Annotated in this window: 373 protein-coding genes, 6 tRNA genes, 3 rRNA genes, 10 pseudogenes and 2 CRISPR repeat arrays (1 of these 394 only partly in view); of the genes and pseudogenes, 150 read left to right on the top strand and 242 right to left on the bottom strand. The window is 40.6% G+C overall.

Annotated features, from left to right (window positions below; genetic code table 11):
* Positions 1-184 precede the first annotated feature (184 nt).
* Positions 185-310 (bottom strand): MGMT family protein, encoded by a 126-nt coding sequence (locus AC2SLN_RS06990; protein ID WP_495057373.1) that lies wholly within the window; start codon positions 308-310, stop codon positions 185-187.
* 149 nt (positions 311-459) lie between these two features.
* Between AC2SLN_RS06990 and AC2SLN_RS06995 the strand changes: the two genes are divergently transcribed.
* The gene (locus AC2SLN_RS06995; RefSeq protein ID WP_486550636.1) at positions 460-699 is read left to right on the top strand and encodes a hypothetical protein; all 240 of its coding nucleotides are present in this window, start codon (positions 460-462) and stop codon (positions 697-699) included.
* A gap of 157 nt (positions 700-856) precedes the next feature.
* Here AC2SLN_RS06995 and AC2SLN_RS07000 read toward each other — a convergent pair whose 3' ends face one another.
* The 6 genes from AC2SLN_RS07000 to AC2SLN_RS07025 form a co-directional block, all read right to left on the bottom strand.
* The gene (locus tag AC2SLN_RS07000; RefSeq protein ID WP_486550635.1) at positions 857-1,180 is read right to left on the bottom strand and encodes a DUF305 domain-containing protein; all 324 of its coding nucleotides are present in this window, start codon (positions 1,178-1,180) and stop codon (positions 857-859) included.
* 187 nt (positions 1,181-1,367) lie between these two features.
* Positions 1,368-2,315, bottom strand: coding sequence for a copper resistance protein B (locus AC2SLN_RS07005; RefSeq protein ID WP_486550634.1), 948 nt, complete (start codon positions 2,313-2,315; stop codon positions 1,368-1,370).
* Positions 2,316-2,674: 359 nt separating this feature from the next.
* Positions 2,675-4,384: a copper resistance system multicopper oxidase gene (locus AC2SLN_RS07010; protein WP_486550632.1), complete on the bottom strand. Its 1,710-nt coding sequence runs from the start codon at positions 4,382-4,384 to the stop codon at positions 2,675-2,677.
* A gap of 141 nt (positions 4,385-4,525) precedes the next feature.
* The gene (locus tag AC2SLN_RS07015) at positions 4,526-5,218 is read right to left on the bottom strand and encodes a DUF411 domain-containing protein (protein WP_486550631.1); all 693 of its coding nucleotides are present in this window, start codon (positions 5,216-5,218) and stop codon (positions 4,526-4,528) included.
* Between the two features lie 21 nt (positions 5,219-5,239).
* Positions 5,240-5,854, bottom strand: coding sequence for a c-type cytochrome (locus AC2SLN_RS07020; RefSeq protein WP_486550629.1), 615 nt, complete (start codon positions 5,852-5,854; stop codon positions 5,240-5,242).
* A gap of 172 nt (positions 5,855-6,026) precedes the next feature.
* Positions 6,027-6,287, bottom strand: a complete 261-nt coding sequence (locus tag AC2SLN_RS07025; protein WP_486550627.1) for a hypothetical protein — start codon at positions 6,285-6,287, stop codon at positions 6,027-6,029.
* Positions 6,288-6,620: 333 nt separating this feature from the next.
* Here AC2SLN_RS07025 and AC2SLN_RS07030 point away from each other — a divergent pair, with 333 nt between their 5' ends.
* Positions 6,621-7,295: a heavy metal response regulator transcription factor gene (locus AC2SLN_RS07030; RefSeq protein ID WP_486550625.1), complete on the top strand. Its 675-nt coding sequence runs from the start codon at positions 6,621-6,623 to the stop codon at positions 7,293-7,295.
* 83 nt (positions 7,296-7,378) lie between these two features.
* Positions 7,379-8,881 (top strand): ATP-binding protein, encoded by a 1,503-nt coding sequence (locus AC2SLN_RS07035; RefSeq protein ID WP_486550623.1) that lies wholly within the window; start codon positions 7,379-7,381, stop codon positions 8,879-8,881.
* 431 nt (positions 8,882-9,312) lie between these two features.
* Here AC2SLN_RS07035 and AC2SLN_RS07040 read toward each other — a convergent pair whose 3' ends face one another.
* Both AC2SLN_RS07040 and AC2SLN_RS07045 read right to left on the bottom strand, forming a co-directional pair.
* Positions 9,313-9,735, bottom strand: coding sequence for a hypothetical protein (locus AC2SLN_RS07040; protein WP_486550621.1), 423 nt, complete (start codon positions 9,733-9,735; stop codon positions 9,313-9,315).
* A 203-nt stretch (positions 9,736-9,938) separates the two neighbouring features.
* Positions 9,939-10,757 (bottom strand): alpha/beta hydrolase family protein, encoded by an 819-nt coding sequence (locus tag AC2SLN_RS07045; RefSeq protein WP_486550619.1) that lies wholly within the window; start codon positions 10,755-10,757, stop codon positions 9,939-9,941.
* Between the two features lie 245 nt (positions 10,758-11,002).
* Between AC2SLN_RS07045 and AC2SLN_RS07050 the strand changes: the two genes are divergently transcribed.
* Positions 11,003-11,551, top strand: a complete 549-nt coding sequence (locus AC2SLN_RS07050; RefSeq protein WP_495057319.1) for a TetR family transcriptional regulator — start codon at positions 11,003-11,005, stop codon at positions 11,549-11,551.
* A gap of 163 nt (positions 11,552-11,714) precedes the next feature.
* Positions 11,715-12,128: an IS256 family transposase, variant Zn-binding type gene (locus tag AC2SLN_RS07055; protein WP_486550720.1), complete on the top strand. Its 414-nt coding sequence runs from the start codon at positions 11,715-11,717 to the stop codon at positions 12,126-12,128.
* A 128-nt stretch (positions 12,129-12,256) separates the two neighbouring features.
* Here AC2SLN_RS07055 and AC2SLN_RS07060 read toward each other — a convergent pair.
* The 12 genes from AC2SLN_RS07060 to AC2SLN_RS07115 all read right to left on the bottom strand — a co-directional run bounded on the left by AC2SLN_RS07060 (position 12,257) and on the right by AC2SLN_RS07115 (position 27,302).
* Positions 12,257-12,333, bottom strand: a tRNA-Asp gene (locus AC2SLN_RS07060).
* Positions 12,334-12,388: 55 nt separating this feature from the next.
* Positions 12,389-12,464, bottom strand: a tRNA-Val gene (locus AC2SLN_RS07065).
* A gap of 305 nt (positions 12,465-12,769) precedes the next feature.
* The gene (locus tag AC2SLN_RS07070; RefSeq protein WP_486550712.1) at positions 12,770-13,939 is read right to left on the bottom strand and encodes a beta-barrel domain-containing protein; all 1,170 of its coding nucleotides are present in this window, start codon (positions 13,937-13,939) and stop codon (positions 12,770-12,772) included.
* 2 nt (positions 13,940-13,941) lie between these two features.
* Entirely contained in the window at positions 13,942-16,596 is a 2,655-nt protein-coding gene (locus AC2SLN_RS07075) for a type I secretion system permease/ATPase (protein WP_486550711.1), read from the bottom strand.
* A gap of 63 nt (positions 16,597-16,659) precedes the next feature.
* Positions 16,660-18,462 (bottom strand): TolC family protein, encoded by a 1,803-nt coding sequence (locus tag AC2SLN_RS07080; RefSeq protein WP_486550710.1) that lies wholly within the window; start codon positions 18,460-18,462, stop codon positions 16,660-16,662.
* 469 nt (positions 18,463-18,931) lie between these two features.
* Positions 18,932-20,455 carry a type II secretion system ATPase GspE gene (gspE, locus tag AC2SLN_RS07085; protein WP_486550709.1) on the bottom strand — a complete coding sequence of 508 codons (1,524 nt, stop codon included), beginning with the start codon at positions 20,453-20,455 and terminating at the stop codon, positions 18,932-18,934.
* A gap of 80 nt (positions 20,456-20,535) precedes the next feature.
* Positions 20,536-21,852, bottom strand: a complete 1,317-nt coding sequence (locus AC2SLN_RS07090) for a bifunctional folylpolyglutamate synthase/dihydrofolate synthase (protein ID WP_486550718.1) — start codon at positions 21,850-21,852, stop codon at positions 20,536-20,538.
* A gap of 260 nt (positions 21,853-22,112) precedes the next feature.
* Complete coding sequence (accD, locus tag AC2SLN_RS07095) at positions 22,113-23,003, bottom strand: acetyl-CoA carboxylase, carboxyltransferase subunit beta (protein WP_486550717.1); 891 nt, start codon at positions 23,001-23,003, stop codon at positions 22,113-22,115.
* Between the two features lie 135 nt (positions 23,004-23,138).
* Positions 23,139-23,969: a tryptophan synthase subunit alpha gene (gene trpA, locus AC2SLN_RS07100; RefSeq protein WP_486550708.1), complete on the bottom strand. Its 831-nt coding sequence runs from the start codon at positions 23,967-23,969 to the stop codon at positions 23,139-23,141.
* A gap of 267 nt (positions 23,970-24,236) precedes the next feature.
* The gene (gene trpB, locus AC2SLN_RS07105) at positions 24,237-25,487 is read right to left on the bottom strand and encodes a tryptophan synthase subunit beta (protein ID WP_486550707.1); all 1,251 of its coding nucleotides are present in this window, start codon (positions 25,485-25,487) and stop codon (positions 24,237-24,239) included.
* Between the two features lie 590 nt (positions 25,488-26,077).
* Complete coding sequence (locus tag AC2SLN_RS07110; protein ID WP_486550705.1) at positions 26,078-26,608, bottom strand: ClbS/DfsB family four-helix bundle protein; 531 nt, start codon at positions 26,606-26,608, stop codon at positions 26,078-26,080.
* Between the two features lie 61 nt (positions 26,609-26,669).
* Positions 26,670-27,302 carry a phosphoribosylanthranilate isomerase gene (locus tag AC2SLN_RS07115; protein WP_486550704.1) on the bottom strand — a complete coding sequence of 211 codons (633 nt, stop codon included), beginning with the start codon at positions 27,300-27,302 and terminating at the stop codon, positions 26,670-26,672.
* A gap of 157 nt (positions 27,303-27,459) precedes the next feature.
* Between AC2SLN_RS07115 and AC2SLN_RS07120 the strand changes: the two genes are divergently transcribed.
* On the top strand, positions 27,460-29,094 hold the full coding sequence (locus tag AC2SLN_RS07120) for a cryptochrome/photolyase family protein (RefSeq protein ID WP_486550702.1): 1,635 nt from the start codon (positions 27,460-27,462) through the stop codon (positions 29,092-29,094).
* Between the two features lie 252 nt (positions 29,095-29,346).
* On the opposite strand, the gene AC2SLN_RS07125 is transcribed toward AC2SLN_RS07120, so the two are convergent.
* Positions 29,347-30,078 carry a DUF4230 domain-containing protein gene (locus tag AC2SLN_RS07125; protein ID WP_486550700.1) on the bottom strand — a complete coding sequence of 244 codons (732 nt, stop codon included), beginning with the start codon at positions 30,076-30,078 and terminating at the stop codon, positions 29,347-29,349.
* Between the two features lie 373 nt (positions 30,079-30,451).
* Here AC2SLN_RS07125 and AC2SLN_RS07130 point away from each other — a divergent pair, with 373 nt between their 5' ends.
* The 4 genes from AC2SLN_RS07130 to AC2SLN_RS07145 all read left to right on the top strand — a co-directional run bounded on the left by AC2SLN_RS07130 (position 30,452) and on the right by AC2SLN_RS07145 (position 35,719).
* Positions 30,452-32,194: a proline--tRNA ligase gene (locus AC2SLN_RS07130; RefSeq protein ID WP_486550699.1), complete on the top strand. Its 1,743-nt coding sequence runs from the start codon at positions 30,452-30,454 to the stop codon at positions 32,192-32,194.
* Between the two features lie 769 nt (positions 32,195-32,963).
* Positions 32,964-33,620: a potassium channel family protein gene (locus AC2SLN_RS07135; protein WP_486529702.1), complete on the top strand. Its 657-nt coding sequence runs from the start codon at positions 32,964-32,966 to the stop codon at positions 33,618-33,620.
* A gap of 135 nt (positions 33,621-33,755) precedes the next feature.
* Positions 33,756-35,081 (top strand): TrkH family potassium uptake protein, encoded by a 1,326-nt coding sequence (locus AC2SLN_RS07140; protein WP_486529701.1) that lies wholly within the window; start codon positions 33,756-33,758, stop codon positions 35,079-35,081.
* 65 nt (positions 35,082-35,146) lie between these two features.
* Positions 35,147-35,719 (top strand): DUF3124 domain-containing protein, encoded by a 573-nt coding sequence (locus AC2SLN_RS07145; RefSeq protein ID WP_486529700.1) that lies wholly within the window; start codon positions 35,147-35,149, stop codon positions 35,717-35,719.
* A gap of 331 nt (positions 35,720-36,050) precedes the next feature.
* On the opposite strand, the gene AC2SLN_RS07150 is transcribed toward AC2SLN_RS07145, so the two are convergent.
* The 3 genes from AC2SLN_RS07150 to AC2SLN_RS07160 all read right to left on the bottom strand — a co-directional run bounded on the left by AC2SLN_RS07150 (position 36,051) and on the right by AC2SLN_RS07160 (position 42,302).
* Entirely contained in the window at positions 36,051-37,922 is a 1,872-nt protein-coding gene (locus AC2SLN_RS07150) for a calcium-binding protein (protein ID WP_495057320.1), read from the bottom strand.
* Positions 37,923-38,558: 636 nt separating this feature from the next.
* The gene (metE, locus tag AC2SLN_RS07155) at positions 38,559-40,907 is read right to left on the bottom strand and encodes a 5-methyltetrahydropteroyltriglutamate--homocysteine S-methyltransferase (protein ID WP_486550696.1); all 2,349 of its coding nucleotides are present in this window, start codon (positions 40,905-40,907) and stop codon (positions 38,559-38,561) included.
* Between the two features lie 648 nt (positions 40,908-41,555).
* Positions 41,556-42,302, bottom strand: a complete 747-nt coding sequence (locus AC2SLN_RS07160; protein WP_486550695.1) for a hypothetical protein — start codon at positions 42,300-42,302, stop codon at positions 41,556-41,558.
* Positions 42,303-43,049: 747 nt separating this feature from the next.
* Here AC2SLN_RS07160 and betB point away from each other — a divergent pair.
* The 4 genes from betB (at position 43,050) to AC2SLN_RS07180 (ending at position 48,840) form a co-directional block, all read left to right on the top strand.
* Positions 43,050-44,552 (top strand): betaine-aldehyde dehydrogenase, encoded by a 1,503-nt coding sequence (gene betB, locus AC2SLN_RS07165; RefSeq protein WP_486550693.1) that lies wholly within the window; start codon positions 43,050-43,052, stop codon positions 44,550-44,552.
* Between the two features lie 89 nt (positions 44,553-44,641).
* Positions 44,642-46,345: a choline dehydrogenase gene (gene betA, locus AC2SLN_RS07170; RefSeq protein ID WP_486550692.1), complete on the top strand. Its 1,704-nt coding sequence runs from the start codon at positions 44,642-44,644 to the stop codon at positions 46,343-46,345.
* Positions 46,346-46,667: 322 nt separating this feature from the next.
* Positions 46,668-48,680 carry a choline BCCT transporter BetT gene (gene betT, locus AC2SLN_RS07175; RefSeq protein ID WP_486550690.1) on the top strand — a complete coding sequence of 671 codons (2,013 nt, stop codon included), beginning with the start codon at positions 46,668-46,670 and terminating at the stop codon, positions 48,678-48,680.
* 83 nt (positions 48,681-48,763) lie between these two features.
* Positions 48,764-48,840, top strand: a tRNA-Val gene (locus tag AC2SLN_RS07180).
* Between the two features lie 232 nt (positions 48,841-49,072).
* Here the strand turns inward: AC2SLN_RS07180 and AC2SLN_RS07185 are convergent.
* The 8 genes and pseudogenes from AC2SLN_RS07185 to AC2SLN_RS07220 form a co-directional block, all read right to left on the bottom strand.
* Entirely contained in the window at positions 49,073-49,300 is a 228-nt protein-coding gene (locus AC2SLN_RS07185; RefSeq protein WP_486550715.1) for a DUF637 domain-containing protein, read from the bottom strand.
* A 38-nt stretch (positions 49,301-49,338) separates the two neighbouring features.
* Positions 49,339-49,866: a hypothetical protein gene (locus tag AC2SLN_RS07190; RefSeq protein ID WP_486550688.1), complete on the bottom strand. Its 528-nt coding sequence runs from the start codon at positions 49,864-49,866 to the stop codon at positions 49,339-49,341.
* Positions 49,867-49,877: 11 nt separating this feature from the next.
* Positions 49,878-50,429, bottom strand: a pseudogene (locus AC2SLN_RS07195) (polymorphic toxin-type HINT domain-containing protein); the annotation flags it as partial.
* 74 nt (positions 50,430-50,503) lie between these two features.
* On the bottom strand, positions 50,504-51,148 hold the full coding sequence (locus AC2SLN_RS07200) for a hypothetical protein (protein WP_486529691.1): 645 nt from the start codon (positions 51,146-51,148) through the stop codon (positions 50,504-50,506).
* 16 nt (positions 51,149-51,164) lie between these two features.
* Positions 51,165-51,773 (bottom strand): polymorphic toxin-type HINT domain-containing protein, encoded by a 609-nt coding sequence (locus AC2SLN_RS07205; RefSeq protein ID WP_495057374.1) that lies wholly within the window; start codon positions 51,771-51,773, stop codon positions 51,165-51,167.
* A gap of 63 nt (positions 51,774-51,836) precedes the next feature.
* Entirely contained in the window at positions 51,837-52,283 is a 447-nt protein-coding gene (locus tag AC2SLN_RS07210; RefSeq protein ID WP_486550686.1) for a hypothetical protein, read from the bottom strand.
* 10 nt (positions 52,284-52,293) lie between these two features.
* A complete protein-coding gene (locus AC2SLN_RS07215) occupies positions 52,294-54,861 on the bottom strand; it encodes a polymorphic toxin-type HINT domain-containing protein (RefSeq protein ID WP_486550684.1) in 2,568 nt (855 codons plus the stop codon).
* A gap of 217 nt (positions 54,862-55,078) precedes the next feature.
* Positions 55,079-55,840: a hypothetical protein gene (locus AC2SLN_RS07220; RefSeq protein WP_486550682.1), complete on the bottom strand. Its 762-nt coding sequence runs from the start codon at positions 55,838-55,840 to the stop codon at positions 55,079-55,081.
* 260 nt (positions 55,841-56,100) lie between these two features.
* Here AC2SLN_RS07220 and AC2SLN_RS07225 point away from each other — a divergent pair, with 260 nt between their 5' ends.
* Positions 56,101-57,315, top strand: coding sequence for an IS256 family transposase (locus AC2SLN_RS07225; protein ID WP_486549243.1), 1,215 nt, complete (start codon positions 56,101-56,103; stop codon positions 57,313-57,315).
* Here the strand turns inward: AC2SLN_RS07225 and AC2SLN_RS07230 are convergent.
* Both AC2SLN_RS07230 and AC2SLN_RS07235 read right to left on the bottom strand, forming a co-directional pair.
* Positions 57,312-58,085: pseudogene (locus AC2SLN_RS07230) on the bottom strand (VENN motif pre-toxin domain-containing protein); the annotation flags it as partial. The gene AC2SLN_RS07225 and the pseudogene AC2SLN_RS07230 overlap by 4 nt on opposite strands.
* A gap of 21 nt (positions 58,086-58,106) precedes the next feature.
* Positions 58,107-58,301 carry a hypothetical protein gene (locus tag AC2SLN_RS07235; protein WP_486550326.1) on the bottom strand — a complete coding sequence of 65 codons (195 nt, stop codon included), beginning with the start codon at positions 58,299-58,301 and terminating at the stop codon, positions 58,107-58,109.
* Between the two features lie 165 nt (positions 58,302-58,466).
* Here AC2SLN_RS07235 and AC2SLN_RS07240 point away from each other — a divergent pair, with 165 nt between their 5' ends.
* The gene (locus AC2SLN_RS07240; RefSeq protein WP_486550328.1) at positions 58,467-59,651 is read left to right on the top strand and encodes a sugar transporter; all 1,185 of its coding nucleotides are present in this window, start codon (positions 58,467-58,469) and stop codon (positions 59,649-59,651) included.
* 254 nt (positions 59,652-59,905) lie between these two features.
* On the opposite strand, the gene AC2SLN_RS07245 is transcribed toward AC2SLN_RS07240, so the two are convergent.
* The 8 genes from AC2SLN_RS07245 to AC2SLN_RS07280 form a co-directional block, all read right to left on the bottom strand.
* Positions 59,906-60,934, bottom strand: a complete 1,029-nt coding sequence (locus AC2SLN_RS07245) for an ornithine cyclodeaminase family protein (RefSeq protein ID WP_486550330.1) — start codon at positions 60,932-60,934, stop codon at positions 59,906-59,908.
* Positions 60,935-61,013: 79 nt separating this feature from the next.
* Positions 61,014-61,895 carry a LysR substrate-binding domain-containing protein gene (locus tag AC2SLN_RS07250; protein ID WP_486550332.1) on the bottom strand — a complete coding sequence of 294 codons (882 nt, stop codon included), beginning with the start codon at positions 61,893-61,895 and terminating at the stop codon, positions 61,014-61,016.
* 74 nt (positions 61,896-61,969) lie between these two features.
* Positions 61,970-63,160, bottom strand: a complete 1,191-nt coding sequence (gene pobA / locus AC2SLN_RS07255; protein WP_486550334.1) for a 4-hydroxybenzoate 3-monooxygenase — start codon at positions 63,158-63,160, stop codon at positions 61,970-61,972.
* A 79-nt stretch (positions 63,161-63,239) separates the two neighbouring features.
* Complete coding sequence (pcaG, locus tag AC2SLN_RS07260; protein ID WP_486550335.1) at positions 63,240-63,863, bottom strand: protocatechuate 3,4-dioxygenase subunit alpha; 624 nt, start codon at positions 63,861-63,863, stop codon at positions 63,240-63,242.
* Between the two features lie 3 nt (positions 63,864-63,866).
* Entirely contained in the window at positions 63,867-64,595 is a 729-nt protein-coding gene (pcaH, locus tag AC2SLN_RS07265) for a protocatechuate 3,4-dioxygenase subunit beta (protein ID WP_486550337.1), read from the bottom strand.
* Positions 64,596-64,635: 40 nt separating this feature from the next.
* A complete protein-coding gene (gene pcaDC, locus AC2SLN_RS07270; protein WP_486550339.1) occupies positions 64,636-65,811 on the bottom strand; it encodes a bifunctional 3-oxoadipate enol-lactonase/4-carboxymuconolactone decarboxylase PcaDC in 1,176 nt (391 codons plus the stop codon).
* A 191-nt stretch (positions 65,812-66,002) separates the two neighbouring features.
* A complete protein-coding gene (locus AC2SLN_RS07275; protein ID WP_486550341.1) occupies positions 66,003-67,070 on the bottom strand; it encodes a TRAP transporter substrate-binding protein in 1,068 nt (355 codons plus the stop codon).
* Positions 67,071-67,577: 507 nt separating this feature from the next.
* Positions 67,578-68,951, bottom strand: coding sequence for a lyase family protein (locus AC2SLN_RS07280; protein WP_486550343.1), 1,374 nt, complete (start codon positions 68,949-68,951; stop codon positions 67,578-67,580).
* A 67-nt stretch (positions 68,952-69,018) separates the two neighbouring features.
* On the opposite strand from AC2SLN_RS07280, the gene AC2SLN_RS07285 reads away from it, so the two are divergent.
* The 3 genes from AC2SLN_RS07285 (at position 69,019) to modB (ending at position 71,992) form a co-directional block, all read left to right on the top strand.
* Complete coding sequence (locus tag AC2SLN_RS07285) at positions 69,019-69,807, top strand: IclR family transcriptional regulator domain-containing protein (protein ID WP_486550345.1); 789 nt, start codon at positions 69,019-69,021, stop codon at positions 69,805-69,807.
* A 208-nt stretch (positions 69,808-70,015) separates the two neighbouring features.
* Positions 70,016-70,912 (top strand): molybdate ABC transporter substrate-binding protein, encoded by an 897-nt coding sequence (gene modA, locus AC2SLN_RS07290; protein ID WP_486550347.1) that lies wholly within the window; start codon positions 70,016-70,018, stop codon positions 70,910-70,912.
* Positions 70,913-71,287: 375 nt separating this feature from the next.
* Positions 71,288-71,992 carry a molybdate ABC transporter permease subunit gene (modB, locus tag AC2SLN_RS07295; RefSeq protein WP_486550349.1) on the top strand — a complete coding sequence of 235 codons (705 nt, stop codon included), beginning with the start codon at positions 71,288-71,290 and terminating at the stop codon, positions 71,990-71,992.
* Between the two features lie 90 nt (positions 71,993-72,082).
* Here modB and AC2SLN_RS07300 read toward each other — a convergent pair whose 3' ends face one another.
* From AC2SLN_RS07300 to AC2SLN_RS07360, 13 genes are all read right to left on the bottom strand, one after another.
* Complete coding sequence (locus AC2SLN_RS07300) at positions 72,083-72,982, bottom strand: HesA/MoeB/ThiF family protein (RefSeq protein ID WP_486550351.1); 900 nt, start codon at positions 72,980-72,982, stop codon at positions 72,083-72,085.
* A 161-nt stretch (positions 72,983-73,143) separates the two neighbouring features.
* Positions 73,144-73,701: a molybdenum cofactor biosynthesis protein MoaE gene (locus AC2SLN_RS07305; protein WP_486550353.1), complete on the bottom strand. Its 558-nt coding sequence runs from the start codon at positions 73,699-73,701 to the stop codon at positions 73,144-73,146.
* Positions 73,702-73,771: 70 nt separating this feature from the next.
* On the bottom strand, positions 73,772-74,014 hold the full coding sequence (moaD, locus tag AC2SLN_RS07310; protein WP_495057321.1) for a molybdopterin converting factor subunit 1: 243 nt from the start codon (positions 74,012-74,014) through the stop codon (positions 73,772-73,774).
* 45 nt (positions 74,015-74,059) lie between these two features.
* Positions 74,060-74,599 carry a cyclic pyranopterin monophosphate synthase MoaC gene (moaC, locus tag AC2SLN_RS07315; protein ID WP_486550433.1) on the bottom strand — a complete coding sequence of 180 codons (540 nt, stop codon included), beginning with the start codon at positions 74,597-74,599 and terminating at the stop codon, positions 74,060-74,062.
* A gap of 178 nt (positions 74,600-74,777) precedes the next feature.
* On the bottom strand, positions 74,778-75,548 hold the full coding sequence (gene mobA, locus AC2SLN_RS07320; protein WP_486550356.1) for a molybdenum cofactor guanylyltransferase: 771 nt from the start codon (positions 75,546-75,548) through the stop codon (positions 74,778-74,780).
* Between the two features lie 14 nt (positions 75,549-75,562).
* Positions 75,563-76,096: a molybdenum cofactor biosynthesis protein B gene (gene moaB / locus AC2SLN_RS07325; protein WP_486550358.1), complete on the bottom strand. Its 534-nt coding sequence runs from the start codon at positions 76,094-76,096 to the stop codon at positions 75,563-75,565.
* A gap of 169 nt (positions 76,097-76,265) precedes the next feature.
* A complete protein-coding gene (gene moaA / locus AC2SLN_RS07330) occupies positions 76,266-77,309 on the bottom strand; it encodes a GTP 3',8-cyclase MoaA (RefSeq protein WP_486550435.1) in 1,044 nt (347 codons plus the stop codon).
* A gap of 354 nt (positions 77,310-77,663) precedes the next feature.
* Entirely contained in the window at positions 77,664-78,953 is a 1,290-nt protein-coding gene (locus tag AC2SLN_RS07335; protein ID WP_486550360.1) for a molybdopterin molybdotransferase MoeA, read from the bottom strand.
* 231 nt (positions 78,954-79,184) lie between these two features.
* Positions 79,185-79,865: a molecular chaperone TorD gene (torD, locus tag AC2SLN_RS07340; RefSeq protein WP_486550362.1), complete on the bottom strand. Its 681-nt coding sequence runs from the start codon at positions 79,863-79,865 to the stop codon at positions 79,185-79,187.
* A gap of 398 nt (positions 79,866-80,263) precedes the next feature.
* The gene (gene torA / locus AC2SLN_RS07345; protein ID WP_486550364.1) at positions 80,264-82,792 is read right to left on the bottom strand and encodes a trimethylamine-N-oxide reductase TorA; all 2,529 of its coding nucleotides are present in this window, start codon (positions 82,790-82,792) and stop codon (positions 80,264-80,266) included.
* Positions 82,793-82,825: 33 nt separating this feature from the next.
* Positions 82,826-84,061: a pentaheme c-type cytochrome TorC gene (gene torC / locus AC2SLN_RS07350; protein WP_486550366.1), complete on the bottom strand. Its 1,236-nt coding sequence runs from the start codon at positions 84,059-84,061 to the stop codon at positions 82,826-82,828.
* Between the two features lie 155 nt (positions 84,062-84,216).
* Positions 84,217-84,369, bottom strand: a complete 153-nt coding sequence (locus AC2SLN_RS07355) for a periplasmic nitrate reductase, NapE protein (protein WP_486550367.1) — start codon at positions 84,367-84,369, stop codon at positions 84,217-84,219.
* Positions 84,370-85,017: 648 nt separating this feature from the next.
* Positions 85,018-85,935, bottom strand: coding sequence for a LysR family transcriptional regulator (locus AC2SLN_RS07360; protein WP_486550368.1), 918 nt, complete (start codon positions 85,933-85,935; stop codon positions 85,018-85,020).
* A 281-nt stretch (positions 85,936-86,216) separates the two neighbouring features.
* On the opposite strand from AC2SLN_RS07360, the pseudogene AC2SLN_RS07365 reads away from it, so the two are divergent.
* The 14 genes and pseudogenes from AC2SLN_RS07365 to cas1f all read left to right on the top strand — a co-directional run.
* A pseudogene (locus AC2SLN_RS07365) lies at positions 86,217-86,276 on the top strand (hypothetical protein); the annotation flags it as partial.
* Positions 86,277-86,330: 54 nt separating this feature from the next.
* Positions 86,331-86,642 (top strand): annotated as a pseudogene (locus AC2SLN_RS07370) (enolase C-terminal domain-like protein); the annotation flags it as partial.
* Between the two features lie 91 nt (positions 86,643-86,733).
* Positions 86,734-87,024, top strand: coding sequence for a muconolactone Delta-isomerase (gene catC, locus AC2SLN_RS07375; protein WP_486529669.1), 291 nt, complete (start codon positions 86,734-86,736; stop codon positions 87,022-87,024).
* 229 nt (positions 87,025-87,253) lie between these two features.
* Positions 87,254-88,183: a catechol 1,2-dioxygenase gene (catA, locus tag AC2SLN_RS07380; RefSeq protein ID WP_486550370.1), complete on the top strand. Its 930-nt coding sequence runs from the start codon at positions 87,254-87,256 to the stop codon at positions 88,181-88,183.
* Positions 88,184-88,428: 245 nt separating this feature from the next.
* Positions 88,429-89,802: a benzoate 1,2-dioxygenase large subunit gene (gene benA, locus AC2SLN_RS07385; protein ID WP_486550372.1), complete on the top strand. Its 1,374-nt coding sequence runs from the start codon at positions 88,429-88,431 to the stop codon at positions 89,800-89,802.
* A gap of 153 nt (positions 89,803-89,955) precedes the next feature.
* On the top strand, positions 89,956-90,480 hold the full coding sequence (benB, locus tag AC2SLN_RS07390) for a benzoate 1,2-dioxygenase small subunit (RefSeq protein WP_486529666.1): 525 nt from the start codon (positions 89,956-89,958) through the stop codon (positions 90,478-90,480).
* 48 nt (positions 90,481-90,528) lie between these two features.
* Positions 90,529-91,544 (top strand): annotated as a pseudogene (gene benC / locus AC2SLN_RS07395) (benzoate 1,2-dioxygenase electron transfer component BenC).
* Between the two features lie 167 nt (positions 91,545-91,711).
* A complete protein-coding gene (locus AC2SLN_RS07400) occupies positions 91,712-92,503 on the top strand; it encodes a 1,6-dihydroxycyclohexa-2,4-diene-1-carboxylate dehydrogenase (protein WP_486550436.1) in 792 nt (263 codons plus the stop codon).
* 37 nt (positions 92,504-92,540) lie between these two features.
* Positions 92,541-93,200 (top strand): 3-oxoacid CoA-transferase subunit A, encoded by a 660-nt coding sequence (locus tag AC2SLN_RS07405; protein WP_486550374.1) that lies wholly within the window; start codon positions 92,541-92,543, stop codon positions 93,198-93,200.
* A 28-nt stretch (positions 93,201-93,228) separates the two neighbouring features.
* On the top strand, positions 93,229-93,888 hold the full coding sequence (locus tag AC2SLN_RS07410; protein ID WP_486550375.1) for a 3-oxoacid CoA-transferase subunit B: 660 nt from the start codon (positions 93,229-93,231) through the stop codon (positions 93,886-93,888).
* Positions 93,889-93,921: 33 nt separating this feature from the next.
* The gene (pcaF, locus tag AC2SLN_RS07415; RefSeq protein WP_486550376.1) at positions 93,922-95,148 is read left to right on the top strand and encodes a 3-oxoadipyl-CoA thiolase; all 1,227 of its coding nucleotides are present in this window, start codon (positions 93,922-93,924) and stop codon (positions 95,146-95,148) included.
* A 133-nt stretch (positions 95,149-95,281) separates the two neighbouring features.
* Complete coding sequence (pcaD, locus tag AC2SLN_RS07420) at positions 95,282-96,091, top strand: 3-oxoadipate enol-lactonase (RefSeq protein WP_486550378.1); 810 nt, start codon at positions 95,282-95,284, stop codon at positions 96,089-96,091.
* Between the two features lie 121 nt (positions 96,092-96,212).
* Positions 96,213-97,418, top strand: coding sequence for a benzoate/H(+) symporter BenE (benE, locus tag AC2SLN_RS07425; RefSeq protein WP_486550380.1), 1,206 nt, complete (start codon positions 96,213-96,215; stop codon positions 97,416-97,418).
* Positions 97,419-97,627: 209 nt separating this feature from the next.
* A complete protein-coding gene (gene cas1f, locus AC2SLN_RS07430; protein WP_486550382.1) occupies positions 97,628-98,617 on the top strand; it encodes a type I-F CRISPR-associated endonuclease Cas1f in 990 nt (329 codons plus the stop codon).
* Between the two features lie 38 nt (positions 98,618-98,655).
* Here cas1f and AC2SLN_RS07435 read toward each other — a convergent pair whose 3' ends face one another.
* Positions 98,656-98,826: a hypothetical protein gene (locus AC2SLN_RS07435; protein WP_486550384.1), complete on the bottom strand. Its 171-nt coding sequence runs from the start codon at positions 98,824-98,826 to the stop codon at positions 98,656-98,658.
* A 44-nt stretch (positions 98,827-98,870) separates the two neighbouring features.
* On the opposite strand from AC2SLN_RS07435, the gene cas3f reads away from it, so the two are divergent.
* Positions 98,871-102,407: a type I-F CRISPR-associated helicase Cas3f gene (gene cas3f, locus AC2SLN_RS07440; RefSeq protein ID WP_486550385.1), complete on the top strand. Its 3,537-nt coding sequence runs from the start codon at positions 98,871-98,873 to the stop codon at positions 102,405-102,407.
* Between the two features lie 79 nt (positions 102,408-102,486).
* On the opposite strand, the gene AC2SLN_RS07445 is transcribed toward cas3f, so the two are convergent.
* A complete protein-coding gene (locus AC2SLN_RS07445) occupies positions 102,487-102,690 on the bottom strand; it encodes a hypothetical protein (RefSeq protein ID WP_486529657.1) in 204 nt (67 codons plus the stop codon).
* Positions 102,687-103,229 carry a hypothetical protein gene (locus AC2SLN_RS07450; RefSeq protein WP_486550387.1) on the bottom strand — a complete coding sequence of 181 codons (543 nt, stop codon included), beginning with the start codon at positions 103,227-103,229 and terminating at the stop codon, positions 102,687-102,689. The genes AC2SLN_RS07445 and AC2SLN_RS07450 overlap by 4 nt, the downstream gene beginning before the upstream one ends.
* Positions 103,230-103,529: 300 nt before the next feature.
* On the opposite strand from AC2SLN_RS07450, the gene csy1 reads away from it, so the two are divergent.
* From csy1 to bfr (AC2SLN_RS07500), 10 genes are all read left to right on the top strand, one after another.
* Complete coding sequence (gene csy1, locus AC2SLN_RS07455; protein ID WP_486550388.1) at positions 103,530-104,915, top strand: type I-F CRISPR-associated protein Csy1; 1,386 nt, start codon at positions 103,530-103,532, stop codon at positions 104,913-104,915.
* Positions 104,912-105,931 (top strand): type I-F CRISPR-associated protein Csy2, encoded by a 1,020-nt coding sequence (csy2, locus tag AC2SLN_RS07460; RefSeq protein ID WP_486550389.1) that lies wholly within the window; start codon positions 104,912-104,914, stop codon positions 105,929-105,931. Before csy1 ends, csy2 begins: the two co-directional genes overlap by 4 nt.
* 89 nt (positions 105,932-106,020) lie before the next feature.
* Complete coding sequence (csy3, locus tag AC2SLN_RS07465; protein ID WP_486550391.1) at positions 106,021-107,034, top strand: type I-F CRISPR-associated protein Csy3; 1,014 nt, start codon at positions 106,021-106,023, stop codon at positions 107,032-107,034.
* Between the two features lie 3 nt (positions 107,035-107,037).
* Complete coding sequence (gene cas6f, locus AC2SLN_RS07470; RefSeq protein WP_486550393.1) at positions 107,038-107,649, top strand: type I-F CRISPR-associated endoribonuclease Cas6/Csy4; 612 nt, start codon at positions 107,038-107,040, stop codon at positions 107,647-107,649.
* A 176-nt stretch (positions 107,650-107,825) separates the two neighbouring features.
* Positions 107,826-109,838: a CRISPR direct-repeat array (repeat unit 28 nt; unit sequence CTTTCCCACCGCACAGGTGGCTTAGAAA).
* Between the two features lie 663 nt (positions 109,839-110,501).
* Entirely contained in the window at positions 110,502-111,281 is a 780-nt protein-coding gene (locus AC2SLN_RS07475; RefSeq protein WP_486550395.1) for a class II aldolase/adducin family protein, read from the top strand.
* Positions 111,282-111,560: 279 nt separating this feature from the next.
* On the top strand, positions 111,561-112,646 hold the full coding sequence (locus tag AC2SLN_RS07480) for a TRAP transporter substrate-binding protein (RefSeq protein ID WP_486550397.1): 1,086 nt from the start codon (positions 111,561-111,563) through the stop codon (positions 112,644-112,646).
* Positions 112,647-112,772: 126 nt separating this feature from the next.
* Positions 112,773-113,693 (top strand): TauD/TfdA dioxygenase family protein, encoded by a 921-nt coding sequence (locus AC2SLN_RS07485; protein ID WP_486550399.1) that lies wholly within the window; start codon positions 112,773-112,775, stop codon positions 113,691-113,693.
* Between the two features lie 159 nt (positions 113,694-113,852).
* The gene (locus tag AC2SLN_RS07490; RefSeq protein ID WP_486550400.1) at positions 113,853-115,277 is read left to right on the top strand and encodes an FAD-binding oxidoreductase; all 1,425 of its coding nucleotides are present in this window, start codon (positions 113,853-113,855) and stop codon (positions 115,275-115,277) included.
* Between the two features lie 400 nt (positions 115,278-115,677).
* Positions 115,678-116,175: a bacterioferritin gene (gene bfr / locus AC2SLN_RS07495; RefSeq protein WP_486550402.1), complete on the top strand. Its 498-nt coding sequence runs from the start codon at positions 115,678-115,680 to the stop codon at positions 116,173-116,175.
* Between the two features lie 79 nt (positions 116,176-116,254).
* Positions 116,255-116,725 (top strand): bacterioferritin, encoded by a 471-nt coding sequence (gene bfr, locus AC2SLN_RS07500; RefSeq protein ID WP_486529644.1) that lies wholly within the window; start codon positions 116,255-116,257, stop codon positions 116,723-116,725.
* Between the two features lie 287 nt (positions 116,726-117,012).
* Here the strand turns inward: bfr (AC2SLN_RS07500) and AC2SLN_RS07505 are convergent, their stop codons facing one another.
* The 3 genes from AC2SLN_RS07505 to AC2SLN_RS07515 form a co-directional block, all read right to left on the bottom strand.
* A complete protein-coding gene (locus AC2SLN_RS07505) occupies positions 117,013-117,222 on the bottom strand; it encodes a (2Fe-2S)-binding protein (protein ID WP_486550403.1) in 210 nt (69 codons plus the stop codon).
* A gap of 407 nt (positions 117,223-117,629) precedes the next feature.
* A complete protein-coding gene (locus AC2SLN_RS07510; RefSeq protein WP_486550405.1) occupies positions 117,630-117,848 on the bottom strand; it encodes a hypothetical protein in 219 nt (72 codons plus the stop codon).
* A gap of 78 nt (positions 117,849-117,926) precedes the next feature.
* The gene (locus AC2SLN_RS07515; protein WP_486550406.1) at positions 117,927-118,493 is read right to left on the bottom strand and encodes a TetR/AcrR family transcriptional regulator; all 567 of its coding nucleotides are present in this window, start codon (positions 118,491-118,493) and stop codon (positions 117,927-117,929) included.
* Positions 118,494-118,743: 250 nt separating this feature from the next.
* Between AC2SLN_RS07515 and AC2SLN_RS07520 the strand changes: the two genes are divergently transcribed.
* From AC2SLN_RS07520 to AC2SLN_RS07580, 13 genes are all read left to right on the top strand, one after another.
* Positions 118,744-119,568: an alpha/beta fold hydrolase gene (locus tag AC2SLN_RS07520; RefSeq protein ID WP_486550408.1), complete on the top strand. Its 825-nt coding sequence runs from the start codon at positions 118,744-118,746 to the stop codon at positions 119,566-119,568.
* Positions 119,569-119,612: 44 nt separating this feature from the next.
* Positions 119,613-119,921, top strand: coding sequence for a bifunctional 3-phenylpropionate/cinnamic acid dioxygenase ferredoxin subunit (locus AC2SLN_RS07525; RefSeq protein WP_486550410.1), 309 nt, complete (start codon positions 119,613-119,615; stop codon positions 119,919-119,921).
* Positions 119,918-121,159 carry an NAD(P)/FAD-dependent oxidoreductase gene (locus AC2SLN_RS07530; protein WP_486550412.1) on the top strand — a complete coding sequence of 414 codons (1,242 nt, stop codon included), beginning with the start codon at positions 119,918-119,920 and terminating at the stop codon, positions 121,157-121,159. Before AC2SLN_RS07525 ends, AC2SLN_RS07530 begins: the two co-directional genes overlap by 4 nt.
* Positions 121,160-121,258: 99 nt before the next feature.
* Positions 121,259-122,146 carry a VOC family protein gene (locus tag AC2SLN_RS07535; RefSeq protein WP_486550414.1) on the top strand — a complete coding sequence of 296 codons (888 nt, stop codon included), beginning with the start codon at positions 121,259-121,261 and terminating at the stop codon, positions 122,144-122,146.
* A gap of 225 nt (positions 122,147-122,371) precedes the next feature.
* Complete coding sequence (locus AC2SLN_RS07540; RefSeq protein ID WP_486550416.1) at positions 122,372-123,157, top strand: 2-keto-4-pentenoate hydratase; 786 nt, start codon at positions 122,372-122,374, stop codon at positions 123,155-123,157.
* An 11-nt stretch (positions 123,158-123,168) separates the two neighbouring features.
* The gene (locus AC2SLN_RS07545) at positions 123,169-124,110 is read left to right on the top strand and encodes an acetaldehyde dehydrogenase (acetylating) (protein WP_486550418.1); all 942 of its coding nucleotides are present in this window, start codon (positions 123,169-123,171) and stop codon (positions 124,108-124,110) included.
* Between the two features lie 3 nt (positions 124,111-124,113).
* Positions 124,114-125,145 carry a 4-hydroxy-2-oxovalerate aldolase gene (dmpG, locus tag AC2SLN_RS07550; protein WP_486550420.1) on the top strand — a complete coding sequence of 344 codons (1,032 nt, stop codon included), beginning with the start codon at positions 124,114-124,116 and terminating at the stop codon, positions 125,143-125,145.
* 5 nt (positions 125,146-125,150) lie between these two features.
* Positions 125,151-126,119, top strand: coding sequence for an NAD(P)H-dependent flavin oxidoreductase (locus AC2SLN_RS07555; RefSeq protein ID WP_486550422.1), 969 nt, complete (start codon positions 125,151-125,153; stop codon positions 126,117-126,119).
* Positions 126,120-126,301: 182 nt separating this feature from the next.
* The gene (locus AC2SLN_RS07560; protein WP_486550424.1) at positions 126,302-128,152 is read left to right on the top strand and encodes an AMP-binding protein; all 1,851 of its coding nucleotides are present in this window, start codon (positions 126,302-126,304) and stop codon (positions 128,150-128,152) included.
* Between the two features lie 40 nt (positions 128,153-128,192).
* Complete coding sequence (locus AC2SLN_RS07565; protein WP_486550426.1) at positions 128,193-129,497, top strand: aromatic ring-hydroxylating oxygenase subunit alpha; 1,305 nt, start codon at positions 128,193-128,195, stop codon at positions 129,495-129,497.
* 13 nt (positions 129,498-129,510) lie between these two features.
* Positions 129,511-130,059: a 3-phenylpropionate/cinnamic acid dioxygenase subunit beta gene (locus AC2SLN_RS07570; protein ID WP_486550427.1), complete on the top strand. Its 549-nt coding sequence runs from the start codon at positions 129,511-129,513 to the stop codon at positions 130,057-130,059.
* 14 nt (positions 130,060-130,073) lie between these two features.
* Positions 130,074-130,853, top strand: coding sequence for an SDR family NAD(P)-dependent oxidoreductase (locus AC2SLN_RS07575; RefSeq protein ID WP_486550429.1), 780 nt, complete (start codon positions 130,074-130,076; stop codon positions 130,851-130,853).
* Positions 130,854-131,311: 458 nt separating this feature from the next.
* On the top strand, positions 131,312-133,141 hold the full coding sequence (locus AC2SLN_RS07580) for a PhoX family protein (protein WP_486550430.1): 1,830 nt from the start codon (positions 131,312-131,314) through the stop codon (positions 133,139-133,141).
* A 328-nt stretch (positions 133,142-133,469) separates the two neighbouring features.
* On the opposite strand, the gene AC2SLN_RS07585 is transcribed toward AC2SLN_RS07580, so the two are convergent.
* Positions 133,470-138,806: an Ig-like domain-containing protein gene (locus AC2SLN_RS07585; protein ID WP_495057322.1), complete on the bottom strand. Its 5,337-nt coding sequence runs from the start codon at positions 138,804-138,806 to the stop codon at positions 133,470-133,472.
* A 97-nt stretch (positions 138,807-138,903) separates the two neighbouring features.
* Entirely contained in the window at positions 138,904-142,806 is a 3,903-nt protein-coding gene (locus AC2SLN_RS07590) for a hypothetical protein (RefSeq protein ID WP_495057323.1), read from the bottom strand.
* A 1,042-nt stretch (positions 142,807-143,848) separates the two neighbouring features.
* Between AC2SLN_RS07590 and AC2SLN_RS07595 the strand changes: the two genes are divergently transcribed.
* The 6 genes from AC2SLN_RS07595 to AC2SLN_RS07620 all read left to right on the top strand — a co-directional run bounded on the left by AC2SLN_RS07595 (position 143,849) and on the right by AC2SLN_RS07620 (position 152,052).
* The gene (locus tag AC2SLN_RS07595; protein WP_486550921.1) at positions 143,849-145,537 is read left to right on the top strand and encodes a TolC family protein; all 1,689 of its coding nucleotides are present in this window, start codon (positions 143,849-143,851) and stop codon (positions 145,535-145,537) included.
* Between the two features lie 160 nt (positions 145,538-145,697).
* Positions 145,698-146,756, top strand: coding sequence for an HlyD family secretion protein (locus AC2SLN_RS07600; protein WP_486550919.1), 1,059 nt, complete (start codon positions 145,698-145,700; stop codon positions 146,754-146,756).
* Between the two features lie 23 nt (positions 146,757-146,779).
* The gene (locus AC2SLN_RS07605) at positions 146,780-148,327 is read left to right on the top strand and encodes an ABC transporter permease (protein WP_486550918.1); all 1,548 of its coding nucleotides are present in this window, start codon (positions 146,780-146,782) and stop codon (positions 148,325-148,327) included.
* Positions 148,327-149,622 (top strand): ABC transporter permease, encoded by a 1,296-nt coding sequence (locus AC2SLN_RS07610; RefSeq protein WP_486550917.1) that lies wholly within the window; start codon positions 148,327-148,329, stop codon positions 149,620-149,622. The genes AC2SLN_RS07605 and AC2SLN_RS07610 overlap by 1 nt, the downstream gene beginning before the upstream one ends.
* 400 nt (positions 149,623-150,022) lie before the next feature.
* Positions 150,023-151,624 (top strand): cell envelope integrity protein CreD, encoded by a 1,602-nt coding sequence (gene creD / locus AC2SLN_RS07615; RefSeq protein ID WP_486550916.1) that lies wholly within the window; start codon positions 150,023-150,025, stop codon positions 151,622-151,624.
* A gap of 131 nt (positions 151,625-151,755) precedes the next feature.
* Complete coding sequence (locus AC2SLN_RS07620; RefSeq protein ID WP_486550914.1) at positions 151,756-152,052, top strand: hypothetical protein; 297 nt, start codon at positions 151,756-151,758, stop codon at positions 152,050-152,052.
* Between the two features lie 53 nt (positions 152,053-152,105).
* Here AC2SLN_RS07620 and AC2SLN_RS07625 read toward each other — a convergent pair whose 3' ends face one another.
* The 3 genes from AC2SLN_RS07625 to AC2SLN_RS07635 form a co-directional block, all read right to left on the bottom strand.
* Positions 152,106-152,771, bottom strand: a complete 666-nt coding sequence (locus AC2SLN_RS07625; RefSeq protein WP_486550912.1) for a DUF938 domain-containing protein — start codon at positions 152,769-152,771, stop codon at positions 152,106-152,108.
* Positions 152,772-152,806: 35 nt separating this feature from the next.
* Positions 152,807-153,271, bottom strand: coding sequence for a flavodoxin family protein (locus AC2SLN_RS07630; RefSeq protein ID WP_486550911.1), 465 nt, complete (start codon positions 153,269-153,271; stop codon positions 152,807-152,809).
* A 550-nt stretch (positions 153,272-153,821) separates the two neighbouring features.
* On the bottom strand, positions 153,822-154,475 hold the full coding sequence (locus AC2SLN_RS07635) for an IS1595 family transposase (protein WP_495057324.1): 654 nt from the start codon (positions 154,473-154,475) through the stop codon (positions 153,822-153,824).
* A 284-nt stretch (positions 154,476-154,759) separates the two neighbouring features.
* Between AC2SLN_RS07635 and AC2SLN_RS07640 the strand changes: the two genes are divergently transcribed.
* Positions 154,760-155,656, top strand: a complete 897-nt coding sequence (locus tag AC2SLN_RS07640; protein ID WP_486550937.1) for a P-loop NTPase fold protein — start codon at positions 154,760-154,762, stop codon at positions 155,654-155,656.
* Position 155,657: 1 nt separating this feature from the next.
* On the opposite strand, the gene AC2SLN_RS07645 is transcribed toward AC2SLN_RS07640, so the two are convergent.
* The 9 genes from AC2SLN_RS07645 to AC2SLN_RS07685 all read right to left on the bottom strand — a co-directional run bounded on the left by AC2SLN_RS07645 (position 155,658) and on the right by AC2SLN_RS07685 (position 166,574).
* Positions 155,658-156,071, bottom strand: coding sequence for an OsmC family protein (locus AC2SLN_RS07645; RefSeq protein ID WP_486550939.1), 414 nt, complete (start codon positions 156,069-156,071; stop codon positions 155,658-155,660).
* A gap of 212 nt (positions 156,072-156,283) precedes the next feature.
* Positions 156,284-156,398: ribosomal RNA gene (rrf, locus tag AC2SLN_RS07650) — 5S ribosomal RNA — on the bottom strand.
* Positions 156,399-156,577: 179 nt separating this feature from the next.
* Positions 156,578-159,430: ribosomal RNA gene (locus AC2SLN_RS07655) — 23S ribosomal RNA — on the bottom strand.
* Between the two features lie 436 nt (positions 159,431-159,866).
* A tRNA-Ala gene (locus AC2SLN_RS07660) sits at positions 159,867-159,942 on the bottom strand.
* A 6-nt stretch (positions 159,943-159,948) separates the two neighbouring features.
* A tRNA-Ile gene (locus tag AC2SLN_RS07665) sits at positions 159,949-160,025 on the bottom strand.
* A gap of 170 nt (positions 160,026-160,195) precedes the next feature.
* A 16S ribosomal RNA gene (locus AC2SLN_RS07670) occupies positions 160,196-161,732 on the bottom strand.
* The 16S, 23S and 5S rRNA genes sit together here with 2 tRNA genes alongside, the layout of an rRNA operon.
* A 1,527-nt stretch (positions 161,733-163,259) precedes the next feature.
* Positions 163,260-164,240 (bottom strand): 1,4-dihydroxy-2-naphthoate octaprenyltransferase, encoded by a 981-nt coding sequence (menA, locus tag AC2SLN_RS07675; protein ID WP_486550874.1) that lies wholly within the window; start codon positions 164,238-164,240, stop codon positions 163,260-163,262.
* Positions 164,241-164,558: 318 nt separating this feature from the next.
* Positions 164,559-165,572 (bottom strand): CDP-diacylglycerol--serine O-phosphatidyltransferase, encoded by a 1,014-nt coding sequence (gene pssA, locus AC2SLN_RS07680; protein WP_486550872.1) that lies wholly within the window; start codon positions 165,570-165,572, stop codon positions 164,559-164,561.
* 126 nt (positions 165,573-165,698) lie between these two features.
* Complete coding sequence (locus AC2SLN_RS07685) at positions 165,699-166,574, bottom strand: 23S rRNA (adenine(2030)-N(6))-methyltransferase RlmJ (protein ID WP_486550871.1); 876 nt, start codon at positions 166,572-166,574, stop codon at positions 165,699-165,701.
* Positions 166,575-166,936: 362 nt separating this feature from the next.
* On the opposite strand from AC2SLN_RS07685, the gene AC2SLN_RS07690 reads away from it, so the two are divergent.
* The 3 genes from AC2SLN_RS07690 to AC2SLN_RS07700 all read left to right on the top strand — a co-directional run bounded on the left by AC2SLN_RS07690 (position 166,937) and on the right by AC2SLN_RS07700 (position 170,222).
* A complete protein-coding gene (locus AC2SLN_RS07690; protein ID WP_486550869.1) occupies positions 166,937-167,785 on the top strand; it encodes a 2OG-Fe(II) oxygenase in 849 nt (282 codons plus the stop codon).
* A gap of 112 nt (positions 167,786-167,897) precedes the next feature.
* A complete protein-coding gene (gene dapE, locus AC2SLN_RS07695) occupies positions 167,898-169,106 on the top strand; it encodes a succinyl-diaminopimelate desuccinylase (protein ID WP_486550868.1) in 1,209 nt (402 codons plus the stop codon).
* Positions 169,107-169,481: 375 nt separating this feature from the next.
* Positions 169,482-170,222: a hypothetical protein gene (locus AC2SLN_RS07700; protein WP_486550866.1), complete on the top strand. Its 741-nt coding sequence runs from the start codon at positions 169,482-169,484 to the stop codon at positions 170,220-170,222.
* A gap of 23 nt (positions 170,223-170,245) precedes the next feature.
* On the opposite strand, the gene AC2SLN_RS07705 is transcribed toward AC2SLN_RS07700, so the two are convergent.
* The 3 genes from AC2SLN_RS07705 to AC2SLN_RS07715 all read right to left on the bottom strand — a co-directional run bounded on the left by AC2SLN_RS07705 (position 170,246) and on the right by AC2SLN_RS07715 (position 171,981).
* Positions 170,246-170,713, bottom strand: coding sequence for a GyrI-like domain-containing protein (locus tag AC2SLN_RS07705; protein ID WP_486550865.1), 468 nt, complete (start codon positions 170,711-170,713; stop codon positions 170,246-170,248).
* 175 nt (positions 170,714-170,888) lie between these two features.
* Positions 170,889-171,095: a Fe-S cluster assembly protein IscX gene (gene iscX / locus AC2SLN_RS07710; protein ID WP_486550863.1), complete on the bottom strand. Its 207-nt coding sequence runs from the start codon at positions 171,093-171,095 to the stop codon at positions 170,889-170,891.
* Positions 171,096-171,429: 334 nt separating this feature from the next.
* Complete coding sequence (locus AC2SLN_RS07715; RefSeq protein WP_486550861.1) at positions 171,430-171,981, bottom strand: acyl-CoA thioesterase; 552 nt, start codon at positions 171,979-171,981, stop codon at positions 171,430-171,432.
* A gap of 277 nt (positions 171,982-172,258) precedes the next feature.
* On the opposite strand from AC2SLN_RS07715, the gene groES reads away from it, so the two are divergent.
* Together groES and groL are read left to right on the top strand one after the other, a co-directional pair.
* A complete protein-coding gene (gene groES, locus AC2SLN_RS07720) occupies positions 172,259-172,549 on the top strand; it encodes a co-chaperone GroES (protein WP_486550859.1) in 291 nt (96 codons plus the stop codon).
* Positions 172,550-172,656: 107 nt separating this feature from the next.
* Complete coding sequence (groL, locus tag AC2SLN_RS07725) at positions 172,657-174,306, top strand: chaperonin GroEL (protein ID WP_486550857.1); 1,650 nt, start codon at positions 172,657-172,659, stop codon at positions 174,304-174,306.
* A 256-nt stretch (positions 174,307-174,562) separates the two neighbouring features.
* On the opposite strand, the gene yaaA is transcribed toward groL, so the two are convergent.
* Positions 174,563-175,375: a peroxide stress protein YaaA gene (gene yaaA, locus AC2SLN_RS07730; RefSeq protein ID WP_486550855.1), complete on the bottom strand. Its 813-nt coding sequence runs from the start codon at positions 175,373-175,375 to the stop codon at positions 174,563-174,565.
* A 452-nt stretch (positions 175,376-175,827) separates the two neighbouring features.
* Between yaaA and AC2SLN_RS07735 the strand changes: the two genes are divergently transcribed.
* From AC2SLN_RS07735 to AC2SLN_RS07750, 4 genes are all read left to right on the top strand, one after another.
* Positions 175,828-176,961, top strand: a complete 1,134-nt coding sequence (locus tag AC2SLN_RS07735) for a Re/Si-specific NAD(P)(+) transhydrogenase subunit alpha (RefSeq protein ID WP_486550853.1) — start codon at positions 175,828-175,830, stop codon at positions 176,959-176,961.
* Positions 176,962-177,051: 90 nt separating this feature from the next.
* Positions 177,052-177,435, top strand: a complete 384-nt coding sequence (locus tag AC2SLN_RS07740) for a proton-translocating transhydrogenase family protein (RefSeq protein WP_486531429.1) — start codon at positions 177,052-177,054, stop codon at positions 177,433-177,435.
* Between the two features lie 23 nt (positions 177,436-177,458).
* On the top strand, positions 177,459-178,844 hold the full coding sequence (locus AC2SLN_RS07745; RefSeq protein ID WP_486531445.1) for an NAD(P)(+) transhydrogenase (Re/Si-specific) subunit beta: 1,386 nt from the start codon (positions 177,459-177,461) through the stop codon (positions 178,842-178,844).
* A 314-nt stretch (positions 178,845-179,158) separates the two neighbouring features.
* Entirely contained in the window at positions 179,159-179,872 is a 714-nt protein-coding gene (locus AC2SLN_RS07750; RefSeq protein ID WP_486550851.1) for a DUF3108 domain-containing protein, read from the top strand.
* Positions 179,873-179,977: 105 nt separating this feature from the next.
* On the opposite strand, the gene AC2SLN_RS07755 is transcribed toward AC2SLN_RS07750, so the two are convergent.
* From AC2SLN_RS07755 to wrbA, 4 genes are all read right to left on the bottom strand, one after another.
* Positions 179,978-182,128 (bottom strand): TRAP transporter permease, encoded by a 2,151-nt coding sequence (locus tag AC2SLN_RS07755; RefSeq protein WP_486550849.1) that lies wholly within the window; start codon positions 182,126-182,128, stop codon positions 179,978-179,980.
* A gap of 84 nt (positions 182,129-182,212) precedes the next feature.
* Positions 182,213-183,229 carry a TAXI family TRAP transporter solute-binding subunit gene (locus AC2SLN_RS07760; protein WP_486550847.1) on the bottom strand — a complete coding sequence of 339 codons (1,017 nt, stop codon included), beginning with the start codon at positions 183,227-183,229 and terminating at the stop codon, positions 182,213-182,215.
* Positions 183,230-183,445: 216 nt separating this feature from the next.
* Positions 183,446-183,889 (bottom strand): hypothetical protein, encoded by a 444-nt coding sequence (locus AC2SLN_RS07765; protein ID WP_486550845.1) that lies wholly within the window; start codon positions 183,887-183,889, stop codon positions 183,446-183,448.
* 6 nt (positions 183,890-183,895) lie between these two features.
* Positions 183,896-184,531, bottom strand: coding sequence for an NAD(P)H:quinone oxidoreductase (wrbA, locus tag AC2SLN_RS07770; protein WP_486550843.1), 636 nt, complete (start codon positions 184,529-184,531; stop codon positions 183,896-183,898).
* Positions 184,532-184,696: 165 nt separating this feature from the next.
* Between wrbA and AC2SLN_RS07775 the strand changes: the two genes are divergently transcribed.
* Together AC2SLN_RS07775 and AC2SLN_RS07780 are read left to right on the top strand one after the other, a co-directional pair.
* Positions 184,697-186,229 (top strand): YihY/virulence factor BrkB family protein, encoded by a 1,533-nt coding sequence (locus AC2SLN_RS07775; RefSeq protein ID WP_486550842.1) that lies wholly within the window; start codon positions 184,697-184,699, stop codon positions 186,227-186,229.
* A 180-nt stretch (positions 186,230-186,409) separates the two neighbouring features.
* Positions 186,410-186,970, top strand: coding sequence for a hypothetical protein (locus tag AC2SLN_RS07780; RefSeq protein WP_486550840.1), 561 nt, complete (start codon positions 186,410-186,412; stop codon positions 186,968-186,970).
* A gap of 28 nt (positions 186,971-186,998) precedes the next feature.
* Here AC2SLN_RS07780 and AC2SLN_RS07785 read toward each other — a convergent pair whose 3' ends face one another.
* Positions 186,999-187,592, bottom strand: a complete 594-nt coding sequence (locus tag AC2SLN_RS07785) for a GNAT family N-acetyltransferase (RefSeq protein WP_486550839.1) — start codon at positions 187,590-187,592, stop codon at positions 186,999-187,001.
* A gap of 193 nt (positions 187,593-187,785) precedes the next feature.
* Between AC2SLN_RS07785 and ribF the strand changes: the two genes are divergently transcribed.
* Positions 187,786-188,967 (top strand): bifunctional riboflavin kinase/FMN adenylyltransferase, encoded by a 1,182-nt coding sequence (gene ribF / locus AC2SLN_RS07790; protein ID WP_486550837.1) that lies wholly within the window; start codon positions 187,786-187,788, stop codon positions 188,965-188,967.
* A gap of 178 nt (positions 188,968-189,145) precedes the next feature.
* Here the strand turns inward: ribF and ald are convergent, their stop codons facing one another.
* Positions 189,146-190,258 carry an alanine dehydrogenase gene (ald, locus tag AC2SLN_RS07795; protein ID WP_486550835.1) on the bottom strand — a complete coding sequence of 371 codons (1,113 nt, stop codon included), beginning with the start codon at positions 190,256-190,258 and terminating at the stop codon, positions 189,146-189,148.
* Positions 190,259-190,666: 408 nt separating this feature from the next.
* Positions 190,667-191,842, bottom strand: coding sequence for an NAD(P)/FAD-dependent oxidoreductase (locus tag AC2SLN_RS07800; RefSeq protein WP_486550834.1), 1,176 nt, complete (start codon positions 191,840-191,842; stop codon positions 190,667-190,669).
* Between the two features lie 189 nt (positions 191,843-192,031).
* Here AC2SLN_RS07800 and AC2SLN_RS07805 point away from each other — a divergent pair, with 189 nt between their 5' ends.
* A complete protein-coding gene (locus AC2SLN_RS07805) occupies positions 192,032-193,312 on the top strand; it encodes a BaiN/RdsA family NAD(P)/FAD-dependent oxidoreductase (protein ID WP_486550832.1) in 1,281 nt (426 codons plus the stop codon).
* A 130-nt stretch (positions 193,313-193,442) separates the two neighbouring features.
* Here AC2SLN_RS07805 and AC2SLN_RS07810 read toward each other — a convergent pair whose 3' ends face one another.
* Positions 193,443-193,631, bottom strand: coding sequence for a hypothetical protein (locus tag AC2SLN_RS07810; protein WP_486550831.1), 189 nt, complete (start codon positions 193,629-193,631; stop codon positions 193,443-193,445).
* Between the two features lie 264 nt (positions 193,632-193,895).
* Positions 193,896-198,069: a CRISPR direct-repeat array (repeat unit 28 nt; unit sequence CTTACTCACCGCATAGGTGGCTTAGAAA).
* A 236-nt stretch (positions 198,070-198,305) separates the two neighbouring features.
* Here AC2SLN_RS07810 and AC2SLN_RS07815 point away from each other — a divergent pair.
* Entirely contained in the window at positions 198,306-198,764 is a 459-nt protein-coding gene (locus AC2SLN_RS07815; protein ID WP_486550501.1) for a DIP1984 family protein, read from the top strand.
* A 675-nt stretch (positions 198,765-199,439) separates the two neighbouring features.
* Here AC2SLN_RS07815 and AC2SLN_RS07820 read toward each other — a convergent pair.
* From AC2SLN_RS07820 to AC2SLN_RS07830, 3 genes are all read right to left on the bottom strand, one after another.
* Positions 199,440-200,207, bottom strand: coding sequence for a hypothetical protein (locus tag AC2SLN_RS07820; protein WP_486550503.1), 768 nt, complete (start codon positions 200,205-200,207; stop codon positions 199,440-199,442).
* Between the two features lie 77 nt (positions 200,208-200,284).
* Positions 200,285-200,716, bottom strand: coding sequence for a hypothetical protein (locus AC2SLN_RS07825; protein ID WP_486550504.1), 432 nt, complete (start codon positions 200,714-200,716; stop codon positions 200,285-200,287).
* A gap of 342 nt (positions 200,717-201,058) precedes the next feature.
* Complete coding sequence (locus AC2SLN_RS07830; protein WP_486550505.1) at positions 201,059-204,385, bottom strand: DNA translocase FtsK; 3,327 nt, start codon at positions 204,383-204,385, stop codon at positions 201,059-201,061.
* 647 nt (positions 204,386-205,032) lie between these two features.
* On the opposite strand from AC2SLN_RS07830, the gene trxB reads away from it, so the two are divergent.
* The 3 genes from trxB to AC2SLN_RS07845 all read left to right on the top strand — a co-directional run bounded on the left by trxB (position 205,033) and on the right by AC2SLN_RS07845 (position 207,796).
* The gene (gene trxB / locus AC2SLN_RS07835) at positions 205,033-206,049 is read left to right on the top strand and encodes a thioredoxin-disulfide reductase (RefSeq protein ID WP_486550507.1); all 1,017 of its coding nucleotides are present in this window, start codon (positions 205,033-205,035) and stop codon (positions 206,047-206,049) included.
* Positions 206,050-206,165: 116 nt separating this feature from the next.
* Entirely contained in the window at positions 206,166-206,915 is a 750-nt protein-coding gene (aat, locus tag AC2SLN_RS07840) for a leucyl/phenylalanyl-tRNA--protein transferase (RefSeq protein WP_486550508.1), read from the top strand.
* A 62-nt stretch (positions 206,916-206,977) separates the two neighbouring features.
* Positions 206,978-207,796 carry an arginyltransferase gene (locus tag AC2SLN_RS07845; protein ID WP_486550509.1) on the top strand — a complete coding sequence of 273 codons (819 nt, stop codon included), beginning with the start codon at positions 206,978-206,980 and terminating at the stop codon, positions 207,794-207,796.
* On the opposite strand, the gene AC2SLN_RS07850 is transcribed toward AC2SLN_RS07845, so the two are convergent.
* From AC2SLN_RS07850 to AC2SLN_RS07905, 12 genes are all read right to left on the bottom strand, one after another.
* Positions 207,764-208,396 (bottom strand): GNAT family N-acetyltransferase, encoded by a 633-nt coding sequence (locus AC2SLN_RS07850; RefSeq protein ID WP_486531411.1) that lies wholly within the window; start codon positions 208,394-208,396, stop codon positions 207,764-207,766. The two genes, AC2SLN_RS07845 and AC2SLN_RS07850, sit on opposite strands and share 33 nt — an antisense overlap.
* A gap of 224 nt (positions 208,397-208,620) precedes the next feature.
* A complete protein-coding gene (locus tag AC2SLN_RS07855) occupies positions 208,621-209,553 on the bottom strand; it encodes an electron transfer flavoprotein subunit alpha/FixB family protein (protein WP_486550511.1) in 933 nt (310 codons plus the stop codon).
* A gap of 154 nt (positions 209,554-209,707) precedes the next feature.
* On the bottom strand, positions 209,708-210,457 hold the full coding sequence (locus AC2SLN_RS07860; RefSeq protein ID WP_486550513.1) for an electron transfer flavoprotein subunit beta/FixA family protein: 750 nt from the start codon (positions 210,455-210,457) through the stop codon (positions 209,708-209,710).
* A gap of 714 nt (positions 210,458-211,171) precedes the next feature.
* Positions 211,172-211,387, bottom strand: a complete 216-nt coding sequence (locus AC2SLN_RS07865) for a cold-shock protein (protein ID WP_486531408.1) — start codon at positions 211,385-211,387, stop codon at positions 211,172-211,174.
* 337 nt (positions 211,388-211,724) lie between these two features.
* Entirely contained in the window at positions 211,725-212,168 is a 444-nt protein-coding gene (locus AC2SLN_RS07870) for a hypothetical protein (protein ID WP_486550515.1), read from the bottom strand.
* Positions 212,169-212,777: 609 nt separating this feature from the next.
* On the bottom strand, positions 212,778-213,794 hold the full coding sequence (ilvC, locus tag AC2SLN_RS07875; protein WP_486550516.1) for a ketol-acid reductoisomerase: 1,017 nt from the start codon (positions 213,792-213,794) through the stop codon (positions 212,778-212,780).
* Between the two features lie 123 nt (positions 213,795-213,917).
* The gene (ilvN, locus tag AC2SLN_RS07880; protein WP_486531405.1) at positions 213,918-214,412 is read right to left on the bottom strand and encodes an acetolactate synthase small subunit; all 495 of its coding nucleotides are present in this window, start codon (positions 214,410-214,412) and stop codon (positions 213,918-213,920) included.
* Entirely contained in the window at positions 214,412-216,127 is a 1,716-nt protein-coding gene (locus AC2SLN_RS07885; protein ID WP_486550561.1) for an acetolactate synthase 3 large subunit, read from the bottom strand. Before AC2SLN_RS07885 ends, ilvN begins: the two co-directional genes overlap by 1 nt.
* A gap of 984 nt (positions 216,128-217,111) precedes the next feature.
* A complete protein-coding gene (gene queF, locus AC2SLN_RS07890; protein WP_486550563.1) occupies positions 217,112-218,044 on the bottom strand; it encodes an NADPH-dependent 7-cyano-7-deazaguanine reductase QueF in 933 nt (310 codons plus the stop codon).
* Positions 218,045-218,160: 116 nt separating this feature from the next.
* Complete coding sequence (locus tag AC2SLN_RS07895) at positions 218,161-218,973, bottom strand: ABC transporter permease (protein WP_486550517.1); 813 nt, start codon at positions 218,971-218,973, stop codon at positions 218,161-218,163.
* On the bottom strand, positions 218,970-219,935 hold the full coding sequence (locus tag AC2SLN_RS07900) for an ABC transporter ATP-binding protein (RefSeq protein WP_486550519.1): 966 nt from the start codon (positions 219,933-219,935) through the stop codon (positions 218,970-218,972). Before AC2SLN_RS07900 ends, AC2SLN_RS07895 begins: the two co-directional genes overlap by 4 nt.
* A gap of 516 nt (positions 219,936-220,451) precedes the next feature.
* Positions 220,452-221,102, bottom strand: a complete 651-nt coding sequence (locus tag AC2SLN_RS07905; protein WP_486550520.1) for a c-type cytochrome — start codon at positions 221,100-221,102, stop codon at positions 220,452-220,454.
* Positions 221,103-221,527: 425 nt separating this feature from the next.
* Between AC2SLN_RS07905 and AC2SLN_RS07910 the strand changes: the two genes are divergently transcribed.
* Positions 221,528-221,605, top strand: a tRNA-Arg gene (locus tag AC2SLN_RS07910).
* Between the two features lie 62 nt (positions 221,606-221,667).
* On the opposite strand, the gene fecE is transcribed toward AC2SLN_RS07910, so the two are convergent.
* The 5 genes from fecE to AC2SLN_RS07935 form a co-directional block, all read right to left on the bottom strand.
* A complete protein-coding gene (gene fecE / locus AC2SLN_RS07915) occupies positions 221,668-222,435 on the bottom strand; it encodes a Fe(3+) dicitrate ABC transporter ATP-binding protein FecE (RefSeq protein WP_486550522.1) in 768 nt (255 codons plus the stop codon).
* Positions 222,435-223,460 (bottom strand): FecCD family ABC transporter permease, encoded by a 1,026-nt coding sequence (locus AC2SLN_RS07920; RefSeq protein ID WP_486550524.1) that lies wholly within the window; start codon positions 223,458-223,460, stop codon positions 222,435-222,437. Before AC2SLN_RS07920 ends, fecE begins: the two co-directional genes overlap by 1 nt.
* A gap of 231 nt (positions 223,461-223,691) precedes the next feature.
* Entirely contained in the window at positions 223,692-224,756 is a 1,065-nt protein-coding gene (locus AC2SLN_RS07925; protein ID WP_486550526.1) for a FecCD family ABC transporter permease, read from the bottom strand.
* Entirely contained in the window at positions 224,746-225,831 is a 1,086-nt protein-coding gene (locus AC2SLN_RS07930; protein WP_486550527.1) for a Fe(3+) dicitrate ABC transporter substrate-binding protein, read from the bottom strand. The genes AC2SLN_RS07925 and AC2SLN_RS07930 overlap by 11 nt, the downstream gene beginning before the upstream one ends.
* Before the next feature lie 88 nt (positions 225,832-225,919).
* On the bottom strand, positions 225,920-228,025 hold the full coding sequence (locus AC2SLN_RS07935; protein ID WP_486550528.1) for a TonB-dependent receptor: 2,106 nt from the start codon (positions 228,023-228,025) through the stop codon (positions 225,920-225,922).
* Positions 228,026-228,188: 163 nt separating this feature from the next.
* Here AC2SLN_RS07935 and AC2SLN_RS07940 point away from each other — a divergent pair, with 163 nt between their 5' ends.
* Positions 228,189-230,507, top strand: coding sequence for a TonB-dependent receptor family protein (locus tag AC2SLN_RS07940; protein WP_486550529.1), 2,319 nt, complete (start codon positions 228,189-228,191; stop codon positions 230,505-230,507).
* Positions 230,508-230,708: 201 nt separating this feature from the next.
* Here AC2SLN_RS07940 and AC2SLN_RS07945 read toward each other — a convergent pair whose 3' ends face one another.
* The 3 genes from AC2SLN_RS07945 to AC2SLN_RS07955 form a co-directional block, all read right to left on the bottom strand.
* On the bottom strand, positions 230,709-231,818 hold the full coding sequence (locus AC2SLN_RS07945) for a ChuX/HutX family heme-like substrate-binding protein (RefSeq protein WP_486550531.1): 1,110 nt from the start codon (positions 231,816-231,818) through the stop codon (positions 230,709-230,711).
* A gap of 55 nt (positions 231,819-231,873) precedes the next feature.
* Positions 231,874-232,377, bottom strand: a complete 504-nt coding sequence (locus AC2SLN_RS07950; RefSeq protein WP_486550532.1) for a TonB-dependent receptor plug domain-containing protein — start codon at positions 232,375-232,377, stop codon at positions 231,874-231,876.
* 475 nt (positions 232,378-232,852) lie between these two features.
* Complete coding sequence (locus tag AC2SLN_RS07955; RefSeq protein ID WP_486550534.1) at positions 232,853-233,269, bottom strand: hypothetical protein; 417 nt, start codon at positions 233,267-233,269, stop codon at positions 232,853-232,855.
* Between the two features lie 493 nt (positions 233,270-233,762).
* On the opposite strand from AC2SLN_RS07955, the gene AC2SLN_RS07960 reads away from it, so the two are divergent.
* A complete protein-coding gene (locus AC2SLN_RS07960; RefSeq protein ID WP_486550535.1) occupies positions 233,763-234,572 on the top strand; it encodes an SIR2 family NAD-dependent protein deacylase in 810 nt (269 codons plus the stop codon).
* Between the two features lie 129 nt (positions 234,573-234,701).
* Here the strand turns inward: AC2SLN_RS07960 and AC2SLN_RS07965 are convergent, their stop codons facing one another.
* From AC2SLN_RS07965 to AC2SLN_RS07975, 3 genes are all read right to left on the bottom strand, one after another.
* Positions 234,702-235,289: a TPM domain-containing protein gene (locus AC2SLN_RS07965; protein WP_486550536.1), complete on the bottom strand. Its 588-nt coding sequence runs from the start codon at positions 235,287-235,289 to the stop codon at positions 234,702-234,704.
* Between the two features lie 184 nt (positions 235,290-235,473).
* Positions 235,474-236,661, bottom strand: coding sequence for a TPM domain-containing protein (locus AC2SLN_RS07970; RefSeq protein ID WP_486550538.1), 1,188 nt, complete (start codon positions 236,659-236,661; stop codon positions 235,474-235,476).
* Between the two features lie 94 nt (positions 236,662-236,755).
* Positions 236,756-237,388, bottom strand: coding sequence for a LemA family protein (locus AC2SLN_RS07975; RefSeq protein WP_486550540.1), 633 nt, complete (start codon positions 237,386-237,388; stop codon positions 236,756-236,758).
* A gap of 553 nt (positions 237,389-237,941) precedes the next feature.
* Between AC2SLN_RS07975 and AC2SLN_RS07980 the strand changes: the two genes are divergently transcribed.
* On the top strand, positions 237,942-239,492 hold the full coding sequence (locus tag AC2SLN_RS07980) for an alanine/glycine:cation symporter family protein (protein ID WP_486550542.1): 1,551 nt from the start codon (positions 237,942-237,944) through the stop codon (positions 239,490-239,492).
* Positions 239,493-239,804: 312 nt separating this feature from the next.
* Here the strand turns inward: AC2SLN_RS07980 and AC2SLN_RS07985 are convergent, their stop codons facing one another.
* Positions 239,805-240,455 (bottom strand): fasciclin domain-containing protein, encoded by a 651-nt coding sequence (locus tag AC2SLN_RS07985; RefSeq protein ID WP_486550544.1) that lies wholly within the window; start codon positions 240,453-240,455, stop codon positions 239,805-239,807.
* Positions 240,456-240,731: 276 nt separating this feature from the next.
* Here AC2SLN_RS07985 and metH point away from each other — a divergent pair, with 276 nt between their 5' ends.
* Entirely contained in the window at positions 240,732-244,595 is a 3,864-nt protein-coding gene (gene metH / locus AC2SLN_RS07990; protein WP_486550546.1) for a methionine synthase, read from the top strand.
* A gap of 106 nt (positions 244,596-244,701) precedes the next feature.
* On the opposite strand, the gene AC2SLN_RS07995 is transcribed toward metH, so the two are convergent.
* The 4 genes from AC2SLN_RS07995 to AC2SLN_RS08010 form a co-directional block, all read right to left on the bottom strand.
* Complete coding sequence (locus tag AC2SLN_RS07995; protein WP_486550548.1) at positions 244,702-246,573, bottom strand: WG repeat-containing protein; 1,872 nt, start codon at positions 246,571-246,573, stop codon at positions 244,702-244,704.
* A gap of 334 nt (positions 246,574-246,907) precedes the next feature.
* Complete coding sequence (locus tag AC2SLN_RS08000; RefSeq protein ID WP_486550550.1) at positions 246,908-247,849, bottom strand: Abi family protein; 942 nt, start codon at positions 247,847-247,849, stop codon at positions 246,908-246,910.
* Between the two features lie 193 nt (positions 247,850-248,042).
* Entirely contained in the window at positions 248,043-248,186 is a 144-nt protein-coding gene (locus AC2SLN_RS08005; RefSeq protein ID WP_486550552.1) for a hypothetical protein, read from the bottom strand.
* Between the two features lie 62 nt (positions 248,187-248,248).
* Positions 248,249-248,743 (bottom strand): hypothetical protein, encoded by a 495-nt coding sequence (locus AC2SLN_RS08010; protein WP_486550553.1) that lies wholly within the window; start codon positions 248,741-248,743, stop codon positions 248,249-248,251.
* Between the two features lie 140 nt (positions 248,744-248,883).
* Between AC2SLN_RS08010 and AC2SLN_RS08015 the strand changes: the two genes are divergently transcribed.
* The gene (locus AC2SLN_RS08015; protein WP_486550555.1) at positions 248,884-249,459 is read left to right on the top strand and encodes a hypothetical protein; all 576 of its coding nucleotides are present in this window, start codon (positions 248,884-248,886) and stop codon (positions 249,457-249,459) included.
* Between the two features lie 219 nt (positions 249,460-249,678).
* Here the strand turns inward: AC2SLN_RS08015 and AC2SLN_RS08020 are convergent, their stop codons facing one another.
* The 9 genes from AC2SLN_RS08020 to ffh form a co-directional block, all read right to left on the bottom strand.
* Positions 249,679-251,412, bottom strand: coding sequence for a hypothetical protein (locus tag AC2SLN_RS08020; RefSeq protein ID WP_486550557.1), 1,734 nt, complete (start codon positions 251,410-251,412; stop codon positions 249,679-249,681).
* Between the two features lie 47 nt (positions 251,413-251,459).
* A complete protein-coding gene (locus AC2SLN_RS08025) occupies positions 251,460-252,521 on the bottom strand; it encodes a dsDNA nuclease domain-containing protein (protein WP_486550558.1) in 1,062 nt (353 codons plus the stop codon).
* A gap of 200 nt (positions 252,522-252,721) precedes the next feature.
* The gene (locus tag AC2SLN_RS08030; RefSeq protein WP_486550559.1) at positions 252,722-252,847 is read right to left on the bottom strand and encodes a hypothetical protein; all 126 of its coding nucleotides are present in this window, start codon (positions 252,845-252,847) and stop codon (positions 252,722-252,724) included.
* A 248-nt stretch (positions 252,848-253,095) separates the two neighbouring features.
* The gene (locus tag AC2SLN_RS08035) at positions 253,096-254,100 is read right to left on the bottom strand and encodes an IS110 family RNA-guided transposase (RefSeq protein ID WP_495057325.1); all 1,005 of its coding nucleotides are present in this window, start codon (positions 254,098-254,100) and stop codon (positions 253,096-253,098) included.
* A 281-nt stretch (positions 254,101-254,381) separates the two neighbouring features.
* Entirely contained in the window at positions 254,382-255,494 is a 1,113-nt protein-coding gene (locus AC2SLN_RS08040) for a lipase secretion chaperone (protein ID WP_486548321.1), read from the bottom strand.
* Between the two features lie 334 nt (positions 255,495-255,828).
* Positions 255,829-256,917 carry an esterase/lipase family protein gene (locus AC2SLN_RS08045; protein ID WP_486548320.1) on the bottom strand — a complete coding sequence of 363 codons (1,089 nt, stop codon included), beginning with the start codon at positions 256,915-256,917 and terminating at the stop codon, positions 255,829-255,831.
* Between the two features lie 255 nt (positions 256,918-257,172).
* Positions 257,173-257,382, bottom strand: a complete 210-nt coding sequence (locus tag AC2SLN_RS08050; protein ID WP_495057326.1) for a hypothetical protein — start codon at positions 257,380-257,382, stop codon at positions 257,173-257,175.
* 244 nt (positions 257,383-257,626) lie between these two features.
* Positions 257,627-257,788 (bottom strand): DUF2256 domain-containing protein, encoded by a 162-nt coding sequence (locus AC2SLN_RS08055; RefSeq protein ID WP_486548319.1) that lies wholly within the window; start codon positions 257,786-257,788, stop codon positions 257,627-257,629.
* Positions 257,789-257,866: 78 nt separating this feature from the next.
* Positions 257,867-259,411: a signal recognition particle protein gene (gene ffh / locus AC2SLN_RS08060; RefSeq protein WP_486548318.1), complete on the bottom strand. Its 1,545-nt coding sequence runs from the start codon at positions 259,409-259,411 to the stop codon at positions 257,867-257,869.
* 612 nt (positions 259,412-260,023) lie between these two features.
* On the opposite strand from ffh, the gene AC2SLN_RS08065 reads away from it, so the two are divergent.
* Positions 260,024-260,815 (top strand): cytochrome C assembly family protein, encoded by a 792-nt coding sequence (locus AC2SLN_RS08065; RefSeq protein WP_486548317.1) that lies wholly within the window; start codon positions 260,024-260,026, stop codon positions 260,813-260,815.
* Between the two features lie 302 nt (positions 260,816-261,117).
* On the opposite strand, the gene AC2SLN_RS08070 is transcribed toward AC2SLN_RS08065, so the two are convergent.
* Positions 261,118-263,181: an Ig-like domain-containing protein gene (locus AC2SLN_RS08070; RefSeq protein ID WP_486548316.1), complete on the bottom strand. Its 2,064-nt coding sequence runs from the start codon at positions 263,179-263,181 to the stop codon at positions 261,118-261,120.
* 555 nt (positions 263,182-263,736) lie between these two features.
* Between AC2SLN_RS08070 and rpmB the strand changes: the two genes are divergently transcribed.
* Positions 263,737-263,973 carry a 50S ribosomal protein L28 gene (gene rpmB, locus AC2SLN_RS08075; RefSeq protein ID WP_486531368.1) on the top strand — a complete coding sequence of 79 codons (237 nt, stop codon included), beginning with the start codon at positions 263,737-263,739 and terminating at the stop codon, positions 263,971-263,973.
* Positions 263,974-264,023: 50 nt separating this feature from the next.
* Positions 264,024-264,179, top strand: coding sequence for a 50S ribosomal protein L33 (rpmG, locus tag AC2SLN_RS08080; RefSeq protein WP_486531367.1), 156 nt, complete (start codon positions 264,024-264,026; stop codon positions 264,177-264,179).
* Positions 264,180-264,379: 200 nt separating this feature from the next.
* On the opposite strand, the gene AC2SLN_RS08085 is transcribed toward rpmG, so the two are convergent.
* The 6 genes from AC2SLN_RS08085 to AC2SLN_RS08110 form a co-directional block, all read right to left on the bottom strand.
* On the bottom strand, positions 264,380-264,715 hold the full coding sequence (locus AC2SLN_RS08085) for a hypothetical protein (protein WP_486548315.1): 336 nt from the start codon (positions 264,713-264,715) through the stop codon (positions 264,380-264,382).
* Between the two features lie 332 nt (positions 264,716-265,047).
* Positions 265,048-265,359, bottom strand: a complete 312-nt coding sequence (locus AC2SLN_RS08090; protein ID WP_486548314.1) for a hypothetical protein — start codon at positions 265,357-265,359, stop codon at positions 265,048-265,050.
* 146 nt (positions 265,360-265,505) lie between these two features.
* A complete protein-coding gene (locus AC2SLN_RS08095; RefSeq protein ID WP_486548313.1) occupies positions 265,506-265,826 on the bottom strand; it encodes a hypothetical protein in 321 nt (106 codons plus the stop codon).
* 96 nt (positions 265,827-265,922) lie between these two features.
* Complete coding sequence (gene rpe, locus AC2SLN_RS08100; protein WP_486548312.1) at positions 265,923-266,618, bottom strand: ribulose-phosphate 3-epimerase; 696 nt, start codon at positions 266,616-266,618, stop codon at positions 265,923-265,925.
* A gap of 83 nt (positions 266,619-266,701) precedes the next feature.
* Positions 266,702-267,562 carry an S-formylglutathione hydrolase gene (fghA, locus tag AC2SLN_RS08105; protein WP_486531362.1) on the bottom strand — a complete coding sequence of 287 codons (861 nt, stop codon included), beginning with the start codon at positions 267,560-267,562 and terminating at the stop codon, positions 266,702-266,704.
* Between the two features lie 186 nt (positions 267,563-267,748).
* Positions 267,749-268,864 carry an S-(hydroxymethyl)glutathione dehydrogenase/class III alcohol dehydrogenase gene (locus tag AC2SLN_RS08110; RefSeq protein WP_486548311.1) on the bottom strand — a complete coding sequence of 372 codons (1,116 nt, stop codon included), beginning with the start codon at positions 268,862-268,864 and terminating at the stop codon, positions 267,749-267,751.
* Positions 268,865-269,619: 755 nt separating this feature from the next.
* On the opposite strand from AC2SLN_RS08110, the gene AC2SLN_RS08115 reads away from it, so the two are divergent.
* The 10 genes and pseudogenes from AC2SLN_RS08115 to AC2SLN_RS08160 all read left to right on the top strand — a co-directional run bounded on the left by AC2SLN_RS08115 (position 269,620) and on the right by AC2SLN_RS08160 (position 277,059).
* Positions 269,620-270,585: an urease accessory protein UreD gene (locus AC2SLN_RS08115; RefSeq protein WP_486548310.1), complete on the top strand. Its 966-nt coding sequence runs from the start codon at positions 269,620-269,622 to the stop codon at positions 270,583-270,585.
* 31 nt (positions 270,586-270,616) lie between these two features.
* On the top strand, positions 270,617-270,919 hold the full coding sequence (gene ureA / locus AC2SLN_RS08120) for an urease subunit gamma (protein WP_486548309.1): 303 nt from the start codon (positions 270,617-270,619) through the stop codon (positions 270,917-270,919).
* 92 nt (positions 270,920-271,011) lie between these two features.
* A pseudogene (locus AC2SLN_RS08125) lies at positions 271,012-271,317 on the top strand (urease subunit beta); the annotation flags it as partial.
* A pseudogene (locus tag AC2SLN_RS08130) lies at positions 271,303-271,446 on the top strand (hypothetical protein); the annotation flags it as partial. The pseudogenes AC2SLN_RS08125 and AC2SLN_RS08130, both read left to right, overlap by 15 nt.
* Positions 271,447-271,656: 210 nt before the next feature.
* Positions 271,657-273,300, top strand: a pseudogene (gene ureC / locus AC2SLN_RS08135) (urease subunit alpha); the annotation flags it as partial.
* Between the two features lie 96 nt (positions 273,301-273,396).
* Entirely contained in the window at positions 273,397-273,936 is a 540-nt protein-coding gene (gene ureE, locus AC2SLN_RS08140) for an urease accessory protein UreE (protein ID WP_486548308.1), read from the top strand.
* Positions 273,929-274,768 (top strand): urease accessory protein UreF, encoded by an 840-nt coding sequence (locus tag AC2SLN_RS08145; protein WP_486548307.1) that lies wholly within the window; start codon positions 273,929-273,931, stop codon positions 274,766-274,768. The genes ureE and AC2SLN_RS08145 overlap by 8 nt, the downstream gene beginning before the upstream one ends.
* A gap of 72 nt (positions 274,769-274,840) precedes the next feature.
* Complete coding sequence (gene ureG, locus AC2SLN_RS08150) at positions 274,841-275,494, top strand: urease accessory protein UreG (RefSeq protein ID WP_486548306.1); 654 nt, start codon at positions 274,841-274,843, stop codon at positions 275,492-275,494.
* Positions 275,495-275,584: 90 nt separating this feature from the next.
* Entirely contained in the window at positions 275,585-276,262 is a 678-nt protein-coding gene (locus AC2SLN_RS08155) for a HupE/UreJ family protein (RefSeq protein ID WP_486548305.1), read from the top strand.
* Between the two features lie 278 nt (positions 276,263-276,540).
* The gene (locus AC2SLN_RS08160; RefSeq protein WP_486548304.1) at positions 276,541-277,059 is read left to right on the top strand and encodes an AmiS/UreI family transporter; all 519 of its coding nucleotides are present in this window, start codon (positions 276,541-276,543) and stop codon (positions 277,057-277,059) included.
* A 144-nt stretch (positions 277,060-277,203) separates the two neighbouring features.
* Here AC2SLN_RS08160 and aqpZ read toward each other — a convergent pair whose 3' ends face one another.
* Entirely contained in the window at positions 277,204-277,965 is a 762-nt protein-coding gene (gene aqpZ / locus AC2SLN_RS08165; protein ID WP_486531353.1) for an aquaporin Z, read from the bottom strand.
* Between the two features lie 781 nt (positions 277,966-278,746).
* On the opposite strand from aqpZ, the gene AC2SLN_RS08170 reads away from it, so the two are divergent.
* Positions 278,747-279,733, top strand: a complete 987-nt coding sequence (locus AC2SLN_RS08170) for a glutathione S-transferase family protein (protein WP_486548303.1) — start codon at positions 278,747-278,749, stop codon at positions 279,731-279,733.
* Positions 279,734-279,748: 15 nt separating this feature from the next.
* Here the strand turns inward: AC2SLN_RS08170 and AC2SLN_RS08175 are convergent, their stop codons facing one another.
* The 5 genes from AC2SLN_RS08175 to AC2SLN_RS08195 form a co-directional block, all read right to left on the bottom strand.
* Positions 279,749-279,874, bottom strand: coding sequence for a hypothetical protein (locus AC2SLN_RS08175; RefSeq protein WP_495057327.1), 126 nt, complete (start codon positions 279,872-279,874; stop codon positions 279,749-279,751).
* 301 nt (positions 279,875-280,175) lie between these two features.
* Positions 280,176-281,390 carry a nicotinate phosphoribosyltransferase gene (gene pncB / locus AC2SLN_RS08180; RefSeq protein ID WP_486548302.1) on the bottom strand — a complete coding sequence of 405 codons (1,215 nt, stop codon included), beginning with the start codon at positions 281,388-281,390 and terminating at the stop codon, positions 280,176-280,178.
* Between the two features lie 463 nt (positions 281,391-281,853).
* Positions 281,854-283,587, bottom strand: a complete 1,734-nt coding sequence (locus AC2SLN_RS08185; RefSeq protein WP_486548301.1) for an AMP-binding protein — start codon at positions 283,585-283,587, stop codon at positions 281,854-281,856.
* Between the two features lie 905 nt (positions 283,588-284,492).
* Complete coding sequence (locus AC2SLN_RS08190) at positions 284,493-284,618, bottom strand: hypothetical protein (RefSeq protein WP_486548300.1); 126 nt, start codon at positions 284,616-284,618, stop codon at positions 284,493-284,495.
* 420 nt (positions 284,619-285,038) lie between these two features.
* Positions 285,039-285,647 (bottom strand): hypothetical protein, encoded by a 609-nt coding sequence (locus tag AC2SLN_RS08195; protein WP_486548299.1) that lies wholly within the window; start codon positions 285,645-285,647, stop codon positions 285,039-285,041.
* 459 nt (positions 285,648-286,106) lie between these two features.
* On the opposite strand from AC2SLN_RS08195, the gene AC2SLN_RS08200 reads away from it, so the two are divergent.
* Positions 286,107-287,063 carry a M48 family metallopeptidase gene (locus AC2SLN_RS08200; protein WP_486548298.1) on the top strand — a complete coding sequence of 319 codons (957 nt, stop codon included), beginning with the start codon at positions 286,107-286,109 and terminating at the stop codon, positions 287,061-287,063.
* A 186-nt stretch (positions 287,064-287,249) separates the two neighbouring features.
* On the opposite strand, the gene htpG is transcribed toward AC2SLN_RS08200, so the two are convergent.
* From htpG to ispH, 3 genes are all read right to left on the bottom strand, one after another.
* Complete coding sequence (gene htpG, locus AC2SLN_RS08205; RefSeq protein ID WP_486548297.1) at positions 287,250-289,208, bottom strand: molecular chaperone HtpG; 1,959 nt, start codon at positions 289,206-289,208, stop codon at positions 287,250-287,252.
* A 694-nt stretch (positions 289,209-289,902) separates the two neighbouring features.
* Positions 289,903-290,736 carry a thioesterase family protein gene (locus tag AC2SLN_RS08210; protein ID WP_486548296.1) on the bottom strand — a complete coding sequence of 278 codons (834 nt, stop codon included), beginning with the start codon at positions 290,734-290,736 and terminating at the stop codon, positions 289,903-289,905.
* Positions 290,737-290,906: 170 nt separating this feature from the next.
* Positions 290,907-291,863, bottom strand: coding sequence for a 4-hydroxy-3-methylbut-2-enyl diphosphate reductase (gene ispH / locus AC2SLN_RS08215; protein WP_486548295.1), 957 nt, complete (start codon positions 291,861-291,863; stop codon positions 290,907-290,909).
* 406 nt (positions 291,864-292,269) lie between these two features.
* On the opposite strand from ispH, the gene gmk reads away from it, so the two are divergent.
* The 6 genes from gmk (at position 292,270) to AC2SLN_RS08245 (ending at position 301,225) form a co-directional block, all read left to right on the top strand.
* Positions 292,270-292,884: a guanylate kinase gene (gmk, locus tag AC2SLN_RS08220; RefSeq protein ID WP_486548294.1), complete on the top strand. Its 615-nt coding sequence runs from the start codon at positions 292,270-292,272 to the stop codon at positions 292,882-292,884.
* Positions 292,885-293,006: 122 nt separating this feature from the next.
* A complete protein-coding gene (gene rpoZ, locus AC2SLN_RS08225) occupies positions 293,007-293,267 on the top strand; it encodes a DNA-directed RNA polymerase subunit omega (protein ID WP_486548293.1) in 261 nt (86 codons plus the stop codon).
* A gap of 1,320 nt (positions 293,268-294,587) precedes the next feature.
* Positions 294,588-296,768, top strand: coding sequence for a RelA/SpoT family protein (locus AC2SLN_RS08230; protein ID WP_486548335.1), 2,181 nt, complete (start codon positions 294,588-294,590; stop codon positions 296,766-296,768).
* Between the two features lie 144 nt (positions 296,769-296,912).
* Positions 296,913-297,308, top strand: a complete 396-nt coding sequence (locus AC2SLN_RS08235; protein ID WP_486548292.1) for a Rid family detoxifying hydrolase — start codon at positions 296,913-296,915, stop codon at positions 297,306-297,308.
* Between the two features lie 305 nt (positions 297,309-297,613).
* The gene (locus AC2SLN_RS08240) at positions 297,614-300,007 is read left to right on the top strand and encodes a primosomal protein N' (protein ID WP_486548291.1); all 2,394 of its coding nucleotides are present in this window, start codon (positions 297,614-297,616) and stop codon (positions 300,005-300,007) included.
* A 105-nt stretch (positions 300,008-300,112) separates the two neighbouring features.
* The gene (locus AC2SLN_RS08245; RefSeq protein ID WP_486548334.1) at positions 300,113-301,225 is read left to right on the top strand and encodes a cation diffusion facilitator family transporter; all 1,113 of its coding nucleotides are present in this window, start codon (positions 300,113-300,115) and stop codon (positions 301,223-301,225) included.
* 8 nt (positions 301,226-301,233) lie between these two features.
* Here the strand turns inward: AC2SLN_RS08245 and AC2SLN_RS08250 are convergent, their stop codons facing one another.
* From AC2SLN_RS08250 to AC2SLN_RS08260, 3 genes are all read right to left on the bottom strand, one after another.
* On the bottom strand, positions 301,234-301,524 hold the full coding sequence (locus tag AC2SLN_RS08250) for a hypothetical protein (protein WP_486548290.1): 291 nt from the start codon (positions 301,522-301,524) through the stop codon (positions 301,234-301,236).
* Positions 301,525-301,625: 101 nt separating this feature from the next.
* Positions 301,626-301,985 carry a hypothetical protein gene (locus tag AC2SLN_RS08255; RefSeq protein ID WP_486548289.1) on the bottom strand — a complete coding sequence of 120 codons (360 nt, stop codon included), beginning with the start codon at positions 301,983-301,985 and terminating at the stop codon, positions 301,626-301,628.
* Between the two features lie 349 nt (positions 301,986-302,334).
* The gene (locus tag AC2SLN_RS08260) at positions 302,335-303,228 is read right to left on the bottom strand and encodes an MBL fold metallo-hydrolase (protein WP_486548288.1); all 894 of its coding nucleotides are present in this window, start codon (positions 303,226-303,228) and stop codon (positions 302,335-302,337) included.
* A gap of 335 nt (positions 303,229-303,563) precedes the next feature.
* On the opposite strand from AC2SLN_RS08260, the gene AC2SLN_RS08265 reads away from it, so the two are divergent.
* Positions 303,564-304,190, top strand: coding sequence for a DedA family protein (locus AC2SLN_RS08265; RefSeq protein WP_486548287.1), 627 nt, complete (start codon positions 303,564-303,566; stop codon positions 304,188-304,190).
* Positions 304,191-304,406: 216 nt separating this feature from the next.
* Here the strand turns inward: AC2SLN_RS08265 and serA are convergent, their stop codons facing one another.
* On the bottom strand, positions 304,407-305,639 hold the full coding sequence (gene serA / locus AC2SLN_RS08270; RefSeq protein WP_486548333.1) for a phosphoglycerate dehydrogenase: 1,233 nt from the start codon (positions 305,637-305,639) through the stop codon (positions 304,407-304,409).
* Between the two features lie 304 nt (positions 305,640-305,943).
* On the opposite strand from serA, the gene AC2SLN_RS08275 reads away from it, so the two are divergent.
* A complete protein-coding gene (locus tag AC2SLN_RS08275; RefSeq protein WP_486548286.1) occupies positions 305,944-307,458 on the top strand; it encodes a D-2-hydroxyglutarate dehydrogenase in 1,515 nt (504 codons plus the stop codon).
* Positions 307,459-307,613: 155 nt separating this feature from the next.
* Here AC2SLN_RS08275 and AC2SLN_RS08280 read toward each other — a convergent pair whose 3' ends face one another.
* Positions 307,614-308,255, bottom strand: coding sequence for a BLUF domain-containing protein (locus tag AC2SLN_RS08280; protein WP_486548285.1), 642 nt, complete (start codon positions 308,253-308,255; stop codon positions 307,614-307,616).
* Between the two features lie 357 nt (positions 308,256-308,612).
* Between AC2SLN_RS08280 and AC2SLN_RS08285 the strand changes: the two genes are divergently transcribed.
* From AC2SLN_RS08285 to AC2SLN_RS08295, 3 genes are all read left to right on the top strand, one after another.
* Positions 308,613-310,163, top strand: a complete 1,551-nt coding sequence (locus AC2SLN_RS08285; protein ID WP_486548284.1) for a carbon-nitrogen hydrolase family protein — start codon at positions 308,613-308,615, stop codon at positions 310,161-310,163.
* A 321-nt stretch (positions 310,164-310,484) separates the two neighbouring features.
* A complete protein-coding gene (locus tag AC2SLN_RS08290) occupies positions 310,485-311,024 on the top strand; it encodes a redoxin domain-containing protein (protein ID WP_486548332.1) in 540 nt (179 codons plus the stop codon).
* Positions 311,025-312,001: 977 nt separating this feature from the next.
* On the top strand, positions 312,002-313,381 hold the full coding sequence (locus AC2SLN_RS08295; protein WP_486548283.1) for a solute carrier family 23 protein: 1,380 nt from the start codon (positions 312,002-312,004) through the stop codon (positions 313,379-313,381).
* Between the two features lie 176 nt (positions 313,382-313,557).
* Here AC2SLN_RS08295 and AC2SLN_RS08300 read toward each other — a convergent pair whose 3' ends face one another.
* Positions 313,558-314,538 (bottom strand): DMT family transporter, encoded by a 981-nt coding sequence (locus tag AC2SLN_RS08300; protein ID WP_486548282.1) that lies wholly within the window; start codon positions 314,536-314,538, stop codon positions 313,558-313,560.
* A gap of 544 nt (positions 314,539-315,082) precedes the next feature.
* Between AC2SLN_RS08300 and ppc the strand changes: the two genes are divergently transcribed.
* The gene (ppc, locus tag AC2SLN_RS08305) at positions 315,083-317,863 is read left to right on the top strand and encodes a phosphoenolpyruvate carboxylase (RefSeq protein ID WP_486548281.1); all 2,781 of its coding nucleotides are present in this window, start codon (positions 315,083-315,085) and stop codon (positions 317,861-317,863) included.
* A gap of 470 nt (positions 317,864-318,333) precedes the next feature.
* Here the strand turns inward: ppc and tsf are convergent, their stop codons facing one another.
* On the bottom strand, positions 318,334-319,212 hold the full coding sequence (tsf, locus tag AC2SLN_RS08310; protein ID WP_486548280.1) for a translation elongation factor Ts: 879 nt from the start codon (positions 319,210-319,212) through the stop codon (positions 318,334-318,336).
* A gap of 365 nt (positions 319,213-319,577) precedes the next feature.
* Positions 319,578-320,369 carry a 30S ribosomal protein S2 gene (gene rpsB, locus AC2SLN_RS08315; protein ID WP_486548279.1) on the bottom strand — a complete coding sequence of 264 codons (792 nt, stop codon included), beginning with the start codon at positions 320,367-320,369 and terminating at the stop codon, positions 319,578-319,580.
* 573 nt (positions 320,370-320,942) lie between these two features.
* On the opposite strand from rpsB, the gene map reads away from it, so the two are divergent.
* From map to AC2SLN_RS08355, 8 genes are all read left to right on the top strand, one after another.
* Positions 320,943-321,758, top strand: a complete 816-nt coding sequence (gene map / locus AC2SLN_RS08320) for a type I methionyl aminopeptidase (RefSeq protein WP_486548331.1) — start codon at positions 320,943-320,945, stop codon at positions 321,756-321,758.
* 140 nt (positions 321,759-321,898) lie between these two features.
* Positions 321,899-324,619, top strand: coding sequence for a [protein-PII] uridylyltransferase (gene glnD, locus AC2SLN_RS08325; RefSeq protein ID WP_486548278.1), 2,721 nt, complete (start codon positions 321,899-321,901; stop codon positions 324,617-324,619).
* A gap of 105 nt (positions 324,620-324,724) precedes the next feature.
* On the top strand, positions 324,725-325,966 hold the full coding sequence (dapC, locus tag AC2SLN_RS08330) for a succinyldiaminopimelate transaminase (protein ID WP_486548277.1): 1,242 nt from the start codon (positions 324,725-324,727) through the stop codon (positions 325,964-325,966).
* A 125-nt stretch (positions 325,967-326,091) separates the two neighbouring features.
* Positions 326,092-328,095, top strand: coding sequence for a DUF294 nucleotidyltransferase-like domain-containing protein (locus tag AC2SLN_RS08335; RefSeq protein WP_486548276.1), 2,004 nt, complete (start codon positions 326,092-326,094; stop codon positions 328,093-328,095).
* A gap of 144 nt (positions 328,096-328,239) precedes the next feature.
* The gene (locus AC2SLN_RS08340) at positions 328,240-328,845 is read left to right on the top strand and encodes a 3'-5' exonuclease (RefSeq protein WP_486548275.1); all 606 of its coding nucleotides are present in this window, start codon (positions 328,240-328,242) and stop codon (positions 328,843-328,845) included.
* A 383-nt stretch (positions 328,846-329,228) separates the two neighbouring features.
* A complete protein-coding gene (locus tag AC2SLN_RS08345; RefSeq protein ID WP_486548274.1) occupies positions 329,229-331,076 on the top strand; it encodes a D-alanyl-D-alanine carboxypeptidase/D-alanyl-D-alanine-endopeptidase in 1,848 nt (615 codons plus the stop codon).
* A 180-nt stretch (positions 331,077-331,256) separates the two neighbouring features.
* Positions 331,257-331,799, top strand: coding sequence for a DUF421 domain-containing protein (locus tag AC2SLN_RS08350; RefSeq protein WP_486548273.1), 543 nt, complete (start codon positions 331,257-331,259; stop codon positions 331,797-331,799).
* 53 nt (positions 331,800-331,852) lie between these two features.
* Positions 331,853-332,710 carry an N-acetylmuramoyl-L-alanine amidase gene (locus AC2SLN_RS08355; RefSeq protein WP_486548272.1) on the top strand — a complete coding sequence of 286 codons (858 nt, stop codon included), beginning with the start codon at positions 331,853-331,855 and terminating at the stop codon, positions 332,708-332,710.
* Between the two features lie 9 nt (positions 332,711-332,719).
* Here the strand turns inward: AC2SLN_RS08355 and AC2SLN_RS08360 are convergent.
* Positions 332,720-333,461: pseudogene (locus tag AC2SLN_RS08360) on the bottom strand (IS5 family transposase).
* Between the two features lie 155 nt (positions 333,462-333,616).
* On the bottom strand, positions 333,617-337,675 hold the full coding sequence (gene purL, locus AC2SLN_RS08365; RefSeq protein ID WP_486548271.1) for a phosphoribosylformylglycinamidine synthase: 4,059 nt from the start codon (positions 337,673-337,675) through the stop codon (positions 333,617-333,619).
* A 512-nt stretch (positions 337,676-338,187) separates the two neighbouring features.
* On the opposite strand from purL, the gene AC2SLN_RS08370 reads away from it, so the two are divergent.
* Positions 338,188-338,682, top strand: coding sequence for a pyridoxamine 5'-phosphate oxidase family protein (locus AC2SLN_RS08370; protein WP_486548270.1), 495 nt, complete (start codon positions 338,188-338,190; stop codon positions 338,680-338,682).
* 139 nt (positions 338,683-338,821) lie between these two features.
* Here AC2SLN_RS08370 and pgsA read toward each other — a convergent pair whose 3' ends face one another.
* The 10 genes from pgsA to AC2SLN_RS08420 all read right to left on the bottom strand — a co-directional run bounded on the left by pgsA (position 338,822) and on the right by AC2SLN_RS08420 (position 348,817).
* Positions 338,822-339,496 carry a CDP-diacylglycerol--glycerol-3-phosphate 3-phosphatidyltransferase gene (gene pgsA / locus AC2SLN_RS08375; RefSeq protein ID WP_486548269.1) on the bottom strand — a complete coding sequence of 225 codons (675 nt, stop codon included), beginning with the start codon at positions 339,494-339,496 and terminating at the stop codon, positions 338,822-338,824.
* Between the two features lie 435 nt (positions 339,497-339,931).
* Positions 339,932-340,825: a class I SAM-dependent methyltransferase gene (locus AC2SLN_RS08380; protein ID WP_486548268.1), complete on the bottom strand. Its 894-nt coding sequence runs from the start codon at positions 340,823-340,825 to the stop codon at positions 339,932-339,934.
* A 4-nt stretch (positions 340,826-340,829) separates the two neighbouring features.
* A complete protein-coding gene (locus AC2SLN_RS08385) occupies positions 340,830-341,672 on the bottom strand; it encodes an undecaprenyl-diphosphate phosphatase (RefSeq protein WP_486548267.1) in 843 nt (280 codons plus the stop codon).
* 62 nt (positions 341,673-341,734) lie between these two features.
* The gene (gene tsaB, locus AC2SLN_RS08390) at positions 341,735-342,421 is read right to left on the bottom strand and encodes a tRNA (adenosine(37)-N6)-threonylcarbamoyltransferase complex dimerization subunit type 1 TsaB (RefSeq protein WP_486548266.1); all 687 of its coding nucleotides are present in this window, start codon (positions 342,419-342,421) and stop codon (positions 341,735-341,737) included.
* Between the two features lie 345 nt (positions 342,422-342,766).
* Positions 342,767-343,441, bottom strand: a complete 675-nt coding sequence (locus AC2SLN_RS08395) for a YidB family protein (protein ID WP_486548265.1) — start codon at positions 343,439-343,441, stop codon at positions 342,767-342,769.
* Between the two features lie 364 nt (positions 343,442-343,805).
* Positions 343,806-344,234 (bottom strand): hypothetical protein, encoded by a 429-nt coding sequence (locus tag AC2SLN_RS08400; protein WP_486548264.1) that lies wholly within the window; start codon positions 344,232-344,234, stop codon positions 343,806-343,808.
* Between the two features lie 175 nt (positions 344,235-344,409).
* On the bottom strand, positions 344,410-344,676 hold the full coding sequence (locus AC2SLN_RS08405) for an FAD assembly factor SdhE (protein ID WP_486548263.1): 267 nt from the start codon (positions 344,674-344,676) through the stop codon (positions 344,410-344,412).
* Between the two features lie 222 nt (positions 344,677-344,898).
* Positions 344,899-345,795 (bottom strand): dihydropteroate synthase, encoded by an 897-nt coding sequence (gene folP / locus AC2SLN_RS08410; protein ID WP_486548262.1) that lies wholly within the window; start codon positions 345,793-345,795, stop codon positions 344,899-344,901.
* Between the two features lie 178 nt (positions 345,796-345,973).
* Complete coding sequence (gene ftsH / locus AC2SLN_RS08415) at positions 345,974-347,860, bottom strand: ATP-dependent zinc metalloprotease FtsH (RefSeq protein WP_486531348.1); 1,887 nt, start codon at positions 347,858-347,860, stop codon at positions 345,974-345,976.
* Positions 347,861-348,184: 324 nt separating this feature from the next.
* Positions 348,185-348,817 carry an RlmE family RNA methyltransferase gene (locus tag AC2SLN_RS08420; protein WP_486548330.1) on the bottom strand — a complete coding sequence of 211 codons (633 nt, stop codon included), beginning with the start codon at positions 348,815-348,817 and terminating at the stop codon, positions 348,185-348,187.
* Positions 348,818-349,251: 434 nt separating this feature from the next.
* On the opposite strand from AC2SLN_RS08420, the gene AC2SLN_RS08425 reads away from it, so the two are divergent.
* Entirely contained in the window at positions 349,252-349,584 is a 333-nt protein-coding gene (locus AC2SLN_RS08425; protein ID WP_486548261.1) for a YhbY family RNA-binding protein, read from the top strand.
* A gap of 594 nt (positions 349,585-350,178) precedes the next feature.
* On the opposite strand, the gene AC2SLN_RS08430 is transcribed toward AC2SLN_RS08425, so the two are convergent.
* Positions 350,179-350,835, bottom strand: coding sequence for a CHAP domain-containing protein (locus AC2SLN_RS08430; protein ID WP_486548260.1), 657 nt, complete (start codon positions 350,833-350,835; stop codon positions 350,179-350,181).
* Between the two features lie 266 nt (positions 350,836-351,101).
* On the opposite strand from AC2SLN_RS08430, the gene AC2SLN_RS08435 reads away from it, so the two are divergent.
* Positions 351,102-351,638 carry a hypothetical protein gene (locus tag AC2SLN_RS08435; protein WP_486548259.1) on the top strand — a complete coding sequence of 179 codons (537 nt, stop codon included), beginning with the start codon at positions 351,102-351,104 and terminating at the stop codon, positions 351,636-351,638.
* A gap of 255 nt (positions 351,639-351,893) precedes the next feature.
* Here AC2SLN_RS08435 and lpxC read toward each other — a convergent pair whose 3' ends face one another.
* From lpxC to AC2SLN_RS08490, 11 genes are all read right to left on the bottom strand, one after another.
* The gene (gene lpxC, locus AC2SLN_RS08440; protein WP_486548258.1) at positions 351,894-352,808 is read right to left on the bottom strand and encodes a UDP-3-O-acyl-N-acetylglucosamine deacetylase; all 915 of its coding nucleotides are present in this window, start codon (positions 352,806-352,808) and stop codon (positions 351,894-351,896) included.
* 748 nt (positions 352,809-353,556) lie between these two features.
* Positions 353,557-354,741: a cell division protein FtsZ gene (ftsZ, locus tag AC2SLN_RS08445; protein WP_486548257.1), complete on the bottom strand. Its 1,185-nt coding sequence runs from the start codon at positions 354,739-354,741 to the stop codon at positions 353,557-353,559.
* An 85-nt stretch (positions 354,742-354,826) separates the two neighbouring features.
* Positions 354,827-356,107, bottom strand: a complete 1,281-nt coding sequence (gene ftsA, locus AC2SLN_RS08450; RefSeq protein WP_486531319.1) for a cell division protein FtsA — start codon at positions 356,105-356,107, stop codon at positions 354,827-354,829.
* Between the two features lie 153 nt (positions 356,108-356,260).
* Positions 356,261-357,079, bottom strand: a complete 819-nt coding sequence (locus AC2SLN_RS08455) for a cell division protein FtsQ/DivIB (RefSeq protein WP_486548256.1) — start codon at positions 357,077-357,079, stop codon at positions 356,261-356,263.
* A 225-nt stretch (positions 357,080-357,304) separates the two neighbouring features.
* Positions 357,305-358,270, bottom strand: a complete 966-nt coding sequence (locus AC2SLN_RS08460; RefSeq protein WP_486548255.1) for a D-alanine--D-alanine ligase — start codon at positions 358,268-358,270, stop codon at positions 357,305-357,307.
* Between the two features lie 24 nt (positions 358,271-358,294).
* A complete protein-coding gene (murC, locus tag AC2SLN_RS08465) occupies positions 358,295-359,725 on the bottom strand; it encodes a UDP-N-acetylmuramate--L-alanine ligase (protein ID WP_486548254.1) in 1,431 nt (476 codons plus the stop codon).
* 156 nt (positions 359,726-359,881) lie between these two features.
* A complete protein-coding gene (gene murG, locus AC2SLN_RS08470; RefSeq protein ID WP_486548329.1) occupies positions 359,882-360,991 on the bottom strand; it encodes an undecaprenyldiphospho-muramoylpentapeptide beta-N-acetylglucosaminyltransferase in 1,110 nt (369 codons plus the stop codon).
* A 436-nt stretch (positions 360,992-361,427) separates the two neighbouring features.
* On the bottom strand, positions 361,428-362,417 hold the full coding sequence (gene gshB, locus AC2SLN_RS08475) for a glutathione synthase (protein ID WP_486548253.1): 990 nt from the start codon (positions 362,415-362,417) through the stop codon (positions 361,428-361,430).
* A 114-nt stretch (positions 362,418-362,531) separates the two neighbouring features.
* Positions 362,532-363,194 carry an orotate phosphoribosyltransferase gene (gene pyrE / locus AC2SLN_RS08480; RefSeq protein WP_486548252.1) on the bottom strand — a complete coding sequence of 221 codons (663 nt, stop codon included), beginning with the start codon at positions 363,192-363,194 and terminating at the stop codon, positions 362,532-362,534.
* Positions 363,195-363,341: 147 nt separating this feature from the next.
* Complete coding sequence (locus tag AC2SLN_RS08485) at positions 363,342-364,808, bottom strand: hypothetical protein (protein ID WP_486548251.1); 1,467 nt, start codon at positions 364,806-364,808, stop codon at positions 363,342-363,344.
* A gap of 282 nt (positions 364,809-365,090) precedes the next feature.
* The gene (locus AC2SLN_RS08490) at positions 365,091-365,933 is read right to left on the bottom strand and encodes an SDR family oxidoreductase (RefSeq protein WP_486548250.1); all 843 of its coding nucleotides are present in this window, start codon (positions 365,931-365,933) and stop codon (positions 365,091-365,093) included.
* A 473-nt stretch (positions 365,934-366,406) separates the two neighbouring features.
* Here AC2SLN_RS08490 and AC2SLN_RS08495 point away from each other — a divergent pair, with 473 nt between their 5' ends.
* Complete coding sequence (locus tag AC2SLN_RS08495; protein WP_486531311.1) at positions 366,407-367,885, top strand: DASS family sodium-coupled anion symporter; 1,479 nt, start codon at positions 366,407-366,409, stop codon at positions 367,883-367,885.
* 186 nt (positions 367,886-368,071) lie between these two features.
* Positions 368,072-368,389 carry a hypothetical protein gene (locus tag AC2SLN_RS08500; protein ID WP_486531310.1) on the top strand — a complete coding sequence of 106 codons (318 nt, stop codon included), beginning with the start codon at positions 368,072-368,074 and terminating at the stop codon, positions 368,387-368,389.
* 625 nt (positions 368,390-369,014) lie between these two features.
* Here the strand turns inward: AC2SLN_RS08500 and AC2SLN_RS08505 are convergent.
* Together AC2SLN_RS08505 and AC2SLN_RS08510 are read right to left on the bottom strand one after the other, a co-directional pair.
* On the bottom strand, positions 369,015-369,302 hold the full coding sequence (locus tag AC2SLN_RS08505) for a hypothetical protein (RefSeq protein ID WP_486548249.1): 288 nt from the start codon (positions 369,300-369,302) through the stop codon (positions 369,015-369,017).
* A 383-nt stretch (positions 369,303-369,685) separates the two neighbouring features.
* A complete protein-coding gene (locus AC2SLN_RS08510) occupies positions 369,686-371,836 on the bottom strand; it encodes an Lnb N-terminal periplasmic domain-containing protein (RefSeq protein WP_486548248.1) in 2,151 nt (716 codons plus the stop codon).
* 255 nt (positions 371,837-372,091) lie between these two features.
* On the opposite strand from AC2SLN_RS08510, the gene ampD reads away from it, so the two are divergent.
* Entirely contained in the window at positions 372,092-372,694 is a 603-nt protein-coding gene (gene ampD / locus AC2SLN_RS08515; protein WP_486548247.1) for a 1,6-anhydro-N-acetylmuramyl-L-alanine amidase AmpD, read from the top strand.
* Between the two features lie 22 nt (positions 372,695-372,716).
* Here ampD and AC2SLN_RS08520 read toward each other — a convergent pair whose 3' ends face one another.
* Positions 372,717-373,649 (bottom strand): HpcH/HpaI aldolase/citrate lyase family protein, encoded by a 933-nt coding sequence (locus AC2SLN_RS08520; RefSeq protein ID WP_486548246.1) that lies wholly within the window; start codon positions 373,647-373,649, stop codon positions 372,717-372,719.
* A 313-nt stretch (positions 373,650-373,962) separates the two neighbouring features.
* Between AC2SLN_RS08520 and murJ the strand changes: the two genes are divergently transcribed.
* Positions 373,963-375,513 carry a murein biosynthesis integral membrane protein MurJ gene (gene murJ / locus AC2SLN_RS08525; RefSeq protein ID WP_486548245.1) on the top strand — a complete coding sequence of 517 codons (1,551 nt, stop codon included), beginning with the start codon at positions 373,963-373,965 and terminating at the stop codon, positions 375,511-375,513.
* A gap of 236 nt (positions 375,514-375,749) precedes the next feature.
* Here the strand turns inward: murJ and AC2SLN_RS08530 are convergent, their stop codons facing one another.
* A complete protein-coding gene (locus AC2SLN_RS08530; RefSeq protein WP_486548244.1) occupies positions 375,750-376,028 on the bottom strand; it encodes a type B 50S ribosomal protein L31 in 279 nt (92 codons plus the stop codon).
* 292 nt (positions 376,029-376,320) lie between these two features.
* On the bottom strand, positions 376,321-377,529 hold the full coding sequence (locus AC2SLN_RS08535) for an EcsC family protein (protein ID WP_486548243.1): 1,209 nt from the start codon (positions 377,527-377,529) through the stop codon (positions 376,321-376,323).
* Positions 377,530-377,863: 334 nt separating this feature from the next.
* On the opposite strand from AC2SLN_RS08535, the gene AC2SLN_RS08540 reads away from it, so the two are divergent.
* Positions 377,864-379,594, top strand: a complete 1,731-nt coding sequence (locus tag AC2SLN_RS08540) for an anthranilate synthase component I family protein (RefSeq protein ID WP_486548242.1) — start codon at positions 377,864-377,866, stop codon at positions 379,592-379,594.
* Between the two features lie 242 nt (positions 379,595-379,836).
* On the opposite strand, the gene hisC is transcribed toward AC2SLN_RS08540, so the two are convergent.
* The 3 genes from hisC to AC2SLN_RS08555 all read right to left on the bottom strand — a co-directional run bounded on the left by hisC (position 379,837) and on the right by AC2SLN_RS08555 (position 383,402).
* Positions 379,837-380,958 (bottom strand): histidinol-phosphate transaminase, encoded by a 1,122-nt coding sequence (hisC, locus tag AC2SLN_RS08545; RefSeq protein ID WP_486548328.1) that lies wholly within the window; start codon positions 380,956-380,958, stop codon positions 379,837-379,839.
* Between the two features lie 519 nt (positions 380,959-381,477).
* Positions 381,478-382,776, bottom strand: coding sequence for a histidinol dehydrogenase (gene hisD / locus AC2SLN_RS08550; RefSeq protein ID WP_486548241.1), 1,299 nt, complete (start codon positions 382,774-382,776; stop codon positions 381,478-381,480).
* Between the two features lie 464 nt (positions 382,777-383,240).
* Positions 383,241-383,402, bottom strand: a complete 162-nt coding sequence (locus AC2SLN_RS08555) for a helix-turn-helix domain-containing protein (protein WP_486548240.1) — start codon at positions 383,400-383,402, stop codon at positions 383,241-383,243.
* A gap of 289 nt (positions 383,403-383,691) precedes the next feature.
* On the opposite strand from AC2SLN_RS08555, the gene AC2SLN_RS08560 reads away from it, so the two are divergent.
* Positions 383,692-384,174 (top strand): esterase-like activity of phytase family protein, encoded by a 483-nt coding sequence (locus AC2SLN_RS08560; protein ID WP_486548239.1) that lies wholly within the window; start codon positions 383,692-383,694, stop codon positions 384,172-384,174.
* A 130-nt stretch (positions 384,175-384,304) separates the two neighbouring features.
* On the opposite strand, the gene hisG is transcribed toward AC2SLN_RS08560, so the two are convergent.
* The 5 genes from hisG to AC2SLN_RS08585 form a co-directional block, all read right to left on the bottom strand.
* Entirely contained in the window at positions 384,305-384,976 is a 672-nt protein-coding gene (gene hisG / locus AC2SLN_RS08565) for an ATP phosphoribosyltransferase (protein WP_486548238.1), read from the bottom strand.
* A gap of 49 nt (positions 384,977-385,025) precedes the next feature.
* Entirely contained in the window at positions 385,026-386,297 is a 1,272-nt protein-coding gene (gene murA / locus AC2SLN_RS08570; RefSeq protein WP_486548237.1) for a UDP-N-acetylglucosamine 1-carboxyvinyltransferase, read from the bottom strand.
* Between the two features lie 162 nt (positions 386,298-386,459).
* A complete protein-coding gene (locus AC2SLN_RS08575; protein ID WP_486531096.1) occupies positions 386,460-386,714 on the bottom strand; it encodes a BolA family protein in 255 nt (84 codons plus the stop codon).
* A gap of 480 nt (positions 386,715-387,194) precedes the next feature.
* On the bottom strand, positions 387,195-388,139 hold the full coding sequence (locus AC2SLN_RS08580) for a BON domain-containing protein (RefSeq protein WP_486548236.1): 945 nt from the start codon (positions 388,137-388,139) through the stop codon (positions 387,195-387,197).
* 286 nt (positions 388,140-388,425) lie between these two features.
* The gene (locus AC2SLN_RS08585) at positions 388,426-388,851 is read right to left on the bottom strand and encodes a YraN family protein (protein WP_486548235.1); all 426 of its coding nucleotides are present in this window, start codon (positions 388,849-388,851) and stop codon (positions 388,426-388,428) included.
* Between the two features lie 219 nt (positions 388,852-389,070).
* Here AC2SLN_RS08585 and rsmI point away from each other — a divergent pair, with 219 nt between their 5' ends.
* A complete protein-coding gene (rsmI, locus tag AC2SLN_RS08590) occupies positions 389,071-389,940 on the top strand; it encodes a 16S rRNA (cytidine(1402)-2'-O)-methyltransferase (protein WP_486548234.1) in 870 nt (289 codons plus the stop codon).
* Between the two features lie 428 nt (positions 389,941-390,368).
* Here the strand turns inward: rsmI and AC2SLN_RS08595 are convergent, their stop codons facing one another.
* Positions 390,369-391,043 carry a DNA-3-methyladenine glycosylase family protein gene (locus tag AC2SLN_RS08595; protein ID WP_486548233.1) on the bottom strand — a complete coding sequence of 225 codons (675 nt, stop codon included), beginning with the start codon at positions 391,041-391,043 and terminating at the stop codon, positions 390,369-390,371.
* 81 nt (positions 391,044-391,124) lie between these two features.
* On the opposite strand from AC2SLN_RS08595, the gene AC2SLN_RS08600 reads away from it, so the two are divergent.
* Complete coding sequence (locus AC2SLN_RS08600; RefSeq protein WP_486548232.1) at positions 391,125-392,270, top strand: endonuclease/exonuclease/phosphatase family protein; 1,146 nt, start codon at positions 391,125-391,127, stop codon at positions 392,268-392,270.
* 16 nt (positions 392,271-392,286) lie between these two features.
* Here the strand turns inward: AC2SLN_RS08600 and AC2SLN_RS08605 are convergent, their stop codons facing one another.
* From AC2SLN_RS08605 to AC2SLN_RS08620, 4 genes are all read right to left on the bottom strand, one after another.
* Positions 392,287-393,054, bottom strand: coding sequence for a TSUP family transporter (locus AC2SLN_RS08605; protein WP_486548327.1), 768 nt, complete (start codon positions 393,052-393,054; stop codon positions 392,287-392,289).
* A 274-nt stretch (positions 393,055-393,328) separates the two neighbouring features.
* Entirely contained in the window at positions 393,329-394,153 is an 825-nt protein-coding gene (gene nfsA, locus AC2SLN_RS08610) for an oxygen-insensitive NADPH nitroreductase (RefSeq protein WP_486548231.1), read from the bottom strand.
* A gap of 244 nt (positions 394,154-394,397) precedes the next feature.
* Entirely contained in the window at positions 394,398-395,726 is a 1,329-nt protein-coding gene (gene coaBC / locus AC2SLN_RS08615) for a bifunctional phosphopantothenoylcysteine decarboxylase/phosphopantothenate--cysteine ligase CoaBC (protein ID WP_486548230.1), read from the bottom strand.
* A gap of 116 nt (positions 395,727-395,842) precedes the next feature.
* Positions 395,843-396,373: a GNAT family N-acetyltransferase gene (locus tag AC2SLN_RS08620; RefSeq protein ID WP_486548229.1), complete on the bottom strand. Its 531-nt coding sequence runs from the start codon at positions 396,371-396,373 to the stop codon at positions 395,843-395,845.
* A gap of 199 nt (positions 396,374-396,572) precedes the next feature.
* Between AC2SLN_RS08620 and radC the strand changes: the two genes are divergently transcribed.
* The 3 genes from radC (at position 396,573) to AC2SLN_RS08635 (ending at position 401,275) form a co-directional block, all read left to right on the top strand.
* Positions 396,573-397,253 carry a RadC family protein gene (gene radC, locus AC2SLN_RS08625; protein ID WP_486548228.1) on the top strand — a complete coding sequence of 227 codons (681 nt, stop codon included), beginning with the start codon at positions 396,573-396,575 and terminating at the stop codon, positions 397,251-397,253.
* 342 nt (positions 397,254-397,595) lie between these two features.
* Positions 397,596-400,391 carry an acyl-CoA dehydrogenase gene (locus tag AC2SLN_RS08630; protein WP_486548227.1) on the top strand — a complete coding sequence of 932 codons (2,796 nt, stop codon included), beginning with the start codon at positions 397,596-397,598 and terminating at the stop codon, positions 400,389-400,391.
* A 284-nt stretch (positions 400,392-400,675) separates the two neighbouring features.
* Entirely contained in the window at positions 400,676-401,275 is a 600-nt protein-coding gene (locus tag AC2SLN_RS08635) for a M23 family metallopeptidase (RefSeq protein WP_486548226.1), read from the top strand.
* Positions 401,276-401,544: 269 nt separating this feature from the next.
* Here AC2SLN_RS08635 and AC2SLN_RS08640 read toward each other — a convergent pair whose 3' ends face one another.
* The 3 genes from AC2SLN_RS08640 to epmB all read right to left on the bottom strand — a co-directional run bounded on the left by AC2SLN_RS08640 (position 401,545) and on the right by epmB (position 405,799).
* A complete protein-coding gene (locus tag AC2SLN_RS08640) occupies positions 401,545-402,057 on the bottom strand; it encodes a c-type cytochrome (RefSeq protein ID WP_486548225.1) in 513 nt (170 codons plus the stop codon).
* 2 nt (positions 402,058-402,059) lie between these two features.
* Positions 402,060-404,156: a sensor domain-containing phosphodiesterase gene (locus AC2SLN_RS08645; protein ID WP_486548224.1), complete on the bottom strand. Its 2,097-nt coding sequence runs from the start codon at positions 404,154-404,156 to the stop codon at positions 402,060-402,062.
* Between the two features lie 482 nt (positions 404,157-404,638).
* Positions 404,639-405,799, bottom strand: coding sequence for an EF-P beta-lysylation protein EpmB (gene epmB, locus AC2SLN_RS08650; protein WP_486548326.1), 1,161 nt, complete (start codon positions 405,797-405,799; stop codon positions 404,639-404,641).
* Positions 405,800-405,873: 74 nt separating this feature from the next.
* Between epmB and efp the strand changes: the two genes are divergently transcribed.
* From efp to AC2SLN_RS08665, 3 genes are all read left to right on the top strand, one after another.
* Entirely contained in the window at positions 405,874-406,446 is a 573-nt protein-coding gene (gene efp / locus AC2SLN_RS08655; RefSeq protein ID WP_486548223.1) for an elongation factor P, read from the top strand.
* Positions 406,447-406,580: 134 nt separating this feature from the next.
* The gene (locus tag AC2SLN_RS08660) at positions 406,581-407,018 is read left to right on the top strand and encodes a secondary thiamine-phosphate synthase enzyme YjbQ (protein WP_486548222.1); all 438 of its coding nucleotides are present in this window, start codon (positions 406,581-406,583) and stop codon (positions 407,016-407,018) included.
* 205 nt (positions 407,019-407,223) lie between these two features.
* Complete coding sequence (locus tag AC2SLN_RS08665) at positions 407,224-407,907, top strand: hypothetical protein (RefSeq protein WP_486548221.1); 684 nt, start codon at positions 407,224-407,226, stop codon at positions 407,905-407,907.
* 53 nt (positions 407,908-407,960) lie between these two features.
* Here the strand turns inward: AC2SLN_RS08665 and ubiA are convergent, their stop codons facing one another.
* The 3 genes from ubiA to AC2SLN_RS08680 form a co-directional block, all read right to left on the bottom strand.
* Positions 407,961-408,953: a 4-hydroxybenzoate octaprenyltransferase gene (gene ubiA, locus AC2SLN_RS08670; RefSeq protein ID WP_486548220.1), complete on the bottom strand. Its 993-nt coding sequence runs from the start codon at positions 408,951-408,953 to the stop codon at positions 407,961-407,963.
* A gap of 95 nt (positions 408,954-409,048) precedes the next feature.
* Entirely contained in the window at positions 409,049-409,759 is a 711-nt protein-coding gene (locus AC2SLN_RS08675) for an HAD family hydrolase (RefSeq protein ID WP_486548219.1), read from the bottom strand.
* 3 nt (positions 409,760-409,762) lie between these two features.
* On the bottom strand, positions 409,763-410,887 hold the full coding sequence (locus AC2SLN_RS08680) for an RluA family pseudouridine synthase (RefSeq protein WP_486548218.1): 1,125 nt from the start codon (positions 410,885-410,887) through the stop codon (positions 409,763-409,765).
* Positions 410,888-412,197: 1,310 nt separating this feature from the next.
* Here AC2SLN_RS08680 and AC2SLN_RS08685 point away from each other — a divergent pair.
* Complete coding sequence (locus tag AC2SLN_RS08685; RefSeq protein ID WP_486548217.1) at positions 412,198-416,463, top strand: Rne/Rng family ribonuclease; 4,266 nt, start codon at positions 412,198-412,200, stop codon at positions 416,461-416,463.
* A gap of 565 nt (positions 416,464-417,028) precedes the next feature.
* Here the strand turns inward: AC2SLN_RS08685 and AC2SLN_RS08690 are convergent.
* A complete protein-coding gene (locus tag AC2SLN_RS08690; protein ID WP_486548216.1) occupies positions 417,029-417,961 on the bottom strand; it encodes a DUF808 domain-containing protein in 933 nt (310 codons plus the stop codon).
* A gap of 681 nt (positions 417,962-418,642) precedes the next feature.
* Here AC2SLN_RS08690 and AC2SLN_RS08695 point away from each other — a divergent pair.
* From AC2SLN_RS08695 to AC2SLN_RS08705, 3 genes are all read left to right on the top strand, one after another.
* A complete protein-coding gene (locus tag AC2SLN_RS08695; protein ID WP_486548215.1) occupies positions 418,643-420,352 on the top strand; it encodes a vWA domain-containing protein in 1,710 nt (569 codons plus the stop codon).
* Between the two features lie 70 nt (positions 420,353-420,422).
* Positions 420,423-421,106, top strand: a complete 684-nt coding sequence (locus tag AC2SLN_RS08700) for a hypothetical protein (protein WP_495057328.1) — start codon at positions 420,423-420,425, stop codon at positions 421,104-421,106.
* A gap of 308 nt (positions 421,107-421,414) precedes the next feature.
* The gene (locus AC2SLN_RS08705; protein ID WP_495057329.1) at positions 421,415-421,612 is read left to right on the top strand and encodes a hypothetical protein; all 198 of its coding nucleotides are present in this window, start codon (positions 421,415-421,417) and stop codon (positions 421,610-421,612) included.
* Between the two features lie 14 nt (positions 421,613-421,626).
* Here AC2SLN_RS08705 and ligA read toward each other — a convergent pair whose 3' ends face one another.
* The 3 genes from ligA to AC2SLN_RS08720 all read right to left on the bottom strand — a co-directional run bounded on the left by ligA (position 421,627) and on the right by AC2SLN_RS08720 (position 430,209).
* Positions 421,627-423,669 (bottom strand): NAD-dependent DNA ligase LigA, encoded by a 2,043-nt coding sequence (gene ligA, locus AC2SLN_RS08710; protein ID WP_486548212.1) that lies wholly within the window; start codon positions 423,667-423,669, stop codon positions 421,627-421,629.
* Positions 423,670-424,926: 1,257 nt separating this feature from the next.
* Positions 424,927-426,012 carry a cell division protein ZipA gene (locus AC2SLN_RS08715; protein WP_486548211.1) on the bottom strand — a complete coding sequence of 362 codons (1,086 nt, stop codon included), beginning with the start codon at positions 426,010-426,012 and terminating at the stop codon, positions 424,927-424,929.
* A gap of 369 nt (positions 426,013-426,381) precedes the next feature.
* Complete coding sequence (locus AC2SLN_RS08720; RefSeq protein WP_486548210.1) at positions 426,382-430,209, bottom strand: AAA family ATPase; 3,828 nt, start codon at positions 430,207-430,209, stop codon at positions 426,382-426,384.
* A gap of 344 nt (positions 430,210-430,553) precedes the next feature.
* Between AC2SLN_RS08720 and AC2SLN_RS08725 the strand changes: the two genes are divergently transcribed.
* Positions 430,554-430,853: a DUF4298 domain-containing protein gene (locus AC2SLN_RS08725; protein ID WP_486548209.1), complete on the top strand. Its 300-nt coding sequence runs from the start codon at positions 430,554-430,556 to the stop codon at positions 430,851-430,853.
* 114 nt (positions 430,854-430,967) lie between these two features.
* Here AC2SLN_RS08725 and AC2SLN_RS08730 read toward each other — a convergent pair whose 3' ends face one another.
* Complete coding sequence (locus AC2SLN_RS08730; RefSeq protein WP_486548208.1) at positions 430,968-431,783, bottom strand: sulfite exporter TauE/SafE family protein; 816 nt, start codon at positions 431,781-431,783, stop codon at positions 430,968-430,970.
* A gap of 135 nt (positions 431,784-431,918) precedes the next feature.
* Between AC2SLN_RS08730 and AC2SLN_RS08735 the strand changes: the two genes are divergently transcribed.
* Positions 431,919-432,821: a biotin--[acetyl-CoA-carboxylase] ligase gene (locus tag AC2SLN_RS08735; RefSeq protein ID WP_486548207.1), complete on the top strand. Its 903-nt coding sequence runs from the start codon at positions 431,919-431,921 to the stop codon at positions 432,819-432,821.
* A gap of 118 nt (positions 432,822-432,939) precedes the next feature.
* Here the strand turns inward: AC2SLN_RS08735 and AC2SLN_RS08740 are convergent, their stop codons facing one another.
* A complete protein-coding gene (locus tag AC2SLN_RS08740) occupies positions 432,940-433,755 on the bottom strand; it encodes an NUDIX hydrolase (RefSeq protein WP_486548206.1) in 816 nt (271 codons plus the stop codon).
* Positions 433,756-433,961: 206 nt separating this feature from the next.
* On the opposite strand from AC2SLN_RS08740, the gene AC2SLN_RS08745 reads away from it, so the two are divergent.
* Both AC2SLN_RS08745 and AC2SLN_RS08750 read left to right on the top strand, forming a co-directional pair.
* Positions 433,962-434,525: an NUDIX hydrolase gene (locus AC2SLN_RS08745; protein WP_486548205.1), complete on the top strand. Its 564-nt coding sequence runs from the start codon at positions 433,962-433,964 to the stop codon at positions 434,523-434,525.
* A gap of 216 nt (positions 434,526-434,741) precedes the next feature.
* Positions 434,742-435,230: a DUF4124 domain-containing protein gene (locus AC2SLN_RS08750; RefSeq protein WP_486548204.1), complete on the top strand. Its 489-nt coding sequence runs from the start codon at positions 434,742-434,744 to the stop codon at positions 435,228-435,230.
* Between the two features lie 202 nt (positions 435,231-435,432).
* On the opposite strand, the gene AC2SLN_RS08755 is transcribed toward AC2SLN_RS08750, so the two are convergent.
* Positions 435,433-437,064: an NAD(P)H-hydrate dehydratase gene (locus AC2SLN_RS08755; protein ID WP_486548203.1), complete on the bottom strand. Its 1,632-nt coding sequence runs from the start codon at positions 437,062-437,064 to the stop codon at positions 435,433-435,435.
* A gap of 153 nt (positions 437,065-437,217) precedes the next feature.
* On the opposite strand from AC2SLN_RS08755, the gene queG reads away from it, so the two are divergent.
* Complete coding sequence (gene queG, locus AC2SLN_RS08760; RefSeq protein ID WP_486548202.1) at positions 437,218-438,369, top strand: tRNA epoxyqueuosine(34) reductase QueG; 1,152 nt, start codon at positions 437,218-437,220, stop codon at positions 438,367-438,369.
* Positions 438,370-438,753: 384 nt separating this feature from the next.
* Here queG and lysM read toward each other — a convergent pair whose 3' ends face one another.
* The 6 genes from lysM to AC2SLN_RS08790 form a co-directional block, all read right to left on the bottom strand.
* Positions 438,754-439,248, bottom strand: coding sequence for a peptidoglycan-binding protein LysM (gene lysM / locus AC2SLN_RS08765; protein WP_486531056.1), 495 nt, complete (start codon positions 439,246-439,248; stop codon positions 438,754-438,756).
* A 594-nt stretch (positions 439,249-439,842) separates the two neighbouring features.
* Positions 439,843-440,079, bottom strand: a complete 237-nt coding sequence (gene acpP / locus AC2SLN_RS08770) for an acyl carrier protein (RefSeq protein ID WP_486531055.1) — start codon at positions 440,077-440,079, stop codon at positions 439,843-439,845.
* Between the two features lie 217 nt (positions 440,080-440,296).
* Positions 440,297-441,028 carry a 3-oxoacyl-ACP reductase FabG gene (gene fabG / locus AC2SLN_RS08775; protein ID WP_486548201.1) on the bottom strand — a complete coding sequence of 244 codons (732 nt, stop codon included), beginning with the start codon at positions 441,026-441,028 and terminating at the stop codon, positions 440,297-440,299.
* Complete coding sequence (gene fabD / locus AC2SLN_RS08780) at positions 441,025-442,011, bottom strand: ACP S-malonyltransferase (RefSeq protein ID WP_486548200.1); 987 nt, start codon at positions 442,009-442,011, stop codon at positions 441,025-441,027. Before fabD ends, fabG begins: the two co-directional genes overlap by 4 nt.
* 255 nt (positions 442,012-442,266) lie before the next feature.
* Complete coding sequence (gene rpmF, locus AC2SLN_RS08785; RefSeq protein ID WP_486531052.1) at positions 442,267-442,449, bottom strand: 50S ribosomal protein L32; 183 nt, start codon at positions 442,447-442,449, stop codon at positions 442,267-442,269.
* 239 nt (positions 442,450-442,688) lie between these two features.
* Positions 442,689-443,273 (bottom strand): YceD family protein, encoded by a 585-nt coding sequence (locus AC2SLN_RS08790; protein ID WP_486548199.1) that lies wholly within the window; start codon positions 443,271-443,273, stop codon positions 442,689-442,691.
* Positions 443,274-443,464: 191 nt separating this feature from the next.
* Between AC2SLN_RS08790 and AC2SLN_RS08795 the strand changes: the two genes are divergently transcribed.
* On the top strand, positions 443,465-444,238 hold the full coding sequence (locus AC2SLN_RS08795; protein ID WP_486548198.1) for an elongation factor P hydroxylase: 774 nt from the start codon (positions 443,465-443,467) through the stop codon (positions 444,236-444,238).
* A 28-nt stretch (positions 444,239-444,266) separates the two neighbouring features.
* Positions 444,267-444,887 carry an L-threonylcarbamoyladenylate synthase gene (locus AC2SLN_RS08800; RefSeq protein WP_486548197.1) on the top strand — a complete coding sequence of 207 codons (621 nt, stop codon included), beginning with the start codon at positions 444,267-444,269 and terminating at the stop codon, positions 444,885-444,887.
* A 273-nt stretch (positions 444,888-445,160) separates the two neighbouring features.
* On the opposite strand, the gene rplQ is transcribed toward AC2SLN_RS08800, so the two are convergent.
* The 29 genes and pseudogenes from rplQ to AC2SLN_RS08945 form a co-directional block, all read right to left on the bottom strand.
* Complete coding sequence (gene rplQ, locus AC2SLN_RS08805) at positions 445,161-445,520, bottom strand: 50S ribosomal protein L17 (protein WP_486531048.1); 360 nt, start codon at positions 445,518-445,520, stop codon at positions 445,161-445,163.
* Between the two features lie 19 nt (positions 445,521-445,539).
* Complete coding sequence (locus AC2SLN_RS08810) at positions 445,540-446,547, bottom strand: DNA-directed RNA polymerase subunit alpha (protein ID WP_486548196.1); 1,008 nt, start codon at positions 446,545-446,547, stop codon at positions 445,540-445,542.
* A 39-nt stretch (positions 446,548-446,586) separates the two neighbouring features.
* The gene (gene rpsD / locus AC2SLN_RS08815; RefSeq protein ID WP_486531046.1) at positions 446,587-447,228 is read right to left on the bottom strand and encodes a 30S ribosomal protein S4; all 642 of its coding nucleotides are present in this window, start codon (positions 447,226-447,228) and stop codon (positions 446,587-446,589) included.
* A gap of 112 nt (positions 447,229-447,340) precedes the next feature.
* Positions 447,341-447,730, bottom strand: coding sequence for a 30S ribosomal protein S11 (gene rpsK / locus AC2SLN_RS08820; protein ID WP_486531045.1), 390 nt, complete (start codon positions 447,728-447,730; stop codon positions 447,341-447,343).
* Positions 447,731-447,750: 20 nt separating this feature from the next.
* Complete coding sequence (gene rpsM, locus AC2SLN_RS08825; protein WP_486531106.1) at positions 447,751-448,107, bottom strand: 30S ribosomal protein S13; 357 nt, start codon at positions 448,105-448,107, stop codon at positions 447,751-447,753.
* A gap of 226 nt (positions 448,108-448,333) precedes the next feature.
* Positions 448,334-448,450 (bottom strand): 50S ribosomal protein L36, encoded by a 117-nt coding sequence (rpmJ, locus tag AC2SLN_RS08830; RefSeq protein WP_007394227.1) that lies wholly within the window; start codon positions 448,448-448,450, stop codon positions 448,334-448,336.
* A 51-nt stretch (positions 448,451-448,501) separates the two neighbouring features.
* Positions 448,502-449,833: a preprotein translocase subunit SecY gene (secY, locus tag AC2SLN_RS08835; protein WP_486548195.1), complete on the bottom strand. Its 1,332-nt coding sequence runs from the start codon at positions 449,831-449,833 to the stop codon at positions 448,502-448,504.
* Between the two features lie 5 nt (positions 449,834-449,838).
* On the bottom strand, positions 449,839-450,288 hold the full coding sequence (gene rplO / locus AC2SLN_RS08840) for a 50S ribosomal protein L15 (RefSeq protein WP_486548194.1): 450 nt from the start codon (positions 450,286-450,288) through the stop codon (positions 449,839-449,841).
* The gene (gene rpmD / locus AC2SLN_RS08845; protein ID WP_486531042.1) at positions 450,288-450,467 is read right to left on the bottom strand and encodes a 50S ribosomal protein L30; all 180 of its coding nucleotides are present in this window, start codon (positions 450,465-450,467) and stop codon (positions 450,288-450,290) included. The genes rplO and rpmD overlap by 1 nt, the downstream gene beginning before the upstream one ends.
* A gap of 35 nt (positions 450,468-450,502) precedes the next feature.
* A complete protein-coding gene (rpsE, locus tag AC2SLN_RS08850; RefSeq protein ID WP_486531041.1) occupies positions 450,503-451,000 on the bottom strand; it encodes a 30S ribosomal protein S5 in 498 nt (165 codons plus the stop codon).
* A gap of 2 nt (positions 451,001-451,002) precedes the next feature.
* Positions 451,003-451,353, bottom strand: coding sequence for a 50S ribosomal protein L18 (gene rplR / locus AC2SLN_RS08855; RefSeq protein ID WP_486548193.1), 351 nt, complete (start codon positions 451,351-451,353; stop codon positions 451,003-451,005).
* Between the two features lie 11 nt (positions 451,354-451,364).
* Entirely contained in the window at positions 451,365-451,898 is a 534-nt protein-coding gene (gene rplF / locus AC2SLN_RS08860) for a 50S ribosomal protein L6 (RefSeq protein WP_486531039.1), read from the bottom strand.
* A 205-nt stretch (positions 451,899-452,103) separates the two neighbouring features.
* Entirely contained in the window at positions 452,104-452,502 is a 399-nt protein-coding gene (gene rpsH / locus AC2SLN_RS08865; protein ID WP_486531038.1) for a 30S ribosomal protein S8, read from the bottom strand.
* Between the two features lie 12 nt (positions 452,503-452,514).
* Positions 452,515-452,820 carry a 30S ribosomal protein S14 gene (gene rpsN, locus AC2SLN_RS08870; RefSeq protein ID WP_486531037.1) on the bottom strand — a complete coding sequence of 102 codons (306 nt, stop codon included), beginning with the start codon at positions 452,818-452,820 and terminating at the stop codon, positions 452,515-452,517.
* A 12-nt stretch (positions 452,821-452,832) separates the two neighbouring features.
* On the bottom strand, positions 452,833-453,369 hold the full coding sequence (gene rplE, locus AC2SLN_RS08875) for a 50S ribosomal protein L5 (RefSeq protein WP_486531036.1): 537 nt from the start codon (positions 453,367-453,369) through the stop codon (positions 452,833-452,835).
* Positions 453,370-453,389: 20 nt separating this feature from the next.
* Positions 453,390-453,707, bottom strand: a complete 318-nt coding sequence (gene rplX, locus AC2SLN_RS08880) for a 50S ribosomal protein L24 (RefSeq protein WP_486531035.1) — start codon at positions 453,705-453,707, stop codon at positions 453,390-453,392.
* 8 nt (positions 453,708-453,715) lie between these two features.
* Positions 453,716-454,084, bottom strand: a complete 369-nt coding sequence (gene rplN, locus AC2SLN_RS08885; protein WP_486531034.1) for a 50S ribosomal protein L14 — start codon at positions 454,082-454,084, stop codon at positions 453,716-453,718.
* Positions 454,085-454,239: 155 nt separating this feature from the next.
* Positions 454,240-454,527 carry a 30S ribosomal protein S17 gene (rpsQ, locus tag AC2SLN_RS08890; RefSeq protein WP_486531033.1) on the bottom strand — a complete coding sequence of 96 codons (288 nt, stop codon included), beginning with the start codon at positions 454,525-454,527 and terminating at the stop codon, positions 454,240-454,242.
* Positions 454,524-454,721, bottom strand: a complete 198-nt coding sequence (gene rpmC / locus AC2SLN_RS08895) for a 50S ribosomal protein L29 (RefSeq protein ID WP_486531032.1) — start codon at positions 454,719-454,721, stop codon at positions 454,524-454,526. Before rpmC ends, rpsQ begins: the two co-directional genes overlap by 4 nt.
* Positions 454,721-455,134 (bottom strand): 50S ribosomal protein L16, encoded by a 414-nt coding sequence (gene rplP, locus AC2SLN_RS08900; RefSeq protein WP_486531031.1) that lies wholly within the window; start codon positions 455,132-455,134, stop codon positions 454,721-454,723. The genes rpmC and rplP overlap by 1 nt, the downstream gene beginning before the upstream one ends.
* Positions 455,074-455,875, bottom strand: a pseudogene (rpsC, locus tag AC2SLN_RS08905) (30S ribosomal protein S3). Before rpsC ends, rplP begins: the two are co-directional and overlap by 61 nt.
* 3 nt (positions 455,876-455,878) lie before the next feature.
* Positions 455,879-456,208 (bottom strand): 50S ribosomal protein L22, encoded by a 330-nt coding sequence (gene rplV, locus AC2SLN_RS08910; protein ID WP_486531030.1) that lies wholly within the window; start codon positions 456,206-456,208, stop codon positions 455,879-455,881.
* 10 nt (positions 456,209-456,218) lie between these two features.
* Positions 456,219-456,494: a 30S ribosomal protein S19 gene (gene rpsS, locus AC2SLN_RS08915; protein ID WP_486531029.1), complete on the bottom strand. Its 276-nt coding sequence runs from the start codon at positions 456,492-456,494 to the stop codon at positions 456,219-456,221.
* Between the two features lie 11 nt (positions 456,495-456,505).
* Positions 456,506-457,333 carry a 50S ribosomal protein L2 gene (rplB, locus tag AC2SLN_RS08920; RefSeq protein ID WP_486531028.1) on the bottom strand — a complete coding sequence of 276 codons (828 nt, stop codon included), beginning with the start codon at positions 457,331-457,333 and terminating at the stop codon, positions 456,506-456,508.
* Between the two features lie 11 nt (positions 457,334-457,344).
* Entirely contained in the window at positions 457,345-457,695 is a 351-nt protein-coding gene (gene rplW, locus AC2SLN_RS08925; protein WP_486531027.1) for a 50S ribosomal protein L23, read from the bottom strand.
* Positions 457,692-458,294: a 50S ribosomal protein L4 gene (rplD, locus tag AC2SLN_RS08930; protein ID WP_486531026.1), complete on the bottom strand. Its 603-nt coding sequence runs from the start codon at positions 458,292-458,294 to the stop codon at positions 457,692-457,694. The genes rplW and rplD overlap by 4 nt, the downstream gene beginning before the upstream one ends.
* 14 nt (positions 458,295-458,308) lie before the next feature.
* Positions 458,309-458,947 carry a 50S ribosomal protein L3 gene (gene rplC / locus AC2SLN_RS08935; RefSeq protein ID WP_486531025.1) on the bottom strand — a complete coding sequence of 213 codons (639 nt, stop codon included), beginning with the start codon at positions 458,945-458,947 and terminating at the stop codon, positions 458,309-458,311.
* A 92-nt stretch (positions 458,948-459,039) separates the two neighbouring features.
* Positions 459,040-459,351: a 30S ribosomal protein S10 gene (gene rpsJ, locus AC2SLN_RS08940; RefSeq protein WP_007394248.1), complete on the bottom strand. Its 312-nt coding sequence runs from the start codon at positions 459,349-459,351 to the stop codon at positions 459,040-459,042.
* 598 nt (positions 459,352-459,949) lie between these two features.
* A protein-coding gene (locus AC2SLN_RS08945; RefSeq protein ID WP_486531024.1) for an Rne/Rng family ribonuclease crosses the window boundary here: on the bottom strand, positions 459,950-461,373 show its 3' portion. 469 nt of this gene lie beyond the right edge of the window; only the last 1,424 of its 1,893 coding nucleotides appear in the window; its start codon lies beyond the right edge, outside the window; its stop codon occupies positions 459,950-459,952.

The raw sequence follows: 461,373 nt of genomic DNA on the forward strand, positions 1-461,373 counted from the left end.
CTGTTGCATTCATTACCAACGATAGGGTATCTACGGCTCCTTCGAACTCTAGGGCATGTTAAATAACTTAAGATGAATGACGCTTCCCAGATAAACTCTAGAAAAACAAACATAATATAAATTTTTAACGTCGTCATCGAAATGTCTTAATAATTGATTTTACTCTTATTTCTTAAACTCGAATTTATTGATTTAAAAAAGCCACAGGATTTTGTCTGATTGCGTTGCAAATAGCTCTGTGTGCGGTGGGGTGCTCTATGATCGCTGCAATAGCACAATAGGTTGTCAACTCTGATATATGGATAGACAGTAATGCCTACCAAACTTCTCATTGAAAAGGTGTTCCTTTTAAATGCAGTTTAATAGTCTCTTTAGAGTTTGTCTGAAAGCTCATGCGATTTTCAAAGAAAGTCATAAATTGACGATGTGACTCCGTGATCTTCGCAATGAATATAGCTTGTGAAAACTTATTATAAAGAGCTTCCTACCCTTGTTCCATTGTTGCTCGTCATCACAAAATGCGAGGTAGAAAATGCTTTTGTTTATTGCGGCAATAATGTGTTATATCAAAAGCCTAATAGGCCTCTTGCGGTGGTAAAAGCCAAAGCCAATAAACATGCGATTGGTAAAGGGATGCAACAGGCTATCGATTATACACGCATGCTAGATGTACCTTGTAGACCAAACCATTCTCAATGATTTTCAGCCATTTAACACTACCATGACGAAGATTGCCGTGCACACGGTAGACCCTACTTACGAAACTCAGCTGGGTTTATATCAAGTGTTAACTGGCCCTGAATAGGCAAAAAAGCCTATAAACAAGTAAACCCTAACTTCTTTGACCCTAATTAAATTACTCTAGCTCTTCAATCAGAGCTTGCATCTCCTCAATTTCACGCTGCTGTGCCTCAATTATGTCATCTGCAAGCTTTTGAACTCTAGGATCTTCAATGTTTGCCCGTGAGCTGGTCAAAATGCCAATCGAATGATGGGGAATCATCGCTTGCATCCAATCCACCTGCTCCACTGTTTGTTGAGAGCGTACACCCCAAAGCCCTAATGCGAAGATCACCACACTAATACCATAGATCAAGAGATTAAGCTTAGTGTTCTTGTACATATTACCCATAAATGCCAGCATTATTACTGCCATGCCAGCGCCCATATAAAGAGCCATATAAGCCCTAGTTTCACTAAAATAAACGTGATCCCACTTATAAGTATTGAAGTACATCATCATGTACATTATCAATGTTGACGTAAGGATCATGAACGTGAATTTCACATAAGGATTCATGCCTGAATCTGAATGATGCTCATCGTGCTCTGTTGCCTGTTGCATTGTGGTCTCCTGATAATGAATATCAGAACCAGAAACTTAACCCAGCTATCACACTGCTTGAGTCTACTGATTCTCCATGCGCTCGGTGCTGTCCTCGATTTGCACCCAGTGCGGTCTCGTAACTGACTCCAATATAAGGGGCTACTTGACGGTTTAGGGTCTCATAAGTAAGTCTAACTTTAGTTTCAAGCTCATTAAACCCTTTTTTAATGTGTTGAGCCTCATCATCTCTGCTAAAGGCCGTGACTTCTAATTCCGGTATTACCACCCAATGCTGATTAAGTCGCCATTCATATTCAGCGCCTGCATTTAACCTCAGTTGACCATTAGTATATAAATAAGCATTGGCTGAAGTTTCGATGAAGTAGGGTGCTGTCCCTTCAATACCTGCCATGACAGCGGCATCATCCATTGCCGTATCATAAGCCACACCAAAGCTACCATTCCAAAAGATACTTAGTGGTTTCCAATAAGACAACGAGGATAAGCTATCAATTACTTTATCATCTTTCGTTTGTGCACTGCCTTCACTTTCAAAAATAACACGCTTTTCATCAGTACCATACCAAGCAGTTGTCTCAAAATTAATATTGTCCTCATCAAAGTTATAACCCAAATCAGAAACAGATACCCCCCAAGTCGGCATATCGCCCATCATCATAGGTTTGCCAAACTTGCCATAATCAATGCCATTTGAATAGTCTGGGCTACGGGCACTTTTTGGTGGTTTACCACCTTGCATGCCTGACATATCCATCGAGCTGTGATCCATGCTTGACATAACCATATCTGACATGTCCATAGAGCTATGATCCATATTGACCATACCTACTGAATTTTGAATCATGTCAGGCAGTTTGGCTTTCTGCAAGTTAGCTTTCGTGGATGACGTTGACGCCATTGCAAAAGAAGGGGCTAAAACCATTGACACGATACTGAGCGTAAAATAACCTATCTTATGTGTTTTCATCTGTTGGCTCATAAACAATTTGATTTAAATAGGATTAGGGACTGTATAGAATTGATTCATGGCACTGGCGGAGACTATTTTTTAGGCAATATGCAGTGAAATTTTTGACGCCTAGTCATTCTAAGCTAGAAAATTTCGTAATATATTGACAAAAAAGAGTCCCGCCCTGAGAACGGATTAAGCAAAGCACTGCTTTGCCCGTTCGCAAGGCGAGAGCTGTGCTCGAGTGTGGCTGATGCTGAAAGCGTACCAGACGTTGTTACAAACCTAGCCAAAGTCTAGACATTAGCGTCGGTTTGCGCCTAGTCTGGAATGATTTTAGCTATCAGCAGTCCTAATTAATCAATTCTATACAGCCCCTACACAACGGCGACTTCTCGGAACATACCCGCTTCCATATGATATAAAAGATGGCAATGCCAAGCCCATCGTCCATGCTCACCAGTAACATCAAAACTCACTTTTTGAGCAGGATGCACCAACATCGTATGCTTTCTGACTTGAAACTCGCCAGATGGTGCCCTTATATCACTCCACATACCGTGCAGATGCATGGGGTGCATCATCATAGTGTCATTGACTAAGGTGATACGAACGCGCTCGCCAGGTTTGATATTAACTGGCGCCGCATCACTAAACTTAACGCCATCAAACGCCCAAATATAGCGTTCCATATTACCGGTAAGGTGCAACTCAATCTCACGGGTCGGTTTAATTTGCTCAGCAAATATGTGATCACCAACACTGCTTAACTGGTCGTAAGTCAGCACGTCTCTTTTAACATTACGCAGATTAATACCGGGATCATCCAGATTCACTCTAGGTGTGTCTACCCGCATGTCTGTTTTAAAGTCATATTCTGTATGGGCGTGATTGGCTTTAAACTTGCCACTCATGTCGCCCATCATATCGGCCATAGTCAGCCACTCTACGGCATCCATCTTTGGAATAGCTGCTGCTGCCACTTGAGCAGTGTCCTTAGTTGCCAGTGTCGCCGTCATATAACCGCTGCGGTCTACATTTTGTGCAAAAATAGTATGTACATCTTGAGTTGGCGTGACAATAACATCGTAAGTTTCGGCTACCCCAATACGAATGTCATCAATGCTAACGGGCTCTACATCGACGCCATCTGTTGCCACTACTTTCATCTTCAAACCCGGTATGCGTACATCAAATATGGTTTGCGCTGACGCATTAATAAATCGGAGTTTAACAGGTTGCCCTGCTTTAATTTTTTGATACCAAGCTTCAGTTGAGGGTCTGCCATTAATGAGATAAGTGAAGGTGTTTTCACCCGTTAAGTCGCTAAAATCAGTTGGCATCATTCGCATTTGATTCCACATCTTACGCTTATCCATTGCTGTTTTAATATCAGTCTGGGCAATGTCCGCCAGTAGCTTTTTAAAGTCAGGAAGATGGTAGTTATCAAAATCAGCACGTTGTTTTAACAGCTTTAATAAGTTATGCGGGTCTCGAAAAGTCCAATCACTCAGTACTACCACATGATCTTCACTAATCGGATAACGCTCACGAGTTTTAGGCTCAATAACAATAGCACCCAGCATACCGGTCTGCTCTTGAAACCCTGAATGCGAGTGATACCAATACGTGCCTGATTGCTTCAAAGTAAACCGATAGGTAAAGGTACTTCTAGGAGGAATGCCATCAAAGCTAATACCCGGCACGCCGTCCATTTCATAAGGCACAAGTAGACCATGCCAATGAATGGAGGTTGTCTCATCCATCTCATTATGGACTCGAATCGTGACCGTATCGCCCTCGTGCATCCTTAACGTCGGCGCAGGCAGGGAGTTGTTAACTAAGGTTGCTGTGGTTTTTCTACCGGCGATGGTCACAGGTACTTTATTAATATATAAGTCAAACTCAGTACCCGTTAATACAGGAGTTTGGTCAGCGGCTGGATTGAGATATCCACTATTGATACCGCCTAAATTGATACCACTCAAATTAGAGCTTGCCCAAGCAGGGGTAAGAGCTGTACTTCCAGCCACCAAACCAACACTAGATAAAAACTTCCTACGGTTCAAGTTATGTTTTTTATTCATAATACAACCTAATCAAGATATGAATCAGAGAGATTCGAAGATATAAATCCAGCATTATGTCAACATAAAGGGATAAAATTTAATAATAATAATTTGAATAGCACACCCTTAAAAATGAACCATGCCAGCTATCGTAATGCCTTAAACCTGCTTTTCTGGGGAATCAACGGACGCAAACACCTCATAAGAACCATCTTTATTTATCACGAATACCTGATAAGGCATAAATTTACCCTCAAATTCCATACCAGGGCTACCCACTGGCATACTAGGAACTGCCAAACCAATAGCATCAGACGGTGGATTCGCTAAAAATTGAGCGATAAATTTTGCTGGGATATGACCTTCGAACACATAGCCATCTTCGGTGACAGTCGTATGGCAAGAGCGTAATGCTTCAGGTACACCATAACGATCTTTTACCAAGTTTAAGGCTTCAGGATGTTGATAGGTAGATTGTAACCCCGCTTTGTTGGCGTAGCTGATCCATTCGGTACAACAGCCACAATTGGCATCTTTATAAACAGTGGCACTGATACCTTGTAATAAAGCGCCACTATTATGATTTTCATCAGATTTGTTAAGCTTAGGTTGTGTTATTGCTATATTATCAGAAGCAGTCCCTGTTGATTCTACCGCTGAGTTGGAGTTGCTTGGTGCACCGCAAGCCGTAAGCGATACTATAAAGCCAAATAGCATTAATCCACTTAGGAAATTAAGTAATCGATTTTGAGGTCCACTAATATGGCTAGTGTATTTATGACTTGTGTGCTTAGGCAGCTTGTTCATACTAGACTTTATTCTGCTTATGAAGTAAATATTGGAGTTTTGCATACTACTACCTCAATTGTCATTTTAATGCTGCATATCGCCACTCATACCATCCATAGAATCATCCATCATGTCGCCCTTAGATTCATTCATCATACCAGCCATTATATCTGCATCAAACCTTGCAGTAAGCATGGTGTATTGATTGGCCGTTAAGTTGGGTAAGGTTTTGATAAAAGCAATCATTGCCCACATCCTATCATCATCATGCGTTGCCCCCCATGCAGGCATACCCGATGCCATAATGCCATGTTTGATCGCCCAAAATCCCTGTTTAGCGCCTTCATCGTCTGCAAATCGACTGACGACACTAGCATCCGTAAAATTTGGAGGTTTAGGATATAAACCTAAGCTTAAATCAGTTGCTGTTACGTCGGGTGATAAATGGCAACTGGCACACATATCTTTATAATCGGCACCGCCTGCACTTATCATTGCAGACTCGTTAAGTTTCGGAACAACAATGTCTTTGCTGGCATGTTTAATTGAATTGACTCGTGCTTTTTCTATTAAACTATAAACGATTGGGCTATGTTCATGGTCAGCACCAACATTTATTCGTCCACTTAATAGGACTGCGTAAGCGACAATTAACATGACAACTAGGGTGGTCACACCCCCTAAAATAAACTTTATCATTTGAGTCCTACTTAAGTAATTAAAGGGGTGTTCATTAAAGGGCTATTAGTAAAAGGCTATGAGATTTTAAAAAAGGCTAAATATTACATTCCGCTTTATCCCCTGAGATTCCCTTGAACTACATCTGATTTGATTGGGATTTTTGGGGTTTGAAGCTGAAGTTGAAGATAAACTACTTGCTAGGACTTGAGCTAACACAGTGCTTGGCATACATCTGTTGCATTTTACTCATATTTGCCATCATTGACTTCATAGCAGGGTCATTCATATCCATTTTGCTATGATCCATATTTTTCATCATTTGCATGTGTTGGCTTATTTTCTCGCAATTCATTTGGTCTTTTTGAGCATGCAGTTTAGGATCATGCGCCATGGCACTTGTCGCAATCGTTAAAGTAGCGACAGTGGCTAAAATCATATTAAGTACTTTCATTGGAATTCCCTATTTATAGAGTTTGAGGACTAAATTAAATGAATTTGAATGTTTCGTAGTAATAATAAGGTTTGTCGAATGACACCAACATGACGTCAACATTACAAATCTGTCATGTTGAGGGCAAGATGCTATTAAATTAGGTTCTATTGTTCTAACATGAAGACTGATTATTAGGACTTACGCAAAATATGATTGAACGGCATTATAAAATGACTGGTAATTATTTTTGAGAGGCTTCGCTCTACCTTTAGACGATTCAAAAATGATTGCCAGTCGTCACATTTTCTTAATATGCGTAAGTCCTAGTTATATTAATTTATTGGGGTGTAAATGAAAATCTTATTGGTCGAAGATGAGATAAAACTGGGCGACTATATCAAAAAGGGCTTAACGGAGTCAGGCTTTCTTGTTGATCATAAGCAAAACGGCTTGGACGGCTACCATGCAATGATGTCTGAAAGCTACAATGCCATCATTATGGACGTTATGTTGCCAGATATTAGCGGTTTTGAGCTGGTCAAAAACTACCGTGCAGCAGGTCATATCACTCCCGTGTTGTTTCTAACCGCCAAAGATAGTTTAGAAGACCGCATTAAAGGTATTGAAATTGGAGGAGACGATTACCTGACCAAGCCGTTTGCCTTTGCAGAACTGGTGGTACGTCTTAAAAGCTTATTGAGACGATCCAGTCAGTCAGAATACCTTAGCACCCAACTTAAAATAGCCGATTTAACACTAGACCTTGCCAAACGCACTGTTTATAGAGGCAACACCTCTATTCAATTGACATCAAAAGAGTTCTCATTATTGCAGTTTATGATTGAGAGAAAAGGAGAGGTGTTACCACGTTCGATTATTGCCTCACAGGTTTGGGATATGAATTTTGACAGCGATACCAATGTCATTGACGTGGCTATCAGACGTCTTCGAATGAAAATAGATGAAGGGTTTGAGACCAAGCTAATCCATACAGTGCGTGGCATGGGTTATAAGCTCGAAGAATAACTTGAAGAATAACTTGAAGAGTAACTTGAACCTAAGGCCAACTAAACGACAAAATGATGCCTAATACATAAGAAATTTGCCGAATGAATATTAGAATCTCACTGCTATGGCGCACGGTCATCTTACTCACCGTATTTGTGGTTGTGTCACAAATCGTGGTCTATTTTTGGATTCAACGTTCAGTCAATAGTCATTTTGAAGTCATGGATGCAGAGATTTTAACCCATTCGGCCTATAATTTGCGTCATACCTTAGATAGCAATTCTTTAAACGATAGTGAAAATTTAGTTAACCCGCAAAATGTCACCAGTCATCTGCATTCTGGCGGTTTGGATTATGATATTAAGGTGTTTAAATTTGATTCTAATGGAATGTTATTAATAGACCAAACGGGAAGTCCAGAACAGTTGTCAGTCAGTCAGCTTGATATACGTGAGTTGATAAAAAAGCATGGTAATAAACAATTTGAACTGCAATTAAATAACAGGCCGTACCGTAGTATTATTATTAATAACGTTAACAGTGCTTTTAATAACGCGGATGCCATTTATTTATTAGCCTTGCCAATTGACGTACATCAATTATACCTTCATCAATTTAAATGGCAGTTAAAACTTATCCTGATTGCCATAACCCTGTTATTAATCTCAATCGCAACCCTCAGTGTCTATTGGGGTTTTTCACCCCTAACCACCTTTATTCAAAAAATGAAAAGCATTAGCTTTGAGCAACTCGGTGAGCGCATTACCGTGTCTGATATGCCCAGTGAGCTGCGTCCGCTTGCTGAGTCATATAATATTATGATGAGTAAAATGGAAGAAAATTTTGAATCTTTATCTCGATATTCTGACAATATAGCCCATGAACTACGCACGCCGATAGCCATACTCAGCACCCAGACACAAGTCATGCTGAGTCAACCAAGGGATAGCAAGGATTATGTGGAACAGCTTCATCATCAACATGAGACGTTAGAGCAGCTGTCAGAATTGATTAATAATATGTTGCTACTGGCAAAAACTCAAAAACGCTTGAGTCCAGAGCAGATAAAAGAGGTTGATTTGGACAGTATGCTGAACAACTTGATTGAATATTATGAATTGTTAGCAGACGATAGGCATCTTACTTTATTAAAAGAGGGAGAGTTTACAGCCGTCAAAGGCGATAAAGGCTTATTACAACGATTATTTGCCAACCTAATTTCAAACGCTATTTATTATTCGAAAACGAATAGCATCATTCGTATCAGTGCCCATGGTATCAGTGCTAATAAGCAAACCCGCAACACAGAACATTCTAATTTGACCCATAAAAGCACCAGACCTTTGCCTTTAGATCAGCCCACTCTAAACATTGTTATCCAAAACGAACTTGCAGTGCCAATGACTCAAAAAGAGGCAAATCGGCTGTTTGAGCGTTTTTACCGCTATCCAACGAGTAGCAATAATGACGATGCTTTACCTCATTCGGGAACAGGGCTAGGATTATCTATCGTTCAATCAATTGTTAAGGCGCATGGTGGCAAGGTAACTATCACTATTCAACAAGACAGATTGTTTATAGCGGTTATCAAGTTATTGCTTTAAGATTACTATTATTATAGGTGTTAAGGATTGCAATTATTACTTTAAGGATTAATGTTAGTAAGTCTATAATAAGTATTTTGGTCGTTTAATTAGTCCTCAACTTAATGCCTTTGACTAGTACCGGGAACCAAGCCCAATCCCCTATTTTAAAATTTCAGTTACCCTTTCAAGAGCAAGATTTTCACAATTAATTATGATGACTACTGATCCAGTATACATCACAACCACCTAGTGAACTGGCAACTTCTGGTACCTTTCTGCCTTGCTCTTCAACCAGTTTAATGGCTTAAAGCTTCAATTCACTGCTGTAACATCCTCGTTTGGTGGTCATATCTTCTCTCCTGTTATTGGTAATAGTATATAACCTCTTATTTGCTGTCTCATTTCATTATGCCACTACAAGTAATGTGAACCTTAAATAATGTCCTTAACTAAACATAAGGATGAAAATTTAATATTCCAAAATAATGAATAATACCGACAATGAAACATACACAAGAGCTCCATCCCCAAAAACCTCTAGTCCTTCCTAATGGCTTTAACATAAAGAGAAAACAAAAGGCTCCACGTATTAAATAAATAGACGTGATAAACACCAATGCCTGTGGGGTCATTGGCAACTGTGATGACGTATAACCCGCTGAATATATCGTAAATATGCCAAATACAGTTAAAACAATCGTTATATGCAACGTTACAATCATAGGAAGGATACTACCCTTGGTTGAGAGGTTAACCATTGTTTCGCCTGCACCAAAATACCTATACCAACTAGCACCGTATACAATGCAGCCAACGTGTAAAAGTGCAGCAACTAAACTACAAATGCCACCAATTAATAAAAATATATTCACTTAAAGTCCCTTTTAATAGGAATAAAAGAGAGATAATTAAACTTAATCCTCCTTTAGACTTAAATTTTTGATCGAAAAAAACAACCTTCTACTGCGATTAACTTAGCGATACCTCTCCTACCCTACCAGCTGTAATCAGCTACCAAAATCCATTCTTTAGTTTACTAATCTTGATTAGTGTCCTTACTTATTAAATAAATTATTTACTGCGAATGTTCGGTAAAAAAGTTTGTTACCAATTTTAAATACTCTTGCTGATGTACTTTAAAAATATCTAAGTGTCCACAATCTGGAAATGAGAATAATTTGATATGCTTACAACTACTTTTCAATTCTTGTACATCAGTTTCGGGTATAAACTTGTCTTTGAGACCATATAAATAAGCTATTGGAACATGGGATGTGTTAGCTAAAGAATACTTAATGGGCTGCGTACCTGTCGCTGGTGCTAGTTTGCTATTACTCATCCATTTCATTGCTTTAGCTTGTAATCCTTTGTTAAAAAAAACGGTAACCGAACAAGGGACACTATCTAAAACAATAGACTTAAATATAGAGCTATCTTTACCAAGCGCATGAGATAACTGAAAACCGCCAAATGATGTGCCAAGAAGGTGTATGGGTATATTAGGAAACTTACGTTGAGTAAAACTGCCAATAGAGAGTACATCATCATAAAAGGCATGCCCTTTTATTTCACTTTGGCCAAAACCTTTAAAGTTAAACATAACAACATGAAATCCCAGATCTGCTAACTTAAGATCTAACTGATTCTTTAAAAAATAATGCATGCCATATTTTATAAAGGGATGACAAAGTATCACAACGCCTTTAGGTGAAACTTCCTGAGTATAATGAATTGCACCCTCAAGTTCACTTCCATCCTCGCAAAGATGATAAAAATGTTCAGCTCTCTCTGGTAGGTCTTGTTTCCAGCCATGAACAGAGTTAAACATGATATTCATGAATAGCTTTGAAAACTTCCTAGCTACAATGTTATTTTTTTTAGATATTGGATTCATCAATATTCCCCATCAACGTCATTGCACCATTACCAGTAACAACTACTCTATTACTTTTCATTCTTACACTATCCATATAAATATAACGTTAAAAAAACATACATGTATGTATGTATGTTAACTTAACACTTTTAGGGTTCAATAAAAAGACACTAATGTATATTCTTCTGAGATTCAGTTAAAATGTATGATAAATTCCTACTAGGAAACTTGCTTTATTAACAAGTTTAAAGAATAAAATGAACGTGTATAAAGAAAAATGGATCGTAAAAGCATTAGAATCATTAAAGGAGGTTGGATACTACAATTTATCCATAAATGAAATAGGTCAATCCTTAAACCTATCAAGGGGTTCTTTTTATCACCATTTCAAGAATACATCTGAATTTTATGATGAAGTATTATCATATTGGCTTAATTTGGGAACGGAAAAGATATGGGAGATGGAGTTAAATAGGGACAACTTGTCGGAAATCAAAAGGTTACACAATTTTGCTTGGAATTTAGATCATTTTTTAGACTTGGAAATACGAGCATGGGCATTACATGACCCAAAAGTAAAAGACTACTTAACACAAGCCGATCAGAACAGAATGAAATATATGCAATCTGTTTATGCATCATTTTATAATTTACCTAAAGATGACGCTAAAATAATTTCTATTACTGAAATAGCCTATATCAGTTTTTTGGGTGCTCAAACCGCTCTATTTTCCCTACCTGAATTTAATATCAACGAGTATAAATCCAACTTATCAAATATGCTATCTAGCCTATTTAAACATACTATTTAATTATCTAGCTTCTACTCCGTTTAAGTAAATCATAATCTTTGACAATATAAAGCTAAAAAAGAGGCTAATATTAGTTGAGATACAAAGCATTACCTGTGATGGAAGACGAGGATTAAGAGCGTTATTTAATGATATACCTTGTCAAATGTGCTAGTTTCATCAAATACAAATAGTGACCCGCTACCTGACTCGTCGACCTAAAAATATAGCGAGTATTGAGCTCAGACAGCTTGCTCTAAAGCTTACAAAGCCCGATAGTAAGTCGTTTGTCACTGCCTTGGATGACTGGTATTTGACTCATGAAACCTACTTAAATGCGCGTAGTGTGAATGAAAATACGGGTAAAACTTGGTACACTCATAAGCGTCTTAGAAGTGCTTATCGTAGCCTACGAGTTAATAGTGATTGGTTATTTACTTACCAAGAATATGAGCATTTAGATATAGCAAATACAACCAATTCTCTGGAAGGTTTGTTTAGTGAGCTTAAACGGAAATTACACAGTCATCATGGACCAAATGAGAGCCGTAAGTTATGGTTTATTAAAGACTTTCGAACGTCAAAGTCTCTTAAATAGCACGAATTTTGTCCATTACACCTTAATAAAGGCTTTTGAAGAAAAGAAATAAAACCACCACCCACAAAAAAACCCTAAGTAAATAAATGCTTAGGGCTGAAACTTTGTTTAAAAACTAGTTTTAAAGATGGCGCAGCGGACGGGACTCGAACCCGCGACCCCCGGCGTGACAGGCCGGTATTCTAACCAACTGAACTACCGCTGCTTAGGTCGTTTATAACTTTATTTAACCACTCAGTTGTTAAACTGTAGTTAAGTAGTGGTGGGTGATGACGGATTCGAACCGCCGACATTCTGCGTGTAAGGCAGACGCTCTACCAACTGAGCTAATCACCCTTGAAAAACGTATTAAAAAAGCACTGCTTTTTTAATTTCGCAAGAGAAAACTAATTTTACAGTGTTAAGTAAAAATAAGAAACTCAACATAATTTTAATATACTTAGCTATTTAACAACTACAGTTATTTAACAACTAAGGTCTCTCGCTGTGGGTGTGTATTATATAGATTTTAAACGGTGTGTCAAATATTTTTATAAAATAACTTAATAACTCAGCATCGACTTTAATGAAGACGCTAACTTAATACACTATTGGATTATACCATCAATAAGCTATGGCCTATCGATGGTATAAATAAATTTTTAACGCTCCCCTAATCCCTCTGACAATGTTTTAGTAATAGGTTTGGTTAGATAGGATAGCACAGTACGTTCCATTGCTTTAATATCAACGCTGGCTGTCATACCAGGTTTAATAACAATTTCATCACCGCGTCCCGCAAATTCAGCCTCCCCTATCTTAATGAGCACTCGATAATAAGGTTCTTCGCCATTTGGGGTTTTCTTCATTAAGGTATCAGGGCTAATATAAGTTACCGTACCATTCATTGCACCAAAGATTGAAAAGTCATAGGCATCTAGCTTAACCGAAGCAGCTTGCCCTTCTTTAACATAAGCAATATCTCCCGGACTAACTTCAGCTTCAACTATTAGGTCACTACTTGTTGGCAGCAACTCCATGATAACCTCACCTGGTTTAACAACACCGCCGATGGTAGTAATATTAATATTGTTAACCTTACCGTTTGCAGGTGATAATAATCGCTTTTCTTCCAGCACCTGAGATCTATCTCTCAACTGTTCAAGCTCAGTATCAAGCTCCTCTTGCGCCTTTGTCATCTCAGCCTGTGCTTCTTCAAAATATTTATTACGTTTATTATTGATTTGCGCCTCAATATCAGCCACCTGACGACGCAGTTTAATGATATCTGCTTGGCTAACATCTCCATACTCAAGTAACGGTTCATTCATACTCAGCTCTTTACGAGCCAATACCAGCATTTTCTCTAAGGAGGAAACATCTTCATTTATGGCCTGACGTCTACGATTATACAGTTGGGTTTGGTTCTCGACATATTCTGGATAATCAAGCACATCATCGGTAAATACCAGTGGCTTCAGAAAAATTTCGGCCTGCAATCTTGCAAGCTTTGCTCTTAAAGCAGCAGTCTTTGAAGCTGAGTTATCTACAGCTGCTTTAGCACGCTCCTCTTCTAACACAACCAGCAATTGCCCTTCTTTAACGTCATCCCCTTCTGATACTAATATTTCAGTCAATATTCCACCTTCAGAAGCTTGAATTTCTTGCGTTCTAGCACTGGCAATTACGGTAGCTTTGGCGCGAGTAACTTGGTCAATTTTAGCAAAATATGCCCACGTCAATAATATACCAATACCGATTAGGGCAATCCATATACTAAGACGAGCACGGCCAACTTTGGGCTTTGTTGGTGTATATTGATATTCAGACATGCCTATTTCTCTTCTGATGTAGGTTTAATAATGATGGTTTGTTGCTTCGGCTTTTTTGGCGTAGTTTTATCTGCGCTATGATTCAAATTGTTAAGCTTCTGCTCAACGTTTGACACAGTCTGGGAAACTGTATTGTTCCCTTTTGACCCTGCTTGTTGCTCTGAGACAGGCTTTATTGAAATTGATGCCTTTTTACTGTCTCCTGAAGCCTTACTACTTGTCGGTTTTAATGACACTCTAGTACTGTTAGCCTTGATAGACGACTTACTGGCTTCATCTAAAGTATCTTTTTGAGTACCGGACTGCGCAGAGTCGCTACTCTTCTTCTCTGAGGCGGGATTAATCACAATAGTTTGGTTAGCAGATGGCGGCCTCTTTGACTTGCCTAATCTGTTAGGCCCCTTAGGGGATTTTGGACTGCTTGAAGGGGCACTTAGGGCCGTTTCAGAGCTTGGCGATTGTCCAATTTTATCGATTGGTGTGGTGTGCTTAGCTTTTTCATTCTGCCTTAACTTGTTTAATACATCTTCTTTCGAACCATCCATAACAATTTTTTGGTTATCCATAATAATAATACGGTCAACCAAGTCTAACAGAGCTGTCTTATGAGTCGATACAATCAAGGTTTGCCCATCTTGCAACTCTTCACGTAGTACACTTAAACATCGCTGTTCTTGGCGATTATCCATTGAGGCTGTGGGCTCATCTATCAATAGGACAGACGGTTTTGTTAATAAAAGACGGGTAAAAGCAACTAACTGCTTCTGACCACCTGACAACCCACGCCCACCTTCACTAATCGGTAAGTCTAAACCGCTTGAATGGTTGGCAACTAAATTAATTAAACCTGTTTTTAATAGGGCTTGATGGATAACATCATCCGTAGGCGCTGCCATACCAATCAGGAGGTTTTCACGTAAAGTGCCTTGAAATAATCGATGATCCTGCTGAAGATAACCGACCTGCTCACTTAGTGATTCTCGGCTAATTTGTTGGATATCTAAGCCATCAAGCAATATTCTTCCTGATGTTGGGGCATATAATCCTGACAACAGCTTAAGTAAAGTAGATTTCCCAGAACCAATAGGACCCAGAACAGCTACCCTTTCACCTGGCCTTATGGTTAAATTAGGAACGGTAATAGCGGGACGGTCATTACCAAGGTAATTAAAAACCATATCGTCAACTTGATAGTGACCTCTTATTTTAGTAGGAGATAACGGATAGTTAACACCATGATTGTCTTGCTCAAGGGCGAAAATAGATTCAATCATACCTTTAGCAGCTTTAGCATGAGAAAACTGAACCAAAAGCCCTGGTATGGCCATAACAGGAGCAAGAACACGACCACCTAGAATTGAGCAGGCAATCAAACCACCCATGGTCATATCGCCACTCATAACCACAAATGCACCGGTAATTACCATACCAACATAACTGACTTGTTGTAACATTTGGGTAAAATAACTTAAATTATCATTGGTGTGCTTCATGTCTAAGTCGTTCTTGATAGTAACATTCATTACATCAAGCCAACGTGATAAAAACTTCCAACTTCCAGCCCCTGCCTTAATAGTCTCAACACCCTCAACAGTTTCAACTAATAAACCTGTTTTATAGTAAGAAGCAGAAGCACCTTCGGCCGCAATGGTATCAATTCGTTTGCGCGCATTTAAACCCAAAATAATAGCGATAGTCGCAGCGATGATAGGTACTAGTGCAACCAGAGGCGAACCAATATAAGCTATTAACGATAAAAAGATAACTGTCATGGGTAAATCGACTAAAGCAAACAACGTACCTGCTGTAAAAAAACTGCGCACTTGTTCATAACCACGCAATTGAGCGGCCATAGACCCTACTGAGCCTGGCATCTGATCAATGCGAACTTTTAATAAGCGTTGAAACACCTCCCGTGATAGATACTGATCCAATCCAGCCACTACCTTATCCATAATTCTTGAGCGGGAGAATTTCATGAACGCTTCAAACAGGATGATTAACCCTACACCACTCGCTAAAATTATTAACGTATATTGGCTACGTGTTGGAATCACACGGTCGTAGACTTGCATTGAAAACAAAGAGACTGCAAGTGCTAAAAAGTTAATAAGAAAAGAAGCAAGTACCGCCTCAATTACTACACCTTTATAGCTTTTTAAATTCGATTTTAATAAGTCCGTAAATGTCGCACTACGCTTTTTAATATGATCGTCTTTCAAACGTACGCGTAATACGAGTGATAACTCGCTAACCCGGACAGGCTGAGTTTTTTCTTCTTGACGAAAATTCCACGCACCTTGTGGAGTATGCCCATCAATAACACCCCAACCAAACCTCGTGTGGTATGTCAATAACGGTAAAAAAGCAGCATCAGGTTGCTCTAATATCTCTGGCGTATCTTCAACACCTATACCATGTAATACTTCAATAACCCCGCCAAGAGTATTTATACCACGGCCTTCACCACTATTTTTTTGATTATCATGGCGTCTTATTACATCTTGTAGGCGTACATTGTCAACAGGGTAGCCCTGTTGGCTTAGCAGATGCCTTAATGCATCTGCTAACGATTGTGCAATAGTAAGCTGTTCATTAGTCTCTACCAATTCGCCAGTTAACACTGTTTCATCTGTTTGGTTATCATTAACAGTCATAGATGTCACTTATTCAATTATTATTTTTCAATTAGAAGACAAAATCAGTCAGTTCATAGCTGCTTAATTTCGATCAGCATACACAAAAAAATCATCTACCTCATAAACTTCAACTTTATATACATTGTCATGATCGTTATTATCAGTAAAGTTTTCTGTTAAAGAGATAGGCGCTCTAACTTTTACAGTATTGTCTTCATCATTATTTAGTGGTTGCTGGTACGTTTGATTGGACTCTTCAATATAAATATAATCATCGCTTACTTCATGAATATCAGTTGGTTTGGGTTTAATAGACAGTGGCTTGCCAGCTTTGTCCGACATTTCTCTTGGCTCATTTTCAATAGTAGATACTTCTTCCACGCTCTTATCATCGTTTATCCTTAAGATAACACCATCGTTAAGTCTTTGCTCAGCTGAGGCTGGAAGATTAACTTCCATTAATGAATCAGAGCTTATTGGCTGATCTTGAATGACATAATTATTATATTCAAAATCCTGACCATCCAGCACACTATCTTGTTTTCCTAGCCAGTTTTGTACAGGGTCAGTCACTTTGAACAAGTCTACTTTTTCACGATTACGGGCAAACTTCTGCCAAGGCATTAAGCCAAAATCAACTTGAAGTTTATAAAACGAACCTAAAATATCAGAGCGTGTTTGCACCAATTGGTTTTGATAGTCACTAAGCTCACGTACCGCATTTAGGACCTCTAACCATGACTTTCTACCCGCTATAAACTGTCGACGGTATGAATCAACAACAATTTGCGCACCAGCAACCGCTGCAACTAATGATTGCTCACGACTCTTGGCACTGGCGAACTTCTGATACTCAACCTGAATATTTTCCATCACATTACGACGTGCTGCCTCTTGATTTTGTATCAAGCTATTTACCCGAGCTGCGGAAGCACGCGTTAACGCTAGATTAGAAAATCCGGCACCTGGTTCGTAGTTTAAACCCACTAAAAATGCGCCATCATTATCATTATCTTCATGCTCATAAGTATGGGTATATTGAGCGTATAGTGAAGGATAATTTGAGGCTCTTTGAGATTTTACTTGCTGTTTGGCAGACTCAATTTGAAAGTATTCTTTGACAACAGAGGGGTTATAGAAGCTGGCTTTATTAAAAGCCATTTGTTCAAACCCAGCTGATTGAATTTTAGCTTGATCGGCTAAAACTTTTAGCTGAGGGACAAAGCGGGCGCTGTCTCTAGATAGTGGATGACCAATAATTTGTTCTAATCTAGAGCCAGCAATGCTTTGCTGTTCCACTGCTGCTTCATACGCATTTTGTTCTTGTAAAATACGATTGGTTACCAAATCAAGCTCAATTCTTGCTGAAACACCCTGCTTAACACGGCGCTGCATCATCGCTTCAAAATCAGCCAACTGTTCAAGATTTTCTAAATAAACCCGCTGCTTAGCCACTGCCGAAATATAACTTTGCCATGCATCAATGGTGGTTTTAGCCACATCATTTTGCTGCTCATAAATATTTTCTATGGCAGCTTTATCATCAAAAATGGCTTGATTGACATTAGCTGTAAGACGGCCACCTGTCCATAGAGGTTGACGAATATTAATCTCAGAAACCAAATCCTTATCTTTTTGATACCCCGTCGAAAAACTGGGTACTGGTAATAAATTAAGTTTTGCCGCAGAAATGCCCTCTTTAGTGGCTTCTTGTTCAGCTTTTGCCGACCCAACTAAGGGATGCGAGTCAATAGCTTGCGATATTAACGAGTTTATCTGCACGTCACTTACCGCTGCTTGAGCATGGTAGGGTAAACTAACACCAGACATCAACAGTAGTGAAAGCAATAGTTTGTTTTTATATTTAAATTGACTAAATAGCATAGTGGGTAAGCTTATTTGTTAAGGGGTTAATGCTAGGTTGGATTTAATACATTTTACCATAGCATACTCGTATTAAAATTATTGGCTGTACTTATTAAGTGGTTACAATAAAAAGTAGTTGCAACCAAGTTACCACTTTACTCAGTATAAATAATTTTCGCGCGACTTAAACCCGCGACTAAAAATAGACAGTTGCCTATTTTTACTGGTTTAAAAATTGTGGCGTAAAACACATTAAAACTTTTATATTACAACTTCTATATTACAACTTCGCATATACAGTTTAGCGAAAATATAATCCTAAGCTTAACTGATAGTAAACTTATATATAACCCAAGCAAAATTTATGAAAAAATCTTGCAAAAATTGTACCATTTACTGTAAGCCTTATTAGCTTAAGCCTTGATACTAAATTCTAGTGCTAAATATTGCCTATTATAATAGTAATAAATATATTCATTAATGATAGTTACTCATCTGAATTGGCAAAAACAGTCTCTTTAGTCACTCTTAACACCTCTTCTAGTGTCGTTTTTCCTGCCAATACTTTTTTAAGCCCATCGGCCCGTATGGAAGGTGTTAACAGCCGAGCATACTCTTCAAGTTTATATTCTGCAACACCGCCATGAATCATCCGTCTTAAGTCATCATCCACAGGAATAACTTCATATATGGCAGTACGCCCTTTGAATCCAGACTGACTACACTTCTCACAGCCTTTAGGAATAGGCAGCCGAATTGTCTCAGTTGCTGAGTTATGAATATCGACTTCTCGAAATAGTTGCGCTTGCACAGGATCAGCATCCTTCCAGTCATGGCAGTGAGGACATAACGTTCTCACTAAACGTTGAGCCACTACACCGATGAGAGAGGAAGAAAGTAGAAACGGCTCAACGCCCATATCTTGCAAACGGGTAACGGCACCAATAGCCGTATTAGTATGTAAGGTTGATAATACTAAATGACCCGTTAATGATGCCTGAACTGCAATCTCGGCGGTTTCTAAATCTCGAATTTCGCCTACCATGACCACATCTGGGTCTTGACGCAGCATGGCGCGTAAACTGCGTGCAAAGGTCATCTCTACTTTGGTGTTAACTTGCGTCTGACCGATACCATCAAGCTGAAATTCAATAGGATCTTCAGCAGTTAAAATATTTCGAGTTTGATCATTAAGCTCTGATAAAGCAGCATATAAGGTAGTGGTTTTACCCGAACCGGTGGGCCCTGTCACTAAAATAATACCATGCGGACGATGAATGAGCTTTTTGAGTACTTGAAAGTCTTTATCGGCTAGTCCAAGATAAGTCATGTTCAATCTACCCGCTTGTTTATCCAGCAGACGCATTACCACCCGCTCGCCAAAGCTTGATGGCAAAGTGGATACTCGAACATCTACTTCACGACCTGCCAGTCTTAAGCTGATACGACCATCTTGAGGAACACGTTTTTCAGCGATATCCAACTTTGCCATTACTTTAATACGTGATACTAACAGAGGTGCTAACTGGCGCTTTGGGCTGACAATTTCTTTTAATTCACCATCAACACGAAAACGAACAGATAATCTTTTTTCAAAGGTTTCGATGTGAATATCCGAAGCATTTAAACGAATGGCTTCAGATAGCAAAGCATTGATTAGACGAATAATAGGCGCATCGTCTTGTTGATCCATCAAGTCTTCAGTTTCTGGGACGCTATCAGCAAGGCTGTCTAGATCTGGGTGGTCTTCTAGACCAGCAGCAATGTGCTGCGATTCGCCTGTATTTCCTGCATAAGCGGTTTCCATACGTTTATCAAATTCATCCGCTAGTACAGTTTCTATATCTAGGGGTTGAGAAGTGCCATTGATAGAAGCAAAGGAAATAGCTTCATTAATAGCGCTAATAGGTGTGTCCTCAGTGACCACCAAAGAAGGAACAACCGTATTGTCAGGAGACGGTACAATAAGGATTTGATGACGCTTTGCAAAGCCATAGGGTAAAAATAACATAAAGTGCTACTTACTAAGTTTGAACGATAATTTTATTATTATAATGACTTAATTATTATATAGACAAATAGACTCTGATATTACCTTAAAGTTAACAGCACTTCACTAATCGTATGAAATGAACCACAAACTAATATCAGATCATCCGCCGTGGTAACTGGTATAACACCGTAGGTTGCAGCAGTTAACGAATCATATAAAGTAGTGTCCGTTACTTGTCTCTGGCTTAAAGTCTCTTGCAAAATCTTTATCTCTGCTGCTCTCGGATGATCAATCTCAGCAATGTGCCACATTTCAATCGGCAAACCTGACACCACCAACAAGTCGACGACTTTGCCAATATCCTTATCTGATAGCATCGAGAATACAAGGTGAAGATGTGCTGAAGGGTACTGCTGTAAGTGGCTTTGCCAAAAAGATAAAAATTGCTTGAGGAGAAAACTCATACCACGATCATTATGAGCCACATCAAACAACCAATGCCGATTTGCAAGCTGACGATAATCAAATCGACCATCAAGCCTAACCAAAGCTAAAGCGGCTTGAATATGCGATGCCTCTATAGTTAATTGACTGGCTAATACCGCCGCAACCGCATTGGCGGTATTGACTAATGACAACTTTGGTTTTGGTAATTGTAAGGTAACACTGGCGCTACTAAATTGCCACATATCTAGATTTATACTGTTGTCATAGACGTAATCATAATCAATGCCAAGTTGATAAATAGCACAATTAAGCTCTTCACTCCTATCTCTTACTGATTGCGGCATATCGTCTTCGCCATAAATAAGCGAAATACCTTCACGCAGGATACCTGCTTTCTCATGGCCTATTTTTTCACGTGTATCGCCTAACCAATCTACATGATCGATGCCAATATTAGTAATTACCACTAAGTCAGGATCAATGATATTAACGACATCCAATCTCCCCCCGAGACCCACCTCGAGTACCCAAACATCACAATCAGCCTGAGCGAAAATAAGCATGGCAGCCAAAGTAGTCATTTCAAAAAACGATAAGGTCAATGCGCAAACCAATCTTGCCAATTCCACTTCAGCAAAGGCATCGACAAGCGTTTGATCTCCTACAGGCAAACCGTTAATGCGCACACGCTCATTAAAATCAAGCAAATGGGGCGATTGATATAAAGCTGTTTTATAACCTGCTTGCTGACAAATCTCACTAATAACCGCTGTGGTCGAACCTTTACCATTTGTCCCTGCGACAGTAAATACAAAAGCATCATCTTTAGCAGATTGCACCAAACCCAAATGCTCTGCAACTGGCATCACTCTTGACAGCCCCATATCAATGGCAGAAACGTGAATTTGCTGCATATAGTTAAGCCAGTCCGATAATGAACTGGCTTTGGTTGGAACGGGTTTGGACATACCTACAGGTTTATTGGACACTTAACATCTCGACTTATAACGATATAATTATGGGTTTCGCTCTAACTCTGAAAAGGATACAGTTTAACTCTCTGCCAAGGTCAATCGATATAAATAGCCTAGCTTTAACTTTATCATAAAATCAAACCATTGATACTTACCACAGCATAGCTATACTTAGTAATGAATGAATGCTGTCACAATTATAGTGCAAGATGTCTTGGTTATAATTTGACGAACAGCATCCATACACAAACCATCTATAAGTGCATAAGCTTGGCTAGCAAGCGATAAATCGTGTCATTTAATTGATGACGATGCACCACTTGATCAATAACACCATGCTCTAACAAATACTCTGCACGCTGGAACGGTTCTTCAAGCGTCTCACGTACGGTTTGCTCAATAACACGTTTGCCTGCAAAGCCAATCATTGCCTTAGGTTCGGCAATATGAATATCTCCAAGCATAGCAAGCGATGCGGTAACACCGCCATAGACTGGGTTAGTTAGTACAACGATATACGGTACACTGGCCAGACGTAAACGCTCAATGGCAGCCCCAGTGCGCGCCATCTGCATTAACGACAGCAATCCTTCTTGCATACGAGCACCACCAGAAGCGGCAAAACATACCAATGGTATTTTTTTCTCTAATGCTGTTTCTGCCGCTTGTACAAATCTATCACCAACCACAGACCCCATTGAGCCGCCCATAAAACGAAAATCGAACGAACAAGCAATCACATCCATATCTCTAAGCTTACCTTGCATTACCAATAAGCCTTCGGTTTCGCCAGTTTTTTCTTGAGCTTGCTGCATGCGTTCTGGATACGGCTTACTATCAACAAACTTTAGAGGATCGCCTGCTATAAACTCTTGACCCAGCTCTCGTTCTACCGTATCAAGAAAGCCTGTTAGACGTTCACGGGCAGTTAATGCCATATGAAAATCACAATGTGGGCAGACATAGCTGTTAAAAATAAGAGCCGTGTTGGTTGTTACTGAATGGCACTCAGGGCACTGTGTAGATGGTTCAGTCTCAACTGCGGTTAGCTGAGCTTGATTCTGAACCTTAACGGATGGTACAGGGCGATCAAACCACGTAGACCCAGTAGAGGTATTGTTTGCTATCACATCTGAACTTGTCATATTACCTTCATTTTCTAAAACTTGCGCTGTTTTGGTCATATCCTTGACTTCACTTCTTGAGTTGTTGATATTCACAGTTTACATGTGTACTCAATATTAACAGATAATTACCCACTTTGCCTATTAGGTATTGCTTTATGTATTGCTCAAACTATCAATAGCCGCTCTAAGCTCATCCATCGTTGCCATCATTTTGCCTTGCGCTACCGCAATGGTTGCTTCATCTGTTTGAGCATTTAAGTCTGCAAACTGTTGCACCAAAGCACTACCCACAATAACTCCATCAGCATATTGACCTACCGCCTTAGCGGACTCCCCATCCCGAATACCAAAGCCAACACATATTGGGAGATCAGTCTCAGACTTAATCGATTGCACCTGTTCATTCACATCTTCTGTGTCCAAAGTGGCAGAACCTGTCACCCCTTTAAGCGACACATAATATATATAACCACTACAATGGGTTAGTACTTGTGCTCTGCGCTCAGGTAAAGTGGTGGGCGATAACAGAAATATCTCATTCATCGCATGTTCGGATAAATGCTGGGTAAAGGTGCCTGCCTCTGCTGGTGGTAAATCCACCATAAGTAGCCCATCTACGCCAGCCTCTTCGCAAAGCTTGGTAAAGTTATCATAGCCAATAATTTCAACAGGATTGAGATAGCCCATTAAGATAATAGGCGTATCGCTATCGGTTTTGCGAAACTCTTTGACCATCTCAATCGCTTGGCGGGTACTGGTACCACCCGCTAAAGCACGCTCACCAGCTGTGGCAACCGTTGGGCCATCTGCCATGGGATCAGAAAAAGGCAAACCCAGCTCAATCATATCAGCGCCGTGTTTAACGAGGTCATGCAATAAGCCAACGGTCGTATTGGGACTTGGGTCGCCCGCCATCACATACGGGATAAGGGCTTTTTTGTTTTGGGCTTTTAGGGTTTGGAAAGTTTTTTCTATTCGGGTCATTATTATCTCTTTATCTATATTGATTAAGTAGTTTTTATAACTTAAAGGCTAACTCACTTAGTTCACTAACCGCAATTTCAAACTTGCTAAGTATCTTTTATGCTCTCAAAAATCTTTTTTGCTCTATTAAGAAGGTTAACAAGCTTGACTTATCATGCTGGCTAATGTGGTCAACCTTATCTAGCAAAGTTATGTAGCAAAAATCATGTAGCAAACAATAAAGCCATCATCGAAATCACTGCCAAATGTTTAAAAGGCTAAACCAACCTAAAGCTCAATCCCTTCCGCCTGCATCACCGAATGCAAATCCTTATCACCACGACCCGACATATTAACAATAATCGTTTGATCAGGGGTCATCGTCTTCGCTAATTTCAAACCATAATACACCGCATGAGCCGACTCAAGAGCAGGAATAATACCTTCTTTACGGGTCACTTCATGGAAGCCTTCAAGCGCCTCTTTATCCGTACAACCCACATAATTAACCCGCTCAATGTCTTTTAAAAAGCTATGCTCAGGGCCCACACCTGGGTAATCCAATCCAGCCGAAATAGAATGCGTCTCAAGAATCTGACCATCATCATCTGCCATCAAATAAGTACGGTTGCCATGTAGCACACCTACTCGACCCTTTGCTAAAGGGGCAGAATGACGCAACGTCTCAAGCCCATCACCCGTCGCCTCAACCCCATAAATCTTCACATCACTATCATTCAAAAAGTCATAAAACAGACCAATCGCATTTGAGCCACCGCCCACACACGCTACTAGCGCATCAGGCAGTTTGCCCGTTTTCTCTAAATGCTGAATCTTTGCCTCTTTGCCGATAATTGCCTGAAAATCTCTCACCAACAGAGGATAAGGATGCGGTCCCGCACACGTACCAATAATATAGTAGGTAGTATCAACATTGGTTACCCAATCACGCATTGCCTCATTCATCGCATCTTTTAAAGTACGCGACCCTGACGTCACAGGTACCACTTTTGTACCCAGCAAACGCATACGATACACGTTCATCTTCTGACGCTCCACATCATCAGCGCCCATATACACAATACATTCAAGACCCAAACGCGCCGCAATCGTTGCCGTTGCTACACCATGTTGCCCTGCGCCTGTTTCTGCAATAATACGTTTCTTACCACTCATTTTTGCAAGTAGCGCCTGACCAATCGTATTATTGACCTTATGCGCGCCAGTATGGTTCAAATCCTCACGCTTAAAATAAATCTGCGCTCCGCCAATCTCATCGCTCAAACGCTTTGCATGATACAACGGTGTCGGACGACCCACATAATTTACCAAATCATTATGATACTCTGCCCAAAACTTCGGATCTTGCTTAACCTGATAATAAAGCGTCTCCAGCTCCTCTAACGCCGCCATCAACGTTTCCGAAACAAAACGTCCTCCATGAATACCAAAGTGCCCACTCGCATCAGGATACTGTCTAAAATCAGTCACATCATCGGATAACTCATCATTATGAGGTATATTTGCAAAATTATTCATAAACGTTCACTCTATTTCTTAAAATAAGGGGTAAATTTTCTAACTAAAATTCTATCTATTTAATGAATTATAAACGTTAAATATTCAAAGCAATATTTAGGGTCTGTTGAACATTCCAATATTAGGACTGCTGATAGCTGAAATTGTTTCAAACTAGGCGTAAACCGACGATAATGTCTAGACCTTAGCTAAGTTTATAACAACGTTTGGGGCAATTTTAGCATCAGCCCTGCGGGGCGGAGCTATTTTTTGTCAATATATTGCAAAATTTTCTAACTTAGAATGACTAAGCGTCAAAAATTTCCCTGCATATTGCCTAAAAAATAGCCTCCGCCAGTTCCACATTTGAATGTTCAACAGACCCTAGTATTGGTAATGTTTTTGAAGTCTTGTTTTGTGCAGCACCTTGTTTTTTAGCCTATTTTTTTAGCTAATGTTGCCATCCGTTTATAGTTGGCTTAGCAGATTGTACCTTTGATACAACTCTAACTCATACTTATTTGGCTTATAGAAGGATTTTTTAAACCTGTTTTAGTTTTAGTAGTATAAAAAGCTGAAACATTCCAGTGTTTTATGTCTCACGCTACAAACTACAAAAGTGTTTTTCTTAAAACTCGCAATCTTTTATTGATATTATTTAGTGGACATCGAGTATTAAAATCTATCATGCGTCCTAAGCTATATTTCTTATAAAATAGCGTTTCATAGAGTGTTGCGTTGGTTTGCATATCTAATAAACCTGCAAGCTCATCATAACTCTGTCGCAATTTATTCTTCATCTCATCATAATCCAAATGATCATATTCTTTATAAAAGCTTTGAGCCAACTTACCTAATTTTATAGATGAAAAGTTATAGCCTTCTGGTAATAGGTTATCTTTTGTAGTACCAATATTTTGAACATCAAGCCAGCCAATCACTATTTGGCTCCAACCAAGCAGATAAGCCAATAGGTTACAAACTGACACTTTCGTATCTTTAACCTGACCTTCTAAGTTTTTTTTATAAGGATCATGTCCCTGCAATGCCTCAAGCTCTTCAAGCGTTTTGAAGAGGGCATGGCGTTTTTTTATTATAGCTGTAATCAATTCGTCTTTATTACAGGGTATTCCACTAGCCATAGTTTTCTCCAAAATCGCTTCGTGGATTAAATGCGTTATACTCTGCTAACTAAACCTACATCTATTTAAAAATTTCAACAAACATCTTCATCTTAATACTATCTTTAACGCCCTTTGCCGACTCAATCCCGCCACTTACATCCACCGCTTGAATGGGTAATGCTAGGGTATCAGCAACATTCTCAGGTGTTAATCCACCCGCCAAGATAATGGGTAAGCTTGCATTTTTTGGTACCAGCGACCAATCAAAGCGCTCACCAGTGCCACCGTAAGCATCTTTGTGATAGGCATCGAGCAATATATTACTAGCGCCAGCCTGAGCATAGTCGTTAATTTGTTGTCGAATGCTATTTAAATTTTGGGTTTCTTTATTAATACGCAAGGCTTTAATCCAACGTTTGTTTACCCTACTGGCTAACTGTTGGCATTCAATAGCCGTCTCATCACCATGAAATTGAATGACGTCAAAAGGCACAGTGTTCGCCAATTCCACAAGGTCATCTTCACCCATATTAACCACCAAAGCAACCACACTCACAAACGCAGGCACCTGCTTAATGAGTTCTTTGGCATGCTCAGGTGTGACGGCACGCGGACTCGGTGGATAAAACACAAAACCCAATGCATCTACGCCAAGCGCTACCGCCTGCTTGACATCGTCTGCTTGAGTCAATCCGCAAAATTTAACGTGCATATGCCCTCTAATCGCTGTCCGTATTTAAGACCCTATCAAAATTAATCTCTAGGGACTGTTGAACACTTAAATAGATTGTCAAATAATCTTTATCGTAGCATACTTTTAGCTAATTTTAATGTTGGCAAATTTAAAGCTTTTATTCAGAGAATTCGTGATGACTCAGTCCGCCTTATCAGTTAGTTTATCTCCCTCCACCGAAAATTACGTGATATGGTTCCGCCGTGACCTACGACTTCATGATAATACGGCATTAACCCATTTAATTGAAACAGCTAAACAGGCAGACTTAAGGCAGGCGGCTGCAAATAAGATAGATTCGGAAAAAATAAAGACGCCAGTTAAGACAACTATTAAAGCCTTATTTGTTATTACTCCTGAACAATGGCTCAACCATGATATGTCAGTGGTGCAACTGGATTTTATCTTTAGAACTCTAAAAAAGTTGGCGACTGCGCTATATGTACAGCTGGGCATTGAACTTGACTTATTGCAAAGCTCAAGTTTTAGCGACAGCATTGATAAAGTAGAGACCTTTTGTCAGCAACATAATATTGTCCATATTGCCAGTAACTATGAATATGAAGTAAACGAGATGGCTCGTGACCATATTATCGAGCAAAGGCTAAGTTCACAAAATATTCAGTTTGTCCGCCATCACGATCAATGTATCTTGCCGCCAAACTCTGTGACAACCGGTGATGGAAATATGTATAAGGTATTCACGCCATTTTATAACCGTTGGCAAAGTATTTTAGATACCAGTCCAGTCTGTTTATATGAGATTGAGAATACATTAAATGCAGAAACAAACAGTCCGTTAAAAAAAGAGGATAAGTCTTTATCGCAAACATTAAAGACCATTCAACACTTGCATCAAAAAACGCTTAGGCTATTTGAGCAGAAGCGTGATTTAGATGCAGCAAATCATCACGCTCAACTAGCGTCTTGCCGTTCTAACTACCCTGCTGGAGAAGTCGCCGCCTGCCACCGACTTGATCACTTTATTGCTGATGATATTAATCGCTATGATCTCGGTCGAGACCAACCTTCTCTATCTGCCACCAGCCAGTTAGCAGCTTATTTAACAGTGGGCTCACTTAGCCCACGTTTATGCTATTTACAAGCAAAAAAAGCACTTGATGTTGGCAATTTGCAAAGGAGTTCGCAAGATATTTCTCGCTGGATAAGCGAGCTGGCTTGGCGAGATTTTTACCGACATGTGATAATGGATAGACCCGATATCGTCAAGCATCACGCTTATAAACAGGCAACCGACCTAAGCATAAACTGGTCTTACGATAAAGAGGACTTTGCCAAATGGTGTCAAGGCTTAACTGGTGTACCCCTAGTTGATGCAGCCATGCGCTGCCTAAACCAAACGGGATTTATGCATAACCGACTGCGCATGGTAACCGCTATGTTTTTGACCAAAGACTTGTTGATAGACTGGCGCTGGGGCGAACGCTACTTTATGCAAAAACTGATAGACGGCGATTTTGCGTCTAATAATGGTGGCTGGCAATGGAGCGCTTCAGTTGGTACCGATGCAGCGCCCTACTTTAGAATTATGAACCCCTTTAGCCAAAGCAAAACGCATGATAAAGATGCTATCTTTATTAAAACATGGCTACCCGAATTAAAAGAGGTTCCCTCTAAGATATTGCATGATGAGATTAAGCTGCGTAAAGTACTTAGTCCCACTGGCGAGTTTGCTCATGTGGATTATCCAGTACCGATGGTTGAGCATAAAAAAGCCCGACTGTATGCCATCGAGCAGTTTAAGGGATAATTGGATATAGGGTTTATAGAAAGTGCTCACTTAGTAAGTATGGGTATGGCTTAGCAAGGCTTTTTAGCCACGATTGCAGCGGATATACTAGCGGTTTGGCGAGTTGCAGCGGCTAGATTTAGAGTGGCTACGTGACGCAAGAGACGCGCTTAATCGTAGCCGCTGCCTCGCCCAAAACGGTAGATAGGAGTGCAAAGCGTGATTGGCTTCAACCCCTTTTTGAAGTATACCCTCCTCTGAGCTATAAACCTATCAATCAACCGGTTGGCAAGCACCTGCTCCTTGAGTCGCCACGGTAACTTCTGCACCCGTCATGGCAAATAACTGCTGCATTTGAGTTTTGGCATTTTGCTCGGCTTGACTCATGACCCCATCTTTGCAGGCACGTTCTAATACCTCGCTCTTAGCACTCTTTTGAGCGGCGGCTAGGATGTCAGGATTGGCCTTTACCATCCCAAATACGCCTGCCTGCCAGTCATATACCTCGATATCATCTAGATACACGCTAAAGATTTGTGAAGGCGGCAGGGTTATTAAAATATTCGGCATAATGGTAATGGGTAAATTGTCATTGCCATCGATAATTGCTTTTTGTTTAGCGGCTTCAATCTGCGCCTCAGTCGGCTCGCTAATTTGCACCATCTCATCACTAATCTGGCTCAAGTCAACCCCTGCAACCACACGACCACGGGCAATAAACAAACCTTTTTGCTCATCCGTCCATAGCCGTTGCCATGAGCCTTGCTTTTCACTGGTAATGACAGTATCGACATTATAAGCTACGGTTTCTAAGCGGTTAAGGTTTTGAATCCGGCTGACCACCCCTTCTCGGCTGACTGCCTTAACTTGGGTGGTGGCCTCTTTATTAAATTGTGCCCATAATGCAACCGCTAAACCGATGATAATCAGCAGCATCAAAAGCTTAACCCAGACACCCGAGGACTTAGTGGTAACTTTAGCAGATTGAGATTTAGGGTTAATCATAGAGGCACACCTGTTTCGTTTAAGCGATTTGGGACAGTTTAAAGTTGCATACTGCTTTGTATACTGTTTTGTATTAAGCCATATCTTATTAATGATGGCAGTGGGCTGAATAACAAGCTTTTTTTGTCGAATTAGCTAAGACAAATTGAACCTCTGGTCAACAATTCAATAAGAAATCAGAAAAGTATTGCGTCAAAGCGCGACTTTACCTAACATAGGTGGATTGAGCGCTATTATTTAAGCCTTGAAGCAATAAATTTGCATATATTTATATTTTAGCGAAAATTATGCGCCAACATCAGTGGTATTTATAATATTTAACCATTTACATTCATCATTTATTTAGTATTTATTCAGTTAAGTTGAGTCTGTTATGAGAGCCAGTCAATTTTTATTTGCCACACTAAAAGAAACCCCAAGCGATGCTGATATTGTATCAAGCCAATTGATGGTAAGAGCTGGACTGATTCGTAAGCTTGCCTCAGGGCTATATGTTTGGTTGCCTATGGGGCTTAGGGTTTTACAAAAAGTTGAAAAGATTGTCCGTGAAGAAATGCAAAACATCGGAGCACAAGAAGTGCTGATGCCAATGACTCAGCCGGCAGAATTATGGCAAGAATCTGGACGTTTTGAAGATTATGGCCCTGAGTTATTGCGTTTTACCGATCGTCATAATCGCGACTTTGTGCTTGGCCCGACTCATGAAGAAGTCATCACTGACTTAGCACGTGGCGAGCTACGCAGTTATAAACAGTTACCCATTACGTTCTTCCAAATTCAAAGTAAATTCCGTGATGAGATTCGCCCACGCTTTGGTATCATGCGTGCCCGCGAATTTACTATGAAAGATGCCTATTCGTTTCATATCAATCAAGCATCATTGGCGCAAACTTATGAAGATATGTACGCTGCTTATACCCGTATCTTTAACCGTTTGGGCTTAAACTTTCGTGCGGTATTAGCTGACACTGGCTCTATTGGAGGGTCTGCCTCGCATGAGTTTCATGTGTTGGCAGACAGTGGCGAAGATGCTATTGCCTTCTCTAATGGCTCTGACTTTGCCGCTAACGTTGAGCTCGCCGAAGCCGTTTGTCATGATAAACGCCCTGCTCCCTCTGAGGCGCGCAAAAATGTTAGCACCCCTAAAGTCACAACCAATGAAGCATTGGCAGAGTTCCTTGATATCCCCTTATCAAAAACGGTAAAAACACTCATCGTTAAAGGTCATCATATCAATGATGATGGCAGCGAGGGCGATGCTCAACTAGTAGCGTTGGTGGTGCGTGGCGACCACACATTAAACGAGATTAAAGCAGAGAAAATCGAAGAGGTTGATACACCACTAACCTTTGCTACTGAAGAAGAAATGCAACAAGCAGGGCTGAAAAAAGGCTATATTGGTGTCGATTTAGATATGCCAGTGTATGTTGACCGTGCCGCGGCTGCCATGAGCGATTTTGTATCCGGTGCTAACGAGTATGACATGCATACTACTGGCATGAACTGGGATCGTGATGCCACCATTACCGATGTCGTTGATATCCGTAACGTCGTTGAAGGCGACCCCTCCCCTGATGGCAAAGGCACACTGAGCATTAAGCGTGGTATTGAGGTGGGGCATATCTTCCAATTGGGCGATAAGTACTCAAAGGCCTTAAACTGCACCGTATCTGGCGAAACAGGTAAGCCTGAAACCTTGATGATGGGCTGCTATGGTATCGGTGTGAGCCGTATCATCGCTGCGATGATTGAGCAAAGCCATGATGACAACGGCATTATCTGGACCAAAACCCCGGAGCTTAAAGACTCAATTGCACCGTTTGATATTGCCATCGTACCGATGAAATCAAAAGAAGACACGGTTATGAATACTGCCGAAGCCCTATACGAGGAGCTAAAAGCGAAAGGGCTTAACGTGATTTTGGATGACCGTAACGAGCGCCCTGGTGTTAAATTTGCTGACCTTGAACTCATTGGTATTCCACATCGTATTGTGGTGTCTGACCGTAACCTTGCAGACAATCGTGCCGAAGATAAATACGAATACGTGGATCGCCGTGATAGTGAAAAACAGCTATTAACCCGCGATGAAGTGATTGCTAAAGTGAGTGGTTAGTTTTTTGCTCATTTAGCGTTTTAGTTGGCTTAGCATTTTAGTTGAATTAGCTTCGATATCCAGTTTGAAGTTTAGTTCAATGCGAAAAAGAACCTCGATTGGGGTTCTTTTTTTATGCGGGGTTTTGTGGGCAGTTCATTTTTTGTGGGTATTAAAGTTTGCTAGCCTTAAAAACTCAAAGATTAAGAGCTAAAAACAAAAAGACTGGCCTCAACATCGTTACATTTATAAAAGGGAGAAATATGCGGGTCATAGGTAGTCTCTTTTTAATAGATTAGCTCGGTGCTCGTCCCTCGCACAAAAGCAAGCGCTTGTCTTCTTATAGTCATTGAGCACGTTACAGTCATTGAGCACGCACTTCTTGCAGGTAAACGTCAAAACTTAACTCCTAAAAGACTTCGTACCTATATAAAACAAATAACCTTAATCATACTCCAACAATACCCACCGAATACCAGGGACTATACAACGCTATACAACTCTATACAGCTCCTAATCGACTGCAATTTAAACCCTTCACGCCTCTCCCTCAAATGCTTCTAGGTCTATCAACCGTATCGAACTCACTCAAATGCTTCAAACCTGATACCCAGTGTTAACGCTTTGTATTCAATATAACGACAATATTACGTATTTTAATTGCGGTATAATTATAGAATTAACACTTTTTCTATGTTTTATTTTCGACGTTTTATTGGTTTTAAACAGTCAAAAGTGCTGTACTTTTGAAAATGACATTTGCACTAACTAAATTCTGAAGAGGTAAATTATGCAATTTGCGGTGATAGGACTGGGGGCTTTTGGACGTACATGTGCCATAGAGCTTCAAAACCAAGGCAATGAGGTCATTGGAATCGATTTAGATGAACAAGAAATTGATAAGGTCAGTAATATTTTAAGTCATTCTGTCATCGCAGATGCCACCAATCAAGAGGTTATTAACGAGCTGAATTTAACCCAGCTTGATGGTGTGTTAGTCAGCATAGGCGATGATCTTGAGGCCAGTTTACTGTGCGCTTTAAACTTGATTAATCTAAAGGTAAAGAATCTGTGGGTTAAGGCCAAAACCGATGCTCACCATACTATTTTGGAAAGCATTGGGGTCAAAAACATCATCCATCCTGAGCAGGATATGGGCATTCGTATTGCCCAAGCGATGAACTATCCATTGGTTAAACAGTATTTATCACTGGGTAATGATGAGTTTATTATTCGCATTGACGTGCCACGAAACTGGCAATCACAAAAGGTGGGGGATGTGCAGCGTAAACATGTTAATACCTCCTTATTGATCGTTGTAAGAAATGGCGAAATCATACGTGACTTTGATGAGGATACGCTGTTGCAGCCTGCTGATAAACTTGTATTTAGCGGATTAATGAAACCTTTAAAAGCTTTAGCTAAGCACTTTCAAGTTGGGTATTAAAGGCGAGTTGAGGGCTGGACATTTGGGACGGATAAATAGCGGCTAATCAGCTACTAAAAATTAGATTTTGGGCTTTATTATGTTTTTCTAAATAGTATATGTAGACCTTCAAAGGTATAAATAAAGGTATTTAAAATGCCAAACAAATCAACGCAATTATTATCGTCTCCACCAATGATATTGGCCATTGGTTTTTTGTTTTTGATTGCTTTGGGTAGCAGTCTGTTAAAACTCCCATTAGCAACCCATGATCCTATTACTGTTTTAGATGCCGCCTTTACGGCAACCTCAGCTGTGACAGTTACAGGGCTTGCAGTTGTGGATACAGCTAACTATACCAGATTTGGACAAGTGGTCATTGCCATACTCATTCAGCTTGGCGGGTTAGGCTTTATGACGTTTGCCGTGCTTGCTTTTTTTAGTTTGCAGCGCAGGTTAAATATTACTGGACAAAAGATTGCCCGTGAAGCGTTAGGTGGCACCAGTTTTACCGACATCATATCCACGGCAAAATATGTGGTATCGATTTCATTTATTATTGAGGCTTTAGGTTTTGTCGGTCTTACCTTGCTTTTTTCGCAAGAAATGCCTTGGTTTGAAGCAATGTATCATGGTTTCTTTTATACCATATCTGCTTTTAATAACGCTGGATTCGCCTTGACCAGTGAAAGCTTGACTCCTTATGTGGGACATACCGGTATTAACATCATTATAACCAGTTTAATTACTATGGGTGGACTTGGCTTTCTTGTCTTGAAAGACATAATAGATAAACGGCGGTGGCAAAAATTTAACGTCAATACTAAACTGGTAATAGTGGCCACGGTATTACTTAATATTATTGCTTTCATTTTATATTGGTTATTTGAGCATAATAACGTTAATACTCTAGGCATGTTAAGCTTGAGTGACCAGATAACAGCCGCATGGTTTCAGGCAATTACTCCGAGAACAGCAGGGTTTAATACCATACCTATTGATCAGCTCACAGATGCCAGTACGCTATTGACTATGTTTTTAATGTTTATTGGCGGTGGTTCATTGTCTACCGCCAGTGGTGTCAAATTGGGCACGTTTATAATTCTACTTTTAACCACTTGGGCTTATTTGAGACAACGTGACCATGTCACTATTTTTGAAAGACGTATTCCTGAGCGCCAAGTTCGAAAGTCATTGGCCTTATTTAGTATTACTATGTTGCTTATCTTTCTTAGTGTATTTATTTTGGCAATTATAGAAACAGAACATCCCTTAGAAGATGTGTTGTTTGAGGTGGTGTCAGCGCTGAGCACAGTGGGTCTATCTCGAGGTTTGACCACACAGCTAGATGAGCTGGGGCAAATTGTGATAATGTTTATGATGTATGCTGGGCGTGTAGGCCCGTTAACCCTCGCTTTTCTGATTGCGATGCCAAAGGCTACTCGAATACATTATCCAGAAACCAATGTGCTAGTGGGTTAAATTTTCTCCAACAGTTAGGCTTAGTCAAAGCATCATCACTTTTTATCTATTCGCGGAGATAACGTATGAAAACATCTTTAATGTTTGGTTTGTTACTCTTGTTAAATATAGGATTAACGGGCTGTGATAAATCCAAAGTTGATCCTAATATTGTCTATAGTGAAGAGAATAAAAGTCCTCTCGAAGCTCTTGAAACAGAAGATGTTATCTCCAAAGATATGCCATATCAACAACAGTTTTATGTGCCCGTCTATTCTAATATTTATGTGGATGAAGATAACCCCAAAGTGATGCTCTCTGCAACGCTTAGTATCCGTAACACTAGCCTGAATGATAGCTTTTATGTTACCAAAATTGACTATTACAACACCAAGGGCGATTTTGTGCGCCATTATTTGAACAACTCTATAGAATTGCCTCCTATGGGAACTTTGAACTATATTGTTGAAAAGTTAGATGATACTGGCGGTGCTGGTGCAAACTTTGTACTTGATATTGAAAGTAACTCAACGGATATTCAACCGTTGATAGAAACCATCATGATTGGTACATTCAGCAATAAAGGGTTTGCGTTTAATAGCTCCGCCATGGCTATGAATCCCACTGACCAAAAAACTAAGCCCAAAGATAATCCATAAGATAGCTCAAAAGATAGCTCAAAAGATTAGGATCAGTTGAACGTACAAAAATTAGGACTGCTGAACCTAAAAATACATATAGACAGTGGCATGTTTGAATATTGGAATGTTCAACACACCAACAGCGCACTAACAACCAACAGCACACTAAAAAACCTCAGCATTGGTATGCTGAGGTTATGTATTACTCTCAAATAATTAAGCTCAAACTATTGACTCAATAAGTACAAGCCTAAAATAGAAGCCTGAAATTTAGCAATAAATCGAACCTGCTCTGTGTTATAGAGCTAAATGACTATCAACCTGACTATCTACCTAACTTGCTATCTACCTAAATGACTATCGAACAACTTAGTACATCATCCAATAAGCAGTTTTGTACAGTAAGATAGCTTTCGTTACCTAAAGCAACGGATACATCGGCACCGTCTTGACTGGTTTGCGCCGCTAGTTGGATAACATCATTAAATAAGTCGGATGAAAATTGTAGGATATCTCGATAGCCAACATCATTATTAAAATCGACAATGAGATCAGATCCTGCATTGGCATTTATAATGAAAGTATCATTCCCTATTCCCCCGACCAAGGTATCATTTCCCTCCCCCCCATCTAATATATCATCGCCTAGCCCACCATAGACACGATCATCACCGCCAAAGGCAATAATAAAGTCATCGCCGCGACCAGCATGTAGAATATCACTACTATTGGTTCCATTAACGCTGTCATTACCCTCACGAGCAAATACTATTTCGCCGGTAAGTGTATCATCATCGTCACTGCCTTCAATATGATCTGCAAGCTCGATGTCATATTTGCTAAACCATTTACGGATGGGCTGGGTATTCTCTAATGCTGTCTCGCCGATGGTATAGTTATAGTCGTGGCTCATCAGCTCTCGATCAAAACTAACCGACTCTACATTCTCTGCCTCGACAAGGTTATACTCATCTTTATCAACGAAGAACAAGGTATCGTCTTCCATTTTGAAGACATTCCAGTCTTTACTACGCCCAGCTATACGAATTTCATCACTCCCTTGACCGCCATCCACATGATCGACGCCCACGCCGGCTTTGATCGTATCATTGCCTAACCCAGCGTCAATATAATCAAAGTTACTTCCGCCTGCAATCAAATCACCATATTTACTTCCAATTAGGAATGCAGCACTACCAAAGTGACTTGACGTATGTGCCGCATCATCCTCGACCCAAGTTGTGCCACGACGCACTTCTGTCAAGTCAGCCACAATCACGGTACTGTCTTTTTGGGTATAATCATAAAAAGTAGACTCAGCAATGCGGGTTATCGCATCTGTCGTGAATCCATTAATATGTGCATACCAGCCGACTGGAATGTTCAATAATGAAAATAAGCTGACATCCCAAAGGGCAGAGGCATATACATCATTAAATAGGACGATATTATCTGTTGAACTCTCATAGGCTTTATCAGGGTTAACTAAGCCAAAATCAGCAGCTTGAACAGCAGATAAAAAATCTGGCGCATCGCCTGCAACTCGATGAACGACGTCGTTTTCATAGCCATAGTTAAAAACCACATCTGGGTTATCATACAAAGTAGGAACGGCAAAGGCCATATAATCAGAATCAGCAAAGAAACCCTCAGACAGCACCAAGCGCTCTGCAGCAATAACGTTAGTTACCCCAGCCCCAAGGCTGTAACCACTAATAAGTACATCACTGCCGGTTAACCCATTCTCTAAAGCATAATCTTTTACAATTTTTAAAATGGGTTCAAACAGCTCTTTACCTTCACGGGTATTTAGATTGAAATAATCGAATACATCAGCCAAATCATTCGTACCCGATATATTTATGTTTATGCGTATTAATTTACCAGAATCATCATATTGACCGAAAATTTTAGCTTGAGGACCCTCTACCGTAGTGCCGGTATAGAGGCTTTCAATTGTAAAGTAGCCGGATTTATCCAGCAAATCATCACTTACCCCTAAATCACTGGGAGATAGCTCGCGCCATCCATCGGGAATTCCAATATTTGTATCACTAGGAAATAAGTCGCCAGTGATATCATCTAGCGTATTTAGCACCTCATCAGCTGGAATGAAGCCTAAGAAACTTGAGGTATTGGTATATGATGATAGGCGATTTGCATCGTCCACTAACTTCTTGGACTCATCACTTGAATAGTTTTTATAATCGAACATGCCCATGTACTGTATCCTTACGTTTTAGGGTTATCAAATTGACTTGAATCTAAGTTCAGTTAAGAGGTTTTTGAGAACTGACAGGGAGTCTATTAAGCGGCTGAAAAGTCAAATACCATTGGCGCAAAGCGGACAATATTAAAACCTATGGTTTTACCCATCTATATAAAAATGGCATTCAAATCACTAACGTTTCATCCCTGAAACCATTAACGAATAAAATTATGCCTGACATTCAGATAGGTAGCAATCAACCTACATTATTCGTAAATATAAAAAAACCCTAACACAATCAATTGAGTAGGGTTTAAAGAATTATATTAATGACTGATTGGTATTTATTTATATTATTAGGGTCTGTTGAACATTCAAATATTAGGACTGCTGATAGCTAAAATTGTTCCAAACTAGGTGTAAACCGACGATAATGTCTAGACCTTAGCTAGGTTTATAACAACGTTTGGGGCAATTTTAGCATCAGCCCTGTGGGGCAAGGCTATTTTTTGCCAATATATTGCGAAATTTTCTAACTTAGAATGACTAAGCGTCAAAAATCTCCCTGCATATTGCCTAAAAAATCGCCTCCGCCAGTTCCACATTTGAATGTTCAACAGACCCTAACCTATATTATTTGCTTATAAATCACGCGACATACTTTTGACGAACAGCCTTAGTCATTTCAACCATGTTGCTGAGCTGCTCATTTACTTCATCCCAATTGCGGGTTTTTAGACCACAATCTGGGTTTATCCATAAACGCTCAATAGGAATGTATTGCTTAGCTTCTTCAATTACCACCGCCATTGCCTCAGCTTTTGGCGCGCGTGGGCTATGAATATCATAGACACCTGGTCCAATAGCGTTTCGATATCCCCCCTCTTTTCCTGACTCAGTAGACTTAAAAGCATCTAACAATTGTAATCCTGAACGTGCCGTTTCAATGGTAATGACGTCTGCATCCATCTCTTGAATGTGATGCAAGCAATCATGGAAGCTTGAATAACACATGTGGGTATGGATCTGTGTTTCAGCTTTTGCACTACTGGCAGAATGCTTAAAAGCGTTTACCGCCTCCTTCCAATAATGTGACTGGTCGGCCGTCTTAAGGGGCAAACCTTCTCTAAATGCAGGCTCATCAATTTGAATAATTTTGATACCGGCTTGCTGTAAATCATTCACTTCTTGATTAATGGCTTCGGCTATCTGCAAGCGTAGAATATCACGTGTTTCCACATCACTTGGTGCAAATGACCAGTTTAAAATAGTTACAGGACCGGTCAGCATGCCCTTCATTGGCTTATCTGTTACGCTTTGAGCGTAGGTTGTCCATTCTACTGTCATCGCACTTGGACGGCTAATATTACCCACGACAATAGGCGGACGAACGCAACGCGTACCATAACTCTGCACCCAGCCATTTTGGCTTAACCAAAACCCATCCAGATATTGAGCAAAATATTCAACCATGTCAGTACGCTCTGCCTCCCCATGAACCAGTACATCGAGACCGAGATTCTCTTGCTGAGTCACACAGCGTTCAATTTCCTGCTTAATAAGAGTTTGATATTCGCTGTTACCGATCTCACCTTTATTCCATTGGCGACGTGCTCGGCGAATCTCACTGGTTTGCGGAAATGAACCAATGGTTGTGGTTGGTAATAAAGGTAATTTTAGTGCCTCTTGCTGAGTGGTATAACGCTCTTTAAATTCGCCCTGTCGAGACTGTGCCCCTTCACTTAGCGGTGTTAAGTTAATGGTATGTGTTACTGACTCACCATCAGCTGCGGTACCTGATGCAATTTGAGCACAAGTCACTACCTCTTTGAGCTTTTGTTTCGCAAAAGCAAGTTTTCCTGCAAGCTCGCTAGGTACTTCTTCAAAATCTATATCAACGGGAAGATGCAATAGTGATGAGCCAGTACCTACCCAAAGACGGTCATGCTCAACTATTTTCTTACTATTCAAACGCTCATTAGCTTCAACTAAGATGTTTTGGTATTTAGCAATATCAGTCGTCCAAACGCTACGACCATCTACCACACCTAATGATAATATTTTATGTATCGGCAAGTGATCAATCACTTGCAATACATACTGCTTAGGGCGAGCACTACGCGTTAAGTCGATATGTAAACCACTAATAGGTAGGTTACATGCAATATTACAATTATTACCTAACGTATCAAAATAACAGGCAACAATGAGCTGTGGCGGAGTCTGTTGTAGCCCATTATAAGCACGTTCAAATGCTTGCTGCCATTTAGCATCCAAATCTAACGCTAAAATTGGCTCATCCATTTGCACCCAATCCACACCACGTTTGCCCAACTCGTTTAACAATTTAGCATATACGGGCAGTAGGTTTTCTAAATGCTCTACCTTATTCTCAAGCTGTGATGACGCCAGATATAAAAAGCTTACTGGACCAACCAATACTACTTTTAATGACTTATCGCTTTGATTGTTTTTTTCTAAGACTGCCTGCGCGTCTTCAACTTGCTTAAAGATTTCGCTAAAATCAATATTTGAGAATGATTCGTCTGCACCGAGTTCAGGCACTAAATAATGATAGTTTGTGTCGAACCACTTGGTCATTTGCCAAGCAGCGGTATCTTCAAACTGCTTAGTATGGTCACGTCCACGAGCAAAATAAAACTGACGATCAAAAGGCTCTAGGGTTTCAGCACCTTCAAAACGTGGCGGGCAAACACCAAAGGCAACCGCTTGAGTTAGTACTAAATCGTAATGAGCAAAATCTCCCGTCGTAATGATGTCAAGGTCAGCATCAATTTGCTCTTGGATATTATCTGTAAACACCTGATAAAGTGTGTCTCGAGTTGCGGCTTTATCTTTTTTGCCTTTCCAATAATGCTCAAGTGCAAATTTGGTTTGACGTTTGTTACCAATACGTGGATAGCCTAAAATATGGCTCGGTACATGATGTAAAGTGTCATTAATCAGCGTTGCTTTGGCGCCCGAATTGCTACTCATAACCTACTCCATTAATCATATTCACTATCTAGTGATAAAATGAGTTCTTTTGATGGAGTAATCATAATAGAGTTTATTATTGAATTAAAATCAGGTTATTCAATATAAGATGAATAGTATTCACTTATGGTTAATTTTGTCTGGAATTAAATAACATATAATAAGTGTGAGGCACTATATAGATGGGCTTAATAGATGAGCTTAGCGATTACTTAACATCTGAATATTATTTACTTATGCCAAAATAGCGATAACTTATTCATCTATTCAAAAAATAATTGGAATATTTTATCTACCTTAATGAATCAAAGAACCGTAAAAAATAACCATAAAAAAGAAGCATAAAATGGCTTTATAACTTAAGAGTATTGCAACACTTAGGGCAAGGCTGTCACTACTATAAATAAAACAATCATAGACTGTGCTAACAATTAAACACATCTCTTCAATAACTCAATAAAGAGTCAAGCCAATTTAAATTTATGATCAGGAAGTTCAGCACAAGCGATACGATAGTATGGCTCGCAAAAATGATATCGTAGACGTTTAATTAAGCACTTTAATGCAATAATTTAACAATAGGCAGACAATAGTAAGCGTCAATGCCTCCTTATAATAGATGCTATAAAATCAAAGCAGGTTAAGCTATCAACCCTTTTTAAGTTTTGAGCGGGCTTTGTCGACTGTTTTGAGTAAGGATGATTTAAACTCTCCCTCTTTAAAGTTAACCACATCTGAGTGTGCTGCACAGAAATTGCGAGTATCACACCATTCATGTGCAAGGCTCTCTAGCCAGTCGCAATATTGCTGACCCGCATTAGGCTCATCTTTTAAAGCCTGTTTGGTAGTAGGATGTATCATTAGCGAGGGCATAATTGCTTTCAGAAATTTCGCCGGCGGGGTCATTAAAGTATCATCGACGTGCACGCTTTTGCTGGCTGAATGATAAGCCAGTAATGAACCAGCATGGATCATCTCGTTGGGATGAATGTAGTGAATACCTTGACAGATAGAAAACTCAAGTTCAGGATAACGCTTTGCCACCGCTTCACTTTCAACAAAATCATTCTCCCACTGTACTTCGGGTACTCTCATATGATGACGACTACTCCCATAGTTCACAGCGTTTGGGAAGTCTTTTGCCATCTGCGCACAGTGTACCGTGTGAAAAGGATGAAGATTTAATATAGCTTCAACCTTTTCTCCGTTATTGGTTAGTGTCATTACTTTAGCACGCACATTACCCTCTAGCGTATAGCTATCAAGAAAAATAAACTTGCCTGAATTTAATTTTACCAGTGAGCAATGAGTGCCAATATCTAATAGCCCCCCTATTTTGAATGACCCACGTATGTTCCAGAATCCTGAACCTAAATCTATGATTTTATGTGACATTAATAGCTCCTATTCTTTTATAGCATTAACCTTAATGACCTTTTTAATATACAAAGGTTTTAACGTATAAAGGCAGTTTCAAGTAAGTGTTGTATAAAATATATTATGAAGGGTAGTACATGAGATGTATGTAATAAAATATAGGCATAACGTGCACTTTGTTAATAGATAGGAACAGCCAGAACGCTAGTTAATCGAGGTAGAAGAAGGCTGTATAACGCCTGTTGCTAATTGAGTTTTATAAATAGTTCATTGGATATTATCAATGTAAACTTGTTATAATATATCTTCAGTTTTTTAAGAAAAACGTCATCCTATTTAATTTTAACTTAATATATTTTCGTTAAACCGTGCAGATGTGACTTTTAAAATTTTACATTTTGTAAGGTAGCTGTCTTTTAAAAAACAATCTTTAAAAATCTGTTAATGGTTATATTCTTTGAGATATGGCTCTTGAGATATAGTTACGGACATTAACGCAGTACATCCAACTAGTCATATTGATTAGTCCTACAGTCTTTATCAAGGTATTTAATGCTACAAACTAATACCACTTAACGTTTTGCTGTACAAAGAGTACATCCGTAAAGAATCAATTATTCCCAGTACTGACAGGTTAAATAGTTTCGGATTAAGTCTCCTCATTGCACCATACTTCAGTAGCACATTTACAGTATTTAAGGGTAAGAATACTTATATTTAGGATAGTTTTTTTTCATTTCAATTTTTTATCTTTAAAGGGTATTTATGACTTCTTCTCAAAAAAATAACAATACTACTAACTTTACAAAGGTTCAAACAGCGTACATTAATGGCAGCTACTTAACAGTAGATGAGTCGCTTAAGACATTCGATACCATCAATCCAGCAACGGGAGAGGTTATCGCTAAGATTCAACAAACGACTAGCGAACAAGTGGATCAGGCGGTAAAAGCTGCCCAAAAAGGGCAAAAGGTTTGGGCCAGTATGACGCCAATTGAGCGCAGTCGTATACTATTGAAAGCGGTAGATATATTACGGGAACGCAATGATGAGCTTGCCGTTTTAGAAACTCAAGAGACTGGTAAGGGTATTTCTGAGACCAAATACGTTGACATCGTGACGGGGGCAGATGTCGTTGAGTATTATGCGGGATTAGCGCCAGCATTAGAAGGTCGTCAAATTCCTCTTCGTGAGTCCAGTTTTATCTACACTCGTGAAGAGCCATTAGGGGTGGTGGCAGGTATCGGTGCATGGAACTACCCTATCCAGATCGCCATGTGGAAGTCAGCACCTGCTTTGGCTGCGGGAAATGCCATGATTTTTAAACCCTCAGAAGTCACGCCTTTATCTGCATTGAAACTGGCTGAAATTTATTCAGAAGCCGGGTTACCTGACGGTGTGTTTAATGTCGTTCAGGGAAATTATGAAGTGGGCAGTGCGCTTACTAATCATCCTGATATCGCAAAAGTATCTTTCACTGGCGGCGTTGATACGGGTAAAAAAGTGATGGAGGCCGCAGCATCTTCTTCCTTAAAAGACATTACCATGGAGCTTGGTGGTAAATCGCCTTTGATTGTATTTGATGATGCAGATATTGATATGGCTGCGGATATCGCTATGATGGCTAATTTTTATAGCTCAGGCCAAGTATGCACTAATGGTACCCGTGTCTTTATTCCACATTCTCTAAAAGCCAAATTTGAACAGGCTATTGTTGAGCGTGTCGGTCGCATTAAACTTGGCGATCCTATGGATGAGAGTGTGACGATGGGCCCTATGGTGAGCTTTAAGCATATGGATAATGTACTCAGCTACATTGAAGACGGTAAAGCGAGTAACGCGAGGCTATTGTGTGGTGGGGAGCGTGTAACGAATGGCGACTTTGCCAAAGGCGCGTACATTGCTCCAACGGTATTTACTGATTGTACTGATGACATGCGTATCGTACGGGAAGAAATCTTTGGTCCAGTCATGTCTATTTTAAGCTACGACACTGAAGAAGAAGCGATACGCCGTGCGAATGATACTACTTACGGCTTAGCAGCTGGTATTGTTACGAAAGACTTAACCCGAGCTCATCGAGTAATTGGTCAGATCGAAGCAGGTATTTGTTGGATCAATACGTGGGGTGAATCACCTGCACAAATGCCTGTAGGTGGCTACAAGCACTCTGGAGTTGGTCGCGAAAATGGTATTCAAACGCTTAAACATTATACCCAAACTAAGTCGGTGCAAATTGAACTGGGTAAATTTGAGTCTGTATTTTAAATAAGTTGTATAAGAAGTTAAAACAATTATTTAATCTGCTCACTAAGCTGCGTATGTAGCTCTATGAGCAGCTTTAAAAGGACAGCGTTATGACAACCACTAAATCAGAATTTGATTATATTATCGTTGGTGCAGGCTCGGCAGGAAATGTATTGGCAACTCGGTTGACGGAAGATGCAGACATATCAGTATTGTTACTGGAGGCGGGGCGTCCCGATCATCGTTTGGATTTTCGGACGCAAATGCCAGCGGCATTAGCGATGCCGCTACAAGGTACAACGTATAACTGGGGCTACAAAACAGACCCTGAACCTTATATGAATAATAGGATCATGGACTGCGGACGCGGTAAGGGACTTGGCGGATCCTCACTCATTAACGGCATGTGCTATATACGAGGTAATGCGCTGGACTTCGATGATTGGTCAAAGATCAAAGGTTTGGAGGATTGGACATACCTAGACTGTCTTCCTTACTTCAAAAAATGTGAAAATCGTGATGCCGGGGAAAACAACTATCATGGAGTCGGAGGACCCGTTGAAGTAACGACATCTAAGCCTAATGTGAATCCTTTATATGAAGCGATGATAGAGGCAGGTGTACAAGCTGGTTACCCTCGCACTGACGACTTAAATGGCTATCAACAAGAAGGCTTTGGTCCGATGGATAGGTTCGTTACCCCAAATGGTCGACGTGCATCAACGGCACGAGGTTATTTGGATAAAGCCAAGCCACGTAGCAATATTACTATTCTAACTGGCGCATTGACAGACGTTATTCTTTTTGAGGGAAAAAGAGCAGTTGGCGTAAAAGTTGAACATCAAGGACAACCGAAACAGTTTCGAGCCAGTCGTGAAGTCATCGTGTCATCTGGAGCCATTGGATCACCGCAATTATTACAACGATCAGGCATTGGTCCAGCAAAGTGGCTACAAGAGTTGGATATTCCTGTGGTATTAGACTTACCCGGTGTGGGTAATAACCTGCAAGATCATTTAGAGATCTATATGCAGTACGAATGTACCCAGCCTGTGTCTATTGCACCAGCAAATAAATGGTGGAATAAGCCTGCCATCGGCGCTGAGTGGCTATTTATGGGAACGGGTCTTGGGGCTACTAATCATTTTGAAGGTGGCGGCTTTATCCGAACGCATGAAGAGTTCACCCACCCCAATATTCAGTATCACTTTTTGCCATTAGCAGTACGTTATGATGGACGCAATGCCATTGATAATCATAGCTTCCAAGCTCATGTGGGCTCGTTACGCTCGCCAAGCCGTGGTCGTGTGAAGTTAACATCACGTGATCCAAATGAGCATCCAAGCATCTTATTTAATTATATGTCGACTGAACAGGACTGGCGAGAGTTTAGAGCAGCCATTCGTATTACTCGTGAGATTATTAATCAACCCGCATTGGATCCTTATCGTGGTAAGGCAATATCTCCGACCGACGATTTGATAACAGATCAGCAGTTAGATGATTACGTGCGTGAGCATGGTGAAACGGCCTATCACCCTTCATGTACTTGTGCAATGGGCTATCATGAGCAATCTGTGGTAAATGAGGAGGGCTTGGTGCATGGTATGCAAGGGCTGCGTGTTGTTGATGCGTCAATTATGCCAAACATTATTAGCGGCAACTTAAATGCCACAACTATTATGATGGCGGAAAAAATAGCCGATAAAATGCGGGGTAGAAAGCTACCACGATCAACTGCCGACTATTATGTGGCTAATGACGCTCCTATACGAGGCGAGCCTCTACGTCATTTTGAGCCAAACCTTGCATAACGCTCAACTTTTAAACTGGTAGGCGTTTGCTTAAACATCGCTTTTTTAAAACGGATTGAATGCTAGCGAATGGTATTGCTTTTCTACTGGTCAAATAGGTTTTATGTTTTATATAGTGGAAAAGCTAACACCCTTTTTTTATTAACAGATTAAAATAGTATAGGACTGACGCAAATAGCTGTATCTAAGCTCTTAAAACAAATGTAATTGGGGTTATTTATTAAACGTCTGTCTCCACCTTTCAGACAGTGCAAATAAATAAGCCCCAGTTGCTGTACATTTTAATTCTGCGTCAGTCCTATAATCATAACTGAGGTCTTTCATGAATAGCTCTCCTTCAAAGGATTTGACCAATCATAAAGAGGTCTTAAGTTTAAATAAGACCGTCTTTATTGGTTCTGCGATTATCTCGATTCTACTTATCATTTGGACAATTTCTTTTCCTACGTATAGTGAAAGTTTATTAAGCGCCAGTATGAGCTGGGTATCTAATAGCCTAGGCTGGTATTACATGCTCGTCATCGCTGCATATAGTATATTTTCCCTATTCGTTGGCCTGTCACGCTATGGCGATATCAAGCTAGGTCAAGACCATGAGAAGGCTCAGTTTCCATTTCTGACGTGGGCCGCTATGCTATTCTCAGCAGGTATTGGTATTGACCTGCTTTTTTTTGGCGCATCAGAACCCTTAATGCATTATCTGACGCCTCATAGTGGGTTAACGCCTGAAAGTGCTGAAGCCATGCGTCAGGCATTACCTCAGACCTTCCTACATTGGGGGCTACATGGTTGGGGTATCTATGCGTTAATTGGTATGACCTTAGCCTATTTTGCCTATCGTAAGAATATGCCTTTGGCCTTGCGCTCTGCTCTGACCCCCATATTTGGTGAAAAGTTGGTCAAAGGCTGGCTAGGCGATGGCGTCGATACCTTCGGTGTGGTGTGTACCTTAATGGGTATTGCCACCAGTTTAGGTATCGGGGTTCTACAGGCTAATGCGGGTTTGACGCACGTATTTGGTATTGCCGATAGTAAAACAGTACAAAGTCTCATTATTATTTCAGTCATTATCGTGGCAGGGTTATCTGCGATGACGGGGGTTGAGCGCGGTGTACGCCGATTGTCTGAGTTCAATATGATAACGGCGTTACTGTTATTACTTGCTATTTTGTTTATGGGTAATACGGTATATTTATTAAATGCGTTTACTCAAAACATAGGCGATTATTTCCAAACTGTGGTGGCTAAAACCTTTGATGTTTACGCTTATGAAGGTGATGCAGGTGCAGAATGGAAATCATGGTGGACCATCTTCTTTTGGGCATGGTGGGTCGCTTGGGCGCCCTTTGTTGGATTGTTTATTGCGCGTATTAGTCGTGGACGGACGCTGCGAGAATTTGTATTTGGGGTAATGTTTATTCCGTTAGGCTTTATTTTCGCTTGGTTCTCTATCTTCGGTAACTCAGCGATTGATTTGGTCAATAATGGCGCAACTGAACTTGGTGAAATTGCGGTTAATAATGCGCCTATGGGATTATTTGCATTATTTGAGTACTTTCCATTTAGCGATATTTTATCTTTTGCCGGCGTTATTATTGGGTTAGTATTCTTTGTGACCTCAGCGGATTCAGGTGCTTTGGTTTTATCTAACTTAAGCTCAAGAGGTCTGGCCAATGATGCGGATGCACCCGTTTGGTTGCGACTTTTTTGGGCAGCTGCTACAGGGTTAATTACACTAGGTTTATTATTTGCGGGTGGGTTTACTTCTCTACAATCCGTTTCAGTAATAGCAGGATTGCCATTCTCAGTTATCTTGGTACTTTATATGATAGCGATGTGGAAGTCATTGAAAGAAGAGGGTAACAAGCGTAAGGCTAGTGCAGTTGGAACTGCAAGTGTCCTTAATAATGGTAAAACGTGGAAAGCTAGGCTACAACGTATCGTCAGCTTCCCGAATAGAAAACAAGTACAAGGATTCTTACTCAATACTGTGTTACCTGCTATGCAAGAGGTTCAGTCTGAATTAAATAATGGCGGACTTGCTACACAGCTGGTTGAGCATGATGGTTCAATAGGCTTTGAAGGCTTGAGCCTAAAAGTTGGACATGGCACTGAAGATGATTTCGTCTATGACGTCTATTTGGTTAAAGCGGAAAGACCCAGCTTTATGCTATCAAGCTCCACCAAGCAGGCTGAATACTATTATCGTGCTGAAGTATTTTTAGGTGAAGGATCTCAGGAGTATGATTTAGTAGGCTACACCAAAGAGCAAGTGTTAGTCGATATATTAAATCAATATGAGCGTCATATGCAGTATCTGCATCTAGGGCGTTAAAATCATTACCTAAACATAAACACTTTATTTTTATAAAAAAACTTGCAAAGCGTCGAAAACTTGCTAAAATACTCAACCTCTATAGGCGTATAGCTCAGTTGGTTAGAGCGCCACCTTGACATGGTGGAGGTCGCTAGTTCGAATCTAGTTACGCCTACCAAGATTTAGCCCTTGTAACTCACTGAGTTGCAGGGGTTTTTTAATATCTAAAGATTTAGACTATTACCTATTAGTTAGTAGTTAGTAGATTAGTTAATACTAAAAAGCTACCTGTCGAGATTTTAGCAAAGATAATAGGTCATAAAGATTTAAAAGCCGTGCTTAACGTCTTTATAACCTAACCGCTGATGAGTTATATCATAGTAGTTATGGGAATTGACTATCTGGACGAATTAAAATGCACCGCTTTGCCACAATGCAAGACGAAGAGCCGCACCGATTGCCCCTGCATCACAGCTTTGGTTTTTAGCACTTGCTGCAATACAGCCCACCCCAGCCGCCGCAAGCTTATGGGCTAAGTTATTAGCTAAATCGTCATTGTCAAAATCTTTAACGAAGTCTGTGAATGTCTGAGCTGCAAAGGCATCAACTAAGGAGGCACGTAAGCTGTTGGTAAGAATATCTTTAAATCAATATCAACTAAAAAAAATCAATTATTTTAATGATTAAGGTAGAGTTTAAAAATATTTTCAATTTCATCCAACATGCTTATTTTAAGCTTTGGGTACAAAATATTAATTACATTAGAGAACTGACTAAATTCGGATTTTAAATGCTCATAAAAATCTTTAGATTCAAAACTAACATACTTAATCTCTTTATTTAGAAAAAACATAGTAAATGTAAAGTAAACGTCATTCATCTTTGCAAAGCTAACTTGACTAAGCTTCGGATGATACAAACTGGTAGTGGTAGACAGCTTACCTGACAAAACATGAGGCAAGCTGTTGTGAAAATCACTTTCTAGATAAACAAATAAGGATAAAAACAATGAGTACAACTCATAGACTAGTGGAATAATATCTGTCTTATCCTCTCTAGACACAAGAATATTGCCTTGCTCATCTACTATTTGAATAGAGCCTGATAAATAATACCAGTCATCCGGAGTGTTTTTAATTCTATTATCAATCTCATCGACTGAGATTATTGCATTATCGATTTCAATATAGATTTTTATTCTCATGAAGCATTATCCTATTTGGGGTAAAACTGACCTACAACTCCATCTCTCAACCCTAAAACGTATTTTTTTCCATTATATAGGCCTTCAATCTGACCATTTATCTTACCTGAACGTAAAAGGGATGAATTTTGACCTAAAACAGATTTAATACCCTTTTCTATATCATTAACACTCATTGATTTATCTAAGAATGTTTGACTATTTTTAACAGAGCCATCCCAATAATTAGGATGATGACGCTCTAAAATGTGCTTTATACCAGACTTATCAATGGTAATAACATTAGAACCATAGCTAAGTTTTTGACCTTTATAACCTTTTAAGACGTTATCAGCACAACTATTATGCACCCAAACCCCAAACTCACCGATATGATAAGTATGGAATTCATCGACTTCAAAGTTATATACGGTATCAGTTTTATCCGGCTTGGTTTGGCTAACAACTTTGAGCCTTTGCTCATTATCACGGTTAACAAGCGTCATTCCTGCTTGAAGCATTTTGGCAGGTAGCCATCCTGCACTCACTACCCAAAATGGATGCTCTTCTGTGGTTTGGTAGGTTTTGGTATTGCTATTATCTACCTACTGATATCCTTATATTGACTATAAGTTTATATATATTAAGAATTATACGCCTAAAAAATCATATTACTTCTTTCATAAATAGCTTTAGCAAATCTTAATATGATATCTAAATCACCGTAGAAAAATTTTTCACTATCCAATATGTTCCATCCCTTATACTGACTTTCTAAGAATAGTTTTTCTAATAAAAAACTATCTGCTGCTACAAGAATATATTCTCCAGATACTTGATAAACCAAAACATCTAGGTTTGAATTAAAACATGTAATCGTTTCAGTACATACGTAAGGAAGCGATGAACGAACTCTAATATAGTTATCTAAAGTTAATGGTGCTTTTGCTACACCACAAGGATAAAATTTTTGGTAGGAATAAGTTTCTTGGGATAAGTCTTCCAAATCACTTAAACATGTCCAGTAGAATTCTTGATCATTAAATTCACTCTTTATATTTTCTAACCTACTAAAAAAACACTCATCCCAGTCTTCAATATTTTCATTTAAAGTTTCAGGAGAAACTAATGCAATCTTCCAGTTTTTAACTAATGCAAAAACTGGATTAATTATAGGAATAAAGGTTTGAACATTATTCAATACCTCACTAACCTTTTTCAAGTCTTCATTGTTAGTATTTAAAAAAATTTCCTTTACTTTTTCATCTTTTGGAAACCATGGTTCACTATATTCTTCTCTCATATTTAACTCCTATAAATCAATAGCGTATTTTTATTAGTGCTTTACCTGTAGCACTTTGAATCTCAATAGTTGAATGACCACTACTACTTTTTAAACGAGAAATCACTTTTGAACCATCAGGTAGTAAGCTAATTTTGATATCTGGAGTATCTTTAATTACTTTTCCTCCTGCTGATAACCACGCAAAATCTACACCTCTGTTACGATTACCAACCCTTTCAAGATTAACAACGCTGTTACCTACAGTAATATCATTATAGCCTTTAGCAAGCTGTTGAATTCTATCATTTGTAGTATTACTTAAATTACCGAATCTCTTTACACAAGCATTATGCACCCAAACGCCAAACTTACCGATATGATAAGTATGGAATTCATCGACTTCAAAGTTATATACTGTATCGGTTTTATTTAGCTTGGTTTGGCTAACAACGGTCAATATATCATTGTTTCTATCAATAAGTTTCATTCCAGCTATTAAGGCAGAGGCTGGTATCCAACCACTACCATCTACCCAAAATGGATGCTCTTCTGTGGTTTGGTAGGTTTCGGTATTGCCGTTAGTTGATGAATTAGATAGTAAAGAAAGGCTGGGTTTAAAGCCCAGCCTTTTATTTATTGGTATTTAATTTTAGTATGGTAACGTGGTTTCACTACATTGTAATCACGCTAGGCTTGCTTAAAAAATCTATTGTTCATAAAGATTATTGCACTCTGATATAAAATCTCTACAAAACGAAGCTAATGACTCTAGGCTTACATGGAAATCCAATCCAATATTATAACCTGCAACCTTAGAGTTAGTGTAAACACCAACTGGCAATCTTAAGCTAACTGATAAAAAAGCATCGTCTATTTTGAATACATCCATCGTAAAAAACATATCAATTGGATATATAGCAAGGATTAAATCATCTTCATTAAATTTGGCTAAATTATTTAGATTTTTAATTTCTTTTTTAAAATATCTTATATTTTCATGGGTCATATATCGATCATTTTCACTGACATTTTTATAGTCTAAATTTAATAGCTTTGACTCTACTTTTAGATTGCACAGTATACCAAAGTCATCTGATAATATCGGGCTAAGCTCTATCAACACATTGTTATTATCATTACTTATTTTACTCATAAAATTCATCCTAATCTAATGCAATACCGCTGAAACCGCCATTGTTGTTAAGCATAGTCACCACAGTTCTACGATTTGGTAAACTTTCTTTAGTACCTCCAATCGCAGAAACTATCTTATTATCTTTATTAACAATAATAACATCATACTTCCTGTTTGATTGCTTCTTAATATAAACTGTTAAACCATCAGGCTGATACCCTTTTTCTGAGTAATTGTTCACGATATTAGTTACCTTCTGCTGTGTAAAACCTCTTTCTCTTACTCTTTGTAGACCATGATTAGTGGCATGATTTATATTAGGAATTGAACCACTATTATGCACCCAAACCCCAAACTCACCGATATGATAAGTATGGAATTCATCGACTTCAACGTTATATACGGTATCCGTTTTATCCAGCTTGGTTTGGCTAACGACTTTGAGCGTTTGCTCATTGTCACGGTTAATAAGCGTCATTCCTGCTTGAAGCATTTTGGCAGGTAGCCATCCTGCACTCACTACCCAAAATGGATGCTCTTCTGTGGTTTGGTAGGTTTCGGTATTGCCGTTGCTGTCTTGAACCACAACTTCATAGATTTCTTTATCGTCAAAACTGGCTGTACCAGTGACTGGTCTATAGCCATACTCTAAAGTTTCTTCATGACGTGACCAAACCAAATCGCCTTGTTGAATGGTTTCGATCGGTTTTAGACCGTCTATTGTTTCAATAAGCGTACCAGCTACGAAGCAATATCTCTTAATGATTTTATTAATTTCTAAAGCAGCCTGACCTTTATTTGCTTTATTTAAACTGGTTCCGACCACCAGATCTATAATAGCTTTAGCATCATTAATATCAACTTGACCATCACTTAAAGTGATTAAGTTATCAACAATATCAAAACCTTCTTTTCTAAGTATATCTTTTAAATCTTTTATCGTTACCTTGCCTTTTTTGACAAGTATTTTAGCAGTTTTAGCACCTATTTTTAGTAAGGTTACTGCTGCTTTCGCAGAATTATTCTCAACAGCCACTCCCGCACTATTTGCCGCAGTATCCACATCTGCACCAACAGCTAAAGCTACCGTACCAGCTACTAACTTAGCTCTATTTAAAATATCCTTTTTATCTTTTGCTGTAAGATTACTCTCATTACCTTGCTCTACCAAGTAATCCCCAACCATCTCACCAACAGCCGCACCGATTGCGCCTGCATCACAGCTTTGATTTTTAGCACTTGCTGCAATACAGCCCACACCAGCCGCCGCAAGCTTATGGGCTAAGTTACGGGCAAAGTCATCAGTATCAACATCAATACCTTTTACCCCTTCACTAAACGCTTCACCTGCAAAGACATCCACTAAGGAGGCGCGTAAGCTGTTGGTAAGTGCGTCTTCAAAGCTTGTACCATTAACAGTCGCATTCACTGCCGCTTCCGTTATCCCTCGGCCAATACCATTAGCTAATTTCTTGGCAAAGGCATCATTAACATTATTGCCAATATTAAATTGAGAAGTTAAGCCTGCGGTCAATGCGGCTGTGACCATACCACGTACAGTTTTACTACTTGCTAAATCCTTTAAAGTTTGACTAATATCGCCCTTATTATTGATTAAAGTTATGATAGCTTGCGTGTGCAAGGCAACACCTGCTGCATGCGCCGCTACTAAAGATGCACTTGCACCCGCACCCGCACCACCTGTCGCAACAGTTACCGCAATGGCTATTAAAGCTGCTGCCGCTGGGGTCAAACCTTCTTGTTCATAATTCCAGTTTTTCTGAATCAGATCAACTTGTTGCCAGTTAATATCACCACGTTTCTCTAAATCTGCTAAATACCCATAGCCAGGCTGCTTTGATAATTCTAATGCGATCTTACCTAAGTCATCTTGACCTCGGTTGATGCTGTCTTTGGCGTTATTATTTTCATCTAACGTGACTGCTACAGGAACTTGGACAACTACCCCATTTGCTGAAGTAATAGTCGGGGTTTGGTTGAACTTAGGTAACTGTGCCGTTGTTTCGATTGATCCTGAATCAACTGTCTTTTGCCAAAGTGTCGATTCTTTTTGTTGTTTGTGTGTAGTGGTAATTTGATTCGTTATAGAGTTCAATATAAGTTTTGCATCTTCTTGTGCATATTTGCCAAAGCCAACTTGAATTTCATCTTTATTTGTAGTATTAAATATTGAACCATGTAAAACGGTATTGCCACCTGATTTTGTATAAGCTTTACCGCCAACTAATTTAGTAGGTAGTTGACTGATTTCTTGTCTGGTGTCGTTCGTATGGTCTTTGTTATAGCGTATACCCAAAAAGCTGGACTTCTTTTTAATATCAACATCAGTTTCATTAATTTTTTCGACGGAATATAAGTTAAGCTCTTTACCTGCAGTAATTTTAATAACGCCGTTTGTACCGGCTATCATTTCAGAGCCATATATATTGATATTACCATCTGAGGTCAAATTAATATTTCTAGCTTCAATATCGGTGGTTACGGCATTGCTATTATTTAGCATCATCGTGGTAATTTTGGTTTTTTTCTTACCGTACCAAGTACGAGATGTACTTTTTTCCTGACTACCATCCATAAAGGCAACTTGAGACGCTTCAAGGACAATATTACCTTTTGCAGCATCAATATTAACGTTACCATTTGTAGATTTAATATCAGCACTATTTATAATGACCGAATTATTGATAGTTGTATTAGTCGATTTTGGTAAACCACCTATACCAGCTATTTTAATATTGCCTTTTGCAGTGAGTTTCTGCTTTTAGGTGTTATTATTTTTTTGGGTGATTACCCTAAGCATATATTAGAAACAACAAAAAAATTAGCACACCAAATAAAGTAGCTATTGCATTTATTATCTGTAATAAGTTGAGGTGAGTCAAAAACCACTCTATCAATACTTTGTTTCTAATGACAATATATATTAAAAACGCAAAAAAATAAGATCCAAAATTTGTGAAACTTGATACCAAATCAATAAACCAATTGTGACTTATAAACTCGACACGAACGACATACTCAATCACAAAAAGCAGAACAATAAGAGTCAATCCTTTGATAATATTTTGACGGTTACGAGCAACAATATTATTTCTAAAATACAAAACAAAAAAAGGGATTAAAGCAATCATACTAGGAGAGTCAAATATTGCCCCAACAATAAAACCAGATGCCAATTCATGAGACATCGGACTAGTATTTGAAAAATGTATGAATAGTAGTCTTCTAAAGACTAGGATAAGAACGATTAAACTTAAAAAAAACTTCGAAATTTTTATTTGATTTCTATTTAAAATATCTATTGAAATAATTGATAGTAAAAATATTATAAAGAATGTTATAAAACTTAATAAATGATGATTTACATTGTTAATAATGTTATTTAAAACCTGATAGGCTAATGCCTGTGAATGGTTATTTTGATCAATAGTCGCATAAGCTATAAAAAATAACCAACAGTAAAAAAAGACTATTGAGGTAGAGGATAGAAAAAACTTAATATTAGCAAAAAAATATTTTTGCGCATTGTTTTGCGATGAAGTTTCAGATTTCATTTGCATGTACCATTATTATAATTATAGCCCATCATTACGCAACCATATCTAATTCTGTCATTCAAGTCCATCATATTTACTCTACCAGAACCTGTTCCGACATATTTAGGAATAGTAGTAAAGACAAAAGAATCTTTGATATGCTTTTCATGTACTGGTTGTAATATCGTTTGTTCTGCGACAAGTCTGTTTATATCCCATTGCGAGAGTTTCCCAAAAACTGTGTAACTGCTTATAATCCACTAACCGGAGAATAAGCAATGACTACTCAATCTGACATTAAAAAACTAGCCGAGCAAATGGCTGGTAGCATGAAAAGCTTCGATGACATTAAAGACTTTCAAAGGCAGCTCATGCAATCCTTTATTGATACTGCCTTAGAGGCTGAAATGGAAGACCATCTCGGCTACCCCAAACATCAAAAAGCGGATAAACCTAATAAGCGTAATGGGCACACTAAAAAGACCGTCCGCAGTGACACAGGCGATCTTGAGATATCCACCCCAAGAGACCGTGACGGCGCTTTTGAACCTACACTCGTGCGCAAGCATCAAACCCGTATTAGTGGCCTTGATGACAAGATTATATTCCTTTACGCCAAGGGTCAAACCACCACCGAGATTGTAGAGAGCATTAAAGAGCTCTACGACGTTGATATATCAAGCTCTCTTGTCTCAAGAGTCACGGACAACATCTTAGAGGACATCACCGCTTGGCAGAACCGGCCACTGAGTAGTGTTTATCCTATCGTCTATTTGGACTGTATTGTCGTTAAAGTACGCCAAGATAAGCAGATTATCAACAAGGCAATCTATCTGGCCTTAGGCGTGGGACTTGATGGTAAAAAAGAGCTGCTTGGCATGTGGTTATCAGAGAATGAGGGCGCTAAGTTCTGGCTGGGTGTTCTCACTGAACTACAAAACCGTGGGGTACAAGATATCCTCATTGCCTGTGTCGATGGTCTAAAGAGCTTCCCTGATGCCATCAATACCGTTTATCCCAAAGCCAAGGTTCAGCTGTGTATCGTGCATATGGTGCGCTATTCGATGAAGTTCGTACCTTGGACGGACAAAAAGGCAGTAGCGGCTGATTTAAAGACCATCTACGGCGCTGATACGCTTGAGATAGCAGAGGCCAACCTTGAGCACTTTGATGAAGTATGGGGCAAAGAGTACCCGCATGTCATCAAGTCTTGGCGCAATAACTGGGAGGGCTTAACGGTGTTCTTTGAGTATCCAAAAGACATCAGAAAAGTGATTTATACTACTAATGCGATAGAATCATTGAACAGCGTGATTCGGACAGCCGTGAATAAGCGTAAGGTGTTCCCATCTGATCAGGCAGCATTCAAGGTAGTATATCTGGCAACCCAGCAGGCCTCTAAAAAGTGGTCGATGCCCATCCGTAACTGGACGTCTGCTCTGAATCGCTTTATGATTATGTTTGATGACCGTATCAGTAAGCATTTAATCTAAATGGCAGTTACACAGAATCTGGGATGGTCTCCCCATTGCCTAAAATTACTAACTTTTCCGCTCCATAAATTTTTGAAATCCTGATATCCATTTTTCATTAAAACTTCACCAGCTTCTTTTCTCCAAGTAATTGCATCAGTACGCCATGAAAATGCACCTCCACCCATAAATGAAACATCAGAAGCATGACCTGATGCTCCCAATCCTGTGATGGATCTTCTTGATACATCGCTGGCACCAGCAAACCATTTTGTATCAGAATATTGGCGTGCCATCAAGTCGAAAAAATCAGCTCGGGCTTCAATAGTATTAATATTGTTAAATATCTGATAATTAGTAAAAATCTGATCTAATAAGATTTTACGACTTCTGTTCATATCACTATTTAGATTATTAAAAATCAGTTGATTATTTGAATTCTGGTTAAACCATGATTTTAAAGGGTTATTATCTCCATTATAGTTTAAAGAAACCCTGATTAAACCTGCACAAGCTCTTGAAGCAGCATTATTACCACACTCTTTCAATAATAACGCATCCTTTTCTTGAGATTTTTTTATGTATTTATCAACTATACCTTTTTTACATTGATCAGTTGAACATTCTTTAATTTCTGAAACAAAAGCTTTTAGTTCCGTTTCTGATAAAGAATCATTCTCAACAGCCACTCCCGCACTATTGGCCGCAGTATCAACATTCGCACCAGCGACAGCTGCCACTGCACCAGCTACCAATTTAGCTCTATTCAGGATGTCCTGCTTATCTTTTACAGAAAGATTACCCTCATTACCTTACTTTACCAAATAATCCCCAACCATCTCACCAACAGCCGCACCGATTGCCCCAGTATCACAGTCTTGGTTTTTAGCACTTGCTGCAATACAGCCCACACCAGCCGCCGCAAGCTTATGGGCTAAGTTACGGGCAAAGTCATCAGTATCAACATCAATACCTTTTACCTCTTTTACTAAATGCTTCTCGTGCAAAGACATCCACTAAAAGGGTATGTAAGCTGTTGGTAAATGTGTCTTATTAGAGTACCGTAAATGTAGTAGAATTCAGCGCACTGCTTGCTTGAACTATGAGCAAGGCCCATATTCCTGTTCATCACGTTATTATTTCTCTACCACATTGGATGTTATGACCACTTTATGATTAATAACCTTGACACAAAAACAGATTCTCAACGAACCCAGTACTTTCGTGTTATTTTAATGGGAATCAGTGCGTTTGTGATTAATACCACAGAGTTTGTGCCTGTTGCGCTTCTCTCTGATATTGCCAATGACTTTTCTATTAACACGGCAGAAACGGGATGGATGATTACGCTTTATGCTTGGATAGTCGCTGCGATGTCGTTACCCTTGATGCTACTAACCAGTAAGATTGAGCGCAAACGTTTACTGTTAGCTCTGTTTGCAGTTTTTGTCGTTAGTCATATTTTATCGGTTTATGCATGGAGCTTTCAGGTTTTATTGATTAGCCGAGTTGGCGTTGCTTTAGCGCATGCTATTTTTTGGTCAATTACCGCCTCGATAGCCATTCGTGTGGCGCCAGAAGGCAAAAAAGCATTGGCACTTAGTGTGATTGCTACAGGCACCTCTTTGGCAATGGTGTTAGGTGTGCCCATAGGGCGCTTGGTTGGTCAATGGTTTGGATGGCGTACTACCTTTGCAGGCATTGGCTTTATTGGTCTGATCGTATTTTTGCTACAAGCGAAACTATTGCCTAAGTTGCCCAGCATATTTGAGGGCTCGCTAAAAAAAGTACCTGAATTACTCAAAAACCCATTGTTGGTCAGCCTGTATTTGCTCATCTTCATTATCTTTACGGCGCATTACACCGCTTACTCTTATATTGAGCCTTTTATGCGTCAGGTCGGCTCTATTAGTGATAACACGGCTACTTTTGTCCTTTTATTATTTGGTGGTGCAGGAATCATTGGCAGTATTATATTTAGCCGTTGGGGAGACAGGCATAACACGGCCTTAATGATGTCATCTACTGTAATCATGCTACTGTCTATGGTTACGCTTTTGTTGGCTGTTTTTTCGATATGGGCACTTAGCTTCAGTGCGTTGGTTTGGGGCACAGCGTTGATGCTACTTATCATATCCATTCAGGCCAGAATCCTCATGATCGATGAGCAAGCTCAAGATATGATTATGTCTATGTTTTCAGGCATCATTAACTTAGGCATCGGCGCTGGTGCTTTACTAGGGGGTTATGTAGTAACAAACATCTCCTTATCGAGTGTGGGTTACATTGGCGCCTGCGTCTGTTTTATGGCCTTGTTGCTGATGGTTTTTATGATTCAACGTTTTCGACTACGCTAATGAAACCACACCATTTATTAAGATCTGTTAAGGAGTGTTAGGATATTCAATTGAGTTTTTATGTATGTGGGCGTTACCTTGCCGAGACCTTTCCCATAACTTGAACATTCTGATAAATAGCATAAATCTAATTAGAAAAGTTATTATATTAGTGTGTTGTAGCAGTCATTGTGCTACTGGTAATCAGTACTGCTGTTAATTAGTGTTGCTGTTAATCAGTGTTGCTAAGGCAATCAAACCTAAATGCTGTTTTGTTATAACTCAAAAGTCTGCCCTAAGCCTTCTTGTTGAGCTGTCTTAGCGAGCTCAAGGGCAACCGCAGCATCAAAGCTTGCTGCACCAACCGATTTAAACAAGGTAATGCCTTTGTTTAGATTCTTATCAATGACTAAATTATTACTAACCAAGTCTGCCAAATTGCCACTCAACTCCTGCCATGTCCAAGCGCAATTATTAGCCCTGTCTGCTTGTATCAAGTCGCCTGCTTCATGCAATCCACCCTCGGCATCATCAATAACAACATAGGACGCCGCTTCAATCACTGAATCACTAACCTCTTTCATCTCAGGTTGATAAGCGCCTACTGCATTAATGTGCACACCATCTTTCACTTGCGATATTTCAAACAGACCTTTAGTGGCTCGTGTGGCTAGGTTGATGATGTCTGCATCACTAATGGCCTCATCAAGAGCATCACACACTGTAAAGTTAACCTGCCAATGTGGATACTCTTGAATAAATTTATCTTGGAAGTCTTCGGCCGTTTTACGGGTTCTATTCCATAATCTAACCTGTTTGATATCTGGACAGACAGTCAGTACGGCATTAAGTTGCTCATAAGCCATACCACCCGTTCCGACCACTGCTACAACCTCACTGTCTGCTTTTGCCATGTATTTGGTAGCAATGCCAGATAATGCGGCAGTTCTTACTTGGGTCACATATACCCCATCCATAAAGGCAAGGGTTTCTCCTGTGCTATTATTGATGACACTAATCGTTGCCATAGTCGTCGGTTTATTACGCTTTGGATTATCTGGGCATATTGTGACTAGCTTAACGACGGCATATTCATGCTCTCCATCAAAAACGACCGAAGGCATCGATAAATGCGAGCCCGTTGTATTCACATCACTTGCGCTAAAAGTGGGGATAACGATACGTTCAGGGCTTTTTACCCAGTCACTATCTTTTGCTTGAACCCTTAAAAGCGTTTCAATAGCTTCTATTGCTATTGGCATTGTCAGTTGTTGCTTGATGGTGTCAATATCCAATAGTTGCATAGCTATACCTTTTAAAAATCTTTGAAAATAAGGGATTGATAGTACTTAACTTTTTAACTTACCTTGTTAACTTACCTTTTTAAATTAACGCCTTTACTTTATGGCTGTTACCCAAAGAGAGCGGATACGACATATAGTATGCGCTAATACCTTTAGACGAATAGTCCCATGCTTTAACAAGCTTGCCACTTTCTATCTCAGGCTCAACCAATCGTAGCGGCACAAGGGCAACACCATAACCTAATAAAGCTGCTGATATACAAGCATAGAATGAATCAAATTTAGGACCCACAAAGGTACCTTCAACGCTAATGGATTGTTGTTTAAAGTATTCGTACCAAGCGCTAGGTCGTGAACTTAATTGCAGTAAGGTAAATTTATCAATTTCTCTATTATAGGGTGTTTTATTATCCAGATAACTTGGCGCACAAACAGCGACACAATACTCCTCAAACAGCTTTATTGACTCCATACCAGACCACACGCCATCACCGTATAAAAAAGCAATATCAGTGTCATGATCATCTGAAAAAAAAGGACCAATCTGTTCTGTTAGCGCTAAGTTTATATTTGGATACGCTTCCTGAAATCCTGCTAAAGCGGGTATAAGCCAACGCGCACAAAACGTCGGGTGTGAGGTAATTTTTAAAATCTCCGCATTGTCACTATGTGACATTAAGGAGGTTGTCGCAGTCTCGATATGCTTTAAAATATCAACAACTTCTAGGTAGTAACGCTTGCCTGAGGGTGTCAATGAGATACTCTGAGAAGTACGATAAAAAAGAGGTATGTTAATCATCTCTTCCAGCTGAGCAACTTGCTTACTCACTGCACTTTGAGTCATATGAAGCTCATGTGCGGCATTGGTAAAACTTAAATGCCTTGCGGCCGTCTCAAAACATTGCATGGCGGTCGTTGAGGGGTATTTTCTGTAAGTCAAAATGTTTTGTGAGTTAGACATGCTTTCTTTTCTCATCAATTAACTTACTGACTAAGTGTCGATTAGGGTTAGTTGAACATAGTTTTACAACGATTTTATTCTAGTTCCTCAAATGGCAGTCCAACATAGTTTTCTGCTATTGTTGCCCTGCCCGCCTCAGAGCTTATAAAATAATCAAATTCAGCTTGTCGCACTCGAAAGTCGAACTCACTGTCACTCTCAAAGCGGTGCAATAGCGTGGTCATCCACCATGAAAATCGCACCGCTTTCCATGCCCTTGCCAAGCAAACTTCTTTATAGCGTGGGATTAAATCTGTGCGACCTTCGTCATATATTTTACTAAATAAACGAAAGGCGGTTTCGACATCACTGGCGGCTAGATTTAGACCTTTAGCCCCAGTTGGTGGGACGATGTGCGCGGCATCTCCCAATAAAAACAACTTGCCATATTGCATGGTTTCGCAAACGTAGGAACGAAGTGGTGCAATAGACATCTCTAACGCAGGACCCGTAACCAATCTATCTGCCATTTTTTTAGGAATACGCCGTTTAAGCTCTTTCCAAAACTTTTCCTCATCCCAATCATCAACGGTATCTGTATCAGGGACTTGTATATAGTAGCGACTTCGACTTTCAGAACGCATCGAACACAAGGCAAATCCGCGCTCATGCGCACAGTAGACAAGCTCATCATTGACAGGTGGCGTGTCGCTCATCAAACCCAGCCAGCCAAACGGATAGACTTTTTCGTACTCTACCAGCTGATCTTGTGGAATCGATTGTCGCGATACACCGTGATATCCGTCACAGCCAGCAATATAATCACACTCTAAACGATGCGTCTCTCCATTATGCAAATAGGTTACATATGGGTTCTCAGAGTCGATATCATGTAGTGTGACGTTATCGGCCTCATAAACTGTCGTAGCGCCCGCTTTTTTGCGAGCGTTCATTAAATCGCGGGTAACTTCCGTTTGACCATATACAATGACACGCTTTCCACCACTGTATTTTTCTAAATTAAGATGATGGTGTTCTCCTTGAAAGCTAAAGTCTGTACCCGTGTGGACAATACCCTCCTTATCCATACGCTCAGCAACACCCGCCTCACGAAGTAAGTCTGCCGTACCTTGCTCAAGTACACCAGCACGAATTCGACTCAAAACATAGTCGCCAGATCTCCTTTCTAGAATGATGTTATCAATACCCGCATTTGTTAATAATTGGCCCAGTAACAATCCTGACGGGCCTGCACCGATAATCGCTACCTGTGTTTTGTTATTCATGAGTTCCCTCTCACATTTTTAATTTGAGCCTTAAATGCATTTAAGCGGACATATAAGGCTTAACAACTAAAACTAAGGCTTAATAATCAAAAAAAACTGTCTCGTTATTACCCTGTAAATAAATATCAAAACGATATCGAGGCTTACCTGTATCTTCTTCTTTTACTGCGATGAGTGTGTTACGTCGCGCCTCCGATGGAATGCGATTTAAAACTGGGCAACTATTATTTGCCGATTGTTCATCCTCAAAGTACGCTCTTGTTTGTAAATGTATATTAATACCGCGTGCAAAAATGGTCAGGTTTATATGAGGTGCCATTAATTTACCGTTAAAATCAACTTGACCAGGTTTAACTGTATTAAAGTGGAAGTTACCGTCTAAATCACACGCACTACGACCAAAGCCATTAAATGGTTTGTTGTTATCAAACTCACTGATATAGTTACCCTTACTATCAGCTTGCCAGATTTCAATCAAAGCGTCTCGAACTACATCACCATTGCCATCATAGACAGAGCCGACAAACTCAATATGTTGACCTTCCGCCCCTTCTTTAGCCAAATCTCGCCATATTTCATCAGATCGAGGCGCTAAACCAGCAACTTCTAACGCCAACCCAATGTGAACAAATGGACCTGCTGTTTGAGAGGCTGTTTCACGTAATAATCCAGTGTCATCTTGTAATTTATATTGGCTGCACATGTTTTACTCCTCAAAATAGGTTTGTAATGCGCCACGCACAACGATATCAAAACGATATGCTAGGTAGTCCATAGGCTTACTCATCGCCATATCCAGACGTGCAATCATTGTTTCAACCGCATCAGGATCTTTTAAGACTTGTACAATTGGACACAGGGGAATCAATGGATCGCCCTCAAAATACATCTGGGTAATCAATCTTGTAGATATCGAAGGCCCCATAACCGACACATGAATGTGCGCAGGGCGCCATGTATTAATATCATTTGGCCAAGGGTATGGGCCAGGGCGTACGGTACGGAATCGATAATGACCATCGGCATCAGTGATGCAACGACCAACACCACCAAAGTTAGGATCTAAAGGCGCTAAATATCCATCTGTTTTATGACGATAACGACCGCCAGCATTAGCCTGCCACATTTCAACCAATGTATTGGGTACTGGCTTGCCAAATTGATCAATCACACGGCCGTGCATGACAATTCTTTCGCCAATAGGTAGGCCCGGCTGAACGCCTTCAGTCCGGTAGTTCATTAACAAGTCGTTATCATACGCCCCTATCTCTAGACCGCTAAATATGGGACCACTACGCTCTGATGGACTCGCTTGCTGAATACTTATTAAGGCTTGTTTGGGTGATCGGGAAACGGATGTTTTATAGCTCGGTGTGTACTGCGCAGGTTGCCAAGATCTGTCCCTAGCAACAAAATATGGATAATTTTTACTCATTTTTACACTCCATTGTGTCATAAAATTCTCAAAACCTTCCTTATTGAGAAAGCGGCTGACCCCAACCATTTTTTTTGGCCAAGCCAAAGGCATGGTTTGCAGCAGGTACTCCTGCATAAATAGCCACATGCATCAGCACCTGACGAAGCTGTGATTCATTTATGCCAAGTCGTATAGCGGTTCTTAGGTGAAGCTCTAGCTCATCATCACGACCAAGCGATGCTAAGATAGCAGTGGTAATCATACTGCGTTGTTGAAAGGTTAAACTGTTATCACCCCACAGCTCGCCCCAAGCCGTACGCGTAATAAACTTCTGGAAAGGGCTATCTAGAGAGGTCGCATTTTTGGTGGACTTTTCAACATGCGCATCGCCTAATATGCGCTTTCTCTGAGTCAGTCCTTGCTCATAAGTAATGCCGTTTTCCCCTACCCTCTCACGAGCAGGATTGTGATGTATATGCTCTACTAGAGCTTTGGGATTTTCTACTGACGGAACATGTGCCACCTTTTGCAAAATAATTAAGCGGGCATCAACAAATTCGTCTTTCAGTGTCTCCAGTGAGGAAGGTGGCGTAGATACATCCTCAGACCCTGCCATTAGTGATACGCGCTTATCATAGTGTTTTAATTTATTCAAATTATTAACCTCAGATAAGGCCTCACAAAGCTTGGCATAGCTTTCGTCGTCTGTTCTTGCTAATTGCAATTGCCAACCCTTAACCAAATCAGGATACTGTGTCATGAAATCAGGGGCAAACCAGCGCGATATTATCTCTGGCGCAATCTCGTCAAGACCTAACCGGCGCACCTTATCCGCGCGCGCGCTCCAACCTGCTTTAGTACCGATAATAGGGCCTGTATTGGTAAGCCAAACATCCTCTAAACGTTGAGGTGCAATTTGACACAATGTCTGGCCTATTGCACCGCCGATTGAAGTACCGATAAAACTGAAGCATTCAATCTCTAACGCATCAGCCAGCGCTAGCACGTCTTCAGCCATCACTTCTATTGAAATGCCTTCAGCCGCTTTATCGCTATAACCGTGGCCGGGTAAGTCCCAACGGATACAGCGATAATGACCATGTAATTGGTCACAGACAACGTCCCAAACATTGCAGCTCATGCCTAATGGATGTGCCATAAATAAGGCAGGCAAATAACGCTCGCCACTATCTTGATACGCAACTAGACGCTGTTTTGTTGCTAAAAAATTCATAGTTCATCTCCCTCTCGTATGACCATCACGCAATACATTGCTTAACCATGGCAAAAGGTGACCTGCCTTGAGAGTTTAAATAAGGCAAGCCATTGTGCGTGCCACTATGCATGCCTTAATATAAATCGTCGGCTACACGATTGATTAATCCAATAAACCTTGCAATTAACCTCTAAAATAGGTAATTGTGGTTAAGACTGACAAGCCACGCTTGCTTGTTTCGCTTTTTGGTAGACGCTTCTCGCATCTAAGCCAAGCGCCTCTACATCACTAAGATACTTCTCTGTACCCGCTTGTAGAGGCATTTTCCATGCTGGGTCATTTAGGGGGTCAGCAATATCAATGATCACATCACCTTTAGCTTTCGCATCCGCCATAAATCTCGCATCTTGACCATCAAAAACTTTACCTGCCATTTCGGCCATTACTTTGCCAGAATTATCATCAATAACTTTCTTTAAATCATCGGGTAACGCCGCATACTTATCTTTATTCATAGTTACCATAATAGCGGAGCTATAAAATGGAATGTTAGTATGCGTATTGGTCAGCTCAATCAGCTTAAATGCGCCCACGGCATCCCACGGTAGGCTCATACCATCGAGCACCCCACGCTGTAGTGAGGTATATATATCTGGAGCAGGTAACCCTACTGGTGTGCCGCCTGCAGACTCAATAATATCGCCAGCAATGGCAGAGGGACGACGAATCCGTAACCCTTTTAAGTCTTCAGGCTTTGCAATAGGCTTATCAACAGTATGAATACCGCCTGGGCCCGTTCCCATCATAAACAATAAATGCGTATCCTCATATTCACTTGAAATGACCCCATCATCATAAAGCGTCTGAAGCATGCAGTTCATTTGCGTGGCTGAACCAGACAAACCTGGTAGTTCTGCTACTTGAGTAAGAGGAAAGCGACCATTTGTATATCCTTGCAACTGGGAGCCAATATCAACAGTGCCTTTAGCCGTAGCATCATAGGTAGCATCAGGCTTGGCTAAAGTGGCTGAAGGAAAAATCTCAACCTTAATTCTGCCATTAGATTCCGCTTCGACCTTTTTTGCCCAAGGTTCAAAAATGTCTTTGTGGGTTGCTGAAGTGGCAGGCCAGAAGTGAGCGAAACGTAATGTGGTGGTTTCGGCAGAGTCTGTTTTGACGGCAGCTGATTCTGTAGAGGGGGCGCAGCCCGTAACCCCTAAACCAGTGAAGCCTAACATAGACACTAATGTGAAACTGATTACAGAAAGTTTGTTCATCATAAATTCCCTTTAGATGACTTAAATGAAGCGAGTTATAATAATATCTTAATTCGAAACAACTTATGATACCGATAACTGATAGTAACGAATAACCTATTTACTTTAATATAATTGAGCATAGCCACGCTCATAAAACAAAGCAGCCATTAAACTAAGCAACTATAAAACTAAGCAACTGTTAAACAAAACAACTATTAAACAATAGCAGCAATACCATCCTCAAACTCAGCATAGCTATTGTTCGCTAAAAGAACTGTTGTTCGTATAGTGAATTAAACTATACCTTAACCTTTCGTCTGTCAATACTATTTACTTTCAATTGTTTATATATTCACTAGGACGTGTCCTCATTTTGAAAATGGAGATAAAAATAAGATAAATCGAAGTCAGACAAGGAGAATAATAGGTAAATATCGAGATACTTCCCCGTTATTTGACGTGGTATGACAAGATTTGGCTATTTTCAGCCCATTTAAATGCAATTGTACGAATTGAGGACACGCCTTAGCCTCTCAATATATTTATGGACTCAACCAATTCTTTACCTGTTTTTTCACATTGCCATTGAGCGGCACCGCAATAAGTAAGGGGAGATAACAGTGTTTTTATATCCTTCGCGGTTAAATCAATCTTAAGGTTGCGCACGCTGATAAGCTCATTTAACACTCGTACAAATCCAATATGATCTCTATGCGCCTGATCGCTGGCCTGATTAACTGCCAATAGTAGTTGGGGTTTATTTGATAATTGAGGGTCATTTGATAAATACTGGGTTAAGGGGTTAATCAGATAAGCATCACTTGTTAAATCTAAATTTTCTGCCATGCGTTCTGGATAAACTCGCAAGCCCTCGAGTAAAACTTTCATGTAACTAGATGCCCCTGCTACCAAAGCCAAACCTTCCATCAATGGCATCCAAGAGGCATGCCACTCACCTAACCCTCTCTCAAATGGCTGTGCCGTAGTATTGCTTATCACACTTAAATGCCCGTGCATTCTTATTGCTGCCGTCTTTATTAAGGCACACAGTACAGGATTACGTTTATGAGGCATTGAAGACGACCCTCCCATACCTTCAATAGGAGGCTCTGCTAACTCGCCTATTTCAGATTGGCACATCAATGATATGTCCTCAACAATGTTTTCGAAGGCACCAGCCAATGCATCTAACGTTGACCCAATGCTATGTATAGGCTGTCTATTCGTGTGCCAAGGCAATAAAGGTTCTGTCAAACCTAAAAGAGCAGCTACCTTTTGTGGTAGCTGATGCTGCTCATTTTCTACATTACTGACGCCTACTGGTCCTCCCCATTGCAAATACAGCCCTGATTTTTGTAACTTTACTAAATTTGGTACTACTGATACTAATGCAGATGACCATTGTGATACTTTCACACCAAAAGTTATGGGAAGAGCTTGTTGCAGAAGTGTCCGACCTGACATGGGCGTTGCACTATGCGTCTTGATCAAACGTCCACACGCTTCGAGAATAGCAATTAGATCTTGATTGATTGTCTCTAATCCAGACTTTATCATCAACATCATCGCACTATCCACGACATCTTGACTGGTCACTGTTTTATGAAAGTAAGGTTTGATTTCGTCAGGAAGTAAGCGCTTTGCTTGAGCGACAAAAGGGATGGCAGGATTGCCACCGAGATAGGTTGTCTGCGCCATATCATCAAGGTCAAAATTGCTTAATAACAACGCTTGCTTAGTTTTTTCTAGAATCCCAAGAGGAATAAGGCTATGATGCTCCTTAATTTCGATGATCGCTAACTCGAAATCTAGCATTGACTGAACAAATGTTTCATCTGAAAATTCGGCGGCAAGATCAGCACTCAAGAACGGCTGATTGATAAATTTGCTGATTTTCATTTAGTATCCTTATCGTATCTTATGCAAACCTGCGTGTACTCCCTTAACAAAATATACATTAAATTTTATGTTTAAAGAACAAGATAAAAAAATACCTGTAGATAGTCCCGACTTTGTTACCTCATTAGCAGCAGGTCTTAGTGTGCTGCAAACCTTTGATGCACAACATTCAAGCATGACACTAAGCGAGGTGGCGGAACTGGCTCAAATAGACAGAGCCAAGGCTCGACGATACCTGTTAACACTGCATGCTCTTGGCTACATTCATAAAAACAAACGTCAGTTTAGCTTAACACCAAAAACTTTAAGCTTTGGCGCCAGCTACTTAAGCGGCAACCATCATAAAGAGATTGTGCAATACTACCTTGAGAGAGTCACTGAAGAGACTGGCGAATCCTGCTCATTCGGGGTTTTAGACGGTCATGATATCGTGTATATCGCCCGATCTGCAGCAGCGCACAGACTTATGGCAATTACCTTATCTCCTGGCACCAAACTGCCTGCTGCTTATACCTCAATGGGAAGGGCTATCTTGGCCAATCTTCCTGAAAATGAGCGAGATGCGTTCTTAGCGGATATTGAACTAACACCATATACCCCCTACAGTATTACGGATATTGAGATTTTAAAGCAGCAGTTGAATAAAATTAAAGAAGATCAATTCGTCATCTTAAACCAAGAGTTAGACACTGGCCTACTATCATTAGCAGTACCCATTTATAAGAGAAATAAAACGCTTATTGGGGCCATTAATATAAGTACAAATGCCATGCGCGTAACACCAAAAGACCTTGAACAAGATTTTTTACCTATATTACGTGACTGCGCCAACAATATTCAAACCTATTATCTGTAGTTGTTCGATACACTGAAAACTCATCTATATCCTTTACCTTATTCAATATCATTATGGTTGCAAAGCAGATATAATTTGGTAGATGTACAGGGTCAAACTTGATGAATTTTGAGAGACGTTTCCGAGGTCTAGCTACTGCCACTCTTCTTTCATAATTTATCAGTTTATTATTCTATGTATTTTACAGTTAGTTAATTAGTGCTAAATTATGTCTTTATCTTTATCTTTCAAAAAAGCTTTACCTATCAATACGGCTCTCTTTTATTGCTTATTTCTTCTGCTTATGTCATTGTCAGGGTTATTGACCTCATGCACGCCCAATTCATCTTCTAAAAATAACATTAAGCCATCAGCTGCGAATCAGCCTAGCACGTTACACATTGCCGCTGCTGCCAATCTGTCTGCTGTATTACCAAAAGTTATTGAATCATACAAGCAAAACGCCAACCTACCCGCCAATTATCCAATTGAGATAACCTACGCATCATCGGGTAAGTTATACGCTCAAATCAATTCAGGTGCCCCTTACGATTTATTTTTATCTGCCAATCAATCCTACCCCGCTAAGCTCGCTAACTCTGTCTTACTCTCTAATGGATCCTTGCCACCGAAACCCTTTACCTATGCCAGAGGTCAATTATCTTTATACAGCCCGGCTCAGCCTTTGGGTTCAGCTAAGTCACTCAATACGAACACATTTAAACAGCTTATTAAGGCCAATCCAAATACTAAGATAACCATTGCCAATCCAACTCTGGCACCCTATGGGGCATCGGCAAAAGCTTTTCTTGAAGATAAACACCTCTACAAAAACTTAATAGAGAATAAAAGGCTTGTTCAGACAGAAAATATTGGTCAAGCTTTTCAATATGTTCATGCCGGTAGTGTTGATTATGGCTTGGTAGCTCAATCGCAACTATTGACAGCAGGTGTCGATGAATCACAATATCGCACGCTTGAGATTAACGATTACCCTGCTATATTACAAGATGGCATTATCTTACAAGATCACGCCACTGCCATTGATTTCGCCAAATTCATTCAATCTGAAGTGGCGCAAAAGCATTTCTTACAAGCAGGGTATTTGCCAATTAGATTGCCTTGAATTATCAACCATTGAATTCGCTTATCTTGAAGTGGCTGCCCTTCAATTACCTTGCCAAGAAAACAGTGTGACCCGCAATACTACAATAGGGAGTGTCCTCATTTAGATTATTAAGCTAAAAATGTTAGGGTGTGTTGAATATTCAAACATTAGGACTGACGATAGCTAAAATAGATACTGGTCAATTCATTAAGGTTAGGTTAAGCTTTCATTTATTCGGCGCTATCAGCGCCCTATTTATATACAAGGCAACGCTTAATAAATGAAAGACGTCTTGGCCTTCTTTTATTATTTATAACTTATTAACTTCTTTTATAACTTCTTTATCTTTATTAACTTCATTAACTTCTTTTATCTTTAATAATTAGCCTGTTTATGTCATTAGCACCCGCTCAACTGTCTGAGATGCTATTACCCTTATGGGTAAGCCTAAAGCTTGCTGGCGTGACAACCCTATGTTTATTACTCTTTGCAACGCCCCTAGCCTATTGGCTGGCTAAATGCTCAAGAACACCTTGGATGGCTCGTCTAAAAGTTATGGTAATGGGTATTATTGCCATGCCATTAGTCCTACCACCTACCGTTATTGGTTTTTATCTATTGCTTATAATGAGCCCAAATTTTGGTATTGGAAAAATTCTTGTCACGCATAACCTAAGTGCATTAGCCTTTACCTTTGAGGGGTTAGTCATTGGCTCTATCGTATACTCTCTCCCTTTTTACATTCAGCCTGTATATGCACAGTTTTTACGCATTCCAAAAAATGTGAGTGATGTGGCTTATTTGTTAGAGGCGAGTCGATTACGCCGATTTTTCCGAGTATCCTTACCTCAAGCCAAATCAGGCATTGTATTAGGTAGTCTTATTAGCTTTGCGCATACCATAGGCGAGTTTGGTGTGGTGTTAATGATTGGCGGCAGTATTTCTGGCGAAACCAAGGTCATATCTATCGCTATTTATGAACAGGTTGAAGCCCTAAATTATGATATGGCACATACCATGTCACTGATATTGATTATCATGGGAATTGTTCTGGTAGGCTTGATTGCAGGTATAAATAACGCCATTCAACGTCGATAGTGATTAAACGATAATTGAAACAATAGTCCTTAGACCATAAGATTGAGACGATAGCAATTAGACGATAACGCTTAAAAGCAAGCTCACGCCCTAACCGCACACACGGCAATTTTTATTTTGGCGATAACGAATGTTATATTGAGTCATACTTCTCGCATCCCACGTTAAAAGCTGACCTGCAAGTGGGTTGTGTCCTAGCCCTAAATAGTAGAGTGCGGCATTTGCCTGGAAGTTGCCCATGACGGATGTTGTACTGGCTAGAACGCCAGAGCTAACACAAGTCTGTTCTTCTGCCCGCCCATCTGAGCTGTTTAATAAAACATCACCAAACACACAATGATAACAACCTGTCTTTTTAGAAGGCTCATATAAGGCAAGTTGGCCAGACATCGCTATTGCAGAGGCTGATAATAAGGCAATGTTATAGTTAACACTGACTTGATTCAACAGTTCTCGGATGGCAAAATTATCCGTGCAATCAAGCAATAATATATTTGCATTTTTGTCTGTACTACTACCTGCATTATCTTTTGCACTGCCGTCTGCACCGACGCTTGAACCTGTCAATTCAGACATTAATAATCGAATAATATCATCGATATTATCTGGCAGTAACCGTTCTACTTTGTAATCAATATGGATAAATGGATTTATTTGTTTTAAAGTTTCTGCGGCAGTTTCTGCTTTATGACGTCCCACATCTTCTGGCTTAAAAAGCGTCTGCCGTTGTAGGTTACTCAGCTCAATAACATCATTATCGATCAAATATAGATGGCCTACGCCAGCGCGTACAAGTGTCTCAGAAACAGGGCAACCCAGCCCGCCAGCACCGATTATAATTGCAGTACTTGCCCGCAATTTCTCTTGAGCACCAATACCCCAGCCCTCCAGCAAAATTTGGCGAGCATAAAGCATCAGCTCATCATCACTTAGCTGGTTATGACTTAGCTTTAAGTCGCTTGCTTCGCTATGCTGTACTGTTGTGCTCATTAAGCAGATGCCTTAAATGTGTGATTTAATAAGCGAGAAATTTTTAAACCAGTGTTAGATTGAGCCCTAATATAGCCATTGCTAATTTGTGCTTGTCTTTTTTGTGCTTGTCTTTCTACTTATTTACTGCTACTTTTTTATTGCTACTTTTTTATTAATACTTAGCCATTATTACTTAGCCACTTTGAAGGTTCGTTATCGTAAAACTCCTGCTTCCAGACTGGTATATCTGCTTTAATGGCATCCAGTATCCAGCGGCAAGCGTCAAAAGCAGGATAGCGGTGCTTTGACGACACCCCTACCCAAACTGCCATATCACCAATCTTAAGCTTACCAATACGATGAATTGCCACGGCATTGCTAATATCAAAGCGACATTTGGCCTCTTCAATAATGAGCTTGCCTTGGTTAATGGCTAACTTCTCATACCCATAATACGTTAATTGACTCACAGCACTACCGTTATTATGATTGCGTACCCACCCTTCAAAAGTCGCTAAAGCGCCACAATGCTCATCTTTCAACATCTTTTTCAAACGTTGCTCATCAATCTGAGTATCGAGTAAAGCAAACCCCTGCTGTTGAGCAATTTGATATGCCTCATCGATACTATGAGATATTTGACTGGCGTGCTTATGTGCTTGCTCTGCACCCTCTAAGGTCTTCTGACTGCCAGAAACTTGCGAAGAGATGGATAGATCGGAAGTAGAGTTGGACATGGCTTTTGTCTCGCGTATATAGCATAAAAAATAGTAATAGGACTGACGCAATATTATAGAACTTAAACGGCTAGCCACCCGCAACAGGGGGAATAAAGACGATGGTATCACCCTCTCTTAGTTTATCGTTCCAGTCTGCAAATTCATCGTTGATGGCGACGCGCACTTGTGACTCTTCTAAAGCAAATCCATACTCTGCTTGTAATTGTGCATACAGCTGATTCAATGATGTATCGCTGTCTATTTGAAGGTTTTCTTGCCCTTTTTTGGCTTTATCTGCAAAACTGGCAAAATACAATACGGTAATATTCATCATGTTCTCTATTTTTATGATCAGCTCTATTTTTTATAATCGGCTCTATTTTTTATAATCGGCTCTATTTTGATAGTCAGACTTGCCACCGGTTTTGCTTACCAAGCGAATATCATTTAGGATAATATCGTGGGATAATGCTTTGGTCATATCGTATATCGTCAAACAGGCCACACTGACAGCTGTCAACGCCTCCATCTCTACTCCAGTCTTATGGCTCACTTTCACGGTTGAGGCCACCTTAATTGCATGAGCAGCGTCGACATAATCAAACGTTAATGCAATTTTGTCTATAGGCAGCGGATGACAAAGTGGGATTAAATCATGAGTACGTTTTGCAGCCATAATACCGGCAATATGCGCAGTTTGGGTAATACTGCCTTTTTTAGTCATGCCATCGGCAGCTTTAATGTGCCAGTAAATATCAGGGGGGAAAATTACATAACCTTGGGCCACTGCTTGTCGAGATGTCACGGTCTTATGGCCCACATCCACCATATGAATATCGCCTTCGGCATCTAAGTGCGACAGTACCGCTTTACAACCGTTTGTTGTAGAGTCGTTATTTGGGTTGTCTTTATTCATAGTAGAGTTATGAGCTTCTAATGTATTTGGCAATGTTTTTGGCATAATGGCTTAGCGTCAATATTGTGATGGATAGTTAGATGAATGGTTAAATAAGACGTTAAAGAATCAGTTAAAGGATAGCTTAAATTTAAATAATCCGTTCTATCGTTAGTTAAGTAATGTTCCACATGCCAATTTAACGTATTGCTTGGCAAGCTGTTTTAAAGTCATCTGGCGTATTTAAGTTTGATAGAACATACCAACTTTCAGGCATTGTCAGTGCTTGACAAACGGGGTTAATAAAACTCATTACCCGCCTCTGCCCTGAGTCTAAATAATCGTTTAAATCTTCTGCTAAGCCTAATTGATACAGCGCTAATAATGGGTACAATCGGTTATCGTCTTTTAAACATATAACTTTAGTGTCTTTACTAGATGCGGTTTTGTGTTCTGTGATAGACGACTCCTGTATATGGTGCCAAATATCCGCCCCAGAAACCAAACTATCACAGCTGACCACCAGTAACCACTTTGCTTTAATTGTTGCTGTTTTTTCATTAAGTACAAAATAATGCATAGCAGACAAAATTGCGCCCAAAGGCCCTGCTGAGTGTTTAAGCTTGGTTTTATTATTATGACCTTCAACTACCTTTATTGGGCAATAGTCTTTGATATGTGTGACTGATACTGTGGGAAATTGCGCTAATAACGCATCATTAATTACATACCCTGCTCCAGCATCTGCGATCAAAATAGGCACACCAAACTGTTGGGCCTGTTTAAAATGATAATCAAGCAAGCTGTCACCTGAGGGTAATCTTAATAAGGCCTTAGGCGAGCCCATACGGGTAGATAGCCCCCCTGCCAATATCAAAATGCCAGCGACTGAATCCCTGATGTTTTGCGCATCAAACAAATGGTTGCCCTTATGGTCATTATGGTCGCTCAATCGACGACTAAAGCTCACTTTACAAACCTAGTTTAGTCGTGATCATGAGTTGGATTAATACGCATTAAATGCGGCACAAAATTACAAGGGCGAGTTCGGCTATCGAGCTGCTCTTTGATAATCTTATCCCATCCAGTGCGGCACGCTCCGCCTGAGCCTGGTAGACAGAAAATAACGGTATTATTCGCCATGCCAGCAATTGCCCGAGACTGAATAGTAGACATACCGATATCATCTTTAGAAATCAAACGGAACATCTCACCAAAACCATCAACCGTTTTATCAAATAACACACTGACTGCTTCTGGGATGCTGTCACGGATATAAAAGCCCGTACCTCCTGTTGTAATCACAGCATGAATTTGGGGATCTGCCACCCATTTGCTAATAACCGCTCTAATTTGATAGATATCATCAGTTGTAAGTTCACGTTCAGCTAGTATGTGCCCCGCTTTGGTTACCTCATCGGCTAAGTATTGACCCGATGTATCCTCGCTCAAACTACGACTATCAGACACGGTTAAAACCGCAATATTTAATGGGACAAACGCTTTTTCTTTTGACATAATCTAACCTTAAAAAAAGAATGTAAAGTATATTATTTTTTGAGTTATACAGAGCTTATTGTCGCAATTTTTAAACAAATAACGCTTCTCATCTATGACATTCGTCGCTAATCTCTTCATAACTATCATCTTCATAACTATCAATAGCTGTTTACTGTCAAGATAAGCCTTACCCCCCTATCATCGACAAATTATTCATAATGCCACTATTCGCTTCGGCAAGATGGTGGTGTTCTGGCTTAATAGGCATCAACCCGTGTAGTACTTCAATAAGTCCATTCACATCTTGGCGTTGTAAATAGTCTCGAACATCATAACTGCCTTGATCAAATAAACAAAGATGAATCTTACCAAGACTACTGACTCGTAAGCGGTTACAGCTGTCACAAAAATGCGGGGCATAAGGTGCAATCATCCCAATCCGGCCTATATAATCGGGGTGGCTATATTCTATGGCGGGCCCATCGGTCAATCCTCTATCTTGCGCAGTCCATCCGTTGTTTATCAAATAATTAGTAATTAAGGTCGATTGGGCGTGCTGGGCAAAAAATAAATCACGGTTATCACTGGTCTGCATAAACTCAATAAAACGATAGGTTATTGGCCGCGTTTTAACATAGTCCAATGCCGAGATTAACGTGTCATAGGCGGTGCTTTCCATCAAGATACCGTTTAGCTTTAGCTTGATATCGGTTGTTTCAAGCAACGTATCTATATCCTTTAATAGCTGGGGTAATATACCAAACCCTGTCATTTGTTTAAAAGTGGCGGGGTCAAAGCTATCTATGCTGATGTTTAACTGATTTAGTCCAGCATGTTGCCAGTTTGCAATATGCTTACCCAGTTTATAACCGTTGCTGGTCATCGCTACCTTTTCGATGCCTGAGGTTGCTTTTACCACATCAACAATCTCAGTCACATCTTTGCGAATGGAGGGCTCTCCACCAGTGAGACGTACTTTTTTCGTCCCCACTTGAGCAAAGGCTTGGATAAGCGTTTCAATTTCACTGTGAGTCAACTCGTTATCAGGTCGGCGACCTTGATACCCTTCGGGCAAACAATAGCCACAACGGAAATTACAGAAATCGGTGATAGATAGACGCAAGTAGGTAAGACGACGGGAGAAACCATCGGTTAGTGTGCTGTCATGAGCAGGGGATATAGGTTGTTGTTTAGAAGTTATATTAACCACTTTATAAGGTAATTTACCCATGGTTTTATTAAAAGGACCATCAAATAGTGGTTCGTTGAATTCAGGCAAGTACAATTGCGCACTGCCCAGCGTCGAAGTAAGATGGTTCATGTTTGATTACCGTGTGTTAACTTATTAGTGTGCGTTAAGCGTTGCCTCAAGTTGTGAGTTAAAAGTATATGATGCAAAGTGTTGAATATTGTTTAATGGAAAAGCTATTTTAACATTTTAATATCTATTAAGCATTCACTCTAAGAATGAGCCTATACTCCTATAGTAGTATAGGCAATGACGGAAGCGGTGTTAAATACTGTTAAATACTGTTAATAACAGCCAGCATAACCTGCAATCAGTAACAGTCAGAACCCCTTTTATTTAGCACCATGGCAAAGGCATCACTTCTACCAAATCTCCAGCCGACAAACCTACTGAATCTTGTTCCAGTAGGATTAAACAATTGGCATGGCTTAATTGCTTAATCCTGTGTGAGTCTTGCTTGCCCGCTGGTATAACCACATAAGCTCCATTTTTCTTTTTCTCTAAGATACCACGCTGAAAATCGGTGCGCCCGAGCGACTTTCTCACATCCTTACCCAGTATCGCTTGCACGGATAGAGACTGGGGAATATCGGCCTCATTAGCGCCAGACAAGCGCCATAAAGTCGGCATAATAAACTGTAGCATACCGACCACTGTCGAAAGCGGGTTACCTGGTAGCCCAAAGTATAGTGTAGGTATGTTCAAGTTCTTTGATAGCTCCCCAAATACAAATGGTTTGCCAGGTTTCATTGCCACCTTGTAATGATTAATCTGTCCCAGCTCTTCGATTACTGTGGTTAAAAAGTCATAATCACCAACCGATACGCCCGCGGTAGATAGCACCACATCACACTCTTGCATCGCAGTGTGTATCGCTTTGCGAGTCATCTCTAAATTATCCGGAATAATCCCATAGTCATTAATTTCTATCGGCAATTGTGCCAGCATACTTTTAAGCGTCGGGGTATTGGAATTATAAATTTGCGCAGTCGTCTCTAACGGCATGCCCACAGCCACCAGCTCATTACCTGTTGCTACAATACCTACAACCAATGGCTTGTAGATCTCTACTTTTGCCACTCCTAAGTTCGCCAATAAGCTAATATCTGCTGGATTAAGGCGTTTTCCGGGATGTAAAACCACCTCGCCGCGCTGAATCTCTTCACCTTGTTTGCGAATATTTTTATCAATAGACGCCGTTGTGGTCAGCTCTATTGCATAGGCTTGTGACTTATCGATACTGTGTTTAATATCAGAAAAGTTTGTATTCTCTTGCATGACTACCGTATCACAACTACTCGGTACTACGGCACCGGTAAAAATGCGTACGCCCTGCCCAGCTTTTAGATCCCCTATATAAGGTGCCCCTGCCTGCGACTCGCCTACAATCTCAATGTCTGCACCTTTCTCAATTACACTATCTATAGCGATAGCATAACCGTCCATAGCCGATAAATTTTGACGAGGAACATCAAAATCAGCAACCACCGCTGTCGCTAAAATATGGTTTTGACTGGCTAGCAAATCACGGGTTTCGGTTGGTCTATTGACTAACGGAAAATCCGTCTCATTGTATGTGATAACACGGTCAGTAATAGCGGCTTTCAGCTCGGTCACAGTAATCATCACGAAACTCTCTTTAAAAAATCTTATAGCTATCCAATATATTCTCAGCTATTTAGTCTACCATTTATAGGCTAACTTGGACTCATAAGCGATTGTAAATATTACAGAAAATGGGGCATGCAGATAAAGTTACTGCTGGTTATACTGTCATTAAAGCTTAACCATCCTCCCTAACAGCCCTTTTATACCTGTTAGTACGACCTAAGTTATACATTCATCTGATTTTTCAGCTTATGTCATCTCGGCTAAACCTTGTCTGTCTTCTTTAACAAAACCTAAGAGTAACTCGGCAAATGCAGGATACACATCAGTTTTAACCCCAATTTTCTGACAACGCTCACTAAACTTAGGCAACCAAGTTAGCAGTGCCGTATCCAAGAATTCAGCTTGCTCTTTAGCCAGACTCTCAATATCTTGCTTATTGCCTTGCTCATTACCTTTTTCATTGTCTAAGCTGGACTTAATCCATAAGCTCATGACTTGCAAATAAACACTAATGTGATCTTTTGGTTCACGAAAGTCTGGATGTAGACTCAGATCATGACTGGACAAAAAATGCCCCATTTGCTGAGCTGGTTTGCCATACAGCATCTGCTCAGCTTCAAGATAATATGAGGCATAAGGCGGCGCACTATCTCGACCACTGAGTAAGAATATTTGTGCAAAGTCAGCAGCCAGCTCAAGGGCTCGGTCTGGCTTAGGTATCAACTTTAGATTGTTTATAGCATTTTGCAGTCGATTGCTTTGTTGTTCAAGACCTAGACCACTAAATGCTTGATGCATATTACCATAACGAACCTGTAAATCTTCTAAATTCGCTGTGGTCAACTCCTGTGCGAATATGTCCGCTAGCCAGCGGTAAATAGTAGCCCGTGCGCTATTAGCAGCCTGCCATTGTTCATTATTGTTCATCATATTTCCATTACTCTAAAGGGTTACTATAGTAAAACCACCTTAAAACTACAGCTGTGACCTTGTTAAGCCTACTTAATAAGTAGTTGCTTACACTCGATCGCCTTGTAGTATAGTCAAAGAACCACTAAACGGCTACGTTTTTAGACTCGCTCAACGTACTATTTGTACAGTTTTCGCCTATCTTGCCTTGTACCCATTTTAGAGTTCTTTGACTATAGATTTAAATTGAATTCAATATACAGCCGAAGGTAAAATTTTTATTATAATTGGTTTTTAAAAGCCAATGGAGATAAAGGGCTCTACTTCGATAAATAAGTAAAGCCCTTTTTAAGTAGTTATTAAGCCTCACACTGTTAACGATTAATAGCTAATAGTATCTTATAACAATTTTATAACTAACCTTTGTCTTCTTTAGCAGGTGAGCCATCTGGATTAACATAGGTTGGACCACCAAACGAGGTCACTGCAGGCGCTTTACCAATAAACTTCTCAATCTCTACCAAACATGTATTAGCACTTGGACCCTGTGCTAACATTGATGTACCAATGTCCTGAGTTAAGGTATTAGGATCGCCATAAGTGTCAATTGCGCCTATTTCAGGACCTGTTGGACCATACCACGCCCCTTCTTGAATACGAATGACCCCTGATGGGAAATTATCGGAAATAACCGCACCGGCCAACAACTGACCCCGTTTATTGAAAACCCGGACTAGGTCACCGTCTTTAATCCCTCGTGCTTTCGCATCCTCCGGACCAATATAGCAAGGCTCACGGCCTTGCACCGTATACGTTGCACGCCGTTCTTCAGACTCACAAGTTTGTGAATGTAAACGTGTGTCTGGATGAACGGATTGAAGCCATAACGGGTATGTATCAGAGCCTGGACCACCGTGTGATCGCTCAGTTTTTTCCATCCAAATAGGATGGCCTTTACAGTTCTCATAACCATAGCTAGCAATTTTACGGCTACTAATCTCTATAAAGCCAGAGGGGGTTCCTAATGCATTGACTTCTGGATCATCACGGAAATCAGCATGGCGTACCCACGGTTTCCCTTCTGGAAAGAGAACATAGCCTTTCTTCCAAAACTCCTTAAATTCTGGCATATAGAAATCTTTTTTCAAGTTTTCTGCTCGGCAATCTTCATAGATTTGTTCAATCCACTGCATCTCGTTCATGGCACGGCTATATTCTAGCTCACGTCCCATACGCTTGGTAAATTCATACCAAATATCAAAGTCAGACTTTGAATGATACAGAGGATCTACTAGCTTATGCATGGCAATAACACCGCGATTACTATAAGATCCGTAAGCATCGAGATCATTACGCTCATAAGGCGTACATGCTGGCAATACGATATCCGCAAATCGGCAGGTAGCTGTCCAGTTATAGTCAACTGACACAACTGTTTCCATATTGCGATACCCTTTTTTCATGCGATTACGGTCTTGGTGACGGTGCCATTGATTACTACCGGTAAAAATACCCATTTTTAGCGGTGGCAGGGTAACTTCGTGACCATTAAAGTTGATCTTTTTACCGGGTTCAAGCAAGCAATCTACCATACGAGCAACTGGAATTACTGAGCTATAGCCATTGTAATCATCGTTCCCATACTTTGGCTTGCGGCCCGTATCTAAGTTCAGGGGGAAGGCGCCAGGCATTGACGCGCCAGAAGCGGGAACCCCTACAGAACTATAGTGGTGGGAATAACTAATACCACCACCTGGCAGGCCAATTTGACCTAACATAGCAGCTATAATGGCACCCATCCAATACGGCTGCTCGCCATGCTCTTGACGCTGAATGGCCCAACCAAAGCATAGCTGCGTGCGGTTTTTAGCCATTTTACGGGCTAATTTGCGAATAGTTTCAGCGTCTACACCACAGATTTTAGACGCCCATTCCGCAGTTTTCTCAACTTTATCTTCTGTTTTACCCATTAAATAAGGGGTAAACTCCTCTAAACCAAGCGCATACATATCAATAAACGCTTTATCATAGAGTTTTTCGGTATATAAAGTGTGGGCAATAGCCAACATAAAGGCAACATCAGTCATTGGATTAACGTACTGATGCTGACAGCCTAGATAGTTTTGAGTTTTACTCTTGACGGGATCAATACAGATGACTTCGATTTCTTCATTTTTGACTTTATCGCGCAGAATTTCAAAATATTCATACGCTTCGTGCGTTTCAGTGTTCCACCCTACCTGAAGGTTTTTAATTGGATCGTTGGCCCAGAAAACAATAAGTTTTGAATTCTCTAAAATCAGCGGCCATGATGTTCCTTGAGAGTAAACCTCAGTTGAGCCCAAGACATAAGGTAAAATGACCTGACCAGCACCTGTAGAGTAGTCCCCAGCGGTGCCGACACTGTTGCCGTGCATAGCAATCGCTCGCAACATATGGTTACCACAACTGTGAATGTTACCCACTGAGCGCCAACCTACGTTTGCGGTATGCAGTGCCCATGGGCCGTAGTCTTTCTGTATACGCTCCAGCTCTTCATAAACCAAATCTAATGCTTCATCCCAGCTCACACGTACAAAGCGATTGTCCCCCCGTTGCGAGGTGTCACTGTTTTGACGATTTTTATACCAGTCAACTCGTACCATAGGATAACGTACACGTGACGGGCTATAAATGATGCCAGGCACACCCTCTAAAATTTTGGTCGGATATTGATCAAACTCAAAGGGCTTAATCTCGACCAATTTATCCGCTTCAACTTTAGCACGGAAGGCACCCCAATGCGCCCCTGACATTTTCCAACCACTCCAGTCCTGTTGCTCTAACTTTGCACCTTTAGCATTTGTTAAAATACTGTCATCTGCGAGTAGTGGCATCGGTAGCATGGCTGTACCAGATAACGCCGCCAGCGATTTTAAAAAACCCCTACGATTCATATTTCTCATAATAACCCTCTTATTCTTATGCGTATTGGTGCGTTATGGTCGTGCCATTTGAGGCGTAGCTTCAGGTGATCCAGCTGCATGAGGTGCACTTGCAAAGTTAGACGAATTCAGCTGTAGATATTTCAGCACTAGCCCCCCTGTGTCTTCATCGAGGTTAGTGAACCCTACCATCCCACTGAATAAACCTGGCCATTGGTTAGCATCATGTCCCGCAGGATCTGGCTGACGATGACACACACTGCAATTATCAGCATAAGTCTGACCCGCAATATCCCAAGCAGGCTCAAGACTGTCCATCAACAAACCATCCTCTACCCAGAACTGACCACTGACTTTTTGCCACTCAAGACCAGTCATTACGTCCTCTTTAGACTCTTTAACGGTCACAATACCTTCATCACGAGATAGGTCTTTTTCGATAATAGCATCAACAATATTCAAACCAAAGTGGGTATACCAAACACGGCCAAAGCCCTTATTCTTGCGCCACATGTCCAGCTCAATCTGGGTCATACCGTTTTCATGTGCAATAACTTTAGCGGGAGCCGCTACTTCAATAGTTCCTGCTATTTTGGTTTTTTCTGCATCTAAATATAAAGGCTGTGGCACGATGTTATAATAAATATCGCCCACTTTAATTTTAGTATTACCAGCCTCTGATACTAAAGAGTCGAATGCTGGATTGTGCATACCTTCCATTTCTGGCAGCTCGTGTGCAATACCTTTGTGGCAATCAACACAACTAGCGTCACGCTCAGCGGCACTTCGCATAATCATCTGAGAAGTCACGCGCATTTTACTAAAGTCCATGCTGTCGTAATCATGACAGTTACGACACTCTTTAGAGTTATTGGCTTTAAAGCGTGCCCATTCACGTTGAGCCAACACGCCACGGTGTGCTAAGAATTTCTCACGCGTACCAATATCACCTTTTAAATGCGATAGCACTTCTCGTGATGCTTGCATCTTACGGGCAATTTTATCGGACAGGTCATGAGGGACGTGACAATCCTGACACTCTGCTCGCACCCCTGTACGGTTTTGCCAATGCACAGTTTTTTGTAACTCGGGTAACATATTGTCTTCCATTGTATGACATGACAGACAAAACTCCTCCGTGTTAGTCGCTTCTAGTCCAGCATTAAATCCTGCCCAAAACCAAACCCCACCAGCAAAACCGATGAGGATTAGTAGGCCTAAGCCAATTTTAGTTGAGGGTTTAAATAGAAGGCGACGCAGCCAGTTAAATAGGCGCTTAATTGCGTTCATAATGATTCCTTACCATTTTGTATCGTATCCAGATCTAGTATTTAAATAACGGTCTCAAGTATTGGAAGTAATCATTTTGTGATTATGTTAACGAATAGATTTGCGTCAGTGCACCACAATATGACAATAGATATGCTGCAAATTGAAAAAATAATTTAAGTTGGTGGTCCCCAGAAAAACATTTGACCAAACCAAACAATAAAGCCATAAGCGCAGATAAATAACATAGTAATTATTGGCAGGGCAATAAAGGACATTATCAACGCACTTAACCATTGATGCTTTACCGGTTGTTCTTTATGTTGCATACGTCACCTTTTGTATACGTACTATGGCTGACAAAATTTATGATCGAATAGGTATTGAATACTTTCTAAAAATAAAGTTGCTCTTATAGACCAGCAGGTATTTATTAGCTAAGTCGTTCAAAATAATTTAACGCCAACCGAGAGAAACTACTGCGGTTTTACAGCATACTGGATGAACATTGTTGCCGTTTAACCAACATTACCTATAGCCCATAATACTTAGCAAAATCTCTATAATATTACTCATAATATTTGCTTCATCATGAGAGAAAACATTAATTCCCTAATAGTTATAAGGATAACATTTTATGGATCTAATTTAAATGAATAAATCAGATATATGAAATATTTTTGTAATGGTGTGAACTAAATAGAATATTTACAAATGGGACATGAAGTGAGGATATCAGCTTTTTTAAGCAGTCCATTGAATGAGCGGTTATAAACAAATCTATATCAGAGGTGTCAGCTATTTTTCCATTTTAGAAATAACAAGATTTTTGAAATTAGAATACTTAAGGAATGCTACCTATATTATTGAATATTACTACTGTACTAAATAGAGAATAACCAATATGTCAAATGCATATGCTTAAACAGGCACTTAAAAAAGACAGGGTTCGATTGAGATGTCCTACTTGTACTTTACTAGATATACTGCCTTTGATAGATAAAACCATATTTGTCATAGTTCTCATAAGTCACATCAAGTAGGGTTGTCAGCAATTCTGATTTATCAAAGTGGCGTACATTCATCATAACCGGGGATGTAATCTGTTCATCGACAAAAGACATGTACTGTATCTCAGTACTACGCACATGATTAACTGTCTCAGGTACAAGAGCCACGCCCTCGCCTGCAGCAACCAGACCCAATACGATTTGTAGCTCCCGAACTTCTTTATAAAACTTAGGGGTAAATTGTCTTTGCTCAAATAACTCTAAAACTTGATCCATAAAACTGGGTCTTGGTTTACGGGGATATAAAAGAAGTGGTTCGTTAACCAGCTCTGATAACGCTAATTTTCGTTTAGGGTTATTTGCTAAATGATGGCTTGAGGGTACAGCCGCTACTATTTTTTCTTTTCGCAATAAAATTCGTCTAACCGAGGTATCTTCTAATCTAAGTCGTCCATAACCCACATCGATTACCCCTTCTTTTAATGCCTCAGTTTGCTCAAATGAATTCAGCTCATGCAACTTTACTTGCACATTTGGGTAGTGTGCTCTAAAAGATCCAATAACCTTTGGCAAAAAACCTGAGAGTATGGAAGAGACAAAACCAATAGAGATGGTCTTATCAAAATTAGCCATGCGTGCCGTCATACTTTTCAAATTGTCTGCTTTAGCCAATATTTGTACCGCATGTTCATAAACAAACTCCCCAGCTTCTGTTAATTGCAAAGGTCTTTGACTACGATTAATCAGCTCAATGCCCATTTCCTCTTCTAACTGTTTAATCTGGCGACTCAATGGTGGCTGTGAGATAAATAACCTCTTAGCGGCTGCATTAAAGCTTTTACATTCAGCCACAGCAACAAAATAACGTAAGTGTCGTAGCTCCATACGGCTATCCTTTATCTTAAAAGTGGACTAAACAGTAAATATTAGATTTTTAGATCGCTGCATTATACCTAAAAGGTATATTATGTTACTAAAATAAGTCTTAGACAACCATACTAGGAATATCTATAGTAGGTATCAATAAAAGGACTTTTATCACACCTAGTATCGCATCTAATATGATACTTATTCAGTTGCAAGGATGCCAAAGTGAACATTCAATCTATAAACACCTTACTTGTGCTGTACCCACTATACGCGCTCATAAATTATCGTGTACGGTCATGAATGAACAAGTCTTAGTGTTGGTACATATCCAAACCAATGATGGTTTTGAAGGTTGGGGAGAAGCCACAACTATCGGCGGACTTAGTTATGCTGAAGAAAGCCCGCATAGTATCAAAACCAATAGTGGCCTTAAAAATGCCTGTTTAATTGGTCAAATAGCCACGATGTCGGGTATAGATTTATATGGTGGTACGATGCTAGAAGGGCCTATTGGCACTATTGCTTCTGCTCACGCTTTTTCAACATTTCCTTCTCTTGCCTTTGATACCGAACTGTTTGGACCACTTTTATTAACCGATAGCATTCTCAAAACGCCACTGGATTATAAGGAATGTGGTTTAAACATCCCTAACACCCCGGGGCTTGGTATTGATGTCGATAAGGAAAAAGTTTACAGATTGGCACAACAGGCCAACCTTTGAAGCTGGCCCATAATGGCAACCAAAACTATAGGCCTTTAAACTAAACAAACGCTGATATTGAACTGTAAATGACCACTAAAAGGAGATCGATATGTTATATCACGTACGTATGGACGTTTTAATACCAACAACAATGGATGCAGAGAAAGTGGCACAGCTTAAAGCTGAAGAAAAGGCACTGTCACAAAAGCTACAACAACAAGGAAAGTGGAGACATATCTGGCGTTTGGCTGGTGAATATTCTAATTTTAGTATCTTTGATGTTGATAGTAATGAAGAGTTGCATGAAATTATGATGTCACTGCCTTTATACCCGTTCATGAAGGTAGAGGTAACACCCCTGTTACGCCATCCCTCTTCAATTCGTGACGATGATAGCTAAAGATAGGAAGTAATTTTACCTATTGTTAAATTATTAAAAGAGTAATTTTAAGTTTTTAATCATCCATTGATTTCAGCTTACCGATAACATTGAAATAACTAACAGAATTGGTGTGGAAAAAGGGCTGTATGCCACCCAGCTGTAACGTTTAAAGTTAACTTACAAGCGAAGTATTGAGTACTCATTCTCAATACGATTTAACTAAAGTGGTTACCACAAGGAGAAAGACATGGAACGCCAGCAAATTGAAGCGCTAGCAGAAAAGTTCGTTAAAGGGAAAATTGATTATCCAGAACAAGTGAATCCGCGTGTTCAAGAGATTACACTACGTTTATTAACCGACCTCATGCAGGCCATTAATGATCTAAAAATTACTGCCGATGAGTATTGGGCGGGTGTGGAATACTTTGCGGACCTAGGTAAAGAGGCGGGTTTGTTGTCGCCAGGTTTAGGCTTAGACCATTTTATGGACTTATTGATTGAAGAAGACATGAAAGAGGCAGGTCTAGACCCAGAAGGGGGTACGATTCGCACTATTGAAGGGCCTTTGTATGTAGCGGGCGCTCCTGAAGAAAAAGGATTTGCGCGCCTTGATGACGGGACAGATCTTGAGAATGGCACTGTATTATTCATGCAAGGCACGGTTTATGGCGAAAATGGAAAACCTCTTCCAAATGCTAAGGTTGAAGTATGGCATGCCAACAGCCTAGGCAACTACTCTTTCTTTGATGAGTCGCAGTCTGACTTTAACCTTCGTCGCACTATTATTACTGATGAAAACGGCAATTATGGTTTCCGTAGCATCGTACCACTCGGATACTCCGTACCAGAAGAAGGCATGACCAAAAAGCTTTTAGATGCCTTAGGTCGTCATGGCCATCGTCCTGCTCACGTTCATTTCTTTGCCACAGCAGACGGTCATCGCAAACTAACCACCCAAATTAACATTGATGGTGATGAGTATCTATGGGATGACTTTGCTTTTGCGAGCCGTGAAGGCTTAGTGCCAGAAATCAAGATGATTGACGATGCTGAAAAACTAAAAGAAAAAGGCTTAGATAAGCCCTACGCCAGCATCGATTTTGACTTCCATTTGGTTAAAGATATCGACGTACCGGTACAAGGTGCTGAGGTTAAGCGTCGACGCGCACAAGCTTAACCTTTCGTATCTATATTTATATTTGTATCTATAAATGTTGTCTGATAACTAAAGCCTAATAGCCCTGCTTGAGATCTATTAGGCTTATTCAAGATATTCCAGACGACAGAGTCAACAGATAATAGATAATTTCTCACGTACAACCTATTAAATTGATTACCTAATATCAAACTAAGTTATATATCAAACTTAGTTCAAAAGCATTTGTCTAAAATTTCAGCCAAACATTACAAAGGAAGTAGATTATGCAACAGCGTATAGATATTGTTCCTGAAGGATCAGAGATTAAAATTGATGATTTTTTAGTTGAAGATCATGATAGAGGCATATATCGCTTGCACCGTAGTGCCTTTACTAATGAAGCGCTTTTTGAGCTTGAAATGAAATATATCTTTGAGGGTAATTGGGTATATCTTGCTCACGAAAGCCAGATTCCAAATAATAATGATTACTATACTTCATATATTGGTCGACAACCAGTCATTGTTGCCCGCAATAAAGAAGGCGAGTTGCATTGTATGATTAATGCCTGCTCACACCGTGGTGCTCAGTTATGCCGCCATAAAAAGGGCAATAAGGCGACCTATACATGTCCATTCCACGGTTGGACCTTTAATAATTCAGGAAAACTACTCAAAGTAAAAGACCCACGTGATGCAGGTTACCCAGAGTGCTTCAATAAAGAGGGGTCACATGACTTAAAGCAGGTCAAACTTGCTAATTATAAAGGGTTTTTATTTGCCAGCTTAAATGATGATGTTCAGCCTATTGAACAGTGGCTAGGCGAATCTGCAAAAATTATAGATATGATTGTTACTCAATCAGATGAAGGTCTAGAAGTATTAAGAGGTACATCAACTTACACCTTCGATGGCAACTGGAAGCTGCAAGCGGAGAATGGCGCAGATGGTTATCATGTGTCTGCCGTGCACTGGAATTATGCAGCCACGACTGCGCGCCGTAAGGAACAAGAAGCCGTTAAAGAAGATAAGATCAAAGCGATGAACGCTGGTAAGTGGGGGCGTCAGGGAGGCGGATTCTACTCATTTGAAAATGGGCATCTGCTTTTATGGACCCAGTGGGAAAACCCGCAGGATCGCCCAAATTATGTATATCGTGATGACTATATTGCTAAATATGGCGAAGCAATGGCAGATTGGATGATTGGCCGTTCAAGAAACTTATGCTTATACCCTAACGTCTACTTAATGGATCAGTTTAGCTCACAAATCCGTATGTTAAGACCGCTGGCTGTCGATAAAACAGAGGTCACTATCTGGTGTATTGCTCCTAAAGGCGAAAGTGATGAATCACGTGCAAGAAGGATTCGCCAATATGAAGATTTCTTTAATGTGAGTGGTATGGCAACACCAGATGACTTAGAGGAGTTCCGCTCATGCCAAGAAGGTTATAACGCCATTAAACTCGAATGGAATGATATGTGTAGAGGTTCTGAACACTGGATAACGGGTGCTGACGCCGCTGCCGAAACCATTAATCTTAAACCAATATTAAGTGGTGTTAAAACCGAAGATGAAGGGTTATATACCATTCAACACGGTTATTGGCAAGAGGTTATGAAGAAGGCGCTTCTCAAAGAGCGTGAATTAAACTCTTAGCGCTTAGCCGACACATAAACGCTATGCCGATACGATATCTAGCTGCATAGCTGCATAGCTGCATAGCTGCATAGCTGCATAGCTGCATAGCTAAACATAATAGTGCGACGTTCGCTTAAGTACAACAGCAAGATTATGAAGGACTATACGACGATGGACACCATAAATAACGGAATTGTAAATATTGACAGTGTGTTACAGATTGAAAAGATACGCCAATTTTTATATAGAGAAGCCCGTCTACTGGATGAGAAAAACTGGGAAGAGTGGTTAGATTGCTACGATGAAAGCTGTCCATTTTGGATGCCCAGTTGGGATGATGATGGCGAGTTGATAAGTGACCCCAATCGCGAAATTTCACTCATTTATTATCCAGATCGCAGTGGTCTAGAAGATCGTGTGTTCCGTATTGAAACAGAACGCTCTTCTGCCACAATCCCAGATACGCGTACCTTACATACTCTTTCTAATATTGAAGTGCTTGACGACAATCAAGGTATCGTATCGGTCAGATTTAACTGGTTAAATAAGTCATTTCGTTATAATCAAACGAACACTTATTGGGGGTTTTCAAAATACAAAATTGATATGACTAGGGAGAGTCCTAAGATTTTGGATAAGTATGTAGTGCTTAAAGACGATTATGTCCATCAAATCATTGATGTCTACCACATTTAGGATTTAACTGACGACATACCATTCAAGTTTAAAAATGAGGACCAGCTCATGGAATATAGTATTGCTTTGCAGTTTGAAGATGGTGTGACCGGGTTCATTAAATGTGCAGATGATGAAACCGTAGCAGAAGCTGCCTATCGCCAAAAATTTAATATCCCTGTGGATTGTCTTGATGGGGCGTGCGGCACTTGCCACTGTTACTGTGAGTCAGGTAAATATGATATGCATCCAGATATGTATATCGATGAAGCCTTGACTTCAGAGGAGGCAGATCAAGGCTATGTTTTGACGTGCCAAATGATTCCAGAGTCTGATTGCGTCATTAAAGTCCCTACCTCATCACAAGCTTGTAAGGTTGATCAAGGCAGCTTAAAGGGGAGTTTAAGCTCGGTTAATAAGTTATCTGATACCACAATTCACTTCTCAATCAAACTAGATAACCCAGAAGATATGACCTTTCTTCCGGGACAATACGTGATGTATCCTTACCAGGAACGAACGAGACCAGATCCTATTCTTTTAGCTCAGCACCCAATAGCGATCAGGCTGAGTTTGTTGTTAGAAACATCCCAAATGGCAAAATGAGCACGTTTTTATCTAAAGCTGCGCAAGTTGGTCAGGATATGAGCTTTGTTGGGCCTTATGGTAGCTTTTATTTACGACCCATAACCCGTCCCGCTTTATTTTTAGCAGGCGGTACTGGCATTGCACCGTTTTTATCTATGTTAAAAAGCCTAGAAGTAACCGGTGCTCACTACCCTATTAATCTCATTTATGGTGTGACAAATGACGAAGACTTAGTAGCGCTTCAAAAGTTAGATGAGGTAAAAGCTAATCACAGCTGGTTTGACTATCGCACTTGTGTCGCTAGCGACTTAAGTAATCATGAACGCAAAGGTTATGTGACCTCCCATATTGAAGATCAATGGCTCAACTCAGGTAATGTGGATATCTACCTATGTGGTCCTATGCCAATGGTAAATGCTGTCAGTGGGTGGCTGGACACCCAAGGTATCGAACCTGCCAACTTTTATTATGAGAAGTTCACACCCAGCGAACAGTAACAGGCACAACTTAAGGCTAGATAACAGTAACCGAGATAAACAATAAAAGTAACTGGGACAAAAACTATTACGATACAGGCTAATAGACTAAAGACTGTTAAGATAAAGGTAGCTTGGATATCAAGTTAGGTAATGACAAAGTAGGTAGCGATAAGGTAGGTAACGACATGGAAAATATGCGTTTTAATGATAAGGTTTGCATTGTTACAGGCGCAGCTCAAGGAATTGGAGAAGGTGTAGCCCGTGCCATAGCAACAGAAGGCGGTAAGTTGGTTTTAGCAGACCGTAGCGAGCTCATTCATGAAGTAGCTGATGACATTAAATCTCAAGGTACAGATGTTATTGTGGTAACCGCTGACTTAGAAACCTTTAATGGGGCAAAAAGTGTGATTGACGCAGCCGTTGAACACTTTGGTCAAGTCAATGTGGCCATCCATAACGTGGGTGGAACAATATGGGCTAAGCCTTTTCAGCATTATCAAGAGGATGAAATTGTAAAAGAGATTAATCGCTCTTTATACCCAACACTGTGGGGATGCCGAGCGGTATTACCTCAAATGATCGCTCAAGGCAGTGGGTCTATCGTTAATATCTCATCCATTGCCACCCGAGGTATTAATCGGATTCCGTATTCTGCGGCAAAAGGTGCGGTAAATGCCATGACTATAAGCCTAGCATTAGAGCACGCTGGAGATAATATTCGGGTCAATGCTATAGCAACAGGGGGGACAGAAGCGCCACCAAGAAAAATACCTCGTAACCCTAACCCTTTGACAGAAGATGAAAAAGTTTGGTATCAACAAATCGTTGATCAAACTATTGACTCTACTTTAATGAAACGCTATGGCACAATTGATGAACAAGTGAATGCTATTTTATTTTTAGCATCCGATCAAGCGAGTTATATTACAGGCACTATACTTCCCGTAGGTGGTGGGGATAAAGGCATGGGCGCATAACCCAATACAGGGGTGTGCTATACAAAAGGACTTAATAATGATTAATAAAACCGAGCTAAACATCGATGAGGCCATCCGCCACATAAAAGATGGTGACACAGTTATGATAGGCGGCTTTGGCAATGCTGGTCAGCCCGCAGAGCTCATTGACGCACTCATTCAACATGGTGCTAAAAACCTAACCATAATCAGTAACAATGCCGGTAATGGTACACATGGGCTGGCCGCATTATTGAAGGCCGGACAAGTTGATAAAATGATTTGTTCATTTCCTCGCCAACATGACTCCTTTGTCTTTGATGAGCTATATTTAGCAGGAAAAATTAAACTTGAATTAGTTCCCCAAGGCAATCTAGCCTGTCGAATACAGGCAGCAGGCTCGGGTTTAGGTGCGATTTACACCCCGACGGGTTATGGAACCCTCCTAGCTGAGGGTAAAGAAACCCGAGAAATTGATGGTAAACACTATGTACTTGAATATCCGTTAAAGGCTGATGTCGCACTGATTAAAGCGTATAAAGGCGACCGCTGGGGTAATTTGGTTTATCGTAAGACAGGCCGAAACTTTGGTCCAATCATGGCCATGGCGGCAGATATCACTATTGCTCAAGTGCAAGAAACGGTCATGCTTGGGGATTTAGACCCCGAACACATTATTACACCCGGTATCTTTGTTCAGCATGTCGTTCAAATATAGCGTTTAACCTTATATAAGGAGTTTCCAGATGAGCTTTACTCCCCGAAGCCAAGCCGAGATGGCACAGGCCGTCGCTCGTGATATACCCGAGGGCTGGTATGTGAATTTAGGCATAGGTCTACCGACCCAGATTGCCAACTATTTACCTGAAGATAAAGACTATTTTTTGCACAGTGAAAATGGTTTATTAGGCATGGGCCCTGCCCCCTCCGAGCTAGAACAAGATGAAGATCTTATCAATGCTGGTAAACAGTACGTCACACTATTACGTGGCGGCAGCTTTTTTCATCACGCTGACTCTTTTGCCATGATGCGAGGTGGTCATATCGATTTATGCGTATTAGGGGCTTACCAAGTGGCAGAAAATGGTGACATTGCTAACTGGAGTACAGGCAAAGAAGGGGCCATTCCCGCTGTTGGCGGTGCGATGGATTTGGCAGTCGGCGCTAAAAAAGTCTATGTGATGATGACCCATCAAACCAAAAAAGGGCACCCAAAAATTGTTAAAAACCTAACATTCCCAGTCACAGGCTTAGGCTGTATTGATCGTATTTATACCGAATACGCCACGATTGAAGTAACCAATGACGGGCTTAAAGTAATCGATATGATAGAAGGACTAACCTTTGATGAGCTGCAAAGCATGACGGATGCACCACTCAGTTTAAATAAATCACTTAAAAATTAAATAAATTAGATATCTTAAAAACAAGGAGGTTTTATGACCCAAGCCGATGCCCAGCCTATTGAAGCCTATATCTGTGATGCTATCCGCACGCCTTTTGGTCGTTACGGTGGCAGTCTGTCTAGCATTCGAGCGGATGATCTCGGCGCCATCCCTATTAAAGCACTGATTGACCGTAACCCTACTGTGGATTGGACTCGTGTTGATGATGTCGTTTATGGCTGTGCAAACCAAGCAGGCGAAGACAATAGAAACGTTGCTCGTATGGCGGCGTTGTTAGCGGGTCTGCCAGTTGAAGTAACGGGTAATACAATCAATAGGCTTTGTGGTTCTGGGATGGATAGTATCGGTATCGCTGCTCGAGCAATTAAGTCAGGTGAGCAAGCGCTTCTAATAGCAGGTGGTGTGGAGAGCATGTCACGTTCACCCTTTGTCATGCCCAAAGCGACCAAAGCATTTAGCCGAGACAGTAAAGTTGAAGATACCACTATCGGCTGGCGTTTTATCAATCCAAAAATGAAGGAGATGTATGGAGTTGATAGCATGCCTGAAACGGCGGAGAATGTGGCCGAAGACTTTAAGGTCAGCCGTGAAGATCAAGATAAATTCGCCTTATTGAGCCAACAAAAAGCGGCTGCCGCTCTACAGTCCGGTGTTTTGAAAACTGAGATTACACCCGTGACCATCCCTCAGCGCAAAGGCGATGATATTGTTGTCGATACAGATGAGCACCCACGCCCAAACACTACCCTAGAAGCCTTAACCAAACTCAAACCCTTTGTTAAAGCAGACGGTACTATAACTGCCGGTAATGCATCTGGCGTCAATGATGGCGCCTGCGCCTTACTGATTGCCTCTAAAGCCGCCGCTGAGGCCAACGGATTAATCCCAAAAGCAAAAATTATCGCCATGGCAACCGCAGGGGTTGAACCCCGAATCATGGGTTTCGCGCCTGCCCCTGCCAGCAAAAAGGTATTGCAGATGGCAGGTTTAACCCTTGATCAAATGGACGTCATAGAGCTCAATGAAGCCTTTGCATCGCAGGGCCTTGCCGTGATGAGAGACTTAGGGTTGGCTGATGATGACCCCCGTGTTAACCCGAATGGCGGTGCCATCGCATTGGGCCATCCGCTAGGCGCATCAGGTGCAAGGCTTGTCACGACGGCCATGTATGAGCTTATTCGTACTAATGGTCGCTATGCGTTATGCACCATGTGTATTGGTGTCGGTCAGGGGATCGCCATGATTATTGAGCGCGTATAATACCGACACAGTCTACTGCCCTAACCGGCTGTTATTGGTTTCTATTTATTAGCTTCTATTTATTGGTTTCTATTTATTAGTTTTTAGCGTTAATAGCACCTTTTATATCGATCTAAACATTAAAGGTATGATTATGACCACTCACAAAATGACCACTCACAAAGTTACCAGCCATGACGACATCAATCTAAACGTTGAAACGCATGGCGATAAGTCTCATCCTGCTTTAATCTTCTCGAACTCATTGGGTACCAATCTTAAGATGTGGCAACCTCAAATCGAAGCCCTTCAATCAGACTTTTATATCATAACTTACGACACTCGCGGGCATGGTGCATCTGGCGATAAAAGCAACCAACGCTGGGCTCTTGCCGACTTAGGTCAAGATGTGATTACCATTTTAGAGTATCTAAATGTCGATAAAGCGAGCTTTTGTGGCATCTCAATGGGCGGGTTAACGGGTCAATGGCTCGGCATCCATGCCGGTAATCGATTTAATAACATTATCGTTAGTAATACAGCCGCTAAAATCGGTCAAAAAGACGCTTGGGACACGCGTGCTAATCAAGTACGTGAGCAAGGGTTAAATGCCTTGGCTGAGTCAGCACCGTCACGCTGGTTTAGCGAAAACTTTATCAATCGCCATCCTGACAGCGTGCAAAACTTAGTTAATCAGATGAAAGCAGGCAGTGCAAATGGATATGCCAATTGCTGCGAGGCACTTGCCGACGCTGATGTGCGTGATAAGGTCAACCAGATCACAGTGCCAACTTTAGTCGTTGGTGGCGAGTTTGATCCAGTGACCACTATTGCAGACGCAGCATGGTTGGCAGATCATATTGGAGATAATGCAGTGTTGGCAACCGTACCCGCTTCCCATATCGCTAATATCGAAGCTCAAGCAGAATTTACCCGACTTATCAGAGATTTTGTAGTCAGTTAGAAATTATGGAACCCATTATTTAATCAGTTAATGCTATAAACAGGCTAGCTTAAGCAACCAAACAAGGATGTTTGACGCTGAACACTGAAGGTGTGAATTTATAATCCTGCAGGGAGGCAAAATGGCAGGTTTTCTGCTAAATCTAAAAAAGGATTGGTCAGTATCGGCAACTGTGGCTGGTTTCTTAGCCGTGTTAATCTCTTTTTCAGGCCCACTGATCATCTTTTTCCAAGCGGCGCAACAAGCGGGGGTATCAAACGCAATGATGGCCTCTTGGATATGGGGGGTCTCCATTGGTGCGGCAGTTTCTGGCATTTTTCTTTCAATAAAATATAAGAGCCCAATCATTACTGCTTGGTCTGCACCCGGTACAGCATTATTGGTTACCTTGTTTCCCAACATGAGTTTAAACGAGGCCGTTGCAGCATACATCCTTGCTGCCATGATTATTTTTCTAGTTGGTATCACTGGATCATTTGATAAGCTGTTACAACTCATCCCCAAAGGCATTGCTGCGGGTATGATGGCAGGCATTTTATTTCAATTTGGCATAGGGTTATTCACTGCTACTGATAGTATGCCGTTTATCGTTTTTAGTATGCTACTGTGTTATCTATTGGCAAAACGTTTCTCGCCCCGATATACCATGCTTTGGGTATTGCTATGCGGCATTCTCTTAAGCTTTGTATTGGGCACAGTCAATCAAGTAGATGTCGATATCGCTTTGACAGTACCCACGTTAATTACTCCGCATTGGACTTGGGATGCGGTTTTTAATCTTGCCATTCCGCTGGTTATCGTCAGCTTAACAGGGCAATTTCTTCCAGGTATGTCGATTCTACATCTTAGCGGCTATCAAACCCCTGCCAAACCCATTATCTCTGTGACCAGCTTGGCGTCTCTGGCTGTCGCCTTTGTTGGCGGGATTACTATTGTACTCGCGGCTATAACAGCCTCTCTTTGTACCAATAAAGATGCACACGAATTAAAAGAAAAACGTTATATAGCGGGTATTTCTAATGGGCTTTTTTATATTTTAGGCGGTTTATTTGCAGGTAGCATTGTCGCCTTATTTAGTCTACTGCCTGAAGAACTAGTGGCAGCATTAGCTGGGCTGGCTTTATTAGGCGCCATAGGCAGTAATATGTCTATTTCAATGGCGAATGAGGCTCAAAGAGACTCAGCGTTAATTACCTTTTTAGCAACGGCATCTGGTATGCAGTTTCTAGGCATCAGCTCAGTATTTTGGGGCGTGGCGATTGGTATGATTGCCTATCATGTGTTCAACTTTAACACCCCTAACCAACTTAACACTCCTTCTAACTAAGCTTATAGAGCTTAAGGTATGACCTACACTACACAACGACCCAGCATAAGTTATCAAAGCTGATTTAGTACAATAACGGTTAACGATATTATCAAGTAATTGTTACGACATATTCTGTCACTTATCTTTGCTACTCTATTGCTAATCCATTACCCATTCCTTATGATTAAAACCATAGATTCAATATGGTTTTAATCGTAAGGAATGACATGAAACAAACTAACGCTTACACTGATAACAGCTTTGCATCCTCCGATTTAAAGACCATCCTGCACTCAAAACGGGCCAATGTCTATTACCTATCGCATTGCCGGGTCATGCAAAAGGACGGCCGCGTGCTATACCTTACTGAAGAAGACAAAGCCAACCTTTACTTTAATATCCCTATTGCTAATACCACCTCTCTCCTACTCGGTACAGGCACCTCCATTACTAATGCCGCCATGCGTCTGCTATCCCAAGCGGGTGTGTTGGTAGGCTTTTGCGGTGGTGGTGGCACGCCTTTGTTTATGGGCAATGATCGTGAAGTGTTTATAGAATGGATGACGCCTCAAAGCGAGTATCGACCTACCGAATATATTCAAGGCTGGATGCAATGGTGGTGGGATGATGACAAACGCTTGCAAGCGGCTCAAATCATGCAAGTCGCTCGTATTGAGTTTTTGCGTAGCGTTTGGCGACGGGACAAGGACTTCAAACAGCATGGCTTCGACAGTAACAACGCACATATCGCAAACTTGCTGGATGAGCATAAACGGCAAATCATGTTGCAAGATAGTGCTATGCATCTACTGCAACTGGAGGCTCGCTTAACAAAAGCGCTGTATAAATTGGCAGCACAAAATACAGAATATAGTGGTTTCACACGCGATCATGAGGGTATTGATAAAGCCAATGGCTTTCTAAATCACGGCAACTATTTGGCGTACGGCTTGGGCGCTACCACCGCTTGGGTACTCGGTATTCCGCATGGCTTTGCGGTCATGCATGGCAAGACTCGACGTGGCGCATTGGTGTTTGATATTGCCGATATTGTCAAAGATGCGTTGGTGTTACCGCTGGCGTTTATCTGTGCCAGTGAGAACTTAAGTGAGCAGGAATTTCGCCAAGAATGCCTCAATTATTTTACTCAATATGCGGCACTTGATGAAATGTTTGAGGTGGTAAAGGCGTTGGCTTTAAAGACGGATTGGGACTAGGCGTTTAATGTTAACTCTAAAACATAGACTTAGAATGATTAGCCAATCCCGCTTTCACTACTATCTTGGCTGACACTGTGGCGTGCGCTAATGGCATGTGTCGTTCCTGCTACCACGATATCGCCACTTGCCAAGCGCACGCACCACAGTGTTGCACCAAGGATATCCGCTACAATCGGGGCTAAACCGCTCCCCCTTTTATCGCTCATACATAGATATCACGTATATCACAATTTAAGTCAAGGACAACGCCATGCTCGTCACCTTCGTCTCTCAATGTGAGAAAAAAGCTTTAAAGCGTACCCGTCGTATATTGGATGCCTTTGCCAATCGCATTGGCGATAATGTCTGGCAAACGGCTATTACTGAAGATGGCTTAGCGAAGGTTAAACAATTACTTAGAGCGTCTGCTACTAAGTCTACAGCCGTGAGCTGTCATCGAATACGTACTCGTAAAAAGACGGAACTGGTTTGGATCGTGGGTAATCGGCGGAAATTTAATGAGGTGGGGATTGTAGCGGTAAATAGTACCAAACGTAACATCCTACATAGTGAATGGGAAAACGATTGGACGTATGCTAGCAGTATTCAAATAATTGCCACCATTGCCGCACTATTGCATGACATCGGAAAATCTACCATTGGTTTTCAAAATAAACTCATAAAAGGGAGTAAATCTGGCGACCCCTATCGTCATGAATGGATATCGCTAAAATTATTCGAGTTAATGGTACAAGATTGCGAAACGGATAGCGACTGGCTCAATCGCTTGATGAATTTACCAGAATGGTTTGAGAATCATGATATCGAAAAACAATTACTATCTATAAATCCTGATACTACTATAGTCGGCAAGATGCCACCATTAGCACAATGGATAGCTTGGTTGATCGTTACCCATCATCGACTACCTCCACTTGATAGCGTGTATTATTCTCCAAAAAATATTGAACGATTTAAAGACGCAAAACGTAAAGTAGATATTGAAACCGATCTAAATAAGTTTTATAACCAACTTAAACCGATAAATTATTGGGTAAAAAATCCTAAGTCTTTTGAAGATCCAAAAGAAGGTGGCATGACCCAAAAGCAGTTAGAGGACTTTTGGCAATTCGACAACTTAGTCATTCATAGCCCTGTCTGGCAAAAGACAATCAAACGCTGGTCTAAAAAAGCACTTAACGACACCACTTTAATGGCATTAGCCGAGTATCGGCATCAAAACAACCAATCTATTAGCAACCCTATTTTATTACATTTATCACGTCTATGTTTAATGGTAGGCGATCATAACTACTCTAGTCTAAAAACAGATGATAAGCGTTGTCTTAATATCAATAGCACGTTTAAACACCTTGCCGCCAATACTGACCGCACTTCTAACACTCCTACTGTCAAGCAATCATTAGAAGAGCACTTGTTAGGCGTTGGGTCATTTACCGCTCATTTTGCTCGTATTATGCCTATTATTGCCAGTGAAATGCCCCGTTTAAAGAATCACGATCCGCTCGCCAAACCTACAGGTCACAAGCGTTTTAAATGGCAAAATACCGCCTTTAAGATGGCGTATGAGCTTGCCGACACCACCAAAGAGCATGGATTTTTTGGGGTAAATATGGCATCAACTGGCGCAGGTAAAACTATCGGTAATGCTCGAATTATGTATGCCCTCGCTGACCAGAAAAAGGGGGCTCGCTTTACTATTGCGCTAGGCTTAAGGGTATTGACTCTACAAACAGGATTAAGCTTTCGTAAAAACTTAAAGCTTAAGGGTGACAACCTTGCCATTTTAGTGGGTGGCTCAGCACATAAAAAGCTATTTGAGATGAACTATGATAGCGAAACAAAACAAGCTACCGCTATAAACGCTGAACTTGACACTCGTTATGACTCTCAAACCTTTGGTAGTGAGTCTAGTGAGGAGTTGCTAGATGAAATAGTCGACAGCGACATCGATTATCAAGATTATTATGACTTAAACCTTGGTACTGTCATTGCCAGTCCCAAAGCCCGTGACTTGCTATTTGCACCCATCGTCACTTGTACCGTTGACCATATTATTCAGGCCAGTGAGTGTAAACGGGGCGGTAAACATATCGCGCCCCTACTTAGACTGTTAAGTAGTGACTTAATACTAGATGAGCCAGACGACTTTGATAAAGCTGACCTGCCAGCCCTAAGCCGACTGATGCACTTAGCAGGGCTGATGGGCACAAGAGTCTTATTATCTTCTGCCACTTTGACACCAGACATGGTTACAGGTTTATTTGAAGCCTACTTAACAGGGCGACAGTTATTTAATCACAGTCAAAATAAACCTAGCCCTCAAGTCGTCTGTGCTTGGTTTGATGAAAATGAAAAGTCAATCACTTCACAGCAATGTGCAGATATCACAAGTTTTTATAAGGGTCATAGTGCCTTTAGTGAAAAACGAGCCACTTACTTAGCGAGCCAACCTGTGCGGCGTAAAGCTGAGATTTTGCCTTTACACTTAACTTATAGCAGAGATAAAGAAGATAAGTTTTATTGTGAGTTGGCCCAGTCCTTAGTAGATGGTGCCATTAAACTTCATTCAGAGCATCATAATATAAACCCAGATATCCAAAATCATAAATCCAGCCAGAAAGTTAGCATTGGATTGGTTCGAATTGCTAATGTAAATAACATTACTTCTGTCGCTAAACAGCTACTTTTAGCAAATAAATCGCAATCAAACGGTGTTCAAGTTCTTGACGATACTGTCATCCATGTAACTTGTTATCACGCCAAGCAACTATTATTACTGCGTAATAGCTTAGAGAATAAGCTTGACCGTATCCTAGACCGTACTGATGAAACGGTTACTATTTTTGATCATCCTGAAATTAAACAAGCTATTACACAAAACCCTGCAATAAACCATATTTTTATGGTGCTTGCTACGCCCGTTGCAGAGGTAGGGCGAGATCATGATTACGATTGGGCAATTGTTGAGCCTTCTTCCATGCGTTCTATTATTCAATTGGCAGGTCGAGTATGGCGACATCGTCCTGACAAAGTCGCTACCACGCCCAATATTTTGTTAATGCAATATAACTTACGCTATTTCAAACGCTACAACGATAAATCATTGGTATTCACACGTCCAGGTTTTGAGACGACTGATATTCGCCCTAAAGGTTATAACTTAGAAGATTTAATCACGGCTGAGCAACTTGCTCATGTTGATGCTCGACCTCGTATCGTCGTATCTCATGACAGGACCAAAATAGCTGACAAAGCTAATTTAAGTAATAAAGAGGTTGAAACGCTAAGTGAGCTTGAACATCAAGTTATGAAGTCGTTGTTAAATAGTCATGAGCTTAACTATGTCAATGCCTACTGGGATGGTACAGCCAATTCGCATCGGGCGCACACTCACTTGCAACAAATCACGCCATTTAGAGCGGGTACAGCGCAAGACGATTGGTTACTAATTCCAAGAATGGTAAATGACAATGAGGAGACAAGTATTCCGAGTGAGGGCATAGATGCTTATCTAAGTGAGGATGTATTTGATAAAGGATTAAAGTACGCCAGTCCACATAATAAAGAGGTACAGGTTAGTGACTTTGAGTTTACGCACCCTTCTATAAAACCTTGGCTAATGACAAGTCTTGAGGAAGAGTTAGAACAGTTACATGACAAACAGCCTGATAAAAGCCTGCGCTCGCTAGCGATTACTTATTCATCTGTATCACTGGATAGAAATACGCTGAATAATAACCGAGGATGGGCGTTTCATCCCTTTTTTGGATTTATGCGGTTGTAGGGTTTATTAAACGAACAGACATTAAATTAAAAAGCACGGTGTTAACCGTGCTTTATCTTAAAAATTAAATAAAAGAACATTAACTGTTCTTTTGTATATATTGGTTTAACCTATCATTTAAGCGTGGGTCATAACTTTCCATAACTACTCTTAAAGCAGCAGGTTTAGTATCACGAGGAGGCTTTTTTGAGACTAAAACCAACTGCTTCGGTTTTAATTCAGAAGATTTTTGATTACTTATTACAGCATCATATCTAGGATTAGTTGATTTATTAGTATTCATAATAATACTCCATGTAAGAAAACTAAGAATAAGAAGAATAAAAAAATACAGAAGTATATAAATCCATATTTGATTGAGCCCCAAGCATCCTCTAAAGATGAGTAACTGCTATTTGACTCTTTAGCATTCTCCCAAATCGCTTCTTGATACGTTTTATATGCCGTAAAATATAGATAATTTACATTTTTACTATCATCATAGGTTATATCTTCAAACGTATTATCTGGTTCAAGTTCTAACTTCGAAACTTTACGACTTTTAAGATGAATAAACAATCTAAACCAAGCAGTAATTAAAAAATAAAACAAAAACATTAAGGCAAAAATAGATATTAATTGAAGAAATAGGTTTGCTATTGAAAAATAATTCCAAAAGATAGGACGAGTTATTAAGGCTAAAATTAAAGTAATAATGATATTTAAAACAGTAAATAACTTCGTAACTTTATCCTCAATTGCTTTTGAACGATTTATTTCAGTTTTATATTCGTGAAAAGTTATCTCATAAAGTACTTTAAATTTTTCTAACTCATCTTCCATGTTAAGCATATCCAAAATTTTACTTAAAACAACTTATTAAAACTGAGTTTAAGCTACTTTCATCTCACTATTTATTAAGCCACCTATGCGGTGGAAAAATTTAAATCAATAGGATTTAAAACATTTTCTAAGCTATCTATATGATAGGTATTTTATACATTGTAACCTATTAAATTTTATTAAATTAAAAGAATTTATAACATGGTTGAATATTACCATCCTATATGATTTAATAGATATGTTATTAAATATTATATAACTTATATATTTATATTATCTTGTAATTTAATGGAATTAATTATGGAAAATATACCCCCAGAACTGGCAGAAAATGCCGTTCAAGTATTTTTAAACAGTTTATACGACAAAAAAACCGAAAAAGAGCAAAAGCAATTAGCTAAAGCCATTGAAGACAATGACAGCAAAAAAATCAGCCAACTTAACGAAGCTTTAACAGTTGCTAAAGAAAAATATAGTAAAGCGTCTTGGCTAGACGATGCCTCAAGCCGTATGGCTAAACAGCTTAATTTCGGTACGCATATTTCGAAAGGCGTTCATCCTGATGCTAAAGGTGATAATGTTAGCTTTACGCATTCTACCTACTTATCTAAAACGCTTGTCGGCACGCATTCAATAAATAGCAGTTATATTGATGCTAATGGTAATGCAGCCGCCCTGCCCCTAGCCACTTTCTTTGATTTTGACGTTGATAACGATACTAAAATTCGAGACTTAATTTTGACTGACAATAATGACTTTATTAGGTCGCTTGATGACAATGAGGATACAGCTAAAAGCTACCACTTAGCATTCAAGAATGCGCTTCAAAATGTCATTACTGAACCTGCCACTCATGAGCGCAACAAACAAACCTTATGGGCATTAAATGCTTATAGTTCGGACAGTATTGACGACATCGATTATATCAATATCATTCCGCTCTACCCCTCTGTGCTTACTTATGAGGTATATCAACGTATTAATCATCTAAAATTTTCAGATGAAAACAAATTAGCAAGAGACAACCGCTTCAAAAAAACTGCCGAGCAAATGCCTTATGTCAGTTTAAATAATTTAGCGACCGTTCAATTGGGAGGTACAAAACCGCAAAACGTTAGCTTATTAATGAGCAAACAAGGCGGACGTAACTATCTATTACCTTCGCTACCTCCTCAAATAAGTTTCACTGACCACACCTTTAAACCCTCTAAGTTTGCCAAAAGTATATTCTCCACATCCCTTGCCAATAAGGTTAACCCTATATTGCAAGACGTGTATAAAGTAGTCGATACGATACCAAACAATGTCAGCATTCGAGATGCCCGTAAAAAAGCGATGGATGAAACTTTAAATCGCTTGTTTGAATATGCTAGTTATATGCGTAATGAACTAGTAGCAGGCTGGACTATTGATTATGCCCTTGATGATGTTGAAGCGTTTTGGCTTGATCCTAAACGTGCAGATTTGCCAGAGCAAGAGGAATGGAAGGCAAAACGTGAAGACCCTGATAATGAATGGGAGAAAGAGATCATTCATAGATTTGCACGATGGATTAACTCCTTATTGCAAGATAAATTTGATGATATACGCACAGACTTTGCCGATCCCGAACATAATGAGTGGGAGCGTGAGATTGAAGCTGTGAAAAGTGCCTACGAGCGAGCAGGAAAAGGAGTATTTTTATGAATGTACCTTCGTTTGATATGCCAACCCAACCCTCTCGCCTAGCAACGGGCATTGACAATAGCCCCAAAAATAAATCGCCTATTGGCTACTTATTGTTTAAAAAGGTGGTCATTGAAGGCGCTAATGCCATATCTAGTCCAATTACCTATGGCTTTCCAGCCATTACAGGATTTTTAGGAAGCTTTCATGCCATGTCTCGTAAAATGGCAAACTTTGAGGGGTTAACTGAGGTGTCTTTAGGCGGTGTATTACTCGCTTGTTATGAATGCACACCGCATACCTACCGTGACAAACCCTATAGCAACTACACTTTCAACCAAACCCGCAATCCTATAAAAAAGGACGGCAAAACGGCATCGATTATTGAAGAGGGTAAATGCCGACTGGTCATGAGCTTTGTGGTTGAGGTATTAGCTGACAGCCGACTGTCTGAGATGACCACTCAATTATTAACCAAGCAAAGCAAGCAATGGATTCAGCAACAGCGTATGGCTGGCGGTAGTGTGCATGGTATTGACCGCTTTAATCCCGTTCAATTTATTGACCATGAGGATATTGATACCCTCGTACCACATCTATTACCTGCCTTTGTACTGATGGATGCTCAAAAGGAATTTAGTGAGATTATCGACGAGGTTCAAAGCAACAACCCTGATGCAACGGCACTTGATGCGCTTATAGATGTTTGTACTCTGCATCATATACCTGAGATTAAAAAAAATGGTGAGGCCAAGTGGCGAACCACTTCTTATAAAACTAATAGAGGTTGGCTAGTGCCTATGCCAATTGGCTATCAAGGGATCTCAGAGGTTTATGAGGCTGGCGTTATGCAAAATGTGCGCAACCCAGAATATCCTAGCCAATATGTTGAAGCAATATATAGCCTTGGTAAGTGGGTATATCCACAGCGTTTAGGCGGTGCATATAGCGAGTATGATATTGCTCATGCGTTTTGGCGTTATCACTATGATGCTGATCAAAATTTGTACTTAGTAACCCAAGACGCTGACCTTTAAATTTTTGACCTGTACTTTTAATCATCCAATAAATAATCACAGAACCAAATAAACCCTTAACTTTAAATTATCATAAACGGAGAACTACCATGAGTAAATTAACAACTGCAAGCGTATTGGCCTTTGAGCGTAACCTTGATACCTCAGATGCTTTCTTTTCGCAAACTGACAGTCAAACTAAAGACAGCAAACCACAATCAGTTGTGATTAGAGAAAAATCGGTAAGAGGCACTATTAGCAACCGTCTAAAAAACGCGATTGCTAATGATCCTACTAAGCTAGATGCAGAAATTGAAAAGGCCAATCTACAGAAAGTAGACTCTGCATCCTTAAATGAAGACTGCGACACACTTGTAGTGACTTGGAGCTGTAAAGTATTGCCATTTACGGGCAAGCCTTCCGTATGTAACGACCAAGACTATCAACAGGCATTACAATCTACCGTCAAAAGTTATCTTGATACGCAAGGTGTCAGTGAATTGGCTCGCCGTTATGCTACAAATATCGCAAACGCTCGCTGGTTATGGCGTAACCGTGTGGGTGCTGAAAACATTACCGTTAAGGTAAGCTGTGAGGTAGACGACATCGAACATAGTTTTGAATTTAATGCTAAATCACTATCGCTAAAAAACTTCGATGACTCAAACGATGACATTAATAAACTTGCAGAACTTATTGAGCAAGGTCTAAATGGCGATACATTTATCATCTTATATATTAAAGCCTTTGCAAAAATGGGCTATGGTCAAGAAGTATACCCTTCTCAAGAACTTGTATTAGATACAGGTAAGACTAAGTCAAAAGAGTTGTATCAAGTCAACGGTAAAGCAGGAACGCACTCACAAAAGATTGGCAACGCCATTCGCACCATTGACACTTGGTATCCCGCTTATTCGGACAACGAATTCCCTATTGCTATCGAACCGTATGGCGCTGTCACGACTTTAGGTACGGCATTCCGTCAACCAAAACAAAAAATGGACTTCTATAGCCTGTTTGATAGCTGGGTATTAAAGGGGGAAGCGCCAGAGGTAGAACAACAGCATTATGTTATCGGTATTCTTATTCGTGGTGGTGTGTTTGGCGCAAGTGGTAAGGAGTAAGGAATGACAAAACTAACCTACTACCAAGAACTGACTATCCTACCCGACCCCGAAATAACCAGCTACTTTGTTTGGAGCAAGTTATTTACCCAATTGCATATTGCCTTAGCAGATGTAAAAAATACACACGGTATTGAATCGATTGGCGTGAGCTTTCCTGATTATCATTTTGATAGTAAACAGGGTAAATCGTCTAAGCTCGGTACCAAACTACGTGTTTTTGCACCCAATAAAGAGGATTTAATCAAGCTTGATTTGAACAAATGGTTAGACCGCTTAACCGATTATGTGCATATCAAGCCGATTAAAGATGTGCCTGATAAAATAGAGGGTTATGTCAGCGTGCATCGTTATCGCTTTAAATCTGTCGAAGTACAAGCGCGATCTCTAGCTGAGAAGCTAAGTATTGGATTTGATGACGCAATGGCAACAGTCGCTAAACGCACGCCTGAATTAAAGCTACCCTTCATTAGGATGTATAGTGAAAGTAATAAAACTCACTATCCGTTGAAAATCTTTCAGCAACCTAGTGAGGAGGAAATAATAGGTAGTTTTAATGTGTATGGCATAAACGGGATGGACGGTAAAGTGACAGTGCCACACTGGAATAGTTAGCAATAAATTGGTAATGACGAATTACCCAAAAATTGGGCATAAAAACCCTTTTTTTGAACTACTTAAAAACTTGCAATAAAATCAAACAGTTATAACAGGGCTAAAAATGGAGGGTAAAAATAGGGTTTTTACCCTCTAACCCTTGGTATAACTACTTTTTTTGAGCTATAACTCCTCTTTCCCACCGCACAGGTGGCTTAGAAAGTTACAATGCAGAAGACCCGTTTTTATCGAAACTTTCCCACCGCACAGGTGGCTTAGAAATTATGATCCCCACGGCTATCGACACGTTTGGGCTTTCCCACCGCACAGGTGGCTTAGAAATTTAAAAATGAAAGAAGCAACACGTAAGCTAACTTTCCCACCGCACAGGTGGCTTAGAAATTCTAAATCTTCATTTTTACTATTTTCAGCTTCTTTCCCACCGCACAGGTGGCTTAGAAATTATAATAAGGGTCGTACTTTGGCAATTGGTACTTTCCCACCGCACAGGTGGCTTAGAAATTCAATTTCTTCTTCAAAACTTATGTTAAATTCTTTCCCACCGCACAGGTGGCTTAGAAAGCAGCAGCCATAGCAATAGGTGCAACACGTCTACTTTCCCACCGCACAGGTGGCTTAGAAAATTACAAGGAACAGCAACAGACTTATAAACAGCTTTCCCACCGCACAGGTGGCTTAGAAATCTGAACCATTGCACGCGTCGTCAAAAGCAGCCTTTCCCACCGCACAGGTGGCTTAGAAAATTATTAATATATCAAGGCTTGATGATTTTATCTTTCCCACCGCACAGGTGGCTTAGAAAAACTATTCAGCATTTAGGAAATTGGAAACATCCTTTCCCACCGCACAGGTGGCTTAGAAATGCTTTAGGACCTGTGAGATTTTGTTTAATAATCTTTCCCACCGCACAGGTGGCTTAGAAAGATAAAATCAGATAAATTAGTGATAGCTGTAACTTTCCCACCGCACAGGTGGCTTAGAAAATATTTTATAAGTTGTCCGCATCATACTTATACTTTCCCACCGCACAGGTGGCTTAGAAATAGCTAGCCACTGAATAGGCGTTTTAGCTTTTTCTTTCCCACCGCACAGGTGGCTTAGAAATCGTGTAACGCAAATTCGACCGCGTCAATATCCTTTCCCACCGCACAGGTGGCTTAGAAAATGAGTCCGCTATCGACCTGTTTAAAGAGTTTCTTTCCCACCGCACAGGTGGCTTAGAAATTCGCCATCCATAACCTTGTTTAGCGACTCAATCTTTCCCACCGCACAGGTGGCTTAGAAATTGACCAAAACGCCAAGCTTTGGGCTATGCTTCTTTCCCACCGCACAGGTGGCTTAGAAATCCCTGTTCCCGTATCTGTTCCCGTCCCACCTCTTTCCCACCGCACAGGTGGCTTAGAAAGTTGCTGTACCTTGTAATGGTCAGGAATTTATCCTTTCCCACCGCACAGGTGGCTTAGAAACAGGGTCGTTTAAAAACTTATTAAAAGATATACTTTCCCACCGCACAGGTGGCTTAGAAATCAATGGATGGCAATGTAAATGAAAGTGTCTCCTTTCCCACCGCACAGGTGGCTTAGAAAGTCTTCTGCGGGTACTTGGGGCGGTATAACTTCTTTCCCACCGCACAGGTGGCTTAGAAAAGTTACGTTAAGTGGGGGCGCTATGATGAATACTTTCCCACCGCACAGGTGGCTTAGAAACGGCTAGTAATATTAGTGGGCATGTGGCTATTCTTTCCCACCGCACAGGTGGCTTAGAAAAATACATAATCATTTAAAAGCTTATTAGATTGCTTTCCCACCGCACAGGTGGCTTAGAAAACCAGAAAATCTGCAATCGCTGTGCAGCGCATCTTTCACACCGCATAGGTGGCTTAGAAAAACACTAAACCACGATAAAAAGCCGGTTTGTACTTTCACACCGCATAGGTGGCTTAGAAATTGCCGAAGAGCTGAATAACAAAATCGGGGAACTTTCACACCGCATAGGTGGCTTAGAAAAGTATTTGACCGTCCTCGGCCCGTTCCACTTGCTTTCACACCGCATAGGTGGCTTAGAAAAATTGTTGCAGTAGACGCACCCGTTGTAGCGGCTTTCACACCGCATAGGTGGCTTAGAAATGCACACAATGTTAAAAACCCTAATCATATGACTTTCACACCGCAAAGGTGGCTTATGAGCAGCGCTAAAAAATTGCATTGCAATTTTAGCTGCGCAAGAGAAAATCCCTTAAAGGGGATTTTCTGAGAGTTATGCTTACGTAATGAGTTTTAAAACATATACCACCACACAGGTGGCTTATGAGCAGCGTTAAAAATTGCACTGCAATTTTAGCTGCGCAAGAGAAAATCGCTTAAAGGGGATTTTCTGAGAGTTATGCTTACGTAATGAGTTTTAAAAGATATATCATTACATAGGTGGCTTATGATAATGACTAGAAATCTCTATCGACACAGGGCTTCTGATGCATTCAATTTCTAACGGTAATTACCCTGTTTTTAAGGTAAGGCGCTAAGCGTTAGAATGAGACTAAGGGTCAGTCATTGAAACGATGGCTACCTTGAGAAGCTGTTTAGCCCTGATTGCAGTGGATATCCTGCTTACATAAACGAGTTGCGAGGCTTAAGTTTGGCGGAGCTACGTGACGCAAGAGATACGCCAAGCTGTAGGCCTCGCCTCGTTTCTGTAAGTAGATAGGAACGTAAAGCAGGATTGGCTACCGCTGATTTTCATGATGTGGATTGTGAACGTGGCGTTATTTATGGGCTACTCCCGAGAGACTTTTTTGAAAAAATCATCTAAACTGATAGGGCTTAAATGGAATTAACCAAATGGAGAATATTATGGAAGATATTTTTGCTTCAACAGTCACGCCAGCAGGCTATAGCGATGTGGAATGGAAGGCAAGAGTCGAGTTAGCACTGTGCTATAGAATGGTCGATTATTATGGATGGACCACTCAAGTTTATAATCATATCTCCTATAAAATTCCGGGTACCGAGCACCTCTTAATCAACGCTTTCGGCTTATTGTACAGTGAGATTAAACCGTCAAATTTGGTCAAGATAGATCTTGAGGGTAATAAGGTAGATGACTCACCTTATCCGATTAATCAGGCAGGTAATGTGATTCATACCGCTATCCACAAAGGCCGAGCTGATTTAAACTGTGTCATGCATACGCATAATGTCGATGTTCAAGCGGTCAGTGCGTTGAAGTGTGGTTTTATACCGTTGTTTCAAGAGGCATTTATATTTTACGAGCGCGTGGGTTATCACGAGTTTGAGGGGGTTGTTTTAGATACTGATGAGCAGAAAAGACTGCTTGATTCAATGGGTCCGACCAACCACACGTTAATGCTCAACAATCACGGTGTGATTACCGCAGGCCCCGATGTTGCCTGCACGTTTAGCCGCATGTATCAATTTATCCAAGGTTGTCAGGTTCAGCTTAAAGCGATGGCATCTGGTGGCGAGTTACACATTGCCAGTGAAGAGGCTATGAGACATACAAGAGGTCAGTTTGAAGACGGTGCTGCTCAGGCAGGCGCACAAGTTAGACTCCCTGAATGGCCCGCTTATTATCGTTTAATGAAAAGGCTTGACCCGAGTTGGGATACTTAGATGATAACTTGGTCTCTATGCCTGATCATTTATCATAAATACTGATAGATTTATCACTAGATTTTAACGGCGACAAGTAATAATCTAAGAGATAGATTCTAAAAAATGCAAGGTCCTAAAAAACACTCATCTCACTAATCGTACGCTCACACCGTACGCTTAATCAAGGATGTTAGCACCTGTACTGCGAAGTTTGTACAGTAAAAACAGTCGGGATTGTCTGTTTTATTATGGTCTTTTTTAGGAAATAAGATAGCCCATCACAAAAAGGATTTTATGATGAAAAAAGCCCTACCTATTGGCATTGCCTTATCTACGCTCCTCAGCTTTACGGGGTGTTCGCCATCAAATGACCAAGCAAATGAGCAAGCAAAACAACAAGCAGACTCTAAGACCGCTAACGACACCGCTATAGATCCAGTTGTTCTGCGCTTTTCACACTTCTGGCCCGCTTCTAGTGCTATGCATGTCAAACTATTTGAGCCGTGGGCTAATAAAGTAGCCGAAGAATCAAATGGTAACATTCAAGTTGAGATATACCCTTCTGCCGCACTAAGTAAACCAAACGCTACCTATGATGCTACTGCAAAAGGCATTATTGACATAGGGGTACAGGTGCAAGGGTATGCCAGTGGCCGATTCCCTTTAACTCAAATCGCCGAACTTCCGGGATTGTCAAATACAGCCACACAATTAAATTGTATCTTACAAACTTTGTATGACAATGGCGATATATCTCGTGAATATGAAGATACGCACCCACTATTCATGATGGGAGCAGGCCCCGGTGTCTTTCACACTATTGATAAACCCATTCGTAAGCCAGAAGATATGGCAGGAATGCGCATACGTCGCCCATCGGCAATAGCGGGTAATATTATAGAAGCAGCGGGAGGCACGCCTGTGGGTCTACCCGCCCCTGATCTGTATACCTCTTTGCAACGGGGGGTCATTGATGGGTTGAGCTTTCCATGGGATGCCACTAGTGCCTTTAGATTAAACGAGCTGGTTAATACGCACACCAATATGCCTTTATATAGTTCTGCTATTGTAGTGACCATGAATAAAGACAAATACAACAGCTTGCCGGATGAACTGAAAACAGTGATTGATAATAACTCTGGCGAGATGATGTCTTCATTAGCAGGCAGCATTTTTGATGAAGAAGATGCTAAGGGTGAGGCTGAGGCGAAAGCCAATGGCGATACGATAATTAATATCCCAGATCCGCTAAGCGACCCTGCTTGGAAGGATTTATTAGAAACGGAAATTCAAAAATATATCGATGACAGTGAAAAACAAGGACTGGCCGCACAAGCGGTTTATGAGAAAGCGAAAGAAGCCAGTGTCGCTTGCAAATCTTAAACCACAATCAAAGCTTAAATCATAATCAAAGCTTAAACAGACGTGCGGCAAACAGATTCTATCGATAAAAGTGCTCAATAGCTTTGATGCACCCCGTTATTAAAATCGACTTAAAGGACTAAGAAAATGATTAATAGTGTTCACCCAACCGGACTTTTTGATAATAGCGCAAAAGAGTACAAATACATTATGGCGGTTCCTTTAGCAGCCGCTATGGGCGCTGAAATACGCGGTGTCGATTTAAGCGACGTCACTGATGAGGTAATGGACGAGATTGAGGAAGCGCTTTATCGGCACAAAATGATCTTTTTTAGAGACCAACATATCTCTTTTACCGATCACGAAAACCTAATTAAAAAGTTAGGCGAGTTTGGTACAGATGCTTATACCAAAGGGGTTGAGGGCCATCCAAATATTCAGCCGTTAATCAAAGAAGCCGATGTGAAAATTAAAAGTGTCTTTGGCACTGGCTGGCATATCGACTCAGCGTTTTTAGAGCGTCCGCCATCAATTGCCATTAATTACGGTGTTGATATTCCTCCGTATGGTGGCGATACCATGTTTGCTAATTCAGTACTGGCTTATAAAGCATTAAGCCCTACTATGAAAAAGATGATTGAACCACTTAAGGTATGGATGAGTGGTCGTACGGTATTATCCAATATGCAAAAAGAAAAAAAGGCTCAACAAACGGGTAAGGTTGAGTCTATTGGTAACATTGACCTAAACTTAGACACTGAAAAAATGCTAAAAGGTTATTATCATCCGCTTGTACGCACCCACCCCGTTTCTGGCGAGAAATCTTTATTTATTGATAAAATTTATACCTCCGGTATCGAGGGTATGACTGAGGATGAATCTCGACCGCTGCTTAATTTTTTAGCAGATTTTGCCACTCAAGAGTCTTTTACCTGTCGTTTACGTTGGGAAAACAACACCGTTATTATGTGGGATAATCGCCTCTGTGTGCATCAAGCCTTTAATGACTATGATGGATACCGACGTGAAATGTACCGTGCGATTGTGATGGGCGAAAAACCATCCTAAAATACGACGGGTAATAACAATTCTATAGTCAAAGAAGTCTAAAATGGTTACAAGGCAACCGAGTGCAAGTACCACTGGAGTAGGCTTAACGAGGTTAACGCCGTAACCGTTTAGTAGTTCGCTGACTATATTAAGTGGACAATCAGTAAGGAGACACTCATGACATCATCTCAAGTGAAAGCCCAAGTAAACGTCGACTATAGCGATGCCATTACCGCTCTTAAAGAGGCCTTTGGCAACAAGATTAGCGTCAATCAAACCGTGCGCGACCAGCACGCTCATACAATGACATGGCTCACGCCTCAAGCGCCTGATGCTGTCTTGACCGTACATAATAAAGAGGACGTCGCTAAAGCCGTGGCGTTATGCAATGAATACAAAATGCCGGTTATTGCTTTTGGGGTTGGCTCTTCGCTTGAGGGTCAGTTAAACGCACCTTATGGTGGCTTATCTATCGATATGAGCGCCATGAATGAGATCCTAGAGGTGCATAGTGAAGATTTAACCGTTACCGTACAGCCTGGTGTGACCCGTGAGCAGCTCAATCACTACCTACGTGATACCGGATTGTTTTTCCCTATTGATCCTGGTGCTAACTCAAGTATCGGGGGTATGGTTGCCACGCGTGCATCTGGTACCAACGCTGTGCGTTACGGTACAATGAAGGATGTGGTGTTGGCACTTGAAGTGGTAACCGCTGATGGTCAAATTATTCGTACAGGTACTCGGGCTAAAAAGTCTTCGGCAGGCTATGACTTGACCCGATTAATCATTGGTTCTGAGGGCACACTGGGCATTGTGACAGAAATTACCCTTAAGCTATTTGGTATCAGCGAATGTGTAGCCAGCGGGCTTTGTCACTTTCCAACCATTGAAGATGCGTGTCAGGCAACGATGCTGACCATCCAAATGTGCCTCCCTATTGCCCGAATTGAGCTGCTTGATGCATTGCAAGTGAAAGCGTGCAATCAATATGACAATCTTAATCTGCCCGAGCTACCTACTTTATTTGTTGAGTTTCATGGCACTGAGTCTAGTGTGCAAGAACAAGCCCAAACGTTTGCAGAAATTATTGAGGAGTTTGGCGGTACAGACTTTAAATGGGACACTGATGAAACCGAACGCAGAAAGCTATGGAAAGCGCGCCATAATGCTTATCATGCAGGCAGTGCATTGAAACCTAGCAGCAAGGCTCTCTCAACGGATGCCTGCGTGCCCATTTCTCGATTGGCAGAGTGTGTTAGCGAAACGGCCAAAGATGTTGAAGCCAATGGTATGATTGGCCCTATTGTGGGTCACGTTGGTGATGGTAACTTCCATGTTTTATTACTGGTTGATACCCATAACCCTGAAGAAGTTAAAACCGCTGAGGGCATCATTGGCCGCTTGGCGATGCGAGCTATTGAAATGGGAGGTACCTGTACCGGTGAGCACGGTATTGGTCAAGGCAAACAAAAATACATGCAACAAGAGCACGGCAATTCAATCGCCATCATGCAGGCCATTAAACAAGCTTTAGATCCTAAAAATATTTTAAATCCGGGTAAGATTTGGCCTCAGCCAACACCTGATTACTGTCAGTAGTTCAATGTAGTCGATATCTTTTTTGGTTTAGTGTTTGTCTTATTTAGCTTTCGGTTTATGGTAAGTAATATTTAAAATGCCATTTAACATATTACTTAAAGTATTTGTGCTAAAGGCTCTACGGTCAATTTGAAAAGATAAACTCAGTGCATCGTTTATCCTACTAAAATGCGGTAGAGCTTTTTATTATGACATTTAAAGTTCATTAAGCCGAGAACGATACATACCTCTTTATATGAACCTTTCTCATTACCAACTGCCCCTTCATTCTCGGTTCTAAAACTTCATAGCAATTTTAATATGATGTGTTAACCTTAATAACTAAAGTAGGCTGTTAATTTGCCGAAATTATATTTGTGAATTAGCCAACTGAAAACTATTTTTATTTAAGGAGCCATTTATGAAAGGCAGTCAAACCGTTATTGATTATTTAAACTTTTTGTTGAGCGGTGAACTCGCTGCTCGTGACCAATATTTCATTCATTCTGAAATGTACGCTGAATGGCAATATGGCAAACTTTTTGACCGTATTCATCATGAAATGCATGATGAAACCATGCATGCTCAAGCTATCATACGCCGTATTTTGATGCTTGATGGTAAGCCAGATATGACCGTGGGCAAATTAAACATTGGCAATACTGTACCCGCAATGCTGCAATCTGACCTAGAGCTTGAATACTCTGTACGTCAGCATCTTAAAGATGGCATTGCTCTTTGTGAAAAAGAGCACGATTATGTCACACGCGACATGCTGGTTGCTCAATTGGAAGATACTGAAGAAGATCATGCACATTGGTTAGAGCAGCAATTACGTTTAATCGATATGATTGGCTTACCAAATTATTTACAAAGTCAGATGGGAGAACCCTCAGATTCTAATAATGTTAATGCTTAATTGAGTATTACCATAGATACTATTATCTAATTAGAAGTTATTTAATTAGAAATGATTTAATTAGAATTAGGGAGCCAATATGCAAGTTGATAAAGAAGTTATTAGAGTTTTAAATCGTGTTTTGGGTCAATCGCTCATTGCAATCAATCAGTACTTTTTACATGCTCGTATTGCCAAAAACTGGGGTATAGAGGAGTTAAACGAAAAGTTTTACAAACAATCTATCTCTGAGATGAAATGGTCTGATAAAATTATTGAACGTATTTTGTTGTTAGAAGGCCTACCTAACTTACAAGATTATGGAAAGATTTTAATTGGCGAAGATGTCGCTGAGATGATTGAGTGCGATATTAAGCTTGAAAATAATAAGTTTGATATTTTAAAAGATGCCATCAATGTATGCGAAGAAAAGCAAGATTATGTCTCACGTAAACTGCTATTGGAACTTAAAGATGGCAATGAAGACTATATCGATTGGTTAGATACTCAAAATGATTTAATCAAGGATATGGGCATTGAAAACTATATTCAGGCTCACATTGACGATTAGTGATTTAATTAATCCTAAGTAAGTACTACTAAGTAAGTTAAGTCGTGATTCGCCTTAAGTTAAAAATAAAAAAATCTCACAAATCTTATATTGGTTTGTGAGATTTTTTATGGCATCAAGCTGAGTTTTATATAGGGTCATTTAAATACAATTTGGTAATGCACGCTGTCACAGAAAATCCAATCGTATTGGTTAATGCAAATAGGATTGAATATAGGCTAATATATAATTTAAGAAGACTCTATTTAGCAATATTCGATTTAACTAATATAAAGTTTGAATGAGATTTAAACTGCGTAAGCGAGCTGATTGACCAAATTAATATCAACCCTATCAGCATGATGCGCTTCAAGTAAATCGTTTACCATAGGTTCACAGCATCCACAGCAAGTAGCCACATCAAGAGTATCTTTGAGCGCTGCCATTGTATCAACTCCAGAGGCCATAGCCGCTTTGATTTGGCGGTCTTTTACATCGTTACATATACAGACTATCATTTAAATATCCTTACCTAAACTTTAGACTAAAAAACGACTCTTCAATAAAACGGTTCATTAAATTGATCGAATGCTTGACTAACTCATTATCATAAAGGCATCTTTATAATAACGAGAATTATTACTATTTACAATACCTTTTATTATTAATTTTAGTGCTCACGTTACAGCCGCACATAGATAACATATAACAAATAGGCCTTAAGTGATGTTTAGTAATAGCATTTAATCTATTGTGTACAAGCAGTGCTCGCTTCTTGCGCTTTTTTATACACAGTTTGCGCATCCATACCTAAACCCCCAGCATCATCTAAGTATTGTTGAGTGGCCTTACCCAACAAGTCTTTCCAATCTGGTCATTTAAAGGATCAGGTATATTAATGATAGTATCGCCTTTGGCTTTGGATTCAACGATTACCTGCAATATCAGAAGGGCGACGTAAACGCAATCCTTTCCTATAGTCAAAGAAGTCTAAAATGGTTACAAGGCAACCGAGTGCAAGTACTACTGGAGTAGGCTTAACGAGGTTAACGCCGTAACCATTTAGTAGTTCGCTGACTATATCTGTAGGTGTGCGTATCTGTTTATCAATGGTGTGCAACCCACTAGGACTTGCCCCAAACATAGCGATTGTATGCGCATCTTCATATCCGCTAGAAACACCCCCCTCATCATAGAGTTTTGTCGTCTAGACAAACTCAAATCAAAGTAGCATGTCAAATATTTTCTCAATGTGTGCGTTATTTTTATTAAAATCAACCGCAGCCATGCCTTGTAAAGTGTAGTAAAACAGCGATGCCCTAAGCTCAGATTCATACTCATCGTAGCCAAGCTTCTCGAATATATCAGCGATGAATGCCAGACGATGGTTATCAACCACATACAGCGTTTGGTTTACTGTTTTATCATCCTGTGCCCATGCTCGAATAGCTGACTCCAAGGCACCGCCATCAACTCGACTATTTTGCTTATGTGGCAGTAAAAAGAGTTCTTTTAAGCGCTCTTTAGGTGTCAAATTTGCATCGTTTAAACGCTCAATGATTGCGTTAGTAGAACGATCTCGCCAGCGGGTCAACAGCCTTTCGAAAAGATCTTTACGGTCGCTAAAATGCCAGTAGAAACTTCCTTTTGTTACGCCAAGTTTTTTTGCTAATGCTTCAACCCTAACTGCCGAAATACCATGTTTTGACAATTCATACTCTGCAATATCTAGCCAATCTTTTGCCGTCAATGCTCCGGACTTATTGGGTTTCTTATTGTTTAAACCCATAGATTGCAATCCTTTTGTGATTAAAAACAACCTATTAAATTATATGATTATGGGCAGTTTGTCATTAGATAACTTGTTAGTTAGCTGGGTATGAGAGGCAAATTTGGCCTAAAAAAAATAAAAACATACGGTAGCGTATTGACATGCTTAATTCTTTACATTAGAGTTTAAGACACGAAAACTTTATGTTTTGGTTATCGACCAAACATGATAAGGACTAACATGCTGCAACTAATTAAGGAAAATTAACATGCAAGTCACTGAGTCAGGTAAAGGCAAAACTATTAAGGCATTTGGTTTACAAACCAACTATCTAGAAATGGGGCAAGGAGAGCCCTTACTACTGTTGCATGGATCAGGCCCCGGCGTATCAGCATACACAAACTGGCGTAAAATCATTCCTGAACTTGCAAAGCACTTCCATGTGATTGCTCCTGATCTGGCAGGATTTGGACACACGGAAAGAAATCCTGATTTCTCTTACGACATCAAACATTGGGGAAAACATCTACTTGCATTCCTAGATGCGATGGGCATAGAAAAAACGCATGTTATTGGCAACTCTTTTGGTGGTTCTCTCACCCTTGCTACGGCAGCACGCTTTCCAGAACGTTTCAATAAGATCTGTTTAATGGGCACCCCTTGTGACAAATTTATAATGACGCCAGGCTTACGTGCGGGCTGGGACTATACGCCATCACGTGAAAACATGCGCAAAGCTATGTCGCACTTCCCCTACTCTCAAGACATCATTACCGATGAACTCGTCGAAGAGCGCTATCAAACTAGCTTGATACCGGGCGCACAAGAAGGCCTTAGAAAATTACTCGTGAAGCCGAATGAGCAAGGTGACACCCCACTTTCCGGTATGCCTGAACATGTTGTCGCTAAAATTAAGCATCCAACGATTGTGATTCATGGTCGTGAAGATAAAGTGGTGCCAACAGAAATGGGACTAAAACTCGGTCGCTCTATGCCAAATGCTGATCTCCATATTTTATCAAACTGTGGCCACTGGGTTATGGCTGAAAGACCAAAAGAATTTATTCAGCTAGTCATCAACCACTTTTCTTAATAGTTTTAACATCAAATCATTTAGCACCATAAGGCAGTCATACTATGTTCCACGTTTGCAAACTAGATGAGCTAGAAATCGGCGAAGCAATCAAACTAGATAATTTTCAACCTCCCATTGCGGTTATTCGCGGCGAAAGTGGGGAAGTATATGCCATTGACGACACTTGCACCCATGCTGAAGCCTCATTTTGCGAGGGTTTTGTTGAGGGTGATACTGTTGAATGCCCCCTGCACATGTCTGTGTTTTGCCTTAAAACGGGTGCACCAGAAAATCCGCCAGCCATGAAAGCCGTCAATACCTATGATGTAGAAATCAAAGACGGTGAGATTTATGTCGAGGTTAACCGATGAGCCAGATAGCGTCTATCATTGTTGTTGGCGCAAGTGCCGCTGGCATTACTTGTATTAGGCAGCTACGCAGCGGCAATTTTGCAGGCACTATCTGTTTAGTGGATAAAGATCAACATGGTGCCTACGAAAGACCACCATTATCAAAGCAGGTACTGATGAATCCTGATACAAATGCGGCTGACATTACTTTAATCACTGAACAAGAATTAGCAGAGCTTAAAATTGATACCTACTTTGGAGAGGCCGTTACCGAGCTAGACCCAGTATCAAAAACAATCACGTTAGAGTCGCAAAAACAGCTAACCGCTGATGCCATCGTGCTGGCCACGGGTGGCGAAGCAAGACGCCTGCCTATTGAGGGCGCGAACCTCCCCCAAGTTATGGTATTACGTCACTTTAGTGACGCGATTATGCTACGCAAAAAACTTACGCCTGATGCTCGCATTGCCGTTATTGGCGGTGGATTCATTGGGGCTGAAACGTCAGCATCATTATCAAAGCTCGGGGCTGAAGTGTATTGGTTAGATGCCGCTGAGCTGCCCTTAGCGCATCTTTTACCAAAACCTTTATGCGAAAAAATTATCTCTAATCACTGTGCTCAAGGTGTAAAACTTACCAATAATTGCCGGATTAGTAAATTTAGTGCACAAGAGGATGGTAGCGTTAACGTTGTATTTACAGATGATACGACACTCAATGTTGATGTGATTGTTTTAGGAGTGGGTATGTCACCTAATACCACTTATTTGTCAGAGGATATCAGCAAGAAATTAGTTAATACAGATATCGGTGGCATCCAAGTTGACGAAACCCAAGCAACTCAGTTTCTGGGTATTTATGCTGCTGGAGACGTTGCAGCCATAGCACAGGAAGATGGTGTTACGGTTCGTCACGAACATTGGCAATCTGCTCAATTTCAGGGTAAACGTGTTGCCGCAGCTATTTTGAATCAACCACTCCCCGCAGAACCAGTGGACTGGTTTTGGTCAGACCAAGGTAATTTGCACATTGAAATGGCAGGGAAGATTTTACCGACGACTGAACATCTTGTTGAGCGATTAGAGGGTGATTGGCCCGTTTATTTCAGTGTTGTTGATAATAAAGTCGTTGGTGCTGTCAGTGTGAATAACCCAAATGCCGTTCGTGCGTCAATGCGTATGATTAAAAACAATATCAATGTTGACCCAGACAATCTATCCAATCCAGCAATACCATTACGTAAATTAATGCGCGGTTAAATTAGCGGTTAAATTAGCGGTTAAATGCGTCACTAAATACTTCGCTAAGGACAGCGTTAGTAACAAAGATTCAACAACTATTATCATGTGAGGGAAAACATGTCAGAAATTAAAGCGCTAGGATATCTTGGATTTTCTATTTCTAACCCAGCAGCATGGCGTGATTATGCTGAAAACGTACTCGGAGTGAATGCTACTGAAGATGAAAACGGCGATTTATATCTTCGTATAGACGCATATGCTTGGCGCATTCATTTACAAAATTCGGATCATGATGATCTTGAGTATGTTGGTTGGGAAGTAAGTGATAAAAAAGGATTAGAGTCACTTAAACGTCGCCTTAATGAGCAAGGCATTGCATTTAAAACGGGTTCATCAGAGCTTGCTAAAGCACGAAAAGTCAAAGATCTCATTTATTTTCATGATCCTGATGGAACACGCTGTGAAGTATTTTATGGTCCGCTCCAACTTACTAACAAACCTTTTATAAGCCCTACCGGATTTAACTTTGTGACAGGCGAACAAGGGTTAGGACACATTGTTTTAATCACAAAAGATCACACTGCACAAGAGGACTTCTATACCCAATTCTTAGGCTTCAAAGTATCTGATTATATTGATACTGAAGTCATCCCCGGCAGACCTTTAAGCATTACTTTCCTACGTTGTAATGGTCGTCATCATTCTCTAGCACTTGCACCAGTCCCTATCCCTGCCAAAGTTGCCCATATCATGTTGCAGGTAGATAACATTGACGATGTTGGACGTGCAATGTATGCCGCTGAAAAAGCAGGTGCACACTTCTCATTCACGCTAGGTCGTCATTCAAATGATGAAATGTTGTCCTTTTATACTATGAGTCCGTCTGGTTTTGATGTTGAATTTGGGTGGGGTGCACTTGAGGTAGATGACGAGTCATGGCATGTGAAAGTCCATCATACCAATTCAGCATGGGGACATAAGTTTCAGCGCCCACCACGTCAATAAAGCTCAAACTTAACCCATAGTTTGAACTTAACCCATAGTTTGAACTTAACCCATAGTTTGAACTTAACCCATAGTTTGAACTTAATACCGTAGTTTGATCTTAATAACGTAGTTTGTAGGCAAAAATAGAGCCTACCTCACAGGCTACTCATAGCCTATACCCCCTACTGTTGCTAAATCCAAATTTAGCCACGACAACAGAATAACCCTACGAGAGTTTTGTTTATGATCGATAACAATTTAACCTCACGCATAGCAACAACCCTTTATGACGCTTACCAAGGTAATGCGGTTGCCCCTTTGCGTAATAGTGTAGAAAATCCAGATGTGTCATTAGCCTACAAAATTCAGCAAGTTAATCATCAACGCTGGACCAAGGAAGGCAGAAAAGCCATTGGTCGGAAAATTGGGCTGACTTCTAAGGCCGTACAGGCACAGCTAGGCGTTGATCGACCGGATTACGGTATGGTCTATGCTGACACTTGCTATTGTTCTGGTGCAGAAATACCTATTAAACGGTTTTTACAGCCAAAAATCGAAGCGGAAATTGCCTTTGTGCTTAAGTCAGATCTTGATTCAAAAAACTTAACCATTGTTGATGTCATTAACGCTGTTGACTATGCCGTGGCAGCATTAGAGATTGTCGATAGCCGAGTCGAAAATTGGGACATTACCTTATTCGATACCATTGCCGACAATGCATCTTATGGGGGGATTATTATGGGAACAACGCCTGTACCCCTTCGTGAGCTAGATTTGGAAAATTGCAAAATGCAACTGTTTAAAGGTAATAACGTCGTGTCTGAAGGTGAAGGTCGCGCCTGCATGGGCAATCCATTATTAGCCTCGCTTTGGTTAGCTAAGACCATGATTGACAATGGTCAACCGCTAAAGGCGGGCGATGTTGTATTGTCTGGCGCACTTGGACCGATGATTGCTGTTGAAGAGAATGATTCGTTTACTGCCACAATAGATGGTCTTAACCATGTTTCAGTGAGTTTTACCGAATAGGAATGAAGGGTATGTCTAATAAAACTAAAGTCGCTATCATCGGATCAGGCAACATTGGTACTGATTTAATGATCAAAATTTTAAGAACTTCCCAGCATTTAGAGATGGCCGTTATGGTGGGAGTCGATTCTAAATCAGATGGTTTGGCACGGGCTAAACGTATGAACGTAGCCACCACACACGAAGGTATCGATGATCTAACTTCAATGCCAGAATGGCAAGAAATTGATGTCGTTTTTGATGCAACATCAGCATATGCGCATGCTAAACACGCCAAAATATGTATGGAAGCTGGTAAGGCTATTGTTGATTTAACACCGGCAGCCATTGGGCCATTTATCGTTCCTGCGGTAAATGGCGATTCAAATATCGATCAACTTAACGTGAACATGGTAACTTGTGGCGGCCAAGCGACAATTCCTATAGTTCACGCTATCTCCCGTGTTGCCCCTGTTTTCTATGCTGAAATTATTGCCTCAATATCCTCAAAATCAGCAGGCCCAGGCACCCGTTCCAATATTGACGAGTTCACTGAAACAACGTCAAAAGCTATTGAACAAGTGGGCGGTGCTGAACATGGTAAAGCCATCATTGTGCTAAACCCTGCTGAACCACCAATGATCATGCGTGACACTGTCTTTACCTTCTCAAAGGAGGGCAATGAAGAAGATATCACTGCAAGCATCAAAGAGATGGTTAATGAAGTGCAAAGTTATGTTCCAGGCTATCGCTTAAAACAGGAAGTTCAGTTTGAACGCTTTAGCGATGACAACCCAATTCATATGCCAAGTTTTGGAAAAATGACTGGTCTAAAAACGTCTGTATTCTTGGAGGTCGAAGGCGCTGCTCATTACCTACCCTCTTATGCAGGTAACTTAGACATTATGACCTCAGCAGCTTTAAAAACCGCTGAAAAAATTGCTTTGGCCAGACAAGCGCAAGATGGAGAATAAATCATGATGGATAAAAACATGAGTAATGAAAAACTGTATATTCAAGACGTGACGCTTCGTGATGGTATGCATGCCATTCGTCATCAATATAGCATTGACCAGGTACGTGATATTGCCGTAGCACTTGAAGACGCAGGGGTAGATGCCATTGAGGTGGCGCATGGCGATGGACTCAGTGGCAGTAGCTTCAACTATGGCTTTGGCGCCCATACGGACTGGGAGTGGTTAGAAGCCGTGGCTGATATCCTTGATAAAGCGGTATTAACCACCCTTTTACTACCTGGAATTGGTACCGTTAAAGACTTAAAAAGATCACATGACTTAGGGGTGCGCTCTGTACGTATTGCAACTCATTGTACTGAGGCAGACACATCAAAACAGCATATCCAAACCGCTAGAGAGATGGACATGGATACGATTGGCTTCTTGATGATGTCACATTTAACCACACCCGCTCATCTCGCTGAACAAGCCAAGCTGATGGAGTCCTACGGTGCTCAGTGTGTTTATGTGGTGGATAGTGGTGGCGCTATGAACATGCGCGATATTGCCGACCGTGTCAAATCACTTCGTGACACACTTGATGACAAAACCCAACTGGGTATTCATGCTCACCACAATTTAAGTTTGGGCGTCGCTAATAGTATCGCTGCGGTAGAAAATGGAGTCACTCGTGTTGATGCTTCGTTAACAGGTATGGGTGCTGGTGCGGGTAACGCCCCGCTTGAAGTGTTCATTGCTGCTATTGACCGTATGGGCTGGTCGCATGGATGCAACTTATACAAATTAATGGATGCCGCTGAAAACTTAGTAAGACCCCTTCAAGATAGACCTGTTCGTGTCGATCGTGAAACATTAACGTTAGGCTACGCAGGTGTTTATTCAAGCTTCTTACGCCATGCTGAGAAAGCATCTAAGCAATATGGCATTGATGTAAGAGAGATCTTAGTTGAAGTAGGTAATCGTAAGCTTATTGGCGGTCAAGAAGACATGATTGTTGATGTTGCGCTTGACCTTGTTAAAAGTAAAGGGTGACCGCAATGGCTAATCGTGAAATTGTCTCCTCTTTACACCAAAAGATGACACTCCCTGTTATTGTCGCCCCTATGTTTTTAATTTCTGGTCCAGATTTAGTCATCGCGGCAGCGAAAGCAGGCATCATCGGCTGCTTTCCTGCCCCAAATGCACGCACCATCGATGATTTAAAAAAATGGTTGGATAAGATTGAATCAGAACTAAAAGGCACAGAGTTTGAGGGTATGTGGTCTATCAATATGATTGTCCACAAAAGCTACGATCGCTTTGAAGAAGAGTTAAAGCTAGTTGAACGCTATAAGCCTAAGTTTGTGGTTACCGCTTTAGGCAACCCAAAACGTGTTTTAGACAGAGTACATGCCTTTGGTGGCAAGGTGTTTTCTGACGTTATCGATGTTAAACAGGCTAAAAAAGCCGTTGATGTCGGCGTTGATGGTCTTATCTTAGTCTGCTCAGGTGCGGGGGGACATACAGGTAAGTATTCGCCTTTTGCATTTGTTGAAGAGGTTCGTAGATTTTACGCGGGTCCACTTATAGTGGGCGGTGCCATGCAAAATGCCAAATCGATTGCCGCCCTATTAACTCTAGGTGCAGACTTTGCTTACATGGGCACTCGATTTATCAGCTGTCCTGAAAGCTTAGTGGTTGATGAGTATCGCCAAATGCTGGTTGACGCCTCTATGGAGGATATTGTGACATCAGATGCCGTTTCAGGCGTCATGGCAAATTGGCTTAGACAGAGCCTAATTAATACAGGCTTTGATAAAGCCATACCACAAGGCAGCACGCCTATAGACTTCTCCAATATTCAAGGTAATGGCAAAGCTTGGAGAGACACTTGGGGAGCAGGCCATGGTGTGGGGGCGACCGAACGTATCGAAACTGTGGAAGCTATTGTCCAGTCATTGAGTCAAGACTTTACTGAATTAAAAGAAACCCTCAACCATACGCTTTCAATCTGGCCTAAGTTATAGAGTGATTCATGGAACCAATTTTAAGCCATTAAAGATTGAATCCCACTACCCTATCTTATCTATTTTATAAAGCAGGTTTTAGTTAATCGATTTTAATAAGCGAGCTAAAGCGCTTAATTAAAATGCCAGACAAGGTATATGTCTAGGTCTTAGCAAATTTAAACCAAGGAAGGATGCTTAAAATGTTGAAAAATTTATTCAATATACATGAAGAAGTTAACCTAGGTAAGCACAATGTTATCGCCACCAAAGGAGATAATGGTAGCGTCATATTGCGTAATGAAGAGCCGTTAGATTTAGATGAACACACCATGCTGGACTGTATCGATTATTGGGCAAAAAAGTCGCCAAATACGGTATACATGCGTGAAAGATCTGCTGATGGTTGGTCAGAGATTTCCTATAAAAGATTTGCCTCTAAAGTAACGGCCATTGCCTCTCACATAGGCACTCTTGATATATCGGCTGAGCAGCCGTTAATGATTATTGCACCAAACTCTATTAGTCACGCTCTTGTTTCTTTTGCAGCCATGGCTATTGGGGTACCTGTCAATCCTGTTTCAGTTGCCTACGCTATGTATGGTCAAACGTTTAGTCGACTAAACGAAATTATTGATACCGTTAAGCCTGGTGCTATTTATTTTAGTAATACCAACCTCTTTAAAAAAGCCGTGAATAATATACTGTCCAAGCATGACATCCCTATTGTTGCCATGAACTCAGATATGGATAAAGTGACAGAAATTCGTGACTTACCACAAATATCTGATGAAGAAGTAGCGCAAAAAAGAGCGTTGGTCACTCAAGATACTGTCTGTAAAATCATGATGACTTCTGGTTCGACAGGCTCACCAAAGGGCGTTATTAACACGCACAGAATGATGTACAGCAATCAAGTGGCTCTGTTCAAAATGTGGCCATTTTTGAAAGATATGACCCCTAGTTTGGTTAGCTGGCTACCTTGGAGTCATACGTTTGGTGGGAACGTTTGCGTTAATATCACGCTGTTTAATGGTGGCACCATGACTATTGATGATGGCAAACCCATTCCTAGCTTGATTGGCCGAACCATCGAGAATATCAACCTGATTGAACCTAATCTTCACTTTAATGTACCCGCTGGTCTTGAGGCTCTTCTCGCTCAATTTGAAGATGACCACAGGTCAGCTCGTATTTTCTTCTCTTCAATTAAAGTTATCTTTGTTGCCGGTGCTGCCTTACCAGAGAAGACCAGAAATAGATTTGCTGAACTTTCCTATGAGCTTGTCGGTTCAAGCCCAAAACTTCTTGCTGGTTGGGGTTCAACCGAGACAGCGCCATTTGCGACCTGTGTTAACTTTGAAACGGATCTGGCGGTCAATATTGGTATCCCTATGCCAGGCACAGAAATCAAACTTATTCCCTCGCAAGATAAGCAGGCTCTAGCCGTACGAGGTCCTAACGTCACGCCTGGATATTGGCTCAATGAAAAAGCCACTGCCGCAGCTTTTGATCAAGATGGATTCTACTCAATGGGAGATGCCGGCAGCTTGGTCAACCCAAATAATCCATCTGAAGGCTTAGTATTTGAAGGTAGAACCTCTGAGAACTTTAAATTAAGTTCAGGCACTTGGGTAAACGTCAACGAAGTACGCATAGCTGTGGTAACAGCACTCAAGCCGTATTTTTTAGACGCGGTCATTACAGGTCATAATCAACAAGAGCTTGGCATATTGATTGTGCCAAATTTAGAGCGATTAGCACATGATTACAGGTTGACTGAAAACCAAAAAAATTCTGTCCATCTGCAGACAATAGAGCCGTTAATCGCTCAGGTTACCAAGTTACTAAATGATTACAACGAAATCTACTTTAGTGGTAGCAGAAGAATCAATCGTTTTGCATTTTTACCTAAGCAACCCTCAATAGAAAGAAATGAGATTACAGACAAAGGGTATTTAAATCAGCGAGCGTTATTGGAAAATTGGTCAGATCTAATTGATCAAATGTACAAAAAAGAAAGAAATCACGGCATTTACTTTCATTCATTTTGAATGAAATAAACGACCCTACTAACTTTATGGAGTACCTACAATGTCAATGGATATACGATCACTTGTTGATCACGAAAACGGTATAATTGATAGAAGTATATTTTGGGATGAGGACATCTATCAGCTTGAGCTAAAGAATATCTTTGCCCGCTGTTGGCACTTTGTGGCTCATGAGTCTCAAGTTAAAGATTTTGGCGACTTTATTACCACTTACATTGGTGAAGATGCTGTGATAGTCGCACGCGCAAAAGACAAAAGTATTAACGTGATGCTTAATTCTTGTCCTCACCGTGGTAATAAAGTATGTTTTGCAGGTGAAGGCAAACTTCGATCTTTTGTTTGTAACTACCACGGCTGGGCATTTGGTCTAGACGGTAAGCTAAATGGCATGCCAGCAAATGAATTATATGATAAAACAGAAGGTTTTAAAAAAGAAGACTGGGGCCTACACAAAGCGAGAGTACAAACCTATAAAGGTTTGGTTTTTGCCACATTTGATCCAGAAGCCCCTTCTTTAGAAGATTATTTAGGTGATTTCCGGTGGTATCTTGATGCTATCTTAGATATTGATGAACAAGGCACAGAGTTTATACCTGGCACCACTCGTTCACTTTTACAATGTAACTGGAAGTACCCCGCTGACAACTTTGTTGGCGATATTTATCACGCACTTTGGACTCATTTGAGTGCAGCTGAAGCCACTTTAAAAGAGTCTGGCGGTATTGTCGTTACCAATGAAGAATCTTATCAAGCCAGCGTTAACGGACATGGTTGGGAATTCTCATTAGCTAATAACTTTGGTAACGCCGCCACAATGGGCGATAAAGACATCATCAAGTACTTGCGTTCTCGTGAAGAAGAGATCTCTAAGCGCTTAGGTGCTGTGCGTGGCAAGCTATTAGGCTCAGTAGCATCAGGTTTAGTCTTCCCTAACTTTGCGTTCTTACCAGGTTACTTGACCTTTAGAACATTCACTCCTAAAGGGCCCACTCAAACAGAACTACACAGCTGGACACTCGTGCCTAGCCAAGCATCCGACGAAATTAAAGACAAGTGGCGTCTAGGATCAATGCGCACCTTCTCGCCCAGTGGTATTTTAGAGATGGATGATGGCGAAAACTGGGAGCACGCCACTATTGGTAATGCAGGTTATATTACCCGCAATCAAAAATTATGTTACGCCATGAACCCAACTAAGGGCGAAGCCGTACCCCTTGATTTACCAGGTACAGTAACCAAAGGTCAGCTAAATGATGCTAACCAACGGTTATTCTTTAAACGCTACGCTGAATTTATGGACGCCAAAAGCTGGGCAGACATTCCATTAGACAAATCACACTATTAATGAGGCGTTGACCATGACAAGAGATCAATTATTAGCACTGGATGCAAAAGGCGAACACGTGGATATGCACACCTACTTTGAGGTTCAAAGGTTTGTCAATCGTGAAGCATATTTGTTAAATCATGAAAAGCTCGATGAGTGGATGGATAGCCTTGAAGAGGATTTGGTTTACTGGGCGCCAATTCGCGAAAACATTTTAAGAAGAAGTCGTACTCCAGAAATTACCACATCAAGAATGTCACTTTTTGAAGAAACTAAAGAAAGTATTCGTCTGCGCCTTAAGCGCGTTGATAGTGGTATGTGCTGGACAGAAGATCCGCCAACACGTCAGGTCACTGCGGTATCAAACCTTGAAGTGTTTCATACCAATAAAGAAGACGAATTTGAGGTACACACTGTGTTTACTTTATATCGCAGTCGCTTTGAGCGTGATGATTCGACACTAATGGGACGCCGTAAGGACATATGGCGTAAAGTTGGTCATGAATACCGCTTAGCAGGTCGACTCATTCTTCTTCAACAATCTACGTTATTGACTAAAAACCTCAACGTATTTATGTAAACGATAGGTGGAATATGCAAATGCTACAAAATAGACGTGTCATTGTTACTGGGGCAGGTAGCGGAATTGGCAAAGCAATTGTGACACGCTTTCTTAACGAGGGCGCAAAGGTTGTTGGCGTTGTTCGAAACTCTGAGCAAGTCGCAGAATTTAAGATTCACAATACTTTTTGCTGTGTCGTTGGCGACGTTAATGATTATGCCACCAATGAAAACGCGGTGGCTACTGCTGTGGAAAAATGGGGTGGCTTAGATGTTATGATAGCAAATGCTGGGGTTTGGGATTTCTTTAAAAAACTGCAAAAAATGACGCCTCAAGAGTTAGAAGACGGGTTTTCTCAAATCATGTCAACCAATGTCAAAGCCGTTTTAATGGCAGCACATGCTAGTCATACTGCGCTTAAAGAGTCCAAAGGTTGTTTGATTACTACAGGGTCAAATGCCTGCTTCAGGCCTGGCGGTGGCGGGCCTCTGTATATTGCCTCTAAATTTGCACTGCGTGGGGTCGTTGCTCAGCTAGCACTCGATTTTGCACCACACATTCGGGTTTGTGGTGTTGCACCCGGTGCCACTGACACACCTATTCAAGGGATTGATGGCTTAAATCAGAGCGATAAAGCAATGAATAGAGACCGTGATCGTATTGAGACTATGGGTAAACATATTCCACTCGGCCGTGTTTCTGCCCCTGAAGAACATACTGACCTATACGCCCTACTAGCAAGCGAAAATGGGGCACGATACGTGACGGGAACTATTCTAGTAAGTGATGGTGGTCTATCCTCAGGGCAATAATAAAAAGCTACCCATTATATACCGACTCGTCATAAAATCAGTATTAAATAATGAGAGTGTGACTATATAGACCAAACCATCAAAATAAACCAAACTATCAAAATATACCAAACTATCAAATTTTAAGCACTGAAATGCTGAATAATGCCTCTAGGTTATTTCTTACTTACTGAGACCCCTCAATAAATTTACTGAGGGGTCTCAGTCCTATTTGACCCATTGTTCTGCTAATACATATCCTTTGCAGCTAAATAGCAAAGTAAGACATGTGAAATCCATCTAATACTTACCGATAAAACCTACCTAGTTTACCTATATAAAACCTTCGCTAATTGACTTGTTGATTATCTCGTACTATTCAAACCGAATAATTTTTTTCAACCCTATTCCTCTTAACCGTTTTGACATATTAAGCCCTTATAGTACTCAAACACAATTCAACAACCTAGGATATTATAATGACTATTAGCACATCTCGCCGTAGTTTATTAAAAGCTAGCGGTATTTTATCTGGAGCAGCGTTTCTTGGTGGTTACAGCGCTAATGTTTTCGCAGCTTCTTCTAATGGCTCTAAATTATTAAAGTTCAAACCATTAGCCGCAGCAACTACCGATAACGTTCGTATCGCAGACGGCTACAAAGCCGATGTTCTGATCTCATTTGGTGATAAGATGTTTCCAAGTGCACCAGAGTTTAAAGACGACCGCAGCAATAAAGGGGCCGACTTCGAGAAGCTATTTGGTGAAAACAACGACGGTATGCAGTTTTATGAAACCTCAAACGGGAATGGGGTTTTAGCGATTAACAATGAATATCCTAACCACAATACATTATTTACCCATAAAGAAGACTTACCTAGAAATGCAGATGAGGTATTGAAAAGCCAGAATGTTTGTGGCCTGAGTATGATTGGTGTAAAAACGAATGGCAAAAACAAAATGAAGTTTGATATTAACTCTCCATTAAATCGCCGTGTTACTGCCCATACACCAATGGCAGTTTCGGGTCCCGCTAAAGGTCATGACCTTTTAAAAACAGAAGCTGACCCACATGGCAAGCTGGTATTAGGTACATTTGGTAACTGTTCAAGCGGAAAAACTCCATGGGGCACCTATGTGACTTGTGAAGAAAACTTTGATGATATGTTTGGTGCATCAAACGAAAAGATTATTGATGACAATATGAAACGTTATGGGGTCAAAGCTAAATCTAGCTATGGCTGGGAGCTATATGACGATCGCTTTGACCTAGGTAAAAACCCCAACGAGATTAATCGTTTTGGTTGGGTGGTTGAGATTGATCCACTAAACCCAAAAAGCACACCAGTTAAACGCACGGCGCTGGGTCGTTTTAAACACGAAAACGTTGCTTTACAAGTTGCAAAAACTGGCCATGTAGTCGCTTACATGGGTGATGATGAACGTGGCGAGCGTATCTATAAGTTTGTGAGTAAAAACAAGTTTAAAGAAGGTGATGAGCAACATAACCGAGATCTTCTAGACGAAGGTACCTTATACGTTGCTATCTTCAATGGTAGCGATGTGCCATTAAAGGGCAAAGGTAAATGGGTGGCTCTTGAGCATGGCAAAAACGGTTTAACCCAAAAGAATGGCTTTGCATCACAAGCTGATATAGCTATCCATACTCGTCAAGCAGCTGACCATGTCGGTGGTACCCAAATGGATAGGCCAGAGTGGATTGCTATTAACCCACTTAATGGAATGGTTTTCTGTACGCTAACCAACAACTCTAAGCGTGGCGATACGTTTAAACCAAATGCTGCCAATCCTCGCACAGATAACATCTACGGTCAAATCATTCGTTGGCGTGAAACCAACGATGACCATACTGCAGAAACGTTTGAGTGGGATATGTACGTCATGGCAGGTAATCCAAACGTTTATCCAAAAAATGACCCTCGCGCAGGTAGCAAGAACGTCACTAAAGAAAATACCTTCAATAGTCCAGATGGTATTGGCTTTGACACTACTGGTCGCATTTGGATTCAAACAGATGGTAAATACAGTAATGAAGGCGATTTTGTTGGTCAGGGACATAACTCAATGCTATGTGGCGACCCAATAACTGGCGAAATTCGTCGTTTCTTAACAGGTCCTAATTCATGTGAAATTACAGGTTTAACGTGGGCCAATAATGAACGTACTATGTTTGTCAACATTCAACACCCAGGTGAGAAAAACGACTCTACTTTCCCGCATAAAGGTAAAACGCCACGCTCATCAGTCATCATGATTACTAAAGACGACGGCGGTATCATAGGTTCATAATGGGAATAGGTTAATAATAAACCACTGACTTATTTTATTCATTAGAGACCCCTACCTCATAAGTTATCCATAGCTTATGGGGTTCTATTTTTTATACCTACTTGTTGTAGTTATTTAGATAACTAGGCAGTTATTTAAATTGATAAGTAGTTATTTAGATAGGTATAGGGTGTTAAGAGTGTATACAAGCCGATATAATAAGGGAGTTAATAACACTTTGCGTATGTTGTATAGCGTAAAAAGCAATAACTTAGACCAAAAATCCAATGACAATAAAAAACCTCAGCTAAAGCTGAGGTTTTTTTATTATAAAATAAATCATTTATAGTTAGATAACGTGCACACCTTGCTCGATATACATCGCGTTTGTTTCATCATAACCGCGGTTATAGTGATGGTAAACATTATAAACCGTGCCATCAACCTCTTGAGTACCTGTATTATACCAGCGAGCACTATCACCTTGAACGTAGCACCAACCATTCCAGTAAGTACCTGAAGTATCCATATCGATATCCACTGTATTGGCACTATCACCTTTAATGAACAATACACCATCACGCGATTTGTCGTTAACTAGATCACGATAGTTGATAGATAAGTCGATATCGCCTTTAAGGTCAACTGTCTCAATACCTTTAAAATCACAACTTGAGATGCTACTGTTATAATGTGAAGCGTTTGAAGTTAAGACTAGCGTATCAACTCCACTTCCACCATGAATAACACCATCAATATGTGATCCGCCAAATTCAACAGTATCATTACCAGCACCCATGTTCACATATGCTGAACCATTGCCGACACCGAACTGTGAATTAATAACTAACGTATCATCGCCATTACCCATGTCAACTTTAGCACAGTTATTTAGACCCTCAGCAGTAATCATGTCATTGCCATCACCTGCATAAACTTTGCTGGAATGCTCAATGAAACGGCCGACTGTCATAACATCATTACCCGCTCCTAAGTCAACGACTGAACAATCTGCAACATCTCTACCGATAGTCACTTGATCATTACCACTTCCTGCATTGACATAGCTTCTGTTATTTAAATCACAAGCAACTGTCAAAGTATCATCACCGGTACCTAAATATATTTTAGAATTACCCCACACGCCACTAGTAATGTTAACAGCGTCGTGGCCAGAGCCCATATCTATAACACTACAGTCGGTAGCAAACTTGGCAGATAAAGTATCATCATTAGCGCCAAGATCAACTTTACTATACCCTCTAATAGCAGAGTCAATAACAACGTTATCTTGACCTAAACCACCTTTAATAAGGCCGTACTGATATTTATATTTACCACCTAAATCACAAGTAATATGAAGGTTATTCACATCATTAACACTATCGGCATCACTAGCTTCAGCATAACCATTTGCATATTTTGTGTCACCTGAACCCAAGTCAATCACAGCGCCATCTTTAACTGATCCGTAGACAACAACATCATCACTACCTGAACCCGTAAATATGCGGCCACCATTAACGCCTCTGCCACTTTCTTTACCATCAGCATTACCACCAATCACGATGGTATCATCTCCAGTACCAGCTAGAACATAAGCACGCGCATCTGTGTAACACTGCGCTGATCTTACATAAGCATTTAGCGAACCTTCTACATAGAAAGAATCATTACCTGCTCCAAGCTTAGTTACTGTGTAGCCATTTTGATTGCCACGCAATTGAACTAAGTCATCACCCTCAGCGGTATTTAACTGCCATACCACACAAGGATCACAGTAATCACGCTCAAAGTCGCCATCGTTAGGCGAATCGATCAAGTTACCATTACTATCAAAACCTTTAAAACCGATATAAACCTGATCATCTTTATCAGTAGTTAAGTAATTAATTTCACTACCTTTTTTACCAAGCTCATTATATGGTCCAGCAGTTTCGGTTAAATCATAACCTAAATGATGTAAGAAAATGGGTGCGGCTGCAAGACATACTGTGGCTTCGTCTTTGCCTGTATCACTCTGATTTCCTGCTGCATCTGTAATCGTGGCTTCGACCACCAGCTCTTCACCATCTTGGGGTGCAGGTACATCTACTTCTATAGATCCATTATTAATATCATCTTCCGATATAATAATTTCTTGCTCATTACCACCTACAATAACAGTTAGCGTATCCCCAACTTCAGCATCATTAGGTAATCCAATAGTAACGTTAACATTACCATTTTCATCAATCTCATCTTCACTAACTTCGTCATCACCGTTACCAATGATTACTGTTGGTGGCTGGGTAGCCGTGGTGTCTACGTTGTAGTCTTTAGTGGTTGATACAGTACCTGTATTACCTGCTGCGTCAGTGGCGTTAACAGATGCTTCTATAACACTGTCTTCGTCTGCTTTTAGGTCAGAACCTGCAACGTCTATGCTGTAGTTACCGTCTGCATCGATAGCGCCTGTGTATTCCACACTATTGATGACTAAGGTTACGATGTCGCCTTGGCTGAATTCGCCTGTCACTTTACCGGTTACTGAAACGGTAGTGCCAGCTTCTGCTGCATTTAAGATGTTGTCGTCGGTAATGTCGTTAACGCTGATTTGTGTAGTGTTACTATCAGGGCCTTCAACGTCTGCTGCTGGAGCTTTGTCACATGCTTTAGGGCCTGTGTTGCCAGCTTTGTCAATAATGTTTGCTTCAACGGTTGCGCCAGGGACGATTTGTACGTCTTGACCATTATCGATGATGTCTTGCGTGACTGGGTACTCTACGCCATCAACGATTAAGGTGTCGCCGACAACTGTACCCTCTGGTACGCTAATTGTTGCGGTTATGGTACCGTCTTCGCCTACTTCGTCTTTGTTATATACGCCGTCTGCGCCTGCATCTTCAAAGCTAATTGTTGGGGCTTTAGGGGCTGTGGTGTCTACGTTGTAGTCTTTAGTAGTTGATACAGTACCTGTATTACCTGCTGCGTCAGTGGCGTTAACAGATGCTTCTATAACACTGTCTTCGTCTGCTTTTAGGTCAGAACCTGCAACGTCTATGCTGTAGTTACCGTCTGCATCGATAGCGCCTGTGTATTCCACACTATTGATGACTAAGGTTACGATGTCGCCTTGGCTGAATTCGCCTGTCACTTTACCGGTTACTGAAACGGTAGTGCCAGCTTCTGCTGCATTTAAGATGTTGTCGTCGGTAATGTCGTTAACGCTGATTTGTGTAGTGTTACTATCAGGGCCTTCAACGTCTGCTGCTGGAGCTTTGTCACATGCTTTAGGGCCTGTGTTGCCAGCTTTGTCAATAATGTTTGCTTCAACGGTTGCGCCAGGGACGATTTGTACGTCTTGACCATTATCGATGATGTCTTGCGTGACTGGGTACTCTACGCCATCAACGATTAAGGTGTCGCCGACAACTGTACCCTCTGGTACGCTAATTGTTGCGGTTATGGTGCCGTCTTCGCCTACTTCGTCTTTGTTATATACGCCGTCTGCGCCTGCATCTTCAAAGCTAATTGTTGGGGCTTTAGGGGCTGTGGTGTCTACGTTGTAGTCTTTAGTGGTTGATACAGTACCTGTATTACCTGCTGCGTCAGTGGCGTTAACAGATGCTTCTATAACACTGTCTTCGTCTGCTTTTAGGTCAGAACCTGCAACGTCTATGCTGTAGTTACCGTCTGCATCGATAGCGCCTGTGTATTCCACACTATTGATGACTAAGGTTACGATGTCGCCTTGGCTGAATTCGCCTGTCACTTTACCGGTTACTGAAACGGTAGTGCCAGCTTCTGCTGCATTTAAGATGTTGTCGTCGGTAATGTCGTTAACGCTGATTTGTGTAGTGTTACTATCAGGGCCTTCAACGTCTGCTGCTGGAGCTTTGTCACATGCTTTAGGGCCTGTGTTGCCAGCTTTGTCAATAATGTTTGCTTCAACGGTTGCGCCAGGGACGATTTGTACGTCTTGACCATTATCGATGATGTCTTGCGTGACTGGGTACTCTACGCCATCAACGATTAAGGTGTCGCCGACAACTGTACCCTCTGGTACGCTAATTGTTGCGGTTATGGTGCCGTCTTCGCCTACTTCGTCTTTGTTATATACGCCGTCTGCGCCTGCATCTTCAAAGCTAATTGTTGGGGCTTTAGGGGCTGTGGTGTCTACGTTGTAGTCTTTAGTGGTTGATACAGTACCTGTATTACCTGCTGCGTCAGTGGCGTTAACAGATGCTTCTATAACACTGTCTTCGTCTGCTTTTAGGTCAGAACCTGCAACGTCTATGCTGTAGTTACCGTCTGCATCGATAGCGCCTGTGTATTCCACACTATTGATGACTAAGGTTACGATGTCGCCTTGGCTGAATTCGCCTGTCACTTTACCGGTTACTGAAACGGTAGTGCCAGCTTCTGCTGCATTTAAGATGTTGTCGTCGGTAATGTCGTTAACGCTGATTTGTGTAGTGTTACTATCAGGGCCTTCAACGTCTGCTGCTGGAGCTTTGTCACATGCTTTAGGGCCTGTGTTGCCAGCTTTGTCAATAATGTTTGCTTCAACGGTTGCGCCAGGGACGATTTGTACGTCTTGACCATTATCGATGATGTCTTGCGTGACTGGGTACTCTACGCCATCAACGATTAAGGTGTCGCCGACAACTGTACCCTCTGGTACGCTAATTGTTGCGGTTATGGTGCCGTCTTCGCCTACTTCGTCTTTGTTATATACGCCGTCTGCGCCTGCATCTTCAAAGCTAATTGTTGGGGCTTTAGGGGCATCTAAATCAATTTTATAGGTTCGACATGCTGTCACTGTCGTTGTATTACCTGCTGCATCAGTTGCCGTCAATACAGCATCGACTTTATTATCAGCATCAGCGACTAACTCAGAACCCGCAACATTAACATAAAACTTTCCAGCAGCATTTAGCTCTGTGGTGTACTCAGTTCCATTGATAGTTAAGGTAACACTATCTCCTTCTGAGAACTCACCCTTTACAGTGCCTGAAACTACGACATCTTTACCGGCTTCTTCTGCATTTAATATATTGTCTGTGGTAATTCTATGAACGTAAAAATCAACAATTTCCGGAGCAGTTAGGTCTGCTACTGGGGCTGCATTGGTTGTTGTCGTACCTTTATTACCAGATTTGTCCACAAGGCCAGCTTCAACGGTTGCGCCAGGAACGATTTGTACGTCTTGACCATTATCGATGATGTCTTGCGTGACTGGGTACTCTACGCCATCAATGATTAAGGTGTCGCCGACAACTGTACCCTCTGGTACGCTAATTGTTGCGGTTATGGTGCCGTCTTCGCCTACTTCGTCTTTGTTATATACGCCGTCTGCGCCTGCATCTTCAAAGCTAATTGTTGGGGCTTTAGGGGCCAGCGTATCAACCTCTAAGTCTACTCTATAGCCTTCACCAGGCGAATAACTGACTGCACCAGCAAAGCTATTAGCTTGAATTCTAATATATCCAGAACCCTCAAAGTTATCATTTGGCGTAACATCCACTGTCCAAGTTGTTCCATTATCTAAAGTTTGCAAATTGGAAAGAGAAGCGACTTCAGACACAAAATCATCAAGCTCAAAACCCAGAACCGGTTCTGAGAATGTTATATTTAGAGTAGTGGTTTCAAACTTAATTAATTTCACCTGATCTAGAGTGATATCTAAGTAATTTACATTCATTTTAATCTCCATAATTAGTTTGTTTTTATAGTTAATGTCATGTTTTGGTATTTACAAAATTAATTTGCAAATACCATCTTGTTAAAGAATTAGGGGGTTATAAAATTGGAGTATCATCAAGAGTATTTAGCGTAGTGTGAGTCATCAGTAACTCAGTAGAAACATCCATAACGCTAGTAGTAGCCGCTATACCACTATTTGTAGTCTGGTCAGAAAATATCGCTTTATCTTGAGTATTAAGTACATCTTTTGCTTCAGGGACCTTGGCTTCCATAGAAGACATCAAGCTAGCATTTTGAGGAGAGGGGTCCTTAACAACCTGTAAGTTTAATGTCGAAGTATATAAAGTTGCTCCATCATCAATTGCTTCCACCTCATAGGAGAAAATATTAGAACCTATGGTAATATCATTAGCCTCAGAGTTTGCACCTGCCTCTGTCAAGAAGACCTCTAATTCACCAGTCTCTTCATTTGCATGGATTCTATAGTATCCATTCGCACTCATATCAGTGCCTGTTTCAACAAACTGATAACCATCGACCGTCTGTGTTAAATCAGAATTTGTACCTTCAGCTACCCCCACTGGTGCGTCCAATATAGTCGTCTGCCCTTCATAGTTTAAAGTTGTTTCAAAGTCAGGTTTTGTATTATGGGGTTGTTCAAATGAGGCTTCATTACCTGCTTTATCAGTCAAAGTAGCCGTTACTTCGCTGCCATCTAAAAGCCTGTCAGCAGCAAAACGAACTTCTGCATAGTCAGTAGCACCGTCCCCATCAGAATCAACATTAATCACATCAACGCCAACTTGAATATCAGTACCTGGTTTAACTATCCAGTTACCATTATCATCCTTAATCAACTCAAGTGTTTGAGCCGCATTTTCAGGACTATTAGGACTCGTTTCATCTGTGTAATTAATGGTAAGACTACTTAGATCATCATCGGTTGAGGTCTTAACAATCGCACCACCGTTTGCAGTTTGCGGTATACCAGGAACGATAAGCTTATCTTCAAAGGTTGGTGGGGTAATTTCAGTATTTACCTCATAACTACGATCTGTACTTGCACTACCCGTCTTACCAGAATCATTAGTTGTACTTATACTAGCTTCTATATTTGCATTAGCATCAGACGCTAACTCTAAACCTGGCACTAAAATACTGTAGCTGCCATCTGCCGCTACTGTGCCTGTAAAGTCGCCACCGTTAATAGATAAGGTAACGGTGTCGCCCTCATTAAAGTCGCCACCAACAGTACCCGTTACTAGAATGTCAGTTTCTGATTCTGCAGCATTTATCAAGTCATCTTCGGCTATCACATCTATGGCTATAGTTGGAGTAGGTTCGGCGTCGGCATCGGCATCGGCATCTGCATCTGCATCAGCGTCTGCATCAGCGTCTGCATCAGCATCAGCATCAGCGTCGGCGTCTGCATCGGCATCGGCATCGGCGTCTGCATCAGCGTCGGCATCAGCATCAGCATCAGCGTCGGCGTCGGCGTCTGCATCAGCGTCGGCATCAGCGTCGGCATCAGCATCGGCGTCTGCATCAGCATCAGCGTCGGCGTCGGCGTCGGCGTCTGCATCAGCGTCGGCATCAGCGTCGGCATCAGCATCGGCGTCTGCATCAGCATCGGCGTCGGCATCGGCGTCTGCATCAGCATCAGCATCGGCGTCGGCATCAGCATCAGCATCAGCATCAGCATCAGCGTCGGCGTCTGCATCGGCATCGGCATCAGCGTCGGCATCGGCATCGGCGTCTGCATCAGCGTCTGCATCGGCATCGGCATCAGCGTCAGCGTCTGCATCAGCGTCAGCGTCTGCATCAGCATCAGCGTCGGCATCAGCATCAGCATCAGCATCAGCGTCTGCATCAGCGTCTGCATCGGCGTCGGCATCGGCGTCGGCATCAGCATCAGCATCGGCGTCGGCATCAGCATCGGCGTCTGCATCAGCATCGGCGTCTGCATCAGCATCGGCGTCGGCATCGGCGTCTGCATCAGCATCAGCATCAGCATCGGCATCAGCATCGGCATCAGCATCAGCATCAGCATCAGCGTCGGCGTCTGCATCGGCATCGGCATCGGCGTCTGCATCAGCGTCGGCATCAGCATCAGCATCAGCGTCGGCATCGGCGTCTGCATCAGCGTCTGCATCGGCGTCTGCATCAGCGTCTGCATCAGCATCAGCGTCAGCGTCTGCATCAGCGTCTGCATCAGCATCAGCGTCGGCATCAGCATCAGCGTCTGCATCAGCGTCTGCATCAGCGTCTGCATCAGCGTCTGCATCAGCGTCTGCATCGGCATCGGCATCGGCGTCTGCATCAGCGTCGGCATCAGCATCAGCATCAGCATCAGCGTCGGCGTCGGCGTCTGCATCAGCGTCGGCATCAGCGTCGGCATCAGCATCGGCGTCTGCATCAGCATCGGCGTCGGCATCGGCGTCTGCATCAGCATCAGCATCGGCGTCGGCATCAGCATCAGCATCAGCATCAGCGTCGGCGTCTGCATCGGCATCGGCATCAGCGTCGGCATCGGCATCGGCGTCTGCATCAGCGTCTGCATCGGCATCGGCATCAGCGTCGGCGTCAGCATCAGCATCGGCGTCTGCATCAGCGTCTGCATCGGCGTCGGCGTCTGCATCAGCGTCGGCGTCAGCATCAGCGTCTGCATCGGCATCGGCATCAGCATCAGCATCAGCATCGGCGTCTGCATCAGCGTCTGCATCGGCGTCTGCATCGGCATCGGCATCAGCGTCGGCATCGGCATCGGCGTCTGCATCGGCGTCTGCATCAGCGTCTGCATCGGCATCGGCATCGGCGTCTGCATCAGCGTCGGCATCAGCATCGGCGTCTGCATCTGCATCAGCATCAGCATCGGCGTCGGCGTCGGCATCGGCGTCTGCATCAGCGTCGGCATCGGCGTCTGCATCAGCGTCGGCATCGGCGTCTGCATCAGCGTCTGCATCGGCATCGGCATCAGCGTCAGCGTCAGCGTCTGCATCAGCATCAGCATCAGCGTCGGCATCAGCATCGGCGTCTGCATCAGCGTCTGCATCGGCATCAGCGTCTGCATCAGCGTCGGCATCGGCGTCGGCATCGGCGTCTGCATCGGCATCAGCGTCGGCGTCTGCATCGGCATCGGCATCGGCGTCGGCATCAGCGTCAGCGTCATCAGCTCCAGACAAGCCAGTTACAGTAGTTGGTTCTTTTTCTGGGGCTTTACCAGTGGCCTTTATTTCCGAGCCGTCTGCAATTTCATTTGGGTCAATTGTTATCGTCCCTGAGTCAGGGTTTAAGCTAACGCCATCTGGTAGTTCACCTTCTGGTGTCCATTTACCAGTTTCAGGGTCTTTGGTAACGACAACCGTTTCTTCATTACCATCTTCGTCTGTGTAGTCAACGGTAACAGAGTTATTATCTTCGCCAGGCGCTACTGTGACGCTACCATCGTCTTTTGGTGTGATATCAGGGGCGTCTGATTTTTCAGAAGAAGTCTCCTCCTTATTATCATCGTCATCATTAGCAATTGCTGCCCCAATTAATCCAAGCCCTGCTAGCCCGACTAACCAAGGTAAAATACTTGAATCATCAGTAGCTCCGACCCACCAAGGTGCTGCCTGTGGCTGACCACCTAAAGCTTGACCTTCAATATCACCGGCGGCAAGCTCAGTAACATAATCAGTCACTTCGCCTGTATCAGGTATGTAATAATAATAGTTACCGTTTTCAGCAATGCCAATTAATGCACTATTTGATTTATCATAAAATCCTTCAATGACCAAATCAGTATCTTTGCCTTCTGGATCGAATGACACAATTAAGTCGTTACCTTGACGGTTAGTAACAATGTGATGGGGTGCAACGCCTCTAGCTTCATCGACTAGCTCGTAATTAACCTTACCCTCTGCTTTGATTACGGTGGGCGTGCCATCTTTAGTGACAACAGCATGTTCCGCTATAGTTTTATCTACTGTATTTACTTTCACGACAACTTTGTTCATATATTCTCCAGATAACTCTTTCATTAAAATGTTTTTATAAAATTATTTTTAAATCAAAATTTGCGTAATTGATTCATTGTAAAACTCGATCTCACGATTCTATTTTTATGTAGCCTCTCTAAGCAATTAAGATGCCAAATTTCTAATAAATTAAAAATATTTTCAGATCACTAATGCAGGATTCTCAAAATTTAGGATCAATCAAATATCCTCTTACGTAAAAGCCTCGCTTGGAAAACTAATGGTTCACTTAACTGGTCAATAGATAGCAAACAGACAATAATTCGATGATTTTTCACTTCAAATAAATCTTCAATGTCAGTAAGCAAGCTTCAGTGCTATCACACACTTCAAGCCTACTTTACTTAACTATATGTAATAACAAGGTTTTTTGATTTAAGTACTTATTAGCTATTAGGAATAAATGCATTTTAGAAATTTATGACTTTAATATGACTTCATCATAATTAGTTGAAAAATGTGAATCAATTTTTCACACCTTATTTTATTTATTAGTTGATAGAGTGATTAAAATGGTGGACAAGTGGAATATTAAATATTTTTTAACTTCGGAATTTTCTTTGAAAACCGTATGTCGGGATATTTGATTTGAGGTTTTTTAGTGATGAAAAAGCCCCATTTATATTGAAGTAAAACTTCAATATAAATGGGGCTTTTAGAGTTTTGTAAAAATCTGTAATAGTGCTAAAAATTAAGTTTTAAGTCTTTTTAGTATATGAGTTGTGACAAACTTTCATAGAATTTAAGTGTGGTATTTGCCGCAATATGTCACATAGACAATGGTAAATTTATGATGAGTCATCTCAAATAACTATTCAAATAACTACTCAGTTAAGTTAATAAAATAAATATGGTGTAAAATTAGTCTAGTAACATACAAATAGCCTCTTATATTTCTACCTAAATTAAACAACAAAACTTCACAAGCTAACTAAATATTGTATAGAGTGACATTTTGTACTTAGGTAACTCTATCTATTTCAATCAAATTGACATTTTTTACACCGACTTAAGAACATTTATGGCTTATATAAAGCGAAAATACTCAGTAAACTTTGCGCAATACCTCCCTCCTTCATTGCGCTATATAAGATTTTTTCCAGAAAGCAAAGTGAAAGTTCCTAGTTTATTAAGCGCCATTGCGATGGCATTTATATCACCGGGGTCTTATGCAGATTCAACAGTTTTGCAGAATAACGGCAGCGATTTAGCTAGTTCAGCGAACATTAGTCAAATTGCCAAAAATTTAGAAAACAATGCTTACATGACTGTCCCTTTAGTGACCATTCAGGATCCGACCACTGGTATTGCTATTGATGATACTTACTCGATTGCAGTACCAGAAAAACTAAGCTTGTTACAGGCTCAGCATGTGTTGGTACAAGTATCACCTAAGCTTGCTGGAAATAATGCAGCCATTGCTTCCAAACAGTTGCAAGCAGAAGCTACTGAAGGACTCAATAAACCACTGGTATTTCTGCGCGCAGGCGCTACCCACTCTAGAGTAGACGCTGATATCAACTTGACCGGCGTCAAGTCTGGTATTAATAGTGATGTCAATAACAGTATTCATCAAGCGCTTGATGATATACCTAATCTAGATCCCAATGTCATACCTGATATTCCCTCTATTATTAGCAGTCGCATCCCTGATAATTATGATCTTAAACATGAATCGAGTAATGTGAGTGCAGGTGTTGCGTTCTTATGGCCTGTTTATACGGCAGGACGCACGCAAGCCATTACAGAACTAGCAAATGCCCGTACCGAAGAAAGCCAAGCAGATGCTCTGATAGATAGCGATAGTTTGCAAACCACGCTGATTGAGCGTTATTTCACAGCTCAGCTTGCTATGATTGCGGCTTATCTGCGTGAAGATGCGCTAAATACTATCAAAGAAACGGATTACACGGCAGAACGGCTATTGCAAGAAGGTTTTATTTCACGTGTTGAAAGACTAGAGGCAAAAACTGCGCTCGCAGAAGCGGAAAGTGAGTCCATTAAAGCACGTCATGACGCACAGCTTGCCATGACGGCATTACAACGTTTATTACGCACGCCTAACCCCGTCAAACCAGTGACCCCTTTATTTGTATCCTCTAAGCCACTACCGCCTCTCGTTTATTTTAAAGATATAGCCTTGCAAAACCATCCGGGACTTACAAAGGTAGATGCAAAATACGCTCAAGCTGAGTCATTAAACAACTTATCTGATACAGGGTATAAACCTACCATATCACTATTTGGGTATCACGAAATTGATGACGATCCAAGCTGGATTGCTGGTGTCTCTGCCAGCTGGAAGCTGTGGGGCGGTTTAGACAAACAGGCGCTTAATGCGTCAGGCAAAGCTCAAATGCGCCAAGCCTTATTGGCCAAGATTAATGCCAGTGACAATATATTGTTATTGGTCGAAAAAAATTGGCAGTCTGTTGAGAATGCCCGCATACGCTACCACTCCCTAAACAGCAATATATTATTCGCCCAAGAGCTTCTTCGTTTGAAGCGGATTGGATTACAAGAAGGGGTAAATACTGCCCTGGATGTCGCCACTGCCCAGACTAAGTATTTACAAGCGCGTACTGAACAGACTGCTGTTGCCAATGATTATGTTCAAGCACTAGCAGCCCTTATGGAGAGTATCGGTACGCCAGAAGCATTTAATGATTATATGGCAGCGGCTGATATCAAGCTACCTACGGTATACTAAGGTTTACTTTTTTCTCAATAATGGTTAAAAGCATCTTGTTATGGCTCTTAAAAAATAGAGTTTTTAGAAAAATACGGTTCTTTGAAATAGGGTTCTTAAAAAAGAACAGAATGCTTTCACACTCTAATACTAGATTAATTTTTATCTTCAGGATAAATGCATGAATGCTGTCAAAAAGCCTAGCCCAATAATGCTCAGAAATATTGTTATTACCCTCGTTGTGATTATCGTTATAGGGTTTATCATTTATGGTTTAAATAAGAGCGTTGATAGCACCGAAGAGCCCATTACCATACAAGGCGAAATGGAGATGCAGTCTACTGCCATTGCTGCAAAAGTACCAGGGCGAATTGCAAAAATATTGGTGACTGAAGGCGATAATGTAGAAGCTGGTCAGCAGCTTATCGAGATGGACTCACCAGAAATTAACGCAAAGTTAAATCAAGCTTATGCAGGTCGAGATATGGCACAAAGCCAACTTGATAAAGCAGAGAATGGCGCTAGACCACAAGAGATCGGGCAAGCCAAAGCGGCGTGGCAAGCCAACCAAGCCGCTGCGGACTTGGCTAAAAGCACTTATGAGCGGGTCAATCGTTTATACCAAGAAGGGTTAATGGCACGTCAAAAACGTGATGAAGCCTATACGCAATATACCGCAAACCAAGATAAAGCGGATGCAGCACGCCTGCAATATGAGCTGGCATTAGAAGGGGCACGTGAAGAGGACAAACAAGCAGCTAAAGCCCAAGTGGCTCAAGTCGATGCCAAAATTGAAGAGGCGAAAGTTGCCCAAGACGAAGCCAATCTGAAAAGCCCGATATCTGGTATTGTAGATGATGTGATTATCAATCCAGGCGAGGTGATTGGTCAAGGAGTACCGATCATGACCTTAATAGATCCTAATCAACAGTGGGTGGTACTCAACGTCACAGAAAACAATCTGAATTATTTTAATATCGGCTCTAACTTTGTGGGCATCTTGCCAGCCTTATCGACATCAGACACTCCCTATCAAATGACGTTTGAAGTATTCAACACCGCTTCAATGTCTGACTTTGCAACGTGGCGTGCTACAAATAGTGAAGACAACTATGATGTTAGAACCTTTGAGGTAAAGGCACGCCCAAGCACACCTGACCCCAAAGTACGCTCAGGAATGAGTGTGATAGTCAAGCTTCCGGCAACGACATCGAACAAAAATGTAAATAATGCCAATTAATGGTGCGAGTGATAGGCTAGATTATGTCCAAGTCCAAAAGTAATAAGCCAAACGTTGTTTTTGGAGATGAAGACAATGCCCACTCGTCATTATTGTCTGTCTTTTTGCGAAGCGCTCGCTATGAAGGTAGATTTTTACTTTACCACTCTTGGGATTACGTCATGTTGTTATGGCTACCCCTATTAACTATTATAGGTGTGTGGTGGATATTTTCTAAACCTTATATCATAGACTTGCCTATTGGGGTAATTGATAACAGCAAAAGCAGCTATTCCCGCACCCTTACCCGATATTTAGATGTTAGCCCTGATTTAAAAGTCACTAAGAATTACCAGAATTTAGGTCAAGCTAAACAGGATATCTTGAGTCAAGATATTTATGGCGTGGTAATTATCCCCAGTAATTTTGCCGATAACATAAACCAAGGTGCGCCATCGCCAGTAGTATTAAAAGTAAATGCCCAATATGGTTCACATTCAGGTATCGTCCAACGCGGAGTACAAACAGTCGTAGGCACTGTATCAGCAGGCGTCGAAATCCAGCGCAGTGTCAAACAGGGCAGTTACTCCGAACAAGCTAAAGTGTCCTATTCACCGATTGGCATAGAGCGCATTAGTTTATTTAACATTGGCACGGGTTATCAGCAGTTTCTAGCCTCTACGGTTATTCCTGCCCTGCTGCATATTCTAGCAATGATTATAGGTGCAACAACTATTGGGCGTGAGATTCGTGATAAGACCTTCTCTATCTGGTATCACACTATTATATATCCAGATATGCCCTATCCAGATTTCAAACGTCTAAAACACATACCTCCTGAAAGGAAGCTGGCTTATATGCATGCCAATCTGCATCATAGTTGGCAATTGCCTACAGATTATTCGAAGTTGCCAGACTTAACATATAGCTTTGTGACAAATAACTATATGTCTAATAGCTATACGTCTAATAACCGCTTACCAAATAGCTATTTACCAAACAGTTATGTGTCTAATCGCTATGTGCCAAAATCTAAATACGATTATGAAGTCGATTTAAATAAAAAAGTAAAACCGCGCATGCCAGCAAAGGTTTCTATTTTAGAACTGGTTGTTGGACTTAATGGTAAATTAATCTGGGCATTACTATTTTATATGCTCTGGGGCGGGTTAGCCCTTACCCTAGCGTCAAGCGCTCATCCCTCAAGCTTACTGTCAATATTAATCGTTTATATCGCATTTATGGCACTGACGATGATATCCCTGTGGCTAGGCGCAATTTTTAGTTTAATAAGCTATTCACTGCGTATGGGGCTCTCAAGTGCAGCCTTTATTTCTGCGCCTTCTTTTGCCTTTGCTGGTGTAACGTTCCCGCTTCTTGCCATGAGTGAAGGCGCACAGCGCTGGGCGAATGCGTTGCCCTTGACTCACTATCTCAAAATTCATATTAGCCAGTTGCAAATGCTAGCCCCAATATCCATAGCCCTACCTACCCTTTTTGGGCTTATTGTTGCCGTTACAGTTACCCTAGTGATCACGGCTTTACTCAGCCTTCGTGCCTTTAGAAATCCTGACCGCTGGGGAGCTCGCTAATGTCTACATCTGAAAATAAACCTGAACCTGATTCAAACGCTAGTAATAAGCCTGAAGCGGTTAGTTCTAAAGCTCTTAGTTCTGAAGCTCTTAAGTCAACAGACACAGCAACAACGCAGGTGCAAAATCCGAGTCGACTGAGTAAAGATTCACAGATTACCCACCGCACTTTCTTGCAAGGATTGTTTGGTACTTATGCCTCTATCTTTAAAGATAAGGGCGTTATATTAATGTTAATTATTGCGCCTATTATCTACGGTTTTTTCTATCCGTGGCCTTACCGCGGTGAGGTGGTTAACGAGGTTCCCGTCGGTATCGTAGATCAAGACCACAGTAAACTATCTCAGACTATCGCTAGATATAGTGATGTCAGCCCCAATCTTACTGTACAAATGTATGCCAGCCAGCAAGATGCTATCGAAGCGATGTATCATAATGATATTGCTGGGTATCTCATTATTCCAAAAAACCTAGAAAGTGATGTTTATGCCAATAAACCTACGCATGTGACCATTTTAGGTAATAACAGTTATTTTTTATTAAACAAACAAGTACAGCTTGGTTTTACCAAAGCCATAGGGACTATCTCAGCGGGTGTTGAAATTAAGCGTAGCGTCGCAAAAGGCGCCTATATGGAAACGGCTAAAGTCAGTACTCAAGCCATACCACTGCGTATCGATCCTATGTTCAATCGCTCAGAGGGTTATGGTGCTTATGTCGTGCCTGCCGTTGCCATTTTAATTTTACAACAAACGCTGCTGCTAAGCACTGCCTTACTTATAGGTACTTGGTATGAGAATAAGCGGCAAAATGCTAGCGCCTCTGGATGGCTGGGACGTATTTTAGCGCTATCTTCGATATCTTTTTTAGTGGCTTGTTTTTATTATGGCTGGGTATTTACGGCTCAAAATTACCCACGTGGTCATAACATGCTTGGCACGTTATTTTTTATGGCAATATTTTCACCCGTCGTTGCCACGGTAGGTTGTTTATTAGGCATGTGGTTTAAAGAGCGTGAACGCAGCATGCAGATTCTTATCTTCAGCTCGCTCCCTATGTTCTTTCTTAGCGGTTATCCATGGCCTGTAAGTCAGTTACCTGTACCGTTGCAATACGTACGTTGGTTATTCCCTACTACTTCAGGTATGAATGCCTCTGTGCAGCTAAATCAGATGGGCGCCTCACTATCGCAAGTTAGTGGCTACCTGTATCATCTTGTCGCACTGGGTATCGTTACCTATATATTATTACTGTGGGCGCAGCGCCGCCAAATTAAACGCGCCAGTAAACGCTAATTACTCTTTAAGCCCAATTGCACTTTAAGCTCAATTGCATTTTAAGCCTAACACCCCTTTAAGCCTGACACCCTAATTCTTTTAATAAAGAGCGAGCGTTAACCTCATTTAATGTAATCACAGGATATTAAATGAGGTTAACGCTCGCTCTTTATTATTTTCACTGTCTTTTCATCTTTGCTGCACACCCCTTCCTCATGCTTTAACTATGATAGCTCTGTAATAACACCAAACCTGAATTCACCCTCTCATAAAATATCCTCTTAGTTATTTGACAAGTTAGTCCTACCTATGGGTTGTCGTGTTTTATGTCACCTTGAGAGGTTAATTTTCAAAGGGTAGTCATAGATTCAACTATTAAAGCCGTCTAATTCAAGCAAAAATAAGGGAAGGAAGTCTTATGCAAAAAACATTACTGATTAAATTATCCATTATCGCAGGGCTGTGCCTTTTTTTTGGCATTGGTCTCACTATGATTGGCTCATTAATTACCGAGCGGCAACAGTATTCTGAGGATGTGGTCAGAGAAATTGCCCAACAGCATATTAATCCGCAACAAGTCATCACCCCTTTTATTGCCATACCAACCACTATAACGCCTAAGTGCTCAGAAGACGCTTCTAATAAAAACTATAAATGTCGAGAGTCATACACAGGCGTAGAAACGTTATTTGCCAACCAGACAGCATCCACACAAGACCTAGCGGTCAGTACTGATACCTATAAGCGAGGCATCTATCATGCGACCAGCTACAATGGTCACTTAGTATTTGACCAACGTTATACGCTTGAACAACCAAAGCGTTATGCTTCCATTATTGAAGATCCTTCTATAACCAGCACTGTCAATACTAACCCTAAAAATGGTAGTTCCACCGTTACCCATTCTGGCAATACCCGCTCAACTGCTGCTGACTCCACCACTAAAACCTTACATTGGGATAAAGCGAGACTTATCATTCCAGTGTCAGACTTACGCGGCGTCACCACGCTACCAATGGTTACCATAAACAAAACCCAGCTCAAAGCGACCTACCCACAATCCTTATTAATTAAAGACTTCAGCTACGTAGAAGCCTTACTTCCTGCTTCACTTAAAAAGCAACTTAATTCAGCTCACTCAGCAAATCCAACTGCTGGTTTATCCAACACTGCCCAAGCTGATTCAACGGCTAAAACTACCTTTAACGTCCTTATTAACCTACCGTTATCGGGTATTAGTACTTTGAGCACTGTGCCGACAGGTCAAAACTTTGAGCTTACCATGACCAGTAACTGGCATGCACCTAACTTTATTGGTAAAGCCTTACCCAATGCAAAGACACTGGCCAAAACGGGTTTCAAAGCCAATTGGCAAAACCAATACCTCACTATCGCTAACAATCAACAACTGTCCAACTGTCTAGCCATCCCAAGTAACGACTGCCGTGTTAACAGTTATACCCCCTTACACACAAGCACTGTAGATTATGACCGCTTATATGACGGAGCCATAGAGGTGGAGGAAGCTTCTAACAACAGTCACACAACCCTTAGCAGCTTTGGGGTTAGTTTTGCTGAACCCAATGATGTTTACTTACAAACCGAACGCACTATGAAGTATGCACTTCTATTAATACTGGTCTCATTTGGCACATTTTTCTTATTTGAGGTCATAAAATCAAGCCGAATTCATCCCATTCAGTATCTACTTGTTGGCTGTGCATTATTAACCTTCTACGTCTTACTACTGCCGCTTGCTGAGCAAATTGCCTTCTGGATGGCATATACCATTGCAGCTACTGCCAGTGTAGGGTTAATAGGTTGGTATTCTTACTACTTGCTTGGTAGTGGCAAACGTGCTGTCATGTTTACCGCTATTTTGGGCGGCCTCTATGCTGCATTTTACGGAATATTAACCACTGAAGACTTAAATCTATTGCTTGGTGCACTGTTCTGCTTTGCTCTACTGGCCTGTGTCATGGTTATGACTCGGAAAATTGACTGGTATAACGTTGCCTAATCAAATTGCTTGATTACATGGCTTAGATCAGACCATGCACAAAAAGCCACTCAAACCTAAGTAGGGTTTGAGTGGCTTCCATCAAATAAACCTAATGTAAGAAAAAAATTAATTAAAGACAAAGGAATATCATGTCATTACTAACATACCCCTATTTACCCAACATAACGCCAAATTGTCATTTTGAGTTTGAGAGTATGTGTAAGACCAATAGTCCTTTAAACGAAGCCATAGGTCGCACAGAAGACAACCACCTACCCTCTAATCAAATAGGATTATGGATTGGACTCAGTCATCGGAAGTGTCTCAATATCATTGATCAATATCAGCTAACCATAACCAGCTTTGCTCACTGGCTATATATCTCAGAATTAGACGTGATACTGTCATTTAAACATCAACGATGTATTAAAGCAGGTAAAATATAGTTAACTACAATTGATTAAAAATTAAGCCTACTCAATTAACTCCTATTTTTATACTATTTTTTGTCAATGCCAGTATGTTTTGTGAATACCAATATTTCATTATTCGCTGGCATCTGATACTGACGCTTTAATGCCAAATGATGTTGCTCTGCTAAGCCGATAATATCTTCTTTATGACGGATACCACTGTTTGGATCACGCTGACGCAAATGAGCATCAAACTGCCGATTACTGTCGCTACTATAATGTCCATTTTCATTAAATGGTCCATAAACAATCAACTTACCATTTAACGGTAACGCCTCTCCGACTAATTTAAACAATCGCTCTACCAAAGGCCAAGCAATAATATGTAGCGTATTGGCCGTAAACACAGCGTCATAAGGCTGACTAGTTACCGAACTAGGGATTGGATCCGCTCTTAAGTCAAACGCTAAAGGCGCATGCAAATTGGATACAGGATGCTTTTCATGGCATGCTTTAATGACATGATGATTATTAACAACATCGCTAGTCTGCCACTGCAAATGTGTTAATCTTGGTGCAAAGTAAACGCTATGTTGGCCTGTACCCGACCCAATCTCTAAAACCTGATGATAGTCTTGCAGCTCTTTTTGTAGCACATTTAGGATGGGCTGTTTATTATTCTCACAGGCCTGCGAAAATGGCAGTCTATTTTCATGACGGGTATCTGTATTTACAAGATTTTCTTTATTCATAACACCTCCACCCTGGCGAATTAACTAAATTTAGATTAATAGATACCTGCTTCAACACCAGCGGCTAGCGTCATCGCAAGCTCTTCTACTTGAGACGTAAATGCTTCCTGCCAATCGCCTTTTAATATTAGGGCATCTTGCACCCACTCCCAACGTAGACCTGTAGTAATGGTTTTTAAAGCTCGTTTCGTCCCTGTGCCATCTTGGCCTGCACGAATATATACGGCAAGCGGTAAACCTTGCTTTTTCTCAAGCACAGGGTAATAACAACGATCAAAGAAATCTTTAGTCAGCCCTGCCATATAGGCTAAATTTTCAGTCGTGCCTATCAGAATAGCATCGGCAGCCAGCACATCTTCAGGTTGCGTGTCTTGCGGCGATTTAAGAATGACATTGATATCTATATCAGGATGATTAGCACCATTTAAAGCAGCTTGTGCCAACTTTTGGGTGTTAGGAGAGGGGGCGTGCGCTATGATGAGTAGGGTTTTGGTTGGCATTTTTGTTGTCGATTTCGTGGAAGGGAAATTATTTGATTATAGGTTTAGTATGCTTTGTTTCTCTCCAAAGGTAGCAATTTAATGATAATTACCATTTTATGCTCTTAGTATATGGCAGATCTCGATACTCCTCAAAATCTGAAATTTTCTTTAGTACTTTAGTTGTAATAGATAACTGCCATCTACTGCTGTAGTGAGATTATGAATCTACTAAGATATGAATAGTAATCGATAAAGCGTATAAGCTCAATATTACAAAACCTTTCAGTTTCAAATTTAGTTATCTTGGATATTCCGTCATGACACGACCACAAAGTTAAATGCTTACCTGCATCTATAGCCCATTAAAAACTTTTATCATCTATTAAGAATCCAAATTCCATATTTGCTACTCAAGAATTTAAATATATTTTAACCATAATAGAAAAAATACTTAATTTATAAAATTAAAAGTTTGGTTAACTCTTTTATTCTATTCTTGTATCTTACACTTAAACCTACTCTTAGTTTATGTAATAAATAAATTAATAGGGGCTGTAGTAGATAAGGATTAAATATCGCACCATTTTCTCAGAATTTTAAGCTGATTAGATGGTGACCCATAGTTAAATCTAAACTCACACTCTTTTAAAAACAAGTGAAAGTTTTTCTTATTGATTCCGTTGTATTTTCTAAGTGTACGTTTAGATTGGTTCCAGAAGTTCTCAATGCCGTTGATATGATTAGCGCCTCGTGCAAACTCTTTAGAATGATTTACTCTAAAATGCTTAAATTCGCTCACATCTAAGGCGTTATAACTACGATAGTTATCGGTATAAACAAAGCTGTCAGGCTTTATTTTACGGGTAATAACAGGCATTAGAGTGTTCTGTTTGGTGTCATCTACAACAATGGTATAAACCTTACCGTTTCGTTTTAAAATGCCAAATACGGCGGTCTTACCAGCAGCGCCTCGACCTCTTTTACCTTTACGTACACCACCGAAGTAACTTTCGTCTAATTCGACTTCACCATCAAAGACGTCATCTGCTTCAAGAGATAAATAATACTCAATAACGAGTCTTATTTTATGGTAAAAAAGTGCCGCTGTATTGGGTTGAATACCTAGCAAATCAGCTGCTGTTCGAGCCGTTACTTCAGCGGTAAAAAACTCAAGTAGCCTTAACTGTACTTTTTTACTTAATTTACAACGGGTTAGCTTCATTTTAGTAGTCTAGCATAGTGCTTATCTACTACAGCCCCAATTAATATTGATAGATGGGGTAAAGGCTCAACTTAAATAATAGAGTTATATTAAGAAATTTTCGATATCTTATTAGAGCGATAAGCAGGACTAGCTAATTTTTATGAACGACATTTTTTAATATAGTTTAAGTGGGTTAATTCTTCATATTAACCTTATATAACTCTTTATAATGAAGTGATAGCACGAATATTATAATCCTATTACCTTGTATAATGTGTATAAGACCTTAACTGAGAAACAACGTGGATAAAAAAACAGATATTCAGCGCTTTTTATCGACCCATCAACTGCCAAGTAGTTATAAAGCTATAGCACAACAATGGTTCGAACCCTTATGCGAAAGGGTATTACAGCATCAACATAATTCGTCAAAACCGTTTATCATTGGCGTCACGGGTTGCCAAGGCTCTGGTAAAACGACCTTAAGCAGTTTTATCGACAGCTATTTAACGTCCGTACAGGGTAAAACCGTCGTGTCTTTATCGATAGATGACTTCTATCTGGATCAAACTGCCAGATTGGCTTTGGCGAATACGATTCATCCATTATTAAAGACGCGCGGTGTACCCGGAACACATGATATAGAGTTAGCGTTAAAAACCTTCAACCAATTACAAAACGGAACTCTAACACAGCTTCCCCGCTTTGATAAGTCAACCGATAACCCCTACTCTGTAAATGAGTGGCCAGTCATTGATTACAGTCCAGACTTTATTATATTAGAAGGCTGGTGCGTGGGCGTCAAACCTCAACCAGATGAAGCATTAAAGAACCCCATAAATAATCTAGAGAAGACTGATGATCCACAAGGTATTTGGCGTTCATTTGTCAATACAAAACTTGCTGATGATTACCAAACCCTATTTAATATGATTGACTACCAAGTAATGCTAAAGGCGCCGTCGTTTGATTGCGTCTTTAACTGGCGCTTAGAGCAAGAGCAGAAGTTAACGAAAGCGACGGCTTCTCATAATGACAAGCATCAACTGGCGATTATGACTGAAGCTCAAATAGCCACTTTTATTCAGCATTATCAAAGACTAACTGAACACGCTTTAAAAACACTTTCTGAAAAATCCAATACTGTATTTTTTCTCGATGAAACACGAACCATTACCCATCAAAAAGTGTCTACATAGCTTAAAAATTATTCGTATAACTAAACGTGACGTCTTGATTAATATCAGGGTGTAAGCTCTTTGCCACAGGACAAGTCAATGCTGCCGCTTCCAAAACCTTACGAGTACGCTCGTCAAAATTTTGAGTGAATTCAATATTGACTTTCACGTCACTCACGCGACGTGGATCAGCCGCCATTACTTTAGTCACTTCAGCTTTAGTGCCGACAACATCCACATCCATTGCAGCGGCCTTAATCCCAATAATGGTTAACATACAACTGGCCAAACTGGACGCTAACAAATCAGTCGGAGAAAACGCTTCCCCTTTTCCATGATTATCCGTTGGCGCATCCGTAATGATTTGATTGTTTGATTGAAGATGTAATGCTTGTGTACGTAGATTGCCTTGATATTGGACGGTTGATGTGATCATATGAAGCCTCTTATGTAAAAATATTAGTTTAAATTAGTTCTCATGTTGCATTTCACTTTAATTCACTACACTTAAGAGTATAAAAAATAAAGCTGAACATTCCTATATTGGAATAATATTAGTGATTATTCAGTTTGCAATGTATTAATGAAGGAAACTAACGCAAAGGAAAAAGCCCCCCTTCGAATGAAGGGGGGCTTTTAGGTATAGGGAGCTGACGATGACCTACTCTCACATGGGCGGACCCACACTACCATTGGCGCTACGATGTTTCACTTCTGAGTTCGAGAAGGGATCAGGTGGTTCCATCGTGCTATTGTCGTCAGCAAAGGGGGTATAGATATGAGTTGGTTAAGTTGTTGACTTAACTTTGATTTGACTATGTATTTATCAAGAACCTGAATCAAGGTTGCTATTAATAAGCAATCATCAGGATGATATCGAAATAATTAGCTTGCTCTACTCTTTATTATAAAAAGAGAGCTACAAAACCACTTGGGTGTTGTATGGTCAAGCCAAACGAGCAATTAGTACAGGTTAGCTACACGCATCACTGCGCTTCCACACCCTGCCTATCAACGTTGTAGTCTTCAACGGCTCTTAAGGGAAATCTAATCTTGAGGTGGGCTTCCCGCTTAGATGCTTTCAGCGGTTATCCCATCCGAACGTAGCTACCGGGCAATGCCATTGGCATGACAACCCGAACACCAGCGGTTCGTCCACTCTGGTCCTCTCGTACTAGGAGCAGATCCTCTCAAATTTCCAACGCCCACGGTAGATAGGGACCGAACTGTCTCACGACGTTCTAAACCCAGCTCGCGTACCTCTTTAAATGGCGAACAGCCATACCCTTAGGACCTGCTTCAGCCCTAGGATGAGATGAGCCGACATCGAGGTGCCAAACACCGCCGTCGATATGAACTCTTGGGCGGTATCAGCCTGTTATCCCCAGAGTACCTTTTATCCGTTGAGCGATGGCCCTTCCATACAGAACCACCGGATCACTAAGACCTACTTTCGTACCTGCTCGACTTGTGGGTCTCGCAGTTAAGCGCGCTTTTGCCTTTATACTCTATGAACGATTTCCGACCGTTCTGAGCGCACCTTCGTACTCCTCCGTTACTCTTTAGGAGGAGACCGCCCCAGTCAAACTACCCACCATACATTGTCCTCGGTATTGTTATACCTGAGTTAGAACCCCAACATGACCAGGGTGGTATTTCAAGGTTGGCTCCACAAATACTGGCGTATCTGCTTCAAAGCCTCCCACCTATCCTGCACAAGTCAGGTCAAAGTTCAATGTAAAGCTGTAGTAAAGGTTCACGGGGTCTTTCCGTCTAGCCGCGGGTACACAGCATCTTCACTGCGATTTCGATTTCACTGAGTCTCTGCTGGAGACAGCGCTGCCATCATTATGCCATTCGTGCAGGTCGGAACTTACCCGACAAGGAATTTCGCTACCTTAGGACCGTTATAGTTACGGCCGCCGTTTACTGGGGCTTCGATCAAGACCTTCGCTTACGCTAAGCCCATCAATTAACCTTCCAGCACCGGGCAGGCATCACACCCTATACGTCCACTTTCGTGTTTGCAGAGTGCTGTGTTTTTAATAAACAGTTGCAGCAGCCTGGTATCTGCGACTGCTAGTAGCTTACGGAGCAAGTCCTTCACCACCAGCAGCGTACCTTCTCCCGAAGTTACGGTACCATTTTGCCTAGTTCCTTCAGCAGAGTTCTCTCAAGCGCCTTGGTATTCTCTACCTGATCACCTGTGTCGGTTTAGGGTACGATTCGTTTATGACTATCGCTTAGAAGCTTTTCCTGGAAGCATGGTATTTGCCACTTCGCTGTACAAGTACAGCTTGCTATCAGATCTCGGTATTAACAGCCCGGATTTACCTAAGCCATCTACCTACATCCTTCCACCTGGACAACCATCGCCAGGCTGGCATAACCTTCTCCGTCCCTCCATCGCATCATAAACAAGTATTGGAATATTAACCAATTTCCCATCGACTACGCCTTTCGGCCTCGCCTTAGGGGTCGACTCACCCAGCCCCGATTAACGTTGGACTGGAACCCTTGATCTTCCGGCGTGCGAGCTTTTCACTCGCATTATCGTTACTCACGTCAGCATTCGCTCTTGTGATACCTCCAGCATGCCTTACAGCACACCTTCACAGGCTTACACAACGCTCCCCTACCACTTGAAACAATTTTCAAATCCGCAGCTTCGGCTCCTAGTTTGAGCCCCGTTACATCTTCCGCGCGGGCCGACTCGACTAGTGAGCTATTACGCTTTCTTTAAAGGATGGCTGCTTCTAAGCCAACCTCCTAGCTGTCTATGCCTTCCCACTTCGTTTCCCACTTAACTAGGAATTTGGGGCCTTAGCTGGCGGTCTGGGTTGTTTCCCTCTCCACGACGGACGTTAGCACCCGCCGTGTGTCTCCCGGATATCACTCATCGGTATTCGGAGTTTGCATCGGTTTGGTAAGTCGGTATGACCCCCTAGCCGAAACAGTGCTCTACCCCCAATGGTGTTCGTCCGAGGCGCTACCTAAATAGCTTTCGGGGAGAACCAGCTATCACCGAGTTTGATTAGCCTTTCACCCCTATCCACAAGTCATCCCCTGGCTTTTCAACGACAGTGGGTTCGGTCCTCCGGTGCCTGTTACGGCACTTTCAACCTGCTCATGGATAGATCACTCGGTTTCGGGTCTATACCCTGCAACTATACGCCCTATTAAGACTCGGTTTCCCTACGGCTCCCCTAATGGTTAACCTTGCTACAGAATATAAGTCGCTGACCCATTATACAAAAGGTACGCGGTCACGGATCAAGTCCGCTCCCACTGCTTGTACGCACACGGTTTCAGGTTCTATTTCACTCCCCTCACAGGGGTTCTTTTCGCCTTTCCCTCACGGTACTGGTTCACTATCGGTCAGTCAGGAGTATTTAGCCTTGGAGGATGGTCCCCCCATCTTCATACAGAATTTCTCGTGTTCCGCACTACTTAATATGCTTCATTATATGTTTCGAATACGGGGCTATCACCCACTATGGCCAGATTTCCCACTCTGTTCTTCTACATATAAATCCGTCGGCTCCTCCCCGTTCGCTCGCCGCTACTAGGGGAATCTCTTTTGATGTCTTTTCCTAAGGGTACTGAGATGTTTCACTTCCCCTCGTTCGCTTCCTAATAAATTAGAATATCTAGCTTACACTAGATGGGTTTCCCCATTCAGAAATCTCCGGATCACAGGATATTGCCGCCTCCCCGAAGCTTATCGCAGGCTGTCACGTCTTTCATCGCCTCTGACTGCCAAGGCATCCACCATGTGCGCTTAATTACTTGACCATACAACCCCAAAGGGTCTTAATATTCGCATTTAATAGATTCAGTTTTATTATTGGCTAAAGACAACCTCGAAGTAATCCGAGGTGTTTTAACCAATTCATAATTCTGATTCTTGCAAATATGGTTAGTAATTATAACGATATCACCTTGATAATTTACGCTTGATTCAGTTCTCTTATTACCTTCGATAACTAACCTCTTGGGATAACAACTGATGTCGTTAAAAGGTTAGTCATCTGGTTAATATCCTACTCAGTGATGGGTAGGGTATTAACCGTATTACAACTCATATCTATGTTTTTAAATAGTAATAACGCTGTCATCCAGTCGTCATATTGTCTCTGTATAAAACAGAAGTAAGTAATTGCTTATGTACCTTATCGTTAAGTTACTAATCACTTAATTCTATTTTATTAGCTCTGGGTCTATTTATATATGGTGGAGCCAAGGAGAGTCGAACTCCTGACCTCCTGCGTGCAAGGCAGGCGCTCTACCAGCTGAGCTATGGCCCCATATAATGGTGGGTCTAGGTGGACTTGAACCACCGACCCCCGCGTTATCAACACGGTGCTCTAACCAGCTGAGCTATAGACCCTGAGAAGCGTTAAAAAATTGCATTGCAATTTTAGCTTCGCAAGGAAAATCCTTTAAATAGGATTTTCAAAAAGCTATGCTATTGCACAATCTTCTAAAGCTTTTTAAAGCTTTTATCTACTAAAATCAAAGAACAACTTGTTGTGAATTCTTGCTGACCGAATGCGTCAATAAGGAGGTGATCCAGCCGCAGGTTCCCCTACGGCTACCTTGTTACGACTTCACCCCAGTCATCGACCACACCGTGGTGAGCGCCTCCCCGAAGGTTAGGCTACCCACTTCTGGTGCAATCAACTCCCATGGTGTGACGGGCGGTGTGTACAAGGCCCGGGAACGTATTCACCGCGGCATTCTGATCCGCGATTACTAGCGATTCCGACTTCATGGAGTCGAGTTGCAGACTCCAATCTGGACTACGATAGGCTTTTTGAGATTCGCATCACATCGCTGTGTAGCTGCCCTCTGTACCTACCATTGTAGCACGTGTGTAGCCCTGGTCGTAAGGGCCATGATGACTTGACGTCGTCCCCGCCTTCCTCCAGTTTGTCACTGGCAGTATCCTTAGAGTCCCCGGCATAACCCGCTGGTAACTAAGGAAAAGGGTTGCGCTCGTTGCGGGACTTAACCCAACATCTCACGACACGAGCTGACGACAGCCATGCAGCACCTGTATTCTAATTCCCGAAGGCACTCTCGTATCTCTACAAGATTCTAGATATGTCAAGACCAGGTAAGGTTCTTCGCGTTGCATCGAATTAAACCACATGCTCCACCGCTTGTGCGGGCCCCCGTCAATTCATTTGAGTTTTAACCTTGCGGCCGTACTCCCCAGGCGGTCTACTTATTGCGTTAGCTGCGTCACTAAGAGATCAAGTCTCCCAACGACTAGTAGACATCGTTTACGGCGTGGACTACCAGGGTATCTAATCCTGTTTGCTACCCACGCTTTCGAACCTCAGTGTCAGTATGATGCCAGGAGGCTGCCTTCGCCATCGGTATTCCTTCAGATCTCTACGCATTTCACCGCTACACCTGAAATTCTACCTCCCTCTCACCTACTCTAGCTTAACAGTTTTAGATGCAGTTCCCAGGTTAAGCCCGGGGATTTCACATCTAACTTATTAAGCCACCTACGCTCGCTTTACGCCCAGTAATTCCGATTAACGCTTGCACCCTCTGTATTACCGCGGCTGCTGGCACAGAGTTAGCCGGTGCTTATTCTGCAGCTAATGTCATCGCATACGGGTATTAACCGTATGGTCTTCTTCACTGCTTAAAGTGCTTTACAACCAAAAGGCCTTCTTCACACACGCGGCATGGCTGGATCAGGGTTGCCCCCATTGTCCAATATTCCCCACTGCTGCCTCCCGTAGGAGTCCGGACCGTGTCTCAGTTCCGGTGTGGCTGATCATCCTCTCAGACCAGCTACAGATCGTCGCCTTGGTAGGCCTTTACCCCACCAACTAGCTAATCCGACTTAGGCTCATCCAATAGCGAGAGCGCAAGCGCCCCCTTTTCCCCGTAGGGTGTATGCGGTATTAATACGAGTTTCCCCGTGCTATCCCCCACTACTGGGCAGATTCCTAAGTATTACTCACCCGTCCGCCGCTCGACGCCTGATAGCAAGCTATCATCGTTTCCGCTCGACTTGCATGTGTTAAGCCTGCCGCCAGCGTTCAATCTGAGCCATGATCAAACTCTTCAGTTTAATCTTGCTATGTAACCCTTTAAAGAGGTTACTAAAACTTGGCTCATTCTTTCTGGCGTTCTTTCTTTCCGTTCTTTCATAAATGAATTAACTTCGAGTTTTCTTGCTGTTAAGAATGATAATTTTTATAGTTAGTCACTATCCCGATAAGAGATAATCCCAACTTTAATTTTTCAGCATTCTATGTCAACAAAAATCCACACAAGTTGTTCTTTGATTCTAGTTTTTAAATAGTTGACTTATCTCGTCGTCCGAGGTAAGTTATTCACTAATAATGTAATAATAAGCTATCTGCCGTTCTTACTTAGTGAGCCGTCTAGTATATGGTCTAACTATATATCTGTCAAGCTTTTATTTATTCTTCATTTAGGCTTCTAAAGCTCTAAACCCTCTCTCTCAAGTCAGGTTGTTTACTTCGTTTCCCTTAATGAGGTGCGTATTATAGACGCTTTTTTTACTAAGTCAAGAAGTTTTTTTAATCGGTTTAAGTGCTTCCTGCCTTCTGACAATTAACACCTAACCCTACTACTTCGCTTCCCTTTTCAACTGCCCTGATCCCTTCTCTTCAAAGTGATCAATACTGCTTGCTAGGTTCGCTTTCTTCTCAACAGGTGGCGTAGTATATACTCTTTTTTAATGCGGTCAAGCGGTTTTTGTGCTTTTTTCTAAAAATCTTTAAGATACGTTATCGTTATACACTAAACAATACATTAACTAGGCAAGTCACTACAGCTAAGTAAGTGACGACATAAAATATAAAATCAAGATTTAGAGGATGATAAGACTACTCATCTAATTGCTTCTAGTTACTTTATCTTCGCTATCTTAAGTTTACCAAGCACTAATTTTTCAATGACCAGTACATGTATTAAAGTATAAATCACGAAAATCCCTAACCCTTGGTACATAGATAGATAGTCATAGACTCGCAGTAACATCACGACTCCTACCACGGCGAACCATAATACTTTTAGTGCGAGTTCTTTATTCAGGTTATTTAACAATCAATCCTACTCCTTTAGATTTATAACATGCTGCTTTTTTAATTTGACGCTCTCTTAATCTGATACTATTTTTATTACAGGTATTGCATACGGCTACTTTTGATTAACCTTTAAGTAAAGTTATAAATTTATCAGTTAAAGACTAATGCAAAGCTTAACTATTAATGATGAGAGTAGCAAAAAGCAGATGGGGGCGCTACACCAGATTTGAGACGCGTTAAAAATACAAAGAAATTGCAGGGGGCAAAGGAGTTTTCTTTAAAAAAGCATATCTGGCATTTAGAAAGTTGCTGGAGGCATGCTCTTAATTTTCAGAAAATTACAGATTTTATCTTGGGTATAGATGTAGCCGTTCTTCATTCAATCGATTCTCAAAAGCATAGATAGGGCAAAGTGTAGCGCGTCGCTTTCTACAAGGCAAAATAGCAGGGAAATAGACTGACTATATAAAGCATTTTAAGTTGCTAAACTTAGCTTGCAGTACAGTTGCTCAATACTTCTCTGCAATTAGATACATTTCAGATTAAGCATTACTAAAAAAATGGCTAATTATTAAGCCGCAAACAAATAAAACGTTAACACCAAGGCAAATCATCACAATATTTTTAAGCTCTCCGCCTATCTTAATCACATCCACATCCTTTACCTCGCCTTCATTATCTAAGGTTACGCTTTTGTAGATAACATTAGAATGTCTGATAAGTTTTGGCCATAGAAGTATTACAATTAAAGCATAGAGGTTAAATTGTGCAGCGTATGTCAGGTAGCACATCATTGAAAATTGTAATAAGAAAAAGTAGCCTTGAGTCATCTTCTTATCGCCTAGTAATACAGCTAAGGTAACCTTACCCGCCTGTTTGTCACTATATACATCCCGCATATTATTCACATAAAGCACGCAAGCAGCAAGACCGCCACAGCCTGTAGCAGGCACTAAGTGGCTAAGATTTAATTGCTGCGTTTGTAGATAGACACTGCCCAATACACCAAGCCAACCAAAGAATATTAGTACGGCAACCTCTCCCATTGCACGATATCCATAGGGGCGCTTTCCCATGGTATAACACATAGCAGCGATAATCGCGACGACGCCAAAGCCTAAAAATATAAGAAAATCATGCAGGTTATCAAATCCAATCGCAATCAAAGCCACGCCTGACCAGAACGTTAAAAAAGCCCAAATATAGATAAGTCGTTTGAATTGGTCAGGTTGTAATTGCCCTCTTGCTAACATACGCTCTGGGCTGCTGTCGTCTCGCATGGCATCTGTGCCTTTAACGCCATCCCCATAATCATTAGCAAGATTGGAGAGTATTTGTAGCGCCAAGGCTACCCATATAGTGAGAAATAATACTAGCCAATTGTGCCAAGTGATACCAGTAGTAGATGCCAATTGCGACAACGCTAAACCACTACCGCAGACAATGCTGGCGACAGCGAGTGGAAAGGTACGGGGGCGGGTTGCTTGTATAAACGCTTTGACTGTGGGTTTAAAAGAGGCCATGCTCTCCGAGCCTTGGGGTAACATCAGAACAGGTAAACTCCACATTGAGTAAGGGTTTTATAACGTAGTAAGCACTATGCCGTTATTAGGCTTTTTAGCCCTGATAGTAGCGGTAGCTTGGTAGGCAGTGGGGTTGCAGCGTCTTGTTCAAGGGGAGTCGCTTGAATAATGGAATACTCTTGAACCTAGACGCTGCTGCCCACTGTTTGCCAACTACAAGCGAATAGCAGGAAATAGCTTCAAAATTAGTGCGCAATATTAGGAAGTCTTGTTATTTAGAGTATATAAACATGTCCTAGCCTAAAGTCTCTCACTGGTCTAATTTTTCATTTTGGCTTTTATGGTCGAAACAATGCCTGATAGTGCGTAGATAATACCAATGGCAAGGAGACCAACAGGGATGTCGTATAATACGATTGCCATGACCAACACAGCGATAATCAAAGCGACAAAGGGTACTTTCTTTTTATCAAATTCTTTAAAGCTGTAGTATTTAATATTGCTGACCATGAGCAGACCACAAATGACCACCCAAGCGGCGCAGGCAAACATAATTTGGGTATCGTATTCCCCAATCCATTGGCTGTGATCGATGGCAACCATGACAGCACTGGTCACTAATATAGCCGCTAATGGACTGGCTAAACCGACAAAGAATTTTTTATCGACCTCGCCAATCTGAACGTTAAAACGTGCTAAGCGAAAGGCGGCACAGGCAGTGAAAACAAAGGCACAGGCAATCCCGACTCTTCCCAAAGGTTGTAGCGCAAAGCTATATATCAAAATGGCAGGGGCAACTCCGAAAGCCAGCATGTCAGCTAGCGAGTCATATTGCTCGCCAAAAGGGCTTTGGGCATTGAGCATCCGTGCCACTCGGCCATCGGCGCCATCAAGTAAGCCAGATAAAAATATGGCAAGAGATGCTTTATAAAAGTCGCCTTGCATACTAGATAAAATTGAGAAAAAACCGGATAGTAAGGATAGCGTTGTGATTAGATTGGGCGCAAGATAGACACCTCGGCTAACCACTTGATGACCGTCTGCGACTTCTTCTTCGATAACGTCAAAGGTTAAACCGTCGTAATCACCCGTTTCTGCAATTTTGCGATTGTGCTCACTTTGATGAGCCAAAGGGGTTGATGCTGAGCTTGACGGGGTATCGGTCAACTCATTAATTCTTAAATCATCAGCTCTTAAGCCATTACCTGTTGAGCCATCATTGACAGAGTCTGTACCTGCTAAATCAGCGTTGCTAGTTGCTATGCCTTGCTGATGTGGCGTATCTGAATTGCTAGTTATGTTAGAACTGTCAGGACGTGGCGATTTAGACATGCTCATTAAGAACCTCTGACAACATTGTTTTGTTATAGTCATATTAGACTGTTATAACGGTTTAGTAGATGACTCAATGCTTGACTATTAATTGGCTTAAAAATCATTGGTTTTAAAATGGACGAACTACTCGCCAACCAACCATCGTACGCTGACCGCTTGGCTTTGTGGCAAATCAGGCGCATCTGCCGGACGCAGTAAGGGCTGTAAAAAGTTTAAAATTTGGCGCGCATTTTGGTCAAATTGCCAAGGTGGGTTGATGATCAACATACCCGTACCGTTAAGACCTGCTGCCACGTCATTAGGATATACATTTAGCTCACATAACAGCTGTTTCCGAATATCGGTACGCTTCATCTTCTTATAGAACAGTTCAACCGCATCAATATTTTTAATTGGGAACCAAAGGGCATACACCCCTTGTGGCCATTTGTCCATACTGGCAACTAACAGTTCCACCAAGTTTGAGAAGTTTTTATGCTCTTGCTCGTAAGGCGGATCAATCAAAATAACACCGCGGCGTTCTACTGGCGGAATAACCGCACGAATGCCTTCAAACGCATCACGATTTTGAATACCAATAGGTAATTTATACAATTGATAGTTAAGGGCATCATATTCGCTATTTTTTAGTTCAAAAGCTTCAGCTCTTACAAGGGGTTCTGGACTTTTTTCAACATGATTGGCAATCCACCAAGGTGAACCTGGGTATACAAACTTGTCATAAGTCTGACGTGCCTTCTGAATATCATTAATATACTGACGTACGGCATCAGGCGCGTCGGAGGTATCCGCATCCAAAATCTTTTGTACACCTGCCCGAGACTCTCCGGTTTTGCGCGACTCTTCACTACTTAAAGAATAAAGGCCTCGTCCACCGTAAGCGTCTAGAACATAATAAGGTTTATCTTTTTTGCTCATTTGGTTAAGCAGTTGAATCAGTAAGATGTGTTTTACGACGTCGGCGAAATTACCCGCGTGATAGGCATGTTTATAGTTCATAAGTTGGCTTGTTTAATGATAGAAAGTTGCGTATTAAAATTGGGGAATCAAAATTAGGTTCTATGTTAGCATAAGCAGGTTTGAAATAAGTATATTAATAGTTAATTGACCCTATATGCATTGATTAAACCGTGCTTTTGATCGTTAAATTCATACCCACTAAAACGTTATCAGATAACAGGGCTAACACCCAAACTAAGTAAACTGATGCTACACATTTAAGAGTTTCATGATTGAGTAAGAGTGTCCTGAATAAATGAGGGGGCTTATAAATAAACTATTAATTAATTTACCACTACCCCATTCGCTAGTTTACTGTTTTCGCTATTTTACCGTTAATGCAGGTGTCAGAGGTGCTATTGATGACTAAAACGAATAAAACTCAAGTTAATAGTAATTTAATACCGCCTATAAACCTACATAATGACCCGATAACGGTGCCTATACCACCACCTTTAATACCTTCCGAGGTAGAAAGTGCTAAAAGTATAGCTAATGCAGTCGTTAATGAGATTGCATACCGTTCAGATGTTAACAATGCCTTAATTGAACATGAGAAAATTGATCTTAGCACCACTCAAAATACGCTAGAGCAATCAGATTTTGCAGTGGATTGGGCGCAACAATTTAATGAGGCTATGATTGATAGTTTTATTAATAATGGCTTTATAGTGCTAGATGAGGTTTATACTTGCAAAGCTTTACTCGCTTTGCAGGCTGAAAGCGGATTTGTTGACTATCGGGATGCGCTACTTACCGATGGTAGACGTAAAACGGATATACGAGGTGACCGTATTCGCTGGATTACCCATAATTTCTTCGCTGGATTTTATTATCTGCATAGCATAAACGAGCTGGCGACTTATTTGAATAGACTATTATTTGCAGGTATTCGCCATAGTGAGGCACACTATACGTGCTATCCTGTAGGCTTTGGTTATCAGTGGCACAAAGACAATCCAGTAGGACGCAATGAGCGGGTTATTTCTGCGGTGTTTTATTTAAATGATGAATGGACGACAGAAGATGGCGGGGAACTATCCATTATTGACAATCATGGAAAACAACACCAAATATTACCCAAGGCCAATCGATTAATATTGTTTGATAGCAATTTACGCCATCAGGTAGAAATTGCGCACCGTCAACGTTATTCTATCGCGACTTGGTTACGTCGTGATGATGCCATTGTTATCGCTGAACCATTATGATTGCCGTATAGTCAATAAACGAAATAAGCACCTTAGCAAATCCAAATCAATAAAACCCCTTAAATCAGACCTTAAACCGATAGACCCTTTCCCTACCAACTTTGAGACGATTATGAGCAAAAACGACCCAAAAAACCACACAATTGACCATCAACAAGCCACTTTAGAACTCAGTATTGATTTAATGAGTCGTGATTCGGTCACCCCTCATGATAAGGGCGCTCAGGACGTATTGGTTAATAGACTTAAACCGCTTGGATTTGACTGTGAATTTATGTATTTTGGCGATAAAAATGCGGTTGGACTCAATGCTGAGGTCAAAAACTTGTGGGCAAGACGTGGCAAGACAGACCCAGTCATCTGCTTTGCAGGGCATACTGATGTTGTGCCAACGGGCAATGCTGATAATTGGAAAATCCCACCCTTTGAGCCAACCGTTAAAGACGGCTTTCTTTGGGGTCGTGGCGCAGCAGATATGAAAACAGCGATTGCCGCGTTTACAGTAGCAACTGAAAACTTTATTAAAAATCATCCTAATCACAAGGGCTCTATCGCGATGTTGATAACCTCCGATGAAGAAGGGCCTTCTATTAATGGTACGGTAAAAGTCATTGAGGCCTTAGAATCTCGCAATGAGAAAATCACTTACTGCTTGGTTGGCGAACCATCGAGTACCGATACGCTTGGCGATATTATCAAAAATGGTCGCCGAGGTTCGTTGGGCGGTGTTTTGACAGTCACTGGTAAACAAGGTCATGTCGCCTACCCACATTTGGCGGTAAATCCGATTCATGCCCTCCTGCCCGCGTTAACTGAATTTACCCATACTCAATGGGATAAAGGTAATGAGTTCTTCCCTGCAACTTCGATGCAAATCTCGAATATCAATGGGGGCACGGGTGCTAACAATGTCATTCCTGAAACGGTAGAAGTGGTTTTTAACTTTCGCTTTTCGACCGAAACTACGGAAGAAGAGTTAAGAGCCAAGACTCACGAGATTTTGGATAAGCATTTTAAAGATACTGAGGCTCGTTACGACATCGAATGGAAACTATCAGGCAATCCATTTTTAACCGCTGAGGGTAAGTTAGTGGATGCGTGTAAAGTGGCGGTGAAAGAAGTGACGGGCATTGATACCACGCTATCGACTTCTGGTGGTACTTCCGATGGTCGTTTTATTGCGCCAACGGGTGCACAAGTGGTTGAGCTAGGTGTGCGTAACGCTACCATTCATCAAGTCGATGAAAAGGTAGAAATTGATGATATTGGTAAGTTGGCGCAAATTTATGAGAAGATGCTTGAGGAATTGTTGTTAGGTTAATTTGTAATTTTGATTAAATTTTTGGAGCTATTCCTGCTATCCGCTTGTAGTTGATTGCCTGTGGGGCACAGCATCTAAACACACGCGTGTTCCATTATTCAAGCGACCACTCCTGTGTAAGATGCTGTATGCCCCACAACCCACCAAGCTACCGCTTCTATCAGGACTAGCGGTAACATCTTGTTTTAGCAGATATTTATCGTGGTTAAAACTGGTAGGATTTCTGGTCGGGTTGTAGGGTGCGGTTAGCGAAGCGTAACCCACCGAATTTAACGAACAAACCACCGTCAAACATCATAAATTAATCGGTGGGTTAATTTGCAATTTTATTAGTGCAACATCAATTTTATCAATAAATTTACTTGGGAGTATACTGTGAGAGATGGAATTAATACTGGAATGCTGACCTCAGTCATCGTTATGACTGCTCTATTAAGTGCTTGTAGCGTTACATCGTATAATCAAGTAACTTCAGAGTCTATTGGTAAAGTAGCCGAACAATCAAAAATACAGATTGACTGGTCAACAATTGACTCCCACTCTGATGTTCCCAAAGACAACTCGCCACGAGATATTGAATATCCAAATATTACTAAACAGATGGCTAAAGCTTCGAACATACCCGTTGAGGATATTTATCGCTTTCAGACCGTCTACGACTCTAAGGAAGCTAGCGAAGTTATTGATAAGATCAAAGCGCAACTCGGTCATAGCTATGTTGACTTGTATGTTAATGGTTCTGGTCCACCAAAATATTTTATCGTCACTCGTAAAAATGTGGCAGCTGATACCCATGAATACGTTATCACAGACGGTGAAGCGCGTGGATTTAGCTTTGATATAGAAATATTACCGATTGCAGATAGAAGTAAAGAGGATATGCTAGATGTTTATGATAGCGAAGAAGATATAGAACAAATTGATACCATCATCAAGAAATATGGTGGTAAAATACAAACTATTGGCTATACTCCTAAAGGCTTTACGTTAGTTGTGTCTGTTTATTTTCCTGAAGGAGATATATCAGCTGAAAATCTTAAGCAATTAGAATATGAGTTGCAACATATGATGAAGGTTAACGTTAAGGTTGAACAAGGAAGAAGCCTGAATTTGTAGCACATATTCATTCATTTAAACGCTTACTCAATTCCAATATATACCTCAACTTGCGATTCACTCACATAATACTCAAAATCGACATCATATAACCGAGTATGCGTACAGTCAGCATCATTAAAATAAGCCCAAACATTTTGCCATGCCGTAATGACAGCTTCAGGCATAGTGCCCTGCTCGCTAAAGACCAAATACTTGCCTGTGGGAATAGTGACTTTTATTAAATCGTTAGTATCAAACGCTAGACTATCATCAACTTGATGCCAACCAGCCGTCACATCAAAAGCCCCATTGGCGTCGCTTTCGTAATTGTGATAAATACCATATATATCGCAACCCTCTGGAAGTTTAGCGACATAGTTTTGATAAAAATTTTGCCACATTTCACCTATTTTAGCGCTTTCAGGATTTGTCTCATCTTGGTTGGTGGTGCGAACGGATATGCCTTGGCAGGGTATGTTGTTAGATAGCTTCCTTATTTCAATTTGCATGCTATGTCCTTAATCAGATAAACATTATATTAATTGATAGATAAAAGTTTTTGTTCACACAAAAGCTTATTAGTTACGAAATCCATCCCACACCCTTCCTTTAAAAAAGGAAGGCGGCAATCTTTTTAGGTTTATATCTAGTGTTAACTTACAGGCTAATGACTAAAAAAACAGACTAATCAGCTTCATCAATCCAATTCATCTGAATGGCTTCTAAAATACCTTCATTCGAGCGATTTGGATCATCGTCGAAGTTCTCTAATTCAGTTACCCAGCGGTGCAAATCGGTAAAGCGAACATACTGTGGGTCAGTCTCAGGAAACTTTTCATAAAGTTCGATGGCGATGTCTAAGCTGTCTGTCCATTTTAGTTTTTGGTTCATGATGGTGTCCTTATTTAAAGATGAGTGTTGAAATAGGAAGGGACAATTTTTTCAAGTTACAAGTGTGTCAAAAAAATTGATTATATAGCTGAGATTTTAACATAGATACGGTGTTTGATTTAGGTCGTGTTAAGAATGATAAACGTTGCTTTAACAAGGCAGTTTAGCCTCGATTGCAGTGGATATACTTGGTACAGCACTGGGCTGAGACGCTAGCGTTAACCTGTTATCGCGGAGCAGGAACAGGGTAACGTGTAGCGACTCGCCTAGTGCAAACCAAGATAGTAACGCAAAGCGAGAATGGCTCCAAAATATATTAGCGCCACACGCAAGACTACTGTTGTTTGATAGCGAGTTGGTTGGCGTTCCACGTATCGATGATGTCTGTCAGATGATTGCCCGTCATATCCAAAACGTCAGGTTTGAACTTTTTACCTGCTTTGTTCATCAGCACAACTTTGGACAACCCTATTGCCATATCGTTGTTTTTCACTGAAAAATGATGCTGAAAATAAATGTACTTTTTATCCCAACCTTCAAGGGTTGTTGTGACTTTTATTTTATCCAAAAATTTAATCTCTTTAAGGTAAACCATTTCTTGCATGGCCAATATCCAAAAGAGCTTGTCCTTTGAAGCACTCATGCCTTTTGCATGTTGGCATTGAGTTAGCCACGCCGTGATATTGAGTTCAATGAAAGATAAATAGCGATAGTTCGGGAGGTGGTTGCGAAAGCCCATATCATGCGGTAATACACGACTGGTTTTGATAAAGGGGGTAAATAATTGCTCATTGGTCAGCGTTGTGGTTGTCTCGTTGGTTTTAATTTTTTTTAGCTCATGCTTTAGTAAAGTCATCATTATAAAATAACGCATTAGCATATTCATTCTGGCCTCCCTTAACTTTTTTAAAATTTGTTTTCAACATTTATTCTGTTTTTATTACTTTAGTCTATAGACACTTAGCCCGACTGTCAGGCAGATTTGAAAAAAAATACTTTTTTTAGGTTGAAACTATCCTTACTTAACCCCATTTTTAGTACAACCCCATAGCTCATAACAATATATTCAAATTGACTTGAATTTTTGCAAAAAAATATTACTTTATGAGGGATATGGGTGCTTTTAATTCAATCAAAATCAACTATTTTTAATGGAGTGAACAATGAATATTCGCCCTTTACATGACCGCATCGTTGTCCGCCGTGTGGAAGAAGAACAAAAAACCGCTGGTGGTATTTTATTACCCGGTTCTGCACAAGAAAAACCGTCTCAAGGCGAAGTGCTTGCTGTGGGTAATGGTCAGATTAATGAAAACGGAGACGTTCGTGCTTTAGACGTTAAAGTTGGCGATACTATTTTATTCGGTCAATATGCGGGTCAAACTGTAAAAGTTGACGGTGAAGAGTTATTGATTATGAAAGAGTCTGACGTATTAGGTGTGTTAGAAGGTTAATTACCGCTTTTTTATAATCAGTGTCATTGATTTATAACACCAATTTCAAAAATAATATCATTAATTAAAAATAATTTAATCAACTAAAATAACTGGAGAGTTTTCTCATGGCTAAAGAAGTAAAGTTTGGCATTGACGCTCGTAAACAGATGATGGACGGCGTTAACGTTCTAGCAAACGCTGTTAAAGTAACCCTAGGACCTAAAGGTCGTAATGTGGTTATCGATAAGTCTTTTGGCGCACCTGCTATCACTAAAGATGGTGTTTCTGTTGCTAAAGAAATCGAGCTTGAGAATAAATTTGAAAACATGGGCGCTCAGCTTGTGCGTGAAGTGGCGAGCAAAACCAATGACGTAGCGGGTGATGGTACGACTACAGCAACGGTATTGGCTCAGTCTATCTTACAAGAAGGTATGAAGTCGGTAGCGGCCGGCATGAACCCAATGGATCTTAAGCGTGGTATTGATAAAGCGGTACTTGCCTCAGTTGAAGAGATTCATAAATTAGCGACGCCAGCTGATGACCATAAAGCAATTGCTCAGGTTGGTTCAATCTCTGCTAACTCTGATACCAAAATTGGTGAGCTTATCTCTGAAGCAATGGAGAAAGTTGGTAAAAAAGGCGTGATCACTGTTGAAGAAGGATCTGGTTTTGAAGATTCTTTAGAAGTGGTTGAAGGTATGCAGTTTGACCGTGGCTATATCAGCCCATACTTTGCTAACAAACAAGACAGCTTAACCGCTGAGTTTGAAAATCCTTTCATCTTGCTTGTTGATAAAAAAATCAGCAATATTCGTGAAATCGTGCCATTACTTGAGCAAGTGATGCAACAAAGTAAGCCACTTTTAATCATTGCTGAAGATGTTGAAAACGAAGCCCTAGCGACTCTAGTTGTGAACAACATGCGTGGCGGTTTAAAAACGTGTGCGGTTAAAGCCCCTGGATTTGGCGATCGTCGTAAAGCGATGTTGCAAGATATCGCGACGCTTACTGGCGGTACGGTTATCTCTGAAGAAGTTGGTTTAAGCTTAGAGACGGCTACTGTTGAGCATTTAGGTACAGCTAAGAAAGTAACCGTTGGTAAAGAAAACACGGTTATTGTTGATGGTGCTGGTGATAAAGCAGATATCAGCGCGCGTGTTGACTCAATCAATCGTCAAATCGAAGAATCAACTTCTGACTATGATAAAGAAAAACTGCAAGAGCGTGTGGCTAAATTGTCAGGCGGCGTAGCGGTTATTAAAGTTGGTGCTGCTACTGAAACTGCGATGAAAGAGAAGAAAGACCGTGTAGATGATGCGCTTCATGCCACTCGTGCTGCGGTTGAAGAAGGCGTTGTGCCTGGTGGTGGTGTTGCTCTCGTTCGTGCGATGAGCGCTATCAGCGAATTAACTGGCGATAATGATGACCAAAATGCGGGTATCAACATTTTACGCCGTGCTATGGAAGCGCCATTACGTCAAATCGTCACTAACGCAGGCGATGAAGCTTCTGTGGTAGTGAACGAAGTGAAGAATGGCTCTGGTAACTATGGCTATAACGCGGCAACTGGTGTTTATGGCGATATGCTAGAGATGGGTATCCTTGACCCTGCTAAAGTGGCTCGTTCTGCCCTTGAGCATGCGGCATCTGTTGCTGGCTTAATGTTAACCACTGAAGCGATGATCACCGATAAAGTAGATGACAGCGATCCAATGGCTGGCATGGGCGGTGCTGGTGGTATGGGCGGCATGGGTGGTATGGGCGGCATGATGTAATTGTTTATGTGCCCGCTAACTTTGTAGGACGTTGTCACTCTAACTGGAGGTATCATATATACAATCTGCGTTAGACTTCCTAGTCCTACTTTGTTAGCGACCCCCATAAACTTGCCATTCAAGACTGCATTTAAAATCCCGATAGGCTTTGGCTTATCGGGGTTTTTTATGTGATTTATTGATAAGAGGCTGGAATTTTACTTATAATAGTTGATAGAGTGTCAAAATAACTAAATTGATAATAAAACCTTAATGGCTACTGATCCGCCTCGTTCCTTCTAAATGTCCACGTTTTATCATCCGATGCTTCTTCGACGTAGTAATACCCTGCTAAATCGAATTTCTTTAAGTCCTCTGCTTTAGTGACTTTATGATCGGCTGCATACTTTACCATCAAACCGCGTGCTTTTTTGGCATAAAAGCTGATGACCTTAAATTTGCCATTTTTTTCATCTTCAAAACGCGGCGTAATTATATCGGCTTCAAGCTCCTTCTTCTTAACCGACTTAAAGTACTCGTTGGAAGCTAGGTTAATGAGCACATTATCCTCACCTTGCTTGGCAGTATCTTGCATACGCTGATTGATAACATCAGTAATAAGCGTATCCCAAAACTCATATAGGTTATCGCCCTGCTCATTTTCAAGCTTAGTACCCATCTCCAAACGATACGGCTTAATTAAATCTAACGGTTTAAGCACACCATATAATCCCGATAGAATCCCAAGATGCTCGTTTAAATATACAACTGTCTCTTTATCCATATGATACATATCGAGGCCAGTATAGACATCACCATCAAATAGATAACCCGCTGGTTTGGCGTTATCATCATCAAAAGGCGCCTCTTCACTCCATGCCCACTCCTGGTTACGTTGGGCATTTAGCTGAGCTAGGTCATCAGATATGCTCATCAGCTGTTGTAGATCAGTCGGCTCTTTTGACTTTAAAACCTTCATAAGCTCTTGTGAATTCTCAATAAGCTCTGGTTGACTATAGTAGTTCCCGACCTTTACCGGTACATCATCGGTTTCGTTAAGGCTCTTTGCTGGAGATAATACAAAGTACATACACTGATCCTTATTCAAATGATTTTATTTAGACATTGTTATTAATTCTACTTTTTTTATCAGTACACAAGTGATTTGAATAATTTAAGCCTATCATAACTTTTGTTGAGCGAACAGTAATGATGCAATTGATTGGTTTTATAACTTAAATTTTACTAATTTCTATAAACCATATAATTCTGTTATGTGCTACTCTCTTGAATAATCGCTAAAAATGTTAATATTGTAACGTTAGTTTACTGGTCGGTCATAGTTCTGCAATGAAATCTTTTGATTTATCTCCCTATAATAAATATTATTGATGACTATATCTAAACCATTTATTAAATTGATAACCTTTGGTTCTACTTAAAGTAACCAGAGGTTTTTTATGAACTAATTTAACGGCATTAAAAATTTGGATGTGAATGCGTTAGAAATTTTAGATCAACTATACACAGCTAGGAGCGAATATGATAATAGGCACAACTCAAGCAAAACAGGCATTTGAAGGCCGTGTTGCGATCACTCCAGACTCGGTAAAAAAGCTTATAAAGCTTGGTCATGAGGTAATTATCGAAGCTGGTGCAGGCCAACATGCCTATTACGATGATACCGCTTATGCAAATGCAGGTGCTAAAATTGCTAGCGAGTCTGAAGTATTAAGCCAGTCGGAAATTATTTGTGTGGTACAGAATTTAACAGCTGAGCAAATTGCTCAGCTATTAAATGGCAGTATTGTTATTGGTATGCTGGACCCGTACCGTAATGACCAATTAGACGCCTACGCAAAGCAAGGGACTACGGCATTTGCAATGGAATTATTGCCCCGCACTTTATCGCGTGCTCAAAATATGGACGTCTTGTCCTCTCAGGCCAACCTTGCTGGTTATAAAGCGGTACTAATGGCAGCCAATGAATATGCCCGCCCCTTCCCAATGTTCATGACTTCTGCCGGCACCGTAAAACCAGCCAAAGTTATCGTACTTGGCGTCGGTGTCGCAGGCCTACAAGCCATTGCCACTGCTAGACGTCTAGGCGCTGTGGTAGAAGCCAGTGATTTACGTCCTTCAGTTAAAGATCAAGTTGAGTCTGTGGGAGGTAAGTGGCTTGATGTGCCGATGAGCGATGAAGAAAAAGAGAAAGCCAAATCTACAGGTGGCTACGCATGGACCCCTTCAGAACAATATATGAAAGACCAAGCTAAAGTTGTTGATAAAGCCGCATCTAATGCTGACATTATCATTACCACTGCACAGATTCCAGGACGAAATGCACCTCGCCTTATCCATAAAACAACTTTAGATAAAATGAAAGCTGGTTCAGTGATTATTGACATGGCCGCAAGCTCAGGTGGTAACGTTGAAGGTACTATATCTGGCAAAACAGTGGTAACGGAAAATGGTGTACGTATTGTTGGTGCCGCTAACATTCCAGCGACATTGGCCGCTCAATCCTCTGACTTGTATGCCAATAACTTAGTCAATTTTATTACCACACTATTTGATAAAGATAATGACAATGCTCTAGCGATTAATCTTGAAGATGACATTCAAGGTGCTTTGGCAGTAACCCATAATGGTGAAGTGCGTTTGCAGCGAAAATAAGGGATACATCCAACAACTGCTTTTACATATCATTAGTTTGATATTAAACGCTTACATACGGATATTTTAGAAAGAAATTAGGAGAACATTATGCTTGCTACAGTATTAGCAACCGCACCCTTGGGTGTGGCCATAACTGGTGGCACACCTTTTGTGGCAATATTTACCATTTTTGTACTTGCCATATTCGTGGGTTACTATGTGGTTTGGGGCGTTACACCAGCTTTGCATACGCCGCTTATGGCAGTTACCAATGCACTCTCAAGCATTGTGATTGTCGGTGCCATGATACAGACCATCTATATCGATGGTGGTGCTATTAGCGTCACCAGTTTATTAGGTGCATTTGCTGTCTTTTTAGCCAGTATTAATATTTTTGGTGGTTTTGCAGTAACCGAACGTATGCTTGCTATGTTTAAACCTAAAGATAAAAAGGTTAAACCTGTAGCAGATAGCAAAGGAGCAGACGCATGAACAACGTAGCTGATTTAACACAGATGAATTGGATTGCTGCTCACGCGGATTGGTTTTATTTAGTAGGTGCTATTCTTTTCATTCTTACTTTGCGCGGCTTATCAAGCCCTAAAACTGCCATTAGAGGTAACCGTTTTGGTATGGCTGCTATGGCAATTGCTGTATTGACAACCTTCTTTTTAGCAGAAGGCCCTGTCTTATGGTTGATTATTGGTGCGATGATATTAGGCGCATTGGTTGGTATTTGGAAAGCAAAAACAGTGGCTATGACTCAAATGCCAGAAACCGTGGCTCTAATGCATTCTTTTGTTGGCTTGGCAGCGGTGGCTATCGCACTTGCTACTGTATTAAATACAACACACGAACACAGTACGATTGCGCGTGTTGAGCTATTTATTGGCTGTTTTATTGGTGCTATTACCTTCTCAGCTTCAGTATTTGCTTTTGGTAAACTGGCGGCTAAAAAATGGGCAAAAACAATTAGCGGAGCATGGGTTAAACCGGTTCAGCTAATCTTATTTATTGCGATGATAGCTTTCGGCGGCGTGTATTTTGTTAGTGAATCTATGCCAGCATTTTATGCGATGACCTTATTGGCTGTTGTCTTTGGATGGATGTGGATTGCGCCTATCGGTGGTGGCGATATGCCTGTCGTAGTGTCTTTACTTAACTCCTTCTCTGGTTGGGCTGCAGCTGGCATTGGTTTTACCTTAGGAAACTCAATGCTCATTATTGCTGGCTCTTTAGTGGGTTCTTCAGGGGCTATTTTATCTTACATTATGTGTAAAGCCATGAACCGATCACTACTTAATGTATTGTTTGGTGGTATGGGTACCGCTGCGGTAACGGCCGGCGATGATGATGGTGTGCCTAAAACTTATAAATCAGGATCTGCTGAAGATGCCGGCTTTTTAATGAGTAATGCCAGCGATGTTATTATCGTACCTGGTTATGGTATGGCTCAAGGGCGTGCTCAAAATGCGGTAAAGGAGCTTTATGAGTTACTCAAAGAAGAAGGCGTCAATGTTCGTTTTGCTATCCACCCTGTTGCCGGTCGTATGCCCGGTCATATGAATGTATTACTTGCCGAAGCTGACGTACCTTATGATGATATCTTAGAGATGGATGAGATTAATTCAGATTTCCCAAGTACGGATGTTGTATTAGTGATTGGGGCAAACGATGTTGTTAACCCTTCTGCTAAAGATGACCCTAACTCCCCTATTTTTGGTATGCCTATTTTAGATGCGTCTAAGGCACAAACAGTTATGGTAATAAAACGTTCTATGAGTACTGGCTACGCTGGCCTTGATAACCCTTTGTTTTACCTAGATAAAACGATGATGATTTTCGGCGATGCGAAGAAAATGGTTGAAGAAATGCTGCGTACTATTAATGGAAGCCACTAAATTAAACTGAAATAGTCAGTTATAGCCAAACCAGTTTTGAATAATTACAGCTTTAAGATCCCTTGCAGTAAAACTTGGTACACTTGTACTCACTTGCTTGATATCCACTTTAAAACTGGTTGACTATAGCTTCGTTAATAACTATAGCTTCGTTAAAAAAAGGCGACGATGTCGCCTTTTATGGTTTCTAGTAGTTATGCAATAATTGCCTTAGAAAGAATTATTCACAAAAACTAATCAATACATGCCTTGGAAATAAGACAAACTACACTTATAAATAATATCAGTTAAAGATGTAATGTAAGGATAAATACATGTTAAATGAACTAACGAGTAGACAATTTAAAAAAGCAGCAACTGGCGTGGGCTTAGCCACAGTGACTGCTTTAACCTCGAGTGTAGCTATGGCGGCATCACTAGCGCCGTCTACTGCTGATTATAGTTTTACCGTTGAAGACAAGTATAAAGGGTCTGCCACTCGCCGCTTAACTAAATCTGGTGATACATGGCATTATAAAGTGAATGCAAGAGTGGCTGGTGTGGCTTCCGCATCTCAAAATAGTACTTTTACTCTAAATGGCAACAAAGTAATACCTTCAAGCGCCAGTACTTCTTATAAACTATTTGGTGTTGGCCGGACTCACAATATAAGGTTTAGCTCTGCCGGCAAAAAGGTTAAAAGCACCTATAAGGGAAAAACAAATACGTTTGATGCCCCTAACAGAGCTTTTGATGACTTGAGTCTAGAGGCACAAATTAGACAAGACTTAATGAGTGGTAAGTTTTCTGGCAACTACTACATGGTTAAAAAAGATAAAATTGAAAAGACACCTTTTAGAAAAGCAGGCAACACAAAAATCACGGTTCCAGCAGGTACTTTTAACACCGTTCGAGTTGATCGCGTGCATGAGTATAAAGACCGCTCTACCAGCTTTTGGTTAGCACCTGAATTAGACTACTTACCCGTTAAAGTTATACAGAATAACGATGGTAAAAAGATGGAAATGCAACTGACAAAAGTGCGTTAATTTTTAGTTGATGCTAGCTAAGCAATATTTTAATGGTCTATCAACCAAAAGCCCTACCTTTTTAGGTAGGGCTTTGTTATGCGAACATGATTAAGTCACTTCAACTTAAACTGGCTTCAGTCTATTGAGTTGTGATTTATGGACTTTCATATGCCTAAAATATATTGCGCCATAAATAGCCAAACCTATCAAATAGCTAATGTATTCATGCGGCAAACTCAGTACTTCCATGACAATATTGGGTATCATCATTAATAAGGTTACCAAAATTAGCAAAGCAATTTCGAGCCAGTTAGTTTGTACACGCACCCACCTTTGTGTTGCAGATGAGAAGGCCAACATACCTAAAACTGCCATACCAAAAATTAAAGCGATTTCAAATGGATTAGTGATCCACTGCCAACCAGAGGGATCTTTTGGATTAGCAGGATCAACACCATCAATCAACAGTAGCTTACTATTAAAGAAAAACATAAAGGGTAAGATGGCTGTACGGATATCATATGCAAAGCCTTGCAACCCTGTTTTGATTGGGTCAGATTTGGCAATACCTGCTGCCGCATAAGCCGCCATACCAACGGGCGGGGTGTCATCGGCTAAGATCCCAAAATAAAAAACAAATAAATGAGCGGCAATAGCAGGCACCATATAACCCAAATCGCCACTTAATCCAAGAATTACTGGAGCTGTCAGCGACGCCATAACGATATAGTTTGCCGTTGTTGGTAAACCCATACCCAAAACAAGTGAAACAATGGCTGTAAGCATAAGCACTGCTAAAATATAGCCACCTGATAACACCTCAATAACATCTGCTAGGATAAGCCCAATACCAGTAATGGTTACAGACCCTACAACGATACCTGCCACACCTGTTGCAATGGCAATAGGTACCATGTTTTTAGCACCATTGATCATGCCAGATAGAATATCAACAATAGCTGTTTTTGTGTTATCTACAAAGCTGGTACCTGTTTTAAAATAGATAGATTTAATAAACGGCTGGACAACCATAATCGCCATTAACACTAAAATACCGTTAAATGCTGCACGCTGTGGCGACATACGAAGCACAACTAATGTGTACATGAGATAGAATACAGGCAGTAGGAAATGTAGACCGCTGACAAACACCGTCCAAACTTTAGGCAAGCGATCTTTAGCCTCACCTTTAATACCTAGTTTTTTTGCTTCCAAATGCACAATATAAAATAGCGCAATATAGCTCACAAAAGCAGGAATAGCCGCTGCCATAATAACGCCAGCGTAGTCCATGCCTAAAAACTCAGCAATGATAAACGCTGCCGCGCCCATGATGGGAGGCATAAGCTGACCATTAGTTGATGCTGCCACTTCAACCGAAGCGGCTTTGTGCGCTGGAAACCCAAGACGCTTCATCAGAGGAATGGTAAACGTACCTGTCGTCACTGTATTCGCAATCGAAGACCCAGAGATGATACCCATCATCCCTGATGCAGCAACTGAAGCCTTAGCAGGGCCACCATCGAAACGGCCAAGCGCGGCATATGCCAAATCAATAAAGTATTTACCCGCCCCTGCACGCTCAAGCAAAGCGCCAAACAGGACAAATAAGAACACATAGCTGGCACTAACCCCAAGCGGTACACCGAAGATACCCTCTGTGGTTAGAAACATCTGCCCCATCATTTTTTTAACGCTAGCGCCTTGATGTGAAATCATGTCTGGCATAAACTGCCCAAACTTCACATAACCTAAAAACGCAATAGCGATAATAGCCAGTGCAGGCCCTAACGCTCGTCTAGAAGCCATTAACAGCAATATGATGCCAGCAATAGCAACATAGACATCTACAGGTAGCCAAGCCCCTGAACGGGAGTTGAGCTCGTTATAGAATATAAAGATGTATAGTGAAGTGCCCGCGGCGGCAATGGCGAGTGCATAGTTCCATATCGGAATACTGCTCATCGTTTTTTTGGTACGAAACATGGGGTACATGAAAAATGTCAGCACTAAGGCAAACGCTAAATGTATCGACCGTACAAAAACGTCATTAACAGGTAGTAATACGACATATAGTTGAAAAAATGACCAGAAAAAAGCAATAAAACCAATTAGCCTATGGCCAAAAGAATCAATAGGTAGAACCCTTTTGCCCTCTAGTACATCGGCTACATCGATTTCTGCATTATTAATATCATTGTCAGCGGTTGTGTTAATGGCGTTATCAGCAGTTGCACTGATATCAGATTCCGTTTGAGGTTTGTTTTTATTCATGGTGCTCTCCACATAATTTTCTAAAAAAATAAGCACAGATAAATTACCTGTGCTTATTAATCAGACTACGACATCATGAACGAATTAAGAGGCAGGCGCTGCTGCAACAGCAATGCCAGCTTTTTCAAACACAGCCACTGCCGCTGGATGCTGAGGAATCGCTAAGCCTTCTAATAAAGACTCTTTAGTAATGTTTTTATAAGCAGGATGAGACTCTTTAAACTCATCAAAGTTGTCTAAAATTGCTTGAGTGATGGTTGCTACCGCATCATCAGCCATATTTTCACGAGTCACTAGAACCGCTTTTACACCCAAGCTTGGTACGTCTTTTTCAACGCCTTCGTAGTATTCCGCTAAGATTGTACCTTTAGCATAGTAAGGGTTGTCAGCAACTAGCTTGTCAACACCGGGACCTTCAATGGGCACAAGGTTAATTTTAACTGAATTAGCTGCGTCTTTGATGTTGGCTGTTGGATGACCAACCATATAGAAGTAACCATCAACTTTATTATCTTTAAGCATGGTTGGGCCTTCAGAAGCCTTTAGCTCATTAGCAAAAGCCAAATCATCGATACTAATGCCGCTTGCTGCAAATACGGCTTCAGCAGTCATGCGGTTACCACTACCTGGTACATCAACGTTAATTCTTTTACCTTTCACGTCTTCAAGTTTTTCAATACCAGAATCTTTACGAACGATTAATGATAACAATTCAGGATAAATAGCCAATACACTACGTAACTCTTTAACAGGTGCATCCGCAAATTTACCTTTACCATTTAAGGCTTGGTAAACGGTATCACTTTGAGCAATACCAAAATCAAGCTCGCCGGCTTTGATCGTATTAACGTTATAAACTGAACCACCTGTGGATTCCACTGAACAGCGAATTGGAGATTCAGCAGCTTTAACCATACGGCAAATAGCACCACCAGTGGGGTAATAAGTACCAGTAACACCGCCTGTACCAATAGTAATAAACTTAGTAGCGCTTTTGTTTGCCTCGCCATCAGCAGTTGAAGTCTCTTCAGCTGGCTGTGAACAGCCTGTTACCATAAGTACAGATAATGCTGCAGCGGTTAATGAAGGTAATAATTTCATAACTAATGTTCCTAGTTGCCATAAGGTCTTTTGCAGTAACAAATATTAGACCTTTAATCCATTAAAAATTCTAATAACTAATTCATTAAAATTTATTCATTACTTTGTAACAATAAGTCAATCCTATTATATTTGTATGTACAAGTCTAGTAATACACAGATAAAAATCGCACCATACCGTCACATTTTGGCAACATTTAACGGTATGAGATTGAATTAATGTGGTTTGTTCATTGATGGCAGGACTTTCAGTAGTTTAAATAACCATATATTAATCAGAGCTAACAATATCGTATCAAGTAGATATACCCACCATAAACTAATACCATTATCGTAAAATCTGGAAAACAAAGTCACGCCACTTGCGCCTAAATATAGTAAAGTCACCATGCTGCCAAGTAGCAGGGCATAAGGCGATTTTCCTTTTATGACCCAAGGAGTAAACAAGAAAGCAGGGACTAGCCACATTATCTGCCAAGCAATACCCCCTATCATATTAGGCTGAGTAGATAAAAGCGTAGCCAGCAAAACTGGAAATACAATGCTACGATATCCAATCCAAACTAGCCACGCACAACGGAGCTGCCGTTGAAATTTAGCCATTTCAACAAAATTGCTTACATGAGGCTTCACGTTTTTTGAATGTTCGTGTGTGGACATTTATTCTTACCACTGAGTATTTGAAAGTGTTCTGGCCGTTTTAGCCAAACGCCTACCTTGTGCCACAGCCAATGCACGTTCATCTGCAGTGACTGGCTCATCATGAGAAGCACCACTAACATGAGTAGCGCCATAAGGCGTGCCGCCTCTATTGGTTCTATTTAATGCTGGCTCAGCATATGGTAGCCCAAGCAGCATCATACCGTGATGCATTAATGGCATCATCATAGTTAACAAGGTGGTTTCTTGCCCGCCATGCATCGAACCCGTACTGGTAAAAACGCAAGCTGGTTTGTTTTGCAAGTCTCCAGCCAACCAAATGGTTACGGTATTATCCCAGAAGTGCTTCATAGCGGCTGCCATATTACCAAAATGAGTTGGGCTACCTAAAGCCAGGCCCTGACAGTTTTTCAGATCATCCATAGTACAGTACAAATCGCCTTCATCAGGTATGGCGGGTTTACTTGCAGTAGTTTCTGTCGCCACTGTGGGTACGGTACGGATTCGAGCAGTCAATCCTGCTTCTTCGATGCCTTGAGCAATAGCATATGCCAACTCTTTGGTGGTGCCATATTGCGAATAATATAAAACCAATACGTAGTTCGAATTTGTTGAACTCAAAGGAGATGTTATGTGCGTCATAAAATAATTTTCCAATTTTAAATTTTAGAAACTGAGAGCAAGTTATCACATTAATAGTAATTACATTAATGTAGTTATCATAGCATTTTGAGAGATATAATCTGCACCTATAGTGACTCAAATTTTGTTAAACTACTCTAAACATTTACGGTGTAATGATACAGCATGACAAACTTGCTTAAGAAGCTGCCTTTTTATGACAGCACATGGTTCAACTTTTTGCGTTTTTTGATACGTCATTTCTTAGAGGATAACTGTCAACAAAAAGCAGCCTCTTTAACTTATACAACACTGTTATCTCTGGTGCCTATGATAACGGTACTGTTGATGATTTTGTCATCAGTGCCCGCACTAGAATCAGCACGTGAACAGATTTATGACCTTATTTTCAGTAACTTAATGCCGCAGTCCAGTGTCCAAGTTAGTGGCTATATTAATGATTTTGCAGAAAAATCCAGCAATTTAACTGCCATTGGTGCTATGGTTTTATTCCTCACCACAATTATGACTCTGACTACTATTGAAAGAGCTTTTAATCAAATTTGGCGGGTTGAAGATCGCTCTGGGGGACTCAAAAGTATTTTACGGTATTGGACTATTGTAACCCTTGGCCCTTTAGTCCTTGGTACGGCATTTATCGTATCCAGTGCAGTGCAAAGCTTAAGCTTTTTAAATCAGCAAGTTGGCGGATATGGTATTGACTGGTCTTTTTGGGTACAACTGATTTCATTTGGTATTACTATTGCTGGATTCATTGGCATGTATTGGTTTATACCTAAAGCTAAAGTTCCTATTAAAAATGCAGCGGTTGCAGGTGTTTTTATTGCTATTACGTTTGAACTATTAAAGCTTACCTTTGGTACGGTAATGAGCAACTTTACCAGTTATGAGGCAATTTATGGTGCATTTGCAGCCTTACCAATTTTTCTGTTGTGGATTTACTTATCGTGGAATCTTATCTTGTTGGGTGTCGAGATCAGCTATACCTTAACAATTTTTGCAACGGGTGAAGTATACCCTCGCCACCCTCTGCTTAGCTTATTGGATATGCTAAACCTCATTTATACCAGCCATCAAAAAGGCAGTTCAGTAAAAGAGCAGGAGCTTCGCGATGTACTGGGTCGAAAAGAGTTACCCAAATGGTATACCTATTTAAACTATCTTAAAGACAGTGATTTAATCACAGTAACAGAGTCAGAGGAATATGTGCTCAAAAAAGACTTAAGCAAAATGACATTGTGGGACTTTTACCGAACACTGCCTTATCCCCTTCCTATTAAAGATGAGCTAAATGAAATAACAAATACCAATCTGCAATGGTTAAATCTTTTAGCGGAGCGTTTTGTACATACTGAAACATGCGCCAAACACGAGCTTGATATCCCATTATCAAAAATTTTCGAGAACAGTAGTCCACGAGATAAGACCGCAAAAGGTAATACAATGCCTCATAAACACGTTAAGCGTGAGTACAACCACTTGAATGGGCATTTTGATGCCGAAGCATTTGATCGGGAAGCAAATATTGTTGAGGACAACCACAATAAAGAGGCCATAATTCCACCTAACTCAGACTTAGATAAATCAGATTTAGCAACAAATGCAGAGTCTAGACAGACAAAAAGATCAGGGTTATTCGCAATTTTGGGTCATCACGACAAGCCGGTCATAACTGAAGAGGACAACCCTAATAAATAATAGTATTGTCAAAACCATGAATATATATTTCCAACCCATAGATACACTAGCGTAAGAAATAAGGGTATAAAGGGTATAAACTCTATGACTAACTTGATTTAATAAGAGCCGCTTATTAAATAAAACTAAACATATAAATGGATAGTTAAAGGTGTAAGCTTTAAGAAATAAGGAATTATCATGTCAAACAGAGCCAGAACATCTCCGCAAAAGGTTATACTTACACTATTGTTAGCGGTGACAGCTTTATGCTTAGTAGTATCTTGCGAACACTCAAGCTCAGAGACAGAAACGGCAAATCTAGACATTGATGATGCTACTACCTTAAGCGTTAATTCCGCAGATAAAGATGTTTTGACTGCTAACTCAGGCCATACTTCAGATCCTAGCAAATTTGGGGTTCATCCGAGCATTGTTAGCAGTGACGTGTCAAATATTAGCGAAGGATCACCTGAAGCGGTATTATCCAGAGCATTAAACACCTTATATTATGGTAATGCTAAAGATGCCGCCATTTATTACCAAACCTCAATGCCTGACTTTGAGGAGCAGTTAGAGAATACTCAAGAAGCCTTCCAAAAGACGGTAAGAAAAATCAACATAAACGAGATTGTTTATAATGACGACAAAACTGCCGCAACGCTTAAAGGACAAATCTCCCTAAATGGGGTGGAACAAACTGATTACGCTGAATTTGACTTAGAAAAAGTAAATGGCGTTTGGATGCTCCTAACTGAGTAGGCGTTTGATTGGAATAAGAATAGAAGGCTTACCCGTTATTTTGCTTTCCCATAATAATAACATCTGCAAGAAAATCGCCCATATCGCAAACTTTTGGTAGTCTGCCCCACGTTTCAAAGTCAAACCTCTGGAATAAATTAATACTTGGCTTATTATGAGCAAAAATTAAGGCAATGACATTATGTATTCCGAGCTTAGGCGCTTGCTCTAACATCCATTTTAGCAATAAGCTTGCTAGCTTACGTCGATGATACTTATGCGATACGTAAATACTAATCTCGCTACTGATATGATAGGCAAAGCGACTCTTATAGTCACTAAAGCTTCCCCATGCCATCAACTCTCCTGCTCTATTTTTGATAACATATATAGGTCGTGCAGGATTGTTTAAGTGTTGATCAAACCAATCTTGTCTTTCTATTACTTTGATAGGTTGCAAATCTGCTGTGGCTATTTTTGAGGTAATATTTTCATTATAAATTGCCACAATGTCTGCTAAATCCTTTGGCTTAGCCAGTGTAATGAATATATCGCTATCACAACCATCTTTCATTCTGACTGGCATTATTTGATCTGTACGCTCATCGAATGCTTCAATACCCGTTCTATTTTGTTTATTCATATTTATTAAAACTCACATTTAATGCTTTAAACCAATATCATTCATAATTCTTGCCTATTTTACATTATAATGGGTGCCAATATCTTTACCAGAAACTTGATAGGCTGCGTTGAACACGTCTAAATTAAATAGTTAAAAAGACTGTTTTTAGCGATACACCATGCTTTAATTCTTCTTTATCAGTAACCAATATATGAAAATAATCTTTTTAAATTCGGCCGAAATAACTACCCTGACTAAACATCCACAGGATCTGCCTGCCAGCATCCTTACTATTGGGAACTTTGATGGGATTCATTTGGGTCATCAAGCTATGCTCAACCAGCTTAAAGAGACCGCTAAGCAACAAGAGCTTGCCTCGATGGTCATGATATTTGAGCCCCAGCCTCGTGAATATTTCGCCCAATTAAAAGGCGACCCCCAGTTAGCGCCTGCCCGCCTTACCTCGCAAGACGAGAAACTTGCTTTGCTAAAGGCATTTGCCATTGATATCGTCGTCGTGGCAACATTCGATACCTCCTTTCGATCACTATCTGCCAGTCAATTTGCTGATATGCTAATTAATACACTTAACGTCAAGCGTTTGGTATTGGGTGATGATTTTCGTTTTGGTAATGATCGCACAGGGGATAGTGAGTTTTTGCGCCATTATGGTCTGCCCGTGACTAATCTACATACGATTACAGATACCTATGTAACGGACATTGTGACGGATACAGATAAAACAGATATTCAGGTTACAGACAACGACACAACAGATATTCATAGCACTGCCATCAAAGATCGCAATGTAGATGCCAACTCATATTTAAATGACAGTAATGAGCCTAGAGATGATCGTATTAGCTCAACCCGAATAAGAGAGTTATTAAGCTTAGGTCATCTTAAAACAGCCAACCGTTTGTTGGGGCGTGACTATAGTATCATTGGTAAAGTAATCGAAGGTGATCAGATAGGTAGAACCCTTGACTTCCCAACGGCAAATATAGCGCTAAACCGATTACTGCCCGCACTACATGGTGTGTATGGAGTCGATGTGGTGGCACTTGATGATACTGGAAACACCATAGCCAATGCCTTTCAAAGTTTAGCAACTGATAATAACTTTGGCATTGCTGGGTTTCGTCCCCACAGTCTATTTGGTGCGGCTAATATTGGCTTGCGTCCCTCTATTGAGAAGCCTCATGATTGGAGATTGGAAGTTTTTTTTCCAGAGTTTTCTGGCAATCTGTACGGAAAAACACTTGCCGTTAGATTCCTACATCATCTGCATGATGAGCGCAAATACGAGGGGTTAGCAGCGCTAAAAGCAGGCATACAACAAGATGTAACAGATTTAATTGCTTGGCGCAGGAATATTCTCCAACCAATATAGGACTATTCTTTAATCAGTAGTCTGACCTAGACGTATCCTATCGTCTTTATACGGCAAGCAAACTTCAATACTGACTTACTGAATTGAACAGTAACGCTTCCTCCTCTATAAAAAACAAAAAGGTCGAACCTATTTTAGATTCGACCTTTCTAGAGCATGTTAAGTTAGACAGTCTTGTTTATAACAAAGACTTGACCTCAACATAGTCATAGCCTAGAGACTCCGCTACACCTTTACAAGTTACGTTACCATTTAAAGTATTAAAGCCTTTTAGTAATGCTTCGTCATCAATACACGCTTGTTTGTAACCCTTATCAGCCAATGCCAGAGCATACGGTAAGGTTACATTAGATAAGGCAATGGTTGAGGTACGAGGCACAGCGCCTGGCATGTTAGCCACCGCATAGTGAATAACCCCGTGTTTGACATAAGTAGGATTATCATGGGTTGAGATACGATCGGTAGTCTCGAAGCAGCCGCCTTGATCAATAGCAATATCAACAACCACACTGCCCTCACTCATTGACGCAATCATCTCTTCGGTAACGAGTTTCGGCGCAGAGGCCCCAGGAATCAATACCGCACCAATCACTAAGTCACTCTCTTTCACGCAGTTGGCTAAGTTAGTAGGATTTGACATCAAGGTTTGGATTGTGTTACCAAAAAGCTCTGACAACTCTTTTAAGCGTTTAGGATTTAAATCTAAAATTGTTACGTCCGCACCTAGCCCTACTGCCATTTTGGCTGCTTCAGTGCCAGAAACACCGCCCCCCAAAATAGTGACCTTAGCTTTTCTCACGCCAGGTACACCGCCCAATAGAATGCCCTTGCCACCATAAAACTTTTGCAAAAATTGCGCACCAATTTGAGTGCTCATTCGTCCAGCAACCTCACTCATTGGTGTCAATAATGGCAAGCCGCCATCACGTGTCTGAACCGTTTCATAGGCAATAGCATTTACTTTTTTCTCTATCAAAGCTTCAGTCAACTTAGGTTCAGCAGCGAGATGCAAGTAAGTAAACAAAGTTTGATTTTCTTTAAAATATTTATATTCTTGTGCAATTGGCTCTTTAACCTTGATGATCATTTCGTTGTCCCATACCGTTTCGGCATCGGGTACAATGACTGCGCCTGATTTTTTATAATCTTCATCACTAAAGTGAGAGCCCGTACCAGCACCTGTCTCTACAAAAACCTCATGCCCTCGTTTTACTAAAGCGTCGACACCACTTGGTGGTAATCCAACACGGTTTTCATTATTTTTGATTTCTTTTGGAATACCAATTTTCATTCTAGTCTCCTTGCAGATAATTGCAAAAATCCCTTTAAACGTTGCCTTTAATACTGTGACAACTCCCCAATAACTTTAGGTCATAAACCGTATAAATAAAAGCTACTGAAGGATTTTAGCAGGGATTTACCTTAGAAGGATAATTGAGTGTATAAACTAAAAATAGATTTTATTTCTACAAAACTCATTATAAATTGCGCCACTTTTCTCTCTTTTTAGCCTATAGTCAAAGAAGTCTAAAATGGTTACAAGGCAACCGAGTGCAAGTACTACTGGAGTAGGCTTAACGAGGTTAACGCCGTAACCGTTTAGTAGTTCGCTGACTATACCAAAAAGGCAAAAACAATCGCATTCAATAATGCTAACTATGAAAGCTCAAAACTATGTTTAGCTACGTTTTAAAACGGCTTATAGGATTAGCTGTACCACGTTGCTAGCAGCCTCATAACAGCTTTCTATACGTCCCTCCCCGCACCAATCTCCGGTAACAATCCATTGCTTTTTGGCATCCACATAGGCCAGTGACTTGGTGCTCAAATCTTTCGAATCTGACAGTTCGGTAGCAGCAAAGCGCCAACGATGACAATCAAGGTGGGCGGGATAAGTTGACTCATTGAAGCCTAAGACAGCTTTTACTTCCGCCAACATAATGGCTTTAACATCGTCTATCTCATCATCCACATATTGCTCCGCCCATTTATTATTAGCATGGATGGTAACACTGGGTAATACGGCAGTGCGTGACGGCTTATTGTGCTCAATAAATACCCTACTAAGTACTGTTTGCTGTAGCTGCTCTGTATCAACAGTCAAAACATCCCACTGCACCTCTCTTAAGGTAGGCGGTAGCGCATCTGCTGTTTCCCAACCAAGCATTAAGGTGTAGCAAGCCAGCATTTTATGCTGTGATATAGCGGCAAAATGTTCGAACTCAGTATCCGCAACCAATTCGATCGCTTGCCTTTGTGGTGCCGTACAAATAACCCAATCGAAGCTGCCTAATAAGTGCCCCTTGTCATCATTTAAAACCGTCTTGCCCTTTTCAAGGGTAGCCTTAGCCAGTGGCGCTACTCGGGTTTTAAATCGAATGGTGGTATGGCTTAGTTTATTGGCTATCTGTCTGCCCCAACTGGTCATTTTTGGGCTACTGATAAATCGAGGTTGCTTTAGATCATCCCATTTATCTGACAATTCTATTTTTAATGATTCATTTGTTACATTACTGCTGAATCTTGCGGTTTGTGCCTGCCACGGCTCTACCACGCCATGATCGATCCAAGGCTTTAAATACGTTTGAAACGCTTGCGTTTTGGCGGTAAAAAATTGTGCGCCAAAATCAAACTGCCAACATTTTTGTGTATCCTCTGCTCGCAGACCATGGCTACTCTGTGGTGTTTCATAGCGAGTCGCCAAGCGCCCTACTCCAGCAGATTTTTCAAAAATAGTAATCTTAAAATTGCGCTTAGTGGCAATAAGTGATTGTTCCAGTAAATCTGCCGTTATAAGACCCGTTAAGCCGCCGCCAATAATAGCGATTTGCAAGGTTGATTCTGAGTGTGTTATAGACGATATAGAGGTGGACATATTCGGATAATCCAGTAGTTTCAATAACCCGTATTGTGACAAACAACACTCATATTGGCTAGCTTTGAATCTGGCAAACGTTGATTTACTGAGTGGAATGACAAAAGAATGACACTTAAACACCCAAGCTTGTATAATCTTCACACAATAACAATACGATAGAATGCCACTAATAAATAAGCCCTTTATATGATTAAGTCCACACAGAATACCTCAAATTCAAGCCTAGCAACTGTGTCTGCCCCACACTCAAATATATCAGGTCAGCAGGTAGATGCACTCATCATTGGGGCTGGCGCATCAGGGTTATACTGCGCCTTTACAGCAGGTCAGCGTGGACGCTCGGTTATGGTCATTGACCATGCCAATAAAGCGGGGAAGAAAATACTGATGTCAGGCGGAGGACGCTGTAACTTTACCAATTATGTGGTCGAACCAGAGCACTTTATCGGCAGCAACGCTCATTTTTGTAAATCTGCCCTAACACGATACAACCCGTGGGAGTTCATTGGCTTAGTCGAAAAACATGGCATCCCCTATCACGAGCGCGAGCATGGACAATTGTTCTGCGACGACTCCTCAAAAGACATCTTAAATATGCTACTGGACGAGTGTGCCGAAGCTGGGGCTAAAGTACAATTAAAAACCACGGTCACCGCTATCAAGCCTATCAAACAAAACGAGGCGTCACAAGGACAAGGCTTTCTCGTTGAAACCTCAAAAGGTACTTTTCGATGTGCATCCTTAGTTATTGCAACTGGCGGATTGTCCATTCCAACGATGGGCGCCACAGGATTTGGCTATGAGGTTGCCACCCAATTTGGGCATAATATCTTATCCACGTCGGCAGGCTTAGTGCCCTTTACCTTTACCGGAAAAATTGGCGAAACAATTGCATCCCTGTCTGGTATTAGCTTAGATGTGGTGGCATTTAATGAGCGCATTGCCTTCCCTCGCCCTATGTTATTTACGCATAGAGGACTGTCTGGACCTGCGATGTTACAACTCTCTAACTACTGGGAGGTAGGCGAATCCATCCACATTAATCTGTTACCCAATATTGATGTCAGTGCCTTACTGATTGACGCTAAATCTAGTCACCCCAAACAGCTGATTCGCAGTGCCTTAGCCGAACATTTCCCTAAGAAACTACTGATGGCATTGCAAGACTTGCATTGGTCTGATGTCAAAGACAAAGAAATTGCCAATATTAAAGATGAAACATTAGAGGATATTGGCGATAAAATAAACAATTGGACGATTAAACCCTCAGGCACAGAAGGCTATCGCACCGCAGAAGTGACCCGTGGTGGCGTCAATGTTGACGAAGTGTCTTCCAAAACCTTTGAGAGCAAGCTTCAGCCGAACTTATACTTTATAGGCGAAGTATTGGACGTCACAGGCTGGCTTGGTGGATATAATTTTCAATGGGCTTGGGCTAGTGGCAAAGCGTGTGGCGAAGTGGTTTAGCGAAGATATCGTCAAACCTACTTTATAGTATGCTCAACGTGTAGCGTGGGTGCAATGAAATGAAACCCACGGCTTAAGTGTTGACTGACATAATCAGCGCAACACTTAACTTATCTATCATTCCAACGTTCTATGTTTTCAAAGTTTTCACGATATTAATAGTGAAGCTAATCCTGCTCTGCGCTTGTATCTGTCTTGCTAATGGCGTGCGTACTAACGTGTCTAGATGAATTGCTGTTGCCTCGACACCTCCTCTAGCCACAGTCCGCAACGCCATTATCTGCGACAGGATACCGCTACTATCAGGGCTAGCGGTCACATTGGATTCTTGCTAGTATTTATCGTGATTTGAATTAGGTTATCTAACCGTACTCTAAAATTTAATGCTAATAACTAACGGCTCAGTTTCATTCAATGAATCAATAATACTGATGAAAAATTTGGGATAAAATCCCTTTTTCCTTACTATTTAAAAAATTACTTTAAAATCAATAGGTTATAACAGGCCTAAAAATAGAGGGTAAAAATAGGTTTTTTGCCCTCTAGGCTTTGCTATAATTGAATTGTTCGAGGATTAATTCCTCTTACTCACCGCATAGGTGGCTTAGAAAAGATAGCAGCGCTTTTAGCGCTTGAAGGCGCTCTTACTCACCGCATAGGTGGCTTAGAAACTCATCAATAACATGAGGGTAACTCACGAGACCTTACTCACCGCATAGGTGGCTTAGAAACCATGTTTTAAATTGGTTAATACCAATTTCGTCTTACTCACCGCATAGGTGGCTTAGAAATTCTAAATCTTCATTTTTACTATTTTCAGCTTCTTACTCACCGCATAGGTGGCTTAGAAAAAACAAGCGGACTAATAAGACACTTATTTCAGCTTACTCACCGCATAGGTGGCTTAGAAATATGACAAAACTATATTTAAAAAAATTGCGTCCTTACTCACCGCATAGGTGGCTTAGAAAAATGCACACAAGCCCATAATTTTGACCTATGACTTACTCACCGCATAGGTGGCTTAGAAATGCAACTTCTGAACCGATAATTTGCTTAGATTCTTACTCACCGCATAGGTGGCTTAGAAATTTCGGAGCTAATGCGCATCCTGTACCGTTAACTTACTCACCGCATAGGTGGCTTAGAAATGTACCGTTAATAACTATTTGAACTTTATCACCTTACTCACCGCATAGGTGGCTTAGAAAAGTTAGGGGGCAGTAGTAGCCCGTCTTTAAACCTTACTCACCGCATAGGTGGCTTAGAAACACTCGTGTGGCCGTAGGTCGCCAATATTACCCTTACTCACCGCATAGGTGGCTTAGAAAAAGCCTACGCAGATGGCGCCTTTGATATTTCGCTTACTCACCGCATAGGTGGCTTAGAAAACCATGAGGTACAGCCGGAACGTGTCCTAATTCTTACTCACCGCATAGGTGGCTTAGAAAATTTAGCAATTGCGGGGGCCTGACTCGCGGTTCTTACTCACCGCATAGGTGGCTTAGAAAGATCTGGCGCTAGTGCCTGAGCATAGCGCGGACTTACTCACCGCATAGGTGGCTTAGAAAAATCGTCATCAGTCGATTAACGCAAGTGTCGGCTTACTCACCGCATAGGTGGCTTAGAAATTTTACCTAGTTGATGGTTATAGTCTATGTCGTCTTACTCACCGCATAGGTGGCTTAGAAATGACGCATAGCCTGTTACCAGTGCATACCTGCCTTACTCACCGCATAGGTGGCTTAGAAATCTTAGCGGCAGACAAATTTACGGACAATGAACTTACTCACCGCATAGGTGACTTAGAAAATGTAGCGACCCAAGGCTTTGGATATATTGTTCTTACTCACCGCATAGGTGACTTAGAAATGCAATTGCTGGTCGTTATGATGATTTTGAAACTTACTCACCGCATAGGTGACTTAGAAAAAACGCTAATATTGAGCTTGTATCTATTGACACTTACTCACCGCATAGGTGACTTAGAAATTAGCAATATCATGCAAGCGCTTCGCTTCAGCCTTACTCACCGCATAGGTGACTTAGAAAATCAAGCCGTTTATCGCTATCACTATCTAGGCCTTACTCACCGCATAGGTGACTTAGAAAATGTTCATTCATTGATATTGTTGTTGGATTTTCTTACTCACCGCATAGGTGGCTTAGAAACGCTCTATCGAAAATCATACGAGCAGTTAAATCTTACTCACCGCATAGGTGGCTTAGAAAATCTTCGAGCATATTTCGAAGTGGACTATTAGCTTACTCACCGCATAGGTGGCTTAGAAATTAATTTTAGATTTAAGCCCTACGTTTATTTCCTTACTCACCGCATAGGTGGCTTAGAAACAGTGAAAAGTACGGCGTTATTTTTGTCAATGCTTACTCACCGCATAGGTGGCTTAGAAAAATCATGACAACAAACAAGGGTTATACAGTCTCTTACTCACCGCATAGGTGGCTTAGAAACCATCGCTAAGAGCGGGTCGCATTGTAGATACTCTTACTCACCGCATAGGTGGCTTAGAAAGCCATACTTTTGTTTAAGTTCTATTCTCTGCTCTTACTCACCGCATAGGTGGCTTAGAAAGGGTATTGATCCGTTATATCCAGAAGCTGTCGACTTACTCACCGCATAGGTGGCTTAGAAAGTTGACGAAAAGCCGTTAGTGGGAATGTTTAACTTACTCACCGCATAGGTGGCTTAGAAAACAGGCAGGACACACTTTAATAAACGTTTCCCCTTACTCACCGCATAGGTGGCTTAGAAAACCTCTAGTGCGTATAGCTTTTCTTTATGTTCCTTACTCACCGCATAGGTGGCTTAGAAAAGATAAAGCTTGCCAAACTATGTACGGTGGCTCTTACTCACCGCATAGGTGGCTTAGAAAATAATAAGAATATTGAACTACTAAGGATTTCTCTTACTCACCGCATAGGTGGCTTAGAAAGCCAGGGCAGCATACGCAAAGGCTACTATCGAACTTACTCACCGCATAGGTGGCTTAGAAATAAACACCCCGATATGCGTACCGTTTACTTCCCTTACTCACCGCATAGGTGGCTTAGAAAAACGCGCGACGCGGCAGTTAAGCGCGGCAGTTCTTACTCACCGCATAGGTGGCTTAGAAATTCATCAGCGGGTACGTGGGGCGGTATAACTTCTTACTCACCGCATAGGTGGCTTAGAAATTCATCAGCGGGTACGTGGGGCGGTATAACTTCTTACTCACCGCATAGGTGGCTTAGAAAAAAGTAAAACCCGAAATCTAAGTCCACACTAACTTACTCACCGCACAGGTGACTTAGAAAACTGATAAAAGCTTTTGGTTATACTCTTTCTTCTTACTCACCGCACAGGTGACTTAGAAAACTCAAGGATTAAGGCTATTAAAACGCCCGACCTTACTCACCGCACAGGTGACTTAGAAATCAGAATCTGCTTGGGCATCCATTACTGTAAGCTTACTCACCGCACAGGTGACTTAGAAACTAAACGGGCTATTGCCGTACCCTCTTTAACTCTTACTCACCGCACAGGTGACTTAGAAATTTAGTCAAGATGGTTTAAGTGCCGTTAACTTCTTACTCACCGCACAGGTGACTTAGAAATGTTAAAACTGAAAGCCCTCGTAATGATGTCACTTACTCACCGCACAGGTGACTTAGAAATTTTCATAAAAGCGACAATATTTACCAGACGCCTTACTCACCGCACAGGTGACTTAGAAAATACGTTCCAAGAACGAAACCATTAGAACTAACTTACTCACCGCACAGGTGACTTAGAAATACAAACGGGATGCCCACTAAAGCGTTATAAGCTTACTCACCGCACAGGTGACTTAGAAATTCTGCTGTGGGGAAGTAACGAGAACTGGAATCTTACTCACCGCACAGGTGACTTAGAAAACTGATAAAAGCTTTTGGTTATACTCTTTCTTCTTACTCACCGCACAGGTGACTTAGAAAACTCAAGGATTAAGGCTATTAAAACGCCCGACCTTACTCACCGCACAGGTGACTTAGAAATCAGAATCTGCTTGGGCATCCATTACTGTAAGCTTACTCACCGCACAGGTGACTTAGAAACTAAACGGGCTATTGCCGTACCCTCTTTAACTCTTACTCACCGCACAGGTGACTTAGAAATTTAGTCAAGATGGTTTAAGTGCCGTTAACTTCTTACTCACCGCACAGGTGACTTAGAAATGTTAAAACTGAAAGCCCTCGTAATGATGTCACTTACTCACCGCACAGGTGACTTAGAAAACCGCCAAAGAACGACTTAACAGCACCGCCCACTTACTCACCGCACAGGTGACTTAGAAAATTAGAAGTAACCAACGATATTTGGTCGCCCTCTTACTCACCGCACAGGTGACTTAGAAATGCCATGCCGTGCTGTAGATACTCAAGATACTTCTTACTCACCGCATAGGTGGCTTAGAAAAACAAACAGAGCAAGCAATGTTAAAATTGCAACTTACTCACCGCATAGGTGGCTTAGAAATTTGGCTCTAGCTACTGCTTTAGCTGCTGCTACTTACTCACCGCATAGGTGGCTTAGAAACTAGACTATCCAAGAACTGAATACTGATATCAGCTTACTCACCGCATAGGTGGCTTAGAAACACAGTCGCACCGCATGAATTCAATTCTTTAGCTTACTCACCGCACAGGTGACTTAGAAATCTGCCGCTAGGTTATATCGACACACCTGATGCTTACTCACCGCATAGGTAACTTATGAGCAGCGTTAAAAAATTGCACTGCAATTTTAGCTGCGTAAGAGAAAATCCCTTACTTACAGGGGACTTTCTGAGAGTTATACTTACATAATGAGTTTTAAAAGATATATCATTACATAGGTAACTTATTTAACACTAAATAGTGTTGGTGTTCTCAACAAAATTGACATACTCTCCTCTAATTATCCATCATATATCTTATGATAAAGGGTTGAACATTAGACAATTTAGGAATAAAAATGAAACTTGCAGAAGCCTTGCTTATCCGAAGCGATATGCAAACCAAACTTGCCCAGTTAAAAGGGCGTATAATCAATAATGTTAAAATACAAGAAGGCGATACGCCAAGTGAAGATCCGAGTGAACTGATGCTTGAGGCCAGCCAGATCATAACAGAACTGTCTATGTTAATTGAACGTATTCATCGCACTAATGCCGTAGCCAAGACTGATAAAGGTCAGTCAATGCTAAGTTTATTAGTACAGCGTGATACGCTCGAGATGCGTCATAAGCTACTCATTGATACCATAGAAGCAACCCGTAATGACGAGCAACGTTATAGTTATCGTGAGATTAAATGGCATGTGATTTTGTCTGTTTCTGCACTGCAAAAGCAAGCCGATGACATTGCCATGAAGTTACGCAACATTAATTTGGTTATTCAAGCCAATAATTGGCAGATTGATTTGGTTGAATAACCACCTGAATACAGATGTAATATCTATTACACTATTAGCCGTTACAATCTCAATAATAATCTTATAAACCAGTATCTACAGTTTGTAAGGTCGCCTCCTAGCTTTGTAGAATAAAGATTGAGAGAGATTGTATAGTAGCAAACCAGTTTGGAACCGACTGGGCGAGTGTCAGACCCCGCATGTTCGACAGCAGGGGGTTGAAAATATACTGCAGTGGTCATATACGTCGTGGGCAGGCGTTTTACGCACTCCTTATGCCCTGTACTTATGACATATTACAAGGTACTTATGACACCTTATTACCAGACACTGACGGTCGGTTTCAATTTTATATTCATAGTCGTACCACTCTTAAAGTGTTACAGCGTTAAGTTCACTAAGCCTACAACTGTAATACTTCTGCTCGCTTGCCTTGTATCACTTCTAAAATTGATTGACTTCATCTATACAGCAAGCACATGATGCAACCGCTAGCCACTATTGCAGCGGTATACTGCTGGTGTAGGCGTCTTGCGGTGGTAACTTTGTAGGCTTTACTGTCAACCAATTTAAGGTTAACCAAGCTACTTGTAATTTATAAAATTATTCTAGAGTTAAGCCATTGCTTACGCATAATTGGCACTGTTGATGATGAAAAACCCCCTGACTTTAGCTTATGAATACAGGTTCTCAAACTTAGTTTGTGATTAAGCTTTCATCGACTACTTCATCAATACTGTAGGTGGTTTGGGCAATAGGCTGTAGCTCTGAATTAAATTGATAAAAACGCACATCATAGCTGCCTACCTGCCACCCATCACTAGGGACGAAGCTTACCCAATTTTGGTTACTATTAGCTGAGATATTCTTTTTCTCAAACAACAATACCTGTCCGGTTTGGTTATTTACCCATTTAATAAACACATATTTATCAGCTGGAACCTGACCATTGGTATCTAAATGGGCATAAATCTTAGCAAACTTTGTCACACGACTGGTATTTTCACTAATCTCAGGCATGACAAAATGGAAACTGATTTTTGCGGTTCCAATTAGAGGCTGCGTGTCATTCGGAGTATAGAGCTCTTCAATAGCCCGCTCTGCAAAACGTCTTTTGTCTTGTATGGCATCCGCAGCTTCTGGTGCCATAAATCGATTGACATATTCTGAGAGGACATAGTCAGGCATGGCATCTATCAGTTGTTTTGCCTCTTTCTCTGAGTATGTTTTGATCGTAAGCTTTTGTTGTTGTGCTTGGCTGATTATCTCATTTTCAAGGCTGCTGTTATTATTAGTCGGCAATGTTTCTTGATTGTTGTCTAAGGAACTCGATTGAATACTATTGGTATTCTCTACGCTCATAATCGCATCCATTCGCTGCTTGCTCATGGCGATATAGGTAACCAAGCCACCAAATATAAAAGCCGTTAGAACCGTAGAGAGGTAGAAAATTTTATTTTTCATATAGACATATCGTAAGTGAAATTAAAAAAGGTACAATCAATTTGATGTACCTTTTAATAAAACAATGAGCTGTCATCTTAACGACAAGCGAGCATATAGCCATTCAAGTTAATTTTGCCACTGGTAGCTTGCAAACCATTACTAAGGACTGCTGTGCCATTGGTAAGGCAATCAAATGTTGCCTCTTTGCCACCATTCAAGAAATCTAATGACACAAGGCAAGAACTACCTTTTTTACCATAAACGTTTTTGCCGTCTGTCTCACAAGCGTTATCTTTATTTGGGTTATTAGGTTCAACTGGAGTAACTTTTTTGTCGGTTAACTCGCAGCTCATTGCACAGGTATTATCATCTGTACAAGAATCCAATGCAGCTTTACTTGGACAAGTATACTTGTTGCCATTTACTAAGGTTTTAGTGCCTTCAAACGATGAACTTTCACTGCTACCACCACAAGCAGTCAAAGCCAATGCTGAACCAATAACCACTAGACTAAGAACATTTTTCATAACGAATTCCTTAATAGAATATATATTGTATTTAAGTTAAAAAAAGATACTCTTTTGATTATACATATATATTTTTGTAATATAAATAACATTAACTTATTTTTAGTCTGTTTGTATGGTTTTTAAATTTATCCCAAAGATATGTAAAGTAGTCCCTATTTTGATATAAAGTTTAGAGCAATATCAGCGCCAAAAAATACGCAATAACTATAGCAATAAATACGCAATAAATACGCAATAACTATACAAGTTGCGAGAGGCTTTACTTATCTAAAGCCATCTTCAAATAAAACCTGCCCCTCTTAAACACTTCTAATTTGAGAAGAGGGGTCAAAATCTGGGTTACATCAACAACTCTCTCTTACCACTTTTACCCATAGAGCTCACAAGCCCTGCTTCTTCCATCGAGTCGACAATACGTGCTGCACGGTTATAACCAATACTAAATTTACGCTGAATACTCGATGCAGATACTTTGCGAGTTTCCATAACAAAGGCAACCGCTTCATCGTACAATGAGTCATCTTCGCCAGAGCTATTACCGGCACTGCTACCACTAGTTGGGCTAGATAGCTCAAAATTACTGGCCATATTTTCGATATAATCTGGGGCGCCACGTTCACGCCAAGCGTCACAGACACGGTTTACTTCTTCATCGCTCACATAAGCGCCATGTACACGGTCTGGCTCAATTTGACCCGGCCCTAAGAACAGCATGTCGCCATTACCCAGCATGTCCTCTGCACCGCCCGCATCCAAAATAGTACGCGAGTCGACTTTTGAGTTAACCCTGAGTGCAGCACGTACCGGGATATTGGCTTTGATAAGACCGGTAATAACGTCGACCGAAGGGCGCTGAGTGGCTAGCATAAGATGAATACCTGCCGCTCGGGATTTTTGTGCTAAGCGGGTAATAAGCTCTTCAGCTTGCTTACCAACCTGCATGATCATATCGGCAAACTCGTCTGCCACGATCACGATCATCGGTAAGGTTTTCAGCTTCGGTGCTTTGTCAATACTGACGCTTTCATTGGGACGCCATAAGGGGTCAATTATTGGCTTGCCCGCCTTTTCGGCAGCAATAACCTTTTTGTTGAATTCGCCCAGTTTACGCACCTTGAGCAGGCTCATTAGTTGGTAACGACGCTCCATTTCTGCCACGCACCATGACAAGCTACTGGCTGCTTCATTCATGTCCGTAACCACCGGGGTTAATAAATGCGGAATGTCATTGTAGTTGGCTAGTTCAAGCTGTTTTGGATCAATCAAAATCAAACGTAGTTCGCTTGGCTTATACTTAAGCAACATAGAGAGCAGCATTGAGTTTACCAATACCGACTTACCTGAGCCTGTTGTGCCCGCCACCAACATGTGCGGCGCACGAGCAAGATCGGTAATAATGGGTTTTCCACCAATATCCTTACCCATTGCCATACTAATTTGCGCATTAGGATCTTTGTACTTTTCGGTACTAAGCAGCTCGATGAGACGAACCATTTCGCGTTTTTTGTTTGGTACTTCGATACCTATATAGGGCTTACCGGGAATCACTTCGACCACACGCAGTGACGCCATAGATAAAGATCGGGCTAAATCACGGGAAATGCCCGTGACTTTACTGGCTTTAACCCCTGCTGCCAGCTCTACCTCAAAGCGGGTTACCACTGGTCCTGGTATGGCATTGACGACCTCAGCTTTGACATTAAATTCTTGCAGTTTAATTTCAAGAAGCTCTGACAGTTGTTTCAGCTCTTCTTGGGTGTAGCTCGGTTTTTTATCTGGATCTGGTTTATCCAGTATTGACATCTCAGGAAGCGGCGATAAGTGACTACGATATTTTGCCGTTTGCATGGCTCGGCTGGAGGAGGCAAACGCTGAGTCATCATGAATCTCGGGCATAATTTTATCAAGACGCGCTTGTTCCGAATCATGTGCAGGGTCATAGTCATCATCTGGCACCATATTCTCTATATGATTACTGGCGTCCCCTTCTGGAGTTGCAAAGCGAATTGGTGGCGTCACGGTAGATGATATTTCAGATTTGGGTTTGACCTCATGCGGCTTAGCGGGATTAGAGGGTGGAGTATTGGTTGGCGTTAAGTCAATAGTCGCCTCATTAAAATCACTGTTGTCATCTCTATGATGTGCACTACTGACCTCTAAAGCATCTGACTCTTGAGTGTCAGCTTGCCAGCTTTTTTCAACTTCAAAGCTTGATGATTCAGAGCTATATAAATCATTACCATACGAGTCAGAGCTAGAAGGCTCGATGCTAGAATGTTCAATGCTAGAAGGTTCAATGCTAGAAGAGTCAAGACGATGTTGCTCTAGGCTAGATGGCTCTATGAGAGCTTGTGTGTCACTGTTAGATTTTAATATATTGTCAGGTGTATCCTCAGACGTAAAACCTGTATGACTGGCAGCTTCAGATCGAGTGTGGGAGTCTGCATGCATAGTGTCAATTATTGCTTCTGCTCGATCATTAATAGAGGTATTGGTATTTACTGCTGACGCCGGTTGATCAAGGTCGGCTGAGGCTATTTTCTCATTCTGATTGAGCAGTTGATCAATCGCATTTGGGTCATTCCAGGCAAAGCTAGGCGCTTGCTTGGCTTGAGCTGCATCGTGATTGGTTTTTAAACCTTGGCTTTGCACTTCGGCATCGAGACGCTTATCTTCCGCTTCTTGTTGCTGCAAATTCAAGATACTCTCTCCTAGTCCTGAATTCACTAGAAACTCATTTAACACATTACTTAGTGCGGGATCGTTCACATCGTTATTTTCAACCTGTCTATTTGGCTCAAGCTCGCATGCAGCGCCTATTTCAAAACAATCGGCATTTAACTCATCGGTATGTTTGCTAAGTTGTAATGCCAACTGTTCAAATATAGGAGACCCATCTGCAGATGCCAGTACCTCAGTATTACTTAAATCACTATTTAATCCCTTATTTAAACCCTTATTTAAAGGAGTGCCTAAGCTATCATCTGTGTCCTTACTCAGTGAGTTTAAAGCCTCTCCATTCATTTGATCACTACCATCTATAGCGTTTTTATCTTGATGGTCAGCATAGTCAGTCCTTCCCTCATATCGGGCGTCTTTAACCCCAGCGCCTAACCAAGATAAGCTCACAATATGGCGGAATAAATTACGCCAATGAACATCAAATGCAAACGTTGCCGTGAGTACAGCAAAGACAATTAAAAAAACGCTTGCGCCATACACAGTTAGAAGTCGAGACAAACGGTTGGCCAGCTCAAATCCTAAAATACCACCATGTATTGAAGCACTGGCCTCTCCGAGCGCCAACAAAACTGGAATTATTGCAACCATACCGCTGGTAGCTAACGCCAGAAAGAGGTAAGCAATGACCCGAAACAAACCAAAAGCTTGCTCACGCTGCCACCACATGCTTACAGCTTCGTAAGCGATGAATACAATAATCCACCAAGACGACCACCCAAAAAAAGTATAAAGCAAATCTGCTATCCAAGCGCCTACCGCACCGCCCATGTTACTTATCTGACCCATATCGCTACTGATATGCGACCAACTGGGGTCATTGGGCGAATAAGTGAGTAGGATAACAAACACGTATGCTGCCAACCCAACAGCAAGTGCAGTGAACATGGCTTTTTTAGCAGTGTAAATATGATGTGCCGTTATCATGCATCTATCCCAATCTATAATCTTATAACAAATATCAAATTTTAACGTTATCAACCTCGCCACACCTACTTTTTATGGCGATAGCTTTCGTACTATGATCTATAGCGTTTGTAGCCGCTTTACGCCCTTTATTTGCCAATGTTATATTAGAAAACTGATACGCCAACATAGGACTTACCTGTTACTTGTCTCCGTGTATAAGTTGCCAATATAACCTTATTTAGCTTACCCTATTGTGCAGAACTCTCTATAATAGCAAATTCCAGCATACTTTCGAGTATCATTAGGGCTTATTTATACCTTTAATATCAAAGATTACTTAAACTTATTTGCTATTTTGCCCTTTTGACCATATTAACGTAACAGCTTTGGCAAATAATAACTTACCGTTACCAAACTTAGTTAATCAGTTGTCTGTAAGGTTACTACTTAATTACTAACCTGCTCAATTTTATCGGGTCTAATTTCATAAGATTATTTTCACACTTTGTGCGCTATTCACAACAATCAACATTTAATACGTTGCCATTATTCATTTTAAAACTCGGACAATGTCGATAACATCGCTAGCTATACACCGCTCTGCTATAAGTCGCAGTCCTGAAAGTCATATTTAACTTTTATATCAATACCCTAAAGGAGTCATCATGAGCACTGAAACTACCCCTCGTCACGAGAAACTTATTATTTTAGGCTCAGGTCCAGCTGGATATGCCGCCGCAGTTTATGCTGCCCGTGCCAATTTAAAGCCTGTTATCATTGCTGGAATGCAGTTGGGTGGTCAGCTTACCACCACCACAGAGGTTGACAACTGGCCCGGTGATGCCCACGGCTTGACAGGGCCTGACTTAATGGTGCGCATGAAAGAACATGCTGAGCGTTTTGGTACCGAGATTGTCAATGACCATATCAATGCAGTAACCCTAACTGAACGCCCATTCAAACTTGAAGGCAATGCGGGTAGCTATACTTGTGATGCGTTGATTATCGCAACGGGTGCCTCAGCTCAATACTTGGGTCTGGAGTCTGAACATAACTTCAAAGGCTTAGGCGTTTCTGCCTGTGCAACTTGTGATGGTTTCTTCTACAAAAATCAGAAAGTGGCAGTAATCGGCGGCGGAAACACTGCTGTTGAAGAAGCACTCTACCTCTCTAATATCGCTGATGAAGTTATTCTAGTACATCGCCGTGATAGCTTACGCTCTGAGAAGATTTTACAAGATAAGCTTTTTGAGAAGGCTAAAAACGGTAACGTAACTATAGAGTGGAACCACACTGTAAAAGAAGTGGTTGGCGATGATATGGGCGTAAATGGTCTGGTCATTGAATCAACTAAAGACGGCAGTACCAAGCAGCTTGATGTGATGGGAGTCTTTGTGGCTATTGGTCATAAACCCAATACAGATATGTTTGTCAATCAGTTAGAGATGAAAGATGGCTATATTATTGTCAATAGTGGCCTCTCTGGTAACGCTACGCAAACCAGTATTGAGGGTGTATTTGCAGCGGGCGACGTGGCTGACCATGTCTATCGACAAGCCATTACCTCAGCAGGTACTGGCTGTATGGCAGCATTAGATGCTGAAAAATACCTAGATGCTATTGGCGAAACGATAGCAACAGATCACACCTATGCGTCTACTTTAAAACCAATGAACTTGTAAACTAACTGGTAAATTGGCTATAAGATTATACTGTATTTGAGGACACCCATTTAACTTATAGAATTGGTGTCTTTTTTTTGTTTAAATAGATATTAAATTCAATTGAGCTGTTTATTGTGTCCAACTATTCACTACTAAAGAACCAATTTATCAGTCGTTACCGGTTTCCTGACCCTTTAACTGCCGATCCGGATGGTAGTGGGCTTGTCGCGATGGGAGGAGACTTATCTCCGCAAACCTTACTATCTGCTTATTCACAAGGTTTATTTCCTTGGTTTAATGAAGATGAACCCATAGCTTGGTGGTGTCCAGAACCACGCTGCGTTTTAGACCCCTCTACTTTTGAACCTAGGAAATCTCTGCAACGTCTGGTAAAAAAGAGTGATTGGCAATGGTCTATCAATCAGTCTTTTAAAGAGGTAATTCATGCCTGTAGTTTGCCTCGTAGCTACTCTGAAGACACATGGATTCATGACCAAATGATAACGGCCTACACTCGGCTGCATGAGCTTGGTTATGCACATAGTATTGAAGTCTGGAGTAAAAACCAGTTGATTGGTGGATTATATGGATTAAAAATTGGCCAGCTATATTTTGGCGAGTCTATGTTTCATACTCAAAGTAACGCTTCCAAAGTCGCATTTTGGGCTTTAAACGTTCTGAGTAAAGAAAGTGGTGTGCAATTGATAGACTGCCAACTGCCTAACCCACATCTTGAAAGTCTAGGGGCAAAAATTATGCTGCGTCCAGATTTTCTAGACTTTTTAGCTCATGCCATTGAGTCTGAGTCTATGGATTGGCATGATTTCTCACAAACCCGTTTTGACGTTGCCTTATTATACAATTCAGCACAGTCTTTGCTGTAATACGCTAAAGTCTGAAGAAGAAAGAAATAGGTAAGATAATGACAAAAAATCGGAAAAATTAAATGGACCATCGTGATCAAAATATTTTAACACTTGATAATTTTAGTCCAGCAAAACTCAATAATTCGCCACTCAAGTTATGCACTTATCTACCAGATCGTGCCTCACAGCTTATCTTTTTGCTGTTAGATAACAATGAACGGATGGACCAAGATTTATATGGTCACCTCTGCCGCAACGGGTTTAGACGAAGTGGCAATGCCCTTTATAAACCTAACTGCTTACATTGTATGCAATGTATTTCTAGCAGAGTAGCTGTTAACCGCTTTATGCCGTCTAGACGATTTAGACGTGTATTAAAGCGAAATGAGGATGTTAGCGTAACACTACATGACAGCCGTATTGCGACCAGTGAACATTATGCGCTCTATCAAAACTATATTAGTTGCCGCCATGCTGATGGAGATATGTATCCACCAAGCTTAAGTACCTTTGAGCAATTTTTAGTAAATAGTCCTGTAAACAGTCTGTTTCTAGAAGTTAGGGAACCTAATGGCAAATTAATAGCTGTTGCAGTGACTGATAAAGTAGATGATGGATTATCTAGCATCTATACTTTTTTTGATACCAGCTCTGAATATGTTAAGCGTAGTCTTGGTGTGTACTGCATACTCAAACAGATTGAGATCGCTAGAAACTTTGGTCTAGATTATGCGTACTTAGGCTACTGGCTTCCAACCGTCAAAAAAATGAGCTATAAAGTGGAATATACACCAATCGAATTACTTATCAACGGAAAGTGGATTACATTTGATGTTAAACCAGATGCTGAGGAAGTCATTGCCTTACTAGATATTAAATCTGTCAATATGAGGTTTTAAGTGCTCATCTGTTAGTAAATATTGCATCACTAGTGCATCACAACTGCTCTTGTGTCCACTGAAGCCTTTGTTGGATTTATAATATCCTACCCTCCTGTGCAACTCTTTAAATCCCATTTTTTTATATAACTTGATGGCTGCGGTATTGTCTTCACGAACCTCTAGTAATATCTTTTCAATGCCTTTATTAGGCATGTGCTTAATAATGAGTTTTATCAACCACTCAGCATAACCTTGACGCTGAAAATCAGGATGCGTGCCGATTCTTAAGATTTCAGCAACTTCAAAGACCTTACTAAAAATACAATAGGCAATAACTTTACAACTGTCCTCATTATTCATGTTATCACTATCTATATTGTTTTTGTCACTACCCTCGTCTCCATCTTTGACTGTTGGTTCTGAATTATCGAGAAAATCAGGGTCTAATACTGCCCAGCAATCATTAATATCCTGACCTAATAAATCCGTGAGTATCCTTTCATTCCAACTGTCAAATGGCTGTACCAACCGCTCGATATCTGCAATATCTTGGATTAAACTTAAATCGTACTCTTTATCAGTAACTGTGCATATTGCTGGGATGTCATTATTTTTCATTATCTATCCTCTCGATAGCGCTATTTTTTTTCGCTACTGCTTTGCCTTATTATAGACGTACAAAGCATTATTATAGATGTACAAAATAATTATAGGCGTACAAAATATTAATGTTAAAAAGCCTCCAATCTATCGATTGAAGGCTTTCAAATTAACGTTCAGCCAAAAAGTACTAAATTAAACTCTTAATCCGTAATATTCACGCTATAAATTCTAGTGATAAATTACAACTTGCTAGTTAATTCTGGTAAAGCTTCAAATAAATCAGCTTCTAAGAAATAATCAGCAACGCTAGCGATTGGTGCTTCTGCATCATTATTAATAGCAACGATAACTTTAGAGTCTTTCATACCTGCTAGATGCTGAATAGCGCCAGAAATACCTGCTGCGATATATAAATTAGGCGCAACGATCTTACCAGTTTGACCAACCTGCATATCATTAGGGACATAACCTGCATCTACAGCAGCTCGTGACGCACCAATAGCAGCACCAAGCTTGTCAGCTAGAGGCTCAATATATTTTGTGAAATTTTCGCCATTTGCCAATGCACGCCCACCTGAAACAACAATTTCAGCAGAGGTGAGCTCTGGACGATCAGACTTAGCCAGCTCTTCTCTAACAAAGCTTGATTTACCAGCGTCTTGTGTATCGTCAAGCTCTTCGATAGCAGCAGAACCACCCTCAGCAGCTGCTGGATCAAAAGCCGTAGTACGTACGGTAACCAATACTTTATCTTCAGAAGTTTTAACAGTGGCTAAAGCATTACCGGCATAAATTGGACGCTCAAATGTGTTTGCATCGATGACTTGCATAATGTCTGTCAGCATACTAACATCAAGTAGAGCTGCGACGCGTGGCATAAAGTTTTTGCCGTTAGTGGTTGCCGGTGCAACAATATGGCTGTAATTACCTGCTAAGTCTTTAACTAACAGTGCTACGTTTTCCGCCAGTTGATATTCATAAGCTGGGCTATCCACGCAAATTACCTTGCTGACACCTGCTACTTTAGCCGCTTGCTCGGCAACTGGTTTGCAACCAGAACCTGCCACTAGAATATGGATGTCATTACCCATTTGAGTCGCAGCGGTAACAGTGTTTAAGGTCGCCTTTTTTAGTTCGGCGTTATCATGTTCTGCATATACTAAAATTGCCATGAGAATATTATCCTTTCAAATAATGGTATAAGATTGTGAAGTGGTAAATTTTTGTTATAGTCAGTAGTGGCTAGCTATACATTCATCATATAGCCGACTAAACCACGTACGATACTAATTAGAGTTATCAGCAACGAATGAGTTATTAAACGTATTAAATAACTTTTGCTTCGTTTCTAAGTTTGTCGATTAGCTCGTCAACTGAACTGACTTTAATACCAGCAGAACGCTCAGGTGGTGGCGTTACTTTCAAAATCTCTTGCTTAGACGCCATCTCTACACCAAAGTCAGCTGGTGTTTTCTCATCAAGAGGCTTCTTCTTCGCTTTCATGATGTTAGGCAGTTTAGCGTAACGTGGTTCGTTCAGACGTAGGTCAGTGGTAATAACAGCAGGTAAGGTTAAAGCAACCGTCTGTAACCCGCCATCAATCTCACGTGTGACGTTTACTTTATCGCCTTCAACTTTCACTTCAGACGCAAAAGTGCCTTGTCCAATACCCATTAATGCCGCAAGCATCTGACCAGTTTGGTTGTTGTCATCATCAATAGCTTGTTTACCAAGTAAAATAATGTCTGTACCTTCTTGCTCTGCGATACCTTTAAGGATTTTAGCCACTTGTAAAGGATAAGGCTTTTCATCAGTTTGAACTAAAATACCACGATCTCCACCCAAAGCTAGTGCGGCACGTATTTGCTCTTGAGATTCTTTTGGGCCAATAGAGACAACAATAACTTCATCTACTACACCTGATTCTTTAAGGCGTACTGCTTCTTCTACCGCAATTTCACAAAATGGATTAATAGACATCTTAGTATTGCTTAAATCTACAGCTGAATTATCTGCTTTAACACGAACCTTCACGTTATAGTCAATCACACGCTTAACAGCGACTAATGCTTTCATACGTTCCTCGTTTATTTATGTTATGAATTATAAAATGCGACTTTCACTCTACGGAATATAGATAGCTCAAAAACCTAATGAATTCTGAGACCTATAGTTAACTTATAATTTGACACTGATTAAACCAATAAGCTTTAGCGTCGTATTAATATATATTACTCTTTCTCTTTATAATGCCATTTATTTTGGTTATTGCAACCAGCAATCGTATGACATCTACAACACTTTAAATAATTATTACTAAATTAAAATAACCTTAAAATAAAAATAAACTTTGTAATAGTTATTTTTGTAATAGTTATTCAAGCTATTTGTTTTGAGCAGTGCTAGTGGTACTACTATTTTATAAAAATAGTCTAACTACTTATAATCGGCTATTTATATTGCGTGAGACATCTAGCAAGGTCAAGCTATAGCCGTGAATTAAGCGTCATGTTTTATACAACACTATTCAGAAAGTGAGGATAGCTTTGTATAGTCAAGACAAACGTTAGTTTATTGACACAAGCTTAACTACCAATCTTAGTTAAAACTCATTATTAACGGATTACAAAGTTGACGACTGCAAAGTTCCTGTACACGTAATGTAAAGGTACTGATAGTGGCTTAATAGATAGATAAAAAAAAGACAACCGTTTGGTTGTCTTTTTACTGCATTTTTATCTTTTAAGTAGATAATTCATGCTAAATTTATTATTCAAATCTTATGGCTGATTATTCAGCTGATTCGATTTGTTCAGCCTGTGGGCCTTTTTGACCTTGACCTAAAACAAAACTAACTTTTTGACCTTCGGCTAGGGTTTTAAAACCACTGCCTTGAATAGCACTGTAGTGAGCAAATACGTCTTGACCACCGTCGTCTTGAGCGATAAAACCAAAACCTTTAGCTTCGTTGAACCACTTAACAGTACCTTGTACACGTTCTGACATAACTTATCCTAATAATAAAATTGATTAAACATTGTCATGATGCCACATGCATCAATCAGTTGAGCATGATAGCTGGTTTTACTAGATGGTAGATTATCAAACGCTTGGCCTAAACCTCATGTTTAATATATATTATCTAAATTAAACCACTGCGATGTTTTGCAGTCATGTTTGAATTCAGCTTTAAGCTGATTTTCAAAAAGTAACATACTTACTAGAAGTCATTATAACAGCTTTGACTCGCTAATCCTAATCCTATCTTTACATTTAAACGTTAAGTTTTGATGTTATTTTGTAAGATATCGATAGGCTAATCCACTTTTTGACTATTCGCATTCTAATCACTTTTAATGGGCATAAGCCAAGGAGAAACTAATATAAACAGACATAATGACAGAAAAATAATAGCAAAAGATTGGGTAAAAGCTATATATTTTGCAGGAATAATTATATCTTTTGGATTATCGGGCACCCCATTGACTCGAATCAAACGACTACCATACGCCCATCCCGCTATCGTATAGATGCCGTACGCCGCTGGTATGGCTAACGCTAATGAGTTGAGCTCCATAAAATAAACCACTGCCATGGAGACAAAAAACCATAGCGTATCTACAATTGAGCTAACATGAAAAAATTTAGAGTCTGGTATTCTTCCCTTTGTTTTTTTTAACATTTCTCCTTCGATGTAAATAATGACCGCCACCACTGCACTCAATATCACGTAGATAGACTGTTGTGATAACAGATGGCTAATTTGTCCGAGTATGTCATTGATCATTTCTTAAAACATCCTAGTTCTATATTTCAGCTACAGTAGAGTCAGTATAGTCGAATACCTTTGATTCAGGTACTAGGGTCTGTTGAACATTCAAATGTGGAACTGGCGGAGGCGATTTTTTAGGCAATATGCAGGGAGATTTTTGACGCTTAGTCATTCTAAGTTAGAAAATTTCGCAATATATTGACAAAAAATAGCCTTGCCCCACAGGGCTGATGCTAAAATTGCCCCAAACGTTGTTATAAACCTAGCTAAGGTCTAGACATTATCGTCGGTTTACACCTAGTTTGGAACAATTTTAGCTATCAGCAGTCCTAATATTTGAATGTTCAACAGACCCTAGGTAAAAGGCAACCCATTTAAGTAATACAGTTGACCACTAAAGGTGTGGACTAAACGAGACTAACGCTGTCACTGATTTAAAAGTATTTGAGTATATATTGAGTTAATTGTTCGGTATTCAACCATGTCTACTTTTATAGTGATGATATACAGAGTTTAAAAAAGCCCATACACTATTTAGCATATGGGCTTATATTCATAACATAATAGTAATTAAACCAGATAAACTACCGGCAAAACCATAGGCATAAAAACCAAGGATTTAAATTAGTTTTTATCTTTATCGATAATCTTGTTACCACCAATCCAAGGCATCATAGCGCGCAATTTTGCGCCTGTTTTTTCGATTTCGTGTTCAGCATTGTTGCGGCGACGTGCCGTCATTGAAGGGTAGTTACTAGCGCCTTCAGTGATAAACATCTTTGCATATTCGCCAGACTGAATGCGTTTTAGCGCATTGCGCATGGCTTCGCGCGATTGCTCGTTAATGATTTCTGTACCCGTAACATACTCGCCATACTCAGCATTATTACTGATTGAATAGTTCATATCAGCAATCCCGCCTTCGTACATTAGATCAACAATAAGCTTAAGCTCATGTAAGCATTCAAAGTATGCCATTTCGGGTGCATAACCCGCTTCGGTTAGCGTCTCAAAACCCATTTTAACCAGTTCTACAGCGCCACCGCAGAGAACCGCTTGCTCACCAAATAAATCAGTTTCTGTTTCATCTTTAAAAGTGGTTTCAATAATACCTGAGCGTCCACCACCAACACCTGCAGCATACGATAAGGCCACTTGCTTTGCTTGACCTGAGGCATCTTGATAAATTGCTATAAGATCTGGAATACCACCGCCTTTGCTAAATTCATTACGGACAGTATGACCTGGCGCTTTTGGCGCAACCATAATAACGTCTAAGTCTTTACGTGGTACAACTTGGTTATAGTGGATTGCAAAACCATGCGCAAAAGCAAGCGTCGAGCCTTCTTTAATATTCGGCTCGATCTCATTTTCATACAAGTCTTTTTGAAACTCATCTGGGGTTAGAATCATGACAACATCAGCAGCTTTTACCGCATCATCGACATTCGCAACCTTAAGACCTGCATTTTCAGCTTTTTTGCGAGAGCTAGAACCTTCACGCAATCCAACTGTGACATCAACCCCTGAATCCTTTAAGTTTAGTGCATGGGCATGACCTTGTGAACCATAACCAATAATCGCTACTTTTTTAGCTTGGATGATGGATAGATCACAATCTTTGTCATAATAAATGTTCATAATTAGTCCCTTTTAAATAATGTCGTTGAAATTCAACTTTTTTTAAATTAATGATTATAGAGTGGTATTCAATCAAATATACGTCACCAACGTTTAATGCCTAACGCTTAACACACAATATATTTAAACACTCAATGTCTTCTCGCCACGTAATATACCGATAACGCCTGAACGCACCACTTCTAAAATACGGTCACGCCCCACAACTTCAATAAATCCATCAAGCTTGGCTTCATCGCCCACGATTTGAATTGTGTATAAATTGGCAGTAACATCAACAATTTGTGCCCTAAAAATGTCTGCATTGCGTTTCACTTCATCGCGAGCACTACCTGTCGCACGAACTTTAATAAGCATAAGCTCACGCTCAATATGAGGGTTAGGCGTTAAGTTAATAACTTTAACCACTTCAATAAGCTTGTGTAGATGTTTAGTAATCTGCTCGATCTTGTCAACTGTTGCATTGGTTCTTAAGGTCAACCGAGAAATTGATTCATCTTCAGTTGGCGCTACATTTAAAGTTTCAATATTGTAGCCCCGCTGAGAGAACAGCCCAACAAGTCGTGATAGCGAACCTGCCTCGTTTTCCATTAGTACAGAGATTAGATGTTGTTGCATTAGGTACGCTCCCCCTTGGCTAACCACATATCACGCATAGACTGCCCAGCAACTTGCATCGGATAAACATGCTCGTCAGGGTCAATGATGACGTCAATAAATACGAGCTTATCTTTGATAGCAAGTGCTGCTGCTAACTGCTCTTCTAGCTTGTCAGGGTCAGTAATTTTAACCCCCATATGACCATAACTTTCAGCCAGTTTGACAAAATCTGGTAATGACTCCATATAAGAGTGCGCATGGCGGCCTTCATATAACATGTCTTGCCACTGACTAACCATGCCTAACTGGGCATTATTAAGATTTAAAATCTTAACGGGTAAATCATATTGAAAACAAGTAGAAAGCTCTTGAATATTCATCTGAATTGAACCTTCACCGGTGATACATACCACGTCACGCTCTGGACAAGCAAGTTTCGCCGCCATGGCATAAGGCAAACCAACACCCATAGTACCTAAGCCACCAGAATTCAGCCATTGGCGAGGTTCATCATACTTATAATATAAAGCAGCAAACATTTGATGTTGACCCACATCACTGGTAATAATGGCTTTACCATTGGTTAGCTTATATAACATCTCAACCACTGCTTGTGGCTTCATGCCATTGTCAGTACTGGTATCATAACGTAGACCATGGCGTTTGCGCCATTCGTTAATTTGAGACCACCAATCATGCAAAGTAGGTTGATCCAACTGCTTATCGTCGCCTTCTAGTAAGGACAGCATTTCTGTTAATACAGCTTTAACATCACCAACAATCGGGATGTGCGAATTAATAGTTTTTGAAATTGATGCAGGGTCTACATCTATATGAATAATGTTGGCATCAGGACAGAATTTATTAACGTTATTGGTTACGCGGTCATCAAAACGTGCCCCAACTGCTAAGATGACATCAGCATGGTGCATGGTCATATTCGCTTCATAAGTACCATGCATGCCTAACATACCTAAAAACTGACGATCAGAACCTGGGAATCCGCCCAAACCCATCAGTGTGTTAGTAACAGGTAAGTTCAACTTATGAGCAAGCTGAGTTAACTGCTCATGCGCTTCACTCAAAATCACACCACCGCCTGCATAAATGATAGGACGCTTGGCACCAAGCAGTGTTTCTACCGCCTTTTTGATTTGTCCACTATGACCTCTAACCGAAGGCTGGTAGGAACGCATATATACAGAATCAGGATAGTTATATTCAAATTTTTCATGCGGCGCCGTGGTGTCTTTTGGCACATCAATAACGACAGGGCCGGGACGACCTGACTCCGCTAAATAAAACGCTTTTTTAATAATGCCAGGAATTTCACTAGCATGACGAACCTGAAAGCTATGTTTTACGATTGGACGAGATACACCAACCATATCCGTTTCTTGGAACGCATCATCGCCAATTAAGTTTCGCGGTACCTGTCCTGCGATAACGACCATTGGAATTGAGTCCATAAAGGCAGTGGCAATCGCAGTTACAGTATTGGTTGCACCAGGACCAGAGGTTGCTAAGACAACACCCGTTTTACCCGTAACACGTGAATAAGCATCTGCCATGTGTCCTGCGGCCTGTTCGTGGCGGACTAATAAATGCTCAATCGCATCTTGTTTAAACAAGGCATCATAGATGTGCAATACTGCACCGCCTGGATAGCCAAAAATATACTCTACGCCTTCATCGATTAAAGACTGGACAAGTAGCTCTCCACCAGAGAGCATCATTGGCTTATCACCATCTTCAAGTAGCTCGCGCTTTTTACCAAAATGCACTGCTAAGTGCTGATTTTGGGGGTCGCCTGTCATATTAGGGCTTTGGGTTGTTTGTGTCACTGTCATCACCTTTTTGATTGCGGGATGTTATATTAGCTATATTGGCTATTTAAAATTATTGGCTATTTAAAATTGTATCGAAATAACGTTAACCTTAGCATTTAACCTTGAATTAATATGCTAGGAAGTGATGGGTCAGTGTTTATCACAATGAAAACAATTCACAATGACAAAAACCGGTCATTCACTCTAAACGTTAATCAACAATCTTCAAGACACAGTAATAGAGTCTCAGCACGCATTTGCGATGTGAAAAAAGACTTTAAGCAGACAGTGACTAAACTGAGGCACTTGCTCGAACGGCAAGGCATTATCAAAATAGTAATAGTGTGCATTTGACATTATCAAGTTAGATGAGCATTAATGCTCTCCCATCCCAAAACTGCACCTCTACTAAAAAGTATAAGAATATTATACTCATCAACCTTTGAGAAGACATAAAAGAAGATTGATTATTTAGTCATTGTAGACCGGTAAGTCCTAGAATAAATAGACAAGCATAAACTCTGCTTGACTGTTTTATCCCTCACATCAAAATAGACATTATTGGGCAGACGGTAATCTTGCCGTAATGACTACTTTAAAGTCAACTCATCTCGATAGAGCGAATTAACTGACTGTATTAAACACTATAATCGTGGGTTTTAGCCGTTATGTCAATAAAATTTAATTCATACATAACCATAAATTTATTAATCATTTAATTTAAGACATTATTCAGTTGTCACTAACAAAGCATTGTAAAGTCTGACAGAATGATGAGTTAACGGAATCTATTTGGACATATGCTTAGTTAGATTAAGGGTAATCATTCAGAATTACTATGACTATAGAGTTTCTCCTCTTTAATCGTCCCACTACCCTTATATTGAACTACTGGCGAATCAAACGACTTGGCTTAGGTAATAAGCTTAAATCGCTGACTCTACATGGGTTAATATCGATACCCCCACGCCTAGTGTACCATGCTCTAACCATTAGCTTAGAGGGTTCAAAGTACTGATATAGATCAGCAAATATTTGCTCAACACACTGCTCATGAAACCCATTATGCTGTCGATAACTTAAAATATAACTAAGTATATTGGCCTTATTCACTGCCGTTTTAGTTGTCATTTCGATTGCCAGTGTGCCCCAGTCGGGCTGATTGGTAACAGGGCAATTACTGCGTAATAAATTTGAATAAAGTTGATAGTCTTTTTCTGACATATCATCTCTGGCTGAGTGCGAGCTGGCTGCCTCGTCTTTAACTTGCTGAGTCTTATTATCTCGTACCTCAACCAGTAAACTTGCATCAGGATGTTGTAGAATAGGTAGTTTTTGCGATAAGTTATCCAACGCCCCATCAATACAGCGTCCTAATGGGGTATCTATCATTAAACCAGATGACACATTCAGATCATTTAGTTTATATAGCGACACCTCTACCGTGCTACCTGCACACATCGAAAGATCTTTAGCAATAACACCCTCAACCTCTTTTAAACTTTCAAATTCAGTAAAATTAAGGCTGTTTAGATAAAGTTTTAAAGATTTTGATTCAATAATATTAGGCGAATTGGCTGGAATACTAAATCGGGCCATCGCCACTTGAGAGACACCGTGTAAATTTAACCACGACACCTCAAAGGCATGCCACCAATCATAACCCACACTAAGATCCGCTGTCTGCTCAGCATTAAAGCAGGCGGCTAGACTTTGAGAGACAGCATCACGACCGAGTGTTCGTGGGATTGGATATAAAGTGTCGGGTTGGTATGTCTTTGGATAACGGGTTGTTTCGCCAAGTACGCCATGAATACTCATTGACTCTCCACTGGTTATTTTAAGGGTTTTGAAGGTCGCTAATCCCAAATAAGCCCATGGCATTTTATCATGAGCTAGTAGACTACGGTATGGAATTCATTAAACATCATTCATAATTAAAGTCTAAGGCGAGAGCCATCTTCAAGTAAATGGTAAGCCAGCATATAAAATAGCAGACAAAATGCGAAAATTGCGGCCATAGAATACCAAACATTCACATCAGAATAACCTAAAATACCATATCGAAACGAGTTAACCATATAAACGATTGGATTCAAAAGTGACAGGTTCTGCCAAAATGGAGATAGGTTTTCTAGTGAATAAAACACCCCGCCAAGATAAGTTAAAGGTGTTAAAACAAAGCTGGGAATTATCGAGATATCATCAAACGAGCGTGCAAAAACCGCATTAATAAAGCCGCCCAATGAAAAAAGAACCGATGTTCCAATCACTGAACATATGGTTACCAGCAGATTTTTAATGCCCAGCTCAGTAAAAAACAGCGCTACTATTGATACGATGATGGCAATAGCTAAACCACGGAATATTCCACCACCAATATAGCCCAATAAAATTGAATGTTTAGAGACGGGAGAAACCAACAACTCATCGATACTGCCATGAAACTTAGCGCTAAAGAAGCTGGATACCACATTAGAGTAGCTGTTAGTAATTACCGACATCATGATGAGGCCCGGCACGATAAACTGCATGTAGGGAACGCCGCCCATCTCGCCGACACGAGAGCCAATCATCTTACCAAAAATGACAAAATACAAGCTCATAGTAATCACTGGAGGCAGCAAGGTTTGTGGCCAAATACGCAAAATACGCCGCACTTCTTTTAGTAGAATTGTGCGAAAGGCAATCCACTTTTGAGCAAGCGTTAATCCCTGATTTTCTGAGGTCGCTTTGATTGGGCTGCTCATAATCCTGCCTCCTTCATGCTGTCTTTTTTATCAATACCTTTCTCAACTAAACGCATAAACAGCTCCTCTAGTCGGTTGGCTTTATTTCGCATACTCGAGACTTCAATACCGCGCTGGTTTAATTGGGCAAAAACACCATTTAATGATTGCCCTTCCGTCAGGGTTACCTCAAGCGTCAAGTCATCGGGCTGTTTAACATCAGTCACATCATCAATATTTAATGACGTGGTTAAAGGAGAATCTAAGTCAAAAACGAACGTTTCGATTGAGAGTTGAGCGAGCAAATCTTTCATTTCAGTATTAATACGAATTTCGCCATGATCTAGAATCGCAATACGACGACATAACTGCTCAGCTTCTTCAAGGTAGTGCGTGGTTAATATAATGGTGGTATTTTCTTCTTCATTTATTTGCTGCATGAACTCCCACATTGAGCGGCGTAGTTCGATATCTACCCCAGCCGTTGGTTCGTCCAAAATAAGTAACTTAGGCTTATGAATCAATGCGCGTGCAATCATAAGTCGTCTTTTCATTCCTCCAGACAGTTCACGAGCTTTGTTGTCTCGTTTGTCCCAAAGGCCAAGTGCGGATAATAGTTTTTTTGCACGAGGTCTAGATTCTTTAGCAGGAATACCAAAAAAACCTGCTTGCGTTATCAAGATATCCTGCACTTTTTCAAACTGATTAAAATTAAACTCTTGAGGTACAACACCAAGATATTGCTTGGCAACAGAAGGGTTTTCTAGCAAATCAGTGCCAAAAATCTTCACACTTCCCTCAGTAGGTTTAAATAAAGAGCTAATAATACCAATCATAGTTGACTTGCCAGCGCCATTTGGACCAAGTAAAGCAAAAAATCCCCCTTGTGGCACCATTAAGCTTACGTTTTTTAATGCAGTAAAGCCGTTGCTATAAACTTTAGATAAATTGTCAATTTGCAAAGCAGGGGTTAAATTTGTCATAGAGTCACAACTTTTAAGTATGAGTTTTTAATGAATGTATGGCTACCGTTTATTATGGTGGTAAAAATTTAAATTTAAACACAGTTAATCAACAGTTTGATAAGTTGCCATTTTGACGATTTTCATCCATATATTTTCAATTCATATAAGATAATGGCAGGCTCTGCCTTTCCTAAATGTGCATTTAGAGGCCTAAAAGTGGCAGTATCAGTCGATTTTTCTAGCCCTTATAATCTGTGTAAAACCTATACCAGAATCTATATAACTATATTTTTATATCAATAAAGGTAAAGGTTACTTTCAAATTAACTGACTTTTAAATTAGCTGGCTTTTGAATTGGCTTTTAAACCATCGCTTCTATTTCACAATAACTAAATAAAAAACGCCCACCTTAATTAAAGGTAAGCGTCTTTTTGTTAACAACCTTATCGTTACTAACTCATTTATGAATGACCTACTAACCTGATAAAATTTAAGTTAAAAAGCTAATCATTCACGTTCCGTCAAAATAGGTGTTAGCTGGATTGAGAAACCATGTAATCAACCGCATTGATCACTTCTTCGTCTGGAATATCTGCCCCGCCTTTAGCTGGCATTGCATTAAAACCATTAATTGCATGCTCGTGAAGGGTATCAGTACCTTTTGCAATACGAGGACCCCACGCCCCTGCATCGCCTATTTTTGGAGCACCAATCAAGCCTGTAGCATGACACGTTTGACATACTGCATCGTACACTGCTTTACCATCTCGAGGTTCACCATTAGCAGATCCACCCGAAGACATAACCGTTATATCACATTCTTCACCTTGAAAACAGACTTTACCATAAGGCTGAATACGCTGTACAAGCTTAGGGTATAAAGCCACTAACTTTTGAACTTGTGGTGTGTCTTGTGGAATAGGCTCTTCTTCAACAGGTTGAGCCGGTGCTTCAGCCGCCTCCCCGTCTTCAGCAGTGGCATCTTCTGCTTCTGGGTTTTCAGTATCAGTATTTGTAGCATCAGTATTTTCTGCATCTGAATCTGCAGAATCGGCACCTTCAGCAGTATTAGCAGTCATTGCTACTGCTTCAGCATTAGGATCAATGACGTCTTCAGCTTGGCTAAAAGAAATACTTGATAGACCAAGGATGGCGGCAGCGGATAACATCACGATTTTTTTCATGCGTCACAATCTCTTTTTAGAGCGACATACCTAAGCCACTATGGCGTGATATTGGCTAAGTGGGCTTAAATAGTCGTGTATGATTGATGAATTGTTCTAATTTATTAATAACTAAATTAGTGAGAAATTCTTTTCCTTATTATTATAAGGGAAAAACAGGGTTAAAAGCCATGTTTGAATAGTGACTCTCAGGACAAATAGCAATTTTTTTAACATTTAATACGCTTTAATTGGTATTAATAAGTAGTAATGTAACAAAATACATGACTCTACGCCATTTATTAGAAGTAATAACATTGGTTTTTTTAATGGTTTTTGATAGACTAGCGGGCTCAAGTTATCTATGACATTTACTAAATTTATGTAAACTTGGTTTATTCATATCTATATGAGTCATAGACGATTTAAAAACCGCAATAATATATGCGCCTGTAGCTCAGTTGGATTAGAGTATCGGTCTCCGAAGCCGAGGGTCGTGGGTTCGATTCCCGCCAGGCGCACCATTTTTTTTCAATTCCACCTCTATCAGAACTAATATCTGCACCCTCTATTGCAATCTAAATGCTCAAAAGTAAACGGCCATTGGCGACCCTGATATAGGATCATCAATAATTTTCCCCTTCACCTCAAATACCTCAGCAAGCATCTGCTCTGTCATCACTTGCTTTGGCGTTCCGATCTGCTTTACTTTACCCGACTTTAAGACCACTAGCCAATCACAATAGCGCGCCGCTTGATTTAAGTCATGCAGCACCACAATAATACTTTTCCCTTTTTCTTTTAGTGCTCGCATCTGCTTCATAAGCTCGATCTGATAGGAGATATCTAGAAAGGTAGTCGGCTCATCAAGCATTATAATATTGGTATCCTGTGCCAATATCATCGCTATCCAAACTCGTTGACGCTGACCACCAGATAACGCATCCAGCGGCTTATCAGCCAACGGTTGAATGGTCATCTCTGCCATGACCGCATCAACAATAAAGTGGTCATTATCACTTAGCCTGCCCCAATGCGACAAATAAGGCGTTCTGCCATATTCAACTAGCTGACGCACAGTTAAGCCCTCAGGCACTACTTGAGTTTGTGGTAATACAGATATATTTTTTGCAATCTCATTGCTCGACAGCTCCGTTAAAGGTTTGTCATATAAGAATACCTCACCTGACTGGGCAGAAAGTAGACCACATAAGCCTTTAAGTAAGGTAGATTTACCGCAGCCATTGGGCCCAATCAGACCAATGACCTTATTTTCTGGCAAATCTAGCGATAGCTTCTTAATAATTGATGATTGAGCATCATAGCCAAGCTGTAAATTCTGCGTATGTAGCACTACCACCCCCGATAACGTGACAATAAAAATATGAAATATGGCGCCCCAATCACTGACGTTAATACGCCAGCAGGTAACTCCACAGGTGCAAAAAGTCCACGCGCCAATATATCAGCTATCACTAAAATAATAGCGCCAATGAGTGCTGATGCAGGCAGTAAAATACGGTGGCGATGACCAAACAACAATCTAGCAATATGCGGGGCAAGCAGACCGATAAAGCTGACGGTGCCTGCAACCGATACCGCTAAACTTGCGATAATAACTGACGTCAGTAAAGCGGTAAACTCAAGCGATTTTACACGTATTCCGAGGTGCTGAGCGGTCTGTTTACCGAGTCCCAGAACATCCAAACGCCAAGCCAAATAAAGACTCAGTAATAACAACACACTAAAGATGATTAATAACGGCGGTATATGTTGCCAGCTACGTCCCCACAAGCTTCCTGTCAGCCATATCATGGCCGTATTAATCTCTACCGGATAAGTTACCAATAAAAAATTAATACCACTCCCTAAGAAGGCACTAATCGCCACACCAATGAGTGCCAATCTCGCTGGGGTTGGTTTGGATATTTCGGCCAATAATATAATAATACTAAAAGCAAGAATACCGCCAATCAATGCGGCCACAGAGATCCACCATGTCGGTGATGACGGCAATAGCACCAGCAGTAAAGTGGCACAAAACCCGGCACCAGCGCTAATACCCATTAAATCAGGAGAAGCCAGTGGGTTACGAATGACGGCTTGCACCAAACAGCCTGACAACCCTAAGCTTGCGCCTACTAAGCCGGCTAAAAGCGTTCTGGGTAGTCGATGGTTCCATATAATAAAGTCTCGATTTCCCTCAAAACCCTGTGTTAGGCTACCCAATACTTGCGCAATCGTCATCTGTCCTGCGCCAATAAAAAGACTACATACGCCTAAGACCAGTAATGCGGCAATAATGAAACCCAGCGTTATCCCGATAACATGTGAGTGAAACCATGATTTCGAATGGCGTGAAGTGGTTGATAGCGTCATTATTTTTACTTAATTATAGTGAGTGTGGGACACGTAAAATCATGAATTTAAACATCTTTTGATGGAAATAAAGTTTAACAGACACTAGCGATATTAGGGCCTGCCTAACTTCTACTTAGCTTACTGCCTAACTCTTATCTAAATTTCACCTAGCTACTGCCTAACTCTTGTCTAGCTCATGCCTAATGATCGACCGGCAGCGCTAGAGACGACAACTAAAGCATCACTGGCTTAAAGTGTTATCTTTTTACGACAGGCTAAAGCGATAAAGACCGGCGTACCAATTAGTGCCGTTAACAGGCCAACGGGCGTTTCAGCAGGATAAACAATAGATCGGGACAACACATCCGCCCATACCAATAAAATACTGCCTAAGAGAGCCGTAAGAGGCACTAGGACGTTATAGGATATCCGTGATATAAGACCCAATAACCGCTTTGCGACATGAGGAATAATAAGACCGACAAAGGCGATCGGACCGGCTACCGCCACGCTAATCGCAGATAGTGAGATAATTAAAAGTGCGCAAATCCATTGCAGCCTGATTAAGTTTACACCCAAGCTTTTTGCCACATCATCCCCCAATACCAGCACATTAAGCTTAGGAGATATCCATACTGTACAGCCAATAGCGAGCAGTGAAATAATAACCAAAGGCGGTAATGACTCCCAATTACTATTAGCAATTGAGCCGGCTAACCAATAAAGCACGCCATAAGCCTGCTCATCCGTCATAATTAGCGCCGCCCTAGTGATACCAATAAGCAGGGCATTAATAGCAACGCCAGATAAGATAAGACGCACTGGATTGGCACGTCCTTTGGAAAAATAACCGGCCAACATAGCTACCAAGAAGCTGGCAATAATGGCGCCAATCATTGCTTGCAAATAGGTAGAGGATAGCCAAGCAAATCCTATACCGATCGAGGATAAGGCGACGACACAAGCCGCACCTGAATTGATACCCAGTACAGCTGGCGAGGCAAGCGTGTTTCTGGTCATAACCTGCATCAGCAAACCTGCCAAGGCTAAGTTCGCACCCACAAAAATAGCGGTCACGACCCTAGGTACCCGAAGCTCGATAATCAACTGCATGGCAACGCTTAAGTTGTTATCCCCCTCTGCACTTAAAAGATGGGCTACCAGCTGACTGAGCGACAAGTCAAACTCAGAGTACACCGTGAGACCCTGACCAATGCCGACCAGTAATATTACAAATAGCGCACCCCATATAAGGGTATGCTTTATCGTGTTATGGGTGCCATTAAAATGTTTTTTATTTATCTTACTTCGCAATCTCTAGCACCTTATTGGCAATATGCTCAGCGGATTGCATACTACGATTTAAAGCCCAATAATTGGGATCAACTTCAATCACCTGATTATTTTTAACTGCAGTAAGCTGCTGGAATAAAGGCGAGGTTTTCCAATCATCAAATGCGGTATGGTCATTGTAACGACCGATTAATAGCCAATCTGGATCTGCTGCCACTAGCTGCTCTAAACTTGTTGGAATATAGGCTTGCTGAGTCTGATTTGGTATAGGGCTTTTAATACCAAGCTGGGTAAGTAAGCTGCCTGCATAAGAGCTAGGGCCATGTAACCACATGCCTTTATCGGAAATAATAGCAAATTGCACCCTTTTATCCCTCATAGGCGTTGCAGTGAGTTTGGCTTTTATCTGACTAAGATGGTGTAAGTGCGACTCAATCGCTTGAGTCATTTTTTCATCCTGATGCACTAGATGACCTACCAACTGCGCCGTTTGTAAGTTTTCTTCATATGTCTCGCCGCGACTTTTTAAGATAACCGCTGGTGCTATTTGATTTAGACTGTCTTCGATGACTGAATGACGCTCTTTATCAGCAATAATCAAGTCCGGTTTTAGATCAGCTATTGCCTCTAAACTGGGCTGGTAACGAGACCCCACTGAGGAATAAGTGCCCAAATGTTCTGAAAATTCAGGAATAATTGTTTCAGGTTTATTGTCATCAGCAATACCAATTGGAGTTAATCCAACTGCCATTAAGTCGCCTAAAAAAGAGTACTCCATCGCTACGATACGTTTAGGGTCAGTAGGATATCTCTCAAGGTTAGGTAGCTGCTCACTTATTTGTGATTCTGACAATAAAGTCACATTGATAGAAGCCTCAGGTAGGCTGGCATCAAAGTGTTCTGCTAATTCGTTATTTTCTGTGACCGACTTTGACTGGCTATTTGACTGGCTATTTGATTGGCTATTTGATTGGCTATTTGATTGGCTATTAGTCTGCTTATCTTTTTGACTCACAATAAAAAGTCCGCCACCAATGATAATGACTGCGATAATAATAAGCGGTAGCAAGGTAGTCAGTTTTAGATATTTTTGCATGTTAAACCCTTATAAACAGACTTATATATAGGAAGACTTTTTAAGGCATTTTGACTTCATTAGGCTCTTTTTGAACTCATAGCTCTCATTAAAATTCATAGTTATAGGTCAGCAACCACGTACGCGGCGCGCCCATACCAATTTGATTTTTACCAGCAATGCCATTGGTTGCGCCCAGAGCATATTCTTTATCAAAAGCGTTATTTAGATTTAATTGGATATTGTGTGGGCCGACGCTATAGGCGGTCATCAAATCGACTGTCGTATAGTCATCTAACGTCACTGCCTCATTATCACCGACATAACGGTCACTTACATAGTTGACGCCGCCGCCTACTCGCCACTGGTCAGTGGGTTGATACGCCGTCCACAGTGAGAACGTGTTTTTTGGTACCTCATTGGGTGTTAATCCTGTTTTTTTGTCTTCTGCATCAAGATAGCTATATCCGACAGAGACGTCCCAGTTATCATTAATTTTACCCCGTGCTTCAAGTTCTAACCCTTGATGACGAAACTCATCTTTATCGGTTACCTCACGACGCTCGTTGGTTTTAGGGTCTTCTTTATCGATACGATAAACCGAGGCATTTAGCATAATGTTGTCGTTGTTCAGATAAGACTTAATGCCCAGCTCTTTTAAATCCGTTTGATATAGTGCGGCAAGGTTAGGATTGATATAAATCCCGGCATAAGGCAGCTGCCATGAGCGTGCTACAGTCGCATATGCTGACGTGGTGTCATTGAAGTTATATACCGCACCTGCACGGTAGCTTAATTTATCCTCTTTAAGCTCACTATCTTTACCTTTAAAGGTTTGTTCGAGTTTAAAATCATCATAACGAACATTCCCTAGTAGTGACCAGTTACCGATATGAAAGACATCTTGTGCAAAAAAACCGACGCTTTGGGTGCTATTATCGCGAAAGGCTGGAAACCCTGGATTTGGTGTATTGCCATGCTGTGGGTTGTCAATGTTTTTAGGAGGCAAGTCTTTTAGCGTTGCCAGTGTTAAATCAATATCAATCTTATTAAAATCCGCGCCAAATAATAGCTCATGGTTATCCAGTTGCCACGCTAGCTCTGACTGAAGGGTGGTCGTGGTTCTTGGGTCATAACCAAAGTTATTGACCGTTTGTGCTACTTTATTATCAACTATGTCACCAGACGCTTGACGAGTGCCCTTTTGCTCTAATTCAATATGGCTATACGAGGCTCGGTTGGTCAGCTTTACATTATCTTTAATATCAAACTCATGATTGATACTGGCATTCCACGTATCTGACTCTTGGTAATCGTTGTCACTGCCATAATAAGTACTGACCGGCACATCGATAGGTTTTCCGTCCTTGGAAGGTATCCCGCGATAAGGGACTAAACGTTGATGCATAAAATCTACCGAGGCATCCACAGTATGCTGCTCATTGGGTTGCCAGCGAACTGTCGGTGCAATAAATATATCTTTTGAATCGACTTCATCGACAAACGAGTCACTGCGGCGAACCTCAGCATTGAGCCTTGCATTTACCGTATCTGATAACTTATGTGAGCTGTCTAATCGTCCAACCGCCAATCCATCGCTCCCGATTTGCGCTTGTACTTTATCAAACTCTTGACCCGTCGCTTTCTTAGTTATTAAATTAATGAGACCGCCGGCACTCCCCCGTCCATATAAAGCCCCTGCTGGCCCTTTGACGACTTCAACACGCTCCACATTAGCGAGGCTACGATAGGACTGCAACTTACCATCATCTCGCATACCATCGCTATAGATATCATTTAAACCATTAAAACCTCGCAATACAAACTCATCACGGCTACCCTCTCCTAATGTATTACTCAGTCCAGCAACGCCTTTCATAGCATCCAAAACGCGTACTGCCCCTCTATCTTCAAGCTCCGTTTTCGTGACCACCGACACCGATTGCGGTACCTCTAGCCATTCTGTATCCGTTTTAGTGCCTGAGGTTGGGGCATATTCTGCATAGCCTTCATAGGCTTTGGCAACGACATCAATCTTATCTAATTGTGTTACTGGCAATGGCTGTGTTTGCTCTTGTATTTGCTGACTCGTTGTCATACCTTCCTGAGCCATCACTTGTTGGCTCAATGGTAATATAAAGCTTGCGGTCAAAATAGGATAAAAACATGAGTTACGTAGCGTACGTGTGTGCGCTCTTACTGAATAGTGAGTCATATAATCTCTTCAAGTAGTTTATAAAACTAGCAAATAATGAATAATAGCAATATTAGTATTGAAAATGATAATAAAAATCATTTAACATTGCAATCTATTGATTTAATATAGGTCATTCTTTCTAATCTTTCCATTTAGTAACCAGTAGGTATTCGGAGCTTATATGAATAAGAAATTCTCACGAACAGCACTTTGCTTAGCTTTACTGTGCGCCTATCAACAGAGCTTGGCAGATATTGCTTCGTCTTCGATATCCGATACTGATACTGATACTGATACTGATACTTATAAGAGTAATGCTGAGTTAAATACCAGTAAAGCCCCCATGACTACATACGTTACGGAATTAGAGGCTACTGATTCAGAGTTGAATGATTCAATAAACCAACCATTATTAAACCAATCAAACGTTCTTCAACAAGCCACAACTCAATCAGAAGCCCTTCAACCAGAAGTTACCATGCTAGATAAAATCACAGTTACTGCTGAGATTTTAGGAGACTCAAGTAGCAATGAGGTCAAAGAGTTTGCGGGTAATCGTACCGTCCTTGATAAAGCGGATATTCAAAAAACAGCCAGTCATTCAATTGATAGCGCCTTGCAATTTGTACCCGGTGTTAAAGTTCAAGATGAAACAGGTACCGGCGTACTGCCCAATATCTCTATCCGAGGCCTGCATGCCAGCCGTAGTGGTCAAGCTCAGTTTTTAATGGATGGCATACCTTTAACGCTTGCGCCCTATAGCCATACAGGACAATCAATTTTTCCTGCAACGTTAGACAATATTGAGCGTATGGATGTGGTTCGAGGCGGTGCGGCTACCCAATATGGCCCCAATAATGTGGGCGGCGTTATTAATCTCATTACTAAGCCTATAGAATCTGGTACTCATAGTGAGCTTTCCAGTGATGTAACCCTTTTTGAAGAAAATGGTAAGCCATTGACCAGCTTGTATGCTCGTCATAGCCGCTGGTTGACCGATGACTTGGGTGTACAAATTGAGGCAAACGGCATTAAAGGTGATAGTTTTAGAGACCACTCAGATACCGAGGTTACCAATGTGCAAGCAAAGGCTCTTTGGTATATTGATGACAATCAAGAACTTGAAGGGTTTTTACAATATTATGATGCTGATACGCAGATGCCGGGGGCACTATCACCTGATGCCTACAAACAAGATGTTCAACAATCCCAGCGACCCCTTGAAGCGTATCAAGGTAAATCGACACGCTGGCATGCCAAATACAAAAACTACTTAAATCTAGGCAATCAAGCAGTACTGGATTTAACCACATTTGGTCATCATGCCACTCGTAACTTTGAATGGGGATTTAACTCCCAGTTTAAAAACCAAGGCGTCCATTGGGCTGACCCTGCTATTGCCTCTGATACGCTTAGAACCTCGCCTCGTGAATTTGATGTTTATGGGATTGAACCTAAGTTTTCAATAGACTTTGGAGACTCAGACTCTATCAGTCACCATCTCATTAGTGGGATGCGTTATGTGAATGAGGATGTGGACTACCAATTAAAACAGACTAAATTAGCTGATAACACCACGACGACACCGCGAGACTGGCATCTTGAAACAGACGCTTGGGCCGCTTATGTAAGTGATGAGATGGGCTTTATGAATGATCGGTTAAAAATTACACCGGGTATTCGCTATGAACGTGCCAAGATGGATTTTGAAGATCTAGGCAATGATACTAAAACAGATAACACGGCGACTGAATGGTTACCCGGACTGACTGCGTCTTATGATTTAATCCAGTCTGATGACCAGATTTGGACGGTATATGGAAATACGCAAAGGTCGCTGCGTACGCCGCAAATAGCCTATATTCGCGGTAAAGGCAAAGAAAGCAACGAATTAGCTTGGAACTATGAACTAGGCACACGTTACACCACTGACAATCTTCAAGCCAATCTAGGACTGTATCGTATTGACTTTGATGACCAGCTGCAATGGAACAGTGCCGAGCAAAGCTTTGATAATGTCGGACATACCCTACATCAAGGGTTAGAGGCCGCCATAGATTACACCCCAGAACAGTATAAAAATCTCAATGTAGGCCTAAGTTACAACTATTTAGATGCGACCTTAGAAGAAGGCGAATTTAAGGGTAACAAGCTGCCCTATAGCTCTAAACATCAGCTTGGTTGGCACGCCAGCTATGACAAAAATGACTTAACCACTACTCTATCTGGCGTCTATTATTCTAAAGCCTATGCTGATAATGGCAATACCACTAAGGAGAGCATAAATGGAGGCACAGGCGAAATCCCAGACTACATGCTTTGGAATTTAAGCCTTCAAAAAATGTTAAAAAACAGCAAAGATGAAAAACTGGCGCTTCAGTTTGGTATCAATAATTTATTTGATGAAGATTATTACTTCCGCGGTATCGATACCAGTCCAGTCGGTCGCTATCCTGCGCCAGGTCGTGCTTATAAGCTTGGGGTTAATTATCAGTTTTAAACACTAACACTCTAAACGTTAAGAGTCCCCCATAGGTTCATAGGTTTTCTAATAGGTTCATAGGTTTTCTCAAAACAGTTGATCCCTGCAATCGCTATAGGCTGATTTATACGAGCTTCAATCTCAAACCTAACCTGATATTCCCCTTATCACTTTGGGCAACTGGCAGATTAGGTTTGAGTAGTATAGGTTAGCAAGTTACTACTCTACTGACACCCCATTATCTCTTTCTAATCCCGAAACAATTTTCTGCCAATCTTCACGCTCAGGCTCGCCCTCAGCACGCTCACCAAAAAAAGTAATAATGCTGGTACCGTATTCATCAAAACCTTCAACGCAAGTTACTATACCGTCTTTAGTGGGTCGTCTAATACACCATATCTGGTCCAATTTACTATCGTTTAGATGTAGAGTAAAATCGGTCTCTTTTTTATCTAAAATATTTATCCATTCTCCCATACGCTTTACGTTATGCACTTTCCCAGTTTGAATTTGTACCACACCAGTATTTCCCACAAAGGTCATTAATGGACAATCTTGTTCTTTTACTGCCAACAACATACTCTCAAGTGCTCCCTTGCCTAACTGTGTAGTCATACCTTGTGGGGCTTGACGATAACTACTAGCACGGTCGATATCTAGCTTTTGTAATAAGAAATAGAACTGATGAATATCCGTTAACTGATTCCATTTTGTCTGTAACTCTACTACCTTATCATCATCTAACGCTTTATATTGCCATAGCGCTTTGCCATTTTCATTTACTGGCTCAAGTGTTAGTTCATCTACTTCTACAGTCGCTTTTTGTACAGAAACGATCTCCTGCCATTTTTGTAAATTCTGTTCTGAAGTATCTCGTAAAAATACTTTATTAATAGCATTTCCATGTTTATCAAAAAATTGAAAGCTATAGGAGGCTGAAGTATCCTTATCTGCCTTACTTTCATCTTTTACCGCTAAAACATGCGCCCATTGGTTCATAAAGAAACGCAAGTCAAGCCCACCTACATTGATCGCAAGCCCCATCTTTTCTCCAAGCTTTAAGTTATGATAAAGGCCAATTTTCTCATGTACCGCTAACTTATTACGAACAATGCTTTCAACGTTACCAAACCCTTCTAGCTGCATTAAAACGTCTTTACAATTTGAACCAATATACTCACTAAAAGGAGAGGCCAAAACTAACTCAAGCTCACTAACGCCTAGTAAGTTTGCCCCTTCTGTTGGAAATAACATTCTATTATTTGCCTTTTCCAGTTGGTAATTTTCCCAAAGCTCGTTATTTTTAATGGTAAGCGAGATTGTCATCATACTTATAACACCTCATTTTATTTTTAGTTTCAAAGTCTTACGAAATCATTCGATTTTAGCGTAAGTGTCTCACATGCAATCGAGCATCATAGTATGACGAGAATATTTGATTAATCTGTTGATCGGATAGATTAACGCCATCTAAGGTCATAGCGACTCGGTTACCATCAACTCCTCGAATGGCATAACCCTTGTTACCATACCGCCCTACTTCAGCCACACTAATTTCAGTATTATTGCGTACCAAATCTTGTTGGCTTTCAATTTGATGATCACTAATATCCTTAGCAGATATTATTTCTTCTGTAGCCTCAGTGGCCTCATCTGATTTTTCAGCTATAACAATAATCTTGTCAAAATTGGCAACAGGCTTATTGTTTAATTCTGTACCTGTAGCCGCTAAAGCATTTTGCACCATTAGAGTGCTAATCATTAAGTTCAGTAAAGAGCAGCTAAATATTTTCTTTTGAGGATTTATCTTTTGAGGATTTATCTTTTGAGAGTTTTTCGAGAATGTTAAGTTGTTTGTTAATTCAATGGATTTACGTTTAGTACTCATACAAAATATCACTTATTAGTGGCAGATTACTTTATAAATAATGTTGCTATATTATCTATAAAGTAACCAATAATGTAAATGATAATTATTATTATTTACATTCAAAAAGTAATATTTAATTATGACTATCGAATAATGTTGCTAAAATATGCTTGTTTAGGCGCAGCAACCCTAACCCATTTAACGGTAAAGACACACCTCTTTTAAGCAACCTAAAATCAAATCAAACACTTTGTATTGATATAGATAGGTAACCTAGTCCACACTAAACATGCACCAGTTATGATAGTAAGACGTGATTCTCTCAACCCCTTCCTGTTACCAAAACCGAATCGACTTTATTAATAGCTTTAGCAAAACACCTAAATGTATTTTAAACAAATACAGTGGTATTGATGAGAAGGTATACACCTTAATACTAAACGGCTAGCTTTAAGATGGAAGGTATGATTCAGACATAAAATATTACTCGTCTCTAAAACTTAAGCTCTATCTTTAACTCTTCAGCGCTTGGTATATCATGAAAATTAATAACAATAACCTCACCTAAACGGCGACGACCGATTGCAGCAGTCTTATCCACCGTTAACATAGCAATTTTTTTTGATTGATACTCTATGATCAAATGATGCTGTCTTAAGCTTGTGGTTAATTCAGGAAAATACTTTGACACTCTCTTTTTAAGCTTAACCAGCTTTGCATCAGGTAAATTCTGTAATATCCCTGGCTTACTCTTGAATATAGCCTTGTCTTTGACCTTAACTTTTAATTTAGTCTTATTGCTGCCTTGCATGTCAGGCTTCGATCTTTTTGAACTTGCAATTAAAAATAAAACTAACGCACATGCAACAATAATGCCAAGTAACATCATCCCACTATAAGTTTGGTTCATATATCCTCCTGAGGTTTACCGTATTCATTTATCCAGTATGACTTATACATACCTTGATAGACTATACTTAGTACCTGTATTCACAAACCGCTATTGGCTATTTTGCCTAAAATAAGCCACTACTTCATTAAAATTAGGATTAAATAGAATGACTATTCAACCCGCGCTTTTAACTTAATGGTGCCTCGTATTGTTTTATTTTTCTAAAAACACCCTAGCTTTAGCTGATGAATACAAGTTCTTAATTAAATAGCGAATAAGGGTATGATATATTTGATACCAAATTATCTCGATACCTTTATATCTGTCAACCTCTGCCCACTAGTAAGATACCTTGTTAAATATCCTTATACCTAAAGACAGTTATATATAAAGGGATTTCAAATACAGGGGTTACCAATACATACTGTAAAATAGGGTGCGTTAATTAAGGCCAGTATCGAATTTTTAGGTAAGTGACTGATTTATAGACAATTGAATAGATAAGTGATAAATGACTGATAGTATAATGAATGATAATGCAATGAATAACAATATATCTCAAGCGATAGACCAAGCAGTAAAATTGCTACGCCAAGCAAATCGCATCTGCATTCTCACAGGTGCAGGTATTTCTGCAGAGAGTGGTATTCCAACATTTAGAGACAAACAAACAGGACTATGGGAAAACTACCGTGCTGAAGATTTAGCCAATATTGATGCCTTTGAGCGTAATCCTAAAATGGTGTGGTCTTGGTATCAATGGCGTCGTAACTTAGTTAAAGATAAGCGGCCAAACCCTGCACATTATGCCTTAAATGACCTACAACAATGGGCAGATAACCACTCAAAGAAACTTGAGTTAATTACTCAGAATGTTGATGACTTGCACGAACAAGCAGGGAGCCAAGCGACTCATTTGCATGGGCATTTATGGCGCAACAAATGTAGCCAATGTGATACACCTTATACAGATTCTATAGATTCTATAGATTCTATAGATTCTCAGCAATCATCACTTATAACGTGTACATTATGTAAGGGTTACATCCGTCCAGATATAGTTTGGTTTGGCGAAATGTTACCCCAAAGCGAGTGGCAACACGCCGAAATTACCAGTGAAAAATGTGATATTTTCATCAGTATTGGTACATCAAGCTTGGTCTATCCTGCGGCTGGTTTGGCACAACTTGCAAAACAAAATGGTGCTAAAATCATTGAAGTGAATTTAAACCCGACTCAAAGCCCACTTATTGATATTGTTATTACTGGTAAAGCAGGAGAGGTTTTGCCCAAACTGGTCGATCAGATCATAGCGACATGATAAATCATGGGAGAATTAAGCAGAATAATTAAGCGCTAAACCAAGAAATAATCAAATAAAGTGAACATAATCGTTTTCAATAAAAACCGTTTTCAATAAGATATACTAGAACACCCACTTAACAGACTACTATTTTAAAAATACCACTGTATCAGACAATTCATTACCTTCTGGATCGTGCTCTAAGTAATAATGCTGTCGTAGTAATAAACCAATCTCATCGATTAAGCACGCTAAGCTCTCCTCCATCTTACCTTTAGACATGCCTGCGAGTGCTTTATCACACATTGCCCGCCAAACTGTATGGCTCACTTGAGCATTGATCCCACGGTCTGCTACAATTTCTAGAGCATGCTCGCATACATTAACATATACCAGCACACCCGTATTCTCTTCGGTATCCCATACACGATAAACACTAAATAAATCGATTGCCCGTTCGCGTGCATTAATATGGTAAGCCATATTAATAGGTAAGCTATTTTCAATGACTAAAAACACCTCACCTCGATGCCCCATCTCTGCCTGTGTTACCTTCTGAGTTAAACGGGAACGCACGTCATCTGTTAACCAGCGATTATGAATGATGGGTACAAATTTAGCTTGACGCCACCATCTGGCAAAGCTTGGTTTACTGATGGCGGTATGACCTTCTGCCACATTGGGGTGTGCGACTGAGCTAGTAGATGATGCGTCAGATTTGGCATGATGTTGCATGTCGTCGTACCTCAAAGCTTTTAAGACTAATATAAAGTTTAGGGAGGCTATAGCATTCAAAATAGACAGCATCAGGGTTGAACATTATCCCCTCCCTTATAAATAATGTGAGAAAGTGCGATTATTATATGTAATTATTATAATTAATAAATTTCAGAATCATTTAAGCGAAATTTTGGTCAGCTTACCACGATCCGCCAGCACCGCCGCCGCCGAAGCCACCACCACCGCCACCGAAGCCGCCACCACCAAAACCTCCGCCGCCGAAGCCGCCGCCACTACCACCAAAACCGCCACCAGGCACAAATACAATGCCGCCCCCACGGCCACCTTTTCCGCCTTTACCTCCTTTTCCACCACCAGAGCTACGTGCTGATAGAAACATCCATAAAAATACGGCCATGAAAATCGTCATTAAAAGACTACCACCTGTTGCCAATGATATAGCAACGAATCCACCAGTAGCGAATAGTGAGCCTAGAATACGACCAAAAACTGAGGTTAAGAAAATACCACCAATCAAGGCAATAATAAAGGTGCCAAATACAGAGGGAGAATCGGCGTTACTAGCCCCACTTTCAGCTCTCTCTTTAGCAATGGCATCAGACTGAGCCAATACTTCAGGATCAGCAACCAACCTTTCCTCTATTCTATTTATGCCTTTAATAAGACCACCAGCGTAGTCGCCTTGTTTAAATGAGGGGGTAATGTCACTATCAATGATACGATTTAGAACCGCATCAGGGAGTACACCTTCAAGCCCATAGCCTGATAGGATATACATATTACGGTCATTAACCGCTACTAAAATCAATAGGCCATCATCTGTATCGGCTTCACCAAGTTGCCACTTGTCAGCAACTTGCAAACTGTATTGAAAAATATCCATGCCATTTGTGGAGGGCACCGTTACTAAGGCAGCTTGAGCTAAGCCCTGATCATAAAGATGCTTTAAGCGCTGAGTCAGCATTTGCTTCTCTTGAGGGCTAAATATTTCAGCTTGATCCACAACGGGTGCATTTAGAATGAGCTTATCACTATCCACACTTTGCGCTGTAGATTGGCGTGGCGTAGGCTGGGCTGATTCTACTTGATTGCCATCTTGGCTATCAGAGCCCATACCCACTGCTTCGCCCAATTGAGGCATGTTATCTCTAATAGCCTCATTACCAAGAACCGCGTCATTTATGGCTTCATTGTTTTTGCCAACTTGGGCAATCGCAATTAAGTCTTCGGCATTTTGGTTTGGATTCTGGTTACGCTCATTTTCAGCAAAACTTAAAGGCGTTGCTAAGAGACCTGCAACTATAATAAGCGCAACTTTACGAGCTGCAACTTTACTAGAGAGTACTGAAATTAAGAGTACTGACACCTTTTTTCTTAAGTTTCGCATGTATATCTTGACCACTCGTTTTTGATGATTTTAATTGCAAACTCTAAAGCTGATGACCTTTATCACAAGAGCTCTACTGGGCAGTGGCTTCAGCAGAGTCGCCAAAATCAACTGTGGGTGCTGTAGAAATGGCTGCTTCGTCTTCAACACTAAAGTTAGGCTTAACATCCATGCCAAATACTTTAGCAGTAATATTGGTTGGGAATTGGCGAACGGTCGTATTGTAGCCTTGCACTTCTTGAATATAACGGTTACGTGCCACAGTAATACGGTTTTCAGTACCTTCTAACTGAGCTTGTAAATCTTGGAACAACTTATCTGATTTAAGCTCTGGATAACGTTCTGAAACAGCCATTAATCGTGACAATGCACCGGTCATTTCTGCCTGAGCCGCTTGATAATTTGCCATCGCTTCAGGGTCATTTAACACCTCTGGGGTTAACTGAATACTACCTGCTCTAGAGCGTGCGGCAGCCACTTCGGTAAATACCTCTTGTTCTTGGTCAGCATATTGCTTAACTACTTTAACTAAATTTGGAACCAAATCATCACGGCGTTGGTATTGGTTGACTACTTCAGACCATGCCGCCGTAACCTGCTCATCTTGCGCTTGTAAGTTATTATAACCACAGCCTGTCAGACTGACAGATGAGATACCCATAACAACGGATAAAAACAATGGTTTCAAAATAGATTGACGTGACATAAACATTTCTCCTAAAATTTAAACATTATAAATATGACTATACAAATAAGTCAGTAATAATTAATTTAATTCAATACTTCATCAATAATCGCATAAAAACTCAATAAAAATTTTCATATTTAATAATTGCTAAAGTGTATTTGTGCTAATTGTACAGTCTTAATAGGATTGACCGCTATTAATACCAATTATTGTTACCTAATTACAACCTTTTATTGTGCCCATCAGCTATGAAAAATTTTATAAAAACCACATTTGTTGAGCATAAATAGTGAAAATAATGACAGCAAGCGCAAAAATTAAGCTAGTAATTACATTTTTTTTATGGCAAATTGCAGTTACTAAGGCATACGTTAACGTAACATTTGACTATATATAGTTACATTATAGAGTTAGTCTTATTAAAATGCGTGTCTTAATCATTATTGCTTATTTAATTATTTGAGTGAGAAATTCGTTTAATCAAATAAGCCTTGTATGCATTCTAAACCCTTCAAAAAAAACTGAGTTAGGAACAAGCATCTCAGTTTTATCTATATTAGGAAGATTCACTATGGAAGGCATTGTTAGTGCTTTAAACAATATTATCTGGAGCCCCGCACTGATCTATCTGTGTCTGGGTGCTGGTTTATTTTACTCAATCATGACGCGGTTTGTACAAGTGCGTCTTTTCAAAGAAATGTTTAGGCTTTTATTCAAAGGTAAACCTGACAATGATGGCATTTCATCATTTCAGGCGTTAGCGGTTTCGTTAGCGGGCCGGGTAGGTATGGGTAACATCGCTGGTGTTGCTGCTGCTATTGGCTTTGGTGGTCCTGGTGCGGTGTTTTGGATGTGGGTTGTTGCCTTCTTAGGTGCTTCTACTGCATACGTTGAATCAACACTCGGTCAAATTTATAAAGAGCGTGATGTTGTCACTGGCGAATACCGTGGTGGCCCAGCTTACTATTTTGAGAAGGCATTGGGTCAAAAATGGTATGGGATTTTATTCGCCATTTCATCAATTATCGCTTGTGGTATCTTCTTGCCTGGCGTACAGGCCAATGGTGTTGTTAATGCCGTTGCGCAGGTAGCTGGTGAAGGTTCTATGATGAACATCATGGGTATGGATGTGGGTTCAACCCGTATTTATGCACTAGGTATTATCCTTGTGGTTCTTGGTTTTATTATATTCGGTGGTATTAAGCGTATTGCTCGATTCACTGAGTATGCTGTTCCGTTTATGGCACTGGGTTATATCATCCTTGCCTTATTGATCATGTTTACCAACTTCAGTAAAGTGCCCGAAGTATTTGGTATGATTATTGGCGATGCATTTACTGCACAAGCAGGCTTTGGTGCAGCTATTGGTTGGGGTGTTAAACGTGGTGTTTACTCTAACGAAGCAGGACAAGGTACAGGCCCTCATGCTGCTGCCGCTGCTGCTGTCGACCATCCTGCACAGCAAGGATTGGTTCAGGCATTCTCAGTTTATGTAGATACCTTATTAGTTTGTTCTGCAACAGCCTTTATGATTCTATCAACCGGCATGTACAACATTCAGGGTAGTTTACCAGACGGCCAATTCATCGTGCAAAATGTTGCCGCCGATACGGCTATTAGCTCTCCCTCATTTACCCAAATGGCAATGGAGTCTGTGTATGGTACTTTCGGTGATTCATTCATCGCAATCGCTGTATTCTTCTTTGCCTTTACCACAATACTCGCCTACTACTATATTGCAGAGGTTAATATTTCATATTTAACTCGCTTTATGGGTAAAGGGGCCAGTAAAGGTGGCTTATTTGCCGTTAAAGTAATTATTATGATTATGGTAGCGTACGGTGCATTAAATACATCGGGTTACATCTGGGGCTTAGGTGATGTGGGTGTTGGTCTAATGGCCTGGTTAAACATTATCGGTATTATCATTGTCTTCTTTGTGGCGCGTCCTGCTCTTGATATTCTTAAAGATTATGAAGCACAGCTGAAAGCGGGCGGTGGTACTAGTTACAAACGCTTTGTTTTCAACCCTGCCAAGTTCGGTATCAAGAATGCCACTTACTGGGAAGAACGTCATAAAGAAAAAGAAAGTCTTGATGTTAAACGTGACGATGTTGTCTGATGTTGTCGAAAGCAACCTCGCAACGCTGTATAACAAGTTGTTTATAATCGCTTTATTATAAACAAACTACAAACAAAGCCCGATACGCTAACATTTAGGTATCGGGCTTTTTGTTGTACGCCAGTTAGATGATTGTAGATTAAAAACTAATAGAAATAGAAACCATTCCAGTTGCCCTAATTAAGTGGCTATAAAACCAACAGACTAGGTCGGCATCCCTAGATTTTAAATAATGCCTCAGCCAAGAATTAATCGTAGAATTGATTAGAGTATTCATTAGAGAGTTCGCCAAAGAATAAATCAAAAATCTCATTAACTAGCAGGAAACATTACCCTATCAATCACATGTACTGTGCCAGTTTTAGTCACTATATTTGGCTTAACAATTCTGACAGTGCGTCCTTTACCATCTAATAAACTCCGTTGAGGAGTTACTGTCAGCTTTTTTTTGCCAATAGTGGATAGCTGACCATAGGGCAACTCGGTTACTAACAAAGGCCCCTTCTCTTTTACCACATGATAAGCCAATATTGACCGTAGTAATAACTTGTTATTAAGTAGCTTTAGTTTGGTAAGGTTGGTTTGGCTAAAAAATGCCTCAAACGCCGCATTATTAGGGGCAAAAATGGTATAATCATTACCTGCAAAAGTTATCATACCGGTAAGTCCAGTGCCTTCTAAAACCTCTACTAAAATAGATAAGTCTGGGTTACGCTTCGCCATTTGTATAGCATCTACTGAAGCATATTGGGTAATTACTTGAGTTTGGTTGGTTATCAGGCTCGTTTGTTTTGACTCGGTTTGCTGCTTATTGGCATTATTGCTAACCGTGCGGTTAGTAGAGCTGCTACCTCTCATTACTTGAGCGTTATTGCTATTATTGGATGTTTTGAGCGTGCTTTGACACCCCGCAGTAGCTAATAAAGCGATCGTCAGAGGCAATATCGTTAATCTTTTTACCATGGCTAATATCCTCATACCTTTTGTGATATCTTTTATGTCTGTTAATGGGTACTTTAAAGTTTAATATTCAATTAACGGCGGCTATGCTTTATGCAAAGGCTGACATAGTCTTCAATAACTCAACAGCATCATTCAAAAACGTAAATCACAAGCATAAATCATGACCGATTAATAAATTTGCATTTAAGTACGCTATATCATGATTTGCTAATATAGCATCTAATTGCCTAAAATCTAACCTAATGTACTCCACCCTACTGTATAAGAAATCAACACATGTATTGCTCTCACCCCGAACATAACGAAAAGCTCAACGCCACACTTAGCAACAACGTCAATGTAGATCGAGACCCCTCAGCTGAACTGGTTAAAAAAGGTCATAATACTGATAACTTCAATCTAGTGCCGCCATCAGAGTTCCCCTTTAAAGAACAACAGCTAACGTCTCGCCAGCGCATTGAAGCCCAATTGGCTCAGCGTATTTTAATGCTTGATGGCGCAATGGGCACTCAAATCCAGACCTTTAAGCTACAAGAGGCGGATTATCGCGGTGAGAGATTTGCAGATATAGAACAAGATGTACAGGGTAATAATGATTTGCTGGTACTCACTCAGCCAGAGATTATCAAAAGTATTCATCGAGACCATCTGGAGGCGGGTGCTGATATCATTGAAACCAATAGTTTTAATGGTACGCAGATTTCCATGGCCGATTATGACATGGAGTATCTGGTACCTGAGATAAATCGTGAGGCTGCACGACTCGCACGAGAAACTGCCGACGAATTTACCGCAAAGAACCCAGATAAGCCTAGATTTGTGGCAGGTGTTATTGGGCCAACGTCTCGTACCTGCTCGTTATCGCCTGATGTTAATGATCCTGCCTTTCGTAACGTCACTTTTGATGAGTTGGTGGATAACTATACAGAGGCGACTTATGCCCTAATTGAAGGTGGTGTTGACCTTATTTTAATCGAGACCATTTTTGATACCTTAAACGCCAAAGCGGCTATTTTTGCGGTAACCGGTGTGTTTGAAACCATCGGATTTGAGTTGCCTATTATGATATCGGGTACGATTACTGATGCGTCAGGGCGTACGCTATCCGGCCAAACTGCCGAAGCGTTTTATAACTCTATTCGCCATGCCAAACCTTTATCCGTTGGTTTTAACTGTGCCCTAGGCGCCGATGCCCTCAAGCCGCATATTCAAACCTTATCTGATATTGCCGATACTTATGTGTCTGCGCATCCCAATGCGGGCTTGCCGAACGAATTTGGCGAATATGATGAAACACCAGAGGAGACCGCTGCCCTACTCGATGGCTTCGGTAAATCAGGACTGCTTAATATTGTCGGGGGCTGTTGTGGTACTCGCCCTGAACACATCAAAGCCATTGCTGACGTGATGCAGCAATATAAGCCTCGTGAAATCCCAACCATTCCCCCTGCCTGCCGGTTATCTGGTTTAGAGCCCTTTACCATCAATCAAGACAGCTTGTTTGTTAACGTTGGCGAGCGTACCAACGTGACAGGCTCTAAAAAGTTTTTACGCTTGATTAAAACAGGCGAGTTTACCGAAGCACTAGAAGTCGCCTTAAACCAAGTGGAAGGCGGTGCGCAAATCGTCGACATCAACATGGATGAGGGCATGCTCGACTCAAAAGGAGCGATGATTCACTTCTTAAACTTAGTCGCAGGCGAGCCTGATATTAGCCGTGTGCCCCTGATGATTGACTCTTCAAAATGGGACATTATCGAGGAAGGCTTAAAACGTACTCAGGGTAAAGCGGTCGTCAACTCCATCTCCTTAAAAGAAGGATATGCAGAATTTGTTGAACGTGCCAAGCTATGTATGCGCTATGGCGCTGCGGTTATTGTTATGGCATTTGATGAAGAGGGTCAGGCCGATACGTATGAGCGCAAAATCGATATTTGTAAGCGCAGTTATGACATTTTAGTCGATGAAGTTGGCTTCCCTAGTGAGGATATCATTTTTGACCCCAATATCTTTGCCGTCGCCACCGGTATCGTTGAGCACAACAACTATGGTGCTGACTTTATTAATGCCACCAAATGGATCACTGACAACCTACCCAATGCGATGGTATCAGGGGGCGTGTCTAACGTGTCCTTCAGCTTCCGTGGCAATCCCATTCGTGAGGCCATCAATGCCGTGTTCTTATATCACGCCATTAAAGCGGGTCTCACTATGGGTATCGTCAACCCTGCCATGTTAGAGGTGTACGACGAGATACCAATCGATGCCCGTAATGCCATTGAAGATGTCATGCTCAATCGCAATCAGGGTGAAACAGGTCAAGATGCCACCGAACGCTTAATGACCGTCGCAGAAGGTTATGTGGCGGGTGGCAAACTCAACGACGGCACGGTTGATCTATCATGGCGTGAAAAATCTGTCGAGAAGCGTATCGAGCATGCCTTAGTGAAAGGTATTACCACTTATATAGACGAAGATACCGAAGAAGCCCGTCAAAAATATGCGAAACCCTTAGAAGTCATTGAAGGCCCACTCATGGACGGCATGAACGTGGTCGGCGATTTATTCGGTGCAGGTAAAATGTTCCTACCACAAGTGGTCAAATCAGCCCGTGTTATGAAACGCTCCGTCGCGGTATTAAACCCCTACATCGAAGCTGAAAAAGTAGAAGGAGAAGTCAAAGGCAAGGTAGTCATGGCGACCGTCAAAGGCGACGTACACGACATTGGTAAAAACATCGTTGGTGTGGTGCTTGGTTGTAACGGTTATGATGTGGTTGACCTTGGAGTTATGGTGCCTTGTGATAAGATACTGGACACTGCCATTAGCGAGAAAGCCGATATCATTGGTTTATCTGGACTAATTACCCCTAGCCTTGATGAAATGGTGTATGTCGCTAAACAAATGCAAGAGCGTGGCATGACCTTGCCCCTTATGATTGGCGGTGCGACCACTTCTAAAGCACATACCGCAGTCAAAATTGAACCCCATTACCAAAATGATGCCGTTATCTACGTTACCGATGCCTCACGTTCTGTCGGCGTGGTAACCAAACTACTGTCGAAAGAGCATCGTATAGATCTTATTAGTGAAACCCGTGAAGAATACGAAAAAGTACGTGAGCGTCTGGCAAACCGCAAACCCAAAGCGGACAAACTGACCTTTAAAGAATCCATCAAGCATGGCTTTCAATTCGATTGGGATAACTATACCCCGCCCAAACCCAACACCCTTGGGCAGGTTATCTTAGACGATTATTCTATTGATAACTTATTGCCTTATATTGACTGGACACCCTTCTTTATCTCATGGGGATTGGTCGGTAAATATCCGAAAATATTTGATGATGACGTGGTTGGCGAGCAAGCGGGTATATTGTTTAATGACGCCAAACAGTTAATGCGTAAGCTCATTGATGAAAAGCTTATCCGAGCGCGTGGTATCTTCAAAATTATGCCTGCCAAACGTACCGATCACGACACTATCACTGTTTATGATAAGCCAATTACTGAGGGCGGACAGCCCACCCATGTGTTTGAACACTTACGCCAGCAGTCGGATCGTTCAAAGGAGGGGGCCAGTGGTAAGCCAAACTACAGCTTGGCAGATTTCATCTCGCCACTGGACACTCATACCGATTATCTGGGCGGATTTACCGTCTCTATTGAAGGGGCTCATGAGCTTGCTGACAGCTATAAAGAAGCTGGCGATGACTATAACTCTATTATGGTACAGGCCCTGTGTGACCGACTTGCCGAAGCGTTTGCCGAGCATTTACATATGCTGATTCGTACTCAGTATTGGGGGTATCAAGAAGGCGAAAACCTGACCAACGAAGAGCTGATTAAAGAGAAATACGTCGGTATCCGCCCTGCCCCGGGCTACCCTGCTTGCCCTGAGCATACGGAAAAAGGTAAGCTGTTTGATTGGTTAGACACCACTAATGCCATTGGCACCACGTTGACTGAAAGCTTTGCCATGTGGCCTGCCTCCTCAGTGAGTGGTTTCTATTTCTCGCACCCTGAGAGTGTTTATTTCAATGTCGGTAAGATTGGTCGTGACCAATTAGAGGATTATGCCAAACGTAAGGATTGGGATATGCAGACGGCTGAGAAGTGGTTGAATCCGAATTTGGCGTAAGACTTATTAAATAGATAATAAAAAAGCGGGCTTCTTTGGGAAGTCCGCTTTTTAGTTATGTTACTTGCTAAGTACTATTCAATAAGGATTCTAGTCATCATTATAATCAATCACTACTGGTATCATCTACGACATCAGCTTCTTCAAACAATCCATTACCACTCCATATCTCACTAATGACATTTCCATATTTATCAATGTGTCTAGAATAGATAATTACTTCATCAGAATGACAAGAAATACGATTACCACTATCATCAGTGCAAATATCCACCTGCATGGTACCATTTTTGAATGGAGGGGCTATTTGATCAAACTGATAAGGTAGTACGAATTCGCCATGTACAGTCATAAATCCCCATTTGTCATTTTGTTTTACCCCCACCATACCCTCTGATACCCTAGTGATATTATCGAACTTAACAGGAAGTACCACACTACCTTGACTGCTGACCATACCAAACGTCATATCAAAGTTTTCTCTGTCTCTTAAAGAATCTATGTAAAACGATCTATTATTACAAGTCAAAGTTTCTGAGTCTAAATTCATTTTATCATTAGCTGCATTCTCCGCGTCAGCCACTAACTCATTTTCTGCTTCTGCCTCTGCTCCAAGTCCGATATCATTGTCAAATTCGACGTAACGATAATCTTTACAAAGTGGCACATTGCCCTTTTGTTTAGCCACTATTGCATATCCCTGCTCGAAACTACTAATTGCATCATATTCAAAAGGAATGATGTTATTACCTAGAAAGTCTATAACCCCCCATTTACCATTAAGCATGACAGGTGCTAAACCATCTTTGAATGGTCTAACGTCTTCATACTCTACCGTGATAACTTCTTCTCCTAGGGTATTTATAAATCCCCATAAAACCAGATCGTCTTGGGGGTTAAGGGTTTGATCACGTTCTTTGTAATTACCAACGATTGCAAGACCTTCATTAAAGTCATGAGCATGATCATAGCCAACTGGCATAAATGTATTAAACGTATCAAGATATCCCCACTTCCCATTAAGCTTAACTCGAACCAAATAATCTGATGATACCCCGATAAAATCATAAATTAATGGAACATGATGATTATTTATATCATATATTCCATACTTACCCTCTTTAGAGACTTTAAAGCGATTTTCACTTATGATTCCTACCTCATCAAATTCAACCGGGACAACAATATTCCCTTTTTTATCGATGGCTCCCATTTTGCCATCCTTAACGAGAGGTAACCAATTTCTGTCCGTCCATTCGGAATCTGAATAAAAGCCACTAGGCTCATATTCAACAGGCAATATCATCCGACCTGAATAATCATATACTCCCATTTTGTCATTTTGAAAAGCCAATATAATATGGTCTTCAGTATCAATTTCATCAAATATAACGGGTAATACTGTTTCACCTTTTTGATTAATAGCTCCTTGCCGTCCTTGTAACTCAACCGTTGCAATCACTTCTTCGTTAAGCTTTGGGTAACCAAAACCATAAATGATATTGTCGAATTTTGGCTCTACAATAATCTCACCTTTGATATTAATATATCCCCATTTATCATTTTGTTTAATCTCTGCTAATCCTTTAGCACCAAAACTCCTTGCATCTTGAAAATCAAATTTGGCTATCTGTTTATTATCAGTATCGATAATTAGCCAATGCTCACCTTTTTTAACAAGCGCTCTACCCATTACAAACTCAACGGGAGTGTCATACTCTACAGGAATGACTATTTCGCCTTGACGATTCACGGCACCGTATTTATTTAATAGTTGGTTTTCTACAGAAGCTAACTCATCGTTAAATGTGCAAAATGCAATTAAACTTAACTCTTTAGGAAGCTGATAACCTTTATCAAGTTGACAACTAAAGTTTGCTTGTGCTTGTAAAGGAATGAGTAAAATAAAAATAGGAAAGATATAGAAAGCTTTTAAGATCTTGTTTACTACCGAATTATCTAAATTAAGGGATTGCATAGACTTATGGTTTACCAAAGTAGGGTTATTAATTGTGTGTATTAAATAATTTAAAAATACAGTATATAATCTTTTTATTAAACAATCTTAATAGACTTATAATTATTTTGATAATTGCATATAAGCTAGCTGAACGCACAATGACTGGGATATGAAGACGGCTGATAAGTGGTTAAATCCGAATTTGGCATAGGCGTTGGTTGTTCAAATTTAGCAATTGCTAAATAATGCTTGTTTACACCCCTGTCATTAACTATAATAGATCTCAACAGCACCGCCACCTCTACTTATTGAGTTTATCTCGATAAGAAATGTGGCGGTCTTCTATTGTCCTTTAGAAATCCCAATACTCCCAACCTTCAAAGCCCATATCTTTGATAGAAATAGCATTATTTCGGGGTGTCGGAAAGTTCTGTAAATGTATTTCTGCCCGCTTATACCAAGAAGCCCTTGGGTTGATAATACTGACTAGATGTTTCATCAGACATATATAGAAAAAAATCTTACGCCTATCTAATGACTGCCATAACTCCCCTTTCCGAATATTCTTCGCAGGTTTAGATATATTCGTATTCCATAATCTCGAATGATGAGCGCAAATATTCCTTACGAGGTTCAAAGCATGCATCCAACTTGAAAAGACATCTCCACTAACTCCATAATTGTTAGCAATGTCTTGACGATGCTTAAATTTCATACCTGAATATAACATCGAAATAGAACCGAAATCTAACACTTCAACAGCGACCCAAATCGGTATCCCATCATATTTATCTAGGTGATGTTTGATTAGTGATTGTTTGTTTGAACGTCTGATTTGTTGCTCATAACGGTTTAACCACATTTCGTGTTTAGACTTTCTATGATGGATATCCACTTTCGTAAAATCTCCATCCAAAAATTTTTTATGCAAATGTGCTTCAGGGTGTGACCGCCCTAAGATATGAGCGACTTCTGTTCGCAAAGCCATTTCTATACGCTCTAACGCATCTAAACAGATTAATCTTAGATCTTTATCAAACTTATATAGGTTTAAAATGTCATCAAAACTGGTGCCTGATATAAACTTATCGCTTCTAACTTTATGTCTAATAGGGATTCGAAAAGGATACCAATATCCACTAAGTCGATAATAACTAAGGCATGAAAGATAATGTTTTGCACGCTCAAAATCATGAATAATTAAACCTCTATCCTCAAGCAGGTTTAATTGGTTCTCAAAAGATTGCCAAGGCTTACAGGTTTGTTTTGGGGCTGGGCTTGTTGTTTGTTTCAAGAAAGTTTTTCCAATGAATAGCAAGCTAAAATGCCATCATAGCATTAAACTTTCATTAAGACTTAATTCGTCTAGTTGTGATACAGGAGTTGTCGCATTAGGTTTGTGACACTCTATTAATATTAATTTGCAGGGATAATAGGGTATGAAAGTCGCATAAAAGTGGTTAAATCCGAACTTGTAGCTGATCCTGCTATCCGCTTGTATCTTGGCTTGCACAGGGGCGGTCGCTAATAGCAAGGGTTGTTCCTGACTCAGCGATAACGCCCCTTCCTAAGCGTCCGCAACCCTGTGCTGTACCAAGTATACCCGCTACTATCAGGGCTAGCGGTGACATCGAGTTCTTGCATATACTTATCGTGATTTGAGTTTGGCTATCTTTAAAGCGTAGATTTTACCTTATGGATAAAACAATACCTGATATAATGCTTCGATATCATCGAATTTCATGAACTGACCTTTATTAATCGTTCGAATATTAGGGCGTTCGGCTTTAATACCACTAGCATTACCTTTTACGTGTTTGGCAACTTTGGCATTCTCTAGACTTGTTAATGGCTCTCCTGCTTTACCCCCATAATAATAAAATGAGCATAACTCTAATGAGTCCTCATCGAACACTACCCAAATAACACATCCCGAAGGCTTAGACGCTAGATTGATATGCACTTTTTGATTAGAGGTTTTGCCACCCAGTTTTGATGCTTTTAGTTGAATATGGCGAAGGATGTTATTATTCTCAAGCACTATATCATAGCCAGAATTGTCAACCTCAGCCTTCAAAACCTCTAATTGACAGTCCCCTCTTTTCCAAGATATTTTGAGCATCTCACTAATAAATAGGTGCTCTATTAATTTTTCTCGATAGCTCGAATGTATCGTGTGTCTGCTCATATATCTTTTTCCTAGCGATAGATGGTTTGATGACACTTTAATAGATTAATAGAGCTAAGCGTAACTTGCGTCATAAAGCTTTGCAAACCTCTTCAGCCATGAGTTACTCTAAATGTAATCTGGTTAAAAAAGGTTGTACTATGTTAAAGACATGGCTAAGTAAATGGCGACAAAAAAGAATGATGAAAATCGAAGATGCCTTTGAAGTATTTGATAATTATTTAGAGGCGGTAGTAAATAATATAGGTGGTCAAGAATATGACATGCGCTACGAGCTTTTGCAGGTGTCCTTCTTTTTAATAAGCACGGAGTTTGCTGCTCCTACTCATCAATTCAACCAACATGTTGCTCCCTATTTTAATCTACCAAAAGTAAAACAACAAATTGACTGTAGCGATATGTCGGGGACTGAGGTATGTACTTATACTCTAAGCTATAAAGATAAGGTTTTGTCTTGGAAAGAGACCCCTACTTTACTTAGCGATGAGTTTGAAATTTTTATGATGGGTAAATTACTGTCAGGGGATATTGAGTTACGCTTAGAGATTGCATCCAAAGAGCAAAGCGACCGATGTTTCTATGCGCTCACCTCGGATATTTGGGAACAATTGGAAGTTAAATACGGTCAAGAGATTGTCCGCAGTCTTTTTACGCCAATGCCAGCGCAGTTTTATGAACCTGATTATGATTTTAAAATGGTAAGTTCTACTCTTTAAAAAAAGCCATCGCAACTGGTCTAAGTCGACAGAATAACTTCTTCTATCTAGACTTAACCGCTTCTCCGATGTGAAGTTTACTTATAACGTTAAATTTATACTAACCATAGAGTGTGCCGTGTGCACCAATTAAATTTAAATGAGTATACTAAATTCTTTAAGGTAGAGGTGCGCGGGACGCACCCTACTTAACAAATAAAAGATTAGCTCAGGATATATTTAGATATAGTCTTCAAACAATTCATAGAAACTATTAACAATTCTCTCATGTTCGATGAAATTAGTAGATGAAAGCAATTGATGCCTATCAAGATTTATTACTTCTGCTTTTTGCTTATATTCTTCAAGTATATTATTAGGCATGGCACAAATAAATAATTGAGCATCTTGTGGTATATCATTGTAGAAGTAGTTAAGTATAGATTGGTAATTTGTTTCTGCTTGTTCTTGTTGGTTAGGCGTGTCAATAATCATAGGAGCTATAACTTCAATATCGGCAAAGTTTATCAAATTATATATAGCGATGTTGTAAGCTAAAAAAACCCTTTTTCTATCAGCTGAACCGCCTGAGCTCCCTTTAACTTTATTATAATCAGTTGGAGTTTTTATTTTAGATGTTTCTAACTCGTTAACTTTTAGTTTAATCTTAATGTCATATAACTCTTTTTGAAATTGTTCATCTAAATCTTTTTTATTCTTTTTAGCTAGCTTCTTTTGTTCTTTATTAAGCTCTTTATGTTTATCTTGCTTTTCTTTTACTTCAGATTTCTTTATATTTAGAACATTCGTAACTTTAGATTGAATTGAGTAAGATGCTAATCCATCGAAATAGTCTGAGAGTTCGCTATCATCATTACCAATCTTAATTTTGTACTTTTGATTGATTTCATTAATTAATTGCTCCATTTCATTTAACTGTCCTTGGGCTACTTTTATCTCTTCCTTTATAAATATGATTTGTTTTTCTAATTCATTAGCGTGTTTTTCGGCTAAAGATTTATCTTCTAGTATAGATGCTCTATTCAATATAGAGTTATCATGTATGATTCCACAAGTTGGACATTCAAATCTATCTTCTATATATTCAGTTGCAAAAATATAATCAGCTTCAATTTCGGAACTAGCTTTGAAAGCAATTTCATATTGTGAATTTAAGTAATGATGGTCTGACTGTAACGAAGAGAGTTTCAATAATAATCCTTCTTGTTTTCTCAATAGGTCATTTAATTCGACTCTAACCTCCTCTTCAATTTTTTTAAACTCACTTGGTTCAATAGTTAAGTTATGGAATGGCAAATATTCATTTATGGTGGATAGTGTAGTATTTATTTCATCTAACTTTCTTGTAGCAACCTGCTCCTCATCTTTTGTGATAGCAATTTCTTTTGAGAGCTCAAAATACTCACTGGTAAGATAACCCGTGTGTGCTTGTACTATAGTTCTTTTCCAGTCCTTGTATTGCTTTAAATTTTCAAAGTCTTCCCAAGTATCATTCCAACCCTTGTCTTGATCAATATAGTACGGTAAAAAGTAATAAGATGGGGGTGGAGTCTGAAGATTTATAGGCTCATTGATGTCAGATTTTCTTGCAGGTAGTAGAGCTTTAAAGTTAACTAACGAAGCGAAAAAATCTGAGTATTCACCTGTTATTTTGTGAAATCTTCTTATAACTCCTCCACCTTTGTAGAAAATATTACTACCATCCCTTAATATTTGATGTTCAACACCACCAATCGTAAAATTAACAAGGCTGACACATCCTAGTGCAGTCCACTCTTCATCTAATAAAGGTTCGCAACCAAATGTCCATAATAGAACTTTAACTAAGGTAGATTTACCTTGGCTATTACTGTTAGCGGTTATGAGGTTTTTTTGCAAACCGAACTTGAATAGATTGGATAATCCTTTCTTTTTGGACAGCAATATGATTTGCTGGAACTTTAATCTCTTCATATTTACCCAGTCTTAGATTTCTAATTAATAATTTGTAGTTACGTGTGCTATTCATAGTTGATCACTCTTTGTACGATGCAGTAAATTGAAGCAACTTTCATATCTACATTATCTATTTCTATACTTTCTATAATTGAGGGAATTGTCGAAGATGAAATATTTTTGAGTTCAAAATTATTCTCAACCAAGTAGCTTTCTATCTTGTCTATAGCGTTAAGTAAATGCCGAGCTTTTTTAAAAACAACATGTGAATGAAAATTCTCTAATTTTCTTTTTAAAGAAGCTTTTTCATAACTTTTAATACCTAAGTCTAATGCAATATCATCAAAAGCATCTTTAATGTTTTCAAAACCAGTAGATGTATTTTTTTTAAGTACGGCTTCAACCTGCTTACAAGTTAAACCCTTATTTGATACAAAGCTATCCCAATCTTGGTAATCATAATTATTAGTTCCTTTCCTTTGTAGTGTATCTATCAAAACAGTATAGGAGTCATTAGCATTACTAGGTTTACCATTAAAAATATCTGAGGAAACTTGAGCTATCCGTCCAATTACACTTTGTTCCATAGATATGTGGTCAGAATAAAGATTTGAACTTAGAAGTTTTAGTTTATCAATATTGACCTCATCGCCGAACTCTGAAGTAATGGCATTTTTTAGCATTATTAACGATGTTTCTTTAAGGTCTGTAGTTCTAATTTCTTCAAGGTTCATGTCATTGGACAAGTGCTTCTTAAGACTAAAGCCCTGAGAAATAACTAGGTTTATACTTCTTACTTGTTCTTTATATGGCTTGTTATGTACTGACGATATACATTTTCCTATTATTGAATCTTTGAATGTCTTTTTCTTATCAGGGGGTTTCATTATAGATTCTAGTGTCTTACGTGTAGTATCTTTTATTTGATAGAAGTCAAAATTACCATCATTCATAAGGGAGTTTGAAAATACTACGTCTTCATGTACCTCAATAAAAATTATATAGTCTTCCCTATTTCTATGTTTCTCAAGTAATTCTGCTAATGCCCAGTGATACTGATAAAAATACTTAGTTAATGTAGTAGATCCAGAGGTTTCTCTTTGAGTTACTGCAAGTGGATTTTTCACATTAACTCCTTTAATTAAATTTAATAGTCAATTTTTTACTATAAGTATTCAATAAAATATTAATATTAGCAAGCGTAAGATGACATATCCAAGTCCTAGTATGGTGCGCCCTGCGCACCAATCATAATTTAAATAGTACGCAGGACGTACCCTACCACAGCCTATTCCAGATTTAAGGCAAAACCATCAAGGGAATCAACCTAACTACCTCCCCAATCCGCTGAATAACTACCCTCTTTTACAACTCTATGAAAACTTGAAGACTGCCAAGCTGCAACGTTGTCTACTAACCCCTGTTTGACAGGGTTGTAATGTAAATAATCCATTAAACTTAGCATTAATTGATGCGCAAGGCGCACCCTACAGATAAACTCTAAAAAAACGCAAACTTTGCCTTGGGGTGCGGTTTAGCCCCGATTGCAGCGGATATACTGCTTGTCTAGGCGAGCTGCAATGGCAGGGTTTGGATTGGCTACGCGAAGCAAGAGACAATACGAACCCTCAGCCAGTGCGTCGCCTAGATAAGCAGATAGTAGCGTAAAGATACCATCTTATATGTCAACTCAAATTACTATTAAATAGCAACTTGAGGTTTGTATTTGCTTTGGTGCTTTATCACACCATAGCAAATCTGTAATAACTTTCTCATACCTGCTATCAAAGCCACTTTTTTGCATTTTCCTCTCTTCAGCAGTCGCTCGTATAGTTGCTTAACATCAGGATTGCAACTAATTGCAGATAAAGCACACATAAACAACTTCGATCGTAGGTTGCCATCCCCTTTTTTACTAATACGGCTTCTTCCTTTAAATATTCCTGACTGTATATGTATAGGGGTTAATCCAACAAATGAGGCACATTGTGAAGCATCCTTAAAGTCTTTAGATAGGAGTAACGACAATACATTCGGTGCGACTGTCTTACCTATGCTTGGAATGCTAACTAGGTTGTCATAGCCTGACTTTAAGTCAGGATGATTATCTATGTGTTTATCTATTTTGGCTTGGATGATCTCTATTTGTTCGTTATAAGTGTCTATCACTTGTTGTATAGATTGGGCGATATCGTTGTCATAGCTTTTTCTAGATTCAACTTTTTCTAAACGGTTGCTTTCTCGCTTTTTATCCGCCTTGAGCGTGTCTAAACGGTCTAGCAGATACTTGAGCTTCCTGACGTGCTCAGGTTCTGGCTCCCATGCTTTAGGGTGCCTTGTATAGGCGTATTGCACGAGTACGTACGCGTCTTGTTTGTCGGTTTTATGATGACTGCCGATGGCACCTGCAAATTGTTTGGCATATGCCGGATTAATAACGGCTACTGTGTAGCCTTTACTATGTAGATCATAGGCTAGGTTCTCATAGTATATGCCTGTGGCTTCCATGATGATAAGACACTCATCCGGTTTCTTGTTTGTGCTTTGCTTAGCTAGCCATTTGGTAAAGATTGCAAAGCCTTTTTCGTCATTAGTAAAGGTTTTACTGTTGGCTTTGTTTTTAACTTTTTTACCGTCTCTGTTTAGCCATGTTGCGTCAAATTTAGCTTTGGATATGTCAATTCCAACGTATACTTGATAGGTCATTTCTTTGCATTTCCCTTGTGAATACAGTGTCTCTTAGTTTTAATTTCTAAGGCACTTTGATACCATTCAATCTAAAGAAATACAGGTAGAGGGCTTTATCTTTGCGTCGAGCTCTTTGGCTATAGCGGGATCACTAGCTCACTCTACCTGCTACCATAGCTATGGTTAACTCTTATCTATGGTTTTTTTAACATACAAGCGGGAAATAGCTACATCAGAAAGCAATGAAAAAGGCTTAAGCCAGTACAGTGCAAAACTTTAGTACCAAAACTGACACAGGCTTATTTGTCATTACCGGCTTTTTGTTGTTGCAAGGCTGCATATCCTGTGAGGCGTTTGCGCTCGGTGTCATTAAATAATTGTTTTTCGAGTTGCTCTATCTGCATCTTTACTTGTGCTTGATCGGTATTTTCACTGAGCAGACGCTGTTTTTGGGTTTGATATTGCTGAAAGCGGTTATCAAAGTTGGCGTTTTCTGCATCCAAATTGGCCAATCTTTTCGCTGCTGGCGCACCCACCAATGCTTTACGCATATTAAAGAGTGCCTCAGCGCTGGCACCTTCAGCTTGCATTTGCTCGGTACGGGTAATCAGCTCATTTAAGTTGGATTGCTGTTGGATATTTGCTTTGATTTCATTGTCTGGCATACGGCTAATATAGTCCTGCTTGGCCGCTTCTTTTTGCGCGTCAGTCATTTGTGTGTTTTGCTCAATCCTAATGAGCGACATACTATACTCATCATACTCATCGTCAACACTAAAGAAAGCGTCAATGGTTGGTTTATCAAAGAACTGCTGACGGAGCGTGGTTACATCTCGCTTTTTCTGAGCCACTGCATTGAGATCCAGTTTGCCACTTTGGGTCGCCTGCAATTGTAAATGTCCATATTGCTTTTCTAACTCAGGTATCGCTTTAAGATAAGCAACATATTGATGAAATATGGTAATGGCTTGGCTGGCGGCAGGCTCTGGCGTATGACTACGGATATACGTTTCTACTCGGGCAACGATGACTGCGTCGTCCTCTTCGCCCGTGGCAGATAAGAAATAGTCGAACAAGCGACGCAAGCCCTCGGTAACGACTAATTGTTTGTTTTGGTCTATGATGATTTCGCCATCGACATCGGTCCCTTGTAGCGAGCGTGGCAAGTTTTCAAGGCCTGTGACCATATCCGTACTACTCTGAGCAAAGGTAGATGCATCTTGACTATTATGGGTATCTAAGTCATCTACCGCGGTCATATCCGGGTCATTTTGGGGGCTTAAAGAGCTCACTTGTGAAGAATCAATGGCGTTTTGTTTGGGTTTAAACCATGCAATGAGTACCACGGTAAAAACAATGATGAGGACAATAATAATGATTTGAAAATAGGGTATACGACGAGTATTTGACATGGCAATAGCTTATTAAATTAATCGGTTTCGAGAGTATAGTGATAAACCATAGAATGGCGAGTCACCATAGAATAATGAAAAACAATAGGGTAATAAAATGCAATAGGATAGTGGTAAAATGCGACGTAGTGGTAGTCAATAAAAAAGAGGCCAAACTAAGATCAGTAGTGACATACGGTACTCATAAACGTAACATAAATATAAATAGGGCCAACAATGTTGACCCTGTATTCAGTCTAACTATTTTTAGTCTGGCTACTTAGCTAGTTAGGTCTAAGCCAGTTGTTAGATCTAAGATAGTTGCTAGGTCTAATATAGTTGTCCAGCTGTTAGTTTACAGCTGTGAGTTTTTAAGACGGTTAACATGAGTACGATATACTGTCTTAGGATTGGTATGACCCCAAGCCACCATGCCAAACAGTTGATTGACAATGTCTAAGTGATTCATTTTATAGTCATCTCTGATAACGTGACCCAGACGACTAGAACAAGCAGAAACTAGGCCATCGTTAGGATTACCTTCAAAAGTTAAGGCCGAAGCTGCAAACACATAATCGGTAACGTCAGTGATATTAGTGATCTGACCCACACCACTAAACGAATAATAATCAATGCCATCCACGCGCGTATCGACTGGCTGACCACAGTAGCTGGCAGGCAAAGCAGCGGGGTATTTTGCATTAAAGGTTTTCATGTTTTCAGCTGAAAATGACTGCACTGCTGCCCAACCATCTTGATCCTGCAATTGGTCAAGTGGGATACCAGAGCCGACATCCATAAAGCCCCCAACAAAGTTAAAAAAGCCTATGACTGCCTCAGATGCTGGGTTAAACTCGCCTTCAGGGAAACCATCTTCTGAACTGCCATTAACTATCTGATCAATGACCCAGTCAGCCATTGCTGAGCCTTGCTGTGGGCTGGCAACTGCCGTCACAGAAGCCACGTAATTGGGTTCCACAGCAGCAACATAGCGAATATCATGACCGCCATGGCTATGGCCAAATAGGTTTACCTTTGGGCTTCCGGTAATGGCGGAGATGGTTTTTACTTGCTGTAACAGCTGCTCGCCACGCACTTCGCTGGCATTAAGCGATGAGGTCTTGGTGGCGTAAACCTCTGAGCCACCACGCATCAAGGTTTGCGGAATACCATAAAAATAATCGATAGTCCCAAACAATTTAGTCCAACCGCCTAAGCCGTGAGCCATGACAATTGGGTATTTTGTTTCTGTATGCTTAGATGTCAAATATTTGGTGCTGACCAATTGACAGCCTGTGGCATTTGCACAGTTATAATAATGACCAGCAGCTTGAGCAGAGCTTGTTTGCACGGTCATTAACACGAGGCCAGTGCTAAGGGCACTAAGGGTAGGTAATAGCTTTTTCAGCGATAACGCCAGGTCGAGAGAGTTCTTGCCTTTCATAGCAACATCCTTGTAATAATTAAGATCAGTCATCCTTGACTATGGCTATCCAAATGACTTAATACTAGCCATAAGCATAAAGAAGTATTGCTAATTCGTTTAGCAATACAAAATACCATACGTCTATAAAGTTAAACTTTCAATTTTTTGTAGACATTTATGCCATATTTTCATGACTTTACAGTCATAGTTTAATAAGGTCTGTTGAATATTAAAATACCTCACTGGCGAAGACTGTTATTAAATAATGGGTTCTCAAGCCATAAACAGTGGCATTTTGGACGACAAATCTTTTAAATTAGAATTTGCGATATTTTGCTCTAAATAGTCCCACCCCACTCGATTACCGCTCTTACCTTTGAAAGTGAACTTAGTGTCTGGCATAGCTTTAGTGGTGCGCTGGTGGCGAACTTCTTTGTGCGAAAAGATAGAGGCAAGGAGTGATTGGCTAGGGCGTGTCCTCATTTTGAAAGTGGAGATAAAAATAAGATAAATCGCAGTCAGACAAGGAAAATGATGCCGTTAATATCGAGATATTTACTAGGGTCTGTTGAACATTCAAATGTGGAACTGGCGGAGGCTATTTTTAGCCTATTTAAATGTAATTGTGCGAATTGAGGACACGCCCTAGTATTTAAAGGTTATTGAGCGTTTAAGTTGCCGCATATTTTGCGGCAACTGCTTTTAAGTGTATTCGTCTACAACCCCCTTACTCTGGCTTCTCAACGCCCTCATAAGTTTTTATCCGTCGGCATCTATCCGAGCAATACACCATACTGTTCCAGTTTTTATCCAGCTTTTTACTCCAACTGAATTCTCGCTGGCAGACAGGGCATTCTTTTTTACGGACGTTCTTTTTCTTATGCGCCATAGAGGCAACCTTATCTTAAGCATCAACAAAAAGGCCAAGTCAAACGACTCAGCCTTAGGTTGAAAATAGTCTATAAACTTAGAAACGCCTTTTAAACTCTGGTGGCAAGTTCTTTTGAACGTCTTGTAACTGCTTTTCCATATCTTCTTTGCTTGGCATGCTGTTAGGGTCTAGGCCAAATGGTGGCATACCACCCATAGCTTGCTTTCCAGCTGATTTACCCGCACCGCCACCAAATAACGGACCACCACCGCCAGACGCGCCACCGCCCATGCCCGTTAAGCCCTGCATGGCTTTCATCATCTTACCAAGTCCTTCTGGCTTTGAGATCATCTTCATCATTTTAGCCATTTGCTTATGCTGTTTAAGCAAACGGTTGATGTCTTGGATTTGCTTGCCAGAACCCGCTGCGATACGGCGTTTACGGCTTGGGTTAATTTTATCTGGGTTTTTACGCTCGAATGGGGTCATGGAGTTGATAAGCGCTTCCATTTCACGCACTTTTTCTTCTGGCTTGGCTTCTTCTAATGCTTTTTGCATATCGCCACCGCCCATGCCCGGCATTTTGTCTAAAAAGCCTGCCATACCACCCATGCTTTTCATTTGTTGGAACTGTGTTAATAAATCTTCGAGGTCAAAGTCCCCGCCTTTCTGCATCTTTTTAGCCATCTTTTCGGCTTTTTCACGGTCGATCTTTTGTTCGACCTCTTCCACCAAGCTAAGGACATCGCCCATACCCAAGATACGTTGGGCAACACGCTCTGGGTGGAACGCCTCTAACGCATCTAGCTGCTCACCTCGGCCCAAGAACTTAATGGGTTTACCAGTAATCGCACGTACAGATAGCGCCGCACCACCTCGGGCATCACCATCGGTTTTGGTTAAAATAACACCCGTTAATGGTAGCGCATCATTAAAGGCTTTTGCCGTATTGGCCGCATCTTGACCCGTCATGGAGTCAACGACAAATAAAGTTTCTGATGGGTTAGCCGCCGCCGTTAAGGCTTTGATCTCATCCATCATCATCTCATCAATGTGCAAGCGACCTGCGGTATCGATGATAAGAATGTCTTGATATTGTAGTTTCGCCTCTTCTATTGCTCGCTTGGCAATATCAATCGGGTTTTCATCTGTGCTTGAGTTAACAAACTTAGCATTAACCTGACCCGCTACTTGCTCAAGCTGCTTAATCGCTGCTGGACGATAAACGTCAGCAGACACCAGCATGACCTTTTTCTTTTGGCGCTCTTGTAAATATTTAGCCAGTTTACCAGCCGTCGTGGTTTTACCCGCCCCTTGCAGACCAGCTAGTAAATAAACCACTGGCGGCTTACCAGTCATCTCTAGCTGTTGGTTGGCACTGCCCATCATTTCCGTTAATTCGTCATAAACAATCTTAACAAAAGCCTGACCAGGGGCCAGTTCTTTTAAAACCTCCTGACCTAAGGCTTGTTCTTTTACCCGTTTCACAAAATCACGAGCGATAGGCAGGGCAACATCAGCTTCCAATAACGCCATGCGAACTTCACGCAGGGTATCTTTGATATTGTCTTCAGTGAGCTGACCTGAGCCTGATAGTTTACGCAGACTGGTCGATAATCGTTCGGTTAAAGTATCAAACATAATGCTGTCTCGAAAAATCGTAAGTTATTTTCTAGGGTAACCAGATAGCTTGAGCAACCTGATAGAGTGCTATGGTTAAATATTCAGATTATTGTACAAACCTAATGGTTTGCTACTGTTAGCCGTATAGGAATAGGCTAAGAAACAAATCAAATAAGCTAAAAGCACAGTTTTGCTTAACAGTTATCGCAAATACGTATCATTCTATGCTAAATTAGAGCATAGTTATTAAAAAAGCATAGTTATTAGATTAGAGTAACTTTTTTCTATAGTACTTTTCTATAATAACTATTTATTATAGTAACTTTATCCATTGTTTATTTAGAAACGGTTAGTATCTGTTCGCTTCTATAAAATGGCATGTATAAAGCCACTGATGAGTAAGCTTGTATAATGATTGACGAATCACTGATAACGTTATTTGTTTACTATCATACATTAATGTCACACAATGTTATCTAGTCGCTAGATAAATGATAAGTTAACCATTATACACAATATCAAGGTCTGCTTATAAACCCAATTAATATCCTTAATATTGTACATCGCATTTCTATTAAATTGACATGCTGATTTAATCAGCTAAGACACCAGAGAGTTTAGGAAAAATTCGTGTTGCTTGCCTATATTATTGCACTTATTGCATACCTTATTGTTAGCCTACACTTATATTGGGCACTTGTACGTACCAAGCCTATTGCTAAGGGGTTTACTTTAGCTATGCTTACGGTGGGCTTAGTGGCTCACTCGGTAGTCTTATACCCTCATATTGCTACCATTTATGGATTAAACTTCAACTTATTTAATATCTTGAGTTTGACCAGCTGCTTTTTTCTCTTATTCTATCTGCTATTTTGCTTATATCGTCCAATCCTAAGCTTAGGTGTATTAGCGGTACCTACCGCTATTATTGGTTTAAGTCTAGGCTACTTTGGTACTGCCCCCTATAGTCCATTAAGCGATATTAGCGCTGGCTTAGAGGCGCATATATTATTATCTATAGCAGCCTATTGTGTTTTACTTATGGCGGCCTTTCAAGCACTGATCATGCGGTTTCAAATACGAGATCTAAAACATAAAACCGTACATCGATATTGGGTTAATAAGTTACCGCCCTTACAAAGCATGGAATCTGTATTGTTCGACATGATTTTAGCTGGATTTGTTCTGCTTACCCTAGCACTGGCTATTGGCTTTGTGTATGTTAATGATTTAATGGCACAGCATATTGCCCACAAAACCGTGCTCAGTGTGATTTCTTGGTTATTATTTGGTGGGTTATTAATTGGGCATTGGCAATCAGGCTGGCGAGGCCGTCGAGCGGCTAACATGACTATTCTCGCTTTTGTACTACTGGCCATAGGCTTTGTTGGTAGTAAGTTTGTTTTGGAAGTAGTATTGTGACCAAGAAACCTTTGTCATTTAGCCATGACTATATTGTGAACAATGGCATGGCCTTTAATGGGCTTGGTTAATGTGCAGATGCTTCTTTATAGCTTATAGCACTTAGGTTAAACCTTATAGCACTTGGGCTAAACATAGCGCATACATTATAAATAGCATTTGACATGCTATCAATTAACGGCTTACAAGCTATTTTGCTCGCTATCTTAAATGTATCGCTAACTTCATACGTGATATCTTTACCTAAATCCATCACTTTATAAAACCCCTAAGTAAGTCACTTAGGGGTTTTATGTTAGCCTCTACCCCTTATTAAAGTAGACTCGTTTTGTCGACTTAGTTGAGCTTGGAGCTGGTGTATTTACTATGATATCCATGTAATCATTGGGAGCACAGTTGTTGTAAGTAATCGTATATTTAACTTCAGAATTTAGCACCTGACCTCTGCCTAAATTCACGTTGTTAGGAACCGTCAAATAACCCTCAACTAATTCTGCCTCACAGGTAGCGTCGTTATCCTCTGTTTTATCTGTCGTATTAACCGCTATGCTAGTACCTGAAGGCATGCTCACAGTTTTAGCAGAATTACCATACATATTAAAATGTAGTTGTTTTGGCGTTGATTGATCAGTGCCAATTATATTTGCCCGAACATAATTAGAGATACCTTCAAATATAGGTTTATCATCAGCAAGACCTAAAACGGCTTGATAACGTAATGTGGCCTCTAACTCATTACTACAAGTGTTGCTAATATTAGGGTATGTAAAGAGTGAAGAGCCACAGGCTTGTGTTGACTGACCGCGGCGATAGATAAACTCGCCCTTATCAGCATCATATTTGTTATTTTCGTTATCATCTCTAAAAAAGCTACCAATATTAACAGAGAATTTGTCTGTACCTGGGGTGTACATATTATTACCATCAATATCTATATAGCTTTTTTCGCCTTCCACATAAGCAAGAATTGTCACTCGACTATCCAGAGGTCGCGGATTTTGAGTTCTGAATTCAACTGAACATGCGCCGTTTGTCGTGTTACAGTTCGGATCTATACTGCCGCCCTCACTCACAAAGCTAACCACCGTACCATCTGGCACAGGATTGCCAACTCGATCTACCAAACGAACGGTAACATTAGCGGTATCTCCATCAACACCCTTTGCTAAAACATTTTTAGTAAACGATAAACTGATACCATCTTGTACAGGTCGACCCGTGGCTACCGAAACATTTTTGGACAGTGCAAAGATATTTGGATTAGACTTAAGTGTTGCTTTAAGCTCTACAGGCCCAGGCAATGCACCCGGATAAATCGGCATGACTACCTTACCCTCAGAATTACTTTTAACGGTTTGCGGCATATGGTTTCGACGCTTGTAGAAACTAAAATCTGCTGGCGCTTGCACTTTACTAATAATCACATCTTTATTAGCCGCAGGCACACCATTGGCATAAACGGTAAATTCGAGCATACTCGCCATTGAGGTGCCACTATTAACGGTGCCTAACTTGATGTCCTCATTGGAGGTGTAAAGCAAAGCGTTTGCTTCCACACGTCCAATAGTGACGGTTACAGTCTTGGTAGCAGAGGTGTTATTGATTGGTGTTGCTGTAATGGTTTGAATGCCCTCACATAAAATACCATCTTCTCCGATAGCCTTATAGGTGGTCGTAATATTTCCTTGATTTGTGGAGGCAACAGATGAGTCGCTAAACGTACCACAAGTAGTGGCAAAGTTTACCGTGGTATTATTTTGCTTAAAATTACTATTCGCGTCTACCGTAACCAGTGTCAGGTTTGTTGTCTCGCCTGACTCAATAATAGGCTTTTCCGCTTTAAAATCATTAATAATAATATTGGCGGGCTGAATAGCAACGTTATAAGCATCAGATTTGACAATATTATCTTTAACAATAGCCGTTGCAGTCAGTTGATAACTACCCGTATCACTTGGGTCTTTAGGTCTTACTGAAATCGTGGCCTCTCCATCCGTATTGGTCAGCACTGCACCATTAGAGGTACCAAATACCACCCCTAACCCCTCAAAAGTGACTAAGGCACTAGTAATACCATTGCCTTGTTCATCGGTAACACTCACTTTTGCCATCGCCCCTTGGCTAGTAATGGTTCTAGTCGCATTATTATTAGCATCGTAAACCCTGATTTCACTGATCACAATACTATTTAGTGCGTCCTTATCAGAATCTTTGTCATTTGAATCTGGATTCCTATCAGGGATAGGCTTGATTGTATCAACTGTATTGCCATTACCACCACCTCCGCAGGCTGTGAGGGCAAGCACCATTGATAGTGCAGAAATTTTAATAACCTTGCGCGTATTCAACAAAGGGTTAACTAGCATAACAAGCCTCTTAGATTTAAAATCCGTATGATTCAAAATATTTTTAATATGATGGCAATAATCGAGAAGAGCATTGTAAATGACTTACTCATTTCTTTCGTGCTCTATTACTGAATACTCAATTATTTAATGAATGTAACTTTACTGTTTTTATTTGTCACTTACAACCTAATTGGCTTTCGAATTGACTATTTATGCTAATCTTTCCATAAAACCAAAGAATAAATATGAAATACAGGGACACCTTGCAGCCAACTATTTCTGCCATACATTTATTTATAAAATATGGGATAATAAATAACCAACTCGGTTGAAAAATTTTAAATAACGTGGTATAAATACGCCCTTAAATTTTTTAGCAGGTCACCCACTTTTCGTTGTGGCGATTAAAGGGTACGACCGCAAACTTTCTGTTAACATTTTATTTAAGTTTCAGTCCTCTGTGTCCATAGCCTCATTGTGATTTGTTATTTAAATAGAGTAAGACTGCATTTATAGCGTGACCGTGCTTGACACGTCACCTTATGTGTCTTACAACTTTATTAGGAGTCCGTCATGTCTCGAGTATGCCAAGTGACAGGAAAGCGCCCTGCGGTGGGTAACAACGTTTCGCACGCGAATAACAAGACCCGTCGTCGCTTTTTACCAAATCTACATAACCATCGTTTTTGGGTAGAGTCTGAAAACCGTTTTGTTCGTCTTCGTGTTTCTACTAAAGGTATGCGTATTATCGATAAGCATGGTATCGACAAAGTGCTAGCTGATATGCGCGCAGCAGGTCAAAAAGTATAGTCTATCTATACTTCCCGCCTCTGACTTTAAAACTTAAATAGGAAATCATCATGAGAGACAAGATTAAATTAGTATCTACTGCAGGTACTGGGTATTTTTATACCACAACTAAAAACAAACGTACTATGCCAGGTAAAATGGAGATCAAAAAGTTTGATCCTAAAGTACGTAAGCATGTTGTATTCAAAGAAGCCAAAATTAAGTAAGTTTTTGCTTTCTTATAAAAAAGGGTTTATCACGTAAGATAAACCCTTTTTTTATGCTTGGAGTGTATGACTACAGAGATTGTATGACTAGAGATAATAGAATAATGATTAACAAACAACGCACTCACTAATGTCACAAATCTCTTAAACTAAGAGGCGCTAAAATCAAAGGCAATTGAGCCTAATCTAATAGCCCCAACTTAACTAAAGTGTTCAGGCTGCTCGTCATACACATTAGCGTGCCATTGACTGAATTGCTTTTGCATAACGGCTTGAATAGCCGCATGTACCATTTGATGACCAATAAATTGGATATCACTTCCCAATACATCTTGAACCTTTGAAGAAAAATCAATGGTCACTAATGGATCTTCAGAATCACTCGTATCTCTAAGAACAATCTGCCCTTTATCATTTTCAGCCAGCTCTAGCACGGTCTCTTGCGCAAAGCCTTTACGAGATCTAGTCTCTTTAGACTCAGAGTCTGCCTCTATAGTGTCTTGCTTATAGTTGTCTTTTTCAGAATCGTACACCATGCTTAACCACCTTATCTAGCAATGTCTTATAATGTATACAATGGATGCTTTTACGCTGAATTTCAAGGGTTATCTTTTAATAAGCTATTCAATATAAATCATGACGCTGAGTTTTAACATAACTTCTCAAGTAAGCTTGCAGAAATCCTTTAACTCATTATAGAACCTTTAACTTAGCGTTTATTGCCTAAAATCCAAAGAAGGATGAGTATCCGCTTACTTAAAAGTACCCTAAACCGATTTAGTCATCGTATAAATTGGCAGCCCTATAAACTCAAAGCAGCCTGCAAAACAAAACCAAGGTATGGTAATTAACCAGAGGATTTTGTGAGTTAACGCCAATAACGCATTTTGGCTAACATAAACAATAATGCCACAAACATACCTAAATAATAGGCGTTTTTTAGCTCAAAAGTTGGGTCACGATACTTAAATGGTAATGCAACGGTCGCAGTGGCCGTTGGAAAAACAATCAACATTACTAACCAGTTTTCAAAAACGTATAACCAACCTTGCCAGCCCGACCCTTTACTGAGCCCAGCCAAACCGAACAATAAGCAGGCAATAACAAGTGACCTAATTAAACCCTTTGGTATGGTTTTAGGATAAGGGTAATAAAAAGAATTTGGATCAAACAATGACAAGGCTAAATCCTTAATAAAAGTGAGAGACTTTATAATAAGTTTAATGATAGGAAAACGTTAAGGACTAAATTGGCATGTTGATTTCTTTAAACCGGCGACTATCATTAAACAAGTGGGGGTTAATAACACTAAAACCAATTAAAACATCAGCTATACACACCCATTAACCACAGCATAGTAACACATGAAAGCAACCAGCCTAATGTCCAAGCGTTGCGCTTTTTTATATCAGTACCTTTCGCTTTATTCATGATAAGTGCCCCCAACCAAAATAATAGTGGATAGACAATAACAAAAGCAGGAACCAGAACAGCGGCATGCAATAGGACATCACTGACTGGCTCTCCAGCTATCAATCGAAAGCCATACCCAGCAACGCTTAACACAAATGCAAATATGGCTAGCCCAATAGTTACACCTATAGGCACTAAACTAGGATCACTCTTGTTTTGTGAATCTTGAGTCATACTGTCCCTTATTTTATGTCACTCTTATCTCTAATATATAGCAGATGCCTATACATTAGAGGGATAGTTAAGACATTAGAGGGGTAGTTAAGAGATTTAGACGCTTGTCGAACCAACAAGGCTCAGTTCATGACGCATGGCATCGATCGCCACTTTATAATCCTCATGATTGAATATTGCAGAGCCCGCCACAAACATATCGGCGCCTGCCTCGGCAATCTGTCTAATATTACTGGCTTTCACGCCACCGTCTACTTCTAAACGGATATCTCTACCGCTAATATCAATAAGCTTGCGTACTTGACGAATCTTATCTATTGTACTCGCGATAAAAGACTGACCGCCAAATCCAGGGTTAACACTCATAAGCAAGATTTGATCAACCTTATCCAGCACATAATCAAGATGATGAAGTGGCGCAGCAGGATTTAATACTAAACCACATTTTGCACCGCCATCTTTAATCATTTGTAATGAGCGATCGACATGATGAGTGGCTTCTGGATGAAAGGTAATGATACTTGCTCCTGCCTCTAAAAACTGCTCAATCATACTGTCTACAGGCGTTACCATCAGATGCACATCAATAGGCACATCAATCCCATAGTCCCGTAATGCTTTACAAATCATGCTACCAAAAGTTAAGTTTGGTACATAATGATTGTCCATAACGTCAAAATGAATGACATCTGCACCTGCTTTTAATACATTCTCCACTTCCTGACCAAGACGAGCAAAATCCGCTGATAATATCGATGGGGCTATTAAATATGGCTTTGATGCAGGGGTCATAATATGGCTACCTATATATTCATTTAGATGTTCATTTGGGTTCAGTTCAAATCATGCCAGATGTCTTAGTTTATTACGAAAACTTAGCTGTATCTCAGAGCGGCTTTAAAGTGGTGCTTGATATGGTCGTCAATGACCGTCTGGATAAAATAATAGCCATGTTCTGAGCCTGCATGATAACGTAAAGTTAACGGCTGCTCCACCTCTCGACACACTTTATGCAACATTTCTGGATTAAGATTGCCTTGATGATAGTACTCGTCATCGTTACCCTGATCCACTAGAATTGAATCATATTGGCTGCCAGCCGTTAAGATGGACTGAGTAGCATCATATTCACTTAATTGCCCTTCGCCTAAATAAGCGTTTAAAGCAACTGCGCCCCACTCTGATTCGCTGGCCACACACACGGGCGCAATGGCCGAAACACTGACAAACTTGCTTGGATATTTGAATCCAAACATCAATGCGCCATGTCCTCCCATTGAATGTCCCATGATACCAATACTGTTAATCGGAAAAAAATGACGGACTAACTCATAGAATTCATCAACAATATAAGTTTCCATCTTGTAATGGTCACGCCATGGCTCTTTGGTGGCATCTACATAAAAGCTCGCCGCTTGCCCCACATAAAAGCGGTCATCATCAGCCACATTGTCGCCCCTTGGAGAGGTATCTGGGGCAATAAATATAACCCCTAACTCACTGCATATTTTTTGAAAATGTGCCTTGAGTGTCACGTTATCTGGGCTGCATGTTAACCCTGACAAATACATCACTGCTGGACACGTTTTACCTACCAGCGCTTCGTCAGGTAAATAAATACTAAATGTCATTGTGGTATTGGTTGAGGATGACTGATGCGTATAGTAGCGTTGCTCGCCTTCAAAACAGCGATTATTACTTTTCAGCTCTAGACCTTTGGGATTAATTTTAGACATATTAGAGACCTATTTTTAGAGTTGTATTTTATTATTTAAATTAATAATAAACTGATCTTTATCTCTGTCTTTATAAAAATAAGACAGCACGCAGTTTATTATTTAGTACGGATCTTTTATATTGATAACTGATTTTATTTTTTAACATTCGTTTATTAGACATTCATTTAGTAAACAATGGCGCTATTAATAAACAATCACACTACGAATACACTCTGGATCATGCAAAAGCTCAAAACCTTTGTTGATTTCTTCATGGCTTAAAGTATGAGTAATCAGTGAATCCACATCAATTTTACCTTCCATATACCAATCTACAATAGTCGGCACATCGGTACGGCCTCTAGCACCACCAAATGCAGAGCCTTCCCACTTACGGCCAGTTACCAGCTGGAATGGGCGGGTACTAATCTCTTGTCCCGCTCCAGCAACGCCAATAATGAAGCTGCGCCCCCAGCCTTTATGGGTACACTCTAACGCTTGGCGCATAACCTCGACATTGCCAATACATTCATACGAATAGTCAACACCGCCGCCTGTCATTTGTACGATACGGTCAACGATACTCTCCCCTTTATCCAAATCTTTTGGATTGATAAAATCAGTCATACCAAAGCGGCGACCCCATGCTTCACGACTCGGATCAAGATCAATGCCGATAATACGCCGAGCACCAACCAGTTTCGCACCTTGAATAACGTTTAAACCAATACCGCCAAGCCCAAATACAGCCACAGTGGCACCAGCTTCCATTTTGGCACTATAAACCACCGCGCCAACACCTGTCGTTACCCCACAACCGATATAGCAAACTTTGTCAAACGGCGCATCTTTACGAATTTTGGCCACGGCAATTTCAGGAAGTACGGTATGCCGAGCAAACGTTGAAGTGCCCATATAATGCATAATAGGCTGACCATCAAGACTAAACCGAGAGGTACCGTCTGGCATTAGACCCTTGCCTTGAGTATCTCGAATCGCCTGACAAAGGTTTGTCGCTGGATGTAAACAAAAATCACACTCACGGCACTCAGGTGTATACAGTGGAATAACATGATCACCCACCTCTACACTTTTTACATTTTTGCCTACTTCCACCACTATACCTGCTCCTTCATGACCTAAGATGGCAGGGAAAACTCCTTCAGGGTCAGCACCTGACCAAGTATAGTAATCGGTATGACAAATTCCTGTCGCTTTAAGCTCAATTAAAACTTCGTTATCTTTTGGACCTTCAAGGTCAACTTCATGTAAGCTTAATGGTTTGTTGGCTTCCCATGCGATGGCAGCTGTGGTCTTCATGGCTATGCTATCCTTTTAATTTTTATCGTCTGATGATTTTGTTAACTGTCTACTTATTAGTTATTTGTTGTTAGGTACTTATTGAATGCATTAGAAGTTCATTAAGTTTGATTTTAACATAGCCAATATTTTTTGAAAGTAAGTCCTCGTTAGCAGGGTGTAACCTAATCCTTTTCTCATTTGGTTTTGAATAATCAATGTGATGGACAGCTGCTATTTAGCACGATCAACTATTAAAAACTAGAGTCCTCAACTTAGAGGTTAGCGCCTTGAACTCAACATGAATTGATAGTGTTGTTTTATCCCTACCCCTGCACCGAAACAAAACAATATTTTGTTTATTAATAATATTGGTGCATTTTTGGGGCTATTAGTGAGCGATTTTGTCGGTTACTATGACTCAGTTACTATGAATAAGGCGATGGCACATAATTTGTAACAACAACATAACTCATCAATTACTTTCAACGACTAAATGGTTATTTTAGCGTTTGGGACAAAAGCCGCAGAGCAAATATTATTTAAGAATTAATTACTATAAACAAACCTAATTTACCTAACTTGTAACAACAAAAGTGATAAATTACTTCCGATGACCTAGCTGTTACCTCATCAGTAGCTAAGTAACTAATTTACAAAGAATTATCACTTAGATAATACGGGTATTAGATTTTGACTGACTAACTGTTTAAATAGCGTTGTAAACAACTATTTGGATAGCTTTTTCAACAGTTTACTTTTAGGAGAACGCAATCTTGACATGGCTCTCCTCACTCAACCTAAGCTTTGATTATGTGACTGCCAGCCAAAAAACTCGGCTTTACACCCGTGCCCATTCAGGTGCATTAAGGGTACAACGTCCCTTATATCCTGAGTCAAATAAGCAGACAGGTATCTGTCATATCTATGTCCTTTACCCACCCGCTGGTATCGCCGAAGGGGATCAGCTAACAGTCGACCTTCAGCTGCAAGAGAACAGTCATGCAGTGATTACCACACCCGGCGCTGGTAAATGGTATGGTCGTAAAAAAGTGAATAGTGCTGATCTGTCTTCTCGCTCTCATGCAAATAGCTCTCATGCAAATAGTGACAATATAAATAGTATCAGTACAAAAAAAATTGCCAGTCAAAATATTAGCGCAAAAATTCAGGCGAATGCGACCCTAGAGTGGCTACCCCAAGAGAGTATCTATTACGATAATTCGTTCTCAAATGCATTTAACCGTTTTGAGTTGTCACAAACAGCCAGCTTGCTAACGTGGGATATTGCTGTGTTTGGGCGTCAAGCATACAACGAGACGTTTATCAGCGGAGAGTACAGTAATCGTTTAGAGATATGGCGAGATAAACAATTACTTATCAGTGAGCATACTTGCCAGCGTGCTTCATCGCGATGGTTTAAGTCGCCACTTGGGTTGAACAGCCAGCATGTACATGGCTCATTTTGGGCAGTACCAAGCTGTGAGGTTATTGACAGTGCACAGCGTCACAATCCATTAAAACTTGGGCAGTATTTAGATGACACTATCATTGATATACGCGCACTGATTGAGAAACATGCTTTACCAATTGATTGTACGCATAATTATCAAGCCATTAATTGTCGCTATTTAGGCGTAGATGTCAGAGCCTGTTTTGAAGCATTTTATCTCATACGTGAGCTATTGAGGGCAAAATGGTACAAGCTTGAACCACATCGACCTAGAATTTGGGACACTTGATCAAGTAAAAGATAACCTTTAAGGAATAGCTATGCAACTGACTCCTACTGAAAAAGATAAACTTATGTTATTCACTGCTGGTATGGTTGCCGAACGCCGTAAAAATCGAGGCGTTAAGCTCAACTACCCTGAAGCCGTCGCCTATATCAGTATGTTACTGATGGAAGGGGCACGTGACGGTAAAACTGTGGCACAACTTATGAGCGAAGGGACGACTTATTTATCGGCTGATGATGTCATGGAGGGCGTGCCAGATATGATATCAGACGTTCAAATTGAAGCGACTTTTCCAGATGGTACCAAACTGGTAACCGTGCATAACCCTATTATTTAACGTCATATTCGATGCGTTATTCGATGAACTGTTAAATGAAGTGTTAAATAAATTATTGAATGAACTGTTTGGTCAATAAACAAGGTAACATTATGAAAGTAGGCGAATATAAAGTAAAAGCCGGTGATATGACCTTAAATGCAGGTCGCAGCGTACTAACCATAGAGGTGGTCAACACTGGCGACCGTCCAATTCAGATTGGGTCACATTATCATTTTTATGAAGTCAATGAAGCACTAAGATTTGATAGAGAAGTAACCAAGGGCTACCGCTTAAACATCTTATCGGGTACTGCGGTCCGCTTTGAACCTGGTCAATCCCGCGAAGTCGAACTTGTTGCTATAAGCGGTAAGCAAGACGTCTATGGCTTTGCCGGTAAAGTGATGGGTAATGCTGAGGTAAAACAAACCAAGCAAACCTCACAAAAACGTATCGACCGCCGTATTTATGTGGAACATTTTGGTCCTACTACTGGCGACAAAGTACGCTTAGCAGACACCGATCTATGGCTAGAAGTAGAGTACGATTTGACCAATCAAATGGATGCCAAGCCAGATTTACAGGCAAATAGTAATTCAGATGACCAATCCACTTCCCAATCCACTTCCCAACCCACTCACACCGCTCTCTCCTCAACTAGCGAATCAATCTCAATCAGCGGTTCAGCGCATGCTGAAGAAGACTCTCAAAGTTTAGCCAGTAATGGTTCAACCGACTCACAACCCAACATTAATATTGGTGAAGAGGTAAAATTTGGCGGCGGTAAAGTTATCCGCGATGGCATGGGACAGTCTCAATTAATGGGGGTTGACGTTGCAGAAACAGTGATTACCAATGCACTTATCGTTGACTATACTGGTATTTACAAAGCTGATGTTGCGCTTAAAAATGGACGTATCAGCGGTATCGGCAAAGCAGGTAATCCAGATATTCAGCCTGATGTTACTCTCCCAATTGGCGCATCAACTGAGATTATTGCAGGTGAAGGTAAAATCTTAACCGCAGGTGGGGTCGACAGCCATATCCACTTTATCGCCCCCCAACAATGTGAAACCGCTTTGATGTCAGGGGTAACTACCATGCTCGGTGGTGGTACAGGACCCGCTCAAGGTACTCTGGCAACAACCTGTACACCTGGCGCTTATCATATTCACAGTATGCTAAAGGCTACCGATGCCATCCCTATGAATATTGGCTTGTTGGGCAAAGGCAATGTCAGCTTACCTGATCCTGTTGTGGAACAAATTGAAGCAGGGGCTATTGGTCTAAAACTGCATGAAGATTGGGGAACAACGCCTCAAGCTATCGATAATTGCTTAAGTGTGGCTGAGAAATATGATGTACAGGTGGCTATTCATACGGACACCCTAAATGAAAGTGGCTATTTAGAGAGCACACTGGGCGCATTTAAAGGTCGCTGTATCCATACCTTCCATACCGAAGGCGCTGGGGGTGGACATGCCCCAGATATCTTAAAAGCAATTGGACAACCGCACGTTCTCCCCTCCTCGACCAACCCGACTCGTCCCTTTACCATCAATACCATTGATGAGCATCTCGACATGCTCATGGTATGTCATCACTTAAGTCCCGCTATTGCAGAAGATGTCGCCTTTGCAGAGAGCCGCATCCGTAAAGAGACCATCGCTGCTGAAGATATCCTACATGATACAGGCGCTATCTCTATGATGAGCAGTGACTCACAAGCGATGGGCCGTGTGGGTGAGGTTATTATCCGTACTTGGCAAACTGCTGATAAGATGAAAGCTCAACGAGGACATTTAAGTCCAGATAAATCAGCCCAAAGTGAACAAGACGCGGGGCATATTAACCTCTCCCAAACAGATTTCAGTGAAGACAATGATAACTTCCGTATCAAACGATATATCGCCAAATACACCATCAATCCTGCCATCACTCACGGTATCAGTGATGTGGTGGGCTCAGTTGAAGTGGGTAAATGGGCGGATTTAATTCTTTGGACGCCTGCCTTCTTTGGGGTTAAACCGGACTGCATTATTAAAGGCGGTCTAATAGCTGCCGCGCCAATGGGAGATATCAATGCCTCTATTTCAACACCGCAGCCGGTACATTACCGTAGTATGTTTGGTAGTTATCCAAAGACAGTGGCTCAAACCTGTATTGCCTTTATGTCACAGACAGCGATAGACAATGGCGTCGCGACCGAGCTTGAGCTTAATAAAGTCATTACACCTGTTCATAATATTCGCCAAGTACGTAAAAGCGATATGAAGCTCAATAGTCATTGTCCTGATATGGATATTAATCCTGAAACCTATGAAGTTCATGCCGATGGTGAGCTATTGACTTGTGAGGCTGCGGAGCATCTACCAATGGCTCAACGCTACTTTTTATTTTAACGCAGGATTATTTTAGAGCCAAATCAACCTAGAGCGCTTTGTATTTTGAAGCACTTTTATATGAGACCTTATCCTATCAAATAGACTCTACTGACTATGAAAATTTATTCGCAACGCCTTGATGATACCGATTTAACCCCTGAGCAACGCTCATTAATTGAAGAGCAGAAGCAGAACAATCACTATCTATATTTGGACTTTGATACCCGCCAGCGTAGCCGTTTTAAAGCCAATACTGTATTAAATGAATCAGTGGCTATTGACTTGCCACGTACTGAGACGTTAAAAGACGGTTGCGTGCTGTCTACTGCTGATGGAGAGCTTATTCAAGTAAAAGCTGCTAAGCAAACGTTGGTCTGCGTAACCGCTGACGATGGGTTTAATTTAATGAAGGGAGCCTATCACTTAGGTAACCGTCATGTGCCGCTTATGATTACTCCAACCGCACTCTACTTTGAGCCTGACCATGTCCTTGAGTCAATGCTACAAAATATTGGCTTACATACAGAGCAAGTACAGGCTCCCTTTGAACCAGAAACAGGGGCTTACAAAGGTGGACATGGTCATTCGCACAGCAGTCATTCACATGATCATGCTTCTACGCACAGTCACGAGAAAGAGCATTCACATGACTGATGCAAAAGTAGAAACCCTACCCTTAAGCGCAGACGAAAATGCTCTAGATAAAGATGTTACAGGTCGGTTGCTGATGCTGGCTTCAAGTAACCTGCCTATTGGTAGTTATACCTATTCGCAAGGTATAGAGCCTGCCATAGAATCAGGCCTTATTCATGATGAAGACAGTACCCTACAATTCATGCAAGACTACCTAGAGCTTGCATTAGTGGGTTATGAGCTTCCGCTATTGGCTTTGATGGTAAACGCGCTAACTGACGACAATGAGGACTTAGCCAAGGCATTAGGTGCTGACTATCATGCCAGCCGTGAGAGTAAAGAGTTTGTGTATGAGTCTAGCCAACTGGCTATTTCATTATCGGCATGGCTGGATGAAGTATTAGATTTAAATGTTCCTGAAGAGCTAGTCACTCATGGATTTCTGCCCCTGTTTGCTAATATCAGTGCGCATTGGCAGATTAAACCTAAACAAGCGATGATCACTTATGCGTTTGGACAAATCGAGAATATGATATTGGCTGCGGTAAAAACTGTGCCACTGGGTCAAATGGCAGGACAACGTATTATTTGGCAGTTGCAGCAACAGCTGGAGCATTTTACTCAAAAAATAAGTTCTGAAGTCCGTCACGTTTATCTCGACTATCAACATTCTCAAAACAAACAAACGTCCTTAAGTAAACAAAACCTAGATCCAGTTATAGCCGATTTAAACCCTCCAGCACCCCCTCTTAACTTGTTATATCAACCGCTAAATATGTCAGCTAACTTGCCAAATTTAGCAAAGCTGTCTTGTCAACATGAACGACAATACAGCCGTTTATTCCGTTCGTAATATAAATAAACCAGTATTATGGCTTATAAAATTATTTTTATAATTGCCAATTAAAAACTAAGGAAACATGCTATGGCGCTTACGCCCAAAACTCAAAATACTAATAAAACTACCACATTATCTCCACTTCGTTTAGGTATCGGTGGTCCCGTTGGCTCTGGCAAAACGGCTTTAACGTTAAGATTATGCCAGCGCCTACGCGATGAGATCAATATGGCGGTCGTTACAAATGACATTTACACCAAAGAAGATTCCGAGTTTTTAACTCGAAATAATGCCATGCCGGCGGAACGTATTCGCGGTGTTGAAACAGGTGGCTGCCCTCATACTGCCATTCGTGAAGATGCCTCCATTAACCTATCGGCAATTGCAGAATTACAAAGCCAGTTTCCTAAACTAGAGTTAATCATCATTGAATCTGGTGGGGACAACCTAGCAGCAACGTTTAGCCCTGAATTATCAGATTTAACTTTGTACGTCATTGATGTCTCCGCAGGCGACAAGATACCGCGCAAAGGTGGTCCAGGCATTATGAAATCTGACCTACTTATTATTAATAAGACAGATTTAGCCCCTTTAGTTGGGGCATCTCTTGAGGTTATGGCACGTGATGCCAAAAAAATGCGTGGTGAAAAACCTGTCGTATTTAGCAATATGAAAACGGGCGAAGGCTTGGATGAGATTGTGGCTTTTATCAAAGATAAAGGCATGATCGGCACAGCATAAGGTGCTGCATAAGTAAACAATGATATTAATTGCAGTGTGACTATTTAATAGTAAGAAGATCGATTTACTACATTAATTAAGGAATTTATCATGAGAATAAATCACGCAAAGTTAATTAACCTTTCAAATACAGCGACTAAACCCGCAACCTTTAGTTTATTAACGTTACTCTCTTTGCTACCAACACTTGCATTTGCACATCCTGGGCACGATTTATTCGTATCAGATGGATCATTTTCTTCCTCCGTTTTATCTGGAGTTATACACCCATTAACCGGACTTGATCATCTGATGTTAGCGCTGGGAATTGGAATACTATTTACTCAAATGCACAGCTTTAAAAAAGGATTTGCTTCTTTATCCATTGGTTTAATAGCTGGTTTTGCACTGAGCTTAAGTGTGAATTTAAACAGTCAATTTGTCGAAGCGGGTATCGTGTTATCGATCGTATTATTGACCACAGCGCTTATGAGCCGATACTTTAATCCTAAGCTAACCGAGCACTCACAAACCTCTGTTAAGACAATGTATAACACAGCTATTATTGGTTTTGGTGCTTTAGCAATGTTTCATGGTGCAGCGCATGCTATTGAAGTCCCTGCCAACAGTATCACTACAGGTTTCTTTATCGGTATGATTGTGGCAATGCTGGGTCTTTACGCTTTCGGTAGCGTTATTGCTAAGTATTTAATCAATAACATCCAAAACAGCATGGTTATTCAACGAGTCATGGCAGTTATTGGATTATGCGCGGTATTATTTAGTTAACCTTTATTATTACTGGTCTGAAAATTAGGACATATTTGTATAAGTGTGTCCTAATTTTATGCGTAAGGGCTGTTTTATATCCAAATATATAACGTGTCGTAAAAGTACTACCTTTATAGGCGAAACGCAGTTAACCTCGTCGCGATTTATAAGCTTGCCGACTAAGTTATTCAAACATCTCCTCCAATCTAAAACTCTTTTAACAATAGACTGCCTTTCATTTGGATATAAACTAAACCTACCTTATCAGACCTAATGATACTGTCAGGAGAATAGTTATGTTGGGTTTAACACTACTTTATGTGGGCGCTGTTTTATTGATTAACGGGCTCTGGCTACTCGGTAAAATTCAAGACAAAGAAATTCCAGTCATAAATTTTCTGGTAGGTATATTAAGTTTTCTAATTGCCACCTATTTAGTTTTCAATAACGCTCACGATTTGCATTTAATCAGTACCGGTGCTTTTACTTTCCTATTCGCTTTTACCTATCTATGGACGGGTATTAATCAATTTTTAAATACAGATTCAAAAGGGTTAGGATGGTTTTGCCTGTTTGTCAGTCTAACCGCTTTGTCTGTTGCACTAAACGCCACGTTTAAAATAAGCATGGAATTTAGTGTTTGGAACATCTATAACTGGTACGCTTGGGCTGTGCTATGGTTTTTAGACTTTGTTATGCTCAGCTTATCAAAAAACATCCAAAAACAAGTTGGCATGTATGCCGTTTTTTGTGCCATTACAACAGGGTGGATACCGGGGCTATTAATACTACAGGAGCTCTATGTTATTTATTAAAAATATCGAGTTTAAATATAATAAGACAAAAAATATAATAAGACAAAAAATATAATAAGACAAAAAATATAATAAGACAAAAAAAGGAGACTCAATTTGAGTCTCCTTTTATTTATAAACTTACCGCTCTAATTCTGCTAGCGCTTAGCCTATTTTTTCATCTAAAACCACATCGCCCACAATATCTGGGCCTTCATGACCTAACCAAGCGTAGATGCCACCACCGATTGCACCGCCAATGATTGGAGCCACCCAAAACATCCACAACTGAGATAATGCGCCACCGCCAACAAATAGAGCGACAGCTGTTGAACGAGCTGGATTGACTGAAGTATTGGTAATAGGAATACTAATTAAATGAATTAACGTTAGCCCTAAGCCAATAGCAATTGGCGCAAATCCTATTGGGGCACGATGATGGGTTGAGCCCATAATGATAATTAAAAAAATAGCGGTTAAAACCACTTCGGCTATCAAGGCCGCCATCATGCTATAACCACCTGGAGATAAGGCTCCAAAACCATTGGTCGCAAAAGCCCCTGCAGCTGTTGGGTCAATTGCAAAGCCTGCTTGGCCACTGGCTATAATATAAATAAAGAAAGCACCTAATAAACCGCCCAATACTTGAGCAATAATATAGGGCATAAGATGCGCCATAGGAAATCGCTTACCAATAGCTAAGCCCACGCTTACTGCGGGGTTGAAGTGACCGCCTGAAATGTGACCAAAAGCATACGCCCCAGTCAGTACCGTTAAACCAAACGCCAAAGCAACACCGACAAACCCTATCCCTAGGGGGTTGCCCTCGCCACCAAAGTTTGCAGCAAACACAGCGCTACCACATCCACCTAAAACCAACCACATTGTGCCTAAAAATTCGGCAGCCAATTTTTTTGACATTGTCATATTGAACTTTCCTTTATAATAACACCCAAAGTGTCTATTAATAGATTGATAAGTAAATCTATTTGCAATAATGAAATAAGCAAAAACTGTGCCAGTATGTTATCGACACATAAGCAAAAACTTCAATAGTATGCCTTAGAGACTGTCCAGTTGCATTGTTATCTTCACATCTATTATTCATGTCTATTGTTAAAGACAACAGTTGCTTTAATACCTGCAGACTAAACAAAGCTAGACCAAAAACAATATTATTGTAAAATATCCATATCCAAACTACGGGTTGAAAAGCACATTTGAATTAAATTAATTGTTAAGCAAATGACTACCACTCAATAAATCAAATAGAGTTGAACTCAAATAATTTCGCTACAAGGCAACAGACCGTAGATAATCCAAGTCGTACATTCAGGAAGGTCAACGCCTTAGCATATCTTTTTGAGACAAACTATAATAACGGGCGTTAATATGACTACTATTAATTTTTCTTACCCACCGACCCCAACCGATGCGTTAAAAGTCATTGAGTTCTGGTTTGACAAAGAGCATATGTCTTTTAAACACTGCTTATAAACACAAGGTTCTTATAAATAGAACACTCAATTGCTATTACTGCTGTTTACTGAGATTGATTCAACGGTTATCATCGTTCTAATAAGATTCTATAGTGGATTTACTTCAGTGGTCATTAAAACTTAGCCCTTAACAACTATGCACTAATAGCATCAGATTAAATCAACTATACTGATAAACAATATTAGCCGAACTAATTACGGAGTAAAATATGGGTTTACTAATCGAAGGTAAGTGGCACGACCAATGGTACGATACAGAGGCCACTGGTGGTCGTTTCCAGAGAGATATTTCTAGATTTAGAAATTGGATAACCTCCGATGGTAGTGCTGGGCCTTCAGGAAGTGCTGGGTTTAATGCAGAACCTAATCGCTATCATCTGTATGTATCATTAGCCTGCCCTTGGGCGCATCGCACCCTCATCTATCGCAAGCTAAAAGGCTTAGAAGACTTAATAACGCTCTCAGTGGTTCATCCTTTAATGCACAATAACGGCTGGACTTTTCAAGAAGGCGAAGGTGTCATTGCTGATCCTATATTTAATGCTAAATATATGTATGAAATCTATACAGCTGCTAAGTCAGATTATACGGGACGTGTTACTGTACCAGTCTTATGGGACAAAAAAAATAACACCATAGTCAGTAATGAATCCTCAGAAATCATTCGCATGTTTAATTCAGCTTTTGATGCAGTAGGTGGCAATAAAGACGTTAATTTTTTACCCGATACATTAAGAGATGAGATTGACGAACTAAACGACTTCATCTACCCCAATATTAATAATGGCGTCTATAAATCTGGTTTTGCGACCACTCAAGATGCCTATGATGAAGCGGTCATTGATCTATTCGCCGCTTTAGACAAAATTGAAGAGCGCTTAGCAACGCGCCGCTATCTCACTGGCGATACCATCACAGAAGCAGACTGGCGATTATTTACCACCCTTGTTCGCTTTGACCCTGTCTATGTCGGCCATTTCAAATGTAATATTAGACGTATTGTCGACTACCCTAACTTGTGGGGTTACTTACGTGACTTATACCAAGTGCCGGGTGTGGCCGCAACCGTTAATATGGCCCATATAAAATCGCATTACTATGGCAGTCATGACACCATCAACCCCACACTGATCGTGCCTCGTGGTCCAGAGATAGACTTTACCACCCCACATGGCCGACAAAATCTGTCTGCATAAGCAGTAACTCATAATTTACTGAGGCGTATCCCCCAGTCTCAACTTTGAAAAGCTTAAAATTTGTAGCTCATCACGCTTTTCGCTACTATCTTGGTTGTTCACTGGGGCGTGGGCTAAGGCTAAAAGCGTTTCATTATTCAAGCAAACCCATCTAGCCAAAGCCCACGCAGCCCAGTGCCCCACCAAGTATATCCGCTACAATCGTGGCTAAACCGCTCTTGCTTTGAGCATGGATACGTTATCCTTTTACGCTAGCCTTAATCCACAAATATTCATATGCTAATCCAACCTTAAGCCCTCAATATTGATATCCCGACATTGATATCCCGACGTTAATCCCTCAGTTTCAATATCTCCATTTTTCTACCCCTACATTCGCCAACGTCTACACACCCGTGCGGTAAAAATCACCCCATACCAATGCCAAAAAAAGCTATTACTATTAGGGGCTATCTATATCAAACACTTGCCGCAAATAAGCCAGATAAGTGTCATTATTAATCATCGTTTTTCCCGGGCTATCTGATAGTTTAGCCACCGGCTGACCATTACACTCCACGAGCTTTAAAACAATATTTAGCTGAGTCAGCCCCATATCATTGGTCAAATTTGTGCCAATGCCAAAACTGGTTTGAATACGATCCTTAAAATATTGATGCAACTGCCACGCTTTTTCAATATCAAGCCCATCGCTAAAAGTTAGCACTTTTGTCTTAGGGTCAATCTTAAGTTTTCTATAGTGAGCGACCGCCTTATCGCCCCACTCGTAAGGGTCGCCACTATCATGACGCAAGCCATCAAATAATTTCGCAAAATACAAATCAAAATCCCTCAAAAAAGCATCCATCCCCACCACATCAGTTAAGGCAATTCCCAAATCGCCTCGATACTCGTGTACCCATGCTTCAAGAGCCGCCTTTTGCGAATCTCGCAAGCGCACATCCAAAGCTTGAAATGCCTGCATAAACTCATGCGCCATCGTTCCTATAGGGGTTATTTTTAACTTTTTGGCCAGATAGACGTTAGAAGTCCCCCGGACAATATTGGGAGCGGCTTTGTGTAATGTTTCAACCACATGTGCTTGCCATTCTTTATTAAAGCGACGACGCGTACCAAAATCAGCAATGATGAATTCAGGTTCACCTCTCACCTGTTTTGCTGAATAGTGCTGGAGTTTTACCACTTTTTGTTGGAGACGCTTCTCGCCCTCTTCTAAAACTGCTGGCGTCGTTAATCTTTGGTAATAAAGCTCGTTGACAATCGCTAATACAAAAATCTCAAAAAACATGGCCTGAATCATAGGGCCTTCAATATCGATACATAGCCTATTTTTTCTGTCAATAACAACCTTGATATGACGACGTTTGAGCTGGAATAACTCTAAGTAATCGATAAAGTCAGAACGAATAAAACGTAAATTACTTAAATAATCTAACTCTTCCGCAGTAAAGTTCAGACTGCATAGGCAATCGAGTTGCGCATCAAGTTCATCTTTAATCTCTGCAAGAGGATAAGCAGTATCCTTGTAATTTCGGCAACGAAAGCGATAGACACTATGTGTTTGTGGAAACTGATGTAACATGGCTTGTAGCATCGTGAATTTGTATAGATCGTTATCAAGCAATGAGGTAATAATAGGTTGCTTAGCAGAGGTCATAGCTTATCCATAATGGCTAACTGTAAAAATAATTTTGTAAAATGCTGGGCTTTATTTTGACATTGTTTATATCCATACTGTTTTATATCAATATTGACAGCTATAGTCACAGGCAAGTAAAGCAGACAGGCAAATGGGGTACATAGCGACCAAACGCAGATGATATGAGTAGTATATTTAGGTTAATCAACACCGTAACTCTTCATTTTGCCTTTGACTCTATTATGAACAATCCGCCAGCCTTTTACTACCGGTAGAATCCATGGCGAATATGAAGAGTTACCTTAACATAAAGCAATCTTCCTCTATTATGCCAATGCTTGCACAATAACCTAACCTAAAAACCCATGGTAATGTCTAAAAGTAGAATAACTCTCCTTTTTGAAGTCATTACTCAGTATCATTTAGGTAGGTGGATATCGATCCACATTTAGGATAGCATTTGAGCCAGATTTGATCCGGCCTATAAGTTTAACTCTTCTTTCATTGCCTCAACGATTTTAAATTTCTGTATTTTACCCGTAACAGTCATGGGGTATTCTTCTACAAATCGAATATACGTTGGAATTTTAAAGTGAGCAATATGGTTACGGCAAAACTCTCTAACCTCTTGTTCAGTTAGGGTTTCGCCACGCTTTGGAATAATCCAAGCAGCCAGCTCCTCACCATACTTTTCAGATGGTACACCGACTATTTGCACATCCAGTATTTTTGGATGACGATAAAGGTAGTTTTCCACCTCAATCGGGTAAATATTTTCGCCCCCACGGATAATCATATCTTTGCTACGACCCACAATAGTGATATAGCCCTCTTCATCCATCTGGCCTAAATCGCCGGTGTGCATCCAACCATCCACAATAGCCTCAGACGTTTTAATAGTGTCGTTCCAATAACCAAGCATTACAGCGTAGCCCTTAGTCATTACTTCGCCCACTTGATTTATAGGTAGTGTTTCTTTGGTTTCACTATCGACAATCTTAACCTGCAAATGAGCTTGCACCAGACCCACTGTAGAGATACGCTTCTCAAGAGAGGTTATCGGTAATGTTTGAGTGGCTTTAGGACTGGTTTCCGTCATACCATAGGCAATGGTCAGCTCATCCATGTGCATGTCAGTAATGATACGCTGCATCAGCTCCATCGGACAGCTTGAACCACCTGAGATTCCCGTTCGCAATGTTGACACATCGTATTGATCAAAGTCAGGATGGTTCAAAATACTCAAAAACATACTCGGCACAGAATGCAATACTGTACAGCCCTCTTCGCTCACAGCTTGCAACACCGCCAAAGGCTCAAAACTGGTACTCGGATACACAATCGTACCACCATGACTGAGCATGGTTAAGTTACCCAACACCATGGCAAAGCAGTGATAAAGCGGTAATGGCAGGCACAGTTTATCTTCTGGTGTTAAGCACAGCGTCTGCCCGCAATGATAGGCGTTATTTAGTAGGTTTTTATGAGTAAGCGTTGCCCCTTTCGGTACGCCCGTTGTGCCACTGGTAAATTGAATGTTAATGGGATCAGAGGGTTTCAGCTGTTTACTACGCTCTGCTAATAAAGGGTCATTCGCATCGCCCTCGCTCAGCCAATCCGAAAACTTTTGCATATAGCGAATGGTTTCTGTGCTTTCAGGCTCATCAATCCATATTAAACGTTTAAGATTTGGCAAAGAGACGAGCTCAAGATACTTATAATCTTGGCGATAAATCTCTGGTGCCATCTCTTGCAGCATTTCTGCATAGTCACTGGTTTTGAAATGACGCATGACGACCAGAACCTTACAGTCTACTTTATTTAATGCGTATTCAAGTTCAAAAATACGATAAGCTGGATTAATGTTTACCAAAATAATGCCGGCTTTGGCGGTCGCTAACTGCATGAGTAGCCATTCAACGTTGTTATGCGACCAGATGCCGATACGATCGCCTTTAACAAGCCCCGTTCTTATCATGGCACTTGCAAGCTGGTTGGCTTTTTCTTGCAGTTCTTTATATGTCCAACGAATACCTTGATGCCGTGAGACAATGGCTTCTTTGTTGGGATACTTTTCCGCAACACTGTCGAAATAATCGCCAATGGTTTGGTCAATAAGCGGTGTATCGGTTGGGCCAATGTCATGACTCATGGTAAGCGGCGCATTTCTTGAGGCCGCATTAGGGAAGCGCTGGTGTAATAAATCTCTAAACATAAGACATCCTTGTTTTTTATGACGATTGCTTAATAACTGAGGTTAAGTCGCTTGTTAAATAGCTGGGGTTAAATGACTTTTTAATCAGCGACCATCTCATAAACTTAGGTTAATTGGGTGAATAAAAGCGATGGCACTAATGATAATTATGTTTTAACAAATCCTTTGTTAAACGCTTAATCTGACTAACACTTTAATTTAACTCAACGCCAAATGGAATAGCTTAAAACAACCACCACCCTAAAATCTAATAAGTTAGCCAAAATTTCATGTTTCTCAATCCTTTGAAATAGCTGAAGGCGCTCATTTTTATGTTAATCCTTATATTGAATATATACTAATGTATATAAGGGCAACTGCCACCTTGGTTTTTAAAATGAAATTTAATATCTCATTATAAGCACATTTACAGCCACCCTATCAAGAGCCAAATGAAGGTTTTTGAATAGACATAGCCATGTTAAAAATGTATTAAGATATATTCAGGCCACTCTTTGAGGTTCTTTTGAAAAAAATCTCATAAAAAAAGGACTCGTTTGAGTCCTTTTTTTATATATCTAATAAAGTGATTAAACGTTTACGCTTATTTTAATAAAAGCTCATTGACACGCTTTAAGTAAGCCGCTGGATCTTCTAGCTGACCACCTTCGGCATGCCTTTTTTTAATTTAGGCTGTGTGGCACCATTTTTACTTTCATAAGTAACAAACCATCTTCAACATAGTGAAAAATGGCAAATTAGTTACTTTTCATAATTATTATTGGCTAAGAGTAAAGGTAAAAACATGCCTTTTTTTCCTTGCTATTCTAGCTCAACACCATATTCTATGGTTGGTAAATCAGGATTGGTAATCACGAAAGATTTAAGTAAACTTGGTAAAGAAACAGGCGGAAGTTTTTTGAAATTTATCGTGCCGTAAAGCTCATCACAATGCTCTTTATGCAAACGTGAATACGCATAAAAAACTCATGTGCTATCAGATGATTAACTTCTTCTTGCGTTTGAATATCATCTAGCATGTTGGTTGACATCACAATATACCCTTCTCTTGTATATGCCGAACCTGACTCTACAAGACCACTTGATAAGATAAACTCTCATGTTTTAGGTGTGGCAATATTTAGGTCTGCAATTTTATTTTCTAAAACATTAACCGCAGTCTCTACTTTTCCCTGTTTTCCCATATCCCATGCCACCAATGACTTGGCATAATAATCTTTTAATGGTTGTTGCTATGGCTTATGGTCACTTTTAATTTTTGCTTGCTCATCAAATTTGCTTAAAGATTTTATGTAGCCATCCTCAGTTGACAACCTTGTAAGAGCCTGTTTTTTATTTAAAAATTTAACTGCCATTTTACGATTGAAGTATACCATTGATACGAAAAGGCTCTGTAATCAAGGTTGTTGATTGTCGTAAATCTTACCCAACCGCCTTTTGCAAGAGGTGTATTAATAACGACATCTCTTATAACTGGCTGTCTGTTTTAGCTCACGTAACTTTTCATTATAAGTATCTATATTCATATCAGCGACTGCCCCATCTATCATACTGCCAAATTCATCAACATCATCATCAGCAAAAAGATAATCAATATCTGCATCATCCATATCATCTTTGGCATTTTCTAGTTTGGCCTCATAAGACCATATCTGTATTGAGATATCTGCACAAGACATTGAAGAACTGGTATTTTTTGGTTGATTGTAGATATTAGCATGGTGATTATTACCATTACCATTGCACTGTTTATGGCTACGAGCATGTCTAATTTTAGACAATTTTTTATTATAAGCATCTATATCCATATCAGCGACTGCACCATCTAGCATACTGCCAAATTCATCAACATCATCATCAGCAAAAATATAATCGATATCTGCATCGTCCATATCATCTTGAGCGTTTTCTAGTTTGGCTTCATAAGACCACATTTTTTTATCCAGCTCATGGCAAGACATTGAATAATATTGGTCATCACTATATTCTGCATTTGCATGAAAAGAAAAGCTAAGAGATGAGATAAGTATGGCTAGTATACCAAAAGAAAACTTGTTCATAACAATCCTAAATTTATTAAATGTATAACTCTAAGGTTATGCTTTGAGAGTAATAAGCTTTGTTACCTAAACCCCTTCTTTCAGATTTAGAGAATCTAAATCTGAAATTTACATAATATACCCAACGCACATAAAGAACTGGGTTTCTTCTATGTATCAGTTAAAGTAATTTAAGCTATCCAGCTAAGAAATAACCCGAATCTTGAAGAGTGTTGGGTATATAGCAGTTGATAGTACAAGTAAATTAATTCAAAACTCTGTTAATTGACTTGGGATAAATTGCTTTTTTTATTTAGAAGCCAACCATGCTAAATTAAACAACTTGTTACATTGTATATACATATGATAGTATCACGCTTATTACAGAATTGTTAGTACGTTGCGTTTGTCATGAAAAAAACCCTAACTTTTGACTAAGTTAGGGTTTTTTATTTTTATATATTGCGTTTAGGAAAGAAAATGTGCCAGTCAGACCATCTTGTTAAAAAAAGTCGTCATCGTCTAGAGATGCCTCTATTGATAATTTCTGCGTTATTAACCTTATTTGTCACTTTATCTGCCATCGGTATTGCGATTTTTAAAGAAGATATTGTGCAATATTCACAAGAGTTAGTCATTGAAGAATATAAATCCGAGCATCCTAAAGAAGCTGACTTAGAACATGATGCCATCTTAGAAAAAATATCTGAAGAGGATCAAAACTTAATATCCAGTGTTGAAAAATTAAGCCTTCCTTTAATTCTAGTCGCCCCTTTTATTCTTATTTTAGGTATGATTCTTGCCATCGGTAAAATATTTGGAGATTTAAGAGGTAATGGCATTCAAATTACCCCCAATCAGTTTGGGGAGGTTTATGAGCTTTGGGTCGAATTAGCGACTGAGTTAGGCTTTGAGAAAATCCCTGATTTATATTTAAAAAATGGTAATGGTGCATTAAACGCGTTTGCCACTTGTGTGCCTGGTTATCGCCGTTTTGGTGCCATTTATTCAGATATTTTAGAAAAAGCTTTAGAAAATAACGATATGGATATTGTGCGTTTCATATTGGGTCATGAGCTGGGACATATCCGTTTAGGTCATGTATTTTGGTGGTATGCCCTATTGACCTTTATTTCTAATTTACCTCTGATTAAATACATTATAGGCCTGCCCTTAAGTAGAGCCAGAGAGTATGGTTGTGATAAGCTCGGCTATTATTTATCACATGATATAGAGTGTAAGGGTTTGATGATGCTGGCATCAGGCAAACATTTGTATAGAAAAGTTGACTTAGCCGAATACGAAAAAAATCATATTGAAACTAATAATATATGGGATACAGTAAATAATGCCATGATAGACCACCCTAATATCAGCTGGCGTATAGAGGCTTTAAGAAAAAATAAGCATGGTGACCTTTTTTTCAAAAAGAAATGATAGGGCACACCCTTTTAGCAAAACCTAAATTTGGGATAAGCCAGTGAAGTTGTTGGATCTCTTTCCTCAATACCAACCACCCTTGATTCATCGTTTTTTTCATGATTGGTATTAGTCATTGCATAAAAAAAGGACTCGTTTGAGTCCTTTTTTTATATATCTAATAAAGTGATTAAACGTTTACGCTTATTTTAATAAAAGCTCATTGACACGCTTTAAGTAAGCCGCTGGGTCTTCTAGCTGACCACCTTCGGCAAGTAACGCTTGGTCAAAGATAACTTGTGCCAGCTTGTCAAAATCGCCGTCAAACTGCTCACTAGAGTCAAGCTTTTGAATTAATGGATGATTTGGGTTCACTTCAAGCGTAGGTTTAACGTCTGGCACTTCTTGACCCATTTGCTTCAGCATTTGTACCATTTGCGGGGTCATCGCACCCTCTGGCGTCACTAAAATCGCAGGACTATCTACCAAACGGTTAGAGACTCGTACGTCGCTTGCACGCTCGCCCAATGCTGTTTTCAACTTTTCAACCACAGGCTTCATAGTTTCTTGAGCTTTTTCAGCTTCTGCTTTTTCTTCTTCGTCTTGCAAGTCGCCTAAGTCAACCGCTCCTTTAGCGATGTTTTGTAGTGGCGTGTCATCAAACTGGGTTAAGAAGTTCATCGCCCATTCGTCAACACGACTGGTCATTAAAATAACTTCGATGCCTTTTTTCTTGAACAACTCGAGTTGCGGGCTATTTTTAGCAGCAGTTAAACTTTCAGCCGTTAAATAATAAATGGCTTTTTGGCCGTCTTTCATACGCTCTTTATAGTCTGCAAAGCTAGTTTCTAAGCCGTCATGGGTGCTAGTGGTATAACGAAGTAGCTTAGCGATGCGCTCTTGGTTGGTTATGTCTTCGCCAAGGCCTTCTTTGATAACGTCACCAAATTCAGCATAGAACTCTTTAAACTTCGCTTGTTTGGCTTCCTCCTCACTATTAGCTAAGCTTGCCAATAGCGTTAATACACGGCGGGCGTTACCATCACGAATAGACTTCACATCACGCGACTCTTGCAATAACTCACGGCTTACATTAAGCGGTAAGTCTGCTGAATCAATCACACCTTTTACAAAGCGCAAATACATTGGCAATAACTGTTCGGCATCGTCCATAATAAACACGCGTTTAACATACAGCTTTAAGCCATGTTGCTGTTCACGTGCGTACAAATCAAAGGGCGCTTTTTTAGGAATATATAATAACTGTGTATATTGAACCCGACCTTCAACACGGTTGTGCGTCCACGCTAACGGCTCATTAAAGTCATAGCTGATGTTTTTATAAAACTCTTGGTATTCTTCATCGTCAATCTCAGAACTTGAACGCGTCCACAGGGCACTGGCTTTATTAATGGTTTCCCACTCGTCAGTCAACACCATTTCGCCAGATGGCACTGCATTTTCATCTGAATCAGCGCCCTCTTCCTTTACCTCTTCTTGCCATACTTCTTTACGCATTTGAATCGGTAGGCTAATGTGATCTGAATACTTATTTACCAATCTTTTAATTTTATTGCGGTCAAGATAGTTGTTTTCGCCTTCTGTGTATTCTTCTTTTAGATGTAGTGTTATTGAAGTACCACGCTCATCTTTGGTAATCGTCTCAGTTGTGAACTTACCTGTGCCATCAGATACCCAACGCACCCCTGTATCAGCGGACTCCCCCGCTTTGCGAGATTCAACCGTAATTTTATCGGCAACAATAAAGCCTGAATAAAAACCAACCCCAAACTGACCGATGAGCTGGCCATCTTGTTTTTGTGACTCAGAAAGCTTGTCTAAAAATGCTTTAGTGCCCGACTTAGCAATGGTTCCTAAGTTCTCAATGGCGTCGGCCTCATTCATACCAATACCGTTATCGATAATGGTTACTGTCTTTGCTTGTTCATCGACATCAATACGAACTCTTAATTCGCCATCTGTCTCATACAAACTATCATCCGCTGTGGCCTCAAAACGCAGCTTATCGCAAGCATCTGATGCGTTTGATACCAATTCACGCACAAAAATATCAGCATTTGAATACAGTGAGTGAGTCACTAAGTGTAATAGCTGGGAAACTTCGGCCTCAAAAACATGTTGAGTTGCATTTTTTTCGCTCATAAATTCCTCTTTGAAAGATAGATTTAATTTAATTTTATTTTGTCTTTAGAGATAGATTACAATTGAAGTAATCTTAATTCCAAGTCTAGTCCTTTTCATTAGTCCTTTACACTAATATGGGCGTGGGGTAATTTTTTCAAGGCGATGCTAAGATTAATGCTCGCTAATTTAATCTCAGCCTTTCAAACGATATGATACATGATAAATCGAACGCTCAATGAGTCCGTTGTATAACAAGTTGACGGTCATCAAACTAATAGATATCTAATACGTATAAGACATTAACATTAGTTTGGTAAACATCACTATTAGCTTAGGACGACACTGTACTGTGAGTCAGTATAGTTCAAAGCATTTGAATTTAAGGCATGTGAATTTAAGGTATTTGAATGAAATGAGAGAAATAGTAGGGTAAAGCTGGTTGATACATCAGCCTCGGTAGTTGCGAGGTATAAAAAATAGCGTGAAACAACTCATTTAGTTTGTTTAGCTCGCCTAGTTGACAGGGCTTAGGTTATTGAACCTCATGTTATAAAGGTGCAAAAAATTATTAGCAGCGATAACGCTTTACTAGTTAACGCTTTACGCTTTTGATTGCACTAAAGCATGAGTCTTTTTTACTATATTAAGCTTTGAGCGTTCTATCCCTATACTATCTATTCCAATACTGTTTAGCCCCTATCTTGATTACCCATCACTGCTTTTTATTTGGCTTATTTGGCATCGGTCGAACCGTTAGAATTTGTTCACTACGTCCAAATGGTCCGTGCACATCATGCAATATTGCGCTGGTTAATCCAATACCATCGGCACCATGTTGTTGTACAGCTTCGACGCCTAACCAACGACCTTGCGGCAATCGGTGCATATGAATTTGCAAATCTGTATTGGGAAACATCCATTCAGCTGAAGCCAAGTCCATTCCCGTTCTAGGTACCACCCCATTCGCCACATCAGCCAAACCAAGCAAACGTACCCAGTCTGCCGTTTGCTCTCCTTTCACGATTTCAGCATCTGTCGTTATCCATACCAAACCTTTACCAGGGCGTCTATTTGGTTCTGACTTAAGCTGCAAACTTTCAATAAACCCACCTGGCCATCCTCTAATCTCCTCCCACGAGGGCAAGTCCTCTGGAGGATGGGGTGCTTTTGCGTCTTCCAACCCTGCAATTTCACTGGTATCTTGCGTTAATAAACGCCATGCTCTAGCGACAACACAGTCTCGCCCCTCACTATTCATAACTGACTCAACCAACTCAATGGTTTTACCCGGCCGAATAGTACGCGTAGTGATGGTAAACTCTTTAAGCGGAATCATGCCGAGAATATCTAAACTAACTCTTGCCACTCTTAAACTATCTTGTGGATGAAATTTAGCAATCTCATGCATCAGTACCGCTGTGGCTGGGCCCATATGCTGTTCATTCTCGTTCCACGCCCCCTGAGCATGTTCAGTAGGTTTATAGTGGGCGACACATGACCCATCTGTCATGCGCTCACGTTTTAAACTCTGATAATAATTAACCATAAGTCATTCTTAACCTTAGTTTACGGTAAAACTTCTGTATTTATTTTAGATCTGTATTTAGTTTAGATCTGTATTTAGTTTAGATCTGTATTTAGTTTAGAGTGATATATGCGATATAAACGTTAAAATTTATAATTTATGGGTCTATATGTTATGGGTCTATATGTTTGTTATGGGTCTACTTGAGAAACAGGGATACGTAACGCCTTCGGTAAACTAAAGGTGACATTTTCTTCAATACCCTCAATCTCAGATGGCAGACTCCCCCCCCACCTTTGCAATTGACTAAGTACATCTTGAATAAGAATCTCTGGAGCAGAGGCACCTGCCGTTACACCAACTGCGTTGACACCATCGAACCAGTCTTTTCTCATTTCACTGGCATCATCAATCAAATATGCCTTACAGCCCATACGCTCAGCCAGCTCACGTAAGCGGTTAGAATTTGAAGAGTTGGGCGAACCAACCACCAAAACAATCTCACAACGGCTTGCCAAATCTTTTACGGCATCTTGACGATTTTGTGTTGCATAGCAAATATCATCTTTACGTGGCCCTTGAATCTTGGGGAACTTCTCACGCAGCGCATCAATTACAATCGCTGTATCATCCATTGATAAAGTGGTTTGGGTCACAAATGCTAACTGTTCAGGATCGCTTACCTCAAGCGTTTTCACATCTTCTGGGTCTTCAACCAAGTGTATCTCGCCGCCATACTTTCTACTAAACCGGCCCATGGTACCTTCAACCTCTGGATGTCCTTGATGACCAATAAGCACCGCATCCATACCATCGCGAGCAAATTTTGCCACTTCAATATGCACTTTAGTAACCAGTGGACAAGTGGCATCGAATACGGTTAAATCTCGACGTTCGGCTTCATCCTCAACAGCTTTCGACACCCCATGTGCTGAAAAGATAACAATCGATCCATCTGGCACTTCGTGTAACTCTTCTACAAATACCGCACCACGATTCGCTAAATCTGACACCACAAACTTATTATGTACCACTTCATGGCGCACGTATATTGGGGGATCAAAACGAGCCAATGCTTCGTTAACAATGGCTATGGCCCTGTCTACCCCAGCGCAGAAACCACGAGGATTTGCAAGATAAATCTGCATAATATACCCTTGCATTAAATGATGAAAATTGATAAATAATTTGATAGATTAAATAGTTAAATTAATAAATATTTAAATTAATAAACAGTATTTAACTGATTCATTAAAAGTCTTTTATAGTTTAAAGGTTGCAATGGCCTCTACTTCTCAATATAAGCAATGTGTATAATGAGCACTCAATCAGATTGCAATCAATAATAATTGATGATGGTATTTAAACTAAATAACTGAAATATGGCTTGAATAAAATACAGTTCAAATACCATTACCATTAAGAAGCTGCCAGATTCGTTCATACTTTACCATAACTTTTTACATAGTCAGATACAACATTTGCACATTTTGTTTCTAATATGAATTTTAAGATTGCAAACTTTACCCTTAATAACTGCCCTGAGAGAGATAAATGAAAGGATCCCTGTTCATTATTACCGCAGCTTCTGGTACCGGTAAAACTTCGTTGGTTAAACAGCTTATTGCCACTACCAATGACTTAGCTGTCAGTGTATCACACACGACTCGCCAGCCTCGTCCCGGTGAAATAGATGGTATTGATTACCATTTTACCGACAAAGAGACATTTAGTCAGGGTATTAAGGCGGGAGACTTTCTGGAACACGCCCAAGTATTTGAAAATTTTTATGGTACGTCTCAAAAAAGTGTCAGTGACCAACTAAACTCAGGAATAGATGTTATTTTAGAAATCGATTGGCAAGGCGCTTTACAAGTTAAGAAGATTTACTCAGATGCCATTATGATTTTTATACTACCACCCAGTTTAGCGACTTTGCGGCAACGCTTATCATCAAGGGGCCTAGACAGTCAAGAAGTGATCGAAAAGAGACTTGCCGGTGCCGTCAATGAGATGAGACAATATGTACATTTCGATTATGTGGTTATCAATGATCACTTTGAAGTGGCTTTGTCTGAGCTTAAGTCTATTATTGTAGCAAAGCGCCAAACCCTTGAACGCCAACAAGCACGGTATAGTGAGACAATTGCAGACCTAACAACCCCCTAAAATTTTGCTAGCCACATAAAAATATGGGCACATAGGTTGCTTATTTTTGCTATAATTACTGATTGACCTTATTAACCAGTTATTTGCAAGCATCACTTACCACAGTGATAAAAGAGGATTTTATGGCACGAGTTACAGTAGAAGACTGCTTACATGCAGTAGATAATCGCTTTGAGCTAGTATTGGTTGCCAGTAAACGCGCTCAACAATTAGCGAAAGGTACAGCTGAGCCATTGGTTGAAGTTGAAAATGATAAACCAACAGTTTTAGCCCTGCGCGAAATAGCGGCAGGCTTGGTATCAAGAGATATTCTCCATCAACCTGACCATCACTTTGCGACTAACTCGCTAGACTTAGCACTTAGCAGCGGTCATGGTTTTTAAGATAGACTAATTTTAATATAGACTCATCTTGTTATAATTTTTCTATATCGCTCTAAGTCACAGCTCGAAATCTTGCGAACATATATATGAAACCACAACTGGCTTTATGCCACTTGTGGTTTTTTAATTGCAGACATATCCGGTTTTAAATAAATACAGTAGTAATAAATAACTATATATAATATATAACGATGCAGCTGCATATAAAATAAAAACCACGAATAACAAGTGGATTTACTGACATAGGAGATTAACTGGGCATAGGAAGTTGGTTAGTCGGTCAATGCCGTATCTATTCTATTTAAGGCTTATTTTGGGTAACGTAGAGTGACATTACAAAGGTTAAAATAAAGACCAAGTCGATTGTTTTGTATTATTAACTATTGACATAATGACACTTTTGCGTTTAATTAGAAGCACTAGAGTTTTATAAAAATAATACTATTAACTCAAAGTATTAGGGTGGCAGATCAGTTCGGTTTAAACACATTATTTTGTGCTTAGTCATTCTGATCTAAGAAAGTTGAGTAACTCTTTTTTTATTTATTAAAATAAAGATGAATAAGAAAGGACCTTTTAAGACAGTTGCTCTGCCTTACCCCAAAAATATAACACTAGGACTATTATTTGCCTTTATTTTAAAGTATTTAAATTATTTATTTAATAAGTGAGTTTTTACAAACCCAAGACCCTATTTAAAGTAGTAAAATTAATAACTTAAATTTTAAGATATTTACAACAGTCGCTTACTTTTACTGCGTTAACTCTCTGAGATGTTGACTGCAATAAAGCGGCTTTTTTTGACCGTATAACTTTACTCTATAGCTCAATCTATCTCTTATTTCAATCTATACATTGGTATCGTCATATACTGACATTGGATTTATAGTCTTAGATTTCAGTAGGTAAGCGTTGACCATTTGCTAAGTACGCATACAGATCTATAATCTTATGATGATAAAATCAAATGTAAAACGATAAAATAAGTTTAACGCTTTGAGAAAGCTCATTTCATTGTTGAATAATTAATAACATCAAACTAAAAATTGACAAGTATTAACACTACCGGTTGCTTTGCTGAAGGATAGCTAAACCATGTTACAGCCAACACACAGACTGAATGAAGACCATAATACTGGCTTGAACACCAGAGATTCAGAAGCACGCAACATAGATGGTTCTCGTTATAGTAATGAAATAGACGGCAAACCCGTGAACTATATAACCAATTCAACAACCGTTATAGACCCGACTGACTATATTGATCTTAACATCTCTTTGCCAGATTCGAATACTGTCGATCATTCTTATAAAGCAGATATGAAAGATCTCCCTAAACTTAGTCACCATCTTGTTGATGAAGCACAATATAACTTGATGCGTTCAGTGGCCTACCTTAATGTAAAAGAAAAGAAAGATGTAATTGATGCCTGCCAATATGCAGATATTGCCCATAAGAATGACTTTCGCAAGTCAGGAGAACCATACATTACCCACCCTATCGCAGTCGCTGAAATATTGGCTGGTTTTCGATTAGATCGGGACACAATCATTGCCGCAATTTTGCACGATACAGTAGAAGATACTGAGGTCACAGATGATGAAGTCTCTAAACGATATGGTGTTACCGTAGCCCGTTTGGTAGATGGCGTGACCAAACTTAAATCTTCAAGCCATAATAAGCAGCAAAACAAAGCAGCTACCTTTCATAAAATTATGTCAGCAACCCTTGACGATCCTCGTGTTTTGGTTATAAAACTGGCAGACCGATTGCATAATATGTCTACCTTAGATGCAGTAAGACCTGAGAAACAGCGCTCAACTGCACGTGAGACTCTACAATTTTATGTGCCCTTTGCACGCATTATGGGACTCAATGATATTGCTGACTACATTGAGGTACTGTGCTACCGAAATATCGACCCCATTATGTATACCAAAATGTCTGATAAGCTGTTACAGCACGGGCTGGGGCGCAAATATCAAAAAGATGCTATTCAGCAGTATTTAAACCATTTACTTGATCGACATAAGTTATCTGCTCATGTGCGTGTACTTGACAATCAAGTCATTATGTATCGTCAATTTTTTCGTAACCGCGGCGATATTGATGACTTACTACGCCACTATGCTTTTGAGATTGTTACCCACACGATCGAAGAATGCGATTTATTAGCTGATTATCTAATAAAGAAATATGCTATTCCTGAGCATCAAGTAGAGGACAATATTCGCCATCCACTGCCTGGTGGCAACCAATCCCTTACTCTAACCTACGTACGCGATAACGACACCATTAAAGTAACGATTTTGACCCGAAAAATGCAAGCAGCCGCTCGACTTGGCGTCATTGGTGAACATGCCTCCGAAGTCAGCCGTTCGGTCATTCAAGCGTCGCTTCGCAATATGAAGGAGCTGATAGATTTGGGTCAAAACGATCAAAGTACCGAGCTTGACTACGGTAGCATGGTTGACACAATTGACGACTTAATATCCTATCTAAACTCTCGGAAGATTTTATGCTACAGTCCAAAAGGTCGTGTATATGAATTGCCACGAGGAGCTACCGCTTTAGACTTTGCTTACGCGGTTGGCCCAAAAGTCGGCAATATTGCTGTTGGCGCTAAAATCGATGCCAAGAGTGCTAAATTAGGATCAGTTTTAAAAAGTGGACAAACTGTCGAGATAGAAGTAGATAAAGATGCCAAGCCAAAAGCCGAATGGCTCGGCATTGTGGTTACTAGTAAAGCGCATCGTACTTTACGCCGTTGGTTTAGTAGCTTATCTCTCGCTGAGCAACAACTGCATGGTAAGCAAGCGCTAGATCGGGCTCTACAAACTTATGGCAAGTCTCTGGCAGATGTTACTGAAGAAGATTGGCAGGATTTGTTGCATTGGCAAAATACAGACAGTAAATCGGTATTATTTGAAAAAATGAGTGCAGGTAATTTGCTACCACAGCTGGTTGTATCCCGCCTCTTTAGCGATGATGTGACCAAAAATCATGAACTGGCGCGCAAAAAAGGTTTTGATCGACCTAATCAGTTATTATCTAATGCTAATGGGGTCGAGGTACACTTTGCAGGATGTTGCCGCCCTATTTTTGGCGACCCTATTATTGGTCATTTAACCACACATGGGTTGATGCTTCATCGCCATCGTTGCTACTCAATTATCAATAAATACGTTGATAAGCCTTATGAGTTAGTTCAACTGAATTGGTACAGTGAAGAACAGATTGAAGAGAGCATCGATCATCCAAGTGAGCGACCTCATTTTACTGCTTTTCTTAAAATCAACCTTGCATTAAACGAAGAGCAAGTCTCACACGTCGTTTATACTCTACGTCAGTTAAATATTGGGGTTGAAAAGGTTGATATACGATCGGATTCCACTGTCATCAATGTTATCGTCCGTAGTCGTAGTCATTTATTAGAGGGTATTGAAGCATTAAGACCTCAGGTTGGGTTTGGTAGTATCCGCCGTTTATACCGACTTTAAGAAGCTCTATTCACAACCTATAATTGGCTATTTTTGCCTAACTTTAGCGTAGGAATACAGGTTCTAATAGTTAATTGGAGCTCTATAGGCCATACTTATTAAATATTTTAAATAGCGCATCGTTAAATTTATTAAGGATTACTTATGTCACGTCAAATTATTCAAACAGACAAAGCGCCAGCGGCCGTTGGCACCTATTCACAAGCAGTCAAAATTTCAAGTACTGGTGGCAGCACTGTTTATATTTCTGGTCAAATAGGCTTAGATCCGAAAACCATGACATTGCAAGAAGGGTTTGAGGCTCAAGCCGCTCAAGTCATGGATAATATTGAAGCTATTTGCAAAGCTGCTGGTGGCGAACTTAGCGATGTCGTAAAATTCAACGTATCACTGACTGATTTAGCGAATTTCAACGCTTTAAATGCGATATTTGTTGAGCGATTAAGCGCCCCCTATCCTGCCCGCGCTGCGGTACAAGTGGCCGCATTACCCATGGGCAGTGTCGTCGAAATTGAGTCGATTTTATTTATCGAAGCCTAGGTTAAGTTTACTAAGTATCAAGCGCCCTTAACTAATACTTAAGCTCATTTATTAAGATCATTTAATACTTAAACGTATTTAAACAGGCACTCCTTATCGTCTATACTCTGTTTATATAGGTTATTCCAGCATCCTAATTGCTTAGCTTAGATAAGATGCTATTTAGGCAGGCAATAGTAGTCTAAGAATAGGAAACGGCTATGCACAAAAAAAAAGCGACTGATACTATTAAGAATTACTCTGGATTAAATCCAATGAGCTTAGTCGTTTCCAACTAAATTTCACAATTGGAGTAGTCCGCACTCATGCTCATTCGTGTCGCTCTACCAGTCCCTTTGTATCGTGAGTTTGATTACTTACCCCCAACAGATAGCACAGCTTTAAGTCATCCAACAACAAGTTTAGACCAACCCTTATTGCAAGAAACAAAGCTTCCGCCTGTTGGTGGGCGGGTAAAAGTACCTTTTGGAAGGCAAATTCTCATTGGTGTTGTTGTCGCACATATCAGTAAGAAAGACTGCGATGTACCCGTTAATAAACTCAAAGCCATTAAAGCATCCTTAGATGATAAACCCATTTTAAATCAGGATATGCTAGCTTTAGCTCGTTGGCTGGCTGGCTATTACCACTACCCGCTTGGCGATGTTATTTCAGTAATGTTACCCTCGCTCATTCGTCAGGGGAGGCCTCTGGATTTGCTCATTACCCATTGGCGAATACTGCCTAACATTAATGAAGATGACTTTAAGCAAAATGCTCATAAGCAAAAGCTGCAATTTACGATGCTTAAACTGCATGGCAAACATGGCGCAAGTGAAGATGTTTTACTTTTAGAAGGGATGGAGCGCCCTTTTCTTAAGCGTTTAGAAGCAAAAGGCTTTATTGAGTCATATCTTAAAGAAACACAACCCCCACAGCCGGTTCGCTTGGCAAAAATGCCACTAGATTTAAATGACGAACAAGCCCATGCAGTAAAGCAAATAGTCCAGACCTTTCATGACAAAAGATACACAGGATTTTTGCTTAATGGGGTTACCGGTAGCGGAAAAACTGAAGTCTATTTACAAGCGATGCAGCCTGTTTTAGAAGCAGGTAAACAAGTACTGATTTTAGTCCCTGAGATTGGTCTTACCCCCCAAACAAAAGCCCGATTTGCTAAACGTTTTGCAGCCAATATTACCCTACTCCACTCTGGTGTTAATGATACTCAGCGAATGCAGGGTTGGGAAGACTGTAGGATTGGGCAAGCACAAATTATTATTGGCACACGTTCATCCGTACTGTATCCGTTTGCAAACCTTGGCATGATTGTGGTTGACGAGTCACATGATCAATCCTACAAGCAGCAAGACACCCTACGCTATCATGCAGCTGATGTGGCACTCTATAGAGCCTTTCAAGCTAAAATCCCAGTCATACTTGGTACGGCTACCCCTTCGCTTGAGCATTTTAAACTGGTTGATGATGGCAAACTTGTCGAGCTTGCTCTAACAAAGCGCGCTGGAACCGCAAAGCTGGCGAAGATGAAACTGGTAGATGCTAGAGATGCACCGACCATTTATAGCAACCTTCCTGTTTCTGTTCAGTCCAGTCAAGCACAGTCAATACAAGCACAGTCAAACGAAGCAGCATTAGTCAAACCAAACCTTCTCCCTAGCTCACAAACCTCACAAAACTCAGGCCTGACAGAACAGATAATTACAGCTATTCGCCAGACACTTGAGGCGGGCGAACAGGTGTTGGTGTTTTTAAACCGTCGCGGCTATGCCCCTATTCTCCTGTGTGGTGCATGCGGTTGGCAAGCGAATTGTGTTCGCTGCGATTCCCACTTAACAGTGCATCATAGTCAATTGAATAGCCAGCAGCCAAGCTACCTTAAATGTCATCATTGTGATTGGCAAAGCCCTATACCTCAGACTTGCCCAGACTGTCATAGTGTTAACTTAGATGCGGTTGGTATGGGTACAACTCGACTCACTGAAAGCCTGCATGCGCTGTTTGCCAATCCACAAACCAGTAAAAAAATATACCCTATTATTCAAATTGATCGAGATACCACGCGCAAAAAAGACAGCTGGGATAATATTTACCAACGCATTAATACAGGAAATCCTGCCATTTTAGTTGGCACACAAATGGTTGCTAAAGGTCATCACTTTCCAAATGTAACATTAGTGTGCCTACCAAATGCAGACCGTGGCTTTTTGTCGCCAGATTTTCGCTCCCCTGAACATACGGCTCAGCTTATTGTGCAGGTTGCAGGGCGCTCTGGTCGTGGCAGTAAACCTGGAACCGTGCTGATTCAAACCGTACAACCGGAAAACCCTTTATTGCAAAAGCTTGTGGGTGAAGGCTACCATTCTTTTGCCCTAGCTTTGTTAAAAGAACGTAAAATGCTCGGGTTACCTCCGTATACTCACGGTGCATTGATTCGTTGTGAAGGAAAAACTTTACAGCGCACGACCCAAGCGTTGCAAGATGCTATCTCAATACTGCCAGACAACAAACTCGCAATATTTGGTCCTGTAGATGCCCCAATGAAAAAGAAAAATAGCCGTTTTCATTCACAACTACTACTTTTATCAAAACAGCGCCCACACTTGCATCAAATTCTTGACTATTGGTGGCCACAGGTAATTGAACTTCCTTCAGCTAAATATTTAAAACTGACACTAGATATCGACCCCATAGGCTGGTAAAACTCGCATATTAATGGCATGTTTTTGAGTACACTAGCTTATTTACCAAACTTTAGCCGCAACTTGCCGCTAAATTATTTCCTCAATACGGAGATTAAAGGAGCGATGAACACCCATAATTCACATAACAATGACCATCCAGCGCCTGTTATAGAAGATCACACTATAGCCCATGATCCTCCGCATTTTCATGATGAACCGAAGGCGAGGGATATGAGTAAACAACGTCGTACTCTGTTGTTTAGTTTTTTAATCATTACCGTGTTTATGTTGGTTGAGGCAATTGGAGGTTTACTAACTCATAGTTTGGCGCTTTTATCGGATGCGGGTCATATGCTGTCGGATGCGGCTGCCCTAGGGGCTACCCTATTGGCGTTTAAAATAGGTGAAAAGGAGGCTAATAGTGAAAAAACTTATGGATATAAGCGCTTTGAGATTTTAGTCGCCGGTGCCAATGGGGCCACCTTAATTATTATTGCAGTAATGATCTTATGGGAGGCTTTCGGGCGCTTTACTTCCCCGCCTGACATTGCTTCTAGAGGTATGTTAATAATTGCCAGTATTGGGCTAACCGTCAACCTAATTGTCGCTTGGCTATTGCATCGTGGTGGTGCGTCACACTCACACAGTCACAGTAACGGGGACGATCACAAACACGAGCACGATAATCCTAAGTCTACTGAGACAAATCTCAATATGCACAGTGCTTACTTGCATGTATTAGGCGATTTACTAGGCTCAGTAGCTGCTATTGTCGCCGCTTTAGCCATGATATGGATGGGTTGGTGGTGGGCTGATCCGGTTGCCTCCATTATCGTCGCTATTTTAATTTTAATTAGTGGGTTTAGGGTGGTAAAAGCCTCGACACATATCCTTATGGAGGGCACGCCAGTAGAGATTTCGGTGGATGAAATAAAGCATACTATTGAATCCCATGAGTCCATTATTACCGTACATGACCTGCACATCTGGAGTATCACAAGCGGGCTTCATGCACTATCTTGTCATGTCGTCGTTGATGGGGATATGCGAATTACTAAAGCCAGTGAGCTAATCCATGACCTCGAGCACCGTCTTGAAACATTAGGAATAAGCCACACCACAATTCAGGTAGAATCTGTGGAGCATCCACACAATCGTCTTGACGCCATCGTGTGTTCCTTAAATGACGCTGAACATAATCATACAGAGCTTAGCCATATCGGCCATAACCATTAAATGCTCAGCTAGACATTTAAGATAGTCTGATATAACCATCTCAATAATGGCCACACCAGCCAAATAAGAGTGGCCATTATAATACCTGCGCCCAATACAAGCTCGGACAATCTAATCACCATATCCCAGCGACCCTCCCAAACATTAGGCGCGTACGACGGCCCCATAGTCGATATAAACATTAAATAAAAGCCAATAAGCCCGATCAGTACAGCAATCGCAATGCGTATCAATATCTTAAAGATTGTCTTAACTAAACCGTAAGTGTCTTTAGGTAACTTATTCATTAAGTCAGCCATGACTAAAATCCTATCATTAAAAATACACTAAACCGCCCCAAATTACGCTAAATAAAAAATAAGAGTTTTAGTGGCTTTGTTTTAAGGCAATACTAGATGAATTATAGCGTTTGCTCAATGATAGCCATTTCGACGCGATAGTATTCAGGCTCTATCTGCAGTAACTCACATAGTTTTTCTAAAAAACCTTTAGCATCGTAATAAGCATCAATATAACTACCATCTAAGCCCATATTGCGACTACATAATACGTAACGTAGGCGATCTGATGCTGCAATGATATGTTGACGAGGATAGTCCATAGCTTTAACAATAGCATGAGCATTTAACTGTAATGAAACCATTTGATGAATAGCGTGCTCAGCTAAACAACAACGAGGCGTGTAACGGCGGGTATATAGCCTAGAATCTAACAAGGGCACGCCCAAACAATCAGGCGTAGAGGGTGGTAATACAGACATAGTAGACTCCCATACTCCGACACAAAAGAATCTTATACGGCACAGATGACCTTGTCGGAGTAGAGGCTCATGCGCTTTACCAGAATTATTTTACATCGTGCTGGAAGTTGCAATGCCATTATGTTTCAGTCTGTACCGAAGCAACAGCAATTAAACCCACGATTGTGTCTCGTTATAGTACCACAAACTTTATAATGAATGAATTAGCAACAACGCCTAGTTAATAAAATCAACCTTAACAACCTACGCTATAACTGCCCAATACCCTCAACTATTATTTTTTATTAACAGGCTCTTTTTTATTAACTATCATATCCTTATTAACTGTCATATCCATTACTCTCATGTATCAGGCTAATATATTTAAAGGTACTTTTAAATATCGTATACCATTATCTTCAGGATCTGGCATTTCTCCGGCTCGAATATTGACCTGTACTGAAGGAATAATCAGTATCGGCATATCCAACCTTGCATCACGCTCTGTTCTCATTTTGATAAACTCTGGTTTACTAATACCGTCACGCACATGTTTATTATGTGCTTTTTGCGCAGCCACAGTAGTCACAGGACTATGAGAGCGCCCTTCGGGTGGATAATCATGGCATAAATAAACTTCTGTACTTTCTGGCAAAGACAGTAACTTTTGAATAGAGTCATAAAGAGTTGCAGCATCGCCTCCTGGAAAATCGCAACGGGCAGTACCAACATCAGGAGCAAATAGAGTATCGCCTACAAATACAGCCAGCCTTTCACTTTCTTGTAAAGTATCTGATACCGTTTCTCGGGCAATATAAGCCATATCTGCGTGTGTATGCCCTGGCACATGTTGCGCAGATATTTCAATGGTACCCAGCATAAACGTGCTACCCCCTTCGGTAAGCATATTGAATTGACTTGCATCAGTTCTAAAACTGGTGTCTAAATTAAAGATGTCCTTAAATGTTTTTTGTACCTCTGTAATATACTTACCAATAACCAACTTACCTCCAAGCTGTTTTTTGATGTACTTTGCTGACGACAGGTGATCGGCATGCGCATGGGTCTCAATGATATATTCGACCTTTAATTGATTATGGTGCACATAGCTAATTAATTTATCAGCAGCGTCTGTATTTGTTCGACCCGCTTTAAAGTCGTAATCCAATACAGGATCAATGACTGCACAAACTTTATTAACTGTATCGATGAGCACGTGCGTGTAGGTTTCAGTGTCATCGTGCAAAAAGGATTTGATTTTCATAGCATTTATACCTTGGTAATAAGTGTCTGTCGTAAGCAGTTTTAGCAAGCGTAGTATTAAAATTTGTCTTTGTAAGTTATATCGATTATTACAGTAGTTTAATTTTTTGATTTAAACCTATTAAGGCACTTTTAACCCTATTCTAGCAATAGAATACATAAACAATATAAGTATTAAAAAATATTATTATATTTTATATAATATTAATACAAATAATATAGTTAACTTTGATCTGGCACAATATCTTTATACGGTATAATCCTCAACATCATCAAAAACATTTACAATACTACTTCAAAATTTTAGGGGTTTATTAAAAAAAGAAAAGGGCAGTGATGGAAAATTTAAACGAGTGGATTCTTACCCTAATGGATACGCTAGGTTATATTGGCGTGACGATAATGATGTTTTTAGAAAACGTTTTTCCCCCCATACCCTCTGAGTTAATCATGCCCGCTGCAGGATTTGCTGCCGCTCAAGGCGATATTCAACTCATACTTGTCATTATCGCTGGCACTTTGGGGTCAGTGATAGGAGCCCTGCCTTTATACTATTTAGGCACACTATTTGATGAAAAACGCTTGCTGAACCTAATAGAAAAGTACGGAAAATGGGTCTTAGTGAAGCCAAGTGATGTCACTAATGCCAATCGTTGGTTTAATAAATATGGAAGAATGGTTATATTTTTTGGGCGTATGGTACCCGCTATCCGCTCGCTGATTTCTATTCCAGCAGGTATGAACCATATGTCTTTACTGCCTTTTCTAGTGCTGACAGCTTTAGGCTCGGCTATTTGGACCTCTCTATTAGCATATTCTGGATATATTTTGGGCGAGAATTACGACAAAGTCGAACAATATATTTCGCCAATCTCTAAATTTGTGGGTCTCATTGTATTGTTACTTAGTCTTGCATTTGTAGTAATGCGTTTAAAAAACAAGCTCTCAAAACGTATTCAGTAACGTACCTTAGTAATCCTTAGTGAATAGGCTGGCTATAATTACGATTAATAGACGGCTGCTGATAGCTCTTATAAAGTAAAGTCCTAAATTGACCCTGTTGAATACTTATGAATGACATCATATTAGTATGGTATTAATCATTCGCTTATTAAAAAGTAAAAAAAAGCTGGCAACTGCCAGCTAATTTAATCGAACTATCAAACTCTCAAACATAAATTAAAACAATACGCGTACGCGAATAGTCTCTTCTATGTGTTTTAGCTGCTCAAGTGCTTCGTCCGAATCACGATTATCAACATCCATCACTAAATAACCCACATCGCCTTCTGTCATTAAGCTCTGCGCTAAAATATTAATACCTGCTGACGCGAAAGAGGTGTTAATTTGCGACAATACTCCTGGTACGTTTCTATGAATATGTAAGAGACGGTGTGAATTTTCTTTTATCGGAACGCTTACTTCTGGGAAATTCACTGCCGTTGTGGTATCCCCTGCATCAGAGTACTTGACAAATTTCTCTGCTACCTCTAGACCAATATTCGCCTGCGCCTCTTGCGTTGATCCACCGATGTGCGGCGTTAGAATGACATTATCAAACTTACGAAGTGGCGACTCAAACTCTTGATCGGCTGATTTTGGCTCTTTCGGGAATACGTCCACAGCAGCGCCTAATAATTTACCTGACTCAAGGGCTGCGGCTAAATCATCAATCTCAACGCAAGTACCGCGTGCGGCATTAATGAAATAACTGCCCTCTTTCATTTGATCAAACTGCTGTTTTTTCATCATATAGCGGGTACTTGGTACATCTGGTACGTGAAGCGTTACCACATCTGCTTTATTTAATAGCTCATCTAAGCTACCCACCTGCTCAGCATTCCCTAAAGGCAGTTTGGTTAACACATCATGATAGATAACCTTCATACCTAAGCTTTCGGCCAACACTGACAGCTGCGATCCGATGGAACCATAGCCGACAATACCCATGACTTTACCGCGCACTTCATGCGAGTTCTTAGCCGATTTGCCCCAGCCACCACGATGCACAACCGCATTCTTCTCAGGAATACCTCGGTATAACATAATCGCTTCCGCCAATACCAACTCAGCGACAGAACGAGTATTTGAATAAGGGGCATTAAATACTGGAATACCAAACTCACGTGCTGCCTCTAAATCAACTTGGTTAGTACCAATACAAAAACAACCAATAGCAATTAATTTATCAGCTTGCTCAAGAATATCTCGTGTCAACTGTGTACGTGAACGAATACCGATAAAGTGTGCATCTTTGATCTTTTCAGCCAGCTCTTCTGGATCTAAAGCATGTGAAAGATATTCAATGTTAGTGTAGCCTGCATTATTTAATACTTTTAAAGCATTATCGTGTACGCCTTCTAATAGTAGAAAACGAATCTTATCTTTATCAAGTGATAGTGCCATACTTATCGCCCTTAATCTGTGATGAGGATTATCAAATACAATTTTTAAACTGTAAAATTTCTAATAAAAAAGTTCTATAACAAACGTCTGGACACTGTTTTAGTTATAATCCAAAATATACTTACGTCTTTATAACCAATAAACCTCGTGTCATAATGTGTCTATCTTATACCAAAAACTATAGTAATGTCAGGCTCTAAATTGAATAACTGCTTGCCAATAATGACTATAAACTTGCCATGGATTAATATTTTGACCTTTTAATACCCACAGTTTAATGGGCTAACATATTCAAAAAACAGAGACTATTATGACCACTCACAATACCATGAATAACCGCTCTCCCGCTCACGAACAAGTGCACAGTGCTGATCAATCCCATGTTGATGAGACAACGCTGAATGCGTCAATACAGACCAAACCAGTAGCCCTCAATGCTTTACTATCGAGCCTGACAAGTAACCACGATTTTGATGACAATCAAATTAAAACCGATTGTGAAAGTCTTGAGCACTGGGGTAAAGACTGGACCAAACACTTTTCTCCTGCGCCTAGTGCTATTGTTTTCCCTAAATCAACCGAGCAAGTACAAGCACTGGTAAAGTTAGCTAATTCCCATAATATTGTTATAACCCCTAGTGGGGGTCGTACGGGTTTATCAGCTGGTGCAGTAGCCAGTAATGGCGAAATTGTAGTTAGTTTAGATAAAATGAACAACATTGGTCATTTTTATCCAGCTGACCGCATGGTGGAGATTGAAGCAGGCGTTATCACAGAGCAGTTGCAACAGTTTGCAGAAGATAAAGGCCTTTATTATCCTGTAGATTTTGCGTCTGCAGGCTCAAGTCAAATTGGTGGCAATATTGGTACCAATGCGGGTGGTATTAAGGTTATCCGCTATGGTATGACCCGCCGCTGGATAATGGGATTAACGGTTGTCACTGGCAATGGAGACATATTAAACCTTAACCGAGGCATGACAAAAAATGCGACAGGCTATGATTTACGGCACTTATTTATCGGTGCTGAAGGAACGCTTGGTATTGTAACCAAAGCACAAATTAAACTTGAACGTGCGCCGCAAGATTTAACCGTGATGGTTTTCGGCATGGATGAATTTGATCATGTTATGAATGTGCTCTCAGCCTTCCAAGATAAAATTGACCTGACTGCTTTTGAATTTTTTGATGACGTTGCCCTTGACAAGTTAATGGCAACAGGTCATGTACAAGAGCCGTTTGAAGCCCGTACTAAATATTACGCTCTACTTGAATTTGAAGCGCCGTATGAGCCTATTATGGATAAGGCAATGGCGATATTTGAGACGTGTATGGAAAATGGATGGATAGTTGACGGTGTCATGAGTCAAAGCATTGCCCAAGCCATTGAGCTTTGGAAACTGCGTGAATATATTTCGGAAACGATTTCAGTCTTTACCCCTTATAAAAATGATGTATCAGTGCTGATAAGCTATGTACCAGAATTTATTAAAGACATTGAAGCTGTGGTAAACAGTAACTATCCTGACTTCGAGATTTGCTGGTTCGGTCATATCGGCGATGGCAACTTACATCTTAATATATTGAAGCCTGAAAATTTATCTAAAGATGAATTTTTTGAAAAGTGTCAAAGTGTGAATGACTTAGTTTTTACCACCGTACAAAAATATGGCGGTTCTGTTTCTGCTGAACACGGGGTGGGAATGACCAAAAAACCCTACCTATCCTACACCCGTAGTGAAACTGAGATTGAGTATCTCAAATCGATTAAAAAAGTGTTTGATCCTAATGGAATCATGAACCGGGGAAAAATATTCGACATCTAATTTCTGTTTATAACTACACTTATTCATAAAAATATTCGTCTAAATCTAAAAAAGACGCTAACCCGTGAGGCCTAGCGTCTAGTATCACATTCTAAAGTATTTTTTATTATTACTAAACTATTAGCAGTTAGACCATCGTTTAAACTTTTAACCTATTATAAAAAAAAGTATAGCTCAATCAATGAAATGAGAACCATAATTCCCAGAACACCTTGCACTAATAAAAAGGCCTGATGCGGACCGATCACTCTTTGAACCATCTGACCAAAAGTATTATAAATCATGCTAATATTTTTCCTCTGAACTGTCGCCTCAAAGCTCTTGACAGCCTCTATAAACCGATTTAATTTTTGCGTTGACCAATGATGAGGCTCAAAAGGCAGAAACTCGAACATGTGATTCGCTTGCTCCTTAGTATTCGCTGACCAAAGCCAACTTTCGCAAAAAAGCATACGCATACGCCAGTCATTAAAATACCGTGCTTCAATAGGCTTACACATAAGCACTTTGATGTCTTTGTGGCGGCTATCATTAAAGATACTTTTCAACAACATGAGTACATCAGACTTTTTACCTTCTACACATTGTAGAAAGGCCCCCTTCCCATAACTTAGAATACCCGTAATTCCGTTAGCTTTATTGCTTATAGTCGCTTTAATGGCCAAATCATCAAATATCACGGGATTTAAACGGCTTCTAACGGTTAACATACTGACATACACTACCCGTACCAATGTATCAGCCCTTAATCTCGATAAAGAGTCTAATACACGCTTATATGCTAGAGTTGTAGGCATTCATAGCATCCTTTAAAGTATTCCTACTTAATAGTTAAATGTTTAATATAAAATATAGGAAGCATGGATTTTTAACATACATTAATTATCAATTAGACTTTAGTATATGTACTTCAATGTAACATATTTTATAAGTCATTAACAATTTTGTAATATATTGTCTTTTTAATGTCTTCTTTTGCCGCTTTATAACTTTTTACATAATAAATAATAATGGGTTTTATATTAGCATGATAAATATTGATACCTATTTACAAATTTTCACTCTTTGCTGAAATATGCATACTTATAATACCTCATTAAATTTGCATTTCATTGTCTTAGAAAGGCTATAGATACTGGTATAAGAGGCATAATATGAATAAAGCTGATGATTTTCATCTGAAAATTGCTGAAATTAAAAAGAAAGACTATTCACAACTAAAGTCGTTAATGGATCGGGTTTACGCTAACTTAGGTGGGGCGTGGTCAAAAACGACCATTAATACTTTAATTAATTCATTTCCAGAAGGTCAGATAGCCCTTTTTGATCATGATAAATTGATAGGTATGGTACTTACCATGCGGGTTGATTATCAGAAATTTTCAAATCCGCATACCTATGATGATTTAATTGGCCAGCGCGAAATCATCAAAGATGACCCGAATGGCGATGCCATGTATGGGCTAGATGCCCTTATTGACCCTGATTATCGTGGTTATCGACTCGGTCGTAGACTTTACGATGCCCGTAAAGAGCTGTGTCGTCAGATGAATTTTAGGGCCATTTTAGCGGGTGGGCGTATTCCTAATTATCATAACCATCAAAACTTAACTCCTGCTGAATATATTGAAGCGGTTCAATCCCGAGAAGTTCATGATCCTGCTTTGTCATTTCAGCTATCCAACGATTTTATCGTTAAGCGAATCTTAGGGGGTTACTTGCCTGATGATAAACACTCAAAAGGTTATGCGACCCTTCTTGAATGGGCTAATATTTATTATGAGCCACAAGACTACAAACCCAATACAGGTAAAACAGAGGTACGTATTGGCGGCATCCAGTGGCAAATGCGAGAGGTTGGATCACCCGAAGAGTTACTTCAGCAGGTTGAATACTTTGTTGACATTATGGCAGATTACAACTCTGACTTTGCCTGCTTACCAGAGTTTTTTAATGCGCCATTAATGGGTCTGTGCGAGTCTACTGACCAACACGTGGCCATTCGCTTTTTAGCGGATTACACCGAATGGTTTAAAAACGAAATATCAAACTTAGCTGTTAGCTATAATGTCAATGTCATTACGGGGTCTATGCCATTATTTGACGATGACGAAGTTTTATATAATGTCAGTTATTTATGTCGCCGTGATGGTACTGTCGAAGAGCAACGTAAAATTCACATTACCCCGCATGAGCGAAGTGCTTGGGTCATCGAAGGTGGCGATAAAATTCAAGTATTTGATACCGATGCTGGACGTATTGGCATTCTCATTTGCTACGATATTGAATTTCCTGAGCTAGCTCGTTTACTTGCCTTAGATGATATGGATATCTTATTTGTGCCATTTTGGACTGACACTAAAAACGGCTATTTACGGGTGCGTCACTGTGCGCAAGCCCGTGCCATTGAAAATGAATGTTATGTGATGATTTGTGGTTCAGTTGGTAACTTACCTCAGGTTGAGAGTCTGGATATTCAATATGCACAATCAGCTGTATTCTCGCCTTCTGATTTTGCTTTTCCCCATGATGCTATTATGGCCGAAACCACTGCGAATACTGAGATGATTTTCTTCTCAGATGTAAATCTTGATTCATTAACTCATGTGCGCAACGAAGGGTCAGTCAATAACCTAAAAGACCGACGCTCAGATATTTTTACTTTAAAACGCAAAAAAAAATCTAAAGTTACGACAGATAAATAACTTTAACAACCTGTATCGGCTTTTGTAATTGGCATTGCTACTCATTAGGTCTCTTGCTTAAATGGGTAGCTTAAGGCTGTTGAGATAGTCTGATATGTGGACTACTCTATTCTATTCAGCGATTTTAAGCAGCCAATATAGTTAGGTTTATTGGCTTAGACTGCATGCTCAGCACTGCTATTAAAATCGTGTAGAACCCTGTAGATGTCAATAAACTCTATGAGCAATAGCTGTCACTCATCAGGATACAATCTAACAATAGCGCTTTAGAGTTTATCAATCATAACCCTCACCATAATAGCCAATTATAAAGAGAAGACTATAGATAATTATAAAGAGAAAGAAGATAGTAAACTTGTAGCATCTAAACTTAGGTCTTGGTCTTGGGCTGCTATCAAATATGGTGTGATGTTTATAGCGGTTTACACGGCTATTAACTGGTGGCGTCAACCTGTGATGCCTGCACAACCAGAGCTGCAATTAACTGACTATAAGGGGCAAGTAGTGGATTTAGAAATGCTTAGCCATGCGTCTCCTGTGTTGGTCTATTTCTGGGGCACTTGGTGCCCTGTTTGCAAGGTTACCTCCCCGAAAGTTAACGCCATCGCGCAGTCTAACACCTACCCAGTGGTTACTATTGCTACGCAGTCTGGTAATAATCAAGCGCTTGACACCTATATGGCAACCAATGGCTTCACTTTTATCACTATTAATGATGACACTGGAAAGTTGTTTAGCGACTGGAAGGGGCAAGTAACGCCTTCCTATGTAATATTAAAGGATGGCGAAATGACTCAAGGTTTAACCGGCGTTCAACCAGAATGGTCGCTTAGATTAAGATTATGGCTATCTTCTCTTTAATTTTAAATAAATATATTAGGGTCTGTTGAACATTCAAATATTAGGACTGCTGATAGCTAAAATTGTTCCAAACTAGGTGTAAACCGACGATAATGTCTAGACCTTAGCTAGGTTTATAACAACGTTTGGGGCAATTTTAGCATCAGCCCTGTGGGGCAAGGCTATTTTTTGTCAATATATTGCGAAATTTTCTAACTTAGAATGACTAAGCGTCAAAAATCTCCCTGCATATTGCCTATAAAATCGCCTCCGCCAGTTCCACATTTGAATGTTCAACAGACCCTAATAGCCTATGACTCTGGCGTACGCTTTATGTATTGACCACAATAAATCCTATAGCAAGTCAAAACAATGCGTCAATATCTGCCTTGTTGAGTCTTATCATGTTTAACGCCATCTTGCAGATTTCCAAAATGAACGACACCTTTTAAAAATCTAATCGGTATGCCGCTAGATGAGATTACAAGTAGGGAGGATTTAGACTTAGATAGTGCTAATAGTACTAATAGGCAGTTAACGGTATTTCACACGGGTAAAGTTGAAAAAGCTTTACAACTATCATTGTTGTGTCTTGTTTGGCGCTGCTCAAATCCATGCTAACAACTATAACTGAATAGACCTAGTTTCTAGTTTCTAGTTTCTAGTTTCTAGTTTCTAGTTTAGCGGAGTATTCATTTAACCCCTACATCTCACAAACCTCCCTGTCCCTTCCCTTCCCTTCCTTTACTTTTCATTCAACTGTATAACCCATCATAGTTTGTCATAGCGTCTTTGTCATAGCGCCTTTGTCATAGCAGTTTTAGATAGTCTCCCTAGCATAGTCTACTGTCCTAAATTAGAATGAACCCCAATATTTAGCCCCGATTCAACCAAAATTTCGTCTATACTATCCTCAATTTGCATTTCATATTGTAAACATATTACCTTTAAAAAATACCACCCTATCAAAGCTAACTATCAAAGCTAAGGACAATCTCATGGAGTCATGTAAAACCCCCAAAACAGCCAAAGAATCTAACCTTTTATATGAGCATGACCCAGACTTTGATAACGGTAAGTGGTTCCCAACATGGCGACCTTTTAAAGGTGATTTAGATCAACATGCCGTTGCAATTAATGAATATCTGCCTGCTTCAAAAAGTATGATTCTTGGCGTCCAACATACTTTTGCAATGTTTGGCGCCACTGTATTAGCGCCCCTTTTAATGGGTTTTGACGCTAACTTAGCCATATTAATGTCGGGCCTATGTACCATACTGTTCTTTTTGATGACTGGGGGGCGTATGCCCAGTTATTTGGGTTCAAGCTTTGCTTTTATCGGTCCGGTAATTGCAGCGACTGCCTACGCAGGAAGTGGCCCTAATACCAACTTAAATGTTGCTCTTGGCGGGATTATGGTATGCGGTATCATATACTCGCTAGTTGGGCTACTGGTTATGAAAATTGGTACAGGCTGGATTGAAAGCTTAATGCCACCTATTGTTACCGGTGCAATTGTGATGATTATTGGTTTAAATTTGGCGCCTGTGACAGTACAAGGTGTCTCGGCAAATCAGTTTGATGCTTGGATGGCAGCGTTAACAGTGGTACTGATTAGTAGCGTGGCTATTTTCACGCGCGGCATGTTACGCCGCTTACTGTTATTAGTGGGTCTCATCCTGTCTTATATCATCTATTATATTGTGACGAACGTATTGGGGTATGGCACTCCCATTGATTTTAGCGGTGTCCAGCAAGCTGCTTGGATTGGTCTGCCTTCATTTCATACCCCTACATTTGATTTAAATGCGATTGTACTTATTGCACCTGTTGCTTTTATTTTAATTGCCGAAAATTTAGGCCACTTTAAAGCCGTTGAGGGAATGACTAAATCCAACGTAACCCCTTATATTGGCCGAGGTTTTTTTGCCGATGGTTTAGCAACTACATTTTCCGCAGGGTTTGGTGGCACTGGTGTCACTACTTATGCAGAGAACATTGGCGTTATGGCAGTTACTAAAGTTTATAGCACTACTATCTTTGTTATGGCGGGTATTGTCGCGGTGTTTTTAGGATTATCGCCAAAGTTTGGCGCTATTATTCAAAGCATTCCACCTGCCCTACTTGGTGGTGCCTCCATTGTAGTATTTGGTTTGATTGCCGTGGCTGGAATTAAAATCTGGATAGATAACAACATAGATTTTAGTAAAAACAGCAATCTTATTGTCGCGGCAGTGACTGTCATTATGGGTGCGGGTAACTTTAGCTTGCATATTGGGAGCTTCGATTTGGGTGGAATCGGTACCGCCACTTTAGCAGCCATAGTTTTAAACGCACTTTTTAATCGTGAACTTAAGGGTAAACGGGTAGTAACCTAAAAAGTAGTAAGTAGTAAAATAGAAAATGCGCTAAACGCTAAAGTAGTCATGTGCTGTAAGGTAAAAAAAGACTTAAAACAGGCTTACCTTCAAACCAGAAACGCAAAAGAAAAAGCTCCTTGTATAATGACACTGGACTTCTGCTCTTTTACAATCTATCGTTTATAGCATGCAAACTACTTACCCCGATAAAATCTAGCAAAGAAGCGATATCGCCTAAGCTTAGCCGTTTTATTGAAGGGTCTGGGCTTTAAAGAGCCCAAATAAATGGCAAACATAGTTAATGCAGCTCCCGCCCACTGTAGACCATTGATTGGCTTGTCTAACCAAAAGTAATCAATCACTAACGCGGCAACTGGTTCACTTAATAATAGCAATCCGGTCAAAGCTAAAGACAGCTTTGGGATAGAATAAGCAATCAGTCCCCAAGCCAAACATTGCATGACAGTACCATAAACCACAATCCACCCCAACTCGCTTAAAGTGTTGGGTAATATGTTCCCGCTATCAAAAATCAGCATTGGAACCAGCATGGCTAAGCTACCCCCAATGCTGATTCGCTGCATGAGAATAAAAATAGGCGTAGGGGCTGCTTGATGGGTTAAACGGATAAAGGTCATGGAGGCGGCCAACATACTGGCCGAAACAATGCCAGTAACAAACCCATAAGCGGCATGGTCGTTATTCGCAAACTCAGGACTGGCAATGAACACCACTCCCAAAAGTGCCAGCACTAAACTTATAAGCTGCAAAATAGTTTGTCGCTCTCTAAATATCAAAAAACCCATAGCGGCTAAAAAGAAAATCTGTAGGCTATTCAATAACGTTGAAATTCCGGGGCCCACAGCATAGATACTTTCATGCCATAGCGCCAAATCTATGCCCAAAAAAGCCCCAGATAACAATGCAAAAAACAGGGCTTTTTTGGCATCTATTGAGGTCTTTGCTTCAGGCATTTTTTGTTTGAATATAGCGGCCAATGCAGTAAACACAATGCCTGATATAGCCAGCCGCCAAAAGGACATAGCATAGCCGCCAACCTCTACATGCGCGACAATAAGACTTCCTAGTCCAAAAATAATGCAACCAATAATCAGACCAATAGGCGCCCATTTATTATTGGTATTCTCTTGTACACTACTTAATTTATCAGTCATAAACTACCTTTAGAAACCCTTTAATGGGTATTATCTGAGCGCATAATTGAATGTTTAGTCAGCTTATTTATGTTAATCCACTACCTAGGCTGATTCATAACCACTCTATTCAATGCTACTGGATTCAATGCTACTGGATTCAATGCTATTAGCTTATCCAATTCACTCAGCTCAAATGGTTGTTTAGCCAAAAAATCAATGAATGCTAGAGTGTGTTCTCATTTGGCTTATGAATAGAGGTTCTCAGATAAATTAACGTCAAACACGAATAATTTCGCACAAAATAGTGACATAGTAGCTAGAAATCAGGCTAAGTCTGGCAAAAATTTAACCGTTTTAGACCTATAAAATGCAAATTATTGTAAATGAGGACAAGCCTTTATCTTATAGTCTAAGCATTTTATTTAGTATGGATAATTTTTTATCTGATAAATAAATAACGCTCGGTAAAGTTGACTAGTTCGTGTATTATTTAAATGAAATCAAACATTAACCTGTAAAGCAGGGTAATACTAAAAAGTTTTATGATAAATAGGGATAGCATATGTTATTGGAAAACGATGTTTTACGTGCACGAGTTAGATTATTAGGATCTTTTTTAGGAGAAGCAATTTCTCGTCAAGCTGGAGAAGATACTTTACGTACTATTGAAACGTTGCGTAAAGGCTTTATTCAAGAGCGTCGAGAACCCAATCCTGCACATAAGCAAGAGCTTATCAAACTTATTGCCTCACTTGATAATAAAACTTTAAAAAACGTCATTCGTGCTTTTTCAATTTACTTTTTTTTAGCCAATCTAACCGAAGAAAATTATTTGCGTGAACGTCGCCGTATGGTTCGCGCACAGTCAAAGCAATTTTGGAAAGGATCTTTCCGGCATACACTTCTAGAATGCCGCGAGCGTAATGTTGCGCCAAATCAAATAAAAGAGCTTATTGACCAACTTAAGTTTATTCCCGTATTTACTGCGCATCCTACAGAAGCACGTAGACGAACTACGATGAATATTTTGCAAACCTTGTATGACTATAGTGACGCCTTAAATGAGCTCCCTGAAGGGAGCCTAGCTTATGAGCAAGCCAAGCAAAAAACCAAACAAACCATTGACTTATTATGGTCGTCCGACGAGGTGCGCACACGTAAACCCTTAGTTTATGATGAAATTAACAATGGTTTACACTATTTCAATGCAAGCTTATTTAATGCGATTCCAAAAGTGTATCGCAATATCAAAAATGCGATTAATGATGTCTATCCAGAATTAGTAGACTATCCACTTCCTGCTTTTGTTAGCTTTGGCTCTTGGATTGGTGGCGATAGAGATGGCAACCCATTTGTTACTCATAAAACCACTGAGATGGCAGTATTAATGCACGCTGAAACAGTATTGCGCCATTATCAGGTACTGATTAAGAAGTTACGCCGAGAGCTCATTCATAGCGATACAATTGTCAATATTGGTGCTGAGGTGTATGAGAAAATAGAAGAATATAGCGATCTTGATAAAAAAGTATTTTATTACAACTCTGATGATTATAAGAATGAGCCTTATCGAAGATTACTGTCTATTATTCTTGCAAAAATAAAAGCAACCAATCGTCTTATTCAAAGTATGGGAGAAGATACTGAAGCGGCTAAAGATGCTTATACCTCACCGCAAATATTATTAGATGACCTACGCATCATTCGTCAAAGCGTTGCAACTCATGACAGCGCCCATGCCGAGGGTTTACTCCTTGATACCGTTCGTTTGGTTAAAACATGCGGATTCCATTTAGCCGCCCTTGATATTCGTCAGGACTCAGGTTATCACGGCGACGTCGTTGCTGAAATTTTTGCCAGCGCCCCTAACCTACCTGACTATAAAGCGCTTAATGAAACGGAACGTCAAGAATGGCTAACTCGGCTGTTAGAAAAGCCAGGCGCGCCACTAATTTATACCGATGAATTTAGTAGCCAAGCACGTGAGCAATTGGCTCTAATGAATACAGTCGCTAAGCTGCGTAAACTGGTGGGAGAAGATACGTTTGGTAGTTACGTTATTTCAATGACCAATAACGCCAGCCAACTTCTAGAAGTATTATTGCTAATGCGCTTTGCTGGATTATCAGCCATTAGTGAAAAGGGCTATTTAACATCAGCCCTTCCAGTTGCCCCTTTATTTGAAACCATTGAAGACCTCAAGAACATCGATAAAATTTTACCTATGGTTTTAGATAATCCGCTGTATCGTGGCTTACTTGAGCATTCAGGTAATATTCAAGAAATTATGCTTGGTTATTCTGACTCTTCGAAAGATGGTGGCATCATTACCTCAGCTTGGCAGCTATATAGTGCTCAGCAGACCATCACTAATATTGCAGAAGAATATGGCATCAAGACGCGTCTATTCCATGGCCGTGGTGGTTCCGTCAGCCGTGGCGGTGGCTCAACTCACCAAGCTATTGCAGCACAGCCCGCTGGTACTTTAGATGGTCAAATCAAGTTTACCGAACAAGGTGAAGTGTTGTACGCAAAATACGCCAATCCAGATACTGCTGTATTTGAATTAACAATGGGAATTACAGGGGCACTCAAAGCCAGCTCTTCAAGGTTTGTTGAGCAACCCACCGAGTTGCCAGAATATGAAAAGGTATTTGCTCGTTTAGCCGAGGCAGGCGAGCAGCAGTATCGTCAACTTACGGATAGTACCGAAGGGTTTTATCAATTTTATTCCGAAGCCACGCCTGTAAAAGAAATCTCGCTACTTAATATTGGTTCACGCCCTTCACATCGTAAAAAAGGTTTACCTAGCAAGTCAACGATTCGCGCTATTCCATGGGTGTTTGGTTGGTCATTGGCCCGCTTTACTCTACCTGCTTGGTATGGGGTAGGCAGTGCCCTAAAAAGCGTAGAAGCTGATGAGCCTTTGATGAAAGAGATGAACGATAAATGGCCATTTTTCAAATCTTTTATTAGTAATATTGAAATGTCTTTTACAAAGTCGGAGATGAATATCGCTCAAGCCTACAGTCAGCTCTGTAAGGATGAAACCTTGCGAGAAAATATCATGAGTGCTGTCATTAAAGAACATGAGTTGACTTATGCTGGTCTAAACTCATTACTTGAGCAAGAGTCCTTACTTTCTAGTCAGGAAGAGCTTGCTGCCTCATTACAATGGCGTAATGCCTATTTAGACCCAATTAATTATATCCAAATTGAGCTGTTAAAGCGCATGCGCGCTGATAACGACATGAAAACGGTTAATCATGATGATATTGACGTTGCCGATCCACTCATTCGTAGCATTAATGCCCTTGCAGCAGGGTTACGAAACACGGGTTAGCAGTCATACAACGTTGTTATCTTTACATGTTTAATGGGCTATTAATGGCATTTTTCATTGCCTTTAATAGCTTTATAAATTGCCCTTAATAGCTTAATAAAAAGTTGATTGCCACAAGCCATTAATATTTAAATAAGTTTAATTTGAAGGAATACTCTGCCTGTTTTAAAGCAACCACACTTTTTTTAGCAGGCATGTTGACTGGGTCTGTTGAACATTCAGAAGTTTAAAAGTTAATATTTTGAATGCATTAGCATTAATAAAATCAGATTTATAATCTAAAAGAGTTAAAATGGTTACAAAGTGACCAATGGTACGTAACTTTTTTTGAATTTTTTCGACTATATAACATTATAACTTTGAACCTCTTTCACTACAAAAAAGCCCATTACTTAGATAAGTAATGGGCTTCCTTTTATTTAGCCAACCTAAATAATGCTATATATAGGTATTATTTAGTCAGTAAATAGTTATTTAGCAGCAGCCTGTTGTGCAGCAGCAACTTCAGCAGCAAAGTCTTCTTGTTTTTTCTCGATACCTTCGCCCACTTCAAAACGCACAAAACCTTTAACCGTTACGCCGTCAGCTTTAAGCACATCACCAACTTTTTTATCATTGTCCATGACGTATGCTTGACGAACCAATACAACTTCGTCTAAATACTTGCGTAAGCTACCTTCAATCATTTTTTCAACAATATTGTCAGGCTTACCAGATTCACGCGCTTTAGCTTCAGCGATTTCTTTTTCACGCGCTAAAATATCAGCTGGAACATCTGTGTCGTTAACAGAAACCGGATTAAATGCCGCAATATGCATGGCAAGGTTTTTGCCTGCTTCTTCATTACCACCTTCAGATGAAACAACCACACCAATACGCAAACCATGACGGTAAGTGGCTAGGTTGTCGCCTTCAATGATTTTGGCGCGACGAACTTGAATGTTTTCACCTATTTTTTGGACTAAAGCAACCCGCGCTTCTTCAACAGTCATGCCATCTTCGTACTGGAGTTCTGCAATTTTTGCTGCATCTGTTTCGTTGTTTTGAAGAGCGACATCTGCCACTTTATTAGCAAAAATAGTAAAGTTGTCATCTTTAGCAACAAAGTCAGTTTGGCAGTTAACTTCTAATAAAAGTGCTTTGTTATCTTGTTGGGCAATGACAATCGCGCCATCAGCAGCAATATTACCTGCTTTTTTAGCTGCTTTAGCTTGACCAGATTTGCGAAGGTTATCAATGGCAGTCTCTACATTGCCCTCAGTTTCTTCTAGGGCTTTTTTACATTCCATCATGCCAAGACCAGTACGATCACGAAGCTCTTTTACTAATTTTGCTGAAATTTTAGACATTCTATTACCTCTTTGTGTGGTTATATTTTATTCTCTCAATTTAAAAATAAGCTTGCATAGCCAAAATAGATAACTCTGAATAATTATCGAATCTGAACTTATACTTATTACTGTTTTACTTTTTGAGAATGCACGAAAAATGTGTGAAATAAGTCTTCAACGAATTGCTTTTAATGCTGTTTTATACTTCGATTATTACGTATGATTATAGAATCTTAAAATGACAAGGGCATGACGAGGGAGTCCACATCATGCCGTATTGAGTCATATAACAATCAAGAGTATCGGTAAAAACCCTGCAATATTAACGCTCTAATTTATTAACTCATTAACCTGCAGGCTTTTACTTAAGTTACTTAGGTCAATTATTCAGCAGATTCAGTTTGTGCTTCTTCTGCGACTTCTTGCTCAGGTGCTTCTTCAGCAGGAGCAGCGTCAGCTGTACCACCAGCTTGTGATTTAGCGTACTCTTTACCAGCAATGATTGCATCAGCCATGCGAGTCACATATAGTGTTACAGCACGGATAGCATCATCGTTAGCAGGAATAACATAATCAACATTATCTGGGTTAGAGTTAGTATCAACGATACCGATAACTGGGATACCTAGATTTTTAGCTTCTTTAATGGCGATAGCTTCATGGTCCACGTCTACAACAAAGATTGCGTCTGGCAAACCGCCCATATCTTTAATACCACCTAAAGAACGCTCCAGTTTTTCCATCGCACGGGTACGCTCTAATGCTTCACGCTTAGTAAGCTTAGCAAAAGTACCGTCTTCAGCCTGCTTCTCAAGCTCTTTTAAGCGGTTGATGGACTGGCGTAGCGTTTTCCAGTTAGTTAACATACCACCCAACCAACGATGGTCAACATATGGCATACCAGCACGTAGTGCTTGCTCACGGATGACTTCACTCGCAGCACGCTTAGTACCAACAAATAATACTTTATTGCGCTTAGCTGCTAAGCCGTTTACGAAAGTTAACGCTTCGTTAAATGCTTTAACGGTGTGCTCAAGGTTAATGATATGAATTTTGTTACGGGCACCAAAAATATACTGATTCATTTTTGGGTTCCAAAAACGAGTTTGGTGACCAAAATGAGCGCCTGCTTGTAGAAGGTCGCGCATTGGCATTTTAGTAGGACTAGTTGACATATAAATTTCCTTTGTAAAGTTGGGTTATGCCTCCACATTACAAAAATTACCGATTTATCGACACGCATCTGCCCGTTTGTATTTTTATTACTTGTATTCTGGCTAAAAAATACCGTAAAAAACACAAAGTTTTGGCAAATTAGTCAAGCCGACAAACACCCAGTAATCTTTAAGCGCAATGTGTGTGTCATTGGTTGATGGGTGAATGAGTTAAAAAACAACTTATTTTTATTTAAGCTTTAATAAGCGAAGTGTAACCCTTATAAAAAACTGAAACAAAATAAGGCAGATATTTTACCATAAATGCAGAAATAGGTGAAGTATTATGCCGATAATTGTTTTGCAGCTAATCCACTTATTACTGATGACTTTATAATTACAAGTAGTTAACGTGTACTTCTCAAGTAGCGAGGTTTTTAGTCTGCTAAATTATTGAGAGATAGTCATCTGCCGTATATAAATACGCTTGTGTTATAATGTAGACTTAAATACAAAGTGGTATACATATCTATAAATTTTAATCCCAAAATCTATGATGATTTAGAATAAAATACGCTCTTAACTTATCCAACTATAAAATCAAATACTATGAGTAACAATAAAGACTTAATCCTTGCCCCTGAGGCAATCGAAAAAATGCGTATTGCTGGTAAACTAGCTAGTGATGTTTTAGTTATGCTAGATGAGCATGTGAAAGAAGGCATAACTACCGAAACGTTGAACACTATTGCACATGACTATATTGTCAATGTGCAAGACGCTATTCCTGCGCCGCTAAACTATGGTTACCCCCCCTTCCCCAAATCAATCTGTACTTCAGTAAACCATGTGGTTTGTCATGGTATCCCAACGGATAAAAAGGTTTTAAAAGAGGGTGACATCATTAATATTGACGTTACGGTTATTAAAGATGGATATTACGGCGATACTTCGAAAATGTGGATTATTGGCGAAGGTTCAATCATGGCTAAGCGCATTTGTAGTGTGGCACAAAAAGCACTTTATGCTGGGATGAGTGTTGTAAAAAACGGCGCTTACCTTGGTGATATTGGTGCGGCAATCCAAGAAGTGGTTGAACCTGAGCGGTTTAGCATTGTACGAGAGTTTTGTGGACATGGCATTAGCAATCAATTCCATCATGAACCTCAAGTTATGCACTATGGCAAAAAGGGCACTGGTATGCCGCTTAAAACTGGTATGACCTTTACCATTGAGCCAATGATTAACCAAGGAGTTTGGCAGACTAAAATTCTGCCAGATCAATGGACAGCGATTACTAAGGACCGTAAACTTTCTGCGCAGTGGGAACACACTCTGATGGTCACTGATAATGGCTGTGAGGTGTTTACCACTCGCCCAGAAGAAGACTTAAGTTTCTTAACGAGGTAATTTATATCAAAAAAGACTGCCTAGGCAGTCTTTTTTTTGGCAGAATATAAACACAAACTATGATTATAATTCAGATGCGCCTTCTTTGTTTTATCCTTCACAACACATAATGCACTACTGCTCTTTGATTGGAACTTGATATGTTTATTAAAGAACCCACTGACTCACTGCTGACGCCACTACCTAACTTGCGCCAGAATACGAGTCGTAATCTTGGCATACCAGACTGGATAAAACAAATTGAAGCAGATATCTCTGAGGCGTTAAATCGCGGCGAAGACATCAGACAGCTTGTTAAAGCCCGTTCAGATGCAGCAGACAGCTTATTATCCGCACTTTTTGACCTACATGACCTGCACAATACCAGCTTAGCGATGTTTGCTGTTGGTGGATATGGCCGAGGTGAACTGTCTCCTCATTCAGATCTTGATCTTTTATTATTAGCCCCTCAGACATTAACAGTAGAAGAAGCAAGCAAAGTTGACGCTTTTGTAGCACGGCTTTGGGACGTCGGTATTAAACCCGGTCTTTCAGTTCGCACCACTGAGGAGTGCTTTGGTATAGCGTCTGATATTACTGTGGCAACTAGCTTATTGGAAGCAAGGCTGTTGGCGGGCAATGATGAGCTAACTGCTGTACCAATGAACATTGTCAATGAGACTTGGTCACAAGAGGCATTTTATGATGCAAAAATGGAAGAAGCACGCATACGCTACCTACGTCATAACAGCACGGAGTATAACCTAGAACCCGATATAAAAAATGCCCCTGGCGGTCTGCGTGACATCCATACTTTAAGCTGGGTAACCAAACGCTATTTTAGAATAAACAAACTATACGACTTAGTACCACAAGACTTCTTAACTGAAAAAGAGTTTGATGAACTCACGTTCGCCGAAGGTTTTTTGTGGCAAATTCGTCACCACCTACACCATTTAACAGGACGGGATGAAAATAAGCTACTGTTTGATTATCAGCGTGATATAGCTCAGCGAATGGGTTATGAAGCCTTACCTGATGATGAGCCTAATGCTGCTGTTGAGAGCTTTATGCGGGATTATTATCGATGTGCCATGCAAATCTCATCATTATCTGAGATGCTAACCGCACATTATTATGAAGTCCTTATTGAGGCTCGTCTACCAGATGAGAAGCGTCCTAAAAAAACAGTCTTAAATGCCCGTTTTAATAAAATCGGTAATCATATAGCCATCTCAAATCATCACGTTTTCGCTCAGCATCCTGAAGCCATTTTGGAAATGTTTTTACTAATGGGTCAGCATGATATAAAGCTTATTCGCACGCGCACTCTACGCGCTCTAAAAATTGCAGCGCGCGGTATTGACCAAAATTATCGAGAAAACCCTAAGCATCAAAATCTGTTTTTAGACAATATAAAAGAACAAAACTATTTATATCATCGCCTACGTTTTATGCAGCGATATGGTGTACTAGCCAACTACCTGCCGCAATTTGCCAGCCTTATTGGACTGATGCAATACGACTTATTCCATCGTTACACTGTTGACGCTCATATTCTGCTTTTAGTACGTATGCTGCATCGTTTTACCGATCCAAAATATAAAGATGACTTTGCCTTAGTCGGTTCAATTTACAAGCGAATTAAACGAAAAGAGATCATTATACTGGCAGCCATATTCCATGATATCGCTAAAGGCCGTGGCGGTGACCACAGTGAACTTGGCGAGATTGATGCTATTGAGTTTTGTCTCGCGCACGGCATGACTGAAGCCGATGCGAAGTTGGTAGGTTGGTTAACTCGATATCACTTATTAATGTCATTAACCGCACAGAAAAAAGACATCTCAGACCCAGAGGTAGTAGCAGAGTTTGCAAATTTAGTAGGCAACGTCACTCATTTAAATCATTTATACGTTCTAACCGTAGCCGACATGAATGCAACTAACTTGCAACTATGGAACAGCTGGCGTGCCACACTTATGAAGCAGCTTTACACTCAAACACGTCGTATTTTAAGAGCAGATTTGGATGCACCGACCAATCGTCAAGATATGATTGCTTCAACCCGTCAACAAGCCGAACTATTGCTTGATAAAGTAGACAATCAGCATATGAACAAGGAGGAGGTGTTGGTATTGTGGGATGAGCTTGGCGATGAGTATTTTTTACGGGAAATTCCTGAAGATATTATATGGCATACTGAAGCCATATTAAATCATCCGCCCATAGGCAAAGCGTCTTCTCGAGATAGTGAGCCTCTTGTCGTATTACGAGAGCATCGAGAACTTGCGCTAGATGCTGTACAAGTATTTATTTATACACCAGATCAAGCCAACTTATTTGCCGTTACTATGGCAGTGTTCGATCAGATGAGCTTAGATGTGTTAGATGCTCGCATTATTACTGGCACACGAGACTTTGCATTGGACTCTTATGTGTTGCTTGACCAAAAAGGCATCCTAATTAACGACCCAGAGGCGCGTAAGGAGCTCACTGAAAGGCTTATTGATGCTTTCAAACATCCAGAAAAACCAAAGTTAGTGCAAAAGCGTATGCCTCGACAACTTCGTAATTTTCAAGTGCCCACCGAAATTAGCTTTCAATATAATGAAGCCAATAAGCAACATGTCATGAGCTTAACAACGCTAGATCAACCTGGGCTATTAGCGCGTATTAGTCAGGTATTTTTAAATGAATCTATTGAGGTGCATGCAGCACGTATCACAACGCTAGGTGAGCGGGCTGAAGACATGTTTTACCTAAGTGATAAAGGTGACGCTCAGCTTAGTAATGAAAGGCTTGCGAAACTTGAGCGCTCTCTTCAGGCGGTATTACAAACGAATGATGAGACTCTGGCAACGACTCAGCAGATAACGTAAAACGCTGTATTTGATATTTACCAGTTAAATCATAGAACAACACAATAATAAATTCACACAAAGCTTAATAAATTTTATCGATTGAATTTTATTAAAAGGCAAAACATGAACAATCAACTTAACTTACTACACCCCTATCCTTTCGCCAAGATGGCAATATTGTTAGCCGACTCAACGCCAGCTAGTCAATACGAAGCAATCAAACTGGGAATTGGTGAGCCGAAACATACCCCACCCCACTTTGTACTAGATATTATTCAGGATAATTTGGATAAAGTACAAAAATATCCAACCACTGGTGGGCTTCCTGAACTCAGTCAAACCATTGCACAATGGTTAAAAAATCGCTTTAACTTGAACCGTATTGATGCTGCCACAGAAGTAATTCCTGTTATGGGTACTCGTGAAGCAATTTTTAGTTTTGTGCAAGCGGCGGTAAATGTTGGGCCCATTAGTTCAGTAAATAGCAAAAACTGCATTGAAGATAAACCTCTTGTTGTCATGCCAAATCCCTTTTATCAAATTTATGAAGGGGCAACTTTTCTAGCAGGTGCTACTCCGTATTATGTTGCTTGCACTGAAGAGAGTGATTTTAAGTGCGATTACAAGTCAGTGCCCAGTGAGGTTTGGGAACGCACACAGTTGCTGTTTGTTTGTAGCCCGAATAATCCAACTGGCTCTGTAATGAATGAATCAGATTGGCAGACATTGATTGCCTTGTCTGATAAACATAACTTTATCATTGCCAGTGATGAATGTTACAGCGAGTTATATTTTGAACAGAAGCCACTTGGTCTACTTGAAGTATGTGCTAATTTAGATCGCCATGATTACAAAAACTGTGTGGTTTTTCACTCTTTGTCCAAACGCTCTAACCTACCCGGATTACGGTCAGGGTTTATTGCAGGTGATAGTGCCTTGCTAACACCTTATCTGCAATATCGAACGTATCAAGGTTGTGCAATGCCTATCCATCATCAGCTGGCCTCAATTGCAGCATGGCAAGATGAAAAGCACGTTGAACACAATCGCAAGCTATATGCAGAAAAATTCGATTTATGGATAAGTGAGTTGGGCGAACTGTTAGGCTTACGAAAACCTGATGCCGGATTTTATTTATGGGTTGAAGCCCCTAAGCCGTTTGTTGATGCGCAAGGAATGCCTGATGATGAAGCTTTCGTCAAAGCCTTATATGAACAACTTAATATAAATGCATTAGCTGGACGCTATTTATCAAGAGAGGTGGATGGGGTTAATCCTGGGAAAGGCTTTGTTCGCTTAGCGTTGGTAGCCAGTGTGGAAGAAAGCCGTGAAGCCATTGCCCGCATTAAGACTTTATTAGCTTAAATCTTAGCAATAACAATCTGGACAACAAACTTAAACCGCTGAGTCATTTTAGTCTTACAGGTTGTTAATCGATAAGCGTATTATAAATACCATAGCCTAATTATGGATAAGCCAAGGAGTGGCATATGACTCGTTTAGATTTCTCACAACCACCTTTTGACTGCCTGACCCCAGTTGAGCGAGAAAGTATTAAAAAACATAGTCAAGTTCGCTACTTAGGCAAAGGTAAATCGCTTGAAGATAACGAGCTTAATTACTTTTATGTGATACTCAAAGGTCATATACAGCAAACATTGGCAGAAGAGTATGTCGGCGACTTTCATGCATCAAGTGTAAGTAATGACTGGTTTGATGGTCGCAAAATTGCCGCAGAGCAAGACATACATCGCCCTGCTACGACCCAACCCACCAGCATTTCAAACAAAGCATTCAATAACAACACATCCAGCAACCAATACACCTCTGAAGAAGAGCGACAAAATGGTTACCAATACAAAGCGCTGCAAGATACCTTGTTATTGCAAATTGAACCAGACGCTATCGACCGTATCTCCGCTCAAAATCATCATATTAGGCGCTTATTAAGTGGCGACTTGACCGAGCGGGTGCTTGCGTTGGCTGGACGCAAACATTCTGGCCAAGCGTCTAACGCTTTATCAAACCCATCAAACACGATGCGTCAAGTAGAGGCTCAACAACTGATGTTGCAGCCTGTGACAGCAGTTCAATTACTTGACGTCCATAGTGTTGATGAGTCAGCAACCCTATTTGAAGCCGCTACTACCATGACACAGGCTGGGTTAAAACATGTATTGGTTAAACGGGCTTCTTCACAAAACCCAGACCCCTCTGAATCGCATAAAAACAATCTCGGCATTATTACCGATGCTGACATCTGCCGTGCCGTCAGTGAACGACGCGACTTTCAAGCTACCTTATGTCGTGACTACGCCAAGTTTAAACTACGCACCATTCAACACAACCGCGACATCAGCGACGCCCTATTAGCGATGATTCGATATCGTGTGCACCGCCTACCTGTTTTAGACGATAGCGGCAAAGTAATAGGTGTTCTAGGTCAGAGTGATTTGCTCGCTTTTTTAAGTCATCACTCGCATCTAATTACCGTGCAGATTGATCAAGCTACAAACGTCGAGATGATAGCAAAAGCTGTTGAGCAAATTGGACAATATATTCGTGCTCAGCATCATGATGGCATCAAGGTGGGTGTTATAAGCCGTATGGTTCAAACCTTAAATGCTCACGTATTTACTAAGCTTTGGCAACTTATAGTACCTCAAGAAGTGTTTGATAACACCTGTGTCATCGTCATGGGATCTGAAGGACGTGGCGAGCAGATCATGCGTACCGACCAAGACAACGCCTTACTTATCCGCGATGATTATAGCCACCCCAATCTGGCGGAGTATGCGGATGAATTCAACCAAACCCTCGGGCAATTAGGCTATCCGCTTTGCGATGGCCATATTATGATGAATAACCCCATCTGGCGTCAGCCGATTAGTCAATTTAAAGCTCAAGTGGCGTCTTGGTTTGCAGGACGTGAAAAGGAACATGCTATCTGGCTATCTACGGTATTAGATGCCGATTATGTTTGTGGCGATGAGCAGCTCTTTACAAGCCTTCGTGCCTCTTTAAAAACTGCACACCAACATGCCGATCCCATGTTTATTCGAACCTTTGTCCGAGCTGCGCTACAATTTGGCGATGTCAATCAGTGGTGGCAAAAGTTTGCCCCTCTTATTGGCAAACCTATCGATCAGGATATTGATCTTAAAAAAGCAGGTATCTTTCCTATTGTGCATGGCGCAAGAGCCATGGCACTAGAAAACGATATTTATGAGGTCGCAAGTACCAAAGCCCGTTTAAAAGAGCTTGCTAGACGAGGTGTGATGACACAGAAGCGAGCAGAGACACTGAATGAAACGTTAGAATTTTTCTCATCACTCAGATTGGATGTTGCGCTATCAACCGATGATAAGTTTGCCCGTCAAGTAGACCCAACGACACTGTCGGCACTCGAACGCGATCTATTAAAAGAGTGCTTAAATATTGTCAAAAGCTTTAAGAACCAACTAAGCTCGCACTATCAACTTGAGCTGGCTTAGAGGCATAGAAATATTGAGAACTTAAGGCTTAGGAAGACGAACTTACAAATTAGAGAAAACGTTAATCACAATTTCAAACTTTGACTATACACAACTATCCCCTTGCAGGTCTAACATTGCAACCTGACTATTGAGCAACCGATTATGAGCATGCTACATCGCCTAAAATCTAGCTGGCATAAGAAATCTCTTACTCGACCTGAATTGAGCAGTATTTTTGAACCCGCTAAGCCCAATGAATGGGTATCAATTGATTGTGAAATGACCGGCCTAAATCATAAAAAGCACCATCTTTTGTCCATTGCTGCTATTCATATCAATGGCAATGTCATTGATACTGGCAATGGTTTACACCTTGTTTGTCGGCCACCTATCATGCCAACCGAGGACACCATCATTATTCATGGACTACGCCCTTTTGATGTTGAGCATGGATTAAGCTATGAGCAGATGCTAGATAACATGTTACCTTTTATAGGCAATCGACCTATTGTAGGATTCTGCCCGCAGTTGGATATGGGGTTTTTAAATACCCTAGCTAAAGACTATATGGGAGCACCTTTGCCAAACGAGATTATTGACATTCGTAGTCTTTATACCAAACGAAACGGTAACCGTACTAACGGGATTTCTCATAAGTCTCAACATTTAGACAGTATTATGAGAGAACTAGATATTCCAGACTTAGGGGCACATGATGCCTACAACGATGCAGTAATGACCGCTATGACATTTCTGCATTTACGTTAAAACAATTGCTCATCATTGAAAAGTTGTGACACCCTTAACGTTGTGAATAATACCAATAAGCAATAAACTGTACTGACAGTAGACTATTTTGCTATTAGACTCTACTAACCGTTAGCATCACTTTGGTTATGGAGCCTTTTTAAAGCTCATGTGAGTTACAAAGTTCACATTGTATGCTACTAAAATCGCCTATTAAAATAACCTGCATAATAGTAATGTTCAACTTACTTTTTTTTGTAAATCATCTGTTGATTATCATGCGATTGTCAGTCATTAAATTACTCTCTCCACCAGCTCATTTTTTAACGGTAGCACTACAACTACAACCTCTAAAGAAATCTTTTTTAGGTTTTTACATAGGGTTAATTTGTAGTGTATCAGCCATGGCTACTTTGCCAGAGCCCGTTGAAGCAGCGCTTGCTAATGCTAATATTGCTTCAGATGATATCAGTATTGTCATAACGCCTGTAAAGCATCTCGCTTTTTCTACACACAAAAGTGATTCAAACTTAAATCAGCATAGTCTTGTGAGTGTACTTGAACCCATTCCTCTTTCTGAAGCCCTGACTCCAAATCCTCAAGTCATTCAAGATGAAGGAATGACGCAAGCTGAAACAGTGGTAGATTCTGAGCTTTCTGATAGTGAAGGTTCTAATGAAAGTGCGGTTGATGACGACAGTAATCATAAAGGCAACTACTCTATAAAAAGTTATGCCACTAAAACCGCTCCAAACCAAAATAATGTTACCGAAAATTTTACCAATCAACCTCAGCCTTTATCTTTACCCATAAGACATCTACCAGACATGCCACGCACGCCTGCCAGCACTATGAAGCTAATCCCAACATTTATAGCGTTGGATATGCTTGGTGCAGATTTCGTATGGTTAACTGAGGTTTATCATACGGGGTTTATCTTTGGCAATACCTTGTACGGCGACCTAATTATTAAGGGCAGTGGCGACCCTAAGCTGACCTACCAGCGTTTGGCGGTGTTGCTTGCAAAAATTAATAGATCAGGTATTCGTCATATCAAAGGCGATATTGTCTTAGATACATCTATTTTTAGAGATGTAGGTAAAGACCCAGCCGCTTTTGACAATGAGCCCCTTCGACCATATAACGCAAGCCCAGATGGCCTGTTGATTAATTTCAGTAGTATCAAAATGACCACAGTGCCGTTACTTGACTCAGGTAATAGTCAGGATAAGGGTCAATTAGCCCGAATTTTTTATTCTCCTATGCTATCTGAATATCAGCTACCTTCCTTTGTGCCTATGCGAGAAGGAACATGTTCATCTGTTATTAATAGCTTATTGCCTAGCTGGACCACTCATTCATTAAAATTCCAAAACAGTATGCCAAAGTCTTGTGACGCTCGTACCTTGTACCTTGCCTATCCAAACGTCAAAGACTTTGCTAAAAAGGTAATTAAGTATCAATGGCTGCAAATGGGTAATACTTTATCTGGCGATATTATAAGCACAGAGCATCCGATAAAAACCAGATTTAATACCTATCTAGATATGAACGTTAACACTAAGTTCAATCAGCCACCAAAAGCTGCTGTGATGTCCTCATCGCCATTTCCCATGCTTACCTATCAATCTTTACCTCTCTCCAATCAAATATATGATATTAATCATTACTCTAATAACGTCATGACTGAACAGCTGATACTCTCTTTACCTATTTACCGTTCATTAGGTACCGCTAATTATGTGCATGATACAGCATCTTATCAAACAGACATGAATAACTCACAACCCTCTAAGCAGATTGCCGTGACCCCTCAATATTCGGATTATTCAAAAGCTATAGCAACCATCGATGACTGGTGGCAATCAACACTCACAACGCCACCCCCATATATGACCAATGGATCTGGGTTGTGTCGAGACTGCACCGTTACGGCTGATAATCTAGCTGAGCTTCTAGAGTATGCTTATCATCATCCAAGCTTTGACGTTTATGTCAATTCACTCGGCATAGCAGGCATTAGTGGTACTATAAAACAACATGCGGACAGATTACCAAACTCTGCTGCCATTGGTCGTGCATGGGTCAAAACAGGTACGCTTGATAACGTGACTGCTATGGCAGGCTATGTTCACGGGCAATCAGGACAGGATTACGTCGTCGTTAGTATTATTAATAGCCCTGAAAAGCTAAATACCTATCAGGCTCGCTATGCATTGGACACCTTACTCGATTGGACAGCAAAGCATTAATACAAGTCTGTTCTATAGTCTTGTAAACGATCACAATTTCTCTCCCCTGCCACCATTACGTTACCCTTCAATTTAAAGGGTACAATACGCTTGACCCAATGTTCATTAGTTAAAAATGAATGGTCAAAAATAGAACCTACTGTTTACGTCCTGTTTTAAATAGCTAAGGAAAACCTCATCATGGATATGATTTTATTTGACAGCTTAGACACCTTATTACGCATCGTTATTTCGGCCGTCGTGGTTTACTTTTGCATTGTCGTTTTTTTAAAGATCTCTGGAAAACGCTCTACCTCACAGCTTAATAACTTCGATTGGGTAGTAACGGTAATGATAGGCTCTATTGGCGCCAGCACTATTTTATTAAAAAGTGTACCCCTTGTTGAAGGCATTGCATCGATTGTAACCTTGCTCAGCTTGCAATACATAGTGACCAAATATGCCTCTATTTCTCCTGAGTTTGCGAGCGCGATTTTATCAGAGCCCTGTGTGCTGTTTTACGAAGGTCAGTTTTTACCCGATGTCATGCGTAAAGAGCGACTAACTCGTCAAGAGTTAGAGTGCGCAATTCGTAGCGAAGGGATTCATGATTTTAATGAGGTGGCTGCTATTATATTAGAAAGCGATGCCAAGCTTACTGTGCTTCCAAAACGTGAGGAAAGTAAACGATATGATAATGAGGGAAACATCAAACCTTCAGACACTTTAAAACCCATAGCTTAGTGGTGTGCTCATCTATGTTAACTATTGATAATTAACAACTAAAAGGATGTGACATGAAGCCTATTATCTTATTAGCACTTGGCTTAAGTTTAACCTTGCCATTGACCGGTTGTGTCTCAAATACCTCCCCTCACTATATTATCGACAGTCAAACCTATCACGCCCAAGGCAAGAACCAACGTATCTCCTCTATCATCCTGCATTACACATCTGAAAATGAAGTAGAGTCACTGCGTCTTCTAACCACAGCCAATGTCAGCGCCCATTATTTAATCCCGTTAGCCGAGAACAATACCATTTATCAGCTGGTACCTGATAATGAACGTGCTTGGCATGCTGGTAAGGGCGCCTTTGCTGGTCGACGTGTGCTAAACGATACCTCTATCGGCATCGAAATCGTCAATGAAGGCATCAAAAAAGAATGTCGAAGCGCAGAAAATTCAAATAACGATGGTTATCATCCGCCAGAGCATTTTGTAGAATTTACCGATACTCAGGTACAAAAAGTGGCCCAATTGATTCAGAAATTAAGTGACAAATACGAGATTCAGCCGACCCATATTATTGGTCATTCAGATATGGCACCGTCACGTAAGATTGACCCTGGCGCTAAATTCCCGTGGGAGCGTTTGTATAAAGAGTATGATATCGGAGCATGGTATGAGGAAGCGGATAAACAGCGGTTTATAAAAGATGGCTCTTTTGAAGCAATGACTATTGTTGAGATCAAACAGTTATTTAGAGCGTATGGTTACGCTATCAATAACACCGATGAATGGGACAAGCCCAGCCGTGACGTAATTTATGCGTTCCAGCTACATTTTAGACCGCACAAGCTTACTGGCAAAATGGACTTAGAAACTTATGCTATCCTAAGAGCTCTTAATATCAAGTATGTGGATATAAGCTAGGGTATGCCTTCAATTCATCTTACAATGGACGATAGTACACGCCAGATAAAGCATTGACTTATTGCGAGCTAACTTTTCATAGCGAGTGGCGATACTACGAAAGTGTTTGAGCCTTGCAAACATATTCTCTACCAAATGGCGCAGTTTGTATAAGTAGCTATAAAATTCTGGATTCGGCGCTTTAGCATTGCTTCTTTTGAGAATTATAGGAATCATGTCATGCATGCAAGCTTTATCCCTGATCGCTTGTGAATCATAGCCTTTATCAACGATAAAGTAATCTGCATGCCCAATCATGTCAATCACTTTATCTGCAACTTGGCTGTCTGGACGTTACCTCCATTTTAAAATGGAGCGGATATCCATCGGCATCACAGGATAGATGTATCTTTGTAGTTGCGCCACCACGGCTTCGTCCAATTGCTCGATCTTCACCACGCCTAGCTCCACTTGCATGCTGTTGACAGCGAACATAGCTTCCGTCTGTGAATACCCATTCCGTATCAACTTCTTTTCGTAAGCTAAAAAAAATCGCCCATAAGCCAGTTTTCGACCAGCGGTTAAAACGACTATAGGCTGTTTTCCAAGAATATAATTCTTTAGGTATGTCACGCCAAGGCGCGCCTGTGCGTAGCTTCCACAGTATGGCTTCCACGACCTCTCGGCTGTTTTGAGTTTGATAGCAACCATGCTTTGTCATTGTTAATTGCAATTGATCCCAAAGCGTATCTGTTAGTGCTGTTCTTGCCATGACTTGTACTTCTCGCATCGTCTCAATAGATGCAGTGTTGTAACTATTATTTATGGCTTATCCAATTGAAGACACGCCCTAGGAAATCAAATGATAATGTACATGTCGTACCTCAAACGATACTGAGAACATAATCCCGTAAAATTCAAACAATCCTAACGCAACCAAGCTCTCGCATTCCTAAACATACGCATCCATGCGCCATCATCTGCCCATTCGTCAGGTTTCCAGCTATGGTTAATCGCACGCAGATTACGCTCAGGATGTGGCATCATCAAGGTCACACGACCATCAGTGCTACAGATACCCGTTACCCCGCCGATTGAACCATTTGGGTTCAGCGGATAAGTTTCAGTCGGGTTGCCACGACTGTCTACATAACGCATTGCAATTTGACCGTGGCTTGCCATGCCCTCGATATCCGTCTCATTCAACGTTGCCAGACCTTCACCATGTGCCACTGCAATTGGCAATATGCTGTCTTGCATTCCCTTAAAGAATAAAGATTTGGTGCGCTCAATTTTAACATTGACCGTACGCGCTTCAAATCGAGCTGACTTATTGTAAGTGAAGCGAGGGAAGTTCTCAGCTCCTGGGATTAAGTCTTTTAATTGCGCCATCATCTGACAGCCGTTACACACCCCTAAGCTAAAGGTATCAGGACGGGTAAAGAAGCGCACAAATTGCATGCGTAAATCGTCATGGAATAAGATAGAGTTTGCCCAGCCAGAGCCAGCCCCCAAGACATCACCATAACTAAAGCCACCGCAAGCGACTAAGCCATTAAAGTCACGTAAGTCTATACGACCTGCCAGCAAGTCACTCATATGCACATCGACAGCATCGAAGCCTGCGCGTACAAAGCCTGCTGCCATTTCTAACTGACCATTGACGCCTTGCTCACGTAAAATCGCAACTTTCGGTTTGCCACCATTTAAATCAGCTCGGCTGGCGAGATACGGCTCTTCTACTTTTTGATTGAGGTCGAAGTTTGCTTGTGCGATTAAACCGTGATGATTGGCATCAGCAATTAAGTCAAATTCTTGTTGGGCACATTCTGGGTTATCACGACGTTTAGCAATTTGATAACTGACTTGCGACCACGTTTTTTGTAGCTCATTACGGTTAAAGATGAGTGCATCCTTACCTTGATGCAGTGGCGTAATAATGGTTAATTGGTCTTGGTTAGCACCGCCTACTGGCGTCTCAAAGATTTGCCCGATTAGACTCATCATATTGGCAACATTATGCTCATCAGCCAATGTCATTACTGCTTCAAGGTGCTCTGGCAACACTTGAATGACCGCACCCAATTCTTCGGCAAATAACTGTCCAAGTAAGTTATCATTAGTTAGATTCAGGTTGATTGCTACACGGTTGGTAAATTGCATCTCTGCCACAGTCGCAAGTAAGCCCCCATCACCTATATCATGATAGGCGCTGATAACACCTTGCTCACTGCCTGCTTGAATAAAGTTAAAAAAGTTGATTAAATCTTGCGGACTAGCCAAGTCTGGACATTCGTTGCCGAGCTGGCTTTGCGTTTGCGCTAATATTGACCCGCCCAAACGGAATTTTCCATGGGATAAATCTAATCTATATAGGGCGGAATCGGTATTGATTAACTCTGGGGTTAACGTTTTATTCACATCGACAACAGGTGCGAAAGCGGTAATTACCAGACTCATTGGGCTCACAACAGATTTGTCCTGCCCGTCCTCTGTCCAATTGGCACGCATAGACAACGAGTCTTTACCCACTGGAATGGCAATGCCTAAAGCAGGACATAGCTCTTCACCAACCGCATAGACAGCATCATACAGTGCTGCATCCTCGACATCTTCGCCGCAAGCTGCCATCCAGTTTGCCGATAAGGTAATGTCTGAAATTTTGTTAATACGAGCGCCAGCAATGTTGGTAATCGCCTCAGCTACGGCTAAACGTGCTGAGGCTGCTGGATCAATGAGTGCCACTGGAGGACGCTCGCCCATACTCATGGCTTCACCAGTATTGGCTAATAAGCCTGAGCTGGTTACTGCGCAGTCTGCCACGGGTACTTGGTAACGTCCAACATACTGATCTTGAGTGACCATACCAGTGATAGAGCGGTCGCCAATGCTAATTAAGAACGATTTGCTAGCCACCGTTGGATGACGTAATACATCGTATATCGCTTGTTTAATATCAAACGTTTTCCCTGCATCTGCTAAGTCTAATGGTGCAAGCTCTCTTGTTTTACGCGCAAATGAACGCTTCATTTGTGGAGTACCGCCAAGTAATACCTGCATTGGCATATCAACAGGTTGATCATCTAGCAGTTCATCATCAACTTGTAAGTGACGTATTTTAGTCGCCGTTCCCAAGATAGCGTACGGGCAACGCTCACGTTTACAAATGGCATCAAACAACTCTCTGCTTTCTGGACGAATCGCCAATACATAGCGCTCTTGCGCTTCATTTGACCAGATGGCCATTGGCGACATACCCGCTTCAAGTGATGGAATATGGCGTAGGTTTAGATGCGCGCCCATGTCATGATCATCAACAAGCTCAGGCATCGCATTGGATAGACCACCTGCACCAACGTCATGGATTGACACGATTGGGTTACCATCTTTACCGGCATTACTGGCGTCAACATCATCGTCAGCCAACGCCCAGCAGCGATCGATAACTTCTTGGCAACGACGCTCCATCTCTGCATTGTCACGCTGTACAGAGGCAAAGTCTAGACCTTCATCAAGCTCTCCACTGTCTACCGACGACGCAGCACCACCGCCTAGACCAATTTGCATTGCTGGGCCGCCCAGTACGATCAGAAGATCGCCCTCTTGAATGCTATTCTTCTCTACCAAATTACGTTTAATATTGCCATAACCACCAGCAATCATCATTGGCTTATGATAGCCACGTATCTGACTACCGTCTTTATCAGCGCTTAAATCCAACTGAAACGAACGGAAGTAACCGCATAGATTCGGACGACCAAACTCGTTAGAGAAGTTAGCAGAACCGAGCGGTGCTTCGGTCATAATCTCTAAGCTGGATGCCATACGATCTGGCTTGCCATAATCTTTACTGCTTACTTTTCCTGACTGCTCCCACTTCTCTGGTAGATCTGGCAAATGTAAGTGCGATACATTAAAGCCCGTTAGACCTGCTTTTGGCTTACCCCCACGCCCTGTGGCACCTTCATCACGAATTTCGCCACCCGCACCCGTTGAGGCACCTGCATAAGGAGCGATAGCAGTTGGATGGTTATGCGTTTCCACCTTCATCAAAATGTCGATGTTTTCCTCATGAAAGTCGTAACGGTGCATCTCTTTAGATACTGCGTCATCTCCTAAAGAACCGCCAAGTTGTACGATCGGTAACGGATAAAAACGCTGAGCTTTAAAACCTTCCATCACTGCTGCATTATCTTTATAAGCAGATAAAATACCCTCTGGATTCGTCTCATGCGTGTTTCTAATCATCTTAAACAACGATTTCGGCTTTACGTCATCATCAACGGTCCACTCTGAGTTAAAGATTTTATGACGGCAATGTTCAGAGTTGGCTTGGGCGAACATCATCAGTTCAACATCGGTAGGATTGCGCTTGAGCTCTCCTTCTGGATTGCCATACGCATTCATCAAATAATCGATGTCATCACTAGATAAAGCAAAACCAAACTTTTGGTTCGCTTGCTCCAAGGCACTGCGACCCTGCCCCATAATATCAACATAATTTAAGTGGGCTGGACTATGATCATCAAATAACAGTTGAAGTTTATTCATGTCATACACTAAGCTTTGGGTCATGCGATCATGCAAGATTTGCTCAGCATCTGAAGGCAGTTTGGTTGGTAGATTATCACCCGTTAAGGTAAATACAATGACCCGCTCGACCCGCTCTACGGCAAGCTCGCAGTTATTAAAAATATCCGTTGCCTTACTTGACCATGGAGATATTGTGCCAAAGCGTGGGCTAACGATAACTTGTACTTGGTTAGATCCTGCACGGATGAGACTCAGCTCTTCGCCTTGATTTAATAAATCTAACGCCTTTTTATGCTCTGTATCATTTAGCTCACGTGATAAAACATACACTTGTTGGGTATCTATTTTTCTCACTGCGCCGGTCTTATTTAGCGACGTTTGGCTATTCAACTGCTCAATCAATTGATTGGTTTTAAATTCGGTTAAAAAACGGTGTCCAGCGAGGGTCATCATAAGGCTATTTCCGCAGAGTAGAGTTTCAGACAATAATGAATAATGAAAGGCGTGATAACATCAGTCAAAAATGACTAAAAAAGTTCTAAAGTTATGTTAGCTCAATATTATAGCAAGAAGTTGGCGGTAGCGTTGCATTGTAGACACAACTTATAGGGTAATTCATATCTTTATAAACTTATATAGGGGGCAAATAGGCTTGGGTAACATATAAATATTATTCAACCTTATTCAGATCTATCCAGTCTACCTAAAGATGTCATTCAACACGCTTAATTAACTATGAGATTGGTTTAAAACTTTCAGTCTCTCAATTTTCAATAAAACAAAAAAATAATTTTAATTAGATTTCTACTAAGAAGGTAGTTTAAATTATTTACTTAAACCAGCAGGTTCTTACAAAGCCTAACAGTAGCTTACGTTTTAATCATACTGGTAAATAATTTGGCGTTTTACTATAAGTTTTAGTTTTTAATAACCTAGTTTTTAATAATCCTAACAGGAAGATAATTATGAACAAACAGGAAATTATTGACATCATCCATGACATGATAAAAGATGTTAAGTTTGCCATGATGACAACCGTGACTAATGAAGGTCATTTACATGCGTGTCCTATGACCACTAGTGAATCTAGTCTTACAGCCAAAGAAATATGGTTCATTGGCGATAAAACTACTGAAACCATAAAAAACATCGAAAAAAATCCTCAAGTTAATCTATCTTATGTCAGTCAAAAAGATAAAGACTACGCCTCTATTAATGGTCAAGCAGAGCTGGTTGAAGACAAAGCGAAGTTAGACGAGTTATGGACACCGATTTATAATGCATTTTATAAACAGGGTAAAGAAGATGAGAACATTCAACTTATTAAAGTGGTACCGCATGGGGCAGAATTCTGGAAGAATGGTAATAGCGTTGTTAATGCGGCTAAGTTAGCGGCTGCCGCTGTTCAAGATGGAAAAATAGCTGACAACATTGGTAAAAATGCATCTATTGAGTTTTAATATTTAACGTTTCTTTTTATTTGTGCTGTGTTTATAAGTTTCTATTAAATTAAACAAGCCCAAATTAAAAAAGCCAGCTTCTCGCTGGCTTTTTTCAAATTAGATATTTTAAATACCTGTCTTACGCGGCATAAAATATCTAACCGTGCTTCAGATATGGCCAAGCAGCTCGCATATATATCATCATTGACCATAATGTCAGTATTACAGCAGCAACCATAAGACCATAACCTAGCAATTCGAGCGACTGTACATTCAATAGCAATACAATAATCGCTATCATTTGAAAGGTGGTTTTAAGCTTGCCCACATAGGACACTGCAACACTGGTGCGGGCGCCAAGTTCTGCCATCCATTCACGTAATGCAGATACTGCAATTTCACGTGAAATTATCACAATTGCGGCAATCGACATAATAATATTAGGATGCCACTGCACTAATATGATCAAGGCCGCTGCGACCATCAGCTTATCGGCAACAGGATCTAAAAATCGCCCAAAGGCAGAGGTAATTTTCATTTTTCGAGCGAGGTAGCCGTCTAACCAATCTGTAATAGCCGCCAAAATAAACAAGACAGTTAATAATAAATGTCTCAGCATACTATCGCTAAAAGCATCCATATTCATACCCAGATTAGCAATAGCATTGTCCGATATCATAGGGACACCAATACCTAAAGCAGGTGGCCAATAGGCAATGGCAATAAATAACGGAATCATCGCAATACGGGCAATAGTCAAATTATTGGGTAAATTAAAAATACTTGCGCTGGCGTCAGGGGGTAAATTTGACTGTGAGTTTGATTCGGTCATGGCAACATTCAGACAGTATGTGTTGGTAAGTAGCTTATCATTTTAACTTGTATTTAGTAAGACCAAACCAAGCTGTATATTTATAAACTGCTGTTGATATAGTTTATGAGGTAGTGAAGCTAAATTTAGCGATATGAAACTCAAGCGTATATTATAGACTTACTATAGCACAGGCAAATTAAAAATTTATGAACTATCAACTTTAGACCATATTCTCATATTGATGTATGAGGATACAAATGGGATAACGTGTTACCAAACACGAACGATTGCGATGATAATATTGAAATTTTAGCTAGAAATGAGCCAAGGTTTGGCGGAAGTATAAATAACCATTATTTATTCATAATATATATATTACTTTAACTGGGGCATTCTCTAATACATCAAACAGACCACAGCTAAACCTCTTATCTATTTAACTAAAATAGACATTCAACTAAAATAGCCATCAAAACGTACCACATCATTTTGCCAGCTTTCGTGCGCAGCACAACTCGCCAATGGGGGTGCAGATACAGGTCGCTTGACCACAACTCGCCCACCATCTTCTAAGATGTCTAGTCCCAATTGCAATAGGCGTCTTTCTTCAGCAATATCTGGCAAGTTTGCAATGTGGTGCAAGGCTTGCATATGTTTCCCTACTTTAGCGCCCTTACCCGTTTGGGCATTATCATAGCTGTTTTCTGGAAACATTGGATCTAAATATACCACATCAAACTTTTGGTTTAATTTGCTAGAAAGCTCGCTCATGTAGTGAATTGATTCACCAAACTTTATGGTCAACCTCGCCATTAGTTTCTGCCAGTTTTTATGCGTCGCCATTGTTGCACGCTCGTTTAATAACATTAAAGTCATTAAAGGGCTACGCTCGAGCAAGGTTACATGAGCTCCAGTACTTGCTAAGATCAAACTATCATGACCAAATCCTGCTGTGGCATCTAACACTTGGCTTTTATCCATTAATTTACAAGCTTGCAAAAGTAATTCAGACTTTCGCCCCGCACTAACTACTCGGCGCTGTAATGACTGCCAATCAGGCGCTACACTCATACCATCGACTAAAAGCGATACCCTTTCTTTTTCATCGATAATTAATACCGGCTGCCCATAATCATTACTAAGCTGCTGACGTACCTTTTGTGTCAGCTTATTAGGCGCTTTTATTAGGTTTAATGAAACCGGCAGATCAGCCACTTCAATTAATCGCTGTAATCTATAAAAACTATTTGGCGGAGTATTTTTAAAAGCACTATCAGCGTTAGTGTTATTGATATTATTGGCATTATTAACATAAATAAGCGGTACACTGTTACTCTCAGTACGCATCAAACTAGCCTTTTATTTCATAGCCAAACAGCAGGGCGACAACCAACACTGCTACCCCTGTAGCAATACGTAACCATGCAAAAATCGTAAAGTCACGTCGGCTAACCCAATCAACAAGCCAGCGGATACATAAAAGCGCTACAATAAAGGAAACTATTACACCGACACCAAGCACCGTCCAATCCTCTGTGCTCGCTAGCGCCTCCTTGTGTTTTAACAAATCTAGCAAACCTGCCCCCATAATGACAGGAATCCCTAAAAAGAAGGAAAATTCGGCAGCAGCCTTGCGTGAAACCCCTAGCCACAATGCACCAATAATGGTCGAGCCTGATCGGGAAGTGCCTGGTATCAAAGCTAAGCACTGGAATAGACCAATGATTAACGCTGTTTTCAAGCTGACATCTTCAGCCTCCTCCGCTACCACTGGTATCGGCTTACGCTCAACATAAAAGATGAGCAATCCCCCAACAATTAGCATCACAGAAACGGTATAAGGATTAAATAAATATGTTTTTATTTGATCAGCGAAAGTAAACCCTACCAACATAACAGGCAAGGTTGCCACAATAAGACCAAGCCCAAGTTGGCGAGGGTTGGCAAGCCCATCCGCCTTTCCAGTTATTAGTCCAATTAGTGCGTGCCATAAACGTCCCCAATATTCATAGATTACGGCTAATATTGCTCCCAGTTGGATGACAACAATAAACAGATCAGCTTTTTCTTTAGTCCAAAAATCCATGATATCTGCGGACAAAATTAAATAGCCTGTACTTGATATAGGTAAAAACTCAGTAATACCTTCAACGAGGCCCATAATTATGGCTTGTATGACAAGTAAGATATCCAAAATTAGCACTCACTTTTTATAGGGTAATAGTTAAAAGAATTCATCAGTTTATTTCAAAACAGTCAAACGTTTTTGCCCTGCTCTTTAAGCGTTTTCCAAGCGTTATTGCGTAAATAAATAGGCAAGGCTTGATCAGCAGGCACACCGCCAGACTTCATAAATTGAGCGACACCAAGTGTTGCAATAGAGGTCGCATTTGGGCACAATTCGGCGACTATTTGTTGGTCTGCATGCACAGATAACAAAGCGGCTCCATTGCCAATAATAGGTAACGGCTTTAGAGTCCTCTCATTATAATCCAGCAGTACTTCTTTACTGCCATCAACCTGAGTCATAACCTCATAAGATTCAAAGTGACTTAGCTTATATTCGCCAAAATAGACCTGTTGCATTCTAGCATCCAATGCCGCATACACATGATTCAACCTATGTTTCTCAAACGCCATTTGCGCCAATGCGGCAAGGCTTGAAATTCCGACACATGGTAAATCATGAGCAACTGCTAACGCTTGTACCACTGAGGTATTAATACGAATACCACTAAAAGCGCCTGGTCCTCTATTGAATATCAGTGCGGTTAACTGCTCAAGCTTAATATCAACTTGCTGCAAAGCCACATCTATCATCGGCAGTATTTGTTGCGTTTGCTCTCTTGCACCTTTGAGAGTTTGGCAACTTAAGATTTGCAAATCTTTGCTGATCACTACCACAGAGCATTGCTCAAAAACGGTATCTATTGCCAAAAACATGACGGCCTCTTTATGCGAATTTTGAAAGTATTACCAAAGTAGACTAAAACTGGCATAGCCTATTAACCTATGACAGTTAGCCTATAGTCGGAAGCAGGGAATTTAGGTGCAAAGCGACTAACCTCAGATAGTACACCTAGGGAGCTTAACACTGTAACTCTTTAACTTGCCTTTGACTATATGACAGTATAGGAGTTAGTAGTCGATATAAATAAGTTGACTATCATAACACTCACATTGGTTTTGATAAATCAGTCGTTATTATTTATCCGATGATTCACTAAAAAAGCCAGATACAGTGAGTATCTGGCTTCTACTTATAGCGTTTAAGGATAAGAGTCGCAATTATTTTGGCATGCTTGCAGAAATTTGCTGCAAGATTTGCTCAATTTCACTGTTCGCTTCTTGCTCCTTATCCAAGCCACCTGTTGGTGTCAACTGATTGACCACTTCTGGTAATAACTCAGCCAATCCCTGACGGACTTCTGTCTCATCAGCACCTACTTGTTGGCTGACTTGCATAATTTCTTGCTCATCGAAAAGCTTATTGATTTGATTGGGATCTATATTTTCGTTTTGCTGCTGCGTACTCATCCAAGACTGCGCTTGATTACCAAAACCCATCTCCTGAACTTTAGACAGTGCCCCTGATAAGCCACCGTTACGCTTAATCCAACTTAGCACTAGAGGCATTAAAGCTGCAATGAGCATCGCTTTTCCGCCACCCCCTGAACGTCTAGCACTACCCCCGCCTAGAACACTACCGAGCACACTGCCTAATCCACCGGCACCAGCATTACCCCCACGCTGACCACCAAGCATACCGCCGATAATATCATCCATACCAAAGCCATTCGATGCTGTATTTGATTGTTGGCCCCCCAATACGCTCCCTAAAATATCACCAAGCCCCCCTGTTTGACGGGGTTGGATACGCTGATTAACTGGGTTGCGCTGCGCATCAGCAGGGTCTAATGCTTGACGGGCAACTTGGCTGATTAAATTTCCTAATAAACTCATAATAATTCCTTGAATGCTTATGGCTATGGTTAGCTATGGTAATACTGTCACTTTGTGTTCTAATAACATGGCTTTAGTTGTTATAAACCATCATTATCATTTTTAAAGTTACTTTTGATACAGTTGATAATATGACAGATCTTAAATATATAACAAATAGATGTTTAACAAAATACAGATATTGTAAACCAGCGGATAAATAAATAGGATGAAGACAGGCTCAAGCATTTTTACTATGGCGTCATTACAAAATAGCTAACTAAAAGGGGATGGGGGTTTGCCTCTCATAGTGACAGACTGTCTGTTAAATATTCCGTCAGAAGTAAGTTAGCACCGCGTAACCTATCTAGAACCACAATATACCTTAAAACCACTTTATGAGGATTTTGAGCTGCCGCCATGTGTTTGCGTTTACCTGATCTTGCCAGATAAGCACTGTTTTCTTAGTAGCAATCGGATGAACTGTTTGAAAACTAAGCTGTAAGCAATGACCAAAACGTCTACCTTGACAGAGGTTAGCTTCCCAAAGCTCTTGACGGTTACGACCTTCATATAAAAGCTGCCAATGAGTATTGGCGTTATTTAGATCTGGCGCATTAATGAATAAGGGCTGATTCGCTAATTTTTCACTAAGAAATACTACTGTAATCGCTATGCCAGTAACCACGATACTGACCCACCACGGTATATCAAGAAGAATCATTAAAATTGCTAACCCTAAAAAATAGCTGGCGACATATAGGATTTTCCAATAACTTAACTGGCGGATGTCCGATGTCAATCGTTCAATCATAGCAGACGCCCTTTCTATTTTAGTGGCTTTTCTATTTACTTACATTGAAAGCTTATATTTCAAAACCATATTGAACTTATCGGACTTGCAGGTTACTGCTATCCATCATAGGTATGAGTTGATGACGATAGAGACGTGCTTGGCTACATGGTTGTCAATAGTTGCTGGGCATGAGTTACTGGGCATGCTGATATTGCTTTAACTTCTCAACTAATTGTGCAACTTTTGCATCCTCTGGAGTCTCCTGATTCATAAAGTAGTTTAACAAATCAGGATCCTCATATGTCAGTAGCTTGTTAAAGGTCGCTTGTTCATCTTCATCAGCCAGCAAGTAGTGATTCTTAACATAGGGATCAATGTAAAAGTCGAGCTCTTTTAGGCCTCGGCGTGCTTGATAAATAACTCGTCTTTGCTCATTAGTGGGTTCTGGTTTATGGCTCATAGTGCTCATTCCTGATCTAATAAAAAGGGCAATAGAAGGTTTAACATCATTTTATTGAAAACTATCTCCATAGCAGTTAGCTGATAACACTAATCAAGCAGGTGTAGCTACGCCCGCTTTGCGCAACTATTTTGGCTTGTACTCGGGGCTAAACCGCTCTAACCGTTATGGTTATCAATACATAATAAATTAAAAGGCACAATAAATTAAAAGCGGCTTGAATCAATTCTGCAGCTGCTGCCACAAAGCCAAACCTTGTGCCGTCAATGCAACGTTATGCGTTCGTATAATACTGGCGCCCTGTTGCACGGCCAATAATGCGGCAGCCATACCTACCCCGTCTCTCTGTGTTGCAATATGATTATCAAATACCGGAATGTTGGACTTATGCAATATTTCGCCTAAGAAGCGTTTACGAGATATACCAAATAAAATAGGCAGGTTCAGCTCATGCAGTTCCGATAATTGATTTAATAGCGCCGTATGATGATCATATTCTTTAGCAAATCCAAAACCGGGATCAATGATAATATTATCTCTTTTTACCCCTGCGTTAATAGCAGTGTCTATTCTCTCTGATAGCTCGTTAAGTACCTCAATAACCACATTCTTATATTGGGCTTGGCTATTCATTGTTGTTGGCTCGCCGCGCATGTGCATCAACACAACAGGTATATTTAATTTTGCAGCCATAGCAGGAGCTGACTGTCTTTGCAAAGCACGCACATCATTCCAAATATCAGCACCCGCTTGCACAGACTCTTCAATGACCAAAGGCGCACTGGTATCAATAGACAACCACACATCATTACCAAAGTTCTTTCGTATTGCCTCAACAACCGGCACAACCCTAGTACACTCTTCCTCTTCACTAACAGGCGCTGCATTAGGTCGTGTTGATTCGCCCCCAATGTCAATGATATGCACTCCTGCTTGAAGCATGTGCTCACAATGGGTTAAAGCGTCATCGATTTTATTAAATTGTCCACCATCTGAAAATGAATCCGGTGTCACGTTTAAAATACCCATTATATTTGGGCAAGATAAATCAAGCGCTTTTTGTCTATCTGATGACAGATGAGCTGTGATAACTTTACTAGGTAAGGGGTGTAACTTCATAGAATAGAGTCTTTATCAGGATGTCTTATAGTAAAATAGATATATGTATATCATTTTAGCAGATATAGCTTAAACATAATAAGGGGCTTAATGCCCGATAAAAAACCTCTCCCTACTGAGTAGAAAGAGGTTTAATAGGGCAAGATTTATTAAACTTTAACCACGTTAATAAATTTGATCACATGGCAGGTAAAGGTGGCGGTGTAGGACCAGATTTAACTTTATCATCCTTTTTGGGCGTAACATCAATAGGTTGATAATTTTTTGGTTCACGCGGAGCATCACCGGCCAAAATATCTTGAAGTTGGTCTCGATCAATCGTTTCCCACTTCATCAAGGCTTCAACCATGGCATGCATTTTATCTTTATTCGCTTCAATAATTTCACGAGCTATATCATATTGCTCTTCAAGTATACGTCGTATTTCTTCATCAACTTTTTGTTGGGTCGCTTCAGAAATAGTACGTGTCATTCCACCAAAATAACCTTGAGACTGGTCATCTTCTTCATACACCATGACACCCAACGCATCGGACATACCATACTTAGTGACCATAGCTCGGGCCATTTTTGTGGCTCGCTCAAAATCGTTTGAAGCACCTGTGGTTTTTTGATTAACAAAAACCTCTTCAGCAATACGCCCACCAAATAAGATAGCAATATCGCTTAACATCTTCGACTTATCGTAGCTGGTCTTATCAAATTCAGGCAGTTGCCAAGTTACGCCCAATGCCCAACCACGAGGCATAATAGTTACCTTATGTACCGGATCTGTTCCCGGTAGCATCTCGGCTACTAAAGCATGACCTGCTTCATGATACGCGGTGGCACGGCGCTCTTCTTCACGTAGCACCATAGACTTACGCTCAGGACCCATAAATAACTTATCTTTAGCATCTTCAAAGTCATTCATATCCACGCTACCTTTGTTCCGGCGTGCAGCAAATAATGCTGCCTCGTTAACAAGGTTAGCCAATTGGGCACCACTAAATCCTGGTGTACCGCGCGCTAGCGAGAGTGGATCAACACCGACCGTTGAAGGTAATTTTTTCAAATGTACCTTCAAAATGGCCTCACGCCCTTTGATGTCAGGTAGACCCACATGAACTTGACGATCAAAACGACCAGGGCGCAATAAAGCTTTATCTAGCACATCTGCACGGTTCGTTGCCGCAATAACTATCACACCGTCATTACCTTCAAAGCCATCCATTTCAACCAAAAGCTGATTCAGAGTCTGTTCACGCTCATCGTTACCACCGCCCATACCTGTACCACGGCTTCGACCGACCGCATCAATTTCATCAATGAAGATAATACACGGCGCATCTTTTTTGGCTTTCTCAAACATATCACGTACACGAGACGCACCAACTCCAACAAACATCTCAACGAAGTCAGAGCCAGAGATTGAATAAAACGGGACTTTAGCTTCACCTGCAATAGCTTTAGCCAATAGTGTCTTACCTGTTCCTGGAGGGCCTACCATCAAGATACCACGAGGGATTGTGGCACCAAGCTTGGTAAATTTATCCGGATCTTTTAAGAAATCAACCACTTCAGTGACTTCTTCTTTGGCTTCTTCCACCCCGGCAACATCATTAAAGTCAACTTTGATTTGATCTTCAGATAGTATTTTGGCTTTGGACTTACCAAAACTCATAGGGCCACCCGCTTTTCCGCCAGCGCCACCTTGCATATTCCGCATGAAGAACAAAAACAAGCCAATGATTAATAACACAGGGAAACTTGCAATAAGTAACTGCATCATAATACTTTGACGCTCTGGCGCAGCACCTTGAACATCTACCTTATGCTCACGCAGAGTAGGCATAAGCTCATCATCCGCCACAGGTGGCAGCACTGTTTCAAACTCAGATCCATTGACCTTCTCGCCCGTTATTTGCTGACCATCGATCTTGATGCTTTTGACCTGATCTTCTGTGACCTGAGTTACAAACTCTGAGTAATTGAGCGTATCAGGCTCATTACCACTGTCAAAGTTGCTAAATACCAGCACTAATACGCCGATAACAACCAGCCATAATAAGGTATTTTTTACCATATCGCTCACAAGTTATACCATCCCTTACGTGTTAATTTAGTCTTAATTCTGCCAGACATACAATTATAGCATGTGCTTGTCAGAAAAATACGGATCATCACTTTGTTAATACAGCATCTTTAACTTCTGTCATCACTATATATTGAGATGACTACTGAATTAACGTGACGAATTTTATGAACTATTAATCTATTAGTAATGTTAATTAGGTCATGCATCTCGTTTATCAAGCATAATTACATAGTTTTGAGTCACTCGTTACATTATTAAATACATTTGTAAACTTACAGGCATAATAAAACGATATAAAACACATATATCCGCCTATTTTGTGGCTACCCAAAACATCTCTTTAGAACGCGCTCTTGATGCAGCTGGCTTGACACTACGCACTTTTGAAAATTGTGACTGCATTTGATCGCGCAGCGCAGGCGTACCTTCTCCTTGGAAAATTTTCATGATAAGCGAGCCACCTTCGGGCAATACTTTCAGCGCAAAATCGACTGCTAACTCACAGAGATAAATCATCCTAGGCTGGTCAACCGCCTTGTGCCCTGTTGTATTAGGAGCCATATCAGATAGGACAACATCAACTTCTCTATTACCGATTTCATTCATTAGCTGATCAAATACTTCTGCTTCTCTAAAATCGCCTTGTATAAAAGTGACATTCTCTAAGGCGTCCATGGGCAGAATATCCAAAGCAATTAATGCACCCTCAGAACCTACCAAACGCCCTGCTACCTGAGACCAACTACCAGGGGCACTACCCAAATCTACAACCGTCATTCCTCTCTTTATGAGGGTTGTCTTCTCATTAATCTCTAGTAATTTATATGCCGCACGTGCACGGTAGCCCTCTTTTTGAGCGAGCTGAACATAGTGATCATCCATGTGCTCTTTCATCCAAGCTTTACTACTTTTTGATAACGTTTTATTTGTGATACGAGTCGCCAAAATATCCTCACGAATTAAATCTTTCAATTAAATCTTTCAAGTCTAAGTAATCAAAGTAAGATGAGTAATGTAAAAGCTACTTCTATCAATAAAAAAGCTTAACCTTTAAAATCCTAAAATGACTTACGCCTCGTTTTACCCTCTATCTAGAAACAACAATATGCCAAGCTTTAGCTAAACTTTCAATTAAAAACCACTCATATCAATAATAAAATCTATTTAAGCATTATATAAGAATATTCATTATAATAAGCTTTATCGATAAAGGGATGCACAACACAAAGCTTATTTAGAAAACAACTTGTTTTTGAAAATAATTCAGCAAAAATTGTCATACCTAAAACTCTCAGCGTTTTTATATTATGAGATACTTTTAATTCGATATAACCTTCCAAGGCTGGCTAGTTAGGCCTAATAACCAATACTGAGATACTATGACTACTGAACAAAAAAGCCCACAGCACCTAACCAATGACGAATTACGTCGATTAAAAGGCATTGGTCATGAGTTAAAGCCCATTGTTATGATTGGTAATAATGGGGTAAGTGACGCCGTAATTGAAGAGATTAACCGTGCATTAAATGACCACGAACTTATCAAAATCAAGACAGCACCCGGTACTAAAGAGGAGCGTGATGTTTTAAGCCGCGACATTGCTCAAAAAACCAACTCCCAACTTATTCATCACATTGGTCGCATGGCTTTATTACTCCGCCGCAATCCAAATGCAAATCCAAAGCTGTCTAACTTAGCACGATATAGCTAGTTTCAGTGGTTTCGTGAAATGATTTAAATATGAATACCAGTTTAACTTGGTTCATGTATTTATGCCACTTATAAGCGTATACCAGTTATAACCTAAAATTGAGATTTAGTACGTTAATCTAAGCCATCAGTTAACTGATGGCTTTTTTTAATTTGATGTATTTATGAATTTTGATACATTTTCAAATTCAATATAAGCCGCATAAGTCGTCTATGTTAACTGGCAACAACCCCTAATATAGGATTAGGCTTGTCAATCTCGTCTAGCCAACGACAGCTATAGGTTGTGAATATAGGTTCTTACACCAGTCTAATTTCTGAAAATGAAGTAATTTAACAAAAGAGCAAATCAAATACATTACAGACTAAAAAGCCCAGCTTGCTAATGAGCTGGGCTTTTCAATTAAGACTTTTGACTGGCAACCTTCTCTTGTAACTAATCTTATAACTAAGAAATCAGTTTTTAAAGGGTACACATATATAAGTACGATTCTCTAAATGTTTGGCTTTCAGAACTTATCTAGTACCCATTAAGTATAATTTGATAAAATCATTTATTCAATTATTTCTTATAATTGTTGCTAATGATTAATATTTACTCGCCCATGGCTAAATAAACACCTTGATTAGAAGCGTCATTGATATAACGGGCATCACGCCACGTGGTGTAAGAGTAGGTGTCACTGTAAGGGCTCTTATTGCGTTGTACAAAATCAGATACCCAGTTACTACCATCAAAAATTTGAATATGGCCATGACGATGCTTAGCTGAACGATTATATACCACCACATCACCTACCTGTGGTGGAGCACTGTTGCTAATTTTAACAAAGCCAGCTTGAGCTAAGGTACCACGAGTCGCATATTGGTAAGCTGAAGGATTTGGTGTGAAATCATAACCAGCTGACTGTAGTGCTTTACGAACATAACGTGCGCATAAACCAATTGTTCTTGAGTGGGCAGCACGTGCTGCACGTGCTGCAGCAATGGCAGGTGGTGCAGAACTATCTATAAAAGAGCGTGATGGTGTGTTTGAAGATGTGGCAAACGATGCTAAGCTTGACTGTCTATTTATAACTTCAGTTTCTAAAGCTTTTAGCTCTGGATTTAATTTTTGTTTTTGGGCAATGAGTAGTTCTAGGTTGCCAATTAAATCTTCAGAGGAGGATGGATTATAAGTATCTTGAACTGATGCATTAACCTGTGTGGCGCTGAACCCCATTAATGACAAAATAATAAGTAACTTTTTCATAACGCTCCCAGAATTAATCTTTTTTAATTGCAGCATCTAACTTACCGATAAACCGCAATTCGTTTTTCATCAAATATATAAAGTTGCTTCACTCAGATATCCAAGCTATCAAACAGGTATCATTTAACCATCTATCAAAACACTTACTTGCTATCAATGAGCGACAATTGACGTATAATAAGTAGATGTATAACTATGATGTGAATCATCTACTTTACTTCACTTGTTAAAACCCATAGGCATTGATTACAAACTTGAGGCTTATAATGCGCCAGTATTCAAAACCTAATTACTTAGCAACCGTTATTGATCATCAAAAATCTGCTGCTTTAGCATTGCCCCACCAGATATTCAAAAAATGTTCAGAGCTTAATGAACTCACTAACGAAATCAAAACTCTACTTAATAACTGTTTACCAGAAGATGTGCTTAAAACTCTTTGGGTAGGCAGTTATATTGATGGGAAATTAACGTTATCAGTACAGTCTCAAACTGCTGCTAATCATCTTCGCTATCAATCTAATAACTTAATCAAGATATTAACAGTACAATCTTTAACATTTGATCAACTCAAATATATAGATGTAATCGTTACCTACCCTGCATCAATTAACCAGTCTTATAGTATTGAAAACAATATGAATCAGCAAAGTAATATATCTTCAAATGGCACTAATAAGGTTAAAAGCCATACTACACGTGGCTTGACCGAATCAACGAGAAGAACTATATCACACACAGCTAAGCATGTCATTAATGATTGCCAGTTGAAAAAAGCTCTTGAAAGGCTAGCAGAAGATTAAAAGGTAATGTTTACATTGTAATTTTATGTAAAAAAGTAGGTATTTTAGAGGATATGAATGAGTTGATTTCGATACATATTGTAATTTTTTTATAATTAGAATTACAAAGATAATACTTGAGGTTATTGAAAGTTTGCTTAGAACATTTGAATTCCTTACCTTAAGAGAAACTACCCACAAAAAAACGGAACTTTGTTCCGTTTTCTATATAGTTTCACGAATGTTTCTAGTTAATAAGTGATTTTTTAGCAGGATTTAGCATAATTGACTTGATTTTGGTAAATCGTAGTTTATAAAGGACGATTCTTTGTCATAAAATGTTACAATTTCAAAATTATCATTACTAGCGTACACTGCCTTTATTAACTTATTATTCAGCGCATGTCCAGATTTATAGGCACTAAACTTAGCTAATAATGAATACTTTGCTAAGTATAAATCTCCTACTGCATCCAATAATTTGTGACGGACAAATTCATTTTTGTGACGCAATCCTGTTTTATTCATAATACCACTTTCATCTATCACAATCGCATTATCAAGACTACCCCCTAACGCGAGATTGCTTTTCTTTAAAAGCTCTATATCTTGTAAAAAACCAAAGGTTCTGGCATTACTGACACTTTTGAGATATTTTTTTGTTGAAAAATCAAAGCTATAATGCTGCGTGTCCCTAGGTATTGCAGGATGATCAAAGTCTATTTGAAACTCTAACCTAAACCCGTCAAATGGTTCCAGCTCAGCCCATTTATCACCTTCTGTAACACGTATTGTTTTTCGTATTTTTAAAAATCTCTTGGGCTCATCAAGCTCTTTAATGCCAGATTCAAGTAAAAGTTGTGCGTATGGCGCGGAACTACCATCGAGAATTGGCACTTCAATATCAGATACTTTTATCAATAAATTATCGATACCTAGCCCTGCTAGTGCACTTAATAAATGTTCAACCGTACCAATCCTGACATCCTCTATCCCCAAATTTGATGACATCACGGTATCTCTAACTAAAAAGGCATCAGCAGGAATCAGTGGCGCATTCTCAACATCTGTTCGTAAAAAGTTAATACCTTTATTTGCAGCACTAGGCTCAAAGGTAATTGTGACATCTCTACCACTGTGTAGACCAATTCCTACAACTGTTACCGGTTTTGCGAGGGTTCTTTGTTTCATTAAAAAATTCTCTGCCATTAAGTTTGAATGGACAACCTTACAAGCTTATGTCGATAAAAAAAGTCTGCTCTCAATTGTAATATCTGTCAAAATTAAGTCTGTATGCTGACTAAATTTATAACCTATTCAAGGGTCACTTCAAATACAATAGATAAAGTCGATGTTCAAGGAAAATATTCACTTTTAATATGGGCTTTTAATAGTTCGTACTTTAACCTCAGCTGCCATATTAAAGTTGTAAAATATTTATATTACTTATTGTAGTGATATTAGTGATTAAAAAAATGCAGTATTCTTAATAGTTGACTTTAATAAACAAGACCAAAACTGAAAAAGCTAAATGTAAGAAATTATTTCCATTGTAACATATTCTTATTTAGATCACTGAGTTTCGCTATACAAAATAAACTATAAGATTGACATCTGTTGACCCTATCTATTTTTCAGACTGGAGAGAGTCAACTAATTTGCTAAATAACGCTACTGGAGTAGAAAGGTATTTAATTAGAAAGCTACTAAATTAGAAAGCTATAGTCGTAGGCAAACTAAAGAGCTACAGCGTTAACCTCACTAAGCCTACTAGAGTAGTACTTGCGCTCGGTTGCCTTGTATCTTATTTAGTTGCCTATGACTATACTTGGTAGGTATAGGCTATAGGTAAATAAAAAAAGACCGAGCAAAGCTCAGTCTTTTTTTATTTTTGCTAGTGCTGCTCTTGTTACGTCATAAACGCACTGAACTAAAATACTTAACGATTCTGTTGCCGTTTTAGGTAATCCTGAATGCTATTAGTCTTAGTATTTGGTTCAGATTTGCTGGAACCCACACTTGAATCATGTTTTTGATGAGTACTTAATTGTGCTTTTTTCTGACTCGTTATAGCGCTTGTGTGAGTAGCAGGGTCTACAGCTTGATTACTATGAGCGGAGGGCATTGGACGAGGATCGTCTTTCTCATCATCTAGGGTTAATCCTGTCGCTATAACAGTAACGTGTAGATCTTCACCCATGCGCTCATCAATGACTGAGCCGTAGAAGATATGGGCATCATCAATATCTGTTATTCCCTCGACAATTTCAGTGATTTGACTTAGCTCATCAAGTGATAGTGAATCTGATGAGACAACATTAACAATAAGACCTTTAGCATTTTCTAAGCGTAAATCATCTAGTAATGGAGATCGTATTGCTTTCTCAGTTGCTTGACGGGCACGTTCATCACCACTGGCACGGCCAATACCCATCATGGCATGGCCTTTTGCAGTCATTGCCGTACGAATATCATTAAAGTCAATATTAACCATACCATCAAGATCAATTGTTTCAGCGATACCTTGCACAGCATGCATCAATACATCATCAGCTTTTTTGAAAGCATCTTTCATCGAGATGTTGCCATAAACCTTAAGCAGTTTATCGTTTGGAATAGTAATAATCGAGTCTACAAAGTTTGATAACTGCTCAATACCAGCCTTAGCCGCTTTGAGACGTCTACCACCTTCAAACCTAAAAGGTGTGGTAACAACGGCAACAGTCAGGATTTCCATCTCCTTAGCGATACGAGCAACCACAGGTGCTGCCCCTGTACCTGTGCCCCCACCCATACCGGCAGTAATGAAAACCATATCCGAGTTTTCAAGAAGCTTTCTAATGGCTTCTTCATCCTGTTCAGCAGCTTCACGACCCACTTCGGGATTCGCTCCAGCACCTAAGCCACGGTTTGTATCTGCGCCGAGTTGCAATTTATGCTCAGCCGTCAAACCTTGTAGTGCTTGGCAATCAGTGTTAGCCACTACAAAGGTAACCCCTTTGATGCCCTGTTGAACCATATGCTCTACAGCGTTACCACCGCCACCGCCAACACCAAAAACAGTAAAACGGGCTTGACCGTTATTTAGATCGCGGCTGCTATCTGCCATTGTATACTTGGACATTATCACTCCTTTACGTAACCTTCTGAACTTATTATTTACAGTAAGTAAGTTCGATTATAAAGGTTACTTGAAATATTAAAATGGTTTATATAATTCGATTAAAAAAATTGTTTAGTTTATTCTTCAAATTGCTTACTTTACTCGTTTCAAGGGCTTCAGGTGAGCTTTTCTCGCTATGTTTAAACTGTTCACTCTGACTGTATAGCAACGCACCAAAAGCAGTCTGAAATACACGATCTTTCACTCTTGCATTCAACAGCTTAAATGAATCTTCACTATCAAAATGATTATATGCGGTAATGGCTTCATGGGGTGTGGTCATAACCACTGGCATTTGTAACAAGCGTTTTGCAAAGGGTATCATGCCTTTAATATTACTACCACCCCCTGATAATACAACGCCACGCTGCATATAATCCATCAAACCTGCATCAGACAGCTCTTGAAAGGCAACTCTAAACAACTCAATGTAGCGTGCTTTGATAATCTCAGCCAGTTGTAATAAGTTAATAGTGACTTCATCAGCCACACCCACTCTCTTAATTGTCACAAACTGACCAGGATCGATACTTTGTATATCAACTGTACCATAACGCTTTTTCAACGATTCGGCTTCAGCCATTGAAATACCGAGTTCTGCTGATATATCCATTGTTACTTTATTGCCACCATCAGCGATACAGTGGGTAAATATAAGTTTATTTTCACGGTATAAGCAAAGGCTTGTGGTACTTGCACCAATATCAATTAAACAAACCCCCTGCTCTCGCTCTTCAGCCATTAGGCTATACTCTGCACTAGATACCGCGTCAAATAACATGTGGTCAATACTAATATCACAGGCTTGAATCAACTTTTGAATATTTTGACGGCTGGCTACTGGCATCATCATTAAATGATACATAACCGTTAATTCATTAGCATACATATTAATCGCATCATCAACCATATCTTCTTGATTATCTATAATAATGCCTTGTTGACAATGATGCATTAGATAATGAGTGGTCGGCATGATTTTTTCTTTTGCTAAACTAAGCGCCTTGACAATATGGCGTGTTTCAACCGTACCTTGATCAACATTGACCGTACCAAAACTATTAGCGCTAAAGAGCTCAGGAGTAGATAGGGTTAACCACACACTATGTACACGGCAATTAGCCATTTCTTCTGCTTCGATAATCGCTTGTCTGATAGCGCTTTTTAAACGCTCCCAGTGCTTAATTCGACCTTGCTGAAAATCTTCATTCTTAACCTCACCCACTCCCATAATCTGAATGTCTTCCATAGACTTAACGTGCCCAATAACTGCATAAACAGCAGTGGCACTTATGTGAACAACGACGAGATTTTCAGGTTTACTCATAAGGTGCAAAACGTTTTTTATACTGCTTTTTAATCAATGTCATTACCTATCACTTTAGATATTATGCACATGGATTAAACAGCAAGGTTAATTGAAAGTATTATTAAAATATCATTTTAGTGTGCATTCAAGCGATTTATTTAAAAATGTACCCTATTGATGCGCAATATCCCTCTCCTCATTAGACTCTCTAATTTCAGATAAAGATATCAATTCAATAGGTGCTACTTGCTCATCTTGCCATGCAATAACAAAACCATTCTTATAACGCAAATCAACAGATGCTATCTCATCGCGCTTCATCTTAAGCTGGTTTTGCAATAATTGACTCAAATTCATAAGCTTTTGTGAGGTATGCTCATTATCAACAATAACCCGCATTCCATTATCAAATTTAACGACCCATGTCATTCTGGGTGTTAAAACCATATCCTCAACTTTCATATTGAGCGGCGCAAACCATTTATTAATAAGCTGCATCTGCTGCATGATCAAAGTAGACTGCTCTTCGTTACCTTGTAACATGATGAGATCACTTTGAGTTAAGTCTGTCTCAGCAGCGGGTTTAAAGACAACCCCTTCAGCATCGATCAAATGCTCACTACCAAAGCGGGCTATCGGGATTCGAGGTAGTGCCGATATCACGATCCCCCTACCCCACTGACGTTCAATATTAACTTGGCTTACCCAGCTCTGCGTCATGACAATATCTTGCAACCGAGGTAAGGTTGCCATAAAGAAGTTTCCCACATCATGTTGGGACAAGGCCTTACTTAGTTTCTGATACTCAGTTGTATTCAGCCCATTCGGGTCAATAACGATCTCAGCAGGTTGTGCTTGATAAACTCGATGAGACACAGTAATAAAGGCTATTATGAATAGAAAAACCCCGATCAGTATCCATATTTTTGAAGATATAATCTTGCTAGAGGTAAGCGTAGGGTCATTCACTGAGTCAACCATCATATCCATTTTCTATTAACCTACAATTGTAACGCATTTAGCACAGTTACGATAGCAATATGCCCAATCAAGCCATTGCTTAAGACTGATCCACTAATAGCATGGATTTAACCCCAATAGGGATGTAGTCCGCATCTTATATTAACCAAGGAGATGGAATAAAAAAATTCCTCAATAAAACTATCAGATAACCGCGTTATTACTCTACATTCTTCACTGACTATATTATGGTCGTTAAAGTGTTTGTGCGAGTATATGCCAGCATAATTCATCAAAGCCTATTCCTCTGGCTTTAGCAGCCATAGGCACCAAACTATGACTGGTCATACCGGGCACAGTATTAATCTCTAATAACCAAAAATTACCCTTCTCATCTTGCATAGCATCGACACGCCCCCAGCCTGAGGCATCAACGGCTTTAAAGGCAGCGATGCTCATCGCCTGAAGGTGTGCTTCCTCACTTTTCGATAGCCCGCAAGGAATATGATAAGCGGTATCGTTGCGATTATATTTGGCTTCAAAATCATAAAAATTTGAGATATTTGCGGGTTCCAGACGAATTACTGGATATGCTTCATCATCAATAATAACGATGGTAAACTCTCGTCCTGTTATCCACTTCTCAGCCATGACATCATCACCACACCCAGCTGCCATTGCATAAGCTTCAGGTAGTTCATCTAGACTTTCAACCTTGCTCATACCAATACTCGACCCTTCATGCACAGGCTTAATCATGAGAGGTAAACCTAAAGTATTCACTATTTGCTGCCAATCGGTATCTTCTTTAAGGATAGAAAAAGGCGCGGTCGCTAACCCACATCCTTGCCATAATTGCTTAGTGCGCACTTTATCCATACCAATTGCAGAGGCCAGCACCCCTGACCCCGTTTGCGGAATACCAAGCCAGTCAAGCAATCCTTGTAACTGACCATCCTCACCACCGCGACCATGCAAGACATTAAATACCCGATCAAAGTGTTTAATATCTAGAATATTACGATCTTTAGGATCAAAATGAGTCGCATCAATCCCCTGATCTTTTAGAGCTTTCAGCACAGCATTGCCACTATCGAGTGACACCTCTCGCTCATTACTATTACCGCCGAAAACCACAGCGACTTTGCCAAAGATGCTGGGATTCTTGACTTTAGTAGAGGTTTGATCTGAGATATCTGATTTGGTTGAAGTTTGCGTCATAATTTTATTCTTAACAAGTAATGATTAAATATATAGATTATTTTTAGCGAGCTCTTGGCTAATTTGTCCAACATTACCCGCGCCTTGAGTAATCAAAATATCGCCTGACTTGAGTGTCCGTTTCATTACAGGCTCAAGGGCATTCTTATCTACTACAACTGGCTCAACTTCGCCTCTTAAACGGATGCTACGCGCTAAAGACTTAGTATCTGCCCCCATAATTGGTGCTTCACCTGCACTATAGACATCTAGAAGTAACAACGAGTCAACTTGAGACAATACGGATACGAAATCATCATAGCAGTCGCGAGTTCGGCTGTAACGATGAGGCTGGAATAACATAACGATACGGCGTTCAGGATAACTCTGTCGAGCCGCTTTAATGGTGGCAAGAACTTCAACGGGATGATGACCATAATCGTCAATCAGTAACACGTTACCATCGTCTTTATCAACACACGCCTGTTGTTCAAAGCGACGGCCGACGCCAGCGAATTTTTCGAGCGCTCTTACAATGGCTTGATCATCAACACCTTCATCGGTTGCCATCGTAATAGCCGCCAATGCGTTTAGTACATTATGACTACCAGGAATATTCAAGGTTAGCTTTAATGGCTCACGGTCTTTTCTTAAAACAGTAAAGTGAGTTCTTGTACCGTCGACAATAACATCAACAGCTTGAACATCATTATAAGGATTGAAGCCAAAAGTCTGCACAGGGCGACCAATGTCATCAATCATGGCGTATAACTCTTTATCATCACCGCAGACGACAGCAAGGCCGTAAAATGGCATGTTTTGCAAAAACTGAATATAAGCTGCTTTAAGTTTGTCAAAGCTGTTTTCATAAGTTTCCATATGATCTTGATCGATGTTAGTAACAATTGCTGCCATAGGATGCAAGGACAAAAATGATGCATCAGATTCATCTGCTTCAGCGACTAAATAACGACTTTGACCTAATGAGGCATTTTTACCAGAAGCATTTAACTTACCACCAATAACATAAGTTGGATCAAGCCCAGCTTCAGTCATCATCATGGTCAGTAAGCTTGTTGTTGTCGTTTTACCATGCGCACCAGCAACCGCGATACCATGACGATATCTCATAAGCTCGCCCAACATATCCGCTCGACGTACAACGGGTAAGTGCGCTTTTAAGGCTGCTTGTATTTCAGGGTTTTGTCTATCAATTGCCGATGAGACAACGATGACATCTGCATTTGCAATATTTTGTGAATCATGTCCAATAAAGACGTCAATACCCAAACTTTTTAGTCGATCCGTAACCGCACTTTGTTTTATATCAGAACCACTCACACCATAGCCTTGGTTTTTCATAACCTCAGCGATGCCACACATGCCAGCTCCCCCAATCCCGATAAAATGAATGCACTTGATTCGGCGCATTTCGGGAATTTCAATTAAACGTTTTGGCAGGGCAGCTTGTGTCATAAATTTCTCTTTTTCAATCTAATGTAGAATGCAATCAAAAATGTCTAATAAAAATACTATTAACTTTTAATACTATAAAGTTCTAAGGCTTTAAAAACAAATGGCTGAGCGCGAATTATAAAAAGTACTTTAACCCTTTGTTGAATAGTAAAACTATTATCTCAATAAAGACCAAATATAATCAGTGGCCATAATGGTAGAGCTAGGATTTGCGAGTGACTTACCTTTTTTTGCCATGTCTAGGCATTTCTCACGATTGAGATCAGATAGTATCTGCGCCAAAACATCCGCTGTTAGTTGGCTTTGAGGGATTAAATAAGCCGCGTCCTCATCTGCAAGTGAGCGAGCATTGGCGGTTTGATGGTCATCTACCGCATGCGGCAGTGGCACAAATATGGCGGCCAAGCCAACGTTTTGAATCTCTGTTACCGTTAACGCACCAGCACGACAAACAATAACATCTGCCCAAGCATATGCTTCTGCCATATTATCAATGAAAGGCATGATGGTTACGTGATGATGGGTTTCATCAACTTGCTCGTAGTTGTGTGTCGTACTGTCAAAGTTGTTACGGCCACATTGGTGATGAACCACAAGGGATTTTTCTATTTTGGCAAGTGCAGCAGGTACTATTTGATTTAAAATCTGAGCGCCAAGTGACCCCCCAACAATCAATAGTTTTAAAGGGCTATCATCCTTAATATCATAACGTGACTCTGGCGGGGCAATTTCACAAATGGCCTCTCTAACAGGATTACCAACCGTTTCGAGCTTGGGGTTATCGGCACTATCGCTATCACCAAATGTATTAGGGAAAGCTTGCAATACTTTGGTTGCTACCTTCGCTAAATAGCGGTTACTCATCCCTGCGATGGCATTTTGTTCATGAATGACCAAAGGTTTGCCTGTGGCACGTGCTGCTAGGCCACCTGGGGCAGTCACATACCCACCAAAGCCAACGACGATATTAATATTGTTTGCTTTAATAATCTTTATGCTAGCCAACACAGCCTTTGATAGCATCATAGGCATTTTTAAGACGCGTCCCACACCTTTACCACGTATACCGTGCATTTGAATAGTGTGAAATGTATAACCTGTTGGACGCACTAGGTCATTTTCCATACCCTGCGGCGTGCCTAACCAATGCACAATTGCCCCACGGCGGGTTAATTCATCTGCCACGGCTAATGCTGGGAAAACATGACCGCCTGTGCCTGCTGCCATCATCAAAACCCTCGGCTTTTTAGCTGATTCGGCACTCATAGCGCCGTGGCTACTATTGATGCCGTGGCTGATATTAAAGGAATCGCGCACAGAGGGGTTCTCCAACTACAGAATACAATAAAAGTTAAAAGGTTAAAAACTTACCATTGTTAAAAATGACAATGTTAAAGAGAATGTTAAGAAGTCTATAAAGTCTAAAAGTTGAAAATATAGGGATTAAAATGTGACAAAATAATAGCACAAAAATTTAAACGAAACGATTACAGTAAAGTTGCCAGTCCGTAACTTTTTATGCAAATGACTTTAAGCTTCAAATGACTTATTTTTTAAATGCCTCATATTTCAAATGACTTTAAGCCTAAAGTAGTCATATTCTTCAACTGCCTGTATACTTCAGGTGGTGTTAAAACTCAGCAAGATTCAAATTCAAGTGCCAATCCAATATTTAGAGCCCATAGTATTTATAGCGCATAGTTTAACGTATAGTCTTAACTGACAACGCCAGTCTTTTTTCAATGGCTAGTATCAAGTCCGTGGCAATATCTGTACCACACTGGTCATCTATTTCGCGCACACAGGTCGGACTTGTTACATTAATTTCAGTGATTTTTCCGCCTATCACATCTAAACCCACAAACAGTAACCCTTTTTGTTTAACGACTGGTGCTACAATATTTGCAACGGCAAACTCTTGCTCTGTTAGGGGCATTGCCACACCTCGTCCACCGGCTGCAAGATTACCTCGTGTTTCACCTTGGCTTGGGATACGAGCTAAGCAAAAAGGTATTGGCTTTCCATCGACAATCAATATTCTCTTGTCGCCCTTGATGATTTCAGGCAAATAGCGCTGTGCCATAATAGGTAAAGTCTCAAGCTCAGTTAACATTTCAAGCGTAGCACCTATATTTGGACTATCGTTGGTTAACCTAAATATACCCGTTCCACCCATACCATCGAGAGGTTTTACAATCACATCTTTATGTTCGTTGATAAACTGACGTATATGTGATTGCTTACTGGTCACAATAGTTGGGCTCATCAGCTCGCTGAACCAAGTAGCGAATAGTTTTTCATTACAATCGCGAATGGCTTGAGGGTCATTGACGACTAATACTCCAGCGGCTTTTGCATGATCTAGTAAGTAAAGTGAATACAAAAAACGCATATCAAACGGTGGGTCTTTGCGCATCAAAATAACATCATATTCGGTAATCAGCTGTGTTATTTTCCCTGCTAATTCATAAAAATTATCAGGGTCTCGATATACGGTAACAGCCTGAGCATCTACCTTAAGCGTACCTTTATCTAACCATAAATCATGTATCTGACAATAGCCGATAGTGTGACCACGCTCAGTGGCTGACCACATCATGGCAAGTGTGGTATCTTTTTTGAAGTTAATGGTCTCAATGGGATCCATTACCACTAAAATATTAAGTGATTTAGCACCGTTAGCTTTGCTCATGGGTAACATACTCCATTGTTCAATTTAATAGCAGAATGTCTTAGATTGACCTCATATCAATGTAATCAATATATATAAAGCCTGTGAGGTCAAAAATAAGATATAAAGGTAACACTACACACCGTACTGCTGACGATAGTGCTTCATTTTTGCTAATTGAGTCGCGTCTGCATGCTTGGCAACATAATCAATAATATCGTCAATACTAACCAGCGCACGTACAGGCACTTTAAGGTTTGTAGCCAACTCATCAATAGCAGAGGTTTCATTTTGCCCTTTTTCTTTGCGGTCAAGAGCTACAATAATACCCGCCACGGTTGCACCAGCTGAGCCTAGAATATCAACGACTTCACGCATTGCCGTACCCGCAGTAATGACATCATCCAATATCCAAACCGCCTTACCACTAACATTTGCCCCCACTAAACTGCCCCCTTCTCCATGGTCTTTGGGTTCTTTACGGTTATAACCCCAGTGTGCATTAATACCATGATTATTCCAAAGTGCTTGAGCCGTCGCCGCAACAAATGGAATGCCTTTATACGCCGCGCCAAAAATGACCAGCTCATCCTGCCCCTCAACTTTAACTTGCTCAGCCAATACATGAGCATAACCGTTTGCCAGTAGTGACAACATCTCGCCTGTCGCAAGCAGCCCAGCATTAAAGAAATAGGGGCTAATGCGACCTGACTTAAGTACGTACTCTCCAAACTTTAAAACTTCATTAGAAAGGGCAAGCTCAATGAAGGCATCTGACGTAAAAGACTGTGGGGCCATACGGGTTCCTATTAGCGAGGATTAATATGATAAAGGATATTATGGTGTTATTAGGCTATGTTCATCACTGATGTAAAGGGAGGTAAATCATTATAAGCCTCTTACTAGGGCACAGTTGAAACTTTGCAAACATCAATAGCTAAGTCATCATGACCAACCATTAATATAATAATTACTAATATTAGGATAACGGGTAAGTAGTGCACTGCGAGAGGATAAGTTGATATAGATAGATTGACCAATATTCTGGGTTTTATCATTAGTGGCATTTAGTTCATTAGCCATCCCATTTGTTGCCACTAGACTCTTGCTCTCGTTATACTTTATATCAAATCCAAGATATTTAGCTGCCACCACCACATGTCCTACAAACAAACGAATTTGGCGATATTGCGTTTCAAACTGTGGATGAATATTGCATTGACTCAATACATAACTGCGCATGTGCTGGCAGATTTGATGGGCGGTAATGCTTTTATTAATACTTTTACGAGTGTGACACTGCTTTAAAATATGCACAGCAACACTGCACGCTAATATGTCTGTACTTAGACTATCAATACCATTATCAAACCGCTCAGGATATAAAATAAGCTCCCAACTAGGTGCAAATATATCATTAATCATCTCAGGCATTTGGGGCCAAGACGATGTGCAAGATCTATCATCTTCTCTACTATTAACCTTAGAACGATTATCTTTGAATCCATAACGAGTCAATGCAGGATATGCCATGCAAACGTTATGAATATCTGATAAATCAAGCAAACGCATTTGAGTTAACGGCGCTAATAAATGATTTCTATGTTGATCATCATTTTCGAACGTATGACAAACCTCTTTATCTCTATATTTATCCGATTCGGCATCAAGCTTATTATTTTTAATCGAGGGGGACGTTATACCACTAACCTCAGCCGATTTAAAAAACTGTTTCGGTAAATTAATCAACCCACCTACTTGAAGCAGCTCGAGATGTGAAGCAAGTTCAGGCGAAGCGATAAGCTCCCACATAGACGCTTGCGAGAAGTCTGGCGTAACCACCTCTAATTTGCCTAAGCTCTCATCTATGCTTTTTTGCGAAAGGTTTAGCGCATCCATATCCTTAGGCTCTAGATCCAGTAGATGACGCAGTGCATCTTGTAAACGTGGGGCTGGGGCTGGCATATCTGTCAATGGTCGGTCAGGATTTAATGGGGTTTGATTGGGGTCAAAATTAGGATGCACCACCCCAGCATAATTTGTTTGCAACTGCTGAGTGGTTTGCGCCAAACTGTCTTCTGAACATGGGCGATGAAGGGGATGTGCTTGAGTATTAATATGAACACCTTTTTGCATAGAGATCGCTGGTAAAGTAGCGTACTGATCAATAGAATTTTGGATGGCTTGGTGGGCTTGATTGACGGACACAATCCGATTCTTTCGCCTAATTCTGGGTTTGTTATTTATGGGCTCAATAAGTTTAAAGGTATGAGAGTAGTAAGAGTCATTACTTTTAGAGGGACGCTGGGTAATGTTAGGGTTAGGATCAGACCGTTTACAGACTTTTTTGTTAACAGGGTAATGTGAATCATTCCTTTGAGTATCATCTTGCGAGTTTCCAGTTGATGACATACCTCCCCCTAATGACCCTAAGGTAACAATGTTTGAAGTTTTATAAAATTAATAGGTTATTATACGTATATTTCGCTAACTTATATTGTATAAGCAGAATCCGCTTATGTAGCCAGTTGTCTTGTGGCTTATATTACTGCTTGTCTTGTGGCTTGTATTATAGTTAAGTAGTTTAGCCTATTTTAATTAGCAACAAAAGATCTATAACCACATAAGAGTCATCTAAGCCGTGTTAAACCTTCACGAGTAGGTACTGCTGACATTTTTGAATGAAAGAGGTCATCAAAGATACTTTAAAATCTCTGAATACCCTGACTGCCAATCGGGGTAAGCCAACCAGTTTCTTGGAATATTACTATGTAAGCGCTTACCCGTTATTTGAGAGGTCTCACTCATTTCTGGCAACTCCGAGTTTAGCTGCTCAGACAGCCAATACGTCAGCTCATAAGAAGTCACTGGCGCATAATCAGTAGCCAAATAAACCGGTTTTAGAAGTGCCTCATCTTTGAGGGTTAAAACTTGAACTATGATATTTATTAAATCACTATCCATAATTCGGTTTGTCCAAGCATACCGAGGTAATGGCTTTTTACCCGTCTCTCTCGCTTTGCGAATGCGCATCAAGCGCTCTTTTCCATAAATACCACTAGGACGGATAACCACCGTTTTTTTGCCAAAAGCCTGTTGTAATACCTGCTCTGCTTTTAAAATAAAAGTTGATGCTTCTCGACTGGGGTCATGAGGCTGTACAGTCTCATCAATCCACTCACCACTATCTTGACCATAAACCCCGGTTGAAGATATAAAGACCACACGCTCTAAGACAGGGAGCGTATCTGCAAACTCAGCGATGTGCTGTGCAATACCATAATAAACGTTCTTATAATCCTGCATATTATAGGTATCAGGTGTCACTATAATAGCAATATGGGTAAAGTGTTTTATTTGCTCTACAGATAAGCTAAGGGCATCGGCTTGTAAAAAGCTTGCGCACTCCTCTAAGTTATATGCTGCGCGTTCCTTTCGGGCTAAACCTGTTACCTTAAAGCCCAATTTAGCCAATTGATTGGTAACCGGCAACCCTATATCCCCTTGCCCAATAATGAGGTAGTGTGGTTTAGTCATATTCAGCCTTAATGCTCAGTGTATCGGTTATTGTCGTATCTGTTATCAGTGTAGCAGTTATCTGCATTTCATGTGAACTGCGCCGCATGATTAGAGGACATCATGTGGATAAATTACTTATAGATTTTGAAGCTGCACTGTGATTATTACCGACTTATTTTAAAGGAAACTTTAACCTACGTGCATATTTAGAGTGTCAATTTGTTAACTATAAACCCCTATGAAATAAATGAGCGATATAATGTCTTTAAAAATAAATACCTACTATAAGTATGGATTTTATTTGCATGTAACTAATGCTCAAAGTTACTGATACTCAAAGTTACTGATGCTCAAAGTTACTAATATTTAAAGTTACTAATGTTTAAATTCATCTTATAGCACTGTAGTTCATTTTATAAGTAACATTGGAATTTATAGTTTTCTAACAATAAAACCGTGAAATAACCATACTTTCAAAAGGTTGAAATAATATGACCGACTCATCAGAAAAACTACCATTCAAACCAATACCCGCAGCGCTTTCTATCGCTATCGGTCTCCTTATCTGGTTTGTCATTCCTACTCCCGAAGGGGTAAGTCCTAGCGCATGGCATTTATTAGCGCTCTTTGTCGCAACCATTGTTGCCATTATCGGCAAGGTACTGCCTATTGGGGCAATTGCTATTATCGCTATCTCACTAGTTGCCTTAACCGGTGTTACTGCTGAAACACCAAAAGATGCCATAAAAGATGCCTTATCCAGTTTCTCAAGCCCGCTTATCTGGTTAATTGGTATAGCGGTAATGATATCGCGCGGTTTAATTAAAACGGGCTTGGGCTCCCGTATTGCCTATTACTTTATTTCGCTTTTTGGTAAGAAAACCATAGGTATTGCTTACTCTTTAGCTGCAGCAGAATTAATGATAGCACCAATAACGCCCTCAAATACCGCACGTGGCGGCGGTATTATCCATCCAATTATGCGCTCCATTGCTAAAAGCTTCCACTCTACACCCGAAGAAGGAACGCAAAATAAAATTGGCCGATATCTAGCAATGGTAAACTTCCATGCCAACCCCATTACCTCTGGTATGTTTATCACTGCCACAGCGCCGAATCCTTTAGTGGTAGATTTAGTTAACAAAGCTACAGGAAGCGACATACAGTTATCTTGGACGACTTGGGCACTGGCGATGTTTGTGCCTGGCATGATATGTATATTAATCATGCCTATAGTGATTTATCTCGTCTATCCACCAGAGGTTAAAGAGACACCTAACGCTAAGCAATATGCAAATGAAAACTTAGCTAAACTAGGTCACGTTACTTTTCATGAAAAAATCATGCTTGGCGTATTTGCCCTGATGTTACTTTTGTGGGCAAATATTCCCGCTATGCTGTTTGGTTCACAGTTTAGCTTAGATGCCACCACTACTGCCTTTATAGGGCTATCACTATTAATTGTGACGGGTGTACTTAGTTGGGAGGATATTTTAAAAGAGAAATCTGCTTGGGATACTATCATTTGGTTTGGTGCCCTAGTCATGATGGCAAACTATCTGAACAAAATGGGGTTAATCACTTGGTTTTCATCGCAAATAGAAACAGCAATAGGTATGACAGGTGTTGGCTGGATAGGTGCCGTGGTCATATTGACGTTAGTTTACTTATACATGCATTATATGTTTGCCAGTACTACAGCGCACATTACTGCCATGTTTGCCGCATTCTATGCTGTTGGTCTAGCGCTAGGCGCTCCGCCAATGCTATATGCATTAATATTGGCCGCTACGGGTAATATCATGATGGGCCTTACCCATTACGCCACAGGTACTGCACCAGTTATTTTTAACTCAGGGTACACCACACTTGGAGAGTGGTGGATCATTGGTGCTATTATGAGTGGGGTAAACCTAGTCATTTGGATTGGTGCTGGCCTTATTTGGTGGAAATTATTAGGATTTTATTAATACCTCTTACCGTCTTATTAATATCCAGGGTTAATGGACGATGAAAGCTACCAACTCAAATTTTATTTAGTTCACAAATAAAGCCAATTGACAAAAGTTTTTATTGACAATTTGTAAATAAAAACTTATAAATGAAACCGTATCATTTCTGTTTGTAACTGTATCTAAACAATAAAAGAGGAATTTATGAAAAAGAGTCTATTGGCTATTGGTTTGTTCGCATTATTGGCACAAGGTTGTGCAACACCACATGTTGTTCAAACTAACAAAGTGAGTGATGCAAACTTAACTTGCCCGCAAATTCTTAATGAGATTGAAGAAGCTGAAAGATTTGAGAAAGAAGCGCGTGCTGAGCGTAAGGTAACTGGTAAGAACGTTGCTGCTGCAGTCCTGTTCTGGCCTGCATTAATTGGCACTTACTCAAATACTGAAGAAGCCATTGATGCGGCTAAAGAACGTCGTGAAAATATGTCTAAGCTTTATAATCAAAAGAACTGTAAATAGTTTTAGTCCAAAATTAGATCTAAAACATTACTCACAAACGTTACTTACTAAAAAGATGACAAGACTTCTTGTCATCTTTTTTTATGGAGCTGTTTGCTAAATGCTAAGTTTAAGTTTTAAAGTGCCTAGATAAAGTACCTCTCGATACAGCCTATTAATTTAAGTCATTAACCATAAAAGGTTCAATACGTGTCATTTACTATAAGACACTTAGAACCTGTATTCATAAGCTAAAGTTAGGATATTTTACAAAAAATGAGTCAATACAAGGCACTATTAAGTTAAAAAATCAGGTTGAATAGTCATTCTATTTAATCCTAATGTTAACGAAGTAGTAGCTTGTTTTAGGCAAAAATAGCCAATTATAGGTTGTAAATATAGGTTCTTAATATAACACTTCATAGAATGAATTAACTAACTGTACTTGATTGATTTTAGTGGTTTTACTAAGATTGCTCAGGGCTTGTGCTCATTTAATTACGAGGGTAAAAGTGAAGTAAATTATCGTAAAAAACGACTGATTTTGAAGAATGATGGCATATTAGCTAGGAATCAGACACCGTTTGGCGGAAATTTAGCCGTTTTTGACACATAAAATATAAGTTACTGCAAATAAGGACACACGCTAGAGATTGGTTAACGCCTTTCTACGATGATATAAAATAGAACCCCAACAAATGATACCGCCAAAAAATAGAGACATAGCAGAGGTTATCACTATATTCTGAGCCACAAGATTATCGGCGATATTCATATAGCTTGCCATATATTTAATAGTGGCATAGTTTATTATGCCAATAATAACCGTCGATAATAGTATTGCACCAATGAATGCGCTACTCTTCGAAGAATGTTTAACAAGCAATCTTCCAAACCACCAGTTTATAACAATTATCAACATCCAAATTAACATACTTCTCCTTATATCTATTTTTTCTCATACTTTTTATAAATAATTTAGCTGGGCTAAACTGCTAAAACCAGCTAGATGTCTGCTTTACATTCGCCTTTTCTGCTACTTTCCCTGCTGCCTTAATGTTGAACAGAGGGCAGGTAGTTATTTAAGGGTAAAACAGGATATATTATCGTTAAACACGACTGACTTAGAAGAGAATATTGGAATATTAACTAAAAAACAGACGGTGGTTGGTGTAAATCAAACCATTTTTAACCATAAAATGTAAATCCAACCATTTTTAACTGTAAAAGACGACATGCCCTAAAATTTGATTGGATAAATCAGCAAAATAAACATTCATAGCCCCAAATTTAAAGACACCTAAAACCCTTTGCTCTCTAAAAATACTTCACATAAGAAATCTGCACACTGTTTTTATCTTCAACTCTCTCTTGAAACTGGTAGCGGCCTTGCACTCTGACCGCCTGATTCTTATCAATATCGTACTGCGCACCTAAACTAAATATGGGCTGCCAATAATGACCTACTGAACCACCTGACTCAGTATTATGGATATCACCATGATACCAATAAGGCAGCTGCATCTCTCCAACAAGACGAGATTTGCTACCGAACTGATAACGACATCCAAGGTTTGCACCAGCCCCTACCCGATAACCATTATTGAGGCCTTTACCGACTTGGGCAATGCCTGTTGCAAGTGCATAACATAGCTGAGGAGGTAACTGACCCGAGCCAGATTTTGGCACACCAAATGCGAACGACACGCCTTTTTCATAAGCAGCACTGGCCACTAAATGACTGCCGCTGTGCATCTCTGATCCATCTTTTACTTGGGTTACCTCAAGATTCAACCCCCAAGTCGCTAATGCAGAGTCGCCGCTTTGAGCAGTATTAATAGGGTTGAAGGAGCGACCACGTATTAAGGTAACGTTTTCAAGCTCTACTTGGTCATGTTTTGCATGGTATTGAGAGGTGTTTTTATCAGCATTTTCATATACTCTTAGCTCAAGTGACACCCCTTCAAGATCAAAGTTTTGGGGATAACCACTAGGACGATCAAGTAAGTCATTAAACCCACCACGGTATGCTAGGCTAACATACCCTACGTCATCCTGTTGCCCAGCACCAATCATGGCCCTTTGAATGGAATGGGCATTGAGTGGGTTGTTATCAACTGGTGTTAGCTCAGTAGATATCAGTTTGCCATTCTTTCCGATTGAGCTTTCTGGTAAATCAGATAAATTTTGATTATTACGTTTGGCTTGCGCTAAGGTATCGTCAGCTGGTGTATATGTTGGATCAACAATCAAACCCTCATTCTTGAGCAGACGAATAATATCAGAGGGCACCACCGCAAGCGACAACTGATTTACCAGATTGCTATTAGGGCGAACAATGTCTATATAACGTAGTATTTCTGACGCACAATTATCTTTGGTAAAGTAATAGGGAATCTCAATATCTTTTGTTTCCCATACATGGCGCATGATTTGTTGTACTTCACTATCAGTTAGCGCCAGTGGGTATGTCCATACATCTCGGTTGTCACCTTGCAAATAATAAGCCAGCTTTTCAGGAAAAGGCTCAATCGTAATATCATTAGGATAGCTCCCTACCATAGACTTAGCTGCATATTTAACAAAGCTATCATTGGGGTCGCCTCCAACAGTCGCATTCAGCGCGTGCGCTTTGTCAATATCAGCAGGATTGGCAAGGCTAGCGCTAGAATCAATGAGCAAGAGCGTGTGACCGAAAGCCGATAAAGGATTGTCGAGATACTCTTCAGCAAAAATGACAGATAAACGTTTGGGGTCTAATTGTTGTTGCCACGCCTCAAGTTCAGGGCAGTATGATGGCTCTATATTTAAGCCAAGTTGCGTTTTTAGCCAATGCGTTCGGGCAGGAAATTGACACGCTATATTGCGACTTTCCTGATTAGGGTTTTGTTGACTGTCAGTATTTTGATTAACAGTGGTTTGATTAACAGTGGTTTGATTAAGTGTGTTATTAACTTGAACACCTGAGGTATTAGATAGCATAGCCTCAAGCGTTGCAATCAGCTCCGCTTGGGGGTCTGTTCTGCCCTTATCGCTAATAAAGAAATCACGATTCTTGACCTTACTATCGTATGCAGCTTCACTGGCTCGACCCTTGCGCTGATAATCCTTACGCTGATAATAATGCAGACGTAGCCAAGAGGGATGATTAGCCAGATCTTTTTCAATCGCTGTTGCAATCGTTTTTTTGATCTCTTGCTGATTTTCTTGCTGATTTTCTTGCTGATCTTCTTGCTGATCTTCTTGGTAGGCCTCTTGTGAAATATGGCGGTGTTCCAAGTTATTAGTTTGACCTGATTTAACGACTACCTGATCAGCTTGTAAGCTGGTTACAACAGGGTCTAAGGCATTAGCATAACCTGTACTCAAACTAACGCCTATTGTGAGCACAACCAGTTGGCTTATTGTTTTTATGCGATTAAAAGTCATGGCATGGTCTGATTTAGTTAAAACGACAAAGTAAGACATTCTCAACCTTATTTATTAGCTGTGTCAACGTATTCTAGAAAGCTCAAATTAAAAGACATACGAGGTTAATGCAGTAACCTTTTCAATTACTTTGATTATGATCTAGTTTATCTACTCATTATCTCTAGTTTGCTATGCTTAGATGATGATAACATGACAATGAACTGGCTTGGTTTTTATAAGCATGAATAATCAATAGGCATTTATAATTAGTAGGCAGTTATAATCAATTCGTGATACTAATATGAAGGTAATATGAAAAATAAAAAACCTATTTATAACTTAATGACAGTATTAGAGGGGCAGCTTGAACAAGCCGATTGGCTACCTTCTCCCAACTTTAATAAGCGACCTGAAAATACTGATATCAGCGCTATTGTGATTCATAATATCAGTTTACCTCCTAATGAGTTTGAGCAAACTGACGCAAGCGGTACTCACTATGTTAAAGCCTTATTTACCAATGAGCTAGATTGGGAGGCACATCCCTATTTTAAAACCATAGAAGGCATGCAAGTGTCGGCACATCTTTTTATAGAGCGGAATGGCAACATTACTCAATTTGTCAAATTTGACGATAGAGCGTGGCATGCTGGACGATCTAGCTATTTAGCCAAGCCTGAGTGCAACGATTATAGTATTGGCATTGAACTTGAAGGATCTGACTTCAAACCATTTACTGACGCCCAATACGAGACGCTAGCTAAGGTGGTGGTGGCAATACATCACGCCTATCCTAAAACTCGACGGCATATTACTGGGCACAGCGATATTGCCCCAGGTCGTAAAACCGATCCTGGAGCATTTTTTGCTTGGGCAAGATTTCGTAAAATGGTCAGTGCGTTAATGGCTGTATAGTATGCAGACCTAATGAACCATTTTAGTGGCTAAGAATTCTCCTACATTGCAAGATACCAGGTAGATCCACCATTACACTATTAATGGCGAAAACACTCTCTCCCGTTTTTTGATAATGTGCAACCACTTGCTCAGCAAATCTTAGCTGTTCATCATTGATGCTAAATGATTGATTAACCGTACTCACTTGGCTAGGATGAATACATAACATGCCAGCAAAGCCTAAATCACTAGCGTATTGGGCTAAAGCGCTTAATCCCGCTGTGTCATTAAAATCTGCATAGATACTTTCTATCGGAGCTAGTAAGCCGTTTGCCTTACTTAATACGACTACTTGCACTCTTAATTGCTTAAAAAAGTCTTGCTCTGCAGCAGATCCCGCTCTCAAATTCAAATCATTACAAATATCTAGGCGCCCAAAACTAATTGCACGTAAGCCTTCAGCTTTAGCAATATCTACTAAGTTACTCACACCAAGAGCAGTTTCTATTTGTATCACAACAGGGGCTTCTACAATGCCATAGACTTGAGTAATAACATCAGCAGTAGCCACTTTTGGTAACAGCACGCCAGCTAATTTATCAATGTTTGGCAACTGACCACACATGACTAAATCATCTTCTAAATACTCATCATTATTAAGACGAATCCAGATTTGCGGTAACATAGAAGATGTGGTTTGATTTTTAGCAATCTGCTGGGTTAACTCAATACCATCTAGCTCATTAGCAAAAAACTCTACAATATTTGCACGGGCCTCTTCTTTTTCTGTAGGGTCTACGGCATCTTCAAGGTCAATAATAACCGCATCTGCCTCTGTTGCTAAGGCTTTGCCAAAGCGATCTGGGCGACTGGCTGGCACAAACAACCAACTGCGTGGTGCCATTGCCGAAACCCTGCTTAGACCCTGATGTTGTTTTTGATTCTGCTGGTTTGGTTTTTTTAAAACTGTCATAGCGCTACCTTATAAGAGTTATCTAATAAACTATGCTCTTATTATATTAGAGCACTTTACCCTTTATTGTATATTTTGTAGGTTTTGTGGGCGATACGTAACTACAGTTCCTATTATAGACGCATTTATTTTTTAGCAGCTAACTCATCCCCTTTTATCGTCAGACTTTTATCGTCAGACTTTTATCAGTCGCCTTTCTATCATTTACATGTACATCCCATCTACTTCCTATCAATCATTCATATAGATAGTGTTATAATTTACGACTTCAAAACCCATAATAAATAATGATAACTGATGGCTACTCACTAACATGGCAAAAAGTAAACTGTTTCGTTCGACAATGATAGTCAGTTCAATGACCATGGTCTCACGTATATTAGGGCTTGTACGAGATATGGTTCTCATGGGGGTATTTGGCGCTGGTGGGTTAATGGATGCCTTTTTAGTGGCATTCAAAATACCTAACTTTTTGCGCCGTCTTTTTGCTGAAGGTGCCTTTAGTCAAGCCTTTGTTCCTGTATTATCTGAATACAAAGAACGCTTTACTCTACAAGAAGTGCAGATTCTCATTAGCCGCACCTCGGGTGCGTTATTGATGATTTTATCCCTATTGACTGTAGTAGTTATCCTCGCTGCGCCTTGGGTCATAGCGCTATTTGCCCCAGGCTTTGCCGATGAACCTGAAAAATTTGCCACGGCAAGTGAATTATTACGCTTAACCTTCCCCTATTTGCTATTTATTTCGATGACTGCCTTTGCTGGTAGCATCTTGCAAAGTTATGGACGTTTTGCCGCCCCTGCCATTGCGCCTGTCCTACTCAACCTATGTATGATTAGTGGCGCGCTCTTTTTTGCGCCTATGTTTGATAAACCCATTATGGCGCTTGGTTATGCCGTTGCCATCGCAGGTCTGCTGCAATTTTTTATACAATTGCCGCAGCTCTATCAGCAAAAGCTTCTTGTTGCCCCTAAAATCAACTTCCAACACGAAGGGGTGCGCCGAATCTTAAAGTTGATGCTACCCGCAATTTTTGGCGTGTCAGTAACCCAAATTAATTTACTGCTCAATACCATATTGGCCTCTTTAATGATAAGCGGCTCCGTATCTTGGTTGTATGCCGCAGAACGTTTGAGCGAACTGCCCCTTGGATTGATTGGCGTTGCCATTGGTACCGTTATACTACCTAGCTTATCTGCCTCAGAAGCCAAAAAAGATGACATTACCTTCCGTAAAACGTTAGATTGGGCAGCCAGACTCATTATAGTCGTTGGCTTGCCAGCAGCATGCGCCCTGTTTGTACTGTCTGACGTGCTGATGCAGTCGCTATTTATGCGAGGCGAATTTGTGCTGCGCGATGCCAACATGAGCGGCTTAGCACTACGCAGTATGTCTGGCGGAATTCTGGGCTTTATGTTAATCAAAATATTTGCCCCCGCATTTTTTGCCCGTCAAGACACAAAAACACCCGTTAAAATTGGTATCATTGCCGTTATTGCCAACATGGTTTTCAGTGTTATATTTGTTGGCATTTTCTACTATTTTGAATTGCCCCTGCATGGGGGATTAGCATTAGCCACAACCGCAGCCTCATTTGTCAACGCAGGCCTGCTGTACTATTTACTGCATAAACGCGACTTATACCGCTTTGGTAGCCATTGGAAAAAACTGTCGATTCAATTTGCTCTCTCTAGCGTGGCGATGGTCGGTACATTGTATGCTGTTCTCCCATATTTCCCCACAAATGGAGCACAGTGGGAACGCATTGTGGGGCTGCTGATTATCTGTGCCATCGGTGCCGCCGTCTATGCCGTTGTTTTATTAGCCACAGGCTTCCGCCCCAATCAGTTAAAACATGGATAATACTTTGAAGCAGGTACAATAGGCTAAGCCCATTTTAGGCAGCCAATCATGTTATTGATTTACTACAGGTTATGCTCATACATAAGCACATAACCTGTAAGCTAGCAGGTCGCTTATCTCATTCAGTACCAAATTTTAGCCAAAAAGAACCACCGCTATAAGCAGTGGTTTTTTTAAAAAACTAGGTGTTAAAAATAGGGTGTTAAGAATAGATAGTGAAAATAGAGACTGAAGAACTATTCAGCGTCAGCACTCTTCGTCTTACTACGGCCACCAAACGCACCAAAACGTTTGTTGAAGCTCGCAACACGACCTTCGTTAGAAGTTTTACGCTGCTCACCTGTGTAGAAAGGATGAGAGGCACTAGAAATATCTAGTGGATAATATGGGTATTCTTTACCTTCATATTCACGAGTCGCTTTGGTTTTAGCCGTTGAACGGATTAAAAAATAAACGTCAGCATTTGTGTCGTGAAATAATACTTGTTGATACTCAGGGTGGATATCTTTACGCATGATAAAATCTCTCTATGTCCGGTATACAGTCTGGCTGTACGTAACTGAGGCACTAAGTGTATTAGGCAGTTAGCCATCCTGTCACTGGATTATTCCAGCACAAAATACCAACAGTTTACATTCTTAGCCTTCCTCAGCGGGAAGTTTAAGGCGGTAATTTTACAGACTTATGCCATTATGTGCAAGCCATTTGCATAAATATGTATTTAAATATCAGGTCGGTATCGGCTTAGGCCTTTAAGCCATCGACTATTTATTCATCCCATAATCGGTTTAAGTTTATCTGTGAGGATCATTCATGAGTATCTTTGCTAGACGCTTTGTCATCTTGACTTTGTTCAGGACTGTTTTTCTCTCCTGACTCATCTACGTTTTGCTTATCATTGTTGCTGTCGCTATTTTTAACCTCAGCACTTCGAGCATCTTTGGCGTCTTTCGAGTCAAAATCAGACGCATCCGATTCTTCCTTGCCCTTCTGATCTCCAGCCAAATCTTCGTCTTTAGCGTTTAACGCAGAAGTTTTATTGCTCTCATCAGTCAGCGCCTGTTTTGCAGTTATGGGCTCAGGTCCAAAGGTCGCATTAGCCACGCCAATAACTTCATCAATAAGATGGTTATTGTAATAAGTACCAACAGCAACCGCTGCCACAGGCATTATTTTGAGCAACCAGCTTAAGTCCATCCCGTCAATATCAATATTAAACTGTTCAGCAATTTTTTCGACTTGCTCTGCATAATAATTGACGTTGCTATTTTGTACGCCTATATTTTTAAGTTCACTACGCAAACCTTGATTATCCGCATTATCTAACAGCCCTTTTGCAACGCCTAGCCCTGCTAAAATTGCTTGTTTTTCTTGCATTTTACTAAGGTCGGCATGCGACAACACTGCATAGGCCATTTTCACACCCTGCTTACCCGTTAACGGCTTATCATAAACGGTGGCCAACTGATATACCGTGCGTAGTGAAACCAACAATAACCATAAGGTATCGGCAAGCATACCGGGTAAGCCAGCCAATCCAGTGACCCCACCCATAGTGGCTAAGGCACGGTTTTGATTGGCAATATCTTTTGCTAGTGCATTGCGCTCTTGATCATCAAGCCCTTGGATGCCATCAAAACGGTGCTCATTAGGCAAGTCAATTTCGCTCCAAGTAGCTGCCAATTTGGCTAATTGAGCAAAAGCACCGTCAGTGATTTTTTGAAAGACGCTGTCAGGCACAACTTTTTTGGCATATTTGCCGTAAGTTGCAAAACGATTGCCTAGCAATTGCTGTGACGCTCTTAAGGTTTGCTGGCTAAAGATGTTGTCAGCACCTCCTTTTTTATAACCTGATAAATCAACCGCTGTAAATTTACTGGCTTTATTAGATTTTGCATTGATGCCATCCAACACTGAGCCAATACGCTCTAGGTTGTTACGTGCCATGTGACCCACTGTACCGATGCCATTGATAAGGCGCTTATTAGGTTTGGCATTATCTGATTCATTACTCATAAGCTATTGTTCCTAAGTTTAAATGAACGACTGTTTCGATCTTTATAAATTCTACTCGTATAAAATTAATAAGCTATTTATAGTTAGTCTTAGCATATGTTATCAGGTTGCTAAATTCAGTTTAAACAGTGTTATCACTATTTTAATGTAGATTAATTTTAGTGTTAATTACTTAGCGTAAGGCTATAATAGCGCTCAATGGAGATTCATAAATTAAATGCTTATTAAATTAAGAGCCTATCAAATAATAGCTAATGAATAACAACTAATAAAATAACAACTAATAAATAATGCCACACATCAACCTAATTGTAATGCTAAAGCGATTTCTAAAGTGACTTCTAACACGCATGGTAAAACATACTTTTTTAACCACCTGCCAGCACATAAGCTGGTGCCAATGCTGGTTAATACATCACAACAGCTCAAGTCAGATCTTTTTTGGCACATATGCTGGCTAAACAATAATGGCAAACCTGTTATTGGGTTATTACCCAAAACGGCATGGACAGCACTACCTATCACTACCAATGATAGGCATAATAACAATAATAAACACACTAATAACCAAGCTATAGACAGTAGCAGACAACCAAAGCGAGTGCAAAATTGGCGTGGTCAAAATTATGTGCGTATTATAAAGTCAACTCGCGACTTTACCCAACAAACGCCAACCTGCCATACAAACACTGTCATTTTTGATGACTGGATAAACGCACTCATTGCTTATTCTACTCAGCATAATGACAGCCAAAAATCTATAGTAAATCCTGATAACACCTATAGAAACGGGCTAATGGGATTCATTGGTTATGACATCACTGCGAAAAACCTAAGCCCAGACTCTAATATTAGCATAGCAGAACAACCTTGTGCTTTTATGGCACATTACGATATTTACTTGATGCCTAATGCAAAAGGCAGCTGGCAACTTTTCATTGATGAAAACACTGAACAAGACGCTATTGATACCGTACTAAGTTTATTAGACATCATCGACAGTCAGACTAGAAAAGGCAGCCACTTAGATACCGCTCATGATGCCTTAGCCAGTGACCTGCAAGCCTCGTTAATATCTGCTCCAGCATTAACTTTAACGAACCTTTGGCATTACCAACAATACAAGTCAGCTTTTGAGCAAACTCAAAAATATCTGTATCAAGGCGACAGTTATCAGATTAATCTAACCCAAAAATGGCAAGGACGGCTTGGACAGGTCAAAACTGAGCAGCACACATCAGTATCTGCACGCTTAGTTAACTATCTACCCCGTTTATATACAAACACCCAAGCCCCCTATGCAGGATACTTAAGCGTCGATCGCTTATACCAACGGATAAACAGCACTAACCAACATGTGGATAGCCACTCAAACTTGAGAAACTTTGAATTATTAAGCTGTTCACCTGAGTTGTTTGTGCAGTTTAATAAAGGGCCAGAAGGTCAACAATTCATATTAACCAAACCTATTAAAGGAACCGTACCTCGAGGATACACTGCTGAACAAGATGAGCAACTGAAACGGCAACTGGCGAATAGTGAAAAAGATAAAGCTGAAAACGTTATGATTGTCGACTTATTAAGAAATGACTTAGGCAAATATGCTAAGACGGGTAGCGTAAAAGTGCCTAAACTATTTGCTATTGAAACTTTTAGTAATGTACACCATATGGTCAGCTCCATCACGGCTACGATCAAACAAGAGTACCATCCTCTAACCGTCCTATTTGACAGTTTACCAGCCGGCTCTATTACCGGCACGCCTAAAAAGCGAGCCGTCGAAATTATAAATGAATTAGAGTCAGACCCTCGCGGTGCCTACTGCGGTACCATGGGATATCTTAACTTTGATGGCACTGGACAGTGGAATGTGCTGATTCGAACGTTACAGGCTGATGAGGTAGGCCAAGTTGCACTCTGGGCAGGAGGCGGTATTACTGTCGGCTCTGAGTGCGCTGGTGAGTATCAAGAATCTCATGACAAAGTCAGCAACTTAATCCGTATTTTAAATCCTGAAACGGGAAACTCTAATACGTTAAACCCTAAAACAGATCCTAACAATTAATGCTATTGGCAGAATGCATAACCATGTCAACAGTGTCGTTAGAAATGAATAAAAAATCGGCAAACTAAAGACAAGGTTATTAAATCCGTCTTTTGTATTTAGTGCTTAACATAGAATACATTTAGTGCTTAACCAAGAGCCACACTTTTCAACTGAAAACTGACCCATCTCAATGTTGTCAATATCACTATTTAGCCGCCCTAAGTTAGCTTTAGCTCTCAAAAGGCAATATAACAAAAAATCTATTCGCTTGTCGTCTCAACTATCTGTTTTAAAGCATCAATCAAGCGTTTATTTTGCTCAGCAGTACCTACGGTTATGCGCAAATACTCATTGATTCTGGGCTGGTTAAAATAGCGAACAATAACCCCTTGTTCGCGGAGTTTCTGTGCCACTTCCGCTGCCGCACCTTCTTTTGGCCTTGCAAACACAAAGTTAGCTTGTGAGGGCAATACATCGAATTCGAGAGCAGCTAAATCAGCATTCAATTGTTCTCGCAGGGCAATCACTTTACGACACGTGTTATTAAAATAGTCGGTATCAAGAACACTTGCTAATGCTCCTGCCTGCGCTAGACGATCTAGCGGATAGCTATTAAAGCTATTTTTCATACGGGTTAATGCTGCAATTAATGAGGGGTTAGCAAAGGCCATACCCACACGTAGTCCAGCTAATGAACGTGACTTTGAAAAAGTCTGTGTGACCACAATGTTGTCATACTCATTGATCAGACTGATCGCCGATACCGTCTCCTCATCGCTATTGGCAAAGTCAATATAGGCCTCATCAATGACGATGACCGCATTAGGATGTTCATCTGCCAGCTTGCTTATAGAGTCTAATGGCGAAAGTAGGCCGGTTGGTGCATTCGGATTAGCAATAATAATACCGGCGCAAGGCTGACGGTAATCATTAGGCTCAATAGAGAAGTCAGCACGCAGCGGAATTTTGATCAAATTTACCCCAAACGTTTCTGCATACACAGGGTAGAAGCTATAGCTAATATCAGGTGCCAGTAAAGGGCGCTCTTTTAAGAAAAAGCAGGCAAATACCAAAGCCAATACTTCATCCGAACCATTGCCCACAAATACTTGATCTATATTCAAATCATAGGTTGTCGCTAAAGCCTGCCTCAATTTATTTGACTCTGGTTCTGGATATAAACGTAGCTGTTCTGCTTGATTGGTTAACACGTCAGCAATCGCTTCCGCTACTTTTGGTGAGGGCGGAAATGGATTTTCATTGGTGTTTAGCTTGCACAAATTATCATGTACAGGCTGCTCTCCTGGCACATAAGGCGTTAAGTTCCGCGCTTTATTTGACCATAATCGAGTATCAGGTTTTTGTTCCATAGTATTTATCATCTTTTTTATTAAAATCATCATACAGCGACATCTAAGACTCATGCTATATCATGATTACAAATATGCATTGGCTTCCGTACGGTCTGTCTTTTTATTTTCTTGCTATTAACTGCCAAGGCCTAAGTCTACTACTTGAATATTTTAACATGCTGACAAAGACCGAATAGCGCTATTAAGTTAAATAACAACTAAAATATACTCAAAACGACAGTGAGTGTCGTGAATTTTTTGCTTGTTATTCAAATACCTACTTATACTCATACCATTCCTATTTTAACCACTCTTGATTCCAGTGCTCTTTTCTGAGTTAATAAACTCAAAGCGTTGAAAATAAGAGGTAGGAGCATTAACGCTTGTCCTAACTTAACTATATGCGTTGCGTTAGTTGTGTATGACTTACCCTATCACTTTTATAAGACTAACTTATTAATGACAATGCTAAAATGAGTAAAATATGATTGATAAGCCTAATTTCGATCGACACTATTTCCAACCTATACGCTTTCAACCCATACGCTTTCAATCTATGCTGCGATAACGTGCCGATCGCGCATGAGCCTCTAGATTTTCTTGCATCGCTAACGTATCCGCTACTTTCGCTAGGGTTTTTGCACCCTCTGGCGAGCAATAGATTAGCGATGATTTCTTCTGGAAGTCATAAACGCCCAATGGAGATGAGAAACGTGCTGTTCCCGATGTCGGCAATACATGGTTAGGCCCAGCACAATAGTCACCAATAGCCTCGGGCGTATGGCGTCCCATAAAAATAGCACCGGCATGGCGAATATCTTTAATCAGTGCATCTGGATTATCAAGCGATAATTCTAAATGCTCAGGCGCAATGCGATTAATAACCTCAAGACCTTCAGCGCGATCTTTGACTAAAATCAGTGCCCCACGGTTTTCGAGAGCTGCACGTGCAATATCTGCTTTTGGGAGTTTAGCAAGAGCAAGCTCGATAGCTCTAGCGACATCCTGCAACTGCTCGCCACTTGTGGTTACAAAAATAGCTTGAGCTACCGTGTCATGCTCGGCTTGCGACAATAAATCCATCGCTAACCAATCGGCATTGTCCCCCGTTTCGCCTTCTGCGTACACCAACACTTCTGACGGCCCAGCGATCATATCGATACCGACTTGCCCGAATACAGCACGTTTGGCAGCGGCAACATATTTATTACCAGGGCCAGTCACTTTGTCGACTTTTGGGATACTCTGGGTACCATAAGCCAATGCGGCAACGGCTTGAGCACCGCCAATCGTAAATACTTTATCAACCCCAGACAGATAAGCCGCTGCCAACACTAAGGGATTCAGCTCACCTTTGGGTGCAGGTACGACCATAATGACCTCTCTAACACCAGCGACTTTTGCGGGAATAGCATTCATCAATACCGATGACGGGTAGGACGCCAAACCACCTGGTACATAGATACCTACTCTATCAAGAGCCGTTACCTTCTGTCCCAAGCGATTGCCAAGCGTATCAGTGTATTCCCACGTCTCTTGAACTTGACGTTGGTGGAAGTCTTTAATACGCTCGGCAGCCGTTTTCAGCGCAGACTTTACCGTAATATCGAGACCATTATAAGCCTGATTTAATTCATCAGCGGTTAACACCAGCTCGTCCATACTGGTGGCTGGATGCGCATCAAACTTTTGGGTAAGTGCCAATACGGCGTCATCCCCCGTGCTACGAACTTGACTGATAATGTCATCAACCGTGCTTAGCAGCTGTCTGTCATTCACAGTTTCAAACGCTAATAGGTCTTCTAGTTGTTCATTAAAACTGTCATCGGTGCTGTTTAGGGTACGCATGAAAATTCCTTGAAGCTTGTCTGGGTAAGCAAAATCTTGTTATGCAAAGTCTTGATGGACTTAATAGCTTGATAGATAAAATATCTCAAAACATAAAACAAAAATATAGATCAGATGGTAAATAGATTACTTGATTTTTATAAGGGCAATCTTAAAAAAAACCAGTGTAGCATGCACCACTTTGAATATTTTTGACGCACGAGTTTTAAACTTTCTTTAGTTCACTTCTTTTTTAGAGCACGCCTACCCCACTATAGTGGGTTCAATTTAATTCTGCTACGGAGCAATCGAGCGATAGTGTATAAATGATACTTCGAGCAAGACTAACAATAGTAAAATCAATAATGTAATAGGTCTAAGTTTAATGAGATATATAGCCTTGACGCATAGGCGTATAGTAGCTATGTTAATGACAAAGCCTCTATAAACTCAGCCGTACCCTAAGTTCCAAAAGTGCGTGGGATTTAGCTTGGATTACAGCAGATATAATTTAATTGACTAAGTGAGCGGCTGACGGCTGGTTGGTTAATATTCAAAGCTTCGGAGGCTCGTGTCAGGCTCCTAAACATATAAATATAGGCAAAGACAGGCAAAATATTTAAGTCGAAAGACTGAGTTGCAATCATAGGGATTCTACTTTTATAAACACTTTATAGATAGTAAAATTAATTTACTTTAAAGCGTTGCTTACTTTAAGTCATGTCATTATTTTACTGTACAGACATACTACCACGGTATGGTAAGAGATTAGGTCACACTGAACAGTATTTGGCACCTTAACCTTATTGTCCTAAACTCTATGCCACTTTAGACTCATTAAAGTGTAGGTTTAGAATTTAAGAACAGACCCTTCTTATAAAATAAGAAACTGGATAATAAAAAGGGCAACATTCTAATTCTCCTAACTTTGACATTGTGGCTTTAGACAACAGCTACTGCTTAGTGATTGAACGTGATGGCGGCTTTGAATTGAAAGATGCTGGGACACAGAAGCATATTTCTAAAATATCCATAGATGGGGCGACTAATATAGAAGCCATTACTGAGACGGCCACGGTTAAGCAAGATGTGGCGCTTGGGTTAACCATTGATGGTAAAACGTTAGAACAAGTCATTAATGATGCTGCCGATAGTAATGCAAGCTGGCAAGCGCTAGCTGGTAAAGGCGTTCAGCCCGTTAGCAAAACTCTGGAATTAGACACTGTTCAAAAATTCAACTACCCTCATGGCAAACTAGAGGGTATGTGGTTGATGGGTAACGGTCGTCTTGGTTTACTTAACGATGATAACTTTGCCATCTGGTCAACAATGGGTAACCTTGAGCAGAAGTATATAGATAGCGTGATGACTGATGTGGACAGCAACCGTTTGTATATAGCGACCTGTTTTAATTATTAAGTGATTGCCCTTTAATTCATTGATCTTTAAAGCAAAAAAACACCACGATTAAGCGGTGTTTTTTACTTATGACTTAGAGTGCAACTTAAGACAAGTCAGCATTACTAGTACCCTACTTTTATATAGCGATCTAGTCGCCAACGCTGTGTTTAAAGCTTTCTAATATAGGCTCAAGCATATCAAACTTACGTTTATAACTGACTTGGTTGACAATTAAACGTGAAGAGATATCCGCAATATGCTCGAGTGGCTCAAGTCCATTAGCGCGTAGAGTATTCCCTGTATCAACCACATCCACGATCAAATCCCCTAAGCCAACTAGTGGTGCAAGCTCCATCGAGCCATACAACTTGATTAAATCAACTTGTTGACCCTGACTGGCAAAATAGGCTCGTGCGACATTGACGTATTTTGTGGCAATACGCAAACGGCGATTGGGCAGCTCTACGCCTTTGATACCTGCTGTCATTAGCTTACACTGTGCAATTTTCAAATCAAGTAATTCATATACGTACTTAGCACCATACTCTAATAGAACGTCTTTACCGGCCACACCAAAGTCCGCAGCACCATGCTCTACATAAGTTGGTACATCACTGGCTCGCAGAATAAGCACACGTACATGCTTATGTGAGGTTGGAAAAATGAGTTTACGCGACTTATTAGGATCTTCAAGTAGCTCAATACCTGCCGCTTTTAGTAGCGGTATGGTTTCTTTTAAAATACGACCTTTAGATAACGCAAGGGTTAAACCATTATAGTCGTTATCGGCTTGATTGAGCAGTTCAGTTTGATCAGTCATAGGTAAGTTCGTCTTAGTTTTATGAGGCTTTTTTAAAATGCGTAAGTCACTAGCGTTTGTCTGGGTTAATCCGCTTAATATCCACACCTAACCCACGCAGTTTCTCTTCTACATTCTCATAACCACGGTCAATGTGATAAATACGATCAATAATACTCTCGCCGTCAGCAGCAGCAGCAGCCATTACTAACGACATAGAGGCTCGCAGATCTGTCGCCATAACTGGGGCGGCATTAAATGATTCAACCCCTTTGATAATAGCAGTGTGACCATCAACTTTAATATTCGCACCCAAACGTTTCAGCTCTGGCACGTGCATATAACGGTTTTCAAAGATGTTTTCAATAATAGTACTGGTACCCTCTGCCAAACAACACACTGCCATGAGCTGCGCTTGCATGTCGGTAGGAAATCCGGGATGGGGCTGCGTGCGAATATCTACCGGCTTGGGTCGACCGTGCATTTGTGCACGAATCCAATCATCACCCGTTGTTATAATAGCGCCCATTTCTTCAAACTTTTGCAGTACTGGCTGCAAAAGGGAGGCATCAGTATTTCTAGTGGTCACATCACCTTGAGTCATTAATGCGCCAGCCAAATAAGACCCCGTCTCAATACGGTCTGGTACCACTGAATAATCACACCCTTGCAAGCTATCCACCCCTTCAATGATCATGGTTGAGGTGCCAATACCTTTTATTTTAGCACCCATCGCTACTAACATATTAGCCAAATCAACCACTTCAGGCTCACGAGCACAGTTTTGTAAAGTCGTGGTGCCATGCGCAAGTGTTGCTGCGATGATGACGTTTTCTGTACCTCCCACTGTTACCATATCAAAGGTATGCTCACAGCCAATTAATCGGCCTCCTTTTGGCGCTTTTGCCTTGACATAACCATTTTCAACAGTAATTTCAGCACCCATTGCCTCAAAGGCCTTTAAGTGCTGGTCAACGGGCCGTGAGCCAATTGCACAGCCGCCTGGAAGCGATACTTCTGCCTCGCCAAAACGAGCCAATAATGGTCCCAATACTAAAATTGAGGCACGCATGGTTCTGACTAACTCGTAAGGGGCAAAATAATTCTCGATCGTGCTTGTATCGCACGTTACTGTATGAGCTTCTTTGTTAATGGTAATGCCCATACCTGCAATCAGCTTTAATAAAGTACGCACGTCTTGTAGTGAGGGTACATTGTGCAAAACGGTTGGGGTTTCAGGCAAAATCATGGCGGCTAGTAGAGGTAGCGCTGCATTTTTTGCACCAGAAATGCTGACTTCACCAGCAATACGGCTACGACCGGTAATTAAAAATTGGTCCATTAATAACGTCCTAAATTGGGTTCCCTATTCAATATCGCTAAATATATCAAATCAGGTTACGAGATAGTTAAATGACTATGCAAAAATAAGAGGACAACAATAAGGCTGGCCTTGATTTTAGCTTGCAAGAAATGTGCATAGAATAAACACTGAGGCGCTTACTTACTTTTCAGCTTGTTTGGACTCCCATTCCTCTGGTGTCAATGCTTGAATGTTAAGAGCATGAATCTCACCGCTGGAAATGATGTCATTGACTAGAGCATAAACTACTTGCTGACGTTGCACAGGACGCTTACTCTTAAAACTGGCATCTACAATGCGTACATCGAATTTATTGCCTTGATTAGCGGCCTGTATAAAAGCATCTGGAAAGTGGGGTTGTAAAAATTTTATCAGGTCGTCAGCATTCATGCTCATGGGGGTTACCTATATTGCTCTAATTAAAATTGATTAAAAAAGTGATTAAAAATACAAAATATAGCCTAATTATAGCAAGTGTTTCGGCTATTTACCTAAACTTGCCACTATCCTTATGAAGTTATTCAATTTTTATACGTTATGAAAGCAGCACTCTTAACATTAACACCGCTCAAGTAAGATCGTTAAATGAATAGGATTAAATTAAGCTTACCCTATCAAAGCTATAGTCAGCGAACTACTAAACGGTTACGGCGTTAACCTCGTTAAGCCTACTCCAGTAGTACTTGCACTCGGTTGCCTTGTAACCATTTTAGACTTCTTTGACTATACTGCTTAACGAGTGCTGCATTAAAACAACTGAATCATCCCTAGCATAGTTCTAATTGCATCTCACTACTTGCCAAAGGAGCTGAGTTTATGATGATAGCCAATAATAAAGCTCGTTCTATTTTGCTCAACACGCTTTTCCCCAACCAACTATTCCCAACCAGGTACTTGATGTTTATACATATCAATGTAAGCACTATTACTATCAGCTGGGGCGGATTGTACGGGTGCTGATGGTGTTTGTTCTGAGGGGATGGGTTGTGAATTTTGTGGCGATTGACTGACAGGAGCCGTGACTGGAGAGACGATAACAGGGGAATTCATGTTTACATCTACAGGCTCGGTTACTGATTGCGGCGCTGCCGTTGCCGTTGTGCTAAAGGGTAAACTCTCTACCTGTTCGTCGCTCATTGGCCCAAATTGTGGTGCTTCCAAACCCGCTTCTTGACTGACACTAGATTCATCAATCACAGCGCCATTTTCATCAATAAGCTCAGTCAATAATACCAACTTTTTGATACCCTCTGTACTTTCAATAATGTTCATTAAATGCCCACGCTGAGTTGGGGTTAATTTGCCCAAAATATACACAATACCATCATCAGTCACTACTTTAAGCTGTGAGGTTTGTATGGTTTTACTCGCCAAAATTTTAGCATTAAGCTTAGAGGTAATATATCCATCATGAACCGTATAGCTTACCCCTTTTGACGGCGCGACATTGAGGCCATCATGTACCTTTTTGACATCGGGCATTGAAGACACGATATTAATAATGTTGTTTTTTGTCTCTACATCGGGCACTTCGCCAGTGAGTAATAAATGACTGTAAAAACTATCAATACCAATGCGACTGCGCTTTGGTAGCGTCTCGTCCAAGGCATTTATATTTAAGCGGGCAGTGTTTTCGATGCTTTGGTCTAAAATACGCTGCGCCACGGTACGATCTGTAGCAGGAACGCCATAATTTGGACCAGATGCCGATCTTTGAATGGTAATACAACCCGTTAACATGCTTGCACTACACAGGCCAAGTGCAATAGCGTATGCCATAACTTTAATACCCTTAGCGCGCGGTAACCAAAAGTTGATCATTTTATGTCCTTATCTAAAGTCTTGATATTTTCGGAGAACACCATCTTAAATGGGTTATGTATAGGGCGTATTAACGCGTTAAACCATTTTATACCTGAAAGCTTACACAATATTAAGTGTTTGGTAATCAGTCGCCAAAAGTGACCTTTTAGTTTAGGGTCTGTTTTACTCAGCATACATTGTAGTCGGTTATATCATTCACTATCTTACTATCTCATTCGCTACCTAGATCACTTACCTGACTTGCTTACCGTCATTACTTAACTTACATTTGCCCTGCTGTGGTTTACCATGCAGAGGCAATAAACGCCCCTTGTACCCACACGGGTTCAAGCGAGCTATTGTTATCCGTCTCGTTAAACGCAACGACATCAAAGCGGTATTCTAACTCCACATGCGTTTGATGCTGTTGTAAAAAATAGTGTGCCGTTTTAATCAACTTACGCTGTTTGGATGCGGTCACACTCATTAAAGCATCGCCAAACCCAGTGGCTTTGCGTTTGCGTACCTCAATAAACAGCATAATATCCCAGCCTTGATCCTGTGTTTTTGGCTGTATCATGACCAAATCCAGCTCTCCCACTTTAGGCTGTAACCAATTTTGGGCGATGAGTGTTAGACCCTGCCCCTTTAAATAGGTTAGTGCCTTCTCTTCATAGTATCCGCCATGACGCTGTTTGGGCGAATTTAAAAATAAAGACTTATTAGACATTATTTTCTTCTAAAGTAATTTTTATAGGGATTGCAGTTATTGCAATTATCAAGCCTATTCAAGCAAAACATGCAATAGACAACATTCGACCAACTAACTAACTCATATGTTAAGCAAACTGCTGATATCTTAGCACATCGTGATAAACTGATAATATTAAAAAAATAACACGCACCCTATTTTGACTCTTATTTTATTTTGCCTTAAGGTCCTTTTACCATGTCAGAAAATCAACACGCCCCGTCTGCAAGCCAAGCGTATCTATACATTGTCGCTACCCCAATTGGTAATATGGGCGACATCACTGCACGCGCTATCGAGACATTAAAACAGGTCGAAATCATTGCCTGTGAAGACACCCGTACCTCGGGAAAATTGCTATCAAACTTTGGTGTCGACACCCAAACGTGGGCGTACCATGAACACAATAGTGAAGTGCAAACCCCCAAAATAATTGAAATGATTCAGCGTGGTCATTCCGTTGCCCTCATCAGTGACGCCGGCACACCGCTCATCAGTGACCCTGGTTATCAGTTAGTACAAGCTGCTCACGCTGCAGGGGTTAGAGTCGTTCCTATCGTTGGCGCATGTGCGGCTATTGCGGCATTAAGTGTCGCAGGTTTACCTTCTGATAAATTTAGCTTTGTCGGCTTCTTGCCTGCCAAAACGCATGGGCGAGTCAAACAGTTAGAAGGCTATGCCAACCGTACTGAAACCCTGATTTTTTATGAAGCGCCGCACCGCATCGTGGTCAGCTTAAAAGATATGGCAGAAGTTTTTGGCGCTAATCGCCCTGCAACGTTATGCCGTGAATTGACCAAAACCTTTGAAACGGTAAAAAAGGCGACGTTAGGCGAGTTAGCAGAATTTGTAGAATCTGATAATAATCAGCAAAAAGGCGAGATTGTTTTAGTGGTGGGCAGTGATGTGAATAACGCCTCGGATGATGACAGCATTCATGATAAATTACTGCTTCGCTTGCTTGAGGATTTATCGGTCAAAAAGGCAGCGGCATTGGCATCCGATATTACTGGCGTTAAAAAGAATGCATTGTATCAACGCTTATTAGAGTTACAAACAAGTGATTAGGATTTAGAGCTAATCCTGCCATTCGCTTCTATCTTACTTATCTACTGCGGCGGTAACTAACGCTAAATCGGTTCCTGTTATCTCGATATCCTCTTTAGCTAAGTCACCGCATCGCAGTAGTCAAGCAAGTATATCCGCTACTGTCAGGGCTAGCGGTCAGATCGAGTTCTTACAGATATTTATCGTAGTAAAACTTTATTCAACGACAACGTTACACATCCATCCTCAACACCAACCGCCACAACTCTCAAATCCTTGAACAATGCTCAATACACAATCCATAGGGTGGCATTAGCGAAGCATAACCCGCCAAATATAAACCATAATCATTATTTTTATTATAAAGAAAAGCTGGGTTACATTTTTACTGCCCTTCTTCTAGGTTTGAAAAAACCTAACCTCACCCTACCTAACGTTAAGCTCAGCACTTAAACAGGCACTGCCTCTCTATCTTTTAGCCAACCATAATGCGCCCATAATAACAAACTGGCGGCGCTGCGGTGTGGCGACCACGGTTCCGATAATGTTCTCAGTTGTTTTGGGGTGGGTCTGACATCAAGTCCCAGTAATTCCATTGCACCAACTTTAATAGCGAGGTCATCCACCGCCAGCACATCTGCCCGCCCAAGACTAAATAATAAGTACATTTCCGCAGTCCACTTCCCTATGCCAGTGACCGCCGTTAAGGTCTTGATCACCTCAGCATCGGGTAGGGTTATAAGTGCCTCAAAATCAATATCGTGCTCAACTAACGATCGAATGTAACGAATCTTCTGCCATGACAGTCCGTTTGCCTTTAGAGCGTCATCTTCTGCCGCTAAAATAGCTTGCGGACTAGTTAATCCCGCAGTCTCAAGCTTATTCCATATGCTACGGGCGGCGGCAACTGAGAGCTGTTGTCCGACCATGGCCCGCATCAATTGATCAAATCCGCCGTCATTACGACGTAAACTGGGAACGCCCACTTGTTTGTAGACCGCTTCAAATCGAGTCTCAATCTTGATAAGCTCTTTGATATGCGACTCCAAATCTTTTGGCGTCTCAATGGTTGTAATCGTCGTCATTGATGATTCTATATCATTATCATTGGGCATTGAGGTCATGATGGTCGCTTAATTGGTTTGTTTGGTCGGTTAATAGAGGCCGAATTGAGCACTAAAATGAGCTGTAAACTGAGAGAAAAAATGACTACATTGTATGGCTTTATCAGTCGCTGTATATTTTGGCTGACGGCTGTTGGCATCGTGTTAATAACCTTGAGTCAGCTTTTTGGTCGTTATAGTTGGCAGTTGGAGCTGTTTAGCCATTATGTGCCACATTTGGCAGTTTTGACAATGCTAGCCACTGTTATTTATCCCAAATTAAGCCCAAATGCTAGAAGTATACGGACAATACGTTTAGGATTTTTAAGCATTGGGCTATTACTGGTAGGGTGGAGCTTACAGCCCTTGTCTTTACTCTCCCCTCAACGCTTCGATATGACAAGTTTCAATTCTAAAATCGATAGCAGGGTTGAAGCCCCGTCTAAAACATCTTTATCTAAAGCTACCTTAAACAACACTGTGCCTTCAAAACCCATAATCATCAGCTATCAAAACGTGAATATCGCCAATCAGTACCCTAAACAAACTATCAAGCAATTAACCGAATTTGAGATAGCATCAAGCTTGCATGCACAGCCTGACATTATCGCTTTGGTTGAGGCAGGCGGAACACAGTGGCAATCGACGCTAAGTAGCCTTGCTAAAGACTATCCAGCTCACTGCGGTGTCGATAAAGACAGCCCTTTTACCCTGCAAATATTTAGCAAAGATAACTCTGCACAATGCGATATCATTATTTTATCTGGCTTTCCTGTGGCGAGATTGGTATTCGCAAACCAATCATCTACTCATCATAACAGGCAATCTAGGGTGTTATATGTCGCTCACCCTCCACCGCCTTTAGGGCATGCATTTGCCGTCGCTAGAAACGACTATTTAAATCAATTGGCTAGTTTAATAAAAGCTGATCAAGGACAGTCGGTCATGGTGGTGGGAGATTTTAACCTATCTGCCTTTTCGCCTGTTTATCGAGACTTTATCAGTCAGACTCAGCCCTCTAGTGGCTCTTTTAATGGGACGTTTAATGAAAACTTAAACTTAAATGAAACGTTATTCAAAGCGACGTCATTGCAGCGGACGACGCTAACAGGGCTAGCTACATGGCGACCTTTTGGCATTGGGATTGATCATGTTTTAGTCAACTTCAATAAGAACGATGTGACCACTCATGCTATAGACTGGGTAGGATCAGACCATAGAGGGTTTATTATAGAATGGAGAGAGTAAACTGAACTGAACTGAGCTAAGCGAGTAAGCCAATTATACCTTGCCAGCCGACGCGCAATCCTAATACAGTCAAAATTACCAACACCAACTGACGAAAGCGCGCTTGTGATAAATAGTGGCGCAGGCGGATGCCAACGATGATACTGCCTATCGATACGAGCGTTAATAGCGCAATTAATAACCAATCATTGGTAGGTAGTGCTTTTATTGGTCCCCATAAGACAATAATTTGTGCAATTTTCCCCAAAAAATAACACATATTACCCACCTTGGCGATGGTATTTTTATCATCGGTTGCTGATAACAAATACATCAGTAGCACGGTTGACATGGCGTTGGTGGAACCGCCAATGATACCTGCAATCAACCCTGTAGCAATCAGGACTGGTTTGGTATTGGGCAGAATGATACGTTTTCCAAGCGCATTACTGAAAACATAAAAGGTAATCACAGCAGCCAACAATAACAAAATATAGCTACTATCTACCCAAATCAAAAGTTTGACTCCCAGCAAACTGCCAAATAAGCTCATTAATGCTAGAAGCCAGTAGTTTTTTAGGTAATAGGTAAAGTCGCCCCACATAGTGCGCTCGCCACCGTGAAGCCAAGTCATGATATTTAATGCCAGTGATGGAAAAATAATCAATATAATGGCATGTTGTAAGGGGTACATACTTGCCAGCGCAGTGGTGGTCACTAAGGTAACGCCTAGCCCACTAATGCCATGTAAAAGTGAGGCTACCGCAAAAATTAGCATCAATATAAGCTGTTCAAAGTTTGGCATCGCACTTACCTTACCTAATCGTTTGATAGAATCTATTGACAATAAAAGCCTACCAAGGCCAGCTCTTACAGAACTGGACGACATAAGATTGCCAATACTCACCACCCAACTATTATTAGATATTATAACTAAATAGGGGGTTACAGCATTACGTTGTAAAAAACTTGCTCTCAGTCTCCCTTAGTAAAGGGAGACGTCAAAGCTAACCAACATTTAACTCGGCTCTAGGGTGTGTTGTAATCCTTTAGATTATTAGGGCACGCCTAGCCACTGCTTAGCGTTTCATAAAGCCTTGTTTGTGAAAGTAGTCTAATATATGAGGGCGTACAGGTTTTGCAAATGTATTATGAACCTGTTTTTTCCAGTCTAGCTTTTTCGGATTGCCACTATTACTACGCTCGGTGTAGTAGTCCTCCACAGTGCTATTGTACGCCTCCAGTACTGTGTCACTTGCTGGCTGATATTGATTCTCAGATACCAATACAGATAAGGGAAACCGTGGGCGCTGAGGAATGGCTTTTGCTGCTTCAGTAGGATGTCCTAAGCACATGCCAAATAAAGGAATGACGTGTTTTGGTATATTGAGAAGATTGCTAGCACGTTCAATATCATTACGCATACTGCCAATATAAACGCCGCCCAAACCTAAAGACTCAGCCGCAACCATGATGTTTTGCGCTAAAAGAGAGGCATCTACCGCACCAATGATGCCTACTTCTGTCCAGTCCAATTGGGATTCAGGGGCAAGCCGATTATGACGATGGCTATCGATACAAAATACCAAAAACTCAGCACATGTCTCTATATAATCGTGCCCTAGACCCTTGCCTTCTGCTTGCGCTTGTTTGTATGTCTCCTCATCCATGCTGTTAGAGATTTGACGAAACTGGGTACGCAGCTCAGGGTCAGTAACTCGAATAATACTGGCTGCTTGTAAATAACTTGATGTTGATACCATTCGTCCCGCTTGCAGAATGGTCTCTAACATCTCCGGTGCAATTGGCTCGCCGGTATATTGCCTTACCGAACGATGATTCATTAAGGTTTCGATCGTTGAGTTTGAGATTGTTTTGGTCATGTTTTCAACTTGATTACTCATATGTCATCCTTTTTTAAGATTTAAGTGAACGGTATAGAATCATACCTTTACTAAATAAACCAAAAATAATAATGGGGTGCAATTAAACGCGCTTCACATGCCTAACTTCACATGCCTAATTTGATACTTGTGATCTATTTACACTACTTTTAGCTCGTTTTCATCACCACTTTATTTTTGGAGCTACTATGTTTTTGGAGCTACTATATTGTATGAAAAGCATTAGCAATAAATTAACCACGCTCTAAATAGTATTACCAATTAAAGTTACTAACTGTTGAGCAATTACCTTTTTGCTAGCTTTGTCTAAAACAACAGGGGTCTGCTGATGTTTATCAGCAAAGTAGACAACCATAGCATTTTCATCACTTGCAAATCCGATGTCTTTACGTGAGACATCGTTACAAGCAATCATATCTAACTTTTTCGATGCCAGCTTGCCCCGCGCATATTTCTCAACATCTTGAGTTTCGGCAGCAAAGCCTACCATAAAAATATCAGGATATTCATGCGATATGGCCGCCAACACATCAGGGTTTTTAACCAGATCTAAGGTCATTTTATCTTGCGTTTTTTTGATTTTTTGCGGTGCCGCATCACGAGTACGATAATCCGCCACTGCTGCTGCTGCAATAAAAATGTCTGTGCCAGTCTGAGTGTGTGCTGGCTGGTCGTGGTCAGAGTGATTTTGATTAGCCGCTACTTGAGTATCAACGTCTAACTTAAAAGGTTGAGTGGTAATACCCTTGGCACAAGCATGGGCAGCAGTGAGCATCTCTTCAGCAGATAACACATTAATGCGCTTCACGTTAAAGGGTGTTTTTAAGGAAACTTTGCCCCCCGCAATAATGGTCACGTTCGCCCCTGCATCTCGGCAAGCACATGCCAAAGCAAAGCCCATTTTACCCGTTGAATGATTAGACAAATAACGAACAGGATCTATTGCTTCAATCGTTGGCCCTGCGGTAATAGTCACATTCTTGCCCGCTAATACTTGGGGAATGGTAAGCTTGGCTTTTAGATTTAACACATACTGCAACAAGGTGTCTGGCTCTGGTAATCGCCCTGCACCAATGTCGCCACAAGCTTGATCGCCACTGTCTGGCTCAATGACATGATAGTCTAGATCTTTAAGAGTCATTACATTTAAACGAACCGCAGGATGTGCCCACATTTGCTGATTCATAGCAGGGGCAACCATAACAGGTGCAGCTGTTGCCAAACACACCGTGGTTAGCAAATCATCCGCCATACCCATAGCAAGGCGAGCCAATGTATTGGCTGATGCAGGAGCAATAACCACTAAATCGGCCCATTTCGCTAACTCAATATGCCCCATACCTGCTTCAGCTGTCGTATCGAGCAGTTCGGTATGCACCTCATTCCCCGTTAGCGCTTGTAAGGTAAGCGGTGTAATAAACTCTTGCGCCCCTGACGTCATAATCACACGAACATCAAAACCCGCTTTACCTAATAGCCTTGCAAATAAGGCAGATTTATAAGCCGCAATACCGCCAGTAATGGCTAAAATAACCTTGTTAAAATTTTGAGAAGTCGGCTGTTCTAAAGTCATAATAGGATAATACCTTAATGCGCACAGTTTAAAAAATTATAAAATGCAGTTATGGTAGCAAGATTATGCAGATATTGAATAGGTTTATTATTATACGCCTACCTTTGAACCTAGCTTTATAGATTGTGACGATATTGAACCATGTCGGTTTTATGAGCGAGACTATCATACAACTGACGTGCTGCTTTATTACCTTCTTGGGTTACCCAATAGACGCGATTACAATTTTTATCTTTAGCAAAGTGATAGACATGTTCAATCAAAGCTCTACCTACCCCTTCTCCCCTTATAGATCTTTCTACATACAAATCTTCTAAATAGCAGCACTCCGTTGTATCCCATGTATTTGGATGCAATACGACATGGGTAAATCCCACTAATTTATCGCCATCGCCTCTATTGTCAGAGACATTATTTCCAGAGGTCTGATTTACAAGACCCTTATTGCTAGAAACTTGATCCAAATAAGCTCCAAAACCATATATTGGCACGTCATCGTTTAACAGTTTATGCCACGTCAATCTACTAACCTCTAACGGCAGTTCCGTTTTATAAAATTGAAGATAACTCTCCCATAACGTCAACCAAGCTTCAAAATCTGTCTCTCTGATTGGACGGAGCCTTATTTTAGTGCTTATATCTGTCATGTTATCGGCCTTACTTAGCAAAAAATGGTTGAATATAAAAAGTTCAAGTAGACAGTGATTCAATGCATTCAATTAAACAAATGAAGTGTTCATATTATAACTATATGAGATTAGCATACTAATTTCTATTAACAATTGCTAAACTTTAGTAATTATTTTTAAATTTAACTGAATAATAACCTCAGCTACGGCAGGATATATGGCAATTAAAGACTGGCACGAAGATGATAGACCACGCGAAAAGCTACTAAAAGCTGGGGCAGAAAGTTTAACTGACGCTGAGATATTAGCTATTTTTTTGCGGACTGGTACCAAAGAGCATTCGGCTATTGAGCTTGCTCGAAATCTAATAGACCAGTTCGGCAGTATCGCCGAGCTGCTTTCTGCTCCTCAACATGCGGTGCTCGCCTGTCATGGGATTGGAACAGCTAAATACGCTCAAATACTGGCCAGCTTAGAGATGGGCAAGCGCTACCTAGATAGTGACTTAAAGGCAGGGCGTTCTTTAAACCGCTCCCAAGTTGTCAAAGACTATATTACCACTCAACTTCGCCATGAAACCAATGAAGTATTTGCCTTACTATCTTTAGATAGTGGGTTAACGCTACTAGATTATACGGTGCTATTTGTGGGCGGTATTTCTTCTTGTTCAGTATGTGTAAAACAAGTATTACGTCATGCGTTATCACATGGAGCAAGTCAGCTAATCGTGGCTCACAACCATCCTAATCAAGATGCTAACCCCTCTCAAGCTGATATTGAAGTAACCAAAGCACTCAAACAGGCGTGTTACTTGATAGATATGACCTTAGCAGATCATATTATCATTGGACGTAATCAAACCCTGTCTTTTGCTGAAACAGGTACCGATCCCTTTTAAATACAACCTAGTGGTTAACCCTCCCTACAAATTAACCTTCATTTATTAAAGCCAAACTTTTGGTATTCTATAATCTCTGCAAAAAACCTTCTCTTCAACAGACTAGGCGCCAACACTTGTTGTGTTTTACAGACAAACCTTACGCCTGCATTTCTAAATCTTATCCCTTTGTCTATTAAATAGGCAACAATATGCATCACGTCTTGATTATCCAAACATATCTGCTTACTCTATAAGATATATACCTATCCATACTATTGCTATACTTGTATTCATTGATACTTCTTTTTTTACTAATTTAATTCTTCACTCCTTTACCTCTCGTATTTTGGGTTTCTTACTATGACCACACTTACCTTAATTGGTTTATTTATTCTTGCTATTTTGCTGCAACTTTTTGCGCTATTATTGGTCTTTTTATTCAAATTAAACCGAGTTATAGGGGCTGTTATCATCATCTCAGTGGCTGTTGTGGCAGCTGCTTTATCCGCGTGGTCATTGTTATTAGGCATTCCTCTTATTCTAATGGCCTTGATTGTTATGATTTCGCCGTTACGCCAAACACTAATCTCTAAACCTGCCTATAAAAAATTAAGCAATGCTATGCCGAGCATGAGTGATACTGAAAGAGAAGCGCTCGATGCCGGTACGAGTTGGTGGGAGAAAGAGCTATTTATGGGTGCCCCAAACTGGCAGGTGTTTGAAAACTATCCCTATCCCACCCTATCCGATAAAGAACAAGCCTTTATCGATAATGAAGTTGAAACACTTTGCCAAATGCTGGATGAATGGCAAATTCACCATCATGACAAAGATTTATCACCAGAGGCTTGGCAATATATCAAAGACAATGGGTTTTTAGGCTTAATTATTCCTGAAAGCTATGGCGGACGAGAATTTACCCCCTATGCCCAAAGCCGTGTTATGAGCAAAATTGCGTCACGTAGCTTAACAGCGGCTGTATCTTGCATGGTGCCAAACTCACTTGGCCCAGGTGAACTACTCATGCATTATGGTACCGATGAACAAAAAGAGCGATGGTTACCTGGACTTGCACAAGGTAAAGAGATTCCTTGTTTTGGTTTAACTGGACCAGAAGCTGGCTCGGATGCGGGGGCTATTCCAGACACTGGTGTCGTGTGTTATGGCGAATACAACGGCGATACTGTACTTGGACTTAACATGAACTTCTCTAAGCGCTGGATAACTTTGGCGCCGATTGCTACCGTTATTGGTCTAGCCTTCAAACTTCACGATCCACAGGGTCTATTGGGCAACAAAGATAAATCTGATTATGGCATTACCTGTGCTTTGATTCCTGCTGATTATGCAGGTGTAGAAGTGGGTCCTCGCCATAACCCAGGTTCGCCCTTTATGAATGGGACGGTTATTGGTAAAAACGTTTTTATCCCGCTCGATTTTATTATTGGCGGCGTTGAAAATGCTGGCAAAGGTTGGCGTATGTTAATGGAGTGCTTGGCGGTTGGTCGTGGTATTTCATTGCCTGCTTTATCAACCGCAGCAAGCGAAATGAGCTACTTAACGGTTGGTGCGTTTGCAAAAATTAGGGAACAATTTAAAATCTCAGTGGGTAAATTTGAAGGTGTGCAAGAAGCCAGTAGTGACATTGCTAGCGATACTTATATGATTGAAGCCTTTCGCCACTTGGTAACTTGTGGGCTAAATCAAGGAGGTACACCTTCTGTCATGACGGCAATGGCTAAATATTATGCTACAGAAACCATGCGCAGTGTGGTTAACGATGGTATGGATATCGTCGGTGGGCGGGCAATTCAACATGGTCCACGCAACTTTTTAGCATTACCGTATCAGGCCATCCCAGTAGCCATTACCGTAGAAGGGGCAAATATTCTAACCCGCTCATTGATGATTTTCGGTCAAGGTGCCATGCGTTGCCATCCTTATTTGTTTGAAGAATTACAATTACTACAGAGTCCTGATAAAGACGTTGCGCTTAAATCTTTTGATAATTTATTTTTCAAACATTTAGGCTATACCTTTAACCGTGCAGCGAAATCCTTCTTTTCAGGTTATTTTGGTGGCAGTGGTTCAACACCTAAGTTTGCAGACAGCTTTACGCGACCTTATTATAAAAAAATAAATCGACTGAGTGCTAACTTCGCTCTGACAGCCGACATGTCACTTGGCCTACTTGCAGGCGATTTAAAAAGAAAAGAAATGCTATCAGGTCGCTTGGCAGATATACATTCGCACTTATTTATTATGACTGCGGTCTTGCAGTTTTATGCAAATGGAAGCCAATCATCATCAGAACAATTACATGCTCAATTGGCTTTAGATAAGTCGCTATATAAAGTTCAAGAAGCATTTTTTGAATTATTTGCCAACTTCCCAAATAAAATGGCTGCCAAGTTAGTAAAACTTATAACCTTCCCATTTGGACGTATTGTTGAAAAACCAAAAGATGCGTTAAGACAAGAACTGGGTAATGCTATTTTAATGGATGGCGAGGACAATCCGTTCCGTGAACAGCTTAAATCCTTAGTGTATTACACCACGAATGCCAATGACGTGACTGGTCGTGTCGAAAATGCCTATCAAATGCTGCTAAAAATAGAGCCTTTATGGCAAACCTTTAAAAAGTCTGAGCATAAGGGTAAGTTTGTTGGTCTAACCTTTGAAGATCACGTACTCACGGCTTTAAACGATGGTAAAATTACAGAATCTGAATCTGAACAACTGATTGAGTATAATGCTGTTCGGTTTGATTCTCTATTAACGGATGTTTTTGATCGCTATTTATATGAGGCACAGCCTCGCCATAACCCACATACATTAGAAAATGCTGCTGAGAATTTAACCCCCTATGTGATTGATGAGGCGATTCATCAATCACAGACGGAATCGAAAGATTCTACCGCGCCCTCCCAACCTGCAACAGGGAGCGAAAATGCTGCTCATGGCTATGAGCAAGATGGAGATGTTGAGCTAACAAGTGAACAAGACACTTTGAAAGAGAAAACTGACCAAACTGATTTTGGTTCTGACTTAAATAATCCTTCAAAGCTTTCTGACCCTGACTATGTAGAGTTAGATGAAGATAAACTTCGGGCAGCTGAGTCAATTTTAGAAGAGCGAATGGGCAGAAAACGTTAACAAGATAGATAAATAAATAGATGAATAACTTTCCATTATGAACAACGGCTAATCTTCAATAAAAGCAGTTGAATAAAAAATCGTGCCTATGTGCACGGTTTTTTGATTTCTACGCTTTAACCTAGATGATTTACATCATTAACAACCATCTGCACTTTGCCTTTACTAAGCGATTTTTTAGTCGAATCTGCTAAACATTGTATTCCATACCCTTTTCACATCAATATATCTTCTACTTGGTAGTATGTAGTATAGAAACTAAGTACTCTAGAGATTCAATAAAAATGGCTACAAAAAATACAAAGCAGAAATCTTCCCCAAATTTTATATTAGCACCGCTAAGCTTACTCATAAAGTTAGCGTTGTTTATCCTAATATGTCTTTCAGCATATTTTGTGCTCAATCAACTAAAGCCCGAACTTTCCCATAAAGCGACGCGCTATCTAACCACATCGGTTAAGTATGCCAAGCTGATGACACAAGAGCCACCAACTGACAATAGCTTACCAAACCCATTAATTAATGCCCATTTAACAGATACATGGGGTGCTGCACGCAGTGGTGGAAGGTCGCATGAAGGTATCGATATTTTTGCCAAACGAGGCACCCCTATACATAGCACAACAGAGGGTATTGTGAGAAAAGTAGGCACTAACTCACTCGGTGGCAATGTTGTTTCAATCATCGGACCAGGGGGTGTCAGCCATTATTATGCACATTTGGAAAGCTATGCAGATATTGAGGTGGGCGACTGGGTATACGCTGGCGACATTATTGGTTATGTAGGAGACAGTGGGAACGCGAAGGGAACACCCCCTCACTTGCATTATGGAGTTTATACCAATGCAGGTGCGGTTAACCCCTATCCCTTACTCATAAAATAAATTCAAAATTTTCTGTCGCTCAATATTTTACGCTAAAGCCAAACACTAAAAAAACCAATAGTATAAACCAGTGCTAAAACCACACATTAGAAAAAGAGTCTTTAGGGGCTTAAGTCAAGTTATGGCTAAAATCGCCCCATTATTGTAGAGTTTATGCTGACCCCTACAAAATCCAAATTATTGTATAGTCAAAGAACGTTAAAACCGATACTAGGTAACCGAATAAGAGCGCTACAAGTCGTAGAATCGACGAGTTTGATGCTACTACTTTATTTTTGGGAAGGTATCACTTGGTCAGCACGACCTAAGGTTGATAGATATGCAATAATGTCTTGCCTAATATTAGCCTCGGGAATCGGATCGGACAACATACGAGTATCCGCCATCATAGCAACTGGATCTGCAATATAAGTATCTAAAGTTTCAGCATCCCACGTCACATGAGCACTACTCATGTCGCTGCTATATTTATAATCAGCAAGTGATGCGGAAGGTGCTTCATAGACCCCTATAAGCTGCGGTCCTTTTTTATTTTTTCCTGGTTGCAACTGATGGCATTGTGAGCAATACTCTTCATACAAAGCTTTACCATTTTCAGCATTGCCACCCGTATAAATAGGGGCAGTCACTGGTGCACGATTATCTGGCGGTACTGGTGTACAACTCGTTAATAATATAAGCGTACATAAAAAGCTTAAAGATAAAATTTTATGAGCATTGGACGTTGTTTTTACAAGGCTGCGCAGGCCTTGTGTCACTACCTGTGTCTTTATAGAATACATATTTAACCACGTCCCGTTTCATCTGCGATAATATTGTCAGAAGCTACTTGTAGGTAATTTCCTTGCAAATACCGAGCACCGACACTCCAAGCAGCCGACATTGTAGCAGCAGTTTCTATGGATGGCATAATTACCGGGATAGAACGATCATTTGCTTTCTTTACTAATGCTTTCACTATCCTCATGTTATCTGCATTCTTCAAATCATTGACATAATTAGGTGCTAATTTGACGAATGACGGTTCAAGATAATCCGCCAACTCAATTGTTTTAGCGGTAGAACCAAACTCTTTTATCCCAACTCGGCTACCTGTCTCTTTAATAGCTGAAAATTGCCGCTTAGCTACTGTCATATAACTGACTAAGTCGGCTTCACAAAATTGAACGGTTAATGCCTCTGGATTTCCCCCCACCGCTTTCACTAACTGCTCAACCATTCTAGGGAGCAAACTATTGACTAACGTTTGGCTGCTTAACGTCACAACTATCTTCGCATTTGGCGAGGTTAATCTCACTTTATTCAAATGTTTGCAGGCATTAATTAATACCCATCGGTCAATTTTTTCAATAAGGTTGTGAGTAACCGCAACTGGATAAAACTTCTCAGGAGACATCACATTACCATTGGCCAATGGTAAATAAACTTGAACGTCATAGAACGAACTGCTGTCAGTCTCGATATCATAGATTGGCTGGTAACATAACTTAAATTTATTCTGCAAAATAGACATTTGCAAATACTCTGCTAACACACTATCGCTATCTTCAGCATACAGGCTAGGTTCATAGAACTTAAGCACGTTACCCACGTTACCGCTCTCTAAGAATGCTTGGTTGAGAGTTTTTGATGCTCTATCCATAAGTTTAGTCAGATCAGGCGCTGAAGAATCAATAAACACACCACCAATGCTCAACGTCGTGGTAATAGTACGCGATTCTATTTCAATAAAGAGAGCTGCAACTTTTTGACGAGCATTCTCAGCCAGTTGCTTTACCTCTTCACTGCTGATTATGCTTGGCATGAGTACCGTAAAAATATTATCGCTAAATCGGTACACTTCACTATCGCTAAATGACTGTTTAAGCGTGTTGGCGACTTCCTTTATGGTAAGATCAATGCCTTTAATACCAGATACTGAATTAATTTTACCTATACCATCTACCCGTATAAACAATAGTGCTGCACACTCATTATTATCTTTTGTTGACTGATAAATTTGGGCAAAGTGTTCCTCAAATCCGAGCCGGTTTAGTAGCCCTGTCAAACTGTCTCGGCGCTCAGCGACTGCCACTTTTTGCGCCAACTTTGAAACATGCGATTTAATTTCGGGCTGAATGATGACCTGAGTGACCAGCTGACCATCAAAACTTGCCGCCGCTAACTGTAGTTTCGACTCAAAAATCTCGCCATCTTTGTGTTTTGCAGCCAGTTTAAACTCTACTTGATCACGATTACCCTTATCAAAACGGCGTAAAAACTGTTTAAATCTTTCAATATTTGTACTAGGCGCAACAAGGTCAATAATTGGTAGACCTATCAAATCTTCAGGCGTATGAAAACCAAATAGCTCTGCGTAAGAAGCATTGACAAAGATGTGTATCCCCTCATCAATATAGGCGACTGCACTTTTAGAGTTTTTAATTAATACGTTAGCACGTTGCTCAGACTCCAATAAAATCTCTTTGATAGCAAGCATCTCACGTCTTACAATCAAGCTATCATGTAATACACAAATCGCTAAAACTATCTGAGATTTGTCGCTAAACGGTATTGACCTAATCATATAGGTGTCTATAATTTTAGGTAACCCATCCTTATTTCTTCCAATCCTTTTATCATTATCAACCAAACATATTAAAGGTAAGTCAACTTTGTAATCTTGTAAAATACTGACAATATCAGTAAAACCCATGTCATAAGCTTTACCAAATATTAAAATATCCCAAGGTTTTTTTAAGCTTTTTTTAAACCCCTCTTTATTGTCTAAAAATCCTAAATTAACCTCTTTATAATAGTTATTCAACAAATCAACTAAGGCCTCAGCATAGATCTGGTTATCATCAATCATTAATAAGTTTAATAGCTCTTTGCGTGCCATGGTTTTCCTTCGTATAACATTAGGTTCAATATGAATCACTTAACACTAATAAATACAGTTACTACATAGATATCAAAGTCAAATTAATCAGCATAAATTTAAAAGGAGGATAAATATACATCACTACCCTATTTCAAGTGTTACAAATTAAAGGGGAACTGTAAATTAAAGATTAGGCACTAAATAAAGTTAGAACCTATATTCATAAGCTAAAGTGAGCGAATTTTTAGAACAAGATGAGTCAATACGAGGTACTATTAAGTTGAACGCTCGGGTTGAATAGCCATTATTCTATTTAATCCTAATTTTAACCAAGTAGCGGCTTATTTTAGGCGAAAATAACCCATTATAGAGTTTGAATACAGATTCTCAAAACACGAAAATACAGGGGAGCCTACTCCAGATTGTTCCGCTAACTTTTATCATACAGCAACTATAAGAGTTGTGTTTAGATGTCTATACAACACAACCCTAAAATCACTCTAAAGATACAAGTTTACTGGTGTTTTGAAGGGTTTATTCGGTAATTCTTGTACTAACTTTGGCATCAAATATCCTGGTAAGTGTTCAAGTAATTGCCAATACAACCTCACTGCTTGCGATTTCTGCTTATCAAAATGTGCCGCCCCTGCCACTTTATCAAGTAAATGTAGATAGTAGGGCATGACACCTACCTCAAATAATCTGCGATTAAGATCAACTTGAACATCAACAGCATCATTTATACCAGCAAGTAGTACGGCTTGATTGAGTAGAGTGATACCACGACGTTTTGCCTTTAATAAAAACTGCCCTGTCTTAGTATCAATCTCATTAGCGTGATTGGTGTGTATGACCATGATAATCTGGCAACGGCTGGCGGCAAGACGATCTAATAGTTCAGTATCCAATCGCTCGGGAATAACCACTGGCAGCCGAGTGTGTATGCGAACGACTTTAATTTGCGGCAAGTCTTCAAGGGCATTAAGCCATATATTCAAACGTCGATTTGAAACGCTTAATGGGTCGCCGCCACTTAAGATAACTTCGTCAATATCTGAATACTGTACAATATAATCCTGAATTTTAGCCAGCTGTTTGGTGTTTGGTAGGTTCATCTGATAATCAAAATGTTGCCTAAAACAATAACGGCAATGTATGGCGCAAGCACCCGTCACTGTGATCAACACTCTCGAACGATATTTGTGCAATAAACCCTGAATCGGGTTGTGCTGTTTCTCTGCCAAAGGGTCATTCACATAGCCATTTACTGATATCTTTTCATCCAAATATGGCAGCACTTGGCGTAGCAACGGATCCTTACTATTACCCCGCTCCATTTTTAACACAAAACCTCGCGGCACACGCAGCCCAAAAGTTTTAGGAATGTATAGTGAAGACTTTATATGAGTTAAGTCTAAAATGTCTAGCAACTCATCCACATCTGTTATGACATCAGCCATCAGTGATTGCCAGCGTGGCGAATCATTGAAAACGCCAGCATCATCGAAAAAACCATCATTGCTATTTTGATGATTATCTATTTTGTGACTGTCTATTTTATTGCCGGCAATTTTATCATTATCTATTTTATCACTGGCAATTTTATCACTATCTATTAGTGGTATTTGCTTATTTGCTTGTTTGGACAAATGGTTTATCATAGTGCTCATTGTGTCAACTTATTAACTGTTAGTAATTTTTTAGCATTCTTTATTTAGTATTCAGGAGCTGTATTGTGGCAAATTTTTCAACCAATGAATTCAAAGCTGGTCTTAAAGTTATGTATGACGGGCACCCTTGCGCCATCCTCGATAACGAATTCGTAAAACCAGGTAAAGGTCAAGCGTTTAACCGTGTCAAACTACGCAATTTACGTACCGGTAAAGTACTTGAACAGACCTTTAAGTCTGGCGAAAGCTTAGCAGGTGCTGATGTCATTGATACAGAAATGAACTACCTATATAACGATGGCGAATTTTGGCATTTTATGCATCCAGAAACCTATGAACAAGTACAAGCAGATGCTACTGCAATGGAGGATGCCAAACAATGGTTGAAAGAAAATAGTAATGCCTTATGCACCCTCACTTTATTCAATGGTGTCCCTATCTCTGTTACCCCACCAAACTTTGTCGAACTTGAGATTATCGAGACAGACCCTGGTGTGCGTGGCGATACCTCTGGCGGTGGCGGCAAACCAGCTATCCTTGAGACAGGTGCTGTCGTACGTGTGCCGTTATTTGTTCAACAAAACGAAGTGGTTCGTGTTGATACTCGTACAGGTGATTACCAAACTCGTGTCAGCTAGATACAAACTCTAAATTTTACGGGTTACTATTTTATCAAGAGTTTGGGCCCAATTATAAATTCATTCTATAAATTGGGCTTTTATCTAACTTCCCTCTAACTTTCATAGAGCACAGCACAATTAAGTAATTAAGTATGGCCTATCATCAGACAATTATAACACTCCCTGCTTATCAACGTGGGGTGCACCTCATTACCCATCACCTTTTAAATGCGATTAATAAGTTAATGTCTGATAATGCGGAGTATTGCGCATCCTCGGGTCTGGTGCACTTATTCCTGCAACATACGTCTGCCAGCTTATCCATTAATGAAAACGCTGACCCAGATGTGCGCCTAGACACTGAAGATTGGCTGAATAAGATAGCACCGGCGAATCAACCTGAATACCGACACACGCTTGAAGGCTCTGATGACCTGCCTGCCCACTTAAAAAGTATGATGCTAGGCATTAGTTTAACGATTCCTTTAGTGAATGGCGAGCTTGGTCTAGGTCTATGGCAAGGCATATACCTTTGTGAGCATCGTGACCATGCCAGTGGGCGAAATATTGTTATCACGGTCAGCACTTAATCACAGTTTTGGCTCGTCTAAATTGTCCTTGCTCCTATACCCGTTAATTATTGCTTTGTCTAAAAACCCGATTTATGCTTCATGTTACAGGATTGCATGCTTCAATGACTTCTTTTTTACTGAGGCTGGCTTTTTAATTTAATATTTCATTATATTAACCCTATGCCCTCCCTACCCTCCCAGCATATAACCAATGAGTATACTTATGATATCGACTAAATCATCTTTTAAACATTTCAGATTTATACCCACTATCACTTTAATCAGCAGTATTTTACTTGGTATCTCTGCCTGCCAAAAAACGGATACGCCTGATACTGAAGGTCAAGTGTCGGACGTTGAAGCATCTGAAACAACCTCCTTAGAAGACACGAAGGCAGATGTTGTCGATAAGATTGAAGATGATGCCACAGATAATAGTAGTAACGAGGCTCTCAACGTTCATTCCGTCGATAAAGATGACCCAATAGATGTCAATGAAATCTCTGGTCAAAAAGAGAGAATAGAGGCTTTCTCTGGTAAGGGTTTAGAAGACGATGCTTCCCATAGCGCCAACATTCATAATCAAAGTACTAACAAAAAACCTTCTTTGTCAGATAAACAAGTGACTGATGTGGAGTATCGAGATAAAAGTGGACAAGTAATTTATGTTACTTTTCAGACCTCAGCAGTAGATGTTTTAGAAGCCGATTTAAAATTACCTTCTGGCAAGCGAGTGACCCTGACTGCGCCGTCTGCTCAAGGCAATAACCCAACCTATCGCTCTCAGGATGGCACTATTGAACTAGTTACCCATAGCGGAGGTGGTTCAATTGACTTGATATATAAAGGTAAATCAGCTAAATACGAGGCAGTGAGTGCGGAAGCCGAGGTTATTACACCCATGTAATTTGTTTAACTGATGCAAAAGCAGCCTATAATGCAGCATTACCTATAATACCCTTACCCCTGTACCGCTAACCAAATACAGCTAAAGGCTATTAAAACAAAGACATAGCGACCCACCCAAACATTGGCTAAAAATGCTTGGAAACAAGCGTCTGGATGTTGCGTCCTGCACGCTTTGTTTTGTTGAGCAAACATCAAGGCCACGAAGCCAAGCCCAAATATAGGGATCAAACCTAATACTGTGTCTACAAAATAATGATATAGCACTAAACCCATTAGCCCTAAAAAGGCAGTTTGTAAAAGGGCAATAATCAGTACGTCATGACGCCCAAATAAAATAGCTGTCGATTTAACACCTATTTTTAAATCGTCATCACGGTCGGCCATCGCGTACTGAGTATCGTATGCGACTGTCCAGCACATATAGGCAAGAAACAATAACCAACACCAAACATCTGGAGTACCCTGCACTGCCACATAGGCCATGGGAATAGCCCAGCCAAATGCTGCTGCCAAAAACACTTGTGGTAAATAAGTAAAGCGCTTCATGAAGGGGTATATAAACGCCAAAGCTACGGCAGCAAACGACCAATAAAAGACGTTAATAGGCAAAAAGATTAGCAAACCACAGCTAATAACTGACAGCACGAGAAAGGCTCCTACCGCTTCACGTCCTGACAACCTACCATCAGCTAAAGGTCGCCCCTTCGTGCGAGCAACCGCCCCATCAACCTTTCGATCTGCAAAGTCGTTAATGGCACACCCTGCTGATCGCATCAAAATGGCACCCAATGCAAATATGATCAACACCTTCGCTGAGGGCAGGCTGGGAAACAATATTGCTGGCGAGCTATAATTCATATTCAGCGTACTTGAATCAGTAACAACATCAGAGCCGGCACCTAATGCAGCTAAAAATACCGCCCATAAAGTTGGCCATAGCAAAAGCTCAATACCGACCGGCTTATCTAGACGAGTAAGGTGTATATAAGCTCGTAACTTTTTCTGAAAAGTACTGAGAGTATTAAAAGTATCGTTTTTAATCATGGCAGCTGTGCACTAACTGGTTAATGAGAGATAAAGTATATACAATATAAGCTGAGCTTAACGTAGGCCGTTTGATTGATTAGTGCATCGCTGTTTTAACCACTGGTTAGCAGAGTTATCAACTCTTTGGGTGTATCAACTTGAAAAGTTGGCGATTCAGCGGACAGTGCTTCACGACTAGCAGCCCCATAATTAACTGCGATAGAGGTCATATTTATTGCATTAGCCATCTTAATATCGTGAACACTATCACCAATAAATACCGCCTCTTCGGAGCAGTGCCCTGTTTCTTCCAAAATTTCAATCAACATTTGCGGGTTTGGCTTTGAGCCAGACTCATCAGCACAGCGGCTACTGACGAAGTAGTGTCGACTGTTTGAGAGGGTCATCATCCTATCAAGTCCAGCTCTCTTTTTACCCGTGGCCACTGCAAGCTGCTTACCTTGTAACTTTAATTGCTGCAACATCGCTTCGATACCATCAAAAAACCTTGTGTGCGGTTGTGATGCCTGCGTGCTACTACTGATGTAATAATCTGCATAACTTTTCTGAATGGCTAAATGTTGCTCCGAGTTGGCTTGCGGATAAACAATCTCAATCCCGCGAATCAGGCTCAGGCCAATAATAGATTTAATAGCATCGTCGGTGGCGCTGAATCCATGCTTTTCGCCTGCAACATGCATGGATTCCACAATCAAGCCTATAGAATCCATCAAGGTGCCATCCCAATCAAAAATAATCAAGCTTTTGTCTGTTAACATTGATTCGGCTTGGGGTTCTGCTTGCACAGAGTTTTTATACAACATAACTTATGGCTCAACTGCGTTAGGTAGCTCAACTATAGCGGGAATAATAGATTGCATATCTTCAGGTAACGGCGCACAAATGTGTGGGTACTTAGGAATAGTCAACTGCCATGCATGTAGACACAACCGTCTGACATTTGTGGTGTCTTTGATATGGTATTTATCGTCGCCCAATATGGGATGCCCTATATAAGCTAAATGCACCCTGATTTGATGGGTACGCCCTGTCAGTGGCATAGCTTTTATAAGGCTAACAGGCTCGCCACCTATCTCATAACGGGCCAATACTTTGCATTTGGTTTGGCTGGGTTTAGCGTCTTTGGCAGAGCCAGACTTAGTGTGCGTCTCCACTTTAACCCGTCTTTCACCACTGGCCAAAGTATAACGTAGTAAAGGCGCATCAATATCAAAGTCGTCAAGTGCGGGTTGGCCTTTAACAATACATAAGTAACTTTTTTGAATGGTTTTCTCTCGCAAATGCTCTTGTAGCACTTTAAGGCTTGAGCGCTTCTTAGCTATCATTAAAAGCCCTGATGTATCCCTATCAATACGGTGTACAAGCTCTAGGTATTTTTTCCCAGTCGCTTCACGCATGGCCTCAATCACACCAAAATCAAGTCCACTACCCCCGTGCACTGCCATACCAGATGGCTTATTTAATATAATGAGTCCATCATCCTCATACACCACCCGCTCAAGCAGGTTTTTTGCAAATTCAGCGCCAATGATAGGCTTTTCACGAGTGGCTAATTTGACCGGTGCAATACGTACAATATCGCCGCGGTGTAACTTATCATACGGCTTACAGCGTTTATTATTAATTCGCACTTCATCTGCACGAATCATTTTATAGATGTGCGGGCGAGGCAACCCTTTTAAACGCGCCAGTAAAAAATTATCCACACGTTGGTCATGTTGATGACGTGAGACTTCAAGATGATTGACTTGACTAAAGTCCGCAATGTCATCATCCGCACTTTGCGGACGTGCTTTAGTCGAGTTTCGTCTTATGGATTCAGAACCCGATTCTGAATCTGGCTCATGACTGCGCTGGGAGGCGTAATCTTGACCAAATTCAGATTCTGGCAATTTCAGTTCACTGGGTATGTTTGGTTTGTCTGTGTTCATTTTGTCTGCTTACTTATTAGAATTATTAAAATCACTGTTAGGAATTAACAGATTTTGTTAGGCGTTTCGCAAAAGATTTGCTATAGTCTAACACGTTGACTTTAGGTCACGTGCATTGTTCTGAGTAAACCTTTACTTTTTTGGGTCACTCATTTAGTATGCCCGTTTCCAATATCGAAGCTCGATTAATGCCTCTCGAGGTAGAAGTCAGCCCACGATGTTATCTTTATAAACAATAATGATGGGTTTGTGATTACTAAGTAACTTACAACTGCTTTTTTACTTCGCCACAATAGGCGCCATGAACCCCTTAAAACTTAACATGAACACAATACAATGAGCATAAGGACTGTGAGAATCACTTGTTAAAAGCCAGTGTTATCCTCCTTTACCCTTTAAAGCTTATTTAAAAGCTTAAATGTAATCTATAGTGCTGGTTGCTACTTTTGTTAATACAACCTTACACCTTGTTTTAACACTCATTAGCCACCTAATATAAGCGACTTAAATAAAGGCCGCTATATGTTATCAGATTCTTTAAGCGTAGTTTGGAAAAAACAAAAAAACTGACTGGCTCGATGTTAGCGGTCAAATAACAGTAAGTCTGCGCATCTTAATCTCACATCGTGCGCTCACTAATAGTCATAAAGCCGTTATTTGCCAAGTACGCCCCGCTAAACGAGTCTTAAAAGTTGATAATACACGAGAAATACTGACACCATAAATAGTTAAATCATCAAGACGGTGCCATTTTTAATACCTGAAACAACCATTGATATGCCTCCTCTAAACCTTTTAATTTTAGAGAAGCAAATTTATATATGGCAGGTAGTGACTTAACAACTCACTGCTCTCAAATATTAATGATGACACCTCTTAAATGTTATAACTTGCAGTTTAATTAATTGTTATCATAACCGTCATTTATATAATTACGGCTGGCGATAACCAGAAATAATAAGCTCCAAACGTTGTGTATGTATTATATAAGCAATATTCTTGCCTTAACTACTAATACATCAAGCTATTAAATCGCTGGACTGCAAGGCACAAAAAGTATTAGCCAAACCAGCTAGGTTCTAGCAATACATTAACTGCTATAGGCTCTACTTTACTAACAGCATTTTATGCTTAACTATTAAATTAAAGTAACTACTCTCGCCATTGTTTTTAGTGCTGGTATTTTAAGCAAACACTCTCTTTCTTTTTTTTGAAGGTGGGTTACTGCTAATGAATAACAGACACGCCAATCTACCAAGCTTATACCTTGCCTCAAGTGTTGTGTGTTCATGATTTATTAGGACACACCAATGAAACGCATCTTAATTAACGCCACTCACAACGAAGAAGTACGTGTTGCTTTATGTAATGGCAATCACTTATATGATTTTGATCTAGAAAACCGTACCCGTGAACAGAAAAAAGCCAATATCTACAAAGGTCATGTTACCCGTGTCGAGCCATCCCTTGAAGCTGTATTTGTTGAATACGGTTCAAAGCGTCAGGGCTTTTTACCCATTCGTGAAATTGCAGCAGAATATCTGTCTGGCAAGAAAATTCGTGATGAAAACATCCGTAAATTAATCAAGGAAGGCGATGAGCTTATTGTTCAAGTCGAAAAAGAGGAGCGGGGTAATAAAGGCGCTGCCCTATCCACTTATGTGTCTTTGGCTGGGCGCTATTTAGTATTAATGCCGAACAATCCTAAAGGCGGTGGTATCTCTCGCCAGATCTCTGGCAAGCTTCGTGAAGATATGAAGCGCATGCTCGGTAATCTAGACTTACCTAAGGGTATGAGTGTTATTATTCGTACTGCTGGCATAGGCAAAACTCAAGACGATCTTCAACATGATTTAGATCACTTGTTAAATATTTGGAATGCTATTCAAGATCAAAATAAAAAATACCCCTCACCTCGCCTAGTTCACCAAGAAGCAGGTGTTGTCACACGTGCAGTTCGTGATTACCTGCGTGATGATATCTCTGAAATTTGGATTGACAACGAAGAAGCTTTCATTGAAGCCGAAACCTTTGTCAAAGCAGTGATGCCAAAGCAAGTTGATAAGCTGCGTAAATATACTGACTTTGAGCCTATGTTCACAAGCTTCAACGTTGAGCGCCAAATCGAAACCGCTTATCAACGTGAAGTACGTCTGCCATCAGGTGGCTCAATTGTTATTGACCAAACAGAAGCGTTAGTATCGATTGATATTAACTCAGCCAAGTCGACTAAAGGCGCTGATGTATCAGAGACGGCATATCATACAAATTTAGAAGCTGCTGACGAGATTGCACGTCAATTACGCCTGCGTGATATGGGCGGGCTTGTGGTTATCGACTTTATTGATATGAACGATAACAAACATCAAAAAGATGTTGAAAAACGCTTGGTTGAAGCAACCAAGTATGACCGTGCTCGCGTACAATTTGGCGAGATTTCACGCTTTGGCTTAATGGAAATGAGCCGTCAGCGCCTGCGTCCTTCTCTTGAAGAATCAACAGGTTACATTTGCCCACGCTGTCATGGTAACGGTATGATTCGTGATTTGCGCTCGCTGTCTCTTTCGATCATGCGTCAAATTGAGCAGACTGCCCTAAAAGAGCGCCACGGCGAAGTACAAGCAGAAGTACCAACAGATATTGCTGCGTTCTTATTAAATGAAAAGCGTGAAAGTCTGGTTTACTTAGAACAAGACAGTGGAACACGTATTACAATTTTACCGCACGCTCATCTTGAGTCGCCTAACTTTAATTTACATTTCAATCATCAAGGTTTTGCACCATCGAGTTATGAGCGCGTGACGGATACTCAAGAGCAAGAAGCCAGCGACCGTGGCTACGAGGTTAATTGGCAAACTGCTGAATCAGAACGCCCTGCGCAGCAGCCGACCCGTCAACCCCGCCCTTCTAGTACCCAAGCCATAGACTCTACAGCGCCTGTAGATAAACCTACTATCATTCAACCTAATCAATCTGCTAATAACCCACCGGCACAGGCGGAGCTTGATAAAGCGAAACCCTCTGCTGTTGCTTGGTTATCAAATTTATTTGCCCCTACTCCAGAAGCTAAAAAAGTAACATCGGTAACGAGTGCAGACGCCGCTCAAGCGATTGAAGCGATCGTTAACACTGGTGCTCAAAGCCGTGGAGCATTTGGTAATATAAGTACTCCGATTGTACCCCCTACTGAATCGGAATCCACAAAAACGGCTGTTAAAGATTCCTCAAACGATGATGGTGCTAGTGTAAACGGCAGTGATAGCTTAGCCGATGATAATGAGAGTGTGAGTGATAAGGAACGTCGCCGTACACGTAACAATAGAAGTCGCAACCGTTACGATAAAAAAGGCGAGCGAAATAAAACAGATAATCGTCGTCACAAACAAGACGATAACAATAATGCAACTGCCGATGACACAAATCAGCAACCTACTCGTCGTCAGGAGAGCTCAAATGACCCTCAAAAAGAGCTACCCAAACGTGAGCCAAATAGCCGACGTGACTCTCGTGGACCAATAGAGCGTGGTGAAGCAAAGCTACCTGAGGAATCTCGCAGCACTGATAAATCAAGTGATGATTCTAATAAGGACTTACAGAGTAAGCGTTCTAGTTCTAGACAGCCACAATCAAAGTCGGAAAGCCATAAAAAGTCGGGTTCAGATAAATCGAGTAGTCGCTCCCTCAATGAACGTGATTTGAACCCCAATGAGGTAAGCTTGAATGTAACAGAAGCCAAGTCTACTCATAAGCCAACTGAGGTGGTTCATATATCACTTGATAACTCAAAACCAACCCAACAAGGCGATAATGCGGAAATACAATCAGCCAACACAGCTGCACCCGTTGAGGCGAAAAAAGACGCTGTGACGCAAAAAAGGGAGGAAGATATCATAACTGACTCTACTCCAGTTACTGATTCTGCACTTGAAGGGACTGATGTTAAAGCGCTATCGTCTGAATCAACCGCAAAGGCTGTGGAAACTAAACGTGATAATACTGAGTACTCAAAACCCCAGAATGTAGCGACAGGGTTAGAGACAAAAGGCGGTAAAACGTCAGAAAAAGTTGAAACTGATAATTCGCCATTACCTGAAGCCAAAGTTGAGGTTAATGACGTTATTGATGATGCTCTAAACACCTTACCCTTGACCTTTGATACCAAGGCCCTATTTGCTGATCGCTACGTAACAGCGCAAAAGTTTGGTAAAGCCAGTAATGACCCTCGTATCGTTAAACAGTTGATGAATAAAGATCACATAGATAAAGGGTTAAAGGATGAAAGCAGCCTAAAAGACACTGCTAAAAAGACTGAACCTGAATCGGTTGACGCGCCTATAAATGAAAGAGCCGTTCTTAAGGGAACAGTAGGCGAGTTTATCCATACCCATCTTGCACAAGCAAACGCTCGCTTGCAAAAAGATGGCGTTATAAACTGCTTCTTAGCAGCATTAAATGCTCATAGTGAAACGTCTGGCAGTAATAAAAAGCCTAGTAGGGTTAAAAAGAAGACGACAACCACAGAAAATGCTGAGTCTAGACAAGCGTTTAGCTTTGTAAATTACGGCTATAAGCCACTATCGACAAACGACCTTAAGCACTTTGCCACAATGACGTCAGCGGTAGCCTCTCATAATACTGAGCAAGGTAAAACCCAGGTTGAGCCTACACCAGTGAGGGCACGTGCCTCTAACGATCCACGCGGTCAGCATCCTGACTATATTCCTCCTGTTGAAAGTGAACAAGAGGCTGCTCATACAGCGGTAGAGACCACATCAGCAAGCTTGGATACTATTAACAATGCTACTGAGGAAACTAACCCATTAACTAATACAGCGACTGATAGTTCGGCCATGGAGACGCAAATGCCGACTCAGTCTGACAAATCACCAGCGGCAGCCATGGCTGAACTGCTAAAGCTCAATGTTGGTCACTTTGTTTATCGAGTATTGGGGCAAGATGGCCTTGATATGATCAGCGCTGGTAATACAGAAGCGGCATTCTTAAAGGCTCTACGCCAACCGTTTGATGTATTAATATCTGTAGCTTCAGCTGTTGATTCTATTATCCACCCTGATCAACAAGGTAATAATGCTGATAGTCAATCTGAGCATCCAACAAGTGACCAAGTTGATTCAAATGCTGCCACAGATAATGGCATAGATGCAAGTATTACTGGCAAGATGACTCATAGAAGGGCTGACATCACCACTGACCAACAACCTGCCAGCGCGTTAACTAATGCTGATCAAGTTGAAGAAGTCAGCGAGCATAGTGCTGAGATTATTGAACATAATTCGCAGGATGGCAATACTACAGTCAGTAGCTCAAGCTCTCATGCCGTTGATTCTAGCACTCAACAGGATTCTGCTACTCAAAAAGAATCAATGCCCTCTCCTACAAATGGGGGATCAAATAAAACGAGTATCGAATCGTATAAGAGTATGATTGAAAATATCTCCGAACAGCTATTGCCGCAAACAGGCCTGCTTAACTTAACCACGCCTAAAGTACCTAAGTCTCGTACGCGTAAAGATAAAGAGGATTCTGAATCAACAAATCAATCTGACGACGGTTAAACATGACTGTTAAGATAGGTTTTTTGCTTAATAGCATAGGTGGTTTAATAGGAATATGGTAGTATCAGAAGAATAGGGACTATTAGTTTAACTGGATGTTAGTATGAGGCACTTTTTAATAGCAATAAGCCATAATACTAATATCCCTAACTGTTATTGTGATATTTTAGTCCTAAAAATTGAATACCATGTTAGATGCGACAAGTTAGATGCGACAAGTTTAATCTCCGCACTCATTAGCGCTGCCCTATTAATTTGATATCATCACTATAAAAAATAAGCCGCTGAATAACAGCGGCTTATTTTTTATCTTCTTTGTTTTTAATAGTCATTTATATATAGTCAGCGGAATACTAAACGGTTACAGTGTTAACCTCGTTAAGCCTACTGCAGTAGTACTTGCACTCGGTTGCCTTGTAATCCCTTTAGATTTCTTCGACTATAGTAAGGCACTTGAAAATAGTTACAAGACCAGTAAGCGCAACTGCGACAATCAGTGAACTAAACAAGTTACACCGTAACTGTTTAAAGGAGCTGGACTATATAAACTAATGGTCCTCAATTTCTATGAATGTGCCGCACCCCGTCCCCGTACCTTAGTAATACCAGTAACGATAGCCAGCGTTACCACCCCAATAACAAAACCAATAATACCTTCTAACAACATGGTAGATAGGCTAGAGAACATACCTGACAAATGCGAAATATCTGCAACTGTATGATGTAAATAACCAATGCCGTGTGAGATAATACTACCCCCAACCAAAAACATCGCAATGGTTCCTGCGATAGATAAAAATTTCATGATTTTTGGTGCTGCATTTATCATAAATCTACCCAGCGTTTTAGTGCTAGAGCTGGCATTCTCTTTTTGTAACAAATGTAGCCCCACATCATCAATCTTTACCAGCGCTGCTACCAACCCATACACCCCAATCGTAACGCCAAGGGCAATAATAGACAGTACCATACTTTTTTCAAGTAGACTGGCCCCAGACTGAGTGGCCGCTCCTAGCGCAATAACAATAATTTCGGCTGATAAAATAAAGTCTGTACGAATCGCACCTTTGACTTTGTCTTTTTCATATTCTACCAAATTAACACTTTCGTCGGCATTAGCCGCTCGGCGTGCTTCATGCTCTTCATCATGTGGTAACAGCTTTGGCCAAAATTTATGAATTACTTTTTCGGCCCCTTCATAGGTCAAAAAAAGCCCACCCAACATGAGCAGTGGGGTGACTAACCAAGGAATAAAATAACTGATTAATAGTGCGGCTGGCACTAAAATGACTTTATTAATAAATGAGCCTTTGGCAACCGCCCAAACCACTGGCAGCTCACGACTTGGTTTAACACCAGTAACTTGCTCAGCATTAAGCGCTAAATCATCACCAAGCACCCCCGCTGTTTTCTTCGCCGCAACCTTAGTCATGACAGACACATCATCCATTAAAAGACTAATATCATCGAGCAACATCAATAAGCTTGCGCCTGCCATGGGATCTCCTTAAGTACAATTAATAAATCGCAGAACACGATCGTAACCGTGGATTAACTGTGAAAAAATGAATGATTTGTTTTAATAACGTTAGTTTAGCTCGAAAATCGCTGAAAACCATATTAGGATTGTAAGTATTGACCTTTATTTATGGCTTTTTTAGTCATTTCGTCCTTATTTATTTAGTCCTTATATAGCTATAGACCTTATAGATATGACATATAGCTATAAACATATATAGCACTAAAGCTTATGGGTTTATTCAATTAAACAATCATTTAGTTTAAAGTTCATGTTAAAGTTAAGCGACATCTTTTTTCTTTCGGATGGCTTGCTCTCCAATACCCTTAACTTAACATGCATCGCTCAACATGTATGATTTAATATATAGTCAGCGAACTACTAAACGGTTACGGCGTTAACCTCGTTAAGCCTACTCCAGTAGTACTTGCACTCGGTTGCCTTGTAACCATTTTAGACTTCTTTGACTATAGTTCATCAGGGTCGTCATTTAAAACGCGCATCAAATAACCGAGCCTCAAATAACCGGGCATCAAATAATTGAAACATAACCTACTTAGTCAGAATCTTATGCAATTAGACCTTTGAAACTAAGAATATAGAACTAGTCATACCAGTCTAAACAATTACACTCAAGCAATTTATATACAGGGAATACGTATGAACCATCTCACTCGCCCAATATCGTCAAGTCAAACCTTGTCAAAACGTCCTCTATTTGCCGCAACATTAACCGTACTATCGCTTGCTGTATTAAGCGCCTGTAGCCAGCAAGATATGACGGCCAATAAAGAGACCACTCAAACCATCTCCAATGATAACTCATCACACTCAGTGGTGTCGCCCACTCCAGTAATAGTCGTGGAACAAATGGCAGCAAACGATGCAATGAGTAAGTCCTCCATTGCTCCAATGTCTCATAGTTACACCTCCTCGCAGCTTCCAATAGCAATACCAGAAGCAAACGAGAATTATGCCGAGATTGATCGTAACCCAGTGCATTCTACTCGTGAGCAAGCTTTTGCTACGTTAAGCATAGATACAGATACCGGTAGCTACGCCAATGTACGCAGATTTATTAACAACGGTAGCCTACCTCCCAAAGATGCCGTGCGCGTTGAAGAGATGATTAACTATTTTAATTATGATTTTAGTGACGCTACTAAAAAGTCTGATGCCCCGTTTTTGGTCAGTACCGAAGTGGTTAAAGCGCCATGGCACCCAAACAATCGCATCGTAAAAGTCGCCATTAAAGCCGAAGATCCCTATACCTCAATGCAAAGCCAACCCCCGGCAAATTTAGTGTTTTTGGTGGATGTTTCAGGTTCAATGAATGCCACTGATAAATTACAATTGGCTCAATCAAGCCTTAAAATGTTAACCAAACAACTGCGAGCACAAGACACCATCACTTTAGTGACCTATGCGGGTAATACCGAAGTAGTGTTACCGCCTACAGCAGGCAACGAGACCAAAAAAATATTAAATGCGATCGACAATTTAAATGCTGGCGGCTCTACCAATGGCGAGGCGGCAATAAAACTTGCCTATCAACAAGCCGAAGAAAACTTTAAAAAGCAAGGCATTAACCGTATCTTAATGCTTACGGATGGCGACTTTAATGTGGGTGTAGCAGATGTGGATGATATGCTGGATATCATCAAAAAGAACCGTGATAAGGGTATTTCATTATCCACCCTAGGCTTTGGTCAAGGTAACTATAATGACCATATGATGGAGCAAGTTGCTGACAATGGTAATGGTAATTACAGCTACATTGACAACTTGTCCGAAGCCAAAAAAGTATTAATTGATGAGATGTCCTCTACCTTTAACACGGTGGCAAAAGATGTCAAAGTTCAAGTCGAATTTAACCCAGCATCGGTATCAGAATGGCGTTTAATTGGCTATGAAAATCGCATATTGGCCAAAGAAGACTTTAATAATGATAAAGTGGATGCAGGCGAATTGGGAGCCGGAAAATCGGTTGTTGCCTTATTTGAAGTCACGCCAGTAGGTCAGAAAGGGCTATTAGATGACAGCCGATATAAGCAATCTAAACCGACCGCTTCTACCAATAAAAATGAACTTGGATATTTAAAAATCCGTTATAAAGCACCAAATGGTAATGCCTCTAAGCTGATTGAATTCCCCATTTCTAATCGAGTAACTACAGCCTCAGCAGATACCAATTTTGCCATGGCGGTGGCAGGATACGGGCAGCTATTGTCTGATAGCAAATACATAAATAACTATTCTTATGCTGATGTGAAGCGTCTTGCTCAAGCAGGCATGCATAGCAAGCAGGACAAAACGGATAGCCGCCGTGAGTTTGTTAAATTGGTAGAACTTGCTGATGCTTTGGACTAAGCTTTCGCACCATAATTGCACTAATGCTGTTTGACACTTTATGTTAAAGATATTTAAGCTGAGATCTATGATGAATAACGCTGAATTGATTGGCAACTGCAAGTCATTAGTCCCATCACTCACACTGGCAATGATGTTATTGGCTGGTGCGACATTGCCACTCATGCTCTCTGGGTGTGATACTTCCAAACAAGCCGATAGGACTAATGCAGAGGTTGAAGAGGATGCCCAGTTAACTGAGCATCTAGCAAGCGTAAAACTCACAAAGGAAGCTAATGGTACTGCTGAGTCAGATTTACAAACTTCAGATATAAAAAACTCAGATACCACAATGTCACTTAATGATTTATCCACTGAGGCACCCGGTTCTACTCGCAATAAAGCGATTGATATTGATTGGGCGCAAATTGACTCAGATGTCGAGGCTATCGATAGCGCTGACTTTGATTACCCCTTTGCACTTGATAGCAATCCTGTCAAATCGTATGCCGAGTATTTTAAAGTAACGCCGAGCGAGGCTCAGCATAGTCTAACTATTGGCATGGCCAGCAATGAGCCATTGGATGGGCTACTGACCCAGCTTGGCGACAGTTATGTATCACACGAGTTAACCGATGGTAAAAACATAGGGCTGATTGTTCACACCACGCCTAATGTGACCTCCAGCACTTTTAATTACGTGATTGCCAATAAGTTCGCCCGTGGTTTGATTTTACCAATTGAGATAAAACCGGATGCAAAAGTGAGTCAGTAGAGATTGGGAATGTTTAGCGAAGAAAAAGATAGCAATAATAAAGATGGCAAGTGCTGTCTTTATGCTATAGTCAGCGAACTACTAAACGGTTACGGCGTTAACCTCGTTAAGCCTACTCCAGTAGTACTTGCACTCGGTTGCCTTGTACCATTTTAGACTTCTTTAACTATAATAGTTGCTATCAATAGAATTGATATACTTCAAAAAAGCAGCCCAACCTTATTAACTTTGTAGCCTTATTAAGTAATAAGTAATTGATAGGATGAAGCATCTTAGATGTTAAGTGATATATTTGTTTAGTGTTATCGTTGCATCTTGAAAATGAGAGCGGTTTAGCCCCGATTGTAGCGAATATACTTGGTGCAGCATGGGGTTGCAGGCGCTTGGCAAGAGGTGTTATCGTTAAAGCAGGAACGTCACTTGCCAATAGCGCCTGCCCCCGTGCAAGCCAAGATAGTAGCGGGAAAGCGGGATTAGCTACTACTCCCTCCGGTATTATGTTATAAATCCCGAACTAATCTTAGTCGCTAATCAATGCCAAAAACTCAGCCTCTTCAACCACTCGAACCCCAAGCTTTTCTGCTTTGGTCAGCTTAGACCCTGCCTTCTCTCCAGCCAGTAAAGCAGATGTTTTAGAGGAAACGCTACCTGATACCTTAGCACCCAAGGCTTGTAGTTTGGCTTTGGCGTCATCACGGGACATACCGCTTTCTACCAAGGTACCGGTAATGACCCAAGTTTCGCCGTTTAAAGGCAAGTCTTCAGTGACCACTTGCTCAATTTTTTCCCAATGCACGCCTGCATCTATAAGTGCTTCGATGACCTCCACATTATGCTCAGCACGGAAGAAGTTATGAATTTGCTCTGCGGTAATATGCCCTATGTCTGGCACTGCTTCAAGGGCCTCTATACTGGCTTCCATCAGAGCGGGCAAATCTCCAAAATATTGTGCCAAGTTCTGAGCGGTTGTTTCTCCAACGCCGCGAATACCTATCGCGTATATAAAGCGAGATAAGGTGGTATCTTTACTGGCTTCGATGGCGCTAAGCATGTTGCTCACTGATTTTTCGCCCAGTTTTTCGAGGTCTCGTAGCCTATCTTGATGCTCGTGCAAATGATAAATATCTGCAACGTTCTTTACGATGTCCTGCTCAAAAAAGCTTATCAACCACCGCTCGCCCAGACCATCAATGTCCATCGCTTTACGAGAGACAAAATGAATCAAAGCTTCTTGTTGCTGTGCCGGACAAAACAACTCGCCAGTACAGCGTGCTAGTGCTTCGCCTTCTGGTAACACGACCGGTGAATCACATACAGGGCAAAACTTAGGTAGGGTCACGGGCTGTGTACCCTCGGGGCGCATATCATGCCAAACCCGAGTGACTTTAGGTATCACATCGCCAGCTCGGTGTACGCTAACGGTGTCGCCTGCTCGAATATCTAGGCGCTGTATTTCGCCAATATTGTGTAGGGTCACATTGCTGACGGTAACGCCGCCCACTTGTACGGGCTCAAGTTTACCGACTGGGGTAATTTGCCCTGTACGGCCCACTTGCCATTCAATACTGTTGACCTTGGTCATTACCGTTTCGGCTGGAAACTTATAGGCCGTTGCCCAGCGAGGTTCACGAGATAAATAGCCCAGTTGGTTTTGTAGCGCTAAGTTATTTACTTTAATGACCATGCCATCGATTTCAAACGGTAAATTTGGGCGTGTTTCTATCATAGAGTCATAGTAGGCTTGGATCTCTTCAATATCCTGCACTACTTTTACCGCACTCACTGTAAAGCCAATCTCTTTGAGCCATGCAAGCGCAGCAGACTGTTGTTCAATAGATTCTGGCAACCCTTGGTTGACTGAATAGGCATAAAATGCCAAGGGGCGGCTGTCTGCAACTTTTGGGTCAAGCTGACGCAAACTGCCTGCTGCTGCATTGCGAGGGTTCGCAAACGTTTTCTCGCCCATCTCAAGGGCGTGTCGGTTCAACTTCTCAAAGCCGGCTTTTGGCATGAGCACCTCTCCGCGTACTTCTAAGGTGTCTATGTCTTTTATTTCTTCAATGATTAATGGCAGGTTATTAATGGTTTTTACGTTTTGAGTAATGTCCTCTCCCATTTGTCCATCACCACGCGTGATTGCTCGCTCAAATTGCCCATTGCGGTATTTAATTGACACAGCTAAGCCATCAAGCTTTAACTCTACTTCGTACTCAGGGTTTTTGTCAGACTCACTTAGGCGGTCATTCACTCGGCGCATAAACTCGCCTAAGTCTTCCTTTTTAAACACATTACCGAGAGATAGCATAGGAATATCATGTTTAATCTGCGAAAACGAGGGTAAGGGTTTATCGCCAACACTCGCAGTAGGGCTATCGGGCTGGGTTAGGTCTGGATAGCGCTCCTCTAACTCTATTAGTGCTAGGCGCAGTTGATCGTACTCATTATCGCTAATAGTGGGTTCATCCATCACATAATAAGCGTTATTATGCAGACGCACTTCTTTGATTAAGGTACGCATTTTTGCAACTATTTTGGTTTGTTGCTCAGTCAGATTATCATTCATTTTATTATCAACTTACTTAACAGGTATCTACATAAGATTTAAAACATAGGGCTCAAACAAATAGGGCTCAAACAAATAGGGCTACTTTTATATCGTTACAATCTTTTGGTGGAAATCGTATAGCTAAAAGGTACGGCTGGCATGAGCCAAAAATAATAGACTTATGGGCCGTGTAAGCTGTCATACATGGCACTACTATGAAACCGTTAGAGCAATACTATAAAACTGCTATTAAAATAGGACAGCTACTACTTAATGAGCGGCAAAAGTGATGCCTTAAATGTATAACATACTACCAATTATGAGGATAAAGATAAGATGGATTTTCGTCAAATACGATTATTTTTTACCAAAATATTGAAATACTAATGAACAATCAGCCTAAGTTTTATGGCAATAAGGCCATTATAAGTCATGACATATAAATAACTGTAAATAATGCCTAAGTTGAAGGGGTTGAAGGGAAAGCTTTAAATGGCAGTGTCTATAAGTCTGTATTTAAGGCATTTATAGCTTAATGAGGACTTTGGTCGTATTGAATGTATTATTGTCAATGCGGGTGGGTGTGGGGCAACGCCGTCTGCCGTATTGGTACTGGTAAATTTGAAATTAACTACCGCACTGCACAAATTAACTTTAGTTTAGCCTTAGCTCGATGCGAAGCCGCTATGCAGAATTTCTAGCCCAAAACCAAAGATGGTTGATTGTTATGTGCACAACCTGTCGACCATGCGAGAAACACCTAAGCATTTAACGGTTTTATGCCACCAGCAAAGCGAGATGAGTTCATCGTACGCAAGGCGTGTGTGCAGAACGGATAGCAGAAAACTCGCCCATTAATATTATTATGCTGAATATTATCACACATCTTATCGGCTATATATGAGCTGAAACCAATAAGGGGATGCCAAAACTGGCATATGGATGAGATATTGAAACCGGCAGTAAAGTATTAATTGCAGACATTTACTCTGGTATGGATAAAGCGTGCTTACCGAGCATATCATGGAGCTAAGCTACCAAAGCGCTGAAGCATCTCTCCCTTAATCTGGTTAACCAAATCGCATAATCAGTCATTAAAGTGGCGGTTAAAGGGCATAGCCTGTATAAAAAAACCTTATCCTATAGCAAGCGTAGGGTATGGTTTTTCATTTCATATATGGCTTCAACTGGCAAGAAGCCCTTATTAAAAAAGTAGCATGCTACAGCGGAAAAGACCTATTAAAGCTAAACCAGCCATAAACCTAAACCACCCACCTAGAATCTTGCCGCATGATATTCTTGAACTTGATTACGTAGTTGCTGTCTACGCTCTCGAGTAAGGGGTTGATTGTTTTCATCCAATACTTGAGCATCCAATTGTTTTGCGATAAGACCCACTATACTCATCATGCTATCAAAGCCCTGCATCGCTTTTGGATGCGGTAATGATAAAAACAACACCAACCCTTTAAACGTGGCATTAGGTAATGAGTTTAAATCAAAAGGAGCAATACCGTCATCAGTCATACCCATCATACTAAACCACAGTATACCAGTACCATTTTTGTTCTCATAACGATGGAACATATTCATTGCACCATACTTCAAGCCATATTGCTCAACCAACGACAGTACCGTTGAACCCTGAATAGTGTCAGCGCTATTATGGGGGGTTAAGGTAATGTTAATGTTTTCTTCAGCGTGATTTAGTGGACTATTTTGATCCTGATCTACCGCTGCTAGTAGATGCTGATCTAGCATTGGGCTGTTTTGATTAAATTCAGGCTCTTCAACAGTTTCAATGACGGGCATTAAGTTTTCTGTTGCTGAGGCAAAACTCGAAAATAAATCATCATGCTCCTCATCACTGTGTGAACTATGACTTGGCTGACTGTCATCTCGTTGAGTATTACCAATTTGCTTAGAGGCTGACTGAAACAGTTGGTTGTCTTCAATTTGTTGCTGCTCCTGCCAGTTTTTGCCTAGTTCACATTCTTGCTCATTAGCATACTCATACTCCGAAGAATTACCAGTTGCGCCAGCTCTACGGTCATTGACTGGTGTGTCAAAATGATCCCTGTTAACGGCAGTATTGACGTGAGAAATTTGGTCTGTATTAATGACTGGCTTATCTTCTAGGTGGCCTTCTGGATGTCGTTGACTGGGCAACGTTTCAACTTCTGACTCATTATCCACATGGCGTTCATGACGTGGAACGATTGGTATACCATTTTTTTCAGCGATAGCAGCTTGTGGAAGGTCGGCATTTTTCCGATTGCGAAATCCACGAATGATCATAAATAGGCCAACCACCATAATCACAACAGCAATGATAATTAAAATATATTGTACGGTGGTCATGATGTTCGTGTCCTAAAAAAGAGTATTAAAAATAACATTAGTCTAGCACGCTTAAGGTAACTCGTCATTAAAGGATAAAGCAACTGTCACAAACTTAATATCATTAAAGCGGTGTCTGTTAGACAAAAGAAACATAAGGGGGGGGTTTAATCCCTTGCCAATAAATAAACAATACAAATATAAATGCAAATTACTCAAACTAAAACTACCTAAATACAGGTCATTTGCTAACTGGTTGTTTAAATAAGGGTGTCTTCACTAAAGATCGCTTACTTGAAGTAAAGACAGTCATCAATAATCTAATATACGTTAGTATTAATATTTTAGTATTAATACTAACGTATATTTGTAGATTTTAGCATAACATGCCTAGACAGTAGGCTCTAAATACTTCTCCGCTTCTTCTAAACTTACACTGACTAGGGTTGATATACCTGCTTGCGGCATTGTAATACCCTTTAGCTCATCCGCAATTTGCATCGCCAGCTTATTATGGCTAATAAAAATAAACTGCACATCATTGGCAAGCTCTTTTATAAGGTTAGTAAACCTTGCAACGTTTGCATCATCTAGTGGTGCATCAACTTCATCAAGAACACAAAAGGGTGCTGGATGCTGCTTAAAGATCGCAAAAATTAAGCTGAGGGCGGTTAATGTTTTTTCTCCCCCTGATAATACGGCCAGCCTACTGTTCTTTTTACCTTTTGGTTGAGCCATTAACTCAAGCCCGGCACGCCAATGTTCAGATTTAGTTAAGGTCTCATCTTTAACCAGCGTCAAACTTGCTTGACCTCCCCCAAACACTTTAGTAAACAGTCCAGTCAATGACTCATTCACTGACGCCAACGTATCTAAAAACAACGACTTAGTTGTCGCATCAATAGAAGCAATAGCATCCACTAATTTGTCCATACTGCCAGTAATGTCGTTAATTTGCTGTTCCAGTGGCAGTAGTCGCTCGTCTACTTTAGCAAGCTCAGATGCTGCTGCCAAATTGACAGGACCCATTGTGCTTAGCTTTTCCGCTAATTTTTGTTCATGAGATTGGAGCTCTTTCAGTTTAGACTCAGATACTTCACGCTCATGCACAACATAATCTGCCAAAATGGTAGATGGGCTAACATCAACATCCAGTGCTACCAACCGCTCACTAGCTTCTTCAATCCGCTCATTCGCCACAGCGACATGGGTGGTGTATTCCGCAAGCTTTGTTTGATGCTTATTAACGATGAGCGCCACTTCATTCTGATGGTGTTGCAAAGCTGTTATCTCAGCGCTTAGGTTTTTAATGAGTACACTATGCTCCTCTAAGGCAACTTTTTGTCGCTGGGTAGTGTCCGTATCAGCTTTGAGCATTTCTTCTAGTTTTGGTTGCTCATTTTGCGCGGTTTCAAGCTCCTCTACTAACTTTCGATGCCTATCATTGAGTTGCTCAAGCGACGCAGTCAACTGCTGTAATTGAGCCATGATATGAGAGGACGCCAACTCCGCCTTGTTATTTTCGAGTTGCAACTGAGCATAAGCCTCATTATCCAGCTGTTCTTGTTCGTTCAAGCTTTGACGCTGCTGCTCAAGTTCATCTTTCTGAAAGAGTACTGCCTCAAGCTGAGGGTTTAGCTCATCGATTAATTTATAACTGGTCTCATCTTTACCATCAAGCGCTTGACGCTCTTGCTCCAACACTTCATGTTCAGCATCGAGCTGACGACGTCGCTGTAGCAAATGTGAATGCTCACGTTGCCATTCTTCTCGCTTTGCCAAGAGTTCAAGTCGCTGCTGCTTTAACTCATGTTGACGATGTGTTAGTGCATGAAATTGTGCTGATAACTCATCATTAACTACCTTTAATCGTTCATGGTCTGCTTTGTTGGATTTAATAATTTTTGCAAGCATCTCTGTTTCATTCTCAACTAGACTTAGAGACTGCTCCAAAGCTGCCAGACGCTCTTGCTGCTGTATACGAGCGCTTAAAAACTGCTCATTTTGGTCATTACCATTTAATTTGCTCAAATGCAAAGCAAAGGTTTGGGTAATCAGCCAACCAGAGCAGGTTAAAAGAAGTGACCCTGTCGGTAACTGCTTTAACAGCTCGGCAAAATCTTGCTGGGCGGTTATACCCTCAGACATCTTGCTATCATTATACAAATAACAGTGATGCCAAATGGCGAGATTTGGGCGGGCAATGAGCCGTGATACTGGCTGAATTTTTGGATTAACAAGTTGCGGTGCACTATTGGCGTTCGCCCCCTTATTAGGTTCAACTAAAAACACGCTATTCGATCTATCTATGAGACGTTGTATAGAGTTTTCAGTTTTATTATCAGGCCAGTCTAAATTTTCAGGCAAACCTGATATATTAGTGAGTAGCTCTGTCCAATTAAAACCACCCTCATTATTAATGCCTATATCTTGTCCCTGTAGCACTCGACTATCTAACCAAAGACCTAACCATTTGTCCAGCACGTCTGCGTATTGCTTACCTACGTCAGTCAGCTCAATCGTCTCCTGTAGCCTTGGTAAGGTATCAAGCTGATCAAAGAGACTGCTCAAACTATCTTCCACACTATTCTCTGAGTTATCTCCGCTATCAGATACGTGCTTTGAGACATTGGACTTCACTATTATCTGGCGGTGCACAATGGCATGTAAAGTATGGTATTCACCCATCAAAGTCGCATGTTGCTTTTCAAGTTGGGCAAATTTAGTCTGATTTTCTGTTAATTGTTGTTCAAGCCTATCCAGCGCAGGCTGCTCGATATCTAGTCTATCTGCAATATCATCTTGCTGATTTGTCAGGCTTGATAGCTCGGTATCAAGCTTACTAATTTTGGTCTCTAGTGCCGCTAAACTGCTTGTTGCTGAGTCGTGAGCAATTTGCTTACCTTGATCAACTATTAACTGCCATCTTTTGGCTTCTAATTGCCAAGCTTGCTCTTTGGATTGCCATTTATCTAAGTCAAACTGCAAGCGTTTTATCGCCTGTTGAGCCAAGGCAAACTGCTGCTCAGCACTGCGTTTTTGACTTTCAAGGTCGGCAACTTTGGCTGTGATCTCCTCCCACTCTGCTTGCACAGGCTCAAACGTCGCTTTATAGTGTTGCTTTTGTTTTTGCAGCTGCTCAAGCTTTGGCGTTAATACGGCAATAATATCCGCTTGGTTTTTAGCTTGCTTCTTTAGTTTGATTACGTCTTGTTTACTTTGAGCTTGTCTATCACTATTAGCTTGCAAGCGACGCTCAAGTTGACTGATTTTTTCTTTTATCGTTGCAAGTTTATGCTCGCTTTGTTGCCTCTGTAGATCTTGTTCATGCAATCTGTCTCGAGCCTTATCTTTCAGCCACTGTTCTTGCACCATACGCTCATTTAACTTACCAAGCTTCACTTTGGATTTTTCCATTGTAGCGTACAATGTCTCAACTTCGGCGCTCAACTCATCTTGCAGTGCTTTGTACTGCATCTGGGTAGACTTCGCTTGATGCAATTGCAAAATAGCTAACTGCTGCTTAGCTTTGTTCAATTCATCAACGACTTGCTGATATTCATTGGCACTTTGCGCTTGCTTGGCAAGTTTATTTTTCTGCTGAGTTAGCTCAGCTTCAATATCGCTTAATCTATCTAAGTTTTCACGCGTTTTGGCAAGCTTTTTTTGAGTCTCTTCACGCCTTGCTTGATAACGTGATACACCTGCTGCTTCTTCAATAAATTCACGTAATTGCAGCGGGCTTGAATCTACAATACGTCCAATCATACCCTGCTGAATAACGGAATAACTGCGTGGCCCAAGCCCCGTACCCAAGAACACATCTACCACATCTCGACGACGGCATTTCGTACCATTAATAAAGTAATCAGACTTACCTTCAATATTGACTTGGCGACGCACGGATAACTCATGATATATATTTAGCTCATGGCGAATGCCTGTTTGCTCATCCTGAGTGTGTTCAAATGTCAGCTCAACACTGGCTAAGCTTTTTGCCGCTTTATCTTGCGTTCCTGCAAAAATAACATCACTCATCGCTCCGCCACGTAGCTGCTTAGCAGAAGACTCTCCCAACACCCAACGTATAGCATCTATGACATTAGATTTACCGCAGCCGTTGGGGCCCACAATGGCAGAAATACCATGTCGGAAACTAAAAGTGGTTGGATTGGCAAAAGATTTAAAGCCTGCCAGCTTCAGAGATTTCAAACGCATGATTGGATGCTTTACCGAAAAAAACGAGTGGCTATTCTACCTGAAATCGTGTCGTTTTTTTAGAGTTTATAACTTGTAACAATAATAATGAGGTTTTATATTGATATCACTCATCTCTGCGCCCATATTATTAACTATAGAAATACCTAAAAAAGCCCTAACATAACACACTCTTTAAAAAACCTTAAAAAGAACAGCTCTTAACAAATACCGTTATTCAGAAACGCCGCTCTTAACAAACAGCACTATTACTAGAATTACTAAACCTCAAAAACAGCATCCATAACCCATGATTAATAGCGAATTACCGCGAAAGTAGAAAGCAAAAGGAAGTAGAGAGCAAAATGATCAAACATAATCCTCAAGAATTACAGCAGAAGTACGAACAATGGTGCCACTTATATCGCCAGCAAGCCGAAGCACAAAAGCAATGGCTAGAAGCAGAAGCCCTATTTGATCAGTTAACAGTGTATTACCAAAGCCCGCAGTGGATGGAAGATCATAAACGTGACTTAAGTGTCGATTGCTCAGGTCAAGAATATTCTATACTAAGCGAAGATGCGCTGTGGAATATGTTAACCGACAGAGACGAATTGGCCAAACGTTGGATACGTCTAGGGCTAGATGCTATTGATAAAAACTGATAAATTGCTTAAGTTATTATGTTTGCTTACCTACCATGACATCAAAATCACTTAAATAACTAACTATTTAAACAGCTAAACCAAATAGATAAGTACTTAAAATAACTTAGTGACTTAAACAATACCCATACCGTGCAATCCCGACCACAATAGTTGACCACCCGCAAATATCAGTAATACGCCAAACGCTTTTTTCAAGCTCGTTGCAGGCAATTGATGTGCGAGTTTAGCACCAAGCTTTGCAGTAATAAAACTGGCAGCTGAAATACAAACAAAAGCAATAATATGGACAAAACCAATCGCACCTTCTGGTAGATTAACGACGTCTTGACCAAACCAAGCGAAGCCAATGGCACCAGCTAGCGCAATAGGCAACCCACAGGCGGCTGATGTACCAACTGCTTGACGCATAGGTAAACCTGCCCATGTCAAATATGGCACTGTCAAACTGCCACCACCAATACCAAATATCGCTGAAGCCAATCCAATGCCAGACCCTGCTCCAAACTGTGCAGGTGCAGGAGGTAATGGTTTACCAACTTGCTCTTTATTGGATAAAAACAACATCTTAAAAGCAATCATTAATGCTGCTGTGCCAATGAGAGCTTGCAACATTAAGCCATTTATTTGATCCGCTACTGCGGCACCTAGCAAACTACCAATGACTAACCCGCCTGCCATGTTTTTCCAAACCTCCCAACGCACGCCACCCCGCTTGTGATGTGCCGTTAGCGAGCTGATGGAAGTAACCATAATGGTAGCAAGTGACGTGCCCACGGCTAAATGAGCAACAATCTCAGGAGCAAACCCATAAGCGGTAAAGATCCAGACCAATGCTGGCACAACAATCATGCCGCCACCAACACCAAATAACCCAGCGCATAGACCAGCAAATACACCAGCCACAACAAACCAAACTATCATTGTCATATTGTTTTGCCCGTCTCAACCTGTCAGTACGCCAGTATAACAAACTTGCTCAGTAACTCGATATTAATATGCTAGTATTTATGATATATACCAAATTACTAAACCGTTTGTTGAGTCTTTTTACAAGGTCAGTCAATGTATAACTCGTTTTCACATCAAATTGCCCACCGTCATGTTCCCGTTAGCCCCTCTACTAATAGCCAGCTAATCGAGGAAATTAAAGCTGGAAACATTGATGTTACTCTGCCCTACATGCTCACTGCTAGTTGTCAAACTCAGGGGCGTGGTCAACACAACCGAACTTGGCAATCCCCTAAAGGGAACGTATATTTATCCGTCTATCATCCGTTAGAGAGTCCTTTATCAGGGCTATTATCTTTAGTCGTGGGATGCCATTTAACCCGCCTCCCTATTATTCAACAAATAAATCAGTGGCGTCTGCAAAATGGTTTTGAAACTATTGGCGTTAAATGGGCAAACGATGTGGGATTCTATAACCTTAATAGACGTTTAGATAAACCTGATCGGAATTTTGACAGTGAATGCACACAAAACACACTCATGTTTAACAAGCTTTCGGGAATTCTAATTGAGCCAGTTTTGACCCACAGTCGTCTTACTGGGGTTGTGGTTGGCGTGGGTTTAAACGTAGATAATGCCCCCAAGCTTAATAAGGTAACGCAAGAAGGAATGGACTATCAGACTATTAGCTTAAATCAAATATTAGAAGAATTGATGCAGGAGACTCTGAGACCTGAAGATTTATATCTGCCTATTAGCGCCACTATTCTACGCGCCATTAATCAATATAATCTATTCACTATCGACCCATATAGCATCCATCAATTTATGAACGATTATGCTGCAATGAATGTACTGACTGGCCATCATCTTATCATTCAACAGCATGATAAAACCACATATGGAAAGGCTTCTGGCATCAACCCAAATGGTAGCTTGAGGCTGACAGATACTAATGGCGACAATAAAATAATTGATATTTATACAGGGACTATTTCTGTACTGGCTAATACGTAGTCCTAATAATTAGCATATAAAATAATTAGCATATAAAAAGGGAAAAATATTTTATCTTAGGACAGCTTGAGCATTTGAATCATAGGCCGCTACTTACTTTAGTACTACTCAGTTAGGGCTACTGATTTAAATAGGTATCATTTGACGAGTTTAAGAAACGATAATACCACTCTATTTCAACATTAAAGCTAATTTCTAATAAACTGGCTAAAATGCGACCTGTTAGCCCCCAGACGGTTTCATTATCTATAGTCCAACAGGGGGTTAATAGTTCAACAGTTTGACCATTTTTCTGATAATCTACTTGATATTCAGTGGTGGGCTGCTTTATTAACGTGTCAAGATCTGCCCAAAAGATACGATCTATCTCACCCAGCTCTGGCACATAAGTTATGTTAGGTTCAACCAACGCCACGATCGGGCGCACGCTCATACCGGACTTTGATATCTGTGTCGGCAGTTGCCCAACAATCTGTACTTTACTGGGTGGCAACGCTGTTTCTTCACAGGCTTCACGCAATGCAGTAACCACATTATTATGATCAGCTTCGTCATATTTACCACCAGCAAAAGACACCTCACCTGCGTGCGCATTTAAGTGGCCAGCACGCCGCGTAAGTAGTACCTTAGGACATGCCTCATTGGTAATAGCCACCAACACCGAGGCATCTGCATTCACAGTATCAAGTAAATAGTCTAAAATAGCTTTAGCAGAACTAATCTCGCAATCTTGCGTGAGTGCATTGCCATCATAAGATTGCGCAGTAACCTGCTCAGCTACAAACATATGCGCCTGAACATTAAGCGCTAGTTTTTTCAAAATAGGCGTATCAATATGTTCAGGCAAGGCCACAGCCAACTCGTCAAATCTTAACGAATGTGAAAGTGGACGAAGCGAGGTGAGAGGTGAACTATTTTTGCGATAATTTGCCATAGGTCATTTATACTGCCTTACTGTTACCCTAGCCTAACGGATTCATATTAAGTATGCTATCGTGATGATTGTTCGTCTCAGTCACTCAAGACACTCTAATTCTAACTTAAATGTAATATAACCTGATCAATAACTTTTAAGACCCTTGTTTAAGATACTGATTAAACATAGATTAAAATAGTGAAAATATACAAAAGGACACTCTTATGGCGTACTGCTTACAATGTGGTCACGAAGCGGAGCAAAAAATTCCTGAAGGCGATCATAAGCCACGCTTAGTTTGCCCAAGCTGCCATCACATTCACTACGAAAACCCAAAAGTCATTAGCGGTGCGCTCGTTGTTCACGATCATAAAATACTGTTGTGTCGTCGTGCTATTGAACCCAGATATGGGTTTTGGACAATTCCTGCTGGCTTCATGGAAATTGGTGAAACCATTGCAGAAGGGGCTGCACGTGAAACTGTTGAAGAAGCGGATGCTATTGCCACAAATTTAAACCTATACTGTATCTACGATCTTCCAGACATTGGACAAATTTATACCCTTTATTTGGCTAATTTGCAGGATGGTAAATATGATGTAGGGCCTGAAAGCCTAGAGTGCAGTTTATTTAGTGAACAAGACATCCCTTGGAATGATATCGCCTTTGAGGCGGTTAGGCGAACATTAACCCATTATTTTAATGACCGAAAAAACTTTAGGTCTCACGACAACTTCCCAATTCATCAAGAGGTCATATCTAAAGATCAAAGTATTAAACGCTACTAAGATGTTTGGGTTTATGTGACTAAAACCAAATTTAAATTTAGCTGATCGTTTCATTTAAAAAAACAACCATTGACCGTTCATTTATGATTCAATATATCTTACAATCCATTAAGTGGCTATATCCTGTGTGCAGGATTAGGTGCATAAACGAAGAGCTTCAAATCATAAGTAAGTGATAACAAATTGACCCTTTTGACTAATTTATAGGTTAAGCGCATGACTCTAGTCCCATTAAAAGTACCATTAAAAAAGCTTTTTGAAACAACTACAATGGCTATAGCTTTCATTGCCATGCTCACTCCTGCGAGTGCCACGACGACAACGGTGTATAAGTCTATTGGTAAATTTGGCGAAGTTAAGTTTTCACAATTTCCACCAGAGGGTTCCAAAAATGAAGTGGAAATTATAGAGCTACGTAGCAACGGACGACAGTTGGATGCTGGTGAATTAGCTGGGAAGACCACCCCCCCTGCAGCTCAATCAAACGTTTTATCTCAACAGCAAACCATCGAACAAGAGTTAAAAGATAATGCCCAACGTTGTCAATCACTGCGTAATAATTTGACCAATCTCAACTCTGGTGGTCGCATATACGAATTAGATGCCAATGGTGGTCGCAAATACTTAAGCAATCGTGAGATTGAGCTAAAACGTGAAAATTATCAAAAGCTGATCGACCAATACTGTACGGGACAAGCAATCTGACTCTCATACCTTTTTTAAAAAAGAAATTCGCAGGGTCTAACCTAACAGTCTAACCCGCTGGCTGAGCTTACTTGAATAACTTACACTGGTTTTAGTCGCTGCTTTAAATTTAAACAAGTTAATTTATTGCGTTTAATTCAACAGTGTACCAAAGGTATATGCTTGAAAACTCATACCTTTTTGATGATATAAATTAACAATATTAAGTTAACTCTTTCAACACCTGCCCTATCATGCTGTGCATATCGCTAGCCTGAACTGCCCACTCGCCTACTTTATCCGCTAACTTATCTCCTGCCATAGCATGGATCATCACTGCTTGTTGTAAGCTGCTACACTTTCTGTCATGCACTGTCCCGAACATAGACTTCTGAGCCAATAAACCTGCAACTAGTCCAGACAGCACATCCCCCATCCCTGCTGTGGCCATTCCGGCATTACCTGCACCGCACACATATACCTCATCTTGCTCAATAACAATTGAACCTGCACCCTTCAAGAGCCAATTGCCTTGATAACTATCCGCTAAGCTTTTCACTGCATCCAATCTGTTGGCTTCGACAGTCTTAACATCATTACCTATCAGTCTTGCCGCCTCGCCACTGTGTGGCGTGTAATATATTTTAGGCGAGTTTTGATCATTATCTGAACTGCCAGAATATGAAGCAAGCCTCTGTTTTAATTCAGGTTGTTGACTTACTAGCTCTGCTAAATGATAAAAGCCATCTGCATCAATCACTATATCTATTCCTGCCAACATGGCAGATTCTAAATACGCATCGAATAAAGCTTGGCTTTTATCATCTCGCCCAAGCCCCATACCAATAGCGACCACATCGCATTGCTCAATAAGACGCGTGACACCGTTAATATCATGTAAATCAATAGTCATTGCATTAGGTAATGTGGTAATCAAACTTCCATGAAACGCCTCATGACAGGCAACGGTTAACTTACCCACACCTGCCACAAATACACTCGATGCGGATAATATGGCTGCACCGCCCATCCCTTGTGAGCCATCAACTTGATTACCGCCAATAATTAGCACATGCCCAAAACTACCTTTATGAGAGTTACTATTTCGCTTAGTCATAACTTGCGCCATATACTGTAATCTAGCAGCTGGTTTATATTCAAGGACGCTTGGAATAAGAGGAAGGTCCACCACATTACCGCTAAAATCGACACCATCTTTGATATGTAACCCAATCTTACGTGCCACTAAGCATAATGTGCTGTCTGCTTTTACGGCACAGTCATTAAATACCTGTCCCGTACTGGCAACCAGCCCACTTGGCACATCAATCGCCACTATGTTAATGTTGAATAGCTTCGCATTTTCGTTAATGGTATGAATCGCTTGAGCATAACTACCCGTAGGCGCTCTATCTAAACCAATACCAAATAATGCATCTATAAATAGGGTCGCATCAGCAAACTGTTCATATTTTAGGCTGTGCTTATCTTCTATAATTTGCTCGAAACTTATACTCTCAATACCCTTATTTTGCGCTCTCTGTTGCGCTAACTTCGCATCATCGCTGGTTACTTGTCCGACTTCAATAACGCGGATATCAGCACCTAATTGTTTAAGATAAGTTGCTACAAGCCAGCCATCGCCGCCATTATTCCCACTACCAACCCATACATAGCCTTTAAGATTTTTATTATTATGCGTATATATCCACATCGCCATTTGCCACGCTGCTTGCTGCATCAACCCAAAGCTAGCATTACCAGATTCAAACCATTTCTTTTCAATAGCATAAACTTGGCTTGGTGTATATAAAGGTGTCATTTTTTTATTAATTGCATTAGCATTAGATTTCATTTTCTCCCCTTTATATTAAGGTAGTAAGGTTTAATGTACTGATAACCTTATTGGTTGGTTAACGGTAACACCGTTATTTGAACTCTTACCTTTTAAAAATAACTCACTATAGCTTATCATACTCTTTTATCCTGATGCTTTGAGCTCTACCCTATGTCTAACCCAAAATCTGACCATTCGATTAAAACCAATGCCTTTAGTCATCCAGAAGATGTTAAAGCTTGGATTCGTGAGCAAGCTCAGCAGTTAGGGTTTGCCACTTGCGGTTTTGTGAGTGTTTATAACCCCGTTTTCAAGCGTCAAATGCAAGGATTAAGGGATTGGCTGGCTCAAAGCAATCATGGTCAAATGACCTTTCTTGAAAAAAATCACGATAAGCGTGCCAATCCTTCATTATTAGTCGAAGGCTCTCGTACCATAATATCTGTACGTATGGATTATCTTCAAATACCACCAAAACCACGCACTGTGCAAGATAATGCACGACCAAACAATGCGATTATCGCTCGATATGCTCGTGGTCGTGACTATCATAAAATCATGCGTGCTAGGCTAAAAAAATTGGCTCTGTCTATTGAACAGATGCTCCCGCAATGGCAGCACCTTGACATCAATACGGATGCCCCCTTTATATTTAGACCCTTTAGTGATTCAGCACCTATTTTTGAACGGCCGCTAGCTGATGCAGCCGGGCTGGGCTGGACAGGTAAGCATACACTACTGATTAATAAGCAAGCAGGGTCTTTTTTTGTATTGGGCGAGTTATTTTTGAGCCTTACCCTCCCAGAAGATGAGCCTGTACAAGCACACTGTGGCAGTTGTTCAGCGTGTATAGAAATATGCCCGACTCAAGCGATTACTGCCCCCTATCAACTGAAGGCTAATGCCTGTATTTCATATTTAACGATTGAACATGATGGTGCCATTGATAAGCAATACAGGGAAGCTATTGGAAATCGCATCTTTGGTTGTGATGATTGTCAGCTAATTTGTCCTTGGAATCGTTATGCTAAAGTTACTGTTATTGATGACTTTCATGCCCGTCACGGACTCGATAATAGCACACTCATTGAGCTTTGGAATTGGAGCGAGGAACAGTTCCTCGAGCGTACTCAGGGAAGCCCCATAAGACGGACGGGTTACATAAATTTTTTACGCAATATATCTATAGGTTTGGGCAATGCCCCATATAACCCTGAATATCTTAGCGCATTAAAACGTCGATTAGGACAAATTAATGACATGCTCGATGAACACATAATTTGGGCAATTGATCAGCAAAGCGCTAAAAATAAGCAGGCTTAGTTAACTGTGTTTGTAAACTTTATTTTATAAGCCTTGTCCCATGCCATGTTTAATATAAGATCTAAATACAAATCCAATTAACCACAAAGTTGCCTAATTTGTAATGCTCTTCACTAGAATAAACAGTTTTTTTAACTAAACAGGCATCTACCAACAAAACGTAGTTATCCCTATCATCACTTATAAAATATGCCCATAAAAAAAGGCATACTATAAGTGTATGCCCTTCTATATAAAGCGTTAATTAAGTAACTTTCAACTCACTATCTTTCAACTCACTGTTTTTTGTGAAGAGTTGATTATTTAGTGATTAACTTATTACTTTAGTTTTATTTTAGTTACTTAACTATTAAATATAAATACAGAATTTAATAATAAATCAAATTATGGCTTAGGAATACGTAAGACTTGACCGGGATAAATTTTATCTGGACTAGTCAGCATTGGTTTATTGGCTTCAAAAATTTTATTATATTCATTTGCTGACCCATAAACTTCTGCAGAAATTTTTGATAATGTATCACCCGACTTAACCGTATACATTGTCGACTCAGGGGCATCATCTTTAATATCGATATTATCAATAACTTTAGCAACGTTTTGAACATTACCAATCGCGATAATGGCTTTTTCACGATCTGCCTGAGTTGCTGCACTACCGCTTATTTCAGCAGTATCGGTGCTGCCATTATATTTGACTTTAAGATCACTAATATCAAGATTTTGCTGCTGAATACGCTTTAACAAAAGATTTGCAACAGATTGAGCTGACGGTTCGCTAGATTCTGGGGTATTAGAGTCAGCTTTTGACTCTGGATTCTTCTCATCGCGGTTAAATATTTTATCGCCGATGTCCTTTGCGAAACTAAAAATTCCCATAAATTTCTCCTATTACTTTTTATTAATTAAGTTATTAATTAAGCCAATATTAATCATATATTTATTATAAATAATTAATAAGACTGGCTAGTGATATAAGTTTTTTAACTTGTCAACTAAAAGTATAGCCATAACGGATAGAATAATCACTATCCAAATGTAGCGTATTGTTACATTTTATTAATTCTACTTTATTTGACTATATAGAGAGCTACACATCTTGTGTCTACTATAGTCAAAATATTTGCCCTTAAAGGTACTTCATAAGGCATCTACGCATAAATAGATGTATTGGATTGATCTAAAATGAGTAAACTTAGGCCCAATAACGCTAAATTAACAACTTAGTGTCTGTAATATATTAGTGGCTTTAATAATGCTAATTTATTTTTCAGTAAAAATATGATCTTGCTCTGGGAAAAATATGGTTTTGCTCTGCAAATTACACCTATTAATTACCGAAAAATACATAAACACTATCCATAAAAAAACCACCCATAAAAAAACCACGATAAATCGTGGTTTAGCAAGCGTTAACACGCTTTTAAACGATAGGCTTACTTACCAAAACTATAGATATCCATTAAGATAAAGTTACAGCTTTGACTTAACGTAATCAATCGCTTTTTGTACGGTTGTGATTTCACTTGAATCATCATCAGGGATAGTGATATCAAAATCATTTTCAAATGACATTACTAGTTCTACTAAATCTAAAGAATCTGCACCTAAATCATTCATAAATGAAGCATCATTACTAATGTCTTCAACATTAATGTCCAGTTGTTCAGCTACTGCAGTCTTTACTTTTAACTCGATATCATCGCTCATGAAAGTCTCCTTACTCAATTTAAAGCATAATTATAATATTGATAATATTGTAACTATGACGAACGAAATGGTCTTGACAACCATCCCTTATAGTTTAGTTTACAAGTGTTCATTGTATCAAAAGGATTTACTTATTACTAACCTTTTTATAAGCCGATTAGCAATTTTTTTGACAGTTTGGCTATTTAGTTGTAATTTTGCCTTTGTAATACAGGGGCTATGACATATACATGCCACCATTAACAGGTAAAACAGCACCCGTAATATAACTTGCTTCATCACTTGCCAAGAAAGAGACTGCCGCTGCCACATCCTCAGGTTGACCTAAACGACCTGCTGGTACAGCATCAAGCATAGAGTTTAATAAACGCTCATCTAGCTCATCAGTCATATCTGTTTCAATCAGACCAGGTGCCACACAGTTTACAGTGACTTTACGTGAACCAATCTCACGAGCTAACGTACGACTAAAACCTTCTACACCTGCTTTGGTAGCTGCATAATTTGCTTGACCAGCATTACCCATCTGTGCAACCACAGAAGTAATATTTATAATACGGCCTTTACGAGCTTTCATCATACCACGCATAGCACGCTTGCTCATGCGATATATAGAGGTTAGGTTGGTTTCAACAACTGTATCCCAGTCCTCACTACTCATACGCATGAGAAGCCCATCTTTAGTAATACCAGCATTATTTACCAATACCTGAACACTACCATAAACGCTTTCTATTTCTTCAAATAATTTCTCAATGTGCTCAGGGTCATTGACATTTAAAGCTCTGCCAATACCACCAGCATCATGTAAATAATCATCGATAGATTGCGCCCCTTCGGCAGTAGTTGCAGTACCAATAACAAAATGACCTTCTTTTGCAAATCGCTTAGCAATTGCTTTGCCAATCCCTCGGCTAGCGCCCGTTACCAATGTAATAGTACGGCTCATGACAACTCCTCTAATAATTTAATTATACGTGCAGGCTTATCTGTAGGAAAACTTGCAATAGGTGTCTCTTGTCTTTTTGCAAGATTACTTAACACCGTACCTGCACCACATTCGATTAACAAGTTTATATGTTTATCTGCTAAATTTTGCATGGTTTGCGTCCAAAGCACAGGCATACTTAACTGCTCAGTTAGTGCTTGGGTAATATTGGTAACCGTCTTTTCAACAGCGGCATTACGATTTTGAATTACCGGTATTCTAGGTAAGTTAATATCACTTGCTTTGAGTTTTTTTGCTAAAGCGTCGCTGGCTGGCTCCATTAGAGCACAATGTGAGGGAACGCTCACTTTAAGGGGCACGACTTTTTTACCCATGGCCTTAATCTGCTCAATTAGTGCCTCTACACCTTGCTCATTGCCTGCAACCACCACTTGACCAGGGCTATTAAAATTAGCGGCACTGACGATATACTCATCACTACTACTCTTAACTTGTTCACATATACTGGTGACCTGACTGTCTTCTAAACCAAGTACAGCGGCCATTTTCGCATCAATATCGGCCACAGCCTCCTGCATTAACTTGCCTCTAGCATGGACTAATTTAACAGCATCACTTAGACTTATAGCACCTGCTGCACACAGCGCACTATACTCACCAAGTGAATGACCTGCCAAAAATAAAGGCTCAATATCAGCTTGCGCTTCTAAAATGCGCCAAATAGCCATACTTGCCGTTAATAAAGCAGGCTGTGTATTTTCTGTTTTACCCAGCTCAACATCATCTTGGCAAACTTCCCATAAGTCAAACCCCAACGCATTGCTAGCCTCTTGAAACGTGGCATTAACTATCGGATACTCTTCACTTAGCTCAGATAGCATACCCACAGTTTGAGATCCTTGTCCGGGGAAAACAACTGCGATACGCCGAGGTAAATCCGATGAAGCTTGTTTTTTGACTGGTTGCGACTGTGATATCGACATTTTATTGCCTACTTATATTTTAGAATAGTTTGTTCAATTTAGATCCGATATAAGGCGGAGTTAAACAACACACCTTATAAATAATATACCTATCATAGTATATAAGGGTAACATAATATCTAATTTATAAGACTCAACTAGATATATCTTATATATGTATCATTAAAAATAAGAAAACCAAGCTTCCTAATGACACGTTCGCATTAGATAAGCTTGGCTCTTATATGAAACTCAATCATAAAAATGATTTATGAATTAGTCGTCTTGATTTGCCTTAAACAATTGGCGACCACGGTAAAATCCATCTTTAGTCATATGATGACGACGATGTTTTTCACCTGTAGTGGCATCAATGCTCAGCTCTGCAACTTCCATATGGTGGTGTGAACGACGCATATCACGACGTGAGCGACTTTTACGACTTTTTTGAACAGCCATGGGACTAGCTCCTATTCTAAAACATGCTTTTAGCGCCACCAAGTATAAATACAGCAACGCTCATCTAGCAAAAATGAGTTCTCTATTGACCAAAATAAGAGAAACTCTTATTAAAAATCAAATAGGGTTAAAATCTGGGAATAATAAACGAGGGATTATACGCTTTTTATTCCATTAAATAAAGGGGCAATTCTACTATTGTTCTTATACATCGACTTTAATCACACAACCATTCTAACTCACAGTTTGCCTTTTAATTCTGCCAATGCGGCAAACGGACTTTCTGCCTCTTCTTCAATAATATCCCCTACCTGTTCTACTGCCATTTCACAATCATCATGTTTCGCCGATAAAGGAACATCCAGTAATAATTCATCCTCTATAAGCTTTGCAATGGGTAACAAACGTTCACCTTTTTTATTCTCTGCATAGCTATCTAAGAGTTCATCAAGCAATAAATAATCATCTGATTCATCTACCAGACTCTCTTGCGCTTCATTTTCCAGTAAAACCAATTGATTGTGATGACCTACATCTATGTTTAAAGGTTCTAGGCAACGCTGACAAATTACCCAAATCTTACCTGAGAAATCCATTGTTAATGTCAGCAACTGACCTATTTTTTTCATCTCAAACTTTAGATCAATGGTTTCATCTAAATATTTGGCAGGCACTGAACTCGCCAAACGTGGCATATTTCTAGGTATGATAGTACCATACCAGCTATATCCCACGTCTTGCCACTTTTCCAGATTAATATGATTTGGTAAATTTTCTTCAACGTTATTGGAGGAAGATTTAGCAGCCGTTTGGAAAGCGTTCATTTTTTTCACATTCTTAGTTAACATAATGTCATCTCACGATTTTCAAATAATACAGATATAGCACTATTGTAAGCTATATAATGCAGATAGTCCTTATAGCAATGTATATTAATATTTTTAAACAGGTCGCTACTCGCACTGTATAACGCTATCTCCTTAAAAAAACTCTTTTACCAGTTACAATGCCTACTATGTCAAATATTAATTTTAATGAGTTACCTATTAGTAGATTAACAGATTATTTGTCTTACTCGTCCACTACCCATATTAAACTCGAGCATACACATTTTATGTTTGCTACTTCAACCTCAAGCGTTAATGATCAAAAGTCTGTAAGAGAGCTAGCTAAGCTATGGCAGGATATTCAAAATAAAAGACGCCAATCTCATGACATTACTAAGCAAAGTTATAGAAAAGACATTGAGATACTTGAAGTCGATTGGCTAATAAAAGTTTTTAATCAGACATTTAGAGCACACAATGTTGTACTCACTCGTGGAAAAAATGAACCAGAATACTTTCCCGCCACACAAACCCAACCCGCTAGATTAGAATTTGCACATGGGTTTTTCTCTAGTGCACTACATGAAATCAGCCACTGGTGCATTGCAGGGGTCAAACGTCGAAGCCTACCAGATTTTGGCTACTGGTATACACCAGATGGTCGTAGCGAAGCCCAACAAAGGGCATTTGAACGTGTCGAGATAAAACCGCAAGCTCTAGAATGTTTATTTACTCTAACATGCGGTAAAGAGTTTCGGGCATCACAAGATAACCTGAATGCAAACTTTGATACTAGCAAAAGCACTTTTGTAATAGACGTCTACCACCAAGCGCAAATATTTATAAAAAATCCCGATTTCTTACCACTTAACGCAAAAAAGCTATTAACTGTACTTTCACATTTATGTCATGATATAAACAAGACAATAAAGCAATATGACCATAGTATTATGTCTGAGTAGTTAAAAATTATTTTATTGAAGGTACCCCATGCAAACCTTATATATACATCCAAGTAATCCACAACCAAGACTGATTAAACAAGTCGTTGAGGCGTTGCATAATGACTTATTGATTATCTACCCTACGGATACCAGTTATGCTTTCGGTTGCAAAATTGGTTCAAAAAATGCCTTAGCAAAACTTAAACAAATAAGGCAGCTCGATGATAATCATCAGTTCACATTACTGTGTCAAGATTTGAGCGAGATTGCGACTTACGCTACAGTAGATAACCAACAGTTTAAAACGTTAAAGGCTATTACTCCTGCACCGATAACCTTTATTTTGAATGCCACAAAGGATGTACCTAAGAAACTATCACACCCAAAGAAAAAAAGCATTGGTATTAGGGTGCCTTCAAACCCAATTGCACAAATGCTTTTACAGGGAATAGGCGAACCTATTCTAACAAGTTCACTTATTATGCCTGATATGCAGTTGTCTCTAGATGACCCATTTGATATCGAAGAGAAGCTTAGTAATCAAGTTGACGTTTTAGTCAATGCAGGCATTCTAACCACTAAACTAACTACTGTGGTCGATATGACAGATTTTCCACCTACTCTAATCCGTCAAGGTGCGGGAGATGTATCAGAGCTAGTGGAATAATAAACCTAGATCCAACATTTATTCAGCATAAATAGATCATCAGAGCAAGACAACTCAATAGCTTAATCATAGCTCGAGCTCACTTTATCATTATCAGGTTTATGAATGTATGTATATCATCCAATACACTGTCACTAATACTAGGAACAAATTACTAAATTAGCAGTAATGAAAGTTTAATACTAAAAAACCTCAGTTGCTCTATTAATAGTGTATTCACTACAATTAATAGAGCAACTGAGGTTTTAGTATAACTATAAACTTAACTAATAATTAGTCACGGTCTACAAGCTCAACATAAGCCATTGGTGCGTTATCACCATCACGATTACCACATTTGATGATACGTAAGTATCCACCTGGGCGGTCTTGATAGCGTGGTGCTAACGTACCAAATAACTTTCCAACCATATCTTTATTACGCATACGGCTGAAAGCCAAACGGCGGTTAGCAACCGTATCTTCTTTTGCCATAGTAATTAAAGGCTCAGCTACACGACGTAACTCTTTAGCTTTTGGTACAGTTGTTTTAATCAGTTCATGTTCAAACAGTGAGTTTGTCATGTTCTGGAACATGGCCTTACGATGGCTGCCGGTGCGACCCAGCTTAACTCCACTCTTACGATGTCGCATGGTCAAATATCCTTAATAGTTAACGGCTACGATAAGAAAAACGATCATCAACACGTAGATCTGCTGGTGGCCAATTTTCTAAGCGCATATCCAGTTCAAGATCTTTAGACGCTAATACGTCTTTAATTTCAGTCAATGACTTCTTACCAAGATTTGGGGTTTTCAGGAGTTCTGTTTCAGAACGCTGTACCAAATCACCGATATAGTAAATGTTTTCAGCTTTCAAACAGTTGGCTGAACGAACCGTTAGTTCTAAGTCGTCCACTGGACGTAATAGGACAGGGTCAACTTCTTCTTTCTCTTTCACAGGTTCTGGCGTTTCTTCTGCTTCTAGATCTACAAAGATTGAGATCTGTTGCTGCAGAATCGTTGCCGCTTTGCGAATTGCCTCTTCTGGATCGATTGTACCATTGGTTTCTAGCTCAATGATTAAGCGATCAAGATCAGTACGTTGTTCAACACGAGCGTTTTCAACTTGGTAAGCAACACGTGAAACTGGACTAAAACTAGCATCTAGTTTTAAACGACCAATAGCTTTTGTGTCACCGTCTTCACGGCGTAAGTTAGCAGGCTCATAACCACGACCCATAACCACACGCAAGCGCATTTTTAAATGCCCACGTTCTCCAAGAGTACCTAATACTAAATCAGGATTAGCAATTTCAACATTATGCGGTAAATCAATGTCTGCCGCAGTAATTATGCCTGCCCCTTTTTTGTCTAAGGTTAAAAACACTTCATTTTGATCGTGCATGGTGATTGCAAGACCTTTTAGATTTAAAAGTAAATCTAAAACATCTTCCTGCAGACCTTCAAGAGTAGAATATTCATGATCTACTCCTTCAATCTCTGCTTCAATTACTGCTGCACCAGGCAATGAAGATAAAAGAATACGACGTAGGGCATTACCTAATGTATGCCCAAAGCCGCGTTCTAACGGCTCGAGCGTGACTTTTGCATTGGTTTCATCAACCGCATCCACATTAATGGCATTTGGCGTTAGAAACTCGGTAGCACTTAGCATCATATTGTCACCTCGATTAGTTAATCTAATAATTATTTGCGTTTACTTAGAATACAATTCAACGATTAAGCTTTCGGTGATTTCAGCTGGTAGATCAGTACGATCTGGCGCTTGCTTAAATGTACCTTGCATCTTGCTATGATCAACGTCTAACCACTCTGGTATACCACGTTGAGTTGCAAGTTCAATAGCATTCTTAATACGCAACTGTTCTTTTGCTTTTTCATGAATAGCGATAACATCGCCATCTTGAACCTGAATTGAAGGAATGTTTACACGAACAAACTCATCACGACCGGCTTTTTTAACCATAACAGAGCGATGGCTAACTAACTGACGCGCTTCTGCACGTGTTGAGCCGAAACCCATTCGATAAACAACATTATCTAAACGGCGTTCAAGCATTTGCAACAGGTTTTCACCAGTTGCACCACGTGCTCGTGCAGATTCTTTGTAGTAGTTAGCAAATTGGCGCTCTAAAACCCCATAAATACGTTTAACTTTTTGTTTTTCACGAAGCTGTAAAGAATACTCAGAGCTTTTGCTACGACTATTTCCATGCTGTCCAGGTACACTACCTGATTTTTTAGTCTTAACGTCATAAGGTTTAATGCCTGATTTTAAATGTAAATCAGTACCTTCACGACGTGACAACTTTAATTTTGGTCCTGTATAACGGGCCATGCTTGTGTCTCCTTGAGTTACGTCTTAATAGTAACTTGTAACGGTAATTTCGTCTTAATACACACACCGTATATAAATCGTTTATAAAGACGAGATATACGGTAATAATAGTTTATACGCGACGCTTTTTAGGCGGACGACAACCATTGTGTGGGATTGGGGTAACATCAGATATGCTGTTAATTTTATAACCTAATGCACCTAAGGCTCTTACCGCAGACTCACGACCCGGTCCTGGTCCTTTGACCAAAACATCGACATTTTTTACACCATATTCTTGAGCTGCTTTACCAGCAACTTCAGCTGCAACCTGAGCGGCAAATGGTGTAGATTTACGTGAACCACGGAAGCCTTGTCCACCAGAAGTGGCCCAAGCCAATGCATTACCTTGACGATCGGTAATCGTTACAATGGTGTTATTAAAAGACGCATGAATGTGGGCTACGCCCTCGGATACCGAACGACGTGCCGTTTTTTTACGACCACGGGTGTCTTTTGCCATCTTTTAGCTTCCTAAGTTAATTATCTTTTAATTGAACGAATCGGACCCTTGCGAGTACGAGCATTATTTTTAGTGTTTTGGCCTCTTACAGGCAAATTACGACGATGGCGAATACCACGGTAACACCCTAAGTCAACCAAACGCTTAATATTCATTGAAACGTCACGACGAAGGTCACCTTCTGTCATGTAGTTCCCAACTTGTGCACGGATAGCATCAAGCTGCGTGTCATCTAATTGACTGATTTTTGTCGTTGGTGCAATACCAACCGCTTCTAAGATCTGCTTAGCGGTTGTGCGACCAATACCAAAAATATAAGTCAACGAAATCACTGCATGCTTGTTATCCGGGATATTTACGCCGGCAATACGAGCCATTGATTTCTCTCCAGTTGTGAAAATGAGCATACAATTAATGTAATGCTTATGTTTCAGATTTTTGTCATTCAGACATTTATCTAACAAATCGTATTTAAATACTACATAAAACGTCTATTAAATATGTCGCAAACGACGGCAAGTGGCGGATGATAACTCATCCGCCATAATTATTCAAGTTTATTCTATAAATGTATTCGTAATAGAGCTGAATACATAAATGCAATTAACCTTGACGCTGCTTGTGGCGTGGTTCAGCTTTGCAGATAACATGTACTTTACCTTTACGGCGAACAACTTTACAGCTACCACAGATCTTTTTTACAGATGCTTGAACTTTCATAATTTTCTCCTAGTGAACAAACACTTAGCATAAAACGATAGTAATGACATTTTACTTAATTAGTGTTTGATCATGATATTGGTGTGTCATTAAGTGAGCCTGTAGCTGCGATATAAAGTCCATCACTACGACTACCATAATTAAAAGCGAGGTACCACCAAGACCGAATGGAACGCCAAATGAAGACTGTATCAACATAGGCATTAAACATATAACAGTCATATAAATCGCCCCAATAAAGGTTAAACGATTTAAAACATGATCAAGATAACGTTGGGTTTGCAACCCTGGTCTTATTCCTGGTATGTATGCGCCACTACGTTTCAAATTTTCTGCAACTTCACGAGGGCTGAAAACTAAAGCCGTATAGAAGTAACAGAAGAAAATAATCATAGCGCCAAATAACATTAAATACAAAGGTTGACCTGGTGCTAATTGCAACGACATAGTTTGTAAGAATTGCTGCCATAAGCTCGGATCAGAAGAATTACCTACCCATTGACCTAAGCTTGCTGGAAACATTAACAAAGCACTTGCAAAAATTGCTGGAATAACACCTGCCATGTTAATTTTTAACGGCAAATGCGATTGCTGATCTGCATATATTTTTCGACCTTGTTGCTGCTTTTGCGCATAGTTAACAGGAATACGGCGTTGTGCCCGTTCAATATATACGATCCCAGCTGTAACTGCGATTCCTAATACAGCAAAAACAAGCAATATAATCAAACTCTGTGAATCATTCTTGACCATATCAAAAGACTGACCAATCATACTTGGCACACTGGCTACAATGCTTGCAAAGATAAGCATCGAGATCCCATTCCCTACCCCTCTTTCCGTAATTTGCTCACCTAGCCACATTAAGAACATGGCCCCAGCTACTAATGAGCTTACGGCGGGAATAAAGAATGCAAGACCAGTCGTTAGCGTGAGGTTTTGACTGATAAGGCCTGTACTCATAAAAACGGCTTGAAGAAAAGCTAAACCAAGTGTACCTTGACGGGTATACTTATTTAGTTTTCTTCTACCAGCTTCACCCTCTTTTTTAAGAGCTTCAAGAGAGGGTAGAACAGCTGACATCATCTGTACTATAATTGAGGCTGATATATATGGCATGATACCTAGAGCCATGATAGACATTCTCTCTAATGCACCACCAGAAAACATATTGAACATGCTTAAGATAGTGCCTTCATTTCGAGAAAATAAATCAGCTAAGCGCTCTGGGTTAATACCAGGAACTGGGATGTGTGAACCTAAACGGTAGACAACCAGAGCCCCTATTAAGAACAATAAACGATTCCATAGCTCGTCATACTTTTTAATAAACACGAGTGGGTTCATCGGTATTGCAGAGGTCGGCACTGATTGCTTAGCCATTAAGATTACTCCTCAGTGTCCTCAACTGTGCCGCCAGCTGCCTCAATAGCAACACGGGCACCTTTAGTCACTTTAACACCTTTAAATGTATAAGCTTTATTAATCTCGCCAGATAAAATGATACGCGCACGTCTCATGTCATGACGGATAATATTGGCTTCCTTCAAACTCTCAACACTTACTACATCACCCTCAATCTTATTGAGTTCAGATAGGCGAACTTCAGCAGTTGTAAAGGCCATTTGACTAGTAAAACCAAATTTAGGTACACGACGGAATAAAGGCATTTGTCCACCTTCAAATCCACGACGAATACCAGATCCTGAACGTGACTTTTGACCTTTCACACCACGTCCACCAGTCTTACCTAGACCTGAACCGATACCACGGCCTTTGCGATGTGCTGTTTTTTTAGAACCAGGTGCAGGTGCTAATTCGTTTAATTTAAGTCCCATTACGCTTCCTCCACTTTAACCATGTAATTGATGCGATTCACCATTCCACGGGTTGAAGGCGTGTCTTCAACTTCTACGGTTTGACCGATACGGCGTAAACCTAAACCCATAAGACAAGCTTTGTGGCTCTTAAGGCGATGGGCACCAGATTTAATTTGAGTAACTTTCATTGTTTTCATCGTAACTCACCTATTTATATATATCTAAAAAATGGTTAGCCCAAAATTTCGTCTACAGATTTACCACGCTTCGCTGCCGCCTTTTCAGGTGATGACATGTCACGTAATCCATTAAAGGTTGCACGTACTACGTTAGTTGGGTTTGTTGAACCATAACATTTAGTTAATACGTCTTCTACACCAGCAGATTCAAGTACAGCACGTACAGCACCACCGGCAATAACACCAGTACCTTCGTTAGCTGGTTGCATATATACTTTACTTGCACCATGACGGGCAACAATTGGGTGTTGTAATGTAACGCCATCAAGATCAACTGTGATCATGTTACGTTTGGCAGCCTCAAGAGCTTTTTGGATCGCCGCTGGAACTTCACGAGCTTTACCACGACCAAAACCAACACGACCATTACCATCACCAACAACAGTTAGCGCAGTGAATGAGAAAATACGGCCACCCTTAACTACTTTCGAGACACGATCCACTGATACTAACTTCTCAACAAGACCGTCTGTTTGTTCTACTTTAGACATAATTAAAACTCCAATCCATTTTCACGAGCGGCGTCAGCCAAGGCTTTAACACGACCATGGTATTTGAAACCACTACGGTCAAAGGCGACTTTTGTAATACCTAGAGATTTACCACGCTCAGCGATAAGTTTACCTACAGCTGTAGCAGCTTCAACATTACCCGTTGCACCAGAGCGTAACGAATCATCAAGTGTAGATGCTTGAGCAATAACTTCTCCGCCGGTTGGAGAAATGATCTGAGCATAAATATGTCGTGGAGTACGGTTAACAGTTAACCGATGCACACCCAAATGGCGGATGTGTGCACGTGTTTTTTTAGCTCGACGTAAGCGAGCAGCTTTTTTATCCAACATGTCATTTCACCTTATTTTTTCTTAGCTTCTTTACGAACCACATGCTCGTCACTATAACGGATACCTTTACCTTTATAAGGTTCGGGTGGACGATAACTACGGATGTTCGCAGCAGCTTGGCCTAGTTTCTGTTTGTCGCTTGATTTGAGGACAATTTCAGTTTGGCTTGGTGTTTCTGCACTTACACCTTCAGGTAGCATATATTCAACTGGATGAGAATAACCAACATTCAAGGTTAGTTTATTTCCAGCAACTTGAGCTTTATAACCAACACCAATTAGCTGTAAACGTTTTTCAAAACCCTCAGAAACACCTTGTACAAAATTGTTCAAAAGAGAACGTGCCGTACCAGTATGCATCCAAGCTTCTTTCGTTTCAGAAACAGGTAATAAGATGATTTGATCATCTTCTTGTTTTAGCTCGACCAAATCGTGCAGGTGTAAAGACATTGTGCCTTGCTTGCCTTTAACTTCAACCTGCCGACCGTTCAAAGTAACACTAGTGCCTTTAGGCAGTGCTACTGGGGCTTTAGCCACACGAGACATAGGAATATCCTTAATAACAGATAAATAACAAATGACTATGAAAAAATTAACAGGCCTAAAGCCTGTTATTTTTTTATAATCAGCTCTATATCACCCAAACACTTTCTATAAATATATTGCTAAATTTTGTTAAGTGCTTAGTTGAGGGCACATATTATAGCGTAATAATATTTTTTTAGAAGTATTAAATGATATGATTCTTAATTTAGGCTACAAATGCAATTATTTCGCCGCCAATACCAGCTGCGCGTGCAGCACGATCACTCATGATACCTTGGCTAGTAGAAACGATTGCAACACCTAAACCTTTTTGAACTGTTGGAATTGCGTCTTTACCACGGTATTGACGCAAACCAGGACGACTATAGCGTTTAATTATTTCAATAACTGGCTTGCCTTCAAAGTATTTTAACTCAATACTTAGAGTTGCTTTGCCGTTACCATGATCTTCTACAGATGCCGAAGCCACATAGCCTTCATTAACTAATAAATCTGCAATAGATTTACGTAGCTTTGAATTTGGCATATCAACAGAAACTTTTTTTGCCATTTGTGCGTTACGAATACGGGTTAGCATATCTGCAACTGTATCTTGCATACTCATATTATTACTCCCTTACCAACTAGCTTTACGTACGCCTGGAACATCACCTTGCATAACGCGTCGGCGCAATACATTACGTGATAAACCAAACTTACGGAAGTAACCATGAGGACGCCCAGTAACGCCACAACGGTTGCGTAATCTAACAGGTGATGAATTACGTGGTAGAGATTGAAGCTCTAAAATCGCCTCCATTCTCTCTTCATCACTTGCATTTGAGTCACTAATAATAGCTTTTAGCTTAGCACGCTTATCAGCATACTTAGCAACCATTTTCTCGCGCTTCAATTCGCGATTAATCATGCTTTTCTTTGCCATAATGCTTAAATCCTATTTAAATGGGAAGCCGAATGCTTTAAGCAGTGCCCGACCCTGCTCATCATCTTGAGCAGTTGTCGTGATAGTGATATCAAGCCCACGAAGGCGATCAATTTTATCATAATCAACTTCTGGGAAAACTATTTGCTCTTTGATGCCTAATGAGTAGTTACCACGACCATCAAAAGCTTTTGGAGAAAAGCCTCGGAAATCACGGATACGTGGTATAGCAATAGCAATGAGACGATCTAAAAACTCATACATTTGCTCGCCACGAAGAGTTACTTTGCAACCAATTGGCCATTCTTCACGGATTTTAAAGGCAGCAACAGATTTGCGAGCTTTGGTAATAACTGGCTTTTGACCTGCAATTGCCGTCATATCAGCTACAGCACCTTCCAAGAGCTTTTTGTCTTGTGAAGCACCACCAACCCCCATATTAAGAGTAATTTTGGTAATTTTTGGTACTTGCATGACGTTTTCTAAGCCTAAAGCTTCTTTAATCTGTTGCTTATATTCGTCATTGTATAATGATTTTAATCTTGACATTGCTAATACACCCTTAGTGTTTATGCAGTCGCCACTACTTCACCGTTTGAACGATAAACGCGTTGTTTTTTGCCTTCGTCGTCAAACTGATAAGTAATACGATCAGCTTTTTGGGTTTGCGCATTGAAAATTGCGACGTTTGAAATATGTAAAAAAGCTTCTTGCTTCACAATACCACCTTCAGCACCAGTAGCCTGATTTGGCTTTTGATGTTTGGTTACAATGTTAATGCCTTCAACTTTAATACGGTCATTTTTTACCGCTAGCACAGTGCCTTGTTTGCCTTTATCTTTACCAGCAATAACAATGACATTGTCGCCTTTACGTAATTTAGCCATGGGTTACCTCACAGTACTTCTGGTGCTAGTGATACAATTTTCATAAATTGATCACCACGTAATTCACGAGTTACCGGCCCAAAGATACGAGTGGCAATCGGGGCTTGGTTCTGGTTAAGCAAAACAGCAGCATTGTCATCAAAACGAAGTACTGAACCATCAGGGCGACGTACACCTTTTTTGGTACGTACGACCACAGCGTTCATAACATCGCCTTTTTTGACACGGCCACGTGGGATTGCTTCTTTTACAGATACTTTAATAATGTCACCGACGGATGCATAACGACGATGAGAACCGCCGAGCACCTTAATACACTGAACACGTCGTGCACCGCTATTATCTGCAACTTCCAGAATTGTTTCAGTCTGAATCATCGCGCTACTCCATTGATCAGATGCATAAGGCAATTAAATTATTGAATTACCTAAGCAATCATTGAAAACGATGATCACAGAAGTAATTCAAGTATTCTGGTATGTCACCGCAAGGGGGCGTATTCTACCAGAATTTTATGCCAAATGCAATTTGCTTATATTTTTTCCGCTGTTTCCACAACGTCAAATAATTTCCAAGACTTAGTCTTAGAGATTGGGCGTGTTTCAACGATACGAACCACATCCCCTTCTTTACAGACATTATTCTCGTCGTGGGCTTTAATTTTTGTAGAACGACGGAGTTGTTTACCATACAGTGGATGGCGAACTTTACGCTCAACCAATACTGTTATGGATTTATCCATCTTGTTACTGACAACCTTACCAGTAACAATACCTACAGATGTGCCCGCATTTTCGGCTTGTTGAATATCGTCACTCATGAGGCGCCTCTTTGTTTCTCATTAATCAAAGTCTTGATCTGAGCGATCGCACGGCGATTAGCTCGGACTTCGTGGGTGCTACCAAGTTGACCGGTGGCTTTTGCCATACGAAGACGAAATGCATCAAGTTGCTTCTCATCTAGTAATCCAGCCAGCTCTTCTACTGATTTGTCTCGTAATTCACTGATCTTCATTACATTATCGTCCGCTTAACAATGGTAGTTTTGAAGGGAAGCTTAGCCGCTGCAAGCGTAAATGCTTCACGTGCTAATTCTTCTGAAACCCCTTCTATTTCATAAAGCATTTTACCGGGTTTAATTTCGCATACCCAGTATTCAACAGGACCTTTACCTTTACCCATACGAACTTCTAATGGTTTTTCAGTAATTGGTTTATCTGGAAAAACACGAATCCAGATTTTCCCACCGCGTTTAACTTTACGAGTAATGGTTCGACGGGCAGCCTCAATTTGACGAGCCGTCATACGGCCCCGACCAACTGATTTAAGGCCAAACTGACCAAAAGCCACGGTATTACCACGATGTGCTAAACCGGTGTTACGCCCTTTGAACATTTTGCGAAATTTGGTACGTTTTGGTTGTAACATAGCTTAACCTCTATCTGTGTTTGCTCTGTCGGAATTGCGACGGTTTCCACGGCCGCGGCGTTTTGGCGCACGAGACTTGTCTTCTTTAGGTGGATTATAAACACTATCCATACCATCAAGAATTTCACCACGGAAAATCCATACCTTCACACCGATGGTTCCGTATGTAGTCTCTGCACGAACTGATGCATAATCTATATCAGCACGGAGTGTGTGTAGAGGTACTCGACCTTCACGATACCATTCAGTACGTGCGATTTCAGCACCACCTAAACGTCCTGATAATTCAACTTTAATACCTTGAGCACCTGAACGCATACTGTTTTGTACTGCGCGCTTCATGGCACGGCGGAACATAACACGGCGCTCAAGCTGACTTGAGATACCTTCAGCAACAAGTCGGGCATCTAAATCTGGAGAGGTAATTTCTTCAATATTAACCTGAGCTGGTACGCCCATCATTTTGGTTAACTCTTTCTGTAACTTCTCAATATCTTCGCCTTTCTTGCCAATAACGATACCAGGACGAGCCGTTGATATTGTGATTTTAGCGGCACCAGTAGGGCGCTCAATCATAATGTGGCTTACCATTGCGTTATCGAGTTTTTTACGAAGATAATCGCGAACTTGAATATCATTAATTAGATATTTAGAGTACTGTTTAGGGTCCGCATACCAGTTGGCATTATGCTTCTTAACGACACCTAGACGAATACCGATTGGATGTACTTTTTGTCCCATGAGTTATTCTCCTACCTTAACAGTGATGTGACAAGTACGCTTACTGATACGATCAGCGCGACCCTTTGCACGTGGTAGGATACGCTTTAGCGTTATGCCTTCATCCACATATATAGTTGATACTTTTAAGGTATCAATATCTAAACTGTGGTTGTGTTCAGCATTAGCAATGGCAGACTCAAGACATTTCTTGACAAATACCGCGCCTTTTTTGTTACTGAACGCAAGGATATCCAAAGCACGCTCGATAGACTTACCACGAATCTCGTCTGCGACAAGTCGAACTTTCTGTGCCGAAATGGCGGCACCGCGTAATTTAGCAGTTACTTCCATAGTGAGCACCTTATTTTTTCATTTTCTTGTCAATGCCATGACCGCGATACGTGCGAGTCGGGGCAAATTCACCTAGTTTATGGCCAACCATTTGTTCGCTAATGATAACCGGTACGTGAGTACGACCATTATGAACAGAAAGAGTTAGACCAACCATTTGTGGCAGAATCATCGAGCGACGTGACCAAGTTTTGATAGGCTTACGTGAGTTAGACTCAATTGCTTTCTCAACTTTGGCAAACAAATGCGCATCAATGAATGGACCTTTTTTCAATGAACGAGGCATGAAATTATTCCTTATTTCTTCTTGGCGCGACGGCGGATGATCATACTGTCAGTACGCTTGTTACTACGCGTTTTAAGACCTTTAGTCTTCTGACCCCATGGGCTTGTTGGATGTTTACCCATATTTCGACCTTCACCACCACCATGTGGGTGATCGACTGGGTTCATCGCAGTACCACGCACCGTTGGACGAATACCACGCCAGCGTGATGCACCGGCTTTACCGAGTGATTTCAGGTTATTTTCAGAGTTCGAAACTTCACCAATAACTGCTCGACAGTTTACGTGTACACGACGTGTTTCGCCTGAACGCAAACGTAAAATTGCATAGATGCCATCCTTACCCAATAATTGAACTGAAGCACCAGCAGAACGAGCCAACTGCGCACCTTTTCCGATTTTAAGTTCAACATTACTAATAACCGTACCCACTGGAATATTTTTTAGTGGAATACAGTTTCCTGGACGGATTGGGGAGGCTTCACCTGATAATACGGTATCACCAACTTTAAGCTTCTTAGGTGCGATAATATAACGGCGCTCACCGTCGGCATATTTTAATAATGCAATATGTGCGGTACGGTTAGGATCGTATTCAATACGCTCAACCGTAGATGGAATATTGTCTTTAGTTCGCTTGAAGTCAATAATACGATAGTGCTGTTTATGACCACCACCAATATGACGTGTTGTTATACGCCCGTTATTATTACGACCACCAGACTTGCTTCTAGCTTCAAGCAATGGCGCATGCGGACGACCTTTGTAAAGATGTGGGTGTACCACTTTTTCAACAAAACGGCGACCTGCTGATGTTGGCTTTGCTTTTACGATAGGCATGAGTTGTATCCTTATTCGTTGTTCGCTGTTTCGCTAGTTGAAGGTGCTTTATCAGCAACATCTTCACCAGCATCAGCCATTTGTACATCTTGACCAGCTTTTAAGGTAACATAGGCTTTTTTAAAGTCATTACGACGGCCGATGCTTTTACCAAAACGCTTTGTCTTACCTTTAACATTTAAGGTGTTGACCTTAGTCACTTCCACACCTTCAAACATTAACTCGACTGCTTTTTTGATTTCACGCTTAGTGGCATTACCATCTACTTTAAATACTTGCACACCTAGCGAGTCACCTAACAGCTGAGATTTCTCTGAGAACACAGGCCCTTTTAAGACCTGATAAAGTCTTGCGTTGTTCATGCTAGTGCTTCCTCAAATTGTTTCGCTGCGTCAACAGACATGATGACTTTATCAAACGCAATCAAGCTAACAGGATCAACTTCGTTAGTACCTAATACATTCACATAAGGAATGTTTCGAGCCGCTAAATATAAGTTTTCGTCAACTTCATTGGTCACGATTAATGCTCTTGGAGCATCAAGTTCTGCTAATTTACTAACCAATTCTTTTGTTTTAGGAGTAGGCATTTTGATATCTTCTACTAAAACCAATCGATCTTGGCGAACAAGTTCAGCTAAAATACATTGCATTGCACCACGGTACATCTTACGATTCACTTTTTGTGACCAATCTTGTGGCTTAGCAGCAAATGCACGACCACCCCCACGCCAGATAGGACCACGAATTGAACCAGCACGAGCACGGCCTGTACCTTTTTGACGCCATGGTTTTTTACCGCCGCCAGAAACTTCAGCGCGTGTTTTTTGTGCGCGGCTACCCTGGCGTGCGCCTGCTAAATATGCAGTGACGACCTGATGAACGAGGGCTTCGTTGAATTCACGACCAAATGCCGTGTCAGACAGCTCAACCGCTGCGCCTGTAACAGTTTTTAAATTCACGTTAATCCCCTTGCTTAGGCTTTGATTGACGGACGTACGATGACATCGCCACCATTGGCACCTGGAATGGCACCTTTAATGACGAGAAGACCTTTTTCAGCGTCAACTGAAATTACTTCTAGTCCTTGAACCGTCACTCGTTTATTACCCATTTGGCCAGCCATTTTCTTACCCTTAAATACTTTACCAGGGCTTTGGTTCTGACCAGTAGAACCATGGGCACGATGCGATACTGAGTTACCATGAGTAGCGTCTTGCATGCTAAAGTTATGACGCTTTACGCCACCTTGAAAGCCTTTACCTTTGCTTTGACCTGTAACATCAACCAGTTGCCCAGCTTCAAACAAGTCTGCTGCAATTTGGTTTCCAGCTTCACGTCCCTCTAATTCTTCTTCAGTAACACGAAATTCCCATACACCACGACCAGCTTTAACGCCAGCTTTAGCGAAGTGACCTTTTTGCGCCGCAGTTACGCGACTGTCACGACGTTCACCTGTGGTGATTTGAATGGCTTGATAGCCGTCAGTGTCATTCGTTTTTACTTGAGTAATGCGGTTTGCATCGACCTCAACAACTGTCACAGGGATAGAAGCACCTGCTTCAGTGAAGACACGGGTCATGCCGCATTTCTTACCGACTAAACCGATCGCCATGTTAAACCTCTTTATATCTTCAATTAATAGTTTGGGTAATTTGAGTCGCTCTATATTAATCAGTACGCATTAAATAGATGACGTACTATTGATTAACCCAATGCGATTTGAACGTCTACACCAGCAGCCAAGTCCAATTTCATCAACGCATCAACTGTTTTATCAGTTGGCTGTACGATGTCAAGCATACGCTTGTGAGTACGGATTTCGTACTGATCACGTGCATCTTTATTGACGTGTGGTGATGTAAGGACGTTGAAACGCTCTATGCGAGTAGGCAACGGTACAGGACCACAAACTTGCGCACCAGTGCGCTTTGCGGTATCGACAATCTCTTGTGCCGACTGATCGATTAATCTATGATCAAAAGATTTTAGTCGGATACGGATTCTCTGGTTAGCCATGCCAGCAAGCTCCTAATAAATGGGTTTATCTCTATTTAACGCCCTAATGGCATTATTTTGATGATAAATAGCCGTTATATAAATGATTCACTTCCTGATCGTTTAGAATTGAAATTAATCATCTTAATCTCAAAAAACAAATCAAAAAACAAAATAAATTTATTCCTTGCCCACCATTTCCACATTGGAAGGTAGCAAAGAAATATGAAATTAGTACCAGAAACGATGCTCCGGCTGTAGGACGCTATTACTCAAGTTCTCGACAATTCTCATAAGATGCTATGATCTAGCAGGTTATTAAGCGATGAAAACCTGAAACGTCTATATAAATTCAGTGGATGGTATTATACAGATTATTCTGTTGTTTGCAAGTAGTGTTGTAGACAAATTTATAGAGTCACCTATAGAGCTATCAATGATACATTTTATTTTTTGTTGAGAAATCAAGAGTAAAAAATCAATATCCTTAAATCAATATCCTTAAATCAAATAGTGCTTAGATTGAATGGCATTTAAATTTAACAGTACTTTCAATTAATAGCATTCTCGATTCTGTATGTACAAAAGGCTTTAATAAACCTATTATCTCAAACATCAACTAATCTAAAACAATATCGTACTGCTCTTGTGTGTAAAGGTTTTCCACTTCAAATGTAATTACTTTACCTACTAAATATTCAAGGTCAGCCACTGTGTCAGCTTCTGAGGATAGTAATAAATCAATGACTGCTGCATGGGCAACAACCGTGAACTTTTTAGGCGTGTTATACGTTCGAGCACAGCGCATAAGCTCTCTAAAAATCTCAAAGCAAACAGTCTCTGCTGTTTTGACAAACCCTTTGCCTTGGCAAGTTTTGCAAGGCTCGCAAAGTTGTTGTTCTAAAGACTCTCGAGTTCGTTTACGCGTCATCTCAATTAGGCCAAGTTCGCTTACTTGGGTAATTTTCGTCTTAGCATAATCCTGAGCCAGTTGAGCTTGCAAATTTTCAAGCACATCATCTTTATGCTCTTGCTCAAGCATATCAATAAAATCTAGTATGATGATGCCACCTAAATTACGTAATCTTAATTGATGCGCAATCGCATGCGTGGCTTCTAAATTTGTTTTGTATACGGTATCTTCAAGAGAGCGACCACCAACAAAAGAACCCGTGTTGACATCTATGGTTGTCATGGCCTCTGTTTGATCAATGATCAGATAACCGCCAGATTTTAAATCTACCCGACGTTTTAAGGCGTCTTTAAGATCTTCTTCAACGCGATGAACATCAAATAGCGGTTGATCACCAGTATAGGGGATAATGCGTGTGTGAATAAACGGCACAAACTCTTTAGCAAAACGACGTACTTCATTGTACATACCTTCATGATCGACAATGACTTTTTCGGTGTCTGGGTGGACTAAGTCCCGTATGGATCTAAGCGGTAAGGATAATTCTTGATAGATAAGGACAGAGGCTTGTCCACTACCAATCGACTCTTCTTTACGTGCTTGAATAGTGCGCCACAGTTGCACCAAATAATAAATATCCTCTTCTAATTTCGGAACTGGTACTCGCTCAGCTGCTGTACGTGCAATAAGCCCCCCTTGCAAATTAACCGCCTGCATTAAATGCGCCAGTTCAGTTTTTAATCTATGTCGCTCTTCTTCATTATCTATACGTTGAGAGATGCCAATATGCTCGCTGGAGGGTAAATATACGAGATAGCGAGAAGGCAAGGAGATATTGGTGGTTAAGCGTGCGCCTTTCGTGCCTAGTTGGTCTTTAGTTACTTGTACTAATACTTTTTGACCTTCCTGTAACCGGTACTGAATTAATTCATGACGAGGTGGCTCACTGACCTGTCTTTCATGTAGCGGATTATTCTCTACTTGTGTAATGGCGTTACCCACTATATCCGGGCGATCATTTTCCAAAATATCAGTATCTAAATTATCAGCCTCATTCGCAAGTGCTGATTGTTTCTCGCGCATACCATTGGTTTCAATATCTGACTTCATGACGTTATTTACAAACGGTT

The organism is Psychrobacter sp. CX90 (assembly GCF_057396305.2).

What these genes read in the sequence shown, in the direction of transcription:
- AC2SLN_RS08185 (WP_486548301.1), bottom strand. Translation starts at nt 283,587, where the DNA reads ATGTTTAGAGATTTATTACACCAGCGCTTCCCTAATGCGGCCTCAAGA.
- epmB (WP_486548326.1), bottom strand. Translation starts at nt 405,799, where the DNA reads ATGATAAACCATTTGTCCAAACAAGCAAATAAGCAAATACCACTAATA.
- groES (WP_486550859.1), top strand. Translation starts at nt 172,259, where the DNA reads ATGAATATTCGCCCTTTACATGACCGCATCGTTGTCCGCCGTGTGGAA.
- AC2SLN_RS07515 (WP_486550406.1), bottom strand. Translation starts at nt 118,493, where the DNA reads ATGGGTTTAAACAATAAGAAACCCAATAAGTCCGGAGCATTGACGGCA.
- AC2SLN_RS08720 (WP_486548210.1), bottom strand. Translation starts at nt 430,209, where the DNA reads ATGCGTTTGAAATCTCTGAAGCTGGCAGGCTTTAAATCTTTTGCCAAT.
- moaC (WP_486550433.1), bottom strand. Translation starts at nt 74,599, where the DNA reads ATGAATAAAGACAACCCAAATAACGACTCTACAACAAACGGTTGTAAA.
- AC2SLN_RS07565 (WP_486550426.1), top strand. Translation starts at nt 128,193, where the DNA reads ATGTCAATGGATATACGATCACTTGTTGATCACGAAAACGGTATAATT.
- AC2SLN_RS07215 (WP_486550684.1), bottom strand. Translation starts at nt 54,861, where the DNA reads ATGGATGGTAGTCAGGAAAAAAGTACATCTCGTACTTGGTACGGTAAG.
- AC2SLN_RS08750 (WP_486548204.1), top strand. Translation starts at nt 434,742, where the DNA reads ATGACTCTAGTCCCATTAAAAGTACCATTAAAAAAGCTTTTTGAAACA.
- rplB (WP_486531028.1), bottom strand. Translation starts at nt 457,333, where the DNA reads ATGCCTATCGTAAAAGCAAAGCCAACATCAGCAGGTCGCCGTTTTGTT.
- pcaH (WP_486550337.1), bottom strand. Translation starts at nt 64,595, where the DNA reads ATGAGTAAAAATTATCCATATTTTGTTGCTAGGGACAGATCTTGGCAA.
- rpsM (WP_486531106.1), bottom strand. Translation starts at nt 448,107, where the DNA reads ATGGCTCGTATTGCCGGCGTAAATATCCCGGATAACAAGCATGCAGTG.
- AC2SLN_RS08520 (WP_486548246.1), bottom strand. Translation starts at nt 373,649, where the DNA reads ATGACAGTTTTAAAAAAACCAAACCAGCAGAATCAAAAACAACATCAG.
- AC2SLN_RS08260 (WP_486548288.1), bottom strand. Translation starts at nt 303,228, where the DNA reads ATGAAAATCAAATCCTTTTTGCACGATGACACTGAAACCTACACGCAC.
- AC2SLN_RS07490 (WP_486550400.1), top strand. Translation starts at nt 113,853, where the DNA reads ATGACATCATCTCAAGTGAAAGCCCAAGTAAACGTCGACTATAGCGAT.
- groL (WP_486550857.1), top strand. Translation starts at nt 172,657, where the DNA reads ATGGCTAAAGAAGTAAAGTTTGGCATTGACGCTCGTAAACAGATGATG.
- AC2SLN_RS07805 (WP_486550832.1), top strand. Translation starts at nt 192,032, where the DNA reads ATGATTAAGTCCACACAGAATACCTCAAATTCAAGCCTAGCAACTGTG.
- rpsN (WP_486531037.1), bottom strand. Translation starts at nt 452,820, where the DNA reads ATGGCAAAGAAAAGCATGATTAATCGCGAATTGAAGCGCGAGAAAATG.
- ilvC (WP_486550516.1), bottom strand. Translation starts at nt 213,794, where the DNA reads ATGAACATTTATTATGACAAAGATTGTGATCTATCCATCATCCAAGCT.
- AC2SLN_RS08700 (WP_495057328.1), top strand. Translation starts at nt 420,423, where the DNA reads ATGAATAACGCTGAATTGATTGGCAACTGCAAGTCATTAGTCCCATCA.
- AC2SLN_RS08255 (WP_486548289.1), bottom strand. Translation starts at nt 301,985, where the DNA reads ATGTCTGTATTACCACCCTCTACGCCTGATTGTTTGGGCGTGCCCTTG.
- betB (WP_486550693.1), top strand. Translation starts at nt 43,050, where the DNA reads ATGACTTCTTCTCAAAAAAATAACAATACTACTAACTTTACAAAGGTT.
- coaBC (WP_486548230.1), bottom strand. Translation starts at nt 395,726, where the DNA reads ATGACTTTAGAACAGCCGACTTCTCAAAATTTTAACAAGGTTATTTTA.
- AC2SLN_RS08010 (WP_486550553.1), bottom strand. Translation starts at nt 248,743, where the DNA reads ATGAGCAGACACACGATACATTCGAGCTATCGAGAAAAATTAATAGAG.
- AC2SLN_RS08580 (WP_486548236.1), bottom strand. Translation starts at nt 388,139, where the DNA reads ATGATCAACTTTTGGTTACCGCGCGCTAAGGGTATTAAAGTTATGGCA.
- AC2SLN_RS08240 (WP_486548291.1), top strand. Translation starts at nt 297,614, where the DNA reads ATGCTCATTCGTGTCGCTCTACCAGTCCCTTTGTATCGTGAGTTTGAT.
- AC2SLN_RS07035 (WP_486550623.1), top strand. Translation starts at nt 7,379, where the DNA reads ATGAATATTAGAATCTCACTGCTATGGCGCACGGTCATCTTACTCACC.
- tsaB (WP_486548266.1), bottom strand. Translation starts at nt 342,421, where the DNA reads ATGTTTTTGGCAATAGATACCGTTTTTGAGCAATGCTCTGTGGTAGTG.
- AC2SLN_RS07435 (WP_486550384.1), bottom strand. Translation starts at nt 98,826, where the DNA reads ATGAGCGATAAAAGGGGGAGCGGTTTAGCCCCGATTGTAGCGGATATC.
- AC2SLN_RS07360 (WP_486550368.1), bottom strand. Translation starts at nt 85,935, where the DNA reads ATGGAGCTACGACACTTACGTTATTTTGTTGCTGTGGCTGAATGTAAA.
- AC2SLN_RS07075 (WP_486550711.1), bottom strand. Translation starts at nt 16,596, where the DNA reads ATGACTGTTAATGATAACCAAACAGATGAAACAGTGTTAACTGGCGAA.
- rpsB (WP_486548279.1), bottom strand. Translation starts at nt 320,369, where the DNA reads ATGTCAACTAGTCCTACTAAAATGCCAATGCGCGACCTTCTACAAGCA.
- rpmG (WP_486531367.1), top strand. Translation starts at nt 264,024, where the DNA reads ATGAGAGACAAGATTAAATTAGTATCTACTGCAGGTACTGGGTATTTT.
- AC2SLN_RS07645 (WP_486550939.1), bottom strand. Translation starts at nt 156,071, where the DNA reads ATGATCACATCAACCGTCCAATATCAAGGCAATCTACGTACACAAGCA.
- lpxC (WP_486548258.1), bottom strand. Translation starts at nt 352,808, where the DNA reads ATGAAACAAAGAACCCTCGCAAAACCGGTAACAGTTGTAGGAATTGGT.
- AC2SLN_RS07605 (WP_486550918.1), top strand. Translation starts at nt 146,780, where the DNA reads ATGTCCAAGTCCAAAAGTAATAAGCCAAACGTTGTTTTTGGAGATGAA.
- AC2SLN_RS07750 (WP_486550851.1), top strand. Translation starts at nt 179,159, where the DNA reads ATGTTAAATGAACTAACGAGTAGACAATTTAAAAAAGCAGCAACTGGC.
- AC2SLN_RS07625 (WP_486550912.1), bottom strand. Translation starts at nt 152,771, where the DNA reads ATGAATAAAGAAAATCTTGTAAATACAGATACCCGTCATGAAAATAGA.
- AC2SLN_RS07545 (WP_486550418.1), top strand. Translation starts at nt 123,169, where the DNA reads ATGTCTAATAAAACTAAAGTCGCTATCATCGGATCAGGCAACATTGGT.
- AC2SLN_RS07830 (WP_486550505.1), bottom strand. Translation starts at nt 204,385, where the DNA reads ATGATAACGGCACATCATATTTACACTGCTAAAAAAGCCATGTTCACT.
- AC2SLN_RS08345 (WP_486548274.1), top strand. Translation starts at nt 329,229, where the DNA reads ATGGCTACTTTGCCAGAGCCCGTTGAAGCAGCGCTTGCTAATGCTAAT.
- AC2SLN_RS07760 (WP_486550847.1), bottom strand. Translation starts at nt 183,229, where the DNA reads ATGAAATTATTACCTTCATTAACCGCTGCAGCATTATCTGTACTTATG.
- AC2SLN_RS07405 (WP_486550374.1), top strand. Translation starts at nt 92,541, where the DNA reads ATGATTAATAAAACCGAGCTAAACATCGATGAGGCCATCCGCCACATA.
- betA (WP_486550692.1), top strand. Translation starts at nt 44,642, where the DNA reads ATGACAACCACTAAATCAGAATTTGATTATATTATCGTTGGTGCAGGC.
- AC2SLN_RS08530 (WP_486548244.1), bottom strand. Translation starts at nt 376,028, where the DNA reads ATGCGTAAAGATATCCACCCTGAGTATCAACAAGTATTATTTCACGAC.
- AC2SLN_RS08355 (WP_486548272.1), top strand. Translation starts at nt 331,853, where the DNA reads ATGAAGCCTATTATCTTATTAGCACTTGGCTTAAGTTTAACCTTGCCA.
- AC2SLN_RS08730 (WP_486548208.1), bottom strand. Translation starts at nt 431,783, where the DNA reads ATGACAATGATAGTTTGGTTTGTTGTGGCTGGTGTATTTGCTGGTCTA.
- pncB (WP_486548302.1), bottom strand. Translation starts at nt 281,390, where the DNA reads ATGACCTCTGCTAAGCAACCTATTATTACCTCATTGCTTGATAACGAT.
- AC2SLN_RS08605 (WP_486548327.1), bottom strand. Translation starts at nt 393,054, where the DNA reads ATGCCAAACTTTGAACAGCTTATATTGATGCTAATTTTTGCGGTAGCC.
- AC2SLN_RS07130 (WP_486550699.1), top strand. Translation starts at nt 30,452, where the DNA reads ATGAGAGCCAGTCAATTTTTATTTGCCACACTAAAAGAAACCCCAAGC.
- AC2SLN_RS08055 (WP_486548319.1), bottom strand. Translation starts at nt 257,788, where the DNA reads ATGGCGCATAAGAAAAAGAACGTCCGTAAAAAAGAATGCCCTGTCTGC.
- AC2SLN_RS08230 (WP_486548335.1), top strand. Translation starts at nt 294,588, where the DNA reads ATGAAAGATCTCCCTAAACTTAGTCACCATCTTGTTGATGAAGCACAA.
- AC2SLN_RS07895 (WP_486550517.1), bottom strand. Translation starts at nt 218,973, where the DNA reads ATGAGCAGCCCAATCAAAGCGACCTCAGAAAATCAGGGATTAACGCTT.
- menA (WP_486550874.1), bottom strand. Translation starts at nt 164,240, where the DNA reads ATGGCCTCTTTTAAACCCACAGTCAAAGCGTTTATACAAGCAACCCGC.
- trpB (WP_486550707.1), bottom strand. Translation starts at nt 25,487, where the DNA reads ATGAATAATTTTGCAAATATACCTCATAATGATGAGTTATCCGATGAT.
- torA (WP_486550364.1), bottom strand. Translation starts at nt 82,792, where the DNA reads ATGAGAAATATGAATCGTAGGGGTTTTTTAAAATCGCTGGCGGCGTTA.
- AC2SLN_RS07150 (WP_495057320.1), bottom strand. Translation starts at nt 37,922, where the DNA reads ATGGGCATGTTCGATTATAAAAACTATTCAAGTGATGAGTCCAAGAAG.
- gmk (WP_486548294.1), top strand. Translation starts at nt 292,270, where the DNA reads ATGAAAGGATCCCTGTTCATTATTACCGCAGCTTCTGGTACCGGTAAA.
- AC2SLN_RS07505 (WP_486550403.1), bottom strand. Translation starts at nt 117,222, where the DNA reads ATGATAGTCTGTATATGTAACGATGTAAAAGACCGCCAAATCAAAGCG.
- catC (WP_486529669.1), top strand. Translation starts at nt 86,734, where the DNA reads ATGTTATATCACGTACGTATGGACGTTTTAATACCAACAACAATGGAT.
- AC2SLN_RS08085 (WP_486548315.1), bottom strand. Translation starts at nt 264,715, where the DNA reads ATGGTGTACGATTCTGAAAAAGACAACTATAAGCAAGACACTATAGAG.
- AC2SLN_RS08535 (WP_486548243.1), bottom strand. Translation starts at nt 377,529, where the DNA reads ATGAGTAATGAATCAGATAATGCCAAACCTAATAAGCGCCTTATCAAT.
- AC2SLN_RS07520 (WP_486550408.1), top strand. Translation starts at nt 118,744, where the DNA reads ATGCAAGTCACTGAGTCAGGTAAAGGCAAAACTATTAAGGCATTTGGT.
- rplV (WP_486531030.1), bottom strand. Translation starts at nt 456,208, where the DNA reads ATGGAAGTAACTGCTAAATTACGCGGTGCCGCCATTTCGGCACAGAAA.
- AC2SLN_RS07560 (WP_486550424.1), top strand. Translation starts at nt 126,302, where the DNA reads ATGTTGAAAAATTTATTCAATATACATGAAGAAGTTAACCTAGGTAAG.
- aqpZ (WP_486531353.1), bottom strand. Translation starts at nt 277,965, where the DNA reads ATGACAATGTCAAAAAAATTGGCTGCCGAATTTTTAGGCACAATGTGG.
- AC2SLN_RS07590 (WP_495057323.1), bottom strand. Translation starts at nt 142,806, where the DNA reads ATGAACAAAGTTGTCGTGAAAGTAAATACAGTAGATAAAACTATAGCG.
- AC2SLN_RS07580 (WP_486550430.1), top strand. Translation starts at nt 131,312, where the DNA reads ATGACTATTAGCACATCTCGCCGTAGTTTATTAAAAGCTAGCGGTATT.
- AC2SLN_RS08195 (WP_486548299.1), bottom strand. Translation starts at nt 285,647, where the DNA reads ATGAACAAGTTTTCTTTTGGTATACTAGCCATACTTATCTCATCTCTT.
- AC2SLN_RS08575 (WP_486531096.1), bottom strand. Translation starts at nt 386,714, where the DNA reads ATGAGCATGAATGCTGACGACCTGATAAAATTTTTACAACCCCACTTT.
- ispH (WP_486548295.1), bottom strand. Translation starts at nt 291,863, where the DNA reads ATGCAGATTTATCTTGCAAATCCTCGTGGTTTCTGCGCTGGGGTAGAC.
- AC2SLN_RS07335 (WP_486550360.1), bottom strand. Translation starts at nt 78,953, where the DNA reads ATGATTACTGTGACCGAGCTGAAAGCCGCTATTACTGACCGTGTTATC.
- fghA (WP_486531362.1), bottom strand. Translation starts at nt 267,562, where the DNA reads ATGTCTAAAATTAATCCCAAAGGTCTAGAGCTGAAAAGTAATAATCGC.
- AC2SLN_RS07755 (WP_486550849.1), bottom strand. Translation starts at nt 182,128, where the DNA reads ATGAATAAAAACAAACCTCAAACGGAATCTGATATCAGTGCAACTGCT.
- AC2SLN_RS08585 (WP_486548235.1), bottom strand. Translation starts at nt 388,851, where the DNA reads ATGTCTAATAAGTCTTTATTTTTAAATTCGCCCAAACAGCGTCATGGC.
- murC (WP_486548254.1), bottom strand. Translation starts at nt 359,725, where the DNA reads ATGACACAAGCTGCCCTGCCAAAACGTTTAATTGAAATTCCCGAAATG.
- AC2SLN_RS08555 (WP_486548240.1), bottom strand. Translation starts at nt 383,402, where the DNA reads ATGATTGCAACTCAGTCTTTCGACTTAAATATTTTGCCTGTCTTTGCC.
- AC2SLN_RS07960 (WP_486550535.1), top strand. Translation starts at nt 233,763, where the DNA reads ATGACTGATAGTATAATGAATGATAATGCAATGAATAACAATATATCT.
- fabD (WP_486548200.1), bottom strand. Translation starts at nt 442,011, where the DNA reads ATGTCGATATCACAGTCGCAACCAGTCAAAAAACAAGCTTCATCGGAT.
- AC2SLN_RS08275 (WP_486548286.1), top strand. Translation starts at nt 305,944, where the DNA reads ATGACCACTCACAATACCATGAATAACCGCTCTCCCGCTCACGAACAA.
- AC2SLN_RS08755 (WP_486548203.1), bottom strand. Translation starts at nt 437,064, where the DNA reads ATGAAATCTAATGCTAATGCAATTAATAAAAAAATGACACCTTTATAT.
- AC2SLN_RS07225 (WP_486549243.1), top strand. Translation starts at nt 56,101, where the DNA reads ATGACTACTCAATCTGACATTAAAAAACTAGCCGAGCAAATGGCTGGT.
- AC2SLN_RS07985 (WP_486550544.1), bottom strand. Translation starts at nt 240,455, where the DNA reads ATGGTAAAAAGATTAACGATATTGCCTCTGACGATCGCTTTATTAGCT.
- AC2SLN_RS07410 (WP_486550375.1), top strand. Translation starts at nt 93,229, where the DNA reads ATGAGCTTTACTCCCCGAAGCCAAGCCGAGATGGCACAGGCCGTCGCT.
- AC2SLN_RS08645 (WP_486548224.1), bottom strand. Translation starts at nt 404,156, where the DNA reads ATGGCACGCAAAGAGCTATTAAACTTATTAATGATTGATGATAACCAG.
- AC2SLN_RS07010 (WP_486550632.1), bottom strand. Translation starts at nt 4,384, where the DNA reads ATGAATAAAAAACATAACTTGAACCGTAGGAAGTTTTTATCTAGTGTT.
- AC2SLN_RS07355 (WP_486550367.1), bottom strand. Translation starts at nt 84,369, where the DNA reads ATGCAACATAAAGAACAACCGGTAAAGCATCAATGGTTAAGTGCGTTG.
- rpmC (WP_486531032.1), bottom strand. Translation starts at nt 454,721, where the DNA reads ATGAAGATCAGTGAATTACGAGACAAATCAGTAGAAGAGCTGGCTGGA.
- cas3f (WP_486550385.1), top strand. Translation starts at nt 98,871, where the DNA reads ATGCTCGTCACCTTCGTCTCTCAATGTGAGAAAAAAGCTTTAAAGCGT.
- AC2SLN_RS08285 (WP_486548284.1), top strand. Translation starts at nt 308,613, where the DNA reads ATGAATAAAGCTGATGATTTTCATCTGAAAATTGCTGAAATTAAAAAG.
- ilvN (WP_486531405.1), bottom strand. Translation starts at nt 214,412, where the DNA reads ATGCAACAACATCTAATCTCTGTACTAATGGAAAACGAGGCAGGTTCG.
- AC2SLN_RS07400 (WP_486550436.1), top strand. Translation starts at nt 91,712, where the DNA reads ATGGAAAATATGCGTTTTAATGATAAGGTTTGCATTGTTACAGGCGCA.
- rpsE (WP_486531041.1), bottom strand. Translation starts at nt 451,000, where the DNA reads ATGTCTAAAGTAGAACAAACAGACGGTCTTGTTGAGAAGTTAGTATCA.
- AC2SLN_RS08490 (WP_486548250.1), bottom strand. Translation starts at nt 365,933, where the DNA reads ATGACTAAACCACACTACCTCATTATTGGGCAAGGGGATATAGGGTTG.
- modA (WP_486550347.1), top strand. Translation starts at nt 70,016, where the DNA reads ATGTCTTTATCTTTATCTTTCAAAAAAGCTTTACCTATCAATACGGCT.
- rpsQ (WP_486531033.1), bottom strand. Translation starts at nt 454,527, where the DNA reads ATGAGTGACGATATTCAACAAGCCGAAAATGCGGGCACATCTGTAGGT.
- radC (WP_486548228.1), top strand. Translation starts at nt 396,573, where the DNA reads ATGGCAATTAAAGACTGGCACGAAGATGATAGACCACGCGAAAAGCTA.
- lysM (WP_486531056.1), bottom strand. Translation starts at nt 439,248, where the DNA reads ATGGGAATTTTTAGTTTCGCAAAGGACATCGGCGATAAAATATTTAAC.
- ampD (WP_486548247.1), top strand. Translation starts at nt 372,092, where the DNA reads ATGAAAAATAAAAAACCTATTTATAACTTAATGACAGTATTAGAGGGG.
- AC2SLN_RS08050 (WP_495057326.1), bottom strand. Translation starts at nt 257,382, where the DNA reads ATGAGGACACGCCCTAGCCAATCACTCCTTGCCTCTATCTTTTCGCAC.
- pcaG (WP_486550335.1), bottom strand. Translation starts at nt 63,863, where the DNA reads ATGTGCAGCCAATATAAATTACAAGATGACACTGGATTATTACGTGAA.
- AC2SLN_RS08715 (WP_486548211.1), bottom strand. Translation starts at nt 426,012, where the DNA reads ATGACCACCGTACAATATATTTTAATTATCATTGCTGTTGTGATTATG.
- AC2SLN_RS07815 (WP_486550501.1), top strand. Translation starts at nt 198,306, where the DNA reads ATGAAACTTGCAGAAGCCTTGCTTATCCGAAGCGATATGCAAACCAAA.
- dapE (WP_486550868.1), top strand. Translation starts at nt 167,898, where the DNA reads ATGAGCAAAAACGACCCAAAAAACCACACAATTGACCATCAACAAGCC.
- AC2SLN_RS07530 (WP_486550412.1), top strand. Translation starts at nt 119,918, where the DNA reads ATGAGCCAGATAGCGTCTATCATTGTTGTTGGCGCAAGTGCCGCTGGC.
- AC2SLN_RS07610 (WP_486550917.1), top strand. Translation starts at nt 148,327, where the DNA reads ATGTCTACATCTGAAAATAAACCTGAACCTGATTCAAACGCTAGTAAT.
- AC2SLN_RS08695 (WP_486548215.1), top strand. Translation starts at nt 418,643, where the DNA reads ATGAACCATCTCACTCGCCCAATATCGTCAAGTCAAACCTTGTCAAAA.
- murG (WP_486548329.1), bottom strand. Translation starts at nt 360,991, where the DNA reads ATGAGTGCCGAATCAGCTAAAAAGCCGAGGGTTTTGATGATGGCAGCA.
- AC2SLN_RS08495 (WP_486531311.1), top strand. Translation starts at nt 366,407, where the DNA reads ATGACCGACTCATCAGAAAAACTACCATTCAAACCAATACCCGCAGCG.
- AC2SLN_RS08485 (WP_486548251.1), bottom strand. Translation starts at nt 364,808, where the DNA reads ATGTCATCAACTGGAAACTCGCAAGATGATACTCAAAGGAATGATTCA.
- rpsS (WP_486531029.1), bottom strand. Translation starts at nt 456,494, where the DNA reads ATGCCTCGTTCATTGAAAAAAGGTCCATTCATTGATGCGCATTTGTTT.
- AC2SLN_RS07785 (WP_486550839.1), bottom strand. Translation starts at nt 187,592, where the DNA reads ATGAATAAACAAAATAGAACGGGTATTGAAGCATTCGATGAGCGTACA.
- AC2SLN_RS08340 (WP_486548275.1), top strand. Translation starts at nt 328,240, where the DNA reads ATGAGCATGCTACATCGCCTAAAATCTAGCTGGCATAAGAAATCTCTT.
- rpe (WP_486548312.1), bottom strand. Translation starts at nt 266,618, where the DNA reads ATGACCCCTGCATCAAAGCCATATTTAATAGCCCCATCGATATTATCA.
- pcaDC (WP_486550339.1), bottom strand. Translation starts at nt 65,811, where the DNA reads ATGAATTTTTTAGCAACAAAACAGCGTCTAGTTGCGTATCAAGATAGT.
- AC2SLN_RS07575 (WP_486550429.1), top strand. Translation starts at nt 130,074, where the DNA reads ATGCAAATGCTACAAAATAGACGTGTCATTGTTACTGGGGCAGGTAGC.
- AC2SLN_RS07900 (WP_486550519.1), bottom strand. Translation starts at nt 219,935, where the DNA reads ATGACAAATTTAACCCCTGCTTTGCAAATTGACAATTTATCTAAAGTT.
- AC2SLN_RS07905 (WP_486550520.1), bottom strand. Translation starts at nt 221,102, where the DNA reads ATGAAAAAAATCGTGATGTTATCCGCTGCCGCCATCCTTGGTCTATCA.
- AC2SLN_RS07555 (WP_486550422.1), top strand. Translation starts at nt 125,151, where the DNA reads ATGGCTAATCGTGAAATTGTCTCCTCTTTACACCAAAAGATGACACTC.
- hisD (WP_486548241.1), bottom strand. Translation starts at nt 382,776, where the DNA reads ATGCGTACCCTAAACAGCACCGATGACAGTTTTAATGAACAACTAGAA.
- moaA (WP_486550435.1), bottom strand. Translation starts at nt 77,309, where the DNA reads ATGGGTAAATTACCTTATAAAGTGGTTAATATAACTTCTAAACAACAA.
- AC2SLN_RS08600 (WP_486548232.1), top strand. Translation starts at nt 391,125, where the DNA reads ATGACTACATTGTATGGCTTTATCAGTCGCTGTATATTTTGGCTGACG.
- acpP (WP_486531055.1), bottom strand. Translation starts at nt 440,079, where the DNA reads ATGAGCGATGATATCGAGTTAAAAGTAAAGACTGCAGTAGCTGAACAA.
- trpA (WP_486550708.1), bottom strand. Translation starts at nt 23,969, where the DNA reads ATGACCCGAATAGAAAAAACTTTCCAAACCCTAAAAGCCCAAAACAAA.
- AC2SLN_RS07940 (WP_486550529.1), top strand. Translation starts at nt 228,189, where the DNA reads ATGAATAAGAAATTCTCACGAACAGCACTTTGCTTAGCTTTACTGTGC.
- AC2SLN_RS08395 (WP_486548265.1), bottom strand. Translation starts at nt 343,441, where the DNA reads ATGAGTTTATTAGGAAATTTAATCAGCCAAGTTGCCCGTCAAGCATTA.
- AC2SLN_RS07685 (WP_486550871.1), bottom strand. Translation starts at nt 166,574, where the DNA reads ATGAACTATAAACATGCCTATCACGCGGGTAATTTCGCCGACGTCGTA.
- AC2SLN_RS08690 (WP_486548216.1), bottom strand. Translation starts at nt 417,961, where the DNA reads ATGGCAGGCGCAAGCTTATTGATGTTGCTCGATGATATTAGTCTTTTA.
- creD (WP_486550916.1), top strand. Translation starts at nt 150,023, where the DNA reads ATGCAAAAAACATTACTGATTAAATTATCCATTATCGCAGGGCTGTGC.
- AC2SLN_RS07885 (WP_486550561.1), bottom strand. Translation starts at nt 216,127, where the DNA reads ATGCTCTCTGGTGGAGAGCTACTTGTCCAGTCTTTAATCGATGAAGGC.
- AC2SLN_RS08170 (WP_486548303.1), top strand. Translation starts at nt 278,747, where the DNA reads ATGGGTTTACTAATCGAAGGTAAGTGGCACGACCAATGGTACGATACA.
- AC2SLN_RS07525 (WP_486550410.1), top strand. Translation starts at nt 119,613, where the DNA reads ATGTTCCACGTTTGCAAACTAGATGAGCTAGAAATCGGCGAAGCAATC.
- AC2SLN_RS07920 (WP_486550524.1), bottom strand. Translation starts at nt 223,460, where the DNA reads ATGACGCTATCAACCACTTCACGCCATTCGAAATCATGGTTTCACTCA.
- queG (WP_486548202.1), top strand. Translation starts at nt 437,218, where the DNA reads ATGTCTAACCCAAAATCTGACCATTCGATTAAAACCAATGCCTTTAGT.
- AC2SLN_RS07765 (WP_486550845.1), bottom strand. Translation starts at nt 183,889, where the DNA reads ATGTCCACACACGAACATTCAAAAAACGTGAAGCCTCATGTAAGCAAT.
- csy3 (WP_486550391.1), top strand. Translation starts at nt 106,021, where the DNA reads ATGAGTAAATTAACAACTGCAAGCGTATTGGCCTTTGAGCGTAACCTT.
- AC2SLN_RS07690 (WP_486550869.1), top strand. Translation starts at nt 166,937, where the DNA reads ATGACTAAAACGAATAAAACTCAAGTTAATAGTAATTTAATACCGCCT.
- AC2SLN_RS07210 (WP_486550686.1), bottom strand. Translation starts at nt 52,283, where the DNA reads ATGAGTAAAATAAGTAATGATAATAACAATGTGTTGATAGAGCTTAGC.
- AC2SLN_RS08460 (WP_486548255.1), bottom strand. Translation starts at nt 358,270, where the DNA reads ATGACGCAAACTTCAACCAAATCAGATATCTCAGATCAAACCTCTACT.
- AC2SLN_RS07125 (WP_486550700.1), bottom strand. Translation starts at nt 30,078, where the DNA reads ATGATTAACCCTAAATCTCAATCTGCTAAAGTTACCACTAAGTCCTCG.
- pgsA (WP_486548269.1), bottom strand. Translation starts at nt 339,496, where the DNA reads ATGACCGAATCAAACTCACAGTCAAATTTACCCCCTGACGCCAGCGCA.
- AC2SLN_RS07705 (WP_486550865.1), bottom strand. Translation starts at nt 170,713, where the DNA reads ATGCAAATTGAAATAAGGAAGCTATCTAACAACATACCCTGCCAAGGC.
- AC2SLN_RS07190 (WP_486550688.1), bottom strand. Translation starts at nt 49,866, where the DNA reads ATGAGAATAAAAATCTATATTGAAATCGATAATGCAATAATCTCAGTC.
- AC2SLN_RS08635 (WP_486548226.1), top strand. Translation starts at nt 400,676, where the DNA reads ATGGCTACAAAAAATACAAAGCAGAAATCTTCCCCAAATTTTATATTA.
- AC2SLN_RS08630 (WP_486548227.1), top strand. Translation starts at nt 397,596, where the DNA reads ATGACCACACTTACCTTAATTGGTTTATTTATTCTTGCTATTTTGCTG.
- ribF (WP_486550837.1), top strand. Translation starts at nt 187,786, where the DNA reads ATGAAAATAATCTTTTTAAATTCGGCCGAAATAACTACCCTGACTAAA.
- AC2SLN_RS07240 (WP_486550328.1), top strand. Translation starts at nt 58,467, where the DNA reads ATGATTAATAACCTTGACACAAAAACAGATTCTCAACGAACCCAGTAC.
- rplW (WP_486531027.1), bottom strand. Translation starts at nt 457,695, where the DNA reads ATGAACAACGCAAGACTTTATCAGGTCTTAAAAGGGCCTGTGTTCTCA.
- AC2SLN_RS07635 (WP_495057324.1), bottom strand. Translation starts at nt 154,475, where the DNA reads ATGAAGCTAACCCGTTGTAAATTAAGTAAAAAAGTACAGTTAAGGCTA.
- AC2SLN_RS07115 (WP_486550704.1), bottom strand. Translation starts at nt 27,302, where the DNA reads ATGCACGTTAAATTTTGCGGATTGACTCAAGCAGACGATGTCAAGCAG.
- AC2SLN_RS07450 (WP_486550387.1), bottom strand. Translation starts at nt 103,229, where the DNA reads ATGGAAGATGAGTTAGAAAAATTTAAAGTACTTTATGAGATAACTTTT.
- AC2SLN_RS07980 (WP_486550542.1), top strand. Translation starts at nt 237,942, where the DNA reads ATGGAAGGCATTGTTAGTGCTTTAAACAATATTATCTGGAGCCCCGCA.
- rpsH (WP_486531038.1), bottom strand. Translation starts at nt 452,502, where the DNA reads ATGAGTATGCAAGATACAGTTGCAGATATGCTAACCCGTATTCGTAAC.
- AC2SLN_RS07305 (WP_486550353.1), bottom strand. Translation starts at nt 73,701, where the DNA reads ATGTCCAACTCTACTTCCGATCTATCCATCTCTTCGCAAGTTTCTGGC.
- benA (WP_486550372.1), top strand. Translation starts at nt 88,429, where the DNA reads ATGCAACAGCGTATAGATATTGTTCCTGAAGGATCAGAGATTAAAATT.
- AC2SLN_RS07535 (WP_486550414.1), top strand. Translation starts at nt 121,259, where the DNA reads ATGTCAGAAATTAAAGCGCTAGGATATCTTGGATTTTCTATTTCTAAC.
- AC2SLN_RS08245 (WP_486548334.1), top strand. Translation starts at nt 300,113, where the DNA reads ATGAACACCCATAATTCACATAACAATGACCATCCAGCGCCTGTTATA.
- AC2SLN_RS07300 (WP_486550351.1), bottom strand. Translation starts at nt 72,982, where the DNA reads ATGAGCACAACAGTACAGCATAGCGAAGCAAGCGACTTAAAGCTAAGT.
- AC2SLN_RS08745 (WP_486548205.1), top strand. Translation starts at nt 433,962, where the DNA reads ATGGCGTACTGCTTACAATGTGGTCACGAAGCGGAGCAAAAAATTCCT.
- purL (WP_486548271.1), bottom strand. Translation starts at nt 337,675, where the DNA reads ATGATGACCCTCGCTGGACACCGTTTTTTAACCGAATTTAAAACCAAT.
- AC2SLN_RS07080 (WP_486550710.1), bottom strand. Translation starts at nt 18,462, where the DNA reads ATGCTATTTAGTCAATTTAAATATAAAAACAAACTATTGCTTTCACTA.
- AC2SLN_RS07445 (WP_486529657.1), bottom strand. Translation starts at nt 102,690, where the DNA reads ATGAATACTAATAAATCAACTAATCCTAGATATGATGCTGTAATAAGT.
- AC2SLN_RS08035 (WP_495057325.1), bottom strand. Translation starts at nt 254,100, where the DNA reads ATGACCTATCAAGTATACGTTGGAATTGACATATCCAAAGCTAAATTT.
- accD (WP_486550717.1), bottom strand. Translation starts at nt 23,003, where the DNA reads ATGACAAGTTCAGATGTGATAGCAAACAATACCTCTACTGGGTCTACG.
- AC2SLN_RS07965 (WP_486550536.1), bottom strand. Translation starts at nt 235,289, where the DNA reads ATGCAACATCATGCCAAATCTGACGCATCATCTACTAGCTCAGTCGCA.
- AC2SLN_RS08430 (WP_486548260.1), bottom strand. Translation starts at nt 350,835, where the DNA reads ATGAAAAAGTTACTTATTATTTTGTCATTAATGGGGTTCAGCGCCACA.
- torC (WP_486550366.1), bottom strand. Translation starts at nt 84,061, where the DNA reads ATGAACGCAATTAAGCGCCTATTTAACTGGCTGCGTCGCCTTCTATTT.
- nfsA (WP_486548231.1), bottom strand. Translation starts at nt 394,153, where the DNA reads ATGAGTAATCAAGTTGAAAACATGACCAAAACAATCTCAAACTCAACG.
- AC2SLN_RS07850 (WP_486531411.1), bottom strand. Translation starts at nt 208,396, where the DNA reads ATGAAAAATAATGACATCCCAGCAATATGCACAGTTACTGATAAAGAG.
- bfr (WP_486529644.1), top strand. Translation starts at nt 116,255, where the DNA reads ATGCAAGTTGATAAAGAAGTTATTAGAGTTTTAAATCGTGTTTTGGGT.
- ubiA (WP_486548220.1), bottom strand. Translation starts at nt 408,953, where the DNA reads ATGATTAAAAACGATACTTTTAATACTCTCAGTACTTTTCAGAAAAAG.
- AC2SLN_RS07020 (WP_486550629.1), bottom strand. Translation starts at nt 5,854, where the DNA reads ATGATAAAGTTTATTTTAGGGGGTGTGACCACCCTAGTTGTCATGTTA.
- AC2SLN_RS07945 (WP_486550531.1), bottom strand. Translation starts at nt 231,818, where the DNA reads ATGATGACAATCTCGCTTACCATTAAAAATAACGAGCTTTGGGAAAAT.
- AC2SLN_RS07510 (WP_486550405.1), bottom strand. Translation starts at nt 117,848, where the DNA reads ATGTTTGGGGCAAGTCCTAGTGGGTTGCACACCATTGATAAACAGATA.
- AC2SLN_RS08005 (WP_486550552.1), bottom strand. Translation starts at nt 248,186, where the DNA reads ATGTCACCGCTAGCCCTGATAGTAGCGGGTATACTTGGTACAGCACAG.
- hisC (WP_486548328.1), bottom strand. Translation starts at nt 380,958, where the DNA reads ATGATAAATACTATGGAACAAAAACCTGATACTCGATTATGGTCAAAT.
- AC2SLN_RS08740 (WP_486548206.1), bottom strand. Translation starts at nt 433,755, where the DNA reads ATGGCAAATTATCGCAAAAATAGTTCACCTCTCACCTCGCTTCGTCCA.
- rplE (WP_486531036.1), bottom strand. Translation starts at nt 453,369, where the DNA reads ATGTCAAGATTAAAATCATTATACAATGACGAATATAAGCAACAGATT.
- AC2SLN_RS07585 (WP_495057322.1), bottom strand. Translation starts at nt 138,806, where the DNA reads ATGAATGTAAATTACTTAGATATCACTCTAGATCAGGTGAAATTAATT.
- AC2SLN_RS08250 (WP_486548290.1), bottom strand. Translation starts at nt 301,524, where the DNA reads ATGGCTGACTTAATGAATAAGTTACCTAAAGACACTTACGGTTTAGTT.
- rplO (WP_486548194.1), bottom strand. Translation starts at nt 450,288, where the DNA reads ATGGGACTTAAATTAAACGAATTAGCACCTGCACCTGGTTCTAAAAAA.
- ligA (WP_486548212.1), bottom strand. Translation starts at nt 423,669, where the DNA reads ATGAATGATAATCTGACTGAGCAACAAACCAAAATAGTTGCAAAAATG.
- AC2SLN_RS07005 (WP_486550634.1), bottom strand. Translation starts at nt 2,315, where the DNA reads ATGAAAACACATAAGATAGGTTATTTTACGCTCAGTATCGTGTCAATG.
- pssA (WP_486550872.1), bottom strand. Translation starts at nt 165,572, where the DNA reads ATGTCTAAATCGCCACGTCCTGACAGTTCTAACATAACTAGCAATTCA.
- rpsD (WP_486531046.1), bottom strand. Translation starts at nt 447,228, where the DNA reads ATGGCCCGTTATACAGGACCAAAATTAAAGTTGTCACGTCGTGAAGGT.
- AC2SLN_RS07540 (WP_486550416.1), top strand. Translation starts at nt 122,372, where the DNA reads ATGATCGATAACAATTTAACCTCACGCATAGCAACAACCCTTTATGAC.
- murA (WP_486548237.1), bottom strand. Translation starts at nt 386,297, where the DNA reads ATGGACCAATTTTTAATTACCGGTCGTAGCCGTATTGCTGGTGAAGTC.
- AC2SLN_RS07070 (WP_486550712.1), bottom strand. Translation starts at nt 13,939, where the DNA reads ATGTCTGAATATCAATATACACCAACAAAGCCCAAAGTTGGCCGTGCT.
- AC2SLN_RS07740 (WP_486531429.1), top strand. Translation starts at nt 177,052, where the DNA reads ATGCTTGCTACAGTATTAGCAACCGCACCCTTGGGTGTGGCCATAACT.
- AC2SLN_RS08595 (WP_486548233.1), bottom strand. Translation starts at nt 391,043, where the DNA reads ATGACCTCAATGCCCAATGATAATGATATAGAATCATCAATGACGACG.
- metE (WP_486550696.1), bottom strand. Translation starts at nt 40,907, where the DNA reads ATGAGTAGCAATTCGGGCGCCAAAGCAACGCTGATTAATGACACTTTA.
- ffh (WP_486548318.1), bottom strand. Translation starts at nt 259,411, where the DNA reads ATGTTTGATACTTTAACCGAACGATTATCGACCAGTCTGCGTAAACTA.
- AC2SLN_RS07935 (WP_486550528.1), bottom strand. Translation starts at nt 228,025, where the DNA reads ATGACTCACTATTCAGTAAGAGCGCACACACGTACGCTACGTAACTCA.
- AC2SLN_RS07950 (WP_486550532.1), bottom strand. Translation starts at nt 232,377, where the DNA reads ATGAGTACTAAACGTAAATCCATTGAATTAACAAACAACTTAACATTC.
- AC2SLN_RS08350 (WP_486548273.1), top strand. Translation starts at nt 331,257, where the DNA reads ATGGATATGATTTTATTTGACAGCTTAGACACCTTATTACGCATCGTT.
- AC2SLN_RS07800 (WP_486550834.1), bottom strand. Translation starts at nt 191,842, where the DNA reads ATGTCCACCTCTATATCGTCTATAACACACTCAGAATCAACCTTGCAA.
- csy1 (WP_486550388.1), top strand. Translation starts at nt 103,530, where the DNA reads ATGGAAAATATACCCCCAGAACTGGCAGAAAATGCCGTTCAAGTATTT.
- pobA (WP_486550334.1), bottom strand. Translation starts at nt 63,160, where the DNA reads ATGAATAACAAAACACAGGTAGCGATTATCGGTGCAGGCCCGTCAGGA.
- AC2SLN_RS07845 (WP_486550509.1), top strand. Translation starts at nt 206,978, where the DNA reads ATGGACCATCGTGATCAAAATATTTTAACACTTGATAATTTTAGTCCA.
- pcaD (WP_486550378.1), top strand. Translation starts at nt 95,282, where the DNA reads ATGACCACTCACAAAATGACCACTCACAAAGTTACCAGCCATGACGAC.
- AC2SLN_RS07715 (WP_486550861.1), bottom strand. Translation starts at nt 171,981, where the DNA reads ATGAATATGCTAATGCGTTATTTTATAATGATGACTTTACTAAAGCAT.
- rplC (WP_486531025.1), bottom strand. Translation starts at nt 458,947, where the DNA reads ATGGCGATCGGTTTAGTCGGTAAGAAATGCGGCATGACCCGTGTCTTC.
- ftsZ (WP_486548257.1), bottom strand. Translation starts at nt 354,741, where the DNA reads ATGTCCAAGTATACAATGGCAGATAGCAGCCGCGATCTAAATAACGGT.
- AC2SLN_RS08380 (WP_486548268.1), bottom strand. Translation starts at nt 340,825, where the DNA reads ATGCGTACTGAGAGTAACAGTGTACCGCTTATTTATGTTAATAATGCC.
- AC2SLN_RS08370 (WP_486548270.1), top strand. Translation starts at nt 338,188, where the DNA reads ATGAACAAACAGGAAATTATTGACATCATCCATGACATGATAAAAGAT.
- cas1f (WP_486550382.1), top strand. Translation starts at nt 97,628, where the DNA reads ATGAAACAAACTAACGCTTACACTGATAACAGCTTTGCATCCTCCGAT.
- AC2SLN_RS08640 (WP_486548225.1), bottom strand. Translation starts at nt 402,057, where the DNA reads ATGTATTCTATAAAGACACAGGTAGTGACACAAGGCCTGCGCAGCCTT.
- AC2SLN_RS07620 (WP_486550914.1), top strand. Translation starts at nt 151,756, where the DNA reads ATGTCATTACTAACATACCCCTATTTACCCAACATAACGCCAAATTGT.
- ureG (WP_486548306.1), top strand. Translation starts at nt 274,841, where the DNA reads ATGGCGCTTACGCCCAAAACTCAAAATACTAATAAAACTACCACATTA.
- AC2SLN_RS08235 (WP_486548292.1), top strand. Translation starts at nt 296,913, where the DNA reads ATGTCACGTCAAATTATTCAAACAGACAAAGCGCCAGCGGCCGTTGGC.
- rplN (WP_486531034.1), bottom strand. Translation starts at nt 454,084, where the DNA reads ATGATTCAGACTGAAACAATTCTGGAAGTTGCAGATAATAGCGGTGCA.
- ftsA (WP_486531319.1), bottom strand. Translation starts at nt 356,107, where the DNA reads ATGAGTAAACCTGAAAATCTCGTCGTTGTTCACATAAGTGCCACTGCT.
- AC2SLN_RS08425 (WP_486548261.1), top strand. Translation starts at nt 349,252, where the DNA reads ATGACTACTGAACAAAAAAGCCCACAGCACCTAACCAATGACGAATTA.
- rplX (WP_486531035.1), bottom strand. Translation starts at nt 453,707, where the DNA reads ATGGCTAAATTACGTAAAGGCGACAATGTCATTGTTATTGCTGGTAAA.
- folP (WP_486548262.1), bottom strand. Translation starts at nt 345,795, where the DNA reads ATGAAGTTACACCCCTTACCTAGTAAAGTTATCACAGCTCATCTGTCA.
- AC2SLN_RS08020 (WP_486550557.1), bottom strand. Translation starts at nt 251,412, where the DNA reads ATGAAGAGATTAAAGTTCCAGCAAATCATATTGCTGTCCAAAAAGAAA.
- AC2SLN_RS08810 (WP_486548196.1), bottom strand. Translation starts at nt 446,547, where the DNA reads ATGATGCTAAGTGCTACCGAGTTTCTAACGCCAAATGCCATTAATGTG.
- bfr (WP_486550402.1), top strand. Translation starts at nt 115,678, where the DNA reads ATGAAAGGCAGTCAAACCGTTATTGATTATTTAAACTTTTTGTTGAGC.
- AC2SLN_RS07995 (WP_486550548.1), bottom strand. Translation starts at nt 246,573, where the DNA reads ATGCAATCCCTTAATTTAGATAATTCGGTAGTAAACAAGATCTTAAAA.
- tsf (WP_486548280.1), bottom strand. Translation starts at nt 319,212, where the DNA reads ATGTCTAAAATTTCAGCAAAATTAGTAAAAGAGCTTCGTGATCGTACT.
- pyrE (WP_486548252.1), bottom strand. Translation starts at nt 363,194, where the DNA reads ATGGCCCCACAGTCTTTTACGTCAGATGCCTTCATTGAGCTTGCCCTT.
- glnD (WP_486548278.1), top strand. Translation starts at nt 321,899, where the DNA reads ATGTTTATTAAAGAACCCACTGACTCACTGCTGACGCCACTACCTAAC.
- AC2SLN_RS08725 (WP_486548209.1), top strand. Translation starts at nt 430,554, where the DNA reads ATGATCAAACATAATCCTCAAGAATTACAGCAGAAGTACGAACAATGG.
- AC2SLN_RS08500 (WP_486531310.1), top strand. Translation starts at nt 368,072, where the DNA reads ATGAAAAAGAGTCTATTGGCTATTGGTTTGTTCGCATTATTGGCACAA.
- AC2SLN_RS08665 (WP_486548221.1), top strand. Translation starts at nt 407,224, where the DNA reads ATGATATCGACTAAATCATCTTTTAAACATTTCAGATTTATACCCACT.
- AC2SLN_RS08400 (WP_486548264.1), bottom strand. Translation starts at nt 344,234, where the DNA reads ATGATTGAACGATTGACATCGGACATCCGCCAGTTAAGTTATTGGAAA.
- wrbA (WP_486550843.1), bottom strand. Translation starts at nt 184,531, where the DNA reads ATGACGCACATAACATCTCCTTTGAGTTCAACAAATTCGAACTACGTA.
- dmpG (WP_486550420.1), top strand. Translation starts at nt 124,114, where the DNA reads ATGATGGATAAAAACATGAGTAATGAAAAACTGTATATTCAAGACGTG.
- rpmF (WP_486531052.1), bottom strand. Translation starts at nt 442,449, where the DNA reads ATGGCTGTTCAAAAAAGTCGTAAAAGTCGCTCACGTCGTGATATGCGT.
- AC2SLN_RS08510 (WP_486548248.1), bottom strand. Translation starts at nt 371,836, where the DNA reads ATGTCTTACTTTGTCGTTTTAACTAAATCAGACCATGCCATGACTTTT.
- dapC (WP_486548277.1), top strand. Translation starts at nt 324,725, where the DNA reads ATGAACAATCAACTTAACTTACTACACCCCTATCCTTTCGCCAAGATG.
- AC2SLN_RS08685 (WP_486548217.1), top strand. Translation starts at nt 412,198, where the DNA reads ATGAAACGCATCTTAATTAACGCCACTCACAACGAAGAAGTACGTGTT.
- AC2SLN_RS07820 (WP_486550503.1), bottom strand. Translation starts at nt 200,207, where the DNA reads ATGAAAAATAAAATTTTCTACCTCTCTACGGTTCTAACGGCTTTTATA.
- AC2SLN_RS07090 (WP_486550718.1), bottom strand. Translation starts at nt 21,852, where the DNA reads ATGTCCAAACCCGTTCCAACCAAAGCCAGTTCATTATCGGACTGGCTT.
- AC2SLN_RS08190 (WP_486548300.1), bottom strand. Translation starts at nt 284,618, where the DNA reads ATGTCAACCAACATGCTAGATGATATTCAAACGCAAGAAGAAGTTAAT.
- AC2SLN_RS08620 (WP_486548229.1), bottom strand. Translation starts at nt 396,373, where the DNA reads ATGACAGATATAAGCACTAAAATAAGGCTCCGTCCAATCAGAGAGACA.
- secY (WP_486548195.1), bottom strand. Translation starts at nt 449,833, where the DNA reads ATGGCTAAGCAATCAGTGCCGACCTCTGCAATACCGATGAACCCACTC.
- rsmI (WP_486548234.1), top strand. Translation starts at nt 389,071, where the DNA reads ATGTCAGAAAATCAACACGCCCCGTCTGCAAGCCAAGCGTATCTATAC.
- ald (WP_486550835.1), bottom strand. Translation starts at nt 190,258, where the DNA reads ATGAAAATTGGTATTCCAAAAGAAATCAAAAATAATGAAAACCGTGTT.
- AC2SLN_RS08110 (WP_486548311.1), bottom strand. Translation starts at nt 268,864, where the DNA reads ATGAAGACCACAGCTGCCATCGCATGGGAAGCCAACAAACCATTAAGC.
- AC2SLN_RS08405 (WP_486548263.1), bottom strand. Translation starts at nt 344,676, where the DNA reads ATGAGCCATAAACCAGAACCCACTAATGAGCAAAGACGAGTTATTTAT.
- rpmB (WP_486531368.1), top strand. Translation starts at nt 263,737, where the DNA reads ATGTCTCGAGTATGCCAAGTGACAGGAAAGCGCCCTGCGGTGGGTAAC.
- AC2SLN_RS07735 (WP_486550853.1), top strand. Translation starts at nt 175,828, where the DNA reads ATGATAATAGGCACAACTCAAGCAAAACAGGCATTTGAAGGCCGTGTT.
- AC2SLN_RS08795 (WP_486548198.1), top strand. Translation starts at nt 443,465, where the DNA reads ATGTCAAATATTAATTTTAATGAGTTACCTATTAGTAGATTAACAGAT.
- AC2SLN_RS07140 (WP_486529701.1), top strand. Translation starts at nt 33,756, where the DNA reads ATGCCAAACAAATCAACGCAATTATTATCGTCTCCACCAATGATATTG.
- AC2SLN_RS07135 (WP_486529702.1), top strand. Translation starts at nt 32,964, where the DNA reads ATGCAATTTGCGGTGATAGGACTGGGGGCTTTTGGACGTACATGTGCC.
- AC2SLN_RS07160 (WP_486550695.1), bottom strand. Translation starts at nt 42,302, where the DNA reads ATGTCACATAAAATCATAGATTTAGGTTCAGGATTCTGGAACATACGT.
- AC2SLN_RS07045 (WP_486550619.1), bottom strand. Translation starts at nt 10,757, where the DNA reads ATGAATCCAATATCTAAAAAAAATAACATTGTAGCTAGGAAGTTTTCA.
- AC2SLN_RS07280 (WP_486550343.1), bottom strand. Translation starts at nt 68,951, where the DNA reads ATGAAAATCAGCAAATTTATCAATCAGCCGTTCTTGAGTGCTGATCTT.
- hisG (WP_486548238.1), bottom strand. Translation starts at nt 384,976, where the DNA reads ATGACTGATCAAACTGAACTGCTCAATCAAGCCGATAACGACTATAAT.
- gshB (WP_486548253.1), bottom strand. Translation starts at nt 362,417, where the DNA reads ATGAGCAAAGCTAACGGTGCTAAATCACTTAATATTTTAGTGGTAATG.
- gspE (WP_486550709.1), bottom strand. Translation starts at nt 20,455, where the DNA reads ATGTTATTTTTACCCTATGGCTTTGCAAAGCGTCATCAAATCCTTATT.
- htpG (WP_486548297.1), bottom strand. Translation starts at nt 289,208, where the DNA reads ATGAGCGAAAAAAATGCAACTCAACATGTTTTTGAGGCCGAAGTTTCC.
- AC2SLN_RS07855 (WP_486550511.1), bottom strand. Translation starts at nt 209,553, where the DNA reads ATGGCAATTTTAGTATATGCAGAACATGATAACGCCGAACTAAAAAAG.
- AC2SLN_RS08335 (WP_486548276.1), top strand. Translation starts at nt 326,092, where the DNA reads ATGACTCGTTTAGATTTCTCACAACCACCTTTTGACTGCCTGACCCCA.
- AC2SLN_RS08735 (WP_486548207.1), top strand. Translation starts at nt 431,919, where the DNA reads ATGTATAACTCGTTTTCACATCAAATTGCCCACCGTCATGTTCCCGTT.
- AC2SLN_RS08790 (WP_486548199.1), bottom strand. Translation starts at nt 443,273, where the DNA reads ATGAACGCTTTCCAAACGGCTGCTAAATCTTCCTCCAATAACGTTGAA.
- AC2SLN_RS08200 (WP_486548298.1), top strand. Translation starts at nt 286,107, where the DNA reads ATGTGCCAGTCAGACCATCTTGTTAAAAAAAGTCGTCATCGTCTAGAG.
- AC2SLN_RS08265 (WP_486548287.1), top strand. Translation starts at nt 303,564, where the DNA reads ATGGAAAATTTAAACGAGTGGATTCTTACCCTAATGGATACGCTAGGT.
- rplF (WP_486531039.1), bottom strand. Translation starts at nt 451,898, where the DNA reads ATGTCTCGTGTGGCTAAAGCCCCAGTAGCACTGCCTAAAGGCACTAGT.
- AC2SLN_RS08040 (WP_486548321.1), bottom strand. Translation starts at nt 255,494, where the DNA reads ATGTCAAATACTCGTCGTATACCCTATTTTCAAATCATTATTATTGTC.
- AC2SLN_RS07600 (WP_486550919.1), top strand. Translation starts at nt 145,698, where the DNA reads ATGAATGCTGTCAAAAAGCCTAGCCCAATAATGCTCAGAAATATTGTT.
- AC2SLN_RS07110 (WP_486550705.1), bottom strand. Translation starts at nt 26,608, where the DNA reads ATGGCTAGTGGAATACCCTGTAATAAAGACGAATTGATTACAGCTATA.
- benB (WP_486529666.1), top strand. Translation starts at nt 89,956, where the DNA reads ATGGACACCATAAATAACGGAATTGTAAATATTGACAGTGTGTTACAG.
- pcaF (WP_486550376.1), top strand. Translation starts at nt 93,922, where the DNA reads ATGACCCAAGCCGATGCCCAGCCTATTGAAGCCTATATCTGTGATGCT.
- AC2SLN_RS07475 (WP_486550395.1), top strand. Translation starts at nt 110,502, where the DNA reads ATGGAAGATATTTTTGCTTCAACAGTCACGCCAGCAGGCTATAGCGAT.
- murJ (WP_486548245.1), top strand. Translation starts at nt 373,963, where the DNA reads ATGGCAAAAAGTAAACTGTTTCGTTCGACAATGATAGTCAGTTCAATG.
- AC2SLN_RS07630 (WP_486550911.1), bottom strand. Translation starts at nt 153,271, where the DNA reads ATGCCAACCAAAACCCTACTCATCATAGCGCACGCCCCCTCTCCTAAC.
- AC2SLN_RS08070 (WP_486548316.1), bottom strand. Translation starts at nt 263,181, where the DNA reads ATGCTAGTTAACCCTTTGTTGAATACGCGCAAGGTTATTAAAATTTCT.
- AC2SLN_RS08155 (WP_486548305.1), top strand. Translation starts at nt 275,585, where the DNA reads ATGAGAATAAATCACGCAAAGTTAATTAACCTTTCAAATACAGCGACT.
- queF (WP_486550563.1), bottom strand. Translation starts at nt 218,044, where the DNA reads ATGAGTATTCATGGCGTACTTGGCGAAACAACCCGTTATCCAAAGACA.
- ftsH (WP_486531348.1), bottom strand. Translation starts at nt 347,860, where the DNA reads ATGGTAAAAAATACCTTATTATGGCTGGTTGTTATCGGCGTATTAGTG.
- ureE (WP_486548308.1), top strand. Translation starts at nt 273,397, where the DNA reads ATGAAAATTTATTCGCAACGCCTTGATGATACCGATTTAACCCCTGAG.
- AC2SLN_RS08435 (WP_486548259.1), top strand. Translation starts at nt 351,102, where the DNA reads ATGCGCCAGTATTCAAAACCTAATTACTTAGCAACCGTTATTGATCAT.
- AC2SLN_RS07595 (WP_486550921.1), top strand. Translation starts at nt 143,849, where the DNA reads ATGGCTTATATAAAGCGAAAATACTCAGTAAACTTTGCGCAATACCTC.
- AC2SLN_RS07860 (WP_486550513.1), bottom strand. Translation starts at nt 210,457, where the DNA reads ATGAAAGCATTAGTCGCTGTTAAGCGTGTGATTGACTATAACGTGAAG.
- AC2SLN_RS07120 (WP_486550702.1), top strand. Translation starts at nt 27,460, where the DNA reads ATGACTCAGTCCGCCTTATCAGTTAGTTTATCTCCCTCCACCGAAAAT.
- trxB (WP_486550507.1), top strand. Translation starts at nt 205,033, where the DNA reads ATGAGCACTGAAACTACCCCTCGTCACGAGAAACTTATTATTTTAGGC.
- AC2SLN_RS07775 (WP_486550842.1), top strand. Translation starts at nt 184,697, where the DNA reads ATGACAAACTTGCTTAAGAAGCTGCCTTTTTATGACAGCACATGGTTC.
- AC2SLN_RS08145 (WP_486548307.1), top strand. Translation starts at nt 273,929, where the DNA reads ATGACTGATGCAAAAGTAGAAACCCTACCCTTAAGCGCAGACGAAAAT.
- AC2SLN_RS08800 (WP_486548197.1), top strand. Translation starts at nt 444,267, where the DNA reads ATGCAAACCTTATATATACATCCAAGTAATCCACAACCAAGACTGATT.
- AC2SLN_RS07200 (WP_486529691.1), bottom strand. Translation starts at nt 51,148, where the DNA reads ATGAGAGAAGAATATAGTGAACCATGGTTTCCAAAAGATGAAAAAGTA.
- rplR (WP_486548193.1), bottom strand. Translation starts at nt 451,353, where the DNA reads ATGTTGGATAAAAAAGCTGCTCGCTTACGTCGAGCTAAAAAAACACGT.
- fabG (WP_486548201.1), bottom strand. Translation starts at nt 441,028, where the DNA reads ATGAGCCGTACTATTACATTGGTAACGGGCGCTAGCCGAGGGATTGGC.
- AC2SLN_RS07570 (WP_486550427.1), top strand. Translation starts at nt 129,511, where the DNA reads ATGACAAGAGATCAATTATTAGCACTGGATGCAAAAGGCGAACACGTG.
- AC2SLN_RS08300 (WP_486548282.1), bottom strand. Translation starts at nt 314,538, where the DNA reads ATGACTGATAAATTAAGTAGTGTACAAGAGAATACCAATAATAAATGG.
- moaD (WP_495057321.1), bottom strand. Translation starts at nt 74,014, where the DNA reads ATGAATATTACCGTATTGTATTTTGCCAGTTTTGCAGATAAAGCCAAA.
- AC2SLN_RS08280 (WP_486548285.1), bottom strand. Translation starts at nt 308,255, where the DNA reads ATGCCTACAACTCTAGCATATAAGCGTGTATTAGACTCTTTATCGAGA.
- rpsJ (WP_007394248.1), bottom strand. Translation starts at nt 459,351, where the DNA reads ATGGCTAACCAGAGAATCCGTATCCGACTAAAATCTTTTGATCATAGA.
- AC2SLN_RS08505 (WP_486548249.1), bottom strand. Translation starts at nt 369,302, where the DNA reads ATGTTAATTTGGATGTTGATAATTGTTATAAACTGGTGGTTTGGAAGA.
- rplP (WP_486531031.1), bottom strand. Translation starts at nt 455,134, where the DNA reads ATGTTACAACCAAAACGTACCAAATTTCGCAAAATGTTCAAAGGGCGT.
- rpmJ (WP_007394227.1), bottom strand. Translation starts at nt 448,450, where the DNA reads ATGAAAGTTCAAGCATCTGTAAAAAAGATCTGTGGTAGCTGTAAAGTT.
- iscX (WP_486550863.1), bottom strand. Translation starts at nt 171,095, where the DNA reads ATGAACCAAAAACTAAAATGGACAGACAGCTTAGACATCGCCATCGAA.
- AC2SLN_RS07285 (WP_486550345.1), top strand. Translation starts at nt 69,019, where the DNA reads ATGTTTAAAGAACAAGATAAAAAAATACCTGTAGATAGTCCCGACTTT.
- rpoZ (WP_486548293.1), top strand. Translation starts at nt 293,007, where the DNA reads ATGGCACGAGTTACAGTAGAAGACTGCTTACATGCAGTAGATAATCGC.
- ureA (WP_486548309.1), top strand. Translation starts at nt 270,617, where the DNA reads ATGCAACTGACTCCTACTGAAAAAGATAAACTTATGTTATTCACTGCT.
- AC2SLN_RS08675 (WP_486548219.1), bottom strand. Translation starts at nt 409,759, where the DNA reads ATGTTGTATAAAAACTCTGTGCAAGCAGAACCCCAAGCCGAATCAATG.
- yaaA (WP_486550855.1), bottom strand. Translation starts at nt 175,375, where the DNA reads ATGTACTTTGTATTATCTCCAGCAAAGAGCCTTAACGAAACCGATGAT.
- metH (WP_486550546.1), top strand. Translation starts at nt 240,732, where the DNA reads ATGTATTGCTCTCACCCCGAACATAACGAAAAGCTCAACGCCACACTT.
- AC2SLN_RS07245 (WP_486550330.1), bottom strand. Translation starts at nt 60,934, where the DNA reads ATGCAACTATTGGATATTGACACCATCAAGCAACAACTGACAATGCCA.
- AC2SLN_RS07000 (WP_486550635.1), bottom strand. Translation starts at nt 1,180, where the DNA reads ATGGCTCTTTATATGGGCGCTGGCATGGCAGTAATAATGCTGGCATTT.
- AC2SLN_RS08015 (WP_486550555.1), top strand. Translation starts at nt 248,884, where the DNA reads ATGTTAAAGACATGGCTAAGTAAATGGCGACAAAAAAGAATGATGAAA.
- rplQ (WP_486531048.1), bottom strand. Translation starts at nt 445,520, where the DNA reads ATGCGACATCGTAAGAGTGGAGTTAAGCTGGGTCGCACCGGCAGCCAT.
- AC2SLN_RS07250 (WP_486550332.1), bottom strand. Translation starts at nt 61,895, where the DNA reads ATGTCTAACTCACAAAACATTTTGACTTACAGAAAATACCCCTCAACG.
- AC2SLN_RS08095 (WP_486548313.1), bottom strand. Translation starts at nt 265,826, where the DNA reads ATGACTCAAGATTCACAAAACAAGAGTGATCCTAGTTTAGTGCCTATA.
- betT (WP_486550690.1), top strand. Translation starts at nt 46,668, where the DNA reads ATGAATAGCTCTCCTTCAAAGGATTTGACCAATCATAAAGAGGTCTTA.
- AC2SLN_RS07955 (WP_486550534.1), bottom strand. Translation starts at nt 233,269, where the DNA reads ATGAACCAAACTTATAGTGGGATGATGTTACTTGGCATTATTGTTGCA.
- AC2SLN_RS08045 (WP_486548320.1), bottom strand. Translation starts at nt 256,917, where the DNA reads ATGAAAGGCAAGAACTCTCTCGACCTGGCGTTATCGCTGAAAAAGCTA.
- cas6f (WP_486550393.1), top strand. Translation starts at nt 107,038, where the DNA reads ATGACAAAACTAACCTACTACCAAGAACTGACTATCCTACCCGACCCC.
- rpsK (WP_486531045.1), bottom strand. Translation starts at nt 447,730, where the DNA reads ATGGCAAAAGACACCCGTGGTCGTAAAAAAACGGCACGTCGTTCGGTA.
- benE (WP_486550380.1), top strand. Translation starts at nt 96,213, where the DNA reads ATGGCAGGTTTTCTGCTAAATCTAAAAAAGGATTGGTCAGTATCGGCA.
- AC2SLN_RS07145 (WP_486529700.1), top strand. Translation starts at nt 35,147, where the DNA reads ATGAAAACATCTTTAATGTTTGGTTTGTTACTCTTGTTAAATATAGGA.
- AC2SLN_RS08160 (WP_486548304.1), top strand. Translation starts at nt 276,541, where the DNA reads ATGTTGGGTTTAACACTACTTTATGTGGGCGCTGTTTTATTGATTAAC.
- AC2SLN_RS07030 (WP_486550625.1), top strand. Translation starts at nt 6,621, where the DNA reads ATGAAAATCTTATTGGTCGAAGATGAGATAAAACTGGGCGACTATATC.
- AC2SLN_RS08660 (WP_486548222.1), top strand. Translation starts at nt 406,581, where the DNA reads ATGGCCTATCATCAGACAATTATAACACTCCCTGCTTATCAACGTGGG.
- AC2SLN_RS07930 (WP_486550527.1), bottom strand. Translation starts at nt 225,831, where the DNA reads ATGCAAAAATATCTAAAACTGACTACCTTGCTACCGCTTATTATTATC.
- rpmD (WP_486531042.1), bottom strand. Translation starts at nt 450,467, where the DNA reads ATGAAAACAATGAAAGTTACTCAAATTAAATCTGGTGCCCATCGCCTT.
- AC2SLN_RS07485 (WP_486550399.1), top strand. Translation starts at nt 112,773, where the DNA reads ATGATTAATAGTGTTCACCCAACCGGACTTTTTGATAATAGCGCAAAA.
- AC2SLN_RS08680 (WP_486548218.1), bottom strand. Translation starts at nt 410,887, where the DNA reads ATGAACACAGACAAACCAAACATACCCAGTGAACTGAAATTGCCAGAA.
- torD (WP_486550362.1), bottom strand. Translation starts at nt 79,865, where the DNA reads ATGAACAATAATGAACAATGGCAGGCTGCTAATAGCGCACGGGCTACT.
- AC2SLN_RS08295 (WP_486548283.1), top strand. Translation starts at nt 312,002, where the DNA reads ATGGAGTCATGTAAAACCCCCAAAACAGCCAAAGAATCTAACCTTTTA.
- AC2SLN_RS08455 (WP_486548256.1), bottom strand. Translation starts at nt 357,079, where the DNA reads ATGGATATGATGGTTGACTCAGTGAATGACCCTACGCTTACCTCTAGC.
- AC2SLN_RS07870 (WP_486550515.1), bottom strand. Translation starts at nt 212,168, where the DNA reads ATGATCAATGACATACTCGGACAAATTAGCCATCTGTTATCACAACAG.
- AC2SLN_RS07015 (WP_486550631.1), bottom strand. Translation starts at nt 5,218, where the DNA reads ATGCAAAACTCCAATATTTACTTCATAAGCAGAATAAAGTCTAGTATG.
- AC2SLN_RS07825 (WP_486550504.1), bottom strand. Translation starts at nt 200,716, where the DNA reads ATGAAAAATGTTCTTAGTCTAGTGGTTATTGGTTCAGCATTGGCTTTG.
- AC2SLN_RS07865 (WP_486531408.1), bottom strand. Translation starts at nt 211,387, where the DNA reads ATGTCAGAACGTGTACAAGGTACTGTTAAGTGGTTCAACGAAGCTAAA.
- AC2SLN_RS07975 (WP_486550540.1), bottom strand. Translation starts at nt 237,388, where the DNA reads ATGTCACGTCAATCTATTTTGAAACCATTGTTTTTATCCGTTGTTATG.
- AC2SLN_RS07275 (WP_486550341.1), bottom strand. Translation starts at nt 67,070, where the DNA reads ATGAACAAACTTTCTGTAATCAGTTTCACATTAGTGTCTATGTTAGGC.
- AC2SLN_RS07025 (WP_486550627.1), bottom strand. Translation starts at nt 6,287, where the DNA reads ATGAAAGTACTTAATATGATTTTAGCCACTGTCGCTACTTTAACGATT.
- AC2SLN_RS07220 (WP_486550682.1), bottom strand. Translation starts at nt 55,840, where the DNA reads ATGAAATCTGAAACTTCATCGCAAAACAATGCGCAAAAATATTTTTTT.
- AC2SLN_RS07780 (WP_486550840.1), top strand. Translation starts at nt 186,410, where the DNA reads ATGTCAAACAGAGCCAGAACATCTCCGCAAAAGGTTATACTTACACTA.
- AC2SLN_RS07745 (WP_486531445.1), top strand. Translation starts at nt 177,459, where the DNA reads ATGAATTGGATTGCTGCTCACGCGGATTGGTTTTATTTAGTAGGTGCT.
- moaB (WP_486550358.1), bottom strand. Translation starts at nt 76,096, where the DNA reads ATGTCAAAAGAAAAAGCGTTTGTCCCATTAAATATTGCGGTTTTAACC.
- AC2SLN_RS08030 (WP_486550559.1), bottom strand. Translation starts at nt 252,847, where the DNA reads ATGGATTATTTACATTACAACCCTGTCAAACAGGGGTTAGTAGACAAC.
- csy2 (WP_486550389.1), top strand. Translation starts at nt 104,912, where the DNA reads ATGAATGTACCTTCGTTTGATATGCCAACCCAACCCTCTCGCCTAGCA.
- ppc (WP_486548281.1), top strand. Translation starts at nt 315,083, where the DNA reads ATGTTATTGGAAAACGATGTTTTACGTGCACGAGTTAGATTATTAGGA.
- AC2SLN_RS08210 (WP_486548296.1), bottom strand. Translation starts at nt 290,736, where the DNA reads ATGGTTAATTATTATCAGAGTTTAAAACGTGAGCGCATGACAGATGGG.
- catA (WP_486550370.1), top strand. Translation starts at nt 87,254, where the DNA reads ATGGAACGCCAGCAAATTGAAGCGCTAGCAGAAAAGTTCGTTAAAGGG.
- AC2SLN_RS07480 (WP_486550397.1), top strand. Translation starts at nt 111,561, where the DNA reads ATGAAAAAAGCCCTACCTATTGGCATTGCCTTATCTACGCTCCTCAGC.
- modB (WP_486550349.1), top strand. Translation starts at nt 71,288, where the DNA reads ATGTCATTAGCACCCGCTCAACTGTCTGAGATGCTATTACCCTTATGG.